At 63.0% G+C, this 362,287-nt stretch carries 335 protein-coding genes, 2 tRNA genes, 1 other RNA gene, 3 pseudogenes and 1 riboswitch (1 of these 342 cut by a window edge); of the genes and pseudogenes, 183 read left to right on the top strand and 158 right to left on the bottom strand.

What is annotated here, in order from left to right; genetic code table 11:
* Positions 1-49: 49 nt before the first annotated feature.
* From M0D65_RS03685 to M0D65_RS03675, 3 genes and pseudogenes are all read right to left on the bottom strand, one after another.
* Positions 50-1,264: a reverse transcriptase domain-containing protein gene (locus tag M0D65_RS03685; RefSeq protein ID WP_266251150.1), complete on the bottom strand. Its 1,215-nt coding sequence runs from the start codon at positions 1,262-1,264 to the stop codon at positions 50-52.
* An 878-nt stretch (positions 1,265-2,142) separates the two neighbouring features.
* Positions 2,143-3,108 (bottom strand): annotated as a pseudogene (locus M0D65_RS03680) (YifB family Mg chelatase-like AAA ATPase); the annotation flags it as partial.
* A gap of 102 nt (positions 3,109-3,210) precedes the next feature.
* Positions 3,211-3,465 (bottom strand): accessory factor UbiK family protein, encoded by a 255-nt coding sequence (locus M0D65_RS03675; RefSeq protein ID WP_091009467.1) that lies wholly within the window; start codon positions 3,463-3,465, stop codon positions 3,211-3,213.
* Between the two features lie 444 nt (positions 3,466-3,909).
* Between M0D65_RS03675 and M0D65_RS03670 the strand changes: the two genes are divergently transcribed.
* The 7 genes from M0D65_RS03670 (at position 3,910) to ptsP (M0D65_RS03640) (ending at position 11,645) form a co-directional block, all read left to right on the top strand.
* Positions 3,910-4,248, top strand: a complete 339-nt coding sequence (locus M0D65_RS03670; RefSeq protein WP_091009470.1) for a P-II family nitrogen regulator — start codon at positions 3,910-3,912, stop codon at positions 4,246-4,248.
* Between the two features lie 31 nt (positions 4,249-4,279).
* Positions 4,280-5,794, top strand: coding sequence for an ammonium transporter (locus M0D65_RS03665; protein ID WP_096721353.1), 1,515 nt, complete (start codon positions 4,280-4,282; stop codon positions 5,792-5,794).
* 406 nt (positions 5,795-6,200) lie between these two features.
* On the top strand, positions 6,201-7,490 hold the full coding sequence (gshA, locus tag M0D65_RS03660; protein WP_091009478.1) for a glutamate--cysteine ligase: 1,290 nt from the start codon (positions 6,201-6,203) through the stop codon (positions 7,488-7,490).
* Between the two features lie 106 nt (positions 7,491-7,596).
* Positions 7,597-8,553, top strand: a complete 957-nt coding sequence (gshB, locus tag M0D65_RS03655; protein ID WP_091009481.1) for a glutathione synthase — start codon at positions 7,597-7,599, stop codon at positions 8,551-8,553.
* Positions 8,554-8,868: 315 nt separating this feature from the next.
* On the top strand, positions 8,869-9,348 hold the full coding sequence (locus tag M0D65_RS03650) for a PTS sugar transporter subunit IIA (protein WP_091010881.1): 480 nt from the start codon (positions 8,869-8,871) through the stop codon (positions 9,346-9,348).
* Between the two features lie 51 nt (positions 9,349-9,399).
* Positions 9,400-9,669 (top strand): HPr family phosphocarrier protein, encoded by a 270-nt coding sequence (locus M0D65_RS03645; RefSeq protein ID WP_091009484.1) that lies wholly within the window; start codon positions 9,400-9,402, stop codon positions 9,667-9,669.
* A 227-nt stretch (positions 9,670-9,896) separates the two neighbouring features.
* Entirely contained in the window at positions 9,897-11,645 is a 1,749-nt protein-coding gene (ptsP, locus tag M0D65_RS03640; protein ID WP_091009487.1) for a phosphoenolpyruvate--protein phosphotransferase, read from the top strand.
* Between the two features lie 50 nt (positions 11,646-11,695).
* Here ptsP (M0D65_RS03640) and M0D65_RS03635 read toward each other — a convergent pair whose 3' ends face one another.
* From M0D65_RS03635 to gpmA, 3 genes are all read right to left on the bottom strand, one after another.
* Positions 11,696-12,457 (bottom strand): molybdopterin-synthase adenylyltransferase MoeB, encoded by a 762-nt coding sequence (locus tag M0D65_RS03635; RefSeq protein WP_266251146.1) that lies wholly within the window; start codon positions 12,455-12,457, stop codon positions 11,696-11,698.
* An 89-nt stretch (positions 12,458-12,546) separates the two neighbouring features.
* Entirely contained in the window at positions 12,547-14,118 is a 1,572-nt protein-coding gene (locus M0D65_RS03630; protein ID WP_266251144.1) for a S41 family peptidase, read from the bottom strand.
* Positions 14,119-14,334: 216 nt separating this feature from the next.
* On the bottom strand, positions 14,335-15,081 hold the full coding sequence (gene gpmA / locus M0D65_RS03625) for a 2,3-diphosphoglycerate-dependent phosphoglycerate mutase (protein WP_266251142.1): 747 nt from the start codon (positions 15,079-15,081) through the stop codon (positions 14,335-14,337).
* A 137-nt stretch (positions 15,082-15,218) separates the two neighbouring features.
* Between gpmA and M0D65_RS03620 the strand changes: the two genes are divergently transcribed.
* The 5 genes from M0D65_RS03620 to M0D65_RS03600 all read left to right on the top strand — a co-directional run bounded on the left by M0D65_RS03620 (position 15,219) and on the right by M0D65_RS03600 (position 20,155).
* The gene (locus M0D65_RS03620) at positions 15,219-15,644 is read left to right on the top strand and encodes a rhodanese-like domain-containing protein (RefSeq protein WP_091010882.1); all 426 of its coding nucleotides are present in this window, start codon (positions 15,219-15,221) and stop codon (positions 15,642-15,644) included.
* Positions 15,641-15,904, top strand: a complete 264-nt coding sequence (gene grxC, locus M0D65_RS03615) for a glutaredoxin 3 (protein ID WP_091009499.1) — start codon at positions 15,641-15,643, stop codon at positions 15,902-15,904. The genes M0D65_RS03620 and grxC overlap by 4 nt, the downstream gene beginning before the upstream one ends.
* A gap of 152 nt (positions 15,905-16,056) precedes the next feature.
* A complete protein-coding gene (gene secB / locus M0D65_RS03610) occupies positions 16,057-16,527 on the top strand; it encodes a protein-export chaperone SecB (protein ID WP_091009504.1) in 471 nt (156 codons plus the stop codon).
* Between the two features lie 21 nt (positions 16,528-16,548).
* Positions 16,549-17,547 carry an NAD(P)H-dependent glycerol-3-phosphate dehydrogenase gene (locus M0D65_RS03605; protein WP_266251139.1) on the top strand — a complete coding sequence of 333 codons (999 nt, stop codon included), beginning with the start codon at positions 16,549-16,551 and terminating at the stop codon, positions 17,545-17,547.
* A gap of 154 nt (positions 17,548-17,701) precedes the next feature.
* Positions 17,702-20,155 (top strand): penicillin acylase family protein, encoded by a 2,454-nt coding sequence (locus tag M0D65_RS03600; RefSeq protein ID WP_266251138.1) that lies wholly within the window; start codon positions 17,702-17,704, stop codon positions 20,153-20,155.
* Positions 20,156-20,267: 112 nt separating this feature from the next.
* On the opposite strand, the gene trmL is transcribed toward M0D65_RS03600, so the two are convergent.
* Positions 20,268-20,738: a tRNA (uridine(34)/cytosine(34)/5-carboxymethylaminomethyluridine(34)-2'-O)-methyltransferase TrmL gene (gene trmL / locus M0D65_RS03595; protein WP_266251137.1), complete on the bottom strand. Its 471-nt coding sequence runs from the start codon at positions 20,736-20,738 to the stop codon at positions 20,268-20,270.
* Positions 20,739-20,772: 34 nt separating this feature from the next.
* On the bottom strand, positions 20,773-21,564 hold the full coding sequence (locus M0D65_RS03590; protein ID WP_266251135.1) for a ComF family protein: 792 nt from the start codon (positions 21,562-21,564) through the stop codon (positions 20,773-20,775).
* Positions 21,565-21,648: 84 nt separating this feature from the next.
* Here M0D65_RS03590 and M0D65_RS03585 point away from each other — a divergent pair, with 84 nt between their 5' ends.
* From M0D65_RS03585 to M0D65_RS03550, 8 genes are all read left to right on the top strand, one after another.
* A complete protein-coding gene (locus M0D65_RS03585) occupies positions 21,649-22,614 on the top strand; it encodes a methyltransferase domain-containing protein (protein WP_266251133.1) in 966 nt (321 codons plus the stop codon).
* Between the two features lie 265 nt (positions 22,615-22,879).
* Positions 22,880-23,353: a DUF2244 domain-containing protein gene (locus M0D65_RS03580; protein WP_266251131.1), complete on the top strand. Its 474-nt coding sequence runs from the start codon at positions 22,880-22,882 to the stop codon at positions 23,351-23,353.
* A gap of 63 nt (positions 23,354-23,416) precedes the next feature.
* On the top strand, positions 23,417-25,075 hold the full coding sequence (gene coxB / locus M0D65_RS03575; RefSeq protein ID WP_266251129.1) for a cytochrome c oxidase subunit II: 1,659 nt from the start codon (positions 23,417-23,419) through the stop codon (positions 25,073-25,075).
* Positions 25,076-25,120: 45 nt separating this feature from the next.
* Positions 25,121-26,734, top strand: coding sequence for a cytochrome c oxidase subunit I (ctaD, locus tag M0D65_RS03570; RefSeq protein WP_096721325.1), 1,614 nt, complete (start codon positions 25,121-25,123; stop codon positions 26,732-26,734).
* 116 nt (positions 26,735-26,850) lie between these two features.
* On the top strand, positions 26,851-26,985 hold the full coding sequence (locus M0D65_RS03565; protein ID WP_091009532.1) for a cytochrome oxidase small assembly protein: 135 nt from the start codon (positions 26,851-26,853) through the stop codon (positions 26,983-26,985).
* 44 nt (positions 26,986-27,029) lie between these two features.
* The gene (locus M0D65_RS03560; RefSeq protein WP_266251127.1) at positions 27,030-27,614 is read left to right on the top strand and encodes a cytochrome c oxidase assembly protein; all 585 of its coding nucleotides are present in this window, start codon (positions 27,030-27,032) and stop codon (positions 27,612-27,614) included.
* 36 nt (positions 27,615-27,650) lie between these two features.
* Positions 27,651-27,857, top strand: coding sequence for a DUF2970 domain-containing protein (locus tag M0D65_RS03555; protein WP_266251125.1), 207 nt, complete (start codon positions 27,651-27,653; stop codon positions 27,855-27,857).
* A gap of 93 nt (positions 27,858-27,950) precedes the next feature.
* Complete coding sequence (locus M0D65_RS03550; RefSeq protein WP_266251123.1) at positions 27,951-28,808, top strand: cytochrome c oxidase subunit 3; 858 nt, start codon at positions 27,951-27,953, stop codon at positions 28,806-28,808.
* Positions 28,809-29,106: 298 nt separating this feature from the next.
* Here the strand turns inward: M0D65_RS03550 and M0D65_RS03545 are convergent, their stop codons facing one another.
* Positions 29,107-29,316, bottom strand: coding sequence for a twin transmembrane helix small protein (locus M0D65_RS03545; RefSeq protein ID WP_091010884.1), 210 nt, complete (start codon positions 29,314-29,316; stop codon positions 29,107-29,109).
* Positions 29,317-29,430: 114 nt separating this feature from the next.
* On the opposite strand from M0D65_RS03545, the gene M0D65_RS03540 reads away from it, so the two are divergent.
* From M0D65_RS03540 to M0D65_RS03520, 5 genes are all read left to right on the top strand, one after another.
* On the top strand, positions 29,431-30,147 hold the full coding sequence (locus M0D65_RS03540; protein WP_266251120.1) for an SURF1 family protein: 717 nt from the start codon (positions 29,431-29,433) through the stop codon (positions 30,145-30,147).
* A 31-nt stretch (positions 30,148-30,178) separates the two neighbouring features.
* The gene (locus M0D65_RS03535) at positions 30,179-30,835 is read left to right on the top strand and encodes a cytochrome C oxidase subunit I (protein ID WP_266251118.1); all 657 of its coding nucleotides are present in this window, start codon (positions 30,179-30,181) and stop codon (positions 30,833-30,835) included.
* Between the two features lie 63 nt (positions 30,836-30,898).
* Positions 30,899-32,008, top strand: a complete 1,110-nt coding sequence (locus M0D65_RS03530; protein WP_266251116.1) for a heme A synthase — start codon at positions 30,899-30,901, stop codon at positions 32,006-32,008.
* 5 nt (positions 32,009-32,013) lie between these two features.
* Positions 32,014-32,919, top strand: a complete 906-nt coding sequence (gene cyoE / locus M0D65_RS03525) for a heme o synthase (protein WP_266251115.1) — start codon at positions 32,014-32,016, stop codon at positions 32,917-32,919.
* A gap of 4 nt (positions 32,920-32,923) precedes the next feature.
* Complete coding sequence (locus M0D65_RS03520) at positions 32,924-33,538, top strand: SCO family protein (protein WP_266251114.1); 615 nt, start codon at positions 32,924-32,926, stop codon at positions 33,536-33,538.
* A gap of 21 nt (positions 33,539-33,559) precedes the next feature.
* Here the strand turns inward: M0D65_RS03520 and M0D65_RS03515 are convergent, their stop codons facing one another.
* Complete coding sequence (locus tag M0D65_RS03515) at positions 33,560-33,850, bottom strand: YciI family protein (protein ID WP_266251113.1); 291 nt, start codon at positions 33,848-33,850, stop codon at positions 33,560-33,562.
* A 287-nt stretch (positions 33,851-34,137) separates the two neighbouring features.
* Between M0D65_RS03515 and M0D65_RS03510 the strand changes: the two genes are divergently transcribed.
* The gene (locus M0D65_RS03510) at positions 34,138-34,950 is read left to right on the top strand and encodes a MetQ/NlpA family ABC transporter substrate-binding protein (RefSeq protein ID WP_266251112.1); all 813 of its coding nucleotides are present in this window, start codon (positions 34,138-34,140) and stop codon (positions 34,948-34,950) included.
* An 88-nt stretch (positions 34,951-35,038) separates the two neighbouring features.
* Here M0D65_RS03510 and M0D65_RS03505 read toward each other — a convergent pair whose 3' ends face one another.
* A complete protein-coding gene (locus tag M0D65_RS03505) occupies positions 35,039-35,965 on the bottom strand; it encodes a bifunctional helix-turn-helix transcriptional regulator/GNAT family N-acetyltransferase (RefSeq protein WP_091009568.1) in 927 nt (308 codons plus the stop codon).
* Between the two features lie 399 nt (positions 35,966-36,364).
* Here M0D65_RS03505 and M0D65_RS03500 point away from each other — a divergent pair, with 399 nt between their 5' ends.
* The 5 genes from M0D65_RS03500 (at position 36,365) to nagE (ending at position 43,776) form a co-directional block, all read left to right on the top strand.
* The gene (locus M0D65_RS03500; RefSeq protein WP_091009571.1) at positions 36,365-37,099 is read left to right on the top strand and encodes a GntR family transcriptional regulator; all 735 of its coding nucleotides are present in this window, start codon (positions 36,365-36,367) and stop codon (positions 37,097-37,099) included.
* Between the two features lie 85 nt (positions 37,100-37,184).
* Entirely contained in the window at positions 37,185-38,288 is a 1,104-nt protein-coding gene (gene nagA, locus M0D65_RS03495; protein ID WP_266251111.1) for an N-acetylglucosamine-6-phosphate deacetylase, read from the top strand.
* The gene (locus M0D65_RS03490) at positions 38,281-39,288 is read left to right on the top strand and encodes an SIS domain-containing protein (protein WP_266251197.1); all 1,008 of its coding nucleotides are present in this window, start codon (positions 38,281-38,283) and stop codon (positions 39,286-39,288) included. The genes nagA and M0D65_RS03490 overlap by 8 nt, the downstream gene beginning before the upstream one ends.
* Positions 39,289-39,300: 12 nt before the next feature.
* The gene (gene ptsP / locus M0D65_RS03485; protein WP_266251109.1) at positions 39,301-41,886 is read left to right on the top strand and encodes a phosphoenolpyruvate--protein phosphotransferase; all 2,586 of its coding nucleotides are present in this window, start codon (positions 39,301-39,303) and stop codon (positions 41,884-41,886) included.
* Positions 41,887-41,976: 90 nt separating this feature from the next.
* Entirely contained in the window at positions 41,977-43,776 is a 1,800-nt protein-coding gene (gene nagE, locus M0D65_RS03480) for an N-acetylglucosamine-specific PTS transporter subunit IIBC (protein ID WP_266251107.1), read from the top strand.
* Positions 43,777-44,144: 368 nt separating this feature from the next.
* Here nagE and rpoH read toward each other — a convergent pair whose 3' ends face one another.
* Positions 44,145-45,080, bottom strand: coding sequence for an RNA polymerase sigma factor RpoH (gene rpoH, locus M0D65_RS03475; protein WP_091009586.1), 936 nt, complete (start codon positions 45,078-45,080; stop codon positions 44,145-44,147).
* A gap of 376 nt (positions 45,081-45,456) precedes the next feature.
* On the opposite strand from rpoH, the gene M0D65_RS03470 reads away from it, so the two are divergent.
* On the top strand, positions 45,457-46,032 hold the full coding sequence (locus M0D65_RS03470) for an acyloxyacyl hydrolase (RefSeq protein ID WP_266251105.1): 576 nt from the start codon (positions 45,457-45,459) through the stop codon (positions 46,030-46,032).
* A gap of 47 nt (positions 46,033-46,079) precedes the next feature.
* Positions 46,080-46,460: a nuclear transport factor 2 family protein gene (locus M0D65_RS03465; RefSeq protein ID WP_096721291.1), complete on the top strand. Its 381-nt coding sequence runs from the start codon at positions 46,080-46,082 to the stop codon at positions 46,458-46,460.
* 38 nt (positions 46,461-46,498) lie between these two features.
* Here M0D65_RS03465 and ybiB read toward each other — a convergent pair whose 3' ends face one another.
* Positions 46,499-47,488: a DNA-binding protein YbiB gene (gene ybiB, locus M0D65_RS03460; protein WP_266251101.1), complete on the bottom strand. Its 990-nt coding sequence runs from the start codon at positions 47,486-47,488 to the stop codon at positions 46,499-46,501.
* Positions 47,489-47,682: 194 nt separating this feature from the next.
* Here ybiB and M0D65_RS03455 point away from each other — a divergent pair, with 194 nt between their 5' ends.
* Positions 47,683-48,381 (top strand): fumarylacetoacetate hydrolase family protein, encoded by a 699-nt coding sequence (locus tag M0D65_RS03455; protein ID WP_266251099.1) that lies wholly within the window; start codon positions 47,683-47,685, stop codon positions 48,379-48,381.
* Positions 48,382-48,406: 25 nt separating this feature from the next.
* Positions 48,407-49,051, top strand: a complete 645-nt coding sequence (gene maiA / locus M0D65_RS03450; protein ID WP_266251097.1) for a maleylacetoacetate isomerase — start codon at positions 48,407-48,409, stop codon at positions 49,049-49,051.
* Positions 49,052-49,172: 121 nt separating this feature from the next.
* Here the strand turns inward: maiA and ftsY are convergent, their stop codons facing one another.
* Positions 49,173-50,375: a signal recognition particle-docking protein FtsY gene (gene ftsY / locus M0D65_RS03445; RefSeq protein ID WP_266251095.1), complete on the bottom strand. Its 1,203-nt coding sequence runs from the start codon at positions 50,373-50,375 to the stop codon at positions 49,173-49,175.
* Positions 50,376-50,647: 272 nt separating this feature from the next.
* Between ftsY and rsmD the strand changes: the two genes are divergently transcribed.
* From rsmD to M0D65_RS03430, 3 genes are all read left to right on the top strand, one after another.
* Positions 50,648-51,262 (top strand): 16S rRNA (guanine(966)-N(2))-methyltransferase RsmD, encoded by a 615-nt coding sequence (gene rsmD / locus M0D65_RS03440; RefSeq protein ID WP_266251093.1) that lies wholly within the window; start codon positions 50,648-50,650, stop codon positions 51,260-51,262.
* A gap of 114 nt (positions 51,263-51,376) precedes the next feature.
* Positions 51,377-51,877, top strand: a complete 501-nt coding sequence (gene coaD / locus M0D65_RS03435; protein WP_266251091.1) for a pantetheine-phosphate adenylyltransferase — start codon at positions 51,377-51,379, stop codon at positions 51,875-51,877.
* An 88-nt stretch (positions 51,878-51,965) separates the two neighbouring features.
* Positions 51,966-52,223, top strand: a complete 258-nt coding sequence (locus M0D65_RS03430) for a YfhL family 4Fe-4S dicluster ferredoxin (RefSeq protein ID WP_091009651.1) — start codon at positions 51,966-51,968, stop codon at positions 52,221-52,223.
* 108 nt (positions 52,224-52,331) lie between these two features.
* On the opposite strand, the gene hisC is transcribed toward M0D65_RS03430, so the two are convergent.
* From hisC to M0D65_RS03390, 8 genes are all read right to left on the bottom strand, one after another.
* On the bottom strand, positions 52,332-53,402 hold the full coding sequence (hisC, locus tag M0D65_RS03425; RefSeq protein ID WP_266251089.1) for a histidinol-phosphate transaminase: 1,071 nt from the start codon (positions 53,400-53,402) through the stop codon (positions 52,332-52,334).
* Positions 53,403-53,450: 48 nt separating this feature from the next.
* Positions 53,451-54,053, bottom strand: coding sequence for an aminoacyl-tRNA hydrolase (gene pth, locus M0D65_RS03420; protein WP_091009657.1), 603 nt, complete (start codon positions 54,051-54,053; stop codon positions 53,451-53,453).
* Positions 54,054-54,167: 114 nt separating this feature from the next.
* Positions 54,168-54,800, bottom strand: coding sequence for a 50S ribosomal protein L25/general stress protein Ctc (locus M0D65_RS03415; RefSeq protein ID WP_091009660.1), 633 nt, complete (start codon positions 54,798-54,800; stop codon positions 54,168-54,170).
* Positions 54,801-54,953: 153 nt separating this feature from the next.
* Positions 54,954-55,910: a ribose-phosphate pyrophosphokinase gene (locus M0D65_RS03410; RefSeq protein ID WP_091009663.1), complete on the bottom strand. Its 957-nt coding sequence runs from the start codon at positions 55,908-55,910 to the stop codon at positions 54,954-54,956.
* Between the two features lie 44 nt (positions 55,911-55,954).
* A tRNA-Gln gene (locus tag M0D65_RS03405) sits at positions 55,955-56,031 on the bottom strand.
* 53 nt (positions 56,032-56,084) lie between these two features.
* Positions 56,085-56,966 carry a 4-(cytidine 5'-diphospho)-2-C-methyl-D-erythritol kinase gene (gene ispE, locus M0D65_RS03400; protein ID WP_266251086.1) on the bottom strand — a complete coding sequence of 294 codons (882 nt, stop codon included), beginning with the start codon at positions 56,964-56,966 and terminating at the stop codon, positions 56,085-56,087.
* A gap of 22 nt (positions 56,967-56,988) precedes the next feature.
* A complete protein-coding gene (lolB, locus tag M0D65_RS03395; protein ID WP_266251084.1) occupies positions 56,989-57,612 on the bottom strand; it encodes a lipoprotein insertase outer membrane protein LolB in 624 nt (207 codons plus the stop codon).
* Positions 57,612-59,456, bottom strand: coding sequence for a tetratricopeptide repeat protein (locus M0D65_RS03390; RefSeq protein WP_266251082.1), 1,845 nt, complete (start codon positions 59,454-59,456; stop codon positions 57,612-57,614). The genes lolB and M0D65_RS03390 overlap by 1 nt, the downstream gene beginning before the upstream one ends.
* 87 nt (positions 59,457-59,543) lie before the next feature.
* Between M0D65_RS03390 and mutM the strand changes: the two genes are divergently transcribed.
* Together mutM and mutY are read left to right on the top strand one after the other, a co-directional pair.
* Positions 59,544-60,374: a bifunctional DNA-formamidopyrimidine glycosylase/DNA-(apurinic or apyrimidinic site) lyase gene (gene mutM / locus M0D65_RS03385; protein ID WP_091009675.1), complete on the top strand. Its 831-nt coding sequence runs from the start codon at positions 59,544-59,546 to the stop codon at positions 60,372-60,374.
* 13 nt (positions 60,375-60,387) lie between these two features.
* On the top strand, positions 60,388-61,536 hold the full coding sequence (gene mutY, locus M0D65_RS03380; RefSeq protein WP_266251080.1) for an A/G-specific adenine glycosylase: 1,149 nt from the start codon (positions 60,388-60,390) through the stop codon (positions 61,534-61,536).
* Between the two features lie 21 nt (positions 61,537-61,557).
* Here the strand turns inward: mutY and M0D65_RS03375 are convergent, their stop codons facing one another.
* From M0D65_RS03375 to kdsD, 11 genes are all read right to left on the bottom strand, one after another.
* The gene (locus M0D65_RS03375; RefSeq protein WP_266251078.1) at positions 61,558-62,190 is read right to left on the bottom strand and encodes an LON peptidase substrate-binding domain-containing protein; all 633 of its coding nucleotides are present in this window, start codon (positions 62,188-62,190) and stop codon (positions 61,558-61,560) included.
* Between the two features lie 38 nt (positions 62,191-62,228).
* On the bottom strand, positions 62,229-63,122 hold the full coding sequence (gene rapZ / locus M0D65_RS03370) for an RNase adapter RapZ (protein ID WP_266251077.1): 894 nt from the start codon (positions 63,120-63,122) through the stop codon (positions 62,229-62,231).
* Between the two features lie 67 nt (positions 63,123-63,189).
* Positions 63,190-64,158 (bottom strand): HPr(Ser) kinase/phosphatase, encoded by a 969-nt coding sequence (gene hprK, locus M0D65_RS03365; RefSeq protein ID WP_091009686.1) that lies wholly within the window; start codon positions 64,156-64,158, stop codon positions 63,190-63,192.
* 138 nt (positions 64,159-64,296) lie between these two features.
* Positions 64,297-64,752, bottom strand: coding sequence for a PTS IIA-like nitrogen regulatory protein PtsN (gene ptsN / locus M0D65_RS03360; RefSeq protein WP_091009688.1), 456 nt, complete (start codon positions 64,750-64,752; stop codon positions 64,297-64,299).
* Between the two features lie 314 nt (positions 64,753-65,066).
* Positions 65,067-65,426 carry a ribosome-associated translation inhibitor RaiA gene (gene raiA, locus M0D65_RS03355; RefSeq protein WP_091009691.1) on the bottom strand — a complete coding sequence of 120 codons (360 nt, stop codon included), beginning with the start codon at positions 65,424-65,426 and terminating at the stop codon, positions 65,067-65,069.
* 167 nt (positions 65,427-65,593) lie between these two features.
* Positions 65,594-67,111 (bottom strand): RNA polymerase factor sigma-54, encoded by a 1,518-nt coding sequence (locus tag M0D65_RS03350; protein WP_091009694.1) that lies wholly within the window; start codon positions 67,109-67,111, stop codon positions 65,594-65,596.
* A 193-nt stretch (positions 67,112-67,304) separates the two neighbouring features.
* Positions 67,305-68,087 (bottom strand): LPS export ABC transporter ATP-binding protein, encoded by a 783-nt coding sequence (gene lptB, locus M0D65_RS03345; RefSeq protein ID WP_091009698.1) that lies wholly within the window; start codon positions 68,085-68,087, stop codon positions 67,305-67,307.
* On the bottom strand, positions 68,084-68,773 hold the full coding sequence (gene lptA / locus M0D65_RS03340; RefSeq protein ID WP_091009701.1) for a lipopolysaccharide transport periplasmic protein LptA: 690 nt from the start codon (positions 68,771-68,773) through the stop codon (positions 68,084-68,086). The genes lptB and lptA overlap by 4 nt, the downstream gene beginning before the upstream one ends.
* A 20-nt stretch (positions 68,774-68,793) precedes the next feature.
* On the bottom strand, positions 68,794-69,402 hold the full coding sequence (gene lptC, locus M0D65_RS03335) for an LPS export ABC transporter periplasmic protein LptC (RefSeq protein WP_266251073.1): 609 nt from the start codon (positions 69,400-69,402) through the stop codon (positions 68,794-68,796).
* Positions 69,403-69,406: 4 nt separating this feature from the next.
* Positions 69,407-69,955: an HAD family hydrolase gene (locus M0D65_RS03330; RefSeq protein WP_091009706.1), complete on the bottom strand. Its 549-nt coding sequence runs from the start codon at positions 69,953-69,955 to the stop codon at positions 69,407-69,409.
* Positions 69,955-70,938, bottom strand: coding sequence for an arabinose 5-phosphate isomerase KdsD (kdsD, locus tag M0D65_RS03325; RefSeq protein WP_266251072.1), 984 nt, complete (start codon positions 70,936-70,938; stop codon positions 69,955-69,957). Before kdsD ends, M0D65_RS03330 begins: the two co-directional genes overlap by 1 nt.
* A gap of 159 nt (positions 70,939-71,097) precedes the next feature.
* On the opposite strand from kdsD, the gene M0D65_RS03320 reads away from it, so the two are divergent.
* The 5 genes from M0D65_RS03320 to purU all read left to right on the top strand — a co-directional run bounded on the left by M0D65_RS03320 (position 71,098) and on the right by purU (position 76,230).
* Positions 71,098-73,101 carry a monovalent cation:proton antiporter family protein gene (locus M0D65_RS03320; RefSeq protein ID WP_266251070.1) on the top strand — a complete coding sequence of 668 codons (2,004 nt, stop codon included), beginning with the start codon at positions 71,098-71,100 and terminating at the stop codon, positions 73,099-73,101.
* Positions 73,102-73,188: 87 nt separating this feature from the next.
* Positions 73,189-73,755, top strand: a complete 567-nt coding sequence (locus tag M0D65_RS03315; protein WP_091009715.1) for an adenine phosphoribosyltransferase — start codon at positions 73,189-73,191, stop codon at positions 73,753-73,755.
* Positions 73,756-73,809: 54 nt separating this feature from the next.
* Complete coding sequence (locus M0D65_RS03310; protein WP_091009719.1) at positions 73,810-74,424, top strand: LysE family translocator; 615 nt, start codon at positions 73,810-73,812, stop codon at positions 74,422-74,424.
* 26 nt (positions 74,425-74,450) lie between these two features.
* Positions 74,451-75,299, top strand: coding sequence for a DUF4743 domain-containing protein (locus M0D65_RS03305; protein ID WP_266251067.1), 849 nt, complete (start codon positions 74,451-74,453; stop codon positions 75,297-75,299).
* Between the two features lie 61 nt (positions 75,300-75,360).
* Positions 75,361-76,230, top strand: a complete 870-nt coding sequence (gene purU, locus M0D65_RS03300) for a formyltetrahydrofolate deformylase (protein WP_266251066.1) — start codon at positions 75,361-75,363, stop codon at positions 76,228-76,230.
* Positions 76,231-76,677: 447 nt separating this feature from the next.
* Here the strand turns inward: purU and M0D65_RS03295 are convergent, their stop codons facing one another.
* Together M0D65_RS03295 and M0D65_RS03290 are read right to left on the bottom strand one after the other, a co-directional pair.
* A complete protein-coding gene (locus tag M0D65_RS03295) occupies positions 76,678-77,211 on the bottom strand; it encodes a single-stranded DNA-binding protein (RefSeq protein ID WP_091009728.1) in 534 nt (177 codons plus the stop codon).
* A 127-nt stretch (positions 77,212-77,338) separates the two neighbouring features.
* The gene (locus M0D65_RS03290; RefSeq protein ID WP_096721237.1) at positions 77,339-78,496 is read right to left on the bottom strand and encodes an MFS transporter; all 1,158 of its coding nucleotides are present in this window, start codon (positions 78,494-78,496) and stop codon (positions 77,339-77,341) included.
* A 295-nt stretch (positions 78,497-78,791) separates the two neighbouring features.
* Here M0D65_RS03290 and uvrA point away from each other — a divergent pair, with 295 nt between their 5' ends.
* Both uvrA and M0D65_RS03280 read left to right on the top strand, forming a co-directional pair.
* Positions 78,792-81,668 (top strand): excinuclease ABC subunit UvrA, encoded by a 2,877-nt coding sequence (gene uvrA / locus M0D65_RS03285; RefSeq protein WP_266251065.1) that lies wholly within the window; start codon positions 78,792-78,794, stop codon positions 81,666-81,668.
* A 38-nt stretch (positions 81,669-81,706) separates the two neighbouring features.
* Positions 81,707-82,792: an AI-2E family transporter gene (locus tag M0D65_RS03280; protein ID WP_091009741.1), complete on the top strand. Its 1,086-nt coding sequence runs from the start codon at positions 81,707-81,709 to the stop codon at positions 82,790-82,792.
* A 15-nt stretch (positions 82,793-82,807) separates the two neighbouring features.
* On the opposite strand, the gene M0D65_RS03275 is transcribed toward M0D65_RS03280, so the two are convergent.
* A complete protein-coding gene (locus M0D65_RS03275) occupies positions 82,808-83,722 on the bottom strand; it encodes a LysR family transcriptional regulator (RefSeq protein ID WP_266251064.1) in 915 nt (304 codons plus the stop codon).
* Positions 83,723-83,865: 143 nt separating this feature from the next.
* Between M0D65_RS03275 and M0D65_RS03270 the strand changes: the two genes are divergently transcribed.
* Both M0D65_RS03270 and M0D65_RS03265 read left to right on the top strand, forming a co-directional pair.
* Positions 83,866-85,128 (top strand): MFS transporter, encoded by a 1,263-nt coding sequence (locus M0D65_RS03270; protein WP_266251063.1) that lies wholly within the window; start codon positions 83,866-83,868, stop codon positions 85,126-85,128.
* Positions 85,129-85,178: 50 nt separating this feature from the next.
* A complete protein-coding gene (locus M0D65_RS03265) occupies positions 85,179-86,852 on the top strand; it encodes an NAD(P)/FAD-dependent oxidoreductase (protein WP_266251062.1) in 1,674 nt (557 codons plus the stop codon).
* Between the two features lie 31 nt (positions 86,853-86,883).
* Here the strand turns inward: M0D65_RS03265 and M0D65_RS03260 are convergent, their stop codons facing one another.
* From M0D65_RS03260 to M0D65_RS03230, 7 genes are all read right to left on the bottom strand, one after another.
* Complete coding sequence (locus M0D65_RS03260) at positions 86,884-88,008, bottom strand: SET domain-containing protein (RefSeq protein ID WP_266251061.1); 1,125 nt, start codon at positions 88,006-88,008, stop codon at positions 86,884-86,886.
* Between the two features lie 576 nt (positions 88,009-88,584).
* Positions 88,585-89,268 carry an energy transducer TonB gene (locus M0D65_RS03255; RefSeq protein WP_266251059.1) on the bottom strand — a complete coding sequence of 228 codons (684 nt, stop codon included), beginning with the start codon at positions 89,266-89,268 and terminating at the stop codon, positions 88,585-88,587.
* A gap of 13 nt (positions 89,269-89,281) precedes the next feature.
* Entirely contained in the window at positions 89,282-89,680 is a 399-nt protein-coding gene (locus tag M0D65_RS03250) for a biopolymer transporter ExbD (protein ID WP_266251057.1), read from the bottom strand.
* Entirely contained in the window at positions 89,677-90,345 is a 669-nt protein-coding gene (locus M0D65_RS03245) for a MotA/TolQ/ExbB proton channel family protein (RefSeq protein ID WP_266251056.1), read from the bottom strand. The genes M0D65_RS03250 and M0D65_RS03245 overlap by 4 nt, the downstream gene beginning before the upstream one ends.
* 23 nt (positions 90,346-90,368) lie before the next feature.
* Positions 90,369-92,723 carry a TonB-dependent receptor gene (locus M0D65_RS03240; RefSeq protein ID WP_266251055.1) on the bottom strand — a complete coding sequence of 785 codons (2,355 nt, stop codon included), beginning with the start codon at positions 92,721-92,723 and terminating at the stop codon, positions 90,369-90,371.
* A gap of 164 nt (positions 92,724-92,887) precedes the next feature.
* The gene (locus M0D65_RS03235; protein WP_266251053.1) at positions 92,888-94,663 is read right to left on the bottom strand and encodes a phospholipase D-like domain-containing protein; all 1,776 of its coding nucleotides are present in this window, start codon (positions 94,661-94,663) and stop codon (positions 92,888-92,890) included.
* 113 nt (positions 94,664-94,776) lie between these two features.
* On the bottom strand, positions 94,777-95,667 hold the full coding sequence (locus M0D65_RS03230; RefSeq protein ID WP_266251051.1) for a LysR family transcriptional regulator: 891 nt from the start codon (positions 95,665-95,667) through the stop codon (positions 94,777-94,779).
* 103 nt (positions 95,668-95,770) lie between these two features.
* On the opposite strand from M0D65_RS03230, the gene M0D65_RS03225 reads away from it, so the two are divergent.
* The 6 genes from M0D65_RS03225 to M0D65_RS03200 all read left to right on the top strand — a co-directional run bounded on the left by M0D65_RS03225 (position 95,771) and on the right by M0D65_RS03200 (position 102,940).
* Positions 95,771-97,063: an MFS transporter gene (locus tag M0D65_RS03225; RefSeq protein WP_266251050.1), complete on the top strand. Its 1,293-nt coding sequence runs from the start codon at positions 95,771-95,773 to the stop codon at positions 97,061-97,063.
* A gap of 185 nt (positions 97,064-97,248) precedes the next feature.
* Positions 97,249-97,899 (top strand): response regulator transcription factor, encoded by a 651-nt coding sequence (locus M0D65_RS03220; protein WP_266251049.1) that lies wholly within the window; start codon positions 97,249-97,251, stop codon positions 97,897-97,899.
* A 249-nt stretch (positions 97,900-98,148) separates the two neighbouring features.
* Positions 98,149-98,793, top strand: a complete 645-nt coding sequence (locus M0D65_RS03215; RefSeq protein ID WP_266251048.1) for a response regulator transcription factor — start codon at positions 98,149-98,151, stop codon at positions 98,791-98,793.
* Between the two features lie 171 nt (positions 98,794-98,964).
* Positions 98,965-101,166, top strand: a complete 2,202-nt coding sequence (locus M0D65_RS03210; protein WP_308076533.1) for an ATP-binding protein — start codon at positions 98,965-98,967, stop codon at positions 101,164-101,166.
* A 291-nt stretch (positions 101,167-101,457) separates the two neighbouring features.
* The gene (locus M0D65_RS03205; RefSeq protein ID WP_091009775.1) at positions 101,458-101,892 is read left to right on the top strand and encodes a CHRD domain-containing protein; all 435 of its coding nucleotides are present in this window, start codon (positions 101,458-101,460) and stop codon (positions 101,890-101,892) included.
* A gap of 97 nt (positions 101,893-101,989) precedes the next feature.
* Positions 101,990-102,940: an alpha/beta hydrolase gene (locus M0D65_RS03200; protein WP_266251047.1), complete on the top strand. Its 951-nt coding sequence runs from the start codon at positions 101,990-101,992 to the stop codon at positions 102,938-102,940.
* On the opposite strand, the gene M0D65_RS03195 is transcribed toward M0D65_RS03200, so the two are convergent.
* Positions 102,910-103,752, bottom strand: a complete 843-nt coding sequence (locus M0D65_RS03195; RefSeq protein ID WP_266251046.1) for an EcsC family protein — start codon at positions 103,750-103,752, stop codon at positions 102,910-102,912. The genes M0D65_RS03200 and M0D65_RS03195 overlap by 31 nt on opposite strands.
* A 135-nt stretch (positions 103,753-103,887) precedes the next feature.
* On the opposite strand from M0D65_RS03195, the gene M0D65_RS03190 reads away from it, so the two are divergent.
* Together M0D65_RS03190 and M0D65_RS03185 are read left to right on the top strand one after the other, a co-directional pair.
* Positions 103,888-105,483 (top strand): MDR family MFS transporter, encoded by a 1,596-nt coding sequence (locus M0D65_RS03190; RefSeq protein ID WP_091009784.1) that lies wholly within the window; start codon positions 103,888-103,890, stop codon positions 105,481-105,483.
* Between the two features lie 28 nt (positions 105,484-105,511).
* Complete coding sequence (locus tag M0D65_RS03185) at positions 105,512-105,970, top strand: MarR family winged helix-turn-helix transcriptional regulator (protein WP_266251045.1); 459 nt, start codon at positions 105,512-105,514, stop codon at positions 105,968-105,970.
* 54 nt (positions 105,971-106,024) lie between these two features.
* Here M0D65_RS03185 and M0D65_RS03180 read toward each other — a convergent pair whose 3' ends face one another.
* Positions 106,025-107,305: an amino acid deaminase gene (locus M0D65_RS03180; protein WP_091010888.1), complete on the bottom strand. Its 1,281-nt coding sequence runs from the start codon at positions 107,303-107,305 to the stop codon at positions 106,025-106,027.
* Between the two features lie 126 nt (positions 107,306-107,431).
* Between M0D65_RS03180 and M0D65_RS03175 the strand changes: the two genes are divergently transcribed.
* The 3 genes from M0D65_RS03175 to M0D65_RS03165 all read left to right on the top strand — a co-directional run bounded on the left by M0D65_RS03175 (position 107,432) and on the right by M0D65_RS03165 (position 110,260).
* A complete protein-coding gene (locus M0D65_RS03175) occupies positions 107,432-108,322 on the top strand; it encodes a MurR/RpiR family transcriptional regulator (RefSeq protein ID WP_266251044.1) in 891 nt (296 codons plus the stop codon).
* A 3-nt stretch (positions 108,323-108,325) separates the two neighbouring features.
* Complete coding sequence (locus M0D65_RS03170) at positions 108,326-109,807, top strand: amidohydrolase family protein (protein WP_266251043.1); 1,482 nt, start codon at positions 108,326-108,328, stop codon at positions 109,805-109,807.
* 63 nt (positions 109,808-109,870) lie between these two features.
* Positions 109,871-110,260 (top strand): RidA family protein, encoded by a 390-nt coding sequence (locus tag M0D65_RS03165; protein WP_091009795.1) that lies wholly within the window; start codon positions 109,871-109,873, stop codon positions 110,258-110,260.
* Between the two features lie 34 nt (positions 110,261-110,294).
* On the opposite strand, the gene M0D65_RS03160 is transcribed toward M0D65_RS03165, so the two are convergent.
* The gene (locus M0D65_RS03160) at positions 110,295-111,002 is read right to left on the bottom strand and encodes a DUF3142 domain-containing protein (RefSeq protein WP_091009798.1); all 708 of its coding nucleotides are present in this window, start codon (positions 111,000-111,002) and stop codon (positions 110,295-110,297) included.
* Between the two features lie 7 nt (positions 111,003-111,009).
* On the bottom strand, positions 111,010-113,175 hold the full coding sequence (locus tag M0D65_RS03155) for a hypothetical protein (RefSeq protein WP_266251196.1): 2,166 nt from the start codon (positions 113,173-113,175) through the stop codon (positions 111,010-111,012).
* A 260-nt stretch (positions 113,176-113,435) separates the two neighbouring features.
* Between M0D65_RS03155 and M0D65_RS03150 the strand changes: the two genes are divergently transcribed.
* From M0D65_RS03150 to pyrF, 11 genes are all read left to right on the top strand, one after another.
* Entirely contained in the window at positions 113,436-114,386 is a 951-nt protein-coding gene (locus M0D65_RS03150; RefSeq protein ID WP_266251042.1) for an IclR family transcriptional regulator, read from the top strand.
* Positions 114,383-115,513 carry a 2-dehydro-3-deoxygalactonokinase gene (locus M0D65_RS03145; RefSeq protein WP_266251041.1) on the top strand — a complete coding sequence of 377 codons (1,131 nt, stop codon included), beginning with the start codon at positions 114,383-114,385 and terminating at the stop codon, positions 115,511-115,513. Before M0D65_RS03150 ends, M0D65_RS03145 begins: the two co-directional genes overlap by 4 nt.
* 40 nt (positions 115,514-115,553) lie before the next feature.
* Entirely contained in the window at positions 115,554-116,234 is a 681-nt protein-coding gene (locus M0D65_RS03140; protein WP_266251040.1) for a 2-dehydro-3-deoxy-6-phosphogalactonate aldolase, read from the top strand.
* Positions 116,231-117,007 carry an SDR family oxidoreductase gene (locus M0D65_RS03135; RefSeq protein ID WP_266251039.1) on the top strand — a complete coding sequence of 259 codons (777 nt, stop codon included), beginning with the start codon at positions 116,231-116,233 and terminating at the stop codon, positions 117,005-117,007. The genes M0D65_RS03140 and M0D65_RS03135 overlap by 4 nt, the downstream gene beginning before the upstream one ends.
* A 171-nt stretch (positions 117,008-117,178) precedes the next feature.
* Positions 117,179-118,177 (top strand): arabinose ABC transporter substrate-binding protein, encoded by a 999-nt coding sequence (locus M0D65_RS03130; RefSeq protein WP_091009807.1) that lies wholly within the window; start codon positions 117,179-117,181, stop codon positions 118,175-118,177.
* A 178-nt stretch (positions 118,178-118,355) separates the two neighbouring features.
* Entirely contained in the window at positions 118,356-119,879 is a 1,524-nt protein-coding gene (araG, locus tag M0D65_RS03125) for an L-arabinose ABC transporter ATP-binding protein AraG (protein WP_266251038.1), read from the top strand.
* Between the two features lie 40 nt (positions 119,880-119,919).
* On the top strand, positions 119,920-120,936 hold the full coding sequence (araH, locus tag M0D65_RS03120) for an L-arabinose ABC transporter permease AraH (protein WP_266251037.1): 1,017 nt from the start codon (positions 119,920-119,922) through the stop codon (positions 120,934-120,936).
* 34 nt (positions 120,937-120,970) lie between these two features.
* Entirely contained in the window at positions 120,971-121,771 is an 801-nt protein-coding gene (locus M0D65_RS03115) for an SDR family NAD(P)-dependent oxidoreductase (protein WP_266251036.1), read from the top strand.
* Complete coding sequence (locus M0D65_RS03110; RefSeq protein WP_266251035.1) at positions 121,768-122,724, top strand: SMP-30/gluconolactonase/LRE family protein; 957 nt, start codon at positions 121,768-121,770, stop codon at positions 122,722-122,724. The genes M0D65_RS03115 and M0D65_RS03110 overlap by 4 nt, the downstream gene beginning before the upstream one ends.
* A 133-nt stretch (positions 122,725-122,857) precedes the next feature.
* Entirely contained in the window at positions 122,858-123,937 is a 1,080-nt protein-coding gene (locus tag M0D65_RS03105; protein ID WP_266251034.1) for an aldose 1-epimerase, read from the top strand.
* 96 nt (positions 123,938-124,033) lie between these two features.
* The gene (gene pyrF / locus M0D65_RS03100; protein WP_091009820.1) at positions 124,034-124,849 is read left to right on the top strand and encodes an orotidine-5'-phosphate decarboxylase; all 816 of its coding nucleotides are present in this window, start codon (positions 124,034-124,036) and stop codon (positions 124,847-124,849) included.
* A gap of 106 nt (positions 124,850-124,955) precedes the next feature.
* On the opposite strand, the gene M0D65_RS03095 is transcribed toward pyrF, so the two are convergent.
* From M0D65_RS03095 to thiL, 4 genes are all read right to left on the bottom strand, one after another.
* Positions 124,956-125,462, bottom strand: coding sequence for a cupin domain-containing protein (locus M0D65_RS03095; protein WP_266251033.1), 507 nt, complete (start codon positions 125,460-125,462; stop codon positions 124,956-124,958).
* Between the two features lie 90 nt (positions 125,463-125,552).
* Positions 125,553-126,053, bottom strand: coding sequence for a CinA family protein (locus M0D65_RS03090; RefSeq protein WP_266251032.1), 501 nt, complete (start codon positions 126,051-126,053; stop codon positions 125,553-125,555).
* A gap of 25 nt (positions 126,054-126,078) precedes the next feature.
* Entirely contained in the window at positions 126,079-126,636 is a 558-nt protein-coding gene (locus tag M0D65_RS03085) for a phosphatidylglycerophosphatase A (RefSeq protein WP_266251031.1), read from the bottom strand.
* On the bottom strand, positions 126,626-127,621 hold the full coding sequence (thiL, locus tag M0D65_RS03080; RefSeq protein ID WP_266251030.1) for a thiamine-phosphate kinase: 996 nt from the start codon (positions 127,619-127,621) through the stop codon (positions 126,626-126,628). The genes M0D65_RS03085 and thiL overlap by 11 nt, the downstream gene beginning before the upstream one ends.
* A 186-nt stretch (positions 127,622-127,807) precedes the next feature.
* Here thiL and M0D65_RS03075 point away from each other — a divergent pair, with 186 nt between their 5' ends.
* The 3 genes from M0D65_RS03075 to M0D65_RS03065 all read left to right on the top strand — a co-directional run bounded on the left by M0D65_RS03075 (position 127,808) and on the right by M0D65_RS03065 (position 131,496).
* A complete protein-coding gene (locus M0D65_RS03075; protein ID WP_266251029.1) occupies positions 127,808-130,147 on the top strand; it encodes an NADP-dependent malic enzyme in 2,340 nt (779 codons plus the stop codon).
* Positions 130,148-130,511: 364 nt separating this feature from the next.
* Positions 130,512-130,919, top strand: a complete 408-nt coding sequence (locus M0D65_RS03070) for a ribonuclease (RefSeq protein ID WP_091009835.1) — start codon at positions 130,512-130,514, stop codon at positions 130,917-130,919.
* A gap of 7 nt (positions 130,920-130,926) precedes the next feature.
* Positions 130,927-131,496 (top strand): barstar family protein, encoded by a 570-nt coding sequence (locus M0D65_RS03065; RefSeq protein WP_170275779.1) that lies wholly within the window; start codon positions 130,927-130,929, stop codon positions 131,494-131,496.
* A gap of 141 nt (positions 131,497-131,637) precedes the next feature.
* Here the strand turns inward: M0D65_RS03065 and M0D65_RS03060 are convergent, their stop codons facing one another.
* From M0D65_RS03060 to speE, 3 genes are all read right to left on the bottom strand, one after another.
* Positions 131,638-132,378, bottom strand: coding sequence for a 16S rRNA (uracil(1498)-N(3))-methyltransferase (locus M0D65_RS03060; protein ID WP_266251026.1), 741 nt, complete (start codon positions 132,376-132,378; stop codon positions 131,638-131,640).
* 19 nt (positions 132,379-132,397) lie between these two features.
* On the bottom strand, positions 132,398-132,811 hold the full coding sequence (locus tag M0D65_RS03055) for a glyoxalase/bleomycin resistance/extradiol dioxygenase family protein (RefSeq protein ID WP_266251024.1): 414 nt from the start codon (positions 132,809-132,811) through the stop codon (positions 132,398-132,400).
* Positions 132,812-132,909: 98 nt separating this feature from the next.
* Positions 132,910-133,779 carry a polyamine aminopropyltransferase gene (gene speE, locus M0D65_RS03050; protein ID WP_266251023.1) on the bottom strand — a complete coding sequence of 290 codons (870 nt, stop codon included), beginning with the start codon at positions 133,777-133,779 and terminating at the stop codon, positions 132,910-132,912.
* Between the two features lie 381 nt (positions 133,780-134,160).
* On the opposite strand from speE, the gene tkt reads away from it, so the two are divergent.
* Together tkt and gap are read left to right on the top strand one after the other, a co-directional pair.
* Complete coding sequence (gene tkt, locus M0D65_RS03045; RefSeq protein WP_266251021.1) at positions 134,161-136,191, top strand: transketolase; 2,031 nt, start codon at positions 134,161-134,163, stop codon at positions 136,189-136,191.
* 97 nt (positions 136,192-136,288) lie between these two features.
* Positions 136,289-137,299: a type I glyceraldehyde-3-phosphate dehydrogenase gene (gap, locus tag M0D65_RS03040; RefSeq protein WP_091009847.1), complete on the top strand. Its 1,011-nt coding sequence runs from the start codon at positions 136,289-136,291 to the stop codon at positions 137,297-137,299.
* A gap of 75 nt (positions 137,300-137,374) precedes the next feature.
* Here the strand turns inward: gap and fur are convergent, their stop codons facing one another.
* A complete protein-coding gene (gene fur, locus M0D65_RS03035) occupies positions 137,375-137,803 on the bottom strand; it encodes a ferric iron uptake transcriptional regulator (protein ID WP_091009850.1) in 429 nt (142 codons plus the stop codon).
* Positions 137,804-137,965: 162 nt separating this feature from the next.
* On the opposite strand from fur, the gene M0D65_RS03030 reads away from it, so the two are divergent.
* The 9 genes from M0D65_RS03030 to M0D65_RS02990 all read left to right on the top strand — a co-directional run bounded on the left by M0D65_RS03030 (position 137,966) and on the right by M0D65_RS02990 (position 147,313).
* The gene (locus M0D65_RS03030) at positions 137,966-138,754 is read left to right on the top strand and encodes an outer membrane protein assembly factor BamE (protein ID WP_266251018.1); all 789 of its coding nucleotides are present in this window, start codon (positions 137,966-137,968) and stop codon (positions 138,752-138,754) included.
* A 17-nt stretch (positions 138,755-138,771) separates the two neighbouring features.
* The gene (dapB, locus tag M0D65_RS03025; protein WP_266251016.1) at positions 138,772-139,569 is read left to right on the top strand and encodes a 4-hydroxy-tetrahydrodipicolinate reductase; all 798 of its coding nucleotides are present in this window, start codon (positions 138,772-138,774) and stop codon (positions 139,567-139,569) included.
* 71 nt (positions 139,570-139,640) lie between these two features.
* The gene (locus tag M0D65_RS03020; RefSeq protein ID WP_266251014.1) at positions 139,641-140,306 is read left to right on the top strand and encodes a MotA/TolQ/ExbB proton channel family protein; all 666 of its coding nucleotides are present in this window, start codon (positions 139,641-139,643) and stop codon (positions 140,304-140,306) included.
* A 33-nt stretch (positions 140,307-140,339) separates the two neighbouring features.
* Entirely contained in the window at positions 140,340-140,771 is a 432-nt protein-coding gene (locus tag M0D65_RS03015) for a biopolymer transporter ExbD (RefSeq protein WP_266251012.1), read from the top strand.
* A gap of 220 nt (positions 140,772-140,991) precedes the next feature.
* On the top strand, positions 140,992-143,586 hold the full coding sequence (gene leuS, locus M0D65_RS03010; RefSeq protein ID WP_266251010.1) for a leucine--tRNA ligase: 2,595 nt from the start codon (positions 140,992-140,994) through the stop codon (positions 143,584-143,586).
* Between the two features lie 42 nt (positions 143,587-143,628).
* Positions 143,629-144,180, top strand: a complete 552-nt coding sequence (gene lptE / locus M0D65_RS03005; RefSeq protein WP_266251008.1) for an LPS assembly lipoprotein LptE — start codon at positions 143,629-143,631, stop codon at positions 144,178-144,180.
* A 31-nt stretch (positions 144,181-144,211) separates the two neighbouring features.
* Positions 144,212-145,306, top strand: coding sequence for a DNA polymerase III subunit delta (holA, locus tag M0D65_RS03000; protein WP_266251007.1), 1,095 nt, complete (start codon positions 144,212-144,214; stop codon positions 145,304-145,306).
* 194 nt (positions 145,307-145,500) lie between these two features.
* Positions 145,501-146,772 carry a glutamate-5-semialdehyde dehydrogenase gene (locus tag M0D65_RS02995; protein WP_266251005.1) on the top strand — a complete coding sequence of 424 codons (1,272 nt, stop codon included), beginning with the start codon at positions 145,501-145,503 and terminating at the stop codon, positions 146,770-146,772.
* A 124-nt stretch (positions 146,773-146,896) separates the two neighbouring features.
* Entirely contained in the window at positions 146,897-147,313 is a 417-nt protein-coding gene (locus M0D65_RS02990; RefSeq protein ID WP_266251004.1) for a CopD family protein, read from the top strand.
* A 78-nt stretch (positions 147,314-147,391) separates the two neighbouring features.
* Here the strand turns inward: M0D65_RS02990 and M0D65_RS02985 are convergent, their stop codons facing one another.
* Positions 147,392-148,237: a MurR/RpiR family transcriptional regulator gene (locus tag M0D65_RS02985; protein WP_266251002.1), complete on the bottom strand. Its 846-nt coding sequence runs from the start codon at positions 148,235-148,237 to the stop codon at positions 147,392-147,394.
* A 282-nt stretch (positions 148,238-148,519) separates the two neighbouring features.
* On the opposite strand from M0D65_RS02985, the gene edd reads away from it, so the two are divergent.
* From edd to M0D65_RS02965, 4 genes are all read left to right on the top strand, one after another.
* On the top strand, positions 148,520-150,403 hold the full coding sequence (gene edd / locus M0D65_RS02980) for a phosphogluconate dehydratase (RefSeq protein WP_091009880.1): 1,884 nt from the start codon (positions 148,520-148,522) through the stop codon (positions 150,401-150,403).
* 2 nt (positions 150,404-150,405) lie between these two features.
* On the top strand, positions 150,406-151,047 hold the full coding sequence (eda, locus tag M0D65_RS02975) for a bifunctional 4-hydroxy-2-oxoglutarate aldolase/2-dehydro-3-deoxy-phosphogluconate aldolase (RefSeq protein ID WP_091009882.1): 642 nt from the start codon (positions 150,406-150,408) through the stop codon (positions 151,045-151,047).
* A 336-nt stretch (positions 151,048-151,383) separates the two neighbouring features.
* The gene (locus M0D65_RS02970; protein WP_266250999.1) at positions 151,384-152,784 is read left to right on the top strand and encodes a GntP family permease; all 1,401 of its coding nucleotides are present in this window, start codon (positions 151,384-151,386) and stop codon (positions 152,782-152,784) included.
* Between the two features lie 10 nt (positions 152,785-152,794).
* Positions 152,795-153,298: a gluconokinase gene (locus M0D65_RS02965; RefSeq protein ID WP_266250997.1), complete on the top strand. Its 504-nt coding sequence runs from the start codon at positions 152,795-152,797 to the stop codon at positions 153,296-153,298.
* Positions 153,299-153,443: 145 nt separating this feature from the next.
* Here M0D65_RS02965 and purB read toward each other — a convergent pair whose 3' ends face one another.
* Positions 153,444-154,832 carry an adenylosuccinate lyase gene (gene purB, locus M0D65_RS02960; RefSeq protein WP_266250995.1) on the bottom strand — a complete coding sequence of 463 codons (1,389 nt, stop codon included), beginning with the start codon at positions 154,830-154,832 and terminating at the stop codon, positions 153,444-153,446.
* Between the two features lie 158 nt (positions 154,833-154,990).
* On the opposite strand from purB, the gene M0D65_RS02955 reads away from it, so the two are divergent.
* The 6 genes from M0D65_RS02955 to M0D65_RS02930 all read left to right on the top strand — a co-directional run bounded on the left by M0D65_RS02955 (position 154,991) and on the right by M0D65_RS02930 (position 160,746).
* Positions 154,991-155,947 (top strand): LysR family transcriptional regulator, encoded by a 957-nt coding sequence (locus M0D65_RS02955; RefSeq protein WP_266250994.1) that lies wholly within the window; start codon positions 154,991-154,993, stop codon positions 155,945-155,947.
* A gap of 148 nt (positions 155,948-156,095) precedes the next feature.
* The gene (locus tag M0D65_RS02950) at positions 156,096-157,400 is read left to right on the top strand and encodes a Glu/Leu/Phe/Val dehydrogenase (RefSeq protein WP_091009895.1); all 1,305 of its coding nucleotides are present in this window, start codon (positions 156,096-156,098) and stop codon (positions 157,398-157,400) included.
* Positions 157,401-157,628: 228 nt separating this feature from the next.
* Positions 157,629-158,522 (top strand): glutamate/aspartate ABC transporter substrate-binding protein, encoded by an 894-nt coding sequence (locus tag M0D65_RS02945; RefSeq protein ID WP_266250992.1) that lies wholly within the window; start codon positions 157,629-157,631, stop codon positions 158,520-158,522.
* 84 nt (positions 158,523-158,606) lie between these two features.
* A complete protein-coding gene (locus tag M0D65_RS02940) occupies positions 158,607-159,347 on the top strand; it encodes an amino acid ABC transporter permease (RefSeq protein ID WP_266250990.1) in 741 nt (246 codons plus the stop codon).
* Positions 159,347-160,024 carry a glutamate/aspartate ABC transporter permease GltK gene (gene gltK, locus M0D65_RS02935; protein WP_091009901.1) on the top strand — a complete coding sequence of 226 codons (678 nt, stop codon included), beginning with the start codon at positions 159,347-159,349 and terminating at the stop codon, positions 160,022-160,024. The genes M0D65_RS02940 and gltK overlap by 1 nt, the downstream gene beginning before the upstream one ends.
* Complete coding sequence (locus tag M0D65_RS02930; RefSeq protein ID WP_091009904.1) at positions 160,021-160,746, top strand: amino acid ABC transporter ATP-binding protein; 726 nt, start codon at positions 160,021-160,023, stop codon at positions 160,744-160,746. The genes gltK and M0D65_RS02930 overlap by 4 nt, the downstream gene beginning before the upstream one ends.
* A gap of 109 nt (positions 160,747-160,855) precedes the next feature.
* Here M0D65_RS02930 and M0D65_RS02925 read toward each other — a convergent pair whose 3' ends face one another.
* Positions 160,856-161,761: a class II glutamine amidotransferase gene (locus tag M0D65_RS02925; RefSeq protein WP_266250987.1), complete on the bottom strand. Its 906-nt coding sequence runs from the start codon at positions 161,759-161,761 to the stop codon at positions 160,856-160,858.
* A 175-nt stretch (positions 161,762-161,936) separates the two neighbouring features.
* On the opposite strand from M0D65_RS02925, the gene pyrC reads away from it, so the two are divergent.
* From pyrC to rnpB, 3 genes and pseudogenes are all read left to right on the top strand, one after another.
* Positions 161,937-162,998 carry a dihydroorotase gene (gene pyrC / locus M0D65_RS02920; RefSeq protein WP_266251194.1) on the top strand — a complete coding sequence of 354 codons (1,062 nt, stop codon included), beginning with the start codon at positions 161,937-161,939 and terminating at the stop codon, positions 162,996-162,998.
* Positions 162,911-163,819, top strand: a pseudogene (locus M0D65_RS02915) (DUF3025 domain-containing protein); the annotation flags it as partial. The gene pyrC and the pseudogene M0D65_RS02915, both read left to right, overlap by 88 nt.
* Before the next feature lie 48 nt (positions 163,820-163,867).
* Positions 163,868-164,279: RNase P RNA component class A (gene rnpB / locus M0D65_RS02910), an RNA gene on the top strand.
* Positions 164,280-164,368: 89 nt separating this feature from the next.
* Here the strand turns inward: rnpB and M0D65_RS02905 are convergent.
* A complete protein-coding gene (locus tag M0D65_RS02905) occupies positions 164,369-164,791 on the bottom strand; it encodes an OsmC family protein (RefSeq protein WP_091009913.1) in 423 nt (140 codons plus the stop codon).
* 617 nt (positions 164,792-165,408) lie between these two features.
* Between M0D65_RS02905 and rplM the strand changes: the two genes are divergently transcribed.
* The 3 genes from rplM to erpA all read left to right on the top strand — a co-directional run bounded on the left by rplM (position 165,409) and on the right by erpA (position 166,822).
* Positions 165,409-165,837, top strand: coding sequence for a 50S ribosomal protein L13 (gene rplM / locus M0D65_RS02900; protein WP_075158980.1), 429 nt, complete (start codon positions 165,409-165,411; stop codon positions 165,835-165,837).
* A gap of 11 nt (positions 165,838-165,848) precedes the next feature.
* Positions 165,849-166,241 carry a 30S ribosomal protein S9 gene (gene rpsI, locus M0D65_RS02895; RefSeq protein ID WP_091009916.1) on the top strand — a complete coding sequence of 131 codons (393 nt, stop codon included), beginning with the start codon at positions 165,849-165,851 and terminating at the stop codon, positions 166,239-166,241.
* A gap of 215 nt (positions 166,242-166,456) precedes the next feature.
* Positions 166,457-166,822 carry an iron-sulfur cluster insertion protein ErpA gene (gene erpA / locus M0D65_RS02890; RefSeq protein WP_091009919.1) on the top strand — a complete coding sequence of 122 codons (366 nt, stop codon included), beginning with the start codon at positions 166,457-166,459 and terminating at the stop codon, positions 166,820-166,822.
* A 96-nt stretch (positions 166,823-166,918) separates the two neighbouring features.
* On the opposite strand, the gene M0D65_RS02885 is transcribed toward erpA, so the two are convergent.
* On the bottom strand, positions 166,919-168,049 hold the full coding sequence (locus M0D65_RS02885; protein ID WP_091009922.1) for an anhydro-N-acetylmuramic acid kinase: 1,131 nt from the start codon (positions 168,047-168,049) through the stop codon (positions 166,919-166,921).
* A gap of 150 nt (positions 168,050-168,199) precedes the next feature.
* On the opposite strand from M0D65_RS02885, the gene tyrS reads away from it, so the two are divergent.
* The 3 genes from tyrS to M0D65_RS02870 all read left to right on the top strand — a co-directional run bounded on the left by tyrS (position 168,200) and on the right by M0D65_RS02870 (position 170,772).
* Positions 168,200-169,447, top strand: a complete 1,248-nt coding sequence (tyrS, locus tag M0D65_RS02880; RefSeq protein WP_266250982.1) for a tyrosine--tRNA ligase — start codon at positions 168,200-168,202, stop codon at positions 169,445-169,447.
* Between the two features lie 75 nt (positions 169,448-169,522).
* Positions 169,523-169,981: a D-aminoacyl-tRNA deacylase gene (gene dtd / locus M0D65_RS02875; protein WP_266250981.1), complete on the top strand. Its 459-nt coding sequence runs from the start codon at positions 169,523-169,525 to the stop codon at positions 169,979-169,981.
* 119 nt (positions 169,982-170,100) lie between these two features.
* Positions 170,101-170,772, top strand: a complete 672-nt coding sequence (locus tag M0D65_RS02870) for a histidine phosphatase family protein (RefSeq protein WP_266250979.1) — start codon at positions 170,101-170,103, stop codon at positions 170,770-170,772.
* Between the two features lie 22 nt (positions 170,773-170,794).
* On the opposite strand, the gene M0D65_RS02865 is transcribed toward M0D65_RS02870, so the two are convergent.
* The 9 genes from M0D65_RS02865 to M0D65_RS02825 all read right to left on the bottom strand — a co-directional run bounded on the left by M0D65_RS02865 (position 170,795) and on the right by M0D65_RS02825 (position 180,061).
* A complete protein-coding gene (locus M0D65_RS02865; protein WP_266251192.1) occupies positions 170,795-171,658 on the bottom strand; it encodes an oxygenase MpaB family protein in 864 nt (287 codons plus the stop codon).
* Positions 171,659-171,762: 104 nt separating this feature from the next.
* Entirely contained in the window at positions 171,763-172,827 is a 1,065-nt protein-coding gene (gene ruvB / locus M0D65_RS02860; RefSeq protein WP_266250959.1) for a Holliday junction branch migration DNA helicase RuvB, read from the bottom strand.
* Positions 172,828-172,964: 137 nt separating this feature from the next.
* Positions 172,965-173,546 (bottom strand): Holliday junction branch migration protein RuvA, encoded by a 582-nt coding sequence (gene ruvA / locus M0D65_RS02855; protein ID WP_091009935.1) that lies wholly within the window; start codon positions 173,544-173,546, stop codon positions 172,965-172,967.
* 48 nt (positions 173,547-173,594) lie between these two features.
* The gene (gene ruvC / locus M0D65_RS02850; protein ID WP_091009936.1) at positions 173,595-174,137 is read right to left on the bottom strand and encodes a crossover junction endodeoxyribonuclease RuvC; all 543 of its coding nucleotides are present in this window, start codon (positions 174,135-174,137) and stop codon (positions 173,595-173,597) included.
* Between the two features lie 147 nt (positions 174,138-174,284).
* Positions 174,285-175,850, bottom strand: coding sequence for a bifunctional phosphoribosylaminoimidazolecarboxamide formyltransferase/IMP cyclohydrolase (purH, locus tag M0D65_RS02845; RefSeq protein WP_266250956.1), 1,566 nt, complete (start codon positions 175,848-175,850; stop codon positions 174,285-174,287).
* 45 nt (positions 175,851-175,895) lie between these two features.
* Positions 175,896-176,129, bottom strand: a complete 234-nt coding sequence (locus tag M0D65_RS02840) for a Fis family transcriptional regulator (protein ID WP_091009940.1) — start codon at positions 176,127-176,129, stop codon at positions 175,896-175,898.
* Positions 176,126-177,190, bottom strand: a complete 1,065-nt coding sequence (dusB, locus tag M0D65_RS02835) for a tRNA dihydrouridine synthase DusB (RefSeq protein WP_091009942.1) — start codon at positions 177,188-177,190, stop codon at positions 176,126-176,128. The genes M0D65_RS02840 and dusB overlap by 4 nt, the downstream gene beginning before the upstream one ends.
* 205 nt (positions 177,191-177,395) lie before the next feature.
* Positions 177,396-178,610 carry a UbiH/UbiF/VisC/COQ6 family ubiquinone biosynthesis hydroxylase gene (locus M0D65_RS02830; protein WP_266250954.1) on the bottom strand — a complete coding sequence of 405 codons (1,215 nt, stop codon included), beginning with the start codon at positions 178,608-178,610 and terminating at the stop codon, positions 177,396-177,398.
* Complete coding sequence (locus M0D65_RS02825; RefSeq protein ID WP_266250952.1) at positions 178,607-180,061, bottom strand: aminopeptidase P N-terminal domain-containing protein; 1,455 nt, start codon at positions 180,059-180,061, stop codon at positions 178,607-178,609. Before M0D65_RS02825 ends, M0D65_RS02830 begins: the two co-directional genes overlap by 4 nt.
* A gap of 1,073 nt (positions 180,062-181,134) precedes the next feature.
* Between M0D65_RS02825 and M0D65_RS02820 the strand changes: the two genes are divergently transcribed.
* The 3 genes from M0D65_RS02820 (at position 181,135) to M0D65_RS02810 (ending at position 184,561) form a co-directional block, all read left to right on the top strand.
* A complete protein-coding gene (locus tag M0D65_RS02820; RefSeq protein ID WP_266250950.1) occupies positions 181,135-181,641 on the top strand; it encodes an NUDIX hydrolase in 507 nt (168 codons plus the stop codon).
* A complete protein-coding gene (gene mnmA, locus M0D65_RS02815; protein ID WP_266250948.1) occupies positions 181,638-182,783 on the top strand; it encodes a tRNA 2-thiouridine(34) synthase MnmA in 1,146 nt (381 codons plus the stop codon). The genes M0D65_RS02820 and mnmA overlap by 4 nt, the downstream gene beginning before the upstream one ends.
* A gap of 167 nt (positions 182,784-182,950) precedes the next feature.
* Positions 182,951-184,561 carry an FMN-binding glutamate synthase family protein gene (locus M0D65_RS02810; RefSeq protein WP_266250946.1) on the top strand — a complete coding sequence of 537 codons (1,611 nt, stop codon included), beginning with the start codon at positions 182,951-182,953 and terminating at the stop codon, positions 184,559-184,561.
* Positions 184,562-184,680: 119 nt separating this feature from the next.
* On the opposite strand, the gene M0D65_RS02805 is transcribed toward M0D65_RS02810, so the two are convergent.
* Entirely contained in the window at positions 184,681-185,292 is a 612-nt protein-coding gene (locus M0D65_RS02805) for a glutathione S-transferase C-terminal domain-containing protein (protein ID WP_266251190.1), read from the bottom strand.
* Positions 185,293-185,646: 354 nt separating this feature from the next.
* On the opposite strand from M0D65_RS02805, the gene M0D65_RS02800 reads away from it, so the two are divergent.
* The 3 genes from M0D65_RS02800 to M0D65_RS02790 are packed head-to-tail and all read left to right on the top strand — an operon-like array spanning position 185,647 to position 188,580.
* The gene (locus M0D65_RS02800) at positions 185,647-186,789 is read left to right on the top strand and encodes a Re/Si-specific NAD(P)(+) transhydrogenase subunit alpha (RefSeq protein WP_266250944.1); all 1,143 of its coding nucleotides are present in this window, start codon (positions 185,647-185,649) and stop codon (positions 186,787-186,789) included.
* 12 nt (positions 186,790-186,801) lie between these two features.
* Entirely contained in the window at positions 186,802-187,128 is a 327-nt protein-coding gene (locus M0D65_RS02795; RefSeq protein ID WP_091009957.1) for an NAD(P) transhydrogenase subunit alpha, read from the top strand.
* A complete protein-coding gene (locus M0D65_RS02790) occupies positions 187,129-188,580 on the top strand; it encodes an NAD(P)(+) transhydrogenase (Re/Si-specific) subunit beta (protein WP_266250942.1) in 1,452 nt (483 codons plus the stop codon).
* Positions 188,581-188,598: 18 nt separating this feature from the next.
* On the opposite strand, the gene M0D65_RS02785 is transcribed toward M0D65_RS02790, so the two are convergent.
* The 8 genes from M0D65_RS02785 to M0D65_RS02750 form a co-directional block, all read right to left on the bottom strand.
* Complete coding sequence (locus tag M0D65_RS02785) at positions 188,599-189,297, bottom strand: YafY family protein (RefSeq protein ID WP_266250941.1); 699 nt, start codon at positions 189,295-189,297, stop codon at positions 188,599-188,601.
* A gap of 70 nt (positions 189,298-189,367) precedes the next feature.
* Positions 189,368-189,790, bottom strand: coding sequence for a VOC family protein (locus tag M0D65_RS02780; RefSeq protein WP_091009962.1), 423 nt, complete (start codon positions 189,788-189,790; stop codon positions 189,368-189,370).
* A 223-nt stretch (positions 189,791-190,013) separates the two neighbouring features.
* Positions 190,014-191,348, bottom strand: a complete 1,335-nt coding sequence (locus M0D65_RS02775; protein ID WP_266250938.1) for a class I SAM-dependent RNA methyltransferase — start codon at positions 191,346-191,348, stop codon at positions 190,014-190,016.
* Between the two features lie 247 nt (positions 191,349-191,595).
* Positions 191,596-193,743: a site-specific recombinase gene (locus M0D65_RS02770; protein ID WP_266250936.1), complete on the bottom strand. Its 2,148-nt coding sequence runs from the start codon at positions 193,741-193,743 to the stop codon at positions 191,596-191,598.
* A gap of 80 nt (positions 193,744-193,823) precedes the next feature.
* The gene (locus tag M0D65_RS02765; RefSeq protein WP_266250934.1) at positions 193,824-194,603 is read right to left on the bottom strand and encodes a membrane integrity-associated transporter subunit PqiC; all 780 of its coding nucleotides are present in this window, start codon (positions 194,601-194,603) and stop codon (positions 193,824-193,826) included.
* Positions 194,600-196,216, bottom strand: coding sequence for an intermembrane transport protein PqiB (locus tag M0D65_RS02760; protein ID WP_091009968.1), 1,617 nt, complete (start codon positions 196,214-196,216; stop codon positions 194,600-194,602). Before M0D65_RS02760 ends, M0D65_RS02765 begins: the two co-directional genes overlap by 4 nt.
* A complete protein-coding gene (locus M0D65_RS02755) occupies positions 196,209-196,904 on the bottom strand; it encodes a paraquat-inducible protein A (RefSeq protein ID WP_266250931.1) in 696 nt (231 codons plus the stop codon). The genes M0D65_RS02760 and M0D65_RS02755 overlap by 8 nt, the downstream gene beginning before the upstream one ends.
* A 7-nt stretch (positions 196,905-196,911) precedes the next feature.
* Positions 196,912-197,631: a paraquat-inducible protein A gene (locus M0D65_RS02750; RefSeq protein ID WP_266250929.1), complete on the bottom strand. Its 720-nt coding sequence runs from the start codon at positions 197,629-197,631 to the stop codon at positions 196,912-196,914.
* Between the two features lie 367 nt (positions 197,632-197,998).
* On the opposite strand from M0D65_RS02750, the gene M0D65_RS02745 reads away from it, so the two are divergent.
* The 4 genes from M0D65_RS02745 to M0D65_RS02730 all read left to right on the top strand — a co-directional run bounded on the left by M0D65_RS02745 (position 197,999) and on the right by M0D65_RS02730 (position 201,284).
* Positions 197,999-198,559, top strand: a complete 561-nt coding sequence (locus M0D65_RS02745) for a cytochrome b (protein ID WP_266250927.1) — start codon at positions 197,999-198,001, stop codon at positions 198,557-198,559.
* A gap of 8 nt (positions 198,560-198,567) precedes the next feature.
* Positions 198,568-199,131 (top strand): YceI family protein, encoded by a 564-nt coding sequence (locus tag M0D65_RS02740; protein ID WP_091009976.1) that lies wholly within the window; start codon positions 198,568-198,570, stop codon positions 199,129-199,131.
* A gap of 71 nt (positions 199,132-199,202) precedes the next feature.
* Positions 199,203-199,781 carry a YceI family protein gene (locus tag M0D65_RS02735; protein ID WP_266250924.1) on the top strand — a complete coding sequence of 193 codons (579 nt, stop codon included), beginning with the start codon at positions 199,203-199,205 and terminating at the stop codon, positions 199,779-199,781.
* A 225-nt stretch (positions 199,782-200,006) separates the two neighbouring features.
* On the top strand, positions 200,007-201,284 hold the full coding sequence (locus M0D65_RS02730; RefSeq protein WP_266250922.1) for an MFS transporter: 1,278 nt from the start codon (positions 200,007-200,009) through the stop codon (positions 201,282-201,284).
* 93 nt (positions 201,285-201,377) lie between these two features.
* Here the strand turns inward: M0D65_RS02730 and secF are convergent, their stop codons facing one another.
* The 5 genes from secF to queA form a co-directional block, all read right to left on the bottom strand.
* Entirely contained in the window at positions 201,378-202,328 is a 951-nt protein-coding gene (gene secF / locus M0D65_RS02725) for a protein translocase subunit SecF (protein ID WP_091009981.1), read from the bottom strand.
* An 18-nt stretch (positions 202,329-202,346) separates the two neighbouring features.
* Complete coding sequence (secD, locus tag M0D65_RS02720) at positions 202,347-204,383, bottom strand: protein translocase subunit SecD (RefSeq protein ID WP_266250919.1); 2,037 nt, start codon at positions 204,381-204,383, stop codon at positions 202,347-202,349.
* 126 nt (positions 204,384-204,509) lie between these two features.
* Positions 204,510-204,833, bottom strand: coding sequence for a preprotein translocase subunit YajC (gene yajC, locus M0D65_RS02715; protein ID WP_266250917.1), 324 nt, complete (start codon positions 204,831-204,833; stop codon positions 204,510-204,512).
* A gap of 138 nt (positions 204,834-204,971) precedes the next feature.
* Entirely contained in the window at positions 204,972-206,207 is a 1,236-nt protein-coding gene (tgt, locus tag M0D65_RS02710) for a tRNA guanosine(34) transglycosylase Tgt (RefSeq protein WP_266250915.1), read from the bottom strand.
* A gap of 46 nt (positions 206,208-206,253) precedes the next feature.
* Entirely contained in the window at positions 206,254-207,324 is a 1,071-nt protein-coding gene (gene queA / locus M0D65_RS02705; RefSeq protein WP_266250914.1) for a tRNA preQ1(34) S-adenosylmethionine ribosyltransferase-isomerase QueA, read from the bottom strand.
* A gap of 191 nt (positions 207,325-207,515) precedes the next feature.
* On the opposite strand from queA, the gene recG reads away from it, so the two are divergent.
* The 7 genes from recG to ubiA all read left to right on the top strand — a co-directional run bounded on the left by recG (position 207,516) and on the right by ubiA (position 214,579).
* Positions 207,516-209,753: an ATP-dependent DNA helicase RecG gene (gene recG, locus M0D65_RS02700; protein ID WP_266250912.1), complete on the top strand. Its 2,238-nt coding sequence runs from the start codon at positions 207,516-207,518 to the stop codon at positions 209,751-209,753.
* Positions 209,754-209,887: 134 nt separating this feature from the next.
* Positions 209,888-210,847 carry a LysR substrate-binding domain-containing protein gene (locus M0D65_RS02695; protein ID WP_091009991.1) on the top strand — a complete coding sequence of 320 codons (960 nt, stop codon included), beginning with the start codon at positions 209,888-209,890 and terminating at the stop codon, positions 210,845-210,847.
* A 180-nt stretch (positions 210,848-211,027) separates the two neighbouring features.
* Complete coding sequence (locus M0D65_RS02690) at positions 211,028-211,162, top strand: hypothetical protein (RefSeq protein WP_266250909.1); 135 nt, start codon at positions 211,028-211,030, stop codon at positions 211,160-211,162.
* A 75-nt stretch (positions 211,163-211,237) separates the two neighbouring features.
* Complete coding sequence (locus M0D65_RS02685) at positions 211,238-212,695, top strand: catalase (RefSeq protein ID WP_266250907.1); 1,458 nt, start codon at positions 211,238-211,240, stop codon at positions 212,693-212,695.
* Positions 212,696-212,810: 115 nt separating this feature from the next.
* Positions 212,811-212,978: a hypothetical protein gene (locus M0D65_RS02680; RefSeq protein WP_266250905.1), complete on the top strand. Its 168-nt coding sequence runs from the start codon at positions 212,811-212,813 to the stop codon at positions 212,976-212,978.
* Positions 212,979-213,133: 155 nt separating this feature from the next.
* A complete protein-coding gene (locus M0D65_RS02675) occupies positions 213,134-213,625 on the top strand; it encodes a Dps family protein (protein ID WP_266250904.1) in 492 nt (163 codons plus the stop codon).
* A 90-nt stretch (positions 213,626-213,715) separates the two neighbouring features.
* Positions 213,716-214,579, top strand: coding sequence for a 4-hydroxybenzoate octaprenyltransferase (gene ubiA / locus M0D65_RS02670; RefSeq protein ID WP_266250902.1), 864 nt, complete (start codon positions 213,716-213,718; stop codon positions 214,577-214,579).
* A 67-nt stretch (positions 214,580-214,646) separates the two neighbouring features.
* Here the strand turns inward: ubiA and proC are convergent, their stop codons facing one another.
* From proC to M0D65_RS02640, 6 genes are all read right to left on the bottom strand, one after another.
* Entirely contained in the window at positions 214,647-215,462 is an 816-nt protein-coding gene (gene proC / locus M0D65_RS02665; protein WP_266250901.1) for a pyrroline-5-carboxylate reductase, read from the bottom strand.
* A 27-nt stretch (positions 215,463-215,489) separates the two neighbouring features.
* Entirely contained in the window at positions 215,490-216,188 is a 699-nt protein-coding gene (locus M0D65_RS02660; protein ID WP_266250899.1) for a YggS family pyridoxal phosphate-dependent enzyme, read from the bottom strand.
* A gap of 99 nt (positions 216,189-216,287) precedes the next feature.
* Entirely contained in the window at positions 216,288-217,514 is a 1,227-nt protein-coding gene (glcF, locus tag M0D65_RS02655; RefSeq protein ID WP_266250897.1) for a glycolate oxidase subunit GlcF, read from the bottom strand.
* An 8-nt stretch (positions 217,515-217,522) separates the two neighbouring features.
* Positions 217,523-218,611, bottom strand: coding sequence for a glycolate oxidase subunit GlcE (glcE, locus tag M0D65_RS02650; protein WP_266250895.1), 1,089 nt, complete (start codon positions 218,609-218,611; stop codon positions 217,523-217,525).
* 179 nt (positions 218,612-218,790) lie between these two features.
* Complete coding sequence (locus M0D65_RS02645) at positions 218,791-220,284, bottom strand: FAD-linked oxidase C-terminal domain-containing protein (RefSeq protein ID WP_091010006.1); 1,494 nt, start codon at positions 220,282-220,284, stop codon at positions 218,791-218,793.
* Between the two features lie 54 nt (positions 220,285-220,338).
* Complete coding sequence (locus M0D65_RS02640; protein WP_266250894.1) at positions 220,339-221,754, bottom strand: FAD-linked oxidase C-terminal domain-containing protein; 1,416 nt, start codon at positions 221,752-221,754, stop codon at positions 220,339-220,341.
* A gap of 215 nt (positions 221,755-221,969) precedes the next feature.
* On the opposite strand from M0D65_RS02640, the gene M0D65_RS02635 reads away from it, so the two are divergent.
* Positions 221,970-222,524: a cob(I)yrinic acid a,c-diamide adenosyltransferase gene (locus tag M0D65_RS02635; protein WP_266250892.1), complete on the top strand. Its 555-nt coding sequence runs from the start codon at positions 221,970-221,972 to the stop codon at positions 222,522-222,524.
* Positions 222,525-222,689: 165 nt separating this feature from the next.
* On the opposite strand, the gene aroG is transcribed toward M0D65_RS02635, so the two are convergent.
* The 4 genes from aroG to M0D65_RS02615 form a co-directional block, all read right to left on the bottom strand.
* Positions 222,690-223,763 carry a 3-deoxy-7-phosphoheptulonate synthase AroG gene (gene aroG / locus M0D65_RS02630; RefSeq protein WP_266250890.1) on the bottom strand — a complete coding sequence of 358 codons (1,074 nt, stop codon included), beginning with the start codon at positions 223,761-223,763 and terminating at the stop codon, positions 222,690-222,692.
* Positions 223,764-224,145: 382 nt separating this feature from the next.
* Positions 224,146-225,612, bottom strand: coding sequence for a metalloprotease TldD (tldD, locus tag M0D65_RS02625; protein ID WP_096721017.1), 1,467 nt, complete (start codon positions 225,610-225,612; stop codon positions 224,146-224,148).
* Between the two features lie 158 nt (positions 225,613-225,770).
* Positions 225,771-226,613 carry a carbon-nitrogen hydrolase family protein gene (locus M0D65_RS02620; RefSeq protein ID WP_091010013.1) on the bottom strand — a complete coding sequence of 281 codons (843 nt, stop codon included), beginning with the start codon at positions 226,611-226,613 and terminating at the stop codon, positions 225,771-225,773.
* Between the two features lie 103 nt (positions 226,614-226,716).
* Positions 226,717-230,943: a YhdP family protein gene (locus M0D65_RS02615; RefSeq protein ID WP_266250887.1), complete on the bottom strand. Its 4,227-nt coding sequence runs from the start codon at positions 230,941-230,943 to the stop codon at positions 226,717-226,719.
* Between the two features lie 193 nt (positions 230,944-231,136).
* Between M0D65_RS02615 and glnE the strand changes: the two genes are divergently transcribed.
* On the top strand, positions 231,137-233,932 hold the full coding sequence (gene glnE, locus M0D65_RS02610; RefSeq protein ID WP_266250885.1) for a bifunctional [glutamate--ammonia ligase]-adenylyl-L-tyrosine phosphorylase/[glutamate--ammonia-ligase] adenylyltransferase: 2,796 nt from the start codon (positions 231,137-231,139) through the stop codon (positions 233,930-233,932).
* 114 nt (positions 233,933-234,046) lie between these two features.
* On the opposite strand, the gene recN is transcribed toward glnE, so the two are convergent.
* The gene (gene recN, locus M0D65_RS02605) at positions 234,047-235,711 is read right to left on the bottom strand and encodes a DNA repair protein RecN (protein ID WP_266250884.1); all 1,665 of its coding nucleotides are present in this window, start codon (positions 235,709-235,711) and stop codon (positions 234,047-234,049) included.
* Positions 235,712-235,766: 55 nt separating this feature from the next.
* Positions 235,767-236,669 (bottom strand): NAD kinase, encoded by a 903-nt coding sequence (locus tag M0D65_RS02600; RefSeq protein WP_091010021.1) that lies wholly within the window; start codon positions 236,667-236,669, stop codon positions 235,767-235,769.
* A gap of 247 nt (positions 236,670-236,916) precedes the next feature.
* Here M0D65_RS02600 and hrcA point away from each other — a divergent pair, with 247 nt between their 5' ends.
* The 7 genes from hrcA (at position 236,917) to pabB (ending at position 246,254) form a co-directional block, all read left to right on the top strand.
* A complete protein-coding gene (gene hrcA, locus M0D65_RS02595) occupies positions 236,917-237,936 on the top strand; it encodes a heat-inducible transcriptional repressor HrcA (RefSeq protein WP_091010896.1) in 1,020 nt (339 codons plus the stop codon).
* Positions 237,937-238,119: 183 nt separating this feature from the next.
* Complete coding sequence (hemH, locus tag M0D65_RS02590) at positions 238,120-239,190, top strand: ferrochelatase (RefSeq protein ID WP_266250881.1); 1,071 nt, start codon at positions 238,120-238,122, stop codon at positions 239,188-239,190.
* A gap of 94 nt (positions 239,191-239,284) precedes the next feature.
* Positions 239,285-239,692 (top strand): RNA-binding S4 domain-containing protein, encoded by a 408-nt coding sequence (locus tag M0D65_RS02585; protein WP_266250879.1) that lies wholly within the window; start codon positions 239,285-239,287, stop codon positions 239,690-239,692.
* A gap of 504 nt (positions 239,693-240,196) precedes the next feature.
* On the top strand, positions 240,197-240,778 hold the full coding sequence (gene grpE / locus M0D65_RS02580) for a nucleotide exchange factor GrpE (RefSeq protein WP_091010026.1): 582 nt from the start codon (positions 240,197-240,199) through the stop codon (positions 240,776-240,778).
* 177 nt (positions 240,779-240,955) lie between these two features.
* Positions 240,956-242,908: a molecular chaperone DnaK gene (gene dnaK / locus M0D65_RS02575; RefSeq protein ID WP_091010028.1), complete on the top strand. Its 1,953-nt coding sequence runs from the start codon at positions 240,956-240,958 to the stop codon at positions 242,906-242,908.
* 256 nt (positions 242,909-243,164) lie between these two features.
* Positions 243,165-244,304 (top strand): molecular chaperone DnaJ, encoded by a 1,140-nt coding sequence (gene dnaJ / locus M0D65_RS02570; protein WP_091010030.1) that lies wholly within the window; start codon positions 243,165-243,167, stop codon positions 244,302-244,304.
* A 39-nt stretch (positions 244,305-244,343) separates the two neighbouring features.
* Positions 244,344-246,254, top strand: a complete 1,911-nt coding sequence (pabB, locus tag M0D65_RS02565) for an aminodeoxychorismate synthase component I (protein ID WP_266250877.1) — start codon at positions 244,344-244,346, stop codon at positions 246,252-246,254.
* A gap of 129 nt (positions 246,255-246,383) precedes the next feature.
* Here pabB and panB read toward each other — a convergent pair whose 3' ends face one another.
* The 7 genes from panB to M0D65_RS02530 all read right to left on the bottom strand — a co-directional run bounded on the left by panB (position 246,384) and on the right by M0D65_RS02530 (position 252,791).
* Complete coding sequence (gene panB, locus M0D65_RS02560) at positions 246,384-247,199, bottom strand: 3-methyl-2-oxobutanoate hydroxymethyltransferase (RefSeq protein WP_266250875.1); 816 nt, start codon at positions 247,197-247,199, stop codon at positions 246,384-246,386.
* 68 nt (positions 247,200-247,267) lie between these two features.
* Positions 247,268-247,999, bottom strand: a complete 732-nt coding sequence (locus M0D65_RS02555; RefSeq protein ID WP_091010034.1) for a deoxynucleoside kinase — start codon at positions 247,997-247,999, stop codon at positions 247,268-247,270.
* 43 nt (positions 248,000-248,042) lie between these two features.
* A complete protein-coding gene (gene folK / locus M0D65_RS02550) occupies positions 248,043-248,573 on the bottom strand; it encodes a 2-amino-4-hydroxy-6-hydroxymethyldihydropteridine diphosphokinase (protein ID WP_266250873.1) in 531 nt (176 codons plus the stop codon).
* Between the two features lie 48 nt (positions 248,574-248,621).
* Positions 248,622-250,178: a polynucleotide adenylyltransferase PcnB gene (gene pcnB, locus M0D65_RS02545; protein WP_266250872.1), complete on the bottom strand. Its 1,557-nt coding sequence runs from the start codon at positions 250,176-250,178 to the stop codon at positions 248,622-248,624.
* Positions 250,175-250,861: an HAD family phosphatase gene (locus M0D65_RS02540; RefSeq protein ID WP_266250870.1), complete on the bottom strand. Its 687-nt coding sequence runs from the start codon at positions 250,859-250,861 to the stop codon at positions 250,175-250,177. Before M0D65_RS02540 ends, pcnB begins: the two co-directional genes overlap by 4 nt.
* An 11-nt stretch (positions 250,862-250,872) precedes the next feature.
* Positions 250,873-251,670 carry a DnaA regulatory inactivator Hda gene (gene hda / locus M0D65_RS02535; protein WP_266250868.1) on the bottom strand — a complete coding sequence of 266 codons (798 nt, stop codon included), beginning with the start codon at positions 251,668-251,670 and terminating at the stop codon, positions 250,873-250,875.
* Between the two features lie 41 nt (positions 251,671-251,711).
* A complete protein-coding gene (locus M0D65_RS02530; RefSeq protein WP_091010043.1) occupies positions 251,712-252,791 on the bottom strand; it encodes an AI-2E family transporter in 1,080 nt (359 codons plus the stop codon).
* A gap of 147 nt (positions 252,792-252,938) precedes the next feature.
* Here M0D65_RS02530 and purM point away from each other — a divergent pair, with 147 nt between their 5' ends.
* Positions 252,939-253,994 carry a phosphoribosylformylglycinamidine cyclo-ligase gene (purM, locus tag M0D65_RS02525; RefSeq protein WP_266250865.1) on the top strand — a complete coding sequence of 352 codons (1,056 nt, stop codon included), beginning with the start codon at positions 252,939-252,941 and terminating at the stop codon, positions 253,992-253,994.
* An 86-nt stretch (positions 253,995-254,080) separates the two neighbouring features.
* Here the strand turns inward: purM and miaA are convergent, their stop codons facing one another.
* Both miaA and mutL read right to left on the bottom strand, forming a co-directional pair.
* Positions 254,081-255,049: a tRNA (adenosine(37)-N6)-dimethylallyltransferase MiaA gene (gene miaA / locus M0D65_RS02520; RefSeq protein ID WP_266250863.1), complete on the bottom strand. Its 969-nt coding sequence runs from the start codon at positions 255,047-255,049 to the stop codon at positions 254,081-254,083.
* Positions 255,050-255,089: 40 nt separating this feature from the next.
* Positions 255,090-257,114: a DNA mismatch repair endonuclease MutL gene (gene mutL, locus M0D65_RS02515; protein ID WP_266250861.1), complete on the bottom strand. Its 2,025-nt coding sequence runs from the start codon at positions 257,112-257,114 to the stop codon at positions 255,090-255,092.
* Between the two features lie 215 nt (positions 257,115-257,329).
* Here mutL and M0D65_RS02510 point away from each other — a divergent pair, with 215 nt between their 5' ends.
* Positions 257,330-258,007, top strand: a complete 678-nt coding sequence (locus M0D65_RS02510) for a DedA family protein (protein ID WP_266250859.1) — start codon at positions 257,330-257,332, stop codon at positions 258,005-258,007.
* Positions 258,008-258,056: 49 nt separating this feature from the next.
* Here the strand turns inward: M0D65_RS02510 and M0D65_RS02505 are convergent, their stop codons facing one another.
* Positions 258,057-258,974 (bottom strand): LysR family transcriptional regulator, encoded by a 918-nt coding sequence (locus tag M0D65_RS02505; protein ID WP_266250857.1) that lies wholly within the window; start codon positions 258,972-258,974, stop codon positions 258,057-258,059.
* 110 nt (positions 258,975-259,084) lie between these two features.
* On the opposite strand from M0D65_RS02505, the gene M0D65_RS02500 reads away from it, so the two are divergent.
* Positions 259,085-260,509: an aldehyde dehydrogenase family protein gene (locus M0D65_RS02500; RefSeq protein WP_266250855.1), complete on the top strand. Its 1,425-nt coding sequence runs from the start codon at positions 259,085-259,087 to the stop codon at positions 260,507-260,509.
* Here M0D65_RS02500 and M0D65_RS02495 read toward each other — a convergent pair.
* On the bottom strand, positions 260,470-260,988 hold the full coding sequence (locus tag M0D65_RS02495; RefSeq protein WP_266250853.1) for a hypothetical protein: 519 nt from the start codon (positions 260,986-260,988) through the stop codon (positions 260,470-260,472). The genes M0D65_RS02500 and M0D65_RS02495 overlap by 40 nt on opposite strands.
* 197 nt (positions 260,989-261,185) lie before the next feature.
* Between M0D65_RS02495 and M0D65_RS02490 the strand changes: the two genes are divergently transcribed.
* The 4 genes from M0D65_RS02490 to M0D65_RS02475 all read left to right on the top strand — a co-directional run bounded on the left by M0D65_RS02490 (position 261,186) and on the right by M0D65_RS02475 (position 265,579).
* Entirely contained in the window at positions 261,186-262,646 is a 1,461-nt protein-coding gene (locus M0D65_RS02490) for a cytosine permease (RefSeq protein WP_266250851.1), read from the top strand.
* Positions 262,647-263,055: 409 nt separating this feature from the next.
* Complete coding sequence (locus M0D65_RS02485; protein WP_091010055.1) at positions 263,056-263,331, top strand: HU family DNA-binding protein; 276 nt, start codon at positions 263,056-263,058, stop codon at positions 263,329-263,331.
* Positions 263,332-263,350: 19 nt separating this feature from the next.
* Complete coding sequence (gene otsA, locus M0D65_RS02480; protein WP_266250849.1) at positions 263,351-264,748, top strand: alpha,alpha-trehalose-phosphate synthase (UDP-forming); 1,398 nt, start codon at positions 263,351-263,353, stop codon at positions 264,746-264,748.
* A gap of 105 nt (positions 264,749-264,853) precedes the next feature.
* Positions 264,854-265,579 (top strand): hypothetical protein, encoded by a 726-nt coding sequence (locus M0D65_RS02475; protein WP_266250848.1) that lies wholly within the window; start codon positions 264,854-264,856, stop codon positions 265,577-265,579.
* Here M0D65_RS02475 and M0D65_RS02470 read toward each other — a convergent pair.
* On the bottom strand, positions 265,576-266,127 hold the full coding sequence (locus M0D65_RS02470; RefSeq protein WP_266250847.1) for a hypothetical protein: 552 nt from the start codon (positions 266,125-266,127) through the stop codon (positions 265,576-265,578). The genes M0D65_RS02475 and M0D65_RS02470 overlap by 4 nt on opposite strands.
* A 263-nt stretch (positions 266,128-266,390) precedes the next feature.
* On the opposite strand from M0D65_RS02470, the gene M0D65_RS02465 reads away from it, so the two are divergent.
* A complete protein-coding gene (locus M0D65_RS02465) occupies positions 266,391-267,557 on the top strand; it encodes a porin (protein ID WP_266250846.1) in 1,167 nt (388 codons plus the stop codon).
* A 175-nt stretch (positions 267,558-267,732) separates the two neighbouring features.
* Entirely contained in the window at positions 267,733-268,284 is a 552-nt protein-coding gene (locus tag M0D65_RS02460; protein ID WP_266250845.1) for a glutathione peroxidase, read from the top strand.
* Positions 268,285-268,374: 90 nt separating this feature from the next.
* Here M0D65_RS02460 and M0D65_RS02455 read toward each other — a convergent pair whose 3' ends face one another.
* From M0D65_RS02455 to M0D65_RS02430, 6 genes are all read right to left on the bottom strand, one after another.
* Positions 268,375-269,280 (bottom strand): SMP-30/gluconolactonase/LRE family protein, encoded by a 906-nt coding sequence (locus M0D65_RS02455; RefSeq protein ID WP_266250843.1) that lies wholly within the window; start codon positions 269,278-269,280, stop codon positions 268,375-268,377.
* Between the two features lie 35 nt (positions 269,281-269,315).
* Positions 269,316-270,233, bottom strand: a complete 918-nt coding sequence (locus M0D65_RS02450) for an ABC transporter permease (RefSeq protein WP_266251188.1) — start codon at positions 270,231-270,233, stop codon at positions 269,316-269,318.
* 77 nt (positions 270,234-270,310) lie between these two features.
* Entirely contained in the window at positions 270,311-271,267 is a 957-nt protein-coding gene (locus M0D65_RS02445; RefSeq protein ID WP_266250841.1) for an ABC transporter permease, read from the bottom strand.
* Positions 271,264-272,739 carry a sugar ABC transporter ATP-binding protein gene (locus M0D65_RS02440; RefSeq protein ID WP_266250839.1) on the bottom strand — a complete coding sequence of 492 codons (1,476 nt, stop codon included), beginning with the start codon at positions 272,737-272,739 and terminating at the stop codon, positions 271,264-271,266. The genes M0D65_RS02445 and M0D65_RS02440 overlap by 4 nt, the downstream gene beginning before the upstream one ends.
* 33 nt (positions 272,740-272,772) lie before the next feature.
* On the bottom strand, positions 272,773-273,801 hold the full coding sequence (locus M0D65_RS02435; protein ID WP_266250837.1) for an ABC transporter substrate-binding protein: 1,029 nt from the start codon (positions 273,799-273,801) through the stop codon (positions 272,773-272,775).
* A 229-nt stretch (positions 273,802-274,030) separates the two neighbouring features.
* Positions 274,031-274,282, bottom strand: a complete 252-nt coding sequence (locus M0D65_RS02430) for a hypothetical protein (RefSeq protein WP_266250835.1) — start codon at positions 274,280-274,282, stop codon at positions 274,031-274,033.
* A gap of 286 nt (positions 274,283-274,568) precedes the next feature.
* Here M0D65_RS02430 and M0D65_RS02425 point away from each other — a divergent pair, with 286 nt between their 5' ends.
* The 9 genes from M0D65_RS02425 to M0D65_RS02385 all read left to right on the top strand — a co-directional run bounded on the left by M0D65_RS02425 (position 274,569) and on the right by M0D65_RS02385 (position 282,119).
* On the top strand, positions 274,569-275,408 hold the full coding sequence (locus M0D65_RS02425; protein WP_091010074.1) for an SPFH domain-containing protein: 840 nt from the start codon (positions 274,569-274,571) through the stop codon (positions 275,406-275,408).
* A gap of 2 nt (positions 275,409-275,410) precedes the next feature.
* Complete coding sequence (locus M0D65_RS02420; protein WP_091010076.1) at positions 275,411-275,962, top strand: hypothetical protein; 552 nt, start codon at positions 275,411-275,413, stop codon at positions 275,960-275,962.
* 125 nt (positions 275,963-276,087) lie between these two features.
* Positions 276,088-277,242 (top strand): ribosomal protein L7/L12, encoded by a 1,155-nt coding sequence (locus M0D65_RS02415; protein ID WP_301717919.1) that lies wholly within the window; start codon positions 276,088-276,090, stop codon positions 277,240-277,242.
* A 67-nt stretch (positions 277,243-277,309) separates the two neighbouring features.
* The gene (locus M0D65_RS02410) at positions 277,310-278,035 is read left to right on the top strand and encodes a haloacid dehalogenase type II (protein ID WP_091010077.1); all 726 of its coding nucleotides are present in this window, start codon (positions 277,310-277,312) and stop codon (positions 278,033-278,035) included.
* A gap of 344 nt (positions 278,036-278,379) precedes the next feature.
* Positions 278,380-279,060, top strand: coding sequence for a CsgG/HfaB family protein (locus tag M0D65_RS02405; RefSeq protein ID WP_091010079.1), 681 nt, complete (start codon positions 278,380-278,382; stop codon positions 279,058-279,060).
* Between the two features lie 43 nt (positions 279,061-279,103).
* Positions 279,104-279,475, top strand: coding sequence for a DUF4810 domain-containing protein (locus M0D65_RS02400; protein WP_266250829.1), 372 nt, complete (start codon positions 279,104-279,106; stop codon positions 279,473-279,475).
* Positions 279,476-279,485: 10 nt separating this feature from the next.
* Positions 279,486-280,169 carry a DUF799 domain-containing protein gene (locus tag M0D65_RS02395; RefSeq protein ID WP_091010083.1) on the top strand — a complete coding sequence of 228 codons (684 nt, stop codon included), beginning with the start codon at positions 279,486-279,488 and terminating at the stop codon, positions 280,167-280,169.
* Positions 280,170-280,735: 566 nt separating this feature from the next.
* On the top strand, positions 280,736-281,200 hold the full coding sequence (locus M0D65_RS02390) for a hypothetical protein (protein WP_177228261.1): 465 nt from the start codon (positions 280,736-280,738) through the stop codon (positions 281,198-281,200).
* Positions 281,201-281,228: 28 nt separating this feature from the next.
* Positions 281,229-282,119, top strand: a complete 891-nt coding sequence (locus M0D65_RS02385) for a hypothetical protein (protein WP_266250825.1) — start codon at positions 281,229-281,231, stop codon at positions 282,117-282,119.
* 91 nt (positions 282,120-282,210) lie between these two features.
* Here M0D65_RS02385 and M0D65_RS02380 read toward each other — a convergent pair whose 3' ends face one another.
* Positions 282,211-282,579, bottom strand: a complete 369-nt coding sequence (locus tag M0D65_RS02380) for a lysozyme inhibitor LprI family protein (RefSeq protein WP_266250823.1) — start codon at positions 282,577-282,579, stop codon at positions 282,211-282,213.
* A gap of 169 nt (positions 282,580-282,748) precedes the next feature.
* On the opposite strand from M0D65_RS02380, the pseudogene M0D65_RS02375 reads away from it, so the two are divergent.
* Positions 282,749-283,126 (top strand): annotated as a pseudogene (locus M0D65_RS02375) (capsid portal protein); the annotation flags it as partial.
* Between the two features lie 5 nt (positions 283,127-283,131).
* Here M0D65_RS02375 and M0D65_RS02370 read toward each other — a convergent pair.
* The 14 genes from M0D65_RS02370 to ydfG all read right to left on the bottom strand — a co-directional run bounded on the left by M0D65_RS02370 (position 283,132) and on the right by ydfG (position 297,960).
* The gene (locus tag M0D65_RS02370; RefSeq protein WP_266250821.1) at positions 283,132-283,752 is read right to left on the bottom strand and encodes a hypothetical protein; all 621 of its coding nucleotides are present in this window, start codon (positions 283,750-283,752) and stop codon (positions 283,132-283,134) included.
* The gene (locus M0D65_RS02365) at positions 283,752-284,009 is read right to left on the bottom strand and encodes a PAAR domain-containing protein (protein WP_266250819.1); all 258 of its coding nucleotides are present in this window, start codon (positions 284,007-284,009) and stop codon (positions 283,752-283,754) included. Before M0D65_RS02365 ends, M0D65_RS02370 begins: the two co-directional genes overlap by 1 nt.
* An 11-nt stretch (positions 284,010-284,020) precedes the next feature.
* Positions 284,021-285,493: a virulence factor gene (locus M0D65_RS02360; protein ID WP_266250817.1), complete on the bottom strand. Its 1,473-nt coding sequence runs from the start codon at positions 285,491-285,493 to the stop codon at positions 284,021-284,023.
* Positions 285,490-287,604 (bottom strand): hypothetical protein, encoded by a 2,115-nt coding sequence (locus M0D65_RS02355; RefSeq protein ID WP_308076541.1) that lies wholly within the window; start codon positions 287,602-287,604, stop codon positions 285,490-285,492. The genes M0D65_RS02360 and M0D65_RS02355 overlap by 4 nt, the downstream gene beginning before the upstream one ends.
* A gap of 226 nt (positions 287,605-287,830) precedes the next feature.
* Positions 287,831-290,620 carry a type VI secretion system Vgr family protein gene (locus tag M0D65_RS02350; protein WP_266250815.1) on the bottom strand — a complete coding sequence of 930 codons (2,790 nt, stop codon included), beginning with the start codon at positions 290,618-290,620 and terminating at the stop codon, positions 287,831-287,833.
* A 764-nt stretch (positions 290,621-291,384) separates the two neighbouring features.
* Positions 291,385-291,460, bottom strand: a tRNA-Lys gene (locus M0D65_RS02345).
* 222 nt (positions 291,461-291,682) lie between these two features.
* Complete coding sequence (gene ybgF, locus M0D65_RS02340; protein ID WP_266250814.1) at positions 291,683-292,441, bottom strand: tol-pal system protein YbgF; 759 nt, start codon at positions 292,439-292,441, stop codon at positions 291,683-291,685.
* 21 nt (positions 292,442-292,462) lie between these two features.
* Positions 292,463-292,972: a peptidoglycan-associated lipoprotein Pal gene (gene pal / locus M0D65_RS02335; RefSeq protein ID WP_091010088.1), complete on the bottom strand. Its 510-nt coding sequence runs from the start codon at positions 292,970-292,972 to the stop codon at positions 292,463-292,465.
* A 19-nt stretch (positions 292,973-292,991) separates the two neighbouring features.
* The gene (tolB, locus tag M0D65_RS02330; RefSeq protein ID WP_266250811.1) at positions 292,992-294,284 is read right to left on the bottom strand and encodes a Tol-Pal system beta propeller repeat protein TolB; all 1,293 of its coding nucleotides are present in this window, start codon (positions 294,282-294,284) and stop codon (positions 292,992-292,994) included.
* A 113-nt stretch (positions 294,285-294,397) separates the two neighbouring features.
* Positions 294,398-295,369, bottom strand: coding sequence for a cell envelope integrity protein TolA (tolA, locus tag M0D65_RS02325; protein WP_266250809.1), 972 nt, complete (start codon positions 295,367-295,369; stop codon positions 294,398-294,400).
* Complete coding sequence (gene tolR / locus M0D65_RS02320) at positions 295,366-295,812, bottom strand: protein TolR (protein ID WP_096720933.1); 447 nt, start codon at positions 295,810-295,812, stop codon at positions 295,366-295,368. Before tolR ends, tolA begins: the two co-directional genes overlap by 4 nt.
* A gap of 10 nt (positions 295,813-295,822) precedes the next feature.
* On the bottom strand, positions 295,823-296,500 hold the full coding sequence (tolQ, locus tag M0D65_RS02315) for a protein TolQ (protein WP_091010097.1): 678 nt from the start codon (positions 296,498-296,500) through the stop codon (positions 295,823-295,825).
* 154 nt (positions 296,501-296,654) lie between these two features.
* Positions 296,655-297,131: a tol-pal system-associated acyl-CoA thioesterase gene (gene ybgC / locus M0D65_RS02310; protein ID WP_266251185.1), complete on the bottom strand. Its 477-nt coding sequence runs from the start codon at positions 297,129-297,131 to the stop codon at positions 296,655-296,657.
* An 82-nt stretch (positions 297,132-297,213) separates the two neighbouring features.
* A complete protein-coding gene (gene ydfG / locus M0D65_RS02305; protein WP_091010099.1) occupies positions 297,214-297,960 on the bottom strand; it encodes a bifunctional NADP-dependent 3-hydroxy acid dehydrogenase/3-hydroxypropionate dehydrogenase YdfG in 747 nt (248 codons plus the stop codon).
* Between the two features lie 200 nt (positions 297,961-298,160).
* Positions 298,161-298,262, top strand: a riboswitch (ZMP/ZTP riboswitch).
* A 168-nt stretch (positions 298,263-298,430) separates the two neighbouring features.
* Here ydfG and glyA point away from each other — a divergent pair.
* The 7 genes from glyA to M0D65_RS02270 all read left to right on the top strand — a co-directional run bounded on the left by glyA (position 298,431) and on the right by M0D65_RS02270 (position 303,039).
* A complete protein-coding gene (gene glyA, locus M0D65_RS02300) occupies positions 298,431-299,678 on the top strand; it encodes a serine hydroxymethyltransferase (protein WP_091010101.1) in 1,248 nt (415 codons plus the stop codon).
* Positions 299,679-299,684: 6 nt separating this feature from the next.
* A complete protein-coding gene (gene nrdR, locus M0D65_RS02295) occupies positions 299,685-300,176 on the top strand; it encodes a transcriptional regulator NrdR (protein ID WP_091010103.1) in 492 nt (163 codons plus the stop codon).
* A gap of 108 nt (positions 300,177-300,284) precedes the next feature.
* Positions 300,285-300,851 carry a GspH/FimT family protein gene (locus M0D65_RS02290; protein ID WP_266250802.1) on the top strand — a complete coding sequence of 189 codons (567 nt, stop codon included), beginning with the start codon at positions 300,285-300,287 and terminating at the stop codon, positions 300,849-300,851.
* Positions 300,848-301,270 (top strand): hypothetical protein, encoded by a 423-nt coding sequence (locus M0D65_RS02285; protein WP_266250800.1) that lies wholly within the window; start codon positions 300,848-300,850, stop codon positions 301,268-301,270. Before M0D65_RS02290 ends, M0D65_RS02285 begins: the two co-directional genes overlap by 4 nt.
* Positions 301,267-302,073 carry a PilW family protein gene (locus tag M0D65_RS02280; RefSeq protein WP_266250798.1) on the top strand — a complete coding sequence of 269 codons (807 nt, stop codon included), beginning with the start codon at positions 301,267-301,269 and terminating at the stop codon, positions 302,071-302,073. Before M0D65_RS02285 ends, M0D65_RS02280 begins: the two co-directional genes overlap by 4 nt.
* Positions 302,070-302,594 (top strand): hypothetical protein, encoded by a 525-nt coding sequence (locus tag M0D65_RS02275; protein ID WP_266250797.1) that lies wholly within the window; start codon positions 302,070-302,072, stop codon positions 302,592-302,594. Before M0D65_RS02280 ends, M0D65_RS02275 begins: the two co-directional genes overlap by 4 nt.
* Positions 302,595-302,613: 19 nt before the next feature.
* Positions 302,614-303,039 (top strand): type IV pilin protein, encoded by a 426-nt coding sequence (locus M0D65_RS02270; protein ID WP_266250795.1) that lies wholly within the window; start codon positions 302,614-302,616, stop codon positions 303,037-303,039.
* A gap of 39 nt (positions 303,040-303,078) precedes the next feature.
* Here M0D65_RS02270 and M0D65_RS02265 read toward each other — a convergent pair whose 3' ends face one another.
* The 4 genes from M0D65_RS02265 to M0D65_RS02250 all read right to left on the bottom strand — a co-directional run bounded on the left by M0D65_RS02265 (position 303,079) and on the right by M0D65_RS02250 (position 304,712).
* On the bottom strand, positions 303,079-303,546 hold the full coding sequence (locus M0D65_RS02265) for a DUF3318 domain-containing protein (protein ID WP_266250794.1): 468 nt from the start codon (positions 303,544-303,546) through the stop codon (positions 303,079-303,081).
* A 60-nt stretch (positions 303,547-303,606) separates the two neighbouring features.
* A complete protein-coding gene (locus M0D65_RS02260; RefSeq protein ID WP_266250793.1) occupies positions 303,607-303,990 on the bottom strand; it encodes a phage holin family protein in 384 nt (127 codons plus the stop codon).
* A 114-nt stretch (positions 303,991-304,104) separates the two neighbouring features.
* The gene (locus M0D65_RS02255; RefSeq protein ID WP_091010118.1) at positions 304,105-304,407 is read right to left on the bottom strand and encodes a YqjD family protein; all 303 of its coding nucleotides are present in this window, start codon (positions 304,405-304,407) and stop codon (positions 304,105-304,107) included.
* A 17-nt stretch (positions 304,408-304,424) separates the two neighbouring features.
* Positions 304,425-304,712, bottom strand: a complete 288-nt coding sequence (locus tag M0D65_RS02250) for a hypothetical protein (protein WP_266250792.1) — start codon at positions 304,710-304,712, stop codon at positions 304,425-304,427.
* Between the two features lie 62 nt (positions 304,713-304,774).
* Here M0D65_RS02250 and M0D65_RS02245 point away from each other — a divergent pair, with 62 nt between their 5' ends.
* Entirely contained in the window at positions 304,775-305,413 is a 639-nt protein-coding gene (locus M0D65_RS02245; protein WP_091010119.1) for a peroxiredoxin, read from the top strand.
* A 102-nt stretch (positions 305,414-305,515) separates the two neighbouring features.
* Here M0D65_RS02245 and M0D65_RS02240 read toward each other — a convergent pair whose 3' ends face one another.
* On the bottom strand, positions 305,516-306,706 hold the full coding sequence (locus M0D65_RS02240; protein WP_091010121.1) for an acyl-CoA dehydrogenase: 1,191 nt from the start codon (positions 306,704-306,706) through the stop codon (positions 305,516-305,518).
* Between the two features lie 80 nt (positions 306,707-306,786).
* Here M0D65_RS02240 and M0D65_RS02235 point away from each other — a divergent pair, with 80 nt between their 5' ends.
* The gene (locus M0D65_RS02235; protein ID WP_266250791.1) at positions 306,787-307,572 is read left to right on the top strand and encodes an IclR family transcriptional regulator; all 786 of its coding nucleotides are present in this window, start codon (positions 306,787-306,789) and stop codon (positions 307,570-307,572) included.
* Between the two features lie 30 nt (positions 307,573-307,602).
* Here the strand turns inward: M0D65_RS02235 and M0D65_RS02230 are convergent, their stop codons facing one another.
* Positions 307,603-308,436, bottom strand: coding sequence for an EAL domain-containing protein (locus M0D65_RS02230; RefSeq protein WP_091010124.1), 834 nt, complete (start codon positions 308,434-308,436; stop codon positions 307,603-307,605).
* Between the two features lie 298 nt (positions 308,437-308,734).
* Between M0D65_RS02230 and M0D65_RS02225 the strand changes: the two genes are divergently transcribed.
* The 3 genes from M0D65_RS02225 to fahA are packed head-to-tail and all read left to right on the top strand — an operon-like array spanning position 308,735 to position 312,800.
* Positions 308,735-310,090 (top strand): MFS transporter, encoded by a 1,356-nt coding sequence (locus M0D65_RS02225; protein WP_266250790.1) that lies wholly within the window; start codon positions 308,735-308,737, stop codon positions 310,088-310,090.
* A gap of 44 nt (positions 310,091-310,134) precedes the next feature.
* Positions 310,135-311,481: a homogentisate 1,2-dioxygenase gene (gene hmgA / locus M0D65_RS02220; protein ID WP_266250789.1), complete on the top strand. Its 1,347-nt coding sequence runs from the start codon at positions 310,135-310,137 to the stop codon at positions 311,479-311,481.
* A complete protein-coding gene (gene fahA / locus M0D65_RS02215; RefSeq protein ID WP_266250788.1) occupies positions 311,478-312,800 on the top strand; it encodes a fumarylacetoacetase in 1,323 nt (440 codons plus the stop codon). Before hmgA ends, fahA begins: the two co-directional genes overlap by 4 nt.
* A gap of 80 nt (positions 312,801-312,880) precedes the next feature.
* Here fahA and M0D65_RS02210 read toward each other — a convergent pair whose 3' ends face one another.
* The 3 genes from M0D65_RS02210 to M0D65_RS02200 all read right to left on the bottom strand — a co-directional run bounded on the left by M0D65_RS02210 (position 312,881) and on the right by M0D65_RS02200 (position 316,322).
* A complete protein-coding gene (locus tag M0D65_RS02210) occupies positions 312,881-314,038 on the bottom strand; it encodes an MFS transporter (protein WP_266250787.1) in 1,158 nt (385 codons plus the stop codon).
* A 110-nt stretch (positions 314,039-314,148) separates the two neighbouring features.
* The gene (locus M0D65_RS02205) at positions 314,149-315,321 is read right to left on the bottom strand and encodes an MFS transporter (RefSeq protein ID WP_091010132.1); all 1,173 of its coding nucleotides are present in this window, start codon (positions 315,319-315,321) and stop codon (positions 314,149-314,151) included.
* A 161-nt stretch (positions 315,322-315,482) separates the two neighbouring features.
* Positions 315,483-316,322, bottom strand: a complete 840-nt coding sequence (locus M0D65_RS02200) for a crotonase/enoyl-CoA hydratase family protein (RefSeq protein ID WP_266250786.1) — start codon at positions 316,320-316,322, stop codon at positions 315,483-315,485.
* 272 nt (positions 316,323-316,594) lie between these two features.
* Here M0D65_RS02200 and M0D65_RS02195 point away from each other — a divergent pair, with 272 nt between their 5' ends.
* Positions 316,595-317,125 carry a hypothetical protein gene (locus M0D65_RS02195; protein ID WP_091010135.1) on the top strand — a complete coding sequence of 177 codons (531 nt, stop codon included), beginning with the start codon at positions 316,595-316,597 and terminating at the stop codon, positions 317,123-317,125.
* Between the two features lie 65 nt (positions 317,126-317,190).
* Here the strand turns inward: M0D65_RS02195 and M0D65_RS02190 are convergent, their stop codons facing one another.
* On the bottom strand, positions 317,191-318,162 hold the full coding sequence (locus M0D65_RS02190) for a LysR family transcriptional regulator (protein WP_091010137.1): 972 nt from the start codon (positions 318,160-318,162) through the stop codon (positions 317,191-317,193).
* A 712-nt stretch (positions 318,163-318,874) separates the two neighbouring features.
* Between M0D65_RS02190 and M0D65_RS02185 the strand changes: the two genes are divergently transcribed.
* Positions 318,875-320,101, top strand: a complete 1,227-nt coding sequence (locus M0D65_RS02185) for an alanine--glyoxylate aminotransferase family protein (protein ID WP_091010139.1) — start codon at positions 318,875-318,877, stop codon at positions 320,099-320,101.
* Here the strand turns inward: M0D65_RS02185 and M0D65_RS02180 are convergent.
* A complete protein-coding gene (locus tag M0D65_RS02180; RefSeq protein ID WP_091010141.1) occupies positions 320,090-320,413 on the bottom strand; it encodes a DUF4148 domain-containing protein in 324 nt (107 codons plus the stop codon). The genes M0D65_RS02185 and M0D65_RS02180 overlap by 12 nt on opposite strands.
* Before the next feature lie 308 nt (positions 320,414-320,721).
* Between M0D65_RS02180 and M0D65_RS02175 the strand changes: the two genes are divergently transcribed.
* The 5 genes from M0D65_RS02175 to M0D65_RS02155 all read left to right on the top strand — a co-directional run bounded on the left by M0D65_RS02175 (position 320,722) and on the right by M0D65_RS02155 (position 325,360).
* Positions 320,722-320,928: a hypothetical protein gene (locus tag M0D65_RS02175; protein ID WP_143098036.1), complete on the top strand. Its 207-nt coding sequence runs from the start codon at positions 320,722-320,724 to the stop codon at positions 320,926-320,928.
* Positions 320,929-321,198: 270 nt separating this feature from the next.
* A complete protein-coding gene (locus M0D65_RS02170) occupies positions 321,199-321,876 on the top strand; it encodes a response regulator transcription factor (protein WP_091010904.1) in 678 nt (225 codons plus the stop codon).
* A 115-nt stretch (positions 321,877-321,991) separates the two neighbouring features.
* Positions 321,992-323,287: a HAMP domain-containing sensor histidine kinase gene (locus M0D65_RS02165; protein ID WP_091010905.1), complete on the top strand. Its 1,296-nt coding sequence runs from the start codon at positions 321,992-321,994 to the stop codon at positions 323,285-323,287.
* A gap of 38 nt (positions 323,288-323,325) precedes the next feature.
* Complete coding sequence (locus M0D65_RS02160; RefSeq protein WP_266250785.1) at positions 323,326-324,018, top strand: response regulator transcription factor; 693 nt, start codon at positions 323,326-323,328, stop codon at positions 324,016-324,018.
* Between the two features lie 244 nt (positions 324,019-324,262).
* Complete coding sequence (locus M0D65_RS02155; protein WP_091010906.1) at positions 324,263-325,360, top strand: porin; 1,098 nt, start codon at positions 324,263-324,265, stop codon at positions 325,358-325,360.
* Positions 325,361-325,620: 260 nt separating this feature from the next.
* Here the strand turns inward: M0D65_RS02155 and M0D65_RS02150 are convergent, their stop codons facing one another.
* Entirely contained in the window at positions 325,621-325,893 is a 273-nt protein-coding gene (locus M0D65_RS02150; RefSeq protein ID WP_266250784.1) for a hypothetical protein, read from the bottom strand.
* Positions 325,894-326,249: 356 nt separating this feature from the next.
* On the opposite strand from M0D65_RS02150, the gene M0D65_RS02145 reads away from it, so the two are divergent.
* The 5 genes from M0D65_RS02145 (at position 326,250) to M0D65_RS02125 (ending at position 334,594) form a co-directional block, all read left to right on the top strand.
* Positions 326,250-327,443: a porin gene (locus M0D65_RS02145; protein WP_266250783.1), complete on the top strand. Its 1,194-nt coding sequence runs from the start codon at positions 326,250-326,252 to the stop codon at positions 327,441-327,443.
* A 303-nt stretch (positions 327,444-327,746) separates the two neighbouring features.
* Positions 327,747-330,908 carry an efflux RND transporter permease subunit gene (locus M0D65_RS02140; RefSeq protein ID WP_266250782.1) on the top strand — a complete coding sequence of 1,054 codons (3,162 nt, stop codon included), beginning with the start codon at positions 327,747-327,749 and terminating at the stop codon, positions 330,906-330,908.
* Complete coding sequence (locus M0D65_RS02135) at positions 330,905-332,185, top strand: efflux RND transporter periplasmic adaptor subunit (protein WP_091010154.1); 1,281 nt, start codon at positions 330,905-330,907, stop codon at positions 332,183-332,185. Before M0D65_RS02140 ends, M0D65_RS02135 begins: the two co-directional genes overlap by 4 nt.
* Positions 332,182-333,699, top strand: a complete 1,518-nt coding sequence (locus M0D65_RS02130) for an efflux transporter outer membrane subunit (RefSeq protein WP_091010156.1) — start codon at positions 332,182-332,184, stop codon at positions 333,697-333,699. The genes M0D65_RS02135 and M0D65_RS02130 overlap by 4 nt, the downstream gene beginning before the upstream one ends.
* Positions 333,700-333,721: 22 nt before the next feature.
* A complete protein-coding gene (locus tag M0D65_RS02125) occupies positions 333,722-334,594 on the top strand; it encodes a universal stress protein (protein WP_091010158.1) in 873 nt (290 codons plus the stop codon).
* A 131-nt stretch (positions 334,595-334,725) separates the two neighbouring features.
* On the opposite strand, the gene M0D65_RS02120 is transcribed toward M0D65_RS02125, so the two are convergent.
* The 4 genes from M0D65_RS02120 to M0D65_RS02105 all read right to left on the bottom strand — a co-directional run bounded on the left by M0D65_RS02120 (position 334,726) and on the right by M0D65_RS02105 (position 338,521).
* Positions 334,726-335,400: a response regulator transcription factor gene (locus M0D65_RS02120; RefSeq protein WP_091010160.1), complete on the bottom strand. Its 675-nt coding sequence runs from the start codon at positions 335,398-335,400 to the stop codon at positions 334,726-334,728.
* 26 nt (positions 335,401-335,426) lie between these two features.
* Positions 335,427-336,350, bottom strand: a complete 924-nt coding sequence (locus M0D65_RS02115) for a LysR family transcriptional regulator (RefSeq protein WP_091010162.1) — start codon at positions 336,348-336,350, stop codon at positions 335,427-335,429.
* A 360-nt stretch (positions 336,351-336,710) separates the two neighbouring features.
* Positions 336,711-337,085, bottom strand: a complete 375-nt coding sequence (locus M0D65_RS02110) for a hypothetical protein (RefSeq protein WP_091010164.1) — start codon at positions 337,083-337,085, stop codon at positions 336,711-336,713.
* 224 nt (positions 337,086-337,309) lie between these two features.
* Entirely contained in the window at positions 337,310-338,521 is a 1,212-nt protein-coding gene (locus M0D65_RS02105) for an MFS transporter (protein WP_266250781.1), read from the bottom strand.
* 383 nt (positions 338,522-338,904) lie between these two features.
* Between M0D65_RS02105 and xdhA the strand changes: the two genes are divergently transcribed.
* From xdhA to xdhC, 3 genes are read left to right on the top strand one after another with little or no spacing between them, the layout of a single operon-like run.
* Positions 338,905-340,422, top strand: coding sequence for a xanthine dehydrogenase small subunit (gene xdhA, locus M0D65_RS02100; protein ID WP_266250780.1), 1,518 nt, complete (start codon positions 338,905-338,907; stop codon positions 340,420-340,422).
* Between the two features lie 50 nt (positions 340,423-340,472).
* On the top strand, positions 340,473-342,851 hold the full coding sequence (gene xdhB, locus M0D65_RS02095) for a xanthine dehydrogenase molybdopterin binding subunit (protein WP_091010169.1): 2,379 nt from the start codon (positions 340,473-340,475) through the stop codon (positions 342,849-342,851).
* On the top strand, positions 342,848-343,477 hold the full coding sequence (xdhC, locus tag M0D65_RS02090) for a xanthine dehydrogenase accessory protein XdhC (protein ID WP_091010171.1): 630 nt from the start codon (positions 342,848-342,850) through the stop codon (positions 343,475-343,477). The genes xdhB and xdhC overlap by 4 nt, the downstream gene beginning before the upstream one ends.
* Positions 343,478-343,488: 11 nt before the next feature.
* Here the strand turns inward: xdhC and M0D65_RS02085 are convergent, their stop codons facing one another.
* From M0D65_RS02085 to M0D65_RS02075, 3 genes are all read right to left on the bottom strand, one after another.
* Positions 343,489-344,448: a LysR substrate-binding domain-containing protein gene (locus tag M0D65_RS02085; RefSeq protein ID WP_091010173.1), complete on the bottom strand. Its 960-nt coding sequence runs from the start codon at positions 344,446-344,448 to the stop codon at positions 343,489-343,491.
* Between the two features lie 166 nt (positions 344,449-344,614).
* Complete coding sequence (locus M0D65_RS02080) at positions 344,615-345,268, bottom strand: 2-hydroxychromene-2-carboxylate isomerase (RefSeq protein ID WP_091010176.1); 654 nt, start codon at positions 345,266-345,268, stop codon at positions 344,615-344,617.
* A gap of 249 nt (positions 345,269-345,517) precedes the next feature.
* Positions 345,518-346,990: a TAXI family TRAP transporter solute-binding subunit gene (locus M0D65_RS02075; RefSeq protein ID WP_266250779.1), complete on the bottom strand. Its 1,473-nt coding sequence runs from the start codon at positions 346,988-346,990 to the stop codon at positions 345,518-345,520.
* A gap of 594 nt (positions 346,991-347,584) precedes the next feature.
* On the opposite strand from M0D65_RS02075, the gene M0D65_RS02070 reads away from it, so the two are divergent.
* Both M0D65_RS02070 and M0D65_RS02065 read left to right on the top strand, forming a co-directional pair.
* A complete protein-coding gene (locus tag M0D65_RS02070) occupies positions 347,585-347,938 on the top strand; it encodes a BON domain-containing protein (RefSeq protein WP_266250778.1) in 354 nt (117 codons plus the stop codon).
* 232 nt (positions 347,939-348,170) lie between these two features.
* The gene (locus M0D65_RS02065; protein ID WP_091010182.1) at positions 348,171-348,422 is read left to right on the top strand and encodes a hypothetical protein; all 252 of its coding nucleotides are present in this window, start codon (positions 348,171-348,173) and stop codon (positions 348,420-348,422) included.
* Between the two features lie 18 nt (positions 348,423-348,440).
* On the opposite strand, the gene M0D65_RS02060 is transcribed toward M0D65_RS02065, so the two are convergent.
* The 3 genes from M0D65_RS02060 to M0D65_RS02050 form a co-directional block, all read right to left on the bottom strand.
* Complete coding sequence (locus M0D65_RS02060; RefSeq protein WP_266250777.1) at positions 348,441-349,229, bottom strand: sulfite exporter TauE/SafE family protein; 789 nt, start codon at positions 349,227-349,229, stop codon at positions 348,441-348,443.
* Positions 349,230-349,362: 133 nt separating this feature from the next.
* On the bottom strand, positions 349,363-350,256 hold the full coding sequence (locus M0D65_RS02055; RefSeq protein WP_266250776.1) for an SDR family NAD(P)-dependent oxidoreductase: 894 nt from the start codon (positions 350,254-350,256) through the stop codon (positions 349,363-349,365).
* A gap of 69 nt (positions 350,257-350,325) precedes the next feature.
* Complete coding sequence (locus M0D65_RS02050; protein ID WP_266250775.1) at positions 350,326-351,069, bottom strand: SDR family oxidoreductase; 744 nt, start codon at positions 351,067-351,069, stop codon at positions 350,326-350,328.
* A gap of 123 nt (positions 351,070-351,192) precedes the next feature.
* Here M0D65_RS02050 and M0D65_RS02045 point away from each other — a divergent pair, with 123 nt between their 5' ends.
* Together M0D65_RS02045 and hutH are read left to right on the top strand one after the other, a co-directional pair.
* Positions 351,193-352,077, top strand: a complete 885-nt coding sequence (locus M0D65_RS02045) for a LysR family transcriptional regulator (protein WP_266250774.1) — start codon at positions 351,193-351,195, stop codon at positions 352,075-352,077.
* A 166-nt stretch (positions 352,078-352,243) separates the two neighbouring features.
* Entirely contained in the window at positions 352,244-353,905 is a 1,662-nt protein-coding gene (gene hutH / locus M0D65_RS02040) for a histidine ammonia-lyase (protein ID WP_266250773.1), read from the top strand.
* A 13-nt stretch (positions 353,906-353,918) separates the two neighbouring features.
* On the opposite strand, the gene M0D65_RS02035 is transcribed toward hutH, so the two are convergent.
* The 5 genes from M0D65_RS02035 to M0D65_RS02015 all read right to left on the bottom strand — a co-directional run bounded on the left by M0D65_RS02035 (position 353,919) and on the right by M0D65_RS02015 (position 357,306).
* Positions 353,919-354,686, bottom strand: coding sequence for a response regulator (locus tag M0D65_RS02035; protein WP_266250772.1), 768 nt, complete (start codon positions 354,684-354,686; stop codon positions 353,919-353,921).
* Positions 354,687-354,722: 36 nt separating this feature from the next.
* Positions 354,723-355,217: a hypothetical protein gene (locus M0D65_RS02030; protein WP_266250771.1), complete on the bottom strand. Its 495-nt coding sequence runs from the start codon at positions 355,215-355,217 to the stop codon at positions 354,723-354,725.
* A gap of 8 nt (positions 355,218-355,225) precedes the next feature.
* Positions 355,226-355,381: a hypothetical protein gene (locus M0D65_RS02025; RefSeq protein ID WP_170275783.1), complete on the bottom strand. Its 156-nt coding sequence runs from the start codon at positions 355,379-355,381 to the stop codon at positions 355,226-355,228.
* A gap of 88 nt (positions 355,382-355,469) precedes the next feature.
* The gene (locus tag M0D65_RS02020) at positions 355,470-355,808 is read right to left on the bottom strand and encodes a hypothetical protein (RefSeq protein ID WP_266251183.1); all 339 of its coding nucleotides are present in this window, start codon (positions 355,806-355,808) and stop codon (positions 355,470-355,472) included.
* A 364-nt stretch (positions 355,809-356,172) separates the two neighbouring features.
* Complete coding sequence (locus tag M0D65_RS02015; RefSeq protein WP_266250770.1) at positions 356,173-357,306, bottom strand: hypothetical protein; 1,134 nt, start codon at positions 357,304-357,306, stop codon at positions 356,173-356,175.
* Positions 357,307-357,801: 495 nt separating this feature from the next.
* Between M0D65_RS02015 and M0D65_RS02010 the strand changes: the two genes are divergently transcribed.
* Together M0D65_RS02010 and M0D65_RS02005 are read left to right on the top strand one after the other, a co-directional pair.
* Positions 357,802-358,311, top strand: coding sequence for a DUF2844 domain-containing protein (locus M0D65_RS02010; protein ID WP_266250769.1), 510 nt, complete (start codon positions 357,802-357,804; stop codon positions 358,309-358,311).
* A gap of 11 nt (positions 358,312-358,322) precedes the next feature.
* Entirely contained in the window at positions 358,323-359,564 is a 1,242-nt protein-coding gene (locus M0D65_RS02005; RefSeq protein ID WP_266250768.1) for a DUF3443 family protein, read from the top strand.
* Positions 359,565-359,628: 64 nt separating this feature from the next.
* On the opposite strand, the gene M0D65_RS02000 is transcribed toward M0D65_RS02005, so the two are convergent.
* Positions 359,629-360,165: a YbhB/YbcL family Raf kinase inhibitor-like protein gene (locus M0D65_RS02000; protein WP_266251181.1), complete on the bottom strand. Its 537-nt coding sequence runs from the start codon at positions 360,163-360,165 to the stop codon at positions 359,629-359,631.
* Between the two features lie 261 nt (positions 360,166-360,426).
* Between M0D65_RS02000 and M0D65_RS01995 the strand changes: the two genes are divergently transcribed.
* A complete protein-coding gene (locus M0D65_RS01995; protein ID WP_266251179.1) occupies positions 360,427-361,212 on the top strand; it encodes a class I SAM-dependent methyltransferase in 786 nt (261 codons plus the stop codon).
* Between the two features lie 43 nt (positions 361,213-361,255).
* Here the strand turns inward: M0D65_RS01995 and M0D65_RS01990 are convergent, their stop codons facing one another.
* Positions 361,256-361,894, bottom strand: coding sequence for a LysE family translocator (locus M0D65_RS01990; RefSeq protein WP_266250767.1), 639 nt, complete (start codon positions 361,892-361,894; stop codon positions 361,256-361,258).
* A 105-nt stretch (positions 361,895-361,999) separates the two neighbouring features.
* Positions 362,000-362,287 carry the 3' portion of an AI-2E family transporter gene (locus tag M0D65_RS01985; protein ID WP_266250766.1) on the bottom strand. 1,617 nt of this gene lie beyond the right edge of the window, so the window shows 288 of its 1,905 coding nt (coding positions 1,618-1,905); its start codon lies beyond the right edge, outside the window — the gene reads right to left on this strand; it ends in the stop codon at positions 362,000-362,002.

The following is a 362,287-nucleotide window of genomic DNA, read 5'->3' as shown; positions in this document are numbered from 1 at the left end:
GGGGTGGGTCAGATTTAGATGAAATCGGTGGGTTAAGACTCGGTGGAAATCAACAACGGTCAGCCGCGCTGAGTGAACTCGTCTTTGCTTGCCATAGACGCCGGAAGCCGACCACTCTCTCCGCAACATCCGCATCTAGCTGCCGGAAGATGCGATGGTCCGTACAGAAGGAGAATGCAGAGCCCCATGCGCGGACCGTATTCGAGACGCGCCAGAGCGTGCTGAGCAGAGTTGGATCGGAGCCTAACGTCATAGGCTCCGACGTGCCAGTCTTCAGATGTCGTTGACTTGTGAGCGCTTTGTCGCAGAGCGCATCCACCTTGGCTAGCAAGGAGGCACGTGCTCGTTTTCCCGGCGAGATGGCCTCTGGAGATACGTCACAGCCAAGAAACGAGAATCCCTTCTTGGTTTCCCCCGCCGCTGCCTTCGCCGAGGCTGCGGGAGTACCCTTTGTTGGCGGGTCGTAAGCATCGAGCCCAAATCGCTTGAGCTCATGCTTAAGCTGTTTCAAGCCTTTCAAGGCACGACTCCGATTTGGAGCAAAAATTATCAAATCATCGATATAGCGTACGGACATTGTGCCGCCCGTATTTAGTTGCTCGTCTATCTCATGGAGAAGAAGATTGCACAGGAGCGGTGACAGGCAAGAACCTTGCGCGACGCCACGAGACGCCAGCGGAAAAATGTCTTTGTGCTCGCGAAGCTCTGCAAGGTTGTCGAGTTCAACATTGACTGCCCGTGTCAGCAGCGCGTCGAACTCCGGGTCGGCCGTATGCTTCGTGACGATCGCCAGGAGGTCTGTTTTTGGAACCTGCGTAAAAAAATCTCTGATATCGGTCCGTACGTAGTACTGGTATCGAATGGTGCCCGCGTAGGTTTGCGCGATAGCTTTCGCGACTCCGCCCTCTTTTACACCACCGTGATTCCATGCCTTTTTCTGAATGCTTTGAACGAAAGGCAAACCAGTCAGCACATCAAGGATCGCTCGTTGTACGACACGCGACGCAATCGGCGCAATCACAATGGGCCGCCTGGCTGTCTTGCCGAGTTTTCTGGCGGCAACGCCGCGAGCCGGCGGAAACTTAAAGGTCTCGGCTGCCAGTTGTGTGCGAAGGTCGCTGATGTTCTGCTCAAGCCGCAACTGGAATTGCTTTGCTTCGTCCCGCGTGCTTTCAGAGGTGGAAATCAGAGCGTTGGCCAGCACTGAACGCGCTGCCTTGCGTAGGTTCGGTTTACGGCAAACCTTCCTGTAGAGGATACCCATTCTTTTTGCTTTTTATGTTGGGTACGGGGCCGCATTGGTAAGCTTGCCCCAAGCCCGAAGAGTCACTTTCCTGCGGGCGCGCCGATGCTATGGCTGACCCGTCCGGCGAGACATTGCTGCACGCCGGGCGCTCCGTGCGAATTTGCGGTTCCGGAGGCCGGACCACTCAGCACGAGGCACAAGAACAAAGCGCAAGCGGACGCGCCGCCGCTGACGCGCCAACCGCTGGCACGTTTTTGCTTTCCGCCTGAAACGTCACATTCGCCTCCAATTCTAGGGTTTTTGCCCGAGCTGGCAAGCGCCGCGAAGCGTCAAGGCCGCCCAAGCCTGAAAATAAAGTCTACCGACCGTCCAATGCGACCTCAAAACGGCTGAAGCTACGGTGTAGCGGCTGACTGCGAGGCTTGGGCTGTTTCCTGCGGGCGCGCCGATGCTATGGCTGACCCGTCCGGCGAGACATTGCTGCACGCCGGGCGCTCCGTGCGAATTTGCGGTTCCGGAGGCCGGACCACTCAGCACGAGGCACAGAAGAACTGCATTAGTGATACCAGAATTCGGTTGCGCTTACAAGGCGAGCACCGAACTGGCCTTCGGATGCGCAATCGCTTTAGCAATCAATGGGGCGGGAGCGCGGGGGCCGAGTGCGACGAGAGGGGATGCGGATAAAGATGCATGGGCAGATGCGGGAAGCGGTGGAGTCACTGGCACGGGGGCCGGAAGATTATCCTGCCAAGGCCGTGGAACAGATCTTGGTTGAAGAACCGGCAATCAAAGTCTTGAGTTGTACACAGGCGAAAGGTTGAACCTCCCCCGCTCCCCCTCTATTCCAGGAGATATAGTCGACAGACAGACTCAACGGCAATACACCTAATCTGGAATTCGTCGAGAAACAGCACGCCGAGATGCGCGAGCGTGATCTCGCCAGGCTGCGGCGGATTGCGCCCGCCGACCAGCGCCCCGGCACTCGACGAATGATGCGGCGCACGAAACGGACGACGGCGCCAGTGCGTCGGAGAGAAGCCGGCGGCGCTAGCGGACAGCAATGCGGCGGAGGTGAGCGCCTCGTCGTCGGTCATCGGTGGCAGCAGGCTGGGCAGGCGGGCCGCGAGCATCGACTTGCCCGCGCCGGGCGGCCCGACCATCAGCACGTGATGTCCGCCTGCCGCGGCGACTTCGAGCGCGCGGCGTGCGGCCCGCTGACCGATGACGTCGAGCATGTCAGGCAGGGTGGCGGACGACGTCGCTTCGACAGGAGGGGGCGGTTCGACAGGCGAGAGCCGTCCGTCTTCGACACCCGCAAGGTGTGCGCACAGCGACGGCAGATCGGGCGCGCCGTAGACGGCTACACCGGGCACCAGCGCTGCTTCAGCCGCGCTCGCGGCGGGCAGATAGAGTTCGGGCGTGCGCCTTGGCGCTGTGTCCGCGCTGTCTGCGTGCTGATCGCCCAGATCGCGCGCCGTGCCGCACGCCATCGCGAAGGCGCCGCGCATCGGGCGCAAGGCGCCGGTCAACGACAGCTCGCCGGCGAATTCACGATTGAGCAGCGATTCAGCGGGGATTTGTCCGCTGGCCGCGAGGATGCCGAGCGCGATCGGCAGATCGAAACGGCCGGATTCTTTAGGAAGATCGGCGGGCGCGAGGTTGACTGTGATCCGGCGCACCGGAAAGTCGAGCCCGCAGTTTTGCAGCGCGGCTCGCACACGCTCGCGGCTTTCGCGGACCTCGAGGTCCGGCAGGCCGACGATCGAAAAAGAAGGCAGCCCGTTGGCGAGATGAACCTCGACGGTAACTTCGGGCGCGCGGCCAGCGGCCGGCGCGCGGCTGCGCACCACGGCAAGCGACATGTTTTCTCCCGTCGAAGGCGCGCTATGTAGCGTAGCGCCCCTTCCTCAATACGCTGACGACGTCACGGCGCGCCTGCCGATGATGCGTAGGTCAGACCGGGCTCAGGAAGACTGCGTGACGGGCAGCTTCTGTTCGAGCTCGGCGACGCGGCGCTCGAGTTCTTCGAGCCGGGCCCGCGTGCGTACCAGCACCTGGGTCTGCGTGTCGAATTCCTCGCGCGTCACCAGGTCGAGCTTCGAGAAGCCCTGCGACAGCACGGCCTTGACGTTGCGCTCGACATCCTTCGCCGGCGAGTTCTTGAGCAGATCGCTAAAGCGCGCCTGCAGATCGTTGAAGACATCGTTGGGTTGTTTCATCGTGTTTCCCTTGATTGCACAAAGACTGTGCATGTTTCGTTACCGCTGTGCTCCGCGATGGCGCGTGAGCGAATGTGGTGCATCGATCGTGCTCTGCGTCCGTCCGATGAACGCGTTTGGTGCGTGCCATCACACCTCGATCACGCTTCGGGCTTGCAAACACTCTAGCAACGATCCACGCGGCATGCCACCGCGCCCCGACTACGTTAGCCATCCGGCCGAGCCCGCGAAGCAGCCCTGCAGCGCACGCAGCGCGACAGTCTGCCACACACATGGCATGCGAGTTGCTGTTACTGCCCCGCGCGCACTGCCGGGTCGCCCGGCGGCGCAATGGAGGCAGTTCGAAAGCAATTGCCCTGTCGACGCACCACGCATACGGGTTACCAGCAGGTCAGGCAAGGGTTACGGGTTAGCAAGGGTTACGCAACTAAAAGCGAGGATGTCATGAAACTCATTACCGCAATCATCAAGCCGTTCAAGCTCGATGAGGCGCGCGAAGCCTTGTCGGCCATCGGCGTCTCCGGGATCACGGTCACGGAAGTCAAAGGCTTCGGGCGTCAGAAAGGGCATACCGAACTGTATCGGGGCGCGGAGTACGTCGTCGATTTCCTGCCGAAGGTGAAGATCGAGGCCGCGGTCTCGGACGACCTCGTCGACCAGGCGATCGAGGCACTCGAACGTGCGGCACGCACCGGGAAAATCGGCGACGGGAAGATCTTTGTCACCCCGATCGAACAAGTGATTCGGATCCGCACCGGGGAGACCGGCGCGGACGCCCTGTAAAAAAACAGCGACAAGAGAAGAGGAAACAGAGATGCGCAAATTATTGATGTCCTTGCTGATGGCCGGTTCGCTGGTCGCGGGCGGTATCGGGGCCGCGGTGGCGGACGACGCTTCGGCGCCGGTTGCCGCCTCGGCGGCCGCTTCCGACACGACGGCGAGCGCGCCGGCACCGGACGCGTCGGCAGCCGCCGCCGCTTCGGCGCCTGCCGCCGACGCTTCCGCTGCTCCAGCGGCAAGCGCTGCCGCCGCGCCTGACGCATCGGCTGCTTCGGCTGCCGCTGCAGCCGCACCCGCTGCGCCGACCGCGCCGTTCTCGGTCGATTCGTCGAAGATCAACTCGGGCGACACCGCCTGGATGCTGACCTCCACCGCGCTCGTGCTGTTCATGACGATCCCTGGCCTCGCGCTGTTCTACGCGGGCATGGTGCGCAAGAAGAACGTGCTGGCGACGCTGATGCAAAGCTTCGCGATCACCTGCGTCGTGACCATCATCTGGACCGTGATCGGCTACAGCCTTGCGTTCACGCCGGGCGGTTCGTTCCTCGGTGGTTTCTCGCGGGTGTTCCTGTCGGGCATGAACTACATCAAGGGCGACAAGGCCACGACGCTGACCGTCAGCCATCTGGCCACGACGATTCCGGAGTCGGTCTACTTCGTCTATCAGATGACGTTCGCGATCATCACGCCGGCGCTGATTACCGGTGCGTTCGCTGACCGCATGAAGTTCTCCGCGATGCTGGTGTTCATGAGCCTGTGGTCGATCATCGTCTACTCGCCGATCGCGCACATGGTGTGGGAACCGACCGGCTGGCTGGCTAGCGCAGGCATCCTCGACTTCGCAGGCGGCACGGTGGTGCACATCAACGCCGGTGTGGCTGGCCTCGTGTGCTGCCTGGTGCTCGGCAAGCGTGTCGGCTATGGTAAGGACGTGATGGCGCCGCATAACCTCGTGCTGACGCTGGTCGGTGCCTCGATGCTGTGGGTTGGCTGGTTCGGCTTCAACGCGGGTTCGGCTGTTGCAGCTGACGGCCGTGCCGGCTTCGCCATGCTGACGACGCAGATTGCGACCGCCATGGCTGCACTGGGCTGGATGTTTGCCGAATGGATCGCGAAGGGTAAGCCGTCGGTGCTCGGCATCGTGTCGGGTGCAGTGGCTGGCCTCGTGGCGATTACGCCGGCATCGGGCTTCGTCGGTGTGATCGGTGCGCTCGTGATCGGTCTGGTTGCTGGTGTGATCTGCTTCTGGTCGGCCTCGTGGCTCAAGCACAAGCTCGGCTACGACGATTCGCTCGACGCGTTCGGCGTGCACTGCATCGGCGGGATTGTCGGTGCGCTGCTGACCGGTGTGTTCGCGGTGAAGGACATCGGCGGCGCGGATGGCAGCGTGATCCTGCAGGCCAAGGGCGTGCTGACTACATTGATCTACAGCGGCGTAGTGAGCTACATCCTGCTGAAGGTGATCGACATGGTGATCGGTCTGCGCGTGACGGAAGAAGAGGAACGCGAAGGTCTCGACATCGTGCTGCATGGCGAGCATGTCGAATAAGTTTTCGTAAGAGCAACAGCAGTCGTCCGGCATGCGAGACCCTGCCGGACGATTCAGGCAGCGACCTGGCCCGCCACCTGGCGGGCTTTTTTTCGCCTGTCGCGCAGCGCTGCCAGCCGCAAAAGAAGGCCGTCCCGGCGATGCCGCAGCACCTACAATCGAATAGACCGCCGCGTGGGTACGGTTCGCTATGGCGCCCCGGCCGGCTGTACGACTGGCCGGATAATCCCGTCCCGGTGATTCCCGGCCGGATTCCCAACCGATAACGCGCCGCTATCGGGCCGATATAAAACCTTGTTTGCAGGAGGGTGGCCCCGGGCTTGCGTCTTGCGCGATCATCCCAACATGCAAGGGGCAAATACCCCCGCTTCCCTCTACAATCGCTCCTTTAGCCCGTGAGTGCTCAATGGTTCCGCACCTAGTCACCGCGTTGAACGGTCCACTGCTCGATCTCGAGCGGCGGATTCTCGACGCTACGCCTGCCATCGAACGCTGGTTCCGGCTCGAATGGCAGGAACATACGCCGCCGTTCTACTGTTCGGTGGATCTGCGCAACGCGGGCTTCAAGCTCGCGCCGGTCGATACCAACCTGTTTCCCGGGGCATTCAACAATCTGCCGCAGGAAGTGCTGCCGCTCGCCGTGCAGGCCGCGATGGCGTCGATCGAAAAAATCTGCCCGGACGCGAAGAATCTGCTGGTCATTCCCGAGCGTCACACGCGTAACGCATTTTATCTGGAGAATGTCGCACGACTTGCGACCATCATGCGCCAGGCGGGCCTGCACGTCCGTTTCGGAACGCTCGATGAAACCATCGTCGGACCGGTCACGATCGCGTTGTCCGATGGTCAGAAAATCGTGCTCGAGCCGCTTGAGCGTTCCGCTCGCCGGCTCGGTCTGAAGAATTTCGATCCGTGTTCGATTCTGCTGAACAACGATCTGTCCGGTGGCATTCCGCCGGTGCTCGAAAATCTGCACGAGCAGTATCTGCTGCCGCCGTTGCATGCGGCATGGGCCGTGCGCCGCAAGTCGACGCACTTCTCGTGCTACGACGAAGTCGCGAAGAAGTTCGCGAAGATGGTCGAAATCGACCCGTGGATGATCAATCCGTATTTCGCGCATGTCGAAGACGTCGATTTCGAGGCGCGTACCGGTGAAGCCGCGCTCGCCGACGCTATCGACGGCGTGCTGAAGAAGATCGCGAAGAAATACCGCGAGTACGGCATTTCCGAAAAGCCGTATGTCGTCGTCAAGTCCGATGCCGGTACCGACGGCAAGGGTGTGATGACCGTGCACGATGCATCGGAAGTCGCTGCGCTGACGAGCCGCGAACGCACGAAGATGTCGAGCGCGAAAGATGGGCTCGATGTGCACGACGTGATCGTGCAGGAAGGGGTCTATACGTTCGAGCGGATCGGCGAGGAAGTGGCCGAACCGGTGGTGTACATGATCGACCGCTATGTGGTCGGCGGTTTTTATCGCGTGCACGGCAGCCGCGAGCGCGATCAGAATCTGAACGCGCCCGGCATGCACTTCGTGCCGCTCGGCTTCGAACATACCGCGTTGCCCGATGCGCACGCGAAACCCGGCGCCGCGCCGCCTAACCGCTTCTATATGTACGGCGTGGTAGCACGGCTCGGGTTGCTGGCGGCATCGGTGGAACTGGAACGAACCGACCCGGAAGCGATTCAGGTGTAAAGGTCGCGCTGCAATCTGCGCTGCGGTTGGTAGTCCATTCCGCCGCGCAATCTGCAGTGCAGTCGATATTCAACGCCGAGGCCCGCGAGGCCGCAACAGGGACTTCATGGACATTCTCTTTATCGCGGATCCGCTGGACCGCTTCAAGATCTACAAGGATTCGACCTACGCGATGATGGCCGAGGCCGCGAAGCGCGGCCACACGCTGTATGCATGCGAGCCGGAAGATCTGGCGTGGACCGGCGGTGACGTCGAGGCGAACGTGCGGCGCTTTGCGATCGTCGGCGACCAGACCGATGGGCACCGCTCGCCGTGGTATGCGGCGGAGCGGTCCGAGGTGCGCTCGCTGAAGCGCTTCGGCGCCGTACTGATGCGCAAGGACCCGCCGTTCGACATGGAGTACGTGACGTCGACGTGGTTGCTCGAACTCGCTGAACGTGGCGGCGCGCGCATCTTCAACAAGCCGCAGGCGATTCGCGATCATTCGGAAAAGCTCGCGATCGGCGAGTTTCCGCAGTTCGTCGCACCGACGCTCGTTACGCGCGATGCGGCGCGTCTGCGTGCCTTCCACGAGCAACACGGCGATGTGATCCTGAAACCGCTCGACGGCATGGGCGGCATGGGCGTGTTTCGCGTGAAGGCCGATGGCATGAATCTCGGCTCGATCATCGAAATGCTCAGCGAGGATGGCGCGCGCTCGGTGATGGCGCAGAAGTTCATCCCCGACATCAAGGACGGCGACAAGCGCATCCTGCTGATCGGCGGCGAGCCGGTGCCGTATTCGCTCGCACGCATTCCGCAAGGTAACGAGGTGCGCGGCAATCTGGCAGCGGGTGGACTCGGCGTCGCCCAGCCGCTCACCGCGCACGACCGCGAAATTGCCGCGGCGCTCGGCCCGGTGCTGGCCGCGCGCGGCCTGCTGCTCGTCGGGCTCGATGCAATCGGCGACTGGCTGACCGAAGTGAACGTCACAAGCCCGACGTGTTTTCGCGAAATCATGGATCAGACCGGCTTCGATGTGGCGGCGATGCTGGTTGACGCGCTGGAGCGCGCGGTCGGTTGAGTATCGCTGCAGGAGACGCGCCCGTTGCACGAAACCGAACGCGTGCCGGGCACGAACGCTGAAGAAGCGCGAAAATGGACTGGTACAATGCCCGCTCTCCGGAACCTGCGTCATCTGACAAAACGCTGACGACGCACCCGGCACAGGATATCGGGCATGGTTGCCGTGCCGTTGCCCATGGGCCCAGCCCGTGGCGCGACGCGTTCGGGCCCATTCGATCATCGGCCGGTCGGAAGGGCGAACAAAGGCAAACAGGCGCGCTGCCGGGCAACGCGCCTGGACCGCGAATCAGGCCGTTTTAGCTGCAAAACCGATATGGCAGGCATTCTGATCATTGCGCACGCTCCGCTCGCTTCCGCGTTACGCGAGTGTGTCGCTCATATTTACGGCGGACTACCCGCACGCATCGGCGTGATCGATGTGATGCCCAACTGCGATCCGACCAACGTCGTCGCGTTCGCGCATGCGGAGATCGACCGGCTCAAGGAAGAGAACGGTGCGCTCGTGCTGACCGACATGTTCGGTGCGACACCGTCGAACATCGCCGGCAATCTCGCGTCGCTACCCGACGTGCGTGTGCTGGCCGGCGTGAACCTGGCGATGCTGGTGCGTGCGGTCTGTTATCGCGCCACGCCGCTCGACACGCTCGTCGACAAGGCGCTCGCCGGTGCGACCAAGGGCATTCATGCGATCACGCCGGGCACACCGGCCGCGGCTTCGATGGGCAGCCCGTGCGACTGTGTAGCGACTGCGCAGCCCGAGGCCGCGATCGCACAGAAAAGCACCACCCCGTAGTACCGTCACCGTTTCGTTTTTAACAATACAACCTGCGCTTCGGACGATTACATGCTGCAACAGGAAACGACCATCGTGAACAAGCTGGGGTTGCATGCGCGTGCCTCGGCCAAGCTGACGCAACTGGCAGGCAACTATCAGTCGGAAATATGGATGAGCCGCAACGGTCGGCGCATCAACGCGAAGAGCATCATGGGCGTGATGATGCTGGCAGCAGGCATCGGTAGTACCGTGCTGATCGAAACCGAAGGCACGGACGAAAAAGATGCGATGGACGCGCTACTGAAGCTGATTGCCGACAAGTTCGGCGAGGGCCAGTAATCCGCCGGTCTCGATGCGTGTACTACGCAAGAAAAGCCGCGGCCTGCCGCGGCTTTTTTTATGGTCTTTTTAGCGCTATTACGCGGGTTTTTGCGCAACCTGCGATGTTGCGCCGCACATCGGCAACGCACGCATGAACGGGCTGCGGAATTTATAATGGCCGCCGGGGTCTGAGAGCTAGCTCTGCAGCGGTTTGCCGCGGCATCACACAACTAGAGGAGGTGCGCGTGTCTTTCACGCTGCATGGAATTCCCGTGTCACGCGGTATCGCCATCGGGCGGGCTTATCTGATCGCCCCGGCTGCACTCGACGTCGACCACTACCTGATCGAACCCGCCCAGATGGAAGGCGAGATCGAGCGTTTTCGCTCGGCCCAGCAACGCGTGCATGTCGAACTCGACGCGCTGCGCGCGGATCTCGCCGCCGACGCGCCCAGCGAAATGGGCGCGTTCATCAACGTCCATTCAATGATCCTGAACGACGCGATGCTCGTGCAGGAAACCATCGACCTCGTCCGCACGCGCCGCTATAACGTCGAATGGGCGCTGACCGAGCAGCTCGAACGTCTGTCGCGGCACTTCGACGACATCGAAGACGAGTACCTGCGCGAACGCAAGGCCGACATCGAGCAGGTGGTCGAGCGGTTGCTGAAAGCGCTCGCGGGCGCATCGCCGTCGCCGCTCGACGGCGTGCATGGCAGCTGCGACGAGATGATCGTCGTAGCGCACGACATCGCGCCTGCCGACATGATGCAGTTCAAGACGCAGACGTTTCAGGGCTTCGTCACGGACCTCGGCGGCCGCACATCGCATACGGCGATCGTCGCGCGCAGCCTCGGCATTCCGGCGGCGGTCGGCGTGCAGCACGCGAGTGCGCTGATTCGCCAGGACGATCTGATTATCGTCGACGGCGATCATGGCATCGTGATCGTCGATCCGGCGCCGATCGTGCTCGAAGAGTATTCGTATCGGCAGAGCGAGAAAGCGCTCGAGCAACGCAAGTTGCAGCGCCTGAAATTTTCGCCCACGCAGACGCTGTGCGGCACGCGCATCGAACTGTGCGCGAACATCGAACTGCCCGACGACGCAATCGCGGCCGTCGAAGCCGGCGCGATGGGCGTCGGGCTGTTTCGCACCGAATTCCTCTTCATGAACACGAAGGACCGCCTGCCTGAAGAGGAAGAGCAGTTCGCCGCCTACCGCCGTGCGGTCGAGCTGATGAACGGCCTGCCGGTGACAATCCGTACGATCGATGTCGGCGCGGATAAACCGCTCGAATCGATCAGCGGTGGCGACGGGTATGAGACCGCGGCGAACCCGGCCCTGGGTCTGCGCGCTATCCGCTGGAGTCTGTCCGAGCCGCAGATGTTCCTCACGCAGTTGCGCGCGATCCTGCGGGCGTCGGCATTCGGTTCGGTGAAGATTCTGATTCCGATGCTTGCGCACGCGCAGGAAATCGACCAGACGCTCGATCTGATCCGCGAAGCCAAGCGCCAGCTCGATGACGCGGGTCTTGCCTACAATCCGAACGTGCAGGTCGGCGCGATGATCGAGATTCCGGCTGCGGCGATCGCCTTGCCGCTGTTCCTGAAGCGGCTCGATTTCCTGTCGATCGGTACCAACGATCTGATCCAGTACACGCTCGCCATCGATCGTGCGGACAACGCGGTCGCGCATCTGTACGATCCGCTGCATCCGGCGGTGCTGCATCTGATCGCGTTCACGCTGCGCGAAGCGAAGCGCGCCGGCGTACCGGTGTCGGTGTGCGGGGAAATGGCCGGCGATCCGGCGCTGACGCGTCTGCTGCTCGGCATGGGGCTGACCGAGTTCTCGATGCATCCGAGCCAGTTGCTGGTCGTCAAGCAGGAAGTGCTGCGCTCCCACCTGAAGACGCTCGAGAAGCCGGTGGCCGATGTGCTGGCCTCGTTCGAACCGGAAGAAGTGCAGGCGGCGCTGAAGCGGGTCGCGGAAATCTGAGTACGCGTCTCGCGTAAAACTCTTCGCGCAAAACCTCTCGCGCGCAACCCTCAGGCGATACGATGCCGTCCGCCGCACACCGGGCAATCCGGTTGCCGCGCGATGCGCATCGTGTTCCATTCCATCCGCAGTGAGTCGAGCATCATCAGCCGGCCGGTGAGCGTCGTGCCGACACCGGCGATCACGCGCAGGGCCTCGGCGGCCTGCATCGCACCGATGATGCCGACCGTCGGCGCAAAGACCCCCATCGTCGAACACGCGACTTCCTCGAACGGTTGATCTTCCGGGAAGATGCACGCGTAGCACGGCGATGCGTCGTCGCGGAAATCGAACGTACTGATCTGGCCATCGAAACGCAACGCCGCGCCCGACACGAGCGGCACGCGATGCGCGACGCACGCGCGGTTGATCGCGTGGCGGGTTGCAAAGTTGTCCGTGCAGTCGAGCACGACGGTGGCGTGCGGCACGGCTGTGTCGAGCCAGGCATCGTCTGCGCGCGCTGTTACCGCGTTCACGACGACATCGGGATTCAACAGGCCGATCGCGTCGCGTCCGGACTCGACCTTGCTGCGTCCCACCGACGCCGTGACGTGCAGGATCTGGCGTTGCAGGTTGGTCAGATCGACGGTATCGGCGTCGACGAGCGTGATCTGTCCAACACCCGCTGCGGCCAGATACATCGCTGCCGGCGATCCGAGTCCGCCTGCGCCGACGACGATCGCGTGCGCATCGAGAAAACGCTGCTGCGCCTCGATGCCGAGTTCGTCGACAAGGATGTGGCGGGAATAGCGGAGGAGTTGATCGTCGTTCATGGCGGGGCGCGTCGTCGTTATCGTTATTCTAGTCGCGCGGGAGAAGTGTCTTCGCAGCGTGCGCTGCGAAGACACGGCAGGCTGAAGCGTTACTTGCCTTGCGAGGCCGGCACCGGTGCCGACGCGGGCGTCGCTGCTCCCGGCGTAACCGGCAGAGCAGGCTTCACGGCGACTGGCGCAGAAGCCGACTGGGCCGGCTTGTTCTGCGCGAGCCGGCGTTCCATGGCCGACTTCGATTCCTGCACCGGCTTGCCTTCCAGCTTGTTCAGCGCCTGTTGCAGCATGAAGTCGTCGGCGGAACCGAACTCGATCGGCTTGCGATCGCGGTCCTTCTGGCGTTGCTCCGGCGTCTTCTTGTCGTTCTGCTCTTCAAGTAGACGCAGCTGGTCCATGCGTTCCTGTTCGCGCTGGTCCTCTTCCTTCTTCTCGTTCGGATCCTGCGTGTTCGCAAGGTGGTTCGAGTAGTCGACTTCGCGCGTGACGAGTGCGTCGTCCGGATCGCCTTCAGCGTATTGATCGACCGCGATGTCCGGGCGGATACCCTTGTTCTGGATCGAACGGCCGCTCGGCGTGTAGTAGTACGCCGTGGTGAGGCGCAGGGCGGTGTCGGCGGTCATCGGGCGGACCGTCTGCACCGAACCCTTACCGAAGGTCGTCTTGCCGACGATCAGCGCACGGTGTTGATCCTGCAGCGCACCCGCGACGATTTCGGAGGCCGACGCCGAGTAGGCGTTGGTCAGCACGATCATCGGTACGGTCTTGAAGATTGGCGGCAGATCCTTCAGCGGATCGCTGTCGAACGAAGGCAGGCGGTAGTTATCGTAATTGTCGCGATACACCTGCTTCGAATCCGGGATCTGGCCGTTCGTCGAGACGACGACCGAATCCGGCGGCAGGAACGCACCGGCCACGCCGACCGCGCTTTGCAGCAGACCGCCGCCGTTATTGCGCAGATCGAGAATCAGGCCCTTCAGGTTCGGCTGCTGGCGCGCGAGGTCCCTGAGCTTGGCGGCGAGATCAGGCGTCGTGCGTTCCTGGAAGCTCGTGATGCGGATATAGCCGTAGCCTGGCGCGGGGACCTTCATCTTCACGCTTTGCACGTTGATGATCGCGCGTGTCACCGTGAGCGGGAACGTGCGGTCGTCGGTCTTGCGGAAGATGGTCAGCGTGACCTTGGTGCCCGGGTCGCCGCGCATCTGCTTGACCGCCTGGTCGAGCGTCATGCCGCGAACCGGCTTGTCGTTGATGCGTGTGATGAGATCGCCCGGACGGATGCCGGCGCGGAACGCGGGCGTGTCCTCGATCGGCGAGATCACCTTGATCAGCCCGTCTTCCGACGAAATTTCGATGCCGAGACCCGCGAAGCGGCCCTTGGTCTGCTCCTGCAGTTCCTGGTAATCGGTCTTGTCGAGATACGACGAGTGCGGGTCGAGACTCGCGACCATCCCCTTGATCGCCGCGGTAAGCAGCTTCTTGTCGTCGACCGGTTCGACGTACTCATGCTTGATCTGTCCGAATACTTCGGCGAAGAGACGGAGCTGGTCGAGCGGCAGCGGGGCAGAGGCGGCTTGCTGGGCGGAGGCGGACAGTTGCAGCGTGGCAAACACGCCGGTGGCAAGGCCCGCAGCGATCAGGCCGATGTTTTTCAGATTCTTTCGCATAGAGTGGGGCAGTCGGGAGCGCGTGGCAGCGTCAGGTAGAAAGCGACGGACAAGTATAACTGCACACCTGCCCAGGCTGTGAGCGGTGACGCAATCGCGGTTCGACAGTCGCTGTCGAGGGTGGTTCGGGCTTCGGGCGCGGTTGTGCCAAAGAAATGTGCGGTAACGGTCGGGCGGGTGGCGCGGCGGTGTACGGCGAGCCGCCGCGCCTCGCGATCAACCCGCCTTGCCCTGCTTCGCGACCGCGGCCTGCGCCTGCGCGATCGCTTCCTGGTCGCCGAGGTAGTAGTGCGTGAGCGGCTTCAGGTTCTCATCGAGTTCATAGACGAGCGGGATCCCGTTCGGAATATTCAGGCCGACGATATCGTTGTCCGAAATACCGTCGAGGTACTTGATCAGCGCGCGCAGCGAGTTGCCGTGCGCCGCGATCAGCACCTTGCGACCCGACTTGACGGCCGGCGCGATCGATTCGTTCCAGATCGGCAGTACGCGCGCGACCGTGTCCTTCAGACACTCGGTGAGCGGCAGATCGGCGCGCGGCACCTTCGTGTAGCGCGGGTCGGCGTAGGCGGTGCGCTCGTCGGACGGGTCGAGTGCGGGCGGCGGCGTGTCGTAGCTGCGGCGCCAGACCAACACCTGCTCGTCGCCGTACTTCGCCGCGGTTTCGGCCTTGTTCAACCCCGACAGCGCGCCGTAGTGGCGCTCGTTCAGACGCCACGAGTGCACGACCGGCAGATACATCAAATCCATCTGATCCTGCACGTGCCAGAGCGTACGGATCGCGCGCTTCAGCACGGATGTGTAGGCGATATCGAACGTGTAGCCCGATTCCTTCAGCAGGACGCCGGCTTGCTGCGCCTCGCGGTTACCCTGCTCGGTCAGGTCGACGTCGACCCAGCCGGTGAAGCGGTTTTCCTTGTTCCACGTCGATTCGCCGTGGCGGATGAGAACGAGTTTGTACATGGTGCCGGTCGGTAGTAAGGAAGCGGTAAAGCGTCGGGCCGAGGTGCCGAAAGCGGACGGTCGTATCGGCGACAGGCGGTTATTTTATAATGGCTGGATTCTCCTTTTCGATTTCTCTCTTTTTCGGCGGATTTTCCGTGAAGTTTTTCACCGATTACACAAACCTTGTACTCATCGCGATCGTCCTCATTTCTGGTGGGTTGCTCCTGTGGCCGGCGCTCAGCCGCCGTGGCCGCGGCGGTGTTACCGCCGGCGAAGCCACGCAACTGATCAACCGGCGCAACGCCGTGGTCGTCGATCTGCGTTCGGCGGCGGATTTCGCGACCGGCCATCTGCCGTCGGCACGCCACGTCGAATTTGCCGAATTGCAGGCAAAGGTTGGCCAGCTTGTGAAGAACAAGAACAATCCGGTGCTGCTGGTGTGTCAGACTGGCCAGCAGTCGAACAAGGCGGTGCGCGTCGTGCAGGATGCGGGTTACGCCGAAGTCCATGTTCTGCAGGGCGGTCTCAACGCCTGGCAGCAGGCCGGCATGCCGGTCGTGAAGCAAGGAGCTGCAAAGTGAACAAAGTGATCATGTACAGCACGCAGGTGTGTCCGTATTGCCAGATGGCCGAACGTCTTTTAAAGTCGCGCGGCGTCGAGCATGTTGAAAAAGTGCTCATCGACAAGGATCCGACCCGGCGCGAAGAAATGATGACGCGTACCGGCCGGCGTACGGTGCCGCAGGTATTCATCGGCGACACACATGTGGGCGGTTACGATGATCTCTCCGCGCTCGACCGCAAGGGCGGTCTGACGCCGCTGCTGGAAGTTGCCGCTTAAGCCGTCCGGTCGACGCGGTGCCAGACGACCCGGCGGCGCGGCGCGAGAGCCGGTCCTGTCGGGCCCCGTAACGGGGCGGCGTAGCAGTACACCGAACTGGCGGACCATGGAAACATGGCCCGCCGCAACTACATTCAGGGAATCACTTAATCATGTCCGACGAGAATAACCAGCCGTTCTTCAACATCCAGCGTGTCTACTTGAAGGACATGTCGCTCGAGCAACCGAACTCGCCGGCCATCTTCCTCGAACAGGAAATGCCGTCGGTCGAGGTCGAAGTCGACGTGAAGGCCGAACGCCTCGCAGAAAGCGTGTTTGAAATCCTCGTTACCGGCACCGTGACCGCCAAGGTTTCGGACAAGGTCGCGTTCCTGATCGAAGCGAAGCAGGCCGGCATTTTCGACATCCGCAACATTCCGGCAGAACAGGTCGATCCGCTCGTCGGCATCGCTTGCCCGACCATCCTGTTCCCGTATCTGCGCTCGAACATCGCCGACGCGATCACCCGCGCAGGTTTCCCGCCCATCCATCTCGCCGAAATCAACTTCCAGGCGCTCTACGAGCAGCGTCTCGCGCAGATTGCGTCGCAGGAAAGCGCGGCGCAAAGCACCGCGAAACACTGACGCTCGCGCACGGTGCCGGGTATGAAGGTTGCCGTCCTCGGCGCCGGTGCATGGGGCACCGCACTTGCCGGCCATCTGGCCGCGCGGCACGATGCGGTGCTCTGGGCGCGCGACAGCGCGCTCGTCGCCGAACTCTCCACAGCACATGAAAACGCCCACTATCTAGCGGGCGTTGCCTTGCCGCGCGCGCTGCGCTATGAAACGCAGCTTGCCGCCGCGCTCGCGCACGGCGCCGCAGACGACGCGCTGTGTGTCGTCGCGACGCCGGTTGCAGGGCTGCGCGGACTGCTGCGCGCGATGCGCGATGCGGCGGCGGTACCGGCGCATATCGTGTGGCTGTGTAAGGGTTTCGATGCGGACACGCAGCGTTTGCCGCATCAGGTCGTGGCAGAAGAGCTTGCCGGTCATCCGAGTAACGGCGTGCTGTCGGGTCCGAGCTTCGCGCGCGAAGTGGCGCAGGGCTTGCCCGTTGCATTGACGGTGGCGAGTACGTCGGCGCAGTGTCGCGAGCGCACCGTCGCCGCGTTTCATCACGGCGCGATGCGCATCTATACCGGTGACGACGTCGTCGGCGTCGAGGTGGGTGGCGCGGTCAAGAACGTGCTGGCGATTGCCACCGGCATTGCCGACGGTCTGGGCCTCGGGCTCAACGCGCGCGCGGCGCTGATCACGCGCGGTCTTGCGGAAATGTCGCGTCTCGGCGCGACGCTCGGCGGCCGCACGGAAACGTTCACCGGTCTGACCGGGCTCGGCGATCTGATTCTCACCGCTACCGGCGATCTCTCGCGCAACCGGACAGTCGGTATGCAGCTTGCGGCGGGTCGTCCGCTCGACGCGATTCTCGGCACCCTCGGCCACGTCGCGGAAGGCGTGCGCTGCGCGCAGGCCGTGCTAGCCATCGCCCATGCGCACGGCATCGACATGCCGATCACGCAGGCGGTGTGCGCGGTACTGTTCGAAGGCGTCGCACCGCGCGATGCGGTCAGCGCGCTGTTGCGGCGCGACGCGAAAGCCGAGTAAGGAAGTCCGCGGCTTATGCGGCATGGCTGCATGACCCGGACTCTCGAATGTCATCGTGTCGCGGTAGGTTCATAACACCGTACTATCGGTGTGTATCCTTTGGCCCGATCGACACCCCTGACCGATCGGCGACAAGAACCTCCTGTTTTTCGCAATGAATCCTCCGAGTCCTCGCTTAAGAAGGCGGTATTCCGCCTGGTTGATCACACTGCTCTGCATCTTGATCGCGCTTGTTGCGGTCATCGCAATCGCCGCCTGGGCGACCTTGCGTGCAAGCCTCCCGCAGCTCGATGGAACCCACGTGGTCTCGACGCTCTCCGCGCCGGTGACGATCAATCGCGATGCGCTCGGCGTGCCGACTCTACAAGGTCGCACGCGCGCTGACGTGGCCTTCGGTATCGGCTTCGTGCAGGCGCAGGATCGCTTCTTCCAGATGGACCTGCTGCGCCGTGTCGCCGCGGGCGAGATGTCCGAACTGATCGGTCCGGCCGCGCTGCCACTCGATCGCCGCAACCGGCTGCACCGCTTTCGCGAACGCGCACAGGCGTTGATTGCCGCGCTGCCTCCCGAGCAGCGGCAACTGGTCGATCAATACACGGCGGGCGTCAACGACGGGCTCAAGTCGCTGGCTTCGCGCCCGTTCGAATACTGGCTGCTGCGCACGCAGCCCGCGGCGTGGCGTCCCGAAGACACGCTGCTCACCGTCTATACGATGTACTTCGATCTGCAGGGCGACGAGGAATACCGCATCCTGTCGCGTGCCGCGTTGCGCGAGCGCATACCCGCGGATCTGTTCGCCTTCATGCTTCCCGCAACCAGCCACTGGGACGCGCCGTTCGATGTCGCGGCGCCTGCACACGACGCGCTCGTGAGTCCGCCCGCAACGCGCCCGGACTGGTTGTCCACGGCGAAACCGGCGAGCGTCGCAGCGCATGAAGCCGGTTCGGTGGAAGACAGCGCGATGATCAACCGCTCGATGATCGGCAGCAACAACTGGGCCGTCGATGGCGCGCACAGTGCGCACGGCGGCGCGCTGCTCGCTAACGACATGCACCTCGGTTTGTCGTTGCCGAACATCTGGTACCGGCTATCGATGACGTGGCCGGGACCGGATGGAAAGATGCGCCACGTCACGGGTGTCAGCCTGCCAGGCGTGCCGCTCGTGATCGCCGGTAGCAACGGGCAGATCGCCTGGGGCTTCACCGACAGTTACGGCCGCTACATCGATCTGATCGAACTGCAGCGCAATCCCGCCGATCCGTTGCAATACCGGGTCGCGGACGGCAGCTGGGCGCGCTCGACTGTCTACCATGAGCGCATCGCAGTGAAAGGTGCGGCGCCGGTCGACCTGCCGGTGATCGAGACGCAATGGGGACCGCAGATCGTCGTCGGCTCGCATGCTTATGCGCTGCGCTGGGTCGCGCACGATCGCGAGGCGATCAACATGAACCTGCAGCAGCTCGAAGGGACCACGAGTGTCGCGGATGCGCTGCATGTCGCGCAAATCAGTGGAATTCCCACGCAGAATTTCACCGTCGCGGATGCGCACGGCAAGATCGGCTGGACGCTTGCCGGACCCGTGCCGCACCGAGACACAGCGACCGATCTACCGAACGGACCGCTCAGCGATCTGCCGTTCGATTCGGCTACCTATCGCGGCTGGCAGGGCTATCTGGCACCGGACGCGTATCCGTCGCGAATCGATCCGCCGCTCGGGCGCCTGTGGACCGCGAACAATCGCACCTTGCCGCTCGACGAGGCGGCGCTGTACGGCGACGGCGGGACCGACCTCGGCGCACGTGCCTCGCAGATCCGCGACGATCTGCTCGCGCTGCCCCACGCGAGCGAGCGTGACCTGCTGGCGATCCAGACCGACGACCGCGCGCTGTGGATCGAAACCTGGCGCCACGTCGCCCTCGACGCACTCGATGCCGACGCGTTGAAGGACCATCCGCAACGCGCCGCATTCCGGCAGGCGATCGAGCAGTGGAACGGGCGCGCGGATGTCGATGGGACGGGCTACCGGCTCGTCCGCGGGTTCTATTTTTCGCTCTTCGACGCGTGGTTCGGCAAGCTCGACGCAACGCTCAAGGCGACCGACCCGAAACTTGGCTATCGCGCCGCGAGTTCGCGTCATGAGGCGGTGATGGAGGCGCTCGCGGCTCACCACGCCTGGGTGCCGGACGGCTTCGCGGACTGGCGTGCCTTCATGCTCGACCGTATCGACCATACGATCGGCCAGTTGCCTGCTGGCACGAAGGTAGAGGACGCCCGCTGGGGCGAGCGCAATCGCTCGGCGATCGCGCATCCGTTCGCGCAGATGATCCCGGCGTGGCTGCCGTGGGTACGCGACTCGCTCAGCGCACCCCACGATGAACTGCCGGGCGACTTCTACATGCCGCGCGTGCAGTCGCCGACATTTGGCGCATCCGAGCGGATGGTCGTGTCACCGGGACGCGAGCAGGATGGCATCTTCGAGATGCCTGGCGGGCAATCGGGGCATCCGATGTCGCCGTACTTTCTCGCGGGGCATGAAGCCTGGGTGCATGGCGAGGCGACGCCGTTTCTGCCGGGCAGCGCGGTTCATCGGCTGGAATTGAGGCCGTGAACTGCTGTTGATCTTCATATCAGGTGCAGGTGCATGAGCATCGCGTGCTTCAACGACGCGATGCGCACGCACCGCGCTATCTCGCCGAAGCCACGCGCCCTCATTCGCCCCCTCACTCGCCCCCTTCGAAGCCCGCCTGACGCCACGCTTCGAACACGACGATCGCTACCGTATTCGACAGATTCAGGCTGCGGTTGCCTGGTCGCATCGGCAGGCGCACGCGCTGTTCGTTCGCGAAGCCGTCGAGCACCGCATCGGGCAGACCGCGCGTCTCCGCGCCGAACACGAACCAGTCGCCAGGCAGGAAAGCATGCGCATGAAAACGCCCGGCGCCGCGTGTCGTGAACGCGAACATGCGTGCGGGGTCGGGGGTCTCGGTTGCGATGAACGCGGGCCAGTCCGCATGAACATGCATCTGCGCGTACTCGTGATAGTCGAGGCCCGCGCGACGCATTTTTGCGTCGTCGAGCGGGAAACCGAGCGGCTCGATCAGATGCAGCCGCGCGCCGGTGTTGGCGCACAGGCGAATCACGTTGCCGGTATTGGGCGGAATTTCCGGTTCGACAAGAACGACGTTGAACATGGTGATAAGAGGCTGGATAGAAAGCGTTGTAGGGCTAGTCTTGCGGCGTGCGTAGCGCAATGAAACTGGTCACGCGTTGCGCACCTGCTGTCTTGAGCGCGCGCGCAAGCGCATCGAGTGTGGCGCCGCTCGTCATCACGTCGTCGACCACCGCAACGTGCAGACCGCGCACCGGCTGCGTTACGACGAATGCTGTCCCGACGTTCCGATGCCGTGCAGCGCGATCGAGTCGCGACTGCGGCGCGGTATCGAGCGTGCGAACCAGCAGCGTTGGATCGGCGGGCAGCTGTAGCGCGCGGGCGAACGGCTTCGCGATTTCCCACGCCTGGTTGTAGCCACGCTGTACCAGTCGCCGCCGCGCGAGCGGTACGGGCACCACGAGGTCGGGCCGGGCGGTGGCTTCGAGCGCGTCGTCGGCCACGCGTGCAAGACGTAACGCGAATTCCCGCGCGAGCATCAGCCGGGCGCCAAACTTCAGACCAGTGGCGAGCGCATCGAGCGGCGGCCGATAGTCGGCCAGCGCGAACGTCGCATCGAACGACGGCGGCTCCGCGACGCAGTCGCCGCACCGATAGCCGGCTGTCGCTGCATGCCGGAATCGTCCGAGCGGTACCGCGCAGACGCGGCAGCGCAGACGTGCTTCATTCCAGTAAGCGGCGTCGCAGTCGGCGCAGATTACCTGCTGCGACAAATTGCCGCATAAGGCACACAGATTAGGCAGCAGCGCGTGGGAGAGGTGCGGCAGCACGGTGCCCACGCGTCGCGCGATATGCGCAACCCGCAGGTTCAGCGATGGAGAAACTGATGACAAAGCCGGCAATGGCATGACTGGACCGCCCGCGAAGGCCTCCTGCGCTGAACGGATAGGAGCGAGCGAGTATACTTCGCACACTTCGCCCGTACGACTCCCATGCCCCCAACGCCTGCAAAATCCAGCCGTCCGGCCTACGATTCCCGGCGCCTGCGGCGGATTTTCGACCGCCGCGCCGCGACCTTCGACGACGTCGCCTTCCTCCCGCGCGAGATCGCCCAGCGCATGCGCGAGCGTCTCGACTACATCAAGATCAATCCAGCCAGCGTGCTCGACGCGGGCTGCGGCGCGGGCGAGGACCTGCCTGCGCTGCGCGAGCGCTTCCCCGAAGCACCGGTGTTCGGCACCGATCTGTCGCACGCGATGCTGGGCCGCGCGCTCGATCACGACGGCGGCGACACGAGCTGGCGCCGCTTCCTTCCTGCATCGATCGGCCGGGCGCTCGGCACCCGCGGCCCGCGCTTTGCGCAGGCCGACTTCTCCGCGCTACCGTTCGCTGCCGGCGCATTCGAATTCGTCTGGTCCAATCTCGCGCTGCACTGGCACTCGCGTCCTGATCTGGTTTTCCCTGAGTGGCAACGCGTACTCAAGGTGAATGGCCTGCTGATGTTCAGCACGCTCGGTCCCGACACACTGAAAGAATTGCGCGGTGCATACGCGCAGGTCGATGCCGCGCACGGACTCGGCGCACGCGCCCACGTGATCGATTTCGTCGACATGCACGATCTCGGCGACATGCTGGTGGAAAGCGGCTTCGAGATTCCGGTGATGGACCAGGAAACGTTGACTATCACCTATCGCTCGCCGGAGTCGCTGCTCGCGGACGTCCGCCGCTGGGGCGCCTACCCGTTCGTGCGCGATGACGCATCGCCGCAGGCCGCGCGCCGTCTGCATCGCGCGCTGCTGGCGGCGCTGGAAGCGCGTCGCGGCGCAGACGGTACGATCGCGCTCACCTTCGAAGTGATCTACGGTCACGCATGGAAAGCAGTGCCGCGCACGACGGCCGAAGGACACGGCATCGTTCGTCTCGAGGACATCGGGCGGGGCTTGGGGAAGAATCGTTGAAGCGGTAAAGAGGGCATCTGTTATGTCTGGAATTCGCGGCCAAAAAGCGCTTGCAAGACTGCGTCGAAATGGCGCAGAGGCTTGTCGCGCCTGGCTTGCGAGGCGATAGACGCTTGCTTGTGGATGCCATTGAACCCGCCTATAATGCGTCAGTTTGTCGCTCGGGGTTCCCACACTTGAGCGACAGGCCCGCAGCACCGAAGGGCGGTATGCCTTGCCACTGGCGGTGCTTGCAGCAGTCGGCGCCGGTTCGCAGGAGACAGCGATGGATGCTACAGATCTGCTGACAGATTCTGAGCCGGTCCTGCGAGACTGGCTCATGAAGCGCAACTGTTCGGTATCGCCACGGCAGTTCGTGTGTTTCTATATGTCGCTTGCGGCGTTCTCGTTGTTGATTGCATTGGTACTGGTCTTGCGCGGCGCCTGGCTGGTGTTGCCGTTTACCGGTATCGATTTGCTGGCGGTTGGAGTGGCTTTTGCAATATACGCGCGCCATGCTGTCGACTACGAGCGCATCCGGCTGTTTCCCAACCGGCTCGTCGTCGAACAGGTCAGCGCCGAGCGGGTCACGCAGTTCGAATTCAATCCGCGCTGGGTGAGGATTGAGCCGGGCGCAACGCCGCGTGAGCGCATCAAGCTGGTGTCGCGTGGAGAGACGATCACGATCGGGCTGCATCTGGCGCAGTATCGGCGCGCGCAGTTCGCCGCCGAGCTGCGTATGTGGCTCAGGCGTTGCTGATACGGCGAGCCGTGCCGTTGCGAGGAGGCGCGGCACAACCTTCCTGCGGGGTCGAGGGTTTGAATGGAAATTTTGGGTAAGGAAGCTATGAAAACAATCAAGCGAGCCCTCTCGGGCGTGCTGGCGTGTGGCGGATTGCTCTTCGCCGGCGCGGCCCTGGCGGTAGGCGACAGTCCCGGCGGTCCCCGCGTCAACGAGATCAATATCCAGGCGCCCGCCACGAAGATCGCCGAGGAGCTCTACGGCCTCCATACGTTCATGCTGATTCTCTGCACGGTGATCTTCATCGGCGTGTTCGGCGTGATGTTCTATTCGATCTTTGCGCACCGCAAATCGAAAGGCCACAAGGCGGCCAATTTCCACGAAAGCACCACCGTCGAAATCATCTGGACGATCGTCCCGTTCATCATCGTCGTGCTGATGGCGCTGCCCGCCACCAAGACCGTCGTCGCGATGAAGGACACGACCAACGCCGACCTCACCATCAAGGTCACTGGCTACCAGTGGAAGTGGGGTTACGACTACGTGAAGGGTCCGGGCGAGGGCATCAACTTCCTGTCCACGCTGTCCACACCGCGTAGCGAAACGGACGGCACGTCACCAATCAGCGATACGTATCTGCAGGAAGTCGACCACCCGCTCGTCGTGCCGGTCGACAAGAAGATCCGCATCATCACCACGGCGAACGACGTCGTGCACTCGTGGTACGTCCCGGCGTTCGGCGTGAAGCAGGATGCGATTCCTGGCTTCGTGCGCGACACATGGTTCAAGGCCGACAAGACCGGTACGTTCCGCGGCTTCTGTACGGAACTGTGCGGCAAGGAACACGCGTTCATGCCGGTCGTCGTCGAAGTTCTCTCTGCCGACGACTACGCGAAGTGGGTCGACGATCAGAAGAAGCTGATGGCCGCCGCCGCTGACGATCCGAACAAGACCTATACGCTTGCCGAACTGCTCGATCGTGGTGGCAAGGTTTACACGGCGAACTGCGCGGTCTGCCACCAGCCGAACGGCAAGGGCGCGGGCGCGTTCCCGGCACTCGACGGCAGCAAGATTGCCAACGGCCCGATCGCGCAGCACGTGAGCATCGTGTTGCACGGCAAGGGTGCGATGCCGGTATGGGGCAACACGCTCAACGACGTCGAGATCGCTTCGGTGATCACGTACGAACGTAACTCGTGGGGCAACCACACAGGCGACATTCTCCAGCCGAAGCAGGTTGCGGATGCCCGCAACGGCAAGATGCCCGAAGGCGGCGACCATCTCGCGAGCGCAGCAGCCGGCGCAAGCGATGCTGCCGCGGCAAGCGGTGCAGCAGCGGCGAGCGGCGCGGATGCCGCGGCATCGGGGGCAACTGCAGCAACGGCTACATCAGGTGCCTCGGATAGCGCAGCAGCTTCGCAAGCCGCGTTGCCCGCCAGCATCTACTTCGACATCGGCAAGAGCACGCTGCCGGCCGACGCGAAAGCGGCGATCGATGCCGCATCGGCCTACGCGAAAGCCCATCCGGACGCGAAGCTCACGCTGTCGGGATTCACCGATGCGAGCGGCTCGGCTGCGACCAATGCCGAACTTTCGAAGCATCGCGCGCAAGCTGTGCGCGACGCACTGAAAGCGGCCGGTATCGCCGAAGACCACATCATCTTGAAGAAGCCGGAAACCGTCACGGGCGGTAGCGACGCGAAAGAAGCCCGGCGTGTTGAGATCAGCCCGGCCGCCTGATGCATACGCACACAGCCGCAGCAGTATTCGTTTTAGGAGATTGTCATGTCTAGCATCGGACACGATGTAGCCGCGGGCCACGAGCACGTGCACGGCGACCATGCGCACGAGTTGCCCCATGGCTGGCGCCGCTGGCTGTTCGCGACCAACCATAAGGACATCGGTACGCTGTACCTGTTGTTCTCGTTCATCATGTTCCTGTCCGGCGGCGTGATGGCGCTGCTGATCCGCTCGGAACTGTTCGAACCTGGGCTGCAGATCATGCGTCCTGAGTTCTTCAACCAGTTGACCACGATGCACGGGCTGATCATGGTCTTCGGCGCGATCATGCCGGCGTTCGTCGGCTTCGCGAACTGGATGATCCCGCTGCAGATCGGCGCGTCGGACATGGCCTTCGCGCGGATGAACAACTTCAGCTTCTGGCTGTTGCCGGTTGCAGCCGTCCTGCTGGTCGGTTCGTTCTTCGCACCGGGCGGCGCAACCGCCGCGGGCTGGACGCTGTACGCGCCGCTCTCCACGCAGATGGGCCCGGGTATGGACTTCGCGATTTTCGCGGTCCACATCATGGGTGCGTCGTCGATCATGGGCGGGATCAACATCGTCGTGACGATCCTGAACATGCGCGCACCGGGCCTCACGCTGATGAAGATGCCGATGTTCGTGTGGACCTGGCTGATCACCGCCTATCTGCTGATCGCCGTGATGCCGGTTCTGGCCGGGGCGATCACGATGGTGCTGTTCGACCGCCACTTCGGCACGTCGTTCTTCAACGCGGCAGGCGGCGGTGACCCGGTGATGTATCAGCACATCTTCTGGTTCTTCGGCCACCCCGAGGTGTACATCATGATCTTGCCGGCGTTCGGGATCGTCTCGCAGGTGATCCCGGCGTTCGCGCGCAAGCCGCTGTTCGGCTATAGCTCGATGGTGTACGCAACGGCATCGATCGCGATCCTGTCGTTCATGGTCTGGGCGCACCACATGTTCGCGACCGGCATGCCGGTGACGGGCCAGCTGTTCTTCATGTACGCGACGATGCTGATCGCTGTGCCGACGGGCGTGAAGGTGTTCAACTGGGTCGCGACGATGTGGCGCGGTTCGTTGACGTTCGAAACCCCGATGCTGTTCGCGGTCGGCTTCCTGTTCGTGTTTACGTTCGGCGGTCTGACGGGGCTGATGCTCGCGATGGCGCCGCTCGACATCCAGTATCACGGTACCTATTTTGTGGTGGCCCACTTCCACTATGTGCTGGTGGCGGGCTCGCTATTCGGGTTGTTCTCAGGGTGGTACTACTGGGCGCCGAAGTGGACCGGCTGGATGTACAACGAGACGCGCGGCAAGATCCACTTCTGGGCATCGATGATCTTCTTCAACCTCGCGTTCCTGCCGATGCACTTCGTCGGGCTCGCCGGTATGCCGCGTCGTTACGCTGACTATCCGGCGCAGTTCACCGACTGGAACCAGGTCATCACGATTGGCGCGTTCGGCTTCGGTCTCGCACAGGTGTACTTCCTGTTCGCGGTCGCGCTGCCGGCGTATCGCGGCGGTCATGGCCTCGTAGAGGCTGGCGACAAGCCGTGGGACGGTGCGGAAGGTCTCGAGTGGACGGTGCCGAGCCCGGCCCCGTTCCATACCTTCGAGCATCCGCCGACAGTCGAGTAAGCCGTATTCCCGCGCGGCGTTCCGGTCCCGCTGTGAGTCTGACCGGAGCGCCGCGCAAACATGGCGCCGTTATCGATGAATGAAGCAGCATGAATGAAGCAACAGGGCAGTCCAGCATGAGCGGGAATCCACAAAAAGGGCGTACGCCGGAACAGATCCGTGCGAGCAACAAACGGCTGGGCTTGATACTGCTCGGTGTTGCCGCTGCTTTTTTTGTGGGTATCTTCATCAGGCAGGTGTTTTTCGCCTGACGTGTGGGTGCAGTTTTCGCAGGTAAGTTCGTTAAGGACGTTCGATGTCGACGCAGGACCCGGCCGAGGCCGATCGCTCTTTTAACCGTTCGATGCTGGTGAAGCTCGTCGTGGTTGCCGCGCTGATGTTCGGCTTCGGATTTGCGCTGGTGCCGATGTATCGCGCGATCTGCCAGATCACCGGCATCAACAACCTCGTGCAGCGCGATGCCACTGCACGCGAAGCGAAGAACACGCAGGTGGACATGAGCCGCACGATTTCGGTCGAATTCGATGCGAACGCGCGCGGTCCGTTGGGTTTCAGGCCGGAGCAGCGCAGCCTCGATGTGCACCCTGGCGAAGTGACGACGGTGATGTACGAAGTCTCGAACGAGCAGGCGCGCACGATTCAGGCGCAGGCCATTCCGAGCTACGCGCCGAAGCAGGCGACCGAGTACTTCAAGAAGATCGAATGTTTTTGCTTTACGCAGCAGACGTTGACTGCGAACGAGACGAAGCGGATGCCTGTGGTGTTCGTCGTCGATCCGAAATTACCGAAGGATGTGAAGACGATCACGCTGTCCTACACGTTCTTCGAATTGAATACGCCTGCGCCGGTTGTGCGCGGGACGGCGACGAATCCCGCCTGAGCGGACGCGGAACAAGGCAAAAGCGAGGCGAGACAGATGGGAGGCGACAGCGGGCGCAGCAAAAGCAGCTTCGGCCGTTCGATGAAGGCCGTGATGTGGTCGTTTCTGGGTGTGCGCAAACGGCGCGATCTCGAAGCGGACGCAACGCAGCTGAACCCGCTGCATGTCGTGCTCGCTGCGCTGATCGGCGCTGCAATCTTTATCGGTGTGCTGATTCTGATCGTGCGCGCCGTGGTGGGATGAGGCAGTTATAAGCGTGAACGGCGCAGCACCTGGGCGCCGTATAAGATACAGCCGGAGCTTCCGGAACAACTGGACTGAAGTGGAGAATCAAGCATGAGCGGTCAAAACGAGAGCCCGTACTATTTCGTACCGCACCCGTCGCGGCATCCGATCACCGCAGCCCTTGGGCTGCTGGTTATCCTCGGTTCGCTGGCGGCATGGGTGAATGGTGAAACGTGGGCGCCGCTCACCGCGCTCGCCGGTCTGCTGTGGTTGCTGTATGTGCTGTATCACTGGTTCGGCGATGCGATCTCCGAGTCCGAAGGCGGGATGTACGGCAAGCGCGTCGATCTGTCGTACCGCTGGAGCATGAGCTGGTTCATCTTCTCCGAAGTGATGTTCTTCGGCGCGTTCTTCGGTGCGCTGTTCTACGCCCGCCAGATCGCGCTGCATGAACTCGGCAGCCTCGACTACAAGCTGATCTGGCCGGACTTCTCGGCGGTGTGGCCGAACAACGGGCCGGCTGCGCTCGTGTCGAGCTTCAAGTCGATGACACCGTGGCCGGTACCGACAATCAACACGGCGCTGCTGCTGTCATCGGGTGCGACGCTGACCGTCTCGCACCATGCGCTGCGTGAAAATCATCGCAACAAGGCGATCATATGGCTGGCGGCGACCATCCTGCTCGGCGTCTGCTTCCTGTTTTTGCAGGGCTTCGAATACTTCCACGCGTATAACGAGCTGAACCTGACGCTCGCATCGGGTGTGTATGGTTCGACGTTCTTCCTGCTCACCGGCTTTCACGGCTTCCACGTGTTCCTCGGCGGTACGATGCTCACGGTCGTGCTGGTGCGGTTGATCCGCGGGCACTTCACGGCGGATCATCACTTCGCATTCGAAGGCGCCGCGTGGTACTGGCACTTTGTGGACGTCGTGTGGCTCGGGCTGTACGTCGTCGTCTACTGGTTGTAACGTTGGCTCGGCCGCGCGTACGCAGTGGCCGGCGCGCGCCGCAGTACGTTGCGCCACGGCGGTAAAAGCTGCTGAGCGCAGTACAAGGATGCAGGAATGACTCATCGCCGCCCTCGACCGTGTCAGGGCGGCGTTTTGTTTGATGGGGCGATAGTGTGCGCGGCGAGCGCGTTGCCTGTTACGTGAAGGGCAGCGTAAGGCGCGACATGCTGTCGCAGGTGTGGGTCTTTAACGCAGCGTACAGTCGCGTAGCGCGACGTAGCGGCGCCGCGATGCGCTGCGAGCGATGCGAACAGCCCTAGCGACCGATCGGAATGCCGGTGGACTGAATCCAGCCCATCCAGTGTGCGAACAGGATAAACAGGAACAGCGAGATCGACAGGCCCACACGGGTCGCCAGCGACCAGACCATACGCTTCGTCTGACCGCGGTCGTGCATCATGAAGTAGAGCGCCGAGGCCATGCTGGCAATGATCAGGGCAAAGGCGATAGGAACGAGTATGTGCATGAAACCCACTATGAATCGAGAGCGCCGGAGCGACGTGCTTATTATCGCACCGCGCATTGTCCGCCGTATGCAGGCAGGGTGCGTAGGGCACGTGGCGCACGTAAGGCAGGCCCGATGAAGATCCGCTGGCTCCCGGCCCTGCTGATTCTCGTGGTCGTCGCGCTGACAGTGCGGCTCGGCTTCTGGCAGCGCGATCGCGCGCATCAGAAGGAAGCGCTGCAGGCGCACATCGAGCAGTTCGAACATGCGCCGGCGCAGACGGTCGGTGGCGCACCGGTCGCGCTGAAGGACATCGAGTTTCATCGGGTGCGCGCGCTTGGGCAGTTCGTGCCGGAACGGGTCGTCTACCTCGATAATCGGCCGTATAACGATCAGGCGGGCTTCTATGTCGTGATGCCCTTTAAACTCGCGGGCGGCGGCTATGTGCTCGTCAATCGCGGCTGGTTGCCGCGCAATGCCAGCGAGCGCACGGCAATCGAGCCGTACGACACGCCGAAGGGCGAGATCGAGATCGAAGGCATTGCGCGTGCCGATGCGAGCAAGGCGTTCGAGTTGGGGCAAGGTGGGTCGGCGGCGCATCAGGCGATTCGACAGAATCTCGACGTCGCCGCGTATGCGGCCGAAACCGGCTTGGCGCTGCAGCCGTTCGTGATCCAGCAGGTGAGCGACGATGGCGACCGGCTCGTACGCGACTGGCCTGCGCCGACCACCGGGGTCGAGCGCAACTACGGCTACATGCTGCAATGGTGGGGCATGGCGATCGCGGCGCTTGTGTTCGGTTTGTACGCGGCGCGGCGCGCGGCGAAGAAAGAACAGTTGTCCGGTGCGTGACGCGCCGGATCATTATTGAAAGAGGACCGCAGTGTCGATACAAACTTCCCGTTCGCCGCAGTCTGGCAAACCTGCGGCAGACTCCGCGCAACGCAGCAAGCCGGCCGGCTCGTGGCGGCGTGGCCGCTGGATGCTGCTGCTGCTCGCAGTGATATGCGCGGCGCCTGTCGTCGCGTCCTATTTCACCTACTACGTGATCAAGCCGACCGGCGGCACGACCAGCTACGGCACACTGATCGACCCGCAACGGCCGATTCCGGAGTCGCTCGTCGTGACTGGTGAGGACGGCAAGCCGATCAAGCTCGCTTCGATGCATGGCCGCTGGCTGATGATCGCCGTCGACAGCAGCGATTGCGACAAGGCGTGCGTGACGAAGCTCTTTTTCATGCGGCAGATTCGTGTCGCGCAGGGCGGCGAACGCGAACGCGTGGTCAGCGTGTGGCTGCGCACCGATGCGAAGCCGGTGCCCGACGTGATCCAGAAAGCGTATCCGGAGACCGGCATGCTCGTAGCCGATCCGGCGGCGATCGCCGCATGGCTGCCGGTCGATGCCGGCACGAAGCTGACCGATCACATCTACGTGGTCGATCCGAACGGCAATCTGATGATGCGTTTCCCGAAAGATCCGAACCCGAGCAAGATCAAGGGCGACATTACGAAGCTGCTGAAGTGGTCGAGCATCGGTTGATGTACGCATGTAGCAAGTGCGAAGCGCGCGACAGGTGTGACGTATTGCGAGAAGGGTAGACAGATGTTCGTATTGCAACTGGGCCTGATCGGCGTGTGCATCGCGCTGTTGCCGCTGTCGTATGTGTGGGTCAAGGCCGACGACAACAAATTCCGCAAGCTCGTGTGGGTCACGACGTTCCTCACGCTCGACCTCGTGATGTTCGGCGGCTTCACGAGGCTGACCGACTCCGGGCTCGGCTGCCCCGATTGGCCAGGCTGCTACGGCACGTCGTCGCCGTTCATCGCGCATGCGGCGATCACGGCTGCGCACACGGCGCTGCCAACGGGTCCCGTCAGCATGAGCAAGGCGTGGATCGAGATGATTCACCGCTACTTCGCGATGGCGATCGGTGTGCTGATCATCGCGCAGACGCTGATCGCGTGGAGTGCGCGGCTGCGTCGCCGGCCTTTGCACGTATCGCCGTGGTGGCCGACGTCGCTGCTGCTGCTGATTCTCGTGCAGGGCGCGTTCGGCGCGTGGACCGTCACGATGAAGCTGCAGCCGGTGATCGTCACAACACACTTACTGCTCGGGCTCGCACTTCTGGGCGGACTCGGATGGCTTGCCGCACGGATGACACGATTGCCCGTCTATGAGCCGGAAATCTCACGCTGGCGCGCTGCGGCGCTCGCCGGGCTGGTGCTGCTGATCGTGCAGATCGCACTCGGTGGTTGGGTCAGCACGAATTACGCAGTGCTCGCCTGCACCGATTTCCCGACCTGCAACGGCCAGTGGCTCCCGCCGATGGACTTCGGCCACGGCTTTCATTTGTGGCGCGCACTCGGCATGACCGGCGATGGCGACGTGATCACCCAGGACGCGCTCGTCGCGATCCACTGGACGCATCGCACGTTCGCCATCGTTGTAATCGCGTATCTGGTCTGGCTCGCGTTGAAGCTGCGCCGCTTCGACTCGTTACGGCGCCCCGCGAACGGCGTATTGCTCGTGGTTGCCGTGCAATTCGCCACCGGTCTGTCGAATATCGTGCTTCAATGGCCGCTACCGATCGCAGTCGCGCACAACGGCGGTGCCGCAATCCTGTTGCTGCTACTCGTTATGCTAAACTTTCGAACCGCTTATAGCCGTCCCGGCCGCGCCGTGTTGCCCGCGCGCGATGCCGCGCCAGCGTGACCCACATGGACAGCACAACTCTCCCCCATTCGCCCGGTAGCCGGATCGCCCAGTACATCGCGCTGACCAAGCCGCGTGTCACGCAGCTTGCTGTGTTCTGCGCGGTGATCGGTATGTTCCTCGCGACACCAGGCATGGTGCCGTGGACCGTGCTGATCGGCGGTACGGTCGGTATCTGGCTGCTGGCGGGCGCGGCGTTCGCCATCAACTGTCTCGTCGAACAGAAGATCGACGCGATGATGCGTCGTACCGCATGGCGGCCATCCGCACGCGGTGAAATCACCCCGGTACAGATCCTCACGTTCTCCGCAGTGCTCGGCGGTGCGGGCATGTGGACGCTCTACACCTTCACCAATCCGCTCACGATGTGGCTCACGCTAGCCACCTTCGTCGGCTATGCGGTCATCTATACGCTGCTGCTCAAACCGGCTACGCCGCAGAACATCGTGATTGGCGGTGCGTCGGGCGCAATGCCGCCGGCGCTCGGTTGGGCCGCGGTGACCGGCGCGGTGCCGGGCGATGCGTGGATTCTCGTGCTGATCATCTTCGTGTGGACGCCGCCGCATTTCTGGGCGCTCGCGCTCTATCGCCGCAAAGACTACGAAAACGCCGGCTTGCCGATGCTGCCGAACACGCACGGCGAGAAGTACACGCGGCTCCATATCCTGCTGTACACGGTGATCCTGTTTGCCGTCACGCTGATGCCGTTCGTCTCAGGAATGAGCGGCATCGTGTATCTCGTCTCGGCCGTGCTGCTCGGTGCCGTGTTCCTCGGTTACGCGTGGAAGATCTATCGCGAGTATTCGGACGCGCTCGCGCGCAAGACCTTCCGCTATTCGATCGTGTACCTGTCGCTGCTGTTTGCCGCGCTGCTGATCGACCACTATGCGCGCGTCCTGATCGGCGCGTAACACCATGCTTACTTCCCGGCTTGCGCGCGCGTCGCGCGTCGCCCTGATCGCCTGTGTACTTGGCGGTGCGGCGCTCGTTTCTGGTTGCAACAAGGAACCGGCGTTCGAGAATCTCGACCTCACCGGTAATATGCAGTTCGGCAGCGATTTCGCGTTGCCCGACACGGGTGGCAAGACGCATACGCTCGCCGACTACAAGGGCAAAGCGGTCGTGCTGTTCTTCGGCTATACGCATTGCCCCGATGTATGTCCGACGACGATGGCCGAACTCTCGCAGGCGCTACAGCAACTCGGCCCCGACGAGGCAAAACGCGTCCAGGTGCTGTTCGTCACCGTCGATCCGCAACGCGACACCGCCGCTTTGCTCGGGCAATACGTGAGCGCATTCAATCCGACGTTCGTGGGTCTGCGTCCGACGGACGATGCGCAACTCGTCAAGGTGACCAAGGACTTCCGCGTGTACTACGCGAAGGTGCCGGGCAAGACACCCGACAGCTACACGATGGATCACACCGCTGCGAGCTATGTCTTCGATCCGGAGGGCAAGCTGCGTCTCTTTGTTCGCGACGGCCAGGGCGCCGCGCCGTGGGTGCACGATCTCAAGTTGCTGCTGGGTTGATCGATCCGCGGCTCGCCGGGCTTACGCCGGTAGCGGTAGATTCAATCCTGCCGCAAGCCGTGTCGCCTTGAACTCCGTCACGTCGTAACGCGCGAGTTGTTGTTGTGCGAACGGATCGGTCGCGAGAATCTCGTCGAGCTTGTTGCGCTCGATTCCTGCTGCAACGATAACGCCGCCGTTGCGCGGCACCTTCGGCCCCGCAGCGATGAAAACCCCTGCTTCGAAGTGCTGACCGAGAAACGCGCGATGAGCTTCGAGCGCATCGTCGACACGCTCGAGCGGCGCGGTGTAGGTGATTTCAATAACGTACATGGTGTTCCTCGCGATAAAGAAGAAAGCGGGCGAGCGGGCAAATCCGCAGACGCACATTATCGTTCAGCGCCCTTGCCGTTGCTTGTATCCACGCACCGAGCAGATACCGCCGGCGCCGAAGCTGGCAAACCCACGCCGGCCACACCGGCCATAGCGCATACCCATATACGATCGCGATATTTCACTTCCCGCAACGCGTATGAGACCATTTGCGGTCCAGCTGGCGACGGGACAGCGCCGCCAGCTTTCACCCGAATCCGACATCGAGCGGAAAAAGCGAGAAAGACATGCAGCGCAGAAATATCCTCAAAGCCCTCTCGGCAGTGGTCGCAGTCGCGGCCGTTATTACCAGCGCCGGCGCGCACGCCGACGATAAAGTCATCAAGGTCGGCACGATCAGCGGACCCGACGCGCAGATCTGGGCAGTAGTCCAGAAGGTCGCGAAGCGCGAAGGGCTGAACGTAAAGGTCATCGAGTTCAACGACTACGTTCAACCGAACGCCGCACTCGACGCCGGCGATCTCGACGCGAACAGCTTCCAGCATCAGCCGTACCTCGACAGCCAGGTGAAGCAGCGCGGCTACAAGATCGTCAACGCGGGTTTGACGTACATTTCGCCGCTCGGCATCTACTCGAAGAAACTGAAGTCGCTGAAGGACCTGCCGCAGGGCGCGAAGGTCGCGGTGCCGAACGATCCGTCGAATGAGAACCGCGCGCTGCTGTTATTGCAGGCGCAGGGCGTGATCAAGCTGAAGGCGGGCGCCGGCACGAGCGGCAGCAGCGCGACACCGCTCGACATCGCGGAGAATCCGAAGAAAGTGAAGCTGATCGAACTCGACGCGGCGCAACTGCCGCGTTCACTGGCGGACGTCGACGTCGCTGCGATCAACACCAACTACGCGCTTGCCGCCAACCTGCAGCCGACCAAAGATGCGATCGCACTCGAAGACGTGCACAGCCCGTACGCGAACCTGATCGCCGTGCGCACGCAGGACAAGGACAAGCCGTGGGTGAAGAAGCTGGTGGCCGCATATCAATCGGAAGATGTGCGCCAGTTCATCAAGACGGAGTTCAAGGGTTCGGTGGTGCCGTCGTTCTAATGTGCGACGCCTGACGCTACCGGCAGCGATGAATGCGAGGCGCCACGGGAAACCGTGGCGCCTTTTTCTTGCGTGCTTCGAGCGCGTGCTAGAGGCTACGTTCCCACTGCTCGATCGAGAGATCGTGGCCGAAGCGCCGCTCCGGTATCGTCGATGCGCAGATGAAGCCCTTGCGCTCGCAGAGCCGCTGCGCGTCGCGCATATCGGCGGTGGCCCACAGCAACAGCTTTGCATAACCGGCCCGCGTTGCGAAGCGCACGCACTCGTCGATCAACTGTGTGCCGACGCCGGCGCCCCGCACCTCCGGTTCCACATAAAACAGCCGCACGCGCGCAACGGTCGTCGATACGCAGGCCACGAGCGCCGAACCGACGATCACGCCTTCCTGGTCGGCAATCCAGCCCGCTTCGCGCAACGGATCGCGATGCCGCGTGAAGTCACCGGCGATCTTCGCAAGCAATCCTTCGAATGAAGCGTCCCAGCCATATTCGTTCGTGAACAACTGCGCCTGGCGATGCACGAGCCAGCCGTATTCGCCCGCGGTGGGCGGGCGCAGTGTGACGGCGCGGTGCCGAAGCTGCGGATCGAGCAGCCACTCGATCTGCTTCATCGCGTCGATCAGACGTTCCTGCGAGGCGGCCGACAACTGGATCAGCAACGCCGACACTTCCGCGACTGCTGCCGCATTGAGCGGTTGCCAGGCAGTGAGTCCTTCCTCGGTCAGCGACAGCAGGGATTGGCGCGCGTCGGTGTCGGACGGGCGACGCGTAATCAGGTTGCGACGTTCGAAACTGGTGAGCAGCCGGCTCAGATAGCCGGTATCGAGCCCGAGATTGCGGGCGAGCACCGCCGCAGTCTGCGCATGTCCGCCCGCGAGTTCGTGCAGGACACGAACCTCGGTGAGCGAAAAGACGCTTTTCTGCAGATGGTCGTGCAGCACGCCGATGTGCTGCGTGTAGAAACGGTTGAAGTGGCGGACGGCCTCAGCGCGCCGCTGCGCTGCCGAATCGTTCAAACGCGTGCCCCCGGAATCATGCGGATTAAGGCAGCACTATATTGCATTGCACGCGATTGTTAAAACGACCGATATTTCATGGCTTTGCGGCAACTGGTATTGGAAAGGTATCTCAACTGGTGCGCGCATCGCGCATAGGTGCGGACCACTTCGCAGTATTGGTCCTTTCAAATGGCTTGAATACGGGTAAATCCTGGGCACATTGAACCCCACCCAGAAGGCCATCTATGGCCCGAAATGGCCTGTCCAGCAAGGCTCTCGACCATTTTCACGAAGTAGATACCAGTTCGTTGACTGGTATTATTGTGGTTATATAATGGGCTCGAATTTGAAGAACCCGGGCGAGCTTCTGCGCTCGCCTTTCGGCCACGCTTTTCTGGACGGATTTGCCGGAGCCCCATGGAAACACGCTGGTCCGCGCTCGTGCCCGACGCGCGCAACCTCACGCCGCTCTACCTGCAGCTCGCACGCAATCTCGCGACCGCGATCCATTGCGGCGTCTGGTCGGCAGGCGAGGCGCTGCCGTCGGAGCGCACGCTGTCCGATGCGATCGGCGTATCGCGCATTACCGCGCGCAAGGCCATCGAGCTGCTGGTCGAGCAGGGCTTGATCCGGCGCGCGCGCGGTGCCGGCAGTTTTATTACGCCGCGTGTCGAAGATCCGCTGTCGCGGCTCACCGGCTTCACGAAAAAGATGGAGCAACGCGGCTTCAGGCCCGATTCGATCTGGCTCGAGCGCGACGTGCGCCCGGCGAATCGTGACGAGATCGTCCATCTCGGTCTGTCGCCCGGTGCGACGGTCGCGAGTCTGCGACGGCTGCGGCGCGCGGACGGCATCGTGATGGCGGTCGAGCATTCGACGCTGCCCGTGTCGATCGTGCCGGACCCGCAGGCGGTCGGCGCGTCGCTGTACGGTTATCTCGAGCAGCGCGGTGCCTCTGTGGTGCGCGCGCTGCAGCACTTCCGCGCGGTCAACGCGACCAGCGAGATCGCCGCATTGATGGACATGGAGCCGCGCTCGGCGCTGCTCGTCATCACGCGCATCGGCTATAGCGCCGACCAGCGCGCGATCGAACTAACGGACACCTATTGCCGCGACGACTACTACGACTTCGTCGCAGAACTGCGCAGCTAGCAGCGGCGAGTTTTTCGTCGAGGGTGCGGAACACTGGGCCGCGCCGAACAGTCATGCATTGCATTACGCATCATCAGAGAGACTCATGCTGACCGGAAACATACTGACACCCGATGGCTGGATTCACGGCAAGCTCGAATGCGAGAACGGCCGCATCACGTCGTTGACGGGCCGAGCCGTCGATCCCGCGAACAACGACGCGCCCTACATCCTGCCGGGCTTCATCGATCTGCACGTGCACGGCGGCGGCGGTGCCGACGTGATGGAAGCAGGCAACGCAATCGAAACGATCACCCGCACGCACGCGCGTTACGGCACGACGAGCCTGCTTGCGACGACGATGACCGCGCCGCGTGAAGAGTTGATGAACGTCGTCGCCGGTCTTGGCGAAGTGACGCGCACGCGCACGCCAGGTGGTGCGCGCGTGCTCGGCGTGCATCTCGAAGGACCGTACATCAATCCCGGCAAGCTCGGTGCGCAGCCGGATGCGGCGGTATCAGCGGTACTCGACGAAGTGCTGAAGTATCTGTCGATCGCACCGATTCGCGTCGTCACGCTCGCTCCGGAAATTGCCGGCCACATCGAGATCATCTCGGAGATGGCGGCGCGCGGTGTGCGCGTGCAACTCGGCCATTCGCTTGCAACTTACGACGATGCGGTCGCGGCACTGAAGCACGGTGCCTGCGGTTTCACGCATCTGTTCAACGCGATGTCGCCGCTGCATCACCGCAACCCGGGTCTCGTCGGCGCGGCGCTCGCGCATGCCGAGTACGCGGAGATCATTCCCGATCTGCTGCACGTTCATCCGGGCGCGATTCGTGCGGCGATGCGTGCGATTCCACGTCTCTACGTGGTGACCGACAGCACGTCGGCAACCGGCATGCCCGACGGCGAATATCGCTTGGGCAGCCAGCACGTCACCAAGTGTCTCGGCGGCGTGCGTCTCGCCGACGGCACGCTTGCCGGCAGCACGCTGACGATGGATCAGGCGCTGCGCAACCTCGTCTCGCTCGGCCTGCCGATGGCCGACGTTTCAAACCGTCTGTCGCGCTACGCCGCCGATTATCTCGGCATCGAAGACCGCGGCCGTCTCACGCGTGGTGCGTGGGCCGACGTCGTCGTGTTCGATCGCGAACTGGCACTGACTGCGACTTACGTCGAAGGAGAATCGATTGTCGAATATGCTTAAAGAGGCGCTGGCGTCCGCCGATGCGGTCGCCGCGCAACTCGCCGATACGTCGCGTGTGGAAGCGCTCGCGGCACGGCTTGCCGAAGCGCCGCGCGATGTCGCGCTCACGGTGGCGCGCGGTAGTTCCGATCACGCTGCGAGCTATTTCGCGAGCCTGACGATGAGCCGCTTAGGCGTGCCGGTTGCCTCGCTGCCGATGTCGGTGGCGACGTTGCAGCAGGCGCCGTTGCGCGTGCGCGGTCAGCTCGCGATTGCTTTCTCGCAATCGGGCAAGAGCCCCGATCTGATCGGCACGATGGTTGCGCTGCGCGATGCCGGCGCATTGACCGTCGCCGCAGTGAACGCACCGGGTTCGCCGCTTGCCGCGGCATGCGAATGGGATCTGCCGCTGTCCGCCGGTCCTGAATTGAGCGTTGCCGCGACGAAGAGCTATATCGCGATGCTGTCGTTGTCCGCGCAACTGGTCGCTCACTGGCAACGCGACGAAGCGCTGCTCGGCGCGCTGCGCACGCTGCCGGATGCACTGCGTGCAGCAGGTACGCTCGACTGGTCGAGCGCGGTCGAAGAGCTGCGTGGTGTGGAACGGATGATCGTGATCGGTCGCGGTCTCGGTCTCGCGATTGCGCAGGAAGCCGCGCTGAAGCTGAAGGAAACTTCGGGCATCCAGGCCGAAGCGTTCTCGAGCGCGGAAGTGCGGCACGGTCCGATGGAACTGATCGATCGCGACTATCCGCTGCTCGTGTTCGCACCGCGTGGTCCGGAACAGGAAGGGCTCGTGCAACTCGCGCGCGACATGAAAGCACGCGGCGCCCGCGTGCTGCTCGCGGCCCCCGACGACGTCGCCGAAGCGACGCTTCCCGTCGTGCAGACCGCACACCCGGCGCTCGATCCGATCGCCACGATCCTTTCTTTCTACGTGATGGCCGCGGCGCTCGCCGCCGCACGCGGGCGCAATCCCGACGCGCCGCGCCATCTGAACAAAGTCACCGAAACTCACTGATCGAGAAACCAGATGCGTCGTGTCGAGGAGTCACGTTTGATGAGCCCTGCCCAAGGCCATATAGTCCTGCTTGCGCCGCTGACCGGTCCCGTCGTGCCGCTCGCGAACGTGCCCGACCCGGTGTTCTCGGGCGGTATGTTCGGTGATGGCATCGGGATCGATCCGCTCGTCGGCAAGCTCGTCGCGCCGTGCGATGCGACCGTCACGCATCTTGCGCGCACGGGCCACGCGGTCACGCTGCGCACCGACGATGGTGCTGAAATTCTGTTGCACATCGGTATCGATACGGTCGAGCTAAACGGTAAGGGCTTTGCACCGATGGTCGAACAGAGCGCGCAAGTGCGTGCCGGCGATGTGCTGATCGAGTTCGACCAGGATCAGATTGCGTGTGCTGCACCGAGCCTTGTTTCGGTGGTGGCGATTGCCAACTCGGATGCGTTCGAAGTGGTCGAGCGCGCGGCCGGCGGCATGGTGGTGGCAGGCGAAACGCCGCTGCTCGTGCTGCGTGCCCGCGAAGGCGCGGCCGCCGATGCTTCACGCGAAGCGAGTGTTGTGGTCGATGAAGCGCGTCGTCATGTGACGCTTGCGCACGCCGGCGGTCTGCATGCGCGGCCCGCCGCACGTGCGCGTGAAGCTGCGCGCGGTTTCGATGCGCGTGTCGAAGTGCGCTATGACGGTCGTAAGGCGCCCGTCGAAAGCGTGGTCGGTCTGCTTGGTCTCGGTGCCGGCGAAGGCGCCACGATCGAACTGCTCGGCATCGGTCGACAAGCCGATGCTGCGGTCGAAGCGGTCGCGCGTGAATTGCTGCGCGAAGCGCATGGCGAAGTCGAAGAGAAGCCGGCGCGGCATAGCTCGCCGGCGCCGCTTGTCGCCGCAACTAGCAGCGGTGCGGTGCTCGCACCCAACACGCTGGCCGGTGTCTGTGCAGCTCCCGGTGTCGCAGTCGGCAAGCTCGTGCGCTGGGACGACGCGGACCTCGATCCGCCGGAACAGGCGAGCGGCACGTCGGCAGCGGAGAGCCGTCTGCTCGACAAGGCACTCGCCACCGTCGACGCCGAACTGAACACGACCGTACGCGACGCATCGCAACGCGGTGCGGTTGGCGAAGCGGGCATTTTCACTGTGCACCGCGTGCTGCTCGAAGACCCGACGTTGATCGATGCAGCACGCGATCTGATCAGCCTCAGCAAGAGTGCGGGCTTTGCGTGGCGCTCGGCGATCCGCGCGCAGATCGCGGTGCTGGCGAAGCTCGACGATGCATTGCTCGCCGAACGCGCAGCCGATCTGCGCGACATCGAGAAACGCGTGCTGCGCGCACTCGGCTATACGAATAGCGCCGCGCGAACACTGCCCGACGAGGCCGTGCTCGCAGCGGAAGAATTCACGCCGTCGGACCTGTCGTCGCTCGATCGTACGCGCGTCACCGCAATCGTGATGGCGCGCGGCGGCGCGACCTCGCATGCGGCGATCATCGCGCGGCAGATCGGGATTCCCGCACTGGTCGCGGTCGGCGATACGCTGCTCGCGATTCCCGACGGCACCCAGGTGGTGGTCGATGCATCGGCGGGCCGGCTCGAATATGCACCGAGCGCGCTCGACGTCGAACGCGCGCGACTCGAGCGCACACGGCTTGCCGACGTACGCGAAGCGAACCGTCGCGTGTCGCAGCAAGCCGTCACGACCCGCGATGGCCACGCAGTCGAAATCGCTGCGAACATCGCGACGCTCGACGACGCGAAGGCCGCTGTCGACAACGGCGCCGATGCAGTCGGACTGCTGCGCACGGAGTTGTTGTTCATTCATCGCCAGACGGCGCCGCGCGTCGACGAGCATCGCGACAGCTATCAATCGATCGTCGATGCGCTGAACGGTCGCACCGCGATCATCCGCACGCTCGATGTCGGCGCGGACAAGGAAGTCGACTACCTGACGCTGCCGCCTGAACCGAATCCCGCGCTCGGCTTGCGCGGCATCCGCCTTGCGCAGGTGCGCCCCGATCTGCTCGACGATCAATTGCGCGGCCTGCTGGCCGTGCGGCCGATCGGCGCAGTGCGCATCCTGCTGCCGATGGTGACCGACGCTGGCGAACTCGTGCGGCTGCGCGCGCGTATCGACGAACTTGCACGCGAAAGCGGTCGCACCGAACCGATCGAAGTGGGCGTGATGATCGAGGTGCCGTCCGCAGCGTTGCTCGCCGACCAGCTGTCGCAGCACGCCGATTTCCTGTCGATCGGCACCAACGATCTCACGCAGTACACGCTCGCCATGGACCGCTGCCAGGCCGATCTCGCGGCGCAGTCCGACGGTCTGCACCCAGCCGTGCTGCGGCTCATCGCGACGACCGTGCAGGGCGCGCAGAAGCATGGCAAATGGGTCGGCGTGTGCGGCGCACTCGCCGGCGATCCGCTCGCCGTGCCGCTGCTCGTGGGCCTCGGCATCACCGAACTCTCGGTGGATCCGGTCGCCGTGCCGGGCATCAAGGCGCGTGTGCGCAATCTCGACTATCAGCTGTGCCGGCAGCGCGCGCAGGATGCGCTCGCACTCGATTCGGCGCAGGCAGTTAGAGCAGTGAGCCGTGAAGTCTGGCCGCTGGACTAAGTCCGGCAGCGTTCGCGACAGACTTCGTATCAATACGTCAAGCAACGACTTAACGACGATTCGACAACGAGAAGAGGATTGGAGAGACCAATGGATGGAAATCCGTTTCTGAAGGTACAGCGGCTGGGCCGCGCGCTCATGCTGCCGATTGCAGTGCTGCCGGTGGCCGGCCTGCTGCTGCGCCTCGGCCAGCCCGATGTGTTCAACATCAAGATGATCGCCGACGCGGGCGGCGCGATCTTCGACAACCTGCCGCTGCTGTTTGCGATCGGTGTGGCCGTCGGCTTCGCGAAGGACAACAACGGTGTTGCGGCGCTCGCCGGTGCGATCGGCTATCTGGTCGAAATCGCGGTGATGAAGGACATCAACGACAAGCTGAACATGGGTGTGCTGTCGGGGATCATCGCGGGCATCGTGGCGGGGATGCTGTACAACCGCTACAAGGACATCAAGCTGCCGGACTACCTCGCGTTCTTCGGAGGGAAACGCTTCGTGCCGATTGTGACGGGGGTGGCGTGTCTCGCACTCGGCATTGTCTTCGGCTATGTGTGGTCGCCGATTCAAGGCGCGATCGACAGCGCTGGTCACTGGCTCACGACTGCCGGGGCGCTCGGCGCATTCGTGTTCGGTCTGCTGAACCGGCTGCTGCTCGTCACTGGCCTGCATCACATCATCAATTCGCTGGCGTGGTTCGTGTTCGGCACGTTCACGCCGCCGGGCGGCGTCGCGGTGACGGGCGATCTGCACCGCTTCTTTGCTGGCGACCCGACTGCGGGCGGCTTCATGACGGGCTTCTTCCCGGTCATGATGTTCGGTCTGCCGGCCGCGTGTCTCGCGATGTTCCACGAAGCGCCGAAAGAGCGTCGTGCGGTGGTCGGCGGCCTGCTGTTCTCGATGGCGCTGACGTCGCTGCTGACCGGCGTGACCGAGCCGATCGAGTTCAGCTTCATGTTCCTCGCACCGGTGCTGTACGTGATCCACGCGGTGCTGACCGGGCTGTCGATGGCGATCTGTTCGGCGCTTGGCATCAAGCTCGGCTTCACGTTCTCGGCGGGTGCGATCGACTACGTGCTGAACTACGGCCTGTCGACGAAGGGCTGGCTCGCGATTCCGATCGGCATCGTGTATGCGTTCGTGTACTACGGCCTGTTCCGCTTCTTTATCCGCAAGTTCAACATGGCGACGCCGGGGCGTGAGCCGGCATCGGCCGAAGCACAGGTCGATTCGTTCACGACCGGTGGTTATGTTGCGCCGACCGCGGGTGCGAGCGTACCGCGTGCGGCGCGCTACATCGCGGCGCTCGGTGGGGCGGCTAATCTGACGCTCGTCGATGCGTGTACGACGCGGCTGCGTCTGTCGGTGGTCGATCCGGCGCAGGTGTCGGAGCCCGAGCTGAAGACGATTGGTGCGCGCGGCGTGCTGAAGCGCGGCGGTAACAGCGTGCAGGTGATCATCGGGCCGGAAGCGGACATCATTGCCGATGAGATTCGTGCGACGCTTGCTCAAGGTGGTGGTGCGGCGGATCTCGGTGCGCAACCGGCGAGCGCAGCGGCGACAGCGGCTGCAACGCGTGCTCCTGCTGTTCCGGTGGTGCCGGCGGCGACCGGTAGCGGTCCGCTCGACCCGGACCCGACACGCTGGCTGGCGGTGTTCGGCGGCGCGACAAATATCGTGTCGCTCGATGCGGTGGCGGCTACGCGGCTGCGGATCGTGGTGCGCGATCCGTCGTCGGTGGATCGGCAGCGGCTTGCGGCGCTCGATGTGGCGTGGGTGTCGGCGGATACGTTCCACATCGTCGTCGGCGATGCGGCGCAGCGCTACGCGCAGCAACTGACGGCGCGGCTGCCTGCTACCGGTGGCGCAGGCGGTGCGGCACCGTTGCCTGCATGACGCGATAGTGATTAGAGGCTCAAGCGGTTTGCGCGCGATGCGTGAACCGCGGCGATACGAAAAAGCGCTGCCCTTTGCGAGGCAGCGTTTTTTTATCGGCTGCGGTTGTGCAATACGGGTACTGGTGAAGTCTGCTGCGTCGGCAGCCCAGTTCAATTGACGTACGCAAAAAGAGCCGCGCCGCCTTTCGAGGGCGAGGCTTCGGTTCAGCACCCTGCGGCGCCAGACCGTGGCCATACGTTATGCGTAGCGACGCGTATTCGCCCAGTGCAATTGACGTGCGCAGAAAAAAGCCCTGCCGTCTTTCGAGGGCAGGGCTCCGACTCGGCACCTTGCGGCGCCAGGCCATTTTCATGCGTTATGCGTCGTTACGCATATTCGTTCAGCGCACCACGCATCTTCTTCATCGCACTGGCTTCGATCTGGCGAATGCGCTCGGCGGAAACACCGAATTCGGCGGCAAGATCGTGCAGCGTCGAGCCACCCGAGCCGTCGTCCTCGACGTGCAGCCACCGTGCTTCGATGATGCGGCGGCTACGGGCGTCGAGCGAATCGAGCGCGGCGGCGATGCCGTCGCTCTGCAGCTTGTCGCGCTGACGCGCGGCCAGCACGGCGGTCGGCTCGTTGTGCGAATCGGCGAGGTAGGCGATCGGCGCGTACGACTCTTCACCGTCTTCGATCTGGCCTTCCAGTGCGATGTCACCACCCGACAGGCGCGTTTCCATCTCGGCGACTTCTTCGCGCTTCACGTTCAGTTCTTTCGCGAGACCTTCGATCTCTTCCGGCGTGAACGCCTGCAACCCCTGCTTGTGGCTGCGCAGGTTGAAGAACAGCTTGCGCTGCGCCTTCGTGGTGGCGACCTTCACCGTGCGCCAGTTGCGCAGGATGTACTCGTGAATCTCGGCCTTGATCCAGTGCATGGCGTACGACACCAGCCGTACGTTCTGCGTCGGATCGAAGCGCTTCACGGCCTTCATCAGGCCGATGTTGCCTTCCTGGATCAGGTCGGCATGCGGCAAGCCGTAGCCAAGATAATTGCGCGCGATCGACACGACGAGCCGCAAGTGCGACAGCACCATACGACGGGCGGAATCCAGATTGTTTTGTTCCCGGAACTCCGTGGCGAACTGGCGTTCTTCTGCTGGCGTCAGCATCGGGATCCGGTTCACGGCCTGGATGTAGGCGTCGATGTTGCCCAGCTGGCCGGGCAGCAGCGAAGATTGCGCGAGCGCCAGTGCACCTGCCGGAGCGGCCTTAGCCGACGACGGGCTCAGAGTACTCGGAAGGGTCATTGCGTTGCTCACGTAGGAAACTCCTTTGAAATCAGCAAAAAAGCGTAGTCCGAATACGACTCCACGCGGGATGTTAGCACTCTCAATAACGGAGTGCTAACACTTAGAGTGTGTGGGGTCTTCAAGGTTCCATTCCGCCTATTGGAATTCATATTCTAATAGCATTATACCCCTCTTGTACCCTCACTGCAGCATTCGCGCGATGGGCGTAGGATCTACCCGCGGAGCACGGCCAGCCTTGTAGAAAGAGCGATTTTTTCGGAATTTGAGGTAGCTATTTGCCAGATTTGGCATTCCTCAGATGATCTCTTACTTATGACCTGCTTCAGGATAACGGCTTCCTTCCACTCGACGATTTCGAGTTCGACCGGGCATTTAGAGGTGTTCGATGAAGAAGAAGAACGATGCGGCGCGCGCACTGGCACTCAAAATTACCTTGCTTGGCGGTCTACTGGCGGCATCCGGTGCGGCGTGCGCCGATCAATCGGGCAATCAGTTTGGCATTCAGATCGCCGGCGGCACCGCCGACCATCATGTCCATAAGCTCGATCTGGGCGGGGTGTGGGATCCCGGCCTGACCTGGTGGTATATCGGCGACTGGCATTTCACGGTGGTGGCGGAGGCGCACGCGGCGTGGTGGCACACCGATGAAGGCAACGTCCACGAGAACATCGGCGAATTCGGCTTCACGCCGGTATTTCGCTTCATCAAGGGTTCGGGGACCATCCGCCCATTCTTCGAAGCGGGCTCGGGCATCCGGCTGCTGACGAGCCCCACGATCTCCCGTCGCTACAACCTCGGATCGGCGTTCCAGTTCGCCGATATGGTCGGTGTGGGCGCGCAGTTCGGCAATCATCAGCAGTATCAGGCGGGCTACCGGTTTCAGCACGTATCGAACGGCGGTATCAAAGAGCCCAATCCTGGTATAAATTTCAGCCAGCTATATTTGCAATATAACTTCTGACGACCGCGGCCGCGTGCAGGCTCAAGTCGGTGTAAAGGGGCTGAGCAATGGCGGCAAAAATGATCGAGGCGATTCGCGAACTTGAACGCGACCGCTTTCGGGCGATGGTCGACGGCGACGGGCCTTTGCTCGACTCGCTGCTTTCGGACGGCGTGAGCTATGTGCACACGAACGGCAAGCGCGAGACCAAGCGGCAGTTCATCGACGCGATCACCGCGGGCCGCCGACGCTACCGGCAGATCGAGATCCAGTCGCAGGAGGTTCTACCGGTGGGCGACACCTGCGTCGTGACCGGCCGCGCGCTGATCGAAATGGAAGCGAACAACGGCGCGCTGCTGTTTCCGATCGCGTACACCGCGATCCATACGCAGGAAGGCGGGCAGTGGCGGCTCGTTGCCTGGCAGGCAACGCGGTGTGCGATCGAATGATGCCTGGCTGAACCTTGCACCCCTCGCGCTGCTGGCGCCTACTCCGTTCTCTTACCCGCAATCTCGACGATCACGCCCACCTGCCGCGCAATCGCATCGGGCACCGGCGCGTCGCCGCGCAGTACCGCATCGATCCACGCAGCGGTCGTCGCGGCGTCGCGTGCTTCGGGGAGCGCCACAGCAGGCGCATCCGGCGACGAACGCTCGGCCACTAGCAGCGTCTCGCAGACCCCGTCGTGCAGCCAGTCCACCTGCACCTGACGACGCGTATCCGCAACCGCTTCGCCTTCCGTGCCGCGCGCGAGCAGCGCGCCGCCCGCGGCGGCATCCAGATGCGTGCTGAACAACTGCGTGAGACTTTCGCGATAGGGCGGGTGCGTGTAGTTGACGAGCCGCAGGCCGGCGGGCGCAAACGGCTGGAGAATTTTTACGAGCGTGTGCGTCGAATTGCGCACACCCATGCGCGCGCGCAACGCGAGGAGCCGCGCGAGCTTTGGTGCGAGTACGGCAGTCGGCGCAAACGCGACGCGCCGTGTGGCGAGCCCGCTTTCGATGTCGCCGTGCGACTGTGCCGCCGCGATACCCAGTTGCGCGAAAATCTCGGCGCTCGTGACGCGACCCGGATCTTCGACGACCCCGTGCACGAGGACCGGCACGCCTTCGCGGGCGAGCAGCAGCGCGAGCAGCGGCACGAGGTTCGGCTGCTTGCGCGCACCGTTGTAGCTGGGAATCGACACCGGTCGATAGTTTCCGTGTGTGCCGTGTACGACCCGGACCGGCTCGAACGATGCGTGCGCCGCGGCCAGCATCGCGGCGAGTTCGTCGGCGGTTTCGCCTTTCACGCGATAGGCGAGCAGCACCGCGCCCAGCTCCAGATCGCCCACGCGGCCGTCGAGCATCGCGCTGTAGAGCGCATGGGTGTCCTCGGGCGTTAGCGCGCGTGCGCCGTTCGGTCCGCGACCGATCTCCTTGATGAAGCGGGCGCACGGAAACGCGGACGAGGCGGCGGGAGCGGAGGAATCGGTCATGGGTGGCGTGCAGCGGCGTAGCGCAGTGGGCAAGGGGAGCGAACCTGCATTGTAGGGCCATCGTGCGTCGGGCCAGCGGTGGTGTCACACCCGCCGCTTCGCTGCCCGCCCCGCCGACACCGTCCCAGCCCGCGCGTTACACTCGCTACTTCCGGCGCCGCGCGGGCGGCGCCCTGTCCAGAACGGAGAATGGGATGAGTTACGTGTTTGCCCCGGCGCCGGTTGTCGCGGTGCCGGTTGCCGGGACCGGCGATCAGTTCGCGGTGCGCCGCATCTACTGTGTGGGCCGCAATTACGAGGCTCATGCGCGTGAAATGGGACACGATCCCGACCGCGAGCCGCCGTTCTTCTTCTGCAAGCCCGCGGACGCAGTCGTGTATGTCGCGCCCGGTGCGACCGGCGAATTTCCGTACCCGTCGCAATCGAAGAACGTGCACTTCGAAATGGAACTGGTCGCTGCGATCGGCAAGGCCGGCAAGGACATTCCCGTCGATAGCGCACTCGATCACGTGTACGGCTACGCGCTCGGGCTCGACATGACGCGCCGCGACCTGCAAGGTGAAGCGAAGAAGCTCGGTCGTCCGTGGGACACGGGCAAGGGCTTCGATCATTCGGCGCCGCTGGGCCCGATTCATCCGGTGTCCGAGGTCGGGCACATCGGTAGCGGCGAGATCTGGCTGACCGTCAACGGCGAAGACCGCCAGCGTTCCGACGTGTCGCAACTGATCTGGTCGGTGGCCGAGACGGTTGCTTATCTGTCCACGCTGTTCGAGTTGCAGCCCGGCGATCTGATCTTCACCGGCACGCCCGAAGGCGTCGGCCCCATCGAGAACGGCGACCTGATGAAGGGTGGCGTGGCCGGGATCGGCGAATTCAGCGTGCGCGTGGCCTGAGCCGCGCGCGGAGGAGACACGGAGCATGAAGCTTTACAGCTATTTCCGCAGCTCCGCATCGTACCGTGTGCGGATCGCGCTGAGTCTGAAGAACCTGCCGTACGACTACGCGCCGATTCACATGCTGCGCGACGGCGGCGAGCAGTTCAAGCCGGAATACCGCAAGCTGAATCACGACGCCGTCGTGCCGACGCTGGTGGACGGCGACGACGTGCTGACGCAGTCGCTGGCGATCATCGAGTATCTCGAGGAGACGCATCCGCAGCCGCCGCTGTTGCCGGTTGCACCGCGCGATCGCGCATATGTCCGTTCGATCGCATTGCAGATTGCCTGCGAAATTCATCCCATCGATAACCTGCGCGTGTTGAGGTATCTAAAGCACACGCTCGGGGTGGAGGAAGCGGCGAAGGACGCGTGGTACCGGCACTGGGTCGAGGCGGGTTTCGCGACGCTGGAAGAGCATCTGGCAAGCGATACGCGCACGGGCACGTTCTGCTTCGGCGATACGCCGACGATGGCCGACGCGTGTCTCGTTCCGCAGGTGTTCAACGCGCGGCGCTTCAAGATCGACACGGCCCCGTTCCCGACGATTCACCGCATTGCCGATCACGCGGCGAGCCTTGAGGCGTTTGCGCGGGCGGCGCCCGGTGCGCAGCCGGACGCGGAGTGAGCGACGGCTGTACGGTTTAAGTGATGTGAGCGATGTAAAAGCGAAAAGGGCAGCTCAATCGTGAGCTGCCCTTTTTGCATGCAGTCGCTGTCGTGTTGCAGCGAGCGTGATAGCTAGCTGGTCAGTTGTCGAGCAACGCGTCCGCGAATTCTTCCGCGCTGAACGGTTGCAGATCTTCGACCTTCTCACCGACGCCGATGAAGTAAACCGGCACCGGGCGTTGCCGCGCGATCGCCGCAAGGATGCCGCCCTTCGCCGTGCCGTCCAGCTTCGTGACGATCAGGCCCGTGAGGCCGAGCGCGTCGTCGAAGGCTTTCACCTGGGCGAGTGCGTTCTGCCCGGTATTCGCGTCGATGACGAGCAGCACTTCGTGCGGCGCGCCGTCGAGTGCCTTACCGATCACGCGCTTCACCTTGCGCAGTTCTTCCATCAGGTGAAGCTGCGTCGGCAGGCGGCCCGCCGTGTCGGCCATCAGCACATCGATCTTGCGCGCGCGCGCCGCGCCGACCGCATCGAAAATCACCGCCGCCGGATCGCCGCTTTCCTGCGAGACGACCGTCACGTTGTTGCGCTCGCCCCAGATCGCGAGCTGTTCGCGCGCGGCGGCGCGGAAGGTGTCGCCGGCGGCGAGCAGCACCGATTGATCGAAGCGCTGCAGGTGCTTGGCGAGCTTGCCGATGCTGGTTGTCTTGCCGGCGCCGTTCACGCCCGCGATCATCATCACGAGCGGCTGTGCGCGGCCGAGCATCAGTGATTTTTCGAGTGGCTTCAACAGATCGACGAGCAGCGTGCGCAGCGCGCTTTTGACTTGCTGTGGATCCGTGAGCCTTTCCGCGCGTACTTTTTCGCGCAGCGATTCGAGCAGGAATTCGGTCGCTTCGACCCCGGCGTCCGACATCAGCAGCGCGGCTTCGAGTTCCTCGTACAGGTCCTCGTCGATGCGCGCGCCGACGAAAATGCCGGTCAGGCTCGAACTCGTTTTCGACAGACCGGTTTTCAGGCGCGTGAGCCACGATTTCTTTGCGGCGGGCTCGGGCACGGGGGGCGGGACGATTTCGACGGCTTCGAGGGCGGTCTCTTCGGGTTCTGGCTCGAACTCAGGTTCGGGTTTGCGAGCTTCGGCGGCGGCGACTGGTGCGGAAGCCGCGGGCTGTGCAGGTTGTGCGGCGGACTGTGCAGGCGTAGCGGCCGGTAGCGGCGCCGGGTCCGACGGCGGTGCGGCTGCAGGCGCCTCGGGCACCGCAGACTCCCGCGCCTCCGCTGATTCTTCTACCGCGGCATCAGGCGCTTTCGAGCCCTTGAATCGTTTGAAAAAGCTGAACATGTTCTGGCGTGGCCCAACTGCGCGAAGCGGCACGCGATACGGGATGCAAGGCGTGGAAGGCAAGGCGCGAAAACCGCACATTTTATCAGGCATGCCCTACCGCGTTGTGGCAGCGACCTTGCGGCGCGGCGCGTGTGGGGTTGCCCGCCTCCGAGGCAGTGCGATATCTGTACGTCGACGCCGCGGCCCCGGCCCACGAAGGCCGTGTGGTAACGTTGGCGCTCCGGTGCGCGTACGCGCTGCACCGTTCCATCCATTCACACCGAATCTGCATGTCCCGTTCTTCCCCTTCTCACGCGCAGAGCGCTTCTTCCGGTCGCGGCAAGACGCATGCGATCCGCATCATCGGCGGCGACTGGAAGCGTTCGCCGCTGCCCGTGCTCGATCTCGACGGGCTGCGGCCTACGCCCGATCGTGTTCGCGAAACCCTGTTCAACTGGCTTGGTCAGCGTCTCGACGGCCAGCGCTGTCTCGATCTGTTCGCCGGCAGCGGTGCGCTGGGCTTCGAAGCGGCGTCGCGCGGCGCTACGCGGGTGTTGATGGTGGAGCGCCACGCGCGCGCCGCTGCGCAACTGCGCGCCAATCAGGCGCGCCTCTCTGCCACGACGATCGAAATCGTCGAAGCCGACGCGTTGCGTCTTGCGGCAAGCCTCGCGCCGGGCTCATTCGATGTCGTGTTTCTCGATCCTCCGTTTGGCGACGGCCTGCTCGGCCGGGCGCTCGCGCTCGCTGTGCCGCTCGTTGCGGCAGGCGGAATGCTCTACGTCGAGGCAGGCGAGTCGCTCGACGTCGCGCAAACCGAAGCGCTCAGTGGCTGGCGCGTCGTGCGCCACGGCAAGGCGGGTGCGGTTCACTATCATTTGCTGCAACGCGAAAATGAGGAATAATGCGCGTTCCAAAACCAGCACCGGACGGTTTACCGTTACCGGTGCGATCGGCGGCAGGCGCGTTCAGCGGACGCGCATTGGCGTGCCCATTTGTCTGAAGACAGGAGAAGCCTCATGGTAGTCGCCGTGTACCCGGGTACCTTCGATCCATTGACGCGTGGTCACGAAGACCTCGTGCGGCGCGCGTCGAGCATTTTCGACACGCTGGTGGTGGGCGTCGCGGACAGCCGCAACAAGAAGCCGTTTTTCACGCTGGAGGAACGTCTCGACATCGCACACGAGGTGCTCGGCCACTATCCGAACGTGCAGGTGATGAGTTTCAAGGGACTGCTGAAAGACTTCGTCCGCAACAACAATGCGCGGGTGATCGTGCGCGGTCTGCGCGCGGTCTCGGACTTCGAGTACGAATTCCAGATGGCCGGTATGAATCGCTATCTGCTGCCCGACGTCGAAACGATGTTCATGACGCCGTCCGACCAGTATCAGTTCATCTCCGGAACGATCGTCCGCGAAATCGCGCAACTGGGCGGCGATGTCAGCAAGTTCGTTTTTCCGTCCGTCGAGAAGCGACTGCAGGAAAAGGTCGCCGCGCTCGAAAAGCAGCGTGGCGGCTGAGCTGCCCGGCGGCATAGTCGTAACCAGCGTAAACTGGCGGCTTGACGGAACGAAAGCCGGCTGTGTGCCGGCGTGAAGTGAGAGAAGTATGGCCTTGATGATTACCGACGAGTGCATCAACTGCGACGTCTGCGAGCCCGAGTGCCCGAACGACGCAATTTCGATGGGCGCGGAAATCTATGTGATCGACCCGGGCAAGTGCACCGAATGCGTCGGCCATTTCGATGAGCCGCAATGTCAGCAGGTGTGCCCGGTCGAGTGTATTCCTCGCGATCCGCAGCATGTCGAGACGCCGGATGGGTTGATGGCGAAGTATCACGCGTTGCTGGCGGCGAAGGCTTCGTAGCTGGTTCGGCCGGTGTGCCGCGTCGCGCTGGGCCGCCGTTATGCTGTTGCGATCGGATCGTTGCGCAATCGTTCAACCGCTCAATCGCGCGATTGCGTGAGCAAGCCGTTAAACGGCAAGCACGTCACGCAGTGCATCGAGCAGCGCTTCGCATTCAGCGTCGGTGCCGATCGAGATGCGTAGATGCTGATCGACACGCGGCAACTTGAAGTGCCGCACGAAAATTTCCCTTTCTTTGAGTTGCGCGGCGAGCGTCGCTGCGTCGTGCGCGCGATGCCGTGCGAGCACGAAGTTCGCAGCGGACGGCACGACCTCGAAGCCAAGCGTGCTCAATCCAGCTGATAGACGCGTGCGACTCGCGATCACCTTCGCACACGTGTCGCGAAACCATTCACCGTCTTCGTACGCGGCCGTCGCCGCAGCCTGCGCGAGCCGATCAAGCGGGTAGGAGTTGAAACTGTCCTTCACGCGATTCAGCGCATCGAGCAGCAGCGGATCGCCGAACGCAAGGCCGATGCGCATGCCCGCCAGTGAACGCGCCTTCGACACCGTCTGCACGACAAGCAACTGCGGATACAGGTCGATCAGCGACACCGCCGATTCCGCGCCGAAGTCGACATACGCTTCGTCGATCACCACGACCGATTCCGTATTCGCCGCGACGAACCGCTCGATCTCCGCGAGCGACAGCGGTCGTCCGGTAGGGGCATTGGGATTTGGAAACAGCACGCCGCCGTTGGGTATCGCGTAGCCGTCGAGGCGCAGCGTGAAGTCGGCATCGAGCGGCACCGTACGATACTCGACCTCATAGAGCCGTGCGTAGGTCGGATAGAAGCTGTAGGTGACGTCGGGGAACAGGATAGGGTGAGCATGCTTTAGCAACGCCTGAAACACGAGCGCCAGCACTTCGTCGGAACCATTGCCAGCGAACACCTGTTCAGGCCGAATGCCGTGGTGAGCGGCGACCGCTTCACGTAGCCTGCGTGCAGTCGCATCCGGATAGCGCCGCAGTGAATCGCCAGTCGCGCCGAGTTCTTCACGGATCGCGTCGAGTACACGAGGCGAGGGCGGATAGGGGTTTTCGTTGGCGTTCAGCTTGACCGGATGCGCAAGCGCAGGCTGCTCGCCCGGCGTATAAGGCGTCAGGCGGTGAACGATGTCACTCCAGTAACGGCTCAAACGAACCTCCCGCAAAAAGACTCACACATCCAAAACGGCAGAACGCGGTTAAGCGTTGCGATGCAACTGCATCATCGCGCGTTCTAACTCGCCTTTGATTATCTGCGGCATCACCGCGAGCCCGCGCTCGATCGATGCATCGATCACATCCTGCTCTTCCCGGCGCGGCGGCTTCAGCACGAAGTTCGCAACATCCGGCTTCGCGCCGGCGCGCGCGCTTTCGGGAATCAGATCGCGCGGATGGCCGATGCCGATACGCAAACGCCAGTACTGCTGCGTCGTCAGGTGTGAGGAGATGTCCTTGAGCCCGTTATGGCCGCCGCTACCACCACCGAGCTTCAGCTTCACGGTACCGGGTGGCAGATCGAGTTCGTCGTGGGCGACGAGAATCTCGTCAGGCAGGATCTTGAAGAAGTGCGCAAGCGCCACGACCGATTGCCCCGAGCGGTTCATGTACGTCTGCGGTTCCAGCAGATGCACCTCTTCGCCATGCAGCCGGGCCTTTGCATAGAAGCCGTGAAAACGCCGCTCGTCGCGCAGCGTCGTGCCGGCCTCGCGGGCGAGTTGATCGACCAGCCAGAAGCCGGCGTTGTGTCGCGTCGCGGTGTATTCCGCGCCCGGATTCCCGAGCCCGACGATCAGCTTGATCATGATGAAAGCATGAGCAAAAAAAGAGGCGAAAAAAAACCCGCCGGGGCGAACCTCGGCGGGTTACGTCGTCCGTTTCATGGAAACGGATCGAGAGGATCGCTAGCTTGTACTGGATCAGGCGGCGGGTGTTTCGCCTTCGCCTGCTGCAGCTGCGCTACCTGTAGCTGCGTCGTCCGAGACGGCGCCAGCCGGAATCGTCGCCGCGGCGATCACCGGGTTTTCTGCTTCAATGTGCGCAACGAGCGCGACACCCTTCGGCAGTGCGATGTCCTTCGCGTGCAGCGAATGACCGGCTTCGATTGTCGCCAGATCGACTTCGAGGAATTCAGGCAGATCGCCCGGCAGACACTCGATTTCGACTTCGTTCAGCACGTGCGAAATGACCGCGCCCGACAGCTTCACAGCCGGGTTGGTTTCCTGGTTCATGAAGTGCAGCGGCACCTTGGTGTGCAGCTTCTTCTTCGCGTCGACGCGCTGGAAATCCACGTGCAGCACGATCTGACGGAACGGGTGGTACTGCACATCGCGCAGCAGAACCTGTTGTTCCTTGCCAGCCACTTCCAGGTCGAGAATCGACGAGTGGAAGACTTCTTTCTTCAGCGCGTGCCACAGCGCGTTGTGATCGATCTCGATCAGTTCCGGTTCAGCACCAGCGCCATAAACGATACCCGGGGTCTTTCCCGTGTTACGCAGGCGGCGGCTCGCACCCGTACCATGCAGATTGCGCTCGAAAGCGACTACTTTCATGTTGTTTCTCCATTAGCTGCCCGCGACCAGGCAGTAAAACGGGGCCACTCGCCTTGCGGCTCGCGACCCCAAACTAAGCGGCATGAACCTTCGTCCGTTCATGCCGATTGTGCCGGCATGCAACGGGGAACCCGCTGCACACCTGCAAATGCTTTAACTCTCTGCGAACAGCGACATCACCGAGTCGCCGCGGCGAATCCGCGAGAACGTCTCGGCCAGCAGACCCGCGCTGGTCAGCGAGCGGATCTTCGCGCAAGAACGTGCTTCTTCGCCGAGCGGGATCGTGTCGGTGACGACCAGTTCGTCGAGCGCCGATGCGGCGATACGCTCGCCTGCGCCACCCGACAGCACCGGGTGCGTTGCGTACGCAAACACCTGCTTCGCCCCGCGTTCTTTCAGTACCTGCGCAGCCTTGCACAGCGTGCCGGCTGTATCGACCATGTCGTCCATGATCACGCAGGTCCGGCCGTCCACTTCACCGATGATGTTCATCACTTCGGCGATGTTCGCCTTCGGCCGACGCTTGTCGATGATCGCGAGATCGCAGTTAAGCTGCTTCGCCAGTGCCCGGGCACGCACCACACCGCCGACGTCCGGCGACACGACCAGCAGATCTTCGTAGTTCTGCTTGCGCAGATCGCCGAGCAGCACAGGCGTCGCGTAGATGTTGTCGACCGGGATGTCGAAGAAACCCTGAATCTGGTCAGCGTGCAGATCCATCGTGATGATCCGCTCGACACCCGCGATTTCCAGCATGTTCGCAACGACTTTCGCGGAGATCGCGACACGCGCCGAGCGCGGCCGGCGGTCCTGGCGGGCATAGCCGAAGTACGGAATGGCTGCGGTGATCCGGCCTGCGGATGCGCGCTTGAGCGCATCGACCATGATCATCAGTTCCATCAGGTTGTCGTTTGCCGGTGCGCAGGTGGACTGCAGCACGAAGACATCCTTGCCGCGGACGTTTTCCTGGATCTCGACCTGGATTTCGCCATCCGAAAACCGGCTGACCATCGCCTTGCCGAGTGGAATACCGAGGATTTTGACGACTTCCTGTGCAAGCTCGGGATTAGCGTTGCCAGTAAAAACCATCAGGCCGTCATGGCTGCTCATCGTGCACCTGTGTCAGGCTGGGGGCGAGGAAATGCGAGAATTTTTGGCAGGGGAGGAAGGACTCGAACCCTCGAATGCCGGAATCAAAATCCGGTGCCTTAACCAACTTGGCGACTCCCCTACACTAACTTTGAGCTTCGCCGGATGTGTAGGACTATCCGACGACGCAAAACTTTATGACGCGAAGTCAAAGAGTGGATGCGTATCCAGGCTTGTAGTGACTGCGCTGTTCCAGCCGGCTGGCAGTCTGGCTTGTGCCAGTTCTGCTTCGCGCTGATTCTGGAACGCTGCAAAGACACTAGCGCCCGATCCGGTCATCCGCGCGGGTGCGATGTTATCAAACCACCTGAGCACCTGCGCAACTTCCGCGTATTTTCCCACGACAACCGGTTGCATGTCATTTCGGCCGAAACTGTCGGGCCAACCTGTTTTGCAACTGTCTCGTGCAAGGAAGTCCGCAATTGTGAGGGGTTTTGAATCCCTTGTCAACGCTCTCTCGGAAAAAATCACCGCTGTCGGAACGTGTACTTGCGGGGTCACGACGAGGAAATAACGCGGCGGCAATTGTACCGCCTGTAAGGCTTCGCCGACACCCTCGGCGAACGCGTTTTTACCGAAGACGAAGAACGGGACATCCGCGCCCAGCTTGAGTGCGAGCGTCTGCAGTTCGGCGCGCGGCAGGTCGAGTTTCCAGAGACGGTTCAGGGCGAGCAGCGTCGTTGCCGCGTCGGAGCTGCCGCCGCCGAGCCCGGCACCCATCGGCAGGCGCTTGTCGATCTCGATGTCGACGCCTGCGCCGGTGCCCGTATGGGCTTTTAGCAGCGTGGCGGCGCGTACGGTCAGGTCGTGTTCGGCAGGGACGTCGGCGACGGCGGTGCGGCGCACGATCTGGCCGTCGGCGCGGTGCGTGAAGTGCAGCGTGTCGCCCCAGTCGAGCAACTGGAAGACGGTCTGCAGCGCGTGGTAGCCGTCCGGGCGCCGCCCGGTGATATGCAGGAACAGGTTCAGTTTCGCTGGTGCGAGGCAGTCGCGCAGCGAATCGGTCGTTTCGATCATGAGCGGGGTGAAATACGGGCGGTTACTGGTCCAGCACGAGCTTGATGGCGAGCGGCGGGTCCTGGCGGGCGAGATTGACGCGTTTTAGCCCGGTGGCCGGGGCGTCCGCGTAGGCCACGTAATCGATGGTCCAGCCGTCCTGCTCGATTTCCTTGAGCCGCGTGGGCTGTTCCGGGTCCGGGACAGTGGTGGCGTGCGACGTTGGCGCGACGGACGGCTGCAGCCAGTAGCGCAGCCCTTCGACCGGCAGCGCGAAGCCGATCGCGTTCTGCATCAGTGTGGAGACGTTATCGGCGGTGAGCGGCTGGCGATTCGGCAGCTCGAGCGACGCCGAAGCCGGCGACGAAGTGATGATCGCCAGCGTCTGGCCGAGCGGACTGCGCAACTGCACGGTGACGGTGTCGCCGGTTTCCTGCCAGTCGAAATTGCCGTACGCGTTGCGCTGCTGGCCGTTCTGGTCGTCGTACTGAACGGCGAAGCGGCCGTGATAGGCGCGGGTGGTCTGCGTCGAGAGCGCGGTGGCCGCGTTCGACGTGGACGGTCCCCGCGGCTGCACCGACGCGCAGCCCGACAGCGCAACGACGGCCGCCGCGCAGAGCGCGAGGCCGAACGAAGCGCGGCGCGGCGGTTGAAGAAAGGCCGGCATCAGAGATTGTTCACCTGAAGGCGTTTGAGTGTATTCACGAGTGTGTCGTTGTCCGGCTCGAGCTTTAGGGCTTCGCGCCATGCGGCACGCGCCTGATCCTGAGCGCCGGTCTGCCACAGTACCTCGCCGAGATGCGCGCCGATTTCCGCATTCGGCTGCAGATCGTAAGCCTTGCGCAGCAGCTTGATTGCAGTGGCGGTGTCGCCGAGGCGGTACTTCACCCAGCCGACGCTGTCCATGATGAACGCGTCGTCAGGTGCGAGCGCCGACGCTTTCTCCACCAGCCTGTCTGCTTCCGGCAGACGCTGATTGCGATCGGCAAGCGAATAGCCGAGCGCGTTATACGCCTGCGGGTTGTCCGGCTGCGAGCGGATCAGCTTGCGCAACTGGCCTTCCATCACCTCGTAGTGGCCGTTCTTTTCGGCGGCCATGGCGTAGTCGTAGGTCAGATCGGGATCGTCCGGGAAATCGGCGGTGGCCTGGGCGAGTCGCGTCTCGGCTTCCGGGTAGCGTTTCGTATCGAACAGGATCGCCGCATCGGTACGCGCGAGCAGCGCCTGGTCGCGCGGGTCCGTCGCCTGGACGCCGGCGAGCAGCTTGCGCGCATCGTCCGGTTTGCCTTCTTTTTCCAGCAGCTGCGCGCGCGTGACCTGCGCAGGGAAGTACTGCTGGCTGGCCGGCGAAATCTTGTCGAGCCAGCCGCTCGCTGCCGCGTCGTTCTTCTGCTCGAGCGAGAGTTGCGCGAGATAGATGTACGCCTGGCCCGCATCCGCGCCCGGCGTCGCTTCGGCTTTCTGCGCATACTGCGTCAGATACGTCTGGGCTTCGGCGGGTTGCTTCTGCTGGATCTTGATGAGGCCGAGCGCCATCAACGGCGTGAGGTCGTTCGGATTGTCCTTGTGCATGATCTCGAACTGCTTTTGCGCGTCGTCGAGACGATTGCTTGCCAGGTAGACCTGGGCGAGCGCGAGGCGCGCATCATGCGACTTCGGATTCTGCTGGACGTACTTTTCGATCGACGCGGTGCCTTCCTTGCGCTCGTCCGGACCCATCTGCGTCAGCGTCAGTGCGGCCGGCAGATAGTCGGGCTTGAGCGCGAGGGCCTGTTCGAGCGATTTGCGCGCGCCCGGTGCGTCGTCCGCGACGAGTTGCTGGCGAGCGATAGCCAGCTGCGCTTCGGGCCGGTTCAGATCGTTTTTGAGCAGATCCTGCAGCACATGCAGACCGCCGACACGATTCGGTCCGCGCGACAGCAGCAGTTGCAACGCGAGGATGCCGTTGCCGCGATTGTCGGCCGGAATCTTCGCGAGTTCGCGGGCCAGTAGTGGCTCGGCGTCGTCGGGCTTGCCGGACAGCACGAGCAGCGATGCGTCGAGCTGGGCCGCACGTTCCGAGCTGGGCGCGTATTGTTGCCACAACTGCGCGGCGGTAAGCGCATCGGACGGGCTCTGGGCGGCCAGCGCAATTTCGGTCGCGCGTTGCGCCATGCGCGGGTCGTGCGTGTCGCGCGCCAGCGCGAGATAGGTCTGATAGGCCGGCGCCGGCTGGTTCCGCTGTAACGCGACTTCGGCTGCGAGCACCTGGAAGACGATCTGGCTATTCAGCGCGATGCTCGGCAGATCCTTCGCTTCGTCGGACGTTTGCGGACCGAGCGCGTCGGGCAGCGTCACCGATGAGTCGTCGGAATCCGGCGACGGATCCTGCGCGTGCGCGGGCAGCGCGACAAGCGTCCAGGCAGCGAGTACGGCGGCGCCGAGAAGCCGGCGCGGGGAGACGGCGTGCGGCAGATGCGAAGCGCGCGCGGCGCGCTTCATCGAAAGCAGCTTCACGAAGGACAGGTTCATGGAAATCCGTTCAATGTTTCGGACGATTGTAACGCGCTCGCTACAATACGCGCACAACCACTCACGCAAGTTGCAGACCAGTTAGACATGCCAGAGTTGCCAGAAGTTGAAGTTACCCGTCGAGGAATCGAACCCTATGTGGCCGGCCGCCGCGTCGAACGCGTCGACGTGCGCACGCCCGCGCTGCGCTGGCCAATCCCGGCGGGACTCGCCGCGACCTTGCGCGGCCGCATCGTCCACAAGGTCGAGCGGCGCGGCAAATACCTGCTGTTCGAAGTCGACGACGGCTGGTTCATCGTGCATCTCGGCATGACCGGCACGCTGCGGGTCATGCGCAATATGCCGCACCCGCCCGCCGCCGCGAAGCACGATCACATCGACTGGATTTTCGACGAGTTCATTTTGCGCTATCGCGATCCGCGCCGCTTCGGAGCCGTACTGTGGCACGCGCGCGCCGACGGCGATGTGCTCGGCCATCCTTTGCTGGCGGGGCTCGGCATCGAGCCGTTCGCCTCGGCGTTTAACGGTGCGCTGATGCATCGCGAGACGCGCGGGCGCAAGGTGTCTATCAAACAGGTGCTGCTGGCCGGCGAGGTGGTCGTGGGCGTGGGGAATATTTACGCTTCCGAAAGCCTCTTTCGCGCCGGTATCCGCCCGACTACGCCCGCCGGCCGCATCTCGCTGGTGCGTTACGGTTTGCTTGCGGATGCGGTGCGCGTGACGCTCGCGGCCGCGATCGAAAAGGGCGGTAGCACGTTGCGCGATTTCGTCGGTAGCGACGGCGAGAGCGGTTACTTCCAGCTCGACTATTTCGTCTATGATCGCGCGGGGCTGCCATGCCGTGTCTGCGGAACGCCGATCAAACAGATCGTGCAGGGGCAGCGTTCCACCTACTACTGCCCGACCTGCCAGCGCTAGGCGCTCACTATCCATGTACGTTTCGTCCTCTTCGCGACGCGCTTCGTCTGCCGCCGCCGATGCTTCCGGCAATGCCGCGGTTTTGCCCGCACCGGCGGTGCGTGCCGGTTTTGCCGCGCGCCTGATTGCCTGGCAGCGCCAGCACGGTCGTCATGACCTGCCCTGGCAAAACACGCGCGATCCCTATCGCATCTGGTTGTCGGAAATCATGTTGCAGCAGACGCAGGTGTCGACGGTGATTCCGTATTACGCGCGTTTTCTCGCGCGTTTTCCGGACGTCGCCGCACTTGCCGCTGCACCGCTCGACGATGTGATGGCGTTGTGGGCCGGGCTCGGCTACTACTCGCGTGCGCGCAATCTGCATCGCTGTGCGCAGGCGGTCGTCGAGCTGCATGGCGGCGCGTTTCCTGCATCGGTGGAAGCGCTCGCGGAATTGCCCGGTATCGGTCGTTCGACGGCGGCGGCGATCGCATCGTTTGCATTCGGTGCGCGGGCAACGATTCTCGACGGCAACGTGAAGCGGGTGTTGGCGCGTGTGTTCGGTGTCGAAGGATTTCCTGGCGAGAAGCGCGTCGAGAACGCGATGTGGACGCTCGCCGAATCGCTGTTGCCATCGAGTACCAATGACGCAGACGTAAGCGCCTATACGCAGGGTTTGATGGATCTCGGCGCGACGTTATGCGTGCGCGGCAAACCTGAATGCGGACGGTGTCCGTTCGCAGCCGATTGCGTCGCGAATGCAACAGGACGTCAGCGCGAGTTGCCCGCCGCGCGTCCGAAGAAAACCGTGCCGACACGACGCACATGGATGCTGGTGCTGTGCGACGGCGATGCCGTGATGCTGGAGAAGCGTCCGCCATCGGGTATCTGGGGCGGACTGTGGAGCCTGCCCGAAGCCGCCGATGAAACCGCGCTCGCCGAGCGCGCGCATGCATTCGGCGCGAACGGCGGTGTGTCGCCGCTCGCGCCGCTTACGCACACGTTCACGCATTTCAAGCTCGACATCGAGCCGCGCATTGCGGAACTGGGGCGTGGCACTAGCGCTACCGTTACCGCGGGCGATGCAGAAACCGCGTGGGTCTCGCTGCGCGATATCGATGCGTACGGTGTGCCCGCGCCGGTTCGCAAGCTGCTCGATGGCTTGCAGGGATCGCTGCTGTAACACGCGGCGCGAAGTGCGAGATTAAAGCAACTGATGCTGCTGCATGTAGTGATGAACCACGTCGATACGCGCTCCCGCATCCTGCAGTTCCATCAGCTTTTGTCGTGCGCGCAGCGCGATCGGCAGCACTTCGGCCAGACGGTTCGACACCCACGATGGATCTTCGAGTCTGAACGGTTCTGCGAACGGCAGGCTGTCGGCATCGCGTTCGCGGATTGTCGCGATGATGCGTTCAAGCACTTCCGCGCACGCGCCGAATTTCGCGAGCTGTTCGTTTCCTTCCAGCGGCATATCGTCGCCGAGCGGCTCGGCCATGCCGACCAGCAAACCGCCCGCTTCCACGCGATGCGACAGCAACCGGAAGCGCCGCGTACCGCGCGCGCGGATCAGCAACACGCCGACGGTTTCGACATCACACTGCGAGATTTCAGCGAGGCAACCGACCGCTTCAGGTACCGACGGTTCATCGGGCTTCGCGACTTCGCCGCCGCTTTTCAGCAGACACACGCCGAACGGCGTTTTGGCGCGCAGACAGTCGCGCGCCATGTCCATATAACGCGCTTCGAAAATCTTGAGAGGCAGCAGCCCATCGGGGAACAGCACCGTATGCAGCGGAAAGAGCGGCAAGTCGGCAAGCACGGCAGGGGTAGGCATGGCGCAACGCTTCGGTTAGGGCCGCGCGATACGGCCGGTTAAGCGATCAGCTTCGACGATTCGCCGACATCGATCGGCGCGTCCCTGTGCCGCACGATTACGTTTGCCGCTTTCGCGAGACGCGCGGCGAGCGTCTGCGCGATGAACACCGAACGGTGCTGTCCACCGGTGCACCCGATGGCGACCGTGAGGTAACTGCGATTGTCGTCGCGGAAATGCGGCAACCACTTCACGAGAAACGCTTCGATGTCGTCGATCATCTCGTGCACGACCGGCAACGCGTCGAGAAAATCGATGACCGGTTTGTCGAGACCCGTGAGTGGACGCAGCTCGCGGTCGTAATACGGATTGGGCAGCGTACGTACGTCGAAGACGAAATCGGCATCGAGCGGCACGCCGCGTTTGAAGCCAAACGATTCGAACGTGAGCGCAAGGCCGTTGCGTTCCTGTTCGACGAAGCGCTTGACCCATGCGCGAAGTGCGTTAGCGCGCAGGTTGCTCGTATCGATCTGATGACCGAACTCGGCGAGACCCGCGACCAGTTCGCGTTCGCGCTCGATTGCTTCGCCGAGCGACGTGAGCAGACCGACGTCGGCGTCGTGCGCGGTCGAGCCCGACAGCGGATGGCGGCGACGCGTTTCGGAAAAGCGCTGAATGAGCGACTGCGTGCTGGCGTTGAGGAACAGCACGCGAACATCGTGTTCGCGGGCGAGATCGCGGATGATGGCGGGCATTTCGTCGAGCGACGCGCTGGAGCGCGCATCGATGGCGACGGCAAGTTTGTCTTGCCGGTCGTCGGCGAGGTAAGCCGCGAGTTCGGGCAGGAAACGCGGCGGCAGGTTGTCGACGCAGTAATAGCCCGCGTCTTCGAGCGCGTTCAGTGCAACCGATTTGCCGGAGCCGGAAATACCGGTGATCAGGATAATGCGCATGGAGTCGTGAAATCCGTTCGTTTCATCATAGCATCAGCTCTCCGCGCCGGTACCCCGCAGAAGCCCGTCAGATCAGCTTGCCGGGGAACTGGCTGTCCGGGTCCTGCATCGCGAGACGCTGACGATCCATGAAGTCGCGCAGCGTATCGATACCGCGCAGTTGCAGGATCGTATTGCGCACTGCCGCTTCCACCAGCACCGCCAGGTTGCGGCCTGCCGCGACCTGAATCGTGACCTTGCTGATCGGCAGGCCGAGCACATCGACGGTCTGGCTTTCCAGCGGCAAACGCTGGAATTCGCCGTCCGGACGCCGGACCAGTTGAACGATCAACTTCAGCTTCATTTTGCGGCGCACCGCGGTTTCCCCGAAGATCGTCTTGATGTCGAGCAAACCAAGGCCACGCACTTCGAGCAGGTTCTGCAGCAGCGGCGGGCAGCGACCTTCGACGAAATCCGGCCCGAGGCGCACGAAATCGACCGCATCGTCGGCGACGAGGCCATGGCCACGGCTGATCAGTTCGAGACCGAGTTCGCTCTTGCCGAGACCGGAGTCGCCGGTCAACAGCACGCCCATCCCGAGAATGTCGAGGAATACGCCGTGCAACGTGGCGCGCGGCGCGAGAATCCGCGACATGTAGAGTCGCAGACTATCGATCACCGCCGCCGGCGACATCGGCGTCGTAAACAGCGGCGTGGAAGAGCGCGTGCAGCGCAGCACCAGTTCCGGCGGCGCGGCAACACCGCCGGCGACGACGAGGAACGGGGGTTCCAGCGCGATCAGTTCGGCCATATGGCGCGACCGGTCTTCTTCGCTCTGGCGCTGGTAGTAGTTGGTTTCGGCATCACCAAGTACCTGGATCCGGTTCGGGTGGATCAGGTTCAAGTGGCCGACGAGGTCGGCGCTCGAGGTCGCGGTGGTGACCGTTTCAGCGGAAAAACCGCGTTCCCAGCCTTCATGCCCCGTCAGCCAGCTGAGTTTCAGCATGGCGGCGTTGTCGTCGAAGATGCTTTGGGCGTTGATGCTGGACGTGTCCATGAGTCCGTGACTCCAGTGGGGGCCGTGGCGGCTGCTAGCTTCGTGCAGCCCCGCCGCGTTAGCGCGGCGATTCCGGCCAGACTGCGCCGGGTGCGGCAAGAAGCGTCGCCCGCGTGACTGCGGGCTGCCAATAATGCATCAAGGTTGCCACTGAGTCAGCAACTGGTGCAATGCCTCGCGGTTTTCTTCGGTATGCAGGCGTTCGCGTGTGCCGCGATCGGATAGCAATTGAGCGATCTCCGAGAGAATCTCGAGATGCTGCTGGGTGGCCTGTTCCGGCACCAGCAGGAAGATCAGCAGCGATACCGGCTGGCCGTCCGGCGATTCGAACGGGATGGGTTCGGCGAGGCGCACGAACGCCGCCAGCGGCTGCTTCAGACCCTTGATCCGGCCGTGCGGAATCGCGACGCCTTCGCCGAGTCCGGTCGACCCGAGGCGCTCGCGCGCGAACAGATTGTCAGTGACCGTGCTGCGGGCGATACCGTTCTGGTTTTCGAAAATCAGGCCCGCTTGCTCGAAGACGCGTTTCTTGCTGGTGACGGTGAGGCCGAGGACGACGTTCTCGAGGGGAAGAAATTTGGCTAAACGATTCATGTTGGCAGGCGAAAACGTGGCCTGGATTCTCCTCGCTGTGGCATTTGAGTGGCGTTCTGCGCCCGACGCAGGCTCGCAATGACGTGCGATTGGGCCTGAAGGCGCGGAACTCCGGCTGAGCGACCCCGACATAGTACGACCGGAAGTAACCGGGACATTATAGAACAGGGTTGCTGTAGATGGTGCGGCGCGCAATCGTTGCTGTGCATAGCGAGAACGCCTGTGGAAGGCCTTGATAAAGCGGCCGCGGAATCAAAAAACCGCCCTTGCGGGCGGTCTCTTCCGGGGTGAGGTAAACCCTCTAATCTTGCCTGTTATTGCGGCGGCACATCGATTTGCGGCGCCAGCGGCTGATACTTGATCGCGTCATGCTGGTGGCCTTGCAGGCGGTCTTTGTGCTGTACCACCTTGCGGTCGAGCTTATCGATCATCAGATCGATCGCAGCGTACAGATCGCCGTTCGCGCTCTCGACAAAAATATCCTTGCCCTTCAGATGCAGGTTGATTTCAACCTTCTGTCTCTTGTCCTTTTCCTTATGATTGTCGACCGAGAGGACCACACTGCCGTCGATCACCTGATCGAAGTGCCGTAGCACCCTATCCAGTTTGGTGATCACATATTCTCGCAACGCAGGCGTTACTTCGAGATGGTGTCCACTGATCTTCAGATTCATAGTGCTTCTCCAAGCTAGTGGCCGCTTGTCCGCATGTTGCGGGAGCGCTGGTCGATCTGTCGCCCGTTTCGTCGTCCCCGATGACTGACTGCTAACGGGTCCTATCGGCCAACCTGCTCCGCATACAGCGGGGCGGCCGGAAAATGCCCGCCACACCACGCAGCAGGCTACAGAGACTTGCGCAGATTCACCGCTGGAATTCGGAGCGCTTCGCGGTACTTCGCGACGGTACGCCGTGCGACCACGAAACCCTGCTCTGCCAGCAGTTCGGCTATGCGGCTGTCTGAAAGAGGAGATTTCGGGTTTTCCGCTCCTATCAGTTGCTTGATGAGTGCGCGAATGGCCGTTGAAGAGGCCGCGCCCCCGGTGTCGGTCGAAACGTGCGATCCGAAGAAGTACTTAAATTCAAGCGTCCCAAACGGGGTAAGCATGTACTTGCCGGTTGTTACACGCGAAACCGTCGACTCGTGTAACCCCAGCGTATCAGCTATTTCCCGCAAAACCAAGGGGCGCATGGCAATTTCGCCGTGCACAAAAAAATTCTTCTGACGTTCGACAATAGCCTGCGCAACCCGCAGGATCGTCTCGAAACGCTGCTGAATATTTTTGATCAGCCAGCGCGCTTCCTGCAGTTGCTGGCGCAGTGAACCGCTGCCAGGATCGCTGCGGTTATTGCGCAGGATGTTCGCATACAGATGATTGATACGCAGTTTCGGCACGACTTCAGGATTCAGTTCGGCCTGCCATCCTTGTGCGGTTTTGCGCACCATGATGTCGGGCACCACGTAATCCGCTTCGGCCTTGCCATACGCTGCACCGGGGAACGGTTCGAGCGAACGGATCAGTGCGTGAGCGTCGCGCAGGTCGTCGTCGTTGGCCTTCAACTGCTTGCGCAGCCGCGTGAAATCGCGAGCGGCCAGCAACTCCAGGTGATGCGCGACGATATCGATTGCAAGTGTGCGGATCGGTGTCGCAACGAGTCGAACTAGTTGCAGGCGCAAGCATTCCGATGCCGACCGCGCGCCGACTCCGGCGGGATCGAAACTGTGCAGCAACGCGAGCGCTGCATTCAGTTCGTCGACATCGACTTCGAGTTCTTCGGGTAGATCGGTCAGTATTTCTTCGAACGTCGCGGTCAGATAACCGTCGTCGTCGAGCGATTCGATGAGGAACGTAACGAGCGCGCGATCGCGTGGACTTGCCTGCGTAACGCGCAATTGCGCCATCAGATGATCGCGCAGCGAAGTGCTCGATTCGTGGATTTGGAGCGGCGGCAGGTCGTCGTCGTCGGATGCGTTGCCCGAGCGGCCGTAATCGTCGAGATTCCACTGGCTCGCGTCGGAATTGCTGTCGTTGCTGAGACCGTTGTATTCGTCGACGCCGCGTGGTTCGCCATCGTCGCTACGCTCGCTCGATGAAGTGGACGAGGTCGATGACGAAGGGCCGTTCATCGATTCCGGTGCCGATGTGCTCTGCGTCTGCGTGATCAGCGAACCATCTGCCGCGACGCGCAACGGACTGGCAATCCAGTCGTCCTCGTTCTCGAGCAACGGATTCTGCGCGATGGCCATTGCCACCTCCTGCTGCAATTCGAGCGTCGACAGCTGCAGCAGCCGGATGGACTGTTGCAGTTGAGGTGTCAGCGCAAGATGCTGCGACAGGCGGAGTTGGAGGCTGGCTTTCATGGCAATGTGAGATTCATTGTAAAGAGTTTGCCACGACCGCGATACCTTGCGACATTCGCGAAAACGCGTGTGCCCGGTTTCGGTGCGACAGGGCGCGCCGCGGGGCAGCTCGTCAGAAATAACCGGAGACCAGACGAAGGGACAGGCGCGACAGTGCGTCGCACTGCCGCGCCTGGTAGACGGGCCCGCGCAGTTACATGCGGAAGTGTTCGCCTAGATAGACGCGCCGGACGTTTTCGTTTTCAATGATGTCGCCGGGCGCGCCGGCGGCCAGCACGCTGCCGTCGCTGATGATGTATGCGTGATCGCAGATACCGAGCGTCTCGCGCACGTTGTGATCGGTGATGAGCACGCCGATATTGCGCTGCTTCAAGAACTTCACGATCTTCTGGATTTCCAGCACCGCGATCGGATCGACGCCCGCGAACGGCTCGTCGAGCAGGATGAAGCTCGGGTTCGTTGCGAGTGCGCGGCAGATTTCCACACGCCGGCGTTCGCCGCCTGACAGCGACAGCGCAGGGTTTTCGCGTAGATGCGCGATCTGCAGTTCGTCGAGCAGCGCTTCGGTGCGCTGCGAAATCGCATCTTTGGTGAGGCGCTTGCCGTTATCGTCGGTTTGCAGTTCCAGCACCGCGCGGATGTTTTCCTCGACGCTGAGCTTGCGGAACACCGAAGCTTCCTGCGGCAGATACGACAGGCCGAGCGAGGCGCGTTTGTGAATGGGCAGCAGACTGATCGACTTGCCGTCGAGATCGATCTCGCCGGCATCGAGCGGCACGAGGCCGACGATCATGTAGAACGACGTGGTCTTGCCGGCGCCGTTCGGGCCGAGCAGGCCGACCACTTCGCCGCTTTTCACGTCGAGCGATACGTCCTTGACGACCGTACGCGAACCGTAGCGTTTCTTCAGGTTGCGCACGACCAGCGAGCTGCTCGTGCCGGCCGGCTTGCGATGGGGGAGCGTGGGCGTATTCACGGCTGGGTCGCTCCGGGTGCCGGGAATTGCGTCGCGGGCACGAGGGTGGCCGAAGCGCCGGTGAGCGGTGCGGGGCCGCCGTTACGCGGCGACAGCATCGCGCGCACGCGGCCATTCGGATTGCCCGGGCCGGCGACATCCTTGCCGGCCTTTGCGGTGTAGAAGTCGTTCTGGCCGTCGTAGGTGATCACGCTGCCGTGCACTTCGTCCATAACCGTCGACAGACCCTGCAAACGGCGCACGGTGGCGCGCGTCGTCAGTGTGGTCAGATCCTGCTTGCCGTCGTAATCGATCCGCTCGGCTGTGCCTTCGATGTATTCGTCGACGCCTTCGCGTTTCTGCCGGAAATAGGAGAGGTTCTGGCCGGTCGACGTACCTGTCGCGTACTGGTAGCCCTGTGGGTCCTGAGACACCTCGACACGATCGGCCTTGATGACGATCGTGCCCTTCGTCGCGACCACGTGGCCGGTGAAGATGGTGAGTTGTTTCAGGTCGTCGTAAGTCATGTTGTCCGATTCGATGTTCATCGGCTTGTCGCGGTCGGCGCGTTCGGCGTGCGCAAGCGGCGCGAAGCCGGCCAGCGGCAGCGCAACGAGCAACGCGGCGAGCCCGGCGCGCCATGCGGCGAGGGACGAGGCCAGCGTGCGCGGACAGCCGGTATCAAAACGGAGGAGCGATTCGTTCATGCAGTCACGCCTGGAATGGATTACCCGGGTTGCCTCAGGGAGCCGCCGGACGAATCTGACGGGGCGATCGCGCCGCGGACGTTGCCGAAGAGCTGTATGACCCGGGTGACGTTGTTGTAGTTCATGCCGCTGGCCGTCATTACAGACAGGCCGCGCTGAAGTTTAACCGGCTTTTCGGTCTCGATCACATCGTCGTTCACGAGCACGCGGAAATGTTCGGAATTGGCCTGCATCTGCGGGTCGCCGTCGCCGGGGGCCCGCAGGATCTGCGCGTTGCCGTACAGATTGACGATCGACGCGTCGCCGTTGACCGTGCCGGTATCGCCGGTCGCCGTGACGATCGGCTTGCCCGGCTGGAACGCGCGCAGGGCCGGCAACGTCAGATCGCTGTCTTCGTCGTCTTCGTAGTGGATCAGGTGCTTCGCCGTCAGGCGATACTGCGTCGCGCCCGACTGATCCAGTTCGGAAACCGAGAAATTATCGGCGAAGTAGTCGGGTGTATGCGTTTTCGGGCGTACCAGGCCTTCATTCGGCGGTGGCAGGGTGGCCTGCAGCAGCCACCACGTAATCCCGGTGAGCGCGGCCATGGCGACGAGCGGCAGCAGCGAGGTCAGACGAAACCGGTTCATCCGTTCACCCTTCGCACGCGGCTTTTAGCAGCGCATCGTAGCGCTGTTGCGCATGCAGCAGCGTGTCGCACAGCTCGCGCACCGCGCCGTGGCCGCCGCGTGCCTTGCTGACCCAATGCGCGCGCGCGAGGATCTCGGGGTGCGAGTTGGCGGGTGCGGCCGCGAAGCCCACTTTCAGCATCACGGCGAGATCGGGCCAGTCGTCGCCCATATAGCCGCATTCTTCGGCCGCAATGCCGGTTTCCTTCAGCAACTCGTTGAACGCGACGAGCTTGTGCTCGACGCCCTGATACAGGTGTTTGATTCGCAGTTCCTTCGCGCGCACGGCGACGATGCCCGACTGCCGGCCGGTGATGATCGCCGTGTCGATGCCGGCTTCGCGCAGCAATTTCGCGCCGTGGCCGTCCATCGAGTTGAACGACTTCATCGTGTCGCCTTCCGCGGTGAACATCAGGCCGCCGTCGGTCAGCACGCCGTCGACGTCGAAAATCATCAGCTTGACGCGGCTCGCGCGTTCGGTGGCGCTTGGAGTGGAGGCAGGCGAGGAAGCCATCAGATCACCTTCTTCGAGAACAGGTCGTGCATGTTGAGCGCACCGATGAGTTTGCCGGCGTCGTCGACGACCAGCATCTGGTTGATGCGGTAGCGCTCCATCAGTTCGACGGCTTCCACAGCCAGGTGGTCCGCCCCGATGGTACGCGGTGCGTGTGTCATCACCGATGCGATCGGCAGTTCGCGGAAATCGCCGTCCCGTTCGAGCACGCGGCGCAGGTCGCCGTCGGTGAAGATGCCTTCCACGCGATCGTGATCGTCGACGATCGCGGTCATCCCCATGCGTTTTGCGGTCAGCTGGAACAGCGCGTCGCGCACGGTGGCCGCGCCGGTGACCTTCGGTATCTGGTCGTCGATGCGCATGACGTCGCGCACGTAGGTGAGCAGGCGCCGGCCGAGCGCACCGCCCGGATGCGAGCGCGCAAAGTCGTCGACGCCGAAACCGCGCGCATCGAGCACCGCGACCGCAAGCGCATCGCCGAGCGCAAGTGCCGCTGTGGTGCTGGCGGTGGGCGCGAGATTCAGCGGACACGCTTCTTTCGATACGAACGCGTTCAGATGGACGTCTGCCAGCTGCGCGAGGCTCGATTGCGGGCGGCCGGTTACGGCGATCAACTTCACGCCGAGCCGCTTGATGGTTGGGAGGATCGCCACCAGCTCTTCGGATTCGCCGGAATTCGACATTGCGACGAATACGTCTTCAGCGGTGATCATGCCGAGATCGCCGTGGCTGGCCTCGGCGGGATGCACGAAGAACGCCGGCGTGCCGGTGCTGGCAAAGGTCGCCGCGAGCTTGCGGGCGATATGGCCGGATTTGCCGATGCCCGAGACGACCACCCGGCCGCGGCAGCTCAGGATGAGGTCGATCGCTTCGACGAAGCCTTCGTCGAGCTGATCGCGAAGCGCGCGCACGGCGTCCGCTTCGATGTCGAGCACGTCGCGAGCGAGCGCAAGTGCCCGGTCGCCATTGATTTTCGCTATCATTCGCGGAGTATAGCAAAGGCGTATGTTCGCCGCGCCGGGCCGGACCAGCCTGGCGGCTGCCCTCAGGGGCCTCTCGACCCTGCCGCGCATGCCCTCGCACCGGGCCCGCGCGCCGGTTCCGCTGACGAACGAGGACGCTTTTCCGATGCGTTTCTGCCGATGATTTCCCCGCTCGAAATGACGCTGTTTTTGCTGCTGGCTTCAGTGGCGGGCGTCGTCGTGTTCCGTTATCTGAATCTGCCGCCGATGCTCGGTTATCTGAGCGTCGGCATTGTCGTTGGGCCGCATGCGACCGGCGTCGTGCCGGATTCGGCGGGCGCGCAGAATCTCGCGGAATTTGGCGTCGTGTTCCTGATGTTTTCGATCGGGCTGGAGTTTTCGCTGGCCAAGCTGCGCTCGATGCGCCGGCTCGTGTTCGGTCTCGGGCTGCTGCAGGTGCTCGGCACTATCGCGGTTGCGGTGTCGCTCGGCTTCGTGCTGGAGCGCTGGGTGCACATCACGTGGCAGGCGAGCATCGCGCTGGGCGGCGCGCTTGCGATGTCGTCGACGGCGATCGTCAGCAAGATGCTCGCCGAGAGGATGGAGATCGAGACCGAGCACGGTCGTAATATTTTCGGCGTGCTGCTGTTCCAGGATCTGGCCGTGGTGCCGCTCCTGATCATCATTGCGGCGCTCGGTGGCGATTCGAAGGACCTGGTCGCGGCGCTCGGGCTCGCATCGGTGAAGATCGTCGTGGCACTGGCGTTGCTGCTGATCGTCGGGCAGAAATTCATGACGCGCTGGTTCAACGTCGTCGCACGGCGGCGCTCGCAGGAACTGTTCATCCTGAACCTGCTGCTGGTCACGCTCGGCGCCGCGTTTATTACCGATAAATTTGGCCTGTCGCTCGCTTTGGGGGCGTTTATCGCCGGCATGCTGATCGCGGAGACGCCGTATCGGCATCAGGTGGAAGAGGACATCAAGCCGTTTCGCGACGTGCTGCTCGGGCTCTTCTTCGTCACGACCGGCATGCTGCTCAATCCGCGCGTGGTGTGGGAACACCCGTTCATCGTGCTCGGCTTCCTGGTCGGGCCGCTGTTGCTGAAGACCGTGATGATCACGGCGCTGTCGCGCCTGTTCGGCGCGACGCCGGGTGTGGCGATGCGCACCGGCCTCGGGCTCGCGCAGGCCGGCGAATTCGGCTTCGTGCTGCTGAACCTGATTCTCGACAAACACCTCGTCGACGCGACGCTGTTGCAGGCGATTCTCGCCGCGATGCTGCTATCGATGCTCGCCGCCCCGTTCCTGATCCAGAACGCCGATCGCATCGTGCTGCGGCTGTCGTCGACGGAATGGATGCAGCAGTCGCTGCAGATGACGCGCATCGCGACGCAAAGCCTCAAGCAGAGCGGTCACGTGATCATCTGCGGTTATGGCCGTTCGGGGCAGAACCTCGCGCGCATGCTCGAACATGAAGGGCTCTCGTATGTCGCGCTCGATCTCGACCCCGACCGTGTATCGGCGGCTGCGACGGCCGGCGAATCGGTGGTGTTCGGCGATGCGGGGCGGCGCGAGTCGCTGCTTGCAGCCGGTATTCATCGCGCGGCGACGATAGCGATCACCTATGCGAACACGCCGTCGGCACTGCGCGTGCTGCACAACATCCACGAACTCGAACCGACGCTGCCCGTGATCGTGCGTACCGTCGACGACGCCGATCTCGAGAAACTGCTGGCAGCGGGCGCGACCGAGGTGATTCCGGAAATCGTCGAAGGCAGCCTGATGCTCGCGTCGCATACGCTTGTGCTGATGGGTGTGCCGATGCGGCGCGTCGTGCGTCGCGTCGAGGAAATGCGCGACGAACGCTACAGCCTGCTGCGTGGCTATTTTCACGGTGCCGACGACGTCGAAGACGACGACGGTCACGAACAGGTGCGGCTACAATCGGTGCCGGTCGACGCAAAAGCGGATGCGGTGGGCCGCACGCTCGCCGAGCTGGGCCTGTTCGATGTCGGCGTCGAAGTGACGGCGATTCGCCGCCACGGCATTCGCGGCGTCGAGCCGGACCCGTCCACCAAGCTGCGCGCGAGCGACATCGTCGTGCTGCGCGGCTTGCCGGAGGCGCTGGCGCAGGCCGAAGAGCGCCTGTCGAAGCATCGGCGGGCCGGCGCCACGACTGCCTGAGTCCGGCGGTTCATAGCCCATAGTCCATAGCAATCGAAGCCCCTTCGCGACCCTTGGGGCGCACAGCGAAATCGTCAGGGAGACATCATGTCCAACGTGCCAGCGAACCCGCCGTTCGACGCAGCCGGCTTCGTCAACAGCCAGATTCGCACGGTGCCGGACTGGCCGCAGCCGGGCGTGCAGTTTCGCGACATCACGCCATTGCTGCAGCATCCGAAGGCGCTGCGTGTGCTGGTCGACCTGTTCGTGCAGCGGTATATCGAAGCGAAGCTCGATTACATCGCGGGTCTCGATGCGCGCGGCTTCATCATCGGGCCGATCGTCGCGTATGAGCTGAACCTCGGTTTCATCCCGATCCGCAAGGCCGGCAAGCTGCCGTACCGGACCGTGTCCGAATCGTACGATCTCGAATACGGCGCGGCGACCGTGGAGATGCACGAAGACGCGTGCGGCTCCGGCGACCGCATCGTCATCATCGACGATCTGATCGCCACGGGCGGCACGATGATGGCCGGCAAGAAACTGCTCGAACGGCTCGGCGCCGTCGTGGTGGAAGGCGCGGCGATCATCGATTTACCGGACCTCGGTGGTTCCGGCCGGTTGCGCGCAGCGGGTTTGCCGCTCTATACCGTCACGGAATTCGGCGGCCATTAGGTCGCGCCGGTTCAACACCGTTCAACGCCGTTCAACTCGCTCAGGTTATCGACCATGCCCAATTTCCTGCTGTTTCTCGCGACTTCGGTTGCGATCACTTTTGCGCCCGGTCCGGACAATCTTCAGGTGCTTGCGCGCGGTATTTCGCAGGGCCGCGCCGCGGGCCTCGTTGCTGCCTTCGGTTTTGCTGCTGGCCTCACGTTCCACACCACGCTGGCCGCGCTTGGCGTTGCAGCGGTGCTGCGCTCGTCGCCGGTGGCGTTCGAGATCATCAAGCTTGCCGGTGCTGCGTATCTGGTGTGGATCGGTATCAAGGCGCTGCGTAGCCGCGGGCTTTCCACTGCCCACGAGCGGCCGCCGCAGCCGCTGTCGACGGTGTTTCGCCAGAGCGTGCTCGGCAACATCCTGAACCCGAAGGTCACGCTGTTCTTCATCGTGTTTCTGCCGCAGTTCGTCGATCCGCACGGCTCGCAGGGCGTCACGCTGCAGATGCTCGAACTCGGCTTGCTGTTCATGCTGCAGACGGTCGTGGTGTTCTCGATCTTCGGCGTGTGTGCGGGGATGATCGGCGGCTGGCTGCGGCGCCGGCCGAGTGTCGGCGTGTGGCTCGACCGGCTTGCCGGCGCGACCTTCATCGCGATCGGCATCCGCGTGGCGCTGCGCGACTAGACGGCGTACCGACACAAGGAGTTCGCATGAGCTTGCCCTGCATTGCCGATGCACGTCGTTTCGATCCGGCTGCGCATCGACCGTTCTGGATCGACGCGCAGCGGGTCGGCTGGATTCGCACAACCGACGTACCGCTGCTGACGCGCTGGCCCGACGTGTTCGAGATCGACGCGACGCGCATCGTGCTTGCGCCGCAATTCACGACCGCCGACGAACGCAGCGCAGCCCTCGGCGCGGTAATCGGCGCGTTGGCTGCGGATGGCCGGATTCCTGGCTGGCGCGACGAAACTTACGCGATTCGCAATGCATTCGATGCGCCGCCGCTCGCGTACATCGAGCGTGCGGCGTCGCGCTTCTTCGGCACGATGACGTATGCGGTGCATCTGAACGGCGTCGTAGAATACGCGGACGGCGCGCCGCAGATGTGGATCGCGCGGCGCAGCGACACGAAGGCAACCGATCCGGGCATGCTCGACAACGTCGTGGCGGGTGGCATCGGTTGGGGCTTTGGGATTCGCGAGACGATCGTCAAGGAATGCTGGGAAGAAGCGGGCATTCCCGAAGACATCGCCGCGCGCGCGACACCGGGCCGCACGGCCCACGTGCTGCAGTCGCTGCCGGAAGGCACCCAGGCCGAGCAGATCTTTATTTACGACCTCGCACTACCGGCCGGCTTTACGCCGCGCAATCAGGATGGCGAAGTGGGCGAGCACCGGCTCGCGCGCATCGACGACGTTGCACGCAGCATCGAAGAGGGCGCGATGACAGTCGACGCGAGTCTTGCAACGCTCGACTGCCTGCTACGCCGCCGATGGATCGACGAAGAGGCCTGCACGGGTATCGACGCGGTGTTTGCGCCGCCGGTGCTGCGCTGAACGCGCGCTATCCATCGAACATTGAAATCAGTCAACGATTAACCCAGGGAACCCTTAACGCATGTCGACCGATCACAGCTTCATTCTCAAACTTTCGTGTGCCGATCGGCCGGGCATCGTCCATGCGGTATCGGGTTTTCTGTTCGAGCTGGGCAGCAACATTCTCGACTCGGCGCAGTTTGGCGACAGCGGTACTGGCGAGTTCTTCATGCGGGTGCATTTTCAGCAGGTTGGCGGCGATCCGGGGCTGGATGTACTGCGTGCGTCGTTCGAGACGCTCGCGCAGCAGTTCGAGATGCGTTGGGAACTGCATGACGCGACGGTGAAGCCGCGCGTCGTGATCATGGTGTCGAAGATCGGGCATTGCCTGAACGATCTGTTGTTTCGCTACCGGACGGGACAACTGTCGATCGAGATTCCCGCGATCATTTCGAATCACAAAGAGTTCTATCAACTGGCTGCGAGCTACGACATTCCGTTTCATCATTTTCCGCTGCTGGGTGGTACGCCAGACGCGAAGGCTGCGCAGGAAGCGCGTGTGCTGGAAGTGATCGAAGAGCAGCGTGCGGATCTGGTCGTGCTTGCACGGTACATGCAGATTTTGTCGCCGCAGTTATGCGAGCGGCTGGCAGGTCGGGCGATCAATATTCACCATTCGTTTCTGCCTAGTTTTAAGGGGGCCAAGCCTTATTACCAGGCGTTCGATCGTGGTGTGAAGTTGATTGGTGCGACTGCGCACTATGTGACTACCGATCTCGATGAGGGGCCGATTGTCGAGCAGGAAGTGGAGCGGGTGGATCACAGTATGACGCCGGAGCAGCTGACTGCTATTGGGCGCGATGTGGAGTGTGTGACGTTGGCACGTGCCGTTAAGTGGCATGTGGAGAATCGGATTTTGATCAACGGGACTAAGACCGTTGTATTCCGGTAGGTTTTTTGCCTTGGCCGGCGGCTGTTTCTTTGCCTGTGCAGGCTGCTCTTCGTTAGCGCCTCGCGGCGCAGGCGTTGCCCCTGTGCGGGGCGGCACTCACTTTCTTTGCGCGGCAAAGAAAGTAAGCAAAGAAAGCCGCTCGAGACGTTACCGAGTCCTTTCCGTGTGCAGCCTTCGTGGCCCGCATCTAAGTGTCGTCCTCGCACTGAAGCGGTAGTGGTCCGAGACGAGATCACATCTCGCACCACGTGTGATAGTGACAAGGCTGTCATTCGTCCTACTCGCACTACGTGCTCGCAGTTGGGCGACCACTTGGGAAGCCGGCCCTTCGTGCGTTCTGCGCGGTGTTTCGTTGGCGGCAAAAAAGCAGCCCCGAATTCATCTTCCAAATACTAGATTTGAAAGAAGAAGCCGAGGCCTGCTTTACAGCGAATTGAAATATTCCGGTTAGAACGGAATATCGTCATCCATCTCATCAAACCCGCCACCCGCCGGCGCGCTCGGACGGCTCGATCCACCGCCGCCACCGCTACGCGCCGCGCCACCACCACCCGACGATGCAGCACGCCCACCACCCGAGCTCCGCTCCGACGGCTCACCACGGCTGTAACTAGCACCGCCATCATCACCCGCACCGGCGGCACCGCCGCGCCCACCCAGCATCTGCATCTGGTCAGCGACGATTTCCGTCGAATAACGGTCGGTGCCGTCCTGAGCCTGCCATTTACGCGTACGGATACGGCCTTCGATATACACCGACGAGCCCTTCTTCAGATATTCCGACACGATCTCCGCGAGCCGCCCGAAGAACGACACGCGATGCCATTCGGTGGCTTCCTTCATTTCACCGGACGCCTTTTCCTTATAGCGGTCGGTCGTGGCAAGGCGGATGTTCGCCACCGCGTCGCCGCTCGGAAGATAACGGACTTCCGGATCGGCGCCGAGATTGCCGACGAGAATGACCTTGTTCACGGATGCCATGAGTTTCTCCTGTTGATCCTGATTCCGTTTCGGGCGGCGTTGCGTTGCGCGGTTTTCGCGTCGCGGCCGCCTGTTGACAGGTCGCCGGCAGCGGAAAAAACCACAGCCGGCGGCCCGGTAAGTTCTGTTACGCCTTGCGCGGCGGCGGCTGCATATTTGCGGCGATTATAAGCCAGCAGAACACGAGCGCCGAACACGCGTAAAACACCACACTCGCCCCGTCCGCCTTGAGCAACCACCCGCCCACCACGCCACCGAGCGCGAGCCCAATAGACTGCGTCGTGTTGTACACGCCCACGGCCGCGCCCTTGCGCGTACCCGGCGCGAGCTTCGACACCAGCGACGGTTGCGACGCCTCGAGAATATTGAAGCCCAGGAAATAGACGAAGAGGATAGCGGCCACGCTCAGAATCGTATGCGGAGCGGCGCCGAGCAGCAATTGGCCGATCAGGATAAGAGCGATCGCCGAAACGAGGACAACCTTCATTTTTCCGCGCTTTTCTGCGGCGATAATCGCCGGCACCATCATGACGAACGACAGGCCCATCACCGGCAGATAAATCTTCCAGTGCGACGCAACGGGTAAGCCGCCCGCTTCGAGGATGCGCGGCACCACGAGAAACAATGCGGTCTGAGTGGCATGCAATACCAGCACGCCGAAATTGAGTCGCAGCAGTTCGACGTTATGCAGCACTTCCGCGAACGGCGCCCGCACATGTACTGGCCGCGGCGCATCGGGCACGATCCACAGCACTACGCCAACCGCGAGGACCGACAGCGCGCCGACAATCGTAAACAGCCCGCTCATGCCGACCCAGTGGAACACGATCGGTGCACCGACAATCGCCACCGCGAACGACACGCCGATGCTTCCGCCGACCATCGCCATCGCCTTCGTGCGATGTTCCTCGGCGGTCAGGTCGGCGATGAACGCCAGCACCGCTGAAGAAACCGCGCCCATCCCCTGAATCACCCGCCCGACGATGATCCACGTCATGTCGTGCGCACCCGCCGCGACGAAACTGCCGAGAGCGAAGATCAGCAGGCCCGTGGCGATCACCGGCTTGCGGCCCACCTTGTCGGAAATCCAGCCATAGAAGATGTACAGCATCGACTGCGTGACGCCGTACGCGCCGAGCGCGATACCGACGAGCAGCACGTTGTCGCCGCCGGGAATCGTCTTCGCGTAGATCGAGAAGACCGGCATGATCATGAACAAGCCAAGCATGCGCAGCGCGAAGATCGCGGCCAGCGACACGGTCGCGCGCAACTCGGGCGCGCTCATGCGTGAGGAGAGAGCGGTCGGATTGGTGGACATCGGGGACGATTTTCGGATGATCGGGCAGCGTGCGGAGCGACGCTTCGGCTGCGAACCCGCCGCTACCTTGCAGTCGCGGGAAATGACCGCAACTACCGGTGGAACGCCCCGATCACGAAACCTGCGCGCGACGCTGGGCCGTTGCCGCGCCGCCCGCGTCGCGTCTTCACGCGCCGTCAGGACGCCGTAACGGCGGTCTGGAAAAGTCGTTATAGTAGCAGGTTTGGTTTCCTCCTCTTTCCGCCAGTTCAGGAATAAATGCGTGGAACAAATCCGTATCCGTGGGGCCCGTACCCACAACCTGAAGAACGTCAACCTCGACCTGCCGCGCCATAAGCTGATCGTGATTACCGGGCTGTCCGGCTCGGGAAAATCGTCGCTTGCGTTCGACACGCTCTATGCAGAAGGCCAGCGGCGCTACGTCGAAAGCCTGTCCGCGTACGCCCGGCAATTCCTGCAATTGATGGAAAAACCGGACGTCGACCTGATCGAAGGGCTGTCGCCGGCTATTTCTATCGAGCAGAAGGCGACCTCGCACAACCCGCGCTCCACGGTCGGCACTGTCACGGAAATCCATGACTACCTGCGGCTTCTGTACGCCCGCGTCGGTACGCCTTACTGCCCGGATCACGACATTCCGCTCGAATCGCAAAGCGTGTCGCAGATGGTCGACGCGGCGCTCGCGCTGCCGGAAGACACCAAGCTGATGATCCTCGCGCCGGTGGTCGCCAACCGCAAAGGCGAGCACGTCGAGCTGTTCGAGGAGATGCAGGCGCAGGGTTTCGTGCGCTTTCGCGTGCGCTCGGGTGGCGGTACGGCAAATGAAGGCGTCGCGAAGATTTACGAAGTCGAGACGCTGCCCAAGCTGAAGAAGAACGACAAGCACACGATCGACGTCGTGGTCGATCGTCTGAAAGTGCGCGCGGACATGAAGCAGCGTCTCGCGGAATCGTTCGAAACCGCGCTGCGTCTCGCCGACGGTCGCGCCATCGCGCTCGAAATGGACAGCGACGTCGAGCATCTGTTCAGCTCGAAGTTCGCGTGCCCGATCTGTTCGTATTCGCTGCAGGAGCTAGAGCCGCGGCTCTTCTCGTTCAACAACCCGATGGGCGCGTGCCCCGAGTGCGACGGGCTCGGGCAAATCACGTTCTTCGATCCGAAGCGAGTGGTGGCGCATCCGTCGCTGTCGCTGGCGGCGGGTGCGGTGAAAGGCTGGGACCGGCGCAACCAGTTCTACTTCCAGATGTTGCAAAGTCTTGCCGCGTTCTACGAATTCGACATCGATACCGCATTCGAAGATCTGCCGGAAAAGATTCGCAAGATCCTGCTGTACGGCTCGGCCAAGCAGACCATTCCGTTCTCGTACATCAACGAGCGTGGCCGCACGTCGGTGCGCGAGCACGTATTCGAAGGGATCATCCCCAACCTCGAGCGGCGTTATCGCGAGACCGATTCGGTCGCGGTGCGCGAAGAGCTCGCGAAATACCAGAACAACCAGGCCTGCCCGGCGTGCGAAGGCACACGGCTGCGCCGCGAGGCGCGCTTCGTGCGCATCGGCGGCGGCGGCGACGCACGCGGCATCTTCGAAGTCAGCGGCATGCCGCTGCGCGATACGCTCGGCTACTTCCAGATGCTGCGGCTCGAAGGCTCGAAGCGCGAGATCGCCGACAAGGTCATCAAGGAAATCGTCGCGCGGCTCACGTTCCTGAACAACGTCGGGCTCGACTACCTGTCGCTCGATCGCAGCGCGGAAACGTTATCTGGCGGCGAGGCGCAGCGCATCCGTCTTGCTTCGCAGATCGGCTCCGGCCTGACCGGCGTGATGTACGTCCTCGATGAACCGTCGATCGGTCTGCATCAGCGCGACAACGACCGCCTGATCTCGACGCTCAAGCACCTGCGCGACCTCGGCAATTCGGTGATCGTCGTCGAGCACGACGAAGACATGATCCGGATGGCCGATTACGTAGTCGACATGGGGCCGGGCGCAGGCGAACACGGCGGCATGATCATTTCTGAAGGCACGCCGAAGCAGGTAGAAGCCGATCATGCATCGATGACTGGCCAGTACCTTTCCGGCGCGCGCACGATCGAATACCCCGATGAGCGCAAGACGCCCGACGAGCGTCACCTGCGCATCGTCGAGGCGTACGGCAACAACCTGAAACACGTCACGCTCGATCTGCCGGTGGGCCTGCTCACCTGCGTGACAGGCGTGTCCGGTTCGGGCAAGTCGACGTTGATCAACGACACGCTGTATCACGCGGTGTCGCATCACCTGTACGGTTCTTCGACCGAGCCTGCGCCGTATGAATCGATCGAAGGGCTCGAGCATTTCGACAAGGTGATCAGCGTCGACCAGTCGCCGATCGGTCGTACGCCGCGCTCGAATCCGGCTACCTACACCGGTTTGTTCACGCCGATCCGCGAACTGTTCGCGGGTGTACCGGCTGCAAAGGAACGCGGCTACGACCCGGGCCGTTTCTCGTTCAACGTGAAGGGCGGCCGCTGCGAAGCGTGTCAGGGCGACGGTGTGCTGAAGGTCGAGATGCACTTTCTGCCGGACGTGTACGTGCCGTGCGACGTGTGCCACGGCAAACGCTACAACCGCGAAACGCTCGAAGTGCAGTACAAGGGCAAGAACGTCAGCGAAGTGCTCGACATGACCGTCGAACACGCGTACGAATTCTTCCGTGCGGTACCGGTCGTCGCGCGCAAGCTGAAAACGCTGCTCGACGTGGGGCTCGGCTACATCCGCCTCGGCCAGTCGGCCACGACGCTATCGGGCGGCGAAGCGCAGCGGGTCAAACTTTCGCTGGAACTGAGCAAGCGGGATACCGGTCGCACGCTATATATACTCGATGAACCGACTACCGGCCTGCACTTTCACGACATCGCGCTGCTGCTGGAAGTGATTCACCGGCTTCGCGATCAGGGCAACACGGTCGTGATCATCGAGCATAATCTCGATGTAATCAAAACCGCCGACTGGGTCATCGATCTCGGTCCGGAAGGCGGAGCGGGGGGCGGCCAGATCATCGCGCAAGGCACGCCGGAGCAGGTGTCGAAGTCGAAGGCAAGTTTTACCGGCCGATATCTGGCGCCGTTGCTGAAGCGCGCAGCGGCTACCCAGCAATAAGATTTGCGCAAACCTGAAGCTGGAGACTGGAAGGAGCCATGACCAAGCGTAACGAGGCGCCCGATGAAGGGCAGGTGCAGGACCTGCGCCCACGCCAGGTCAGGCTGACGAGCGATATGAGCCTGCCGAAGCTGTCGGCGGTCGAGGTCGGCAGCTATGTGGTCGCGCTGTTCGCGATGTGGGCCGTGCTGTACCTGAAGCTGCTCGGTGCGCTTCTCGCGGGCATGCTTGTCTATCAACTCGTTCACACGATAGCCCCGCGTATCGAGCGACATATGTCGAGCAAGCGGGCGCGCTGGCTGTCGGTGGTGCTGTTGTCGGTGGTGATTGTCGGCGGGCTGACTGGATTTACGCTCGGCATCATCGGGCACTTCGAGAACGATGTGCCCAGCGTGCAGGCGCTGCTCGACCAGGCGATGCAACTTATCGACCAGGCGCGCGGCCGCTTGCCGGAATTCGTTGCCACCTACCTGCCGGTCGACACCGACCAGATGAGACAGAAGGCAACCATGCTGATGCAGACGCATGCGAGCCAGTTGCAGCAGGGCGGCAAGAGTGCAGCGCGGGTCTTCACGCATGTGCTGATCGGCATGATCATTGGCGCGATCATCGCGGTCGGTGCGCAGAAGCAATCGCAACGACTGCCGTTGTCGACGGCCTTCGTCACGCGCGTGAGCCGGTTCGCCGATGCGTTTCGCCGCATCGTCTTCGCGCAGATCAAGATTTCGCTGTTGAACGCGGTGTTTACCGGTTTGTTCCTGCTCGTGTTGCTGCCGTTGATGCATGCGCAGCTGCCGCTATCGAAGACGCTGGTGATGGTGACGTTTATCGTCGGATTGCTGCCTGTGATCGGCAATCTGATTTCGAATACGTTGATTGTCGCGGTGGCGTTGTCGGTGAGTTTTCCGGCGGCGATTACGTCATTGGGTTTTTTGATCGTGATTCACAAGCTCGAGTATTTTTTGAATGCCCGGATTGTGGGCGGGCAGATCGAGGCGCGAGCGTGGGAGTTACTGGTCGCGATGCTGGTGATGGAGGCTGGGTTTGGGATTCCGGGGGTCATTGCTGCGCCGGTGTTCTATGCGTATATCAAGCGTGAGTTGATTTATTTGCGGTTGGTGTAGGTTTTGGAGCTTTGCCTATGCTGACGCCGGCTCGGCGGTGACTGTCTGCGGCAAATGTTCCTCCAGCATCTTCACGACAAGTTGTGTCTTCGTGGGAACGGGTCGTGCGACAGGAAGTAGCGCATGCAAGTCAAATCCGGGGACAAGATAGTTCGGCAACAACCTGATTAGCTTCCCGGTCTTCAGTGCGTCGAGACATACGATTTCCTGAAGCACCCCAATCCCGACACCGTTGAGCAGTAGCTGATACACCGGACCCCAATGGCTGACTGAAGCGACGATATTGATAGGAGTCGGTCGTGCTGCCTTGTGTCGATTCAGGAGATGGAGTTGTCCATCGCCGAAGAGTCCAGCAACGCGAATAAAGGGATGTCCAACCAGCTCGGTTGGTTCTTTGGGCAGACTGTGCTTCTCAACATATTCCGGAGAGGCCACGAGAACACGGCGGATATGACCGAGACGCCGCGCCACAAAATTTCCATCTCCCATTTGACCGAGACGCAGCGATATATCCACTCCTTCCGTGACCGGATCGGTTACCTCGTCGTTCAGTATTAAATCGATATGCAGTTCAGGGTTTTGATCCCGAATGATCGCAATGATGTCGGGTAAAACGACATCCCCGAGCCCATGAGGCGCTGCAATCCGTATTCGTCCCCTAACGATCTTATTGCCGACTGTCACAGCCGCTTGCGCCTCGTCGGCCGCGTCAAGAACGACCTTGCTCTTTTGATAGAAAAGCGAGCCTTCGTCCGTGCAGGATAGGGCACGTGTACTTCGCAGCAGGAGCTTGACGCCGAGATGCCGCTCAAGGCGCTCTATCCGGTCGCTGACGGCGGGTTGGCCCAGACCAAGATCTTTCGCGGCTCGCGATAGATTACCTCGCTCGACAACCCGCACAAAAATACGCATTGCGGCTAGCAAATCCATGATTTTCCCAGTGGGCTCTTGAGCATCGTAACGAACCTGTCATTCATCAGTATCTCTGATAGCTGAGATTGAAAGCGCGAATCTACTCTCAAGTGAGACCGTCGGCTACTGTGGGCACCAAGTTCAATCGGTAGAGGTCCCGCATGTCGAAATTAAATCTGAAATCATTAGGCCCATGCCTGCTCGCGATCGCGATCGATGCAATGGGATTCGGTCTGGTCTATCCGATCATGGCCGCCATTTTCTCCGATCCTCACTCAGGAATTATCAGCGCAGACGCCAATCAACATCTGCGCAATTTCTACCTCGGACTCGGATATGGCGTCTATCCACTGTGCATGTTCTTTGGTTCGTCGCTGATGGGCGAACTGTCTGACGGATATGGGCGCCGGAAAATCCTGCTGCTGTGTGTATTCGGTCTGGCGCTCAGCTATCTGTTGATGGCGGTGGGCGCGTTGATGCCGAGCATCGCGCTCCTTCTCATCGGACGTGGTCTGAGTGGCTTGATGGCCGGATGCCAGGGCATCGCGCAAGCGGCCATTACCGATGTGAGTACGCCGGAGACCAAGGCGTACAACATGAGCATCATGTCAATCGCGTTCAGTGCGGGCGTCATCGTCGGGCCGGTGCTCGGTGGTGTGACCTCGGATCGGACCATCGCGCCGTTCTTCAACTACGGTACACCGTTTCTGCTCGTCGCCGCGCTGTCGGTCGTGTGCGGCCTCTGGACCTTCTGGTTCTATCGCGACGCCGTCGCACCCAAAGGCGGTGCCCGCATTGATCTGTTGCTGCCGCTGCGCATCATCTACGAAGCGGGCAAGCACCATCGTGTGGCGTTTCTCTCCGTCGTGTTCTTCCTGATGCAGGTCGGCTACGGCCTCTATCTGCAGACCATCATGCTGGTGCTGCAAACCCGGTTCCAGTACACCAGTTCGCAACTGGGCCTGTTCAGCGGCCTGATTGGTATCTGCTTTGTATTCGGGCTGATGGTCGTCGTCCGGCTGATGTTGAAGGTGTGGGGCGTCGTCGAAATCGCGAAGACCGGGCTGCTGATTGCCGGCATCGGACAGATTCTCTCGGCGCTGCTGCCACACGAAGGCATGCTGTGGGCGCTCGGCATGGTGGTGGGCTGCTTCGACATGGTCGCTTACACGACGATGTACACCGCTTACTCGGACGCTGTCGCCGTCGAGCGGCAAGGTTGGGCACTCGGCGTCGCCGGATCGGTGATGGCGATTGCATGGGTAGTGACGGGCTTCCTGACCAACCTGTTGCCCGTACTCGGCGAACTCGGCCTGCTGACGGTGGGTGGTGTCAGCTTCATTCTCAGTTTCCTGATGATGATGGCGTACGGCCGCAAGTGGTCGAGGCCGACCGTGCGTGTCGGTACGCGCGTCTACGACTGACCTTGGGCGGTTGCGACGTGCCGCTCGTCTCTCAACATTGAAGGATCAACATGCTGACTATCGCCAAGGAAGAACAACGCTACGACATGGTCATCGTTGGAGCGGGTGTTGCCGGTCTGTACATGCTATATCGCGCCATGAAAGCCGGATTGACCGTGCGCCTGTTCGATGCGGCCGGCGGTATCGGTGGAACCTGGTATTGGAACCGCTACCCGGGCGCTCGTGTGGACATCGAGAGCTTGGAGTACTCGTACTCGTTCTCAGACGAACTTCAGCAGGAATGGCAATGGTCGGAACGCTACGCTTCGCAACCTGAACTGCTGCGCTACCTCGATCATGTCGCGCAACGCTTCGGGCTCCATGAACACATCCAGCTCGATACGCGTATCGATTCAGTCGTATTTGACGAAGCACGTGCTGAATGGACGGTCGGGACACAGACGGGAGAAACATTCCAGGCATGCTTCTGTGTCATGGCGACCGGTTGCCTGTCTGCGCCGAAGGTACCCGACATCCCCGGATATGGGCGCTTCGCAGGCGAGAGCCACTTTACGTCGCGCTGGCCACATGAGGCGGTCGAGTTTGCCGGCAAACGGGTTGGCGTGATTGGTACCGGCTCGTCGGCGATCCAGCTGGTTCCAGTCGTCGCTCAATCGGCCAGCCACCTGACGGTTTTCCAGCGCACGCCGAACTACAGCATTCCGCTTCGAAATCGCCCGATGGATGCCGCGTATGAGAAGCACATGAAAGCGAACTACGCGGCATTGCGCGACATGGAGTGGCGCTCGTTTGGCGGTTTCGTCTGCGTGGGCGGCGAGCCCCGGCAGCCGCTTCGGTGCTCGGCGCTGTCGGTGTCGGCCGACGAGCGTCAGCGTGAGTATGAAGCGCGCTGGGAAGCGGGCGGGCTGTGTTACTACACGTCCTACAGCGATCTACTGACGAACGATGAAGCTAACGCCACGTTATCGGAATTCGTGCGCGCGAAGATTCGCGAGAAGATCAACGATCCCGCCATCGCGGACAAACTTGTTCCGCGCGATCATCCGATCCTCGCCAAGCGCCTGTGTGCAGATAGCGGCTACTTCGAAACCTTCAATCGCGACAACGTCTCGCTCGTCGATCTTCGGGAAGGGCCGATCGAAGCGATGACGGAACGCGGCATCGTCGTAGGCGGTGTCGAAATCGAACTCGACATGATCGTGTTTGCAACGGGATTCGATGCGGTGACCGGGGCCTTGCTGAACATCGATATTCGCGGCCGGCACGGTCAGTCTTTGCGAACCGCATGGCACGAAGGACCGCAGACGTATCTGGGTTTAATGAGCGCCGATTTTCCGAATCTGTTCAATATCGCAGGTCCTGGCAGTACCGCATCGTTGAGTAGTGCGATTCCGTGCGACGAGCACCAGGTCGACCTGGTCGCGAAGCTCGTCGAACGCGCGCGGCGTGCTCGCAGACCGGTCGTCGAGCCGACCCACGCGGCCCAGGCTGCATGGACCACACGGATTCTTGCCATCGCGGAAGGGTCGCTGATTCATCGCGGCAACTCATGGTACGTCGGTGCCAACGTGCCAGGTAAGCCGCGCGTGGTGTTGCTGGATCCCGAAGGTTTCGACTCGTATATGGCTTTCTGCGATGGCGTTCTGGCGCGAGATTTTGAGGGGTTCGTGTTTGGCGAGGTAGAGGCACCCAAAGTCGGGATCGAAAAGCTGGTCGCGGTTTGACGTCGGATTAAGCACTTCGCAAACGAAGTTGTCAGGCAGCCACGTCACGTAGCCCGTGTCTGATCAGCGCGACGTCGTCGTATCCGTAGTTCCATCGGAGCTCCTCATCCGCTTCGATCTCATTCGCTGCGAAGAAAGCGACGAGCGAAAGCGGTATCCCGTTCGCTGTCTGGCACCTGAACGACTGCGCATGCACGTTATGAGGCCGGGTATCCTGGGCGACAGCTCGTCCTGTGTCGTCGAACAGCAGCATCGTGTTCATGAGGCTCAGGATATTTTCCCCATTCACGAAATAGTCGGGTCCACCGGGAGCGGTCACCTTCGCGAGATAGCGTTTATCCGACAGCATGATCAGGCTCTCGCTGTCCAGCAACGTACCGCCATAGACGCCTATGCAAGTGCCTTCGGCGATGCGGTGTGTGGCAAACACGCCCCATTGACCGACCAGTGCGCGTTCCTGCGGCTGAAGCAAATCGCTTTCGATGATTGGCCGGCAATAGAGATTCCCGGCATACAAACTCGCGCGATCCGCGTTGGACGACGCCGGATCGACGTAGGGTTTGATCCGATCGGATTGAGCCTGACTCAGATCGTTAGCGGGATCGACATCGATCGTCACCGCAGCCTGCTCGCCATCGAGCCAGCGGAACGGATAGGCTCCGTCCAGCTCGACATCGTAACTGCGCCTTGGGTCGGTGAACTCGTTGGGCGCGATGCTCCACAAGACGTGGTCCACCGTGGCCAGTACCAGGTTAAACAGGCGCAGTTCGTGCCTTGCACGCACCGCGGGATCGCAATCTTCGGGGCTGGCAAACGACGGAGGTCCGATCTCGCTGCTCGCCTTCTCAACCCAGGGCCAAGTCGGGTTCCAGAAGAGGTCGCTTCCGCCGAGCGTATTGAGTACCGCCCAACTCTCCTGAGAGATGAGCCGCTGACTTTGCTGAAGCATCTCGCGGGTCATCGACCAGAATGCGTCCTTTTTCGCCGTTACGTCGCGCGTCTTATGGATTGCCGCAAATTGCCGTAGTACCTGCGCCTCTAGCGCATGTATCTGATCATCGGCGGAGCGATATCGCGCGACGGTTTCCGCCAGCCCGGTGAGGTCTGGGTCGAGGGCGCGAGCGTTCGTTATCGGAGATGAGGTGGGTGTCGACATGGGCATTCTCCGCAGCGATATTCCGGGTCGAGCATTGACGCAACGTTACCCGGAAAATCGCTACCGATCGGTTTTATCTCCAGATTGTCGCGCTTGAGCGGCGAAGCTCAGCCAGGAGATGTGACGTGAATCTAGCGATTCCATCGAGAGAGTAACGCGCAGATTGGCGAGCCACCAGGTGAGCTTCGCAAACCGGCAAAGAATTTCCGATTGTGTTTCGATTCGCCATGTCGGCTGCGGGCCTAACTCGCCTGCTGTCTATCCTTGACATTGATGACCGTGGATGAGCCCGCGTCAGCGGGGCGACCGTATGCGCCAGCGTCCGGGCCATCTAGCAATGGTGCGAATCTTTCACGTGCCTGACATGCGGAAAACGCCCACGATGCCAGATCGGACATTCTCACCTTTCGGCGTCACGGGCATCGGGAACCTGCGCGCCCTCGGCGAACTGCGACCAGGTGCATGCGTTCCTGCGAGTGCAGGGTCTGGTCGTCGGGCACTGCTTTGAGCGAACGGCCGGACTCTGGAATTCTGGAAGATCGCTACGCGGGTTTATCAAAGCCCGTACCCGCACGATCACTGCACGTTGAAATGCACCCGCACGTCGCGACGACTTTCGACCGGATGTCCGTTGTCTAGCGCAGGGAAGAAGCGCCAGTTGTGTAGTGCTTCGAGCAGAATCTGATTGAGGCGTGGATTCTGTGTCGGCTTGATCAACTCCACATCGCAGGTGCCGTCGACGTGAACTGCGAAGCGCGCAATAGCTACTGTCTGATAGGCGACTTCGCGCAGATCGTCGGGTAGTTCGGGCAACGGTTGCGATAGCAGGCGTGCTTCGGCGAAACCGGTTGGTTTCGGAGTATCGGTGGCGGCAGCGGCGATGGGTTGGGTTGGAGCGGCGCTGGGTGCATGTGCTGTGGGTGCCTCAGTGGCTGCGGCTGCGGCCGCGGGCGCTGGGGCAGGCTCCGCAGGCGCCTCCGTCCGCGAACGATGTGCCACCGCACGCTCGCGTACTGCAGGCTGCGATGGGTGGGGCGCGGTCGTATGGGGCGGCGATTCAACGGGAGACGGTGCAGGCGATGGCGATGGAGCCGGCGGTAGTTCGACCAGTTGCATTTGCAGCGCGGGCGGCGGCGTGACGGATTTCGCGTCGTCGCCGAGCCATCCACCGATCCGCATCAGCAGCAACGTCCACACGATTGCCGCAACGACGAACGCGCCTGCAAAACGTGCGCCCGATCGGTCCATCGTCGCGAGCATGTACCGTATACCGCTATTCACGATGCACAGCGACAAGGAAATGCTCGGCACCTGCCTGACGCGCGGCCAGCATCGCTTGCACGACGATGCCGTGCGATGCGGCGTCGTCGGCGGCGACGATAACGTTGCCGTCGCGCTGCAGCAGCTTCGCGACCGCCTGCGTCACCTGATCGAGCCGCACCGGTTGACGGTTGATGTAGATCTGGTTGGTGCGCGTGACGGCGAGCGTCAGCGGTCCGTCCGCGGACATCTGTTGCGCCCGGCCTTGCGGCAGATCGACGCGCACGGCGTCGAGCCGCTGCATCGCCAGCGATGTCAGCATGAACGTCGCAAGCAGGAAGAACATCACGTCGATCATCGGAATGATCTCGATGCGACCGCGCTTTGATGCGCGCGTGCGACGCAGCTTCATGACCGCGCCGAGCCCGGTTGTCCCGCCAGATGGACATCGGCGTTGCGCTCCTCCACGAGACGCATTTCGCCGAGGCACTCGTTCGAAAACGATTCGAGCTCGTCCATCAGCCGGTCGATGCGGCGCGACAGATAGTTGAACGCGAACAATGCGAGCAGTGCGATGACGAGGCCGATCGCGGTCGCGATCAGCGCCTGTGCGACGCCGCCCGAAACACCGGCGGGATTGACGAGGCCGTCGCCACCGATCAACCGGAACGAATGCATCATGCCGACGATCGTCCCGAGCAGCCCCAGCAGCGGCGCAGCCGTGACGATCGTTTCGAGCAGCCAGAGGCCGCGGCTCATGTCGCGTTCTATCGCGGTGGCAGCGGTCTGAAGCCGCGCTTCGATTTGCCAGAGCGGCGCACGGCCATCGAACAGCCGGCCGATGCGACGTAGTGCGTGCTGCTGCGGCAGTGCCTCGTGGATGCTGGCGAGGCGCGCGTAGCCCGCATGGTTCTCAACGTCTCCCGCCAGGTTCGATTCAGGCATGCGCGCGAAACGCCACAGCGCGTATGCACGGTCGAGCACGATCGCGAGTGCAAGCACGGCGAGCAGCGTCAACGGATAGATCACCCAGCCGCCGAGGCGCAACGCATCGGCGAGACTTGTCCAGTCATTCATCGTCAGTCCTTGCGCGCGATGCGTCAGAAGTGTTTCGTGATGCCCGCATAGATCGCGCGCTGCGGACCGTACTGCGGTGCGCCGACGCCGATGCCGGAGCCGTCGCGCAACTGGTACACACGCCCGAATGCGTTCACAAGCACGAGACGGGCATCGACTTTGCCGATGTACGGTTCATTGAGGTGCTGGATCACGCCGAGATTGATCTGCGCATACCAAGGGAGCTTGTCGGTATTCGCAAAGCCGCTGCGCAGTCCGCTGCCGACAATGCCGTCAGCGGTCAACGTAGTCTGGCCAAGCGTGTACGAGCCGCCGAACGACGCCGTCACGCGCTGATCGTGATCGAGAAAGACGGAGTTACTCGCGATGAAGTTGAGTTCGTCCTGCCCGAAGTTGAACTGCGCCGACTCGATGTTCTTGCCCTGCGCTCGGCTATACGCGATGTTCAGATACGCGGAGACGTTGTCCTGGCGGTAGCTCGTGGTGAATTCGAGCCCGTACACGTGACCGTACTGATAGTTGAACGGCGTGTAGATCAGCGCTGATCCGAATTGCCCTTCGTCGAGCAGGTCCGATGCTTTTTTGTAGTACGCATCGAGCCCAACGGTCAAGGCAGGCGTGAGCCGCTGCGTGACGCCGATGTCGAAATAGTGACTGCGTTCGGGCTTGACCGGGTTGTTCTGCGACGTCGGGCTCTGGTTCGTCGTACCGTTGAACAGGCTCACCGTCGAATTCGACACGAGTTCGAACGCGGGCGGCGTGAAATAGCGCGAGTAGCCCGCATGGATCGTGGTCGCATTGGTCGGCTGGTACACAAGCCCGATTCGTGGGCTCAACTGGCTCGCCTGCACGTATTCGTCCATACGGTCGTAGCGCAGCCCGTAGTTCAACGTGAGCTGGCTTGTCAGCTTCCACTCGTCCTGCACGTAGGCGCTATACAGGTAGCCGGTCTTGTGGCTCGAATCGTTGATCGTGAACGGCACGTCGGATAACTGACCGCCGTCGGCATTCGTAGCGAAGACAGAGACGCTGTCGTCGAACACGGCGTGTTCCTGCTGGAACATGAGCCCCGCGCGCACCGTGTGCGTATCGTTCAGACGCCAGGTCGTATCCGCCTGCACGCCGTTCGCGCGATTGCTGTGGAAGTCCTTCGATGCGACGCCATTGAACATCAGATCGCCGATCGGATCGGGATTGAACTGGGTCCGCGTGTACCGTGTGAAGAGCGCGACCTGATAGTCGAGTGCGCCGCCGTTCGTGCCTTGCAATGCCAGCACCGCGAAGTTGTTCAGCTCCGACTGGGTCTCGTTGAGATCGGCTGAATTGAACAACGTGCGGCCGTCCAGTGTGAATTGAGTCGGCAGGTTCGGCGTATTCGGAATCTGGAACTGGTTGCTCGCGGTGCCGAACATCAGGCTTACGCGTGTGAGCGGATTGATCAGGTACGACATGTAGCCGAATCCGTTGCCTTGTCGCGTGTGATCGTGCGGCGGACTGCCATCGGCGGTTGGCGATTCGATACCAAGGTTGTTCACGCCGAGCGAGCCCGTGAAGTAGTAGCTGAACGGTCCCTGCGAACCGAAGACGTCGGCGCTGGTCTTCAACGTCTGGCGACTGCCGCCGTAGACATCGATCGATCCGCCGTTGCCGGTGTCGCCGGATTTCGTGCGAATGTCGACGACGCCGGCGGTGCGATAGCCGTACTGTGCCGGCAACGCGCCGGTAATCAGGCTCACCTGGTCGACGATGCGCGTATCGAATGACTGGCCGAAACCGCTGATCGGCTCCGGCACGACAATGCCATTGATCCGGTATTGCAGGTCCGCGTGGTCGCCGCGCACATGAAGCTGGCCGTAGGAATCGTTGGCGACACCGGGTGCCTGCAGCAGCACCTGGTTGAGCGGCGTGTTAGCGCCCTGCGGCAGCGTCGCGATGTCGGCCTGCGTGATCCGGTACACACTGGCACCGATTTCCGGCAGCAAGCCGTTGCGCGCACGATCGAGACGCTGCGCGTTGACGGTGACGTCGAGCGTGGCGTCCTGTTTCAGCACCACGTTCAGCGGATGGGGCGCGTGCCCGGCTTCGACTGTCGCGATGCTGGTCGTACTGCTGAAGCCCTTTGCATCGATAGTTGCCGAGTAAGTACCGGCTCCGACACCAGGTAGACCGAAGCGACCGTCGCTGCCGGTTTTCGTATGGCCGACTGTATTCCCACTGGCATCCTGAATCGATACCTGTGCATTGGCAACGCCGTGTCCTTGCGCATCTGTGACGGTCCCAGCGAGTTCGGCGGGGGTGCCGGCGGCGAAAACATGAGCGGAAAGTGCCTGAGCGAACAGCAGCATGCTGGCGCGCGCAATCAACGTGCGATGGTTCATTTTTCTGGTTCGGAGCGGGTGGAAAGAAAATGCGGGCGTGCGACGGCAGCGCGATGCCCGGGCGGCTCATCGCGATGTCATGAAACGAGGTCGAACGAAATTTTTACAAGATGTTATAACATAACAATTACGCGTTGCAATCGAAATGATGGCAGCTATTTCCGCTATCCAGCCTCGTTCGCGAGTGCGACACGCGCCTTGGCTTCCGGGCTGCCGTCGACAAAATATTTCGCCGACCAGCGATTGTCCGGCTGCAGGATCAGCCGTTCGCGCGTGCCGTGTTGGCGTTGTTCTTCGATGGCGATTGCGCGTGCCCGGTAGTGCTCATACAAACGCAGAAATTCCGCGAGATAGATACCGGCGATCCGCTTGTCGCGAATCTCCAGCAGGTTTTCGTCGTTGTAGTGTTCCGAGTTCTGGCTCATGTTGGCCGAGCCCGAATACACGACCGGATCGGTGCCTTCCGCGTCGATCACGAGAAACTTGTGATGAACGATGACCGGTGCGTACGATGGCGCTTTCTCACCGGGAAACACCTGCATTTCCGGCGTGAAACCCTCCGGCGCGGTAGCAGGTGAAAAGTAGTTTGCGTCGATGACGTCGCGTTCGTCGCGGCTGCGGTGATACAGCTCCAGGTTCGCCAGTTGCGTCGTGCCGACGATCTTGCCGTCGCGCTGCGCAGCCTCGGCCGCAACGGCGGATGTAGCGCTGATGTGATTGACGAGCCCGAACATCATCAGGTCGCGGTCGCCGGCACTGAAGCACGCATCGCGCAACGGCGCGTCTGTCGGCATGAACAGGCAGAACATGACCGAGTGTTTCGCGCGACCGATCGCGTCCACGATCGTGTCGATCTGCGTGCGCCGGTCCTTCGGCTCGGGCGAATAGCAGACGCGTACCTTTGCGCTTCCCACGGTCACACTGTCCGACCATCCCGGCGTGAGTTGTGCGGTGGCTGCGATCGTCGGGTTGCTCGACAGCGCTGCGGCGCGATCGCTATAGAACTGCGCCAGCTGCGGTGATTCGAACAGATGCAGCACGTTCGCCTGTTCGGTAATGCCTTCGGTGGTGAAGTTGGCGGAGCCGGTCAGCACGCGTGAGGGCGCCGTGCCCGCGTGCGCATCGCCGGCGACGATGAACTTGTCGTGCATGATGTGCGTCTTGTCGCGCGGCAGACAACGCGCGATGTCGCGCAGCGCATCGATAGCGGGCTGGTTCGGCGACGGCTCCGATGGCTTGCCCTTCATCTCGACCCGATGTGCGTCGTACACCACCGCAAGCGCATCCTTGCCGTGCGCGTTGCCGAATGCCTCGAACGCGGGACGCGCCCATAGCGTGTCGGTCAGGTGATATACCGCCGATGCCGCCCGCGCTGCACCGGCAAAGACGATTTCGAACACCTGCTCGAGATCGTTCGCGAGCCAGGTGCGCAGACGCAGCGCTTGTTCCGCCGACGGCACGTCGCCCTTACCAATTCGCATCGCCGCCACCTGGTGCGCGAATGCCTGCGAACTCACCACTGCGCGATTGAACCACGTACCGATGCCGTCCTCGATATGCGCGGGCAGCGTCACCGAACAATGGCCGACATCGCCCTCAAGCCGCTGCGGTGCGGCCGGCGTGCCCACCACCGGATAGACATCGTAGGTGAAGGTCTTTTGCCGGTCTGGAGGATCGATACGCGCATCCCACCACATGAATTTCTGGATCGGCGCTTCGGTGGTCGGCGCATCGTGTTGCGGGTCGGCGGCGGGGCCCGCGAAGGTCACTCGGTTCGGCAGCCAACTGCTGGCTTCGCGCGTATGTCCGCCAACGCTCAGGAATCCCGGTGTGCGCCGGATCGCAAAGCCGAGGAAGTCGCTGCGCGTATGGCCTTCGGGCCAGTCGAACGCAAGCAGTACGAGTGTCGGGGAAACATAGCTCCGAACGCTGACCTTCATCCTTCACCTCCGCCGTTATCGATCGGGTGAAGTATGCCCGCGCTGCTTGTTGAAAAGATGACGGCGAGGGGTCGTCCGAATGGCTAATCGTGAAAGACCCCCGCCCGATGATCTCAACTAAAAAGCCGCGTCAACGCATCGCGTGCATTCGTGACCAGTGCGCTTTCGCCAGGCCGCCCGGGCAGCAGATGAAACTCCACCGACGGCAACGCCGGCAACCCGCTACCCGCGGCACACGCCACAACACCCGCGCCAAGCGACGATTCGTTCAGACAGGAAATGCCCAGTCCCGCTTTCAGCGCGAGCAGCAATCCGGCCACCCCCGATGCCGAATGCGAAATCAGATACGGCACCTTGCGTTCATCGAGCAGCTTCACGACGAAACGTTGCAACTGGCAACTCGACGGCAGCAAGACCAGTGGGTAGGGCCGTACCGCACGCGGATCGGTATCTGCCGCACTGACCCACAACAACTTCTCGCGACGGACCACCGTGCTGCGTGCGTGTGCACCACCGACCGCCGCATGTCCCCGACCTGGCGTAAGGAGCCGCAGCGACAGACCGATATCGTAGGTCGCGTTGTCTTCGGCGCTGCTGTCGATGGTCGCGCTCGGCATCACCGTCACGTGCAGTCGCAGACGCGGATGCTGTTCGGAGAAAGCCTTCAGCACACGGGCGATGTCGTGCGGACGGTAGTAGTCGGTGATCGCAATGCGCAGTTCGCCGTCGAGCGAGCGGCCTTGCAGGTCTTCGAGCGCGGCCTCGCTCATCGCCAGAATGCGGCGCGCGTGATCGAGCAGCTTCGCACCCGCCGGGGTGGCCGTGACGCCCTGCTTGCTGCGCACGAAGAGCGGCTGGGCTGCGCGCTCCTCGAGCTTCTTGAGCTGCTCGCTCACCGACGACTGCGACAGAAAAACCCGCTCGGCGCCCGCCGACACGCTGCCCGCCTCGGCCACGGCGACAAAGGTCCGCAACTGGTTCAGATCGAATCCACGCTGGCTCATGATTCGGAATATCCGATGGAAGGTATCCTATTTTCCCGCTTTTCCGATGATTGGTCCATCCCTACGATAACGCCATCGATCATCGAAACAGGAGGCAATCGTCATGGAATCGAACCGCTCAAGGGCCGGCGCACTTACTGGCAATCATCGGTGGAAGGTGCTGGGCGTGGGTTTTGCCGCGAACGCGAGCTTTTCGGCCGCGTTTTCCGGCATTCCGACCACCGCGGTGTTTCTGCGCTCGGGCTATCACCTCGGCAATGGCGGCCTCGGTCTCGTGCTGGGGATGCTCGGGCTCGGTATCGCGATCAGCGAATTGCCGTGGGGCATGCTGACCGACCGCTGGGGCGACCGGCGCGTGCTGCTGCTCGGGCTCGGTGCAACGGCGCTGGCGCTTGCCGCGATGGCGCTGTTCGTCGTGCCTGGCGCATCGGTACCCGGCGTGTCCGCGCTGGCGCTGTGGTTGCTGCTGGTCGGACTGCTGGGCGGCAGTGTCAACGGTTCGAGCGGGCGTGCCGTGATGGCGTGGTTTCGCGAAGGCGAGCGCGGCCTCGCGATGAGCATCCGCCAGACAGCGGTGCCCGCCGGCGGTGGTCTCGGCGCGCTGGTGTTGCCGGTGCTTGCCGTGCACCTCGGCTTTAGCGCGGTGTTTGGTGTGCTGGCGATCCTGTGCGCGATAACTGCCGGATTCGCATGGCACTGGCTCCACGAGCCCCCAGCCGCCGACGCAACCGACGCCGCACGCACCACGCAACGTCGCTGCGTGGACACCGCACCGGCCGTGTCGGCTTCGCCGCTGCGTAACATCGGCGTATGGCGGGTCGCGATTGCGGCTGGCATGTTGTGCGCGCCGCAACTGGCGGTCGTCACGTTTGCGACGGTCTTTCTGCACGACTTCGGTCATGCGAGCATCGTCGCGATCAGCGCGACGATGGTGGCCGTGCAGACGGGCGCCGCGATCGCGCGTGTCCTGAGCGGCCGCTGGACCGATCGCAAGGGCAACCGGCGTGCCTATATGCGGGCATGCAGTCTCGTTACCGCGGTGTTGTTTGCTGCGCTCGCGCTGATATCGGCCGCGGTCGGTATGCAGCATGCAGCGATGGTCGTGGTGTGCGCGGCGATGATCGTGGCCGGTGGCGTATGCGCGTCGGCATGGCACGGTGTGGCGTTCACGGAACTCGCGACGCTTGCCGGCACGAGTCGCGCCGGTACCGCACTCGCAATGGGCAACACCTGCGTGTTCATCATGCTGTTCCTGACCCCGCTCGCCATTCCGGTGTTGCTGTCCATCACGTCGTGGCCGGTGGTGTGGGCAGTCGCGAGTCTCTTTGCGCTGATCGCGCTGCCGGTGTTTCCGCGCGCAGTCGCGGTGCGCAAGACAAGTACGGCGCACGCTTGAATACGCAGCATCGTTCGCCGCAGGGCGAGCGATGCTGTCCGTCCAAAAGTATCGTCACGTTTTTCTTCGAAATACCCAGCCGATTCAGACATCTCCTATTTCTGCAGGCCGAAGGCGGTGATCTGATGGCAAAGCGCGCCGCCTGTGCGGTGCGCTTCGCGTCAGTAAGGTACTAAGAGAAAAACATGGGGAACCTTCGCGTCATCGTTGCGGACGATCATCCGTTCGTGCTGCTGGGAATTCGCGCCTCGCTCGCCGCGCAGGAGGGCATCGAGATCGTCGGCGAAGCCGACAGCGCCACGACGCTGATCGCCCTGTTGAAAACCACACCCTGCGACGTACTGGTTACCGACCTCACGATGCCCGAGGCCGGCGCGCTCGCGGAGGACGGTCTGCGCCTCGTGCGGCGTGTGTGTCGGGACTGGCCGCAGGTGCGTATCGTCGTGCTGACTGCTCTCACGAATGCCGCAATCCTGCGCGCGATCATGTCGCACGGTGTGACCGGCATGCTCAACAAGACTGAATCGATGGAAGATCTGGTTGCGGCGATTCGCTGCGCCGGGTATGGCCGTCCTTACGTTGGCCAGCCGATACTCGATGCACTCGCCACCGCGAGTGGCGACCCAGTCGGCCTCGCGCCGATACGCCAGTTGTCGCCGCGCGAGCTCGAAGTTGTCAGTCTCTTCGCCGGCGGTCAGTCGATCTCCGAAATCGCGCGTACGCTCAACCGCGATATCCGTACCGTCAGCCGGCAAAAGCGTAATGCGATGAGCAAGTTCGGTGTGAGCAACGATGCCGGGCTGTTCATCTACGTTCGCGCATACGGAATTTCCTGATGTCTCGCATGTCGAGCTATCTCGGCTCAACGCGAATTCAGAACTATCTTATATCGACGAGTTAGCCGATACCGCACGCTTGTGCGCGGACTCGCCGCTACGAACACATAGCGCGAGCCGACGACGCGGGGTCGCCGCGTGCCGGCCGGCCGACGGCCCGCATCGTAAAGACGCGACGCCGTGAGTTCTATACGTCCCGGGGATGCACCTCACCTGGTGCAGGGACGTCATGGGTATAACGACAATCAAATGAAACAGCCTATCCGTGTCATCGTTGCTGACGATCACAGCGCTATTCGCGCTTGCGTACACCATCTGCTTTCCACCGCTCCACATATGTCGCTGGTCGGCACTGCGTCCGATGCCGGGTCGCTCGCCGAGCTCTACGATACCTGCCGTTGCGACGTGATCGTCACCGATATCGGTATGCCGGGTGCCAACGGCGAAAGCAGTGCGGTTTCGCTACTGCGCCGGATCTTGCGCGATCCCGCTTGCCCACCGGTCGTCGTGCTCACGATGCTGCGCCATCCGCCCGTGTTGAGCGGGTTGCTGGTGCTTGGCGTGAGCGCGATCGTCGACAAGCGCGATACCGTGCATGAACTGATCGATGCGATCGAAGCGGCCAGAACCCGCACGCCTTATCTGTCTGAACGCGTACAGCTCGTGCCGGAGTCGGACGACGCGTCGCCACAGCCGCGTGTCGGAATGCTGAGCGTGCGTGAGTGGGAAGTGTTCCAGTTTTACGCGCGCGGTTTTGGCGTGTCGCAGATCGCCACGACTTTGGGTCGTAGCGTGAAAACTGTCAGCACGCAGAAGCGTAATGCGATGCGCAAGCTTGGTCTTGAGACCGACGCTGAGCTGATCGGTTATGCGAATCAGATAGGTTTGGCGTAACGATTTGCGTCGATAAACAACACGCTGTGAATCGGGCATCGACGGATACGACACACAGATTGCCATTTGCGATTCTTCCTATTAGTTCTGGGTAGACGGAACCGCATACCCGTCTGTCGCTGGCGGCAGGCGTGGGGACGGTGCCGCTGCAAAGCGCTGAATGGAGGTTCTATGGCAGGTGTGGAAAAGGGAGTGCTGATTGAGGGCGCGGATTCGATGCGGGTCGCGTGGGCCGGTGATCTGGGTTTGGGCGCATCTGGTGCGATTCAGGCACGGGTGGCCGGCGTGTCGCTTCTATCAGGTACGTCGCAATCGCTGTTGCGTATTCTGACAATGACGTTCGTGTTCTTGACCGGCGATATCGCTGAGGCGACGGGCGACCCACGCCGGAGCGTTGAGCGGACAACCGGCGCATTTCCATCGATACACACGGCGACGACGGTCAACGACGCAGGCACACGAAACACCGATCGTCCAACGAGCAACCAGCGCTGTGACGATTGCCACCTGCCGGTGTTTGCCGTAAGCGCGCAACGCGTGGTCGCGGATGGCACGCTACGGATGTACAAGCGTGATGCCCGTGCTTCGATGGTCACGACTGTTCCAGCTGGCGACGACGGCCGGTGGCGTATCTACACGTTGTGCCTGCTGCCGTTGCTGCTCGCGCTCAGCGCCGCACTACCGATTGCATTGCGCAAGCTCCACCTGTTGCGGCGTGAAATCACTGAGCGCAAACGGCATGAGCAGCAGCTCACGTCGCAACTCGATCTCGCCCAGACCACATCGCAAACGAAGGACGACTTTCTCGCGACGATGAGCCATGAATTGCGCACTCCGATGAGCAGTGTGCTGGGCCTCGTCGACATGCTGGAGCGTATGCCGCTTACTGCGGAACAGCGCGAGATGCTAGGCACGATCAACGTCTCGGCAAATACGTTGCTGCAGATTCTCGACGACCTGCTCGACTACTCGAGAATCGAAGCAGGGCACCTCACCGTCGAATCCGAACCGTTCGACCTGCGGCAACTGATCGACAGCACGGTGACCATGATGGCGACCCGCGCGCACGAGAAGGGATTGAGTGTGCGGATGAGCATTGCCTCTGATCTTGCTACGACGTTGCGCGGCGACAGAGCCCGGTTGCGGCAGGTTCTTCTCAATCTGCTCGGCAATGCGATCAAGTTCACGTCGAGCGGCCGGATCGATGTGGATGTCTCGGCTACCTATGCCGACGCGCAGAGCCAGATCGTCGAGATCACGGTGACGGACTCGGGCATCGGCATCGCGCCGGATTTGCAGATGCAGATCTTCGAGCCGTTCGTGCAGGCCGAGCCGTCGACGAACCGCCGCTTCGGTGGTGTGGGTCTCGGTCTTGCGATCTGCAGACGGCTTGTGCATCTGATGGGCGGCACCCTTGAGTTGCGCAGCGCGCCAGGCGTCGGTACCTGCGTGACATTACGCATCGTCCTGCCGGTCGAAGGGCAATGCTACCTGCCCGATGTGCTGGGGGATGATCGACCGGCATCTCCGTCGTCTACGCTCGTTGGTTTATCCGGTGATGACATACCCGCGTTGCCCGATCGCGAACTGGCGATTGCCCGCGGAACGCTCGTGCTTGTCGCCGAAGACGATCCGGTTCACCAGGCGCTGATCCGTCATCAACTGACATCGCTCGGCTTTGCCTGCGATGTCGTGGACGACGGTACGCAGGCGCTCGCCGCACTTAAGCAAACTCACTACGGTTGCCTGATTTCGGATTGCCACATGCCGGGGCTATCGGGCTACGGCCTGGCACGATGGGTACGCGAGAACGAGCGGGGCGTGTGCGGCGTAACGGGACGAACGAAGATTCTTGGCATCACGGCGAACACCGACCCCGGCGATCCACGTCTGTGCCACGAAGCCGGCATGGACGACTGCATCGTCAAACCCGTGCGCCTCGCCGTCTTGCGCGCGCATCTCGACAGATGGTTCGGCGAGCCCGGTGCGGACGCATCGCCCGCATCGCCGGTACAACAGGCGTCAAGACCGAGTGCGCCCATCGATCTGACCTACATGACTGAACTGTGGGGCAGCGAAAACACGGTGAAGACGCTACTGGAGGCGTTTGTCTCAGCGGTACGCGACGACATGCGCGCGCTGCATCCGTTACTCGACGATCCCGATGTAGAGCGTCTGTTGGCGTGGCACCACCGCGTCGCGGGTGCCGCGAGCGTGCTGCAATATCCGCCGCTACTCGACGTGCTCGAAGCGTACCGGCGCGATATTGTGACAAGGCCCGTCGAATGTCTACGTGCCGATGGACTCGCGTTACTCGATACCTGCAACACGCTACTGGATGACATCGAGGCGCAGGCAACGTCGCTCGCATAACGAAAAAAAACGCGGCCGAAGCCGCGTTTAAACTTGGAGACATCCTTCGATGAAGGAGTCACTTCTCGCATGCGTAGCGTAGCAGGGGTTTGTCATGGCATTTAGTGCGAATCGCGCAATTCTCTATTGGAGAATGTGGAGGGTATCGTCGTCAGCCAGCGGGAATTTGCATTACCGCATGCCTTCGCGCAGGCTCGATCGAGCCGCGCGGCGGGTCTGAAATTGCCCTAGTATGTGTTCACCCCGCGCGGGCAACCGCTTGTGCGGTGCGATACGAGTCCGGAGAAAAAGATGATTGCGATACGCAAATTGAATCTGGCTGTCGTGTTGTGGGCGCTCGCAACGGGCGTGGCGTTTGCCGATACGGTGGCGCTCAAGGCCGATCTCGAGCCGTCCAGCGAAGTGCCGCCGCGTGTGAGCCATGGGCACGGCATGCTGAATGCATCGTTCGATACGTCGACGAAGGCGCTGCAATGGACCGCGACTTACGAAGGCCTGACGGGCCCCGCGACGATGGCGCATTTCCACGGGCCTGCGCCGGTCGGACAGAACGCCAAGGTTCAGGTGCCGATCGACAAGAACGCGCTCGCCAGTCCGATCAAGGGCGCAGCGACGTTGACCGATCAGCAGGCCGCCGATCTGATGGCCGGCCAGTGGTACTTCAATGTGCACACCGCGCAGAATCCGTCGGGTGAAATTCGCGGGCAGGTCCTGCCGGCCAACTAGTCGACTTCACGGCCGCTGCATTTAGAGCGGCCCATCGAGCGGTGCGTTGCCGATCGCACGTACCATGACGACCTCGCCGTCCGAGGAGCACGTTCCAATGAGTTGGCAAAGCACGATCGCCTGCTGGTTCATACGCAGGAAATTCCGTCCGCACACGTTACGTACCACGGTCAATGCAGAGGCTGCGCGCGCCGTGATGAACAAAGGTGCGCGGGTGCCGCGCGTGCCGGCGGGCTGGACGTTGCGCGAGCAGTACGGCCCCGACGATGCGCCGCTGTATGGCGAATGGTTCGAGCGGGCCGGCGCGGTGCCGACGGCGCCTGTCATCCTGTATCTGCACGGTGGCGGGTATTACTTCTGTTCGCCGCGTACGCACCGCGCCATCACTTTCGGGTTGGGCACACGCACCGATGCGCGCGTGTTCTCGCTCGACTATCGCCTGGCTCCAGAGCATCCGTTTCCCGCTGCACTCGACGATGCGCTCGCGGCCTATCGGCAACTGGTTGCGCAGGGTACGTCGCCGGAGTCGATCGTGATTGCCGGCGACTCCGCGGGCGGCGGACTCGCACTGGCGACGCTCGTCGCACTGCGCGATGCCGGCGATGTGTTGCCGGCCGGCGCGATCCTGTTTTCGGCGTGGACCGATCTCGCCGCGACGGGCGCGACGATCCGCACCAACGACGGCGCCGATCCGATGTTCAGCGGTCCGGCAATCGGCCGCGCAGCGAAGCTCTATCTCGGCGATACGCCCGCCACGAATCCCTATGCATCGCCGCTGTATGCCGACCTGCACGGCTTGCCGCCGCTCTTCATGCAGGCTGCGAGCACCGAAGTGCTGCTCGACGATTCGCGCCGGGTCGCCGACAGCGCCCGCGCAGTCGGCGTGACCGTCGACTTCGAAATCTGGCCGAAGATGCCGCACGTCTGGCAGATCTGGACGCCGTTCATTCCCGAGGCTCGTCGCGCACTCGATCGTGCGGCCGATTTCGTGCGTCAGGTCACGCGCGTAGAGACCGCTCAGTCGGCGAGCGAAATGTCGATCGTCTGATACGCGGCTTCGACGGTTTCCGTGCCGTACTGACGCTCTAGCCTGCGCACGGTGAAGTGGCCGTGCGCGACCTGCTGGAAGTGATCGATGAAAACCGTGTTGACCATCGCGCCCAGTACTGCACCGATCGCCGGAATCGATTTCGCGGCGACCTGCTCGCTGACCTGCACCGAAAAACGCGCGGCAATCGTGTTCACGAGCCGCAGTAAAGCGGCCGAACCGTGCGTGGCAAACCCCTTGCTCGCAATCTCCGACGATGCCTTCGACACCGCCTGCGCCAGCGCGCCGCGCATGATGAAGTAGCCGAAATCGGCATCGTCGTCGGCCTTCGACGCGCTGCCCATGCCGAGCACGGTCAGGCACTGCAACTGCGTTTCCACCGACGACAGATCCTCTCCTTCGCTACGCGCGATGTCGCAGATCGAGCGAAACATCAAGGTCGTCGTGACCGGCAGTTCGACCGGTAGCGCAAAGAGACCGAACGCGCCGCCTGCCGCGCCGGTCGTCGCGACCGCGAACTTGTGCAGCAGGTTGCTTGGCTTATCCAGCGTAGCCGAAGAGGCCGCCGGGTCCGCCCGGTTAAGCGTGCGCAACGCGAGTTGCAGGCATTTGCGCAACGCGAGCTGGGTGGCATCGCCGACCTTCTCGTTGGCGAACGCAGGCATTCGGGCCAGCAGTTTTTCCAGCGGCGCACCGACGATACTCGCGAGCTTCATCGTCAGCGCGGGGCTTTCGAGCTCGTGTTTCGCGCGCCGCAGCGCGTTCAGATCGTCGGGTGACAAGACGGGTGCGGCGAGCGGATTCGACTCCATGGACCTCCCGGTCATCGTTGCAAACGTTGCAGGCACGGATTGGCCGACTTTAACCGCCGACCTGAGCCAGTTTAGAACTTCCCGCTATGGTATGATTCCCCATCGTTTGACGAGTCAACTGTTGCACGATCAAAAATGGCTGTCCATACCGCGGCCCACCACTCGAGTGGGCAAGTTTTACCGTTCCGTGAATCGCTACTAGCGATGCTCGGCATCTCCTTCGTGACGATGCTCGTTGCGCTCGACCAGACCGTGGTCGGCACGGCGCTGCCCACCATCGTGTCCGAGCTGAAAGGCTTCGACCTCTACGCGTGGGTCGCGACCTCCTACCTGCTCACCTCCGTCATCACCGTTCCGATCTTCGGCCGGCTCGGCGACTATTACGGGCGCAAGCCGTTCGTGATTGCGTCGATCGTCCTGTTCACCGGTGCGTCGGTGCTGTGCGGCGCCGCCAACAGCATGCTGTTCCTCGTGCTCGCGCGCGGGTTGCAAGGGATCGGCGGCGGCATGCTGGTCGGCACCGCGTTCGCGTGCATTCCCGACCTGTTCCCCGACTCGGTGGTGCGTCTGCGTTGGCAGGTGATGATGAGTTCGGCGTTCGGCATCGCGAATGCGGTCGGACCGTCGCTGGGCGGCTTTCTCACGCAGTATTCCGGCTGGCGCTCAGTGTTCTACGTGAATCTGCCTGTCGGTCTGCTCTCGCTGTTTTTCGTCTGGCGTTATCTGCCGCATCTGCGGCACATCGAGCATAAAGACAAGATGCGGCTCGACTGGCCCGGTGCCTTGCTGATCGCCGCCGTGCTCGGTTGTCTGCAGCTCTTCGTCGAAATGCTGCCGAAGCATGGTGTGTCGGTCGGCACGGCGGCGCTGCTCGCAGTCAGCGTTGCATCCGCATACGGTTTGTGGCGCTGGGAAAAGTCGTTTCCGCAAGCCATCCTGCCCATCGATATGTTCCGCAATCGCAGTCTGTCCGCGCTGTTTACGCTCTCGGTGCTCGGCGGCTTCACGATGTTCTCGATGCTGTTTTACGCACCGCTGCTGTTTCAGGGTGGGTTCGGCATGTCGCCGAAAGAGGCGGGTCTCGTCATCACGCCGCTCGTCGTGTTCATCACGATCGGCAGTATCGCGAACGGCCGCATCGTGTCGCGAGTGCGCAATCCGAATCTGATGCTGTTTATCGGCTTTGCGCTCGTCGCGATCGCGTGCCTCGGCGTTGTCGTCGCGACGCGCTCGATGCCGCAATGGCTGCTGATGTCGTTCATGATCATCGGCGGCCTGGGGCTCGGCTTCGTGATGCCGAATCTGACCATCTTCGCGCAGCAGACCGCGGGCCGCGAACACCTCGGCATCGCGACTGCGCTGCTGCAATCGCTGCGGATGATCGGCGGGATGCTCGGCACGGCGCTTACCGGTACGCTCGTCACGCATATGTATGCGAGCGGTGTGCGCAACGCGCTGGAAAGCGATCACGCGATGCAATGGAGCAGCGATCTCGGCGACCCGCAGATCTTGATCAATCACGATGAGCAGCAGACCCTGCTCGGCCAGCTCGCGCACGCTGGACACAACGGCGGCATGCTGCTGGAGTCGGCGCGCGAAGCGCTCGTCGGTGCGATCCATGTTGGACTCGCACTGGCCGCGGTGATCGCGGTCGTGTCGATCTGGCAGAGCCGGCGTGTGCCGCCCATCAAGCTGCATCGCCAGGTTGAACCGACGGTTCACGTGGACTGATACACCGACTTCGCCCAGGCAGATTCTTATGGAAGTACACGACCGCGTCGCCATCGTTCAGCAGTTCGGCCGCACTTATCGCGCGTTCATGGCGGCGTTCGAACAGTACGTCGGCCATCCGATGCCGCGCTGGCGGATTCTGCTCGCACTACACGAGCAGGACGGGGAGTCGTCGCAGAAGCGGCTTGTCGAGCGCTTGCACATCGATCCGGGCGCGCTCACGCGTCAGCTCAAGACACTCGAACAGATGGGCTGGATCGCGCGCAGCATGGACACACGCGATAACCGCGTCACCAACGTGAAGCTCACCGACGAAGGGCGCGCCGTCACGGAAGCGAGCATGCCGCAGCGGCAGGCATTCTTTGACGACACGATGGGTGCGCTGCCGGACGATGCGGTGGTTGCGCTGTCCGGCGCGTTGAAGATGCTGGAGGCACGCATCGGCGAGGTCGTTGCGACGGTGCCGGCAGAGGCCGACGAGAGCTGAACCGCGTGGCTCACCGTACGCGGCGGTTTTCGCGCGGTGAGTACACGACGCGTATTAGAAAAACGTCTCGATCACTTCCGTCACGCGGTAAGCCGGATCGACAACCAGCAACTGACGCCATTTGTCGAACGTCAGGCACGGATGCGAGATGTCGAAGGCGATCATGTCGCCGACTTTCAGATCGGCGCCTGCCGGAATGCGCAGATACGCATGCTGGTCCATCAGCCCGAATATTTCCCAACCTTCGCTCGCGGCGATGTCGCGCGGCTGTCCACCGGTGCCTGGCCGATAGTGACGCGCCGGCTCTGGCATGCCCGAATCGAAGGCGGAATCGCGCTTGCCGAGGCCGATAATCGCGCGATCGGGTTCAGGAATCGACTGCACGTAGGCCCACAACTGCAACGCCGGCAATAGCCCTTCGCCCATTTTCTTCGCGACCGGATTGCGCGCGAAGATATCGGTCTGCGCCTTCCGGTACACGCCGACGTCGTGCGTCAGGTAGCAGCCGGGACGCAGCACAATCTCGATGCGCTCGCCATCCGACGCCTTCGAAAATTCTTCCGCGACCACGTCGTACCACGCCGATCCCGCACCCGACAGCACTGCTGGCGTGCGCGCGAAACGACCGGCATCGGCGAGCGCGAGCGTCGTCGTCACCGCACTGCGCAGAAACGCGCGCACTTCGTCTTCTTCCTTCAACACGCCTTCATACAGTTCGACGCCGGCGAGCTTCAACGCATCCGGATAACGCGCGATCGCATCGAGCACCGCGTTGCGCTGCGCCTCGTCGCGCACGCCAGTGCGGCCGCCCGGTACGCCGAGTTCGAGCAGCACCTGCAGCGACTTGCCCACCGAGCCGAAAAATTTCCCCAACTGCTCGACGCCATCGACGGAATCGACGAGGCAAAAGAATTCGAAGTCCGGATCGCTCAGCAGCTCCGCGATCATCAGCATGTTGTGTTTGCCGACTAGTTGATTCGCCATCAGCACGCGCGATACGCCGCCGCGATACGCGGCCCGCACCTGATGCGCGGTAGCGAGCGTGATACCCCACGCACCCGTTTCGATCTGCCGGCGAAACAGCTGCGGCGCCATCGTCGTCTTGCCATGTGGTGCGAGCTTGAGACCGTACTCGGCAACGAACGCCTGCATCCATTTGAGGTTGTGTTCGACACGCTCCGCATACAGCACCGCGGCCGGCAGGCTGACGTCCTCGTCGAGCAGATTCCATTCGAGACGCGCGGCATCCGTCAACTGGATGCTGGTACCGGGAACCATGCCCAAGCCCTTGCTATAAGGATCAATCGTCGCGCCCTGATAGTTTGTAACTTTCATGTAATCCGACTCCATCATCCAGTTAAATCGATTCGAAGTTGACTTTAATATGGTACAGAAAGTACGATGATCTGCGAAATGTTATTTAGTACCAGCGTTCGTGGTACCCCACCCACGGCCTTGCCGATGAATTCAACGACCGAACCGCTTGCCTTCGATATCGTCGCGCGCATCGCCGAATGCGCGCCCGATCTGCGTTCGGCCGAGCGCAAGGTGGCGGCGCTGATTCTCGACGATCTGACTGGCGCGTCGCGCGCGAGCATCGGTGCGCTTGCGCAGCAGGCAGAGGTTAGCGTTGCGACCGTGACGCGCTTTGCGAAGGCGGTCGGGTGCCGCGACGTGCGCGAACTGAAGCTGCGGCTTGCGCAGGCGGCCGCGGTCGGACAACGCTTCCTGAAGGCCGGCACATCCACAGATGCGCCCGAGCCGCTTGCCACGCGCGTCTTCGACGAAGTGCAGACGGCTTTGACCCACAATCACGCCTTGCTGCGCCAGGCACCGCTTGCCCAGGCCGCAGCGGCGTTACGCGAAGCGCGCATGATCTACGTGTTCGGCATGGGCGGTGGCTCGACCGCGCTCGCCGATGAAATGCGCTTCCGGCTCGTGCGCCTCGGCCGTCCGGTCGCAACCTATCAGGAAGGGTTGCTGCAGCGGATGGTGGCCAGCACGGTGTCGCGCGAATGTGTGGTGATCGCACTGTCCGCTACCGGACGCGTGCCTGAGATTGTCGAGAGCTGCCGGATCGCGCGCAGCTACGGCGCGACGCTGATCGTGCTGACCGCGCCGGCGTCGCCGCTTGCCAAGCTCGCGGACTGGCTGATTCCGATCGTCGCCTTCGAAACCGATTTCATCTACAAGCCATCGTCATCACGCTACGCGATGATGATGGCACTCGACGTGCTCGTCACCGAACTCGCCGTCAGTCTCGGTGACGAGAGCCGCGAACTGCTGCGTCGCATGAAGCATGCGCTCGATGCGCATCGCGGCGGCGACGACCGACAACCGATAGGAGACTGATTCATGCACTCGCATCCCGAAGCTGCCGATACATTGATCGTCGGCGCGCAGTTGTACGACGGCACGGGCGCACCGCCGGTCGAACGCGATATCGCGGTGCGCGACGGTCGCATCGCCGCGATCGGCAACCTGTCGAACTGGCTCGCGGAAGAGGTCGTCGAAGCGAACGGCCGCGCCGTTGCACCGGGTTTCATCGATGTCCACACGCACGACGACACGCACGTCATCCGCTCGCCGCAGATGCTGCCGAAAATCACTCAGGGCGTGACCACGGTGATCGTCGGCAATTGTGGAATCAGCGCGTCGCCGGTCTCGCTGAAAGGCGATCCGCCCGATCCGATGAGTCTGCTCGGCGAACGCGATGCGTTCAGCTACCCGACGTTTGCCGCTTATGTCGAAGCGGTTAACGCTGCGCGGCCTGCGGTGAACGTCGGCGCGTTGATCGGCCATACGGCGCTGCGCAGTAACCATATGGACAGGCTCGACCGCGGAGCGACACAAAGCGAAATTGACGGCATGCGTGCGCAGCTCGAAGAAGCGCTCGCACATGGCGCGCTCGGTCTGAGTACGGGGCTCGCGTATAGCTCCGCATTCGCCGCGCCGACCGAAGAAGTGATGGCGCTCGCCGAGCCGCTCGCCGCGGCTGGCGCGCTGTACACGACACACATGCGTACCGAGTTCGACGCGATCCTCGATGCAATGGACGAGGCGTACCGGATCGGCAAGCACGCGCATGTGCCGGTCGTGATCTCGCATCTGAAATGCGCAGGGCCGTCGAACTGGGGGCGCAGCCGCGAAGTGCTCGAGTCGCTGGAAGGCGCGCGCCGGTTGCAGCCGATCGGTTGCGATTGCTATCCGTACAACCGCAGTTCGACGACGCTCGATTTGAAGCAGGTGACGGGCGATATCGACATCACGATCACCTGGTCGCAGCCGCATCCCGAAGCCGCGGGCAAGCTCGTGAAGGACATCGCGGCCGAGTGGGGCGTGACGCAGCAGGAAGCGGCGAAACGTCTGCAGCCGGCCGGCGCGGTCTATCACAACATGTCGGAGGACGACGTGCGTCGCATCCTCGCGCATCCCGCGACGATGGTCGGTTCCGACGGCCTGCCGAACGATCCGCTGCCGCATCCGCGGTTGTGGGGCGCGTTTCCGCGCGTGCTCGGCCACTATGCGCGCGATGCAGCGTTGATCCCGCTCGAAGAAGCCGTGCGCAAGATGACCGGCCTGTCGGCGCGACGCTTCGGGCTCGCGCAGCGCGGCGAAGTGCAGGTGGGCTATCACGCGGATCTGGTGCTGTTCGATCCGGCGCGGGTACGCGACACGGCGACGTTCGAGAAGCCGCAGCAAGCCGCCGACGGTATCGATGCAGTGTGGGTGAACGGCGTGCTGTCGTATCGCGACGGCCAGCCGACCGGCGAACGCGCGGGGCATTTCGTTGCGCGCGGTGCCGCGTCGCGCGGCGATGCGCACGGCGCATTCTGAAATCGAAACGGTGCGCGGGGATCGATCCGCGCGCACCTTGTCATGAACTTGAGGAGTGAAACGATGAAGCGATATGGAGTGGAAGGCGGTAAAGGAACGGGCGGACAGCACATGCCATTTGCGCGCGCAGTCGAAGCCGACGGCTGGCTGTACGTGTCGGGCCAGACGCCGATGGAAAACGGCGAAGTGATCGACGGCGGTATCGTCGCTCAATCACACAAGGCGATCCAGAACGTGTTTGCGATCCTGACGGAAGCGGGCTACGGCGCGGAGCATGTCGTGCGCTGCGGCGTGTGGCTCGACGATCCGCGCGATTTCGCTTCGTTCAACAAGGTGTTTCGCGAGTACTTTGGCGAGAACCCGCCGGCGCGCGCGTGTGTGGTGTCGAGTATGGTGATCGATTGCAAGGTCGAGGTGGATTGTGTTGCGTATAAGGCGGCTGCGGGAGCCTGATGGGGGCGGTCGGAGCCTTGATCCCGTCGCCGCGTTATCCGTTGCGCAGAAATACGACGTAGCCACGAAACCACGGGTTTTCGGTGAGATAGCGCGGTGCGTCCCATTCACCGCCCTGGATCAGGCCGATCCGGAATGGCAACTGCAGCTGTTCGACACGCGACAAGTACCTGTCGGAATCGGCAATCGTGTGACGACCCTGATACGTCTGCACAACCACCTCATCGACGATCCGCTTCAGCTGGTTCACCTGATCGACGCCGATGCGACTGCTCCAGTCGAGCAGACCGGTGATGCTCAACCGGCAATCGGCGGGTAACCGCTCGCGCAGGCTCCGCAGGAAATCGAGGTATTCCTGGAGATGGTGTGTGCGCGCGTCGAAGTCGATCTGAATTCCAGTAATCGTGCGGCCCGACGCGCGCCAGCGGGCAAGTTGCGCCAGCATGATGTGCTCGATGCGTGGCGTCCAGCGCAACGTATGCGCCCGGTAGACGAGCCAGACGTCCGCGTGCGGCAATGCCGGCAATGACACACCCTGCGCGATGAGGCGCACTTGCGCGTCGTCCTGTGGGGACGCTTCGATCTGTCCTTGCAGCACGTAGACGGTGCGCGCGTCGTGCAGCACGGGCTGAGGCTTCACGCCGGCCCATAGCCAGAACGCGTCATATTGTGCCGCGTCGACTGTGCCGGCAAATGCGAGCCGCGCACACAGCAGCAAGCCGGCGCAGAACAACCGCTTCATGTCCGGTTCACCAGTAATATTTCGACGACTGTGCCCACTTGCTGCGTGGATACTCGGACTTCAATGTGGTGAACCATTGCTTGCGCGCGCTTTTCGGAATGTCGTTGCCGCCGCACTCACTGAAACCCCCGGGGGCGAAGCAGTTGATCGCGCGATATAGCGCGTAGGCTCGATCGTCGCTTGGTGCCTGCGCGGTGCCGATCACCTTCTGGTAACTCGACATCCGTTGATAGCTTCCGCCTGGGAATTGCGACGGCATGCTGCCGAGTGTTACCGGCACGTTCTCGGTCCCTGCGGGCGCTGGAGGTACGACGGTCACAACCGGATATTCGTCCAGTCCCCCAGCGGCCGGATAGGTTCGGACGAACTCAGCCAGACAGTTCAGACCTTTCGCGTCGCCGGGGTCTTGCTGCAACGTCGTCGCGATGTCGCGTACGGATGGGCACGCGTAACCACCATCATTGGCAAGGCGAGATAACGCAAACGGTTTCAGCGCATCGGACGGCGTGGCCGGAATCAATGCAAGGTCCGCGATGAAGTCGGCGTAATGCGTGCGCGTTAATTCTTTGTACAGCAGCGTGTACAGCGCGATGTCGCGCAGTGCGCGACTGGTCGCGGTGTTTTGCGCCTGCGCGCGCAGCAGGTCTGCGTCCGCCCCGCGATACAACAGGATGGCGCGGATCGCTGCGTTCTGAATCGGTGAATCGTCGGCGAATACACGGTCGAGGAGGCGCGCCTGCTCGAGATTGATTGCGAGTGCAAGCTCCAGCGCCTCGCGCTGCAACCGGTGTTTCGCAAGCGGGATCAGTTCAGCCCAGAGTTGCCGCGCCTGATCCGCCTGGCCGCTGTCTTCGAGCGCGAAACCACGCAGTGTCTGCTGGCTCAGACCGAAGTAGTCGAGCGACGCGGCGGGCGCTTGCGGCAGCAAGGCGAGCGCCTGCTCCGGTTTGTGGCCGAGGTACACGTACCAGGCGGCAACCAGATAATCGTATAGCGCCGGTGCACTGGCAAAACGCGGCTTCTGCGCCTGCAACTCATTGAGCGTCAGTGATTTTTGTCGGCTCGAATCGGAGTCACCTCCCGATGCGCGCATCCGCATCAAGTCGACGATCGCGAGAACCGATGGTGACTCCAGTTGACTGGTGTCCAGGTTGGACGTCTGTAGCAGCTTGCTGTCGAGTTCGTTTGCGAGTTGCACGAGCGGTACGTTCGACGTCGACGGCGACCAGTTCGCAAATGCCTTGCTATAGAGGGTGGCTTGCTGCGCGGTATTGCTGCCGAGCCACGCGACGCGACGTTGCAGTCCTGTCGCTGACGCCGCGTAACGGCCGCGTGGATAGACCTTCAGATAGGCGCGGAACACCGTGTCGGCTGCGCCGAGTTCCAGCTTGTTGACTTTGGTGCTATCCAGCGCGTAGCTGTTCGCGTCGAACGCGCCCGCCTGAGCGGCGTTCAGTTGTGCACGGCCGGCCATGTAGAGAGCAGTTTCTCTTAGCCACGGATTGGTGCTGTGCGATGCATCGGCGAATGCCTTCGAGGCGGAGACGAAATTGCTCTCGTAGAACGCGTACGCGCCGTCGACATAGGTCGCGAACTGACGCCCGGGCGCGGACTTGAGATCCGATGGTTTCGTCCACACAGTGCCGGTCTTGCCGGCAGCGCACTCGAAAGCCGCGCGGCCCGCGATCAAACGCGTGGCGTCGTCAGCGGGAAGGTCCTTCGCAGCGTGCACCGCGTCGTTAAACGCTGCGCTTCCCGACGCGTCGCTAAGACAGATGCTGCCCTCGCCATCCGCGTAGAGATTCGACGGGCTGGCGCCGTCCGACGTGTCGCTCGAAGTGTCCGGCATCTTCTGGCCGATGTTGATCCATCCAGAGAAGTCATACGCAAACGGGACGACCAGCTGATTCGTCCTGTCAGCGAGCGGGACGCTTTGGGGATCGGGGAAGACTGGCGAGAGTCTGCTGCTGTCGACCATCAGCAGCATCGCATTGATCCGGGTGTCGTTGCCCGGGCTCAAAATCGGCACGCCGCCGCACATATAACTGGGCTGCCTGAGTGCGCTGATGGGATCGCAGGACATGTCCCCACTCGCGTAGGCGGCTGAAACCGGAAGCAGGACCGCCATCAGTGTTGTGATCAGGTGTCGATGCAGCAATCTGGTTCTCCGGATCGTTTTTATGCTGTCGTTGTATCGAATGCATCGCGGCGAACAGCCGCGTGATGCTCCCCTTTTTCGAAACCGAACCACTATAACGACCCGGCGAATCGCTCGTCTACACGGCGCAATCGAATTCATAATATCCCAATATATGAATCAAACACTCACATATTGGAGATTCTGAAAACTCCGTCCTACAATCCGAACCAGCAAGCCCGCCGCAGGACACATCGCCATGCGGCAGAGGCAGCAAACACGGAGACAACCCGGCCATGCCGTTCACCTCGAGACAGGAAGTACGCGTGCAGCCCGACCTGCCGTCCCGCACACGCAGCAGCGCGACTGCCCCCCAGGCGACGTCTGCCACACCAGCCACGCACGATCCCGCCGACTCGATCGGTCTGCCCAGCACGCTGCTCGACATCACGCCGCAGCAGGCCGGCACGCAGACGCTGTTGCGCGGTCTCGCGATACTCGAAGCCGCTGCCGCGGGCGTGCGCGATCTTCGTACCTTCGGCGCCGCACTCGGGACGACGCGTAGCACGACGCACCGGCTCGTCAGCAGCCTCGTGCAGGCGCGCTATCTGCGCCAGGTGCAGGGTGGCTATCTGCTCGGCCCGAAGCTGATCGAACTTGGCACGATCGCGCTCGAACAGATGCCGCTCACCGCGGTCGCGCGTCCGCATCTCGAGTCGCTGGCTGAGCAGACGCTCGACACGATCCACCTCGGCGTGCGCGACGGCGACGATGTGCTGTACATCGACAAGATTCCCGGTACACGCGGCCTCGAAATGCGTTCGCGCGTCGGCCACCGGATGCCGCTCGCGTCCACGGGCATCGGCAAGGCGATGATGCTCGACCTCGCACCGGAGGTATGGCAATCGCTTTTCGATGCATCGCGTCGCGCGCTTGCCAGCGTCAGCTTCAAGCCCGACAACCGGCCCGATTCGCCGACCTTCATGCAGCGCATGACGAACTACGCATCGGGTGGCTTCACGTTCGATCTCGAAGAAAACGAAGCGTCGATCCGCTGTGTCGCGGCGCCAGTGCGCGATGCGTCCGGTGCGATCGTCGCGGCGGTGTCGGTGGCGAGCACGATTCCCTACATGTCGCTTGAACGCATGGACGAACTGATTCCGGTCCTGCAACGCGAAGCGCGCGCAATCTCTGAAGAGCTCGGCTGGCGTGCGCCGCAACCCGTCACACGCAGGATCAAACGATGACAAGATCGGGTTCACCCGTGCCGGCAGACGGCGCGGCGACAGACGCAATTGCCGTCCCTTTCGCACCCGCCGACGACGTCGGCGCCCATTCCAGCCGTGAGCTTGCCGCGCGTGCCGCATTGATCGCGCTCGACTGGGGCACCACATCGCTGCGCGCGTATCTGTTCGATGCAGACGGCGAGGTGCTGGCGACGCAGGCATCGGGCGCGGGCATCATGAATCTGCCGCATGCGGCGAGCGCCGGCGGTTTCGACGCGGCGTTCGATGCAGTGTGCGGCGCGTGGCTCGAAGCTGCGCCTACGCTGCCGGTGATCGCGGCGGGCATGGTCGGTAGTGCACAGGGCTGGGTGGAAGCGCCGTATGTCGATGCGCCCGCCGCCGCCGATGCGCTGGTAGCCGGCATCGTCCGCGTGCAGTCCGCGCGTGGCACGACACTGCATATCGTGCCCGGCGTACTTGAGCGCGGTGAACTACCGAACGTGATGCGCGGCGAAGAAACGCAGATTTACGGTGCACTTTCCGGCGGGGCCAGCTTTGCAGACGACGACGGTAGCGACAGCGCAAAGCGCACGCTGGTCGGCCTACCCGGCACGCACGCAAAGTGGGTCGTCGTGCAGGATGGCCGCATCGAACGGTTTCATACGTTCATGACCGGCGAAGTATTCGCGGCGCTGTCCGAGCATACGATTCTTGGCCGCACGATGAAGACGCCCGATCACCCCGATACCGATGCATTCGTGCGCGGCGTGAATATCGCACGCCAACGAGGCGAAGCGGGCCTGCTCGCCACCGTGTTCAGCACCCGCACGCTCGGTCTGACCGGGCAGCTCGCCGGCGACAAGCAACCCGACTATCTGTCCGGCCTGCTGATCGGCCACGAACTCGCGGGTCTCGAAGCGGTGCTTGCGCAACAACAGACAACCCTCGCCGGTCGCCCGCTACGACTGATCGGTAACGAGGCACTGTGCGAACGTTACCGCCTCGCGCTCGAACAGTTCGGCTGCCATGAAGCCGTGCTGGTGAAGCAGGCCACCGAACGCGGCCTCTGGCGTATCGCGAGCGAAGCCGGCCTCGTCGCACCGGTTGCGGGCGCGGCGCACGCTGCGCACGCTGCGCACGCCGGCTAACGGCAACGCAAACGACCCGACGACATTCAAAGGAACCGACATGCAACCCCACATCAATCTGCCCGCACCGTACTTGCCGCACACGGGTCTGATGGCGGCCTTCGAAGCGTGTCCGCTGATCGCAATCCTGCGCGGCGTGACACCCGCCGATGCCGCGGAGCATGCACGCGCACTCTACGAAGCCGGTTTTCGCATCGTCGAAGTGCCGCTCAACTCACCGCGACCGTTCGACAGCATCGCGGCAATCCGCGAAGCGTTGCCGGTCGATGCGATCGTCGGCGCGGGGACCGTGTTGCACGCGAGCTTCGTACACGACGTGAAGGCCGCGGGTGGCGAGCTGATCGTGATGCCGCATAGCGACCCCGAAGTCGTATCGGCAGCGAAAACACATGGCATGGCGTGCGCACCGGGCGTCGCGACGCCGACTGAAGCGTTCATCGCGTTGAAGAACGGCGCGGACGTACTGAAGATGTTTCCCGCCGAGCAGCTCGGCGTACACGTGGTCAAGGCATGGCGCGCGGTGATCGCCGCCGAGGTGCCGCTGGTACCGGTCGGTGGAATTGCGCCGGACAACATGGGGCCGTTCCTGTCGGCAGGCGCGAATGGTTTCGGGCTCGGCTCCGCGCTGTATAAGCCAGGCCAGAGCGCAGCGACGACGGCGGCGCATGCAAAAGCGTTCGTCGATGGATTGCGCGCTGCCTGGGCAGGCGCGAAGTCATGAATCGACTGACCGGCAAAGTCGCGCTGATCACCGGTGCCGGTCGCGGCATCGGTGCGGCGATTGCCGATACGTTTGCGCGCGAAGGCGCGGCGGTTGTGCTCGCTGAACTCGATCTAGAGACTGCGCAGCGTACCGCGCGGGAAATCGAAACCCGGCACAGCGCACGCGTGCTCGCCGTGCAGACCGACGTTACGCAATCGGCGTCGGTTCAGCACGCAGTCAGCGAAGCGGAACGCGCGTTCGGTCCACTCGACATTCTGGTGAATAACGCCGGCATCAACGTGTTCTGCGATCCGCTGACGATGACCGACGAAGACTGGCGCCGTTGTTTCGCCGTCGATCTCGACGGTGTGTGGAACGGTTGCCGCGCGGTATTGCCGGGCATGGTCGAACGCGGCGCGGGCAGCATCGTGAATATTGCGTCGACGCATGCGTTCAAGATCATTCCAGGGTGCTTTCCGTACCCGGTAGCGAAACACGGTGTGCTCGGCCTCACGCGCGCACTCGGCATCGAGTACGCACCGCGCAACGTACGCGTCAACGCGATTGCGCCAGGTTATGTCGAAACGCAGCTGACGCACGACTGGTGGAATGCGCAACCCGATCCGGCCGCTGCGCAGCAAGCCACACTCGCGTTGCAACCGATGAAGCGCATCGGCCATCCGGAAGAAGTCGCGATGACCGCGGTGTTCCTCGCATCGGACGAGGCACCGTTTATCAACGCAAGCTGCATCACGGTCGATGGCGGGCGCTCGGCGCTGTATCACGACTGAGACGCGAGCATGCAACAGGGCAGGACGCGCGCAACGAACACGGGAGAGCGCGCGGCAGGCGTAGTAGAAAAAGTGTGAACCGGTTTAACGCACGGGCCGCGTGTGTCGAACCGGCAACAAGAAGACGCGGCCGATACCTTCTCGTTACCAATTAGTCAGGAGACACGCATCATGAAACGTAGAATTTTTCTCACGCTGGCCGCCGCGGCGACAGGAGTGCTTTTCAACGCACCGGTCGCGCAGGCCGCTGACCCGGTGAAGATCGGCTTCCTCGTGAAGCAACCGGAAGAACCCTGGTTCCAGGACGAGTGGAAGTTCGCTGAAATCGCAGCGAAAGAGAAGGGCTTTACGCTCGTGAAGATCGGCGCACCGTCCGGTGAAAAGGTCATGAGCGCAATCGATAACCTCGCCGCGCAAAAGGCCCAGGGCTTCGTGATCTGCACGCCCGACGTCAAGCTCGGACCGGGCATCGTCGCGAAAGCGAAGGCCGACGGCCTGAAGATGATGACGGTCGATGACCGCCTCGTCGACGGCTCGGGCAATCCGATCGCGAGCGTGCCGCACATGGGTATCTCGGCGTACAACATCGGCAAGCAGGTCGGCGACGGTCTGGCTGCGGAAATCAAGAAGCGCGGCTGGGACATGAAGGATGTCGGCGCGATCGACGTGACGTACGAGCAGCTTCCCACTGCACATGACCGCACGAGCGGGGCGACCGATGCACTGGTTGCCGCCGGTTTCCCGAAGGCTAACGTGATCGCAGCGCCGCAGGCGAAGACGGACACGGAAAACGCGTTCAACGCAGCCAACATCGCGCTGACGAAGAATCCGCAGTTCAAGCACTGGGTCGCTTACGCGCTGAACGACGAAGGTGTGCTTGGTGCAGTTCGTGCAGCAGAAAGCCGCGGCTTCAAGGCCGACAACATGATCGGCATCGGCATCGGCGGTTCGGATTCGGCGCTCAACGAGTTCAAGAAGGGCTCGCCGACGGGCTTCTACGGCACCGTGATCATCAGCCCGAAGCGCCATGGCGAAGAAACCTCGACGCTGATGTACGACTGGGTCACGCAAGGCAAGGAACCGCCGCTGCTCACGCTGACGACAGGCATGCTCGCCACGCGTGACAACGTCGCCGACGTGCGCGAGAAGATGGGTCTCGCGTCGAAGTAAGCGATGGTATGTGGCAGATGCGCGATGCGTCTCGCCGCTAGCTAAGCAGTGCAGGCCTGCGCGCGGTACGAACGAAGGTTCGCGCCGCGCGCACGCAGGATGAGACAGGCCGTCGCCGGCCGCGCGGACAATCTGCGTGACCGGACTCCGGCGGCGTATGGATGCAACAGGAGGCGAAGTGTCAGCGACGCTACGTTTTGACGAGATCGGCAAGGTGTTTCCAGGCGTGCGTGCGCTGGACGGTGTGTCGTTCGACGTGTACGCAGGGCAGGTGCACGGCTTGATGGGTGAGAACGGCGCCGGCAAATCGACGCTGCTTAAAATTCTCGGCGGCGAGTATCAACCGGATTCAGGCCGCGTGCTGATCGACGGTAACGAGGTGCGCTTTTCGAGCGCAGCCGCGTCGATCTCGGCAGGTATCGCGGTGATTCACCAGGAATTGCAGTACGTGCCGGATTTGACCGTCACGGAAAACCTGCTGCTCGGTCAGCTGCCGAATTCGCTAGGCTGGGTCAACAAGCGTGAAGCAAAGCGCTTTGTGCGCGAACGGCTCGCCGCGATGGGCGTGGCGCTCGATCCCGATGCGAAGCTCGGCAAACTATCGATCGCACAGCGGCAGATGGTCGAGATCTGCAAGGCGCTGCTGCGCAATGCGCGCGTCATTGCACTCGATGAGCCGACCAGCTCGCTCTCGCACAGCGAAACCGAAGTGCTGTTCAAGCTCGTGCGCGATCTGCGTGCGGACAATCGCGCGCTGATCTACATCTCGCACCGTATGGACGAGATCTATCAGCTGTGCGACGCGTGCACGATTTTCCGCGACGGCCGCAAGGTCGCGTCGCACCCGAGCCTCGTAGATGTGAAGCGCGACACCATCGTCAGTGAGATGGTCGGTCGCGAGATTTCGGACATCTACAACTACACGCCGCGTGCGCTAGGCGAAGTGCGTTTCTCGGCGCAGGCGATCGTTGGCCATGCGCTGGCGGAGCCAACTAGCTTCGAAGTACGGCGCGGCGAAATCCTCGGCTTTTTCGGCCTGGTCGGCGCGGGCCGTAGTGAGCTGATGCACCTCGTGTACGGCGCGGATCACAAGAAAGGCGGCGAACTGAAGCTCGATGGCAAGCCCATCAAGGTACGCAGTGCCGGCGAGGCTATCCGTCACGGCATCGTGCTGTGCCCCGAAGACCGCAAGGAAGAGGGCATCGTCGCGATGGCGAGCGTGTCGGAGAACATCAACATCAGTTGCCGCCGCCACTATCTGCGCGCGGGCATGTTTCTCGACCGCAAGAAGGAAGCCGCCACGGCGGACCGCTTCATCAAGCTGCTGAAGATCAAGACACCCGGTCGGCGGCAGAAAATCCGCTTCCTGTCGGGCGGCAACCAGCAAAAAGCGATTCTGTCGCGCTGGCTCGCGGAGCCCGATCTGAAAGTGGTGATCCTCGACGAACCAACGCGCGGTATCGACGTCGGTGCGAAGCACGAAATCTATAACGTGATCTATCAGCTCGCGGAGCGTGGCTGCGCGATCGTGATGATCTCGTCGGAATTGCCGGAAGTGCTGGGCGTCTCGGACCGCATCGTGGTGATGCGCCAGGGCCGCATTTCCGGGGAGCTCGCGCGCGGCGAAGCGACCGAACAGTCGGTGCTGGGCCTTGCATTGCCGCAAAGCTCGACCGCGCCCGAAACCGCTCAGGCGGCCTGAATCTGAAGTCCAACCCGTGGGGAACGGGAGGAGTATTGACATGCAAGCTAGAGAAAACCTCGCGCAACAGGCCGCTGCAAGCGCGACCGAAGCGCTGATTCCGCAGGGCAACGACCGGCAGAAGTGGTGGCAACACGTCACCGAGTACAGCCTGATCGTGATCTTCGCGCTGATGTTCATCACGATGTCGCTGACCGTCGATCATTTCTTCTCGATCGAAAACATGCTCGGCCTCGCGCTGTCGATTTCGCAGATCGGCATGGTGGCCTGCACGATGATGTTCTGTCTGGCGTCGCGCGACTTCGATCTTTCGGTGGGCTCGACTGTCGCGTTTGCCGGCGTGCTGTGCGCGATGGTGCTCAACGCAACCGGCAACACGTTCATCGCGATCATCGCTGCGGTTGCGGCGGGCGCTGTGATCGGTTTCGTGAACGGCGTGGTGATTGCATACCTGCGCATCAACGCGCTGATCACGACGCTTGCAACGATGGAAATCGTGCGCGGCTTCGGTTTCATCGTGTCGCACGGCCAGGCGGTCGGCGTGTCGTCGGATACATTTATCGCGCTCGGCGGTCTGACGATGTTCGGCGTGTCGCTGCCGATCTGGGTCACGCTGTTGTGCTTCATCGTGTTCGGCGTGATGCTGAACCAGACTGTGTACGGCCGCAATACGCTCGCGATCGGCGGTAATCCAGAGGCATCGCGCCTGGCCGGTATCAATGTCGAACGCACACGCGTCTACATCTTCCTCGTGCAGGGCGCGGTGACCGCGCTGGCCGGCGTGATTCTGGCGTCGCGGATTACGTCGGGTCAGCCGAACGCCGCCGAAGGCTTCGAACTGAACGTGATCTCCGCGTGCGTACTGGGTGGCGTGTCGCTGCTCGGTGGACGCGCGACGATCTCGGGTGTCGTGATCGGTGTGCTGATCATGGGCACAGTCGAGAACGTGATGAACCTGATGAACATCGACGCGTTCTACCAGTACCTGGTGCGCGGCGCGATCCTGCTGGCCGCCGTGTTGCTCGACCAGTTGAAGAACCGCGGCTCGCGCGACTAAGATTCATTCCCAAAGCTTACGAAGGAACCGAACGATGTCTTCTCCGGCTAATGCAACCGCCCGTCAGGCCGACGACCTGTACGCGCGCTATCCGAGCCTCGTCGATCGCACGGTGTTGATCACCGGCGGCGCGACCGGCATCGGTGAATCGTTCGTCGAGCATTTCGTCGCGCAGGGCGCGCGCGTCGCCTTCTTCGATATCGATGCAGGCGCCGGCGAGGCGCTGGCTGACCGGCTCGGCGATGCGCGTCACAAGCCGCTGTTTCTGACGTGCGACCTGACCGATATCGATGCCTTGAAAAAAGGCATCGCCGACGTGAAGGCGGCGCTCGGCCCGATCGCGGTGCTGGTCAATAACGCGGCCAACGATCGCCGTCATACGGTCGCCGAAGTCACGCCCGAATCGTTCGATGCGGGCATCGCCGTGAATATCCGCCATCAGTTCTTCACGGCGCAGGCCGTGATCGAAGACATGAAGGCTGCGCGCAGCGGCGCGATCATCAATCTCGGCTCGATCAGCTGGATGCTGAAGAACGGCGGTTACCCGGTGTACGTGATGTCGAAATCGGCGGTGCAGGGGCTCACGCGTGGACTCGCGCGCGATCTCGGACCGTACGGTATTCGCGTGAATTCGCTGGTGCCGGGCTGGGTGATGACAGAGAAACAGAAGCGTCTGTGGCTCGACGACGCCGGGCGTCGCGCGATCAAGGAAGGACAGTGCATCGACGCCGAGCTGCTGCCTGCCGATCTCGCGCGCATGGCGCTGTTCCTCGCCGCCGACGACAGCCGCATGATCACCGCGCAGGACGTGATCGTCGATGGAGGCTGGGCGTGAGCGCCACGGCCCACACCTACCGCGCGACGTTGCTCGTCGACGCGAAAAGCACGCTCGGTGAGGGTGCGACGTGGTGTGCGCGTAGCGGTCGCTTCTACTGGACCGATATCGAAGGCGCACGACTGTGGCGCTACGATCCGCGCGACGGCAGCAGCACGTCGTGGTCGATGCCCGAGCGGCTTGCCACCTTCGCGTTGTGTGCCGACGAGAACGTGCTGCTGCTCGGCCTCGCTACGCATCTTGCGTTCTTCGATCTTGTCAGCGGCGAGATTCAACATATCGTTGACGTCGAGCCGGGAATGAACACGCGCGTGAACGACGGTCGTTGCGATCGTCAGGGGCGCTTCGTGTTCGGCACGAAAGACGAGAGCACGCCGGTGCGACCGGTAGGCGGTTTCTACCGACTGAATCACGATTTAACGCTGGAGCGTTTGCCGTTGCCCGCACCGGCGATCTCGAACAGCATCGCATTCAGCCCTGACGGCGCGACAATGTACTACTGCGATTCGCCGACCCGCGAGATTCGCACGTGCCGTTACAGCGCGCAAGGCCAGGTGTCGCACGATCATGTGTTCGTGCGCTTGAGCGATATGACGGGCGAGCCCGATGGCTCGACGGTCGATAGCGACGGCGGTTTGTGGAATGCGCAGTGGGGCGGTAGCCGGGTTGTGCGCTACGACGCGCACGGTGTCGAAACCGCACGCGTTGCCGTGCCGACCGTGCAACCGAGTTGCGTTGCGTTCGGCGGTCCGCGGCTCGGCACGCTGTATATCACGAGCGCACGCATCGGTCTCGATGCGGCTGCGCTCGCTGTCGATTCGCGGGCCGGTGGCGTATTCGTCGCAACACCTGCGCGACGCGGCTTGCCGGACGCAGTTTTTCGGGGACGCCCACGCAGCGCGTTTGGCGCGGCACACGGACGTCGCCGCAGTAACGTGTCGTTCTCCGGGTAGTACGAGTACGGTAGTACGTTTCGTAGCAGCGCACGCAGTACAGACCTGAAGAGGCGGCAACGCATACGAGCCGCCCGCAGACGCAGCCGTCGTCGACGGTTGCCGTGTTCTACGCCTCTCGATGGAGCCTGATATGACAGTCGCGAATCCTGCCGGCCCGTCTACTTCGCCGTCGTCGCGGCTGCGTCGCGCGCGGCTCGCGTCTACTTCACATCCGGTGCTTCCCGGACCCAGCACGTCGGCGGTCGCGATCGGCGCTGGCATCGACAGCGATATCGCGGGCGTGACGCTGGCCAATGCGCATCTGCGTCTCGATGTCGCGCCGCTGCTTGGCGGCGGCGTGACGCGCTTTGACTGGCGCAGCGACGGCAACTCCGTGCCGATCTTTCGCCGCTGCCGGCACGTCACCGCCGACACCGATCCCAACGAACTCGCCTGCTATCCGTTGTTGCCGTTTTCGAATCGACTGGGCGGCGGACGCTTCAGCGTGGCGGGGCGCGTAATCGACGTGCCGCGCAATCGCGCGGCCGAAGCGCTGCCGATTCACGGCGACGGCTGGCTCGCGCAGTGGCAGGTCGATGCGGCGAGCGACGAGAGCGTACGACTGACACTCGACCGCAGCGACGGCAAGCCGTACGCGTACCGCGCGGTGCAGACCTACACGCTCGAAGGCTCGACGCTCGTAATCGCGCTGGAAATCGAAAACGTCGGACGCGATGCGTTGCCGTTCGGTCTCGGCATCCATCCGTTTCTCGTGCGCGATGACGATACGGTGTTGTCGGCTGCGGCAGGAGGGCTCTGGCTATCCGGCGACGACTGGCTGCCCGTGCGCCACGTGCCGGTGCCGCCTGCGTGGCAGTTCGGCGTTGCGTATCCGTTGCCTGCTGCGGTCGTCAATCATGCGTTCACGGGCTGGAGCGGCCAGGCAACCGTCGCGTGGCCGAAGCGACGGCTGTCGCTGACGGTGGCGGCGAATACCGATTACTACGTGCTGTACACGCCGCCCGGCGAGACGTTCTTCTGCTTCGAACCGGTCGATCATCCGATCAATGCAGCCAACTTGCCAGGCGGCGCGACCGAGCACGGCATGACCTTGCTCGCACGCGGCGCACGACTCAGGCGCGAGTTCCGCTTCACGGTCGAGCCGATCGGATTGCGCGCGACGGCGACGGCCGGCGGTCGCGCGAAGCGGCAAGCGCACACGGACAACTAACCGCTCGCAGCTGACACGCATTGCATCTTCGCTGGGCCGCGACCCGGGCCGGGTAAAATACCGCTTCTACCCGTCATTCCGCCGCGAGCCCTCCCCATGCCTTCTTTCATCCAGACGCTCAACGACGCGTGGCAGCGCACGAATTCGCTGCTGTGCGTCGGTCTCGATCCCGATCCCGCGAAGTTTCCCGGCGCGCTCGCGAACCGGGCCGATGCGATCTTCGATTTCTGCCGCGCGATCGTCGACGCGACTGCGCCTTACGCGTCGTCGTTCAAACCGCAGATCGCCTATTTCTCGGCACATCGTGCCGAAGATCAGCTCGAACAACTGATCGCACACATTCACGCGCATCATCCGGGTCTGCCGGTCGTACTCGACGCGAAGCGCGGCGATATCGGCAGCACCGCCGAGCAGTACGCGCGCGAAGTCTTCGAGCGTTACGGCGCGGACGCGGTCACGGTGAATCCGTACATGGGTTTCGATTCGATCGAGCCGTATCTCGAGCATGACGGTAAGGGCGTGATCGTGTTGTGCCGCACATCGAATGCGGGCGGCTCCGATCTGCAGTTCCTCGACACGGCCGGGCGCCCGCTGTATCAGGTGGTCGCGCAGCTTGCGGCAGAGAAGTGGAACGCTAGCGGGCAGCTTGGGCTAGTAGTCGGCGCGACGTTTCCGAAGGAAATCGAAGTCGTGCGTGGGATCGTCGGTGATATGCCGCTGCTGATTCCCGGCATCGGCGCGCAAGGCGGCGATGTGGAAGCGACCGTGCGCGCAGGGCGCACCGCGTCGGGGGCGGGGATGCTGATCAACTCGTCGCGCGCAATCATCTACGCGGGCAAGGGCGACGATTTTGCGCAGGCTGCTGCGGCTGCCGCGCAACTGACGCGCGATACGATCAACGCATCGCGTTGAAGCGGTACATCGGGTTACGCGTCGGCTATGCGGCTGGCGCGGCCGATTCCCGCGCAGATGCCCTGCGTTAAAGCTCAGCGCAACGGCTCAGCGTTACAACCAGGCGTTAACGCGGCCCAAGCCGCGCGATGAGCGCATCGTGCTGTGGCCACGCCTGCCGCAGCGCTTCTGCATCGGCCAGTTCGAACTCACTGAACTCGAATCCAGGCGCCACCGTGCAACCGACCAGCGCAAAGCTCGCCGGATCGGCGCATTCCGCGGCAAACCACAACCCAGCCGGCACCACCGCCTGAAACACCGTGTCCGGATGCGTCAGCGCATTGCCGAGCCGATGCGTGGTGAGCTGTCCGGCGTCGTCGAGTACGTGGACGTCGAGCGGTTCGCCGGCGTAGAAATGCCAGACTTCGTCGGAGCGAATGCGGTGCCACGAGGAATGGGCGCCGTCGCATAGCAGGTAGTAGATTGCCGTCGATGCCGAGCGCCGCTCGTTTGAGCCTTCGCGATGCACGCCGTCTGCGGCCCGATAGGTTTCGCTGAAGAAGCCGCCTTCCGGATGCGGCTTCAGGTCGAAGCGGCGGATCAAGGCGTGTCGGTCGAGATCGTTGGTCTGCATGGGAGTCGTGAGAGAGGCCAAGGTGGCGGCCCGCAGCAAGGGCCGGCGGAAGTCACACAACAAGAATACTAAGAGACGACGAGCGGCGCTTCAGCGTTCCTGCTCGTCGAGCAGCGCAAGCACGCCACGCAACGCATGCGCGGCAGCCTGCACGCGGATCTGCTCGCGACCGCCCTTGAACACGACGGTTTCGACGGCAGTATGCAGACGGTTGCTCCAGCCAAACGACACCATTCCGACCGGCTTCGTTTCCGTACCGCCGCCCGGCCCGGCGACGCCGGTAATCGATAGCGCGACCTGCGCGCGGCTGTTGCGCAGCGCACCCTCCGCCATCGCACGCGCAACCGGTTCGCTGACTGCACCATGACGGTCGATCAGCTCCGCGGGCACACCGATCATTTCGCTCTTCGCCTGGTTCGAATAGGTGACAAAGCCGCGTTCGAACCAGCCGCTGCTGCCGGAGATATCGGTGATCGCGGTGGCGACCATGCCGCCGGTGCAGGATTCGGCGGTGGCAAGCATCAGGCGCCCGTCGCGCAGCCGGTTGCCGACGCGGATGGCGAGCTGATGGACGACGGAATCGGTAGGCATGCGCAGGTCCGGTAACGGGTGTCGGTCAGACCGACATGCGCCACAGCGCGATCACGAGCAACGTGTAGAACGCGGCGGCAAGGTCGTCGAACATGATGCCAAAACCACCTTTCAGCTTGCGGTCGAAATAACCGATGGGCGGTGGTTTCACCATGTCGAAGAAGCGAAACACGACAAACGCCCACAACTGCCCAATGAACGTGACGGGTGTCACCATCAGTAGAACGAGCCAGAACGCGACGATTTCGTCCCAGACGACCGGCGACGGATCGTCGGTGCCGAGCCGCTTCGCGGTGAAGCCGGTGATGGCGATGCCGGCGAAGAAGCCGATCACAATGACGAGACCCCAGTCGATCACGGTCAGATAGCGGCTGAACGCAACGAACGAGGCCCATGCGAACAGCGTGCCGACGGTGCCGGGCATGATCGGCGAGAGGCCGCTGCCGAACCCGAGCGACAGGATGTGCAGCGGGTGCGACAGCATGAAGCGGGAGTTCGCGCGGCGCGGTCCCGGCTTGCCGGGGTTCGGGCCGGAGCCGCCGGGGAGATCGTCGGAGGGGACGAGCGGGGGTTCAGTCTGCATGGAAATGATCGAAGCCTTGCAACGTCAGGGTGAGCGGTGTGCCGGCCGCGTCGTGCCAGGCGATCGCGGGTGCGGGCGTCGCCGCTTGAAGAGCGGTTATTGTACCGATGCGTGTCACGGTTACGGCGGCCTCGCGGCCCGCGGCTTCGACCACCGCGCGCGCTGTCTGCGCAGCGGTGAAACAGAGTTCGTAGTCGTCACCGCCGGCGAGCGTGCAGCGTCGTTGTATGTCGGCGGGGAACTGGCGCAATGCGGCGGAACGCGGCACGGCGTCGACATCGACGATCGCACCGACCTGCGAGCGTTCGAGGATATGCAATAGATCGCCGGCGAGCCCGTCGGACAGATCGAGCGCCGCGTGCGCGATGCCGCGCAGCGCGAGACCGAGCGCGACACGCGGCTCGGGTCGCTCCATTGCGTGACGGAAAAGTGCGGCATCGGCGTCGTTCGTCTGCCATTCGCCACGCAACACACCCAAACCAGCGCGCGCATCGCCAAGTACGCCCGAGATCCAGATGTCATCGCCAGGCTGGGCCGCATCGCGCCGCAGCGCATGCTGAGGGGGCACCGAACCGAACACGGTCAAACACAGATTGAGCGGCCCGCCCGTGGTATCGCCGCCGATCAGCGGGCAATCGAACCGCTCAGCCAGTTCGAACAGGCCGTTGCTGAATGGCTCGAGCCACGCTTCGCTTGCTTGCGGTAGCGAGAACGCTAGCGTGAACCCTTGCGGCCGCGCACCCATCGCCGCGAGGTCCGACAGGTTGACCGCCAGCGCCTTGTGACCCAGCGCGTGCGGATCGACATCGGCGAAGAAATGGCGCCCTTCCACCAGCATGTCCGTCGAAATTGCCAGCATCTCGCCAGGGCGTGGTGCGAGCAGCGCACAGTCGTCGCCGATGCCGAGCGGCACGTCGGCGCGCGGCGCACCAGCCGCGGCACGCCGGGCAAAGAAACGGTCGATCAACGAAAACTCGGAGAGCATGGCGATGTCCGGCGTACGCGAAAGGGGAGGCAAATGCGGTTAAAAGCGCGCATGGTAGCGCGTACTGCATGGTAAAACCAGGCAAACAGCGCGGCTGAGCGGCTACTGTGGCGGTTTCTTCAGGGTTATTTCGGGTGCGGCAGTTGCACCCTTTCCGACGGAATTGGGCGGGGGATTGGGGCTACAATGCCGTCGAATATCCATTCTAATCCGCACCTCGAAGCCCGCCTCATGTCCAATTCCGCCAATAGCAAACTCCGCGAAGCCGCCCTCGATTATCACGAGTTTCCCACCCCGGGAAAGATCGCGATCGCGCCGACCAAGCAGATGATCAACCAGCGCGATCTCGCGCTGGCGTATTCGCCGGGCGTCGCGTTCGCGTGCGAGGCGATCGTCGAGAATCCGCTGAATGCCGCGCGCTTCACCGCGCGCAGCAACCTGGTCGGCGTCGTGACGAACGGCACCGCGGTGCTCGGCCTCGGCAACATCGGGCCACTCGCATCGAAGCCGGTGATGGAAGGCAAGGCGGTGCTGTTCAAGAAGTTCGCCGGCATCGACGTGTTCGATATCGAGCTGAACGAGTCGGACCCGCACAAACTGGTCGATGTGATCGCCGCGCTCGAACCGACGTTCGGCGGGATCAATCTCGAGGACATCAAGGCGCCCGACTGCTTCATCGTCGAGCGCGAGTGCCGCAAGCGCATGAAGATTCCAGTCTTCCACGACGACCAGCATGGCACGGCCATCGTCGTCGCGGCGGCGATCACCAATGGCCTGAAAGTGGTCCAGAAGGACATCAAGAGCGTGAAGCTGGTCGCATCGGGCGCGGGCGCTGCATCGCTTGCGTGTCTGGACCTGCTCGTCGATCTCGGTTTGCCGATCGAAAACATTCTGGTGACCGACCTCGCTGGTGTCGTCTACAAAGGCCGCGTCGAACTGATGGACCCGGACAAGGAACGTTTCGCCCGTGAGACCGACGCGCGCACGCTCGCCGAGGCGATTGGCGGCGCGGATATTTTCCTGGGGCTGTCGGCGGGCGGCGTGCTGAAGCCGGAAATGGTCAAGGGAATGGCCGCCAGGCCGCTGATCCTCGCACTCGCGAACCCGACGCCGGAAATCCTGCCGGAACTGGCGCTCGAAGTGCGCCCGGATGCCGTGCTCGCAACGGGCCGTACCGACTATCCGAATCAGGTCAACAACGTGCTGTGTTTTCCGTTCATCTTCCGCGGTGCGCTCGATGCGGGCGCCACGACGGTGACGCGCGAGATGGAAATTGCCGCGGTGAATGCGATTGCCGAGCTGGCGCGCCAGGAGCAGAGCGATATCGTCGCGACCGCGTATGGCATTCAGGATCTGTCGTTCGGGCCGGAATACCTGATTCCGAAGCCGTTCGATCCGCGCCTGATCGTCAAGATCGCGCCGGCTGTGGCGAAAGCCGCGATGGATTCGGGCGTGGCGACCCGGCCGATCGAAGACATGGATGCGTACGAACAACATCTGCAGCAGTTCGTCTATCACAGCGGCACGACGATGAAGCCGATCTTCCAGCTCGCGCGCAGCGTCGAGCCGGAGAAGAAGCGCATCGTGTTCGCGGAAGGCGAAGAAGAGCGCGTATTGCGCGCGGTGCAGATCATCGTCGACGAGAAGCTCGCGAAGCCGATCCTGATCGGCCGTCCGTCGGTGATCGAACAACGCATGACGCGTTATGGACTGCGGCTCACAGCCGGCCAGGACTACACGGTCGTCAACACCGATCACGACGAGCGCTATCGCGCGTACTGGCAGGAATATCACAAGATGATGGCGCGCAAGGGCATCAGCGAGCAGATGGCCAAGCTCGAAATGCGCCGCCGTACGACGCTGATCGGCTCGATGATGGTGAAGAAGGGCGAAGCGGACGGGATGATCTGCGGCACGATCAGCACGACGCATCGCCATCTGCACTTCGTCGACCAGGTAATCGGCAAGCGCGCAGGCTGCAGCGTCTACGCGGCGATGAACGCGCTGGTCCTGCCAGGCCGGCAGATCTTCCTCGTCGACACGCACGTGAACGTCGATCCGACGCCGGAACAGCTCTGCGAAATCACCATCATGGCCGCCGAAGAAGTACGCCGCTTCGGCATCGAGCCGAAGATCGCGCTGGTCTCGCACTCGAACTTCGGCACGAGCCACGCGCCGTCCGCGCAGAAAATGCGCGACACGCTGGCGTTGTTGCGCGAGCGCGCGCCGGATCTGGAAGTGGACGGCGAAATGCACGGCGACGTCGCGCTCGATGCAAACCTGCGTCGTGAAGTGCTGCCGGAATCGACGCTCGAAGGCGACGCAAACCTGCTGGTGCTGCCGAACATCGACGCGGCAAATATCTCGTACAACCTGCTGAAGACGGCCGCCGGCAACAACATCGCAATCGGCCCGATGCTGCTCGGCGCGGCACAACCGGTGCATGTGCTGACTTCGTCGGCGACGGTCCGCCGGATCGTCAACATGACCGCACTGCTGGTCGCGGATGTGAGCGCCGCACGCTAATTTCCCGTAGAAATTTCGCCCGGATAAAAAAGAAAGGCGTGCCTGCCACGGCACGCCTTTGGGCGAACAGGGGAATGTCGCCCGAAAATGGCTCCGGCGCTGCAGCGCCAGCTCCGGGTGGCCCTGACAGTCGAGAGGGAAAAACCTTTGTGCGAGGCCCTTTCGACGCGTCATTGGGTTAATTTTATCTTGATCCAGATAGAGTATTTGTCAAAAGTCGTCAAAACTACCGTTTTACAAGGCTTTTCTGTGCCAAAGGAACCTTGCATACGGCGCACGAACATTGATTCCAAAGGCTATTAGCGATACCCTTACGGCTTTCATGGTCGTCGAACTCGTGATTCAACAACGGGAATCCTGATTCATGGCACGCAAGTGGCTCCGCAACGGCGTGCTCAACGCCGCCCTGACGGTCAGTCTGTGCGGGGGGCTAGTCGAAGGCGCTTTGGCGCGAGACTATGCGGTTCCAGCCGGGATTCAGGCGCAGGGTACCGTCGCGGTGGCGCAACTGCCCCGCGAGGCAGTCAATACATTGAACTTGATTGCGGCAGGCGGGCCTTATCCGTATGAGAAGGACGGCATCGTATTCGGCAACTACGAGCGGTTGCTGACGCCGCAGCGGCGCGGCTATTACCACGAATACACCGTTCCTACGCCCCGTGCGCGCAACCGCGGTGCGCGGCGCATCGTCTGTGGCGGTCCGCTCAGGCAGACCGATAATTGTTTTTACTCCGACGACCACTACACCAGTTTTAAACGTATTGTTGAATGATATTGGGATGAACGGCATGAGCGACAACGTCTACGCGCACGACACCGGAGTCGCGACGGATCTTTTCGCGGCCGGCGACGGCAATCTGTTCCAGCGCGTCATGCAGATGCGCGCCGCCGGTCACGACGGGGACAACCAGAGCGAAGCCAGCACGGTGCTTTCATCGAATGAGGAGCCCATGAGTCTTTTCAAGACCGTACGACCGAACATCGTACAGTCGATCCGCGCGTTTCGCGTGCAGGATCTGGCCGACGAGGCAAACCAGCTCGGTCAGCATTTTCTGTATGCGCAATGCGCGTGCGCACAATCGAAGCAGGAAGTGCTCGAAACGATTGCGACGTCGTTTTTGTTTCCGAAGCATTTCGGCAAGAACTACGACGCGCTTTTTGACTGCCTGACCGACCTGGTTCAAAAGGCCGGCACGCAGCCTGGTTTCGTGATCGTGCTCGAGGCACTGCCGGTGGCGCAGAAGTTCGACAAGGAAGGTCGCGAAACGCTGCTCGACGTATTCCGTGAAGCCGCCGAATTCTGGGCCGAGCGGAAGGTCGCGTTCCGGGTGTTCTATTCGTTTGCCTGAGCGCCTCGCGATTTGACAGCAGGCGTGACTGGATGACGCGAGCGTCGTTCGATACCGCAGACAGGAAGCACAGGGCCCGCCAACTGGCGGGCCCTGTGCTTTTCTACGTGAAGCGATAAGCGACAAGCGAACTAACCGCAATCACCATCCGCCCCAACGTGCGGCCAGCGCGGCGAGCACCGCGATGCCGGCGGTTTCCGTGCGCAACACGCGCGGCCCGAGTGCGACGGCGGTGAATCCGCGGGCCGTTGCGGCTTCTTCTTCTTCGATCGACAGGCCGCCTTCCGGGCCGATCAGTACGATCGTTTCGCCGCGCGGTGGCTCGGCTGGCAATGCGGTGAACGCGATGCTTGCGCGTGGTGACAGCAGCAGCCGCAATTCGCCGTCGGCGGGCGTTGTGCCCAGCGCGTCGAGCCAAGCGGTGAATTCGCGAATTGGCGCGACAGCCGGCAGCCGGTTGCGCCCGCACTGTTCGCACGCCGCCCGAACGATGCCTTCCCAATGCGCGAGCCGCCGCTGCGCGCGCTCGCCGGCAAGACGGACGACGCTGCGTGTCGTTGTCAGCGGTACGAAGTTCGAGGCGCCGAGTTCGACTGCTTTCTCGATCAGCCAGTCCATCTTGTCGCCACCGGCGATGCCCTGCGCAAGCGTCAACCGATACGGCGGCTCCGCTTCCGCGGCACTGAATGCGCCGATTTTCACCGATGCCGAGCGGCGCTCCACCTCGATCAACTCAGCCTGATACGCGCCGCCTTCGCCGTTGAACAGCGCGAGCGAGTCGCCGGCCTGCAGACGCAGCACCTGGATATGACGGACGACATCGTCGGGAAGCGATACGACATCGCCGGACTGAAACGATTTGCCGACGAAAAAACGGGGCATTGATGCAACGCTCATAAATTCACGAAAGGCGCCGGGCGAGTGCCCAGCGGTAGCCGTCCAGATCTTCGATCTGGGCAAAACGGTCGCCCCAGAACTGGTCCTGCGGCTCGCTGAGGGATTTCGCGCCGGCAGCAAGCGCCCAGGCATAAACCGCATCGACATCGTCGACATACAGATAGAACGATTGCGGTGCGATTGCGCCCGCGCTCTTCGGCGTCTTCGCTGTCGAGCCGAACGCGCCTTCGGGTGCGAACATCACGATCAGTTGATCTTGCCAGGTCATCTCGACGTGCATGATCACGCCTTCGTCCTGCACGCTGTCGCGTAACGCAAAACCGAACGCCGCTTCATAGAACGCGATCGCGGAGCGTGCATCGCGCACCGTCATGTAAGGGGTCAACCAGGGCACACCGGCTGGGCGAGGCGCGGTCATCAAATTCTCCGTATCCAGGGGGCGTCCATGCAGTGCACCGGTCGGACGGCTGTCGCGCGATGACCGTCGATGGCCGGCTGCGGCAACGTCCGCCAACGTCACCGCGATGGCTGTAAGACTCCGCTTAGTTTATCGCGCACTGCGTAAGGTTCTGCAAATAATGCGGCGTGCAGTGCTGGGTCGTACCACTTCAACCCGGCGATGCCTCGCGTGGCGAGCCGGGCGGCTGCTTGTTCTGCGGTGAGCGCGGTGGGGTCGAGCGTGTCGCTTGCCGTTGCCATCAGCCACAGCGAGCCGTAGAGCGGCACGAATGCCGCCATCGTGCGGACCACCGCGAACGACGCGCGCAGATCGTCGAGCAGTGCGTCGATGCGGGCGGCGTGGAAGTACGGCGCGCCGAGATGGATCGACAGCGCGGCTTGTGGTGCCATCGCGCGTTTAAGTGCGGTGTAGAAGCTTCGTGTGTACAGGCCGGCTGCGGGCGAGTCGGGCGGCGTCAGGTCGAAGACCACGAGATCGAACTGCTCATGCGACTGCTCGACGAAGACCGCCGCGTCGCCGATCGCGAGTTCGACGCGCGGATCGTCCCAGGCGCCGCCATGTACGTCGGGCAGATGTTCGCGAGTCAGGCGGACGACTTCCTCGTCGAGTTCGGCGACGACAATCCGCTCGATGCCCGGATGCTTCAGCAACTGTTTCGCCGCGCCCCCATCGCCGCCGCCGAGCACGAGCGCCGCGCGCGGCGCCGGATGCGCGAGCGCGGCCGGATGAACCATGCATTCGTGATAGATGAACTCGTCGCCGGCGGACGTCATCGGTCGGCCGTCGAGCGTGAACAACCGGCCGAGCGCCGACGTGTCCCAGACTTCGATGTGCTGGTAGCGCGAATCGACTCGCTCGATGCAGCGTGCGTCCGCAAAACCGTAGACGGCATCGGGCGAAGGGCGGAACAGCAGAGGAGGGTTCACGGCGGCGGGCGCAAGGGCGCGGCGTTTCGATGGGCGGATTATAGTGCCGCGGATTGCAAGCCGAATCGCGGCAAACTCACGGCTGGGCTGCGGTCAGAGCGCTACCAAAGCGCGACCAAAGCGCGACCAAAGCGCGACCAAAGCGCTACCGACGCCCACAGCCGAGGCTTGCAGTACGTGCCTGCCACCGCGGCTCGCCCAGCCCCCACCCGTCCCGGTCCGCAGCGAACGATCTGCTAGAATGACACGCTTTGCAGCCCCGTCCGTTTGCTCTGCCCGTCTCGCGTCTTCAGGCGCCGCACCGTGCGCGCCAGCGGACTGCCGTCGAGCTTCCGGACACCGCCCGCGCCCCGCTTTTTGGACCCGTTCTCCGGACTCGACATGACGACCCCATCTCCCGCTCCCACCTCCCTGATGGCCAACGCGATCCGCGCGCTCGCGATGGACGCCGTTCAACAAGCGAATTCCGGTCACCCCGGCATGCCGATGGGCATGGCCGAGATCGGCGTGGCACTGTGGTCGCGCCACCTGCGCCACAACCCGGCCAATCCGAACTGGACCGATCGCGACCGCTTCGTGCTGTCGAACGGTCACGGCTCGATGCTGCTGTATTCGCTGCTGCACCTGACCGGCTACGACCTGCCGATCGAAGAGCTGAAGAACTTCCGGCAGATGCATTCGAAGACGCCGGGTCACCCGGAATACGGCATCACGCCGGGCGTCGAAACGACCACTGGCCCGCTCGGCCAGGGTCTCGCCAATTCAGTCGGCATGGCGCTCGCCGAAGCGCTGCTCGCCGCCGAATTCAACAAGCCCGATGCGAAGATCGTCGATCACCATACGTACGTGTTCCTCGGCGACGGTTGCCTGATGGAAGGCATCTCGCACGAAGCCTGTTCGTTTGCTGGCACGCTGAAGCTGAACAAGCTGATCGCGTTCTACGACGACAACGGCATCTCGATCGATGGTGAAGTCGTCAACTGGTTCCACGACGACACGCCGAAGCGTTTCGAAGCGTACGGCTGGAATGTGATCCCGCACGTGAACGGTCATGACGTCGACGCGGTCGACGCGGCAATCGTCGCAGCGAAGCAATCGAACAAGCCGACGCTGATCTGCTGCAAGACCGTGATCGGCGAAGGCGCACCGACCAAGGCCGGCAGTCACGACGCGCACGGCGCGCCGCTCGGCGCCGAAGAAATCGCGAAGACGCGTGCGGCGATCGGCTGGAAGTGGGAGCCGTTCGTGATTCCGCAGGAAGTCTATGCCGCGTGGGACGCAAAGGAAGCCGGCAAGCGTTTCGAGTCCACGTGGAACGATGCATTCGCGCAATACCAGGCGAAGTATCCGCAGGAAGCGGCCGAATTCACGCGCCGCACCGGCAAGAAACTGCCCGCCGACTGGGCGCAGAAAGCTCAAGCCATCATCGCTGCTGCCAACGAACGCGCAGAAACGGTAGCGTCGCGCAAGGCGTCGCAGCAAACCATCGAAGCGCTGGCTGCGGTGCTGCCGGAACTGCTCGGCGGTTCGGCCGACCTGACCGGCTCGAACCTCACCAACTGGAAGGCCTCGAAGCCGGTGCGCGCGGCGCATGACGGCGAAAGCGGCATCCAGTGGGGCAACCACGTCAACTACGGCGTGCGCGAATTCGGCATGAGCGCCGGGCTCAACGGCGTTACGCTGCATGGCGGCTACAAGGCATTCGGCGGCACGTTCCTGACGTTCTCCGACTACAGCCGCAACGCGCTGCGTATGGCCGCGCTGATGAAGGCACCGTCTATCTTCGTGTTCACGCACGACTCGATCGGCCTCGGCGAAGACGGCCCGACCCACCAGTCCATCGAACACGTCTCGAGCCTGCGGCTGATTCCGCATCTGGACGTGTGGCGTCCTGCCGATACGGTCGAAACAGCGGTGTCGTGGACGCAAGCTGTCGAACATCACGGCCCGTCGGTCCTGATCTTCACGCGTCAAAACCTGCTGTTCTCGGCGCGCACCGATGCGCAGATCGCGAACGTCGCGAAGGGCGGCTACGTGCTGCGCGACTGGGACGACGAGATCGTCGCGCGCAAGGTGATCCTGATCGCGACCGGCTCCGAAGTCGAACTCGCGCTGAAAGCGGTCGAACCGCTCGCTCGCGACGGCATTGCGGCACGTGTCGTGTCGATGCCGGCTACCACCGTGTTCGACCGGCAGGATGCCGAGTACCGCGAACGCGTGCTGCCGAAGGGCGTACGCCGCGTGGCGATCGAAGCCGGCGTGACGGATTTCTGGCGCAAGTACGTGGGTCTGGAAGGCGGCGTGGTCGGTATCGACACGTTCGGCGAATCGGCCCCGGCTGGCGTGCTGTTCAAGCATTTCGGCTTCACCGTCGAGCATGTTGTCGAGACGGCGAAGGCTGCACTGGGCTAACCGACATTGTCGGGACGCACGCGGCGTGCTTCACGCCGCGGCGCCTCGCCCGCAGGACCGATCGAACGTATTTTTTTCAGCCATCAGGAGATAGACCATGACGATTCGCGTCGCAATCAACGGCTACGGCCGGATCGGCCGCAACACGCTGCGCGCCTTCTATGAAAACGGCAAGAAGCACGACATTCAGATCGTGGCGATCAACGACCTCGGTGATGCGAAGACCAATGCTCACCTGACGCAATACGACACGGCGCACGGCAAGTTCCCCGGCGAAGTCGCAGTGGATGGCGAGTACCTCGTCGTGAACGGCGACAAGATCCGCGTGCTCGCCAACCGCAACCCGGCCGAACTGCCGTGGGGTGAACTCGGTGTCGACGTCGTGCTGGAATGCACGGGCTTTTTCACGACCAAGGAAAAGGCTAGCGCCCACATCAAGGGCGGCGCGAAGAAGGTGATCATCTCGGCACCGGGCGGCAAGGATGTCGATGCGACGATCGTCTACGGCGTGAACCATCATGTGCTGAAGGCCGAACACACGGTGATCTCGAATGCATCGTGCACGACGAACTGCCTCGCACCGCTCGTCAAGCCGCTGAACGACAAGATCGGCCTCGAAAACGGCCTGATGACGACGATCCACGCGTACACGAACGATCAGGTGCTGACCGACGTGTATCACGAAGATCTGCGCCGCGCGCGCTCGGCCACGCACAGCCAGATCCCGACGAAGACGGGTGCTGCTTCCGCGGTCGGCCTGGTGCTGCCGGAACTGAATGGCAAGCTCGACGGCTACGCGATCCGCGTCCCGACGATCAACGTGTCGATCGTCGATCTGTCGTTTATCGCGAAGCGCGACACGACGGTCGAAGAAGTGAACGCGATCATGAAGGAAGCGTCGGAAGGTTCGTTGAAGGGCATCCTCGGCTACAACGCGGCGCCGCTGGTTTCGATCGACTTCAACCACAACCCGGCTTCGTCGACGTTCGACTCCACGCTGACGAAGGTGTCGGGTCGTCTCGTGAAGGTGTCGAGCTGGTACGACAACGAATGGGGCTTCTCGAACCGCATGCTTGATACGGCGGTTGCGCTGGCGAACGCGAAGTAAGCGATTGTCGTTGTTGTTGCCGATCAAAAAAGCCGCTCCCAGGAGCGGCTTTTTATCGAAGCGACGCGCAACAGTTCAATGCTTGCGATGCGGGCAATTCTCTTTTATGCAGGCGCCGTACAGCGCGAGCGCGTGTTCCTGTAGCTTGAAGCCACGCTCTTTCGCGATGGCCTGCTGACGGCTTTCGATCTCCGCGTCGAAGAACTCTTCGACGAGCCCGCAGTCGAGACACACGAGGTGGTCGTGATGCGTGCCTTCGTTCAGTTCGAACACGGCCTTACCGGATTCGAAGTTACTGCGCGACAGCAGCCCCGCCTGCTCGAACTGTGTAAGCACGCGGTAAACCGTGGCGAGGCCGATGTCGAGCTCTTCGTGAAGCAGGTTCCGGTAGACGTCTTCTGCTGTCAGATGGCGGACTGGGCTATGCTGGAAAATCTCCAGAATCTTGAGGCGCGGAAGGGTCGCCTTGAGCCCGATATTCTTGAGATCGGTCGGATTGGTCATGACAAGGGATCCCTAGAGTACAATGCACGGCTCCAATAGTAATGTGTTTTTGCGGTTCAAGGCCATCTTCGGCGGAATGAAACTCGCGCGGCTTGTCATCGAGCCCGCACGGTGATGAGTGAAATGATTTCTAAATCTTTATCGATCTACCGGGGGAGCCGCATGCGGGGTACCTTGAGCGCGGTTGCGGCAGTTGCGGTTATGACCGTACTCGTCGGATGTTCTACCTACGACAACCTGACGCAGCGCATCGCGCAACGCATCACACCGTATCGCATCACGGTCGTGCAGGGCAACTTCGTATCGAAGGAAGCCGCGGCGCAGATGCAGGTCGGCATGACGCGGGCGCAGGTTCGCCAGGTGCTGGGCACGCCCCTGCTGGCCGACATGTTCCATGCCGACCGCTGGGACTACGTCTTCTACTTCAAGCGCGGCTCGACGTCGATCGTCCAGCAGCGCGATTTCGTCGTGATATTTGCGGGCGATAACGTCGCGAGCTGGTCGGGCGGCGAGGATCTGCCGTCTAATCTGGAACTGCTGGCGGAGATCGACGGCGACAGGTTGGGCAAGAAATACAAGGCAGCAGCGGCTAGCGCAGCCAGCGCGCCGTCCGCCGCTGCAGCGTCAGACACGGCGGCAGCCGCCGCTGCGCCCGCCGCCACCGATGTCGATGCCAACGCACAGGCCGCGCAAGCCGCGAACCGTGCGACCAGCGCGCCGGACACGCCGTCTCAAAGGCCGACGGTGCGCGCAGGCGTACCGCAGTCGAACGGCGGCGTGCCGCAAGGCGCAACGGCGCCGGGGCAGCCGCAGTTCCAGTTCCACCGTCCGCCGCCGCCGACCGTCCAGGGCGTGCCGCAGGACAACCCGGTGGGTCCGACCGGTTCGAGCAGCGGTGGTCCGACGCTGAACGCACCGTTGACGGCGCCCACGTCGGGAACAAGCAACTAGGCTTTCGCGGGTTACTCATGAAGATTGCTATCGCCGGTGCATCGGGCCGTATGGGCCAGATGCTCATCGAAACAGTCCTGAACGATTCCGCCACGACGCTCTCCGGTGCGCTCGACCGTGCCGGCTCGCCGCAGCTCGGCCAGGACGCGGGCGCGTTCCTCGGCAAGCAGACCGGCGTCGTACTGACCGACGACCTCGACCGGGTGCTGGCCGAATCCGACTACCTGATCGATTTCACGCGTCCCGAAGGCACGATGCTGCACATCGAGGCCGCGCTGCGTCACAACGTGAAACTCGTGATCGGCACGACTGGCTTCGATAATGCGCAGAAAGCGCAGTTGCATGCCGCCGCCGACAAGATTGGCATCGTCTTCGCGGCGAACATGAGCGTGGGCGTCAACGTGACGCTGAAGCTGCTCGAATTTGCCGCGCGCCATTTCGCGACCGGCTACGACATCGAGATCATCGAAGCGCACCACCGTCACAAGGTCGACGCGCCGTCGGGCACGGCGCTCATGATGGGCGAAGTCATCGCCGGTGCGCTCGGGCGCAATCTCGACGAATGTGCGGTCTATGGCCGCGAAGGCGTGACCGGCGCACGCGATCCATCAACCATCGGTTTTTCCGCGATCCGCGGCGGCGATATCGTCGGCGATCACACGGTGCTGTTCGCCGGTATCGGCGAGCGCATCGAGATCACGCACAAGTCCGCGAGCCGTCTGTCGTATGCGCAAGGCGCATTGCGCGCCGTGCGCTTTCTCGGCGACCATCCCACCGGTCTTTACGACATGCAGGACGTACTCGGCCTGCGCTGAGCACGGCGGGCATTTTCCGGCCGCCGGCGGCGCACGGCCGCCGCCGCGCTTCATCCAGACAGCGAGGCCCGATGGCAAGCACCGGCATCATCCATTACCTGCAAACCAGTGACGCGATCACGCATGCCGTCGCTTATGTGCTGCTGGCCATGTCGGTTGCGAGCTGGTGCTTTCTGATCGTCAAGAGCTGGATGCTTGGCCGCGCGAAACGGCAGGGGCCGCGCGCAATCGCGAAGTTCTGGCAGGCGCCGACGCTATCTGACGGCGTCGATGTGCTGCGTCGCGCCGATCGCGAGCGGGTTTTCACGCCGCTTGCCGAAGCCGCATTGCATGCGGCCGAAGCCGATATTCCCGGCATGCTGCTGGCGCGCGTCGATCGTAGCGAGCGGGTGATGCGCGCGCTGCGGCAAGCGCTCAACGCATCGCAGCGCCGGCTCGAGTTCGGCCAGGTGCTGCTCGCTTCGGTGGGTAGTACCGCGCCGTTCGTCGGGCTGCTCGGCACGGTCTGGGGCATCTATCACGCGCTCGGCAGCATTGCTTCGAGCGGCCAGGCGATGATCGAGAATGTCGCGGGCCCGGTCGGCGAGGCGCTGATCATGACCGCGTTCGGTCTGGTCGTCGCGATTCCCGCGGTGCTCGCGTACAACGTGCTTGGACGGATGGTGCGGCAACTGTCCGAGGAACTCGACGGCTTCGCGCACGACCTGCACGCGTACGTGTGCGCGCCGGCGAACTGACGCATCCCGGCAGCGCGGCAGGCGGAGGACGACATGGCATTCGGCGGATTCGACAAGAAGCAGCAGGCCGCGCCGATGGCGGACATCAACATGACGCCGCTGATCGACGTGATGCTGGTGCTGCTCGTCATCTTCATCATCACGGCGCCGCTTTTCACCCACGCTATCCGGCTCGACTTGCCGCGCGTCGCCGCCGATTCAGCGCGCCAGACGCCGCAAACCATTTCCATCTCGATCGATGCCGCGGGCAAGCTGTACTGGAACGGCAACCCGGTCGCGCTCGACCAGCTGCGCGCGCAACTGGTCCAGGCCGGGCGTAGCGCGGACCAGCCGGAGATCCATCTGCGGGCGTCGCGCGACACGCGCTACGAGGTGATTGCGCAGGTGATGGGCGCCGCGCAGCAGGCGGGGCTCGAGCGGCTGGGTTTCGTGACCGATCCGCCGCCGCCGGGACAGAAGCCTTGATGCACGCGGTGTCGGCGAACACTACGCCGTAACCGCCCGGCCCCTGTCAGGTACTCGCCGCCGCGCCCGCGGGACGGCACCGGCCGCGCGCAACCCACGGCGTACACCCCGTCGGACGGTATAATCAGCGCTTTCCCCATTCACGGGGAGCCGACGACATTTCGTTACGCAGAGCACCACGTCCGGTGCGAAAGCATCGAACCCAGCGATCCATCACACCATGCAAGAAAAATACGTTCCCTCCGACGTCGAATCTGCCGCGCAGTCCGAGTGGCGCGCCAGCGACGCCTACAAGACGACGGAAATCGCCAGCAAGCCGAAGTTCTATTGCGTGTCGATGCTGCCGTACCCGTCGGGCAAGCTGCACATGGGACACGTACGCAACTACACGATCAACGACGTGATGTACCGCTATCTGCGGATGAACGGCTACAACGTGCTGATGCCGATGGGCTGGGACGCGTTCGGCATGCCCGCCGAAAACGCCGCAATGGCGAACGGCGTGCCGCCGGCGCGCTGGACCTACGACAATATCGCGTACATGAAGGGGCAGATGCAGTCGATGGGACTCGCCATCGACTGGTCCCGCGAAGTCGCGACTTGCAGCCCGACGTACTACAAGTGGAACCAGTGGCTGTTCCTGAAGATGCTCGAGAAGGGCATCGCGTACAAGAAAACCGGCACTGTGAACTGGGACCCGGTCGACCAGACCGTGCTCGCGAACGAACAGGTGATCGACGGGCGCGGCTGGCGCTCCGGCGCACTGGTCGAGAAGCGCGAAATCCCGATGTACTACATGCGCATCACGCAGTACGCGGACGAGTTGCTGAGCGACCTCGAAGGCCTCGGCTGGCCTGAGCGCGTGAAGGTCATGCAGCAGAACTGGATCGGCAAGAGCTACGGCGTGAACTTCGGTTTCCCGTACGAGATCGACGGTGAGGAAAAGCTGCTGCGCGTATTTACGACACGTGCTGACACGATCATGGGCGTCACGTTCTGCGCAGTGGCCGCCGAGCATCCGCTCGCCACGCGTCTCGCGCAGGACAAGCCGGAACTGCAGGCGTTCATCGAAGAGTGCAAGCGCGGCGGCGTCGCGGAAGCCGACGTTGCGACGATGGAAAAGAAGGGTATCGGTACCGGCTTTTACGTCACGCATCCGCTCACTCAGGAACGCGTCGAAGTGTGGATCGGCAACTACGTGCTGATGAGCTACGGCGAAGGCGCGGTGATGGGTGTGCCCGCGCACGACGAGCGCGACTTCGCGTTCGTGAAGAAGTACGACTTGCCCATCAAGCAGGTGGTCGCTGTAGAAGGTGAATCGTTTTCCGCCGACGCCTGGCAGGAGTGGTACGGCAGCAAGGAAGGCTGCGTTTGCGTGAATAGCGGCAAGTACGACGGCCTGAACTACACGCAGGCCATCGACGCAGTAGCCGCTGATCTGAAAGCGCTCGGCCTCGGCGACAAGCAGGTCACCTGGCGTCTGCGCGACTGGGGTATTTCGCGGCAGCGCTACTGGGGCACGCCGATCCCGATCATCCATTGCGACACGTGCGGCGACGTACCCGTCCCGGAACAGGACCTGCCTGTCGTGCTGCCGGAAGACCTCGTGCCGGATGGCACCGGCAACCCGCTCGCGAAGTCCGAAGCGTTCGTGAACTGCGTGTGTCCGAAGTGCGGCGCACCGGCCAAGCGCGAGACCGACACGATGGACACGTTCGTCGATTCCGCGTGGTACTTCTCGCGTTACGCCGCGCCCGATGCGAAGACCATGGTCGACGAACGCACCGACTACTGGATGCCGATGGACCAGTACATCGGCGGCATCGAACACGCCATCCTGCATCTGCTGTATTCGCGCTTCTGGGCCAAGGTGATGCGCGACATGGGCCTCGTGAAATTCGCCGAACCGGCGAAGAACCTGCTCACGCAGGGCATGGTGCTCAACGAAACCTATTATCGCGAGAACGATGCCGGCAAGAAGGCGTGGTTCAATCCCGCCGATGTCGTCGTCACGCACGACGACAAGGGTCGCCCGGTCGGTGCGACGCTCAACGCGGACGGTCAGCCTGTGGTGCTCGGCGGCATCGAGAAGATGTCGAAGTCGAAGAACAACGGCGTCGATCCGCAGATCCTGATCGACCTGTACGGCGCCGATACCGCGCGCCTCTTCACGATGTTCGCGTCGCCGCCGGAGCAGCAGCTCGAGTGGTCGGGTGCGGGCGTCGAGGGTGCGAGCCGGTTCCTGCGTCGCGTGTGGTCGTTCGGTCAGAGCAACGAAGCGGTATTGCGCAGTGGCTCGTCGGCGGCGGTGCATGCGCCCGGCGATGTCGACAAGACCGTGCGTCGCGAGATCTACAGCGTGCTGAAGCAGGCCGATTTCGATTATCAGCGGCTGCAGTACAACACGGTTGTCTCGGCGGCGATGAAGATGCTCAACGCACTCGAAGGCGCAAAGGGCGCGCAGCCCGCCGTGCTGCGCGAAACCTACGGCGTGCTGTTGCGCGTGCTGTACCCGGTCGTGCCGCACGTCACGTTCCAGCTGTGGCGCGAACTCGGCTATGCCGACGAATTCGGTTCGTTGCTCGACGCGCCGTGGCCGAAGGTCGACGAAGCCGCGCTCGAGCAAACGGAGATCGAGCTCGTGCTGCAGGTGAACGGCAAGGTGCGCGGCGCGGTGACGGTCGCGAAGGATGCATCGCGCGAAGCGATCGAAGCCGCAGCGCTCGCGCACGAGATGGTTGCGAAGTTCAGCGAAGGCAAGCCGCCGAAGAAGGTGATCGTCGTGCCGGGCCGGCTCGTGAACATCGTCGTTTGATATCGACGCACCGCGGGATTTACTGCGAACCAGGGAGCTAATGTGATTCGCAAATCGTTTCTGATGCTGACGTGCAGTGCGCTGATTCTGTCCGCGTGTGGTTTTCAGCTGCGCGGCCAGCAGGACTATGCGTTCAAGCGCCTGGCCGTCGCCGGCGGAGCGCCAGCCGGTGTCGCGCGCCTCACGCGGATGGTGGAAGGCGGCAGCGACACGGTGGTGGTGAACAACGCAGCCAACGCCGACGCGACGCTGCGGCTGTCGGAAGGACAGGGCACCAGCGTGTTGACGCTGAATTCGCTGGGCGTCGTCGAGGAATACCAGATCAACTACACGCTGAACTACTCGCTCGTCGGCGCGGACGGCACGCTGCTCATTCCACCTAGCGCGATCGCGCTGAACCGTGCGATGACCTATAGCGATCAGTACTCGCAGGCGAAGTCGGCGGAATACGACCTGCTGATCGCCGACATGCGCAACGACGCCGTCGACCAGTTGATGCGCCGTCTCTCGGTCGTGCACACGCTGCATCCTGGCCCTGGCCAGCAGGTGCCGGGCGTCGCACCGCGCGCACCGCTGCCGCCGCCGCCGCTGTGAACGGCATGACGATTTTCACCGGCATCTAGTCATGCAACTGCGACTCGACTCGCTCGACACACACCTCGCGAAAGGGCTCGCGGGCCTCTACGTCGTGTACGGCGATGAGCATCTGATCGCGCAGGAAGCGTGCGACCGCATTCGTGCGGCGGCGCGCGCGGCCGGCTTCACCGATCGCTCGGTGTTCACCGTCGAGCGTGGCTTCGACTGGAGTTCGCTGCTAGGCGCGAGCCAGTCGATGTCGCTGTTCGGCGACCGGCAACTCGTCGAACTGCGGATTCCATCGGGCAAACCAGGCAAGGAAGGCGCGGATGCGCTGAAGACGCTTGCTGCCGCGGTGAATGACGAAGTGCTGACGCTCGTCACGCTGCCACGGCTCGACGCCGCGACGCAGAAAGCCGGCTGGTTCACGGCGCTGTCCGAAGCTGGCGTTGCGTTAAAAATCGATTCGATCGAACGCGCGCAGTTGCCGAACTGGATCGGCCAGCGGCTCGCGCAGCAGGGACAGCGGATGGCAGCCGGGGAAGACGGGCGGCGCGCGCTGCAATTTATCGCTGAGCGTGTGGAGGGCAATCTGCTCGCCGCGCATCAGGAAATCCAGAAGCTCGGGCTGCTCTATCCAGCCGGTGCGTTGAGCTTCGAGCAGGTTCACGATGCCGTGCTGAACGTGGCGCGCTATGACGTGTTCAAGCTGAATGAAGCGATGCTCGCCGGCGACGTTGGGCGGCTTTCGCGCATGCTCGACGGTCTGCGCGGCGAAGGCGAAGCGGCGGTGCTGGTGTTGTGGGCCGTGGTCGAGGAAGTGCGCACGCTGCTGCGCATCAAGCGCGGTGTCGCTGCGGGCAAACCGCTCGCGATGCTGCTGCGCGAGAACCGTGTCTGGGGTCCGCGGGAACGGCTCGTCGGACCGGCGCTGTCGCGCATCACAGAGCCCGCATTGGAAAAAGGCCTCGCGCTTGCCGCTCGGCTCGACCGGCAGGTGAAGGGACTGTCGGGCAACACGCCAGGCCAGCCGCGCGACAATCCGCCGCCCGATCCATGGGACGGCATGTTCGAACTGGCGATGAGTGTTGCCGCGCCGCGCAATGCACCATCGGGCGGTGCGCCGGCGCGTCGCGCGGGTTAGCCGACGCGTCGTAGCACGCCTGCCGCAACCTCCTGCGGCAGTACGAACAAGTCAGCCCGACACTACGGAGCGGCCGCTGACAAACCCGCGCCACAAGACTTACAATCGACACATCTCCTGCTCAACCCCGCAGTACGCCGCGCCGGCCGCAATGTGCAGTTTGCGGTTCGCGTGGGCACCCGAGAATCACGAAGATGGATATCGATCAGTACATGACGGACCTCGGCCGCCGCGCCCGCCACGCATCGCGTGCGATGGCACGGGCGTCGACGGCTGCGAAGAATGCCGCGCTCGACGCGGTCGCACACGCCATCGAGCGCGATGCCGCGCTGCTCAAAACCGCCAACGCACGCGATGTCGCGCGGGCCCGTGAGAAAGGGCTCGACGCTGCGTTCATCGATCGCCTCACGCTGTCCGACAAGGCGCTGAAGACGATGATCGAAGGCTTGCGCCAGGTGGCCGCGTTGCCCGATCCGATCGGCGAAATCACCAACCTCAAATATCGTCCGAGCGGCATCCAGGTCGGCCAGATGCGCGTCCCGCTCGGCGTGATCGGGATCATCTACGAATCGCGTCCGAACGTAACGATCGATGCGGCTGCGCTGTGCCTGAAATCCGGCAACGCGACGATCTTGCGCGGCGGTTCCGAAGCACTCGAATGCAATACGGCGCTCGCGAAGCTGATTGGTGAAGGGCTGGAAGCAGCCGGCCTGCCGCAGGATGCGGTGCAGGTTGTGGAAACGTCGGACCGCGCAGCCGTTGGCGTGCTGATCACGATGACCGAATACGTCGACGTGATCGTGCCGCGTGGCGGCAAGAACCTGATTGCGCGTCTGATGGAAGAAGCTCGCGTGCCGATGATCAAACATCTCGACGGTATCTGCCACGTGTATGTCGACGATCGCGCGGATCTCACGAAGGCGCTGACCGTGTGCGATAACGCGAAGACGCATCGCTACGGCACCTGCAACACGATGGAAACACTGCTGGTCGCGCGCGGCATCGCCAAGGAAATACTGCCGCCGCTCGGCGCGCTGTATCGCGACAAGCAGGTCGAGCTGCGCGTCGATCCGGCAGCGCGCGCGGTACTCGAAGCGGCGAAGGTCGGCCCGCTCGTCGATGCCACCGAAGAAGACTGGCGCACCGAATATCTCGCGCCGGTGCTCGCGATCAAGATCGTCGATGGACTCGATGCGGCGATCAATCACATCAACACGTACAGTTCCGCGCACACCGACGCGATCGTCACCGAAGATCACGACCGCGCGATGCGTTTCTTGCGCGAAGTCGATTCGGCGAGCGTGATGGTCAACGCGTCGACGCGTTTTGCCGACGGCTTCGAGTTCGGTCTCGGCGCGGAGATTGGCATTTCGAACGACAAGCTGCATGCGCGCGGACCGGTCGGACTCGAAGGGCTGACTTCGCTGAAATACGTCGTGCTCGGGCACGGCGAAGGGCGGCAATAGATCGCCTGTAAACTGCGCGCGTATTAAGTTAGCGCGCCATCTGCTTCTCGTACCCGCAGTCAATCATGCCGCAGGCGGCCGCGCTGGTCGCCACAAGGCAACAACATCTCATCGAGGACCGCCGATGCTCTGGGTCAAGACGTTTCACATCGTTCTGGTGGCTGCCTGGTTTGCCGGATTGTTCTACCTGCCGCGCATTTTCGTGAACCTCGCGATGGAGACGGAGCCTGCGGCGATCAAGCGTCTGCTCATCATGGCGCGCAAGCTGTTTCGCTTCATGACGTTTATCGCGGTGCCTGCGTTGCTGTGTGGACTGTGGCTGTGGCTCGTGATCGGCGTCGGACGCGGGCAGGGCTGGATTCACGCGAAGGTCGGCGTCGTCGTGCTGCTCGTGATCTATCACGCGTATTGCGGCAGGTTGCTCGCGACTTTCGAGCGCGGCGAAAACCGTCGCTCCCACAAGTGGTATCGCATGTATAACGAACTGCCTGTGCTTGGGTTGCTAGCAGCCGTTGCGCTGGTGGTGATCAAGCCGTTCTGAGCGGCTTGAGGCGGCCGGCGCTGCCGGCCTCTTGTGTGCAATATGCCGCAACGCCAGCAAGCGTTGCGCGCCTCCGCTTCACTCTTTCAGACCAATACGCCTGCGCGTAATCAGGTCCTTCGCCCCCGCCAGTTTTTCCGTCAACGCCGGCCCGCACTGCAATGCGACGCCGACCGCGAGAATATCGCCGATCGCGAGATGCGACGTTCGCGAAGTCATCGGTGAGAACACGTCGGTGTCTTCATCGACGTTCGCGTGCAACCCGACCGATGCGAGCCGCGCGAGCGGCGAATTGCCGTGCGTGACCGCGATCACTTTTGCGCCGCCGTCGAGCGCCGCTTTCGCCGCGTCGACGATGTCGCGGGTGCGCCCGGTGTTCGAGATTGCGACGACGACGTCGCCAGGACCGAGCAGCGCCGCCGACATCAGATACGTCTGCGGGTCCGAATACGCGACGCTCGGCATGCCGAGCCGGAAGAACTTGTGCTGCATGTCCTGGGCTGCGATGCCGGACCCACCCGCACCGTAGAACTCGATGCGCCGCGCGCCCGCGAGCAGCGCGATCGCATCGGCGAGCGCATCCGACGAAAGATTGTTGCGCACCTGGATCAGCGCACCGATCGTCCGGTCGAGAACCTTCGCGGCTACGCCGGGCACCGGTTCGTCGGGGCGCACGTCGCGGTAGACAGCGGGTACGTCGGCGGCGACGCCTTGCGCGAGGCGGATCTTGAATTCGCGGAAGCCCGAAAATCCGAGCGCGTGACAGAAGCGCGCGATGGTCGGTTGGCTCACGCCGGCACGCTGCGCGACCTCCGTCATCGACAGATCGAGCACCTCGCGCGGCGCTTCGAGCACGTAATCGGCGAGCTTGCGCTCGGACGGCCGCAACTGGTCGCGCATCGCTTCTACCTGGGACAGCATCATCGGAAAACTCGCACTATGCTGAAAGATCCGTGGACTATAGCGGATTCACGGGTTTGTACAAATACTACATAATCGGCGTAGGTGTATTCCCTATATTCTATGAGGAAAACCTGTAAACGCCGTGTGTATTGGGCTCAAGCGACGAGAGAACGCAGCGATCAAGAGCGGAATTGGCGTTGCGGCCGTGTAGTTTTTCTACTAACATTCGAATCAAGATGCCGGGACCACCCGGCCGTGCCTTACCTGTGCATCACGTCCCCGCCAGAAGACGAAGGAGATTCGATGGTTTCCCCGCATTCGCATTTGATGAAGGTCACGCGACGCGTGATCGAGCGCAGCAAGCCCACGCGCGCAGCCTATCTCGCCCGTATCGATGCGGCGCAGGGCAAGTTCCCGGCGCGCGGCGCACTGTCGTGCGCGAACCTCGCACACGGATTCGCGGGCCTCGAAGGCAACGACAAGCTCACGATCAAGGCCATTCGCGCGCCGAACATCGGCATCGTCTCCTCGTATAACGAAATGCTGTCGGCGCACGCGCCGTACAAGGACTATCCCGATCTCATCAAGCAGGCCGCGCGCGAAAACGGCGGTGTCGCGCAGTTCGCAGGCGGCGTACCTGCGATGTGCGATGGCGTGACGCAAGGCAATGCGGGCATGGAACTGTCGCTGTTCTCGCGCGAAGTGATTGCGATGAGCACGGCGATTGCGCTGACCCACAACATGTTCGATGCCGCGCTGTGTCTCGGCATCTGCGACAAGATCGTGCCGGGCCTGCTGATCGGTGCATTGCAGTTCGGCCACCTGCCCACGATCTTCGTACCGGCCGGCCCGATGGCGAGCGGTCTGTCGAACGACGACAAGGCGAAGATCCGCCAGCAGTTCGCGACCGGCAAGGTCGGCCGCGACGCGCTGCTCGAAGCCGAAGCTGCCGCATATCACGGCCACGGCACGTGCACGTTCTACGGCACCGCGAACAGCAACCAGATGTTGATGGAAGTGATGGGCCTGCATCTGCCGGGCTCGGCTTTCGTTCATCCGCATACGCCGCTGCGCGACGCACTCACGGCTGCCGCGGCGCGCCGCGTGCTCGATCTGACTGTCGAACGCGGCCACTACACGCCGATCGGCCACGTGGTCGACGAGAAGGCGATCGTCAACGGCATCGTCGCGTTGCTCGCAACAGGCGGCTCGACCAACCACACGCTGCACCTCGTCGCGATTGCGCGGGCCGCCGGCGTGATGATCGACTGGGACGACTTCGACGAACTGTCGCAGACCGTGCCGCTGCTCGCGAAGATTTACCCGAACGGCAAGGCCGACGTGAATCATTTCCACGCGGCGGGCGGCGTCGCGTTCCTCGTGCGCAACCTGCTCGAAGGCGGCTTGCTGCATGAAGACGTGACGACGGTCGCGGGTCGTGGCCTGTCGCACTACACGCAGGAACCGAAATTGCTCGATGGCCAGTTGACGTGGGTCGACGGCGCACCGAAGAGCGAGGACACGACCGTGCTGCGCGGCATCGAAGATCCGTTCCAGGCGGACGGCGGTTTGCGTCTGATGCAGGGCAAGCTCGGGCGCGGCGTGATCAAGATTTCGGCGGTGGCCGCGGCGCATCGCAAGGTGACTGCGCCCGCGATCGTGTTCGATTCGCAGGAAGCGGTGCAGGAAGCATTCGATAACGGCGAGCTGAAGCGCGACTTCGTCGCGATCGTGCGGTTCCAGGGCGCGCGTGCAAACGGCATGCCGGAACTGCATCGTTTGACGCCGCTGCTCGGTGTGTTGCAGGATCAGGGTTTCCATGTTGCGCTCGTCACGGACGGGCGTATGTCCGGCGCGTCGGGCAAGGTGCCTGCCGTGATCCACGTGTCGCCTGAAGCGCTGCTGCAAGGGCCGCTCGGCAAGGTGCGTACCGGCGACACGATCGTCATCGACGCCGAAGCTGGCGTGCTGGACATCGATATCGATGCAACGGAGTGGGCCGCGCGCCCCGAAGCCGAGCCGGTGCATCAGGCGGGCAACGAAGTCGGCTTCGGCCGGGAACTGTACGGTGTATTTCGCGCGGCGGCGGCGCCGGCGGAACTGGGTGCATCGGTATTCGGCCCGCTGGTCGGCGAGCGCCCCGAGATCCATCACACCCTCGAAGAATTGCAGAAACAAGGAGCATGACCATGACGACAAAAACAGTAAGCGACATCGTGCGCCTCGGCCCGGTCATTCCGGTCCTCGCATTCGATTCGGCGGAACAGGGCGAGAGTGTTTCGCGTGCGCTGCATGCGGGCGGCGTGAAGGTTCTCGAGATCACGCTGCGTACCGAAGCGGGCCTGAAAGCGATCGAACGTGCGAGCGGACTCGCCGACGATATCGTCGTCGGTGTCGGCACGATCACGCGGCCCGAGCAATGCGCACTCGCGAAGAAAGCGGGCGCGCAGTTCGGCGTGTCGCCGGGTCTGACGAAGGAAATGCATCAGGCCGCGCTCGATGCGGGCCTGCCGCTGCTGCCCGGTGTCATGACGCCGACCGACATCATCGCGGCGCTCGAACTCGGCTACGAGATCGTCAAGTTTTTCCCTGCGCAACCGGCGGGCGGCGTGCCGATGCTGCAAGCGTTTCACGGTCCGTTTCCGACGTTGAAGTTCTGCCCGACGGGCGGCATCACCGCAGAATCGGCGCTGAATTTCCTCGCGCTGCCGAACGTGGTGTGTGTCGGTGGCTCGTGGTTGACGCCGAAGTCCGCCGTGGCTGCGCAGAACTGGGCGGAAGTCACGCGCCTCGCACGCGCGGCCAGCGAACTGGCGCCGCCTGTGCGTTGAACGTAGACGTGCGTACGGATCGAAGCTAGCGGGAACGACGCTTGCACACAGAGCCTCGCCGATGCAGCCAACAGGCTGTGTGGCGAGGCTCTGTGCTGTTGTGGCGCCACGCCGTACGCAATTCGATTCAGCAGTTTGGGTAACGGCTGCACTGTGCCGTGCGCTGCACTGCAGCGACGTCAGTCCGCATCCAATGCAATGTTCGCGCGCGATCCACCACAACAAACAGTAGAATTCAGCGACCACGCGGCGGTTTCATCGATACCGCGTCGAGTTGCCACGCAGGATGCTCGCGCGTTGCATCCATATCGATAACGCAGAGGAGGCGCTTCACTCATGGACGCAGTTCACGGCAGCATGCTGCTCGTTTACGCCTTGATCGCCATCGCGGCGCTGATCCTGTTGATCACGCGCTACAAGGTGTATCCCTTCCTCGTCCTGATCATCGTCTCGCTACTGCTCGGGCTTGCGGTCGGCATGCCGATGGGCCAGATCGTCAAGTCGTTCGAAACCGGCAACGGCAATACGCTCGGACACATTGCGATCGTCGTCGGCCTCGGCACGATGCTCGGCAAGATGATGGCCGAATCGGGCGGCGCGGAGCGCGTCGCAACGACGCTGATCGACTGGTTCGGCGAGAAGCATATTCACTGGGCGATGGTGTGCGTCGCGGTGATCGTCGGCTTGCCGGTGTTCTTCGAAGTCGGCTTCGTGCTGTTGATCCCGATCGCGTTCAACGTCGCGAAGCGCACCGGTAAATCGCTGCTGCTGATCGGGCTGCCGATGGTCGCGGGGTTGTCGGTCGTGCACGGACTGATTCCGCCACATCCGGCCGCGATGCTCGCGGTGCAGGCGTATCACGCGGACATCGGCAAGACCATTCTGTATGGGTTGATCGTCGGTATTCCGACGGCGATTGTCGCCGGTCCGTTGTTCGCGCTGCTGATACACCGCTATATCAAGCTGCCGGAGCACAATGCGCTCGCGGCGCAATTCACCGATTCGAGTTCGCAGGATGCTGCGAAGGGCGACGCAATCGGCGATGCAAAGCCGGCCGCAAAGCGCACGCTGCCAAGCTTCGGTATCACGCTCTTCACGATCCTGCTGCCGGTGATCCTGATGCTGATCGGTAGCTGTGCCGATCTTGTTTCGGCACCGAAGACCCTGCCGAACGATCTGCTGAAATTCGTCGGCAACTCCGACGTCGCGCTGCTGATCTCCGTACTCGTGAGCTTCTGGACCTTCGGTGCAAAGCGCGGCTTTAATCGCGAGCAAATCCAGAAATTCTGCGGCGACTGTCTCGCGCCGATCGCGGGGATTACACTGATCGTCGGTGCAGGCGGCGGCTTTGGCCGTGTGCTGATGGACAGCGGTATTTCGAAAGAGATCGTCGAAGTCGCGACGAACGCGCATCTGTCGCCGCTGTTGTTCGGCTGGTTCGTCGCTGCGCTGATCCGCCTCGCAACCGGTTCCGCGACGGTTGCCATGACGACCGCGTGCGGTATCGTCGCGCCGATCGCGTCGGCGGCCGGCGCGCAGGTGAGCCCGGAACTGCTGGTGCTGGCCACCGGTTGCGGCTCGCTGATCTTTTCGCACGTGAACGACGGCGGTTTCTGGCTGGTCAAGGAATACTTCGGCATGACAGTGGGGCAGACCTTCAAGACATGGTCGCTCTGCGAAACCATCATTTCGGTGATGGGACTCGGTTTGACGTTCGCTCTCGCGGCGGTCCTGTAAGGAGCAGTAGATGATCTTGATAGCAATGGGCGTGTCGGGCGCAGGCAAGACGCGCATCGGCGAGATGCTGGCGGAGCGCCTGCACTGCGACTTCACCGATGGCGACGCGTTTCACAGCGCCGCCAACAAGGAGAAGATGCATCACGGCATTCCGCTGACCGACGAAGACCGCTGGCCGTGGCTGCGCACGATCCGCGCAGCGATCGAGGAAAAGCAGCGGGCCAGCGAGACGGCGGTGTTCACGTGTTCGTCGCTGAAGCGCTCGTATCGCGACATCCTGCGCAATGGCGATCGCGACGTAGTTTTCGTGTATTTACATGGCTCGCTGGAAACGCTGCGCGAACGGTTGAAGACGCGCACCGGTCATTTCTTCGATCCGTCGTTGCTGCAAAGCCAGCTCGATACGTTAGAAGAACCGGACGCAGAAGAAGCGATTACGGTGAGCATCGATCTGACGCCGGAGCAGATCGTCGACGACGTGCTCGCGCAACTGAAGACGCGCGACGGAGCGTAGTTGGCGATAGTGCGGCAGGCAGCGCATCGGCCGCACAAAAGAAAAGGCGCTCCCTGAACTGCACCCCAAAGCCTGGATCGATGTCCAACTTTGAGGGCGCAGTTCAGGGAGCGCCTTTTTGATTGCCGGCGGCGTGTGCGTTACGTTACTTGATCCGCTTCGCGAGTTCGATCGCCTTGCCGACATACGATGCCGGCGTCATCGCAAGCAGACGCTCTTTCGCATCGGCAGGAATCTGCAAACTGCCGATGAACGTCTGCAACCCTTCGCGCGTAATGCCCTTGCCGCGCGTCAATTCCTTCAACTGCTCGTACGGATTCTCGATACCGTAGCGGCGCATTACCGTCTGCACCGGCTCCGCAAGCACTTCCCAGCAGTTGTCGAGATCGTCGTTCAGACGCTGCGGATTGACTTCAAGCTTGTCGAGACCGCGGATCAACGCGTCGTAGGCAAGCAGCGAGTAACCGAACGCGACACCGATATTGCGCAGCACCGTCGAGTCGGTCAGGTCGCGCTGCCAGCGCGACACCGGCAGCTTGTCGGCGAGGTGCCGCAGTGTTGCGTTCGCGAGGCCGAGATTGCCTTCCGAGTTTTCGAAGTCGATCGGATTGACCTTGTGCGGCATCGTCGACGAACCGATTTCACCGGCCTTCGTTTTCTGCTTGAAATAGCCGACCGAGATGTAGCCCCACACGTCGCGGTCGAGATCGAGCAGGATCGTGTTCGCGCGCGCAACCGCGTCGAACAGTTCGGCCATGTAGTCGTGCGGTTCGATCTGGATCGTGTACGGATTGAATTTCAGCTTCAGGCGCTGCTCGACCACATCGCGCGAAAACGCTTCCCAGTCGAACTCCGGATACGCGGACAGATGCGCATTGAAGTTGCCGACCGCGCCGTTCATCTTGCCGAGTAGTTCAACCTTGGCGATGCGTTCGATGGCACGTTCGAGCCGCGCGGCGACGTTAGCGATTTCCTTGCCGAGCGTCGTCGGGCTGGCCGGCTGACCATGCGTGCGCGACAGCATCGGCTGTTCGGCGTGCAGGTGCGCGAGCTTGACGAGGCGTTCGTACACCGAGCGCAGTGCAGGCAGCATGACGTGTTCGCGCGCACCGGCAAGCATCAGGCCGTGCGACGTGTTGTTGATGTCTTCCGACGTGCACGCGAAGTGGATGAACTCACTTGCGCGTTCCAGCTCGGGCTGCCCCTTCACCGATTCCTTCAGCCAGTACTCGACCGCTTTCACGTCGTGATTCGTCACGCGCTCGATGTCCTTGATGCGCGCGGCGTCGTGTGCGGTGAAGCGCTCGACGAGTTGCAGCAGGAACTGCTCGGACGCATCGGAGAAGCGCGGCACTTCGGCGAGGCCGGCGCGCGACAGCGCGATCAGCCAGTGGATTTCGACGGTCACGCGATGGCGCATGAACGCAGCCTCCGAGAGCCACTCGCGCAGGGCTTCGGTTTTCGACGCATAGCGGCCGTCGAGCGGGGACAGCGCGGTAAGCGCGAACAGGGTGTCGGGGCGGGTGTCGGACATGATGGGGCGGACCGGAGGGTGAAGATCGGAAGAACCGCGAATTTTACCACTGTGCGGGCTGCGGCCCTGCGAGGCCCTGCTTTGTACCTGCGCGGCGCCGCCCGAATTGCGCCGCGCCGCTAGAATGCCGCTACTTACTGCCCGCCGCCCAAGGTCCCATGGAACTGAAATGGCTTGAAGACTTCGTTTCGCTTGCGGAAACCCACAGTTTCAGCCGCTCGGCGGAACTGCGCCATGTCACGCAGCCGGCGTTCTCGCGCCGCATCCAGGCGCTCGAAGCGTGGCTCAGCACGGAACTGATCGATCGTTCGGTCTATCCGACGCGGCTCACGGGGGCCGGGCAGGTCTTCTACGAGCAGGCACTGGCGATGCTCTCGCAGTTCCACGAAGCGCGCACGCTGCTGCGCGGGCATACCGGAACGCCCGCGGCGACCATCGAGTTCGCCGTGCCGCACACGCTTTCGCTCACCTACTTTCCGGGCTGGCTGCAGCGCATCGAATCGCGCCTTGGCCCGGTTCACACGCGGCTGCGCGCGCTGAACGTGCACGACGCGGTGCTCTCGCTGGTGGAAGGAGGTTGCGACCTCGTGATGGGTTATCACCACCCGAGCCACCCGGTTGCTCTCGACCCTGCGCGCTACGACATGCTGACCATCGGCATCGAGACGATCAGTCCGTTTTCGGCGGCTTCACGCGCGGGGCGGCCCCGCTACACGCTACCAGGTACGCCGGACGCCCCCGCACCGTATCTGTCGTACACGGCGAATGCGTACCTCGGAAGGATGACCGAGGTAATCATCGCCAACGCGCCGGCGCGGCTCTATCTCGACCGCGTGTATGAAACCGATATGGCCGAAGGGTTAAAGGCCATGGCGCTGGCCGGGCACGGCATCGCCTTCCTGCCGCACAGCGCGGTCGAGGACGCGACCGCCGACGGGCGTCTCGTCCGGCTCGATCGCGCGACGCGCGGCGTCGCTGAAGGCCAGTTCACACTGACGATGGAAATCCGCCTGTATCGCGACAAGATGGCGGTGCAGGGCGACGATCCGCGCCATGTGCTCATCCGCAAGCTGTGGGATATCGTGAGGGCGGAACTGACGGAGCGTACTGGCTGAGTGCGATTGCGGCCATACCGTTTCGCGACCGCCTTTTTCGATTTTTTCGACGTTATGCGTGAAAAGCATAACGGGATGAACAAACGGCATTGGATTTCACGACGGCGTTTTTCGACAATGTGCGCACCCGATCGACGCTGGAGCGTTCATGTCATCACAACCGCAGTCCGCATCATCTTTGCAGTCCGTCCCGTCCTACCTCAATAGCGACAATCTCGGCCCGTGGGGTAACTATCTGCGGCAGGTCGACCGCGTCGCGCCGTACCTCGGTCCGCTGTCGCGCTGGCTCGAAACGCTGAAGCGTCCGAAGCGGATCCTGATCGTCGACGTCCCCATCGAACTCGATAACGGCACTGTTGCGCACTTCGAAGGCTACCGCGTGCAGCACAACGTGTCGCGCGGTCCCGGCAAGGGCGGCGTGCGTTATCACCAGGACGTCACGCTGTCGGAAGTGATGGCGCTGTCGGCCTGGATGTCGGTGAAGAATGCGGCCGTGAACGTGCCGTACGGCGGCGCGAAGGGCGGTATCCGCGTCGATCCGCGCACGCTGTCGCGCGGCGAACTCGAGCGTATGACGCGTCGCTACACCAGCGAAATCGGCATCATCATCGGACCGAACACCGACATTCCTGCGCCGGACGTGAACACGAACGAGCAGATCATGGCGTGGATGATGGACACCTACTCGATGAACCAGGGCCAGACGGCCACGGGCGTCGTGACGGGCAAGCCGATCACGCTCGGTGGTTCGCTGGGTCGTCGCGAAGCGACGGGTCGTGGCGTGTTCGTCGTCGGCTGTGAAGCGGCGCGCCGCATCGGCTTCGACATCGAAGGCGCACGCATTGCGGTGCAGGGCTTCGGCAACGTCGGCGGGATCGCCGCACGCCTGTTCCAGGAAGCCGGTTCGAAGATCGTCGCGGTGCAGGATCATACGGGTTCGCTGTACAAATCGACGGGGCTGGATTCGGCTGCGCTGCTCGAACACGTGGCGAAGACCGGTGGCGTAGGCGGTTTTGCCGGTGCCGATCCGATCGCAAACGACGAATTCTGGACCATCGAAACGGACATCCTGATTCCGGCCGCGCTCGAAAACCAGATCACCGAAAAGAACGCGCACAAGATCCGCACGAAGATCATCGTGGAAGGCGCCAACGGCCCGACCACGACCGCCGCCGACGACATCCTGCACGACAAGGGCGTCCTCGTCATTCCGGACGTGGTGGCCAATGCGGGTGGCGTGACGGTGTCGTACTTCGAGTGGGTGCAGGATTTCTCGAGCTTCTTCTGGACCGAGGACGAGATCAACCAGCGCCTCGAACGCGTGATGCGTGAAGCGTTTGCAGCGGTGTGGCAGGTATCGAGCGAACAGAAGGTGTCGGTGCGCACGGCGGCGTTTATCGTCGCGTGTAAGCGCATCCTGCAGGCGCGCGAAATGCGCGGACTGTACCCCTGATCGACCTGCATCCAGGCTGATTTCCGGCTTGGTTCTCTAGGTTCAGACGCGGTCGACAAGACCGCGCGCAGTACCGGCGGGCGGCATCCATGCGATGCCGCCCGCTTTTTTATGCCTGCGCATTACCAAAGCACTACGGCACGCTGTCAAAACCGACATGGTTTACAACAATTACTTTCATATTGGTTACTTTGCTAAACTGACGCGGTTATGCCAAGGAGATCACACATGAAGGTTAAAAAAGCTGCGCTGCTGCTCGCCACCCTGGGGCTGTTTACGGTGGGTGCACACGCACAGGAAGCCGGAACGCTGAAGAAAATCAAGGATACGGGGGTCATTTCGCTGGGCCACCGCGAATCGTCGATTCCGTTCTCGTATTACGACGACAAGCAGAACGTCATCGGTTACTCGTATGAGTTCCAGATGAAGGTTGTCGAAGCAGTGAAGCAGAAGCTTAATCTGCCCAACTTGAAGGTCAAGTTCACGCCGGTCACGTCGCAGAACCGGATTCCGCTGGTCCAGAACGGTACGGTCGACATCGAATGCGGCTCGACGACGAACAATCTCGAGCGCCAGCAACAGGCAGCATTCTCGAACACGATTTTCGTGATCGGTACGCGCCTGATGACGCGCAAAGATTCGGGCATCAAGGACTTCGCCGATCTGAAGGGCAAGACCGTCGTCACGACGGCGGGCACCACGTCCGAGCGGCTGCTGCGCAAGATGAACCAGGACAAGAGCCTGGGCATGAACATCATCAGCGCGAAGGACCATGGCGAATCGTTCCAGACGCTCGAAACGGGCCGTGCCGCTGCATTCATGATGGACGATGCACTGCTCGCAGGCGAACGCGCCAAGTCGAAGACGCCGAACGACTTCGTGATTGTCGGTACGCCGCAATCGCATGAAGCGTACGGCTGCATGATGCGCAAGAACGATCCTGAGTTCAAGAAGGTGGTCGACGACGCAATCGCGAAGGTCGAAACCTCGGGTGAAGCGGACCAGATCTACAAGAAGTGGTTCGAAACGCCGATTCCGCCGAAGGGTCTCAACCTGAACTTCCCGGAAAGCGACGACATGAAGGCGCTCTTCAAGAGCCCGAACGACAAGGTAATCGATTAAACCTTGGCAGTCAGTTCAGTACGCTGAACGAAACGGAAGAGGCAACGCGCTTCTTCCGTTTCTTTTTGTTGTGGAGTCTTCGTTATGTCATATCACTGGAACTGGGACATTCTGCTAAGTCCGGTTTCCACCGGCGAGCCGACTACCTACCTCGGCTGGTTGATCTCCGGCTTCTGGGTGACGATCACGGTGTCGCTGGCGGCATGGGTGATCGCGTTGATTGTCGGGTCGTTGTTCGGGGTGCTGCGCACCGTGCCGAACAAGTGGCTGTCCGGCATCGGCACCGTCTACGTCGGGATCTTCCGGAACATTCCGCTGATCGTGCAGTTCTTCATCTGGTATCTCGTCATACCGGAATTGCTGCCTGCTTCGATCGGTACCTGGTTCAAGCAACTGCCGCCCAATGCGCAGTTCTTTTCATCGGCGATCGTCTGCCTCGGTCTCTTTACCGCTGCGCGCGTGTGCGAACAGGTGCGCTCGGGGATCAATGCACTGCCGCGAGGCCAGCGTGCCGCGGGCCTCGCGATGGGCCTCACGCAATGGCAGACCTATCGCTACGTGTTGCTGCCGGTTGCGTACCGGATCATCGTGCCGCCGCTCACGTCGGAGTTCCTGAACATCTTCAAGAACTCGGCGGTTGCGTCGACGATCGGGTTGCTCGATCTGTCCGCGCAGGCTCGCCAGCTGGTCGACTACACCGCGCAGACGTACGAGTCGTTCATTGCGGTCACGGTCGCATACGTGATCATCAATCTCGTCGTGATGCAGCTCATGCGCTGGGTCGAACGCAAGAGCCGTCTGCCCGGCTATATCGGAGGTAAGTGATGCATCATTTCGACTGGAGTGGTATTCCGGGCGCCTTGCCGACGCTGTGGACCGGAGCGATCGTCACGATCCAGATCACCTTGCTCGCCATCGTGATCGGTATCGTTTGGGGCACGGTGCTCGCCATCATGCGGCTGTCGTCGTTCAAGCCATTCGAATGGTTCGCGAAGGGCTACGTCACGGTGTTTCGTTCGATCCCGCTCGTGATGGTCCTGCTGTGGTTCTTCCTGATCGTGCCGCAGGTGCTGCAGAACGTACTCGGTCTTTCGCCGGACATCGACATTCGCCTCGCGTCTGCGATGGTGGCGTTTTCGCTGTTCGAAGCGGCGTATTACTCGGAAATTATTCGCGCGGGAATTCAGGCAGTGCCGCGCGGCCAGGTCAATGCGTCGTTCGCGCTCGGCATGAGCTACAGCCAGGCCATGCGCCTCGTGGTGCTGCCGCAGGCATTCCGCGCGATGGTTCCGCTGCTGCTTACACAAGCCATCGTGCTGTTCCAGGATACGTCGCTCGTCTACGTGATCAGTCTCGCCGACTTCTTCCGTACCGCTACGAATATTGGCGACCGTGACGGTGTGAATGTTGAAATGGTACTGTTCGCGGGCGCGTGTTATTTCGTGGTTTGCGTGATTGCGTCGAGCCTTGTCAAAGGTCTTCAGAAAAAGGTCGCACGATGATTTCTATCAAGAACGTCTCGAAGTGGTACGGTCAATTCCAGGTGCTGACCGACTGCACGACGGAAGTCAAAAAGGGTGAAGTGGTGGTGGTTTGCGGGCCTTCGGGATCGGGTAAATCGACGCTCATCAAAACGGTGAACGGGCTTGAGCCGTTTCAGTCAGGCGAGATCCTGATCGACGGACAATCGGTCGGCGACAAGAAGACGAACCTGTCGAAGCTGCGCGCAAAAGTCGGCATGGTGTTCCAGCATTTCGAACTGTTTCCGCATCTGTCGATTACCGAGAATCTGACGTTGGCGCAGATCAAGGTGCTTGGGCGCTCGAAGGATGAAGCGGCGGCGAAGGGACTCAAGCTGCTCGATCGCGTCGGTCTGCGTGCGCATGCGGACAAGTTTCCGGGGCAACTGTCGGGCGGTCAGCAGCAGCGCGTGGCGATTGCACGGGCGCTGTCGATGGATCCGATCGCGATGCTGTTCGACGAACCGACCTCGGCACTCGATCCGGAAATGATCAACGAAGTGCTCGACGTGATGGTCGAACTCGCGCAGGAAGGCATGACGATGATGTGCGTGACGCACGAAATGGGCTTTGCCCGGAAGGTCGCGCACCGCGTGATCTTCATGGACCAGGGGTTCATCGTCGAGGACGATCGCAAGGAGGAGTTCTTTGCGAATCCGAAGTCGGATCGGGCGAAGGAATTTCTGGCGAAGATTCTGCATTGAGTGTGGTGTCGCGTCGAACGGCGCGATAACGTGCAAGGCCATAAAAAAAGCCGCTTCTCTTGGGAAGCGGCTTTTTTGTCGTCGTAACGGATATCGCGCAGTCTGTGCGTCAGGATTCGAATGCCGCCGCGTCGTCTGCTTCGAGATCGAGTGCCACCGGCTCGCGGACCATGGTCGCCGACGCAGACAGGTCGCATGCCGGGTTGCGTGCCTTTTCGAGCACGGCCGGCGGCACCGGCACATTCACGCGGCCGATCACTTCGCCGTGCTGGAACATCAGCAGATCGCCGGGTTCAAAGGCGGTCCACACTTCGTCGTCGGTGAGCGGTTGCGTCGCGATGACCGCAACGCGGTCTTCCGGTGTCGTGTACTTCGCGAAATCGATCGATACGTCCGTGTCCACCAGATGCGCGGTCGAGAACGGCCAGCGGCGCACGAGGTAATGCAGATGTGTCGAGCAATGCGCGAACAGCGCCTGGCCATTCGACATCAGGAAATTGAACACGCCGAATTGCGTGATTTCGCGCGTTAGCGTTTCGAGCGCGGCGAAGAGTTCGTCGAGCGGCGGCTGGCTACCGGGAAACTGCTTGCGCAACCCCTGCAGCAAGGCACAGAACGCGAGTTCGCTATCGGTAGTGCCGACCGGCTGATAAACGCCGGTTAGAAACGGCTGATAGCCCTGCAAGTCGCCGTTGTGCGCGAAGATCCAGTGGCGTCCCCACAGTTCGCGCATGAACGGGTGGCAGTTTTCCAGCAGGATGTGGCCTTGAGTTGCCTTGCGGATGTGCGCGATCGTGTTCTTCGATTTGATCGGATAGCGCTTGACCATCTCGGCGATCGGCGACGTAGCCGACGACTGATGATCGATAAACAGGCGGCAGGCCTTGTCCTCGAAGAACGCGATACCCCAGCCGTCGGCGTGGTGGTCAGTGACACCGCCGCGCGCTGCGAAGCCGGTGAAGGAGAACGTGACGTCCGTCGGCGCGGCGCAGTTCATTCCGAGGAGTTGGCACATGATGCTGAGGCGGGGCCTGTGAACGGGATCGACCCGTTACAATGATGATTTTCCAAGCATATCACCGAGCCAGGCGCGGCAAATAAGCAAATAGCAAAATTGACCGGAGTGCGATCCGTCATGTTGCAGTTTGTCCACGTCGCATGGCCACGCGGTGAACGCCATCTTCCTCGCCATGACCGCTTCTACCGCTCCTATCGATTCCCTGACGCTGGCCCGCCCCGACGACTGGCACCTGCATGTACGCGACGGCGCGATGCTCGCAGCGGTGCTGCCGCATACCGCGCGCCAGTTTGGCCGCGCGATCATCATGCCGAACCTGCGGCCGCCGGTCACGACCACGGCGCAAGCGCTCGCGTATCGCGAACGGATCGTCGCGGCGATTCCGCCCGGCGTGAAATTCGAACCGCTGATGACCCTCTACCTCACCGACAACACGCCCGCCGACGAGATCCGCCGGGCGCGTGAAAGCGGGGTCGTGCATGGCGTGAAGCTTTATCCGGCGGGCGCGACGACCAACTCGGACGCCGGCGTGACGAGCATCGCGAAGTGCGCGAAGACGCTCGAGGCGATGCAGGAAACCGGTATGCCGCTGCTCGTGCACGGCGAAGTCACCGATGCATCGATCGATCTGTTCGATCGGGAAAAAGTGTTCATTGATCGCGTGATGACGCCGCTGCGGCGCGACTTCCCGGCGCTGAAGGTCGTGTTCGAACACATCACGACGAAGGACTCAGTCGACTATATCAATGGTGAAAATGCGGCGCCCGGACTGCTCGGCGCGACGATTACCGCGCATCACCTGCTGTACAACCGCAACGCGATTTTCCTCGGCGGTATTCGTCCGCATTACTACTGCCTGCCTGTGCTCAAGCGCGAGACGCATCGCGTGGCGCTGGTCGAAGCGGCGACGTCGGGCAATCCGCGTTTCTTCCTCGGCACCGACAGCGCGCCGCATGCGAAGGGGCTCAAAGAACACGCATGTGGCTGCGCGGGCTGCTACACCGCGTTGCATGCGCTCGAGCTGTACGCGGAAGCGTTCGACAATGTTGGCGCGCTGGCGCGCCTCGAAGGTTTCGCGAGCTTCTTTGGCGCGGACTTCTACGGCTTGCCGCGCAGTACCGAACAGGTGACGCTGCGTCGCGAACAATGGACGCTGCCCGACGAAATCACGGTTGGCGAGACGCCCGTTGTGCCGTTGCGCGGCGGCGAAGCGATCGGCTGGCGCCTCGTCTAACGGCGGAGCGCGGCGCTGTGTCTTCGGTCATGCGCAAGGTGCCGGGCTTTGCCGACATCGACTGGTCGATGCCCTGGTTTGCACCGTTCGCGGTACGCGGTAGACGCTGGCAACAGGCGGCACTGACCAGCGAGGCTGCTTTGCTCGACGCTATGAACGCAGATGCGCAGCTATCGCGGCATACAGTGCTCGATGGCAGGCAGCTCGCGTTCGTCGCGCAATCCGAATTGCCCGCGCATACCGCGTACGAAGCCCATATCGGCGCGACCGGCTGCGTACCCACGCGACACAACCTGCACGATTTCTTCAACGCGCTGTCGTGGTTTCAATTTCCACGGATGAAGGCAGCGCAGACCGCGCGTGGTTCGGCGGCGGTGGGTTCGTTGGGCCGCGGACCGACGCGCGGCAGTACCCGCGACGCGCTAACGCTGTTCGACGAAAACGCCGTGCTGTTCGCGAGCGCCGATCCGGCGCTGAGCGCAGCATTGCGCGCATTCGACTGGCAGCGCCTGTTCGTCGCGAACCGGGACGCGTGGGGACAGCGCTGCGAGGCACGCTGCTTCGGTCATGCATTGCTAGAAAAACTAACGATGCCGTTCAAGGCATGCACCGCGCATGCATGGATCGTCGATGTGCCACCTGAGTATTTCGCATGGCCCGACGAGCACCGCAATGCGTGGCTCGATGACTCGGTCAGCCGCGAGTTTTCGGGCAACGAGCCGCTAAGCAGCCAGGCATTTGCGCCCTTGCCGGTACTCGGTATCCCCGGCTGGTGGCCCGCAAACGAGTCACCATCGTTCTACGACGACGTGTCGGTGTTCCGCCACGGCCGGCGCACCCGATCCAGCGATGCTAGAATCGCGCCCAGCAAAGCGAGCCAGGCAGTCGCGGCTTTTCCGGTTTCGGCCGGGAAGGGCGAGGAAAGTCCGGACTCCACAGGGCAGGGTGATGGCTAACGGCCATCCGTGGTGACACGCGGAACAGGGCAACAGAAAGCAAACCGCCGATGGCCCGGCGCAAGCCGGGATCAGGTAAGGGTGAAACGGTGCGGTAAGAGCGCACCGCGGCTGCTGCGAGGCAGACCGGCACGGTAACCTCCACCCGGAGCAATTCCAAGTAGGCAGGCTAGCATCTTCGAGATGCAGGATGGGGCCCCCGTCACGTCTGCGGGTAGGAAGCTTGAGCGCGTCAGTAATGGCGCGCCTAGAGGAATGACTGCCACGCGTTGGCATCTTCGGATGCGGGCGTGCACAGAATCCGGCTTATCGGCTCGCTTTGCCACCCAACAAAAAATGCCGGCGTCCAGTGATGGACGCCGGCATTTTTCCTTGTAGCTTCCTTGTGGCGGGCGCGATGCCCCGAACGTCGGCTCAGCCTGCGACGATATCGAACGAGTGCGTCAGTTCGGCCGTCTTCGCGATCATGATCGACGCGGAGCAGTACTTGTCGTGCGACAGGTTGATGGCGCGTTCGACGGTTGCGGGGTTCAGGTTCTTGCCCGTTACCGTGAAGTGAAAGTGGACCTTGGTGAACACCTTCGGGTCTTCGCTCGCGCGCTCGGCCTTGAGCGTGACCGAGCAACCGGCAATTTCCTGACGGCTTTTCTTCAGGATCATTACGACGTCGTACGCCGTGCAGCCGCCGGTTCCGAGCAGGACCATTTCCATCGGGCGCGGCGCGAGATTGCGGCCACCGCCTTCCGGCGCGCCATCCATTGCGACCAGATGACCGCTACCGGTCTCCGCCGCGAACGCCATGCCATCCGGCCCCATCCAGCTTACTTTGCATTCCATGCCTGTACTCCAGCTCGCTTTGCTTACATTCGAGACGGCATTGTAGTCCTTCGTTTACGGGTCTGCCCGAGGTCATCCGGCATGTCGGATCGGCGCTGAGGGCCTTGTGTGTTGCGTTGCCGCATGCTGGGCGCATAAGGGATTGCCCGACAATTTTTAGGGACATTCCTCTACTCTGGGCCTTCTTAAAAGGCAGGGATGAAGCACGGATGACTGTTTTTAAAGGAATTTTTCCGTGTGACGCGCATATTACGTATTTTTCAAATGATGAAATCACTTTTCGTAATGCAACCGTTCTTGCGTCGCACAAGGTCTGTTCATATACTGCATCTCATTGGTCGTCGACGTCTGACAACCTCAGCATGTCTCCTCCACCCTCCTCCTTTGGTGGATTAAACCCGAACCGCGAGTTCGGGTTTTTTTTGCCGGTCTTTTTACCCGCCCAGTTCCCCGATCCACCGACATTTTGACTTGGGCGCAGGATTTCCTTTATAATTCAGGGCTTTTCCGCATATGCCCGCGGGAGAAGAACAGGGAGAGCCTGCACAGCGCCTCGATGCGCTACACACCTAAGCAGGAAAAAACACAGGGCACAGCATTTTTATTTTGGATCGATCATGAAGACGTTTTCCGCAAAAGCCCATGAGGTGACGCGTGAATGGTACGTGATTGACGCGACGGATAAGGTTCTCGGACGTGTCGCCAGCGAAGTGGCACGCCGTCTGCGCGGCAAGCACAAGCCCGAGTTCACCCCGCACGTCGACACCGGTGATTTCATCATCGTTATCAACGCCGGCAAGCTCAAGGTCACGGGTAACAAGACCACGGACAAGAAGTACTATCGCCACTCGGGCTACCCGGGCGGTATCTATGAAACGACGTTCGGCAAGATGCAGGAACGCTTCCCGGGCCGCGCGCTCGAGAAAGCGGTCAAGGGCATGCTGCCGAAGGGCCCGCTCGGCTACGCGATGATCAAGAAGCTGAAGGTCTACGCCGAAGCAACGCACCCGCATTCGGCGCAACAGCCGAAAGCGCTTGAGATCTAAGGGGAGCCCAGATGATCGGTAACTGGAATTACGGAACGGGCCGCCGCAAGAGCGCCGTCGCACGTGTCTTTATCAAGGCAGGCAAGGGCGACATCGTGGTGAACGGCAAGCCCATCGCCGACTACTTCTCGCGCGAAACGTCGCTGATGATCGTGCGCCAGCCGCTGGAACTCACGAACCACACCGGCACGTTCGACATCAAGGTCAACGTAACGGGCGGCGGTGAAACGGGTCAAGCCGGTGCGGTTCGCCACGGCATCACCCGCGCGCTGATGGACTACGACGCAACGCTGAAGCCGGAACTGTCGAAGGCCGGCTTCGTGACGCGCGATGCCCGTGAAGTCGAACGTAAGAAGGTCGGCTTCCACAAGGCACGCCGCAGGAAGCAATTCTCGAAGCGTTAATCGTTTCGGGAAGCCGGTTCCGCTTTCGGGCGGGACCGCTGCGAAAAAGAACCGCCTGCGCATCCGCAAAGGCGGTTTTTTCGTTCTTGCAGCAAGCGTGCGGAAAGCTTCGCCGGTCGCAATACCCCTGAAGAACCTGTTGATTTCATGGGCTTCAGCACGATATTGGGATCAGCCCTACAATAGCGGCTAGCAGCATTTTTTGGAGAGTTCGAATGAACGCAGTCACCGACACCCCCGTGGCCGAGATGCCGGGTCCGTTTGTCTTTACCGACGCCGCGGCTGACAAGGTCAAGCAACTGATCGAAGAAGAAGGCAATCCGGACCTGAAGCTGCGCGTGTTCGTGCAAGGCGGCGGCTGCTCGGGCTTTCAGTACGGCTTTACCTTCGACGAAGCGGTCAACGAAGACGATACCGTGATGGACAAGAGCGGCGTGCAGCTGCTGATCGATTCGATGAGCTACCAGTATCTGGTCGGCGCTGAAATCGATTATAAGGACGACATCAACGGTGCGCAGTTCGTGATCAAGAATCCGAATGCGACGACGACCTGCGGTTGCGGTTCGTCGTTCTCGGTCTGAACGACTGGCTTTACCATCGGTATGGTTGTAAAGAGAAACGGGGCTTCGGCCCCGTTTCTCTTTGTTGTGCTACCTGCGCCATGCATGCGCACGCACTCAATGCGGATAGATCGCCCCGAGTATCCGTTCACCCGCCGCACCCGTGACGGACGGCACATTCCCCGGCAGGCGCGCCACGCAGCGCATCGCCAGCCAGGCGAACGCGAGCGGTTCCACCTGATGCGGCGGCACGCCGAGCGCCTCGGTGGTCAGGACCGGTATGCCGCTGACGCCGCTTTCTTCCAGCGCACTCTGCAGAGCCTTCAGCAGTTCGGGATTGCGAGCGCCGCCGCCGCACACGTAGACCGCCCGGCAATCCGGCGCATGTCGCTCGATCTCGCGCGCAACCGTCACCGCAGTCAATGCGGCGAGCGTCGCCTGGACATCGGCGGCGGGGAGTGACGCGAACGGCTGGAGCTTCGCATCGAGCCATGCGGGGTTGAACAGGTCGCGGCCGGTGCTTTTCGGCGGCTTTTCGGCGAAGAACGGCTCGTCCAGCAGCGCATGCAGCAGCGGCCGATGCACCTGCCCGCTGGCCGCGAAATGACCGCTTTCGTCGAACGGTTTGCCGAGATGCCGGTGCGCCCATTCGTCGAGCAGCGCGTTCGCCGGGCCGCAGTCGAAGCCGCGCACGTTGCCCGATGCGCCGAGTATCGTGATGTTGCTGATGCCGCCGAGATTGCAGACGACCCGCGTTTCGCCCTTCGCGCCGAACACCGTCGCGTGAAACGCCGGGACGAGCGGTGCGCCCTGGCCACCGGCCGCGACGTCGCGGCTGCGGAAGTCGGCGATCACGTCGATGTGCGCCATTTCGGCGAGCAACGCCGGGTTGTTGATCTGTCGCGTGTAGCCCTTTTCCGGACGGTGCCGCACGGTTTGTCCATGCACGCCGATCGCCCGCACTTCGCTCGCGGTCAGGTTGCCGCCGCGCAGCAACTCATGGCAGCAGACCGCGTAGCGTGCGGCGAGCGCATTGGCGGCCAGCGCTTCACGCTCGATTTCGTTGTCGCCCGGTTGCTGCAGTTCGAACAGCGCGTCGCGCAGGCCCGCCGAAAAGCCCACAAACGCCTCGGCGCGCACGACCGGTGGCTTGCCCGCGGCGAACTTGACGGCGATGCCGTCCACGCCGTCCATGCTCGTGCCCGACATCAATCCGAAGTACACGCCGTCTACCGTGTCTTGCGCCACGTTTTGCTCCTCTCGGTGGTCGTTGCGAACGTTGTATGTTGTAGCAGATTATCCGCGCAAACGAGGGGCCAGGCCACGCGCTTGCGTGTGCGGACGCTCGCCGCGCTATCTATGGGACAATCTCTCTTTTTGCGACCTTCCGTATCCAGCATGAGCACCGAGTCCACGTCCAAACCCAGCGCCGCGTTCCCGATCACCGACGAAGTCCGCCACGCGCTTGCCGTCACGAAGCGCGGCGTCGACGAACTGCTGATCGAAGAAGAGTTCGCGCAGAAGCTCGCAAAGAGCGCCGCCACCGGCACGCCGCTGCGCATCAAGCTCGGTCTCGATCCGACCGCGCCCGACATCCATATCGGCCACACCGTCGTGCTGAACAAGATGCGTCAGTTGCAGGATCTCGGCCATACGGTGATCTTCCTGATCGGCGACTTCACGTCGCTGATCGGCGATCCGTCGGGCCGCAACGCGACGCGTCCGCCGCTTACGCGCGAACAGATCGAATCGAACGCGAAGACGTACTTCGATCAGGCCGCGCTGGTGCTCGATCGCGAGAAGACCGAGATCCGCTACAACAGCGAATGGTCGATGCCGCTCGGCGCCGACGGCATGATCAAGCTGGCGTCGCGCTACACGGTCGCGCGAATTCTCGAACGTGAGGATTTCACGAAGCGTTTCCAGGGCGGCGTGCCGATCTCGATCCACGAGCTTCTGTATCCGCTGATGCAAGGCTACGATTCGGTCGCGCTGAATGCCGATCTCGAACTCGGCGGTACGGACCAGAAGTTCAATCTGCTGGTAGGCCGCGAGTTGCAGAAGCAGTACGGCCAGGAGCCGCAGTGCATCCTGACGATGCCGCTGCTCGAAGGGCTCGACGGCGTCGAGAAGATGTCGAAGTCGAAGCACAACTACATCGGTATCAGCGAAAAACCGAACGACATGTTCGGCAAGCTGATGAGCATTTCCGACGTGTTGATGTGGCGTTACTTCGAACTGCTGTCGTTCCGTCCGATGGACGAGATCGCCGGCTTTCGGAGCGAAATCGAAGCCGGTCGCAATCCGCGCGACTTCAAGGTGATGCTGGCGCAGGAAATCGTGACGCGCTTCCACTCGCAGGCCGATGCCGAACGCGCGCTCGAAGACTTCAATCACCGCGCGAAGGGTGGCGTTCCCGACGATATCCCGTCAGTCACGCTGGCGGGTGCGCCGCTGGGCATTGGTCAGTTGTTGAAGCAGGCGAACCTGGTACCGTCGACGAGCGACGCGTTGCGCAACATCGAGCAGGGCGGCGTGAAAATCGACGGTGCGACGATCTCCGACAAGGCGCTGAAAGTCGAGGCCGGCGAATACGTCGTGCAGGTCGGCAAACGCCGCTTTGCGCGCGTGACGCTGACCGCGTAACGGTGCGCCTGTCGAGGCCGTGCACATGATTGCGTCGATTCAGCGGGTGACGGTGCGCTTGCCGGAGCCGCGCGCATGATCGCGTTGATCCAGCGGGTGACGCGCGCCGAAGTACGCGTCGCTGACCGCGTGACCGGTGCGATCGGCGCGGGCCTGCTAACGCTGGTTTGTGCCGAGCGCGGCGACACTGAAGCCGCCGCCGATCGACTGCTCACCAAGCTGCTCGGCTACCGCGTGTTCAGCGATGCGGCCGGCAAGATGAACTTGCCGGTGCAGAACATCGACGGTGCAGGGCGCTCCGGCGGCTTGCTGCTGGTGTCGCAGTTCACGCTTGCCGCCGATACCAACAGCGGCCTTCGTCCAAGCTTCACCCCAGCCGCCGCACCCGACGAAGGGCGGCGGCTGTTCGATTATTTTGTGGCGGCCGCACGTGCGAAGCATCCGGTGGTCGAGACCGGTGAGTTCGGTGCCGACATGCAGGTATCGCTCGTCAACGACGGCCCCGTCACGTTCTGGCTGCAAACACACGCCTGACCCGCGTCTGACTTTTCGTCGTCGCTTTTGCGACAATAGCGGCTCGCTGTTCCCCCTCCGCTTCGCAACAACCCAACCGCGTCCGGCATTGCCAGACCCGATCACAGGTGCGCACTGACATGTCCACGCAGATTCTCTTCATCCGGCACGGCGAGACCGAATGGAACCGTATCAAACGCATCCAGGGCCACATTGATATCCCGCTCGCGGCGAGCGGCATCGAGCAGGCCGGGCGACTGGCGCAGCGCCTTGCGCGTGAGGCAGAGCATGGCGCACGTCTCGATGCGATCTATTCGAGCGACCTGTTGCGCGCGCAACAGACCGCCCAGCCGATTGCCGACGCGCTCGGCCTGCCATTGCAGTTGAACGAAGGTTTGCGCGAGCGCTCGTACGGCGCGTTTCAGGGCTACGACAGCGAGCAGATCGCTGAGCGCTTTCCCGACGAGTACGCGCACTGGCAAACCCGCGACGCCGGTTTCGCCCCACCCGAAGGCGAGTCCCAACGCGAGTTCTATCACCGCGTCCTGCACGCGCTGGAGCCGATCGTCGCGACGCATCCGCAGGGCAGGATTGCGTGCGTGGCGCACGGCGGCGTGCTCGATTGCGTGTACCGGTTTGCGCACGGCATGACGCTTGATATGCCGCGCAGCTACGCGCTACTGAACACGAGTATCAACGTGGTGGAGATGGACGGTGGCAAGGCGACGGTGCTGTCGTGGGCGGATGTTGCGCATCTGGATGCGCGCAGCGAGGACGACGGTTTGCGCAGGGTGCCCGAACCCGGTCGGTGACTCAATCACCGGTTTAACCCGTTCAATCAGGCTGTGCAGTGGCGCGCCGTCGTGCGCGTTTCGACGCACCGTTGTTCAGCGCCCAACGCATCACGGGCGCGATGAGCTTGACGCCGGGCCGAACCATCGCGCGACGTACGCCTGCAAGCGTGTCGAAGCCGAGCATTTGCTGAGCCCAGTCCGGTAGCAGGTCCACACCGGCGTTCAGCATGAGCGCGCCGGCCGGCCGCATCGCAGCGCTGGGCGCACGGGCGTTCATCAGAATCCGCACGACTTCGTCGGTGCGCGGCCCCGTTTCGAGTTCCGGGCGCAGGTTCAATAGATACGCTTCGATGGCCGTGCGCGACTGCGGCACGTCGGATGCGCCCAGCATCGCTGCAATCCGCGCGGTTTCCGCAAAATACTGGTCCTGTGCTTCGGCGGGCAGCGTCGGATTCACATAGCGCAGGTATGCCGCGAGAAAGCTCGACACTTCGGCCACGTGAACCCACGTGAGCAGCGCGGGGTCGCTCGCGCGATAGGGCCGGCCATCGGGCGCGGTGCCGGTCACACCCAGATGAATCTGCCGCACCCGTTCGATCAGCGCCAGCGCATCGCGCCGGTTGCCGTACGTCGTGCCGGTGATGAACGTCGCGGTGCGGCGCAATCGCCCGAGAATGTCGGTGCGAAATGTCGAATGATCCCAGACACCCGCGAGCGCGAGCGGATGCAGCGCCTGTAGTAACAATGCGCTGACGCCGCCTGCCATCATCGATGTGAAGTCGGCATGTACTTTCCAGCACACCGCATCGGACCCAAACAAGCCGGGGTCGCCGGGCGGCGACGACAAATCGAGTTGCGGGCCGCTCGCGACCGTGAGTTGCGTCACACCGTCGACAATCGCCATACGCACACGTCGGGCAAGCGATGCGCCGAGGCCGATGCGGGGTTCAGATTGACGACTGGCTGGGTCCGACATTGCGGAAGGCTCCTTGCGACCCGGCGCGCGGCTCAGGATTCGCCGGCTTCCCAGAGGCCCGGCAACGGATTCGACGCATCGGGTGCGGCGAGGCCGAAGTGCCGGTACGTCAGCAGCGTCGCGACGCGCCCGCGCGGGGTGCGCTGCAGGAAGCCTTGCTGGATCAGATACGGCTCGAGCACGTCCTCGATCGTGTCGCGCTCTTCACCGATCGCGGCCGCGAGGTTATCGACGCCCACCGGGCCGCCGTTGAACTTGTGCAGGATCGCTTCGAGCAGCTTGCGGTCCATCAGGTCGAAGCCGACCGGGTCGACGTCGAGCATCACCAGTGCATCATCTGCCACCTTCGCCGTGATGTTGCCGTCGGCCTTCACTTCGGCGAAGTCGCGCACACGCCGCAGCAGGCGGTTCGCGATACGCGGTGTGCCGCGTGCACGTTTCGCGATCTCGAAGGCGCCGTCCGGATGGATCTGCGCGTTGAGCAGCGAAGCCGAACGCGTGACGATGCGCGCGAGTTGTTCGGCGGTATAGAACTCAAGACGCGCGACGATCCCGAAGCGGTCGCGCAACGGGTTGGTCAGCATGCCGGCGCGGGTAGTCGCGCCAACCAGCGTGAACGGCTGCAGGTCAAGCTTCACGCTGCGCGCGGCCGGACCTTCACCGATCATGATGTCGATCTGGTAGTCCTCGAGTGCCGGGTACAGGATCTCCTCGACGACCGGCGAGAGCCGGTGGATTTCGTCGATGAACAGCACGTCGTTGGCTTCGAGATTGGTCAGCAGCGCGGCGAGGTCGCCTGCGCGTTCGAGCACGGGCCCGGAGGTTTGCCGCAGGTTCACGCCCATTTCCCGCGCGATGATGTGCGCGAGCGTGGTCTTGCCGAGGCCAGGCGGCCCGAACAGCAGCACATGATCCAGCGATTCCGAGCGGCGCCGGGCTGCTTCGATGAAGATTTCAAGCTGACCGCGCACCTTTTCCTGCCCGACGTACTCGTCGAGCTGCTTCGGACGCAGCGCGCGCTCGAACGCCTCCTCGTTCGGCGACACGGGCGTGGCGGCGATGATGCGTTCGGCGGCGAGTTTGTCGGTTTCAATCATGGAGGGGATTGTACCGCGCGCCGCGTTATCGCAAACCCGGCCAACCCGCTAACCAGGCCAACACGGTCGATCGGTCAGGGTGTGGGCCGCGCGGCGGCATGTGAAGCTCTACCTACGGCACGCGGCGAAGCCGGATGTCAGACTTTCGAGAGCGCCTTCAGCGCCAGTTTGATGCCGTCGGAAACCCCGGTACCGGCCGGCACGTTCTTGATTGCGGCCAGCGCTTCTTTCTCGGAGTAACCCAATGACAGCAGTGCATTCAGGATGTCGGGCGCGTGGCCGGACGCCGATGCCGCACTTGCCATCGCGCCCAGATCCGCACCGAGCTTGCCCTTCAGTTCGAGCAGCAGGCGCTCGGCGGTCTTCTTGCCGATTCCCGGTACGCGTGTCAGACGCGCGGCGTCCTGCAGCGTGACGGTTTGCGACAGTTCGTGCACGCTCATGCCCGACAGCACGGCCAGCGCCATGCGCGCACCGATGCCGCTGATCTTCAGCAGTTCGCGAAACGTGGTGCGTTCCTGCAGGGTCGCGAAACCGTACAGCAGATGCGCGTCCTCACGCACGATCAGCTGGGTCAGCAGAACCACGCGCTCGCCGGTGGAAGGCAGGTTGTAGAACGTGCTCATCGGCACGTCGATTTCGTAGCCGACGCCGTTGCAATCGACCAGCAGGTGAGGCGGATTTTTTTCCAGCAGGACGCCGGCAATGCGACCGATCATGGCGGGTTCAACCGATTGAGAAAGCGCGAGTGTAGCGCAGCGCGCAGGTTAGCCGACAAGGCGCCCGCGCCGCACGCGCAGGCCTTTTTTGGCAAGCGCCGGCGCGAGGCCGCCCAGCGTACTCAACGTGTTGCCACTGTGCGCGTGGCAGATCGCCATGCCGAGCGCGTCGGCGGCGTCGGTGCCCGGCAGGCCCGACAGGTTCAGCAGGCGCACGACCATATGCTGCATCTGTTCCTTCGTTGCGCGGCCGTAACCGACCACCGCTTGCTTCAACTGCAGTGCGGTGTACTCGGCCACCGGTACGCCGCCCGCGACGAGCCCGCAGATCGCCGCGCCGCGCGCCTGGCCGAGCAGCAGGGTGGACTGCGGATTGACGTTGACGAAGACTTTTTCGATCGCGGATTGATCGGGCGCGTGCTGGCGGATCAATGTCGAAATGCCCTCGAAGATCGTGCCGAGGCGCGACGGCAGGTCCGCGTCCGACGTCTTGATGACGCCGCTCGCGACATACGCGAGCTGATGGCCGGACTGGTCGATGACGCCGAAGCCGGTCACGCGCAAACCTGGATCGATGCCGAGAATTCTCATGAAATGCGCTGGGAAAGGACTGCTTGCGATACTACAACGAATCGCATGAAAAACGGCCGGCGGGGCGTGCAGCCCGGCCGGCCGTGTTCATCGTGCCATTCGCGCAGGGTAGGTGGCTACCTGTGCATGGACGCGTTCCGTGCTGACTCAATGACGGAAATGCCGCACACCCGTCAAAACCATCGCGATGCCATGTTCGTCGGCGGCCGCGATCACTTCGTCGTCGCGCATCGAACCGCCCGGCTGGATCACGCACGTCGCGCCTGCGTTGACCACGACGTCGAGACCGTCGCGGAACGGGAAGAACGCATCCGACGCAACCGCTGAACCACTCAGCGACAACCCCGCGTTCTGCGCCTTGATGCTCGCAATCCGCGCCGAATCGACGCGACTCATCTGGCCGGCGCCGACGCCAAGCGTCATGCCATTACCGCAGAACACGATCGCGTTCGACTTCACGTACTTCGCCACGCGCCAGGCGAACAGCAGGTCGTCCGTTTCCTTCTGCGTCGGCTGGCGCTTCGTGACCACGCGCAGTTCGTCCGGTTGCACGTTGCGCGCATCGAGCGATTGCACGAGGAGGCCACCGCCCACACGCTTCAGGTCGAACGCATTGTGACCGTCGCCGAGTGCGATTTCGAGCAGACGCACGTTCTGCTTCGCGGCGAACACCTGCTTTGCCGCCGCGCTGAAAGCGGGCGCAATCAGAACTTCGACAAACTGCTTCGCCACGGCTTGCGCGGCCGCTTCGTCGACTTCACGATTGAAAGCGATGATCCCGCCGAACGCCGAAGTCGGGTCCGTCTGCAGCGCCTTCAGATACGCTTCGTGCGCACCTGCGGCGACTGCGACACCACACGGATTCGCGTGCTTGACGATCACGCAGGCGGGCACGTCGAACGTCTTCACGCATTCCCATGCCGCGTCGGAATCGGCGATGTTGTTGTACGACAGTTCCTTGCCCTGCAACTGGTGGTAGTTCGCGAGCGCGCCTGACGGTGCTGCGAGGTCGCGGTAGAACGCCGCACCCTGATGCGGGTTTTCGCCGTAGCGCAGGTCCTGCACCTTGTCGAACGCGAGGTTCAGCGTAGCCGGGTACGCGTTGCGCGACTTGTGTTGCAGTTCGTCGGTGAGGCTTGTCAGGTAGTTCGTGATCGCGCCGTCGTATTGCGCGGTGTGCGCGAATACTTTCGTGGCGAGCCGGAAGTTGGTCGCATAGCTCACCGCGTTCGCGTTCGCGCGCATCTCGTCGAGTACTTTCGCGTAGTCGACCGGATCGACCACGACCGTCACGTCGCGATGATTCTTCGCAGCCGAGCGCAGCATGGTCGGCCCACCGATATCGATGTTCTCGATCGCGTCTTCCAGCGAGCACTCTTCCTTCGACACCGTCTGCACGAACGGGTACAGGTTCACGACGAGCAGGTCGATGGTAGGGATGCCGTGCTTGTCGAGCGCCGCCATGTGCTCGGGCAGATCGCGGCGCGCGAGGATGCCGCCGTGCACCTTCGGGTGCAGCGTCTTCACGCGACCGTCGAGCATTTCCGGGAAGCCCGTGTAGTCGGCAACTTCAGTGACCGCGAGGCCTGCATCCGCGAGCAGTTTTGCCGTGCCGCCTGTCGACAGGAGCTTGACGCCGAGAGCGGACAGCGACTTCGCGAAGTCGACGATGCCGGACTTGTCGGAAACGGAGATGAGCGCTTGCTTGATCATGGTGGGGACGGGGAGCCGAAAAGGGACGAGGCGGGGCGCGCGACGCTACAGCAGGCCGTGCTGTTGCAGCTTCTTGCGCAGCGTATTGCGGTTGATGCCGAGATACTCGGCGGCGAGCGACTGGTTGCCGCCCGCCTGCTGGAGTACTACCTCGAGCATCGGTTTTTCGACGCACGCCATCACCATTTCATAGACGTCGTGCGGATTGGAGCCGTCGAGATCCTGGAAGTACATCCCCAGGCTGTCGCGGACACATTGTTCGATGTTGTGCTTGCTCATGCTGCCAGTCGGTCGGTATGGTCCGGCTCGCCGTCGTTGTTCACGTCGTCGTCGACGTACACGAGGCGCTCGGAAAGCGCGCTCTGTGCGTCGAAAAATTCGTTGACGGCGAGCAGTTGTTCGCGCGTCGTGTCCAGCGTATTCATGCGATGCCGGAACACGTTGGCGCCAGAAAGGCCGCGAGTGTACCAGCCGATGTGCTTGCGCGCAGTACGGACACCGGTGAATTCACCGTAAAACGCGTAGTGATCTTCAAGATGCTCGTTCATGATCTGCTGGATTTCGACCACGCGCGGCGCCGGCAACAGCTCGCCGGTACGCAGGTAATGCTCGATTTCGCGGAATAGCCACGGGCGCCCCTGGGCCGCGCGGCCGATCATGATCGCATCCGCGCCGGTGGCGGCCAGTACGGCCTGCGCTTTCTGCGGCGTCGAGATATCGCCGTTCGCCACCACGGGGATGTGCGCCGCGGCCTTGACGGCGGCGATCGTGTCGTATTCAGCATCGCCGCGATAGAGGTCGGCGCGCGTGCGGCCGTGCACCGTGAGCATCGAAATGCCGGCTTCTTCGGCGATGCGCGCGATTGTCAGCGCGTTGCGGTTGTCGCGATCCCAGCCAGTGCGGATTTTCAGCGTGACCGGCACCGCATCCGGGCCGATGCCCACGGCGTCGACCACCGCGGACACGATGCGCTGCACGAGCGGTTCGTTCTGCAGCAGCGCGGAGCCGGCGGCGACGTTGCACACCTTCTTCGCGGGGCAGCCCATGTTGATGTCGATGATCTGCGCGCCGTTCGCCACGTTGTAGCGGGCCGCTTCGGCCATCATGGCCGGATCGGCCCCCGCGATCTGCACCGCGATCGGCTCGACCTCGCCGGCGTGATTCGCGCGGCGCATGGTTTTCTCGCTCTTCCACAGCTGCGCATTCGACGCGACCATCTCCGACACCGCATAGCCCGCGCCCAGCCGCTTGCAGAGCTGGCGGAACGGCCGGTCCGTCACGCCGGCCATCGGGGCGACGAACAGGTTGTTGCGCAGATTGTGGGAGCCGAGAGTAGGCATCGGGCGAGTCGAAAAAAAGGAGCGCAAAAGCCGTCCGCTGCGCGGACGAATTGACAATTTGCGAGGGAAAACCGCCATTTTACCGTTAACGGATTCCTGGCAAACCCCTTGAGTCTGCTGTAACCCATTAAATCTTCTATGAAAGTGGTCGCGCTCATAGACCAACATGCGGACCCACATGCGTGGGCTATGAGCGCTCGTGCGTTCAGCGGCGCTGGCCGAACATCATCTGGCGGGCGAGGGCGGTCTTCACTGGCGGCGCAAATTCGAGCGCGGTGAGCGCGAGGCCGCGCAATGTGGCGAGCGGTGCGAAATCGACGGTAAAGACGCGGGCGAGCGTGTCGGTGGCGCGGATCGTGAGGCGCCGGTCGAGCGCGCGACGCTGCGCGAAGGTGGCGAGCGCGAGCGGCGTTGCGCCGTGCAGCGACAAGGCATCCGCGAGCGCGTGCGCATCGCGCAGACCGAGATTCAACCCCTGGCCCGCCACCGGATGCAGCGTCTGCGCCGCATTGCCCACCGCGACGATGCGGCCCTTGACGAGCGTATCGACTGCATTGAGTCCGAGCGGAAACGAAGCACGGCCGGTGATTTGCGTGAAACGTCCCATGCGGTCGCCGAATGCCGTGCCGAGTTCGCGTAGAAACGCCTCATCGGGCAACTGCGCGCGGCGTGCAGCGAGTTCGGGCGCACAGCACCAGACGAGCGCGAACTCCGCGCCGCGCGCACCGCCGATCGGCAGTAGCGCGATCGGTCCTTCCGGTGTGAAGCGTTCCCACGCGACGTGCGGTTGCGGAGCCGAGACGCTGACAGTCCCGACGAGTGCCGTTTGTCCGTAGTCGCGTGAACTGCCGCTGTCGGCGTCGCGTGCTCCCTGTTCGTGGAACAAGCCGCCTTCGGCATTCACGAGGATACGGGTGCGCAAGTTGCGCGAGCCGTGCGCATCGGTGATGGGCAGCGTCACGCCGTCGTCTTCCTGCACCGGCGTTTGCGCAGCGGTGGACGTGAGCCAGTGCACCGCGGTCGGCCGGACCGCATCGGCGAGCGCGCCGACAATCGAGCCGTAGCGCAGCACATAACCGAGCGCGGGCAGACCGTGTTCCTTGTGATCGATCAGCGTGCGCCCGAAGTGACCGCGCTGCGATACGTGAATGCGCTGGATCGCGGTTGCATCGTCGGGCCAGCGCAGCGGCTCGAGAATCATCCGGCTGCCGTGCGAGACGGCAATTGCGCGCGGATCGGAGCGCGCGTGTTCCGGTTCGCGCGCATCGATGAGCGCCACCGACAGCGCCTGTGTCGCGCTACGGCGCGCGAGCCAGCCAGCGAGCGCGAGGCCGACTGGACCGGCGCCGACGATTGTTACGTCGTAATCGAATGGGGCGCTGGTCGTGGCGGAAGAGGGTGCTGCGGACACTTCGCTCATGGCTGCGTGGGGTGGTCGCTGCGGTGGTTCGCACCCGCCGCTGCGCGCGCCTCCTGCATCAGCGCTTCGATTTCATCGGCGGCGACGGGGACGTCGCGCGTGAGCAGCTCGCAGCCGTCGGCGGTAACGACTGCGTCGTCCTCGATGCGGATGCCGATATTCCAGTATTGCTCGGGGACATCGTCGGCGGGGCGGATGTAGAGACCGGGTTCGATGGTCAGCGCCATCGACGGTTGCAGCGTGCGCCACGGCAGCGCACCCTGTTCATCGCGTTCGGCGCCGCGCTCGCGATAGTCGCCGCAATCGTGCACGTCCATGCCGATCCAGTGACTGGTGCGGTGCATGTAGAAGCGTGCGTATGCGCGCTCGGTAATCACGTCATCAACGGATGCATAGCGCTGACGATCGACGATGCCCGTATCGAGCAACCCTTGCGCAAGCACCCGCACAGCCGCCTGATGCGGCGCGTCGAAGGTGACGCCGGGGCGGGTCGCGGCGACGGCGGCCTGCTGCGCGGCGAGCACGATGTCGTACAGCTCACGCTGCGCGGCCGAGAACCGGCCGCTCGCCGGAAACGTGCGCGTGATGTCCGACGCATAGCCGTCGAGTTCGCACGCCGCGTCGATCAGGATCAGGTCGCCGTCCCGCGCGATCGTGTTGCCCGCGGCGTAATGCAGCACGCACGCGTTCGCGCCGGCCGCGACGATCGAACCGTACGCCGGCGCCTGTGCGCCGTAGCGGCGGAATGTATAAAGCAGTTCGGCTTCGAGTTCGTATTCGTGCACACCGGGGCGGCATACCGCCATCGCGCGGCGATGCGCGAGCGCGGAGATCTGCCCGGCGCGACGCATGATCGCGAGTTCGTGGGTGTCCTTGAAGAGCCGCATGTCGTCGAGCAGCGGCAGCAGGTCGTGTGCGCTTACCGGTGCCGCGGTTCCGCTGCGGCTCTGCGCGCGCACCGTGTCGAGCCAGCCGCGCACCTTTGCGTCGAGTTCCGCCGAGGTGCCGAGCGCGTAATGCAGCGCGGGTTTGTCGGCGAGGATGCGGGGTAGTTCGGTATCGATGTCGTCGATGGCGAATGCTGCGTCGAAGCCGAACGTTTCGCGTGCGCCTTCGGGGCCGAAGCGGAAACCTTCCCAGATTTCTCGTTCGACATTTTTTGCGCGGCAGAACAGGATTGCTGCCGGTTCGCCTGGCTGTGCGCTTGCGTCGAGGACGAGCGTCGCCTGAGGTTCGGTGAAGCCGGTCAGGTAGTAGAAGTAGCTGTCGTGGCGGTACGGGTATTCTGCATCGCGGTTGCGGATCGCCTCGGGTGCGGTTGGCACGAGGGCCACGCCGCCGCCTTGTGCGCGTAGTGCGGCGAGGACGCGTTCGCGGCGGGCGCGGTAGAGGTCGATAGCCGGGGGGGCGGCGGGCGTCGTGTCGCCCTGGAGTTCGGTGAGATTGTTCATCGTGCGATTGTAGCGCTCTATGCTCTGGTCGTTCAGGGGCTGCCGGGCGCTGGCGGCGGTGCCTGTTGCCGCCGCGCGGCTAGTCGTGCTTTTGCCTGGGACGGAGGCTTTGTTTTGGCGCCTCGCCACTTGTTCTTGTTTGCCTCGGCCGGCGGCTGTTCGTTAGCGCTTCGCGGCTGGTTCTTGTTTGCCTGGGCAGGCGGCTCTCCGTTAGCGCCTCGCGGCGCGGGCGTTGCCCCTGTGCGGGGCGGCACCTACTTTCTTTGCGCGGCAAAGAAAGTAGGCAAAGAAAGCCGCTCGAAACGTTACCGAGTCCTTTCCGTGTGCAGCCGGAGTGGCCCGCATCTAAGTGTCGTCCTCGCACTGACGCGGCAGTGGTCCGAGACGAGATCACACCTCGCACATTCAACGACAGTGACAAGGCCATCATCCGTTCCGGCGGGCTTCGCCGCCGATGGGCATAACCCTCTCGGTCTTCGTTTGGCGTCTCGTTCGGTCTTCGGCTTCAGGCTTGCTCTTTACCCTTCAACTTGCCACTTTAAATTCGTCGCCAATATCCTGCTCGGGCGTGCGCCTGGAACTGTCCTTCAACGTTCGCCTTCGGCTTTGACGTAACGCTCTTTGGGCCCGGTCTCCGCGGTGGTCACCCAACCGCTAGCACGTAGTGCGAGCGGGATGAATGACGGCCTTGTCACTAATGTTGGAGGCGCGAGGGATGGTCTCGTCTCGGACCACTGCCGCGTCAGTACGAGGACGACACTTAGATGCGGGCCACGAAGCCTGCACACGGAAAGGACTCGGTAACGTCTCGAGCGGCTTTCTTTGCCTACTTTCTTTGCCGCGCAAAGAAAGTAGGTGCCGCCCCGCACAGGGGCAACGCCTGCGCCGCGAGGCGCTAACGAAGAGCCGCCTGCACAGGCAAACAAGGACCAGCCGCGAGGCGCTAACGAAACGCCGCCGGCAGAGGCAAACAAGAACCAGCCGCGAGGCACCACCCCGCCCCCCGCGCAGGGACAAACCACAAAAACACCACCCCCTGAGCCAAACCCCCAAACCCTGTAAAATACGCCCCCATGGAAACATGGGCCCCCCACGTCACAGTCGCCGCCGTCATCGAGCGCGATGGCCGCTTCCTGCTAGTCGAGGAACACACGCCCGCCGGGCTGCGTCTCAATCAGCCGGCCGGCCATCTCGAAGCAGGCGAAACACTCGTCGAAGCAGCATCCCGCGAAACGCTAGAAGAATCGGCGCATCCGTTCGCACCCGACGCACTGGTTGGCATCTACATGACGCACTTCGAGCCGACAGCAGGCAGCAGCGACAGCACAGGCACCACGTACCTGCGCTTCACCTTCTGCGGGCAGGCTGCAGAAGCGCTGGATGAACGAGCACTCGATCCGGACATCGTCCGCACACTGTGGATGACCGCCGACGAGCTCCGCGCCTGTCCCGAACGGCATCGCACGCCGCTCGTGATGCGCTGCGTCGACGACTACCTCGCGGGCCGGCGTTTTCCGCTCGATCTCGTCCACACGCACGCGGTCGCGCCCTCCGCATCAAGCAAGTCAGGCAACCCATGAGCAAGCAGAAAGTCGTAGTAGGCATGTCGGGCGGCGTCGATTCGTCGGTCACCGCGTGGCTGCTCAAGGAGCAGGGGTACGACGTCGTCGGTCTCTTCATGAAGAACTGGGAAGATGACGACGACAGCGAATACTGCTCGACCCGCGAAGACTGGATCGACGTCGTCTCGGTCGCCGACCTGATCGGCATCGATGTCGAAGCCGTCAACTTCGCCGCCGAATACAAGGACCGCGTATTCGCCGAATTCCTGCGTGAGTACTCGGCCGGCCGCACCCCGAACCCCGATGTGCTCTGCAACGCGGAAATCAAGTTCAAGGCGTTCCTCGATCACGCGATGTCGCTCGGTGCGGAAACCATCGCTACCGGCCACTATGCGCGCGTGCGCGAAATCGACGGTCGCCATGAGCTGCTTAAAGCGAAGGACCTCACGAAAGACCAGTCGTACTTCCTGCATCGTCTGAACCAGGCGCAGTTGTCGCGCACGATGTTCCCGCTCGGCGAAATCCCGAAGACGAAGGTCCGCGAGATCGCCGAACAGATCGGTCTGCCGAACGCCAAGAAGAAAGACTCGACGGGCATCTGCTTCATCGGCGAACGGCCGTTCCGCGATTTCCTGAACCGCTATCTGCCGACCCAGCCAGGCCCGATGAAGACCCCCGACGGCGAACTGGTCGGCGAGCACATCGGTCTCGCGTTCTATACGTTCGGCCAGCGCAAGGGCATCGGCCTCGGCGGTAGCCGAGACGGCAGCGGCGAACCGTGGTTCGTCGCCGGCAAGGACATGGCGTCGAACACGCTGTACGTCGTGCAGGGCCACGATCATCCGTGGCTGCTGAGCCGTACGCTCGTCGCCGGCAACACGAGCTGGGTGGCAGGCCATGCGCCCGCGGAAGGCTTCGCGTGCGGTGCCAAGACGCGCTACCGCCAGGCCGACGCGGCATGCACATTCGGCGCAGCGGACGACAGCGGCCGCACCTTCGAACTGCATTTCGACGATCCCCAGTGGGCTGTCACACCGGGGCAATCCGCGGTGCTCTACGATGGCGACGTGTGCCTCGGCGGCGGCATCATCGAGCATGCAACGACGGCGCAGCCTGCTGTACGCCGGCCTCAGCAAGCAGCGCTATTGACCGCGCGCTGAGCTTCAGGAAGTTTCGTGCGCGGCAGCTTAACGGCGTGCCGCGCGCATCTGCGGTACGCTGCACCTTCACAACAAAATGAGCAGTCGTTCGTCCCACCCCGCAACGGATCCCTGCCGTACCCGAACCTGACGATCCCGCCGCGGGGACTCACTGCAACGGAGCCCCCATGTTTTATCGACGCTATCTGGCCATGTGGTGCGCGGTGCTACTGGTCGTCGCCTGTGCGGCGCTCGCCTCGCTGCATCATATTTCGTGGTTCTGGATCATCGTGCCGGTGCTGCTGGTCGGGCTCGGCATTTTCGATCTGACGCAGGAACACCACGCAATTCTGCGCAATTACCCGCTGTGGGGCCACTTCCGCTTCATGTTCGAGTTCATTCGTCCGGAGATCCGTCAGTACTTCATCGAGGACGACACCGACGAAAAACCGTTCTCGCGCGTACAGCGCAGCATCGTCTATCAACGCTCGAAGAACGAAGTCGACAGCCGTCCGTATGGCACCGAACTCGATGTGAAAGCAACCGGCCACGAATGGATCAGCCATTCGCTTGCGCCGACCAAAATCGACGGTCACGATTTTCGTATCCTGGTGGGCGGGACGCGCGAGCAGCCGTATTCGCTGTCGATCTTCAACGTGTCGGCGATGAGCTTCGGTTCGCTGTCGGCGAACGCGATCATGGCGCTGAATCTCGGCGCGAAGAAAGGCAATTTCGCGCACGACACGGGCGAAGGCTCGATGTCGAAGTATCACCGCGAGCACGGCGGCGACATCATCTGGGAAATCGCGTCGGGTTACTTCGGTTGCCGTAACGACGACGGTAGCTTCAACCCCGACAAATTCGCGAAGCAGGCGCACGAGCCGCAGGTGAAGATGATCGAGGTGAAGCTGTCGCAAGGCGCGAAGCCTGGGCACGGCGGTGTGCTGCCGGCCGCGAAGATCACGCCCGAAATCGCCGAAACGCGCGGTGTGCCGATGGGACGCGATTGCATCTCACCCGCTACCCATTCGGAGTTCTCGACACCGCGCGGGCTACTCGAATTCGTCGAACGGCTACGGCGTCTGTCCGGCGGCAAGCCGACCGGCTTCAAGTTGTGTATCGGCCATCCGTGGGAATTCTTCGGCATCGCGAAGGCCATGCTGGAAACGGGCATTCTGCCGGACTTCATCGTCGTCGACGGCGCGGAAGGCGGCACCGGCGCGGCGCCACTCGAATTCACCGATCACATCGGCGTGCCGCTGCAAGAAGGGCTGCTGCTCGTGCACAACACGCTCGTCGGCGCGGGGTTGCGCGATCGCATCCGGATCGGTGCGAGCGGCAAGATGATCACCGCCTTCGATATCGCCAAGACGCTCGCGATCGGCGCGGACTGGGTCAACGCGGCGCGCGGCTTCATGTTCGCGGTCGGTTGCATTCAGGCGCAGACCTGTCATACGGGCCGCTGTCCGACCGGCGTCGCGACGCAAGACCCGGTGCGCCAGCGCGCGGTCGTCGTGCCCGACAAGTCGGACCGCGTGTTCAGCTTCCATCACAACACGCTGCATGCGTTGCAGGAAATCATTCAGGCAGCGGGCTTGCATCACCCGTCGGACCTGCGTGCGCATCACATCGTGCGGCGCGTGTCGTCGCATGAAGTGCGGCTGATGTCCGATCTGCTCAAGTATCTCGAGCCGAACGATCTGATCAACGGAAATTACCGGTTCTCGCTCTACGAGAAGTGGTGGCCGGTGGCGCGCAGCGATTCGTTTGCGCCGGCGCTTGAGACCGCAACGGCCTGAGCGTTAATCCGGCAGCACGGGAAAATCGCCTGCGGCGTTGAGTTCGCTCTCAGGCGTTTTCCCCGCACAGCGACGAGCGGCCGCAGCGTGACCGCAACGGTCATGCTGCGGCGACGGCTTCAATCTGACGGAAAGCTATCGACGAACGACGGACGAAGCGCCAATTTCTGAAAGTGCTTGTCGAGATTCGGATGTGCTTCGCGCCAGTTGATCTCGGGCATCCGGAAGTCCAGATAACCAAGCGCGCAACCGAGCGCGATATCCGCCAGCGTGTAGTGATTGCCGGCGCACCACGTCTTGCTGCCGAGCCCCTGCGTCATCGCAATCAGACCTTCATCGATCTTGCGCTGCTGGCGTACAAGCCACGCATCGTCGCGACGGTCGGCAGGACGCAGCACATTTTCAAGGCGAATCAACACGGCTGCTTCGAGGATGCCGTCGGCGAGCGCCTCCCAGCAGCGCACTTCGACACGCTCCCGGCCCGACTGCGGAATCAGCTTGCCGACCGGCGACAGCGTATCGACGTACTCGCAGATCACGCGCGAGTCGAACACGGCCTCGCCGTCTTCCATGATCAGGCACGGCACCTTGCCGATCGGATTGAAGGTGTGAATGGTGGTATCCGGTGCCCAGACGTTCTCGAGCACCAGCTTGTAGTCGATCTTCTTTTCGGCGAGTACGATCCGCGCCTTGCGGACAAACGGGCTCGCCAGCGAACCGATGAGTTTCATCACATCTGCCTCGTATGGAATCCGGCGAAAGTATACGTTGGATATCGGTCGTCCAGACGACGGCGGGCGATCTTCCGGAAGCGCGCCCGCCGCAGCTGTGGGCGGATTGCAACATTGCCCTGGCGCGGACGGCCTGGCCAGACGGCCGGATGGCCAGGCCGCCCGGGCAAAAACAAAGCCGACACTCGGGCAAAAACCCAAACCCAGCCGATTGGCATAAACCCCATGCCAAGAGAAACCCCAGGCCGCCGGCCGGCTCTGGAATTTCGGTTAAAGTGGACACCCGTAGCCGTTGCACCAGCAAGCCGGCGGGCCTCGTCGGCAATTCACAGGAAGGTCGAGGAGGATTCAACGATGCACATCGGAGTGCCAGCCGAGACGCGCGCGCATGAAACCCGCGTCGCCGCGACGCCCGAGACCGTGAAGAAATACGTCGCGCAGGGCCATCGGGTCACGGTTCAGAGCGGTGCCGGTAACGGCGCCAGCTTTCCCGACGAGGCCTTCACCGCCGCCGGTGCCGAGATCGTCGATGTCGCCACCGCATTCGGCGCCGATCTCGTCCTCAAGGTCCAGTCCCCCACCGAAGCCGAACTCCCGCAGCTCAAACGCGGCGCCGTACTCGTCGGCATGCTCGATCCGTTCAATGCCGACAACGCCGCGAAACTTGCTGCGGCCGGCGTGACTGCGTTCGCGCTCGAAGCCGCGCCGCGTACCACGCGTGCACAAAGCCTCGATGTGCTGTCGTCGCAGGCGAACATCGCGGGCTACAAGGCCGTGCTGCTCGCCGCCACGCTGTATCCGCGCTTCATGCCAATGCTGATGACTGCCGCAGGCACCGTGAAGGCCGCCCGCGTGCTGATCCTTGGCGCGGGTGTCGCGGGTCTGCAGGCGATTGCCACGGCGAAGCGTCTCGGCTCGGTGATCGAAGCATCGGACGTGCGCCCGGCCGTGAAAGAGCAGATCGAATCGCTCGGTGCGAAATTCCTCGACGTGCCGTTTGAAACCGACGAGGAACGCGACGCCGCGCAAGGCGTCGGTGGCTATGCGCGGCCGATGCCGCCCAGCTGGCTCACGCGCCAGTCCGCACTCGTCCACGAACGCGCAAAGCAGGCCGACATCGTCATCAGCACCGCGTTGATCCCAGGGCGTCCCGCACCGACACTGATCTCCGTCGAAACCGTCCAGGCGATGAAGCCCGGCTCCGTGCTCGTCGATCTCGCGGCGGGCCGTGGCGCCGAGTACGAAGGGCGGCGTGGCGGCAACTGCCCGCTTACCGAGGCGGACCAGGTCGTGACGAAGCACGGCGTGCAGATCGTCGGCTACACGAACCTGGCGTCGATGGTCGCCGCCGATGCATCCTCGCTCTACGCACGCAACCTGCTCGATTTCCTGAAGCTGATCGTCACGAAAGAAGGCACCCTGAACATCGATCTCGCGGACGACATCGTCGCGGCCACGCTGCTGGCCCGCGACGGCGCCGTCACGCGCAAACCATAAAGAGGAGCGGCGATGGAAGTCATCAACCACACCGTGATCGACCTGATCATCTTCGTGCTGGCAATCTACGTCGGCTATCACGTCGTCTGGAACGTGACACCGGCCCTGCACACCCCGCTGATGGCCGTGACCAACGCGATCTCGGCGATCGTGATCGTCGGTGCGATGCTGGCGGCCGGGCTCACCATCGGCGGGCCGGGCAAGTTCTTCGGCACGCTGGCGGTACTGCTAGCAGCCGTCAACGTGTTCGGCGGCTTCCTTGTCACGCGACGAATGCTCGAGATGTTCCGCAAGAAGGAACCGAAGAAGCTCGCCAGCGCGGCCAAGGAGGGTGCGTAAATGAGTATCGACGTCGTTACGCTGCTGTACCTCGTCGCATCGGTGTGTTTCATCCAGGCGCTCAAGGGGCTGTCGAATCCGAAGAGCGCGCGCGCCGGTAACGTGTTCGGCATGACCGGGATGGCGATCGCGATCCTCACCACGGTTGCGCTGATCGTCAAACAGGCCGCGGTGCTCGGCTCGAACCTCACGCTCGGGCTGTCGCTGCTGCTGGGCGCGCTGGTCGTGGGCGGAGCGATCGGCGCGTTCGTCGCTGCGCGCGTCGAGATGACGAAGATGCCGGAACTCGTCGCGGCGATGCACTCGCTGATCGGTCTCGCCGCGGTCTGCATTGCGTATGCGGTGGTCTGCGAGCCGGCCGCGTTCGGGATCGGCATCGAGGATGCGCCCTATGCCGGCTTCCTGCCGTACGGCAACCGGATCGAGCTGTTCATCGGCACGTTCGTTGGCGCGATCACGTTCAGCGGCTCGGTGATTGCGTTCGGCAAGCTGTCGGGGAAGTACAAGTTCCGGCTGTTCCAGGGCGCGCCGGTCGTCTACGCGGGGCAGCATCTGCTGAACCTGATGCTCGCGATCGCGATGCTCGGCTTCGGCGTGATCTTCTTCCTGACGCAGGCCTGGTTGCCGTTCATCATCATGACGGTGATCGCGTTCGCGCTCGGGGTGCTGATCATCATTCCGATCGGCGGCGCGGATATGCCGGTGGTCGTGTCGATGCTCAACTCGTACTCGGGCTGGGCGGCGGCGGGGATCGGCTTCTCGCTGAACAACCCGATGCTGATCATCGCCGGGTCGCTGGTCGGCTCGTCGGGGGCGATCCTGTCGTACATCATGTGTCACGCGATGAACCGTTCGTTCTTCAACGTGCTGCTGGGCGGCTTCGGCGCCGAACCGGGCGCGGTGGCGGCCGGTGCGCAGGAACAGCGGCCGGTGAAGTCCGGTTCCGCCGACGACGCATCGTTCATGCTCGGCAACGCAGAAACCGTCGTGATCGTGCCGGGTTATGGACTTGCGGTGGCGCGTGCGCAGCATGCACTGAAGGAGCTCACCGACAAGCTGATCGCGAAGGGCATCGACGTGCGCTACGCGATCCACCCGGTGGCGGGGCGCATGCCGGGGCACATGAACGTGCTGCTCGCCGAAGCCGAAGTGCCGTACGACCTCGTGTTCGAGATGGAGGACATCAACAGCGAGTTCGGCCAGGTCGACGTGGTGCTCGTGCTTGGTGCGAACGACGTCGTGAATCCGGCTGCAAAGAACGATCCGAAGTCGCCGATCGCGGGCATGCCGATCATCGAGGCGTACAAGGCGCGCACGGTGATCGTCAATAAACGATCAATGGCCGCGGGCTACGCGGGCCTCGACAACGACCTGTTCTACATGGAGAAGACGATGATGGTCTTCGGCGATGCGAAGAAGGTCATCGAGGATATGGTCAAAGCGGTTGAATGAAGTGGCAACGGCGGCATGTCAACGTATCACCGGCTCGTTCGGTGCGTTGATGTGCCGCAGATAATCGGCGAGACGCCGGCCGCTCATATCCGGAAACGTCTCGAGCAATGCGACGCCGCCCATACGGGCGATGTCGAAATTGCGAAAGTCTTCGCGCAGTTCGCACCACGCGCCGACCATCCAGCGTCCACCCAGATAGATGAGCCCGAGCGGCCACACGCGCCGTTCCGTGTGCGCACCGAGCCGGTCGCGATACGGGAAGCTCACTACGTGGCGCGAATCGACCGCACGATGCAGCGCATCCACCTTCACGAAAAATTCCTGTTCGACATGAAACGACGGTGCGAATACCGCGAGGCGTTCGAGTGCTGCGCGCTTGTCGGCGGGCATTGCCGAGGCGATCTTCGCGAGCGCACTGCGCGCGCCGCCCGCAAAGCTCGCACCGCCCCATGATTCGAGTATCCGCGCGCCGGCTGCGAGCGCGGCCAGTTCTTCGGCGGTGAACGTAAGCGGCGGCAGACTGGCCGCGCGACTTAACCGATAGCCGATGCCCGCTTCGCCTTCGATCGGCACGCCCGACAGCTGCAGGTCGCGGACATCGCGATAGACGGTGCGCAGCGAGATGCCGAGCCAGTCGGCAAGCTGCTGCGCCGTAGTCAGGCGGCGCCCGCGCAGCAATTCGGCGATCTGGAACAGGCGGTCGGCGCGACGCGTCATCGGAGGGACAGGAGCGAGTGAACAGTCCTCCGATGATAGCGCCACGCCGGGCCCTGCAACCAACGCTTCTTCAGGCAAGCTTCAACGAATGCAGGCCGACGCGGTTGCCTTCGGTATCGATGAAAAAGCCAACGTAGCCGAAGTTGTTCGGCAACTCGACCGCCATGCCGTCCTTCTTGCCGCCCGCGCGCTCGACGCGCTCGAGTGCCTCCCGTACCGACGGCTCCGCGTTCAGATACACGAGCACGCCATCCGAAACGGGTTTGATTTCGCGCGGGTTATAGACGATGCAGCCGCCCGTTGCGCTTTCTTCGTGGCCGAATATGGCCATCGGCACGCCGCCCATCACTTCGCGCTGAAGCTGCGTGTCGAGCGCGGCTTCATAGAAGCGCGTCGCACGATTGAAGTCGGTGGACGGGATTTCGAACCAGGCGATGACGCGGCTCGCGGCGGCTGTTGCTACTGCAGCTTCTGTTGCGGTGCTCGTTGACATGACACTCTCCTTTGTCGACCGGAGTTAGCGCTTCAGCGCTTACTCCGGTCCCATGCGACGTTGCGGGATTGCAGTGGGCCGTGGACGGTGTCGGCGACACCGCTTGGCATGGAGAGGAGTGTGCGACCGGGCTACTGCCAGCGTGCTGTCAGTAGCCTCGGTGCCATCGAGCAGAAGGTGAGCCGTGCATCGGGTGATACAGCGGCGTTCTGTGGTGCCGTTTTCAGGCCGCAGGCGTGTCGCTAGCCGGGCGTTGACGGACGCTGCCGGCGATCAGATCGAAGCGGAACAACCGGCATTCGAGCGCACCGTTAAAGAGCGGCGTCTTGGTCGACTCGCGCAAGCGCAACTGGCCGGGCAGCTTGCGGTCGGAGGTCAGGATGAAGGCGTGCCAGCCGGTGAAGCGCTGCTTCAGCGAATCGCCGAGCGCCTTGAAAAACTCGCTGTCCGGCGGTGCGTCAGTGTGGACGCGGCGAAATCCGTCGTCGTCACGGGAATCGCGGGTATCACGTGCTTCGCGCGAATCACGGTCCTCGCGTCGGTCACGCCCGGTTTCGCGCACTTCACCGCGCGGGCCGCGACCACGCACTTCGATCCGTTCGCCATACGGCGGATTCGCGACGAGAATGCCCGGCGTCGCGACCGGCGCGCTCATGCCGCGCGCGTCGACCTGTTTGAGCACGATGCTGGGCAAGCCGGCACGCTGAAAATTCGCGCGAGCCTTGTCGAGCATGTCGCCGGAGATATCGCTGCCGAAAATCTGCAGATCCTTGCGCGACGACGCGGCCGCCTTCTTTGCATCGAGCGCGGCGGCCTTCAGACCTTGCCACACGCTCCGGTCGTACTGGCGCAGTTTCTCGAAGCCAAAGCGGCGCTCCGAACCCGGGGCTACGTTCAGTGCCACCTGCGCGGCTTCTGCGAGGAACGTGCCGCTGCCGCACATCGGATCGTAGAGTGGCGTGCCGGGCGTCCAGCCGGTCAGGCGCAGGATGCCCGCGGCAAGGTTCTCGCGCAGCGGAGCTGCGCCCTTGTCGAGCCGCCAGCCGCGTTTGAACAGCGGTTCGCCGGATGTGTCGAGGTACAGCGTGCAATCGGTGGCGGTGAGGAACGCGAAGACGCGCACGTCGGGCGCAGCGGTATCGACGTTCGGCCGTTCGCCGCTCACTTCGCGCAGGCGGTCGCAGATGGCGTCCTTGACCCGCAGTGTCGCGAATTCGAGGCTGCGCAGCGGCGACTTGATTGCCGTCACGTCGACGCGCAGCGTTTCGTTGGCCGAGAACCACTGCTCCCAGCGCTGTTCGAGCGCGAGCGCGTAGATGTCCTGCTCGCTGCGGTACGGCTGGTGCGCGAGCTTTAGCAGCACGCGGCTCGCGAGGCGCGAATGCAGGTTCGCCGCCATACCCGCGGCCCAGCCCCCGCGGAAGTGCACGCCGCCCGGCACCTGGGCGCCGGCCGTGAAAGGCGCGCCGTTCAGGTGGCGTGCGGCGATCTCGGCGAGTTCGGCGGCAAGCGCGGCTTCGAGGCCGCGCGGGCAGGGGAGGAAAAATTCGAAGGACATTGAGCGTGCCGGGAGGCGTTGAATAAGGCGCTATTGTACGCGGTCGGGGTGGGTGGGCCGGGTGCGTGGCGCGGGGTGCTGCGGCGTGCTACGTGCAGGACGGGCGACTCCACTGGCGCGGCGTGGCATCCTCGTCGGTGCGGCGTCTCCGTCGATGCGGCGCGAACGCAGGGCGCCCCTCTGCCGATGTGTCAGAGACACGGGCGCGACGCTCCGCGGTGGACTGCTGCCCGTCAGCCGCCAGCCCCTAGCCCGCCTCGCGCGAACGCCGCACCGGCCAGACGAGATCGAGCGGATGGCGCAGCACATGCCGCAAGAACGCCCCGCGCAGCGAGCGCACGTCCTTCGCGCGCAAGTCGCGTGAGCGCACCGCCATCAGAAACGCCAGCGCAAAGCTCACGGCGACGTTCAGCACCGCCATGCTGAATGTGCCGGCCAGCGCCCACCACAGCTCTGGCGTATGGAATGCGCCTTTACCGAGCACACCGAGCGCGACGCCGATCGAACCCGAACTGAGCGTGACGTGCCGCACTTCGAAGCCGAAGGCGAGCGCCGTGACGATTGCCGGAACGAGGCCGAGCATCAGGCCGAGCGTGAGGTTACCGATCACACCGGCGACATTCGAGCGACAGAACCCCGCGAGCCGCGTGGCGCCCGCGACGCCGAGGGTCATCCGCAGCCGCCGGTTGTAGGCGAGCGCGTCGCCGACCCGGTGCAGCACGAACCAGTTGTCGGCCCAGCCCGCGAGCAGGCTCGACGACCACAGCAGCACGCCGGTCAGCGCCGCGTAGAACGGCGTCGGGCCGAGCAGCGAGAACGAATGCAAGGTTGCGTGGGCCTTTTCCGGCGAGATCAGATTCGCGCCGAAGACGCCGTGCCACAGCAACTGCACGACGAGGCACACGGGAAACACGACCGCGACATTGCCGAACACCGCCGCCGATTGCGTACGGATCAGCGCGACCACCGACGCGACGAAGTTATCCATGCCTTCGCGCGTGCCGGTCCCGTCGAGTTCGCGCGCGAGCGTCGGCGCCGTCATCGCGGGCTGCTTGGTGGCGAGCGAGAAGTGCAGGAAGTGCATCAGCAGGAAGCTCGCCGCGTAGTTGATGCCGGCGAGCAGTCCTTCGAACATCGATTGCAGATGCGCGCCCGTGATTGCGAATTTCACGCAGACCGTGACGACGGTCACGAGGCCGCCGCCGGCCGCCATACGCAGCATCTTCAGATACTCGGCGCGATCGCGCGCGATGTAGTGCTCGCCGGTGTCCGCGCTGTACTCGACGACCTTGCGTGCGAGCAGCGAGAAATTGCTGCGCAACAGATGCGCCACGCTCTGGCTTGCGTGATTCGCGTTGACGAGTTCGGCGACGAGGCGTGCGCCTGCGTGCAGGTCGTCGGCGGCCATCCAGGCATCGAGCAGCAACTCGGCGCGCACGATGCGCATGCGCATCCGCTCGACCTGGAAGACGATGTCGACGCTGACACCGTTGCGGTAGAGGTGCGAAAAGACGTTGTCGGTGGCGATCCGGCATTCGTCGAGCAGGATGCGCAGATAGTTGACTTCGTGCAGTAGCCGGGCTGCTTCTGTGCTGGTGCTCGCATCGTCGGTGGCTGCCTCGACGGCGTGATGCGCGGCTTCGACCGCGAGCATCGCGCGGGTGAGCCGGTAGAACGGTTGCTTTTCGAGTGCCTTGCGAACGTCGAGCGCATCGGACGCATCGGTATCGCCGAGGCGACTGCGGACAGTCTGCGACAACCCCGTCGAACTGATCTGGCAGGTCAGGTTATGCATCGCCGCGAGCAGATCGAGCGACAGTGCGCCGCCGGGCTGCAGGTTTGCCTCGCTGGATTCGTAGTCGAACAGATCGCGAATGCGCGCGAGCAGATCGGCAGGCAATGACGAAATCCATTCGGCGTCCTGCTGCGACGTGAACATCAGCGTGAACAGCGCCGACAGTTCGCGGCGATTCGGCGCGGGTGGAATCAACGACGATTGCGCGCGCTCGAACAGCGCGCCGAAGAAACCCGAATGCACCGGCATACCGGCGTCGCACAGCAGCGAGATGCCGTCGCTTTCGCGCAGCACGGCACGCAGGATACCCGCGACGTTGGTCTTCCACGCAGGGTTGCGATCGAGCACGTGCAGCAGGTAGCGCACGCGCGTATGCGCGGGGATGGGGCGCGGCTCGTCGTCGGCGATCTCGGAGGTAGTGGATGCGTCGGTCTGCAGACTGCCGCCGCGATGCAGCCAATGCGCGAGTTCGATCAGCCATTCGCTGCGCTCGGCGTAGGGCGCATTCATGTCCGCGATCGCGAGCAGCGCATCGAGTTGATGGCCGCCGTTGCGCGAGGCACGCCATTTTTTCAGGAACGTGTTGAGGGAACGAAGCATGGGTCAGGGCGTGTCGAGCATGGTGGGCGGTGGGGGCGGGCGAACGAACGGTGCGCTCGCCTGTGCCCCCGGCACTGTTCCTAGCCGCTCACCCCGCGAGCTGTGTCCGCCGATGCACCGGTCGACGCAGGCAGCGGGCACGGCACTGTGACGGGCTGCACGTTGGCCGGTGCCGTCGCACCTTTCTTTGCTGACGCTGACGTTGAAGCAGACGCAACACGCGGTTGCGGCGCAGCCGCAAGCGCACCGACGGCCGTGGCGATCTGCGCGGACATGTCTTGCACCGCGCGCCGGTGACCGTCGACGAGCGCGTCGTAGCCACCCGTCACCGGTTCGCTGATCACACTGCGGCAGGTCATCACGGCCTGCGTGCGCACCGCGCGCACGCTCCACACCGCGTCGATCAGCGCATGCGAACCGGGCCACGATTCGAAGCGCTGCACGTTCACGCTGACGCGGTACACGGGCACGCCGTCGGGATAGGCGGTGCCGGCTACGTCGATGGTGCCGAGCCGTTGCGTCAGATCGACCGATAGCGCACGCCGGATCTCGTCGCCGGGCAGCGAGGCCCAGCGCGTCTGCTCGAGCACGTCGACCTGGTTCGCGCCGCTCTGCACGACGAACGACGTTTTCGCGACCTGCGCCGGCACATCGACGGGCGGTACTTCGATCAGAAACTGCGCGTGCGTCGCGCTGCGAGCGGGCGCCGTGGTCGCGTCGGAGCCGAGCGTATAGAAGCGGCTTGGCGGCGACGAACAGCCGGCGAGCGCTACCAGTCCGGCACACACCGCGATACCGCCGACCGTACGCAGCGAACGTGACGAACTCGAGAACAGGCCGGGAAGCCAGGTTTGCGTCATGGTTTATCTCCTGGTTTGCCGCGCAACAGCGATTCGGGATGACGCTCCAGATAATCCGACAGCGCGTTCAGCGACTGCAGCGTGCGGGTCAGTTCCTGCAACGCCTGGTGCACGTCGGACTGCAATGGCGAATCCTGCTGCAGCGTTGCCTCTGCCGAACTGAAGGTGTGCTTCGCGGCCGACAGCGTGTCGCGCGCCTCAGGCACCACTTCGGTGTTGAGTCGCGAGAACAACTGGTCGGCGTTTTTCAGCGAGCTGTTCAGATTCGTGCCGATCTCATCGAACGGTATCTTGTCGAGCTTCTTCGCGATATCGGCGACCTGCAGTTGCAGTTCATCGAGCGTGTTCGGAATGGTCGGTATCTCGACCGGATCGCGCGACACGTCGATGGTGGCAGGCGCAACCTTCGGGAACAGATCGAGTGCCACGTACAGCTGGCTCGTGATCAGGTTACCCGTGCGCAACTGGCCGCGCAGTCCGTGCTGCACGAGACGCTGCAACAGATCGCGGCTCGCCGGTGTGCCCGCCGCGGGCACGGTGCCGCCCGCGCGCTTGCTCAAGCGGTCCGGATACAGGTTCATCGTGACCGGCATCGTGAAGTTGCGCGCCTTCGGATCGTATTCGACGCCGATCGCGGTCACCTGGCCGAGCACGATGCCGCGGAAGTCGACCTGTGCACCCACCGACAGCCCGCGCAGCGACTGGTTGAAGTTCATCACGACACGCACCGGCGGGCCGTCCGGCTCGCGCATGGCGTCGGCTTCGTCGGCGCCGAGGCGGAACGTGGCGTTGTCGACTGCCTGCTGGCCGATCGGTTGCCCCGACGGCGACTGGAACGCGAGGCCGCCGGTAATCACGGTCGCGAGCGACTGCGTGTTCAGCGTGAAGCCGCTCGAATCGAGCCGCAGATCGACACCGCTCGCATGCCACCAGCGCGAATTCGTGCCGACGTATTGATCGTACGGCGCGCTGACGAATACCTGGATCGTGACGCCGGTGCCTTCCTTGTCGAGCGAGAAGCCGACCACCTGACCCACCTGCACACGCCGGTAGTAAACCGGCGAACCGATGTCGATCGAGCCGAGCGATTCGCCACGCAACGTGAAGCGGTGGCCGCGCTGATCGCCGGTGACAGGCGGCGGCGTTTCGAGGCCGGTATAGAGCTTCTGCGTGTCCTGCGAGTGACCCGCATCGACACCGATGTAAGCGCCGGAAAGCAGCGTATTGAGGCCCGAGACGCCGCTCGTGCCGACCCGCGGACGCACGACCCAGAAACGCGTGTCCTTCACCGCGAAGTCTTCGGCTTCCTTGGTGAGTTGCACGACGACTTCGACCTGCGTGTGATTGTTGATCAGCTTGATCGTTTTCACTTCGCCGATGTCGACGTCCTTGTACTTGACCTTGGTCTTGCCGGGCTCGAGCCCTTCGGCGGAGCTGAACAGGATCGAGATGGTCGGCCCGCGGTCGACGACCGACTTGACGACGAGCGCGATGCCGATCAGCGCGGCGATCAGCGGAATGACCCAGACGAGCGACGGTAACCAGGTCCGGCGCGGTTCGATGTCGGGCTCAGGCAGGTCGGGCGGAACGATGGGGCCTTGCGGGCTAGTCATGGTTGGGGTCCTGAGCGGTAGTTCCGGTACGGCGTTTGGCGGCGTTAGCGTTGGTGTTGTCGGGCCGTTTTGCGTTATCGATGTGGTCCCAGATGAGACGCGGATCGAACTGCATCGAGGCCAGCATCGTCAGGATCACGACCGAGCCGAACGCCAGTGCGCCCGGCCCCGCGGTGATCACGGCAAGCGACTTGAAGCGCACGAGCGCGACCGTCAGCGTAATCACGAATACGTCGAGCATCGACCACCGGCCGATGCGCTCGACGATCCGGTACAGCTTGGTGCGCTCGTGCGGCCGCCAGGTGGAGCGGCGCTGCGCGGTGACGGTGAGCAGCAGCAGCACCGACAGCTTCAGCATCGGCACGAGAATGCTCGCGACGAACACGATGACGGCAAGCGGCCAGTCGCCCGAGGTCCAGAAGAAGACCACGCCGCTCATGATCGTGTCGTCCTCGGAGCCGACGAGCGACGAGGTGTGCATGATCGGCAGCAGGTTCGCCGGAATATACAGCAACGCGGCGGCGATCAGCAGCGCCCACGTGCGCATCAGGCTATCGGGGTTGCGCCGGTGCAGGACCGCGCCGCAACGCGGGCAGTGTTGCGGGACCACCGAGCGCACGCGCTGCGACACGCGTCCACACGCGTGACAGGCGACCAGACCGGCGCGCGACGCCGTGAGGTATTTCATCGGCGGCTCATCCCTGGCGCGGCGTGGCCGGCGCGGGTGCGCTGGCCGGGTTGTTTGCCACTGCGGGCAGCCCTGGACGACCCGGATGGGCCGGCCGTTTGCGGCGCGGCGCGGGACGCGCGCGCAGATCGTCGACGACGTCCCACAGCGTGCGTGGGTCGAATGTGACGACGACGGCGAGCATCAGCGTCAACGCACCGAACGCGAATAGCGCGGCCTCGGGCATCACGCGCGCGAGGCTCACCATCTTCACGATCGTCACCAGTACGCCGAGCATGAACACTTCGATCATGCCCCACGGCCGCACGAACTGGATCGCGCGCAGCACCAGGTTGAAGCCTGGCGGCACATGGCCCCGGCGCACCGGGATGAGGATGTAGAGCAGTGCGACGAGTTCGGTGAGCGGAAACAGCGTCGTCGCGCAGAACACGATGACGGCCACGATCTCCATGTTTTCGTCCCACAGCGCGACGAGCGCGCCGAACAGGCTCGTCTGCGACGTGATGCCGTTGGTTTCGAGTTCGACGATCGGAAAGCCCTGCGCGATCAGGAACGTGATCAGCGCGGCAATGGTCAGTGCCGTGATGCTGTCGAGCCGGCCCGAGACGCCCCGGTACAGTGTTGCCCCGCAGCGTGGACAGCGTGCGGTGGCGCGGCCGGATAACCGCGGTTTGCGAAACAGTGTGTCGCACTCGTGGCACGCAATCAGGTGTTGGTCATGTTCCATGCGGGCTGAAAGGCAAACGACGTGAATGGGGACACGCGCTGCCGGGATCTCCGGCAAGCAGTGGGGCAATAGTACCAAACGCGCCTGTGGCGGGCATTTGCGGCGGGTGAGCGAAACTTTTCTGCTGGCCCTCCTTCAGTAATTTTGCAGACCGACCCGGTTCGGACAGTGGACCTCCCTCATCGTTCCAGTTCCGCTGCGGCTTGCCGGACGCCGCTACGGCGGCGTTTTTGGTACATACCGGCTTTTACGGCTTGCGGTAGCATGGCGGCCTTAGTGCACGTTGCGTGCCTGACCCATGCGTCGCGCATCGGGAATAACAGTACCTGCTGAATCGTTTAACTCTTTTAGCCTGCCTCGAGCCGCCATGCCTCACGACCCTTCATTCGCCTCACGCGAGTCGTATACGCGCACAGCGATTGCGTTTCACTGGCTGATTGCGCTGCTTATCGTCTGCGGTTTCGCGCTCGGCTGGGTAATGACCGATATCCCCGGTTTCACGCCGACCAAGCTGCGCTATTTCTCGTGGCATAAATGGATCGGTGTGACGGTGTTCGCGCTGGCCGTGCTGCGCATCCTGTGGCGCGCAACCCATGCAGCGCCCCCGCTGCCGCGCGAGACGCCGATGTGGCAGCGCGGTGCCGCGCACGCGGTGCACGGGCTGCTCTATGTGCTGATGGTGGCGATTCCGGTGTCGGGTTATCTGTACAGCTCGGCGGCAAACGTGCCGGTCGTGTATCTCGGCCTGATACCGTTGCCCCGGCTGATCGCCCCCGATCCCACTTTGAAGGTTCTGCTGAAAACGGTCCACGTGACGTTGAATTACGGACTGCTCGCACTCGTGGTGATGCACGTTGGCGCGGCGCTCAAACATCAATGGCTGGACCGCGACGGGCTGTTGTCGCGGATGATCCCTTTCCTCAAATAAGGACGACCATGAAGGTTTCGTTTTATCGATACATGCTCGCGGCGTTTGCCGCCGCGTCATTGACCGCTGCCGGCAGCGCGTATGCGCAGGTCGACGTGACGAAGAGCACGATCACCGCGATCTCGACGCAGATGAACGTGCCGGTGGAAGGCAAGTTCACTAAATTCACCGCCCAGGTATCGTTCGATCCGGCCAAGCCGGCGGCGGGCAGTGCGCAGTTCACGATCGACGTCGGCAGCTACGATCTCGGCGACGCGTCTTACAACGACCAGGTGCGCGGTAAGGACTGGTTCGACACGAAGACCTATCCGAGCGCGACGTTCGTTTCCAGCGCGATCGCGGCGGCCGGCGGTAACCAGTTCAAGGTGACCGGCAAGCTGACCATCAAGGGCAAGTCGCAGACCGTCGTCGTACCCGTGACGGTCACGCAGCAGGGCGCGACGCAGACCTTCGACGGTTCGCTGCCGATCAAGCGTTCGCAGTTCGACATCGGGACGGGCGAGTGGAAGGACACGTCGGTGGTCGCCGACGCGGTGACGATCAAGTTTCACATCGTCGCGGCACATAAGTAAGCGCAGTCGTTTGCTATAACCGAAAGCACCGCACTACACGCGGTGCGCTTTCATCAAAGAAGGAGCATCACTTGAAAAAGACCCTCTTGATCGCTGCTGGCGCACTCGCGGCGTCGCTGTCGTTTGGCGCATTTGCTGCTGATACCTATCAGCTCGATCCGTCGCATACCGCCCCGAGTTTCGAGGCCGATCACTTCGGTGGCCTGTCGGTGTGGCGCGGCAAGTTCACGAAGAGCTCGGGCACGGTCACGCTCGATCGCGCGGCGAAGACCGGCACGGTTGACGTAACGGTCGACCTCTCGTCGGTGCAGATCGGCAATGCCAAGCTCGACGCCGAACTGGTCAGCGACAAGTTCTTCGACGTCGCGAAATTCCCGACGGCAACTTACAAGGGCACGCAGATCCGCTTCGACGGCGACAAGCCTGTCGAAGTGATCGGCGCGCTGACACTGCATGGTGTGACCAAGCCGCTGAACCTCGAGATCGATTCGTTCAAGTGCATCCAGCATCCGATGCTCAAGCGCGAAGTGTGCGGCGTCGAAGCGGAAGGCACGTTTAACCGCGACGACTTCGGTGTCGACTACGGTAAGACGTACGGTTTCAAGATGGCAACGAAGCTGCACATTCAGGCTGAAGGCATCAAGCAGTAAGTCGCAGGACGGTTTTGTGTAGAAACCGCTTCGAGCGCTGCGGCGCCGAAGCGGTTTTTTTATGGCCTCGCCGGAGACGGGCGGATACAAGGAAGTACTCGCGCAGCTTTAATTTTTGCGGTAAATAGTGCGTTGACGCCCGACTGTTGTGCGTGCAACCAGTCGCGGCCCGCGAGGCGATCTTGACCGCCCGCATTACATAATTCGCGCGCGACGGAGATCTGCATGAGTGCAACGACAGCAGCAAACCCTGCGGCGGTGCGCCGCGGCACGTGGCGCGCGGTGGTCGCCGCGTCGATCGGCAACGCGCTGGAGTGGTTCGACCTCGTGGTGTACGGTTTTTTCGCCGTCATCATCTCGAAGCTTTTCTTTCCGACCGGCAACGACACGGTCTCGCTGCTGCTCACGCTCGGCACGTTCGGCGTGTCGTTCGTCATGCGCCCGCTCGGTGCGATCGTGCTGGGCGCGTACGCGGACCGCGTCGGCCGCAAGGCGGCGCTCACGCTGTCCATCCTGCTGATGATGATCGGCACGCTGATCATCGCCATCCTTCCGACCTACGAGACCATCGGCGTCGCCGCTCCGTTGATCCTCGTCGCCGCACGGCTGATGCAGGGTTTTTCCGCGGGCGGCGAGTTCGGCAGCGCGACTGCGTTTCTGGCCGAGCACGTGCCGGGAAGGCGCGGATTTTTCGCGAGCTGGCAGGTCGCGAGCCAGGGGCTGACCACCTTGCTCGCAGCCGGATTCGGCGCGGTGCTGACCGGTGAACTGTCGCCGGAACAGATGGCTTCATGGGGCTGGCGCGTGCCGTTCTTCTTCGGGCTGCTGATCGGCCCGGTCGCGTGGTACATCCGCACGAAGCTCGACGAAACGCCCGAATTTCTCGCTGCCGAGACCACCGATACCCCGTTGCGCGACACGTTCGCGAGTCAGAAGCTGCGGCTTCTCATCGCGATCGGGATCGTGGTGCTCGGCACCGTGTCGACGTATCTGGTGCTGTTCATGCCGACGTATGGCGTCAAGCAGCTGGGGCTCGCGCCGTCGGTGGCGTTCCAGGCGATCGCGTTGACCGGTGTGATCCAGCTCGTGTTTTCGCCGCTGGTCGGACATCTGTCGGATCGCTATGGACGCACGTCGATCATGCTGATATCGGCGGTACTGCTGCTCGTGCTGATCTATCCGGCGTTCGCGTGGCTCGTCGCGAATCCGACCTTCGGTGCGCTGATCGTCGTGCAGGTCGTGCTCGGTTTTCTGATGACCGGTTACTTCGCGGCACTGCCCGGCCTGCTGTCGGAAATCTTCCCGGTGCAGACGCGCACAACCGGCATGTCGCTCGCGTATAACATCGCGGTGACGATCTTCGGCGGGTTCGGGCCGTTCATCATCGCGTGGCTGATTCGCGCAGCCGATACGAAAGTTGCGCCGAGCTTCTATATGATCTTTGCTGCGCTGGTGAGTCTGGTTGCGCTGATTGCTGCGCGGCGCAAGCTGGGATTCAGCTAGTCGGGCAGGGCGCCGTAAACGACAAAGGCCGGTTCGAATGAACCGGCCTTTGCGTTTTAGCCTTGCAGCCTCAGATAGATCGCATCGCAGCGCTTAAACCTGCGCACCCGCATTCGGATCGTTCGGATCGTGGCTTTCCTTCTTTTCCTTCAGCAGATCTTCCCGCTTCACGCCGAGCCACATCGCGAGCGCAGCGGCAACGAACACCGACGAATAGATACCGAACAGAATACCGACCGTCAGCGCCAGCGCGAAGTAGTGCAGCGTCGGACCGCCAAACAGGAACATCGACAGCACCATCATCTGCGTACTGCCGTGAGTGATGATCGTGCGCGACATCGTGCTGGTGATTGCGTGGTTGATGACTTCGACCACGGTCATCTTGCGTTCGCGGCGGAAGGTCTCGCGAATCCGGTCGAAGATAACGACCGATTCGTTCACCGAGTAGCCGAGCACCGCCAGCACCGCGGCGAGCACCGACAACGAGAACTCCCACTGGAAAAACGCGAAGAAGCCGAGAATGATCACCACGTCGTGCAGGTTGGCGATCACGCCGGCCACCGCGTACTTCCACTCGAAGCGGAACGACAGGTACAGCACGATGCCGATGACCACGCAGGCGAGCGCGAGCAGGCCGTCGGTGGCGAGTTCCTTGCCGACCTGCGGGCCGACGAACTGCACACTGCGCAACTCTGCCTGCGCGTCGGCGCCCTTCAGGGCGCCCATCACCTGGTCGCTCTGTTGCGCGGACGTGAGGCCCTGCTTGGCCGGCAGGCGGATCAGGATGTCGCGCGAGGTGCCGAAGTTCTGCACCTGCGCGTCGGCGTAACCGAGCTTGCCGAGCGTAGCGCGCACGGGTTCGAGCACGACCGCCTGCGGATACTGCACCTCGATCACAGTGCCGCCGGTGAATTCCACCGACAGATGCAGCCCGCGATGCAGCAGGAAGAACACGGCAGCGGCGAACGTGAGCAGCGAGATCGTGTTGAACAGCAACGCCCGCTGCATAAGCGGCAGGTCTTTACGGATGCGGAAAAATTCCATGGTGTGTTTCTCCGGGACTCAGCGGGACGAGCCCGGTTTGCGCGGCGTACTGCCCGCGTCGCGACGGCGTACAACCGGCTTGCCGGGGCGTGCCGGTGTTTTTGCCTTGCCGGCGGTGGCGGTAGCACTGATTGCCTGCGCGGTGCTGGTGTCGGCGTCGCTGTTTTCCAGGTACGCAGCGGCACCGTCGACGGCGACCGCATCGGGACGCCATACCTGGCCGATTGCAAGCGACTTCAGTTTCTTCTTGCCGCCGTACCAGAGGTTCACGAGACCGCGCGAGAAGAACACCGCCGAGAACATCGACGTGATGATGCCGATACAGTGCACGACAGCGAAGCCGCGTACCGGACCCGTACCGAACGCGAGCAGCGCGAGACCGGCAATCAGCGTCGTCACGTTCGAGTCGAGAATCGTCGCCCAGGCATGCGCATAGCCGTTCTGGATAGCCAGTTGCGGCGGCGCGCCGTGGCGCAGTTCTTCGCGCACGCGTTCGTTGATCAGCACGTTCGCGTCGATCGCCATACCGAGCGCGAGCGCGATAGCGGCGATACCGGGCAGTGTTAGCGTGGCCTGCAGCATCGACAGCACGGCGACCAGCAGCAGCAGGTTCACCGACAGGCCGATCACCGAGATCACGCCGAACAGCATGTAGTACGCGATCATGAACACGGCGATCGCGGCAAAGCCCCAGACCACCGAGTGGAAGCCCTTGCGGATGTTGTCGGCGCCGAGGCTCGGGCCGATCGTGCGTTCTTCGATGATGTCCATCGGAGCCGCGAGCGAACCGGCGCGCAGCAGCAGCGCGAGATCGGTGGCGGCTTGCGGCGTGGGCTGGCCGGTGATCTGGAAGCGGTCGCCGAGTTCGGACTGGATCGTCGCGACCGTCAGCACTTCGCCCTTGTTTTTCTCGAACAACACCATCGCCATCGGTTTGCCGATGTTGTCGCGCGACACGCTGCGAATCGCACGGCCACCTGCGGAGTCGAGACGGATATTGACCGACGGCCGTTGATGTTCGTCGAAGCCTGCTGACGCGTCGATGATGCGATCGCCGGTGAAGATCACCTGTTTGCGCAGCAGCACCGGTACCTGGTTGCCTTGCGTGAACAGTTCGTCGCCCGGCGGCACCGGGTCGCCCGGATTCGGATGCAGGTTGACCGGATCGGCGAGGCGCGCTTCGAGCGTCGCCGTACGACCGATGATGTCCTTCGCCTTGGCCGTATCCTGCACACCCGGCAGTTCGACGACGATGCGGTCCGAGCCTTGTTGCTGGATCACCGGTTCCGACACGCCGAGTTCGTTCACGCGGTTATGCAGCGTCGTGATGTTCTGCTTGAGCGCGGCGTCCTGCACCGTTTTCTGCACGGCCGGCGAGAAGGTCCCCACCACCTGGTAGCCGCCGCTTGCAGCCGGCTGCGTGACCCACTGGAGTTCGCTGACGCCCTTGGCAAGTTGCGCGCTGGCGCTGTCGGCGACGCTCTGGTCGCTGAAATTCACCACCACCGATTGATTGACGCGGTTCACACCGCCGTCGCGGATGTTGTTGTCGCGCAGCAGCGTGCGCGCATCCGATGCATCGGAGTCGAGTTTCTTGTTCAGTGCGCCGGCCATGTCGACCTGCAGCAGGAAGTGCACCCCGCCGCGCAGATCGAGACCGAGATACATCGGCAGTGCGTGCAGCGCGGTGAGCCAGTGCGGCGACGCGCTTTGCAGGTTCAGGGCGACGATGAACTGCGGATCGCTCGGATCGCTGTTCAGCGTCTTCTGCAGCAAGTCCTTCACGCGCAGCTGCGTGTCGGTATCGCCGACGCGCACGCGGATGTTGGCGTTGGCCACCGCGTTGTCGAACGTGACTTCGTCAGGCTTGATCTGGTTCGCGGCGAGCGCGGCTTCGACCTGTGCGAGCGTGCCTGAATCGAGCTTGACCGTTGCCTTGCCGCTCAGCACCTGTACCGCGGGCGCCTCGCCGAAGAAGTTGGGCAATGTGTACACGAGGCCGATGACGAGTGCCACCAGCATCACGACATATTTCCAGAGGGGGTAACGATTCATGGGGGTGGTCCAACGGGAAGGTTGGCTTGGAAGTGCAGCGTCCGGCGGTGGGCGCGGCGGTGAAGCATCGATGACGATCGTGCTTCACGCACCTGCCGGGCTGGCCGGACGCGGAGGAGAGCCGTCTTACAGCGACTTGATCGTGCCCTTCGGGAGAATCGTGGTCACCGATGCCTTTTGCACGGTGATCTCCGTACCTTCGGAGACTTCGACGCCGACGTATGCGTCGCCGACCTTCGTCACCTTGCCGACGATGCCGCCGTTCGTCACGACCTCATCGCCCTTCGCCATCTCGGCCAGCATGTTGCGATGCTCCTTCTGGCGCTTCATTTGCGGGCGAATCATGATGAAGTACAGCACGCCGAACATCAGGATCAGCGGCAGGAAGCTCATCAGACTCGATTCTGTGCCACCTGTGCCTTGAGCGAAGGCGTTGGAAATGAACGACACGTTGGTCTCTCCGTTATAACGATCAAAAAAATCAGCCGGTCATTCTACCACCGGCACTTCACGCGACGGCACGCCCAAATGGGCTTTGCGATCAAGCTGTTACCACCGACGGCAGCAGCCTGGGCCAATTGCGAAAGGCTATTGTAATGTTTTGCGCGCAGATGGCGAGGCGGCAGCAGCCGATGCCTCCTCGACGCCGCGCGCGCGATTCTCGTCAAAGGCGATCCGGAAAGCATCGAAGGTGTGGGTTTCGATGGCGCTGCGAATCTCGGCCATCAGTTCGAGGTAGTAGTGCAGGTTGTGGATCGTGTTCAACTGCGCGCCGAGAATTTCGCCCACGCGGTGCAGATGGTGCAGATAGCCGCGCGAGAAGTTGCGGCAGGTATAGCAGCCGCATTGTTCGTCGAGCGGGCGCAGCGAATTGCGATGCGTGGCGTTGCGGATCTTGATGTCGCCGAAACGCGTGAACAGCCAGCCGTTGCGCGCATTGCGCGTCGGCATCACGCAATCGAACATGTCGACGCCGGCCGCCACGCCGGCAACCAGGTCTTCCGGCGTACCGACGCCCATCAGGTAATGCGGTTTGTGCGCGGGCAGCTTCGGACCGATGTGGTTGAGCACGCGCATCATGTCTTCCTTCGGTTCGCCGACCGACAGCCCGCCTATTGCGAGGCCATGAAAGTCCATCTCGGCGAGACCCGCGAGCGACTCGTCGCGCAGGTCTTCGAACATGCCGCCCTGCACGATGCCGAACAGCGCGTTCGGATTGTCGAGCCGCCTGAATTCATCGATTGAACGCTGGGCCCAGCGCATCGACATACGCATTGAGTCCGCGGCGTCCTGGTGCGAGGTCGGCACGCCGTTGGTCGCGTACGGCGTGCATTCGTCGAACTGCATCACGACGTCCGAGTTCAGCACCTTCTGCACCTGCATCGATACTTCCGGCGACAGAAATAGCTTGTCGCCGTTGATCGGCGAGGCGAACGTGACACCGTCTTCGGTGATCTTGCGCAGATCGCCCAGCGAGAAGACCTGGAAGCCACCCGAATCGGTGAGGATCGGCCGCTTCCAGCCCATGAAGCCGTGCAGGCCGCCGTGCGCGGCGATCGTTTCGAGGCCGGGACGCAGCCACAGGTGAAACGTATTGCCGAGGATGATCTGCGCGCGGATTTCTTCGAGCTCGCGCGGCTGGATCGCCTTGACCGTACCGTAGGTGCCGACCGGCATGAAGATCGGCGTTTCGACGACGCCGTGATTCAGCGTCAGCCGGCCGCGGCGCGCGGCGCCGTCGGTGGTGAGCAGTTCGAACGCGAGGCCGTCTTGCGGTGGCGTGTGCGTGTCGCCGGCGGTGGGCGTGGGGCGAGCGTCGGTCATGGATTGCTCCTGTGCTGCGGGAATACGGTTTTGCATGGGACTGAAGTTAGCTTTGCGCTGAGTTTTGCACTGTGTCGTCGCGGGTCAGCAGCATCGCGTCGCCGTAACTGAAGAAGCGATAGCGCTCCTCGATCGCATGACGATACGCCGCGCGAATCGTCTCGATGCCCGCGAACGCGGACACGAGCATCAGCAGCGTCGACTTCGGCAAATGAAAATTCGTCACGAGCCGGTCGACCACGCGAAAACGATAGCCTGGTGTGATGAAGATATCGGTCTCGGCACTGGTCGCCGCGAGCGGCCGGCCGGCGGCTTCGGCGTCGCGCGCCGCGGCTTCGAGCGCGCGCATCGATGTCGTGCCGACCGCGATCACGCGATTGCCGCGCCGGCGCGTGGCTTCGATCTGCTCGACGAGTGTTTGCGGCAGTGCGTACCACTCGCTGTGCATCTTGTGTTCAGAGAGATTCTCGACCCGCACCGGCTGGAACGTGCCCGCGCCGACATGCAGCGTCAGCGTCGCGCGTTCGACGCCACGCTCGTCGAGCCGCGCGAGCAGCGCGTCGTCGAAATGCAGGCCCGCGGTCGGCGCGGCAACCGCGCCGGGGTTCTGCGCGAAGACGGTCTGGTAGCGGGTTTCGTCGGTTGCGTCCGGATCGTGCTCGATATACGGCGGCAGCGGCAGGCGGCCGTACTGCTCGATCAACGTCAGGCAGTCGGCGGGAAAGTGCAGCGTGTAGAACGGCTCGACGCGTTCACCGACGGTGACGTCGAACGCATCGGCAAGACGCAACGTCGTGCCCGCTACCGGGGTCTTGCTCGCGCGAATCTGCGCGAGCGCGGTACGCTCGCCGGTCAGCCGTTCGATCAGCACCTCGATCTTGCCGCCGCTGGCCTTCTGGCCGAGAAAGCGTGCCTTCAGCACTTTGGTATCGTTGAAGACCAGCAGGTCGCCGGGCGCGATGCAATTGGGCAACTCGGCGAAACCGCGGTCGGTGAAATGGGCCGGCGTGCGCGTGCCGTCCACCTCGAGGAGGCGGCTTGCGCTGCGCTCGGGCAACGCGGTTTGCGCGATCAACTCGGGCGGTAACGCGAAATCGAAATCGGAAAGCGTGAACATGCGGACTGAACGGATACGGAACGAGAAACTGGAGAGCGGATCGGGCCGCCGCGAGGCGGCGAGCGGCTATGATTGCGGGACGTTGTCACCGCGGCGGCAGCGGTGACTGCAACCCGGCCTGCGCCGCTGCAAGGCGGCCGCTGGAGCCGTTGAACCCGTTGAAAGCCGATATTGTACTTGCGAAGCGACTCATGCCCTTGTCCGAACGCCGTCCGCCTGCCGAACCCGACGATGCGAATGCCGAGCCGCCGCGCCGCGCGCCGCGCGGCAGGAAGGCGAGCGGCGCGTCCGCGGCGGACGCGCGCGGCGCCGATACGGCCGGTGCATCCGGTGCATCCGGCGTAGCCGATACGAAAAAGCCCGCGCTAGTCAAAACCGCCGACAAGCTCGCGAAGCTCGGGCTGACGCGCGACATCGATCTCGTGCTGCATCTGCCGATGCGTTACGAAGACGAAACCACCCTGACGCCGATCGGCGAACTGCTGCCGGGCGGCGTCGCGCAAACCGAAGGCGTCGTGTTCGACAACGAGATCGCGTATCGTCCGCGGCGCCAGTTGCTCGTCAAACTGCGCGACGACACCGGCGACGAACTCGTGCTGCGCTTTCTCAACTTCTACGGCTCGCAGGTCACGCAGATGGCGATCGGCAAGCGGCTCCGCGTACGTGGCGATGTGCGCGGCGGTTTCTTCGGTATGGAGATGGTGCACCCGGCCGTGCGTCCGGTCGAAGAGGGCGCGCCGCTGCCGCAGGCGTTGACGCCCGTGTATCCGAGCACGGCAGGCGTGACCCAGGCCTACCTGCGCAAGGCAATCGATAACGCGCTGACCCGTACCGCGTTGCCCGAGCTGCTACCCGAACCGGTCGCACGCGCCTACATGGACCCGCTCGGTGTGCCGCCGCTGATGGACGCGGTGCGTACGCTGCATCACCCGGCCGTCGATGCCGACGAAACCGCGTTGATAGACGGCACGCATCCGGCGTGGCTGCGTATCAAGTTCGAGGAACTGCTTGCGCAGCAACTGTCGCTCAAGCGCGCGCACGAAGAGCGCCGCACGCGTGCGGCACCGGTCATGCCGCGAGCTGCAGCGAACGATGAGGCATCGCTATACGCGCGGCTTTCCGCTGCATTGCCGTTCGGCCTGACGGGCGCACAGCAGCGTGTGGTCGGGGAGATCGGACACGAACTGACGCTGTCGCATCCGATGCAGCGGCTGCTGCAAGGCGATGTGGGCAGCGGCAAGACCGTAGTGGCGGCGCTCGCTGCCGCACAGGCAATCGATGCCGGCTACCAGGCCGCGCTGATGGCGCCGACCGAAATCCTCGCCGAGCAGCACGCCCGCAAGCTGCGCGGCTGGCTCGAACCGCTCGGCGTGCAGGTAGCGTGGCTCGCCGGCAGCCTGAAGGCCAAGGACAAGCGCGCCGCGCTCGAAGCGGCTGCGCTCGGCACGGCGCAGCTCGTCATCGGCACGCACGCCATCATTCAGGACGCGGTCGAATTCGCGCGGCTCGGTCTCGTGATCGTCGATGAGCAGCATCGTTTCGGCGTCGCGCAGCGGCTGGCGCTGCGCGCGAAGGCGCTCAACGCCGCAGATGGCGCACGCGACTTCCAGCCGCATCAACTGATGATGTCCGCAACACCGATCCCCCGCACACTGGCGATGACCTACTACGCCGATCTCGACGTCTCGACGATCGACGAGCTGCCGCCCGGCCGCACACCGGTCCTCACAAAACTCGTCGCCGACGGACGTCGCGAGGAAGTGATCGGCCGGGTGCGCGAAGCGGCGCTGACGGGGCGTCAGGTTTACTGGGTCTGCCCGCTGATCGAGGAAAGCGAGACGCTGCAGTTGCAAACCGCCGTGGAAACCTATGAAACGCTGGTCGCGGCGCTGCCCGAACTGAAGGTCGGGCTCGTACACGGCCGGCTCGCGCCAGCCGAGAAAGCGGCTGTGATGGAAGCGTTCACGCGCAACGAAGTCCAGTTGCTGGTGGCGACGACCGTGATCGAGGTCGGCGTCGATGTGCCGAATGCGTCGTTGATGGTGATCGAGCACGCGGAGCGCTTCGGTCTGGCGCAGCTGCATCAGTTACGCGGCCGGGTGGGGCGCGGCAGCGCGGCATCGGTCTGCGTGCTGATGTACACGGGGCCGCTGTCGCAGACTGCGCGCTCGCGCCTGCAGACGATGCGCGAAACCACCGACGGCTTCGAAATCGCGCGTCGCGACCTGGAGATTCGCGGTCCCGGCGAATTTCTTGGCGCCCGGCAGTCGGGCGCCGCGATGTTGCGGTTCGCCGATCTGGAACAGGACGGCTGGCTGATCGAGCCGGCGCGGGAGGCTGCTGCGCGGTTGCTCGACAGTTATCCGGAGGCGGTAACCCAACATCTGGCGCGCTGGCTCGGCGCGCGGGAGCAGTATCTGAAGGCTTAGCGGGAGCGGGTTCCCGGGGCATATCCGGGCATCTCCAGGCGCCCAAATATGCTGATCCGACGATGAAGTTGGCGAATTGGCCCCATGGGTGTATAACAGAAACCTATCGACTTCACTATATTGATTGGTCCCCAATGACGCTCACTGAATTGAAATACATCGTCGCGGTTGCCCGCGAACGGCATTTTGGCCGTGCCGCCGAGGCGTGTTTCGTCAGCCAGCCGACCTTGTCGGTGGCGATCAAGAAGCTCGAGGACGAGCTGAACGTGCAGATCTTCGAGCGCGGCACGAGCGAAGTCAGCGTGACGCCGATCGGTGAGCAGATCGTCACGCAGGCGCAGCGCGTGCTCGAACAGACGCTCGCGATCAAGGAGATTGCGAAGCAGGGCAAGGACCCGCTGGTCGGGCCGTTGCGGCTCGGCGTGATCTATACGATCGGGCCGTATCTGCTGCCTACACTCGTCAAGCAGATGATCCAGCGCTTCCCGCAGATGCCGCTGATGCTGCAGGAAAACTACACGCTCAAGCTGATCGAACTGCTCAAGCAGGGTGAGATCGACGTCGCGATCATGGCGCTGCCGTTTCCCGAAACTGGTCTGATGCTGCGGCCGCTGTATGACGAACCGTTCGTCGTCGCGCTGCCGTCCGGCCACGCATGGGAAAAGCGCGCCAAGATCGACGCCAGCGACCTTAAGCAGGAAACGATGCTGCTGCTCGGCAGCGGCCATTGTTTCCGCGACCACGTGCTCGGCGTGTGCCCGGAGCTGATGCGTTTTTCGCAGAACGCCGACGGCATCCAGAAGACCTTCGAAGGATCGTCGCTGGAAACGATCCGGCATATGGTGGCGAGCGGCGTCGGCATCACCGTGCTGCCGCGCATGTCGGTGCACGAAGTGAAGCCGCATGCCGGCGGCGTCGACTCCGGGTTGCTGTCCTACGTGGCGTTCGACGATCCGGTGCCGGATCGCCGGGTCGTGCTGGCGTGGCGCAAGAGCTTCACACGGATGCCCGCCATCGAGGCTATTAGCGATGCCATCGCGGCGTGCAATCTTGCGGGCGTCGCGAAACTCGATCTGCCGGTTGCGGTGAACTGACGCCGGGCACTGCGCACGGGGCGGCGCGGGGCGACAAACCCGCGGCGCCCCGCCCGGCGCAGGACAACCCCTCGCCGCAGCCCCTATTGAATAGATAAAATTAATCAAACAACGATATTCGATAGTATTTGTTATAGTGTCCTCCATGGATCAACCGATCCCCAGCCCCTGGAGGAACTCATGACGCAGCCTCAATCGCAACAGCCCCAATCCTCGCGCCCGCAAACCCAGCCGGCCGCCAGCTTTGCCGCGACGCTGTCCGGTGCACGCACGGTGGCGCTGTCACTGCTGGTCGACCGTGCGCTGTCTGCCTGAATGGCCTGAGCCGCGCCCGCTGCCGTTACGCCCCGCTTCTTTCAAGACCCGATACCCGATACCCAGGAGTTCAGGATGTCCGAACGCAAACTCACCACGGCGGCCGGCGCGCCCGTCGCCGATAACCAGAATTCGTTGACCGCCGGCGTACGTGGCCCGGTCGCATTGCAGGACGTGTGGTTGCTCGAAAAACTCGCGCACTTCGATCGCGAGGTGATTCCCGAGCGCCGTGTGCACGCGAAGGGTTCGGGTGCGTTCGGTACGTTAAAGGTCACGCACGACATCTCGCGTTTCACGAAGGCGCAGGTGTTCGCCGAAGTCGGCAAGGAAACGCCGCTCTTCATGCGCTTTTCGACGGTAGCCGGCGAGCGCGGTGCCGCCGATGCCGAGCGTGACGTGCGCGGCTTCTCGATCAAGTTCTACACGGAAGAAGGCAACTGGGACGTGGTCGGCAACAACACACCGGTGTTTTTCATTCGTGACCCGCTGAAGTTTCCCGATTTCATTCACACGCAAAAGCGCGATCCGTACACGAACCTGCGCAACAACATTGCGGCATGGGATTTCTGGTCGCGGCATCCGGAGTCGCTGCATCAGGTGACGATCCTGATGAGCGATCGCGGGATTCCGAAGAACTACCGGCAGATGCATGGTTTCGGTTCGCACACGTTCTCGTTCATCAACGCGAACAACGAGCGCTTCTGGGTGAAGTTCCACTTCAAGTCGCTCAACGGCCTCGAGAACTACAGCGACGCGGAAGCGGCGCAGGTGGTGGCGGGCGATCGCGAAAGCGCGCAGCGCGATCTCGTGACGAGCATCGACGAAGGTCGTTTCCCGAAGTGGGCGTTCCGCATTCAGGTGATGCCCGAAGCCGATGCAGCGAAGGTGCCGTACAACCCGTTCGACATCACGAAGGTGTGGCCGCACAAGGACTACCCGCTGATCGACGTCGGCACGATCGAACTGAATCGCAACGCGCAGAACTATTTCGCCGATGTCGAGCAGGCCGCGTTTACGCCGGCTAACGTCGTACCGGGTATCGGTTTTTCGCCGGATCGGCTGTTGCAAGGGCGGCTCTTTTCGTACGGCGATACGCAGCGCTACCGGCTCGGTGTGAATCATCACCAGATTCCGGTGAATGCGTCGCGCTGCCCGTTCCATCACTCGTTCCATCGCGATGGCGGCATGCGTACCGATGGCAACCTCGGCGGCACGGCGAATTACGAGCCGAACCGCTACGGCGATTTCACGCAGGACCGCAATGCGATCGAGCCGCCGCTCGCGGCCGGCACGGTCGATCACTACGATCATCGCGAGGACGACGATTACTACAGCCAGCCGGCCGCGCTGTTCCGGCTCTTCGATGCGGCGCATCGCCAGCGTCTGTGCGCGAACATCGCGCGGTCGATCAAGGGTGTGCCCGATGAAATCGTCGCGCGGCAGGTCGAGCATTTTCGCCGCATCGATCCGGCGTATGCAGAAGGTGTCGTCGCAGCGCTGGTGAAGCTCGACGAAGCGGTGGCCGCGCAGTAGCCGTAGCGCGCAGGCCGCTACGGCAGCACAAGGTCATTGCCGGGCGGCGTGGCTGTGCAGGGTGGGGCGCTGCGGCGCCTCGCCGGTTTTGCAGATGAAACGAAGGAGAACGATCATGAACCACTTGATGACGATGATGAGCAGTAGCGGCGCGGGATTCGCTCAGCAGGCGGTCGCTATGCGCCGCACTGCGCTCGTGCGGAAAATCACGGGATTCGCGATTGTCGGTAGCGGCTTCGCGGTGATCTTTGCGCACGGTTTGCAGCACCTGGTCGGTGCTTGACGTAACAACGTGCAAGTGACGCGGCGCGCTGCCGCGGCACGCAAAAGCGCCGTGCTTCTACGCTAAACTGTCGGACGCTCGAATGTCCGGAGTCGCAGCAGCAGGGCAGTCCGGCATCCGCTAACCGGTTCGTATCACTCTTCAAGGGAATCATCATGGCCAAGAAAGGCACCACCGTACCGCACGTGAATATCGGCATCAGCGACAAGGATCGCAAGAAAATTGCAGATGGCCTGTCGCGTCTTCTGGCCGACACGTACACGCTGTATCTGAAGACCCATAACTTCCACTGGAACGTGACGGGTCCGATGTTCAACACACTGCACCTGATGTTCGAAGGGCAGTACAACGAACTCGCGCTCGCCGTCGATGCGATCGCCGAACGGATCCGCGCACTCGGCGTAGCCGCACCGGGCAGCTACAAGGAATTCGCGAAACTGTCGTCGATTCCTGAAGCGGATGGTGTGCCGGCTGCGGAAGAAATGATTCGCCAGCTCGTGGAAGGTCAGGAAGCGGTCGTGCGTACGGCGCGCGCAATTTTCCCGGCAACCGAATCGGCACACGACGAACCGACCGCCGATCTGCTGACGCAACGCATGCAGACGCACGAAAAAACCGCGTGGATGCTGCGCGCGATGCTGGCCTGAGTTCGCACCTCGCGCCACCGTGCTGCTGAGGTACGGCAGCGCGGTGCGTGCCTGCTCTAGAATACGGGCATCGCCTCAGACCGTACCATCATGTTCGCCCGACTCCCGCTCTATTTACGGCTCGTCCGCATGGACAAGCCGATCGGCAGCCTGCTGCTGCTATGGCCGACGCTCAACGCGCTGTGGATCGCATCGGGCGGCCGTCCGTCGGCGCAACTGCTGGTGATCTTCGTGATCGGTACGTTGTTGATGCGCTCGGCCGGCTGCGCGATCAACGACTACGCCGATCGCGATTTCGATCGCTATGTGAAGCGCACGGCCAACCGGCCGCTGACCTCGGGCAAGATCAAGGCGTGGGAAGCAATTGCACTGGCAGCGGGGCTCTCGCTGCTCGCCTTCCTGCTGATCCTGCCGCTCAATGCGCTGACGAAGGAACTGTCGGTGGCGGCGCTGTTCGTCGCCGGATCGTATCCGTTCATGAAGCGCTTCTTCGCGATCCCACAGGCGTATCTCGGCATCGCGTTCGGCTTCGGCATTCCGATGGCGTTTGCCGCCGTGCAGAACCATGTGCCGACGCTTGCGTGGGTGATGTTGCTCGCCAACGTCTTCTGGTCGGTTGCGTACGATACCGAGTACGCAATGGTCGATCGCGACGACGACATCAAGATTGGCATTCGCACTTCGGCGCTGACGTTTGGCCGCTTCGACGTGCTGGCCGTGATGCTCTGCTATGCGGGGACGCTCGGCATCTATGCGGGGATCGGGGCGACGCTGCACTTCGGCGTGCTGTACTGGCTCGGATGGGCCGCGGCTGTGGCGTGTGCGATCTATCACTACACGATGATCCGCGGCCGCGACCGGATGCAGTGCTTCGCGGCGTTCAGGCATAACAACTGGTTGGGCGGCGCGCTGTTTGCCGGGATTGCTGCGCATTACGCTGCCGCCGTTTTCTGATCTACTGCCGGCCGGATTCGTCGCACATCTCGTTGATTCGTGCATCCGCCGCCGGCATCACGGCCGACTACTGCCGGCCGAATTCATCACCCATTTCTTTCGCTCGTGCATCGGCCGCCAATGCGCCGCGCACGATCGCATCCTTCACGCCGTTCGCATCGAACGCAGCAAGCGCCGCAGCCGTCGTGCCGCCTTTCGACGTCACCCGTTCGCGCAGCACGCCAGGCGACTCGGACGATTGCGCGGCAAGCTGCGCGGCACCCGTGAATGTCGCCACTGCGAGTGCGCGACCCTGTTCGTCGTCCATGCCCAACTGACGCGCCGCTTCCTGCAGCGCCTCGATGAAATAGAACACATACGCCGGCCCGCTACCCGAGATCGCGGTCACCGCATCGATCTTCGCTTCGTCGTCGAACCACACCGTCTGGCCGACCGCACCCAACACCTGTCCAGCAAGCGCGCGGCCCGCTTCGTCGACACCGGTCGTCGCCACCAGACCCGTGACACCCATGCCGATCAGCGCAGGCGTATTCGGCATGGTGCGCACGATACGCGCGTGACCGTTCAACCAGCGCGACAGATCGGCGGAGCGAATGCCCGCGACGATCGAGATGACGAGTTGGCTCGAGCCAAGATACGGCGCGAGTGCCTGCGCAACGCTTCTGACGACCTGCGGTTTGACCGCGAGCACGATCGCGTCATACGACGCAAGCGATGCATCGGCGGTAGCGCCGGTGCGCACGCCGAACTGCTGCGTGGTGCGCGTACGGGCATCTTCGTTGGGATCGACCGCGTAGAGATCGGCGGGCGCGACGCCACGCTTGATCAGACCGCCGATGAGCGCCGCAGCCATATTGCCGCCGCCGATAAACGCAATTTTCATGATGAGGGTAAGGACGAAGAGGAAAGGTCAGTGAGAGTAATCGCGTCCGCCGAAAATCGCGGTACCGACGCGCACGATCGTGGCGCCTTCCAGCACGGCAGCTTCGAGATCGGCGGACATGCCCATCGATAGCGTATCGAGATCGAGGCCACCCGCGCGCAATTGCTCGAACAGTTCGCGCAGCAGCCGATGCGGCACGCGTTGCTCATCGATGCTACCGACGGGTTCGGGAATCGACATCAGCCCGCGCAGCCGCAGCCTGGGCAGCGCGGCGATCTGCTGCGCGACGTCTGCTGCTTCTGCAGGCGCCACACCGCTCTTCGATTCTTCCCCACTCACGTTCACCTGCAAGCAGACATTGAGCGGCGCGAGCGTATCGGGGCGCTGTTCTGACAGACGCTGCGCGATCTTCAGACGATCGACGGAATGCACCCAGTCGAACAGCTGCGCCACCGGCTTCGTCTTGTTCGATTGCAGCGGGCCGATGAAATGCCATTCGAGCGACGCGCGCAGGTCGGCGAGTGCCTCGATCTTGGCCGACGCTTCCTGTACGTAGTTTTCGCCGAACGCGCGCTGGCCTGCGGCGTGAGCGGCGCGGACGTCTTCGGCGGGAAAGGTCTTCGACACGGCAAGCAGCGCGATGCTGCGCGGTTCGCGGCCGGCCTGCTGCGCGACACGCGCGATGCGCTGCTGGACGGCTTCGAGGTTGTGAGCGAGATCGGGCATGACGGACGCGGTCGACGGAACAATGCGTCGATTATACGGACGCCGCCGCCATGAACGCGATCGGCCGAACGGCCAGGTGGCGGCGTCGATATGTTGTGGCTACGCTGACAGCATGTGCTCGACGAGTTCGATCCAGTGCGCGACCGGCATCGACGTGCCGCTTTGCAGATGCGAAATGCAACCGACGTTCGCTGATACGATCATCTGCGGTTCGAGCGCATTCAGCTTTTCGAGCTTCTGGTTGCGCAGCGTGTACGACAGCGCCGGCTGCGTGAGCGAGTAGGTGCCCGCGGAGCCGCAGCACAGGTGGTTGTCGGCGGGCAGGCGCACCTCGATGTCGAGCGCTTCGAGCAGTTGCTCGACCTTGCCGCGTATCTGCTGACCATGCTGCAGCGTGCACGGCGGATGAAACGCGACGGTATGTACTGCGCGGCGGCGGGTGAGGGCGATCAGCGGTTCTTCGAACTCCGGCAGGATTTCGGCGATATCGCGGGTCAACTCGACGATGCGTTTCGCCTTGGCTGCATAGGCCGGATCGTCGCGCAGCAGGTGTGCGTATTCGATCACGGTGGAGCCGCAGCCCGACGCGTTCATGACGATCGCTTCCGCGCCCTGCTCGACGTACGGCCACCACGCGTCGATGTTCGCGCGGATGTCGTCGAGCGCTTCGTCGGTGTAGCCGAGATGCAGACGGATCGCGCCGCAGCAGCCCGCTTCCGGCGCAACGATGGTTTGAATGCCGAGCGCGTCGAGCACGCGTGCGGTCGCGATGTTGACGTTCGGCATCATCGACGGTTGCACGCAGCCCGCGAGCATCAGCATCTTGCGCGTATGCGTGGCGCTCGGCCATTCGAGCATGCGTTGTCGCGCCGGCACCTTGTCGCGCAGTTTCTTCGGCAGCAGCCGACGCACATGCTGACCGAGGCGCATCGTCGGCGTGAATAGCGCGCTATTCGGCACGAAGCTCGCCAGTACCCGGCGCATCACGCGTTGGCCGATCGGCCGCGTGATCTTCTCTTCAGTGATCTTGCGGCCGATCTCGACGAGCCTTCCGTATTGCACGCCGGACGGACACGTCGTTTCGCAACTGCGGCACGTCAGACAGCGATCGAGGTGAGTTTGCGTACTGCGCGTAGCGGGCGCGCCTTCCACGAGTTGCTTGATCAGGTAGATGCGGCCGCGCGGCCCGTCGAGTTCGTCGCCAAGCAACTGATAGGTCGGACAGGTCGCTGTGCAGAAACCGCAATGCACGCACTTGCGCAGGATGGCATCGGCCTCTTCGCCATCCGGTGTGTTGCGCATGAAGTCCGCAAGATTCGTCTGCATCGTGTGGTTCAGAAGTCGGGGTACAGACGGCCGCGGTTGAAGACGCGGGCTGGATCGAAAGCGGCTTTCAAACCACGATGGATTTTCATCAACGGCGCGGGCAGCGGTGTAAACACGCCTGCGCTGCGGTCATAGCCGTGACCGGTGCGAAAGATCGTCGCGTGGCCGCCGGCCTGTTTCGCACTCATGCGTACGGTTTGCGCGTCGGTGTCGGTGATCCACCAGCGCTGACCGCCACCCCATTCCATCAGCTGGGCACCGGGCAGTTGCAGCGGTTCGGTGATGGTTGGGAGTGCGAGACGCCAGAGTGCGGCCATCGGTGCGATAGCCGAGAAGAACGGATCGGTCTGCTCGCGCAGACCGCTCCAGAAACGTTCGGCTTCGACTGCGTCGACTACTTCACCGCCCAGCACGGACTTCGCCGCTTTCACGGCAGCTTCCGCCCCGCCAAGGCGCAGCGCGAGCGTGCCGTTGCGCCACGCACTGGCTGTGACCGGCAGCGGCCGGCCGCCCCATTCGTTGAGCTTGCGTACGGCGTCGGTGCCGTTCATGTCGAACTTGAGCGTGGCTTCGACCTTCGGTCGCGGCAACACCTTCACCGATAGTTCGAGGATCAGCGCGAGCGTACCGAGTGAGCCGGCCATCAGGCGCGACACGTCGTAGCCGGCGACGTTCTTCACGACCTGACCGCCGAAGTGCAGCACTTCGCCGTGGCCGTTCATCACGACCGCGCCGAGCACGAAGTCGCGCGGTGCGCCGGTAGCGGGACGCCGCGGCCCGGCGATACCCGCTGCGATGCAGCCGCCGAACGTGGCCTGCGCGCCGAAATGAGGCGGCTCGAATGGCAGCATCTGATCATGCTCGGCAAGCGTTGCTTCGATCTCGAGGAGCGGTGTACCGGCCCGTGCGGTGATGACGAGTTCGGCCGGGTCGTAGGCGATGATGCCGCGGTGGGCGCGCGTATCGAGGATTTCACCTTCCAGCGTCTGGCCGTACCAGTCTTTCGTGCCGCCGCCGCGAATGCGCAGTGCGCGTCCGGCGGCAGTGGCCGAGCGGATGCGCTCGGACCAGTTGGCGACGATGTCGTCCTCTTCCATGGTGTCCTGCTTCGTTGTGTTTCGCTCGATTGTACCGGTCGGCGCCACTCTGGCAACCCGGAGCCGACCCGTAGCGCGAAGCGGGGAAAGACGCGACGGCAAGGGTCTTCGCGCCGGCGAGCACGCACCAGGGATGACCCGCGGAGCGCGCTTGCCAGTGGACGACCCGCGCGCGCAGGCTAGAAACGCGGCAGATCGGGATGCGGCAGCAGGCCGCCGCGCACATGCATCTTGCCGTACTCGGCGCAGCGGGCCCGCGTCGGGATGCCCTTGTCGGGGTTCAGCAGGCCGGGGGGATCGAAGGCGCGCTTGACCGCGTGAAACGCATCGCGCTCTTCGGGAGAGAACTGCACGCACATCGAATTGATCTTCTCGATGCCGACGCCGTGTTCGCCCGTCACGGTGCCGCCCAGTTCGACGCAGGTCTCGAGAATGTCGGCGCCGAACGCCTCGGCGCGGTGCCATTCGTCGAGATCGTTACCGTTGAAGAGGATCAGCGGATGCATGTTGCCGTCGCCCGCATGGAACACGTTCATGCAGCGCAGGCCGTACTTTTCCTCCATCACCTCGATGCGCGCGAGCAACGGTCCGATGCTGCGACGCGGCACCGTGCCGTCCATGCAGTAGTAGTCGGGCGAGATGCGTCCGGCGGCCGGAAACGCGTTCTTGCGTCCGGACCAGAAGCGCAGCCGCTCGCTTTCCGAGCGCGAAATCTGGATGCGTGTCGCACCATGCTCGCGTAGTACGGCCGTCATCCTGACTATTTCGTCGGCGACTTCTTCGGGTGTTCCATCCGACTCGCATAACAGGATCGCCGCGGCATCGAGATCGTAGCCCGCGTTGACGAAACCCTCGACGGCACGCGTCGCCGGTTTGTCCATCATTTCGAGGCCCGCGGGAATGATGCCTGCTGCGATGATGCCGGCAACCGCATCGCCGCCCTTCACGACATCGTCGAAACTCGCCATCACGACCTGGGCGGTTTGCGGCTTAGGAATCAGCTTCACGGTGACTTCGGTGACGATCGCGAACATCCCTTCGCTACCGATCAACACCGCAAGCAGATCGAGCCCAGGCGCGTCCGGGCTCAGCGAGCCGAACTCGACGATCTCGCCTTCCATCGTCACCGCGCGCACGCGCAGCACGTTATGCACGGTGAGACCGTACTTCAGACAATGCACACCACCGGAATTCTCCGACACGTTGCCGCCGATCGTGCAGGCGATCTGCGACGACGGATCGGGTGCGTAGTAGAGCCCATACGGCGCGGCCGCTTCCGAGATCGCGAGATTGCGCACGCCCGGTTGCACGGTGGCGATGCGCGCGTACGAATCGACTTCGACGATCTTCCTGAAGCGCGCCAGCGATACGACCACGCCATGGCGTATCGGCATCGCGCCACCCGACAGCCCGGTGCCCGCACCGCGCGGCACGATCGGCACGTCGAGCCGCTTGCAGATCTGCACGATGCGCTGCACCTGCGATTCCGTTTCCGGCAGCACCACGGCGAGCGGCAGGCGGCGGTAAGCGGCAAGGCCGTCGCACTCGTAGGCCACTGTGTCTTCTTCGCGATAGAGCAGGCAGTGCGTCGGCAGCACGGCCATCAGCGCCTGCACGACTTCGCGCTGGCGTTGCGCGAGCACTTCAGCCGAGAGTTCGGCGGGTGCGTTCATGTCTCCTCCTGCTGCGACCTCTTTCATCTCCGACACGCTCCGTTGCGTCATAGGTCAGGCGGCCCACGAGAAAATCTTGCCGGGGTTCATCAGGTTGTGCGGATCGAGCGCGTGCTTGATCGAGCGCATCGTTTCGATTGCGACGGGCCCGTGCTCTTCGAGCAGGAAGTTCATCTTGTGCAGGCCCACGCCATGTTCGCCGGTGCAGGTGCCGTCCATGCGCAACGCGCGCTGCACGATGCGATGATTCAGGCGCTCGGCTTCGGCGAGTTCTTCGGGCTTGTGCGGATCGATCAGGATAGCGACGTGAAAATTGCCGTCGCCGACGTGACCGACGATCGGGCAGGGCAGCGGCGAAGCGATCAGGTCCTGCTCGGTTTCGACGACGCATTCGGCGAGTCGCGAGATCGGTACGCAGACGTCGGTGGTGACCGCGCGGCAGCCAGGCTTGAGCTGCAGCATCGCGAAGTACGCGTTGTGTCGTGCGTTCCATAGACGGCTGCGATCTTCGGGCCGCGTCGCCCATTCGAAGTCTTCGCCCGAGTGTTGCGCGACGATGTCCTGGACCTGTTGCGCCTGCTCCTTGACGCCGGCTTCCGTGCCGTGAAACTCGAAGAACAGCGTCGGCGCTTCGCGCAGTGTCATCTGTGCATGCTTGTTGATCGAGCGGATCGCGAGCGAATCGACAAACTCGACGCGCGCGATCGGCACACCCATCTGGATCGTCTCGATGACCGCGCGAACTGCATCGCCCATCGACGGAAATGCGCACACCGCGGCCGATACCGCTTCCGGCTGCGGATAAATCCGCAGCGTGATTTCGGTGATGACACCGAGCGTACCTTCGGAGCCGACGAAAAGACGCGTGAGGTCGTAACCCGCCGACGATTTACGCGCCCGCGTGCCGGTATGGATCACACGGCCATCGGCGAGGACCACGCTCAGGCCGAGCACGTTCTCGCGCATCGTGCCGTAGCGCACGGCGTTAGTGCCCGACGCGCGCGTCGCCGACATACCGCCGATGCTCGCATCCGCGCCCGGATCGATCGGGAAGAACAGGCCCGTGTCGCGCAGCGCTTCGTTCAACTGCTTGCGCGAGACGCCGGGTTCGACGGTGACGGTGAGGTCTTCGGCGTTGATCGACAGCACGCGGTTCATCGCGGACAGGTCGATCGACACGCCGCCGTGCACGGCCAGCAGATGGCCTTCTAGCGAGGAGCCGTTGCCGTACGGAATGATCGGTGTGTCATGTTGCGCGCACAACTTCACCACGGTCTGCACGTCTTCGGTGTGATTCGCGAAGACAACGGCATCGGGCAATTGCGGATCGAACGGCGACTCGTCGCGGCCATGATGGGTGCGGACCGCCTCGGCGGTCGAGACGCGCTCGCCGAACGCGGCTTTCAGCGAGGCGAGCAGCTCGGCGGGGAACGGGCGACGCAAAGGTGCTGGCGGCACGGGATGGTTCACGCATGTCTCCTGAAAGCGGGCGATGTGTCTTATGGTTGCGGGTCATTTTACGCCGATCGTCTGTGGCGGGCGTGACGGGCACGCAGGGTAAGACCGGCACCTATAATGCTGCGATCGACCGCGTAGGCTTTTTGGCTTGCTGCCGCGGAGCATGGCTTCAATCAGCGGGTGCGCCCCGCACGCGCTGCGACCGACCGACTGAATGGGACTCCATCATGGGCAACCGCTTGAGCAAGATCGCCACCCGCACCGGTGACGACGGCAGTACCGGGCTCGGCGACGGCCGGCGGGTGCGCAAGGACGACGCGCGGATCGCGGCGATCGGCGACGTCGACGAACTCAATTCGAATCTGGGTGTGCTGTTGTGCGAAGCGCTACCCGACGACGTGCGGGCCGCACTCACCGCGATCCAGCACGATCTCTTCGATCTGGGTGGCGAGCTGTGCATACCGGGGCACACGGTGATCGCCGAGGCGCATCTCGCGCAACTGGACGGGTGGCTCGCGCACTACAACGCAACACTGCCGCCGCTGAAGGAGTTCATCCTGCCCGCAGGCTCGCGGGCTGCGGCGCTCGCGCATGTCTGCCGCACGGTGTGCCGGCGCGCCGAACGCACGATCGTCGCGCTCGGCGAACATGAAACGATTAACGCGGCGCCACGGCAGTATGTGAACCGGCTGTCCGATTTGCTGTTCGTGCTTGCGCGTGTGTTGAACCGGAGCGGTGGCGGCAGCGATGTGCTCTGGCGGCGGGATCGTTCTATCGGTTGAGCATGCGCTACTGAAGAAGCACGCGGCACGCGCGCTGCACGGCGATCCGTGTGCGCGAGTGCCTGTGCGAGACCAGCTTCGTTTTAGTTGTCGCGCGGCCCGCACTGGGTTGCCGCTACCGGGTCTCAACAGCCGCAGTTGAGTCCCGGTTGCGACTGCCCGATCTTAGTTACCGCTGCCGCGCGCAACGCGCCGCTGTTTCACCGATTCAGCCAGCCCTTCGAGTACCCCGATGGTTTCGTCCCAAGCGATACACGCATCGGTAATGCTCTGGCCGTATGTGAGCGCGCAGCCTTCCTGCAAGTCCTGACGTCCCGCCACGAGATGCGACTCCACCATCACACCGATGATCCGCTCATCGCCCGCCGCGATCTGCCGGCCGATATCCGCGCACACCGGAATCTGGTTCTCATGCTTCTTCGAGCTATTCGCGTGGCTCGCATCGATCATCAGGCGCGCGGCGAGGCCGGCCTTGCCGATGTCGGCGCAGGCTGCGTTGACGCTCTCCGCGTCGTAGTTCGGCGTCTTGCCGCCGCGCAGGATGATATGGCAGTCCTCGTTGCCGGCCGTCGACACGATTGCCGAGTGGCCACCCTTCGTCACCGACAGGAAATGGTGCGGCTGCGACGCCGCCTTGATTGCATCGACGGCGATCTTGACGTTGCCGTCGGTGCCGTTCTTGAAGCCGACCGGACACGAAAGCCCGGAAGCCAGCTCGCGGTGCACTTGCGATTCGGTGGTCCGCGCGCCAATCGCGCCCCACGAAATCAGATCGGCGATGTACTGCGGGCTGATCATGTCGAGGTACTCGGTACCGGCCGGCAACCCAAGCTCATTGATGTGCAGCAGCAGCTCGCGCGCGGTGCGCAGGCCGTCGTTGATCTTGAAGCTGTTGTCCATGTGCGGGTCGTTGATGAGACCCTTCCAGCCCACCGTCGTGCGCGGCTTCTCGAAGTACACGCGCATCACGATTTCGAGTTCGCTGGCGAAACGCGCGCGCTGCTCGACGAGACGCCCGGCGTATTCGAGCGCGGCCTTCGTATCGTGAATCGAGCAAGGCCCGACGATCACGATCAGCCGGTCTTCCATCCCGTGCAGGATGCGATGCATCGACCGGCGAGCGTTGTAGATCAGGTTCGACACCGGCTCGTCGCAGGGGAACTCGCGGATCAGATGGGCGGGCGGTGTGAGCTCTTTCAGCTCTCGAATACGGACATCGTCGGTGTTGTGCGGGGGCATGGTTTTTCTCCAGGATTCGACTTGTAGCGTGCTCGCGCGGTGGATAGCGGACCGCAGCGGAAACTCGTCAGGCTAGTAAAAGGGTTAGGTGGATAGAAGCGAGAGGCGAAAAAAAAACCGCCAGACTCGCTGGCGGTTTTTTCGGGAATTTTGGGTGCCTTACGTGCACTAACACCCCTCTCGATCCGCCAGCGGTCTGAGATGCCAGAAAAAATAAAAGTAAAACTTGGCGGACATGGCGTGAAAGGTGCTCGGTGATCTGAAAAAGGTGTCGTGCTTTATAACCCGGCCTTAAGCAACTGGCAAGCCGGGGGACATGAAAATGCGGATAATCCGCACATTTCTCTTGAGTTGCGCAAGAAATGTGCGGACTGCGTGAAACTCAGGCGGTGCCGCCCACCGTCATCTTCTCGATGCGCAGCGTCGGCTGGCCGACGCCGACCGGCACGCTCTGGCCTTCCTTGCCGCACACGCCAACGCCGGAATCGAGCGCCATGTCGTTGCCGATCATCGTCACGTACTTCAGCGATTCCGGGCCACTGCCGATCAGCGTCGCACCCTTCACCGGGTAGCTGATCTTGCCGTTCTCGATCATGTACGCCTCGGAGGCCGAGAACACGAACTTGCCGTTCGTGATGTCGACCTGACCGCCGCCGAAGTTGACCGCGTACAGGCCGTTCTTCACCGATTCGATGATTTCCTGCGGATCGCGGTCGCCGTTGAGCATGTAGGTGTTGGTCATGCGCGGCATCGGCAGTGCAGCGTACGATTCGCGGCGCGCATTGCCGGTGACGGGCATTTTCATCAGGCGCGCGTTCAACGTGTCCTGGATGTAGCCCTTCAGGATGCCGTTCTCGATCAGCGTCGTGCACTGCGTCGGGTTGCCTTCGTCGTCGATATTGAGCGAGCCGCGGCGATTGGGCAGCGTGCCGTCGTCGACGACCGTGACGCCTTTCGCGGCAACCTGCTCGCCGATGCGACCGGCAAACGCCGACGAGCCCTTACGATTGAAGTCGCCTTCGAGCCCGTGACCGATCGCTTCGTGCAGCAGCACGCCGGGCCAGCCCGGCCCGAGCACGACGGTCATCGCGCCGGCCGGTGCGGGCCGCGCGTCGAGATTGACGAGCGCGGCGTGCACGGCGTCGTCGACGTATTTCGACAGGATCGCGTCGGTGAAATAGCCATAGTCGAAGCGTCCGCCGCCACCGCCGCTGCCGATTTCACGGCGGCCGTTCTGCTCGGCGATCACCGTGACCGACACGCGTACGAGCGGGCGGATGTCGGCGGCAAAACCGCCGTCGCTACGCGCCACCAGCACGACGTCGTATTCGCCGGCGAGCCCTGCCATCACTTGCGTGATGCGCGGATCGCGGCTGCGTGCGATCTGTTCGACACGCTCGAGCAGCTTGACCTTGGCGGTTGCGTCGAGCGAATGCAGCGGGTCGGACGGCAGATACAGATCGCGTCCGGCGATGCCCGTCAGCGACGACGCGACCTTCACCTTCTGCTTGCCGCCGCCGGCCTTTGCAATCGAGCGCGTCGCGATCGCAGCCTGACGGATAGCTTCGGGCGAGAGATCGTCGGAATAGGCGAAGGCGGTGCGGTCGCCGGACACGGCGCGCACGCCGACGCCCTGGTCGATGCTGAAGCTGCCCGACTTGACGATGCCCTCTTCGAGGCTCCATGCCTCGCTGCGGGTCGCCTGGAAGTACAGGTCTGCGTAGTCGACGCGGTGCGTGAAAATCTCGGCGAGCGTGCGGGTGAGCAGGGACTCGTCGAGACCGTAGGGCGTCAGAAGCACGTCCTTCGCGGTCGCGAGATTACGAATTCCGGGTTCGATGATGTTCATGCGGATGTGAGTCGATTAGATCGGGTCGTAAGTTTGGGGATATCGCGAGCTGGCGGTTCGGATTGCTGCGGTGCCACCGTCATTCGATACGCATATTCGATGCGGATAGGTTATCAGATGGTTCGAATGGGCCGGATTTCAATGGTTGTAGGGGCTTGTCAGGCGAGCACGCGGTGACGCAAGGCGGGCAGACTCGCCCGGACTTCGTCGATGCGCGCACGTTCGATATTGCCCGCGACCACCCCGGCACCTTCTTCGCGCACGGAGACGATCTCGCCCCACGGATCGATCAGCATGCTGTGGCCCCACGTGCGGCGGCCGGTTTCATGCGTGCCGCCCTGCGCAGCCGCGAGCACGTAGCACTGATTTTCGACCGCACGTGCGCGCAGCAGGGTTTCCCAGTGCGCGCGACCGGTCGTGTAAGTGAACGCCGACGGCACGACGATCAGCGCGCAATCGCCGAGCTTGCGATACAGCTCGGGAAAGCGCAGGTCGTAGCAGACCGACAGGCCGACGCGGCCAAACGGGGCTTCGAAGGTCGTGACGCTGTCGCCGGGGCGAATGGTGCGTGCCTCGTTGAACGATTCGGCGCCTTTCTCGAAACTGAACAGATGAATCTTGTCGTAGCGCGCCGCTTCGTTCCCCTGCGGATCGAACACGAGCGTGGTATTCAGCACGCGCTCCGGTTCCGGCGCAGTAAGCGGCAGCGTTCCACCGATCACCCACACGCCATGCCGGCGCGCGGCGTCGGCGAGAAAGCGCTGGATCGGGCCGTCGCGATATGCTTCGCGGATCGACAGTTTGTCGGTGTCCTTGAAGCCCATGAAGCAGAAATATTCGGGCAGTAGCACGAGCTGCGCGCCATCGGCGGCGGCTTCGGCGATCAGGCGTTCGGCTTCGGCGAGATTGCGCTCGCGATCGGGCGTCGTCACCATTTGCAATGCGGCAACGCGGGTGGACGACGCAGCTTCGGATGGGGAATGGGCGTGTTGATCGCTCATGAGATTGTCGAAAGGTTCCGGGCAGGGCCGCGGCGCTGATAGCGCGTGCCGCGGGCGAGAACGAGACTGGCCGCCTCGGCGCCGCGCCGCATGGAACAAGGGTTCAAGGAGCGGTCGCCGCAGAAGCGGGTGCGTCCATCTTACCCCGATCGCCATGGACCCGCTCGACATGCGGTTTGGACCATGAACCGGTAATCGCGTAGTCGAGTGCGAAGGCTTTGCCGATCGAATGCGATAGCGCCAGATCCGCCGCCAGCACGCCGAGCCCGAGCAACGGATTGATCACGGCGACCGCTACCGCGGCGGCGCCCGCGCTTACCGTTGGGATGACGTGGACGTTCAGATTCTGCGTTTCGTGCGCGAGGTCGACCGTGCCGCGCATATCGGCGCGCGCCGGCGCGGTGATCATCTCGAAGTTGTCGGTGCGGCCGATGCCGTTGTTGATCTCGCTGGTGCCCTTGATGCTTTCGAACGGCAGGCCCTTGCCGATCACATCCTTGAAGTTCAACGTCGCGAAGCGCGCAAGACTTTGCAGACTCAGCACGCCGAGCAGCTTCGCCGCGCCCGGGTCGACCTTGAGGATCTGGCCGTGATGCAGATCGAGCGACAGGTTGCCGTTGAGCGTCGGGTAATCGATTGCAGTCGGGCCGCCGCGCCAGCCCACTTTGCCCGCCAGCACGCCCGAACCGCCCTTGACGGTGCGCGGCAGTCCCGCGCGCTCGAGCAGTTCGCCCGCATCCTTGATGTCGAGCTTGAAGTCGAACACGGTGCGGCGCGGCGTGTCTTCGTCGGCGTTCGAACCGAGCCGGCGCGACGTGCGCCAGTTGCCGGTAGCGGTCAACTTCGCGGCCGGATTGCTGACTTCGAGCGTATCGAGTTGCCACACCGGCACGCCGTCTTCGTCGCTGTTGTGCGCATCGACTTCGAGTCGGCCGAAGTTGCGGCCGCGCACGATCAGCTCGTTGACGATCAGATCGATCGTCGGCATGTTCTGCGCCGGCGCCGAGATCGCCTGGCCGAGTAGATCGTTTTCCGACGCGGAGGGAATGACGAGGCGTGCGAGGCGTGCCTGCAACGTGCCCGGCGAATCCTTGCTGGCGCCGGGCAGCCATGACACGTGACCGGACACCTGATTCGACGCGATGTTGGCTTGCCACTTGTTGTCGATGTGCGAGGCGCCGACCACCACGCTTTCCCAGTGGCGCTTGAGCAGCGTCAGTGTGCCGATGTGGACGGCGAAGCGGTTCGGCAGGAACTGCGCGACGCTCGCCGACGGTACGCCCGGTTGCGTGCCGTCGTTACCGTGGCGCATGTCGGTGACGAATGTGCGCCATGCGTCGGCATCGAGGGCGTCGATGTCGACCGCGGCGGTGACGCCTTCGGACGGCAGCTCGGCGGGCCGGTTGACGCCGATCGCGCCGCGCACGACGGCGGGTTTTTCGTGTGGTGCGAGCTGCAGCAGATAGGTGGCGGCGATTGGGCCGAATGTCAGGTCGGCGCGTTGCTGGCCGGTTGTGGTGGTCGTGCCAGCCGCGCTTGCTGCACTTGCCGGCTCGGCGGACGCTGTCGTGGACTGCGGTTGCAGCGTGAAATGCAACGGCATCGGCGTGCCGAGCGGTTTGTTGAACGGCGCAGGGAAGTTCAGCGCGAGTCCAGTCAGATCGGAATTCGCCGTGACTTCCGGCAGATGTCCTTTGCTGCCTTGCACACTCAGGTCGTACGGCGCGCTACCCGTCATCCGCGTCAACACCTGCGCGGCGGGACCATGCAGATCGAGACCACGCGCGGCATCGACGGCGATGTGACCCGCGACGTCGAGCGCATAGCTGCCGTTTTGCTTCAGGCCGCCGTTCGCCCGCACGTCGCCACCGAGAAACCGGCCCGACAGCCTGTCGAGCGCGGCGGTGTGCTCGGTGAAATGAACCTTGCCGCGCAGGTCGGACAGCGGCGGCACGTTGTTCATCGCGAGGCGGTTGTTCTGGAAGCCGACCGTTCCTTCAACGGCGATGTGCGGCTTCGGCGTGCGCGGCACCGTGAGTTTCAACGCGAGCGTGGCGGGACCGTCGGCATGGATCTTTTCGGCCACGTGTTTCGACATGCCGCCGAGCGCGCTGCTGTTCACATAATCGAGCAGGTCGGCGAGCGGACCGCGCCCGTCGCCGGCAATCACGAGGCTCGATGTCTTCGTACCGAGATCGTCGATGCGACCCGTCACCTTGTTCAACGCGACGCGCCGGTAATTCGCGCGGTCGATATCGAAGCGCAGCAGGTTCTCCTTCAGCTCGAACACACCATTGATGCCTTCGAGCGCGGGCCACACGCTCGGTGTGCCGTCCTTCATTTTCTTCGGCGGGTACGGCGATGGGTCGAAGGTGCCGCCCTTGAACGGCGCGACGATATGAAAGATCCCCGCAGAAGGATTACGCGAATACGGAAACTGGGTCAGGTCGCCGTGCACTTCGATCGTGCCGTTCTGCGCGGTTCCGGCCTGCAACGCGTGGCCAAGATAGATGCGCAGTTTTTCGCTGATGCTGGTGGGCAGATAGCGCACGACGCGCGACACCTGAGCATGATCGATGTCGGCCTTCAGATCGAGTGTGCCGCGGCCGTGGCCGGGGTTCGAATAGTTAGCGACGAGTTTGCCGTGCAGGTCCGCGTTCTGCACGGCAAGCGACGACACCGACATGGCGAACGGTTTGTGCGTTTCGCCGGGTATGGCCGGGTTGACGGTCCAGGTGCCGGTGCCCTGCAAGCGATCGAACGTGAGTCTCGGGTCGTCGAAGACGCCCGGCAGCGTAACGGCTGCATTGGCGGTATCGAGCGTAACCGAGCCGTGGGTTTCGTCGGCATCGACGCTGCCCCACAGATTCTCGAAACCGGGAATCCCGGCGCGCGGGTGGTTCAGCGCGGTGAGCCCCGGCGGCGGTTCTTGCGCGGCGACGCTGATGCCCTGCAGGTCGCCCTTGAACCGGTAACGCACGATCGGCTCGGCGCCGGTCGCGCTGCGTTCGCTCGCGGCTTCCCCACCTTCCGGCGTGGCGCGCTCGATCTTCATTTCGTAATTGGCGACCTGGCCACGCGGATTGAAGCGCACGAGCTCGTTCAGCAGACGCCGCGGCAGCGGCAGCGCGCGGCTGAATTCCGCGAGGATGCCGAGGTCGACGCGATCGCCGGCGACGCTGACCAACTGGCCGTGCTGCACGCTCGGCATCCGGTAGTGGCCGGTCAGCGTGGTGAGCGCGAGCGTGCGTGTGAGCGGTGTGCCGTCGTCGAGCGGCGGCTGGCCGAGTTCCGCGCGCAGGTTGCGCAGCATCAGCGTGTAGTCGCCGCGCGCCGGGGCGTCGAGCGACCAGGAAAAGCGCGCCTCCGGCATCTCGAGCTTCGGCTGGGTCGGGCGTACCCGCAGCGAGACGTCGGTACCCGACAGCTCGCCGCTGGCCGATTTCATGCGCCCCTGCCCGAACGCGATCCAGATGGCGTTGTCGACGCGGCCCGCGAAAGTCTCGATCGGGAAGTCGATGTAATGGGAAAGTGTAGGCAGATCGACAGGACCGGTCGACACGTAAGCCGTGCCGCTCCAGTTGACCGGCTTACCGATCGGCTCCATGCGCGCATGTCGGAACTGCGCGCGGAAATCGAGTGGGCCATGCAGCACGGTGCCTTCGGCGGGCGCCTGCAGCGCGATCCGGTGGTCGTAGCCGTCGTTCAGAATGGCGAGTCGGATGTCCTGCAGGGTCAGCTCGGGTGCGTCGTGGCGCGCGTCGCGCCAGCGCAGCGTGCCGCCGCGCAGCACGATCGCCTGCTGGCGCAGCAGCCAGGTGGTGAACGTGTCATTGCCGGTGTGCGTGCTCGGCATCGGCACCCCGGCCACCGACAGCGTGCCGTCCGCGGAGCGCGCAACGAGGACGTCCGGCTTGTCGACGATCAGGCTCGAAAGCAGCGGCGTGAGCTGCACGAGCGAGCGCCACGACACCGTGGCGGTAGCGTGCGGGACCGTTAGCGCGACGTTACCGTCGCGATCGCGAATGGTGAGATTGGTGACGTCGACGCCGGGCTGGAAGCCCAGCCAGTGCGGCGCCAGCTTGCCGATACGGACTTCAGTGTGGAGTTTGTCGGAGACGAGCGCTTCGATGCGCGGCCGGAACGAGTCGACGTGCGGCAGGACGCCGTAACGCAGACCCAGCACCAGCGCGGCCACGATGAAATAAACGACGAGCGCGATGCCCAGCACCACCCGCAGCGTATAGCGCAGAACCACATGGTCGTGTCCGCCGGCCGGCCTGGTATTTCCAGCATTGTGCGGGTCGGCGGAGTCGTTTCGCTCGGACATGCTGCGGCGGTTGGCGGGTATGGTAGTTTTGCTGTCAGACGACGAAATGTAACACACGGGCCGGTACCCTCGAACTTCCTGCAAACCCTTGCCCATACCGGTTTGCAGCCCATGTTGCGGGTGCGAACCATGATGCGCCAAGGATATCCGGGACCGGTCTACGGGACATAGCAACGAGCGAGCCAGACCTTTGATGACTGATGTAACCCTGCTGAGTTCCAGCTATTCACATTACGTTGCACGAGCCGTTGCGGCGCGTCCGGATCTCGCGGCGCGCATTGCAGCGCTGGCCGCGACGCCGCTCACGCGCGAACGGATCGATGCGCGGCTCGACGCGCTGTGCGCGGAATCGGCGGCTTGTGTGGCGGGCGCCACGAGCGGCGACGATGCACTGAAACGGGCCTTGCGGCAGTTGCGCACCGAGGTGTTCTGCGCCGTGATGGAGCGCGATCTTGCCCGCACTGCCGATGTCGCCGAAGTCACGGGCACGATGACCGATCTTGCCGAGGTGACGATCCAGCGCGCGCTGGCGGTAGTGTCCGCCGATCTCGAAGCGCTCTATGGCGAGCCGCGCGGACCGCAAGGCGAACGGCTGACGCTCGGCGTCGTCGGGATGGGCAAGCTGGGCGGGCGCGAGCTGAATGTATCGTCGGATATCGACCTGATCTTCGTCTACGAAGACGACGGCGAAACCGCGGGCGGCCAGCGCGCGCCGATCGCGACGCAGGAGTTTTTCACGCGCGTCGGCAAGCGCCTGATCGGCGCGCTCGCCGAAGTTACCGCCGACGGCTACGTGTTTCGCGTCGACATGCGGCTGCGTCCGAACGGCGATTCGGGACCGCTCGTGTGTAGCCTTGGCATGCTCGAAGAGTATTTTTACGTGCAGGGCCGCGAGTGGGAGCGCTATGCGTGGATCAAGGGGCGGCTCGTGTCGGAAGGCCGCAGCGAATCTGCGCGGCGTCTGGCGAAGCAACTTGCCGCCCTCACGCTGCCGTTTATCTATCGCCGGTATCTGGACTTCGGCGTGATTGGCGCGATTCGCGCGCTGCATGTGCAGATTCGCCAGGAAGCGCAGCGCCGCGCGTCGATGCGTCCCGACAAGGCCGACGACATCAAGCTCGGTCGCGGCGGTATTCGCGAGATCGAATTCAGTGCGCAGGTATTTCAGTTGATTCGCGGCGGTCAGGACACGGGGTTTCGCGTGCGGCCGACGCTCGCTGTGCTGCGTTATGCGAACGTGCGCGGATTGATCGCGCCGGCGGTGTGCGATGAGTTATCGCACGCGTATCGCTTTCTGCGCGAACTCGAACACCGGTTGCAGTATCGCAACGATGCGCAAACGCACGCGATGCCGGTCGACCCCGACGAGCGCGCCTGTCTCGCCACCGCGATGGGCTTCGACGATTACGCCGCGTTGATGGTGGAGCTGAACGCGCAGCGCGATCGCGTCGAGCATCAATTCGACCAGATTTTCTCCGACAAGGTGACCGGTCATCGAGGCTGCGGCGTGCGCGAAGACGGCGCGGCTGCGTGGGTGTGGAGCAGTGCGCTAGCCGACGACAGCGCCGGTGAAGCGCTCGAAGCCCGTCTCGTCGAACTGGGTGTTACGGAGCCGGCCGAGCTGCTCGCGCGGCTGCGCGCCATGTGGCAGTCGTCGCGCTATGCGGGGCTCGCCGAGCGCAGCCGGCAGCGCTTCGACATCGTCGCCCAGCGTGCGCTCGAGGCAGCGCGTACGCTCGAACCTCCCGAACGGCGCGGCGACACAGTCGCGCGTTTCTTCGATCTGCTGGAGGCGGTGAGCAAACGCGGCGCGTATCTCGCGTTGCTGACCGAATACCCGAGCGCGCTGCATCGCGTGTTATCGGTGCTCGGCGCGTCGCACTGGGCAGCGGGTTATCTGATCCGCCATCCGCAGCTGCTCGACGAACTGCTCGACGACGAAGCGATTGCGAGTCCGTTCGACTGGTCCGAATTCAAGCGAACGCTGCGCGCGCATCTCGCGGCCGCCGACGGTGTGGAGCATCAGATGGATCTGCTGCGTCATGCGCACCAGGCTGAAGTGTTCCGCATCCTGCTGATCGATCTGGCGGGCAAACTCAGCGTCGAGCACGTCAGCGACCGGCTATCCGAACTCGCCGATGCGGTGCTCGACGTGACGCTCGAAGCGGTCTGGGCGCAGCTCGCGAAGCGTCATCGCGAGGTGCCGCGTTTCGCGGTGATTGCGTACGGCAAGCTCGGTGGCAAAGAGCTGGGCTACGCGTCGGACCTCGATCTGATCTTCCTGTACGACGACACCGACGATGCCGCCGCCGATGTCTACGCGACCTTCACACGCCGTCTGATCACCTGGCTCACGATGGCGACCGGCGCGGGCACGTTGTTCGACGTCGATCTGCGGTTGCGGCCGAACGGCGAGTCGGGTTTGCTCGTCACCGATCTCGACGCATTTCGCCGCTATCAGCTGCGCGAGGGCGATGCTGCGAATACCGCGTGGGTCTGGGAGCATCAGGCGTTGACGCGGGCCCGCTATTGCGCCGGCGATGCCGAGATCGGCGCGCGCTTCGAGGCGATTCGCGAGCAGGTGTTGACCACGCCGCGCGAAGCTGAGCCGCTTGCGCGCGAGATCGTCGATATGCGCGAGCGCGTCGCAGTCGGGCATCCGAATCGTTCGCCGCTATTCGACCTGAAGCACGACCGCGGCGGCATGGTGGATATCGAATTCCTTGTGCAGTACTGGGTGCTGCTACATGCGGCAAGCGACCCGGAGCTGATCCGCAACACCGGCAATATCGCGCTGCTGCGCGAAGTGTCGCGCTTTGGGCTGATGAGCGAGGACGAGGCCGAGACGGTCGGCGCCGCGTATCGCACGTACCGGAAGATGCAGCACCGGTTGCGGCTCGACGGGATGGAGAAGGCGCGCGTCGATCCGGATGCGGTGGCGGGGGAGCGCGATGTTGTGCTGAAGTTGTGGCAGCGGGTGTTCGGTTAAGGCGCGGCTAGTGCGCGATCTGCTACGGCCGCGGTTAGCACCTTGAAGCTGTGGGTTAGCGAGTGTTGGGCTAACGCGCGGTTGGCGCATGACGTGCAACGCCATGCGCTCGCCTTACGCCGTCAACATTTCCTTCGCGTGCTTGCGCGTAGTGGCGGTGATCTCCAGACCGCCAAGCATCCGCGCCACTTCCTCGATGCGGCTCGTCTTGTCGAGCGGTGTGACGGTGCTGACGGTACCGCTCTTGCCGTTCGAGGCCTTCGCCACCTGGAAATGATGATCGCCACGCGCCGCAACTTGCGGCAGGTGCGTGACGCACAGCACCTGGCGATCGCGCCCGAGCTGATGCAGCAAGCGCCCGACCACTTCGGCAACGCCGCCGCCAATCCCGGTATCGACTTCGTCGAAGATCAAGGTCGGCGTCGGGCTCGCGGCACTCGCGATCACCGCGAGCGCGAGGCTGATCCGCGCGAGCTCGCCGCCTGACGCAACTTTGGCGAGCGGTCGCAGCGGCACACCCGCATGACCGGCGACACGAAACTCGACCTGCTCGAGTCCGTGCGCCCCGCCTTCCGGCAACGCGACGAGTGCGACCTCGAAGCTGCCCCCCGCCATCGACAGTTCCTGCATGCCGGTCGTCACCGCCGCGCCGAGCGCCTTCGCGGCCTTCGCGCGCGCCTTCGACAGTTGCCGCGCGTCGGCGAGATACGCTTCCTTTGCTTTTGCTTCGGCGGCGCGCAGGCTGTCGATGTCGGCGGCCGCGTCGAGCGCGGCAAGTTGCGCGCGGCGTGCTTCGTGTTCTTCAGGCAGTGTCTGCGGTTGAAGGCGGAATTTGCGTGCCGCCGAGTGCAAGGCTTCGAGCCGCTTTTCGACCTGGGCGAGCCGGTCCGGATCGAGTTCGAGCCGCTGCGCGTAATGCGACAGCGAGTAGGCAGCTTCCTGTAACTGGATTTCGGCGGGCTCGAGCGCGGCGAGCGCGTCGTTCAGCGCCGGGTCGATCTCCGCGAGATCGCGCAGCTTCGAGACGATCGTGCCGAGCTGCGAAAGCATCGCTTCGTCGGATTCGGACAGCGCATTGAGCGCACCCTGTACGCCGTCGATCAGATTCGCCGAGTGCGACAGCCGCCGATGCTCGGCATTCACGTCTTCCCATTCGCCGGGCTGCGGCGCGAGCTTGTCGAGTTCGGCGAGCTGCCAGGCGAGGCGCTCGCGTTCGAGTTGCAGTTCGCGGTCGCGGGTCTGCGCGAGTTCGACAGCCTGAGCGGCGTCGCGCCAGCCGCGCCATGCACGGTTCACGACTGCGGCAGTTTCGAGCAGGCCGGCGTGCGTATCGAACAACTGACGTTGCGCATCGGGCCGCATCAGCAACTGGTGTGCATGCTGCCCATGGATATCGACCAGCATCTCACCGAGTTCGCGCAGTTGCGTAAGCGTGGCCGGCGTGCCGTTGACAAACGCACGCGAGCGGCCGTTTGCATCGAGCACGCGTCGCAGCAGCACCGTGTTGCCGGCGGCATCGCCGGCTATGCCGAGCGCCTGGTCGTCGAGCCATTGCTCGACTTCGCCGTGGGTATCGAATTCGGCGGTGATGTCGGCGCGCGCTTCACCGGTGCGCACGACGCTCGCATCGCCGCGCGCGCCGAGCGCAAGCGCGAGCGCATCGATCAGGATCGATTTGCCCGCGCCCGTTTCGCCCGAGAAAACCGTGAAGCCGCTGTCGAATTCGAGATCGAGCGCGGCGACGATGACGAAGTCGCGTATCGAGAGATGGCGAAGCATGGAGGTGGTCTGGTTGGCAGGCGGTGACGGGCGAGGCGAGCGTTCGGTTCTCAGCTCAGTTTTCAGGATCGTCTTCGTGCGAAGGGTATTCGTTCCAGTGCAGCTTCTTGCGCAACGTCGCGAAATAGCTATACCCGACCGGATGCAGGAACGGCACCGTATGGCGCGAGCGGCGCACCTCGATCGTATCGTTCAGCTCAAGCGCGGTGAACGACTGCATATCGAAGTTCACGTTCACGTCGCGGCCCGAGATGATCTGGATGCCGACCTTCGAGTCGTCCGGCAGAACGATCGGCCGGTTGGACAGCGCATGCGGCGCGATCGGCACGAGCACGAGGCCCTGCAACTGCGGATGCAGAATCGGTCCCGCCGACGACAGCGCGTACGCGGTCGAGCCGGTCGGCGTCGCGACGATCAGACCGTCGGAACGCTGGTTCGACATGAAGCGCCCATCCACCGAGACGCGCAACTCCGCCATGCCCGAGAAGCCGCTGCGATTCACGACGACGTCGTTGAACGCGAGCGCGTGATAGATCGGTTCGCCGGCGCGCATGATGCGCGCTTCGAGCAGCGTGCGTTCTTCGCGCTCGAAGCTGCCCGCGAGCATCTGCGGGACCGCTTCGTACATGTCGGAGATCGGGATGTCGGTGATGAAGCCGAGCCGGCCGTGGTTGATGCCGATCAGCGGGGTGCGGTAGGGCGCCAGTTGCCGGCCGATGCCGAGCATCGTGCCGTCGCCGCCGAGCACGACCGCGACATCCGCGCGCGCGCCGATCTCGGCGAGCCGCAGCGCGGGGTGGCCGGACGCACCGATCTCGGCGGCTGTGTCCGCTTCGAACACGACCTCGAAGCCACGCTTCTCGATGCAGGCGGCGAGCTTCGTCAGCGGCTCGCCGATGCCGGGCGTGTTGCTGCGCCCTATGAGCGCGACGGTCTTGAACTGGGTGGTAACTTGCATGCCGGCATTACACCATAGGTAGGTGTCGAAAAGAACCGTGGCCAATCCTGGCGGCGCGCCGGGACCGAAAGCGGGCTTGCATGGACAGGATTGTCGTTAGAATGGTGAAGCGCCGATGACAGGACCGCATCGGGCGCGCGGCGGCACCTCTGCCATGCAGCTGCTGACGGGCGACAAAGCCGGCTGGGATAGATGGCGACATCCCGGTCATATCGTTTGTAGCGCCATTGAGCTAAAATTTTTCGTCATGCTAGATCCCCGCGCACAAACCCTCCTCAAAACGCTGATCGAGCGCTACATCGCCGAAGGTCAGCCGGTCGGCTCGCGCACGCTGTCGCGTTACTCCGGGCTGGAACTGAGCCCCGCGACGATTCGCAACGTGATGTCCGACCTCGAGGAACTGGGACTCGTAATCAGCCCGCATACGTCGGCGGGCCGGATTCCGACGCCACGCGGCTACCGGCTGTTCGTCGACACGATGCTGACCATGGAGTCCGCCGCCGACGAAGAAGCCGTCACCCGGACCGTCAAGACCACGCTCCAGGCCGGCGAGCCGCAAAAAATCGTCGCGGCCGCGGCGAGCGTGCTGTCCAGCCTGTCGCAGTTCGCCGGCGTCGTGCTGACGCCGCGGCGTAGCCACGTGTTCAAGCAGATCGAATTCATGCGCCTGTCCGACAAGCGCATCCTGCTGATCATCGTGACACCCGAAGGCGATGTGCAGAACCGCATCATGGCGACGCAGCGCGACTTCTCGCTGTCCGAGCTGACCGAAGCGTCCAACTACATCAACGCGCATTTCGCCGGTCTCTCCTTCGACGAGGTGCGCCGCCGCCTGCGCGAAGAGATCGATGCGCTGCGCGGCGACATGACGACGTTGATGCACGCCGCAGTCACCGCGAGCACCGACGACACCGATACCGGTGAAACCGTGCTGATTTCCGGCGAGCGCAATCTGCTCGAAGTGGCCGACCTGTCGTCCGACATGGCGCGGCTGCGCAAGCTGTTCGATATATTCGACCAAAAGACCAGCCTCCTTCAGTTGCTCGACGTGTCGAGTCATGCGCAGGGCGTGCAGATTTTCATCGGTGGCGAATCGAACCTCGTGCCGATCGAGGAGATGAGCGTCGTCACCGCGCCGTACGAGGTGAACGGCACGATCGTCGGCACGCTCGGCGTGATCGGGCCGACGCGCATGGCCTACAGCCGCGTGATCCCGATCGTCGATATCACCGCGCGGCTGCTCTCGCTGACTCTTAGCCAGCAGTAGGGTGGTTCCCGCAGTCTTCCCTTGCGATGGTGGATGATGCCGGGCCGGTGGCCGCGCCGCCAATCGGCCGGATGGCCAGCGGACGCGACAGGCGCGGCGGTTGCGGGTTGGTCCGGCGAGCCGCGCCGCTATAATGGCCGCTTTCGCCTCTCACTCCGCGCCCCGCGCGCCGACCCGTTGCCTATGCGTTTCGATCTCGAGCGGCCTTCGCAGCCTGCCGCGGCACATCGCGTCGGCGTGCTGCTGATCAATCTCGGCACCCCCGATGCGCCAACGCCCCGCGCGGTGCGCCGCTACCTCGCGCAGTTTCTGTCCGATCCACGTGTCGTCGAGATTCCCGCCGTGCTGTGGCAGATCATCCTGCGTCTGCTGATCCTGCCGTTTCGTGGCGTTTCGTCGGCGAAGAAATACGCGGCGGTCTGGATGCCGGAAGGCTCACCGCTGCGCGTGCATACCGAGAAGCAGGTCGACGCGTTGCGTCAGTTGCTGCAGGCGAACGGCTATACGACGATCGTCGAGTACGCGATGCGCTACGGCACGCCGGGCATACCGGCGATGCTGAACCAGTTGAAGCTCGCCGGCGCGGAACGCGTGCTGCTGATGCCGATGTATCCGCAGTATTCGTCGTCGACGACTGCGACCGCCTTCGACGACGCGTTCGCGGCGTTGCGGCGCATGCGCAACCAGCCCGAGATCCGTACTGTGCGCCAGTACGCGGACCATCCCGCGTACATCGCGGCGCTCGCGGCCCAGGTACAGCATTACTGGCACGCGCACGGCCGCCCGGATTTCGCTGCCGGCGACAAGCTGATCCTCAGTTTCCACGGTGTGCCTAAACGCACGCTCGATCTCGGCGATCCCTACCACGAGCAATGCCAGCAAACCGGCGCGCTGCTGATGCAGGCGCTCGAGCTGAGCTCGGTCGAATGCCGGGTGACCTTCCAGTCGCGCTTCGGCAAGGCCGAATGGCTGCAGCCGTATACCGCGCCGACGCTGAAGGAACTGGGCGCGGCGGGCGTGCGACGGGCCGACGTGTTCTGCCCCGGCTTCACCGCCGATTGCCTCGAAACCATCGAGGAAATCGGCATCGAAGTTCGCGACGAGTTCGTGCACGCGGGCGGCAAGGAGTTTCACCGCATTCCCTGCGTCAATACGGCGCCGGCGTGGATCGCGGCGCTTGGCGAAATCGTGGCGATCAATCTGCAGGGCTGGCCGGTGCAGGTGCCGCAAACCCACGGCGCGGCGGCGGCATGAGCGCTGCCGTTGCGTCGCCGGGCTGGACAACGGGCCCGGCACCTGAATTTCGTAGCGCCGCGCAGGAAGGCGCCGCCGCGACCCGGAGCAACCGATGAACTACCGCATTTCAACCGACGCAAGCGCACGCCTGCGGATCGACAAGTGGCTATGGGCGGCGCGCTTCTTCAAGACGCGTTCGCTGGCGGCCACGGCGGTCGAGAAAGGGCAGGTGAGGATTGGCGGTGCGACGGTCAAGCCGGCCAGAGACGTGCGCGTCGGCGACCTGGTCGAGATCGAGATCGAACGGATGGTGTGGCAGGTGGAGGTGCTGGGCCTGTGCGACGTGCGCGGGCCGGCCAGCGTAGTCCAGACGCTCTACGCGGAAACCGCGGACAGCAAGGCGAAACGGCAGCAGGAGCTGGAGCGCCGCAAGACGTACCGGGAGCCCGCAGAGGCGTTGCAGGGCCGGCCGACGAAACGCGACCGGCGCATTATCGACAGACTTTCAGGTGGGGATTGAACAGCTTTTCCATCGTCGCGTGCACGCCGCCATATTCGGTCGTGCTCTCGTTGACGGCCCCGGACATGCAGATGGTCGTGGTCCCCGCAATGAGTACCAAGGCGACCACCGATATTGCAAAGGTCAGTTTCACGGTACCCCCTGAACACAGGATGGAAACAGGCAATTGGGACGGACGGTGATGGGCTCGCGTAAGCTCAGGGTAAACCTGCCTTTTCTCACGCTTGGATGGAGTTTAGGCCACTCGGAAATGCCGCTCAATCTCAATCTGATGAAGGCTGGGTAATGGTTGTAACCGGGCGTTTCCGCAGCACGGCTGCGGTGCAAAAACCGTCCCGGAAGGCTTGAAAACGGCGTTTTCGCACCTATTTGCACTGCTAGCGAGCGGGGGACAGGTCGTTGCACGTCGCGCATTAGCAACATGACAATGCGCCGGACGCGAGCGACACGCCCCCGCCTGGTTTTTTGGCTTCCGTTTTTATATTTCTAACGACTTTCAGCGACATGGAAAACACGCAAGAGAACCCGACAGGCCAGAATCCGGCGTCCGCCGACCCGGCGAAGCTGGACGAAGCCGCAGACGCCGCCTTGCAGCAAGATGCTGCCGCTGCGCAAGGCTCGGCCGGTGAGGCCGAAGCCGCGCTGGCCGAAGCCCAGGCAAAGATCGTCGAGCTCCAGGAAAGCTTCCTGCGGGCCAAAGCCGAGACGGAAAACGTGCGGCGCCGCGCGCAGGAAGACGTCACGAAGGCGCACAAATTCGCGATCGAGAGTTTCGCCGAACACCTGCTGCCGGTGGTCGACAGCCTCGAAGCGGCGCTCACGCATTCGTCGGATGACCTCGTGAAGGTGCGCGAGGGCGTCGAACTGACGCTGCGCCAGCTCACCGGCGCGCTCGAGAAAGGCCGTGTCGTGCCGTTGAACCCGGTCGGCGAGAAGTTCGACCCGCACCGTCACCAGGCCATTTCGATGGTGCCGGCCGAGCAGGAGCCGAACACTGTCGTCGCCGTGCTGCAAAAGGGTTATGTGATTGCGGACCGCGTCCTGCGGCCGGCGCTCGTCACCGTTGCCCAGCCGCAGCCGAAGTAACCGGTTGGCATCGGCCGGCGATTGAAAATATTTAAAGACCGTATCGCGTAAAAGGTCTTGAAAACGATGCGGATGCACTCACCTTGGGTGCAGGTATGAATCTGGAGGCGGAATCGGCCGTAAAGCCAGCAGGCACAAGGCGTTCCGCAGCGATCGAAATACAGGAGATTGGTAAAAATGGGCAAAATTATCGGCATCGACCTCGGCACTACGAACTCGTGCGTGGCGGTGATGGAAGGCAATCAGGTCAAGGTGATTGAAAACTCGGAAGGCGCCCGTACGACGCCGTCGATCATCGCCTACATGGACGACAACGAAGTGCTGGTCGGCGCACCGGCTAAACGCCAGTCCGTCACGAACCCGCGCAACACGCTGTTTGCCGTGAAGCGCCTGATCGGTCGTCGCTTCGAAGAAAAGGAAGTGCAGAAGGACATCGGCCTGATGCCGTACAAGATCGTCAAGGCAGAGAACGGCGACGCGTGGGTCGAAGCCCATGACCAGAAGCTCGCCCCGCCGCAGATTTCGGCGGAAGTGCTGCGCAAGATGAAGAAGACCGCTGAAGACTACCTCGGCGAGCCGGTCACCGAAGCCGTGATCACGGTTCCCGCGTACTTCAACGACAGCCAGCGCCAGGCCACGAAGGACGCCGGCCGCATCGCCGGTCTGGAAGTGAAGCGGATCATCAACGAGCCGACCGCAGCCGCGCTCGCGTTCGGTCTCGACAAGGCCGAAAAGGGCGATCGCAAGATCGCCGTGTTCGACCTGGGCGGCGGCACGTTCGACATCTCGATCATCGAGATCGCCGACGTTGACGGCGAAATGCAGTTCGAAGTGCTGTCGACGAACGGCGATACGTTCCTCGGCGGTGAAGACTTCGACCAGCGCATCATCGATTACATCATCAGCGAGTTCAAGAAAGAGCAGGGCGTCGATCTGTCGAAGGACGTGCTCGCGCTGCAACGCCTGAAGGAAGCCGCTGAAAAGGCCAAGATCGAACTGTCGTCGGGCCAGCAAACCGAAATCAATCTGCCGTACATCACGGCCGACGCGTCGGGTCCGAAGCATTTGAACCTGAAGATCACCCGTGCGAAGCTCGAAGCGCTGGTCGAAGACCTGATCGAACGCACGATCGAACCGTGCCGTGTCGCGATCAAGGACGCCGGCGTGAAGGTGAGCGACATCGACGACGTGATCGTCGTTGGCGGCCAGACGCGTATGCCGAAGGTGCTGGACAAGGTGAAGGAAGTCTTCGGCAAGGACGCGCGCCGTGACGTGAACCCGGACGAAGCCGTTGCCGTTGGCGCTGCGATTCAAGGCCAGGTGCTGTCGGGTGATCGTAAGGACGTGTTGCTGCTCGACGTGACTCCGCTGTCGCTCGGCATCGAAACGCTCGGCGGCGTGATGACGAAGATGATCAACAAGAACACGACGATCCCGACGAAGCACGCACAGGTGTACTCGACGGCCGACGACAACCAGGGCGCCGTGACGATCAAGGTGTTCCAGGGCGAACGCGAAATGGCAGCCGGCAACAAGCTGCTCGGCGAGTTCAACCTCGAAGGTATTCCGCCGTCGCCGCGTGGCGTGCCGCAGATCGAAGTGAGCTTCGACATCGACGCGAACGGCATCCTGCACGTCGGCGCGAAGGACAAGGCGACCGGCAAGGAAAACCGCATCGTCATCAAGGCGAACTCGGGTCTGTCGGAAGCCGAGATCGAGAAGATGGTGAAGGACGCCGAAGCGAACGCCGAAGAAGATCACAAGCTGCGCGAACTGGCCGATGCCCGCAACCAGGGCGACGCGCTGGTCCACAGCACGAAGAAGGCGCTCACCGAATACGGCGACAAGCTCGAAGCCGGCGAGAAGGACAAGATCGAAGCCGCGTTGAAGGACCTCGAAGAAACGCTGAAGAGCGGTGCGAGCGACAAGGCTGCGATCGACGCGAAGATCGAAGTCGTGGCAACGGCATCGCAGAAACTCGGCGAAAAGATGTACGCCGACATGCAGGCCGCCCAGGGTGCCGCAGGCGCGGCAGCGGGTGCGGCAGGTGCGGGTGCGTCGGCAGGTGGTGCCGGTCAGCCGGAAGACGACGTCGTCGATGCCGAGTTCAAGGAAGTGAAGAAGGACTAAGCCGGGTTGTCTCTAACCGTAACGCCGGGCGCAGCCATGCTGCGCCCGGCCGGCTACAAAACGGTCTGCGCCCATCCGGCGCATGAACGGTGACTACGCCTGGCGAGCCTTCCGGCTCCCCGGGCACATTTGTTTTATGGAGGACGCTGTGCATGCCGTGCAAACGGCGCGGTGCGCAGCGCCTGGAACGAGTCGAGAGACTCCAGCATTCAACAGGAGCCGCTGCGCTGCACCGCGCGGTTGGCGCTGAAACGATATGGCGAAACGGGATTACTACGAGGTTCTGGGCGTCGCGAAGAACGCGAGCGACGACGAAATCAAGAAGGCTTATCGCAAGCTGGCGATGAAGCATCACCCCGACCGCAATCCGGACAGCAAGGATTCGGAAGAGCGTTTCAAAGAGGTGAAGGAAGCCTATGAAATGCTGTCGGACACGCAGAAGCGCGCGGCCTACGACCAGTACGGCCATGCCGGCGTCGATCCGAACATGGGCGGTGCAGGTGCGCAGGGGTTCGGCGGGTTTGCCGATGCATTCGGCGATATCTTTGGCGATATCTTCGGCCAGGCCGCGGGCGGTGGTGCACGCGGCGGTCGCAGCGCCGGCCCGCAGGTGTATCGCGGCGCCGATCTGCGCTACAGCATGGAAATAACACTCGAGCAGGCGGCTCATGGCTACGACACGCAGATTCGCGTGCCGAGCTGGGTGTCGTGCGAGATCTGTCACGGCTCGGGTGCGAAACCCGGTACCAAGCCCGAAACCTGCCCGACCTGTAACGGCTCCGGCGCGGTGCGCATGTCGCAGGGCTTCTTCAGCATCCAGCAGACCTGCCCGAAGTGCCACGGCACCGGCACTTATATTCCCGAGCCTTGCACGCATTGCCACGGCGCAGGCAAGACCAAGGAAACCAAGACGCTGGAAGTGAAGATTCCGGCGGGTATCGACGATGGCATGCGCATCCGTTCCGCGGGCAACGGCGAGCCGGGTATCAACGGTGGCCCGTCGGGCGACCTGTATGTCGAGATCCACATCAAGCAGCACTCGGTGTTCGAGCGCGACGGCGACGATCTGCATTGCCAGATGCCGATTCCGTTCACGACCGCGGCGCTTGGTGGCGAGATCGAAGTGCCGACGCTGGCGGGCCGCGCAACCTTTACGGTGGCCGAGGGTACCCAGTCGGGCAAGACGTTCCGTCTGCGTGCAAAGGGCATCAAGGGGCTGCGCTCGAGCATCGCCGGCGATCTCTACGTGCACGTGCAGGTCGAAACGCCGGTCAAGCTCACCGACCAGCAACGCGAACTGCTGCAGCAGTTCGAGAAGTCACTGGTCGAAGGCGGCGCGCGTCATAGCCCGCAGAGCAAGAGCTGGTTCGATCGGGTGAAGAGCTTCTTCGATTGATGTGCTGTGGTTGATGGCGGTTTGATGCCGGTGGTCGAGATGGCGGCTGAAGAACGTGATGCGGTATTCGCGTTGCTCGACGATAGCGAGGCGACGGCGCTTTGTCCGTCGACCCGTTTGTACACCGGGTTTGTGCGCGAGCGTGTGTGTACCGATGCCGCGCAACTCGATGCGGTTGTGGCCGATGTCGTAGCGGATCAGCGGGCGGGCTTGCATGTGGTCGTGCTCGCGGACTATGAGTTTGGCCACGGCCTGGCCGGTATCCATACCGACACTGGTAGTGCGCAGTTTCAAGCAACGCAGCGGGGCGACGCCCCGCTGCGTTTTTTATTGTTCGAACGATGCGCCAGGCTGTCGCGCGAAGCCGCCGATGCATGGCTCGCGCAGCGTGACGGCGGCGCAACGCAGCCGTCGGTGGCTGGCACGGCGAACCTGCGGGCGAGCGTCGATAACGAGCAGTTCGCCGCTGCGATCGAAGCGATCCACGCGGCGCTGCGTGACGGCGATTCGTATCAGGTCAACTACACCTACCGGCTCGCATTCGATGTGTTCGGTGCGCCGCTTGCGCTCTACCGGCGTCTGCGCGACCGTCAGCCGGTGCCGTTTGGCGCGCTGATTGCGTTGCCGGATGGCCGTTGGGTACTATCGTGTTCGCCGGAGTTGTTCGTCGGCAAGACGGGAACGACGTTGCTCGCGCGTCCGATGAAGGGCACCGCGCCGCGCGCCGCCGATCCGCTGCTCGACCAGCGCGCCGCCGACTTTCTAGCCAGTGATCCGAAGAACCGCGCCGAAAACGTGATGATCGTCGACCTGCTGCGCAACGATCTGTCGAGAGTGGCGCGCATCGGTTCGGTGCGGGTGCCGGCGCTGTTCTCGGTTGAGCCGTATGCGTCGGTGTGGCAGATGACGTCGACGGTGACGGCTGCATTGCGTTCACGCACGTCGTTCGCCGACGTGCTGCGCGCGCTGTTTCCTTGCGGATCGATCACCGGTGCGCCGAAACACCGTACGATGCAGCTTATCGACACGCTCGAAACGACGCCGCGTGGGTTGTACACAGGTGCGATCGGCTGGCTCGATGCACCTGTGCCTGATTCAGTCGAACAAGAGCTTTGCGGCGATTTCTGCCTGTCGGTTGCGATCCGCACCTTGACGCTCGAGGCCGCGGGCCACACTGGCAAGCACCGTGGAACCATGGGCGTCGGTGCGGGCATTGTGCTCGACAGTGTCGCCGCCGACGAATACGAGGAGTGTCAGTTGAAAGCCCGTTTCCTGACGGAAGCCGATCCCGGCTTCGAGCTGTTCGAGACGATGTACGCGACGCACGAGGACGGTATTCGCCACCTCGAACGCCATCTCGCGCGCGTGTCCGCGAGTGCGCGCTACTTCGATTTTCCCTTTGACGTCGCCGCAGTGCGTGCGCAACTTGAGGCGCAGCGCGCTGCGTTGCCGCCGGCTGTCGAGCACCGCGTGCGGCTCGCGGTTGGCAAGAGCGGGGACGCGCAGATCGTCGTTGCGCCACTCGCGGTGTTGCCCGCCGGCGAGGTCGGTGTGCTGCTCGCGCCCGAGCGCGGATTCGCCGCGACGCAGGCCGACGACCCATTGCTGCGTCACAAAACGACGCGTCGCGCGGACTACGATCGCGGCTGGCGCGAAGCCGAAGCGCACCACGCATTCGACACGCTGTTCTTCAACGAGCGCGACGAGTTGACCGAAGGTGGCCGTACGAATGTATTCGTGAAGCTCGATGGGGCGTGGTGGACGCCGCCGCTGGATTCGGGTGTGTTGCCGGGCGTGATGCGCGCAGTGTTACTCGAAGACTCGACGCTTCGCGCGGCGGAGCGCGTGCTCACACGCGCAGACCTGCTGCGTGCCGACGCGCTGATACTCAGTAATGCATTGCGTGGTGCGTTACCGGCGCGCATTGTCAGCGCACCGGCAACGACTTAAAGGAAACGGGCGGACCTGGTTCACCTCGACGTGCTAATGCCCGGCAACGCATTGTGCGGCTCACTGTCCGTCGGTGTGACGAGTGCGTAACCGGCGGCGCCCTGCCGCAAACGCAGCAGACACCACTGCTCAAAACGTATGTTCCGGGCCCGGAAACGACCGATCCTTCACCGCCCGCACATACGCATCGACGGCAGCGAAGATGCCCGGTTGCCCCTGCGTGAAGTCCTTCACGAAGCGTGGCCGCTTGCCGGGGAAAATCCCCAGCATGTCGTGCAGCACGAGCACCTGACCGGAGCAGTCGACACCAGCGCCGATGCCAATAGTCGGAATGCGCAACTGCTGTGTGACTTCGGCGGCAAGCAGCGTTGGGATCGCTTCGATCACGACCAGTTGCGCGCCCGCATCCTGCAACGCCCGTGAATCACGTAGCAACTGGCTCGCACCCGCCTCGGTCTTGCCCTGCACCTTGAAGCCGCCAAAAGCATGCACGGATTGCGGCGTGAGCCCGACATGCGCACAGACCGGCACAGCGCGTTCGATCAGAAACCGCACCGTCTCCGCAAGCCACTCCCCGCCCTCGAGCTTCACCATCTGCGCACCGGCGCGCATCACCTGCGTCGCGCTAGCGAACGCATCGGCAGGCGTGCCGTAGGTACCGAACGGCAGATCCGCAACGACGAGCGCCGCTGGCCGCGCACGCGCGACACACGCGGTGTGGTACACGATGTCGTCGAGCAAAACCGGCAGCGTCGTCGCATGTCCCTGCAGCACGTTGCCGAGCGAATCGCCGATCAGCAGCACGTCGACGCCCGCGCGGTCGAGCAGCGCGGCAAAGCTCGCGTCATAGCACGTGAGCATGGCGATTTTTTCGCCGGCGTCGCGCATCGCCTGAAGCTTCGGGACCGTGATCGCGTTCCGGGCCGCTTCCTGCAGATAGGTCATGAATAATCCAGTGGAGGTGCGTTGAAAAGTCGTCGTGCGAAGCAGCGGTGTTGATAGCGATGTCGCGCTTATAGCGACGTGCCCTTCACGAAGAACTCCTTGCGTCCGCGCATCGTCTCGATACGTTCGACCAGCAGCGCGAGGTCCGCATCGGAGTCGAGCGGGTTCAGATGTTCTGCGTTGACCGTCAGCACCGGCGTGCGGTCGTAGTGGTAGAAGAAGTCGTTGTACGCGTCGCATAGCGCGCGCAGATAGGCATCCGGAATCTGCAGCTCCATCGGTACGGCGCGTTTCTGGATGCGCGCGAACAGCACCTCGGGGCTTGCCTGCAGATAGACGACCAGATCGGGTGAGGGCGCCGTACGGGCGCTTCCTTCGAGCGCGCCGCGCGCATTTCCTTCGCTTGCGGAAGAGTGCGCATCGATGCGCGTAGAGAGCGCGCGATACAGATTCCATTCGTCGTCGGGCAAGGTCAGCCGCGCGAAGATGTCGTTCTTCTGCGTCATGAAGTCGGCCACCAGCGCGACGCCGCTTGCGTGCGCAGCGGCGATTTCCTGCGCCTGCTGGGCGCGCTGCAACGCGAAATGCAACTGCGTCGGCAACGCATAGCGCGCGGTGTCGCGATAGAAGCGCTCGAGGAACGGGTTGTCCTGCGGCCGTTCGAACAGCGTGCGCATCGACCAGCGTTCGGCGAGTCGCCGCGTCAACGAGGTCTTGCCGACGCCGATTGGACCTTCGATCGCCAGATAGCGGAACGGCGGACGCAGAACGGGGGCGGTGACGGTCAGCGGTGTGCTCATCGGCGGTTTATCCGGCGAGTGATGGAAGAAGGGGAAGACGGACTCACAGGCGCTCGCCCTTGTCGGCGCTCGCGCCAAGCATCGGGCACTGACACGGGTTCTTCATCTTTTCGATGCGTTGATCGGCCACCGCGGCGAGGAACGTGTCCGCGCGGCCGTGCTGCGGGATGATCAGATGCGGGGCGATTTCAATGAGCGGCACCAGTGCAAACGCGCGTTCGACGAGCCGCGGATGCGGCACGATCAGATCGGGTTCTTCGATGGATTGCTCGCCGTACAGCAGGATGTCGAGATCGAGCGTGCGCGGCGCGTTGCGAAACGGGCGCTCGCGGCCGAAGTGATGCTCGATCTTGTGGCACAGCGCGAGCAGATGCCGCACGGGGAGCGTCGTGTCGAGCTGCACGACACAGTTGAAGTAATCGTCGCCGCCCGCGTCGATCGGGGCGGTGCGATAGAGGCTCGACTTCGCGAGCACGGCAATGGTGTGCTGCTGTGCAAGGCACACCACTGCGTCTTTCAGGGTCTGGCGCGCGTCCCCGAGATTCGCGCCGAGGCCGAGATAAGCAACCGTCATGGCATAACTTCCTACGACTTTCGTTCGACGGCGAGTGCCGGTGCCGCCTCAATCCTCGTGAGCGCCGCCGCCGGGGCTCACGTCGTTTGCTGCGCGACTACCTGCTGTCGTACCGCCCTCCATTCCGCCACCCTCATTGCGGTTTCTGGCGCCACCGCGCCGCCGTCGTTTTTTGGGTGCCCGGTCCTTCCCGCCCTGCGTGAGCAATGCCTCGCGCGCGGCGATGTCTCCTTCGATGAACTCCGTCCACCACGCCCCCACTGACTCGTCGAGTTCGCCGGATTCGCAGCGCAACAGGAGGAAATCATACCCCGCTCTAAATCTTTGGTGTTCCAGCAGCTTGATGGCGCCGCGACCCGAGCGTTTTTCGAGGCGCAACTGCAGGCCCCAGATCTCGCGCATATCGGACGAGAAGCGCTTATGAATCGCGAGTTTTTCGGTCTGCATGTCGAGCACGTCGTCCATCGCGCGGTGCAGCGCGGGCACCGGATACTCGCCGTTCGCCTCGTATTGCTGCCAGCGCTGCTGCATGTCGTGCCACAGCAGCGTCGCGAACAGAAAGCCGGGCGAGACCGGTTTGCCGGCGCGTACGCGGTCGTCGGTGTTGGTGAGCGCGAGCGTGATGAATTTCTCGCCCTGCGGCTGTTCGAGCACGACGTCGAGCAGTGGCAGCAGGCCGTGATGCAAGCCCTCCTGGCGCAGCCGCTGCAGGCACGCGAACGCGTGGCCCGAGAGCAGCAGCTTGAGCATTTCGTCGAACAGGCGCGCGGCCGGCACGTTGTTGATCAGGTCGGCGAGCGCCTTGATCGGTGCGCGTGTCGAATCTTCGATCTCGAAGCCGAGCTTCGCCGCAAAGCGCACGACGCGCAGCATCCGCACCGGGTCTTCGCGGTAACGCGTGGCCGGGTCGCCGATCATTCGCAGCAGGCGCGCGCGCATGTCGGCCATGCCGTTGTGATAGTCGAGCACCGTCTGCGTGGCGGGGTCGTAGTACATCGCGTTGATCGTGAAGTCGCGCCGCGTCGCGTCTTCGTGTTGCTCGCCCCACACGTTGTCGCGCAGCACGCGGCCGCTGGCGTCGACGGCATGGGTGCGGCGATCGAGTTCGTCGCGGCGCAGGCGTTTCTGCGGCGGAGCGTCGGCCGCCGGCGGGTCGACCAGTGCGCGGAACGTCGAGGTCTCGATGATTTCCTGGCCGAACTGCACGTGCACGATCTGAAAACGCCGGCCGATGATGCGCGCGCGGCGGAACAGCTTCTGCACTTCGTCGGGTGTCGCATCGGTGGCGACGTCGAAGTCTTTCGGCGCGATGCCGAGCAGCAGGTCGCGCACTGCACCGCCGACGATAAACGCCCGGAACCCGGCCTGTTGCAGACCGTCGGTGACGCGGATCGCGTTCTTCGAGATCAGCGAGGGATCGATGCCGTGAATCTCGGACGGAATAATGACGGGCACGTCCGGGTCGCGCTTCGCCGGCGCGGCTTTACCCGCTGGCTTGCGACGCGTTTTCGTGGGCGCCGTGGACGTCTCGGCGGCTTCCGCCGGGGATGCGTCGGCGGGCGTCGTGTCCTGTCCGAACAGCTTGCGAATGAGTTTCTTGATCACGTGGATTGAAAGAGTTCCAGGATGCGCCAGCCGTGCGCCTGCGCGTGGGCGCGCAGCGTATCGTCAGGGTTGGTCGCGATGGGGTCGGTCACCCGTTCGAGCAGTGGGATGTCGTTATGCGAATCGCTGTAAAAGTAGCTGCGTCCAAAATCGGACCATGTCTTGCCAAGCGATGCGAGCCATGCCTCGGTGCGCAGGATCTTGCCTTCCTTGTAGCTCGGCGTGCCCGTGGGGCGGCCGGTGTAGGCCGAGTGCGGATCGCCGTCGACGGTTTCGACTTCGCAGGCGATCAGGTTGTCGACGCCGAATACTTCGGCGATCGGCGCGGTGATGAATTCGTTGGTCGCGGTGACCACGCAGCACAAATCGCCGGCGTCGCGGTGCTGGCGCACGAGTTCCATGGCGGCCGGCACGATGGCCGGGCGGATCACTTCGTGCATGTACTGATCGTGCCATTCCTTCAGTTGCGCGCGCGAATAGCCGGCCAGCGGCGTCAGCATGGCAACCAGGTAGGCATGGATATCGAGCTTGCCGGCCTTGTAGTCGGCATAGAAGCGGTCGTTTTCACGCGCGAAGCTCGCACCGTCGACGATGCCGAGCTTGACCATGAAGCGGCCCCATTCGTGGTCGCTGTCGGTGGGGATGAGCGTGTGATCGAGGTCGAAGAGTGCGAGATTAGCCATGGGGGCACATTTTACTTGAAGCGGCTACCGGCAGCGGGCGAGGCTGCCGCGCGCAGGTCTTCGGCGCCGGAGGGCTCCCCCAAGGGGATTTCCTTCGGGGCATCCCACAAGGGGACTTCCTTCGGGGCGGACGCGAGCATCGTGCGCAGCAACGGCAGCGTGACCGCGCGTTTCTGCTCGAGTGAGAAGCGGTCGAGCGCGTCGAGCAGCGTCATCAGGCTCGGCATGTCGCGGCGGAAATGGGTGAGCAGGTAGGCGGGCACGTCGTCGGCGAGCGCGATGCCGCGTTCGCGCGCCGCGTGTTTCAGCACTGCCGCCTTGCCTTCGTCGGGCAGCGGCGCGAGATGGAACACGAGCCCCCAGCCAAGCCGCGTGCGCAGGTCTTCGCGCACAGTAAGGCCGATCGGCGCGGCGTTGCCCGCGGCGACGAGTGCACTGGAAGGCTGCGCGCGCACTTCGTTGAACAGGTTGAAGAGCGCGATCTGCTGCGCCGCCGACAACCCGTCGCAATCGTCGACCGCATACAGCGCGACCCGCGGATCGAAGGTGAATGCCGCGAGACCGCTCTGCGGACTGACGAAGCGCGCATGCCCCGGCGCCGCTTCGTGGATGAACGCCTGCAGCAGGTGCGTGCGGCCGCTGCCCGCTTCGCCCCACACATAGAACGTGCGGTCCGCGACCGGGCCGGCCGCGAGCGCGCCGTCCAGTTCGCGCAGGCGCGTCACCAGCTCGGCGTTGGCACCGGCGAAGAAGTTGTCGAATGTCGATGGCGGCGGAGTGCCGAGATCGAGCGTCAGCTGTCGAAGCACGATAGGTCGGGTGCGTAGGGGTGGACTGAAAATGAAAACAATCAGTTGTTCTTGTAGAGCGTGCTCGACAGGTAGCTCAGCCGCAGCTCGCGCACCGCGACCGACAGGATCGCACTGACGGGCAGCGCGAGCAGCACGCCGAAAAAGCCAAACAGTTGACCGAATGCGAGCAGGGCGAAGATCACGGCGAGCGGGTGCAGACCGATCCGTTCGCCGACAAGGCGCGGCGTCAGGAAGAAGCCTTCGAGCACCTGGCCGATACCGTAGATCACCGCGACCGCGCCGAAGCCGTACCAGTTGCCGAATTGCAGCAGCGCGGCGAGCAGCGCAAGGACGAGACCGGTGGCATATCCGATGTACGGAATGAACACGGCGATGCCGGTGAAGATGCCGACGGGCAGCGCGATCTCGAAGCCGGCGATCCACAGCGCGAGCGCGTAGAACACGGCCAGCACGGCCATCACGAGCAACTGGCCGCGCAGGTATTGCGACAGCATCTGATCCATGTCGTGGGCGAGTTGCAGCGTCTTGTCGAGCCAGCGACGCGGCACGAAATTCTGGGCGCGCCGCAGCATGTCGTTCCAGTCGTACAGCAGATAGAACAGCACGAGCGGCACCATCACGACATTGCCGATCACGGTGATCATCACGTTGCCGCTGGTGCGTACCGAGGTCCACGCATACAGGGCGACGGTCTTCGCGCTGCCTTCGAGCTGACCCATCACGAGATCGCGGATGCTCGCGAAATCGAGCGAATCGGCCAGACCGAGCACCGCGAGTTTCGGCTGCACCCAGTCGTGCAGGTGGGTGAAAAAGCCAGGCACCTGCTGGCGCAATTGCGGCCCTTCCTTCTGCACGACAGCGAGGATCAGCAGGACGAGGAGGGTGATCAGCAGCGCGAACAGCAGCATCATCAGCAGGGCCGCGAGACCGCGCGGCACCCGCCGCCGCACGAGCCACGCGACGCCCGGCTGCAGGATGTACGCGAGGATCGCGCCGAGCAGGAACGGGGTCAGCACCGGGCTCAGCAGCCATAGCAGGATGCCGGTGCCGAGCGCGATGGCGAGCCAGATGAAGACGTGGCGCTGGTACTGGGTCAGAAGCGGAGAGTTTTGCTGCAAGGCGTATTTCCCTGGTGATTGGGCAACTGAGTGGGCAACTGCGTAGGCAACTGTAAGGGCGATTGCCGGACTAACCCGCAGTCAAATTCCAGCCGACCGGTCCGCATCGGGTAAAATCGCATTTTACCGACCTTCTCGCGCTTCCCCATGAATCAACCGAAATCCGCCTCTGACGCCCAAGGTTTGTCGTATCGCGACGCCGGCGTAGACATCGACGCGGGCGACGCCCTTGTCGACGCCATCAAGCCCTTTGCCAAAAAGACGATGCGCGACGGCGTGCTGGGCGGTATCGGCGGCTTCGGAGCGCTTTTCGAGGTGCCGAAGAAGTATCGCGAGCCGGTGCTCGTGTCCGGTACCGACGGCGTCGGCACGAAGCTGAAACTCGCGTTTCACCTGAACCGCCACGACACGGTCGGCGAGGATCTCGTCGCGATGAGCGTCAACGACATCCTCGTGCAGGGCGCCGAGCCGCTCTTCTTCCTCGACTACTTCGCCTGCGGCAAGCTCGACGTTGGTACGGCGGCGACGGTCGTCAAGGGGATTGCGCAAGGCTGCGAGTATGCGGGTTGCGCGTTGATCGGCGGCGAAACGGCCGAAATGCCGGGCATGTACCCGGATGGCGAATACGACCTGGCGGGCTTCGCGGTCGGTGCGGTCGAGAAGAGCAAGATCATCGACGGCAGCACGATCACTCCCGGCGACGTCGTGCTGGGGCTCGCGTCGAGTGGTATTCATTCGAACGGTTTTTCGCTGGTGCGCAAGATCATCGAGCGTGCGCAGCCGGATCTCGACGCTGACTTCGACGGCCGGACGCTGGCTGATGCGCTGATGGCGCCTACGCGCATCTACGTGAAGCCGCTGCTCGCGCTGATGCAGCAGATCGCGGTGAAGGGTATGGCGCACATCACCGGCGGCGGTCTCGTCGAAAATATTCCGCGCGTGTTGAGGACCGGCCTCACCGCCGAGCTCGACCATCGCGCATGGCCGCTGCCGCCGCTGTTCTCGTGGCTGCAGAAGCACGGCGGTGTGGCGGATGCTGAGATGCATCGCGTGTTTAACTGCGGGATCGGGATGGCGGTGGTTGTATCTGCTGCCGATGCCGAAACGGCCATCGGGCTGCTGTCCGCTGCCGGCGAACAGGTCTGGAAGATCGGTACCGTGCGCGAGAGCCGTGAAGGTGAAGCGCAGACTGTAGTCGTTTAAAGCACTTTGGAAGTTTGCCGGCAGCGTTTCATGCGCTGCCGGTCGTTGTTTCCGGCAGCACACACTCCCACGCAAAACCTGAAGCGTCAGCCGACCGCCTGTTCCAGCGCAGTCAACGCACGTTCGACAGCATCGTCGGCACAACAATCGACGACGATACGCTCCGGCATCGAACGCAGCCACGTCAGTTGCCGCTTGCAGAGCTGCCGCGTAGCGAAGACACCCTTGTCGCGCATCGTCGCGTAATCGACGGCGCCGTCCAGATACTCCCACGCCTGCCGGTAGCCGACGCAACGCATCGATGGCAGCCCCGCATGCAGATCGCCGCGGGCGCGCAGCCGTTTCACCTCATCGATAAAACCGTTCGCGAGCATCGCATCGAAGCGTCGCGCGATGCGTTCGTGCAGCACGCCGCGATCCGACGGCTCCAGCGCGACCGGCACGAAGCGCCAGTGCGTCGCTGCCGATGCCGCTGTGTCTTCACGCGACGGCGCGGCCAGCAGCGCCGACATCGGCTGGCCGGCCAGCAGGAAGACTTCGAGGGCACGCTGGATGCGCTGCGAGTCGTTCGGCGCGAGTCGCGCGGCGGTCTCGGGATCGATTGTGGCGAGCCGCGCGTGCATGGCGGGCCAACCCTCGCGGGCTGCATCGGCATCGAGCGAGGCGCGCACCTCAGGGTTGGCGGCGGGCAGTTCGTTCAGTCCCTGCGTCAACGCGCGGTAGTACAGCATCGTGCCGCCCACCAGCAACGGCATGCGTCCGCGTGCCGCGATTTCGCCGCACAGGCGCAGCGTGTCGGTGCGGAAATCGGCGGCGGAGTAGGCATCGGCGGGATCGACGATGTCGATCAGATGGTGCGGCACGCGGGCACGTTCGTCGGCATCGGGCTTCGCGGTGCCGATATCCATCTCGCGATAGACGAGCGCCGAATCCACACTGACGATCTCGACTGGCCGCCGCGCCGCGAACGCGAGGGCAGCCGCGGTCTTGCCGGAGGCGGTCGGCCCGAGCAGGCACGCAACGGGAATGGGCGTGTGGGTGGAAGCGGGCTTCATCGCCAGCCGGCTCTTCGACGTAGCAAACAACGCAACGCGCTCATTGCCCGCGCATGAACAGGCGATCGAGGTCGGTCAGCGTCAGTTGATACCACGTCGGCCGCCCGTGATTGCACTGATCCGCGCGCTCGGTGGCCTCCATCTGGCGCAGCAGCGCGTTCATCTCGTCGAGGGTGAGGCGCCGGTTCGCACGCACCGCGTGATGGCACGCAAGCGTGCCGAGCAACTCATGCTGCCGCTCGGTCAGCACACGCGAGCCGCCGTACGCCTGCAGATCGGTGAGCACGGCACGCGCGAGCGCCTGCAGGTCGGCATCCTTCAGCAACGCGGGAACGGCGCGGATCGCAAGCGACGTCGGAGACAGCACGGCGAGATCGAAGCCGAGTGCATCGAGCGTCTCGCGCTCTTCCTCGACGATGCCGATTTCGACGGCGTCGGCGGGCATCGATAGCGGGATTAGCAGCGGCTGCACGGCAATCGTACGATCGGCGAGCGCGTTCTTGAACTGCTCGTAGAGAATGCGTTCGTGCGCCGCGTGCATGTCGACGATGATGAGCCCTTGCGCGTTTTGCGCCAGCACGTAGATGCCATGGATCTGGCCGAGCGCGAAGCCGAGCGGTTGCTCGTCGTCGGCGAAGGTGTGTACTGCGGGTGTTCCGAACGTTGTGGGCGCAGCAAACGGCGTCGTCGTTCCCTCGCGCGCTTCGAGCGTCGTTGAGCCTTGCGGCGTGCCGGCACCGGTGTCGCGACGACCGAACAGCGCATCGTAAAGCGCGAGCGGCTGCGCAACCGGTAGCGTGCCCTGCGTCATCCGCGCCTGTCTGAGCCAGGTGTTGCCAGCGTCGGCACCACCACTACCGCTGCCGCCGCGATTGCCGAACCCCGTGCCGGGCAAGCCGGTCGGCATTGGCCCGAATGCACCCGATGCACCGGGCGCTCCGCTAACCGGCGCGATATGCGCGGCATGCCCACCCGCAGTCGTTTCCGGCGACGCCCCCGCATGCCGCGCCAGCGCGCGCTGCACCGCATGAAACACGAACTGGTGAATCGAGCGCGAATCGCGGAAACGCACTTCGATCTTCGACGGATGCACGTTCACATCGACCGCTTCGGGCGGAATGTCGAGGAACAGCACATAGGACGGATAGCGGTCGCCATGCAGCACGTCTTCGTAGGCGGCCCGCACGGCATGCGTGAGCAGCTTGTCGCGCACGAAACGTCCGTTGACGAAGAAATATTGCTGATCGGCGCGCCCGCGGCTCGCGGTAGGCAGCCCCGCGCAGCCATAGACGGCGAGCGGTCCCGCCGATTCATCGAGCGGCAGATGCGCTGTCGCGAACGTCTCGCCGAGAATCTTCGCGACGCGCGCAGCGGGATCGGTTGCGTTCCAGTGTTCGACTGCGCGGCCGTTGTGCAGCACCGAGATCGCCACGTCGGGCCGCGCGAGTGCCGAGCGGCGAATCGTTTCGAGGCAATGGCCGAGTTCGGTCTGCTCGCTCTTCAGGAATTTGCGGCGCGCGGGTGTGTTGAAGTACAACTCGCGCACCTCGATCGTCGTGCCCTGGGTGCCGGCCGCGGGCGCGAGCACGCCGGTCTGCGCGTCGATGCGCACTGCGTGCGGCGCATCGGCGGTGCGGCTCGTGATGAACATCTCCGCCACCGATGCAATCGAAGCCAGCGCTTCCCCGCGAAACCCGAGCGTTGCAACCGATTCAAGCTCGGCCAGCGAGCGGATCTTGCTGGTCGCGTGGCGCATCAGCGCGAGCGGCAGTTCGGCTTCGGGGATGCCGTAGCCGTCGTCGGTGATCGAAATGCGTTTGACGCCGCCTTCGTCGAGCAGGATGCGCAGGGTGCTCGCACCGGCATCGATAGCGTTTTCGAGCAGTTCCTTGACGACCGATGCTGGGCGCTCCACCACTTCGCCGGCCGCGATCTGACTGATCAACTGATCGGGTAGCGGCTGGATCGTGCGCAAGCGGCGCGGCGCGGCGCTCTCGGACGGCTGCGCTGCGGTGGAGCCGGTGGCTTCGGCGGCTTTTTCGGAGAATTCTGAGAACTCGGACATGGACGGATTATAGCGATTTGCCGCACTTCCCCGCTGACGCCCCGGGGCGGCGCCGCCGCGGTGGTCACACCATATTTTTATTGCGGCCAGGCACTTTCGGTATCATGGCGCGGTCAATTTTCCGGCTTGGCGCCGCAGTATCGGGCGCGCCTTCGCCGCCCGCGTGTTGTCATGCCCGCGGGCCGGTCACCTCATCCGCTCATAAGGGACGTTCCTTGGATACGCTGCTGCAGTTTGTGAACCTTGTCCTGCACATCGACAAGTTTCTCGGAGTCTTCATCAATCAATACGGCGCATGGGTGTATGCGGTGCTGTTCCTGATCGTGTTCTGCGAAACCGGCCTGGTGGTGTTGCCGTTTCTGCCTGGCGATTCGCTGCTGTTTATCGGCGGAGCGTTTTGCGCGAGCGGTGAAATGAGCCTCGGCTTGCTGATCGTCCTGCTGCTCATTGCGGCGGTCACCGGCAATACCGTCAACTATCTGATCGGACGGGCGATCGGGCCGAAGGTATTCAATTCGCACATTCCGGTGCTGGAGAAATTCCTCGACCGTGCAGCGCTGCAGAAGACGCACAACTTCTACGAGAAGCACGGCGGCAAGACCATCGTGCTCGCGCGTTTCATTCCGGTGGTGCGGACGTTCGCGCCGTTCGTCGCGGGTGCATCTGCGATGACGGTGCGCCGCTTCCAGTTGTTCAATGTCACCGGTGCGCTGTTCTGGGTGCTGCTGCTAGTGCTGCTCGGGTACTTCTTCGGCAATATTCCGTTTATCCGTCAATACCTGAACGTGATTGTGCTGATCGGAATCGGTGCGGCGGTCGTGCCGGTCGTGCTCGGGGCGTTGTGGAAGATGCTGCGTAAGCCTACGTCTGCGAGCGATCAGCGTAAGGGTTGATCTGTTAGCGCCGGATAGCCGGCTTCGCAGAAGAAGCGTAACGAGCGCCTCATGCGTGCTCATGCGCCGAAGAGACCGGCCCGACTTCGCGTATCAGATCGACGAACGCGCGCAAGCCTGCGGGCACATGCCGCCGGCCCGGATAATAAAGACTCAACCCCGGAAACGTCGGTGTCCAGTCTTCGAGCACGCGTACAAGACGTCCCTGCTCGATGTCGCGGGCGACATGCCATTCCGCCAGATGCGCGAGGCCCACACCCGCGCGAGCGGATTCAAGCATCAGCGTCGATTCGTCGAGCGTAAGCGGGCCGTTCACGTCGACATCGAGCACCTCGCCCTTCCACGCAAATTCCCAGCGATACAACCCGCCGCCTGGCATGCGCGAGCGGATGCATGCGTGGTTGCGCAGATCGTCGGGTGTGCGCGGCCGTGGATATCGCTCGAAATAGGCGGGGCTGCCCACCACGGCGAAGCGCAGTTTGGTGGTGAGCGGCACGGCGATCATGTCGCCCGGAACCGTCTCGGCGAGTCGCACGCCCGCGTCGTAACCGCCGGCGACGATATCGATCAGCCGTCCCTCGGTCACCATGTCGACCTTCATCTCCGGATAACGGCGCAGATATTCGAGCACGACCGGCCTGAGGATCAGGCGCGCCGCGCTCGCGGCCATGTTGATGCGCAGCGTGCCCGACGGCGTCTGCCGATGCGAATTCACCGCGTCGATCGCATCGCGGATCGTGGACAGCGCCGGCGCGATCTTGCCGACGAACTGCTCGCCGGCTTCGGTCAGCGCGACGCTGCGCGTCGTGCGATGGAACAGCCGCACGTTAAGGCGCGCCTCGATGCCGGCGATCGCCTGGCTCAGCGCGGAGGGCGACATACCGAGTTCGGTCGCCGCCGCGCGGAAGTTGCCGAGCCTGGCGACGGCCAGCACGGCTTCGAGTTCGGTCAGGCCTGAGCGATGCATTGTCCCGATTTCCAAAATAGCTCATGCGGATTTGTGTAGCTTATCAAATCAATGGCCGAAGTCTAGACTGGCTTCACTGAAATCGGCCGCAAGGCCACGGAGGCAACAAAGTGAAGCTCATCGACACGATCTATATCGACGGCGCGTTCGTGAAACCGCACGGGAGCGAGCGTTTCGATCTCGTGAACCCGTCGACCGAAGCCGTCATCGGCCAGGTGACGCTCGGCGACGAAATCGACACCCAAAATGCAGTCGACGCGGCCGTGCGCGCGTTCCCGGCGTTTTCGCGCACCAGCCGCAGCGAACGCATTGCGATATTGCGCCGTCTGCACGACGCGCTGATGGCGCGCAGCGACGATCTGAACGCAGCAACCATCGAGGAATACGGCGCGCCACAAGCGCGTGCGCAGTGGAGCACGCGCTATGCCGCGGAGGCGTTTCTCTCGATGGCGACCACGCTCGAGACCTATGAATTCACGCGGCGCGTGAATACGGCCGAGGTGGTGATGGAGCCGGTCGGCGTGGTCGGCCTGATTACACCGTGGAACGCCAACGCCGGCTTTATCTGCAACAAGCTCGCGACGGCGATCGCCGCGGGCTGCACGACGGTCATCAAGCCGAGCGAGATGAGCGCGCTGCAGACGCAGGTCGTGATCGAAGCGCTGCACGAAGCCGGCTTGCCGCCGGGCGTGTTCAACGTCGTGAATGGGCTGGGTAGTGTGGTGGGCGCGACGCTGGCCGCGCATCCGAAGATCGCGAAGATTTCGTTTACCGGTTCGACGGCGGTCGGCAAGTCGATCCTGCGCACGGGTGCCGAGACGATGAAACGCGTGACGCTCGAACTGGGCGGCAAATCGCCGACACTGCTGCTCGACGATGCGAATTTCGCCGAAGCGTTGCCGCTTGCCCTCAATCTTGCGTTCATGAACAGCGGTCAGGCCTGCATTGCGGGTACACGTCTGCTGGTACCGGAGCAGCGGCTCGACGAAGTGATCGAGCGGGTCAGGACGCTGATCGCTGCGATCCAGTCGGGCGATCCGTACGATCCGGCTACCACGATCGGGCCGATGGTCAACCGCAAGCAATACGAGCGTGTGCAGCACTACATCCGCGTTGGCGAAGAAGAGGGCGCGACCTTGATTGCGGGTGGTGCGGGACGGCCCGAGGGACTGACGCGCGGCTACTTCGTGAAGCCGACAGTCTTCGCGCACGTCACCAACGACATGACGATCGCCCGCGAAGAAATCTTCGGGCCGGTGCTGTCGATCCTCGCGTATCGCTCGGAGGAAGAAGCGATCGAGATTGCCAACGATACCGTCTATGGTCTGCAGGCCAGCGTGTTCTCGTCGAACCCGGCGCGTGCGCGTAGCGTGGCATCGCGGCTAGACGCGGGACGTGTGCTGATCAACGGTGTGCATCACGATCCGCTGGCGCCGTTCGGTGGTCACAAGCAGTCGGGGATTGGCCGAGAGTATGGAGCGTTCGGACTCGAGGCCTATCTCGAGCCGAAGACCTTGCTGGGTGCCGCGGGTTGATTCGGTTGCGCCGTGGAAAGAGCGCTTTCTCGCGCAGCGGCACGCCGGCGTAACCGCGCGCAATGCGGGCACCACGTGCCGCGCTGCTGGACTGTTCGTGGGGTCGCGTGCCAGACGTGGCCGAATTCGCACCTCCAGGTGAGCTTCGCCGCGTGGCCCAGGTACTCCGTGCTCAGACACTGGCCACCGAGTCGACGGGCGGCTTCGTGCATGTCTTCGATCGTGCGACGTTGACGTTCGTTGGCGCAGAGTCGACACCACTTACCGACCAGCACGAGATGGCCCCACCCAAGCCACTCGTGTCCCTTGGCGCAGCGAAAGCGATACTTTGCCTGCAGCTTCGCACACACCTCGTCGAGACATGCGCCGCCGTGCGCGGCAGCGGCGGCCTGAAGACGGGCAAGCCTGTCCGGGTTGCGGCGTGGACGTTGTGCGATGGGAGCGACGGGGGATGCGGTGGGCGTTACGTGGTTCGACATGAGGTGTTCCGGATGCGTGCCTGTTTGCGCGATACCGATGGCGCGAAACATTTCACGCGTGCGGCGTGCCGATTTTAGGCATCGTCGGTACGCTGGACTTTGAACGTTTGTGAATTCGGCGCAGAAAATAGTTGTCTATACAAATTTGACCGCATACAGTCAGTCGTTTCGAAACCGCCGCACTCGAAAGGACTGTCATGGCTGCACCCACCCACGAAGCGCAGGAGCGCACCGTCGTCGAACGTCGGACGATCGACTACATTCCCGACGCCGAACGTCATGGCCATCTGATCAGCCAGTTCACACTGTGGCTTGCAGCCAACCTGCAAATCACCGCGATCGTCACCGGCGCCCTGGCTGTCGTGCTGGGCGGCGATGTGTTCTGGTCGCTGGTGGGACTGCTGGTCGGCCAGGTACTCGGCGGTGCGGTGATGGCGCTGCATGGCGCGCAAGGTCCGCAACTCGGCCTGCCGCAGATGATTTCGAGTCGCGTGCAGTTCGGCGTGTATGGCGCAGTGATTCCGATCGTGCTCGTGTGTCTGATGTACGTCGGCTTCTCGGCGAGCGGAACGGTTCTCGCCGGCCAGGCCGTCGCGCAACTGCTGCATGTGGGCGACGAGGCCGGAATTGTTCTGTTCACGGCGGTCATCGTCGCGTTCACGGTGTTCGGATACCGGCTGATTCATACGGTTGGGCGCATTGCGAGCGTGATCGGTGTGATCGCGTTCGTGTACCTGTTCGCGCAACTGCTGATCGGGCACGACGTCGGGCAACTGCTTGCGATCCGTTATTTCTCGATCAGCAGCTTCCTGCTGGCCATCTCGCTGTCGGCGTCGTGGCAGATTGCATTCGGTCCTTATGTCGCCGACTACTCGCGTTATCTGCCGCGCACGACTTCTCCGCGCAAGACGTTCTGGTTGATCGGCGCCGGTTCGGTGCTGGGCGCGCAGACCTCGATGACGTTCGGCGTGTTTGCCGCGGCGCTCGCCGGCAAGCAGTTCTCCGGGCACGAGGTGTCGTTCGTCGTCGGGCTCGGTGCGTCCGGCGCGATCGCCGCGCTGCTGTACTTCGCGATTGCGTTCGGCAAGATCACGATCACGACGCTCAACGCGTATGGCAGCGTGATGTCGGTGGCGACGATCGTCAGCGGTTTTCGTGGCGACAACCGCTTTTCGCAACGCGGGCGGCTCGCGTATGTCGTCGTGATGATCGGCGCGGCGATGTGGCTCGCGCTCGCGGGGCGTCACGCGTTCCTGAAAGAGTTCTCATCGTTCATCCTGTTCCTGCTCGCGTTCTTCACGCCGTGGAGCGCGATCAATCTCGTCGACTACTACTTCATCACACGCGACCGCTACGACGTGCCCGCGCTATACGATCCGAACGGACGCTACGGCCGCTGGAACGCGACCGGGATCGCCGTCTATGTGATCGGCGTGCTCGTACAACTGCCGTTCATATCGAGCGGCTTCTATACCGGACCGTTCGTCGACCGGCTCGGCGGCACGGATATTTCGTGGATCGTCGGGCTCGTCGTACCCGCGCTGCTTTACTTCTGGCTGGCGCGCCGGGCGCAGCGAAGCATGCCTGCTCACCTGATCCTGCCGCACGATCCGGCGCACGCCGATGCGAAGTGGGAAGGCGAAACCGTCGCGAAGTAAGCGATCGGTTCTGGCTCTTCGACAGGCGCAACGACCGGCGAATCCGCGCTTCCAGGCGGTGCGCGGACTGCCAGGGCGCGCCCGGCTCGACGTGCATCCAGCACGCAAATCCTGCGAAATCTCATCGAAATCGCATGGTATATAGCCCAACATGCCGTATGATTCGACGCCGCGCAGGCTTTGCGGCAGCCAGTCGGAACCCGGCGAAAAGCCCGCCGGAGGCCGATCCTGGCGGTAGGGCTGGCGTCCTTGCCACGATCCTCAGGCTTGTGCAATGCAGGCCGGTTGGGTTACGGTATGGACGGGCTCTGTCTCTGCCCAGCGTCTGAGAGCGCAGGCGCCACCGCAGATCAAGGGTGTCCTGGCAGCGGATTGCCATTGAACCGAACATGACCACCACGGAGATTCCATGAACAAGCAGGAACTGATCGACGCTGTGGCAGCGTCCACAGGTGCGAGCAAATCGTCCACCGGAGAAGCCATCGATGCGGTAATTCACGCCATTACCCAGGCGGTTGCCTCGGGTGACGGTGTACAACTCGTCGGCTTCGGTTCTTTCAGCCAGGGCTCGCGCGCCGCGAGAACCGGGCGTAACCCCGCCACGGGCGCCACCATCAACATCGCCGCGGCAAAAACAGTGAAGTTCACCCCGGGCAAGGCATTCAAGGACGTAGTGAACAGCTAGTCCACCGACCATTCGCTCGATGAGCCGTCTGGTCGTCGTTTCCAACCGCACTGCCGACCCGCGCAAGACCGCAGCGGGCGGGCTGGCAGTCGCGGTGCGGGAAAGCCTGCAGCAGACCGGCGGTTTATGGTTCGGCTGGAGCGGGAAAATCCGCAGCGAGACGGACGCCGCAGCCGGCCAACCCGATGTACGCGTACAGACGACAGGCAGCGTTACGCTCGCCACGCTCGATCTCGATCAGCGCGACTACGACACCTACTATCTCGGCTACGCGAACGATGTGCTGTGGCCGGTGTTTCACTACCGGCTCGACCTCGCCAACTTCGATGTCCGCTTTGCGGCCGGCTACCGGCGCGTCAACCAGCTGTTTGCGCGCAAGCTGATGCCGCTGTTGCGGCCCGACGATCTGATCTGGGTTCACGACTACCACCTCATTCCGCTCGCGGCCGAACTGCGCGCGATGGGATGCACGAACCGCATCGGTTTCTTCCTGCATATTCCGATGCCGCCGCCGCTCATCATGGCGGCGATTCCCGAGCACGAGTGGTTGATGCGCGCGCTGTTCGCTTACGACCTCGTGGGTTTTCAGGCCGAAGCCGACGTCACGCATTTTGCGCACTACGTCGAATCGGAAGCTCAGGCGCACCGGCTGGAGCCGGGTCGTCTGCGGGCGTTTCAGCGCACGCTGCGTGTGGGCGCGTATCCGATCGGTATCGATGTCGACGAATTCGCGGGGCTCGCACAAGGGAAGGAAGGGCGCGAGATGTTCGTGCGCATGCGCGAGGAGTATTCGCGGCGGCGTCTATTGATCGGTGTCGACCGGCTCGATTATTCGAAGGGCTTGCCGCAGCGCGTGCATGCGTTTCGCGAACTGCTTGCGCAATATCCGGAGAATCACAACAGCGCGACGTTGATCCAGATTGCCTCGCCAAGCCGCGAGGACGTCGGTGCCTACGACGATCTGCGCCGGCAGATGGACAGCCTGTGTGGCGAGATCAACGGCGACTACGGAGAACTCGACTGGATGCCGGTGCGCTACATTCACCGCAATGTTGCGCGCAAGCGTCTGCCGGGGTTGTACCGCGCGAGTCGCGTCGCGCTCGTCACGCCGCTGCGCGACGGCATGAACCTCGTCGCGAAGGAGTTCATCGCGGCGCAGGACCCGGCCGATCCTGGCATGCTCGTGCTGTCGCGCTTTGCCGGTGCAGCCGAACAGTTGACCGACGCGTTGCTCGTCAATCCCTACGACGCGCAAGGCACTGCGCAGGCGATCCAGCGCGCGCTGACGATGCCGCTCGACGAACGCATCAACCGGCATACGCGGCTCACGCAGCGGATTCGCGAACACGATGTGCACTGGTGGTGCGCGAGCTTTCTCGAAGCGCTCGAGCACAGCGGGCAGGAACACGACTCCTGACGCGATCTGCCATGCCGACCGTACAATCCGACATTTCCCGGATCTGAGGGTGCCGTGACGCATAGCGCGGGAGCCACGAAGACGTCATATTCGCTACGGGCGGCCGTGCTTCGAACGGTCGTGTCGGGTGCGATTCTCAACGTCTTTGCGATCGTGCTCGCGTACTTCGCTTACTGGTGCGATCTCGGCATGTCGCTGCTGCCTGGACGGATCAGTATTGCGATCGCTGTGGTGTGCCTGGGCGGACCGCTACTGATGCTGCTGATGTTTCGTCGTTCGACGAGCCTCGTGGTGGTGGGCATCGTGAAGCTGCTCGGCGCGCTGTCGATCTACGCGCTGTTCGGCGTCACGTTCTACTTCTTCTTTTTCGCCTTTGCACCGATGCCGGATCGCGCGCACCTCGTGGGTCTCGCCCTGGGCGCGGCGTTGACGGGCTACTGGCTAGGCTTTTCGTATTTCGATCTGCGCCGCTTCATCAAGCACTCGACATTCGTCGAGCGGGCCTTCGATGCGTCGGGCAATGCGATCGTTTGTGACGACAGGCTCTTCGAAATATTCGAAGACATGTACGAGCAGAAGAGCGCTTTCTCGATCTGGCATACGCGCATCGTGATGGCGATCGTGCCGGTTCTGCTCGTGCCGTATCAGGTGGCGACGTTTTTCTTCGGCACGCAAGGGTTGCTGTTCTTTGTCGCTGCGATTACGTTCCCGGTTTCCTTGTGGATTGTCGGCGCGATGCTGCGGATCGCAATGGTCATGATCCTGGTGCCGGCGGCGTTGCAGCGGCAATCGGGCAAACGGGTGTTGCTTGGGCCTACGGCCTGGTTCTAGCCGCCACAATCGACATCCCCCGCACCCATATGATCGAAGCCGGTCAGAGACACATCGGTGAAGCCCTTACCCGGCTGCTGGATACCCGTACTCATCACATTGACCGGTAGCGAAGCCGCCTGTGTGTCGGGAAGGCCGAATGCGCGGCGCGCGATCGGTTCAGCAAACGTTCCTCGCAACGTGACGCTCACTTGCTGAAGCTCGCCATGTTCCCAGCTCAGTTCGACATGCGTTGCGAGCGGATGCACCCGCGCGGCCAGCGAGTCAGGAAAGGTCGGCCCTTCGTAGTAGACCCGCGTGTTCTTGCATGGATCCCCCTGATTGCTATAACGCTTCATCGCGCAGTTGAAGCGCTTGTCGCGATGACCGAAGGTCTTCTCCATGTAACAGCCGAAATCGCGCGCGGACATACGCGGCCATGCCACGAGATTGACGGATGAAGGCGCGAGCTGCGCACTCGCAGCAATGGTCGTGGCAAAGCCTGGCCCCGGCATCATGAGAACGCCAAGTATGAAGGCCGCGATTCTGCGGGCAGTGGGTCGGGTCATGGTCTACCTCGAAGATGGCGAACAAAGCGACACCCCGTGTTTCGCTTCGCGCAAAAGATGCATGGTAACTGCGACGAACCCTACAGTTTGCTATCGGCTGCGGGATTGTCGCGCGGGTGAGGTCTACGATCAACATGTGCCGCCTGTCAAGCGGTCTGGCGCGTGATAACGATCTAAGAATTCGTTTGTTCTCCGCTCCCCGCGATTCCCTTATCGTTCGTGCCGATATCCAGACTAACGACGACAACTACGGGAATCCGGTCATGAAGCGCATCACTTCGCTCGCACTACCTGCCACGCTGCTGCTTTCCGCCACTGCGCACGCGCAGAGCAGCGTAACGCTGTACGGCATCGTCGATGCCGGCATTGCCTATGTGCACAACGCACAGGGCAGCGGCGGCACGAACCAGTCGACGCTCGTCAAGTTCAGCAGCGGCAACATGTCCGGCAGCCGCTGGGGGCTCAGAGGTACCGAGGACCTCGGCGGCGGGTTGTCCACCGTGTTCCAGCTGGAGAACGGCTTCAACGTCGGTACCGGTGCGCTCGGCCAGGGCGGACGCGAGTTCGGTCGCAAGGCGGTGGTCGGCCTGTCGAGCAACCAGTGGGGCACGGTCACGCTGGGCCGCCAATACGACCCGATCGTCGATCTCGTACAGGGTCTCACTGAAGACAACTACTTCGGCGGCGCGTTCGGCACGCCGGGTGATCTCGACAACTACGACAACAGCTTGCGTGTCAGCAATTCGGTCAAGTATGTGAGCCCGCTGTACGCAGGCTTTCAGGTCGAAGCGCTGTACGGCCTGGGTGGCGTGGCCGGTGCAACCGGCAGCGGGCGCACCTACAGCTTCGGCGCGGCGTACACGAACGGACCACTCGCGCTCGGCGCGGGTTACTTCTACGCCAACGGCGGCAACACACTTACTAACGGCCTGCGCACCTGGAGCAGCAGCTCCGACAGTCTCTTCAACACGGTGATCAATCAGGGCTTTGCGAGCGCGAAATCGATTCAGATCGTGCGCGTGGGCGGGCAGTATGCGATTGGTGCGGCGACGCTCGGCGCCGCATACTCGAACACGCAGTACGGCAGCGATTCGGCATCGGTGTTCCATGAGAATGCGAAGTTCAACAGCGGCTCGGCGTTCTTCAACTATCAGTTCACGGCGGCGGCGCGCGCGGGTATCGGCTACAACTACACGGCGTTGACCGGCCCGACTTCGGCGCATTATCACCAGGTCAATCTCGGCGCCGACTATGCGTTATCGAAGCGCACCGAACTGTATGCGCTATTTGGCTATCAGAAGGCGAGCGGCAAGACGCTCAATGCATCGGGTGCGGTGGTGAGCGCACAGGCATCGGTCGGCGACTTCGGCGTCAATTCGGGGACCAACAGCCAGGAAGTGACCGCAGTCGGTATTCGTCACCGGTTCTGATCTGTTCTGAGTCGAGCTGCCGCTGGGCCGTCTGAAGGATTCACGGCGGCGTGGCATCATCGATCCTGCCGACCGTGGCTGCGAGGCAACGTACTACTCCGCGGCCACTGCACTGCAACCCGCGTGTGAACATCCGCCGATCCGGCGATATTTCAGTCCAGGAGAGAGCAGCACCATGAGCGAAGCTATCTATGACATTCCGGTGAAGTCGATCGACGGCACCGAACTCACGCTCGACCAGTTCAAGGGTCGCGCACTACTGGTGGTGAACGTTGCGTCGAAATGCGGTTTGACGCCGCAATACGAAGGGCTCGAGAAGCTCTACGAACAGAAGCGCGCTGCAGGTCTCGAAGTGCTGGCGTTTCCGGCCAACAACTTCAAGGGGCAGGAGCCGGGCAGCGACGACGAAATCAAACAGTTTTGCAGCACGACGTATGACGTGACCTTTCCGTTGTTCTCGAAGATCTCCGTGGTCGGTGAGGACCAGCATCCGCTGTATGGCGCACTGACTGCGGCGCAACCGGATGCATCGGGCGACGGTCCGTTTCGCGAGCGGCTGAAGGGCTACGGTATTGCGCCGAACCCTGCTCCCGATGTGTTGTGGAATTTCGAGAAATTTCTCGTGAGCCGCGACGGCCGCGTGATCGGGCGTTTTGCGCCGGACATTACCGCCGACGATCCACGTCTCATCGAAGCGATCGATGCGGAGCTGACGCGCGGCGCATAAGTCGCGTGTGAATTACGTGTGAATGCTGTGTGTGCAGATTGACTGGGCGGTGTCTCGCAGCGACTGGAGACACCGCCCGCTTACGATGAATCAAACCGTCGCACCGCGCACCGCTACAGACAGCGAATACAACGAAGTATTGGCGGTAATAAACAGCCGGTTGCGCAACGCACCGCCGAACGTCAGATTCGCAACCACTTCAGGCGTCAGGATCTTGCCGAGCAGTTCGCCGTCGGGCGTATAGCAATGCACGCCGTCGTGCGCACTGGTCCACACATTGCCATGTTCGTCGATGCGCATGCCGTCGGGCACACCTTGCGCGATCTCGACAAACACGCGGCCATTGCGCAGTTTTCCATCGACCACATCGAACACACGGATGTGGTGAGGCGCGCCCTCGATATGCGAGGCAGCCGAATCGGCGATATACAGGCGCGACTCATCCGGTGAAAACGCAAGACCGTTTGGCTTGACGAAATCGTCGGCAACCAGCGTGACTTCGCCGTTATGAGGCGAGATGCGATAGACATTGCAACGACCGATCTCGCTTTCCGCAATACCGCCCTCGCGATCGCTCAGAATGCCGTAGTCGGGGTCCGTGAACCAGATCGTGTCGTCGGACTTGATCACGACATCGTTTGGCGAATTGAGCCGTTTGCCCTGATAGGCCGAGGCCAGCACGGTGATGGTGCCGTCGTGCGCGGTCCGGGTAACGCGGCGCGTGCGGTGTTCGCACGTCACCAGCCGGCCATCGCGGTCGCGCGTATTGCCGTTGGAAAAATTCGAATTCGCGCGAAACGTGCCGACTCCCATGCCGGGTACCCAGCGCAACATGCGACTGTTCGGAATGTCGCTCCAGACGAGATAGTCACCGGCCGGAAAATAGACCGGGCCTTCGGCCCACAGACAATCGCCGTAGAGTTTCTCGAGCGGCGCATCGGGCAGCAGTAGCGCGCGAAACCGGGCGTCGTGAATTTCGAAATCGTGTGCGTTCATGGCGTTATCGTCCGTTGTAAAAGCAGTCGGGGTAGTCAGCGCGCGGTGCGGCCGCCGGCCGCGACGACCACAGCGATGATCAACACACCGTAGGCGATCGAGCGTATGCCCGCGCCCGCACCGAGTGCGTTGAGTACGGCATTGGTGAGAAACAGGAACATCGACGCGCCCCATACGCCGGTCACGGTCGCGCGCCCGCCGGTTACCAGCGTGCCGCCGATCACGACAACCGCAATCGAGATCAGCATGTACTCGACGCCCATGTCGAGTGTCGCGCCGCCCGACACCGCCGCAAGCAGCACACCCGTGAATGCGGCGATCGCACCGGACAGCAGGTAAACCGCGCAACGCGTTTTTTCCACGCGGACACCGGCGAGCCACGCCGCACGCGGATTCTGGCCGACGGCGGAAAGACCGCGCCCGAACACGCTCACATGCAGCAGGATCGCAATCGCCACCGACAGCACCAGGGTAATCAGCGCGAGATGCGGCACGCCGAGCAGGCGCCCGTTGGCGAACGCTTCGAGTGCGGCGGGCGGCGCATTCATGCCGTGGCTCTGTGTGATCGCAAGCGACTGCACGATGAAACTCGACGAGAGCGTCGCGATGATCGGTGGAATGCGCAGCGTGCGGATCAACAGATAATTCGCGAATCCTACTGCGATGCCGGACGCAACTGCCGCAGCGAAACCGGCAACGACACCGCTCGAAGCCATCACGTGCATACCGATCATGCCGGCGAGCGCGATGACCGATGGCACGGACAGATCGATATTGCCCGGCCCCGACGTGATGACGAGCATCTGCGCGAGACCGACCAGCACCATGAACGTACCGAACACGAGGGCCGTCAGCACGACATTGCCGGCGATCGACAAGCCGAACACGCTCGCAATGACCACGCCGACAATCGCCGCACCGGCGAACGACCACGCCCACGGTGCGCGCAACATTCGCAGGCGCCCACCGCTTGCTGCGAGGCTCGACGCGGGGGCGGCAGCGGCTTCGGACTGCAATGGCGACGGCGCATTCATCGGCGCTCTCCCCGACGTTGCAGGACTACGCGCAGCGACAGCACGACGATCAGGATCGCGCCTTGCATGCCGACCTGCCAGTCGGGTGCGATGTCGAGAAAGGCGAGGAACGACGCGGCGATGGTCAGCGTGATCGCACCGAGCACCGCACCCCACACCGAGACGCGCCCACCGACGAACTCGCCGCCGCCGAGTATCACAGCCGCAATCGAGAGCAGCGTGTAGCGAAGTGCGAGATTGGAATCGGCGGAGGTGGTGAGGCCGAGCAGCGAGAGTCCCGCCAGCACGCCGAAGATGCCGGCGATGCCGTACAGGATCGCGCGGCTTTTGATGATCGACCAGCCGAAGCGGCTCATCGCACGTGGGTTGCCACCCGCGGCCCGCACACTTACGCCCGCCGACGAACGCATCAACAGCAGATGCCCGACGAGCGCGATCGCCACCGACCACACGACCGGTGCCGCGATCAGTGGCGTCTGGAACGTCATGAGACCGGTGAGCCACGCGGGGCTCGTCCCGCCGGGCGAAGGCAGCAGCAACACCGCGAGCCCGGTCCAGACGAACGACAGACCGAGCGTGACGACGATCGACGGTATCTGACGATACTCGATCAGCGCGCCTATCGCGGCATACAGCAGCACGCAGCCGGCCAGTGCGGCAACGCCGAGCCACGGTTCGCGCACGAGCAGCGTCGCACCGATACAGGCGGTGAGGCTCACGAACGAACCGATCGACAGATCGAGATCGTTGACGGTGATGACGGCCAGTTGCGCGAGCGTTGCAAAGACGATCGGCACCGCGAGATTGAGCAGCAGGCCAAGACCGAAATAGCTAAACGTAGCGGGCTGCAGGATGAAGATCGGTACGAGAATCGCGATCAGCGAGAACAGCGGCAGCAGGGCGCGCAGCGGTACCTGTCGCAGCGTTGCGGCGGACGATGCCATGCGGCTCATGCAGCGCGCTCCTCGAAACTGGCGGCGAGCAACGTCTCTTCATCGCATTCCTGCGCATCGAGTACGCGGTTGACGCGACCGGAACGGAATACGTACGCGCGATCGCAGTGTGCAAGTTCGTCGTTTTCCGTGGTGTACCAGATGAACGTGCGGCCGCGTGCCGCTTCACTGCGCACGAGTTGATAGATGTCGTGCTTGGTGCCGATGTCGACGCCGCGCGTGGGATCGTCCATCAGGATCAGGTCGGCGTCCGAAGCCAGCGCGCGGGCGAATAGCACCTTCTGCTGGTTGCCGCCGCTGAGCGACAGGATGCCTGCGTTCATCGCTGCGCCACGAATTCCGATCTTCGTTTGCCAGTCTCCAGCGAGCGAACGTGCACCCGTTGCGTCGACGAACAGGCGGCGGCGTCCTCCTGGCTGCGCACCGTTGAGCCAGCGTAATACCAGGTTCTCGCCGATCGACCAGAGCGGAAACACCCCGTCGCTCGCGCGGTCGCCCGCGACAAAGGCGACGCGCTGTTGCGCACCGCGTCGTGTGGCGCTTCGATAGATGGCCAGCAGCGCTTCGGTTTGACCTTGTCCCGCGAGACCGGCAAAGCCGATGATCTCGCCGCGTGTAGCTTCGATGATTGAGCGTCTTGCACTTGGGCCAATTTGCCAGGTGAAGTGCGCGGCCTCGCGTGGCGCGCGACTCGCTGCACGTGTCTGAGGATCGGCTTCCACGTGCTGTCCCATCGCGCGAACGATTGCTTCCTGCGTGAGTCCTGCGCGCGGCAGCAGCGCAGCAGTTGTACCGTCGCGCATCACGAGCACACGGTCGGCCACGCGTTCGATCTCGCCGAGCATATGGCTGATCAGAATGCAGGTAATGCCTCGCTGCGCGACTGCTCGAACGAACGTCAGCAACTGTGCGGCAGTATGTCCATCGAGACTCGACGTCGGCTCATCGAGAATCACGAGTCTCACCGGTGCGCGCACCACCGTGAACGCCCGCGCGATCTCGACCATCTGGCGCTGCGTGAGCGTCAGATCGGCCACCAGCTCAGAGCCGTTCAATCCATGACCGGGGAAGATTTCATCGAGTTGTTCGCGCATCAGCGCGGTCGCTTTCTTTCGCCAGCCGTATCCCTTGAGTTCGGGATGCAGGATGCACATGTTCTCGGTCACCGAGAGATTCGCGCAGAGCGACAGCTCTTGAAAAACGCAGCGGACACCGGCTTCGCGTGCGGCGTTGGCGTCGTAGTGCGCAACGGGGCGGTCATGTACCGACAGCGTGCCTTCATCGGGTGTGTAGACACCGGCCAGTACCGCCATCAGCGTGGACTTGCCCGCGCCGTTGTGTCCGGCGATGCCAACACATTCGCCGCTGCGAAAGACGAAGTCGATACCGCTCAGTGCCTTGACCTGCCCAAAGGTCTTGCCGATGCCGGCGAGACCGATCAGCGCGACGCCCGGGCGACTGTCAGCGACCACGATGTGTGTTCTCCGTCGTCAGTGGGCGGCGCGCTATTGAGCCTCGACGATCTTGATGACTTCGTCGCGCGTGTATTCCTTGTTGGCGAGCGAGCCGGGCGGCGTTTTCGCGAGGACTGCGTCGAGTTCTTCCGCCTTGACTTCGAGCAGCGGCATGCGGATGTCGTGCGGCAGCTTCTTGCCCGCAAGCAGTTGCTGCGCGACCCAGAATGCGAACGTCGACGCACCTGGCGGGATCGTCACGGACATCGTCTGATAGCCGCTCTTGCGTTGCTGCGCCCACCACGCGAGTTCTTCCTGACGGTTACCGAGGATGATGATCGGCGTGGGACGTCCCGCCTCTGCGAACGCCTTCGCCGCGCCGAAACCGTCACCGCCCTGAGTGACGACCGCATCGATTTTCGGCAGCGTCGGCAGAATGCCGGCGACCTGTTTCTGCGCCACCGTTTGCGTCCAGTCGCCATGCACCGAGCCGACCAGCTTGAGACCCGGATACTTTTTCAGCTCATCGACGATGCCCGCATGAATCTCGTCGTCGACCGACACGCCGGCCAGGCCGCGAATTTCTAGCAGGTTACCGTTGCCGTTCAGGCGTTTCGCCAGATAGTCGACCTGCATCGAACCGAGCTTGCGGAAGTCGACAGCGATCCGGTATGCGCACGGTTCGGTAGCAATGCCGTCGAACGACACCACCGTGACGCCCACGCCGCACGCCTGCTTGATGACGCCATTGAGCGCAGCAGGCGAAGCGGCATCGACGACGATCGCCTTGAAGCCTTGCAGGATCAGGTTCTGCATCTGCTGAACCTGCTCGGTTGCCTGACTCTCCGCGGTGGTGAAAGTCGGTGCGGCTGCAACGATCTTCTGCTTGACCGCAACATCGGCGACGTTCGACCAGCTCTTGAGCATCATCTGACGCCAGCTGTTGCCCGCATAGTTGTTGGACAGCGCGATCTTCGCCGACGATGTGTCGCGGGTCGCCGTCTGTGCGCCGGCAAAGCTCGCCATGCCGAGACATAACAGCGCGACGGCAAGCGTGCTGCAGGCAACTCTGGTTCTCATTCCTCGTCTCCTGATTACCTGCTAGCGGCGTCTGGCGCCAGGGTCGGCGCACGACGTGGCAAACCGCCCAAATCGGGTTTGTATGTATTTATTGATGAATCTGATGTTCTCCTGTGAACAATTTGGCGTCAATAGTTCTCGTCGCTGGGACTTTCCCTGGCGCTATGGTGTTGGCTGAAGGTGAATGCAGGCGGCCTGTGGCGCGACACGGCGCACACGACTGCGGCGCTCAACCGTAAGCATCGAGCCACGCGGCAATCTGGGCGTCGGCCTGACGCGGCGTGACGGTCTCGCCACTGGCGAGCACTTCGCCGGTCGCGGACGCAAACGCCTGTTCGTCGTCTTCGGCGTCGTCGGCCTCGATGGTCCAGCGATAGTCCACATGATCCGCAATCGGAGAAGGGCCGCCGACGATGCACACGCGGTAGCCGTCGACCAGTGCGACGAAGCCGGTGTCGGTGGCGGTGTAGGTGTAGCGCATGAAAAAGCTCCGGAGGAAGGGGAGAGGTGCGCAGCCGGTGCGCTCTGTCACCGGGTCGATTCTAGATTGATTGTTCGCGCAACGATGTGGGAACTGCCGGAACGTGTCTGTTTCATGAAACAACGCTCAAGCGTATGCGCATGGTTTCAGAGCGACTTTCTAAACATCACTGGATCGATTTTGTAATGACATTGAATGCTACAGATGAGCGCTGGATAAGCACTGACGAATCGACTATCTTTAGCGTCACCCGATGCGCATATATCTGAATACCACGGAGGAACGCATGGCAATTACAAGGCAGGTCATCACGTCGCTGCAGCGCGACGGCACCGATATGCTCGGCACACGCAGTCTCGCGGTCAAGATCGTCGACGACAGCATTGTGTCCGGCTCACTGCTCACCGTCGAAAGCAATCATTTCTGCGTGCTCAAATCGCGCGGTGCGGTTCTGAATGTTTACGAGACCGGCCAATATGCGCTGACCACACCCGATAAACCGATATTGGGTTCGATTGCGCAGGGTTTTTTCGGCGGCGCATCGCCGTGGATTTTCGAAGTCATTTACGTAAATCGTTCCAAACTGCTGGTGCGCAGCCAGGGTGTTGCGACCAGTGCGGAAATGGCCGAAATGGCGTATCAGGTCGATTACTACATTCATATCGATTCGAAGGAAGCGGCGCTCGATCTGATTACGCATCTGCCGTTCAACGGCCACGTGATCGATACGCAGGAAGTTGCCGATTACGCGAGCCCGGCGATCGAGCAGGCGATCAACCAGATCGTGCAGGTCACGAAGATGGAAAACATCAACGAACACATCAACGAGATCCGCGAATCGGTGAAGACGCATCTGGCCGATTTCCTGCGCATCTTCGGCATCATGCTGAACGACCTGAAGGTGCTGATCGTGCCGAAGGACGAACGGATGCGCGAACTGATCTCGCTACAGGCAATCGGGCTTACGCCGATCGAAGCGGTCCGTTACTACCTCGCGCTGCGCATGGCCGAGAAGGGCCTCGTATCCGCGCCGAATGCGGCGGCGGGATTGCCCTTCCAGATCGGCAGTCCGGCCACCGGGATCTATCCGGTGACGGCCGGCACGGGACTGACAGGACCCACCTGATCATGAGCCAGGACTTCTACGACGAAGGGGCGCTGCGGCAGGCCGCGATCAATCTGTTTCACGGTTGGGGCTACAACTTCTATCGCAAGGAGAACCAGCTGCGCGCCGACGATCAACTGGTGCGCAGCAAGGCGGGCTGGCTGCTCGGCACCGCGCGCGCGACGGTAGAGGCCGCCGAGGCCGCGTACCGTCGCGAGTTTTTTCCGACACCGACGCGCGAGAAGCCGTTTCCCGACCCGGCGCTCGCCGCCGATGCGCGCAAGCTCGAGCGGCTCGCGGCGGATATCGGCGTGATCGGCGGCCGGCTGCAGGCGCAGCCGGTGCCCGAGAACGATCGCATGACGCAACGCTATCGCAACGAAGCGGGCACGCTTGAGGCGCTGATCGGTTGGGACGAGCGGCTCGTGGGCCAGTGCGCGCTGCTGAACGCGCTGACCGATGGGCGCACGGGCGTCTGGATGCTCGAGCATCTCATCGAACTGCAGGAGGGGCTGACTGCGCTCCAGCAGACACTGCGTAGCCGGGAAGCGGTGTTGCACGATCGCGCGGGGTAGCGCGTCGCGGATAACGGCGGATGGCACGCGAGCGGTGTTGCTTCGTGCAGCACCGGGGGAAACATCGATACATTCAATGCACGGCGCGGTCGCACGCCGTTCTCCAATAACGTTCGAGGTGCGGCATGGAAGCGCTTGTAGTTGTCGTGGTTCTGGCTGTCGTGGGTCTGGCAATTTTCCTGTCGGTCCGGCGCTCGACAAAACGGATGCGCGCGAGCGAGCGCGAGTTCGAGTCGGTGGTGAATACCAGTTTCGGCAAGAACAGCGCGTTTCAGTCGCAAGTCAGCGCAGCGGTTGCCGAGGCGCTCGCGAAGGCGTCTGCGTCGGGGACAACGGCAGGCGCGGGGCTCAGCGCGGCGGCAGTTGCCGATCTGTTTGCGAAGGCGAGGTCATCGGGGACTTCGGAAGGTGAGGAGTCCAGCAGCGAGACATCGGTCGATAGATCGATGCTTGGTGTGGCAGACGTGCTGTCGGTGTTGTCGTTCACGGGCAGCCCGGAGGCGCAGCTCGAACTCGATGCGATCGGTGCGCCCAAGCGTCGGGTGACGATGAGTGTGCCGGAAGGGGCATCGGTGACGCGCGGCGACCGCCTTTACGTCGTGCTCGATTCGGACGATCCGTCGAAGGTCTCGCTTGCACCCACATCGCTGACCGGTGGGCAGACGCCGCCCGAAGGCGCGAACCGGCTCGATCCGCTGGTGCTTTGGCCGCAGATCCTGCGGGCTGGCGACAAGGCGAAGGGCGTCGTGAAGTCGGCGGAAATCATGCCGCTGGGCAACCCGCTGCTCGAGTCGCGCGGCCTCAGCAAATGGAATCTCGAGATCGAGGTCACGCCTCAGGGTGGCTGGCCTTATCGCGCGGAACTGACTACTACCTTGTCGTCGCCCGAGAAGGCCGCGCGCATTGCGCACGCCGGTGCGGAACTGCCGCTGCGGGTCGATCCCAACGACCCGAAGACCATCGCAATCGATCCGATCGAAATGGGTTACGGCGATCCCTCTGAAGCGCTGAAACCGGCTGGACCGTTCGTGACCACGAAGGTGACCCGTTTCACGACTACCGGACCGGCGAGCGGTCATACGGTGATCCTGATGAGCGCCGGGCGCAACAAGATCAGCGTGATCAAGGAGGTGCGCGAACTTCTTGGGCTGGATTTGAAAGATGCGAAGGACCTTGTCGAATCCGCGCCGCAGAAGCTAAAGGACTATGCATCGACCGACGAGGCGCAGTTCGCGAAACAGCGTCTTGAAAGTGCGGGCGCGACGGTGGTTGTGGTCTAGCGACCGGCGCAGAGCGCGGGCGTTGGCTATCATGGACGAATCCTGCGAACAACTGGACGGACCTGGTATGAATCTCGCCGACTTCGATACGCTGACGTTCGACTGCTACGGAACTTTGATCGACTGGGAGACTGGCATCCTCGATGGGCTGCGGCCTCTTCTGGAACGCGTCAAGCGGCCTCTGACGCGCGATCAGGTGCTCGAAGCGCACGCCCGGCACGAAGCGTCGCAACAGATCTACACACCTGCGAAGCGATACCAGGAACTGCTCGCGATCGTCTACAAACGGCTAGCCGAGGAATGGCAGGTCGCTGCCACGCTTGCCGAATGCATCGCATACGGCAAGTCGATACAGAACTGGCCGGCATTCGAAGATTCACCGGGCGCGCTGCAATATCTGAAGAAGCACTACAAGCTAGTCATTCTGTCGAACATCGATAACGAGAGCTTTGCCTATAGCAATGCAAAACTGCAGGTGGAATTCGACGGGGTGATCACAGCCGAAGACGTCGGGTCCTACAAACCATCGCTACGCAATTTCGAATACCTGCTGGAAAAACTCGGCGATCGCGGAATTCGCAAAGAAAAGATCCTGCATACGGCGGAGAGTCTGTTCCACGATCACAAGCCCGCAAATGAATTAGGCCTCGCATCGTGCTGGATTAATCGCCGGCACGCGAAGCAGGGGTTCGGCGCAACGCTGAATCCGGGAACGCAGCCGACGTTCGATTTTCGCTTCGATAGCATGGGCGACCTGGTGAAGGCGCATCAGCAGGGCTCGCAACAGCAATAGGTTCAGACCTGCGATTGCGCGCCGCTTGTGTGCCGCTCGTGCGGTGGTGTGCGAGCGGGTTGTTGCGCCCTTGACGCTCCGCACCTCACGATCCCGCTTTCCCTCAATCCGCGGGCTCACCGCGCCTGCCGCGCATTTTGCAATTGTTCACAACGCGATAGCGCGCATTTCGGTTACCTTTCACCAGCCTGAAAAACGTCGGTAGACGGTCTTCGGACTGAATCGACATCTCAAGCCGGTTTAACAATCACGTCGGGTTGTTTGTGGCGCATCGGACAGCGAAGGTCACGAGCGATCCGAACCCGTGCGCTTTAGCAGTGCGCAGATTTAGCAAGGAGATCCCTTTGAAAATAACTAGCACTTACAGCACCCTGATTTCGGCAACGGCGATTGCCATTACCTTGAGTGGCTGCGCGACCGAAGCATCGCGATCACTACCGGTACCGGTTATCAGCAGCGCGCAAACACCGTTTGCCGGCAAGCCAACCGAAATTGCAGTGGGCAAGTTCGATAACCGGTCAAGCTATATGCGCGGCATTTTCTCCGACGGTATCGATCGTCTCGGCGGCCAGGCGAAGACGATTTTGATCACCAGCCTGCAGCAAAGCCGTCGCTTCAATGTGCTGGATCGCGACAATCTTGATGAGATCAAGCAGGAAGCGGGGTTCCTGAAAAAGGCTCAGGCAGTAAAAGGTGCGAATTTCGTCGTGACCGGAGATGTCACCGAGTTCGGACGCAAGGAAGTGGGTGACCAGCAACTGTTCGGCATCCTCGGGCGCGGTAAAGAGCAGGTCGCCTACGCGAAGGTCAACCTCAACATCGTCAACACGACGACCTCCGAAGTCGTCCTGTCGAGTCAGGGCGCGGGCGAATACAGCTTGTCGAATCGCGAGATTATCGGCTTCGGTGGAACCGCCAGCTACGACTCCACGCTAAACGGCAAGGTGCTCGATCTGGCAATCCAGGAAGCGGTTAACCATCTTGTCGAACAGGTCGACGCCGGCGCGCTCAATACGCCGAAGTAATTCCGCCGTACGCACTTTCTCAATCATTTAATTCAAGAACAACATGCAGACCAGTGTTTCTACTAAAGGCGCGTGGCTATCGTTCGTTGCAGCGAGCGTTTTGCTAACCGGGTGCGCCACTAACCGTTCGACTCCGCCGCTGTATCAATGGGATGGTTATCAACCGCAGGTCTACGAATACTTCAAGGGGAAAACCGATCCGCAGGCGCAGATCGACGTACTGGAGAAATCGCTGCAGCAGATCCGTGCGAAGGGTAATCAGCCGCCGCCCGGATTCCACGCGCACCTCGGGATGCTGTACGCGAGCGTCGGGAAAGATCAGCAGGCCGCAAGCGAGTTCGAGGCGGAAAAGCAGTCGTTCCCGGAATCGTCGACCTATATGGATTTTTTGCTGAAAAAATCCGCACAACAATAAGAGCGCTGCCATGTTCAAACTCATTTCACTAAAGCTTCTGTCGGCGGCCGCTGTGCTGACCTTGCTTGCTGCGTGCGCGGGGCCCGCGCAGCGTCCCGACTACACCGCGTTCAAGAAGAGCCAGCCGCGTTCCGTGCTGGTACTGCCGCCGATCAACAACACAGCGGACGTGAACGCGACGTACGGGGTGCTGTCGCAAGTGACGTTGCCGCTTGCCGAGTCCGGGTACTACGTGATTCCGGTCGCACCGATGGAAGAGACGTTCAAGCACAACGGTCTGACCGCGGCGACGGACATCCAGCAGGTCGCACCCGCGAAGCTTCACGACATCTTCGGCGCCGACGCAGCGCTGTATATGACGGTGACGCAGTATGGTTCGGTTTATACCGTGCTGGACAGCACAACGGTCGTCTCGGCATCGGCGAAACTCATCGATCTGAAAACGGGTGACGTGTTGTGGCAGGGAACCGGGCGAGCGACAGGCAAGGAGGTCGGCGCCAATGCCAATCTCAACGTGGGTGGTGGATTAGGACTGATCGTGATGATGGCGCAGGCAGCCGTCAAACAGATTGCGCATACGCTGAGCGATGACAGTGTCGATGTCGCAGCGTTGACGAGCCAGCGACTATTGTCCGCCGGGCCGCCGAACGGCTTGTTGTACGGTCCGCGTTCGACGAAATTTGGAACCGATTGATCGGGATCGAAGCGCTATAGCGTTGGAGGCCGCAGATGCTTGCGGCCTCCTGTCAGTGCGTCGTGCCTACGCTTAAGGTTAAGACACAAGAAAGTGGAGCTTAAGAATCGATGCTCCCAAAAAATGATCTCTTAGCGCACGCGCCAGATGCCTAGCCACTACGCATGGTTTTGCTGAGCGCTGCCAAGAATCCTTTAGTCGTTTAAGAAGATGCGCGATTCTTCAGCCTTGCGTCCTGCATAAATCGATGCTTAAAGGAAGCGGCTCTTCTTGTTTTTAGCCGGGTTTACACGCAATTCGCTAAAAGACAAATACTCAAAAGAAACTCAAATTAAATGCATGTCGTTCAAGTGTATGGCTAGATGAAATAAACCTGCATCAGGAAGAATCACCAGATCTAAAAGCACCTATCTACGAGAATTTCATTCCTTAGTCATCGTCGGTTGTGTATCTTGGAAAACGGAATCTTGACGAGCGTTGCTCGTTATTCAATTGCAAGCATTGCATCTTAACGATGCGGGAAGATTCCACGTCGCACATTCCATTCAAACCTAGAGGGGGTTTAATTGAAGAACATTCTTCTTGCTTTGGCATTGTCCGTTGCATCCCTTCCCGTGCTGGCCGCCGACGTATGTCAAGGGGGTACCTTGCTGACCGGTACGGTTCTGACTGCGCCCACGTATAAAGCGGGATCGAAGCTCGATGGTATTTATCTGGACCACACGCACGTGAGTCTGCAAGGGACCGACGGCCAGGTCTACGACGTTGCAATGGACGACGTGTTCGCCAACGGTTATCAAAAGAATCAGGCTAGCGTGCCGTCGCCGTTGAACCAGATTCTGGTCGGCGATCAGCTTGAACTGTGTGGCGAGCTTTATACCGGTGGTGACGTTGGGATTCACTGGGTTCATACGAACTGCGGCGATACGCCGACGCCGACCGATCCGAACGGCTGGACCAAAGATCTGTCGCAGCCGGCGCTGGGCAACAATCTCGAGAGCAACGAAACGTACTGCTATCTCTGGCAGTAAACGACAGGCGCAAGGTCAGGCCATCCTCATGAACCCGACGCGTACGCTACTGGTTGCTGCTGGATTCACGGGCATGGTCCTGGCTGCTGTCTATTACACCGCTCATGGGCCAGCTTCGTTGGCGCTGGCTGCTACGTCGGCTGGTGGCTCGCGAAGCAGTGCGGGCGGTGCTTCGGTTTTTTCGCAGTTTGATCCTTCCGGTGCGACAGGAACTGCTGATCAGGCGCGGCCGTCCTTGATCGGCAGCAGCGGGCGGATAGTCGATCTGGGCGGTAAAACTGTTGCGCAGTACGTTGCGCAGTACGAAGGTGCTGCGCGTCTCGGTGACGCGGCTGCTGCCTATAAGGTCTATCTGGCCGAGTCGCTTTGTGCAGCCGGTTCTGGTCAACGCGATGTGGAGCAGGGCGAGCATGCTTCATCTGCGGCGTCTGTGTCTGCTGCACAGCTCGACGCAGTGCACTTATGCGCGGCGGTCACACCTGCCGAAGTCCAGGAGCGTCTGAAATTTCTCGCGCTTGCTGCACGCACAGGTCAAGCGGGTGCGCAGGTCGATTTCTTTCTGGAAGGGCCTGACGGGACGGGGAAAATTCCGGTGGTGGGAAGCGATCCGGAAAGTCCGGACGTCAAGCGCTGGAAGGACGACGCTCTGGATCATCTGAAAGATGCGGCGGGGCAGTGCGATCCGTTTGCGGCTGGATTACTTGCCACGAGCTATAGCTCAGGGAAGTTCAATGCGCAGGACCCCTCCCAGGCCATTGCGTTCGATTTGCTGGCGGCAGCGGCGGGGAATGGCAAATGGTCTCGCGAGCGGTTGCAGGCGCAGTTTGGTGCGGGGATGAAGGCTGGTGTGTTTGAGGCGGCTTACGCGGAGGGGGTTCGGGCTGCGCGGGAGGCTTGTCCGCAGGCTAAGGTTCAGTGAAGTCTCACCCTGTCGACTCGAAAGCGAGAGCATCTGACGAGTCTTCGTCGACGCTCTCGCAAACGAACTGGGAACGTAGCCCGTAAGCCCGTCACTGGCTAAGTCGTGACTCGAGTTCCGTCGCGCGCGAATCGGTCTTATCCAGCTCGCAATCGGGCCGGGTCCCTCCCGTGCCGTCCTTGGTCTGGCATTCGCTGTCGCGATCCTTCAGCCAGGCGAGCTCTTCGGTCTTCAACGCCTTGCGTTGAGCGGGATCCTTCGCGTACTGGTGCGCGAGCTTGCCGTAGACCTCGTTCAGCCGGGTGTCCTGCACCGCGAGCTCCTTCTCGATACAAAGATCGACCTGCACGGCGTTGCTGCCCGCACGTTCCCGACAGGCCGCGTATTGCGCCGACGTTTCGGCGCGCGCTCCTTGCGACAACGCAAGGCCGAGCATGCACATCATGAGCGTCTTTTTCATAATTTATCCTTTGAATGGGGAACCCACTTCATTGTGATACCTCGTTACCTGCGCCAGTCCGAACTACTGGATTGCCGCACTGATTGCAGAACGGGAAGAAGGCAAAGTTGCGTCCGCCGCAGCCGCATTGCTCGAATAGCTTGAGCCCACAATGAATGCAGAATGTGGCGCCTTGAAGAACAGCAAGGGGCCGGGCAACTTCCGCAATCTGTTCATGGACACGCCGAACGGAAAGAAAGATGGCATCCAGCTCATACCTGTGTCCGAAGTCACCGCGCGCGACGAGTTCTTCAATATCAAGAATGTTACGCGCGATGATCTGCTCGCGGCGCACCGTGTGCCACCGCAGCTCATGGGAATCGTGCCGGGCAATACCGGCGGGTTTGGTGCGGCCGATACAACCGCCTCGGTGTTCGGGCGTAACGAGATCGAGCCGTTACAACGGCGGTTCTCGCAGATCAATGACTGGATCGGCGACGAGGTGGTGCGATTCACGCCCTATGTAATCTGCACGGGAGTTGCCGTCGCGGGTCAGGCTAGTACCTGACAGACTCATACACCGGGGATTGGCATGTCAGGTAACGCGCGTGGCACGAAGTGCCATTGCCCAAACTCCGGGTCATACAGCGCGTACTGCGTGATTTCTCCTGACGGCAATAGGTATTCGGTTGGCGTGACTCTTAGCGCCCGCTCAATCGCGTACGTCAGGCGCGGTCTGTCCCAGGTCAATACGTCGCGGTGGGTTTCCTGCCAGGCAAAAAGGCCAGCCAGTTCGTGCAGGCTGTCGACGAACTCCAGCGCTTCTTCGTCAAGATGCAATTGAGGCACAAAGGGACTCTTTGGCTTTTGAACCCATTGCAGATTATGGAACCGGCCGTCGTCGCGTATCAGCAAACGTCCATCGCGTGCCGGCCATGCCACGTGCAACGCGACGGGTTTCTGGTGATCGTCGTGATCGGCAAAAAAATGCGGGTACTCAGAAGCTCGCAGCACCTCGTAAGCTTCGCCGGTCTGTCTGGACTGGTGCACACCGAACAGCAGGGCGTCGAACATCGACAGAAAACAGCTCGGGACATGCCCTGACACACTGACCCCACCGAGCACTAGCGGATCGTCGCTATTCTCCGGCTTCAGCACGAATGCGTCGGATATGGTGTCGGGTAAATCATTCATCATTCACGCCCGGAAGTCGGAAGGCTCGAAATCAACACGGCACCGCATGCTGTTTTATGCCCCTCGAACGAAGCGGCCGCACCGTCGATCTGGAAGTCTTCATCGCCTTCAGCAATCACCACCTCACCATGCATCGGGCACGTGCAGCGATCGCCCTTGCGAGCGACCGCCTTCCCCATGACCTCGCTGTGAGGTGCCCCGGTTTCAACGCGTCCGCCGTGGCTATGTATATCGCCGACGCGAATGACTCCTCGCATGATCGCCTTTCCTAGTATGAGTAACCCTGCATGCCGTAATTGACGTCGGAACGACGGCCCCACCACGGCAGATAAGCGTTGTCTTCGCCGCGCGCGCGGAACCAGTCCTTGTCTGGATCGATCGGTGTGAGCTTCGAGGGCGGAAGGATGACGATGGCAGTCGGATGATTCGCGTCAGTCGTGCCCGCGACGAGCGCATTGCCGCCAAAGTGATTGATCCGGCCGATCGCCAGTGCGACGTCCGTCAGGGCCGTGCCGGCACCCATTTCGCCGAGCAGCGCCGGTGTGTTGAAGACCTGTTTCCCGTAGTCGAATTCAGGCAGCGTTTCGGTAAGGGTCTGCGAGAGCGATCCGAGGCGCGCGGACGCTGCTTCACCGCCTTTGCCCGCATCGTGTACGACGAATTTGATGCTGCTGGGGTCAACGCTGGCGTTTTGCGCGGCCTGCACGATCGTCGCTTTCCACGCCTGCACCGCGCGCGTGGTGCCAGCCTTCGCTTCGTAATCACTAACGTTGCCTGTCGCGGCTCGGCCGATCCACGCGAGCGGTTCTCGTTCGGTCTTCAGCTCCGGGCCGGCGAGGAACAGCAGCGTGAGGTTTTCGTTCATCTGCTGGTCTTTTGGCGGAAAACTCGGAGCGTCCCAATTCATTACCCAGACGCTTTCCTGCGGGTGAGATTGCAGGTAGTCGAGCGCGGCATTCAGCGACATGAAGCCGGCGTTCGCTCCGCCGATCTGTGTCTGAATATGAGGGGGTAAATCTTTGCTCCACAGGTCTGTGAACTCCTTATTCCCGATCGAGAAAGCGGTGATCATTTCCTTGGTCAGATAAGAAGTAGCTTCTTGGGGAGCAAGTCGCGGTGGAATTGCAAGTTCAATACGAATCCCTGCCAGCTCTCTCCAGTGACGTCGGTTCGACGGCTGAACCGTATAGAAATATCGACCGTTCATCACATACTTATCTGCAAATAGGACCAAGAGTTGCGTGACATACTTTTCATAAAACCCGTCAAAACTTTCACGGCCGTTGTTGCCGTCAGCGACAATCGCAACAGGCTGGAGCGACGTGAAACTCTTGGGGTCTTTCCTTACCATGTCGTCATTCTTATTTGGCTTCACAAGCCCCATTGTCCACAGTAGTTGCCACTCTGTGGGGTAATCGCGACGTTGTAACGGGTTGAGCCATTCGAGCCCGACGACCTGGGCGAGAAACGGTTTCGCGGGCGCAGCTGGAGCAGCCGGCACTTGTGTGGTGTTTGGTTCCGCCGCCGACGCGCTAGATGTTGACCAAGCCGTTGCAAGTGCGAAGACCGCGATCCCAGCCAGCACTGGCAACCCTATCCATCGTTTCATCTCGTCTCCAATATTCAATGTCTGCGAGCCCCCGTGACTTAGCGCCCCACCGATCAGCGCGGCTCCTAACAGTAGCATCACAATCAACGCCAGTACGAGCCGTCGCGAGCGCGTTGCAATCAGGGACTTCATACAGCCTCCCCAATCGTTAGCAGCTTGCCGCCTTGACGTTTGTCGTCGATTTCATCAGGCAACTTCGCATCTGCATCGCTAGTGACCCACTTGGTAAGCGAAGCATTGTCCATCGTCCCATATTGAAAGTATTCACCGTAGCGCTTGTTGGGATTGTCCTTCTCCAATGCGTTTCCAAACCGCCAGTCTGCCTCGACTCGAAACATGTTTAGCTGTTCAGGTGGAATACGGCAGATACCAATTGCAACGTCGTAGGCCAACGCCTTCTCCGCATGCATCGGGTTCCCCATGATCGTTGAATGGTTTGTCGGGTTGTTTACCGGTACGCTGAGAATCTGGACGATTTCCTTGTTCCTCCATGCCTGATATCCGTCAGGCATCTGTGCATCTGGACCTGACTCTCCGATGACATTGCCGTCCTGCACCCAGTCGGAATTTTTGCTGTGCCGCGCCTCCATGCGTGCAATCGCGTGATCGTCGTAACGTTGCGATGCCTCGCTTTCGGCATCCCCTTGCGGCGCCATGTCCGCGTTCGGAGCCTTGTAACTGTCGTACGGATCGTCTGGATTCACGGCCTTATTTTTGTTGCGAGCAGATGCAACCGGGTCGTTCTCTTCGTTGAAATCGCTCGTCACAGATCCGTCCTTTACGCTCACGACCGCTCCATAGCGAATCGCCTGCGGGGTGAACACTTCGGGCAGACCGGGAGCGTCGCAGAATACGCGCCAGTCCTTCGGTGGGTCGCCATTGGTTCGCATCATCCCGAGTGCGGACGTCGCCATCGTCACGATGTACAGCACGGGCGAGGCTGCGAAGCTTCCCAGCTTGCCGTACCAGTGCGTATTTCCCCGCAGGGCCTTCACCAGGTTGTACTTTGCGGGCGGCGATTCCGGGAAGAAAAACTGTTTCGTCGAACCCTTGCCGTAGCGCCAGTCGTCCTCCCAGGTACGGTACGTAGCGGGTGACGCCTGACCGACCTTCCATCCACTTGCAAACACGCGCTGCGTGAACAGGCTCGACCCCTTGACGAGTGCGACCTCGTCGGGATGCAGCCCGCGCCAGCCCATCCCCTGCACAGGGGCTGCAGAGATCACCTGGTCGTGCGGATTCGAATAGAGCGTCACTCGACCGTATGTGTGGTTCTGCACGCCGTAGTGCGCGCGATCAAAGTCGGGATCGTAGGCGGGCTTGCCATCTGGTCCCGCGTTCTTCATGTTCGCCATCGTGAACCGGTAGTCAATCGCGTCGCGTTGGTCTTCCGCATCCTTGCCCTTCGCGATCAGCTCGAAGAATGCCTTTAGCGTCTTGACCCGCGCCTGTGTATCAACCCGACCGCGGTTGCCCTGCGAATCCTTGTCATTACGTTCTGTCCAGTCTTCCATCATCGGCGAGCCGTCGCCCTTGATCGTACCGAGCAGGCTGTACGGCGCGTTGGCTAGCACGTAGGTATCTGCTACGCATCGGACACCCGCGCTCTTCGAGAGCCTGTCGCCGAGAAACGCGGCGGCCAGCCCGACCATGTTGCCCTGACTGTGACAGACGACCGTGACAGGTACATCGGGCTGCACCTTGCGGATTGAGCCGATGAGCTTCGCCAGGCGCAATGCGCCCATCACGTTGTACATGCGCGCGGGTGTCTCGAAGATCGGGCGCGCGGTTGGATTGAGGCCCTGTACGTTGATGAACCCGAAGATGCGCGGATCGACACCGTTGTTCCACAGGTCCGGCAGGTTGGTGCAGCCGTTGGCAAAAGGGCCGCCGCCCCAGTAATTCTGTTCGTTCAGGAAAATGGCATCGCCATAGCGTTTCAGCTCTTCCTTGTTCGCCTTGTAGCCCCAGCGGAAATGAATGACTGGCGAAAACGTGTTGTCATCGGGTTGCAGGTACGTCTTTGAGGTGAGTTGCGGATTGATGAACCCGTCGTCAGTCAGGTTTTTCGTGTAATGCATGGGTGCCATCTGGCCGGCCTGGGGGCCGCCATGCACCAGGTGGTCATCCAGACGCCCGAGCCGGCGGTTCAGGCCCGCGCACAGACCGGCTTCTGCTGCATCAAACCATTCCCCCTCCGAGTTCACGCCATGCACGAAGATGACGACGCCCGGTAACGGCATCTGCAACAGGCACACAAGATCGGACTGGTTGAACATCGTCACGCCGCTGCCGCTCGCGACGAGATAGCGATCCTGCGAACTGCTGCTCGAACTTGATGCGCTCGACGGCGAGCGCGGATCAAGCCCGCCGCCGTCGCTGGCCGCCGCTGTCGCAGGCTGGGTGTTTCCCGATGTGTCCGGCGTAGCCGGCGTCGTGTCGGTTGTGTCCGTCATACCGATTCCCCGATCAGGTTTTGTTCTTGAAGAAATTCACTGCGAGTTTTTCGAACTGGCTGCCCTGGATGGGCGCAAGTTTCCCTGCCGCGTCGGATTGTCCTTTGACCAGTTCCCCAGACGCCTTCGTGATTTCGGCGTGCATGCCCTGCACAGCCTGACCATCAGTTGGCCGCACAAGCTTCGGCACGCGTCCAAGGGGTGAGTGGTCGAACTTCGGCATGTCGGTGCTCATGCTGGCAGCTCCAGCCCACGTGTGGCCGGCCGCCTTGACGATGAACTGGCCGGGACATCCGATCTCGACGTTCGCACCCGAGAGCTTGATGTACGCACCTCCCGACGTGACGAAGACGATGTCGCCGTTTGCCATGCCGGTCAGCTTGCCGCCGGCCGCCGTGACCTTGATGTCCTTTGCAGAATCGATTTCCGTATCACCGTTCTGGCTCTGCGTCGTTACCTTGCCCTGGTTCGCAATCAACGAAATGTCGCCGCCCTGAGTGAAGGCCGAAAAGCCGTGACCCGCCTGAAAATTCATCTGCTGCCCGCTCGTGCTTTGCAGGTTTTCGAGGGCGACCGTGTCGATATTGCCACCCGCGTGCGTTGCGACGGTCTTCGGCGTAACGGTGCTGACGCCGGCCGGTGCAGTGATCGCAATAGCAGCCCCTGAAGCGCCCGATGCCCCCGTGCTGGCCTGTTTAGACCCGCCTTGGGGCCACCCCTTGATTGCCCCCGCAAGCGCTTCCTGCTGCTTCGTGTCCATCGCAACGCCCTGATGCTGCCCCGCGTAGTCACCCAGGCTTTTGAACAGCTCAAGACACTGCTCCATCATCTGCGTGCACTCGTCGCGCGCGAGCATGTCACCGCTCGCCCTGAACTGCGCCCATGCAGAAAGCAGCATTCCTTTACCGCCCCGGACCGCGACGCTCGCATCGCTGCGTAGTTCGGCACCTTCGCCGCGCGCTGGGCCGTGCCCATTGTCGCGAGGCTGCGTGTTGAATCCAAGATTCACCTCGCTGAATGCATGCTCACTCGCGATCTGGCTGCTAATCTCGCCGGGGGTACTGTCGAGGCGGATCTGACCGATCCGGCTACCTTTCACCTCACGCCCTGTCATTCCTGACAGATAACGATTGCCGGGGAGTGCGCCCGTGTTGCTGAATCGCGCGGGCGGGTTCACGCCACTGGATAGGACGCCTACGATAACGATTCGGTCCGGATCTCCGCCGACACTCGCCAGCAGCACTTCCATGCCGACACGCAATGGAATGTTCATGCCGAAGCTTTGACCAGCGAGCGCGCACGCGACGCGCACCGGTGCGCTGTCGCTGGGGTTGCTGTTGGTGCCTGCACCCTGCGCATGCGCGTGGTCGTCCGGATTCAACCCCTGAATCTGCACACGTACGCGCCCGAGTTCATCGATGAAGACTTCCTCGCCTTGCGGTCCAACAATCACGCCAGTGATGAGGTGATCGGGCGGTAAATCGATCGAGGTGTCATACGCGGGCGTGAGCGGCACGCCACGGCGCACGCAGGAAAACGTATTCTGATAGCGGGTATCGGATGAGTTACCGGCCGGACTCGAGTCTGGTTGCGTGTGTGCATCGAAGAGCGACCGGCTCGCGTCGAGCAACGCCGTTACCTGCGTGTCGAGTTCCTTCGGCAGATTGTTGTCCGCGCGATGGTGCAGGGCGGTCGTGACGAACTGGCGATCGGCCGCAGGCTGTGCATCAACAACCGGATGGTTGACCAGCTCGAACCAGAATCCTACTGCCAGATCGCGCACACCGCTGATACCGTCGATTCGCGCGGCCCGTCCCTCATGCGCGAGCATGCGATCGTGCGCAATCCGGCCGTGGTCGTCCCATGAATCAAATGCGTGCGGTACATCGATCACTGACTCGGACAGCAGATGCGCGAGGTCGTTGCCAGCTTCGCCCTGGTCGATCGAGCTGACCTCTTCGACCTGATGGATCTGTCCACTCTTATAGTCCCAACTGGAGCGCTCTACGCGGCCCGCAACCAGCTCGAACAGCCATGACCAGTACGTAATTGAATCGCGCATCTCCGTGCCGGCGTCGCGGGGGTGATAGCGCACGGTGCCCGCTACGCACTGCGGGAGTTGCATCGGGTCGTCGCAAAACACCAGCGTATGCGCCGGTGTATCGTCCTGCGTGCTGGATGCCTGACTGTTCTTTCCGGGGCTACCCGCCTTCACGAACCACGTGACACCATCGCGACGTAAGAGGCGCTGGATAAAACCGGCGTCGGTCTCGTTGTCCTGCCGCACGAACGAACGTGCCGGGTAGCGACTGCGATTCAGTCCCGACAGATCGAACTCGCACGCTCGCGCCAGCGCCGGACTGCGCCCCCGCCACTCGGCCAGCATCTCGTGCAGGATGTCAGGTAGCGTCTTGCCAATGAACACCCGTGAATTGCGGCGCTTCTCCAGTACAGAGAGGCCGTCTGTCATCGTGAGCTGGCAGACAGTCAACCCACCGTCGCTCTGCCCACGCCGGAACCGGGTGACGATGCCGTTGATGGCGTGTAGCTTCCCCTGGTCGTTGACGATCTGTACGCCGACTGGTATGCCGAGCAACTTCTTTTCCGAGAGATCGGCCTGTGACGTGACGCAGGTGAGCACACCGTGCAGGCCCGTCATGAACCCTTCGTTGATGTCCACGCGTTGCAGCATGATTTGCGTTTCAAGCGCGCGACGCTGCGGGCCGAAGTTCAGGCGGGCGGGGCGATTGGTTGGGTCAAGTGCAGCAGACGTGAGAGCGCGCAGGGAAGCGGCGAGATTCATGAGTCACCCGTATTGGTCACTTTATTGAGTCGGGCGATGACGCCTCGGCTGCAACACGGGGACGGACTCGCCTGCAATTGTCCGAGGATACCCAGGATGTCACGGTCGATGAACGATATATGACTAGATTTAACAATATTTATGCGATATGAATCAAAACCTTTCTCAAAAGGGGATGACCCGTGTCGGCGCAGCGTTAAAGCCGCCGAAATCGCAGTCCCCTCCGCGCCTGCGGGCTTCTCTTGTGGGGCGGGTTTTGATGCAGAGGCAGAGGGAGGCCATACGCCCGCAGCACAAGCCGTTTCTAGTGCTTTCTCGCGCAATGAAGTGATGCGTTCTGATGCGAGATTGGAGTGAATTCGGGAAGGCCACCGGAAACAGGTAACCAGAGTAACCGGGGCGCGAAAGAGCCGCCAAGCCAATGATTCTAAAGATGGATTCTGGTTACCCCCAAACAGTAACCCGAGGTAACCGGAAAGGTAACCGACTCGCAAACCATTGATTCTTAGGGAATGTGATTTTAGGAAAGGTTACTCATATAAAAGGTAACCGGTTACGCCTCGGTTACTCTTTGGTTACTTTTTCCGGAGGGCAAATTTTTGGAGGCGACTCGTCCTAGCCTTGGAGGGCAAACGCTTCATGCCGCTTTGCCTTTTTGTGACCTTCGAGCGCATCCATAGCACTAAAACACTAGACGCTGTCTAATATAAACCGGAAGCGGCAAACAAAAAGGGCTTACACGGTCGTGTAAGCCCTTGATTCTTTGGTAGGCCGTACGTGACTCGAACACGTGACCAACGGATTAAAAGTCCGCTGCTCTACCAACTGAGCTAACGACCCAAAAAGAGAAGCGGAATTATAGCGGGCGCTGCGCTGAAGTGTCAACCGGACCCTCGGCGAAGACCACCGAAATCCAATAAGAAAAGCCCGAAGCATGAACGACATGCTCCGGGCATTTCAGCGAGAGGCGCGCGTGTTGATGACATCCAGCACTACGCGTTGCGCTTTCCTGCAACCGGCCGATGATACAAACCAAACCCGGCCAGCCACAGCAGGCGCCTCCTACTTGATCTGCGACAACTTCTCCTGCGCCGACTGCGCAACGTCCGAACCGCTGTATTGCGCGACGATCTGCTCGAGGGTCTTCTTTGCCGCAGCCTTCTGACCTTGTTCGAGCTGATTGTTCGCAATTGCCAGCAGCGAGTCCGCCGCGCGCGGATGCTGCGGGTAATTCTTCACGACGCCCATCCACGTCGCCGTCGATCCCTTGTAGTCGCGCAATGCATACAGCGCGTTGCCGAGCCAGAACTGCGCAGTCGGCTGGTAGGGGCTCTGCGGATACTTCGCGATGAAGCTGCGAAACGATGAGGCTGCGGTCTTGAAGTCGCCGGCACGGAACTGCTGTGATGCCGCGTTGAACGCATCCGTTTCACCAGGCTGCACGGTGCCCTGCACGCCGTCGACAGTCTGCTGCTGCGGCTCGAACTTCTTCAACCGGCCATCGAGGTCGGTGTAGTAGTCCTTCTGCTGCTTCTGCAGTGTCGTCAGCTGGTTCGCCATGTCCTCGTTCTGTCCGCGCAATGTCGCGACCTGCTGGTTGAGCTGGTCGAGACGGTTGGACTGATCGAGGATCGTGCGTTGTGCAGCGGACAGCTGGCTCGACAGGCTGTCGGTCTTCGTGCGCAAGTCGAGAATCGCCTGGCGGGCTTGATCGTCGTCGAAGATGCCCGCGTGCGCAGGCACGGTCACGAGGAGGACCATGCCCGCTGCACAGGCGGCCGCGGCTGTGGCAATTCGCAGCCGGAAGAAACGATGCGTCATACGGCTTATCACCCGTTGCGATTACTGTTGATACACGAGGTCAGCACGGCGGTTCTGGGCCCACGACGATTCGTCATGACCCGTCGCTTGCGGCTTTTCCTTGCCGAGGCTCACAGCTTCCATCTGCGAATCCTGCACGCCGAGCAGCGACAGCGCGCGACGCACAGCTTCAGCACGCTTCTGGCCCAGTGCCAGGTTGTACTCGCTCGTGCCGCGTTCGTCGGTATTGCCCTGGATCAACACGTGACGTTCCGGATGGCTCTTCAGATATTGCGCATGTGCCTGCAGCAGCGGCTGGTAGTCGTCCTTCACCGAGTAAGCGTCGAAGTCGAAGTACACGCTGCGCTTGGCGAGCGGGCTGTTCGGATCATTCAGCGGGTCGACGTTGACCTGGGCCACGTCGGTCGGGTTCGGTTGGGTCTGGACCGCGCCGCCCTTGTTGGCGTTGTCGTCGAGCTTCACGCCCGAATGACACGCAGCCAGTGCACCGACCATCAGGACCGCAAATGCGATACGAAGTTTGGACATCATTTTTAACTCTCCTTGTGTGTTATTGCATAAACGGGCCCCAGGACGGCTCGCGTACGCTACCGCCCTGAACGGACAGGACCTGCCGGGTGCGACCATCGGTCGACACTGCCGCCAACACGCCACGGCCGTTCACCTGAGTGGCGTAAAGAATGTACTGACCATTCGCTGCGAAGCTCGGCGATTCGTCATGTGTCGTGTCGGTGAGCCCGGTCGCAACGCCGGACTGCAGATCCTGCACGTATAGCTTGAATGCGCCGCCGACGCGCGAGATATAGGCAAGCTGCTTGCCGTCCGAACTCACGCGCGGGCTCGTGTTGTAGTTGCCCGTGAACGTCACGCGCTGCGCGCCACCGGCACTTTCGCCCTGGGCGGACATACGATAGATCTGCGGTGCGCCACCGCGATCGCTCGTGAAATAAATGGATTGTCCGTCGGGAGAGAAGGCGGGTTCGGTATCGATCGACGTGCCTTGCGTCAACCGGCGCAGGCCGCTGCCGTCCGCATTGACCGCGAAGATCTGCGTATTGCCGGTGCGCGACAGCGCGACCGCGAGCGTGCGACCGTCAGGCGACCATGCCGGTGCACTGTTGTTGCCCTTCTGGTCCGAGACGATCACGCGACGACCGGTAGGCAGGTCGTGGATATAGACGATCGGCTTCTTCTTTTCAAACGATACGTATGCGACCTTCGTACCATCCGGCGACCATGCCGGCGAGATGATCGGCTCGGGGCTCGACAGCGCGATGTGCGCGTCCTGTCCGTCCGAATCGGAGATCTGCAACTGGTAGCGACCGCCGGTCTTGATCACGTATGACAGGCGCGTGGCAAACACGCCGCGCGAACCCATCAGCTTCGCATAGATGTAGTCGGCAACCTTGTGCGCGCTCATGCGCAGTCCGCTCGCGGGACTCACCAGCACGAGACCGCCAAGGCTCTGCTGCTTGACCGTGTCGTACAGTTTAAAACGCACTTCGTATTGACCGTTCGCGAGCTGGTTCACGCTGCCCGCGACGAACGCGTCCGCGCCCTTGGCCTTCCAGCTGCCGAGGTCGACTGAATCGTTTTCGGAGATGGGCGCGCCGCCTGCATCGATATTGGTGAATTTGCCGCTACGTTGCAGATCCTGACGCACGATTGTGCTGATCTGCTGAGGGGAATTCGTCTCATTCGCAAAATTCGCGGTGGCGATCGGGAACTGCGTCGACCCGACACCGGTTACCAGCACGTTGAGCTGTGCGTGCGCAGCGCTTCCTGCCGCAATCAGGCACGACGCGACCAGTGTTCGCAGGCCTAGCTTGGTCATCAAACTCATGCTTTATCGATTCCCAAAAAAACAGATGATCTAACAGATTACGACAGCAGACAGACCTGCAAACGCCCGATTCGTTCCCCGGAACGCCATGTGGGCCGGGGCGCGGGCTGCTGTCAGGCTGCCGGACGCAATGTAATCGTAAAGCTCGCCGGTGTTTTGCCGTTCGTATCGAGTGGCATCGGATCGGAGCGCTGAACCGCCCGCAACGCCGCGTCGTCCCATTGTGCATTGCCGCTGCTACGCGTCACCGTCGCGCTCAGCAGCGTGCCGGTGGGCGCACAGTGCACTGCGACCACGGTTTCGAGGCCCTGTGTATCGCCGGCCCACACGATGTTAGGTCGTACGCGTCGCTGCACTTTCTCCGCATAGCCCGCCGACGCAGCCGTGCCACCCGAGCCGCTGCCGGTGCCGCTCTTCGCAAGGCCATCGCCGCTCGAAGCATCGCCGCCACCGGCCAGCCCCTGCATCTGCGCAAGCCGCGCACGCCGTTCCTGATCGAGCTTCTTCGTCTGCTGCGCATCCGTCCTGGCCTTCGCGAGCTTATCCGCATCGGCTTTCTTCTTCGCGTCAGCCTGTGCCTGCTTCAACTGATCCTGCTTCTGCTGGTCAGCTAGCTGTTGCTGCCGCAGCTTGTCGGCCTGCTGCTGTTGCTGCTTCTGCTTCGCATCGGCGGCTTTCTGCGCGGCCAGTTGTGCCGCCTGCGCGGCAAGCTGCTGCTGACGTTGCGCCTGCGCTTCCTGATCGGCCTGCTGCTTCTGACGTTGCTGCTCGGCAAGCTGCGCCTGGCGTGCCGCTTCCTGTTGCTGGCGTTTCTTTTCCTGCAGCGCGATGTCCGCTTCGGTGTTGTCGACCGGCGGCGGAGCAACCTTGATGGGCGGTGTCGCGACCGGCCGCGGCAATACGGTGTCGGGCACTTCGGTCCACAGTTCGGCTTCGGCGCCCGCGGGCGTGCTGTTCTGCCACTGGATGCCGTGATACAGGAAGTACCCGAGCAACAGATGCATCACCACCGCTAGCGCAATAGCACGTCCTGTGCCGCGTTCACGCGGCGGCTGGAGCGGGTACGAGGATTCCTGGCGTTTCATTGCGATTTGACGAGCAACCCGACGCGCTTGACGCCGCGGGCCTTCAGGTCGGACATCACGTTCATCACGACTTCATACTTCACGGTTTTATCCGCGGCGATCACGACCGGCTGATCGGGATGGGTCTGCGCGCGATCGGTGATGAAGCCATTCAGATCGGCGCGCGTCATGTTTTCCTGCTGGGTCGCGCCGCCATCGTCCTTGTACTTGACGTTCATGTTGCCGTCGGCGCGGATGTTGACGACGACCGGCGGCGTCTGCTGCTGGGGCGCGGCGCCACCGACGGTCGGCAAATTGACAATTGACGGCGCGACGAGCGGGGCGGTCACCATGAAGATCACGAGCAGCACGAGCATCACGTCGATATACGGCACGACGTTGATGTCGGCCATCGCGCGGCGCGTACGGCTGCCGCGCATGCTGGATGACGAGGAACCGGCCATGGTGTGCTCCTTAGTGCGCCTGGCGCTGCAGGATGTTCGAGAACTCTTCGATGAAGGTCTCGAAGCGGATCGCGAGGCGGTCGATATCGTGAGCGTAGCGGTTGTAGGCAACCACCGCCGGAATCGCGGCGAACAGACCGATCGCGGTGGCGGTCAGCGCTTCGGCGATGCCGGGTGCGACGTTCGCAAGCGTGGCCTGCTGCACGTTCGCGAGACCGCGGAACGCGTTCATGATCCCCCAGACCGTACCGAACAGACCGATATACGGGCTGACCGAACCGACCGATGCGAGGAACGCGAGGTTCGCTTCGAGCACGTCCATTTCACGCTGGAACGCGGCGCGCATCGCGCGTCGTGCACCGTCTAGGATCGCGCCCGGATCGTTGAGCCGTTTTTCCTTGCCCTTCAGGAATTCGCGCATGCCGGATTCGAAGATCCGTTCGAGTGCGCCGATCGAGTGGCGGTTGTTCGCGGCGCTCTGGTACAGCGCCTGCAGGTCGCCGCCCGACCAGAACTCGCGTTCGAAACGCTCCGTCTGCGCGCGTGCGCGCCGGATCGCAAACCACTTGCGGAAGATGAATGTCCACGACAACAGCGACAGCAGCAGCAGCAGCGCCATCACGGCCTGGGCCAGCAGGCTCGCGTTGAGAACGAGGGATACGATCGATAGATCTTGGGTAGTGTTCATAGAGGTTCGTTGTAACGTCCCGGAAGGGGCGTCCGGCTGCAAGGCCCGTCGAAGCTGGCGGTCGGGAAACCGGAAGCTTCGGCGTATCCTTCGCCGAACCATGCTTGGTGTGGCATTGATCGATACGAGTTCACTGGCGACGTATCAACGGTGTTCAGTCGACTGTCGTTGACACGCCGGTCGTCGTAGCTGGTCCGCGCCGCAATGCGGCGAGCACCGGTGGAGGAATGGCGGCAGGTCTGAACGCAGCACGTTCGACGCAGCCGACCCGGATGTTGCCGGTGGCGAGCAGCGTGTCGTCGCGCCAGGCTTCCTGCGCGAAATCGACGGATGCGCGGCCAAGCCGCTCGACCCTGCTGATCACGGTGACGAGGTCGTCGAGCCGCGCCGGTGCCCGGTAATTGAGCGCGGTGCTGCACACGATGAACATCGTGCCGGTTTCGTCGGCGAGTTGCCGCTGGTCGATTCCGGATGCGCGCAACCATTCGGTGCGCGCACGCTCGAAAAACTTCAGGTAATTCGCCGAGTACACAATGCCGCCGGCATCGGTATCTTCGTAATACACCCGGATCGGCCACGTGAAGCCAATTTCCGTGTCGGGCTGGCTGCTGGACATATTCATGCCGCGCATTTTACCGGAACGCAGACGCGCCTCGCGATTTGTCACGATTTGTTCTTTTTCCGGTCGTCGCACGCACGCGCGGCGCGAACGCTCAGCCGCGATGAACCGACAGCCCCGCAAACGACTGGGCCACCGGCATCAGCTCGATCGTGTTGATGTTCACGTGGGCGGGCCGCGTGGCGATCCAGTAGATCGATTCCGCGATGTCTTCGGCTGTCAGCGGCTGGACGTTCTGGTAGACATTCGCCGCCTTCTGGTCGTCGCCGCGGAAACGCACGTTCGAAAACTCGGTGCCGCCGCACAGCCCCGGCTCGACATCGGTGACGCGTACTGCTGTGCCGGTCAGATCGGCGCGCAGGTTCAGGCTGAACTGGCGCACGAACGCCTTGGTCGCGCCGTAGACGTTGCCGCCCGGATAAGGCCAGTTGGCCGCCGCGGAACCCAGGTTGAACACGTGCCCGCGGTTGCGTTCCACCATGCCCGGCAGCAGCGCCCGCGTGACCTGCACAAGGCCGGTGCAGTTTGTGTCGATCATCGTTTGCCAGTCGTCCAGCACGGCGCGCTGGGCGGGTTCCAGGCCGAGCGCGAGGCCGGCGTTGTTGACCAGCACGTCGATGGCTGCGAACTCCGGCGGCAGCGCGGCCGGCGCGGCTTCGACGGCGGCGCGGTCGCGCACGTCGAGTTCGAACGGCAGGAGGCGCTCGCCCAGCTCGTCGGCGAGCGCCTGCAGGCGGTCCTTGCGGCGCGCGGTGGCGACGACCCGATGGCCGCCGTTGACGAACGCCCTTGCAATAGCGGCGCCGAACCCTGCGGACGCGCCTGTGACGAACACGATCATTGCTGCTCCATGGTCGGAAAGATGGAAAGGGCATCAGCCTACTTCCAATGCGGCGCTGCGGCAAGGACGAGGAGCGGCCCGTCTGCCGCGGGCGCCGGCTCCGAAGCGCCGTCCAGCGGGGCTTGCAGCGGCACGGGGCCGCACCGGCCGGCGCTCGCCCGTTGTTGCCTATTGGTGCAGGTTCCAATAAACTAACGCGCTCAATCCTGCGTGACTGGCGATAGAACCCTTCTGGGTTCAAAGGTGGAACAACCCACCGTGAAGCGCAGGGTGCCGTTTTGCCGTTCGCCTGGGCAGCCGTGATCCGCGCGTCGTAGTCTGGCGCCGCCGGTGGCTGTCCTGCCTCGCGTGTGCGGCGCTCCTTCTCCGCCATGTCAAGGCTGGCCCAGCCGCCAGCAGCGCTGCGTATCCGCTACGCTTATCCCGCGCAATCCGGTCAACCTGAACTGAACTCACTCAACGGAACCCGTATGTTTGACAGAGCCGAAAGCACTATCGCCAGCGTCGATCCCGAAATCTGGAAGGCGATCGAACAGGAAAACCGCCGTCAGGAAGACCACATCGAACTGATCGCGTCGGAAAACTACACGAGCCCGGCCGTCATGGCCGCCCAGGGCTCGCAACTTACCAACAAGTACGCCGAAGGCTATCCCGGCAAGCGCTACTACGGCGGCTGCGAATACGTGGACATCGTCGAGCAGCTGGCGATCGATCGCGTGAAGCAGATCTTCGGCGCCGAAGCCGCGAACGTGCAGCCGAACTCGGGCTCGCAGGCCAATCAGGGCGTGTTCTTCGCGATGCTGAAGCCGGGCGACACGATCATGGGCATGAGCCTCGCGCATGGCGGCCATCTGACGCACGGCTCGCCGGTCAACATGTCGGGCAAGTGGTTCAACGTGGTCAGCTACGGTCTGAACGAAGCCGAGGACATCGACTACGACGCCGCGGAAAAACTCGCTCAGGAACACAAGCCGAAGCTGATCGTCGCGGGCGCATCGGCGTTCTCGCTGCGTATCGACTTCGAACGTCTTGCGAAGATCGCGAAGTCGGTTGGCGCCTACCTGATGGTCGATATGGCGCACTACGCCGGGTTGATCGCCGCGGGCGTCTATCCGAACCCGGTGCCGCACGCCGACTTCGTCACGACCACCACGCACAAGAGCCTGCGCGGTCCGCGCGGTGGTGTGATCCTGATGAAGGCCGAATACGAGAAGCCGATCAATTCGGCGATCTTCCCGGGCATCCAGGGCGGTCCGCTCATGCATGTCATCGCCGCCAAGGCCGTGGCATTCAAGGAAGCACTGTCGCCGGAATTCAAGACGTATCAGCAGGCGGTGCTCGACAACGCGCGCGTGCTCGCCGAAACGCTGGTGAAGCGCGGCCTGCGTATCGTGTCCGGTCGCACCGAGAGCCACGTCATGCTGGTCGATCTGCGGGCAAAGAACATCACGGGTAAAGCCGCGGAAGCGGCGCTCGGCGCGGCGCACATCACGGTCAACAAGAACGCGATCCCGAACGATCCGGAAAAGCCGTTTGTCACGAGCGGCGTTCGCCTTGGCTCGCCGGCCATGACGACGCGCGGTTTTGGCGTGGCGGAAGCCGAGCAGGTCGGTAACCTGCTTGCCGATGTGCTCGACAATCCGGAAGACGCCGCCACGATCGAACGCGTGCGTACCCAGGTTGCGGCCCTGACGAAGCGCTTCCCGGTTTACCGCTAGGCGATCATGCGCTGCCCCTTCTGTCGGCATGACGATACGCAGGTCGTGGATTCCCGCGTGTCGGAAGACGGCGCGGCGATCCGCCGGCGGCGTCGCTGTTCGGCCTGCGACAAGCGTTTTACGACGTACGAGCGGACCGAACTGGCGTTGCCGGCGGTCGTCAAGAAGGACGGCAGTCGCAGGGAATTCGACCGCCGCAAGATCGTCGCGAGCATGCAGCTCGCGTTGAGAAAGCGGCCGGTCGCCGCCGAAGCAATCGATACGGCCGTCGCCCGCATCGAATATCAACTGCTCGGCAGCGGCGAGCGTGAAGTGCGCAGCGAACGGCTCGGCGAACTCGTGATGAACGAGTTGCGTGCGCTCGATACGATTGCGTATGTGCGCTTTGCTTCTGTGTACCGGCGCTTCGAAGACGTGTCCGAATTCGAGGACGTGATCGAGGAATTCCGCCGCGCCTCGTCGCCTCCTGCTCCCGTCAAGTCTTCGCGCAAGCGCTGACTGTTCCGCTCACTTCCTCACGCGACCTGGCCGTTCGGTCGATTGTCGCGTTTCGCATGGGTCGCTAGATTGACTGTGTTCTTCGGACCAGTCAGGAGTGAGTGACCCATGACCCCCCATGCTTTTCCGCCGCAAGCGTACGGCGGCTTCACGCTTGCCGAAATGCTCGTCGTCGTCGCGCTGCTTGCCGCGCTTGCAGTTCTGGCTACGCCATCGTTTGTCGCGTGGCACGTGCGCGATCAGGTCGACGCCCGGGCGCGCGCGATGCTCTCCACACTCACCTACGCACGCAGCGAAGCGCTGCGGCGCGGCGTGCGCGTCACGGTGTGTCGCATCGATGGCGCGCATCGCTGTCTGCCGGTAGGCGAAGCCTGCCGCAGCGGTACCCTGGACTGGTCGTGCGGCTGGGCCGTAATGGCTGAGCAACCGGGTTCGACGGTGCTGTCCGCGTTGCGTGTGCAGCCGGGTCTCGCTGCAGTGAGCGTGAACGGCACCCTCAGCAATCTCACGTTCACGCCGCCGGCGGGACAGGTGATCGGCGGCTTTCGCAACTTCGATGTCGCGCCGCGTTCCATGTCGCGTGCTACTCAGGGTAACAACTGGCGGCGTTGCATCAGGATTGCCGCCGGCGGTCGACCGCGTATTTCCGACGGTGCTTGTGGAGCTGCATCGTGAGCCGGCGCGAACACGCTGCATGTCGTGGCAATTCGCTACTCGAAGTGATGCTGGCGGTTGCCTTGATGGCCGTCACGGTACTCGGCTTGACGGCCGCACAATGGTGGACTGCGGGTGAGGCGAAAGCGGTCACGCTGCGCGAACACGCGGCCATGATCTCGGACGCGATGGCCGAAACGACGCGCGCCAACGTGCCTGAAGACACAGCGTTGTCGCAATGGAAGGTGCTCGCTGCGCGTTTGTTCCCACAGGGCGAGGTGTCGATTCGCGATCAACGCGCTGGAACCGCGGTGGCACAGGTCACGTGGCTGCCGCCCGCGCCTTCGGTGCGTGGCGAGGTAGTCGATATGCCCGAGTCTTGCGGCGACATGGCGGTACCGCCGCGGACCGCCTGTGTCGCGATCGCGTTCGCCCGATGACCGTTGCAAGATTCCGCTCGCGCGGTCACACGCTGCTGGAGTTGATGATTGCCGCCGCACTCGGTCTCGTCGTGGTGGCCGGCGCTGTCTCCATGTACCGCTCACAGCGTGTCGCGTTCGTGCGCGCAACCGATGCGCTGCGGATACACGACGCCGGCACGACCGCGCTCGCACTGATCGCCGCGCAGGTCCGCATGGCCGGCTTCGTGCCCGCCGATATGGCGCCGGCCGACACGTCAGCCGGGTTGTTCGGTTGCTCGGGCGCACGCACGGTTGGCAGCTTCGAGAGTCGCAGTTGCGAAACGGTGAGCACGCATTCGGACGGCATCGCGGTGCGTTACATCGGCGACACGATATCGACGTGGCCATCGTCGACCGGTCGGCCTACCGACTGTCTCGGCCAGAGCGTGACCACCGACGCAGCCGGAAGCGATCCGCAGCGCATACCGATCGTCAACCGCTTCCACGCGAGAACCGGCAGCGCCGGCGAACCCGAACTGTATTGCGACGGCAGTGGCCGGCCGGGCGTGGCGCAACCACTGGTGGAAGGCGTCGAAGGATTGCGGGTTCGCTACTGGCTGAAGGACGCGCGCACCGCGCTCGATGCTTCCGCTATCGCGCGGGATCAATGGCAGCAGATCGTCGCCGTGGACCTGTGTGTGCTGGTGCGTGGCGCACCGCTCGGGCGCCGCACGCGTTACGTCGATTGCGACGGCGTGTCGACGCTCGCGACGGACACACGTGTGCGGCAGGCGTTCTGGCGGCGCGTCGCAGTTCGCAACCAGGCGCGCAGGCCGTCATGACACGCGATACCCGAACGCGACGAAGCTACCGCGCGCGTAGCCGGTCGCATGGCGTTGCACTACCTGTTGTCCTGATGCTGTCGTCGATGATGCTCGTCACATCGGCGGCGTGGTTCGAGACGTCGCTCGCGAGCGCACGCGGTACCGCGAATACGCAGGGCCATCTGCAGGCATTTCATGCTGCCGATGCGGCGCTCGCCCTATGTGCGCAGATGACGCTGGCGAACACGGCCACTGCGTTGCCGGACGTCGCGGGCGAACCCGAGGGCTGGCGGCGTGCCGCGACCTTCGAGGCGGGTGTGCAAACCCCGGTAGCGCAATGGCCCGGGTCGGTGCGACCGCCGCAATGTCTGATCGAAGGATGGCAGCTTGCAACACGCCCCGAGGCACGCGCATGGCTGATCACTGCGCGCGGCTTTGGCGCGACGCTGGCATCGCAGGCATGGATGCAACTGACACTCGTGATCGACGACGGGCGCACGGAGCGCCACTGGCGGCAGATCGTCGCACGTCCCTTTTGAACGGTTAGATAACCTTCTTATGACCTCACGGACCCACGCCTTCACGCTGCTCGAACTGGTCATCGCGCTGGCGATTGCCGCGACGCTCGCGGTGTTCGCGGTGCCGGCGTATCGCAGTCAGATCGCGCGAACGCATCGAACCGATGCCGCAGCCGCGCTGTATCGCGCAGCCCAGTTCGTGGAGAACGATGCGGGCGGTGAGCGGAATGCGTTGCCTGTCGGTCTTGACCGTGCACCGCAGTTCGGCACCGCGCTGTATCGGCTTGGCGTGCTGCCGGCCAATGCGACGAACGGTGGCTATACGCTGGAGGCGGTACCGGTGGAGGATGGTCCGATGCATGGCGATGCATGCGGCACGTTCGTGCTCGACGCGACCGGCGTGCGTGCGAATCGCAGCAGCAATCCGACAGCGCTCGCCGCAGACGAGTGCTGGAATACGCGTTGAACGAGCGCTGCTTGAGCGTTCAGCGAAGAGATTGTCTGCTTACGATCCGCGACCCGCGCGGCCGGATTTTGCCGCTGGCGCAGTATCGTCGTCGCTCTTCATCTGTTGCCAGATGCGGTAAGCCTCCCACGCGGCAAACCCGAGTCCGCCCCATTTGAGCAGCGGTTTCGCACTGGCAAGCAGCGTAGAGCGCAGCGGTCTGGCGAGCAGGAGCGAAGCAAGCGAACTGATCAACGGATACTGCTTGAGCAGTGCGCCGATGCCCGCATTCGCACTCTTGCCTGCGCCCCAGCTCATTCCGCGGAGGCCCGGCAGCAGAAACTTGAGCCAGCTGAAATGCGAGACCGACTGACGTAGTTCTACCGTTGCCTGGGCGAATTCCATCCGTTCGATATCCGCGCGCACGATCAGCAGTTCCTTGCGCAGTGCGCGCAGATGCGGCGAACTCAATTCTTTTGCGCCGGAATGCTGGCTGCGAAAGGCGGTGTCCGGACGGGGCTGGCTCATGAGATCTCGATAGCGATGGCGGTGGAGAAATGACGGAAGCGGGCGGTGTACTCGCCGGTTTTATTGCTTGCGGAAGACGTCGCGGTCCTTTTCGAATTCCTTCAGCGTGGCTTCGAATATGATCGGCGCGTTGCGCAAACCGCTGCGCGCGCGCAATGCGCAGAACAACGCCGCGAGCGCATAGACCAGCGTAATGCCGGCGAGCGCCTGCCAGCGCCAGGTGTCCCAGAAAGCGATGGCCACGAGCGCCGTCAGTGCGATCAGCGCCATGGTAGCGAGCATCATGGCCGCGAGCCCGAGGAAGAGCACCGCCAGCAGGCGGTCTTTCTCCTCGCTCAGTTCGATGCCGATCAGCTCGAGGCGCGTCTGGAGGATGGAGAATACGGAGCCGAGAAGGCGGCGCAATGGCCCGTGCTCAGCGCGCGTGTTGGAATCGATCGTCATGGCCTAAGCGCGTTGCGCGTGCAGATGCACCAGAAGGAGTCGACCGGCGCGCGCCGGTCGACTGGTATGTGAGTTGCCGTGAGCGGCCGTCAGCCGCTGCACGCCGTCGCGTGCTTACTTGCGGTTGATCAGCAACCCGACCAGAACGCCGACGCCGGCTGCGATGCCGATCGACGCCCACGGATGTTCGTGTACGTAGTCGTCGGTTGCGCGCGCGGCCTTCTTGCCTTTCTCGACGACGACGACCTGCACGTCGGCGGCCTTTTCCTTTGCCTGCTTCAGACGCGACAGCGCCGTTTCGCGCAGTTCCGACGCGCGCTCGCCCGTTGCGCTTGCGGCCTGCTTCAACAGGTCTTCAGCGTCCGCGAGGACGGCTTTGATATCCGACATCAATCTCTCCTTGTTGACTTCCGACATTGACTGCTCCCTTCGTATCACGCCACGCGTGAATCGTAACCAAAGAAACGTCCGCTGGCGAGTGCGCTGGTCGACGCACTGACTGGTGGGGTATGCACGAACTGTTCCCGTTGCTGTTTTCTGCGAACGACGGCTGCTAAAAAGCGCCCCGACAGCGTCGTTGCATTGATACGGCGGTTGATCCGCAGCTTGATGGAGTTGATCTGCCCCGTAAAGTTTCCCCCGCGTCGGCGAAAATTACAAAAACTCATAAAGTTCTGACGCGATGTTTGTTCAACAGAACCGTGGCTTCCCGTATGCTTCAACTCTTTGCGAAGCTTGCGGGTACTATTCGCAAATTCGTCCGTTCACTTCAAGGAGCTGCACCATGAGTCTGCGTCTCGGCGACATCGCACCAGATTTCGAACAGGATTCGAGCATCGGCCGCATCAGTTTCCATGAATGGCTCGGCGACAGCTGGGGCGTTTTGTTTTCGCATCCCGCCGACTTCACGCCGGTATGCACGACCGAACTCGGTCTGACGGCGAAGCTCGCGGGCGAATTCGAAAAGCGCAATGTGAAGACGATTGCGTTATCGGTGGACAGCGCGGAATCGCATAAGGAATGGATCAAGGACATCAACGAAACCCAGGCGGCGAGCGTCGGCTTCCCGATTCTCGCGGACGGCGATCGCAAGGTTTCGGAACTCTACGACATGATTCACCCGAATGCGAACGAGACGCTCACCGTGCGCTCGCTGTTCGTGATCGATCCGAAGAAGAAAGTGCGTCTGATCATCACGTATCCGGCCAGCACCGGTCGTAACTTCGACGAAGTGCTGCGCGTGATCGATTCGCTGCAGCTCACCGACAACCATAAGGTCGCGACGCCGGGCAACTGGAAGCAGGGCGACGACGTGGTGATCGTACCGTCGCTGAAGGACGAAGAGGAAATCAAGCAGCGGTTTCCGAAGGGCTACAAGGCGATACGCCCGTATCTGCGTCTCACGCCGCAGCCGAACAAGTAACGCGGTTCGCGCGGCGCGGCATAGCCGCGCGGCGACCGGCGCGATACGAAAAACCCCGCGTATGCGGGGTTTTTGTTTGATGTGCTATCGCGACTACGCTGCTCAGAAGAACGCCTGAATCCCCGTCTGCGCGCGCCCCAGTATCAGCGCATGAATATCGTGCGTGCCTTCATACGTGTTGACGACCTCGAGGTTCACGAGGTGCCGCGCGATACCGAACTCGTCCGAGATACCGTTGCCGCCGAGCATGTCGCGTGCGAGCCGCGCGATGTCGAGTGCCTTGCCGCACGAATTGCGCTTCATGATCGACGTGATCTCGACTGCGGCGGTGCCTTCGTCCTTCATCCTGCCGAGACGCAGCACGCCTTGCAGTCCGAGCGTGATCTCGGTTTGCATGTCGGCGAGCTTCTTCTGGATCAGCTGGTTGGCAGCAAGCGGACGACCGAACTGCTTGCGATCGAGCACATACTGCCGCGCGGTATGCCAGCAGGCTTCCGCGGCGCCGAGCGCACCCCAGGCAATGCCGTAGCGCGCCGAATTCAGGCACGTGAACGGACCGCGCAGACCGCTCACGTTCGGCATCAGGTTCTCGGCGGGGACGAACACTTCGTCGAGCACGATCTCGCCGGTGATCGACGAGCGCAGACCAACCTTGCCGTGGATGGCCGGTGCCGACAGACCCTTCCAGCCCTTCTCGAGAATGAAGCCGCGAATCGCGTCCTTGCCGTCCTCCTGGAGCTTGGCCCAGACGACGAACACGTCGGCGATCGGTGAGTTGGTGATCCACATCTTCGAGCCCGACAGCGAATAGCCGCCGTCGACCTTCTTCGCACGCGTCACCATGCTGCCCGGGTCCGAGCCGTGGTTCGGCTCGGTCAGACCGAAGCAGCCGATCCATTCGCCGGTGGCGAGCTTCGGCAGATACTTTTCTTTTTGTGCATCGGAGCCGAATTCGAAGATCGGCACCATCACGAGCGACGACTGCACCGACATCATCGAGCGATAGCCGGAGTCGATGCGTTCCACTTCACGCGCGATGAGCCCGTAGCTCACGTAGCTCAGACCGGGGCCGCCGTACTGTTCGGGAATGGTCGGGCCGAGCAGACCGAGTTCGCCCATCTCGCGGAAGATGCTGGCATCGGTCTTCTCGTGACGGAACGCCTCGAGCACGCGCGGCGCCAGTTTGTCTTGCGAATAGGCCTGGGCGGCGTCGCGCACCATGCGTTCTTCCCCGGTCAACTGCTGATCGAGCAACAGCGGATCTTCCCAATGAAACTGCGCGGCGTCGGCCATGATGCGACTCTCCTGTTCCTTGACTTTAGTTCCGCTATGCGGAACAATGTTTTGCAAATTAGACCCGAGTGTACCATCCGATGACGCCTTCATCCACCCCCGCCATTTCCATCGACGAACGCAAATTCGTCACCGCCCTGGCACGTGGGCTGGACCTGCTGCGCGCGTTTCGTCCCGGCGAAACGATGCTCGGCAATCGCGATTTCGTCGAGCGAACCGGCCTGCCGAAGGCAACCGTGAACCGGCTCGCCTACACGCTGACGGTGCTCGGCTATCTGCGCTTCGACGAAACGCTCGGCAAGTACGCACTCGATGCCGGTGTGCTGTCGCTTGGGTTTGCACTGCTGTCGGGAACCGACACGCTCGAACTCGCGCGGCCGCACATGCGCACGTTCGCACGCGAAGTGGGCGCGGCTGTGTCACTCGGTTGCCGGGATGGGCTCGACATGATTTATCTCGAGACGATCCGTAGTGAGACCGCGCTCACGCTCGGCCTCGCGTCGGGTTCGCGGCTGTCGATGCTCACCAGTTCGATGGGCCGTGCCTATCTCGCCGTGCTGCCCGCCGATGCGCGCGCAGCCTTGCTCGCCGAATTGAAGAAGGCGGCCGGCGCGGACGGCGCCGCGCTCGTGGCCGATGCGCAGTTCGAGATCGACGCGTTTGCCGAAGCGCGCTGCTGCTTCTCGTTTCGCGCGTGGAATGACGATGTGAACGCGGTCGCGGTGCCGTTTCGCGAGACACGCGATGGACGCTGGCTGGTGCTCAGTTGCAGCGGGCCGGCATCGTCGATGGGGGAGGAGGTGTTTCGCGAGAGCGTCGCGCCGCGGTTGAAGGCGCTGGCTTGCAGGTTGGGCGATACGGCGTAGTTTTGTTTCTAATCTCGGTGAGTTTGCGCTTTACGCTGTCCGGTCGTGATCATGCGCCGCGAAAAGTGGGCCTTGCACAAACCGCACATCATATTGCTGCAGTAAATCAAACTGCGCTTCATCAGCCACGCGATTGAAGATCAACGGAATGCGCAACCGGTTCGCATATCCGACCAACGGCTTCACCATCGAGTCGCGCAGTGCCGAGCCCGCATCCATCTTGATGAAATCGAGCCGCGCCATGTCCGAGACCGAAAGAATCTGCCCGGCATTCGGCAGGTTACCGGCCACCTTGAAACCGTAGCGTTGATAACTGCGCGTCAGATAGCCGAGGAAGTTGCGATGCGCAACCGCCGCCGCCGGCAGTTCGATCACGATGCGTGAGGGGTTCAATCCAAACGATACGAGCACCGCCGAGAAATGCCGGCCGTGGTCGTACTTCACGCTCTTCAGCAACCGTTCGTGGACCCGTAGAAACAGCAGTCCGTGCCGCTGTGCACCGAAGAAATTGATTGCGTGCAGTGCCCGCGACATGCGGTCTAGCGCGACCAGTTCCTGGTCGTCGGCGATGCGCTCGAAGGTGTCTTGTGCATCGAACGGCACGCCGTCGACGCGCTGCGTCACCGCCTGAAAACCGAGTTCGTCGCCGAACCGGTCGGCACGCTCCGGCGCCGAACCGAGCGACTGTCCATACGCATGCACGCTGATATCGAAGATCGGCTCATACGTGCTGCCCAGCTGGAAACCGTTGAAGCGGGCGATCGCGCTGTCGCTGTGCTCGCCCGTGCCGCGTGCCAGATGCTCGCCGAGAAACGGGTGGCTGGCGGCGCGCGCAACGAGGTCGGAGATGGTCGGGGGAATCATGAACGGGGCAGGTCGCGCGCAAGCACGCGTCTTTTGTCGGTTGCGGCGCCATGCCGCACTCATTTAACGATGTTAGCAGTCGGCGTAGCGCGCGCATGAACTAAATGCTCATAACGATATAGGTCGGCGCACATCGGATCAGGGTTTACGATAGTTTCACTATACGTAATTCATTTTACTATTCGTAAATTGCGCGTGTGGCGAGAGCGGAGCCGTGTGTGCCCGGAAAAGTCGTTTCGCGTTTCGAGCCGGTACTGTCGGCAACCCGCCTGGCACCATAACGATGAGGAGACTATCCATGAGCGCCCAACCCGCGTCGTCGAATGTGATCGAAGTCGAGCGCGTGCTCGGCGAAACGCATCACCCTGCGTTCCAGCTCATGCTGCTTGTGCTCTGCGGACTGTGTCTCGTGATCGACGGCTTCGATGCGCAGGCGATGGGTTACGTCGCACCGAGCGTGATCGCCGAGTGGAGCGTATCGAAGGCGGCGCTCGGGCCGGTGTTCAGCGCGAGTCTGTTCGGCATGCTGCTCGGCGCGCTGGGGCTGTCGGTGCTCGCCGACCGGATCGGCCGGCGTCCGGTGCTGATCGGTGCGACGTTTTTCTTCGCTGCGGCGATGATCGCGACGCCGCTTGCGTCGACGGTGCCTGCGTTGATCGCGTTGCGCTTTATAACGGGGCTTGGGCTCGGCTGCATCATGCCGAATGCGATGGCGCTGGTCGGCGAGTTTTCCACGCCTGCGCATCGAGTGAAGCGAATGATGCTGGTGTCGTGTGGCTTCACGCTTGGCGCGGCACTCGGTGGTTTTGTCAGCGCTGCGTTGATCCCGGCGTTTGGCTGGCGCGCGGTGTTCTGGGTCGGCGGTGCGGTGCCGCTGCTGCTCGCGTTTGCGATGCTCGTCGCGCTGCCCGAATCGCTGCAATTCCTTGTACTCAAAGGCCGCATGGAACGCGCCCGGCGCTGGCTCGCGACATTCGATCCAAACCTGCACATCGACGCGCAGACGCGCATCGTCGTGCGCGAAAAAGCCGATGGTGGCGCGCCGGTCGCCGAGCTGTTCCGCGCCGGCCGCACGCCGGTCACGCTGATCCTGTGGGCGATCAGCTTCATGAATCTGATCGATCTGTACTTCCTGTCCAACTGGCTACCGACCGTGATGCGCGATGCGGGCTACACACCGGCGACAGCAGTGATTGTCGGCACCGTGCTGCAGACCGGTGGGGTGATCGGTACGTTGTCGCTCGGCTGGTTTATCGAACGCTTCGGCTTCGTGCGGGTGCTGTTCGTCTGCTTTGCGTGCGCGGCCGGGTTCGTCGGTGCGATCGGCAGTGTCGCGCATGCGCTGCCGTGGCTGCTGGTGGCGGTGTTCGCGGGCGGCTTCTGTGTAGTCGGTGGGCAACCGGCGGTCAATGCGCTTGCAGGACACTATTACCCGACCAGTCTGCGATCGACCGGCATCGGCTGGAGCCTCGGTATTGGTCGCATCGGCTCGGTGATCGGGCCGCTCGTCGGTGGGCAACTGATCGCACTGAACTGGTCGAATGCGGCGCTGTTTCACGCGGCCGCGGTGCCGGTGTTGTGCTCGGCGTTGTTCGTAGTCGTGCTTGCGGGCGCGACGCGGGGTCACCGCGTTGCGCCGGCGCGAACCGCTTAGGCGTTCATGGCAGGTATTCACGGCAGGTACTGATGGAGAAACACATGACTCACGATACGAATTCCCATTCAGGCGATCGCCCCGCGTATCAATCGGGCTTCGCCAACGAGTTCGCCACCGAGGCGCTGCCAGGCGCACTGCCGCAAGGCCGCAACTCACCGCAGCGCGCCGCCTACGGACTCTACGCAGAGCAGTTGTCGGGCACCGCGTTCACCGCACCGCGCAGTCATAACCGCCGCTCGTGGCTGTACCGCATTCGTCCGGCGGCGATGCACCGGCCATTCACGCCGCTGCCACCGTCACCATCGCATCCCGCCGGCCGGCTCGTGGCGAACTTCCATGAAGTGCCGCCGACCCCGCCGAACCAGCTACGCTGGAACCCGCTGCCGATGCCCACCGCGCCGACCGATTTCATCGACGGATGGGTGACGATGGCGGGCAACGGTTCCGCCGAATCGATGAACGGTTGCGCGATCCATCTGTATGCGGCGAACCGCTCGATGCAGGACCGCTACTTCTACAGCGGCGACGGCGAGCTGCTGATCGTGCCGCAACAGGGCCGCCTCGCGATTGCAACCGAACTTGGCCAGCTCGACATCGAACCGTTCGAGATCGCGGTGATTCCGCGCGGCGTACGCTTCACGGTGACGCTGCCCGATGGCGAGGCGCGCGGCTATATCTGCGAGAACTTCGGTGCGCTGTTGCGTCTGCCGGATCTCGGGCCGATCGGCTCGAACGGGCTCGCCAATCCGCGCGATTTCCTCACGCCGCACGCCGCCTATGAAGACCGCGAAGGCGACTTTGAACTCGTCGCGAAGCTGAACGGCCATTTGTGGCGCGCGGACATCGGCCATTCGCCGCTCGACGTCGTCGCGTGGCACGGCAACTACGCGCCGTACAAATATGATCTGCGCCACTTCAACACGATCGGCTCGATCAGCTACGACCATCCCGATCCGTCGATCTTCCTCGTGCTGCACGCACCCAGCGATACACCCGGTGTCGACACGATCGACTTCGTGATCTTCCCGCCACGCTGGCTTGCAGCTGAAGACACGTTCCGCCCGCCCTGGTTTCACCGCAACGTCGCGAGCGAATTCATGGGTCTCGTGCATGGCGTCTACGACGCGAAGGCGGAGGGCTTCGTGCCTGGCGGCGCGAGCCTGCACAACTGCATGTCGGGCCACGGTCCCGATGCGGATACGTTCGAGAAGGCATCGCACAGCGACACCTCGAAGCCGCACAAGGTCGGCGACACGATGGCGTTCATGTTCGAAACCCGCACGCTGATTCGCCCGACCCGTTTTGCGCTCGAAACGTCACAGCTACAAGCCGATTACTTCGAGTGCTGGCAAGGCATCCAGAAACACTTCAACCCGGAGCAGCCATGAGCGTATCGAGCGATCTGCAGGCGACGCTCGATCCGTCGCGCCGAAGCTGGGTCGAAGCTGCGAACGATGCGGCCTGCGACTTTTCGATCCAGAACCTGCCGTTCGGCATCTTTAGCGACTCGCACGATGCGGTTTGGCGCGTGGGCGTCGCGATCGGTGATCGCATCGTCGATCTGGCGGTGCTGGAGGAAGCGGGCTTGCTCGTTTTGCCGCTGGCGTCGGCGAACGAATCCGGTGCTTCCAGTGTGTTCCGCTCCGACTCGCTCAACGCGTTCATCTCGCTGGGTCGCGATGCGTGGCGCAGCGTACGGATTCAGCTATCCAGTCTGCTCGCGCGCGACACAGCCACGCTGCGCGACGATGCGGCACTGCGCGAACGCGCGCTCGTGTCCGCTGCCGATGCGACGTTGCACTTACCCGTGCAGATTCCCGGCTACACCGATTTCTATTCGTCGAAAGAACACGCGACGAACGTCGGCTCGATGTTCCGCGATCCGAAGAATGCATTACTGCCGAACTGGTCGGAGATGCCGATCGGCTACAACGGACGCGCTTCATCGGTGGTGGTGAGCGGCACGCCGGTGCGGCGGCCCAACGGTCAATTGAAGTTGCCCGATGCGGAGCGTCCGGTGTTCGGCGCGTGTCGCAAGCTCGATATCGAACTGGAAACCGGCTTTATCGTTGGGCGCGGCAATGCGCTTGGCGAACCGGTGGCGTGTGCCGATGCCGAAGCACACATCTTCGGCATGGTGCTGCTGAACGACTGGAGTGCGCGCGACATCCAGCAGTGGGAGTACGTGCCGCTCGGGCCATTCAACGCGAAGACCTTCGCGACGACGATCTCGCCGTGGATTGTCACGCTCGACGCGCTCGAACCGTTTCGCGTCGCGCAGCCGGAACAGGTGCCGCAGCCGCTCGACTATCTGCGGCACGACGGCGCGCATGCGTTCGATATCGCGCTCGAAGTGCAACTGCGTCCGCAACGCGCCCGCGAAGCGACGACGATCTCGCGCACGAATTTTCGTCACATGTACTGGACGATGGCGCAGCAGTTTGCGCATCACACGGTGTCGGGCTGCAATACGCGGGTCGGCGATCTGATGGGTTCGGGGACGATCAGCGGGCCGACCGCTGATTCATATGGCAGCCTGCTCGAGCTGACCTGGAACGGCAAGCAACCGCTCGAACTGAAGGAGGGCGGCACGCGGACGTTTATCGAAGACGGCGATGAACTGACGCTCGCTGGGTGGTGCCAGGGCGAGGGTTATCGCGTGGGCTTCGGAACGTGTAGCGGTGTGATTGTGCCGGCGCATGATTGACGTTGTGCGCAATGCGGTATCCGCACAACCGCGCAACCACTGAGGTCGTGCGCAACAGATCCCGGCTGTCCGCGTGCACGCTAACGCACCACCCGCACTCCCGCACGCCGTCTTTCCCACAACGCCGCGCCACCAAACGCGAGCGCACCAGCCAGCAGCAAGCCGACCAGCGCATCGTTGCCGATACCCTTCATCAACGCACCAGCAATCAACGGGCCGCCAAAACTCGCGGCACTCCACGACGCCCCGACGAGCGAACTCGCCGACACCAGCGCGGCGCCGCGAAAGCGTTCACCGCACGCCACCAGCGACAGCGTATAGATCGCGCCCGCCGCGGCGCCGAGCACATAGAGCAGCGGCCAGCACAACCACAGCGAGCCGATCGCCCACGGCAGCAACGGCAACAGCAGCACAACGACGCCTGCACAGCAAAGATGCACACGCTCACGACCAAACCGGTCTGCAAACCAGCCAATCGGAAACTGCATCGTCGTATCGCCGAGCAGCAGCGCCGACGCAAACAGCACGGCAACTTCAACCGCGATGCCATGCGCCATCGCGTACAGCGGCAGCAGCGACAGCGCGATCGTATCGAACAGCGCAAAGAACGCGGTGCCGATCACGATGGCCGGCATACGCGGCAGCACATGGCGCCAGCTGTCGTGGGCTTCGGGTGCGCTGGCAGTGTGCGGGGTGGCGCGGATCGTCGCGAGCGTCGGCAGCGCGAGCAGGAAGATCGCACCGCACAGCAGAAAGCGCCCGCTATTGAATCCAGCGATCTGGCTCACGAGCACCGGCCCGGCCATCTGGAATAACGTGAAGGTCGTCGCATAGATGGCGACGACGCGACCGCGTGTCGTGTCGTCGGCGAGCTGGTTGACCCATGCCTCGCCGATCGTGAAGAGCAGCATCAGCGCCGCACCGCAAGCGATGCGCAACACAGCCCAGACGTACAGGTTGGTCGTGAGCTGCATGCCCGCGGTCGCGATTGCGACGACGAGTACCGCGCCCGCGATCACCTGACGGCCGCCGAAGCGCGCAGCGACCCAGCCCGCAAGCGGCACGACGACGAGGCCACCGCCCGCCTGCGCGGCGGTCAGCAGACCGACGACATCGGTGCCGTAGCCGGCCTGGGTCAACGCGAGCGCCGTGAGCGGCAGCGTCGCGCCGCTGCCCAGGCCGACTACGGCGACGCTCAGAATGAGGGCGAGGAAATCGCGGGTGAAGATGACTTTCATCGGCGGGAATGCTACACCGGCGCGTTGTCGCGCATCGGCGTCGACCCGTGTTGCAGTGGGGGGAATCGGGGGCTTCGGCTCGCGAGGTGTGTGACGCGCTTCAGTGTGCTTCAGCCCGGCGAACCCGCCGGCAACCGCTGCGCACGCCGTTCCAGCGATACCGAGAACACCGTCAGCAGCAGCGCAGCCAACGCCATCGTCACACCGACCCACGGCAGCGACGTGAGCGGAATGCCCGCACCGATCGCCATGCCGCCCAGCCACGCGCCCGTCGCATTGCCGAGATTGAATGCGCCTTGATTCAGCGTGGACGCAAGATTTGGCGCATGGCTCGCGCGATCGACGATCAGCATCTGCAGCGGCGGCACGATCGAAAATGCGAGCACGCCCCACACGAAGATCGTGATCATGGCAGCGACCGGCGAATGCATCGTCCCGGCGAACACCACGAGAATCACGCAGATCGCCATCAGGAACGCGAGCAGCGACGGCATCAAACGCCAGTCCGCGAGCTTGCCGCCGAGCGTGCTGCCCACCGTCAGCCCGAGACCGAACAGCAGCAGCACGAGCGTGACCGCATGCGGCGTGAAGCCGGTGACGTCCTCGAGAATCGGCGTGATATAGGTGAAGGTCGAAAAGAGGCTCGCCGATGCGAGCACGCTGATACCGAGCACCATCAGCACCTGCGGGTTCTTCAGCACGCTGAATTCACGCACGAGGCTCGCCTTCTGCATCTCGATACGCGCGGGCAGACATACGGCGAGCGCCGCGGCCGCGAGCACGCCAATGCCAGTCACGGCCCAGAACGTCGCGCGCCAGCCCACGGCCTGACCAAGCGCCGTGCCGAGCGGCACGCCGAGTACGTTGGCGAGCGTGAGACCGGTGAACATCAGCGCAATGGCCTGCGCGCGGCGATTCGGTGCGACGAGCCCAGCCGCTACCACCGATCCAATGCCGAAGAACGCGCCATGACAGAACGCCGTGACGATGCGCGCGACCATCAGCACCGCGTAGCCGGGCGCGATGGCGCACAGCAGGTTGCCGAGAATGAATACGCCGATCAGGCTCATCAGCGCTTTCTTGCGCGGCATGTTGGCGACCGCGATCGCGACGATCGGTGCGCCGATCGTGACACCGAGTGCGTAGGCCGACACCAGCATGCCGGCAGCCGGAATCGACACGGCGAGATCGCGTGCGACGTCGGGTAACAGCCCCATGATGACGAATTCAGTGGTACCGATCCCAAAGGCAGCGATGGCGAGGGCGAGCAGGGGTAAAGGCATGATGGGACGGATCGGTACAGGAGCGCGGCGGGTGAGCGGCGCATGCGGCGCGTGTTTTCGGGCCGAAAACGCGGGCGCCAGGGTAAAGCAGTAGGGGATTGTACCTAACCCAAAATCGCCTTGCTGATGTGTAAGCGAAGTGTTGTTTTTCCTGCAGATTTCTAGTCGGGGCTGGGATCGGCGGGATGGGCAGAGGGCGGAACGGCCGTGCCGTGGCGACCCGCCCCGGCCGCAAAGCGCGCGGCGCCAGCGGCTCCTTCGGCAAATACCGCGTCGTAGCCGCCGGCGCCTTCGCGCTGCAGCGCGAGCGCCAGATCGTCGAGCGTGCTGTTTTCGAACGCCGAGCGGCGGTCGGCCCGCAGCGCCGCCTGCGGGAACGCGGCTAACGCGGCGGCCAGCTGTTCGGCGGCGGCCCGGGCCGTACCTTTCGCGACTACCCGGTTGGCGAGGCCGAACGCGAGCGCCTCCTGCGCGTCGACCGGGCGGCCGGTCAGGATCAGATCGAGTGCGCGCGACAGGCCGATCAGCCGCGGCAGGCGGATGGTCCCACCGTCGATCAGCGGAATGCCGACCCGCCGGCAGAACACACCAAGCACCGCATCGTCTTCGACGACGCGCAGGTCGCACATCGCTGCCAGTTCGAGCCCACCCGCGACCGCATGACCGGCGATCGCAGCGATTACCGGTTTGCCGAACGTCATGCGCGTCGGTCCCATCGGACCGGGGCCGCTACCGTCCGCATGCAGTTCGTTGCGACGCGCGTCGTCGCCGAGCGCGGTGAGATCCGCCCCCGCGCAGAACGTGCCGCCCGCGCCGAACAGGACCGCCGCGTGCCACGCAGGGTTGGTATCGAAGCGGCGAAAAGCGGCGCTCAGTGCATCGGCGGTTGGACGATCCACGGCGTTGCGACGCGCCGGACGCTCGAGCACGATCGTCACCACCGTATCGACCGCATCGACTGCTTCGAGCCGGACATGCTCGCCGAACGTTTCCATGATCATCGGTTTCTCCATCGATCTCGCTGCACCGCTGCCATGTCGATCCGTACTCGCGATATGCGATTGCAGTATCGCTGGAACGAAAACGGGCATACCGTATGCGAAATGACTCGCGAGGCAGTCTGGCCGTCAGTACGAAGGGGTAAGCCTGAGCGCGAAACACCCGCAGTTTGCACGGCCGCTGTCACGTGGCTTTCATGATGCACTCGTAGCTTAGGCGCTTTTTAGACGTCGGTGCGCGTTGGCGCTCCGCGCCGGCAGATCGAACTCATTGCATGCCCGTATCCATGTCATCGCCCGCATCCAGCGTTGTGCCGTCCGGGGCCGAACCGGTCTGGATCGTTCCTCTGCCCGAGCATGGGTGGTACGACCACGTACGTCTGAAACGTGTGTTCGGTGCTGCCGGCACGCGTCATCAGGTCGTGCTGGTCGATATGCGCAAGCTGTTGGTGTGTGCGGATCGCGATAACACCGACTACGTGTTGAAGCCCGTCAACGAATGGCACTCGGGCAAGGTGCGCGGCATCCGCGAGTTTCTCGATCCGGAGAACGAACGCATTCCCGAGATGCCGTATGTGACGGTGACGAAGCGGCGTGCGCCGGGGCTCTTCGGCTGGCTGGGACTGGACCACGAAGGCGTCGTGGCGTTTCGCAACGGGCAGCATCGAACGCGCTATCTTGCCGAGGCGGGCGCGCGCTGGATGCCGGTCGAAGTGCACGAGCGCGAGGCTGTGCTGCTGCGCGAAGTATGCGGCGCGCCTGACGATGCGCGTACCGCGTTGCGGCCGGACCCGGGCGCGAACTGAACGTGGGAACGTGGCCGGCGGCGCACGCCGTCAGCGATCCCGCGAGCCGCTGTGCAAGCCCACCGTTACACGTGCGGCGCGACGCTCCACCCATTTGCCTGCTGCGGCATACGCTCGATCAACGTCGGGAGCGGCGCGATGTCGCGGCTGAAGTACTCGATCGTGTGGTCGATGAACGACTGGGTTTTGGCCGCGAGGAAGCGGCGCCCCGGATAGACGATCGAGAGATTCGCTTCCGGATCGTCGACGGTGTAATCGCTCATGATGCGTGTCAACGTACCCGCGGCAAAATCGCTCGCGACGAGCTGCGCCGGCAGGATCGCGATGCCCATCCCCGAGAGCGCGGCGAGCCGGACCATCAGCGTGCTGTTGACCGTGTAGACCTGGTGCAGCGTAACTGGAAGCGAGCGTCCGTCGAGCCCGGCGAAGTGCCACGTCGGGCTGCGTTGCCCCGGCGGCAACCCGACGCAGGCATGCTGCGCGAGCTCCAGCGGCGAGCGCGGTTCGCCGCGTTCGGCGAGATAGCCGGGCGCGGCGCACGGCACCAGCGTGTTGGTGCCGATCGGCTGTTCGATCAGATCCTTGCCCGATATCGAGAACGCCGTGACGATGCCGACGTCGTAGCCGTCTTCGAGCAGATCGACGGGGCGATCGGCGAGCGTGAGCCGTAGCCGGACCTGCGGATGCGTGCGCCGGTAGCCGTCGAGCAGCGGTGTCAGCACAGCCGGCGACAGCGTGCCGGACACGACGACGCGCAGCGTACCGCCGGGTTCGCGTTCGGTATGGGCGACCGTGCCTTCCAGATGATCGAGTTCTTCGAGCAGCCCGCGGCAGCCTTCCAGATAGCGCACGCCGGCTTCGGTCAGTGACAGGTTGCGCGTGGTGCGATTGATGAGACGGGTACTCAGATGCGCTTCGAGCATGGCGATTGAACGCGTGACGAGCGCATTGGACACATCGAGTTGCTGCGCGGCGCGGCGAAAGCTCTCGGTTTCGGCCACTCTGACGAAAACACGCATTGCGTGAATCTGGTTCATGAAATTTCGCCTCGTAGATGGGTATCACGTCCGCCCAGAGTTAAACCGTGCGGCAACATGTCAGCCGATGTCGAGAAGCATTCAGTCAGACAACTGCGATTCCGGATTAAAATCATATTGGCAGTTGTCTGGAATTTCAATATTTATTGAAAAAATACTGCGGCGCTTTACCAGGTATAAAGACGGCCGAGGTTGCGTGGAATTGAATCTACCGATCCGGCATAATTCGCAATGCAATTAATGGAGTGACGGCGTGGATCGCCGCGCCTTCGCCGATTCAACCAATGGGCGCGCACCGCATTGTTCCTGAGCGCGTGAAGAACCGCATGCTGCCTTGCGATTCCTCCGCTACGCCGCAGTTGGTGCGTTACCTCGCTTATTCGCGTGCGATAAACCCGACTTGAATGGTGCCCGCCAAATCTCACTGAACCTCTACCTACGCAATCCGCTTAAAAAACTCCATAGCAGGTTTGCTTCTTTCATTATTTCCACCGCTCCCGGTAAATTGCTTTGGTAGCCGGTGCGCATTTATCCCCGTGGCATCGCATTTTTGTCACAATGGCGAACCCGGAATGCCGTATTGCGTGCGAGAAAGACGAAAATACGTCGCACAATTCAAGGCGACGAGAGACTGGCGGTTTGTCAAAGGTCAAAGCCGGACTTGCGCTATTCTCTGAAGTTTCCGACCTTGCCGATTTCATCCGTACCGACTATGCCCCTCACCCCGTCTTTCTCCGTACCGTGCCCGGACGTCGAGTCGCTCGACGCGATCCTCCCCGAAGAACCGTTGCTGATGATGGGCGCCGGCCCCGTGCCGATTCCCGCGGCCGTTGCGAAGGCCAACACGATCGTCATCAATCACCTGGGCGGCACGATGGCGAAGGTGGTCGGGCAGGTAAAGACGATGGCGCGCTATGTGTTCCAGACGAATTCGAAATGGGTGCTCGGCGTGGCAGGTCCCGGTTCCGCGGCGATGGAAATGGCGATTTCCAATCTGGCGTGGAGCGGCACGCGCGTCCTTAGCATCAAGAACGGCTTCTTCAGCGAGCGGATGGCGGAAATGGGCCGCCGCGTCGGCGCCGACGTCTCGATCCTCGACGTCGAGGACCGTGCGGTGGCGAGCCTCGAAACGGTCGAGGCGGCGCTGCGCCGCGTGCGTCCCGAGATCGTGACGATCGTGCAGGGCGAGACATCGAACACGGTGTGGAACCACCATCTGAAGGACATCGCCGCACTGGCGAAGGCGGCGGGCGCGCTCGTTATCGTCGATGCAGTGTGTACGCTCAGCACGATGCCGCTCGAGATGGACGCGTGGGGTATCGATGCGGTGATTACCGGCGGCCAGAAGGGCTTGTCGTCGATTCCGGGGGTGTCGCTGGTCGCGTTTTCGGAAGCGGCATGGGAGCGCGTGAAGCATCGCGAGCAGCCGAACGCGCACTGGTGCCTCGATGCATCGCTCGCCGAAAATTTCTGGCACAACGCGGGCTATCACTACACGGCGCCGGTATCGGGTGTGCTCGCGCTGCATGAGGCGCTACGTCTGGTTTGCGCGGAGACGCTCGAGAAGCGCTTTGCGCGTCACCTGAAGTGCTCGGTGGCGCTGCAAGAGGGGATCACCGCGCTCGGCCTCACGCTGTATACGCCGCAAGCTTGCCGGCTCAATTCGGTGGTCGGCATCGAGGCGCCGCAGGGCCTGAGCCCCGGCGACATCTGCGGCCACATTTCGCGGCAGCATCAGGTGGAAATATCCGGCTCGTTCGGCTTGCCGATCGTGCGGATCGGTCAGATGGGCGAGCAGTGCCGCGAACATAACCTGTTCAGGACACTGCACGCGTTGGGCCGCACGATGGTGGATCTCGGCGTCGCGGTGGATCTGCCGGCAGGTGTGGCGGCGCTCGAGAAGTCGCTCTCGGGTGGCGCGCGGCCTTCAGTTCGCTGAGCCCTGGTTCGCCGACTGCGCCGTCGAAAGCGGTGCGACGGCGCCACAATCCTCGTGGTATTTAACCTGCAACTTTTGTTCGGCTTGCTGGATATCGTTGGGGTAGTTGTCGTCGTCACCGGCCGACGGGTCATAACCGACCGATTCGAGTTCGGACAGTTCGTTCATCAGTTGCGCGTGGGTAGCGGGTGCACTTAACGGCTTGAACGGGTAGTCGTTGCATTGCTGCGGCGTGAGCCGCGACGATGCGAAGGCGGAGGCGCTCACGAGCATCAACAGCGTGCAGGCGGCCGTGCGGCAGGTCAGTTTCATGATTTCCCTCTCGATGGTGTGAACGGCGGGGCGATGCGCCGCGCCGGCCACCGGTCTCTCTGCGTTCGCGAACGTGCGGCGCGCAACCGGTTGAGGGGAAGCATAGGCAGGCGCATCTATCGGAACGACAGACCGCGGATGAAGATTGTTTTATCGAACCGGCGCCGTAGACGGATGACCAGATCTTCATGTTTCCGCCACCGAACAGTCAGGTAGTCAGGCGTATCTTTACGATCAGGCGGAAGATGCGTATCAGGTACGCGCACCGTGCGAATCCGCCGGCGATGTACTGGAACGCGGGGGCTGCGATGAAACGACTGACAGGATGGATGTTATTGGCAGCATTGTTTGCCACGCCGCTGGCGGCGCTGGCGAAAGTGCAGGGCACGGGCGGCGCGATTGCCGATACGACGCTCGAACAGGCCCGAATCGAGCGTGCCCATCACGTGGACAACGACGCCCGCTACCTGCGCCGGCACAGCAACGAGCGTGCTGGCGATGCGGCGGTGCCATAAGGCAAACGGGGCCGGCGGCGCGTTCAGGTCGAATCCGGGCTGAACCCAGGCCCCTCCGCGCAGCAAACTTAAATATTTTTTCATGAAGCCGATGCGCGGCAGTTAGCGCGATGCGCGTAGCCTGCAAGCTTGTTTCCCGCCCTGCGACAGGCAAGACCGCCTGTCGCGCACTGTGCCCGCAGGCCGAATATGGCATCATGTCCGTCTACTGACAACCTGTCGCACCCATCAGCTACGCAAGCTGAAATCGCTGCGGCGTGCGGAATGATCATGTCAAGAGTACTGACGATCGAAGACGATGAAATCACCGCGAATGAAATTGTCGGGCAACTGAAAAATCGCGGCTTCACAGTCGACTGGGCTGCGAACGGCCGCGACGGCATGGTTCGCGCGATCAGCGACGAATACGATGTGATCACGCTCGACCGGATGTTGCCAGGTGTGGACGGTCTGACCATTCTCACCACCATGCGCAGTATCGGCGTGCAGACACCGGTGTTGATGTTAAGCGCGATCGGCGATGTCGACGAACGCGTGCGCGGCCTGCGTGCCGGCGGTGACGACTATCTGACCAAGCCGTTCGATCCCGACGAGCTGACCGCGCGCCTCGAAGTCCTGCTGCGCCGCAGCCAGATGCCGACGGCGCAAACGGCGATGTCGCTGCGTGTCGGCCCGCTCGAACTCGATCTGATCTCGCGCAAGGTGCAATACAACGGCGAGGAAATCGCGCTGCTGCCCACCGAATACCGGGTGCTCGAATTCATGATGCGGCACGCCGGGCAAACCATCACGCGCACGATGCTATTCGAAGCGGTCTGGGGCTATCACTTCGATCCGGGTACGAATCTGATCGATGTGCATATGGGCCGCCTGCGCAAAAAAATCAATCTTCCCGACGCGAAGCCGATGATTCAAACCGTGCGCGGTTCGGGATATATCCTCGCGTGAGCCGCTTACCTTGACGGACCATTCCTTGCCGGCGCAATCCGCCCTTGAGCATCGTTGGCATTCGACGACCTTTCGTCTGATCACCGTCTACGCCGTGATTTTCTCGCTCTCGGTGATGTTGCTGCTGGGCTTCATCGGCTGGGCTGTTACCGGCGACATGGAGCGCGAAACCGATGTGCCGATGGACTGGCAACTCATCTACCTCGACTCGATGCCGCAGGAGCAACTCGCCGACGCGATCCATCGGCGGCTCGAGCATGAGCGGATGCATACCAACTTCTACGGTCTTTTCTCCGCGGATGGCCAGCATATCGCCGGCGACATTCTGAAATTGCCGCCGGAGCTGGCGGGACACCGACGCGGCAGGACGCTCGAACATACGCTCGTGATCGAAGGCGATCAGCATGCCCCGGTCGTACGGGCGATGGCCGAGCGGATGAAGAGCGGCGAAACGCTCGTGGTCGCGCGCGACCTCACGCACATTCTGAATATTCGCGAAACCATCATTAATGCGCTGGTCGGTGGCGGCATATTTTGTCTTGCCGCGGGCATCGCCGGTGGTCTCGGTTTGAGCGTGCGGCAGATGCGCCGGTTGAAGGCGATTCGCCGCGTCACGCAGCGGATCGCCCAGGGCGATCTTGGACAGCGTCTGCCGATCGGCGGGCGTGATGAAATCGACATGCTGTCGCACCTCGTGAACCATATGCTCGCCGAAGTCGAGCGTCTGATGAACGAGGTGAAAAGTGTTTGCGACGGCATCGCGCACGATCTACGTACGCCGCTTGCGCATGTGCGCACGCTGCTCGCGCATATCGCCGAGCAGACCGACAAGCTCGACGAAGCGGCGCTGTCAGGCCTCGTCGATCGTGCCCGCGGCGAAACCGATGGATTGCTCAACCGCTTTCGCGCGATGCTGCGCATCTCTGAGATCGGCACGTTGCAACGGCGCGGCGGTTTTGGCGAAGTGCAACTCGAAACGCTGGTGCGCGAGGTCGGTGAACTGTACGAGCCGCTCGCCGAGAGCCGCACTATCGAACTGCTCGTGCAGGCATCGCCCGTCGCGCCGATCCACGGCGATCATGCGCTGCTGTTCGAGGCGCTCAGCAATCTGCTCGACAATGCGCTGAAGTTCACCGAGGCGGGCGGCACGGTGCGCGTCGTGCTGACGCAGACACCGCTTGGGCCTCAGGTGGAAATCGTCGACAACGGCCCAGGCATTGCGGCGAACGAACGCGATGCAGTGCTGCAGCGTTTCTATCGCGGCGAGAGTACGCGCCATATCACGGGTTCGGGGCTCGGATTGAGTATCGTGTCGGCGATCGTGCATGTGCACGACTTCACGATGCGGATCGGCAATGCCGATCCTGGCACGCGAGTCACGATCGAATGCTGGATGAAAACGCTCGAATGACCGACCTGATCTTCTCTCACGTTACGATGGCTCGCTGAATGCGCATTCTGTTCGTTTCCGCACCGCATCCCGAATCCGCATGGCTCTTCAAGGCGCTGCAGGAAAGCGCGCATAGCCTGCAGCGCGCGGACGACCTGCGAGACGGTGCGTTTCTCGCCGCACAGGAACCGTTCGACGCGATCGTCATGATGTCGCTCGATCCCGCATCGTACGCGGCGCTGCTCGACATGCTGCCGCAGTTCGCGGCGGCAGCCGCCGGCGCCGCGATCGTTGTTGTACTCGGTGTGGCAAGCTCGCAGCAGCGAGCCCAGGCGCTGCGCGCCGGCGCCGATGCATGTTTCGGCCAGCCGTATTCGTTCATCGAAATGCACGAACGCATGCAGGCGCTGCAGCGTACCGCAGGCGTTAATGCTGGTGCAGCGTCCGGGCCGCCCGCCCCGGGCGCGCTCGCGCTCGACGCGCTCACACGCGAGCTGACCGACGGCACGCGCCGGCTGATCGTCACGCGGCGCGAGTACCTGCTGCTCGAATGCCTGATGCGCCAGGTGAACGCCCCAGTGCCGCGCGATCAGTTGATCCGTTACGCGTGGCCCGAGAAAGACGACGTCGATCCGTCTAGCGTCAACCTGGTGGTGTCGCGGCTACGTCGCAAACTCGTGAACGAACTGCCGGACGTGCAGATCGAAACGGTCAGCCGCTACGGCTACCAGATCACGACCCGGCCGCGCTAGGCGCGCACCTTCCTCGCGCAGTTTCCCCGCTGTTCCCCTTCCTCGGCACCAAGCCGGCAACGCATGCGCCTGCGTGAACGTCAACGCTGCGCTATGCATTTCCCCACATAAAAACTGAAAGACTGAGTTCCAGGCTCGCACGATTATGGAGTCGATATATTGGCAGCGCGAATCCGGATGAAAGACGGATCGACAGATCGATCAGGCATCCCTAATTATTAAACTGGAGGTAGTCGCAATGAAAATGAAGTGCATCGTGGGGGCACTTGTCTGCGCTGGCGCGTTCAGCACCGCGCATGCGCAAAGCAGCGTGACGCTATACGGCATTCTGGATACTGGCATCGATTTTGCGAGCAACGTGAATGGTTCACACCTGTGGCAGATGGCGAGCGGTGTGAGCGCCGGAAGCCGCTGGGGCGTGCGCGGTCATGAAGATCTTGGCGGTGGCCTGTCCGCGGTGTTCGACCTCGAGAGCGGTTTCAGCTCGACGAACGGTAGCCTCGGCAGCGGTCTCGCATTCTCGCGCAATGCGTACGTCGGATTAGCCAGCACGACGAGCGGCACCGTGACGTTCGGGCGCCAGTGGGACCCTGTCGTCGATCTGCTGGAGCCGTATTCGCTCAACAGCACGTACGGCGGCTGGTACTTCTCGCATCCGAATGACATGGACAATCTCGACAACGGCTTCGCCATCAGCAATGCGGTGAAGTACACGAGCCCGACTATCGGCGGATTTACCGGCGAGGCGCTGTATTCGTTCGGCGGCCAGGCGGGGCAGTTCTCGAACGATTCAGCGTATAGCGCGGCGGGTTCCTATACGAACGGTTCGTTCTCGATCGGTGTCGGCTATCTGCGCGTGAACGACCCCGAGGAAGCTGTGCAGAGCTACCAGAACGGTGCCGGCTACACCAACGCGGTGTACGGCACGTATCTGCAGAATGCGCGCAGCCAGAATATCTTCGTAGCGGGCGCGTCGTATACGTTCGGCTCGTTCAAGGCGATGGGCAATTTCTCCGACGTCGACTTCCAGCAAGGCGATGCGGGGCAGGACGTGAAGTTCCAGAACTATGAAATTGCCGGCACTTTTGCAGCGACCAGCCAGTTGAATCTTGCGGCAGGCTTCACGTACACCGATGGCCGCGATCATGCGACCGGGCAGGAGCCGAAGTACGAGCAGCTCAATCTGAGCGTCGAGTACGAACTGTCGAAGCGTACCGCCGTCTACGCACTCGCCGCGCTGCAACGGGCAACCGGTGGAGCGGTCGCGCAGATCGCCGGCTTCGATCCGTCGTCGGACGGCAAGCAGGTGGTCGGCCGCATCGGTATGCGCCACAGCTTCTAAAGCCGTCGATCCGGAAAAGTAAAAAGAGCACATTACCCGTTAGCGGGTAATGTGCTCTCTCTGTTGTGCGACCCTACGATCCGAAATACGGTGTACAGAAATCCGGCGGGCCGACGCATTCGTTCGTGCTATGCGTCGTGCCCGTTGCGCAGCCGGACAGAAGCAGCCCGACCGCGCACGCGGCGATGACGTAGCGGACCGACTGTCCGAGCGCGCTACGCAACGCGGTATGCCGGGCCGTGTTCTTCCGCGATGCCACTTCAGTGCGAGTACAACGTCGAGTTCAGATACGCGAGCTGGCCGTCTTTCTCTGCCTGCACGAGCTCCTGGTAGACCTGCGCACGCGTCTTGCCGACGATAGGCTGGCCATAAGGCGCCACCCACTGGCCGGCTTGCGCGGCGGTCTGTGTGTTGTCCGATGCGACCTGAGTAGCGGCGGCAGCCGGTTGCTGGGTGGGAACGTTCGTCTGTGCGAATGCGGACGTGGCACTGGCAGCACCGACAAGGGCGATAGCGATCATCAACGATTTCATAATAGGCATCCTCATTTATAGTCAGGGTAACTAACCTAGCCGGCAAGCTGTCAGGCTTTCGTAGACCGGTTGATTAAGAGAATAGTCGTCGGGGTATAGCGGATCGATGGTGTGCGGATGAAAAGAAATTTATCTATTGCGTCGTGCCGGAGGCCACGTATTCAAGACCTTAAAGGGAACGTGTCAGAAGATTAAAAACCGTTTCATCAAACTGCCTGTTTCGATCATGGGCACGTCACCGGGTACGCATAAATTGCGGCTACCTGCGCGATGCGCAGGATGACTGCGCATCGGCATCGGCGAGCGGGATGACGAGCGATGCGCGGCTCAATCGCTTCTCTCACCCGGAAACGCATATGAAAAAGGCATTGGCAATCACACTATTCGCGCTCGTGGGGACCGTCAGCACAGCCGCTACCGCCCAAAGCAGCGTGACGCTGTACGGCACGCTCGACACCGGCATCGACTACATCAGCAACCAGAAGGCAGCAGGCGGGTCGGGGCACAGCAACTGGATGATGGAAAGCGGCAACGTCAGCACCGACCGCTGGGGCTTGCGCGGTCAGGAAGATCTGGGCGGCGGTCTGAGCGCGATCTTCGATCTCGAGAACGGTTTCAACATCGACAACGGCAAGCTCGGCAACGGCGGCGATCTGTTCGGCCGGCAGGCGTGGGTCGGTCTGTCGAGCAACCAGTGGGGCACGCTGACCATGGGCCGTCAATACGACTTTCTGGTCGATTTCGTCGCACCGTTGTCGGCGACCGGCTCCGGCTTCGGCGGCAACATCGCCGATCATCCGTTCGACAACGACAACCTGAACAACGACTTCCGCATGAACAATGCGGTGAAGTTTCATAGCGCGACCTACGACGGGTTCTCCGTGGGCGGCGCTTATGCGTTCAGCAACGCGGCTGGCGGTTTCGCCGACAACAACGCGTACAGCTTCGGTGCGAAGTGGTCGGGCGGTCCCGTCGATCTCGCGCTGGCGTACTTCCAGGGGAACCAGCCTGGCGGCATAAATGCACCCGACAACACGGGTGGCGCACTGAGTAGCAGCGACAACGATGCAGTGATGACCGGTGTGCGGCAACGCATTCTCGGTGCAGCAGGGCGCTATGTATTCGGCCCGGCGACGGTCGGCCTCGTGTTCACGCGCACGACACTCGACGATCCGCATCAACTGGCGCAAGGCGGCTCGTACTCGACGATCAATGGCGACTATCTGACGTTCAACAACTACGAACTGAACGCGCGCTATGCGGTAACACCGGCGCTCAACGTGGGCGGGTCGTATACATTCACCGACGGCCATCTCGGCGGCGGCAGTGGCGGCAGTGGCGGCAGCATATCGCCGAAGTGGAATCAGTTCATGCTGCAGGCGGACTACGCGCTGTCGCGCCGCACCGATGTCTATCTGGAAGGGGTTTATCAACGCGTGACGGGCGCGGACGGCGTTGCGGTACTGGGCAATGCGTCGATCTATTCGCTCGCGGCGGCATCCGGTAACCATCAGGCCGTGATCACGGTGGGTATGCGACACAAGTTCTGAGCGTAGCGGGGCGCATGAATAAAAGGCGCCATCAGGACCGGCCTCGCAGGATGGAGCGGGTTGCTAAAACAGGAGTGTTCAAGGCCTGAGTCCCATATGCATGGGACTCAGGCCTTTTAGTTTGCATTCATCGCCTCCAGGTCCGAGCGGGACCGCAAGGCTTAAAAGTTGTTTCATGTTTCTGGTGATCGACTGTTAGTGCTGGCTCTGCAGAATGCCGCCATGGATCACGCTGCAGATTTTCTCTGGACATGTTTGTCCCGCCCGCCCAGTCGGGTTTCCGTATTTCCTTGACGGCACCACATGAATGCAATCGTTCAGGTCGCGCTTCGCCGGCCGTTGACCTTCGTCGTTATGAGCATCCTGATCGTGCTGTTCGGCGGCATGGCGGTGTTCAAGACTCCGACCGACATCTTTCCGGCCATCCGTATACCGGTCGTCGCGGTTGTCTGGACCTATAACGGTCTGTCTCCGCAGGACATGTCGGGTCGAGTGATCTACTACTACGAACGCTCGCTCACGTCGACGGTGGCCAACATCGAACACATCGAGAGCCAGTCGCTTTACGGGCGTGGCATCGTCAAGGTGTTTCTGCAACCGGGTACCAACGTCGCCGAAGCTCAGGCGCAGATCACGGCCGCGTCGCAGACCGTGCTGAAGCAGATGCCGGCAGGCATCACGCCGCCGCAGATCATGTCGTACAACGCGTCTTCGGTGCCGGTGCTGAACCTTCAGGTGTCGGCCCCCGGCATGACGGCGGCGCAGGTCTACGACATGGCGTCGAACCTGATCCGCCCGCAACTCGTCGCGGTACCCGGCGCGGCGATTCCGACACCTTATGGCGGTGCTTCGCTGAACGTCGAGATCGATCTCGACCAGGCGAGCTTGCTCGCGCACGGCCTGTCGGCGACCGATGTTGCTCACGCGCTCAGTTCGCAGAACGTCGTGCTCCCGGCGGGCGACCAGAAGATCGGCGCACTCGACTTTATGGTCGAGACCAACGCGAGCCCGGTGGAAGTCGCCACCTTCAACAACCTGCCGATCAAGACCGTCGATGGCGCAACTGTCTATCTGCGCGATGTCGCCTACGTCCATCGCGGTTCTCCGCCGCAGATCAACGCCGTGCTTGTAAAGGGCAAGCAGGCCGTGCTGATCCAGGTGCTGAAGAGCGGCGATGCTTCGACGCTCGCGGTGGTCGACGGTATCAAGAAGGCGCTGCCGGGCATCATCCGCACGCTGCCGCCCGGTGTGAAGATCACGACGTTGAACGACGCATCCGGTTTTGTACGCGATTCGGTTCGCGAAGTGGTGCAGGAGATGGTCACTGCCGCGATCCTGACCGGGCTCACCGTGCTGCTGTTTCTCGGCAGCTGGCGCTCGACACTGATCGTCGCCACCTCGATACCGCTTGCGATCCTGTGCTCGATCCTCGCGCTATCGTGGCTCGGACAGACCATCAACGTCATGACGCTGGGAGGACTGGCGCTCGCGGTGGGCATTCTGGTCGACGATGCGACCGTGATGATCGAGAACATCGATTCGCATCTGGAATCCGGCGCGGAACTCGAGCCCGGTATCATCGAGGCCGCCAACCAGATCGTCGTGCCGACGTTCGTCGCGACGCTGTGTATCTGTATCGTATGGCTGCCGCTGTTCCAGCTCTCCGGCGTCGCAGGCTATCTGTTTCTGCCGCTCGCCGAAGCGATCATTTTCGCCATGATCGCTTCGTTCATCCTGTCGCGTACGCTCGTTCCGACGATGGCGGCGTACCTTCTGCGCAGCCAGGTCGAACAGCACAAACGCGGCCACGCCGGTATTCCAGGGCCGTTCACCCGCTTCCAGCGAGGCTTCGAGCAGCGCTTCAACCGTTTCCGCAACGGCTACAAGGAAGTGCTGACCGGAGTCGTCTCGCATCGCGGCCGCTTCATCGCGATGTTCCTCGCTGTCGCGGTGTGTTCGCTCGGTCTGATCGGCTTTCTTGGGCGAGACTTCTTCCCGTCCATCAAGTCCGGCGAGATCGACATGCACATGCGTGCGCCGGTCGGCACGCGGCTCGAGGAAGCGTCGAGGCTCGCGGTGCTCGTTAATGCGGAAATCCGCGAGATCCTGCCAGGCCAGGTGACGAACGTGCTCGACAATTGCGGCTTGCCTTCGAGCGGCATCAACGAAGCCTACAGTTCGACTGGCACGATCGGACCGCAAGACTGCGACATCACGATCAGCCTGAAGAGCGAACGTTCGCCGGTGGACGACTATCGCTTCAAGTTGCGTCGACAACTACCCGCTCTCTTCCCGGGCACGACCTTCACGTTTCTGCCGGGTGACATCACGGCGAAGATCCTGAACTTCGGTCTGCCCGCGCCGATCGATGTGCAGGTAGCGGGACGCGGTCAGGCCGCAAATTACGCGTTCGCGCAGAAGCTCGCTGCGCGCATCCGAAGCATTCCGGGCGCGGCCGACGTGCATATCCAGCAGGCCTTCAACGAGCCGACGCTAAAGATCGCCGCATCGCGTTCATTCGCCTCGGGGATCGGTCTTACCGAAGCCGACATTGCCAACAACGCGCTCGCCACGCTGTCGGGCAGCGGACAGACCGCGCCGACCTACTGGCTCGACACGTCGAGCGGTGTGTCGCATCTCGTGAACATGCAGACGCCACAAGATCAGCTCACGTCGATGAACGATCTGGAAACCATTCCGATCGACAAAGGAAACGGCGATCCGGGCGGCGACGGCGTGCAACTGCTCGGTGCGCTCAGCCGCATCACACAAACCGGCACGCCGTTGCTCGCGTCGCACTACAGCATCCTGCCGGCCATCGACATCTTCGTGAGCAATCAGCGCCGCGATCTCGGCGCCGTACACGATGCGGTTCAGAAGGTCGTCGACGAGATGAAGGATCAGGTTCCGCACGGTGCCAGCGTGCATCTGCGCGGCCAGGCGCAGACCATGAGCAGCGCCTACACGCAGTTGCTCGCAGGGCTCGCACTGTCGGTTCTGCTGGTGTACCTCGTGATCGTCGTGAACTTCCAGTCGTGGCTCGATCCGTTCATCATCATCACGGCGTTGCCCGGTGCGCTTGCCGGCATCGTCTGGAGTCTGTTTCTCACGCACACCACACTGTCGGTGCCGGCGCTCACCGGTGCGATCATGTGTATGGGGACGGCGACCGCCAATTCGATCCTCGTCGTGTCATTCGCACGCGATCATCTGGCCCAGTACGGCGACCCCATTGCCGCCGCGATCGAAGCCGGGTACGCACGCATCCGGCCCGTGCTGATGACCGCTCTCGCGATGATCATCGGCATGCTGCCCATGTCCTTTAGCAACACCCAGAACGCACCGCTTGGACGCGCCGTGATCGGCGGCTTGCTGGTCGCGACCTTCGCCACCCTGTTGTTCGTGCCGTGTGTCTTTGCATTCATGCATCGCGACCACAGGGCAAACCGGGATTTGCACGTATGAACACTTTTCGCGAAACACCTGTCACCCGTTATCCCAAAGCGCGCGTGCTCGGGATCGCCGTTGCCCTCGGCCTCGCCGCACTCGTCGCGCTCGGGATCGTGCAGCGGCACGCCAACGTCGTCGAATTGCAGGACGTCGCCAACGAGAGCTCGGTTCCCCCCGTGCAGGTGATCCTTCCGATGCCAGGACCGCCGACGCGCTCGATGACGCTACCCGGCAACATCCAGGCATGGTATTCGGCACCGATCTATGCGCAGGTGTCCGGCTACGTGAAGAAGTGGTACAAGGACTACGGCGCGCAGGTGAAGGCCGGTGAACTGCTGGCCAGCATCGATGCGCCGACCGTCGACGAGCAATACGAAGGCGCGCAGGCGGATCTCGATGTCGCGCGCACGAACTACAATCTCGCCGACGTCACCGCGAAACGCTGGACCGCGCTCGAGGGAACGCAAGCGGTTTCCCAGCAGGAAGTCGACGTGCAGGTTGCCAATGCGGCAGCACAGAAAGCGAAGGTGCGCGCGGCGCAACATCAGGTTGCGCGCTTCAAGGTACTGGAGGGCTTCAAGGACATCGTCGCACCGTTCGACGGCATCGTGACGTCGCGCAATACCGACGAAGGAAACTACGTGAACGCGGCGGGTGGCGACGTCGGCGCGCGCGGTGCCGCCGATGAACTGTTCAGCGTGTCCGATATTCACGAGATGCGCGTGTTCGTGTCGGTGCCGCAGGACTATTCGCAGATTCTGAAACCGGGCCTTACCGCAGCGTTGTCGCTGCCGCAGTACCCGGGCCGCACGTTCCAGGCGACCTTCGACACCACAGCGAATGCGTTCAATCCACAGACCCGGACTGTGGTGACGGAACTGCTGGTGCCGAATCCGGATCATCTGATCTGGCCGGGCACCTATGCGGATGTGCACTTCGTGATCCCGTCGGATCCGCACATCCTGATCGTCCCTGAACAGGCGCTGCTGTTTCGCGCCGAGGGCATGCAGGTTGCGCTTGTCGGAGCGGACGGCAAGGTTCATCTGCAGAACGTCAAGCTCGGTCTCAATCTCGGCCAGACCGTCCAGGTGATCAGCGGTCTGAAACCGACAGACCGCCTCATCGTCAATCCGTCTGCGGGGATACTCGAAGGCGAGAAAGTGCGCGTCGTACCGGGCACACCGGGCGTTGCGCTGTCCTCTCAACGCCTCGCGCCACCGCCGGTTCCCGCCAACCTCAGTGACGAGCAGCGCGCGAAGATGGAAGCGGCACACGACGACGTGAACAAATGATGCATCGACTCTCACGTATCCGATACTTCGTCGGACTGGCACTTGTCGTGGCGTTGTCGGGTTGCGACCTGGCACCGGTCTATCACGCACCGCAGATGCTGCTGCCCGCGGACTATCGCGGCGCCGGCCCGTTCGTCGAGGCCGCCCCGCAAGATCAGATTCCGCGCGGGCCCTGGTGGCAGATGTTTGCCGACCCCGAACTCGATCGGCTCGAGCGCGAACTCGAGGCGGCCAATCCTGACTTGAAAGCCGCACAGGAAACGTACACGCAGGCGCGCGACGTGGTCGCCGAAGCCCGCTCCGGACTCTTCCCGCAGATCGATGCAAACGCGTTTACCAGTGAGAACAAGGAGTCGCTGCATACGTTGTTTCACACCGGGACGGGGCCGCTGCAGCAGCCTTCAAACGGGTACGGCGCATCGCTATCCTGGGAACCCGATTTCTGGGGTGAGGTAAGCAATAGCGAGAAACGCGCAGCACAGTATGCGCAGGGCCAGGCGGCGCTCGTTGCGTCCGCGCAGCTGAGCCTCGAAATGGAACTCGCGAACGACTACATGGCGGCACACGGTCTCGATACCGAGCACGCAGCCTACGTACGCGCGATCGATCTGTACCGCAACGCCGTGCGGATTACGCAGATGCGTTATGCGGGCAAGATTTCGTCCGGCCTCGACGTCGCCCGGGCTGAAAACCAGCTTTCGGCTGCGCAGGCGCAGGACACCGACGTACAGGCGCAGCGCGCGGTACTCGAACATGCAGTTGCGGTACTGGCAGGCCGGAATCCGACGACATTCACGCTGCCGGTTCGCACCGACTCCCACATCACGTTGCCCGACGTTCCCGCCGGCGTACCGTCGGAGCTGCTGCAGCGCCGCCCCGACATCGCTGGAGCGGAGCGCGCGATGGCCGGAGCCAATTCGGCAATCGGCATTGCGCGGGCCGCGTTCTATCCGAACATTCGTATCAATGCGATGGCCGGCTTCGAGGATACCGGGGGCGCGCTCGCCGCACTGCCCAACTCGCTGTGGGCCGTCGGGGCGTCGGCCATGCTGCCGCTGTTCGAGGGCGGTCTGAGAAAGGCCGAGCTGCAGGCGAGCTGGTCGCAATTTGCGCAAACGGGCGATGAATACAAGGCTGTCGTACTCGCCGCGTTCCAGCAGGTCGAGGACGACCTGGTGCTCACCAGCAAGTTGTCCACCGAAGCCGACCAGCAGGAGGCCGCGCTACAGGCCGCGCTCAAGGTGCAGAAAATTTCGATGAGCCTCTATACAGATGGTCTGGACAATTACCTGAACGTCACGGTCGCCCAGATCGCGGCGCTGACTGCGCAGATTTCCGAGGTCGAGGTGGAGACGCGTCGCCTGCAGACGGCAGTCGCACTGATCGGCGCACTCGGCGGCGGCTGGAGCGCGGCCGATCTACCCACCCGCGATCAGACCATTCCGTTCAGCCCCATCGGTCTGCGCTCACCGCGCGACAACGCAGCCGGAATTTCAACGAAGCAGCCGACGTAGCGACTGAAACGGAAAACGAAACATGGCACTCAGGGACATTCTCGTGCACGTCGACGCGAGCGATGCAGGCCAGCGAAGGCTGCGCCTCGCAGCCGATCTGGCGCACCGGCACGCCGCGCGACTCACTGCGCTGTTCGTGCGCGAATACAGCATCGAGCAGCAGCATCGGTTGCGCGCCGCCGAACTCGGGCTCGCCTCGGGGCAACGCACCGATGCGTTGACACGCGACATCGTCGGCGAACTGGACGGCAACGCAGACCTGTTACGTGCGTTGCTCTCGCGTTTGCAGCAGAACCTCGCCATCGATGTCGCGTGGCGTAGTGTCGACGGGATGGCCAGCAAGGTCGTGCCACAGCAATCGCGTTACGCGGATCTGACCGTGATCGGTCACAACCCTTTCGACAACGCGGCACTCCCCGACGACTATTCGTTTGCTGAAACGATGCTCTTCACGACGGGGCGCCCGCTAGTCATCGTTCCGGCTCAAGAACTGGCCGCAGCGGTACCCGATACGCTCGGGCGCAGTATCGCGATTGCGTGGAACGGTAGTCGCGCATCGGCGCGCGCGCTGTCCGATGCATTGCCGCTCGTGCAGCTGGCAGCGAGCACGACCGTTTTCGTGGCCGAACCGAGTCGCCTCGCGCATCCCGATCGGGTCGACCCGGCGTCGATTCTCGATCATGTTGGGCGACATACCGCGCATGTCGAGTATCGGCCGCTGCAGGCATCGAACGGCGCACTCGGCGATCTGTTGCAGGACGCGGCGCTCGAAGTTGGCGCGGACCTGCTCGTCTGCGGCGCGCATGGCCGGCCCCGCCTGTGGGAAAAGATGCTGGGCCGCGTCACGCATGATCTGCTGACGCGTATACGCATGCCACTGCTCGTTTCCTGCTGACGCCTGTTGCGGTCCTCGCGTTGTGCGAGCCAGCGTGCGCCATTCAGGCAACATCGGTCCTGCCCTGGCCTGCTGCGCGCGGCATCGGAACGTGAACATTCCGGAAGCCGCCGGGAGAGGCGATGCCCGAATCAACCGAACAGATAACCCGAGCCGCGTATCGTGCGGATCATCGGGCGTTCGCCCGGCACATCGACCTTCTTGCGCAGACGCCCTACATGCACGTCGATCAGGTTCGTACCCGGATCGAAGCGGCAACCCCATACCGCTTCGAAGATCATCGTGCGCGTCAGCACCTGGCCCGCATGACGCATCATGAATTCGAGCACGCGAAACTCGGTGGGCTGCAGATCGAGTTCGCGTTCGCGATAGGTGACCCGGCGACGCACGAGATCGAGTTCGAGCGAATCCTTGCGCAGCACGGTTTCGGTTTTCGTGCCGCGTGGGCGCCGTCGCAGCAGTACTTCGACGCGCGCAAACATCTCGTCGGGTGAAAACGGTTTGGTCAGGTAATCGTCGCCGCCTGCGCGCAGCCCCTTGATGCGCTGATCGACATCGGACATTGCGCTCATCACCAGCACCGGCGTTTCCATGCCGACGCCGCGCATCGTTGCGACGATCGTCAGGCCGTCGAGGTCCGGCAGCATGCGGTCTAGCGTTACGACGTCGTAGCTTCCGCCCATCACCTTGGCCATGCCCTCGCGGCCGGTGCGCGCGAGATCGACGGAGAAACCGCCCGCGGTGAGTGTGCGCACGATGTCGTGCGCAATCAGTTCATCGTCTTCAATCGTGAGAATTTTCGGCATCGATAGCGCCTGTTCGTTGCACGCGCTCAGGCCACGGCGCGCAGCGTCACTGCCTTGTCCGGCGAGCGATACCGGTTGACCACGAAGTCGATGAAGCTGCGTACCTTCATCGACAGATAGTTGCGGCCCGAGTAGAGGATTGACACCTGATGCGCGCCGCCGTTGACCGCGAACTGTTCGAGCACCGGCACGAGCGCGCCGTGCGCGAGATCGTCGGTGATCAGTGGTCGCGGCAGCAGCGCGATACCCATGTGGTTGAGTGCGGCAGCGCGTGCGGTGGCGTGACTCGTCGTTGTGAGTGCGTTGCCGGCGCTGACGCGTTGAATGCCGTCGACGCCCGAAAATTCCCACGTGCGCGACAGACCATCCGAGATCGCGAGCAGGTCGTGCCGCGCCAGCGCGGACGGATCGCGCGGCGTGCCGCAACGCATGAGGTACGCGGGCGATGCGACGACGACATCGTCGACCGTTGTCAGCGTGCGGCTGACCAGCGTCGAACTTGCGAGGCGTCGGTCGTCGGAGAAACAGACATCGAAGCCGCCTTCAATCATGTCGACATGCGTGTCGAACGTCGTCACGTCGAAGTTGACGCGTGGATGTAACGCCCGATACGACGCGAGCAGGATGCCGAGGTTGGTCGTCGAGAACGTCATCGTGCTCGCGATGCGCAGCGTGCCGCACGGATCGCGTGTGGTCTGCACGAGATTCGATTCGACCTCGTCGAGCTTTTCGACGATCGCGCGGCAGCCGTCCAGATACTCCTTGCCCATGTCGGTGAGCGACAGACTGCGCGTCGTGCGGTTGAGCAGACGCACGTTCAGATGAGCTTCGAGTGTGCCGATGCTGCGCGTCACCGCAGCCGCCGACATACCCAGTTGTCGCGCCGCGAGATTGAAGCTGGCGAGATCGACTACGCGGATGAAGGCACGCATCGCCTGGAGTTGGTTCATGATTTCGCGCGAGTTAGGGCAACGCGTAGATGATCGGCGATGGCGTGTAAAACAAAGTCGCTACGTGGATTAAGCCTTTTTTAACTTGCTGCAATGTTCATGAAGATTGCAAAGGAGACCTTTCATTTGACGATTCACAAGCCTTCATCGTGAGAATGAAAGAGAGTGGGGCGTTGGATGTGCAATGGATATGCGCGGCGACTCGCAACCTTGAAAGACGGAGGCGAACGACGCGTATCGAAGCGGTGGAGCAAACGCAGAGACGCGCATGCGAATGCACGCGCGTGAGAGAGAAGAGGGGTCGCGCATCGCGATGAATGCGCATGCCGCCTGCATTGCGCAGCGGCGTGAATGCCTGAACTAGTTGGGCAGACTATGCGTTTCGGCGAGCGTGTCGAGATGCTTCGATAACGCGTCGTGGAGTTTCTCGAGGCTGTGCGTCGGTAGTGCGAAGCCGGCCCAGCCCAGACCCGAATGACGCAGAAACACCACCGCGCCGTCGTACATCGGATGCATCTCGGAGTGCCAGCACGGGTCCAGCTCGATCACATATTGGTGCGAACGCGAAGGCTCTTTAGGCAGTTCGGGTTTCATCGATGCACGTATCAGACTGAGATGCTCGATAACGGCATCGACGTCGCTTGCTTCGAGCAACACGGAGGCCTGCTCGATGGCGATGCGGACTGTGCTCGTGCCGTACTGGTTGATTACTTCGATGCTCATGGGGCGCGTCATCGCTCGACTCCTGGTACCTGTCCCGATGCGGAAATTATGGAGTGGCGAAGTGGGGCGCAGTCTGAAACAGTGAGATCGTTGGATTAAAGTTTTTTTAAGCTGGGCGGATTAGCCCACGTGCGATTGTTGCGATCTGCAGCGACAAGCGCTTGTGTCCTTGCATGAACAGCAAGAGAGAAGATCGGCTCGCAGTGCATTGACTGCGAGCCGATGAAAGAAACGTACTACAGCGCCGCAGGCGCATTCGGCACTTTCGTATTGCGCGTATAAAGCATCGCCGACAGCACGACACCACCGGCCGCCGCCAGCGCCGCAAACAGAAACACCGAGCCATACCCGAACTCGCCGGCGACATAACCGGCAAGCGGCCCGGTAATCCCCAGCGACAAATCAAGGAACACCGAGTAAGCCGACAGCGCCGCGCCGCGGCTTGCCGGCGGCACCAGCGCGACGGCCTCGACGCCAAGCGCCGGGAAGATCAGTGCGAAACCGAAACCGGTCAATGCCGCGCCAAGCAGCGCGATGTGCGGCTCGGGCGCGAGCCACAACATGAGCAACCCGGCGCACTCGAACGCAAACGATGCAATCGCCACGCGAAAACCGCCATACGTCTTGATCGTGTTGGCGAACAGCAGACGCGAACCGACAAACAGCGTGCCAAACACCGTCAGCGACAGCGCCGCATTCGGCCACTGCCGTGCCGCGTAGAACAGCGTGATGAACGTCGCAATCGAACCGAAGCCCGCCGACCCCAACGCGAGCCCGATGCCATGCGGCAACACGCGGCTGAACACGCTGCGATACGACATCCGTTCGCCATGCACGACAGGAACCGGTGGGATCGGCCGCGCGAGGTAGTAGCCGAGCGCTGCGAGCGCGATCACGACGACGCCGAGCGCCCAGTAACCGATGCCATGCGCAATGCCGACACCGAGCGGTGCACCGATCGCGAGCGCACCGTACGTCGCGATGCCGTTCCACGAGATCACGCGTGCGTTGTTCGTCGTGCCGACCCGGCCGATGCCCCACAGAATCGCGCCGGTCCCGCACAGACTTTCGCCAAAACCGAGCACGAGCCGGCTCAGCACCAGCAACGTGAGACTCACGCCGGTCCACTTACCGCACAGCACCGCGAGCAGCAGCAAGATGCCGCTCGCGCCGCAGCCGAGCAGACCGATCGACACCGTCTTCTTCGGCCCGAGCGTATCGGCCGAGCGACCCGCCAGCGGACGCGACGCCAGGGTCGCGAGGTACTGCACGCTGATCGCCGCCCCGGCGAGCACGGCGCTGAACCCGAGGTCGTTGTGCACGTAACCGGGCAGCACCGCGAGCGGAAGGCCGATCGTCAGGTAGCAGATGAAGGTGAAAAAGACGACCGGAATGATCTGCAGAGTCGTCGCGAACTGGCTGCGGGGCGTGATTGAGTCGGCGGACATGGGGAAAACGAGACTTGAAATCGGCGGGAAGGCGTGATTTTCCCATGGAACCGGTTCTCTTGCAGCGAGCACTTAATAATTTTGGCCCGCAAAAAACGGTGTCGGATGTGTATAGAGCGGCGAAAACCGCGTATCGGGCCGCACAGCGGGCATTTCCGCGAGCATCCGTCGATCTGGAAATGTCATTTTGTAGATATAAATACAAAAAATAGTCCAAAAATACGCTACTTCTATAAGTCATCAAGCCACTGAACCACGAGATTTATCGCTCCAGCCATATATCCCGCATGCGGATGCGCCTATGGGTTGCCAATATTGAAGGTGATAGCGTTCGAACCGTCCCCGCAGCACGGCCCAGCAGGCCAGAACAATCGAGACGAAACATGAGCCAGCCGATCCGCTTCTATCACCGCAATGCGATCCGCGAGATCCGCAATACGCCAGTCACCCGCACGGTGCTGCAATACCTGCGCGAAGACGCGCGCTGCACCGGCACCAAGGAGGGCTGCGCCGAAGGCGACTGCGGCGCCTGTACCGTCGTGATCGGCGAGCGCAACGCCGCGGGCGGCGTGAGCTTCAAGGCGGTCAACGCGTGCATCCAGTTCCTGCCGACGCTCGATGGCCGCGCGCTTTTCACGATCGAAGACCTGCGCCAGCCCGACGGCTCGCTGCATCCGGTTCAACAGGCGATGGTCGAATGCCACGGCTCGCAATGCGGCTTCTGCACGCCGGGTTTCGTGATGTCGATGTGGTCGTTGTACGAAAAGCATGGCCACGAGCAGAGCTGCGCGAACCGCACGGTGCCGTCGCGCACTGAAATCAGCAATGCGCTGACCGGCAACCTGTGCCGCTGCACCGGCTACCGGCCGATCGTCGATGCCGCCGTGCAGATGTTCGAAGCCCCCGCGCCGAAAGCACCGGTCGATCTCGAAGCACTTGCGAGCACGCTCGCCACGCTCGAGCGTCACGACACGTTCCACTATGCGCACGCCGGCCAGCAATTCGATGCACCACGTACCGTCGAAGCGCTCGCGCAGATCAAGAGCGTGCAACCGGCTACGCGGATACTCGCGGGCAGCACCGACATTGGCCTGTGGGTCACGAAGCAGATGCGCGAACTGGGCGACATCGTGTATGTCGGGCAGATCGCCGAACTGCAGCGTATGGCGGTGACCGACGGCTGGATCGAGATCGGCGCCGGTGTCAGCGTCGAGAAGGCCTACGCGGAACTCGCGAGGCATTACCCCGAATTGAACGAAATGTGGCAGCGCTTCGCGTCGCTGCCGATCCGCAATGCGGGCACGCTCGGCGGCAACGTTGCGAACGGCTCGCCGATCGGCGATTCGATGCCGGGGCTGATCGCGCTTGGTGCACGGGTTGTCGTGCGAGGCGGCGAGATCGAGCGCGAGATGCCGCTCGAAGACCTGTACCTCGCGTATCAGAAGAAAGACATGGAGGCGCACGAGTTCGTCGTCGGCTTGCGTGTGCCGACGCGTACCGGTGTGCGCGCGAATCTGCAGTTCCGCACGTACAAGCTGTCGAAGCGCTTCGATTCCGATATCTCGGCGGTGTGCGCGGCGTTTTCGTTCATCGCAGATGGCGACACGGTGCGCGAGCCGCGCATCGCATTCGGCGGCATGGCCGCGACGCCGAAGCGTGCGACGCACGTGGAAGCGGTGCTCAACGACGCCGAGTGGCACGAAGCCACTGCGCAGGCCGCGATGCTCGCACTCGCGAAAGACTACGCGCCGCTTAGCGACATGCGCGCGACCAGCGACTACCGCGTCGAAGCCGCGAAAAACACGTTGTACCGCTTCTGGCTCGAAACGCGCCCGCACAATCCGCTGCCGAAGGCCGCGCTCGATGTGCGCGCCGTCGAAGCCGCCGGTGCGAGTGCGTAAGAGAGCCACAGCCGGGCTACAGTAATACCGAGGTACGGAGAACCATTCGAATGAACCAGCAAGCTGAGCCGTTCCTGAAGGACGCGCAGAATCTCGACGACCTGATCAACGACTTCACGCAGGTCCACGTGTCGCGTCCGCATGAATCCGCGCACCTGCATGTAAGCGGCCGCGCCACCTACACCGACGATATTCCCGTCGTCGCAGGCACGTTGCACGCCGCGCTCGGTCTGTCGACGAAAGCGCACGCGCGGATCGTCTCGATGTCGTTCGATGCCGTGCGCGCGACACCGGGCGTGATCGCCGTGCTCACCGCCGAAGACATTCCCGGCGCCAACGACGTCGGCCCGATCATCCACGGCGACGATCCGATTCTTGCCGACGGGATCGTGCAGTACGTCGGCCAGCCGTTCTTCATCGTCGTTGCGACGTCGCACGACACGGCGCGCCTCGGTGCGCGTCGAGCGGAGATCGTCTACGAAGAGCTGCCCGCGATCATGACCGCGCAGCAAGCCCGCGCCGCCGATTCACGCGTCCTGCCGCCGATGAAGCTCGCGCGCGGCGACGCCGGCACAAAGATCGCCCGCGCGGCACACCGCGATGCAGGCGAGATGCTGCTCGGCGGTCAGGAGCAGTTCTATCTGGAAGGACAGATTTCGTATGCGGTGCCGAAGGACGACGACGGCATGCACATCTGGTGCTCGACCCAGCACCCGACGGAAATGCAGCACCTCGTTGCACACGCGCTCGGTATCGCGTCGCATAACGTACTGGTCGAATGTCGGCGCATGGGCGGTGGGTTCGGCGGCAAGGAGTCGCAGTCGGGGTTGTTCGCGTGCTGCGCGGCGCTCGCTGCGTGGAAGCTGCTGTGTCCGGTCAAGCTGCGTCCCGATCGCGACGACGACATGATGGTCACGGGCAAGCGCCACGATTTCCACTACACGTATGAAGTCGGTTACGCCGATGACGGTACGATCGAAGGCGTTGGGGTCGATATGACATCGCGCTGCGGCTTCTCGGCGGATCTGTCGGGACCGGTGATGACGCGCGCCGTGTGCCACTTCGACAACGCGTACTGGTTGCCGGATGTATCGATTGCGGGTTTCTGCGGCAAGACGAATACGCAGTCGAACACTGCGTTTCGTGGGTTTGGCGGCCCGCAGGGTGCATTTGCGATCGAGTACATCATGGACGACGTCGCGCGTTCGCTCGGGCTCGATCCGCTCGATGTGCGTCGTCGCAACCTGTACGGCAAGACCGAACAGAACCAGACGCCGTACGGCCAGGTCATCGACGACAACGTGATCCACGAACTGCTCGACGAAATCGAAGCGACCAGCGACTACCGCGCGCGCCGTGCCGCGGTTCGTGAGTTCAACGCGAACAATGAGATCCTGAAGAAGGGCCTCGCGATCACGCCCGTGAAGTTCGGCATCGCGTTCAACGTGACGCACTTCAACCAGGCGGGTGCGCTCGTCCACATCTATACCGACGGTTCGGTGCTCGTGAATCACGGCGGCACCGAGATGGGCCAGGGGCTCAACACGAAGGTCGCGCAGGTCGTTGCGCACGAACTCGGCATTCCGTTTGCACGCGTACGGGTCACCGCAACCGATACGAGCAAGGTCGCGAATACATCGGCGACGGCGGCATCGACGGGTTCGGATCTGAACGGCAAGGCCGCGCAGGATGCGGCGCGGCAGTTGCGCGAACGCCTCGCCGCACTGGCCGCCGAGCGCTATGGGGAAGGCAAGGTCAGCGCCGCCGAAGTGCGTTTCGGCAATGGCGCGGTGAGTGTCGGCGGGACGATCGTGCCGTTCGACGAACTGGTTGCCAAGGCGTATCTCGCGCGGGTGCAGTTGTGGTCCGATGGCTTCTACGCGACGCCGAAACTCTACTGGGACCAGGCGAAACTGCAGGGTCGGCCGTTCCATTACTACTCGTACGGGGCGGCGGTGTCGGAGGTCGTGATCGATACGCTGACCGGCGAGATGCGCGTGCTGCGCGCGGATGCGTTGCACGACGTCGGGGCGTCGCTGAACCCGGCGCTCGATGTCGGCCAGGTCGAAGGTGGCTTTGTCCAGGGCATGGGCTGGCTCACCACCGAGGAACTATGGTGGAACGCGGGCGGCAAGCTGATGACACACGCGCCGTCCACCTACAAGATTCCAACCGTCAACGACACACCGCCCGACTTCCGCGTGCGGCTCTTCAAGAACCGTAACGCGGAGGACAGCATTCACCGCTCGAAGGCGGTCGGCGAGCCGCCGCTGCTGCTGCCTTTCTCGGTGTTCTTCGCGGTGCGCGATGCGGTAGCGAGTGTCGCCGACTATGCGGTCAATCCGCCGTTGAACGCACCGGCCACCGCTGCGGAGATTCTTAGAGCGGTCGGTGCGGTGCGCGAAGCGGCGCGGGCGAGGGCAGCATGATTGCCGGTCTGCGTTCATCGTCTGCAAGCGCAGCTGATGCGCCGGTGCGGATCGGACGTCGTAGTAGTGCGCCGTCGCAGCCGAGCAAACCGATGCACATCGTGTTGTTCGGCGCGGGCCACGTCGGGCACGCGCTCATCACGCTGCTCGGCATGTTGCCGTGTGTCGTGCAATGGGTCGACGAACGCGACGAGCTGTTTCCCGACGAGGTGCCGGCCAACGTGCAGATCGAAGCCACCGACACGCCCGATGCGATCGTCGATAACGTGCCGGCAGGCGCCTACTTCCTGGTGATGACGCACAACCACGCACTCGATTTCACGCTTGCGACGCGCATCATGCGGCGTCGCGACTTTACGTACTTCGGCATGATCGGTTCGAAGACGAAGCGTGTGAAGTTCGAGCGTCGTTTGATCGAGCGTGGTGTCGAACCCGGGCGGCTCGCGCAGATGACCTGTCCGATCGGCGTGGCAGGGATCGTCGACAAGGCGCCGCATGCGATCGCGTTGGCTGTGTGTGCGGAGTTGCTGCAAATCCGCACGCGCGAGGCTGCGCGTGCCGCGTTCGACGCTAGCGCCAACGCTAACCCAGGCGCGTCGTCACACGGCGTCACTGCGAACGTCTAACGTGCCCGGAATCAAACAACCGACGCACGCTTGCGCCGCGCCCCCTTCGCAATCAGCGTCTCCGACACCTGCGCCATCAAACCGCGCAACCAGCCGATATCGCTCGGCCGGTCCGGCTGCGGATGCCACAGCTGATAACACTTGATCCGCGGAAACGGAATCGGCGCCTCGACGACCGCGAGCGGCAACAGGTTCGCGTAGTGCATCGCGAAGCGCCGCGTCGTCGTAAAGATCAGGTCCGATTGCAACAGCACCTGCGGCACGAGCCCGAAGTACGGCAACGTCGTCACGATATGCCGTTCGGCATGCGCTCGCGCGAGGCCGATATCGATTGCGCCACCGCGACCGCCGCTATACGGCGTCGGTGCGAGATGCGGAGCCGCGAGATACGCATCGCGAGTGAGCGGCGTCTGCGCGAGCGGATGATCGGCGCGCATCATGCAGACCACCGTATCGGAGAACAGATCGCTGCGAGCAAAGCGTGCATCGGGTTTTGGCCAGTTGCCGATCACGAGATCGAGTTCGCCGGCATCGAGTGCAGCGGTGTGATCGAGCATCGGATTCAGCGAGTCGATCTCGAGATGCGCATGCGGTGCGGCCTCGCGGAACTGCGCGATGACCGTCGGCATGAAGAAGTCGTTCAGATAGTCCGGTGCGGCGACGCGAAACGTACGCCGCGAGCGCGCCGGATCGAAATCGCCGTGCGGCGTCGCGACGAAGTCCACCTCACGCAACGCGCGCTGAGCTGCGGCGAGCAGCGACGCGCCATATTCGGTGGGCACCATGCCCGATTTGCCGCGCACGAGTATCGGATCGTTGAGCGTTTCGCGCAGCTTGCGCAACGCGGTGCTGATCGCCGGCTGCGTCTGGTTCAGGCGCAACGCTGTCTGCGTGACGCTGCGCTCGACGAGCAGCGTGCGCAGCACGCGCACGAGCCAGATATCGAGGGAGGCGGCGGTATCGTCGTCCATGATCAAACAGGGCAAGGCGGGTCCGGATGAAGCGGTGCGCGTAACCGGCTTGCCGGACAGTTCGCGCGCAGGGTCGCGAAGTCCATAACCTTAGGCTGTTTCAGGCGCGCCGGCATAGCGCGAGCGGTATGGCCGGCATCACGGGGCGTGTCGATGCGTCGATGAATCAGGACTTCGAGGTCGTGGTGATGCCCAGCGGCAGCGTACTGATCCGCTTCACTTCCTTCGATTCCAGCCAGTTCGGCGTACGTGCGCAGTACAACACCATCGGCAACGCGTCTTCCCCCCAGAACAACTGATCGTTCATGCGGAACGTCGGCACGCCGAACACGCCGAGCTTGATCGCTTCGGCGGTATTGCGCTGCAATTGCGCCTTTGTTTCCTCGCGTGCGATCAGCTGTGCGCCGTCGGGCACGCCGACACGCTCGCACAGCAGCGCAAAGCCTTCGTCAGTCGACGGATCGCGGCCTTCGCGCCAGATGAAGCGGAAAATTTCGCGCACGAAAGCAAGGTCGCCGTGCGCAGCGATTGCGAGCAGCAGCGGCCGGGTCGGATCGAACGGATGTGAGGGCGGCATGCGGAACGGGATGCCGAGCTGGTCCGCGCGAAACAGCGCGTGGCGGTACGTGTAGATGCGCTTGGCCGGTATCTCGGCCGCGACCCGTTGCCCCCAGTGGCGGTACAGGTCGTGCAGCGAGACGGGCACCGGCACGAACGGCATGCCGGGCCATTTGTCCTGTTGTTCGAGCAGCAGGTACGTGAACGGCGAGACAAAATCGTAAAACCACAGCGGCTGTCTGGCGTCGATGCCATCGGTCATGAGTGTCTCCCGGAATGCGTTCGTCCCGGCTGGTCGTGGCTGCTGGCTTGCCGGAACTGTGTCGATCTTACGCGGTGCAAGGCGCTGCTGCACTGGTTTTGGCAAGGCGGCGTCGGGTGCAGCGGGCCGCGCGTGCGTTGGGTGCGTGTGACTGCTCAGGTGTTCGACGATGCACGCGCCAGACCCGTGCGGCAGATCCATGCGCCAGGCCCGTCCGCCAGACCCACGCGCCGGATTCACGCGCCGGATTCAAGCGGATCGTGTCGGCGCCGCCGGGTTCGCGTTATCGGCCCCAGGACCGGCTTCGGACGGCCCCGACAGCCCGGCCGTATCGCTGGCGTCACCGCTATCGCTGTTATCGCGCGGCACACGCGAGAGCCGCGTGCGCACGAAACCGATATGTTCGCGCAGCACATAGAACTGGTCGGCATAGGCGAGCGGCATCTTCAGCCCGTTCACCGATTCCTCGATCGAGTCGAGTTTTTCCAGCAGCGCGTCGCGCTCGGCCGCCGAGGTCTCGCTGAGCGCGCCGCGCTCGATGGCGATCAGCGCGCCGTACCAGCGATAAATGCGCGATTTCACCCGCCATGCATACAGCGACGGCACGAGTCGCAAGCCCGGAATCAGCACGACGACGAGCGGCACCAGCACGACGAGCAGACGATCCGCGAGGCTCGCGAGCCAGAACGGCAGCACGCGGTAGAGGAAACTCTTGCCCGACTTGTAGTAGCGCGCGGCATCGTCGCTGAGCGGGAAGTCGTGGGTGAGCTGCGAGGGAAACTCGCCGGCCCGTTGCAGCACGCTCGCCTTGCCGTGCACGTCGCGTGCGGCTTCGATCAACAGGTCCGACAGCGCGGGATGCAGCGAGTCGCGCGCGACCAGTTCGGCGGTCGGCGCGACCATGTGGATCGTCGCCGACGGCAGGTTCTTGCCGAGATCGAATGCGCCCGGCGGCAGATCGACCGTGGTCAGGTATGGAAAGCGCCGCGTGTACGCGTCGGCTTGCGTGAAGTTGTAGAACTGCACACCGGGCGTGCGATACAGCTTGCCCATCACCGGCGGTTGCGCCGAATCGCCGGTCAGGAACGCGGCGTCGATCTTGCCGGAGATCAGCGCCTGGGCCGCTTCGTCGCCGGAGAGCGGCAGCAGCGTCGTGGGACCGGCGTCGGGCGTGATGCCGTTCGCCTTCAGCATTGCAAGCGCCAGCTCGCGCGTGCCGCTGCCTTCGGCGCCGATGGCGAGGCGCTTGCCCTTGAACTCGGAGAGCCGCGCGACCGTCGGGCCGCGATAGAAAATGGCCAGCGGCACGTACGCCACGCTGCCGAGCGACACCAGCCCGTCGCGCGACGTCGACGGCGAGATGCCGTCCTGGACGAAGCCGACGTCGGTGTCCGCGTTGGGATCGGACAGCCGCTTGAGGTTATCGAGCGAGCCTTCGGAGGTCAGCACGACGAGCGTCACGCGATTGCGCGCAAGGATCTTCTTGTATTTCTCCGCGGCGACCCAGAACGTGCTGCCGCGCGGGCCGGCGCTGATCGTCAGGGTGTCGGGCGGCGCCGGCTGGATCAGCCGGAAGGCGAACCAGATCGCGATGACGCTAACCAGCAGGATGGGACCAAACGAGACGGCCAGATCGCGCCAGGAAATCGCCACGAAGCGGGCGACGAGACGGGGCTTGCGCGAAGCCCTGGGAGCGGAGTCGGGACCTTTTGAAGGTTTCATTGGATAGGTAGCGATGACGTCCTGGCAACAGGCAGCGGGCGCTTAAAAGCCGTATGGCGCGGGCCGCCGACGCTGTACGACAGGTTCGCGCCGATGGTACATGAGATTACAGCGCACGGCGGCACGGCCGCAGCGGCGCGGCGTCACAAACCCGTAACAAATAGTGAATCGGTGCGCACCGGTCGACATGGGGATGTCGGCCGACGACCACGTTTTCACCTCAGGTCAATGCCTGCGATGCAGTGCACCAGATGGTGAGATTCACGGCTGTGGCGGGCAAACCCGCTCACTAAACCCTTTGCGCTTCTCGCGCGGCTAGATTAAATTGTGCATCGCTGCCGCGATTGAAGGTTCCCGGCGCGACCCGGCAAGGAACAAGCAGAACCGGGCGCGTCGCAGGTCCGCGCGGCAGGTCGGCCGGCGCATCGTATGGCGTTCGGCGCGGCCGCAGCCTCTCGCCTCTCGCACACCGTGTCGCAGCCATAGTCGGCCGTCGCCGCCGCGCCTTGCAGGCGCCGCGCGTTCGGGCCGCCGGTAGTCGTAACAAAGCCGCTGGGTAGATGCGGTCCAAACCGAAGTACAAAAGGAGAAATCATGAAATCGGTCGATTTTCTGAAGGCGTTGGGTGGTGTAGTAGCCGTTGTGGTGGCGTGCAACGTGTATGCGCAGGCAAGCGGTGCGGACACGACGGCGGCCCCGGCCGCTGCAACGACGAGCGCCAAAACCGTCAAGAAGGCTGACCGCCAGCTGGGCCGCAAGGTGCGCGCTGCGATCAGCAAGGCGCAAGGCGTCGACGTGTCGAACATCTCCGTGCGTGCACGTGGCGGCGCTGTCACGCTGACCGGCTCGGTGCCCGATCAAGGCCAGATCGACAAGGCCGGCGCTGCGGCGCAAGGCGTAGCTGGCGTGACGTCGGTATCGAACAAGCTGTCGGTTGTGCAGCAGTAAGCGTCCAGCATTTGTCCGCGTCGGCTCGCGCATCGCGCGGGTGCGGCGGGCACAGACAGGCTGAACCCAAGACGGGCTCCGGTGTTTCACCGGGGCCCGTTTTCTATGGCGCGTACGTTCGCGTCGATGCGTCGCGAATGTTTAAACGCCGACGATGTCCACACGTGGCCGATGACACACAAATTTCGCAGCTTCCGGCGTACTGTGTGAACGTGCAATGGGAGCGGACGTCATGGAAAGGGCACTTGAGCGCTACACCGACCTGCCGATCGGCGCACGGGCGGCATTCGAACTGGTCTGCGCGCGGCACGGATTTGCGCCCGCGCACTTCGAGGTGATTGCAGGCGCCGACCCGGACGATGCGGCTCATCGTCCGCTCGTGACGATCCGGCGGGGCGGCTGGGCGCAGTCGTATTTCGCCGACGAGGCGGGCCACTGGGTCAGGCAGTTCGAGACCGATCTGAACTGCCGGTTTTTCAAGTAAGTTGCGCGGCTTCGGCCACTACGCCAGCACGAGCCGCAGCCCCACCAGCGTCAGCGTCGCCGCAAGAATATTGCGCAACAGCGCATCCGGTGCCCGCGACGACAGCAGGCTGCCCACCGCGATTCCGGGCAACGAGCCGACCAGCAGCGACAGCAGCATCGACCAGTCGATTGAACCGAGCAGCCAGTGCCCGGCGCCCGCGAGCAACGTAAGCGGCACCGCGTGCGCAATATCGGAGCCGACGATGCGCGTGGTCGGCAGTGCCGGGTACAGCAGCAACAGCACCGTCACGCCGATTGCGCCCGCCCCTACCGAGGTCAGCGACACCAGCACGCCCAGCACCGCGCCGGTCAGCACGGTCAGGCCCAGCGTGCGGCCCTGGCTCGGCGCGTGGTCGCGCTTTGCGGCCAGCGCCGCAAGCTGCGGGCGGAACACCAGCGCCACGGAAGTAATCAGCAGTGCCGCGCCGAGTACGACCTGGATCAGCCGGCTGGCGCCAGGCGTGTCCATGCCATAGCGATGCAGCACGATTAGCGTGATCGTCGTGGCGGGCACGCTACCGGCTGCGAGGCGCATCGTGATCTGCCAGTCGATGGTGCCTTTCAGTCCATGCACGAGCGTACCGGTCGCCTTCGTCGCGGCGGCGTACAGCAGATCCGTGCCGACCGCGGTGGCCGGGTGGATACCGAACAGCAGCACGAGGATCGGCGTCATCAGCGAGCCGCCGCCGACACCCGTCAGCCCGACCAGGAATCCGACGCCCAGACCGGAGACGGAGTACAGCAGTTCGATGTGGGGAAAGGCCATTGCGCGGACCGCGGACGGTTGTCGGATGCAGGTTGCGAAGTGCGATGTCCGAAGCCGCGCGTTCGCTCAGGCGAACGCGCGTCCGGTGGCGCGGCGAAAGTCCGCCATTGTCGCAAAACCCCGCGCTGCGTGCTTAACGTTGCACGCGTGCCTCGAGCAGATCGCCCATGCCGATGCGTTTCGCGAACTCGATGCGTACGCGCTCCGACACTTCGAACACTTCGGTTGCACCATCTCCGACAAAATCGATCAGCGAACGCATCGGTCGCGTGCCCGCGGGCAGACCGACGATGCGCACGATCTCGTCGGCCACCGCGCGCGGATCGGCGTTGGGCGGCGTGAGCGCGGTGAGGCGTTCGCCGATGCGGTCCATCACGCCGTCATAGCGCGCGTACGCTGCAACGGTGTCGGCATCGGCGGGTTTGCCGGCGCTCGGGAAATGGTCGGTGCCTTGCGTGAAGGCACCCGGCACCACGATCGACGTTTCGATGCCGAAGCGCACCAGCTCGTAGGCGAGCGTGACGGCCAGCGAATCCATCGCTGCTTTCGCTGCACCGTACGGTCCCATGAACGGCGGGAAGCCGCCCTTCGTCGTCGTGCTGCTGATCCACAGCATCAGTCCGGTTTCCTGGGCGCGCAGGTACGGCAGCACCGCGCGATTCACGCGCTGCGCGCCGAGCACATTGGTGTCGAACACCTTGACGATTTCTTCGGGCGTGAACGCTTCGGTCGGGCCGGTGACGAGGTGGCCGGCGTTCTGCATCACGACGTCGATACGGCCTTGAGCGTGCACGATTGCGGCGGCCGCGGCATCGGCGGAAGCTTGCGACAGCACGTCGAGTTCGAGCGGATAGAGCGCGATGTTGCGTTGCGCGGCGAGCGCGCGCAGTTCGTCGGCGCGTGCGCGGTTGCGGCCTTCGATGTCGCGCATCGTTGCATAGACGATATGGCCTGCTTCGGCGAGCGCCTGTGCGCTCAGCTTGCCGATGCCGGTGCCGGCACCGGTAACCAGAATGACGGATTGCATGGTGATGCTCCTTCTACGTTGGATGAGTTCGGCGAGGTTCGCCGGTAGTCGGTGCTGTGCGGACCGCGCTCAGGCGATGCCGCCGTTCGCGCGCAGGATCTGGCCGTTCACCCAGCCCGCGTCGGGACCGGCGAGGAACGCGACCACCGATGCGATGTCGTCCGGCTGGCCGAGCCGTTGCAGCGGCGGCATCTTCGTGAAGGTTTCGATCTGCGCCTCGGTCTTGCCGTCGAGAAACAGCGACGTCGCGATCGGGCCTGGAGCTACGGCATTCACGGTGATGTTGCGGCCGCGCAGTTCCTTCGCGAAGACGTGCGTGAACGCCTCGACCGCTGCTTTTGTCGCGTTGTAGACCGCGTAGCCCGGCAGGTTCAGCGCCAGGGTCGTGCTGGAAAAGTTGATGATCCGGCCGCCGTCGGCGAGACGCGCCGCCGCTTCGCGCAGCGTGTTGAAAGTGCCGCGCACGTTGATGTCGAAAGTCTGGTCGTAGAGCGCGTCGCTGGTGTCGGCGAGCGGCAGCGTCTTCAGGACGCCCGCGTTGTTGACGAGCACATCGACCTTGCCGAGTTGCGCTTCGGCGGTTTCGAACAGGCGGCGGACGTCGTCGCTGCGCGAGACATCGGCCTGCACGGCGATCGCTTTAGCACCGCTCGCGCGCAGTTGCTCGACCAGTGCTTCGGCGCTCGCCGCACCGGCGGCGTAGTTGACGACGACAGCGAAACCGTCGGCGGCGAGACGCTGCGCCACGGCGGCGCCGATGCCGCGCGAGGCGCCGGTAACGATGGCAACGTGGGGTTGGGTGGAAGTGTTCATGATTCGTTTCCTCTCAAGTGGGTGGTGGGTGAACGAATCATCGTGCTTATCGACGATTAGATAATCGGGTAAATTTTGTTATTATAATTCCATTCACTTTAACAATAGGAGCGAGCCGCCCCGATGGACCGTTTCCAGGAAATGCAGGCATTCGTGCGGATCGCCGACCGGCAAAGCTTCACCCAAGCCGCCGACGACCTGCAGATCCCGCGCGCCACCGTCACCAACCTGCTCAAGCGCATGGAGCAGCGGCTCGGCACGCGGCTGCTCGAACGCACGACGCGCACGGTGCGCCTCACACCCGATGGCGAGGCGTACTACCGCCGCTGCATCCGGCTGATCGCGGACCTCGAGGAAGCCGAAGGGTCGTTTCGCAATGTCGAGCCGAAAGGGTTGCTGCGTGTGAACCTGCAGGGCACGCTCGCGCGGCATTTCGTCGTGCCGGCGCTGCCGGCGTTTCTCGAGCGCTTTCCGCAGATCGAGTTGCAGGTCGGCGAGGACGACCGGCTCGTCGACCTCGTGCGCGAGGGTGTCGATTGCGTGTTGCGGGCGGGATATCTGCAGGATTCGTCGATGGTTGCGGTGCGTGTCGCGCAGATGGAGCAGGTGACGGTGGCGAGCCCCGCGTATCTCGCGCGCTTCGGCGTGCCGACGGAGCTGGCGGCGCTGACTGCGCACCGCGCGGTGAACTATGTATCGAGCGGCACGGGCAAGAACGTGCCGCTCGAATTCGTTGTCGACGGGCGCGTGATGGACGTCGCGATGGGCGGCGTGATCTCGGTGACGGGCGCGGACCTCTATACCGGCTCGGCGGTAGCGGGGCTGGGGCTCGTGCAGGTACCGCGCTACCGGATCGCGGACGAACTGCGCGACGGCCGGCTGGTTATCGTGCTGGCCGATTGTCCGCCGCCGCCGATGCCGGTCTCCGTGCTTTATCCGCACAACCGGCAGCTATCGTCGCGGGTGCGGGTGTTCGTGCAGTGGTTGCGGGATGTGTGCGGCGAGTAGAACCAATCTGTATCGGCGGTTCGCGTGCCTGACCGTACCGGTACCGTGCAGCAACGCTGCGATAAGCTGACGCCTCGCTGCGTTCAGGCGCGATCGGTGCGACAGAGTCCGACAAAAAGCCGGCGCGCGCAGCGCACGTTGAGACACATATCGAAGGGGCGGTTCCATGGCAGGCAATGCTTCGCAGCAGGTAGTACTGGACGGCGCGAATGTGCGCGCCGCGGACATCGTAGCGATCGCACGGCACGGTGCCCACGTCGTGCTGCACGACGATGCGCGTGCACAGCTCGAAGCAACGCGTCGCTACATCGACGACCACTGGCTTACCGACGATGCGCCGCTGATGTACGGTTTCAACACCGGTGTCGGCGCATTGAAGAACAGGCGCATCGGTGTCGCATCGATTGCGGAGTTTCAACGGAACCTGATCTTCGCGCACTCGGCTGGCACAGGCGAGCCGATGCCGAACGAGGTCGTGCGCGCGATGATGGCGCTGCGCGTCAATGCGTTCGCGCGCAATTATTCGGGTGTACGGATCGAGGTACTCGACCGCTTGATGGCGATGCTCGACCACGGCATCACACCGGTCGTGTCGGCGAAGGGCAGTGTCGGTGCGAGCGGCGATCTCGCACCGCTCGCGTTGATGAGCGGCGCGATGATGGGCTTGCCGCAGAGTCGCGTCGAGTTTCGTTCACAGATCATGTCCGCTGCGGATGCGTTCACGCTCGCGGGTTTACCGCCCACCTTCGATGTGCTTGCCAAAGATGCGTCCGCGCTGATCAACGGATCGACGGCTTCGCTGGCGTATGCGGTGCTCGCGGCATACGACGCGCGTGCGCTGCTCGACGACGCGACGGTTTCGCTGGCGCTATCGCTGGAGGCGCTGCGCGGCGAGCTGTCGTGCTTCGATGAGCGCGTGATGCTGGCGCGTCCGCACAGGGGCCAGCTCCGCGTTGCGCTGGCGCTGCGTCGCGTGGTGGACGGTAGCCTGCGTTGCACCGAATCGTCCCGCCAGGTGCGGCTGTGGGGCACGCCAGGGCTCGACCCCGCCGATGCCGGCACACCGCACGTACCGCCCCTCGCACCGCGCATCCAGGATGTGTACTCGCTGCGTTGCGCGCCGCAGGTGCATGGCCCGGTGCTCGATGCGCTCGATTACGTCGACGGCATTCTGCAGACGGAGATCAACAGCGCCACCGACAACCCGCTAATCTTCCCCGAAAGCGACGACACGTATCGCGTCATCTCGGGCGGGCACTTTCATGGGCAATACGTCGCACAAGCGATGGATCTGCTCGCGCTGACGGTGACCGATCTCGGCGCGATCTGCGACCGGCGCAGTGCGCGGCTCGTTGACCCCGCATGCAACTTCGGCATTCCGGCGGGGTTGATCGCGACGCAACCCGGTGTGAACTCCGGCTATTCCGTTGTGCAAAGCATGGGCACGGGGCTCGTGCTCGAGAACATGGGACTCTGTTCGCCTTCGAGCGCAACGAGTCTGCCGGCCAAAGGCAATACCGAAGATCACATCAGCAACTCGTGCTACGCAGCACGACGTACACGCACGATCGTCGAGAACACGCAGACGATCGTCACCGCCGAGATGCTGCTCGCGTGCCAGGCGCTCGATCTGATCGAGCGCGATCTCGCGGGTTATCCGGTTGGGCAGGGCACGCGGGCCGCGTGGGATGCCGTGCGCGCTCATGTACCCGCGGCGCTCGAAAGCGACCGCTGGGTGCATGGCGATATCGATACGCTGCGTGGCGCGGTGGTGCGTGGCGAGATATCGAGTGCGGTTGCGCGGGTGTGCGGTTCGCTGCTCGATTGATACGTTGCGCGCGCTATCTTGCGCGTTGCTCATCCATCACCCGAGCGACGACCTCACGCGGCCGCGGCACATACTGCTCGCCGTCGGGCACGAAGATGTACCCGTGGCCGCGAATCGTCTGGATCAGCTTCGGTGTGGAAGGGCGCACTTCGATCATCTGACGCAGTCGCCACACCAGAACGTCGAGTCCTCGCGCCATGCGATCGTCTTTCGGCCCGAACATCAACTCGGCTAACTGTTCCCGCTTGAACAGACGCATAGGCTGATTGACGAAAATCCTGAGCAATTCGAATTCGCGGTCGGACAGCATGATCGGCTGTTCGTCGTGATGGACCATACGCGAACGGATATCGAGCGTGAAGGGGCCAAACGCCACGCGCCACGATTCGTGCAAGGCACTAACGGGCCGTGCCGTACCCGCTCGCCGTAGCACGGCTCGCACGCGCGCAAGCACTTCGCGCAGATTGAGCGGCTTGCCGATGTAGTCGTCGGCGCCCATCTCGAGACCGATGATGCGGTCGACATCGTCGGCCGACTCGGCCAGCATGATCACCGGAATCTCGTTACCCGATGCTCTTAGATTGCCCAGTGCCGTTAACCCGTCGCCACCGGGTTGCATGTGATCGAGTATCACGAGATCGGGTGTGCTGTGCTCCAGACACCGCTCGAGCAGACCCGCATTCGGTAGCGTGCTGACCTCGATGTCATGGCGTTCCAGAAAATCGCCAAGCGATTTGCACAGTTCGACATCTCTATCGACGACAAGTATCCGGGTTGCCATGTTGAAAGCGCTCTCTCATACGGAGTGGGCTACGGTTCAAGGCTGTACTTCGCTTCCATCCGGTGTCGTCCAGTAACCAGGATGCCAGTAACCGTCATCGTCGATATAGGCGGGTGACCACAGCGCGTTGGGCGCTTTCGGTGCGGTCCGCTTTACGGTCGGCGCGACAGTCCGGACCGTTGGCTTTCGATGGTGACTGACAACGTGTTGAGCGTGCCGGGGTACCGGCGTCCGGCTCACTGGTTTGCTACGCACGGGTGTTGGCGAAGTGGCTATCGACGGTACGGATGCAGGCACCGATGCGGCTGCAGGCAGTGGCGGCATGTTCGTGACGTCGGGTGCCGCACCGGACATCGTTGCCGATGCAGGTGCAGGCGCGTGTGACGAAGCGGAGTGCGTGAGCATGCCCGGTAGAACCAGCAACGTGTACGTACCGGCCAGACACAGCACGATCACCGACGCTGCTGCGGCCCCGATCAACCAGACCAGGGCGCGCGGCAGACGATTCGTCACGTTCGATTCAGAGGGCATAGTGCGGTTTACCAGTGTCCGGGGTGGTAGTACCCGTACACGTCATAATGCGCTGGATGCCAGTAGGGCGCATATCCAGGCTGCGCGGGAACGACCACGCAGCCGCTCAAACTGGCGATCGCAGCCGCAGCGCTCAGCACGGCAAGCAGGGTTCTGACTTTCATTTCGATACTTCCAGGGGTAATGACGAACGGGCGAACGTCGTATGTGACGTTGCGTTAAACGGGCGGTAATAAAAAATCCGTCGCTCGCTTACCAGCGATGCCAGCCGGTTCGTCTCCAGCCTGGGTGCCAGCCCGGTCCCCAACCACCGCCCCAGCCCGGATGGGCGGCATACCATCCGCCACGATCCCAGTAGCGATATCCGTCCCAGTAGCGACCGCCGTACCAGCCAACCGCGATCACGGGACCGCCTACGACGACCGGCGCCGCGACGACGACAGGGGGCGGCGGAGGCGGCACAGCGACGACGGCGGGCGCGACCACGACCGGTACGACGGGGACGCCAACCGCGACGCCCACATGGACCCACGCAAAGGAACTGGTCGACGCAAACAGCGCAATTGCGCCGGCGCAGGAAAGCAACAACATGTGTCTGGATTTCACGATTTATTCTCCTAACGAACGTTGGATGCAGACGACGCTGATCAAGCTGTCCACATGATCTTCAACGCTCTGAAACCGGCGATCCGTCGTGAGAAAAAACTTTGTTACGAATGTGCGGGTTGGGTAAAAGAAGATCGCTGAGTGCACTCGCGTTTGTGCATGCGCCGCGAGGCACTCAGGCAATCTAGTCTGCAAAACAGCGATGTCCATAAGGACCCGGATGCGTACCGGGCGGACACACGAGTCCCGTCACAGGACTCACCGTGCATCCGCTCACCATCGCGAAAGCGCTACCTATCACGCTGACGAGCAACAACGTTCTTAGCATTCGCATTTCAGTTCCTCAAAGTTAGGGCAGCGGCGAAATCTGCAGCACTACGCTGCGATTCGGCGCGGTCGTATAGAGCGTTTGTCCGACGATGGCCAGTGCGTCGATCGTCGGTAACGGCTGCGGCAACTGCCCGAGGTTCAGACCGAATTGCCCCGCGATACCGGCAACCGTGGTAACGATCCCCGCCGGAGAAATCTCGCGAATCGTGCCGTTATTGACGTCGTTCGCGTAGACGTTGCCTGAGGAGTCGGTGGTGAGATTGCCGAGCCCGTCGAACGTCGCGGTACTGCCCGGTCCGTCCGTCGCGCCCGATGTCGCCGTCGATCCGGCGAGCGCCGTCACTACACCGGTCGCGCCGTTCAGCGCGACCTGGTAGAGCACGCCGCCGTTCGCATTGGTGTCGTCGTCGGAGATATACAGATGGTTGGTGCCGTCGACGGTCATGTCCTGAGGATCGATGAGACCAATCGGCGTGCCCGACGAGTTGACCAGTTGAATGACGTTGATCGCTCCCGTGGGCGTGATCTGCGTGAGCACGCTTGCGCCGGTGCTCGTGTTCGTCGTGAACACATAGGCATTGGACTGCTGGTCGACTGCAATGCCCGCACTACCGTCGGTCAGGAGCGCCTGGCCGGTTGCGGGGTCGATCACGGTCGTCACCTGACCCGACGCCGCGATCTTGCGTACGGCCAGGAAATCGGAGCCGGCCACATCGTCGGTGACGTAGACGTTGTCCGCGGAATCGACGGCCAGTTCCTCCGGGCCGCCGAACTGTGCTGCCGCGCCGACGCCATCCGCGGAACCGTTCGCGCCGGCCGTGCCTGCGAGCGTCGTGACTGCACCGTTGGCGATCTTGCTGATCGTGAAGTTACCGTTGTCGGCGACAAACAGGTTGCCGCTGTTGTCCGCGAAGAGACCCACGGGCGTGTCGAACAGGGCCGAGGCGAGCGCGCCGGTTGTCGAGCCCGGGTTGTCCGGTTGACCTGCGAAGACGCTGACCGACGGAGCGTTGGGGTTGGTGGGCGGTGGCGATGAGTCGTCGTCGCCTCCGCCGCCGCCACATGCAGCGAGACTGCACGTGGCAATCAGGATGGCAAGAATGGCGGACATCCGGACGTTCGTTTGCTGCAACTGCTGAGTGCGGATTTTCATAGCTCGATATGGCCGATTGTATGGTCGAGGTACCCGGATTTCTCGATACGCGGTTTATGCGGAATCGGATATCGATCTGCCGGGTTGGGGCTGTGCTTCGTTTATACGCAGCGCTATCCGGAATCCGTCGCTTTGCAGAGAAATCTTTTCTCGACTTACATTTGGTAACTGAAGGAAATGAATTCCCTCTTTGGGGTTCCTAAGCTCCGTCGTAAACTCAATGGCATTCGATTGGCATGGAATCGACAGCTTGAGTGTCGACGTATCGTTGGGTGTGATGCCTTTTCGGTGTTGCGTAATGATTTCGTAATAAAAATATCGGATACACGGTTTGAAGTCGGCATTTGGCGCACCGATAATTGCGCGTACCGATTTGCGTGTATTCGCGTCGCGGTCCACGAGACCTGCGCGGCCACGTATGCCAAACACTCTTCATCGCTGGCAGGGCAGTCCTGCCGGTCAATCGGTATTCAATCGAGAACGTCTGGAGAAGACATGAACCTTCGCATCGTTTGCAGTGCGATGGCAGTCGCGGCTGCGATTGCCGCACTGCCCGCCCATGCCGAACTTGGCGGCGCGCCCACGTGGCCGGCCGGCGCCACAACCTCGAGCGCAACCGCTTCGTCATCGGCTACGTCCGGCACCTCGGCCACGCTCGCGGCGCGTCGCATGAGCGCGAACGCGACGCCCTACACGGTCAATACGACCACGCTGACAGGTGGCACCGTCGTGCGCGAGTACCTCGCCTCGAATGGCAATGTGTTCGCGGTTGCCTGGCAAGGACCGCAGGTTCCCGAACTCGACACGCTGCTCGGTACGTACTTTCCAGGCTACGTGCAATCGCTCAATACCGCGCGGGCCGCGCACGGCACCGGCTTCGGTGCAGCGAGCGTGCAGAGCTCGGACCTCGTGGTCCAGAGCGGCGGACATATGGGCGCGTTCGCAGGGCGCGCGTGGTTGCCGCCGGCTCTGCCGGCAGGCGTGAGCGCTAACGACATCCAGTGATCAGGGGAAACATGATGCGCAAGATTATCTGGCTGGCCGCGGTAGCGGGATTGTGTGCAGGGCTCACGGCGTGCGGTGGCGGCGGCGGGAGTAATAACAGTTCGTCGTCGGGTAACTCGGGTACGAATACGGGCACGGGTACTTCAACCGGCACGTCGTCCAATGCGGCGAATACGGTGCAGGTCACCGTCTCGCCGGCGGGCGGCAATGTGCGAAATTATCCGATGGTGAGCGTGACGATCTGCGCGGCGAACAGCAATGCATCGTCGAACTGTTCGACGGTCAACAATGTGCTGGTCGACACGGGGTCGTACGGGCTACGTATCTTCGCTTCGCAGATTCCGAGCGCGACGCTCGCAGGTATGCCGAACGTTGCCACGACGCAGACGATGGCTGAATGCACGGGCTTCGGTTCGGGCGACACGTGGGGCACCGTGCGTGCCGCCGACATCAAATTGTCTGCAGAAGTCGCGGCGAACCTGCCGATCCAGGTCATTCAGGATTCGTCGCTGGCCGCGTCGATGCCGAGTGGTTGCACGACCGGCCCCAGCATCAGCACGCCTTCGGTGCTCGGGGCCAACGGCATTCTCGGCATCGGCGCCGCGCAGAGCGATCTTGGCGCCGGCACGTATTTTTCGTGTTCGGGGACCAGCTGCACCCGGACGAATCCGACAAACACACAGGTCATTGCGAACCCCGTCGTGCTGTTTCCGAACGACAACAACGGCGTGATCGTCGAATTCGCTCAGGTACCGGATTCCGGCGCAGCCACCGCAACCGGCACGCTCGTGTTCGGCATCGATACGCAGTCGAACAACGCGCTTGCCGGCACGGGGGCGACGATCCTGCCCACGGACGGCAACGGCAACATGGCTGTCTCCTTCAACGGCACGTCCTATCCGGCAGGTTCATCGGGCGGGTTCCTCGATTCGGGTTCGAACGGCATCTTCTTCAACGATGCTTCGCTATCGACGGACAGCAACACGTTCTTCACTCCGTCGAGCACGCTGGCCATGAGCGCGGTACTGACCGCGGCGAACTCGACATCGGCGACCGTGCAATTCAACGTTGCGAACGCGGACAGTTTGTTCAGCACGGGCAACTATGCGTTCAACAATCTCGCCGGGGCGGCGCCGAGCGGTCTCGATCTGGGTATGCCGTTCTTCTATGGCAAGAACGTCTACCAGGGGATCGCGGGGACGGCGTCGACGGGCGGTGGTACGGGCCCGTATGTCGCGTACACGTCTAACTAGACGCTAGTCGTGTATTGACCACTCGACGCTGCGCATCGGCAGGTTGCGATGCGCAGTGTCATCGTTATCGCCCGTAGCGCAACACAACACTCGTCGCCGCAAGGACATGGTCCTTCAACGCCGCCAGCAACGCGTCGCGCGTGAGTCCGGCCGGCAATGCGTCGGGAGCAAGATCGAGCGCATATGCCTGCACCACGTAGTGATGCGCAATCTCCCCGACCGGCGGGCATGGACCGTAGTAGCCCGAATGCCCCGTGCGATTCGTACCGCCGACGCTACCCTCCGGCGCGGGGTGTCCTTCATCGAGCGAATTCAGCGTTGCCGGAATGCCGTACTGCACCCAATGGACGACCCCGAGCCCCTTCGCTCCGTCGGGGTCGTAGATCGTGACCGCAAAACTGCGTGTGCCTGCCGGTACGTGCTGCCATTGCAGTGCGGGCGAAACATTCGCGCCGCCGCACTGGTTGGCGCTGGATGCATGACGCGAATCGAGCGTCGCGCCGTCGGCGAGACCCGGTGACGACAACGTGAACGCATCGGCTGCGGGCGCGGGTGCAGCCACCGCCTGCAGCGTCGCTATCGCGAACACACCAGCGAACATCGGCCGCACGAAAGCGCGAAGAGAAGATCGGCGGATCATGAGGCGGATTCCTTTAGCGTTGTCAGGCGGGTTGCACGAGGGACTTCAGTTGCTGAGCGCGATCAGAAATAGATCTGCGCCCACGGTTAACTCATCTCCGAAGCCCGCATGGTAGAACAGCTCGCGCATGGGTATGCTAGTGCCGTTTCCGGCGCACGCATCGTCGCCGCACACGTCGCCCTATCCGGCAAGGCATTCATCAGGCAGGAGCAGAAGCACACCATGACGCCATCGAATCGCGATGTTCATCACGCCGCCGCGCAGGGCTATACCACGACCGCCGACAACTACGTACGCGGTCGTCCCGACTATCCGCCGGCCGTCGCCGGCTGGCTGCGCGAGACGCTGGGCCTTGCAGCGGGCCGCACGGTCATCGATCTCGGCGCGGGCACCGGCAAGTTCACACCGCGTCTGCTGGAAACCGGCGCCACGGTGATCGCCGTCGAGCCGGTCGAGCAGATGCGCGACAAGCTGTCGGCGGCATTGCCGCAGGTCGAAGCGCTGGCCGGTACGGCCGCGGCGATTCCGCTCGACGATGCATCAGTGGACGCGGTGGTGTGCGCGCAGTCGTTCCACTGGTTCGCGACCCGCGAGGCGCTCGCCGAGATTCATCGCGTGTTGAAGCCGGGTGGGCGCTTAGGGCTCGTGTGGAATCTGCGCGATGCGCGGGTGGGCTGGGTGGCGCAGCTCGATCGCATCGTCAACCGCGCCGAAGGCGACACACCGCGCTATTACACGGGTGCGTGGCGCAGCGTGTTTCCGTTTGCGGGTTTCAGCACGCTGCAGGAAGCGCATTTTTCGATCGGTCACACCGGGTCGCCCGAAGATGTGATCGTGGCGCGAGTCCGTTCGACCAGCTTCATTGCGGCGCTTCCGGAAGCAGCACGCGCGCAGATCGATGCTGAAGTGCGCGCGTTGATTGCCGCAGAGCCGGAACTTGCCGGCAAGGACATCGTCACGCTGCCTTATGAAACGGCGGCGTTCTGCACGATCAAAGAAGGCGAGTGACTACGCGCCGTGCCACACGCCACACGCCGCACAATCGCCTTGGTTAGATACCGCGTCTAAAAGCGGTGAACATCAAACGCAGACCAAGCGCGGCGATCGCCGTCGCCGCGATCCGGTCCACCCACGCTTTCGAATTCAGATACAGCTCGCGTGGACGACGGCTCGAGAAGCCCAGCGCGACTATCGTGTACCAGCCCGCCTCGATACAGAACACTGCCGGCGGCAGCACGAAGTAACACCACATCGGCGGATGCTGCGGCAGCAGCGCGGCGAAGATGCTGCCGTAGTAGATCGACGTCTTCGGGTTGCTCAACTGCGTGCTCAGCCCGAGCCACAGCGACTTGCGCAGATTGCCGCGCGCACCCGCCTCCGTGCGGCCGAAGACAAACGGCGCCGACGCACCGCGCCAGATTTTCAGCGCGATATACACGAGATACAGACCGCCCGCGATTTTCAGCCCTGCATACAGCCAGGCGACCGCTTCCAGCAGCGTGTACAGGCCGACCAGCGCCACCCCCGCGAAACACACGCCGCCTAGCCCCATGCCGATCGCGCTTGCCAGCCCGTCGCGACGCGACACACCGATCGCGTTGCGGGCAACGACGATGAAACTCGGACCCGGGCTCATCGCGCCGAGCATCAGCGCGGCAAGGATAGCGGCAATGGCGGTTGAGGCGTTCACGTAAGGTCTCCTGAGAAGAAGGGGCGGTGGGAGGCATATCGTGCCTTGTTGCGTGATTCGCGGCAAGGCAGGCGCATCGATTGCGGTTCGCTTGTTGAGCTCTGTTCAGGGCCGCGCCGCCACCCCACCCGCAAGCAGGCACAGGCCCACCAGATCGCGGAACGTCGCGGCGCTGCGCGCATCGCTATCGGCACTCGCGCCCGCCACACTCTCTCCCGGCCCACCCACACCGACGATCAACGTCGCCGCAGGCGCGCGTTCCTGCACACGGCGCAGCAGGTTCTGCAGATAGAGCGGCGCTTCCGCCGCATCGAGCGTAAGCACGCAGACGATCGTCGCATCGCCGGTGGCATCCGGATCGGTGTGACGCTTGCGGAACTGTTCGTAGGTCGC

It is taken from the genome of Paraburkholderia sp. CHISQ3 (assembly GCF_030464945.1).
In the GTDB taxonomy this organism is placed as follows: domain Bacteria; phylum Pseudomonadota; class Gammaproteobacteria; order Burkholderiales; family Burkholderiaceae; genus Paraburkholderia; species Paraburkholderia megapolitana.
The sequence above is the reverse complement of the archived record's forward strand: the minus strand, read 5'-3'. Positions and strand labels throughout refer to the sequence as shown.

Excerpts from the sequence above, each read along its gene's own strand:
- M0D65_RS03685 (WP_266251150.1), bottom strand. The coding sequence starts at position 1,264 with ATGGGTATCCTCTACAGGAAGGTTTGCCGTAAACCGAACCTACGCAAG.
- M0D65_RS03675 (WP_091009467.1), bottom strand. The coding sequence starts at position 3,465 with ATGAAACAACCCAACGATGTCTTCAACGATCTGCAGGCGCGCTTTAGC.
- M0D65_RS03670 (WP_091009470.1), top strand. The coding sequence starts at position 3,910 with ATGAAACTCATTACCGCAATCATCAAGCCGTTCAAGCTCGATGAGGCG.
- M0D65_RS03665 (WP_096721353.1), top strand. The coding sequence starts at position 4,280 with ATGCGCAAATTATTGATGTCCTTGCTGATGGCCGGTTCGCTGGTCGCG.
- gshA (WP_091009478.1), top strand. The coding sequence starts at position 6,201 with ATGGTTCCGCACCTAGTCACCGCGTTGAACGGTCCACTGCTCGATCTC.
- gshB (WP_091009481.1), top strand. The coding sequence starts at position 7,597 with ATGGACATTCTCTTTATCGCGGATCCGCTGGACCGCTTCAAGATCTAC.
- M0D65_RS03650 (WP_091010881.1), top strand. The coding sequence starts at position 8,869 with ATGGCAGGCATTCTGATCATTGCGCACGCTCCGCTCGCTTCCGCGTTA.
- M0D65_RS03645 (WP_091009484.1), top strand. The coding sequence starts at position 9,400 with ATGCTGCAACAGGAAACGACCATCGTGAACAAGCTGGGGTTGCATGCG.
- M0D65_RS03635 (WP_266251146.1), bottom strand. The coding sequence starts at position 12,457 with ATGAACGACGATCAACTCCTCCGCTATTCCCGCCACATCCTTGTCGAC.
- M0D65_RS03630 (WP_266251144.1), bottom strand. The coding sequence starts at position 14,118 with ATGCGAAAGAATCTGAAAAACATCGGCCTGATCGCTGCGGGCCTTGCC.
- gpmA (WP_266251142.1), bottom strand. The coding sequence starts at position 15,081 with ATGTACAAACTCGTTCTCATCCGCCACGGCGAATCGACGTGGAACAAG.
- secB (WP_091009504.1), top strand. The coding sequence starts at position 16,057 with ATGTCCGACGAGAATAACCAGCCGTTCTTCAACATCCAGCGTGTCTAC.
- M0D65_RS03605 (WP_266251139.1), top strand. The coding sequence starts at position 16,549 with ATGAAGGTTGCCGTCCTCGGCGCCGGTGCATGGGGCACCGCACTTGCC.
- M0D65_RS03600 (WP_266251138.1), top strand. The coding sequence starts at position 17,702 with ATGAATCCTCCGAGTCCTCGCTTAAGAAGGCGGTATTCCGCCTGGTTG.
- trmL (WP_266251137.1), bottom strand. The coding sequence starts at position 20,738 with ATGTTCAACGTCGTTCTTGTCGAACCGGAAATTCCGCCCAATACCGGC.
- M0D65_RS03590 (WP_266251135.1), bottom strand. The coding sequence starts at position 21,564 with ATGCCATTGCCGGCTTTGTCATCAGTTTCTCCATCGCTGAACCTGCGG.
- M0D65_RS03585 (WP_266251133.1), top strand. The coding sequence starts at position 21,649 with ATGCCCCCAACGCCTGCAAAATCCAGCCGTCCGGCCTACGATTCCCGG.
- M0D65_RS03580 (WP_266251131.1), top strand. The coding sequence starts at position 22,880 with ATGGATGCTACAGATCTGCTGACAGATTCTGAGCCGGTCCTGCGAGAC.
- coxB (WP_266251129.1), top strand. The coding sequence starts at position 23,417 with ATGGAAATTTTGGGTAAGGAAGCTATGAAAACAATCAAGCGAGCCCTC.
- ctaD (WP_096721325.1), top strand. The coding sequence starts at position 25,121 with ATGTCTAGCATCGGACACGATGTAGCCGCGGGCCACGAGCACGTGCAC.
- M0D65_RS03565 (WP_091009532.1), top strand. The coding sequence starts at position 26,851 with ATGAGCGGGAATCCACAAAAAGGGCGTACGCCGGAACAGATCCGTGCG.
- M0D65_RS03560 (WP_266251127.1), top strand. The coding sequence starts at position 27,030 with ATGTCGACGCAGGACCCGGCCGAGGCCGATCGCTCTTTTAACCGTTCG.
- M0D65_RS03555 (WP_266251125.1), top strand. The coding sequence starts at position 27,651 with ATGGGAGGCGACAGCGGGCGCAGCAAAAGCAGCTTCGGCCGTTCGATG.
- M0D65_RS03550 (WP_266251123.1), top strand. The coding sequence starts at position 27,951 with ATGAGCGGTCAAAACGAGAGCCCGTACTATTTCGTACCGCACCCGTCG.
- M0D65_RS03545 (WP_091010884.1), bottom strand. The coding sequence starts at position 29,316 with ATGCACATACTCGTTCCTATCGCCTTTGCCCTGATCATTGCCAGCATG.
- M0D65_RS03540 (WP_266251120.1), top strand. The coding sequence starts at position 29,431 with ATGAAGATCCGCTGGCTCCCGGCCCTGCTGATTCTCGTGGTCGTCGCG.
- M0D65_RS03530 (WP_266251116.1), top strand. The coding sequence starts at position 30,899 with ATGTTCGTATTGCAACTGGGCCTGATCGGCGTGTGCATCGCGCTGTTG.
- cyoE (WP_266251115.1), top strand. The coding sequence starts at position 32,014 with ATGGACAGCACAACTCTCCCCCATTCGCCCGGTAGCCGGATCGCCCAG.
- M0D65_RS03520 (WP_266251114.1), top strand. The coding sequence starts at position 32,924 with ATGCTTACTTCCCGGCTTGCGCGCGCGTCGCGCGTCGCCCTGATCGCC.
- M0D65_RS03515 (WP_266251113.1), bottom strand. The coding sequence starts at position 33,850 with ATGTACGTTATTGAAATCACCTACACCGCGCCGCTCGAGCGTGTCGAC.
- M0D65_RS03510 (WP_266251112.1), top strand. The coding sequence starts at position 34,138 with ATGCAGCGCAGAAATATCCTCAAAGCCCTCTCGGCAGTGGTCGCAGTC.
- M0D65_RS03500 (WP_091009571.1), top strand. The coding sequence starts at position 36,365 with ATGGAAACACGCTGGTCCGCGCTCGTGCCCGACGCGCGCAACCTCACG.
- nagA (WP_266251111.1), top strand. The coding sequence starts at position 37,185 with ATGCTGACCGGAAACATACTGACACCCGATGGCTGGATTCACGGCAAG.
- M0D65_RS03490 (WP_266251197.1), top strand. The coding sequence starts at position 38,281 with ATGCTTAAAGAGGCGCTGGCGTCCGCCGATGCGGTCGCCGCGCAACTC.
- ptsP (WP_266251109.1), top strand. The coding sequence starts at position 39,301 with ATGCGTCGTGTCGAGGAGTCACGTTTGATGAGCCCTGCCCAAGGCCAT.
- nagE (WP_266251107.1), top strand. The coding sequence starts at position 41,977 with ATGGATGGAAATCCGTTTCTGAAGGTACAGCGGCTGGGCCGCGCGCTC.
- M0D65_RS03470 (WP_266251105.1), top strand. The coding sequence starts at position 45,457 with ATGAAGAAGAAGAACGATGCGGCGCGCGCACTGGCACTCAAAATTACC.
- M0D65_RS03465 (WP_096721291.1), top strand. The coding sequence starts at position 46,080 with ATGGCGGCAAAAATGATCGAGGCGATTCGCGAACTTGAACGCGACCGC.
- ybiB (WP_266251101.1), bottom strand. The coding sequence starts at position 47,488 with ATGACCGATTCCTCCGCTCCCGCCGCCTCGTCCGCGTTTCCGTGCGCC.
- M0D65_RS03455 (WP_266251099.1), top strand. The coding sequence starts at position 47,683 with ATGAGTTACGTGTTTGCCCCGGCGCCGGTTGTCGCGGTGCCGGTTGCC.
- maiA (WP_266251097.1), top strand. The coding sequence starts at position 48,407 with ATGAAGCTTTACAGCTATTTCCGCAGCTCCGCATCGTACCGTGTGCGG.
- ftsY (WP_266251095.1), bottom strand. The coding sequence starts at position 50,375 with ATGTTCAGCTTTTTCAAACGATTCAAGGGCTCGAAAGCGCCTGATGCC.
- rsmD (WP_266251093.1), top strand. The coding sequence starts at position 50,648 with ATGTCCCGTTCTTCCCCTTCTCACGCGCAGAGCGCTTCTTCCGGTCGC.
- coaD (WP_266251091.1), top strand. The coding sequence starts at position 51,377 with ATGGTAGTCGCCGTGTACCCGGGTACCTTCGATCCATTGACGCGTGGT.
- M0D65_RS03430 (WP_091009651.1), top strand. The coding sequence starts at position 51,966 with ATGGCCTTGATGATTACCGACGAGTGCATCAACTGCGACGTCTGCGAG.
- pth (WP_091009657.1), bottom strand. The coding sequence starts at position 54,053 with ATGATCAAGCTGATCGTCGGGCTCGGGAATCCGGGCGCGGAATACACC.
- M0D65_RS03415 (WP_091009660.1), bottom strand. The coding sequence starts at position 54,800 with ATGAAAGTAGTCGCTTTCGAGCGCAATCTGCATGGTACGGGTGCGAGC.
- M0D65_RS03410 (WP_091009663.1), bottom strand. The coding sequence starts at position 55,910 with ATGAGCAGCCATGACGGCCTGATGGTTTTTACTGGCAACGCTAATCCC.
- ispE (WP_266251086.1), bottom strand. The coding sequence starts at position 56,966 with ATGATCGAAACGACCGATTCGCTGCGCGACTGCCTCGCACCAGCGAAA.
- lolB (WP_266251084.1), bottom strand. The coding sequence starts at position 57,612 with ATGCCGGCCTTTCTTCAACCGCCGCGCCGCGCTTCGTTCGGCCTCGCG.
- M0D65_RS03390 (WP_266251082.1), bottom strand. The coding sequence starts at position 59,456 with ATGAACCTGTCCTTCGTGAAGCTGCTTTCGATGAAGCGCGCCGCGCGC.
- mutM (WP_091009675.1), top strand. The coding sequence starts at position 59,544 with ATGCCAGAGTTGCCAGAAGTTGAAGTTACCCGTCGAGGAATCGAACCC.
- mutY (WP_266251080.1), top strand. The coding sequence starts at position 60,388 with ATGTACGTTTCGTCCTCTTCGCGACGCGCTTCGTCTGCCGCCGCCGAT.
- M0D65_RS03375 (WP_266251078.1), bottom strand. The coding sequence starts at position 62,190 with ATGCCTACCCCTGCCGTGCTTGCCGACTTGCCGCTCTTTCCGCTGCAT.
- rapZ (WP_266251077.1), bottom strand. The coding sequence starts at position 63,122 with ATGCGCATTATCCTGATCACCGGTATTTCCGGCTCCGGCAAATCGGTT.
- hprK (WP_091009686.1), bottom strand. The coding sequence starts at position 64,158 with ATGGACACGTCCAGCATCAACGCCCAAAGCATCTTCGACGACAACGCC.
- ptsN (WP_091009688.1), bottom strand. The coding sequence starts at position 64,752 with ATGAATCGTTTAGCCAAATTTCTTCCCCTCGAGAACGTCGTCCTCGGC.
- raiA (WP_091009691.1), bottom strand. The coding sequence starts at position 65,426 with ATGAATCTGAAGATCAGTGGACACCATCTCGAAGTAACGCCTGCGTTG.
- M0D65_RS03350 (WP_091009694.1), bottom strand. The coding sequence starts at position 67,111 with ATGAAAGCCAGCCTCCAACTCCGCCTGTCGCAGCATCTTGCGCTGACA.
- lptA (WP_091009701.1), bottom strand. The coding sequence starts at position 68,773 with ATGAACGAATCGCTCCTCCGTTTTGATACCGGCTGTCCGCGCACGCTG.
- lptC (WP_266251073.1), bottom strand. The coding sequence starts at position 69,402 with ATGAACCGGTTTCGTCTGACCTCGCTGCTGCCGCTCGTCGCCATGGCC.
- M0D65_RS03330 (WP_091009706.1), bottom strand. The coding sequence starts at position 69,955 with ATGGCTTCCTCGCCTGCCTCCACTCCAAGCGCCACCGAACGCGCGAGC.
- kdsD (WP_266251072.1), bottom strand. The coding sequence starts at position 70,938 with ATGATAGCGAAAATCAATGGCGACCGGGCACTTGCGCTCGCTCGCGAC.
- M0D65_RS03320 (WP_266251070.1), top strand. The coding sequence starts at position 71,098 with ATGATTTCCCCGCTCGAAATGACGCTGTTTTTGCTGCTGGCTTCAGTG.
- M0D65_RS03315 (WP_091009715.1), top strand. The coding sequence starts at position 73,189 with ATGTCCAACGTGCCAGCGAACCCGCCGTTCGACGCAGCCGGCTTCGTC.
- M0D65_RS03310 (WP_091009719.1), top strand. The coding sequence starts at position 73,810 with ATGCCCAATTTCCTGCTGTTTCTCGCGACTTCGGTTGCGATCACTTTT.
- M0D65_RS03305 (WP_266251067.1), top strand. The coding sequence starts at position 74,451 with ATGAGCTTGCCCTGCATTGCCGATGCACGTCGTTTCGATCCGGCTGCG.
- purU (WP_266251066.1), top strand. The coding sequence starts at position 75,361 with ATGTCGACCGATCACAGCTTCATTCTCAAACTTTCGTGTGCCGATCGG.
- M0D65_RS03295 (WP_091009728.1), bottom strand. The coding sequence starts at position 77,211 with ATGGCATCCGTGAACAAGGTCATTCTCGTCGGCAATCTCGGCGCCGAT.
- M0D65_RS03290 (WP_096721237.1), bottom strand. The coding sequence starts at position 78,496 with ATGAGCGCGCCCGAGTTGCGCGCGACCGTGTCGCTGGCCGCGATCTTC.
- M0D65_RS03280 (WP_091009741.1), top strand. The coding sequence starts at position 81,707 with ATGACCAAGCGTAACGAGGCGCCCGATGAAGGGCAGGTGCAGGACCTG.
- M0D65_RS03275 (WP_266251064.1), bottom strand. The coding sequence starts at position 83,722 with ATGGATTTGCTAGCCGCAATGCGTATTTTTGTGCGGGTTGTCGAGCGA.
- M0D65_RS03270 (WP_266251063.1), top strand. The coding sequence starts at position 83,866 with ATGTCGAAATTAAATCTGAAATCATTAGGCCCATGCCTGCTCGCGATC.
- M0D65_RS03265 (WP_266251062.1), top strand. The coding sequence starts at position 85,179 with ATGCTGACTATCGCCAAGGAAGAACAACGCTACGACATGGTCATCGTT.
- M0D65_RS03260 (WP_266251061.1), bottom strand. The coding sequence starts at position 88,008 with ATGTCGACACCCACCTCATCTCCGATAACGAACGCTCGCGCCCTCGAC.
- M0D65_RS03255 (WP_266251059.1), bottom strand. The coding sequence starts at position 89,268 with ATGCTCGCGACGATGGACCGATCGGGCGCACGTTTTGCAGGCGCGTTC.
- M0D65_RS03250 (WP_266251057.1), bottom strand. The coding sequence starts at position 89,680 with ATGAAGCTGCGTCGCACGCGCGCATCAAAGCGCGGTCGCATCGAGATC.
- M0D65_RS03245 (WP_266251056.1), bottom strand. The coding sequence starts at position 90,345 with ATGAATGACTGGACAAGTCTCGCCGATGCGTTGCGCCTCGGCGGCTGG.
- M0D65_RS03240 (WP_266251055.1), bottom strand. The coding sequence starts at position 92,723 with ATGAACCATCGCACGTTGATTGCGCGCGCCAGCATGCTGCTGTTCGCT.
- M0D65_RS03235 (WP_266251053.1), bottom strand. The coding sequence starts at position 94,663 with ATGAAGGTCAGCGTTCGGAGCTATGTTTCCCCGACACTCGTACTGCTT.
- M0D65_RS03230 (WP_266251051.1), bottom strand. The coding sequence starts at position 95,667 with ATGAGCCAGCGTGGATTCGATCTGAACCAGTTGCGGACCTTTGTCGCC.
- M0D65_RS03225 (WP_266251050.1), top strand. The coding sequence starts at position 95,771 with ATGGAATCGAACCGCTCAAGGGCCGGCGCACTTACTGGCAATCATCGG.
- M0D65_RS03220 (WP_266251049.1), top strand. The coding sequence starts at position 97,249 with ATGGGGAACCTTCGCGTCATCGTTGCGGACGATCATCCGTTCGTGCTG.
- M0D65_RS03215 (WP_266251048.1), top strand. The coding sequence starts at position 98,149 with ATGAAACAGCCTATCCGTGTCATCGTTGCTGACGATCACAGCGCTATT.
- M0D65_RS03210 (WP_308076533.1), top strand. The coding sequence starts at position 98,965 with ATGGCAGGTGTGGAAAAGGGAGTGCTGATTGAGGGCGCGGATTCGATG.
- M0D65_RS03205 (WP_091009775.1), top strand. The coding sequence starts at position 101,458 with ATGATTGCGATACGCAAATTGAATCTGGCTGTCGTGTTGTGGGCGCTC.
- M0D65_RS03200 (WP_266251047.1), top strand. The coding sequence starts at position 101,990 with ATGAGTTGGCAAAGCACGATCGCCTGCTGGTTCATACGCAGGAAATTC.
- M0D65_RS03195 (WP_266251046.1), bottom strand. The coding sequence starts at position 103,752 with ATGGAGTCGAATCCGCTCGCCGCACCCGTCTTGTCACCCGACGATCTG.
- M0D65_RS03190 (WP_091009784.1), top strand. The coding sequence starts at position 103,888 with ATGGCTGTCCATACCGCGGCCCACCACTCGAGTGGGCAAGTTTTACCG.
- M0D65_RS03185 (WP_266251045.1), top strand. The coding sequence starts at position 105,512 with ATGGAAGTACACGACCGCGTCGCCATCGTTCAGCAGTTCGGCCGCACT.
- M0D65_RS03180 (WP_091010888.1), bottom strand. The coding sequence starts at position 107,305 with ATGAAAGTTACAAACTATCAGGGCGCGACGATTGATCCTTATAGCAAG.
- M0D65_RS03175 (WP_266251044.1), top strand. The coding sequence starts at position 107,432 with ATGAATTCAACGACCGAACCGCTTGCCTTCGATATCGTCGCGCGCATC.
- M0D65_RS03170 (WP_266251043.1), top strand. The coding sequence starts at position 108,326 with ATGCACTCGCATCCCGAAGCTGCCGATACATTGATCGTCGGCGCGCAG.
- M0D65_RS03165 (WP_091009795.1), top strand. The coding sequence starts at position 109,871 with ATGAAGCGATATGGAGTGGAAGGCGGTAAAGGAACGGGCGGACAGCAC.
- M0D65_RS03160 (WP_091009798.1), bottom strand. The coding sequence starts at position 111,002 with ATGAAGCGGTTGTTCTGCGCCGGCTTGCTGCTGTGTGCGCGGCTCGCA.
- M0D65_RS03150 (WP_266251042.1), top strand. The coding sequence starts at position 113,436 with ATGCCGTTCACCTCGAGACAGGAAGTACGCGTGCAGCCCGACCTGCCG.
- M0D65_RS03145 (WP_266251041.1), top strand. The coding sequence starts at position 114,383 with ATGACAAGATCGGGTTCACCCGTGCCGGCAGACGGCGCGGCGACAGAC.
- M0D65_RS03140 (WP_266251040.1), top strand. The coding sequence starts at position 115,554 with ATGCAACCCCACATCAATCTGCCCGCACCGTACTTGCCGCACACGGGT.
- M0D65_RS03135 (WP_266251039.1), top strand. The coding sequence starts at position 116,231 with ATGAATCGACTGACCGGCAAAGTCGCGCTGATCACCGGTGCCGGTCGC.
- M0D65_RS03130 (WP_091009807.1), top strand. The coding sequence starts at position 117,179 with ATGAAACGTAGAATTTTTCTCACGCTGGCCGCCGCGGCGACAGGAGTG.
- araH (WP_266251037.1), top strand. The coding sequence starts at position 119,920 with ATGCAAGCTAGAGAAAACCTCGCGCAACAGGCCGCTGCAAGCGCGACC.
- M0D65_RS03115 (WP_266251036.1), top strand. The coding sequence starts at position 120,971 with ATGTCTTCTCCGGCTAATGCAACCGCCCGTCAGGCCGACGACCTGTAC.
- M0D65_RS03105 (WP_266251034.1), top strand. The coding sequence starts at position 122,858 with ATGACAGTCGCGAATCCTGCCGGCCCGTCTACTTCGCCGTCGTCGCGG.
- pyrF (WP_091009820.1), top strand. The coding sequence starts at position 124,034 with ATGCCTTCTTTCATCCAGACGCTCAACGACGCGTGGCAGCGCACGAAT.
- M0D65_RS03095 (WP_266251033.1), bottom strand. The coding sequence starts at position 125,462 with ATGCAGACCAACGATCTCGACCGACACGCCTTGATCCGCCGCTTCGAC.
- M0D65_RS03090 (WP_266251032.1), bottom strand. The coding sequence starts at position 126,053 with ATGCCTACCGATTCCGTCGTCCATCAGCTCGCCATCCGCGTCGGCAAC.
- M0D65_RS03085 (WP_266251031.1), bottom strand. The coding sequence starts at position 126,636 with ATGCAGACTGAACCCCCGCTCGTCCCCTCCGACGATCTCCCCGGCGGC.
- thiL (WP_266251030.1), bottom strand. The coding sequence starts at position 127,621 with ATGCTCTCCGAGTTTTCGTTGATCGACCGTTTCTTTGCCCGGCGTGCC.
- M0D65_RS03075 (WP_266251029.1), top strand. The coding sequence starts at position 127,808 with ATGCCGTCGAATATCCATTCTAATCCGCACCTCGAAGCCCGCCTCATG.
- M0D65_RS03070 (WP_091009835.1), top strand. The coding sequence starts at position 130,512 with ATGGCACGCAAGTGGCTCCGCAACGGCGTGCTCAACGCCGCCCTGACG.
- M0D65_RS03065 (WP_170275779.1), top strand. The coding sequence starts at position 130,927 with ATGAACGGCATGAGCGACAACGTCTACGCGCACGACACCGGAGTCGCG.
- M0D65_RS03060 (WP_266251026.1), bottom strand. The coding sequence starts at position 132,378 with ATGCCCCGTTTTTTCGTCGGCAAATCGTTTCAGTCCGGCGATGTCGTA.
- M0D65_RS03055 (WP_266251024.1), bottom strand. The coding sequence starts at position 132,811 with ATGACCGCGCCTCGCCCAGCCGGTGTGCCCTGGTTGACCCCTTACATG.
- tkt (WP_266251021.1), top strand. The coding sequence starts at position 134,161 with ATGACGACCCCATCTCCCGCTCCCACCTCCCTGATGGCCAACGCGATC.
- gap (WP_091009847.1), top strand. The coding sequence starts at position 136,289 with ATGACGATTCGCGTCGCAATCAACGGCTACGGCCGGATCGGCCGCAAC.
- fur (WP_091009850.1), bottom strand. The coding sequence starts at position 137,803 with ATGACCAATCCGACCGATCTCAAGAATATCGGGCTCAAGGCGACCCTT.
- M0D65_RS03030 (WP_266251018.1), top strand. The coding sequence starts at position 137,966 with ATGCGGGGTACCTTGAGCGCGGTTGCGGCAGTTGCGGTTATGACCGTA.
- dapB (WP_266251016.1), top strand. The coding sequence starts at position 138,772 with ATGAAGATTGCTATCGCCGGTGCATCGGGCCGTATGGGCCAGATGCTC.
- M0D65_RS03020 (WP_266251014.1), top strand. The coding sequence starts at position 139,641 with ATGGCAAGCACCGGCATCATCCATTACCTGCAAACCAGTGACGCGATC.
- M0D65_RS03015 (WP_266251012.1), top strand. The coding sequence starts at position 140,340 with ATGGCATTCGGCGGATTCGACAAGAAGCAGCAGGCCGCGCCGATGGCG.
- leuS (WP_266251010.1), top strand. The coding sequence starts at position 140,992 with ATGCAAGAAAAATACGTTCCCTCCGACGTCGAATCTGCCGCGCAGTCC.
- holA (WP_266251007.1), top strand. The coding sequence starts at position 144,212 with ATGCAACTGCGACTCGACTCGCTCGACACACACCTCGCGAAAGGGCTC.
- M0D65_RS02995 (WP_266251005.1), top strand. The coding sequence starts at position 145,501 with ATGGATATCGATCAGTACATGACGGACCTCGGCCGCCGCGCCCGCCAC.
- M0D65_RS02990 (WP_266251004.1), top strand. The coding sequence starts at position 146,897 with ATGCTCTGGGTCAAGACGTTTCACATCGTTCTGGTGGCTGCCTGGTTT.
- M0D65_RS02985 (WP_266251002.1), bottom strand. The coding sequence starts at position 148,237 with ATGATGCTGTCCCAGGTAGAAGCGATGCGCGACCAGTTGCGGCCGTCC.
- edd (WP_091009880.1), top strand. The coding sequence starts at position 148,520 with ATGGTTTCCCCGCATTCGCATTTGATGAAGGTCACGCGACGCGTGATC.
- eda (WP_091009882.1), top strand. The coding sequence starts at position 150,406 with ATGACGACAAAAACAGTAAGCGACATCGTGCGCCTCGGCCCGGTCATT.
- M0D65_RS02970 (WP_266250999.1), top strand. The coding sequence starts at position 151,384 with ATGGACGCAGTTCACGGCAGCATGCTGCTCGTTTACGCCTTGATCGCC.
- M0D65_RS02965 (WP_266250997.1), top strand. The coding sequence starts at position 152,795 with ATGATCTTGATAGCAATGGGCGTGTCGGGCGCAGGCAAGACGCGCATC.
- purB (WP_266250995.1), bottom strand. The coding sequence starts at position 154,832 with ATGTCCGACACCCGCCCCGACACCCTGTTCGCGCTTACCGCGCTGTCC.
- M0D65_RS02955 (WP_266250994.1), top strand. The coding sequence starts at position 154,991 with ATGGAACTGAAATGGCTTGAAGACTTCGTTTCGCTTGCGGAAACCCAC.
- M0D65_RS02950 (WP_091009895.1), top strand. The coding sequence starts at position 156,096 with ATGTCATCACAACCGCAGTCCGCATCATCTTTGCAGTCCGTCCCGTCC.
- M0D65_RS02945 (WP_266250992.1), top strand. The coding sequence starts at position 157,629 with ATGAAGGTTAAAAAAGCTGCGCTGCTGCTCGCCACCCTGGGGCTGTTT.
- M0D65_RS02940 (WP_266250990.1), top strand. The coding sequence starts at position 158,607 with ATGTCATATCACTGGAACTGGGACATTCTGCTAAGTCCGGTTTCCACC.
- gltK (WP_091009901.1), top strand. The coding sequence starts at position 159,347 with ATGCATCATTTCGACTGGAGTGGTATTCCGGGCGCCTTGCCGACGCTG.
- M0D65_RS02930 (WP_091009904.1), top strand. The coding sequence starts at position 160,021 with ATGATTTCTATCAAGAACGTCTCGAAGTGGTACGGTCAATTCCAGGTG.
- M0D65_RS02925 (WP_266250987.1), bottom strand. The coding sequence starts at position 161,761 with ATGTGCCAACTCCTCGGAATGAACTGCGCCGCGCCGACGGACGTCACG.
- pyrC (WP_266251194.1), top strand. The coding sequence starts at position 161,937 with ATGACCGCTTCTACCGCTCCTATCGATTCCCTGACGCTGGCCCGCCCC.
- M0D65_RS02905 (WP_091009913.1), bottom strand. The coding sequence starts at position 164,791 with ATGGAATGCAAAGTAAGCTGGATGGGGCCGGATGGCATGGCGTTCGCG.
- rplM (WP_075158980.1), top strand. The coding sequence starts at position 165,409 with ATGAAGACGTTTTCCGCAAAAGCCCATGAGGTGACGCGTGAATGGTAC.
- rpsI (WP_091009916.1), top strand. The coding sequence starts at position 165,849 with ATGATCGGTAACTGGAATTACGGAACGGGCCGCCGCAAGAGCGCCGTC.
- erpA (WP_091009919.1), top strand. The coding sequence starts at position 166,457 with ATGAACGCAGTCACCGACACCCCCGTGGCCGAGATGCCGGGTCCGTTT.
- tyrS (WP_266250982.1), top strand. The coding sequence starts at position 168,200 with ATGAGCACCGAGTCCACGTCCAAACCCAGCGCCGCGTTCCCGATCACC.
- dtd (WP_266250981.1), top strand. The coding sequence starts at position 169,523 with ATGATCGCGTTGATCCAGCGGGTGACGCGCGCCGAAGTACGCGTCGCT.
- M0D65_RS02870 (WP_266250979.1), top strand. The coding sequence starts at position 170,101 with ATGTCCACGCAGATTCTCTTCATCCGGCACGGCGAGACCGAATGGAAC.
- M0D65_RS02865 (WP_266251192.1), bottom strand. The coding sequence starts at position 171,658 with ATGGCGATTGTCGACGGTGTGACGCAACTCACGGTCGCGAGCGGCCCG.
- ruvB (WP_266250959.1), bottom strand. The coding sequence starts at position 172,827 with ATGATTGAAACCGACAAACTCGCCGCCGAACGCATCATCGCCGCCACG.
- ruvA (WP_091009935.1), bottom strand. The coding sequence starts at position 173,546 with ATGATCGGTCGCATTGCCGGCGTCCTGCTGGAAAAAAATCCGCCTCAC.
- ruvC (WP_091009936.1), bottom strand. The coding sequence starts at position 174,137 with ATGAGAATTCTCGGCATCGATCCAGGTTTGCGCGTGACCGGCTTCGGC.
- purH (WP_266250956.1), bottom strand. The coding sequence starts at position 175,850 with ATGATCAAGCAAGCGCTCATCTCCGTTTCCGACAAGTCCGGCATCGTC.
- M0D65_RS02840 (WP_091009940.1), bottom strand. The coding sequence starts at position 176,129 with ATGAGCAAGCACAACATCGAACAATGTGTCCGCGACAGCCTGGGGATG.
- dusB (WP_091009942.1), bottom strand. The coding sequence starts at position 177,190 with ATGCCTACTCTCGGCTCCCACAATCTGCGCAACAACCTGTTCGTCGCC.
- M0D65_RS02830 (WP_266250954.1), bottom strand. The coding sequence starts at position 178,610 with ATGAGCGAAGTGTCCGCAGCACCCTCTTCCGCCACGACCAGCGCCCCA.
- M0D65_RS02825 (WP_266250952.1), bottom strand. The coding sequence starts at position 180,061 with ATGAACAATCTCACCGAACTCCAGGGCGACACGACGCCCGCCGCCCCC.
- M0D65_RS02820 (WP_266250950.1), top strand. The coding sequence starts at position 181,135 with ATGGAAACATGGGCCCCCCACGTCACAGTCGCCGCCGTCATCGAGCGC.
- mnmA (WP_266250948.1), top strand. The coding sequence starts at position 181,638 with ATGAGCAAGCAGAAAGTCGTAGTAGGCATGTCGGGCGGCGTCGATTCG.
- M0D65_RS02810 (WP_266250946.1), top strand. The coding sequence starts at position 182,951 with ATGTTTTATCGACGCTATCTGGCCATGTGGTGCGCGGTGCTACTGGTC.
- M0D65_RS02805 (WP_266251190.1), bottom strand. The coding sequence starts at position 185,292 with ATGAAACTCATCGGTTCGCTGGCGAGCCCGTTTGTCCGCAAGGCGCGG.
- M0D65_RS02800 (WP_266250944.1), top strand. The coding sequence starts at position 185,647 with ATGCACATCGGAGTGCCAGCCGAGACGCGCGCGCATGAAACCCGCGTC.
- M0D65_RS02795 (WP_091009957.1), top strand. The coding sequence starts at position 186,802 with ATGGAAGTCATCAACCACACCGTGATCGACCTGATCATCTTCGTGCTG.
- M0D65_RS02790 (WP_266250942.1), top strand. The coding sequence starts at position 187,129 with ATGAGTATCGACGTCGTTACGCTGCTGTACCTCGTCGCATCGGTGTGT.
- M0D65_RS02785 (WP_266250941.1), bottom strand. The coding sequence starts at position 189,297 with ATGACGCGTCGCGCCGACCGCCTGTTCCAGATCGCCGAATTGCTGCGC.
- M0D65_RS02780 (WP_091009962.1), bottom strand. The coding sequence starts at position 189,790 with ATGTCAACGAGCACCGCAACAGAAGCTGCAGTAGCAACAGCCGCCGCG.
- M0D65_RS02775 (WP_266250938.1), bottom strand. The coding sequence starts at position 191,348 with ATGTCCTTCGAATTTTTCCTCCCCTGCCCGCGCGGCCTCGAAGCCGCG.
- M0D65_RS02770 (WP_266250936.1), bottom strand. The coding sequence starts at position 193,743 with ATGCTTCGTTCCCTCAACACGTTCCTGAAAAAATGGCGTGCCTCGCGC.
- M0D65_RS02765 (WP_266250934.1), bottom strand. The coding sequence starts at position 194,603 with ATGACGCAAACCTGGCTTCCCGGCCTGTTCTCGAGTTCGTCACGTTCG.
- M0D65_RS02760 (WP_091009968.1), bottom strand. The coding sequence starts at position 196,216 with ATGACTAGCCCGCAAGGCCCCATCGTTCCGCCCGACCTGCCTGAGCCC.
- M0D65_RS02755 (WP_266250931.1), bottom strand. The coding sequence starts at position 196,904 with ATGAAATACCTCACGGCGTCGCGCGCCGGTCTGGTCGCCTGTCACGCG.
- M0D65_RS02750 (WP_266250929.1), bottom strand. The coding sequence starts at position 197,631 with ATGGAACATGACCAACACCTGATTGCGTGCCACGAGTGCGACACACTG.
- M0D65_RS02745 (WP_266250927.1), top strand. The coding sequence starts at position 197,999 with ATGCCTCACGACCCTTCATTCGCCTCACGCGAGTCGTATACGCGCACA.
- M0D65_RS02740 (WP_091009976.1), top strand. The coding sequence starts at position 198,568 with ATGAAGGTTTCGTTTTATCGATACATGCTCGCGGCGTTTGCCGCCGCG.
- M0D65_RS02730 (WP_266250922.1), top strand. The coding sequence starts at position 200,007 with ATGAGTGCAACGACAGCAGCAAACCCTGCGGCGGTGCGCCGCGGCACG.
- secF (WP_091009981.1), bottom strand. The coding sequence starts at position 202,328 with ATGGAATTTTTCCGCATCCGTAAAGACCTGCCGCTTATGCAGCGGGCG.
- secD (WP_266250919.1), bottom strand. The coding sequence starts at position 204,383 with ATGAATCGTTACCCCCTCTGGAAATATGTCGTGATGCTGGTGGCACTC.
- tgt (WP_266250915.1), bottom strand. The coding sequence starts at position 206,207 with ATGACCGACGCTCGCCCCACGCCCACCGCCGGCGACACGCACACGCCA.
- queA (WP_266250914.1), bottom strand. The coding sequence starts at position 207,324 with ATGTTCACGCTTTCCGATTTCGATTTCGCGTTACCGCCCGAGTTGATC.
- recG (WP_266250912.1), top strand. The coding sequence starts at position 207,516 with ATGCCCTTGTCCGAACGCCGTCCGCCTGCCGAACCCGACGATGCGAAT.
- M0D65_RS02695 (WP_091009991.1), top strand. The coding sequence starts at position 209,888 with ATGACGCTCACTGAATTGAAATACATCGTCGCGGTTGCCCGCGAACGG.
- M0D65_RS02690 (WP_266250909.1), top strand. The coding sequence starts at position 211,028 with ATGACGCAGCCTCAATCGCAACAGCCCCAATCCTCGCGCCCGCAAACC.
- M0D65_RS02685 (WP_266250907.1), top strand. The coding sequence starts at position 211,238 with ATGTCCGAACGCAAACTCACCACGGCGGCCGGCGCGCCCGTCGCCGAT.
- M0D65_RS02680 (WP_266250905.1), top strand. The coding sequence starts at position 212,811 with ATGAACCACTTGATGACGATGATGAGCAGTAGCGGCGCGGGATTCGCT.
- M0D65_RS02675 (WP_266250904.1), top strand. The coding sequence starts at position 213,134 with ATGGCCAAGAAAGGCACCACCGTACCGCACGTGAATATCGGCATCAGC.
- ubiA (WP_266250902.1), top strand. The coding sequence starts at position 213,716 with ATGTTCGCCCGACTCCCGCTCTATTTACGGCTCGTCCGCATGGACAAG.
- proC (WP_266250901.1), bottom strand. The coding sequence starts at position 215,462 with ATGAAAATTGCGTTTATCGGCGGCGGCAATATGGCTGCGGCGCTCATC.
- M0D65_RS02660 (WP_266250899.1), bottom strand. The coding sequence starts at position 216,188 with ATGCCCGATCTCGCTCACAACCTCGAAGCCGTCCAGCAGCGCATCGCG.
- glcF (WP_266250897.1), bottom strand. The coding sequence starts at position 217,514 with ATGCAGACGAATCTTGCGGACTTCATGCGCAACACACCGGATGGCGAA.
- glcE (WP_266250895.1), bottom strand. The coding sequence starts at position 218,611 with ATGGAAGAGGACGACATCGTCGCCAACTGGTCCGAGCGCATCCGCTCG.
- M0D65_RS02645 (WP_091010006.1), bottom strand. The coding sequence starts at position 220,284 with ATGAACGCACCCGCCGAACTCTCGGCTGAAGTGCTCGCGCAACGCCAG.
- M0D65_RS02635 (WP_266250892.1), top strand. The coding sequence starts at position 221,970 with ATGGGCAACCGCTTGAGCAAGATCGCCACCCGCACCGGTGACGACGGC.
- aroG (WP_266250890.1), bottom strand. The coding sequence starts at position 223,763 with ATGCCCCCGCACAACACCGACGATGTCCGTATTCGAGAGCTGAAAGAG.
- tldD (WP_096721017.1), bottom strand. The coding sequence starts at position 225,612 with ATGAACATCATCGAACCCGGAATTCGTAATCTCGCGACCGCGAAGGAC.
- M0D65_RS02620 (WP_091010013.1), bottom strand. The coding sequence starts at position 226,613 with ATGAGCGATCAACACGCCCATTCCCCATCCGAAGCTGCGTCGTCCACC.
- M0D65_RS02615 (WP_266250887.1), bottom strand. The coding sequence starts at position 230,943 with ATGTCCGAGCGAAACGACTCCGCCGACCCGCACAATGCTGGAAATACC.
- glnE (WP_266250885.1), top strand. The coding sequence starts at position 231,137 with ATGACTGATGTAACCCTGCTGAGTTCCAGCTATTCACATTACGTTGCA.
- recN (WP_266250884.1), bottom strand. The coding sequence starts at position 235,711 with ATGCTTCGCCATCTCTCGATACGCGACTTCGTCATCGTCGCCGCGCTC.
- M0D65_RS02600 (WP_091010021.1), bottom strand. The coding sequence starts at position 236,669 with ATGCAAGTTACCACCCAGTTCAAGACCGTCGCGCTCATAGGGCGCAGC.
- hrcA (WP_091010896.1), top strand. The coding sequence starts at position 236,917 with ATGCTAGATCCCCGCGCACAAACCCTCCTCAAAACGCTGATCGAGCGC.
- hemH (WP_266250881.1), top strand. The coding sequence starts at position 238,120 with ATGCGTTTCGATCTCGAGCGGCCTTCGCAGCCTGCCGCGGCACATCGC.
- M0D65_RS02585 (WP_266250879.1), top strand. The coding sequence starts at position 239,285 with ATGAACTACCGCATTTCAACCGACGCAAGCGCACGCCTGCGGATCGAC.
- grpE (WP_091010026.1), top strand. The coding sequence starts at position 240,197 with ATGGAAAACACGCAAGAGAACCCGACAGGCCAGAATCCGGCGTCCGCC.
- dnaK (WP_091010028.1), top strand. The coding sequence starts at position 240,956 with ATGGGCAAAATTATCGGCATCGACCTCGGCACTACGAACTCGTGCGTG.
- dnaJ (WP_091010030.1), top strand. The coding sequence starts at position 243,165 with ATGGCGAAACGGGATTACTACGAGGTTCTGGGCGTCGCGAAGAACGCG.
- pabB (WP_266250877.1), top strand. The coding sequence starts at position 244,344 with ATGGCGGCTGAAGAACGTGATGCGGTATTCGCGTTGCTCGACGATAGC.
- panB (WP_266250875.1), bottom strand. The coding sequence starts at position 247,199 with ATGACCTATCTGCAGGAAGCGGCCCGGAACGCGATCACGGTCCCGAAG.
- M0D65_RS02555 (WP_091010034.1), bottom strand. The coding sequence starts at position 247,999 with ATGAGCACACCGCTGACCGTCACCGCCCCCGTTCTGCGTCCGCCGTTC.
- folK (WP_266250873.1), bottom strand. The coding sequence starts at position 248,573 with ATGACGGTTGCTTATCTCGGCCTCGGCGCGAATCTCGGGGACGCGCGC.
- M0D65_RS02540 (WP_266250870.1), bottom strand. The coding sequence starts at position 250,861 with ATGGCTAATCTCGCACTCTTCGACCTCGATCACACGCTCATCCCCACC.
- purM (WP_266250865.1), top strand. The coding sequence starts at position 252,939 with ATGAATCAACCGAAATCCGCCTCTGACGCCCAAGGTTTGTCGTATCGC.
- miaA (WP_266250863.1), bottom strand. The coding sequence starts at position 255,049 with ATGAAGCCCGCTTCCACCCACACGCCCATTCCCGTTGCGTGCCTGCTC.
- mutL (WP_266250861.1), bottom strand. The coding sequence starts at position 257,114 with ATGTCCGAGTTCTCAGAATTCTCCGAAAAAGCCGCCGAAGCCACCGGC.
- M0D65_RS02505 (WP_266250857.1), bottom strand. The coding sequence starts at position 258,974 with ATGCATCGCTCAGGCCTGACCGAACTCGAAGCCGTGCTGGCCGTCGCC.
- M0D65_RS02495 (WP_266250853.1), bottom strand. The coding sequence starts at position 260,988 with ATGTCGAACCACGTAACGCCCACCGCATCCCCCGTCGCTCCCATCGCA.
- M0D65_RS02490 (WP_266250851.1), top strand. The coding sequence starts at position 261,186 with ATGGCTGCACCCACCCACGAAGCGCAGGAGCGCACCGTCGTCGAACGT.
- M0D65_RS02485 (WP_091010055.1), top strand. The coding sequence starts at position 263,056 with ATGAACAAGCAGGAACTGATCGACGCTGTGGCAGCGTCCACAGGTGCG.
- otsA (WP_266250849.1), top strand. The coding sequence starts at position 263,351 with ATGAGCCGTCTGGTCGTCGTTTCCAACCGCACTGCCGACCCGCGCAAG.
- M0D65_RS02470 (WP_266250847.1), bottom strand. The coding sequence starts at position 266,127 with ATGACCCGACCCACTGCCCGCAGAATCGCGGCCTTCATACTTGGCGTT.
- M0D65_RS02465 (WP_266250846.1), top strand. The coding sequence starts at position 266,391 with ATGAAGCGCATCACTTCGCTCGCACTACCTGCCACGCTGCTGCTTTCC.
- M0D65_RS02460 (WP_266250845.1), top strand. The coding sequence starts at position 267,733 with ATGAGCGAAGCTATCTATGACATTCCGGTGAAGTCGATCGACGGCACC.
- M0D65_RS02455 (WP_266250843.1), bottom strand. The coding sequence starts at position 269,280 with ATGAACGCACACGATTTCGAAATTCACGACGCCCGGTTTCGCGCGCTA.
- M0D65_RS02450 (WP_266251188.1), bottom strand. The coding sequence starts at position 270,233 with ATGTTGCGCGCACCGTGGGCGTGGTCGTTCGCCGGTGCGGCGATTGTC.
- M0D65_RS02445 (WP_266250841.1), bottom strand. The coding sequence starts at position 271,267 with ATGAGCCGCATGGCATCGTCCGCCGCAACGCTGCGACAGGTACCGCTG.
- M0D65_RS02435 (WP_266250837.1), bottom strand. The coding sequence starts at position 273,801 with ATGAGAACCAGAGTTGCCTGCAGCACGCTTGCCGTCGCGCTGTTATGT.
- M0D65_RS02430 (WP_266250835.1), bottom strand. The coding sequence starts at position 274,282 with ATGCGCTACACCTACACCGCCACCGACACCGGCTTCGTCGCACTGGTC.
- M0D65_RS02425 (WP_091010074.1), top strand. The coding sequence starts at position 274,569 with ATGGCAATTACAAGGCAGGTCATCACGTCGCTGCAGCGCGACGGCACC.
- M0D65_RS02420 (WP_091010076.1), top strand. The coding sequence starts at position 275,411 with ATGAGCCAGGACTTCTACGACGAAGGGGCGCTGCGGCAGGCCGCGATC.
- M0D65_RS02415 (WP_301717919.1), top strand. The coding sequence starts at position 276,088 with ATGGAAGCGCTTGTAGTTGTCGTGGTTCTGGCTGTCGTGGGTCTGGCA.
- M0D65_RS02410 (WP_091010077.1), top strand. The coding sequence starts at position 277,310 with ATGAATCTCGCCGACTTCGATACGCTGACGTTCGACTGCTACGGAACT.
- M0D65_RS02400 (WP_266250829.1), top strand. The coding sequence starts at position 279,104 with ATGCAGACCAGTGTTTCTACTAAAGGCGCGTGGCTATCGTTCGTTGCA.
- M0D65_RS02395 (WP_091010083.1), top strand. The coding sequence starts at position 279,486 with ATGTTCAAACTCATTTCACTAAAGCTTCTGTCGGCGGCCGCTGTGCTG.
- M0D65_RS02385 (WP_266250825.1), top strand. The coding sequence starts at position 281,229 with ATGAACCCGACGCGTACGCTACTGGTTGCTGCTGGATTCACGGGCATG.
- M0D65_RS02380 (WP_266250823.1), bottom strand. The coding sequence starts at position 282,579 with ATGAAAAAGACGCTCATGATGTGCATGCTCGGCCTTGCGTTGTCGCAA.
- M0D65_RS02370 (WP_266250821.1), bottom strand. The coding sequence starts at position 283,752 with ATGAATGATTTACCCGACACCATATCCGACGCATTCGTGCTGAAGCCG.
- M0D65_RS02365 (WP_266250819.1), bottom strand. The coding sequence starts at position 284,009 with ATGCGAGGAGTCATTCGCGTCGGCGATATACATAGCCACGGCGGACGC.
- M0D65_RS02360 (WP_266250817.1), bottom strand. The coding sequence starts at position 285,493 with ATGAAGTCCCTGATTGCAACGCGCTCGCGACGGCTCGTACTGGCGTTG.
- M0D65_RS02355 (WP_308076541.1), bottom strand. The coding sequence starts at position 287,604 with ATGCCGTTACCGGGCGTCGTCATCTTCGTGCATGGCGTGAACTCGGAG.
- M0D65_RS02350 (WP_266250815.1), bottom strand. The coding sequence starts at position 290,620 with ATGAATCTCGCCGCTTCCCTGCGCGCTCTCACGTCTGCTGCACTTGAC.
- ybgF (WP_266250814.1), bottom strand. The coding sequence starts at position 292,441 with ATGACGCATCGTTTCTTCCGGCTGCGAATTGCCACAGCCGCGGCCGCC.
- pal (WP_091010088.1), bottom strand. The coding sequence starts at position 292,972 with ATGATGTCCAAACTTCGTATCGCATTTGCGGTCCTGATGGTCGGTGCA.
- tolB (WP_266250811.1), bottom strand. The coding sequence starts at position 294,284 with ATGAGTTTGATGACCAAGCTAGGCCTGCGAACACTGGTCGCGTCGTGC.
- tolA (WP_266250809.1), bottom strand. The coding sequence starts at position 295,369 with ATGAAACGCCAGGAATCCTCGTACCCGCTCCAGCCGCCGCGTGAACGC.
- tolR (WP_096720933.1), bottom strand. The coding sequence starts at position 295,812 with ATGGCCGGTTCCTCGTCATCCAGCATGCGCGGCAGCCGTACGCGCCGC.
- tolQ (WP_091010097.1), bottom strand. The coding sequence starts at position 296,500 with ATGAACACTACCCAAGATCTATCGATCGTATCCCTCGTTCTCAACGCG.
- ybgC (WP_266251185.1), bottom strand. The coding sequence starts at position 297,131 with ATGCGCGGCATGAATATGTCCAGCAGCCAGCCCGACACGGAAATTGGC.
- ydfG (WP_091010099.1), bottom strand. The coding sequence starts at position 297,960 with ATGATCGTGTTCGTCACAGGCGCGTCCGCAGGGTTCGGCGCCGCTATT.
- glyA (WP_091010101.1), top strand. The coding sequence starts at position 298,431 with ATGTTTGACAGAGCCGAAAGCACTATCGCCAGCGTCGATCCCGAAATC.
- nrdR (WP_091010103.1), top strand. The coding sequence starts at position 299,685 with ATGCGCTGCCCCTTCTGTCGGCATGACGATACGCAGGTCGTGGATTCC.
- M0D65_RS02290 (WP_266250802.1), top strand. The coding sequence starts at position 300,285 with ATGACCCCCCATGCTTTTCCGCCGCAAGCGTACGGCGGCTTCACGCTT.
- M0D65_RS02280 (WP_266250798.1), top strand. The coding sequence starts at position 301,267 with ATGACCGTTGCAAGATTCCGCTCGCGCGGTCACACGCTGCTGGAGTTG.
- M0D65_RS02275 (WP_266250797.1), top strand. The coding sequence starts at position 302,070 with ATGACACGCGATACCCGAACGCGACGAAGCTACCGCGCGCGTAGCCGG.
- M0D65_RS02270 (WP_266250795.1), top strand. The coding sequence starts at position 302,614 with ATGACCTCACGGACCCACGCCTTCACGCTGCTCGAACTGGTCATCGCG.
- M0D65_RS02265 (WP_266250794.1), bottom strand. The coding sequence starts at position 303,546 with ATGAGCCAGCCCCGTCCGGACACCGCCTTTCGCAGCCAGCATTCCGGC.
- M0D65_RS02260 (WP_266250793.1), bottom strand. The coding sequence starts at position 303,990 with ATGACGATCGATTCCAACACGCGCGCTGAGCACGGGCCATTGCGCCGC.
- M0D65_RS02255 (WP_091010118.1), bottom strand. The coding sequence starts at position 304,407 with ATGTCGGAAGTCAACAAGGAGAGATTGATGTCGGATATCAAAGCCGTC.
- M0D65_RS02245 (WP_091010119.1), top strand. The coding sequence starts at position 304,775 with ATGAGTCTGCGTCTCGGCGACATCGCACCAGATTTCGAACAGGATTCG.
- M0D65_RS02240 (WP_091010121.1), bottom strand. The coding sequence starts at position 306,706 with ATGGCCGACGCCGCGCAGTTTCATTGGGAAGATCCGCTGTTGCTCGAT.
- M0D65_RS02235 (WP_266250791.1), top strand. The coding sequence starts at position 306,787 with ATGACGCCTTCATCCACCCCCGCCATTTCCATCGACGAACGCAAATTC.
- M0D65_RS02230 (WP_091010124.1), bottom strand. The coding sequence starts at position 308,436 with ATGATTCCCCCGACCATCTCCGACCTCGTTGCGCGCGCCGCCAGCCAC.
- M0D65_RS02225 (WP_266250790.1), top strand. The coding sequence starts at position 308,735 with ATGAGCGCCCAACCCGCGTCGTCGAATGTGATCGAAGTCGAGCGCGTG.
- hmgA (WP_266250789.1), top strand. The coding sequence starts at position 310,135 with ATGACTCACGATACGAATTCCCATTCAGGCGATCGCCCCGCGTATCAA.
- fahA (WP_266250788.1), top strand. The coding sequence starts at position 311,478 with ATGAGCGTATCGAGCGATCTGCAGGCGACGCTCGATCCGTCGCGCCGA.
- M0D65_RS02210 (WP_266250787.1), bottom strand. The coding sequence starts at position 314,038 with ATGAAAGTCATCTTCACCCGCGATTTCCTCGCCCTCATTCTGAGCGTC.
- M0D65_RS02205 (WP_091010132.1), bottom strand. The coding sequence starts at position 315,321 with ATGCCTTTACCCCTGCTCGCCCTCGCCATCGCTGCCTTTGGGATCGGT.
- M0D65_RS02200 (WP_266250786.1), bottom strand. The coding sequence starts at position 316,322 with ATGATCATGGAAACGTTCGGCGAGCATGTCCGGCTCGAAGCAGTCGAT.
- M0D65_RS02195 (WP_091010135.1), top strand. The coding sequence starts at position 316,595 with ATGCCCGTATCCATGTCATCGCCCGCATCCAGCGTTGTGCCGTCCGGG.
- M0D65_RS02190 (WP_091010137.1), bottom strand. The coding sequence starts at position 318,162 with ATGAACCAGATTCACGCAATGCGTGTTTTCGTCAGAGTGGCCGAAACC.
- M0D65_RS02185 (WP_091010139.1), top strand. The coding sequence starts at position 318,875 with ATGCCCCTCACCCCGTCTTTCTCCGTACCGTGCCCGGACGTCGAGTCG.
- M0D65_RS02180 (WP_091010141.1), bottom strand. The coding sequence starts at position 320,413 with ATGAAACTGACCTGCCGCACGGCCGCCTGCACGCTGTTGATGCTCGTG.
- M0D65_RS02175 (WP_143098036.1), top strand. The coding sequence starts at position 320,722 with ATGAAACGACTGACAGGATGGATGTTATTGGCAGCATTGTTTGCCACG.
- M0D65_RS02170 (WP_091010904.1), top strand. The coding sequence starts at position 321,199 with ATGTCAAGAGTACTGACGATCGAAGACGATGAAATCACCGCGAATGAA.
- M0D65_RS02165 (WP_091010905.1), top strand. The coding sequence starts at position 321,992 with ATGTTGCTGCTGGGCTTCATCGGCTGGGCTGTTACCGGCGACATGGAG.
- M0D65_RS02160 (WP_266250785.1), top strand. The coding sequence starts at position 323,326 with ATGCGCATTCTGTTCGTTTCCGCACCGCATCCCGAATCCGCATGGCTC.
- M0D65_RS02155 (WP_091010906.1), top strand. The coding sequence starts at position 324,263 with ATGAAGTGCATCGTGGGGGCACTTGTCTGCGCTGGCGCGTTCAGCACC.
- M0D65_RS02150 (WP_266250784.1), bottom strand. The coding sequence starts at position 325,893 with ATGAAATCGTTGATGATCGCTATCGCCCTTGTCGGTGCTGCCAGTGCC.
- M0D65_RS02145 (WP_266250783.1), top strand. The coding sequence starts at position 326,250 with ATGAAAAAGGCATTGGCAATCACACTATTCGCGCTCGTGGGGACCGTC.
- M0D65_RS02140 (WP_266250782.1), top strand. The coding sequence starts at position 327,747 with ATGAATGCAATCGTTCAGGTCGCGCTTCGCCGGCCGTTGACCTTCGTC.
- M0D65_RS02135 (WP_091010154.1), top strand. The coding sequence starts at position 330,905 with ATGAACACTTTTCGCGAAACACCTGTCACCCGTTATCCCAAAGCGCGC.
- M0D65_RS02130 (WP_091010156.1), top strand. The coding sequence starts at position 332,182 with ATGATGCATCGACTCTCACGTATCCGATACTTCGTCGGACTGGCACTT.
- M0D65_RS02125 (WP_091010158.1), top strand. The coding sequence starts at position 333,722 with ATGGCACTCAGGGACATTCTCGTGCACGTCGACGCGAGCGATGCAGGC.
- M0D65_RS02120 (WP_091010160.1), bottom strand. The coding sequence starts at position 335,400 with ATGCCGAAAATTCTCACGATTGAAGACGATGAACTGATTGCGCACGAC.
- M0D65_RS02115 (WP_091010162.1), bottom strand. The coding sequence starts at position 336,350 with ATGAACCAACTCCAGGCGATGCGTGCCTTCATCCGCGTAGTCGATCTC.
- M0D65_RS02110 (WP_091010164.1), bottom strand. The coding sequence starts at position 337,085 with ATGACGCGCCCCATGAGCATCGAAGTAATCAACCAGTACGGCACGAGC.
- M0D65_RS02105 (WP_266250781.1), bottom strand. The coding sequence starts at position 338,521 with ATGTCCGCCGACTCAATCACGCCCCGCAGCCAGTTCGCGACGACTCTG.
- xdhA (WP_266250780.1), top strand. The coding sequence starts at position 338,905 with ATGAGCCAGCCGATCCGCTTCTATCACCGCAATGCGATCCGCGAGATC.
- xdhB (WP_091010169.1), top strand. The coding sequence starts at position 340,473 with ATGAACCAGCAAGCTGAGCCGTTCCTGAAGGACGCGCAGAATCTCGAC.
- xdhC (WP_091010171.1), top strand. The coding sequence starts at position 342,848 with ATGATTGCCGGTCTGCGTTCATCGTCTGCAAGCGCAGCTGATGCGCCG.
- M0D65_RS02085 (WP_091010173.1), bottom strand. The coding sequence starts at position 344,448 with ATGGACGACGATACCGCCGCCTCCCTCGATATCTGGCTCGTGCGCGTG.
- M0D65_RS02080 (WP_091010176.1), bottom strand. The coding sequence starts at position 345,268 with ATGACCGATGGCATCGACGCCAGACAGCCGCTGTGGTTTTACGATTTT.
- M0D65_RS02075 (WP_266250779.1), bottom strand. The coding sequence starts at position 346,990 with ATGAAACCTTCAAAAGGTCCCGACTCCGCTCCCAGGGCTTCGCGCAAG.
- M0D65_RS02070 (WP_266250778.1), top strand. The coding sequence starts at position 347,585 with ATGAAATCGGTCGATTTTCTGAAGGCGTTGGGTGGTGTAGTAGCCGTT.
- M0D65_RS02065 (WP_091010182.1), top strand. The coding sequence starts at position 348,171 with ATGGAAAGGGCACTTGAGCGCTACACCGACCTGCCGATCGGCGCACGG.
- M0D65_RS02060 (WP_266250777.1), bottom strand. The coding sequence starts at position 349,229 with ATGGCCTTTCCCCACATCGAACTGCTGTACTCCGTCTCCGGTCTGGGC.
- M0D65_RS02055 (WP_266250776.1), bottom strand. The coding sequence starts at position 350,256 with ATGCAATCCGTCATTCTGGTTACCGGTGCCGGCACCGGCATCGGCAAG.
- M0D65_RS02050 (WP_266250775.1), bottom strand. The coding sequence starts at position 351,069 with ATGAACACTTCCACCCAACCCCACGTTGCCATCGTTACCGGCGCCTCG.
- M0D65_RS02045 (WP_266250774.1), top strand. The coding sequence starts at position 351,193 with ATGGACCGTTTCCAGGAAATGCAGGCATTCGTGCGGATCGCCGACCGG.
- hutH (WP_266250773.1), top strand. The coding sequence starts at position 352,244 with ATGGCAGGCAATGCTTCGCAGCAGGTAGTACTGGACGGCGCGAATGTG.
- M0D65_RS02035 (WP_266250772.1), bottom strand. The coding sequence starts at position 354,686 with ATGGCAACCCGGATACTTGTCGTCGATAGAGATGTCGAACTGTGCAAA.
- M0D65_RS02030 (WP_266250771.1), bottom strand. The coding sequence starts at position 355,217 with ATGCCCTCTGAATCGAACGTGACGAATCGTCTGCCGCGCGCCCTGGTC.
- M0D65_RS02025 (WP_170275783.1), bottom strand. The coding sequence starts at position 355,381 with ATGAAAGTCAGAACCCTGCTTGCCGTGCTGAGCGCTGCGGCTGCGATC.
- M0D65_RS02020 (WP_266251183.1), bottom strand. The coding sequence starts at position 355,808 with ATGTTGTTGCTTTCCTGCGCCGGCGCAATTGCGCTGTTTGCGTCGACC.
- M0D65_RS02015 (WP_266250770.1), bottom strand. The coding sequence starts at position 357,306 with ATGAAAATCCGCACTCAGCAGTTGCAGCAAACGAACGTCCGGATGTCC.
- M0D65_RS02010 (WP_266250769.1), top strand. The coding sequence starts at position 357,802 with ATGAACCTTCGCATCGTTTGCAGTGCGATGGCAGTCGCGGCTGCGATT.
- M0D65_RS02005 (WP_266250768.1), top strand. The coding sequence starts at position 358,323 with ATGATGCGCAAGATTATCTGGCTGGCCGCGGTAGCGGGATTGTGTGCA.
- M0D65_RS02000 (WP_266251181.1), bottom strand. The coding sequence starts at position 360,165 with ATGTTCGCTGGTGTGTTCGCGATAGCGACGCTGCAGGCGGTGGCTGCA.
- M0D65_RS01995 (WP_266251179.1), top strand. The coding sequence starts at position 360,427 with ATGACGCCATCGAATCGCGATGTTCATCACGCCGCCGCGCAGGGCTAT.